The organism is Pseudomonas putida, assembly GCF_026625125.1.
Taxonomy (GTDB): Bacteria; Pseudomonadota; Gammaproteobacteria; order Pseudomonadales; family Pseudomonadaceae; genus Aquipseudomonas; species Aquipseudomonas putida_X.
The window spans coordinates 5,311,723-5,773,095 of sequence record NZ_CP113097.1; the positions used below are offsets into that span (position 1 = coordinate 5,311,723).

At 61.4% G+C, this 461,373-nt stretch carries 375 protein-coding genes, 13 tRNA genes, 10 rRNA genes, 1 other RNA gene and 7 pseudogenes (2 of these 406 cut by a window edge); 179 read left to right on the forward strand and 227 right to left on the reverse strand.

Annotated elements, in window-relative coordinates:
- The 30 genes from rplW to tyrS all read right to left on the reverse strand — a co-directional run.
- On the reverse strand, positions 1 to 68 hold the 5' end (the start) of the coding sequence (gene rplW / locus OSW16_RS24505) for a 50S ribosomal protein L23 (protein WP_003255484.1). It extends 232 nt beyond the left edge of the window; only the first 68 of its 300 coding nucleotides appear in the window; its start codon is at positions 66 to 68; the stop codon falls past the left edge of the window.
- Positions 65 to 667 (reverse strand): 50S ribosomal protein L4, encoded by a 603-nt coding sequence (gene rplD, locus OSW16_RS24510; protein ID WP_003255485.1) that lies wholly within the window; start codon positions 665 to 667, stop codon positions 65 to 67. The genes rplW and rplD overlap by 4 nt, the downstream gene beginning before the upstream one ends.
- Before the next feature lie 12 nt (positions 668 to 679).
- Positions 680 to 1,315, reverse strand: coding sequence for a 50S ribosomal protein L3 (rplC, locus tag OSW16_RS24515; protein ID WP_012316519.1), 636 nt, complete (start codon positions 1,313 to 1,315; stop codon positions 680 to 682).
- Positions 1,316 to 1,395: 80 nt separating this feature from the next.
- Positions 1,396 to 1,707, reverse strand: coding sequence for a 30S ribosomal protein S10 (gene rpsJ / locus OSW16_RS24520; RefSeq protein ID WP_003186070.1), 312 nt, complete (start codon positions 1,705 to 1,707; stop codon positions 1,396 to 1,398).
- A gap of 141 nt (positions 1,708 to 1,848) precedes the next feature.
- Positions 1,849 to 3,042 (reverse strand): elongation factor Tu, encoded by a 1,194-nt coding sequence (tuf, locus tag OSW16_RS24525; RefSeq protein ID WP_003255489.1) that lies wholly within the window; start codon positions 3,040 to 3,042, stop codon positions 1,849 to 1,851.
- A 27-nt stretch (positions 3,043 to 3,069) separates the two neighbouring features.
- Positions 3,070 to 5,217, reverse strand: a complete 2,148-nt coding sequence (gene fusA / locus OSW16_RS24530) for an elongation factor G (RefSeq protein ID WP_267819157.1) — start codon at positions 5,215 to 5,217, stop codon at positions 3,070 to 3,072.
- A 30-nt stretch (positions 5,218 to 5,247) separates the two neighbouring features.
- Positions 5,248 to 5,718 carry a 30S ribosomal protein S7 gene (gene rpsG, locus OSW16_RS24535; RefSeq protein WP_003246741.1) on the reverse strand — a complete coding sequence of 157 codons (471 nt, stop codon included), beginning with the start codon at positions 5,716 to 5,718 and terminating at the stop codon, positions 5,248 to 5,250.
- A gap of 106 nt (positions 5,719 to 5,824) precedes the next feature.
- Complete coding sequence (gene rpsL, locus OSW16_RS24540; RefSeq protein ID WP_003255492.1) at positions 5,825 to 6,196, reverse strand: 30S ribosomal protein S12; 372 nt, start codon at positions 6,194 to 6,196, stop codon at positions 5,825 to 5,827.
- A 211-nt stretch (positions 6,197 to 6,407) separates the two neighbouring features.
- The gene (rpoC, locus tag OSW16_RS24545; protein WP_241806277.1) at positions 6,408 to 10,607 is read right to left on the reverse strand and encodes a DNA-directed RNA polymerase subunit beta'; all 4,200 of its coding nucleotides are present in this window, start codon (positions 10,605 to 10,607) and stop codon (positions 6,408 to 6,410) included.
- A 64-nt stretch (positions 10,608 to 10,671) separates the two neighbouring features.
- The gene (gene rpoB / locus OSW16_RS24550; RefSeq protein WP_039601743.1) at positions 10,672 to 14,745 is read right to left on the reverse strand and encodes a DNA-directed RNA polymerase subunit beta; all 4,074 of its coding nucleotides are present in this window, start codon (positions 14,743 to 14,745) and stop codon (positions 10,672 to 10,674) included.
- Between the two features lie 219 nt (positions 14,746 to 14,964).
- Entirely contained in the window at positions 14,965 to 15,330 is a 366-nt protein-coding gene (gene rplL / locus OSW16_RS24555; RefSeq protein WP_003255496.1) for a 50S ribosomal protein L7/L12, read from the reverse strand.
- A gap of 78 nt (positions 15,331 to 15,408) precedes the next feature.
- Complete coding sequence (rplJ, locus tag OSW16_RS24560) at positions 15,409 to 15,909, reverse strand: 50S ribosomal protein L10 (RefSeq protein ID WP_012316523.1); 501 nt, start codon at positions 15,907 to 15,909, stop codon at positions 15,409 to 15,411.
- Between the two features lie 196 nt (positions 15,910 to 16,105).
- Positions 16,106 to 16,801: a 50S ribosomal protein L1 gene (gene rplA, locus OSW16_RS24565; RefSeq protein ID WP_012316524.1), complete on the reverse strand. Its 696-nt coding sequence runs from the start codon at positions 16,799 to 16,801 to the stop codon at positions 16,106 to 16,108.
- Positions 16,801 to 17,232 (reverse strand): 50S ribosomal protein L11, encoded by a 432-nt coding sequence (gene rplK / locus OSW16_RS24570; RefSeq protein WP_003255500.1) that lies wholly within the window; start codon positions 17,230 to 17,232, stop codon positions 16,801 to 16,803. The genes rplA and rplK overlap by 1 nt, the downstream gene beginning before the upstream one ends.
- A 119-nt stretch (positions 17,233 to 17,351) precedes the next feature.
- Positions 17,352 to 17,885: a transcription termination/antitermination protein NusG gene (nusG, locus tag OSW16_RS24575; protein ID WP_012316525.1), complete on the reverse strand. Its 534-nt coding sequence runs from the start codon at positions 17,883 to 17,885 to the stop codon at positions 17,352 to 17,354.
- Positions 17,886 to 17,894: 9 nt separating this feature from the next.
- Complete coding sequence (secE, locus tag OSW16_RS24580; RefSeq protein WP_008089117.1) at positions 17,895 to 18,263, reverse strand: preprotein translocase subunit SecE; 369 nt, start codon at positions 18,261 to 18,263, stop codon at positions 17,895 to 17,897.
- Positions 18,264 to 18,307: 44 nt separating this feature from the next.
- Positions 18,308 to 18,383: transfer RNA gene (locus OSW16_RS24585), tRNA-Trp, on the reverse strand.
- A gap of 54 nt (positions 18,384 to 18,437) precedes the next feature.
- Entirely contained in the window at positions 18,438 to 19,631 is a 1,194-nt protein-coding gene (gene tuf, locus OSW16_RS24590; protein ID WP_003255489.1) for an elongation factor Tu, read from the reverse strand.
- A 78-nt stretch (positions 19,632 to 19,709) separates the two neighbouring features.
- Positions 19,710 to 19,785, reverse strand: a tRNA-Thr gene (locus OSW16_RS24595).
- A 29-nt stretch (positions 19,786 to 19,814) separates the two neighbouring features.
- Positions 19,815 to 19,888: transfer RNA gene (locus tag OSW16_RS24600), tRNA-Gly, on the reverse strand.
- 24 nt (positions 19,889 to 19,912) lie between these two features.
- Positions 19,913 to 19,996, reverse strand: a tRNA-Tyr gene (locus OSW16_RS24605).
- A 152-nt stretch (positions 19,997 to 20,148) separates the two neighbouring features.
- On the reverse strand, positions 20,149 to 20,574 hold the full coding sequence (locus OSW16_RS24610; RefSeq protein ID WP_267819165.1) for a hypothetical protein: 426 nt from the start codon (positions 20,572 to 20,574) through the stop codon (positions 20,149 to 20,151).
- 7 nt (positions 20,575 to 20,581) lie between these two features.
- A complete protein-coding gene (locus OSW16_RS24615) occupies positions 20,582 to 21,331 on the reverse strand; it encodes a pantothenate kinase (RefSeq protein ID WP_267824109.1) in 750 nt (249 codons plus the stop codon).
- Positions 21,321 to 22,280, reverse strand: a complete 960-nt coding sequence (gene birA / locus OSW16_RS24620) for a bifunctional biotin--[acetyl-CoA-carboxylase] ligase/biotin operon repressor BirA (protein WP_267819167.1) — start codon at positions 22,278 to 22,280, stop codon at positions 21,321 to 21,323. The genes OSW16_RS24615 and birA overlap by 11 nt, the downstream gene beginning before the upstream one ends.
- A gap of 154 nt (positions 22,281 to 22,434) precedes the next feature.
- Positions 22,435 to 22,550 (reverse strand): 5S ribosomal RNA (rrf, locus tag OSW16_RS24625).
- Between the two features lie 134 nt (positions 22,551 to 22,684).
- A 23S ribosomal RNA gene (locus tag OSW16_RS24630) occupies positions 22,685 to 25,576 on the reverse strand.
- Between the two features lie 242 nt (positions 25,577 to 25,818).
- Positions 25,819 to 25,894: transfer RNA gene (locus tag OSW16_RS24635), tRNA-Ala, on the reverse strand.
- Between the two features lie 26 nt (positions 25,895 to 25,920).
- Positions 25,921 to 25,997: transfer RNA gene (locus OSW16_RS24640), tRNA-Ile, on the reverse strand.
- A gap of 86 nt (positions 25,998 to 26,083) precedes the next feature.
- Positions 26,084 to 27,620, reverse strand: a 16S ribosomal RNA gene (locus OSW16_RS24645).
- Together the 16S, 23S and 5S rRNA genes with 2 tRNA genes alongside form the textbook arrangement of a ribosomal RNA operon.
- 574 nt (positions 27,621 to 28,194) lie before the next feature.
- Positions 28,195 to 29,394, reverse strand: a complete 1,200-nt coding sequence (gene tyrS, locus OSW16_RS24650) for a tyrosine--tRNA ligase (RefSeq protein WP_267819169.1) — start codon at positions 29,392 to 29,394, stop codon at positions 28,195 to 28,197.
- A gap of 217 nt (positions 29,395 to 29,611) precedes the next feature.
- Here tyrS and OSW16_RS24655 point away from each other — a divergent pair, with 217 nt between their 5' ends.
- Entirely contained in the window at positions 29,612 to 31,030 is a 1,419-nt protein-coding gene (locus tag OSW16_RS24655) for a peptidoglycan DD-metalloendopeptidase family protein (RefSeq protein ID WP_267819171.1), read from the forward strand.
- A gap of 3 nt (positions 31,031 to 31,033) precedes the next feature.
- Positions 31,034 to 32,125, forward strand: a complete 1,092-nt coding sequence (locus OSW16_RS24660) for an anhydro-N-acetylmuramic acid kinase (RefSeq protein ID WP_267819173.1) — start codon at positions 31,034 to 31,036, stop codon at positions 32,123 to 32,125.
- 60 nt (positions 32,126 to 32,185) lie between these two features.
- Here the strand turns inward: OSW16_RS24660 and erpA are convergent, their stop codons facing one another.
- Positions 32,186 to 32,536 (reverse strand): iron-sulfur cluster insertion protein ErpA, encoded by a 351-nt coding sequence (erpA, locus tag OSW16_RS24665; protein ID WP_046787605.1) that lies wholly within the window; start codon positions 32,534 to 32,536, stop codon positions 32,186 to 32,188.
- Positions 32,537 to 32,689: 153 nt separating this feature from the next.
- Positions 32,690 to 33,724, reverse strand: coding sequence for an N-acetyl-gamma-glutamyl-phosphate reductase (gene argC / locus OSW16_RS24670; protein WP_196997117.1), 1,035 nt, complete (start codon positions 33,722 to 33,724; stop codon positions 32,690 to 32,692).
- 142 nt (positions 33,725 to 33,866) lie between these two features.
- On the opposite strand from argC, the gene hemJ reads away from it, so the two are divergent.
- The 6 genes from hemJ to OSW16_RS24700 all read left to right on the forward strand — a co-directional run bounded on the left by hemJ (position 33,867) and on the right by OSW16_RS24700 (position 38,298).
- On the forward strand, positions 33,867 to 34,292 hold the full coding sequence (gene hemJ / locus OSW16_RS24675; RefSeq protein WP_267819177.1) for a protoporphyrinogen oxidase HemJ: 426 nt from the start codon (positions 33,867 to 33,869) through the stop codon (positions 34,290 to 34,292).
- Positions 34,293 to 34,322: 30 nt separating this feature from the next.
- Positions 34,323 to 35,276 carry an NAD(P)H-dependent flavin oxidoreductase gene (locus OSW16_RS24680; RefSeq protein WP_267819179.1) on the forward strand — a complete coding sequence of 318 codons (954 nt, stop codon included), beginning with the start codon at positions 34,323 to 34,325 and terminating at the stop codon, positions 35,274 to 35,276.
- A 70-nt stretch (positions 35,277 to 35,346) separates the two neighbouring features.
- Positions 35,347 to 36,129, forward strand: a complete 783-nt coding sequence (locus OSW16_RS24685; protein ID WP_241807089.1) for an SDR family NAD(P)-dependent oxidoreductase — start codon at positions 35,347 to 35,349, stop codon at positions 36,127 to 36,129.
- A 65-nt stretch (positions 36,130 to 36,194) separates the two neighbouring features.
- Complete coding sequence (locus OSW16_RS24690; RefSeq protein ID WP_012316537.1) at positions 36,195 to 36,533, forward strand: histidine triad nucleotide-binding protein; 339 nt, start codon at positions 36,195 to 36,197, stop codon at positions 36,531 to 36,533.
- A gap of 66 nt (positions 36,534 to 36,599) precedes the next feature.
- Entirely contained in the window at positions 36,600 to 37,247 is a 648-nt protein-coding gene (gene coq7 / locus OSW16_RS24695) for a 2-polyprenyl-3-methyl-6-methoxy-1,4-benzoquinone monooxygenase (protein WP_012316538.1), read from the forward strand.
- 10 nt (positions 37,248 to 37,257) lie between these two features.
- The gene (locus OSW16_RS24700; RefSeq protein WP_267819183.1) at positions 37,258 to 38,298 is read left to right on the forward strand and encodes a DUF2157 domain-containing protein; all 1,041 of its coding nucleotides are present in this window, start codon (positions 37,258 to 37,260) and stop codon (positions 38,296 to 38,298) included.
- A gap of 33 nt (positions 38,299 to 38,331) precedes the next feature.
- Here the strand turns inward: OSW16_RS24700 and OSW16_RS24705 are convergent, their stop codons facing one another.
- Positions 38,332 to 38,754: an OsmC family protein gene (locus OSW16_RS24705; protein WP_004376171.1), complete on the reverse strand. Its 423-nt coding sequence runs from the start codon at positions 38,752 to 38,754 to the stop codon at positions 38,332 to 38,334.
- A gap of 192 nt (positions 38,755 to 38,946) precedes the next feature.
- Between OSW16_RS24705 and crp the strand changes: the two genes are divergently transcribed.
- Positions 38,947 to 39,591 carry a cAMP-activated global transcriptional regulator CRP gene (gene crp, locus OSW16_RS24710; protein WP_241807087.1) on the forward strand — a complete coding sequence of 215 codons (645 nt, stop codon included), beginning with the start codon at positions 38,947 to 38,949 and terminating at the stop codon, positions 39,589 to 39,591.
- Here the strand turns inward: crp and OSW16_RS24715 are convergent.
- The 4 genes from OSW16_RS24715 to OSW16_RS24730 are packed head-to-tail and all read right to left on the reverse strand — an operon-like array spanning position 39,588 to position 42,820.
- Entirely contained in the window at positions 39,588 to 40,292 is a 705-nt protein-coding gene (locus tag OSW16_RS24715; RefSeq protein WP_267819186.1) for a lipoate--protein ligase family protein, read from the reverse strand. The genes crp and OSW16_RS24715 overlap by 4 nt on opposite strands.
- Before the next feature lie 45 nt (positions 40,293 to 40,337).
- On the reverse strand, positions 40,338 to 41,171 hold the full coding sequence (trpC, locus tag OSW16_RS24720; RefSeq protein WP_267819188.1) for an indole-3-glycerol phosphate synthase TrpC: 834 nt from the start codon (positions 41,169 to 41,171) through the stop codon (positions 40,338 to 40,340).
- Positions 41,168 to 42,217 (reverse strand): anthranilate phosphoribosyltransferase, encoded by a 1,050-nt coding sequence (gene trpD / locus OSW16_RS24725; protein WP_267819190.1) that lies wholly within the window; start codon positions 42,215 to 42,217, stop codon positions 41,168 to 41,170. The genes trpC and trpD overlap by 4 nt, the downstream gene beginning before the upstream one ends.
- 9 nt (positions 42,218 to 42,226) lie before the next feature.
- A complete protein-coding gene (locus OSW16_RS24730) occupies positions 42,227 to 42,820 on the reverse strand; it encodes an aminodeoxychorismate/anthranilate synthase component II (protein ID WP_267819192.1) in 594 nt (197 codons plus the stop codon).
- Between the two features lie 373 nt (positions 42,821 to 43,193).
- On the opposite strand from OSW16_RS24730, the gene estP reads away from it, so the two are divergent.
- The gene (gene estP, locus OSW16_RS24735) at positions 43,194 to 45,083 is read left to right on the forward strand and encodes an esterase EstP (RefSeq protein WP_267819195.1); all 1,890 of its coding nucleotides are present in this window, start codon (positions 43,194 to 43,196) and stop codon (positions 45,081 to 45,083) included.
- Between the two features lie 36 nt (positions 45,084 to 45,119).
- On the opposite strand, the gene trpE is transcribed toward estP, so the two are convergent.
- From trpE to OSW16_RS24780, 9 genes are all read right to left on the reverse strand, one after another.
- Positions 45,120 to 46,601, reverse strand: coding sequence for an anthranilate synthase component I (gene trpE, locus OSW16_RS24740; RefSeq protein WP_267819197.1), 1,482 nt, complete (start codon positions 46,599 to 46,601; stop codon positions 45,120 to 45,122).
- 67 nt (positions 46,602 to 46,668) lie between these two features.
- Entirely contained in the window at positions 46,669 to 47,487 is an 819-nt protein-coding gene (locus OSW16_RS24745) for a phosphoglycolate phosphatase (protein ID WP_241807080.1), read from the reverse strand.
- The gene (rpe, locus tag OSW16_RS24750; RefSeq protein ID WP_136912648.1) at positions 47,484 to 48,158 is read right to left on the reverse strand and encodes a ribulose-phosphate 3-epimerase; all 675 of its coding nucleotides are present in this window, start codon (positions 48,156 to 48,158) and stop codon (positions 47,484 to 47,486) included. The genes OSW16_RS24745 and rpe overlap by 4 nt, the downstream gene beginning before the upstream one ends.
- A 156-nt stretch (positions 48,159 to 48,314) precedes the next feature.
- Positions 48,315 to 49,142, reverse strand: a complete 828-nt coding sequence (locus tag OSW16_RS24755; protein WP_012316549.1) for an ABC transporter permease — start codon at positions 49,140 to 49,142, stop codon at positions 48,315 to 48,317.
- Positions 49,143 to 49,153: 11 nt separating this feature from the next.
- The gene (locus OSW16_RS24760; RefSeq protein ID WP_241807078.1) at positions 49,154 to 50,401 is read right to left on the reverse strand and encodes an ABC transporter permease; all 1,248 of its coding nucleotides are present in this window, start codon (positions 50,399 to 50,401) and stop codon (positions 49,154 to 49,156) included.
- A gap of 67 nt (positions 50,402 to 50,468) precedes the next feature.
- Positions 50,469 to 51,503: an ABC transporter substrate-binding protein gene (locus tag OSW16_RS24765; RefSeq protein WP_267819202.1), complete on the reverse strand. Its 1,035-nt coding sequence runs from the start codon at positions 51,501 to 51,503 to the stop codon at positions 50,469 to 50,471.
- Positions 51,504 to 51,543: 40 nt separating this feature from the next.
- A complete protein-coding gene (locus OSW16_RS24770) occupies positions 51,544 to 52,668 on the reverse strand; it encodes an ABC transporter ATP-binding protein (RefSeq protein WP_241807076.1) in 1,125 nt (374 codons plus the stop codon).
- Between the two features lie 211 nt (positions 52,669 to 52,879).
- A complete protein-coding gene (locus OSW16_RS24775) occupies positions 52,880 to 53,512 on the reverse strand; it encodes a response regulator transcription factor (RefSeq protein ID WP_267824111.1) in 633 nt (210 codons plus the stop codon).
- 7 nt (positions 53,513 to 53,519) lie between these two features.
- The gene (locus tag OSW16_RS24780) at positions 53,520 to 55,907 is read right to left on the reverse strand and encodes a PAS domain-containing sensor histidine kinase (protein ID WP_267819205.1); all 2,388 of its coding nucleotides are present in this window, start codon (positions 55,905 to 55,907) and stop codon (positions 53,520 to 53,522) included.
- Positions 55,908 to 56,002: 95 nt separating this feature from the next.
- Here OSW16_RS24780 and OSW16_RS24785 point away from each other — a divergent pair, with 95 nt between their 5' ends.
- A complete protein-coding gene (locus OSW16_RS24785; protein ID WP_267819207.1) occupies positions 56,003 to 56,998 on the forward strand; it encodes an alpha/beta hydrolase family protein in 996 nt (331 codons plus the stop codon).
- A gap of 78 nt (positions 56,999 to 57,076) precedes the next feature.
- Here OSW16_RS24785 and OSW16_RS24790 read toward each other — a convergent pair whose 3' ends face one another.
- The 3 genes from OSW16_RS24790 to OSW16_RS24800 are packed head-to-tail and all read right to left on the reverse strand — an operon-like array spanning position 57,077 to position 59,530.
- A complete protein-coding gene (locus tag OSW16_RS24790) occupies positions 57,077 to 57,841 on the reverse strand; it encodes a TerB family tellurite resistance protein (RefSeq protein WP_241807073.1) in 765 nt (254 codons plus the stop codon).
- A gap of 1 nt (position 57,842) precedes the next feature.
- Positions 57,843 to 58,514, reverse strand: coding sequence for an N-acetylmuramate alpha-1-phosphate uridylyltransferase MurU (gene murU, locus OSW16_RS24795; protein ID WP_267819210.1), 672 nt, complete (start codon positions 58,512 to 58,514; stop codon positions 57,843 to 57,845).
- Positions 58,511 to 59,530, reverse strand: coding sequence for an aminoglycoside phosphotransferase family protein (locus tag OSW16_RS24800; RefSeq protein ID WP_267819212.1), 1,020 nt, complete (start codon positions 59,528 to 59,530; stop codon positions 58,511 to 58,513). Before OSW16_RS24800 ends, murU begins: the two co-directional genes overlap by 4 nt.
- Positions 59,531 to 59,660: 130 nt before the next feature.
- Here OSW16_RS24800 and OSW16_RS24805 point away from each other — a divergent pair, with 130 nt between their 5' ends.
- From OSW16_RS24805 to OSW16_RS24855, 11 genes are all read left to right on the forward strand, one after another.
- Entirely contained in the window at positions 59,661 to 62,465 is a 2,805-nt protein-coding gene (locus OSW16_RS24805; RefSeq protein ID WP_267819214.1) for an LPS-assembly protein LptD, read from the forward strand.
- A complete protein-coding gene (gene surA, locus OSW16_RS24810) occupies positions 62,440 to 63,765 on the forward strand; it encodes a peptidylprolyl isomerase SurA (protein ID WP_241807069.1) in 1,326 nt (441 codons plus the stop codon). The genes OSW16_RS24805 and surA overlap by 26 nt, the downstream gene beginning before the upstream one ends.
- Entirely contained in the window at positions 63,762 to 64,751 is a 990-nt protein-coding gene (pdxA, locus tag OSW16_RS24815) for a 4-hydroxythreonine-4-phosphate dehydrogenase PdxA (protein WP_267819217.1), read from the forward strand. The genes surA and pdxA overlap by 4 nt, the downstream gene beginning before the upstream one ends.
- Complete coding sequence (gene rsmA / locus OSW16_RS24820) at positions 64,748 to 65,548, forward strand: 16S rRNA (adenine(1518)-N(6)/adenine(1519)-N(6))-dimethyltransferase RsmA (protein ID WP_241807067.1); 801 nt, start codon at positions 64,748 to 64,750, stop codon at positions 65,546 to 65,548. The genes pdxA and rsmA overlap by 4 nt, the downstream gene beginning before the upstream one ends.
- 157 nt (positions 65,549 to 65,705) lie before the next feature.
- On the forward strand, positions 65,706 to 66,086 hold the full coding sequence (gene apaG, locus OSW16_RS24825) for a Co2+/Mg2+ efflux protein ApaG (RefSeq protein WP_012316563.1): 381 nt from the start codon (positions 65,706 to 65,708) through the stop codon (positions 66,084 to 66,086).
- Positions 66,086 to 66,952 carry a symmetrical bis(5'-nucleosyl)-tetraphosphatase gene (locus OSW16_RS24830; RefSeq protein WP_241807066.1) on the forward strand — a complete coding sequence of 289 codons (867 nt, stop codon included), beginning with the start codon at positions 66,086 to 66,088 and terminating at the stop codon, positions 66,950 to 66,952. Before apaG ends, OSW16_RS24830 begins: the two co-directional genes overlap by 1 nt.
- Before the next feature lie 15 nt (positions 66,953 to 66,967).
- Positions 66,968 to 67,297 (forward strand): thiosulfate sulfurtransferase GlpE, encoded by a 330-nt coding sequence (gene glpE, locus OSW16_RS24835; protein ID WP_241807065.1) that lies wholly within the window; start codon positions 66,968 to 66,970, stop codon positions 67,295 to 67,297.
- A 281-nt stretch (positions 67,298 to 67,578) separates the two neighbouring features.
- A complete protein-coding gene (locus tag OSW16_RS24840) occupies positions 67,579 to 69,501 on the forward strand; it encodes a PrkA family serine protein kinase (RefSeq protein ID WP_012316566.1) in 1,923 nt (640 codons plus the stop codon).
- Positions 69,502 to 69,678: 177 nt separating this feature from the next.
- Positions 69,679 to 70,950 carry a YeaH/YhbH family protein gene (locus tag OSW16_RS24845; protein WP_012316567.1) on the forward strand — a complete coding sequence of 424 codons (1,272 nt, stop codon included), beginning with the start codon at positions 69,679 to 69,681 and terminating at the stop codon, positions 70,948 to 70,950.
- Positions 70,947 to 72,515 carry a SpoVR family protein gene (locus tag OSW16_RS24850; protein WP_241807064.1) on the forward strand — a complete coding sequence of 523 codons (1,569 nt, stop codon included), beginning with the start codon at positions 70,947 to 70,949 and terminating at the stop codon, positions 72,513 to 72,515. Before OSW16_RS24845 ends, OSW16_RS24850 begins: the two co-directional genes overlap by 4 nt.
- Positions 72,516 to 72,573: 58 nt before the next feature.
- The gene (locus OSW16_RS24855; protein ID WP_267819223.1) at positions 72,574 to 73,686 is read left to right on the forward strand and encodes a multifunctional CCA addition/repair protein; all 1,113 of its coding nucleotides are present in this window, start codon (positions 72,574 to 72,576) and stop codon (positions 73,684 to 73,686) included.
- A gap of 59 nt (positions 73,687 to 73,745) precedes the next feature.
- Here OSW16_RS24855 and folK read toward each other — a convergent pair whose 3' ends face one another.
- Positions 73,746 to 74,255, reverse strand: a complete 510-nt coding sequence (gene folK, locus OSW16_RS24860) for a 2-amino-4-hydroxy-6-hydroxymethyldihydropteridine diphosphokinase (RefSeq protein WP_241807062.1) — start codon at positions 74,253 to 74,255, stop codon at positions 73,746 to 73,748.
- On the reverse strand, positions 74,246 to 74,602 hold the full coding sequence (folB, locus tag OSW16_RS24865) for a dihydroneopterin aldolase (RefSeq protein WP_241807061.1): 357 nt from the start codon (positions 74,600 to 74,602) through the stop codon (positions 74,246 to 74,248). The genes folK and folB overlap by 10 nt, the downstream gene beginning before the upstream one ends.
- Positions 74,603 to 74,676: 74 nt before the next feature.
- On the opposite strand from folB, the gene plsY reads away from it, so the two are divergent.
- Positions 74,677 to 75,246 carry a glycerol-3-phosphate 1-O-acyltransferase PlsY gene (gene plsY / locus OSW16_RS24870; RefSeq protein ID WP_267819226.1) on the forward strand — a complete coding sequence of 190 codons (570 nt, stop codon included), beginning with the start codon at positions 74,677 to 74,679 and terminating at the stop codon, positions 75,244 to 75,246.
- 16 nt (positions 75,247 to 75,262) lie between these two features.
- On the opposite strand, the gene tsaD is transcribed toward plsY, so the two are convergent.
- Positions 75,263 to 76,288 (reverse strand): tRNA (adenosine(37)-N6)-threonylcarbamoyltransferase complex transferase subunit TsaD, encoded by a 1,026-nt coding sequence (gene tsaD / locus OSW16_RS24875; RefSeq protein ID WP_241807059.1) that lies wholly within the window; start codon positions 76,286 to 76,288, stop codon positions 75,263 to 75,265.
- Between the two features lie 204 nt (positions 76,289 to 76,492).
- Between tsaD and rpsU the strand changes: the two genes are divergently transcribed.
- The 7 genes and pseudogenes from rpsU (at position 76,493) to OSW16_RS24910 (ending at position 86,681) form a co-directional block, all read left to right on the forward strand.
- Positions 76,493 to 76,708 carry a 30S ribosomal protein S21 gene (rpsU, locus tag OSW16_RS24880; RefSeq protein WP_003255575.1) on the forward strand — a complete coding sequence of 72 codons (216 nt, stop codon included), beginning with the start codon at positions 76,493 to 76,495 and terminating at the stop codon, positions 76,706 to 76,708.
- Between the two features lie 300 nt (positions 76,709 to 77,008).
- Entirely contained in the window at positions 77,009 to 78,991 is a 1,983-nt protein-coding gene (dnaG, locus tag OSW16_RS24885) for a DNA primase (protein WP_267819228.1), read from the forward strand.
- Positions 78,992 to 79,058: 67 nt separating this feature from the next.
- On the forward strand, positions 79,059 to 80,909 hold the full coding sequence (gene rpoD / locus OSW16_RS24890) for an RNA polymerase sigma factor RpoD (RefSeq protein ID WP_241807057.1): 1,851 nt from the start codon (positions 79,059 to 79,061) through the stop codon (positions 80,907 to 80,909).
- 121 nt (positions 80,910 to 81,030) lie between these two features.
- The gene (locus tag OSW16_RS24895) at positions 81,031 to 84,774 is read left to right on the forward strand and encodes a bifunctional diguanylate cyclase/phosphodiesterase (RefSeq protein WP_267819231.1); all 3,744 of its coding nucleotides are present in this window, start codon (positions 81,031 to 81,033) and stop codon (positions 84,772 to 84,774) included.
- 16 nt (positions 84,775 to 84,790) lie between these two features.
- Positions 84,791 to 84,867 (forward strand) — tRNA-Ile (locus OSW16_RS24900).
- Positions 84,868 to 84,900: 33 nt separating this feature from the next.
- Positions 84,901 to 85,104: pseudogene (locus OSW16_RS24905) on the forward strand (site-specific integrase); the annotation flags it as partial.
- 422 nt (positions 85,105 to 85,526) lie between these two features.
- Complete coding sequence (locus tag OSW16_RS24910; protein WP_267819233.1) at positions 85,527 to 86,681, forward strand: Fic family protein; 1,155 nt, start codon at positions 85,527 to 85,529, stop codon at positions 86,679 to 86,681.
- 75 nt (positions 86,682 to 86,756) lie between these two features.
- Here the strand turns inward: OSW16_RS24910 and OSW16_RS24915 are convergent, their stop codons facing one another.
- Positions 86,757 to 87,314: a serine acetyltransferase gene (locus tag OSW16_RS24915; RefSeq protein ID WP_267819235.1), complete on the reverse strand. Its 558-nt coding sequence runs from the start codon at positions 87,312 to 87,314 to the stop codon at positions 86,757 to 86,759.
- A gap of 124 nt (positions 87,315 to 87,438) precedes the next feature.
- Between OSW16_RS24915 and OSW16_RS24920 the strand changes: the two genes are divergently transcribed.
- From OSW16_RS24920 to OSW16_RS24965, 10 genes are all read left to right on the forward strand, one after another.
- The gene (locus OSW16_RS24920) at positions 87,439 to 87,900 is read left to right on the forward strand and encodes an Lrp/AsnC family transcriptional regulator (RefSeq protein WP_012316578.1); all 462 of its coding nucleotides are present in this window, start codon (positions 87,439 to 87,441) and stop codon (positions 87,898 to 87,900) included.
- Positions 87,901 to 88,090: 190 nt separating this feature from the next.
- Positions 88,091 to 89,773 carry a flavin monoamine oxidase family protein gene (locus OSW16_RS24925; RefSeq protein WP_267819238.1) on the forward strand — a complete coding sequence of 561 codons (1,683 nt, stop codon included), beginning with the start codon at positions 88,091 to 88,093 and terminating at the stop codon, positions 89,771 to 89,773.
- 14 nt (positions 89,774 to 89,787) lie between these two features.
- Positions 89,788 to 90,582 carry a carbon-nitrogen hydrolase family protein gene (locus OSW16_RS24930; RefSeq protein ID WP_267819240.1) on the forward strand — a complete coding sequence of 265 codons (795 nt, stop codon included), beginning with the start codon at positions 89,788 to 89,790 and terminating at the stop codon, positions 90,580 to 90,582.
- Between the two features lie 46 nt (positions 90,583 to 90,628).
- The gene (pqqF, locus tag OSW16_RS24935) at positions 90,629 to 92,914 is read left to right on the forward strand and encodes a pyrroloquinoline quinone biosynthesis protein PqqF (protein ID WP_267819242.1); all 2,286 of its coding nucleotides are present in this window, start codon (positions 90,629 to 90,631) and stop codon (positions 92,912 to 92,914) included.
- 169 nt (positions 92,915 to 93,083) lie between these two features.
- On the forward strand, positions 93,084 to 93,155 hold the full coding sequence (gene pqqA, locus OSW16_RS24940) for a pyrroloquinoline quinone precursor peptide PqqA (RefSeq protein WP_008365141.1): 72 nt from the start codon (positions 93,084 to 93,086) through the stop codon (positions 93,153 to 93,155).
- A gap of 89 nt (positions 93,156 to 93,244) precedes the next feature.
- Complete coding sequence (gene pqqB / locus OSW16_RS24945) at positions 93,245 to 94,156, forward strand: pyrroloquinoline quinone biosynthesis protein PqqB (protein ID WP_267819244.1); 912 nt, start codon at positions 93,245 to 93,247, stop codon at positions 94,154 to 94,156.
- A gap of 9 nt (positions 94,157 to 94,165) precedes the next feature.
- A complete protein-coding gene (gene pqqC, locus OSW16_RS24950) occupies positions 94,166 to 94,921 on the forward strand; it encodes a pyrroloquinoline-quinone synthase PqqC (RefSeq protein WP_267819247.1) in 756 nt (251 codons plus the stop codon).
- The gene (pqqD, locus tag OSW16_RS24955; RefSeq protein WP_012316584.1) at positions 94,918 to 95,193 is read left to right on the forward strand and encodes a pyrroloquinoline quinone biosynthesis peptide chaperone PqqD; all 276 of its coding nucleotides are present in this window, start codon (positions 94,918 to 94,920) and stop codon (positions 95,191 to 95,193) included. The genes pqqC and pqqD overlap by 4 nt, the downstream gene beginning before the upstream one ends.
- Complete coding sequence (gene pqqE / locus OSW16_RS24960) at positions 95,165 to 96,313, forward strand: pyrroloquinoline quinone biosynthesis protein PqqE (protein WP_267819249.1); 1,149 nt, start codon at positions 95,165 to 95,167, stop codon at positions 96,311 to 96,313. Before pqqD ends, pqqE begins: the two co-directional genes overlap by 29 nt.
- On the forward strand, positions 96,279 to 98,102 hold the full coding sequence (locus OSW16_RS24965) for an alpha/beta hydrolase family protein (RefSeq protein WP_267819251.1): 1,824 nt from the start codon (positions 96,279 to 96,281) through the stop codon (positions 98,100 to 98,102). Before pqqE ends, OSW16_RS24965 begins: the two co-directional genes overlap by 35 nt.
- A 31-nt stretch (positions 98,103 to 98,133) precedes the next feature.
- Here OSW16_RS24965 and OSW16_RS24970 read toward each other — a convergent pair whose 3' ends face one another.
- The gene (locus OSW16_RS24970) at positions 98,134 to 98,292 is read right to left on the reverse strand and encodes a YqaE/Pmp3 family membrane protein (RefSeq protein WP_012316587.1); all 159 of its coding nucleotides are present in this window, start codon (positions 98,290 to 98,292) and stop codon (positions 98,134 to 98,136) included.
- Positions 98,293 to 98,519: 227 nt separating this feature from the next.
- Positions 98,520 to 99,800, reverse strand: a complete 1,281-nt coding sequence (locus tag OSW16_RS24975) for an aspartate aminotransferase family protein (protein WP_267819253.1) — start codon at positions 99,798 to 99,800, stop codon at positions 98,520 to 98,522.
- Between the two features lie 208 nt (positions 99,801 to 100,008).
- Here OSW16_RS24975 and OSW16_RS24980 point away from each other — a divergent pair, with 208 nt between their 5' ends.
- A complete protein-coding gene (locus OSW16_RS24980) occupies positions 100,009 to 100,932 on the forward strand; it encodes a LysR family transcriptional regulator (protein WP_267819255.1) in 924 nt (307 codons plus the stop codon).
- Between the two features lie 259 nt (positions 100,933 to 101,191).
- On the opposite strand, the gene OSW16_RS24985 is transcribed toward OSW16_RS24980, so the two are convergent.
- The 9 genes from OSW16_RS24985 to bioB all read right to left on the reverse strand — a co-directional run bounded on the left by OSW16_RS24985 (position 101,192) and on the right by bioB (position 111,575).
- On the reverse strand, positions 101,192 to 102,970 hold the full coding sequence (locus tag OSW16_RS24985) for an acyl-CoA dehydrogenase C-terminal domain-containing protein (protein WP_267819257.1): 1,779 nt from the start codon (positions 102,968 to 102,970) through the stop codon (positions 101,192 to 101,194).
- 123 nt (positions 102,971 to 103,093) lie between these two features.
- Positions 103,094 to 104,377, reverse strand: a complete 1,284-nt coding sequence (locus tag OSW16_RS24990; RefSeq protein WP_267819259.1) for a GGDEF domain-containing protein — start codon at positions 104,375 to 104,377, stop codon at positions 103,094 to 103,096.
- 213 nt (positions 104,378 to 104,590) lie between these two features.
- A complete protein-coding gene (locus tag OSW16_RS24995) occupies positions 104,591 to 106,396 on the reverse strand; it encodes a phenylacyl-CoA dehydrogenase (RefSeq protein ID WP_241805680.1) in 1,806 nt (601 codons plus the stop codon).
- 305 nt (positions 106,397 to 106,701) lie between these two features.
- A complete protein-coding gene (locus OSW16_RS25000; protein ID WP_267819264.1) occupies positions 106,702 to 106,998 on the reverse strand; it encodes a pyrroloquinoline quinone biosynthesis protein PqqE in 297 nt (98 codons plus the stop codon).
- A 118-nt stretch (positions 106,999 to 107,116) separates the two neighbouring features.
- The gene (bioD, locus tag OSW16_RS25005) at positions 107,117 to 107,797 is read right to left on the reverse strand and encodes a dethiobiotin synthase (protein ID WP_241805678.1); all 681 of its coding nucleotides are present in this window, start codon (positions 107,795 to 107,797) and stop codon (positions 107,117 to 107,119) included.
- Between the two features lie 10 nt (positions 107,798 to 107,807).
- Positions 107,808 to 108,626, reverse strand: a complete 819-nt coding sequence (gene bioC / locus OSW16_RS25010; protein ID WP_267819267.1) for a malonyl-ACP O-methyltransferase BioC — start codon at positions 108,624 to 108,626, stop codon at positions 107,808 to 107,810.
- On the reverse strand, positions 108,619 to 109,350 hold the full coding sequence (locus OSW16_RS25015; protein WP_267819269.1) for an alpha/beta fold hydrolase: 732 nt from the start codon (positions 109,348 to 109,350) through the stop codon (positions 108,619 to 108,621). Before OSW16_RS25015 ends, bioC begins: the two co-directional genes overlap by 8 nt.
- Positions 109,343 to 110,515, reverse strand: a complete 1,173-nt coding sequence (gene bioF / locus OSW16_RS25020; protein ID WP_267819271.1) for an 8-amino-7-oxononanoate synthase — start codon at positions 110,513 to 110,515, stop codon at positions 109,343 to 109,345. Before bioF ends, OSW16_RS25015 begins: the two co-directional genes overlap by 8 nt.
- 1 nt (position 110,516) lies before the next feature.
- Complete coding sequence (bioB, locus tag OSW16_RS25025) at positions 110,517 to 111,575, reverse strand: biotin synthase BioB (RefSeq protein WP_039602863.1); 1,059 nt, start codon at positions 111,573 to 111,575, stop codon at positions 110,517 to 110,519.
- A gap of 89 nt (positions 111,576 to 111,664) precedes the next feature.
- Between bioB and OSW16_RS25030 the strand changes: the two genes are divergently transcribed.
- The 4 genes from OSW16_RS25030 to rarD all read left to right on the forward strand — a co-directional run bounded on the left by OSW16_RS25030 (position 111,665) and on the right by rarD (position 115,190).
- Positions 111,665 to 112,402, forward strand: a complete 738-nt coding sequence (locus OSW16_RS25030) for a ComF family protein (protein ID WP_267819274.1) — start codon at positions 111,665 to 111,667, stop codon at positions 112,400 to 112,402.
- Between the two features lie 26 nt (positions 112,403 to 112,428).
- Positions 112,429 to 113,193, forward strand: coding sequence for a TOBE domain-containing protein (locus OSW16_RS25035; protein WP_267819276.1), 765 nt, complete (start codon positions 112,429 to 112,431; stop codon positions 113,191 to 113,193).
- A gap of 70 nt (positions 113,194 to 113,263) precedes the next feature.
- Positions 113,264 to 114,238 (forward strand): serine/threonine protein kinase, encoded by a 975-nt coding sequence (locus OSW16_RS25040; protein WP_241805672.1) that lies wholly within the window; start codon positions 113,264 to 113,266, stop codon positions 114,236 to 114,238.
- 64 nt (positions 114,239 to 114,302) lie between these two features.
- Positions 114,303 to 115,190, forward strand: coding sequence for an EamA family transporter RarD (rarD, locus tag OSW16_RS25045; RefSeq protein WP_267819278.1), 888 nt, complete (start codon positions 114,303 to 114,305; stop codon positions 115,188 to 115,190).
- Positions 115,191 to 115,418: 228 nt separating this feature from the next.
- Here the strand turns inward: rarD and OSW16_RS25050 are convergent, their stop codons facing one another.
- Positions 115,419 to 115,937, reverse strand: a complete 519-nt coding sequence (locus tag OSW16_RS25050; RefSeq protein WP_241805670.1) for a glycine cleavage system protein R — start codon at positions 115,935 to 115,937, stop codon at positions 115,419 to 115,421.
- Positions 115,938 to 116,383: 446 nt separating this feature from the next.
- Here OSW16_RS25050 and OSW16_RS25055 point away from each other — a divergent pair, with 446 nt between their 5' ends.
- On the forward strand, positions 116,384 to 118,561 hold the full coding sequence (locus OSW16_RS25055; protein WP_241805669.1) for a malate synthase G: 2,178 nt from the start codon (positions 116,384 to 116,386) through the stop codon (positions 118,559 to 118,561).
- Between the two features lie 129 nt (positions 118,562 to 118,690).
- On the opposite strand, the gene OSW16_RS25060 is transcribed toward OSW16_RS25055, so the two are convergent.
- Complete coding sequence (locus tag OSW16_RS25060) at positions 118,691 to 119,134, reverse strand: response regulator (protein WP_241805668.1); 444 nt, start codon at positions 119,132 to 119,134, stop codon at positions 118,691 to 118,693.
- 185 nt (positions 119,135 to 119,319) lie between these two features.
- Between OSW16_RS25060 and OSW16_RS25065 the strand changes: the two genes are divergently transcribed.
- From OSW16_RS25065 to OSW16_RS25100, 8 genes are all read left to right on the forward strand, one after another.
- Entirely contained in the window at positions 119,320 to 121,257 is a 1,938-nt protein-coding gene (locus OSW16_RS25065) for a putative nucleotidyltransferase substrate binding domain-containing protein (RefSeq protein ID WP_267819280.1), read from the forward strand.
- Positions 121,254 to 121,964 carry a PolC-type DNA polymerase III gene (locus tag OSW16_RS25070; protein WP_267819281.1) on the forward strand — a complete coding sequence of 237 codons (711 nt, stop codon included), beginning with the start codon at positions 121,254 to 121,256 and terminating at the stop codon, positions 121,962 to 121,964. The genes OSW16_RS25065 and OSW16_RS25070 overlap by 4 nt, the downstream gene beginning before the upstream one ends.
- Positions 121,965 to 122,121: 157 nt before the next feature.
- Positions 122,122 to 122,640, forward strand: a complete 519-nt coding sequence (locus OSW16_RS25075; protein ID WP_241805665.1) for an RNA polymerase sigma factor — start codon at positions 122,122 to 122,124, stop codon at positions 122,638 to 122,640.
- Positions 122,637 to 123,593 carry a FecR domain-containing protein gene (locus OSW16_RS25080; RefSeq protein WP_241805664.1) on the forward strand — a complete coding sequence of 319 codons (957 nt, stop codon included), beginning with the start codon at positions 122,637 to 122,639 and terminating at the stop codon, positions 123,591 to 123,593. Before OSW16_RS25075 ends, OSW16_RS25080 begins: the two co-directional genes overlap by 4 nt.
- 217 nt (positions 123,594 to 123,810) lie before the next feature.
- The gene (locus OSW16_RS25085) at positions 123,811 to 126,246 is read left to right on the forward strand and encodes a TonB-dependent siderophore receptor (protein ID WP_267819284.1); all 2,436 of its coding nucleotides are present in this window, start codon (positions 123,811 to 123,813) and stop codon (positions 126,244 to 126,246) included.
- A 55-nt stretch (positions 126,247 to 126,301) separates the two neighbouring features.
- Complete coding sequence (locus OSW16_RS25090; protein ID WP_267819286.1) at positions 126,302 to 127,414, forward strand: PepSY-associated TM helix domain-containing protein; 1,113 nt, start codon at positions 126,302 to 126,304, stop codon at positions 127,412 to 127,414.
- Positions 127,411 to 127,587 (forward strand): hypothetical protein, encoded by a 177-nt coding sequence (locus tag OSW16_RS25095; RefSeq protein WP_267819288.1) that lies wholly within the window; start codon positions 127,411 to 127,413, stop codon positions 127,585 to 127,587. Before OSW16_RS25090 ends, OSW16_RS25095 begins: the two co-directional genes overlap by 4 nt.
- 66 nt (positions 127,588 to 127,653) lie before the next feature.
- Entirely contained in the window at positions 127,654 to 130,455 is a 2,802-nt protein-coding gene (locus OSW16_RS25100; protein WP_267819290.1) for a dermonecrotic toxin domain-containing protein, read from the forward strand.
- On the opposite strand, the gene OSW16_RS25105 is transcribed toward OSW16_RS25100, so the two are convergent.
- The 8 genes from OSW16_RS25105 to glnE form a co-directional block, all read right to left on the reverse strand.
- Positions 130,416 to 131,858 carry a lipopolysaccharide kinase InaA family protein gene (locus OSW16_RS25105; protein ID WP_267819292.1) on the reverse strand — a complete coding sequence of 481 codons (1,443 nt, stop codon included), beginning with the start codon at positions 131,856 to 131,858 and terminating at the stop codon, positions 130,416 to 130,418. The two genes, OSW16_RS25100 and OSW16_RS25105, sit on opposite strands and share 40 nt — an antisense overlap.
- The gene (locus OSW16_RS25110) at positions 131,858 to 132,610 is read right to left on the reverse strand and encodes a lipopolysaccharide kinase InaA family protein (protein WP_267819294.1); all 753 of its coding nucleotides are present in this window, start codon (positions 132,608 to 132,610) and stop codon (positions 131,858 to 131,860) included. Before OSW16_RS25110 ends, OSW16_RS25105 begins: the two co-directional genes overlap by 1 nt.
- Entirely contained in the window at positions 132,607 to 133,341 is a 735-nt protein-coding gene (locus tag OSW16_RS25115; RefSeq protein WP_267819296.1) for a lipopolysaccharide kinase InaA family protein, read from the reverse strand. The genes OSW16_RS25110 and OSW16_RS25115 overlap by 4 nt, the downstream gene beginning before the upstream one ends.
- Positions 133,341 to 134,147, reverse strand: a complete 807-nt coding sequence (gene rfaP / locus OSW16_RS25120; RefSeq protein ID WP_241805656.1) for a lipopolysaccharide core heptose(I) kinase RfaP — start codon at positions 134,145 to 134,147, stop codon at positions 133,341 to 133,343. Before rfaP ends, OSW16_RS25115 begins: the two co-directional genes overlap by 1 nt.
- A complete protein-coding gene (locus tag OSW16_RS25125) occupies positions 134,144 to 135,268 on the reverse strand; it encodes a glycosyltransferase family 4 protein (protein WP_267819298.1) in 1,125 nt (374 codons plus the stop codon). Before OSW16_RS25125 ends, rfaP begins: the two co-directional genes overlap by 4 nt.
- Positions 135,268 to 136,326, reverse strand: coding sequence for a lipopolysaccharide heptosyltransferase I (gene waaC / locus OSW16_RS25130; protein WP_267819300.1), 1,059 nt, complete (start codon positions 136,324 to 136,326; stop codon positions 135,268 to 135,270). Before waaC ends, OSW16_RS25125 begins: the two co-directional genes overlap by 1 nt.
- Positions 136,327 to 137,376 (reverse strand): lipopolysaccharide heptosyltransferase II, encoded by a 1,050-nt coding sequence (waaF, locus tag OSW16_RS25135; protein WP_267819302.1) that lies wholly within the window; start codon positions 137,374 to 137,376, stop codon positions 136,327 to 136,329.
- Positions 137,377 to 137,575: 199 nt separating this feature from the next.
- Positions 137,576 to 140,509 carry a bifunctional [glutamate--ammonia ligase]-adenylyl-L-tyrosine phosphorylase/[glutamate--ammonia-ligase] adenylyltransferase gene (glnE, locus tag OSW16_RS25140; RefSeq protein ID WP_267819304.1) on the reverse strand — a complete coding sequence of 978 codons (2,934 nt, stop codon included), beginning with the start codon at positions 140,507 to 140,509 and terminating at the stop codon, positions 137,576 to 137,578.
- Positions 140,510 to 140,892: 383 nt separating this feature from the next.
- On the opposite strand from glnE, the gene aceE reads away from it, so the two are divergent.
- The 5 genes from aceE to OSW16_RS25165 all read left to right on the forward strand — a co-directional run bounded on the left by aceE (position 140,893) and on the right by OSW16_RS25165 (position 149,627).
- Positions 140,893 to 143,538: a pyruvate dehydrogenase (acetyl-transferring), homodimeric type gene (aceE, locus tag OSW16_RS25145; RefSeq protein WP_267819306.1), complete on the forward strand. Its 2,646-nt coding sequence runs from the start codon at positions 140,893 to 140,895 to the stop codon at positions 143,536 to 143,538.
- Between the two features lie 13 nt (positions 143,539 to 143,551).
- The gene (gene aceF / locus OSW16_RS25150; RefSeq protein WP_267819308.1) at positions 143,552 to 145,207 is read left to right on the forward strand and encodes a dihydrolipoyllysine-residue acetyltransferase; all 1,656 of its coding nucleotides are present in this window, start codon (positions 143,552 to 143,554) and stop codon (positions 145,205 to 145,207) included.
- Between the two features lie 268 nt (positions 145,208 to 145,475).
- Complete coding sequence (locus OSW16_RS25155; RefSeq protein ID WP_241805649.1) at positions 145,476 to 148,166, forward strand: putative bifunctional diguanylate cyclase/phosphodiesterase; 2,691 nt, start codon at positions 145,476 to 145,478, stop codon at positions 148,164 to 148,166.
- Between the two features lie 165 nt (positions 148,167 to 148,331).
- Complete coding sequence (gene msrA, locus OSW16_RS25160; protein WP_267819310.1) at positions 148,332 to 149,000, forward strand: peptide-methionine (S)-S-oxide reductase MsrA; 669 nt, start codon at positions 148,332 to 148,334, stop codon at positions 148,998 to 149,000.
- A 3-nt stretch (positions 149,001 to 149,003) separates the two neighbouring features.
- Positions 149,004 to 149,627: a glutathione S-transferase gene (locus tag OSW16_RS25165; protein WP_267819312.1), complete on the forward strand. Its 624-nt coding sequence runs from the start codon at positions 149,004 to 149,006 to the stop codon at positions 149,625 to 149,627.
- 229 nt (positions 149,628 to 149,856) lie between these two features.
- On the opposite strand, the gene creD is transcribed toward OSW16_RS25165, so the two are convergent.
- The 4 genes from creD to OSW16_RS25185 form a co-directional block, all read right to left on the reverse strand.
- Entirely contained in the window at positions 149,857 to 151,185 is a 1,329-nt protein-coding gene (gene creD, locus OSW16_RS25170) for a cell envelope integrity protein CreD (protein ID WP_267819314.1), read from the reverse strand.
- Positions 151,186 to 151,454: 269 nt separating this feature from the next.
- On the reverse strand, positions 151,455 to 152,888 hold the full coding sequence (gene creC, locus OSW16_RS25175) for a two-component system sensor histidine kinase CreC (RefSeq protein ID WP_267819316.1): 1,434 nt from the start codon (positions 152,886 to 152,888) through the stop codon (positions 151,455 to 151,457).
- Positions 152,888 to 153,568, reverse strand: a complete 681-nt coding sequence (gene creB, locus OSW16_RS25180) for a two-component system response regulator CreB (protein WP_267819318.1) — start codon at positions 153,566 to 153,568, stop codon at positions 152,888 to 152,890. The genes creC and creB overlap by 1 nt, the downstream gene beginning before the upstream one ends.
- A 111-nt stretch (positions 153,569 to 153,679) precedes the next feature.
- Positions 153,680 to 154,180 carry an ATP-dependent zinc protease gene (locus tag OSW16_RS25185; RefSeq protein WP_267819320.1) on the reverse strand — a complete coding sequence of 167 codons (501 nt, stop codon included), beginning with the start codon at positions 154,178 to 154,180 and terminating at the stop codon, positions 153,680 to 153,682.
- Between the two features lie 182 nt (positions 154,181 to 154,362).
- On the opposite strand from OSW16_RS25185, the gene OSW16_RS25190 reads away from it, so the two are divergent.
- Positions 154,363 to 155,250, forward strand: coding sequence for an acyltransferase (locus OSW16_RS25190; protein WP_267819322.1), 888 nt, complete (start codon positions 154,363 to 154,365; stop codon positions 155,248 to 155,250).
- A gap of 330 nt (positions 155,251 to 155,580) precedes the next feature.
- Entirely contained in the window at positions 155,581 to 156,474 is an 894-nt protein-coding gene (locus tag OSW16_RS25195; RefSeq protein WP_267824120.1) for an RHS repeat-associated core domain-containing protein, read from the forward strand.
- On the opposite strand, the gene OSW16_RS25200 is transcribed toward OSW16_RS25195, so the two are convergent.
- On the reverse strand, positions 156,471 to 156,650 hold the full coding sequence (locus OSW16_RS25200; RefSeq protein WP_267819325.1) for a hypothetical protein: 180 nt from the start codon (positions 156,648 to 156,650) through the stop codon (positions 156,471 to 156,473). The two genes, OSW16_RS25195 and OSW16_RS25200, sit on opposite strands and share 4 nt — an antisense overlap.
- Before the next feature lie 194 nt (positions 156,651 to 156,844).
- Positions 156,845 to 157,423: a DUF2780 domain-containing protein gene (locus OSW16_RS25205; RefSeq protein WP_267819326.1), complete on the reverse strand. Its 579-nt coding sequence runs from the start codon at positions 157,421 to 157,423 to the stop codon at positions 156,845 to 156,847.
- Between the two features lie 221 nt (positions 157,424 to 157,644).
- On the opposite strand from OSW16_RS25205, the gene OSW16_RS27255 reads away from it, so the two are divergent.
- From OSW16_RS27255 to OSW16_RS25225, 4 genes are all read left to right on the forward strand, one after another.
- Positions 157,645 to 158,373: an RHS repeat-associated core domain-containing protein gene (locus OSW16_RS27255; protein ID WP_372490369.1), complete on the forward strand. Its 729-nt coding sequence runs from the start codon at positions 157,645 to 157,647 to the stop codon at positions 158,371 to 158,373.
- A 456-nt stretch (positions 158,374 to 158,829) separates the two neighbouring features.
- Positions 158,830 to 159,072, forward strand: a complete 243-nt coding sequence (locus OSW16_RS25215) for a hypothetical protein (RefSeq protein ID WP_267819328.1) — start codon at positions 158,830 to 158,832, stop codon at positions 159,070 to 159,072.
- A 96-nt stretch (positions 159,073 to 159,168) separates the two neighbouring features.
- Positions 159,169 to 159,432 carry a DUF3077 domain-containing protein gene (locus OSW16_RS25220; RefSeq protein WP_267819330.1) on the forward strand — a complete coding sequence of 88 codons (264 nt, stop codon included), beginning with the start codon at positions 159,169 to 159,171 and terminating at the stop codon, positions 159,430 to 159,432.
- Between the two features lie 153 nt (positions 159,433 to 159,585).
- Positions 159,586 to 159,795 (forward strand): hypothetical protein, encoded by a 210-nt coding sequence (locus OSW16_RS25225; RefSeq protein WP_241805628.1) that lies wholly within the window; start codon positions 159,586 to 159,588, stop codon positions 159,793 to 159,795.
- A gap of 42 nt (positions 159,796 to 159,837) precedes the next feature.
- On the opposite strand, the gene fdhA is transcribed toward OSW16_RS25225, so the two are convergent.
- The 7 genes from fdhA to OSW16_RS25260 all read right to left on the reverse strand — a co-directional run bounded on the left by fdhA (position 159,838) and on the right by OSW16_RS25260 (position 169,134).
- The gene (gene fdhA, locus OSW16_RS25230; protein WP_241805626.1) at positions 159,838 to 161,037 is read right to left on the reverse strand and encodes a formaldehyde dehydrogenase, glutathione-independent; all 1,200 of its coding nucleotides are present in this window, start codon (positions 161,035 to 161,037) and stop codon (positions 159,838 to 159,840) included.
- A gap of 533 nt (positions 161,038 to 161,570) precedes the next feature.
- Entirely contained in the window at positions 161,571 to 162,428 is an 858-nt protein-coding gene (gene purU / locus OSW16_RS25235; RefSeq protein ID WP_241805625.1) for a formyltetrahydrofolate deformylase, read from the reverse strand.
- Between the two features lie 10 nt (positions 162,429 to 162,438).
- Positions 162,439 to 163,071 carry a sarcosine oxidase subunit gamma gene (locus OSW16_RS25240; RefSeq protein ID WP_267819335.1) on the reverse strand — a complete coding sequence of 211 codons (633 nt, stop codon included), beginning with the start codon at positions 163,069 to 163,071 and terminating at the stop codon, positions 162,439 to 162,441.
- A 179-nt stretch (positions 163,072 to 163,250) separates the two neighbouring features.
- Complete coding sequence (locus OSW16_RS25245) at positions 163,251 to 166,268, reverse strand: sarcosine oxidase subunit alpha (protein WP_267819337.1); 3,018 nt, start codon at positions 166,266 to 166,268, stop codon at positions 163,251 to 163,253.
- Complete coding sequence (locus tag OSW16_RS25250) at positions 166,265 to 166,600, reverse strand: sarcosine oxidase subunit delta (RefSeq protein WP_241805619.1); 336 nt, start codon at positions 166,598 to 166,600, stop codon at positions 166,265 to 166,267. Before OSW16_RS25250 ends, OSW16_RS25245 begins: the two co-directional genes overlap by 4 nt.
- 14 nt (positions 166,601 to 166,614) lie before the next feature.
- Positions 166,615 to 167,865 (reverse strand): sarcosine oxidase subunit beta family protein, encoded by a 1,251-nt coding sequence (locus OSW16_RS25255; RefSeq protein WP_241805618.1) that lies wholly within the window; start codon positions 167,863 to 167,865, stop codon positions 166,615 to 166,617.
- Positions 167,866 to 167,880: 15 nt separating this feature from the next.
- Positions 167,881 to 169,134 carry a serine hydroxymethyltransferase gene (locus OSW16_RS25260; protein WP_241805617.1) on the reverse strand — a complete coding sequence of 418 codons (1,254 nt, stop codon included), beginning with the start codon at positions 169,132 to 169,134 and terminating at the stop codon, positions 167,881 to 167,883.
- Between the two features lie 575 nt (positions 169,135 to 169,709).
- Here OSW16_RS25260 and OSW16_RS25265 point away from each other — a divergent pair.
- Complete coding sequence (locus OSW16_RS25265; RefSeq protein WP_267819340.1) at positions 169,710 to 170,750, forward strand: low specificity L-threonine aldolase; 1,041 nt, start codon at positions 169,710 to 169,712, stop codon at positions 170,748 to 170,750.
- Between the two features lie 170 nt (positions 170,751 to 170,920).
- Positions 170,921 to 171,403: a hypothetical protein gene (locus OSW16_RS25270; protein ID WP_267819342.1), complete on the forward strand. Its 483-nt coding sequence runs from the start codon at positions 170,921 to 170,923 to the stop codon at positions 171,401 to 171,403.
- Positions 171,404 to 171,506: 103 nt separating this feature from the next.
- Here the strand turns inward: OSW16_RS25270 and OSW16_RS25275 are convergent.
- From OSW16_RS25275 to OSW16_RS25285, 3 genes and pseudogenes are all read right to left on the reverse strand, one after another.
- Positions 171,507 to 173,397: pseudogene (locus OSW16_RS25275) on the reverse strand (methyl-accepting chemotaxis protein).
- Positions 173,398 to 173,579: 182 nt separating this feature from the next.
- Positions 173,580 to 173,882 (reverse strand): cell division protein ZapA, encoded by a 303-nt coding sequence (locus OSW16_RS25280; RefSeq protein WP_012316646.1) that lies wholly within the window; start codon positions 173,880 to 173,882, stop codon positions 173,580 to 173,582.
- Positions 173,879 to 174,109, reverse strand: coding sequence for a hypothetical protein (locus OSW16_RS25285; RefSeq protein ID WP_012316647.1), 231 nt, complete (start codon positions 174,107 to 174,109; stop codon positions 173,879 to 173,881). Before OSW16_RS25285 ends, OSW16_RS25280 begins: the two co-directional genes overlap by 4 nt.
- A 343-nt stretch (positions 174,110 to 174,452) precedes the next feature.
- On the opposite strand from OSW16_RS25285, the pseudogene OSW16_RS27260 reads away from it, so the two are divergent.
- Positions 174,453 to 175,109, forward strand: a pseudogene (locus tag OSW16_RS27260) (MCP four helix bundle domain-containing protein); the annotation flags it as partial.
- Positions 175,110 to 175,307: 198 nt separating this feature from the next.
- Entirely contained in the window at positions 175,308 to 176,012 is a 705-nt protein-coding gene (locus tag OSW16_RS27265) for a methyl-accepting chemotaxis protein (protein WP_418942216.1), read from the forward strand.
- 209 nt (positions 176,013 to 176,221) lie between these two features.
- On the opposite strand, the gene gbcB is transcribed toward OSW16_RS27265, so the two are convergent.
- Positions 176,222 to 177,322 (reverse strand): glycine-betaine demethylase subunit GbcB, encoded by a 1,101-nt coding sequence (gbcB, locus tag OSW16_RS25295; protein ID WP_267819346.1) that lies wholly within the window; start codon positions 177,320 to 177,322, stop codon positions 176,222 to 176,224.
- 296 nt (positions 177,323 to 177,618) lie between these two features.
- Between gbcB and gbcA the strand changes: the two genes are divergently transcribed.
- Positions 177,619 to 178,911 carry a glycine-betaine demethylase subunit GbcA gene (gene gbcA, locus OSW16_RS25300; RefSeq protein ID WP_241805609.1) on the forward strand — a complete coding sequence of 431 codons (1,293 nt, stop codon included), beginning with the start codon at positions 177,619 to 177,621 and terminating at the stop codon, positions 178,909 to 178,911.
- An 81-nt stretch (positions 178,912 to 178,992) separates the two neighbouring features.
- Here gbcA and OSW16_RS27270 read toward each other — a convergent pair whose 3' ends face one another.
- The 5 genes and pseudogenes from OSW16_RS27270 to dgcB all read right to left on the reverse strand — a co-directional run bounded on the left by OSW16_RS27270 (position 178,993) and on the right by dgcB (position 184,561).
- Positions 178,993 to 179,244 (reverse strand): hypothetical protein, encoded by a 252-nt coding sequence (locus OSW16_RS27270; RefSeq protein ID WP_267824175.1) that lies wholly within the window; start codon positions 179,242 to 179,244, stop codon positions 178,993 to 178,995.
- 363 nt (positions 179,245 to 179,607) lie between these two features.
- A pseudogene (locus OSW16_RS27275) lies at positions 179,608 to 179,850 on the reverse strand (RHS repeat-associated core domain-containing protein); the annotation flags it as partial.
- Positions 179,851 to 180,595: 745 nt separating this feature from the next.
- Positions 180,596 to 181,366 (reverse strand): electron transfer flavoprotein subunit beta, encoded by a 771-nt coding sequence (locus OSW16_RS25315; protein ID WP_019096849.1) that lies wholly within the window; start codon positions 181,364 to 181,366, stop codon positions 180,596 to 180,598.
- A 10-nt stretch (positions 181,367 to 181,376) separates the two neighbouring features.
- Positions 181,377 to 182,609, reverse strand: a complete 1,233-nt coding sequence (locus OSW16_RS25320) for an electron transfer flavoprotein subunit alpha/FixB family protein (RefSeq protein ID WP_267819350.1) — start codon at positions 182,607 to 182,609, stop codon at positions 181,377 to 181,379.
- Positions 182,609 to 184,561, reverse strand: coding sequence for a dimethylglycine demethylation protein DgcB (dgcB, locus tag OSW16_RS25325; protein WP_267819352.1), 1,953 nt, complete (start codon positions 184,559 to 184,561; stop codon positions 182,609 to 182,611). Before dgcB ends, OSW16_RS25320 begins: the two co-directional genes overlap by 1 nt.
- On the opposite strand from dgcB, the gene OSW16_RS25330 reads away from it, so the two are divergent.
- Positions 184,560 to 184,748 (forward strand): hypothetical protein, encoded by a 189-nt coding sequence (locus OSW16_RS25330; RefSeq protein WP_267819354.1) that lies wholly within the window; start codon positions 184,560 to 184,562, stop codon positions 184,746 to 184,748. The genes dgcB and OSW16_RS25330 overlap by 2 nt on opposite strands.
- 14 nt (positions 184,749 to 184,762) lie before the next feature.
- Here the strand turns inward: OSW16_RS25330 and dgcA are convergent, their stop codons facing one another.
- The 3 genes from dgcA to OSW16_RS25345 all read right to left on the reverse strand — a co-directional run bounded on the left by dgcA (position 184,763) and on the right by OSW16_RS25345 (position 188,423).
- Positions 184,763 to 186,823 carry a dimethylglycine demethylation protein DgcA gene (gene dgcA / locus OSW16_RS25335; protein WP_267819356.1) on the reverse strand — a complete coding sequence of 687 codons (2,061 nt, stop codon included), beginning with the start codon at positions 186,821 to 186,823 and terminating at the stop codon, positions 184,763 to 184,765.
- Positions 186,824 to 186,838: 15 nt separating this feature from the next.
- Entirely contained in the window at positions 186,839 to 187,369 is a 531-nt protein-coding gene (locus OSW16_RS25340; protein ID WP_267819358.1) for a DUF5943 domain-containing protein, read from the reverse strand.
- A 76-nt stretch (positions 187,370 to 187,445) separates the two neighbouring features.
- Positions 187,446 to 188,423 carry a dipeptidase gene (locus OSW16_RS25345; RefSeq protein WP_016392223.1) on the reverse strand — a complete coding sequence of 326 codons (978 nt, stop codon included), beginning with the start codon at positions 188,421 to 188,423 and terminating at the stop codon, positions 187,446 to 187,448.
- A gap of 283 nt (positions 188,424 to 188,706) precedes the next feature.
- Here OSW16_RS25345 and OSW16_RS25350 point away from each other — a divergent pair, with 283 nt between their 5' ends.
- Positions 188,707 to 189,123, forward strand: coding sequence for a lysozyme inhibitor LprI family protein (locus OSW16_RS25350; RefSeq protein ID WP_267819361.1), 417 nt, complete (start codon positions 188,707 to 188,709; stop codon positions 189,121 to 189,123).
- 248 nt (positions 189,124 to 189,371) lie between these two features.
- On the opposite strand, the gene OSW16_RS25355 is transcribed toward OSW16_RS25350, so the two are convergent.
- Positions 189,372 to 190,316 carry a GlxA family transcriptional regulator gene (locus tag OSW16_RS25355; RefSeq protein WP_267819363.1) on the reverse strand — a complete coding sequence of 315 codons (945 nt, stop codon included), beginning with the start codon at positions 190,314 to 190,316 and terminating at the stop codon, positions 189,372 to 189,374.
- A 146-nt stretch (positions 190,317 to 190,462) separates the two neighbouring features.
- Between OSW16_RS25355 and choX the strand changes: the two genes are divergently transcribed.
- From choX to OSW16_RS25380, 5 genes are all read left to right on the forward strand, one after another.
- Positions 190,463 to 191,407, forward strand: a complete 945-nt coding sequence (choX, locus tag OSW16_RS25360) for a choline ABC transporter substrate-binding protein (protein WP_267819365.1) — start codon at positions 190,463 to 190,465, stop codon at positions 191,405 to 191,407.
- A gap of 123 nt (positions 191,408 to 191,530) precedes the next feature.
- A complete protein-coding gene (locus tag OSW16_RS25365) occupies positions 191,531 to 192,415 on the forward strand; it encodes a 3-keto-5-aminohexanoate cleavage protein (RefSeq protein ID WP_267819366.1) in 885 nt (294 codons plus the stop codon).
- A gap of 18 nt (positions 192,416 to 192,433) precedes the next feature.
- Complete coding sequence (locus tag OSW16_RS25370; protein WP_267819368.1) at positions 192,434 to 193,399, forward strand: L-carnitine dehydrogenase; 966 nt, start codon at positions 192,434 to 192,436, stop codon at positions 193,397 to 193,399.
- A 10-nt stretch (positions 193,400 to 193,409) separates the two neighbouring features.
- The gene (locus OSW16_RS25375) at positions 193,410 to 193,880 is read left to right on the forward strand and encodes a thioesterase family protein (protein ID WP_267819370.1); all 471 of its coding nucleotides are present in this window, start codon (positions 193,410 to 193,412) and stop codon (positions 193,878 to 193,880) included.
- A gap of 366 nt (positions 193,881 to 194,246) precedes the next feature.
- On the forward strand, positions 194,247 to 194,504 hold the full coding sequence (locus tag OSW16_RS25380; RefSeq protein WP_039604371.1) for a hypothetical protein: 258 nt from the start codon (positions 194,247 to 194,249) through the stop codon (positions 194,502 to 194,504).
- A gap of 120 nt (positions 194,505 to 194,624) precedes the next feature.
- On the opposite strand, the gene OSW16_RS25385 is transcribed toward OSW16_RS25380, so the two are convergent.
- From OSW16_RS25385 to OSW16_RS25420, 8 genes are all read right to left on the reverse strand, one after another.
- On the reverse strand, positions 194,625 to 196,292 hold the full coding sequence (locus tag OSW16_RS25385) for an ABC transporter ATP-binding protein/permease (RefSeq protein ID WP_267819373.1): 1,668 nt from the start codon (positions 196,290 to 196,292) through the stop codon (positions 194,625 to 194,627).
- Positions 196,289 to 199,072, reverse strand: a complete 2,784-nt coding sequence (locus tag OSW16_RS25390) for a M16 family metallopeptidase (RefSeq protein ID WP_267819375.1) — start codon at positions 199,070 to 199,072, stop codon at positions 196,289 to 196,291. Before OSW16_RS25390 ends, OSW16_RS25385 begins: the two co-directional genes overlap by 4 nt.
- A gap of 25 nt (positions 199,073 to 199,097) precedes the next feature.
- The gene (locus OSW16_RS25395; protein WP_267819377.1) at positions 199,098 to 201,929 is read right to left on the reverse strand and encodes a TonB-dependent receptor; all 2,832 of its coding nucleotides are present in this window, start codon (positions 201,927 to 201,929) and stop codon (positions 199,098 to 199,100) included.
- Positions 201,930 to 202,094: 165 nt separating this feature from the next.
- A complete protein-coding gene (locus OSW16_RS25400) occupies positions 202,095 to 203,057 on the reverse strand; it encodes a FecR family protein (protein WP_267819379.1) in 963 nt (320 codons plus the stop codon).
- An 88-nt stretch (positions 203,058 to 203,145) separates the two neighbouring features.
- Positions 203,146 to 203,646: a sigma-70 family RNA polymerase sigma factor gene (locus tag OSW16_RS25405; protein ID WP_267824122.1), complete on the reverse strand. Its 501-nt coding sequence runs from the start codon at positions 203,644 to 203,646 to the stop codon at positions 203,146 to 203,148.
- Positions 203,647 to 203,843: 197 nt separating this feature from the next.
- Positions 203,844 to 204,950 carry a GlxA family transcriptional regulator gene (locus OSW16_RS25410; RefSeq protein WP_241805589.1) on the reverse strand — a complete coding sequence of 369 codons (1,107 nt, stop codon included), beginning with the start codon at positions 204,948 to 204,950 and terminating at the stop codon, positions 203,844 to 203,846.
- Between the two features lie 93 nt (positions 204,951 to 205,043).
- Positions 205,044 to 205,301, reverse strand: a complete 258-nt coding sequence (locus tag OSW16_RS25415; protein WP_267819381.1) for a hypothetical protein — start codon at positions 205,299 to 205,301, stop codon at positions 205,044 to 205,046.
- Between the two features lie 39 nt (positions 205,302 to 205,340).
- On the reverse strand, positions 205,341 to 206,717 hold the full coding sequence (locus tag OSW16_RS25420) for an L-serine ammonia-lyase (RefSeq protein WP_241805588.1): 1,377 nt from the start codon (positions 206,715 to 206,717) through the stop codon (positions 205,341 to 205,343).
- Between the two features lie 441 nt (positions 206,718 to 207,158).
- Between OSW16_RS25420 and OSW16_RS25425 the strand changes: the two genes are divergently transcribed.
- The 3 genes from OSW16_RS25425 to choV all read left to right on the forward strand — a co-directional run bounded on the left by OSW16_RS25425 (position 207,159) and on the right by choV (position 210,209).
- Positions 207,159 to 208,106, forward strand: coding sequence for a choline ABC transporter substrate-binding protein (locus OSW16_RS25425; protein WP_267819384.1), 948 nt, complete (start codon positions 207,159 to 207,161; stop codon positions 208,104 to 208,106).
- Positions 208,107 to 208,185: 79 nt separating this feature from the next.
- Positions 208,186 to 209,034 (forward strand): choline ABC transporter permease subunit, encoded by an 849-nt coding sequence (gene choW, locus OSW16_RS25430; RefSeq protein WP_267824124.1) that lies wholly within the window; start codon positions 208,186 to 208,188, stop codon positions 209,032 to 209,034.
- Complete coding sequence (gene choV, locus OSW16_RS25435) at positions 209,031 to 210,209, forward strand: choline ABC transporter ATP-binding protein (protein ID WP_241805586.1); 1,179 nt, start codon at positions 209,031 to 209,033, stop codon at positions 210,207 to 210,209. Before choW ends, choV begins: the two co-directional genes overlap by 4 nt.
- Positions 210,210 to 210,245: 36 nt before the next feature.
- On the opposite strand, the gene hisF is transcribed toward choV, so the two are convergent.
- The 6 genes from hisF to OSW16_RS25465 form a co-directional block, all read right to left on the reverse strand.
- Positions 210,246 to 211,016, reverse strand: coding sequence for an imidazole glycerol phosphate synthase subunit HisF (hisF, locus tag OSW16_RS25440; RefSeq protein WP_267819386.1), 771 nt, complete (start codon positions 211,014 to 211,016; stop codon positions 210,246 to 210,248).
- A gap of 10 nt (positions 211,017 to 211,026) precedes the next feature.
- Positions 211,027 to 211,764, reverse strand: coding sequence for a 1-(5-phosphoribosyl)-5-[(5-phosphoribosylamino)methylideneamino]imidazole-4-carboxamide isomerase (gene hisA / locus OSW16_RS25445; RefSeq protein ID WP_003255731.1), 738 nt, complete (start codon positions 211,762 to 211,764; stop codon positions 211,027 to 211,029).
- 112 nt (positions 211,765 to 211,876) lie between these two features.
- Positions 211,877 to 212,137: a DUF2164 domain-containing protein gene (locus tag OSW16_RS25450; protein WP_241805582.1), complete on the reverse strand. Its 261-nt coding sequence runs from the start codon at positions 212,135 to 212,137 to the stop codon at positions 211,877 to 211,879.
- Positions 212,138 to 212,776 carry an imidazole glycerol phosphate synthase subunit HisH gene (gene hisH, locus OSW16_RS25455; RefSeq protein ID WP_267819388.1) on the reverse strand — a complete coding sequence of 213 codons (639 nt, stop codon included), beginning with the start codon at positions 212,774 to 212,776 and terminating at the stop codon, positions 212,138 to 212,140.
- Entirely contained in the window at positions 212,777 to 213,370 is a 594-nt protein-coding gene (gene hisB, locus OSW16_RS25460; RefSeq protein ID WP_012316676.1) for an imidazoleglycerol-phosphate dehydratase HisB, read from the reverse strand.
- A gap of 497 nt (positions 213,371 to 213,867) precedes the next feature.
- A complete protein-coding gene (locus OSW16_RS25465) occupies positions 213,868 to 215,526 on the reverse strand; it encodes an OFA family MFS transporter (RefSeq protein ID WP_241805579.1) in 1,659 nt (552 codons plus the stop codon).
- Positions 215,527 to 215,896: 370 nt separating this feature from the next.
- Between OSW16_RS25465 and OSW16_RS25470 the strand changes: the two genes are divergently transcribed.
- The 6 genes from OSW16_RS25470 to OSW16_RS25495 all read left to right on the forward strand — a co-directional run bounded on the left by OSW16_RS25470 (position 215,897) and on the right by OSW16_RS25495 (position 221,337).
- The gene (locus OSW16_RS25470) at positions 215,897 to 218,140 is read left to right on the forward strand and encodes an AsmA family protein (protein WP_267819391.1); all 2,244 of its coding nucleotides are present in this window, start codon (positions 215,897 to 215,899) and stop codon (positions 218,138 to 218,140) included.
- The gene (mutY, locus tag OSW16_RS25475) at positions 218,137 to 219,204 is read left to right on the forward strand and encodes an A/G-specific adenine glycosylase (protein WP_267819393.1); all 1,068 of its coding nucleotides are present in this window, start codon (positions 218,137 to 218,139) and stop codon (positions 219,202 to 219,204) included. The genes OSW16_RS25470 and mutY overlap by 4 nt, the downstream gene beginning before the upstream one ends.
- A complete protein-coding gene (locus OSW16_RS25480; RefSeq protein WP_125924973.1) occupies positions 219,201 to 219,473 on the forward strand; it encodes an oxidative damage protection protein in 273 nt (90 codons plus the stop codon). The genes mutY and OSW16_RS25480 overlap by 4 nt, the downstream gene beginning before the upstream one ends.
- 90 nt (positions 219,474 to 219,563) lie before the next feature.
- Positions 219,564 to 219,639 (forward strand) — tRNA-Phe (locus OSW16_RS25485).
- A 190-nt stretch (positions 219,640 to 219,829) separates the two neighbouring features.
- The gene (gene ppk2, locus OSW16_RS25490; protein WP_267819397.1) at positions 219,830 to 220,819 is read left to right on the forward strand and encodes a polyphosphate kinase 2; all 990 of its coding nucleotides are present in this window, start codon (positions 219,830 to 219,832) and stop codon (positions 220,817 to 220,819) included.
- 74 nt (positions 220,820 to 220,893) lie between these two features.
- A complete protein-coding gene (locus tag OSW16_RS25495) occupies positions 220,894 to 221,337 on the forward strand; it encodes a hypothetical protein (RefSeq protein ID WP_241805575.1) in 444 nt (147 codons plus the stop codon).
- A 646-nt stretch (positions 221,338 to 221,983) separates the two neighbouring features.
- Here OSW16_RS25495 and gabP read toward each other — a convergent pair.
- Positions 221,984 to 223,369 (reverse strand): GABA permease, encoded by a 1,386-nt coding sequence (gene gabP / locus OSW16_RS25500; RefSeq protein WP_241805574.1) that lies wholly within the window; start codon positions 223,367 to 223,369, stop codon positions 221,984 to 221,986.
- 640 nt (positions 223,370 to 224,009) lie between these two features.
- On the opposite strand from gabP, the gene OSW16_RS25505 reads away from it, so the two are divergent.
- From OSW16_RS25505 to OSW16_RS25525, 5 genes are all read left to right on the forward strand, one after another.
- Positions 224,010 to 224,783 (forward strand): ABC transporter ATP-binding protein, encoded by a 774-nt coding sequence (locus tag OSW16_RS25505; RefSeq protein ID WP_012316684.1) that lies wholly within the window; start codon positions 224,010 to 224,012, stop codon positions 224,781 to 224,783.
- An 11-nt stretch (positions 224,784 to 224,794) separates the two neighbouring features.
- The gene (locus tag OSW16_RS25510; protein WP_115273105.1) at positions 224,795 to 225,547 is read left to right on the forward strand and encodes an ABC transporter substrate-binding protein; all 753 of its coding nucleotides are present in this window, start codon (positions 224,795 to 224,797) and stop codon (positions 225,545 to 225,547) included.
- 55 nt (positions 225,548 to 225,602) lie between these two features.
- Positions 225,603 to 226,298: an ABC transporter permease gene (locus OSW16_RS25515; RefSeq protein WP_267819403.1), complete on the forward strand. Its 696-nt coding sequence runs from the start codon at positions 225,603 to 225,605 to the stop codon at positions 226,296 to 226,298.
- Positions 226,295 to 226,984 (forward strand): ABC transporter permease, encoded by a 690-nt coding sequence (locus OSW16_RS25520; RefSeq protein WP_012316687.1) that lies wholly within the window; start codon positions 226,295 to 226,297, stop codon positions 226,982 to 226,984. Before OSW16_RS25515 ends, OSW16_RS25520 begins: the two co-directional genes overlap by 4 nt.
- Positions 226,985 to 227,068: 84 nt before the next feature.
- A complete protein-coding gene (locus OSW16_RS25525; protein WP_267819405.1) occupies positions 227,069 to 228,274 on the forward strand; it encodes a methyltransferase in 1,206 nt (401 codons plus the stop codon).
- 282 nt (positions 228,275 to 228,556) lie between these two features.
- On the opposite strand, the gene OSW16_RS25530 is transcribed toward OSW16_RS25525, so the two are convergent.
- On the reverse strand, positions 228,557 to 228,829 hold the full coding sequence (locus OSW16_RS25530; protein WP_241805570.1) for a DUF3077 domain-containing protein: 273 nt from the start codon (positions 228,827 to 228,829) through the stop codon (positions 228,557 to 228,559).
- On the reverse strand, positions 228,826 to 229,101 hold the full coding sequence (locus OSW16_RS25535; protein WP_267819407.1) for a hypothetical protein: 276 nt from the start codon (positions 229,099 to 229,101) through the stop codon (positions 228,826 to 228,828). The genes OSW16_RS25530 and OSW16_RS25535 overlap by 4 nt, the downstream gene beginning before the upstream one ends.
- A 542-nt stretch (positions 229,102 to 229,643) precedes the next feature.
- Between OSW16_RS25535 and OSW16_RS25540 the strand changes: the two genes are divergently transcribed.
- From OSW16_RS25540 to OSW16_RS25550, 3 genes are all read left to right on the forward strand, one after another.
- Positions 229,644 to 229,898 (forward strand): hypothetical protein, encoded by a 255-nt coding sequence (locus OSW16_RS25540; protein WP_267819409.1) that lies wholly within the window; start codon positions 229,644 to 229,646, stop codon positions 229,896 to 229,898.
- 98 nt (positions 229,899 to 229,996) lie between these two features.
- Positions 229,997 to 230,072, forward strand: a tRNA-Thr gene (locus OSW16_RS25545).
- Positions 230,073 to 230,360: 288 nt separating this feature from the next.
- Entirely contained in the window at positions 230,361 to 230,684 is a 324-nt protein-coding gene (locus OSW16_RS25550) for a helix-turn-helix domain-containing protein (RefSeq protein WP_011953230.1), read from the forward strand.
- On the opposite strand, the gene OSW16_RS25555 is transcribed toward OSW16_RS25550, so the two are convergent.
- Positions 230,681 to 231,031, reverse strand: a complete 351-nt coding sequence (locus tag OSW16_RS25555; protein WP_267824126.1) for a type II toxin-antitoxin system RelE/ParE family toxin — start codon at positions 231,029 to 231,031, stop codon at positions 230,681 to 230,683. The two genes, OSW16_RS25550 and OSW16_RS25555, sit on opposite strands and share 4 nt — an antisense overlap.
- Before the next feature lie 173 nt (positions 231,032 to 231,204).
- Here OSW16_RS25555 and OSW16_RS25560 point away from each other — a divergent pair.
- The 3 genes and pseudogenes from OSW16_RS25560 to thyX form a co-directional block, all read left to right on the forward strand.
- A pseudogene (locus OSW16_RS25560) lies at positions 231,205 to 231,525 on the forward strand (tyrosine-type recombinase/integrase); the annotation flags it as partial.
- Between the two features lie 1,000 nt (positions 231,526 to 232,525).
- A complete protein-coding gene (locus OSW16_RS25565) occupies positions 232,526 to 233,398 on the forward strand; it encodes a dCTP deaminase (protein WP_267819413.1) in 873 nt (290 codons plus the stop codon).
- Positions 233,395 to 234,168 carry an FAD-dependent thymidylate synthase gene (gene thyX / locus OSW16_RS25570; protein ID WP_267819415.1) on the forward strand — a complete coding sequence of 258 codons (774 nt, stop codon included), beginning with the start codon at positions 233,395 to 233,397 and terminating at the stop codon, positions 234,166 to 234,168. The genes OSW16_RS25565 and thyX overlap by 4 nt, the downstream gene beginning before the upstream one ends.
- 64 nt (positions 234,169 to 234,232) lie before the next feature.
- Here thyX and OSW16_RS25575 read toward each other — a convergent pair whose 3' ends face one another.
- A complete protein-coding gene (locus OSW16_RS25575; RefSeq protein ID WP_267819417.1) occupies positions 234,233 to 235,813 on the reverse strand; it encodes a TIGR04141 family sporadically distributed protein in 1,581 nt (526 codons plus the stop codon).
- 537 nt (positions 235,814 to 236,350) lie between these two features.
- On the opposite strand from OSW16_RS25575, the gene OSW16_RS25580 reads away from it, so the two are divergent.
- Entirely contained in the window at positions 236,351 to 236,998 is a 648-nt protein-coding gene (locus OSW16_RS25580) for a hypothetical protein (RefSeq protein ID WP_267819419.1), read from the forward strand.
- Positions 236,999 to 237,342: 344 nt separating this feature from the next.
- On the opposite strand, the gene OSW16_RS25585 is transcribed toward OSW16_RS25580, so the two are convergent.
- The 6 genes from OSW16_RS25585 to OSW16_RS25610 all read right to left on the reverse strand — a co-directional run bounded on the left by OSW16_RS25585 (position 237,343) and on the right by OSW16_RS25610 (position 244,863).
- Positions 237,343 to 237,750 (reverse strand): type II toxin-antitoxin system HicB family antitoxin, encoded by a 408-nt coding sequence (locus OSW16_RS25585; protein WP_267819421.1) that lies wholly within the window; start codon positions 237,748 to 237,750, stop codon positions 237,343 to 237,345.
- 110 nt (positions 237,751 to 237,860) lie between these two features.
- Entirely contained in the window at positions 237,861 to 238,040 is a 180-nt protein-coding gene (locus tag OSW16_RS25590; RefSeq protein WP_267819423.1) for a type II toxin-antitoxin system HicA family toxin, read from the reverse strand.
- Between the two features lie 520 nt (positions 238,041 to 238,560).
- Positions 238,561 to 239,850, reverse strand: coding sequence for an OprD family porin (locus tag OSW16_RS25595; RefSeq protein WP_267819426.1), 1,290 nt, complete (start codon positions 239,848 to 239,850; stop codon positions 238,561 to 238,563).
- Positions 239,851 to 240,324: 474 nt separating this feature from the next.
- Positions 240,325 to 240,522, reverse strand: coding sequence for a hypothetical protein (locus OSW16_RS25600; RefSeq protein WP_241805553.1), 198 nt, complete (start codon positions 240,520 to 240,522; stop codon positions 240,325 to 240,327).
- Positions 240,523 to 240,702: 180 nt separating this feature from the next.
- Positions 240,703 to 241,809: an agmatine deiminase gene (gene aguA / locus OSW16_RS25605; protein WP_267819429.1), complete on the reverse strand. Its 1,107-nt coding sequence runs from the start codon at positions 241,807 to 241,809 to the stop codon at positions 240,703 to 240,705.
- A 153-nt stretch (positions 241,810 to 241,962) separates the two neighbouring features.
- On the reverse strand, positions 241,963 to 244,863 hold the full coding sequence (locus OSW16_RS25610; RefSeq protein ID WP_267819431.1) for an aminotransferase: 2,901 nt from the start codon (positions 244,861 to 244,863) through the stop codon (positions 241,963 to 241,965).
- A gap of 191 nt (positions 244,864 to 245,054) precedes the next feature.
- Between OSW16_RS25610 and rfbC the strand changes: the two genes are divergently transcribed.
- Genes rfbC through OSW16_RS25635 form a run of 5 tightly spaced genes read left to right on the forward strand, consistent with a single transcriptional unit; the run spans position 245,055 to position 250,165 of the window.
- Entirely contained in the window at positions 245,055 to 245,597 is a 543-nt protein-coding gene (rfbC, locus tag OSW16_RS25615; protein ID WP_012316701.1) for a dTDP-4-dehydrorhamnose 3,5-epimerase, read from the forward strand.
- On the forward strand, positions 245,594 to 246,454 hold the full coding sequence (gene rfbD, locus OSW16_RS25620) for a dTDP-4-dehydrorhamnose reductase (protein WP_267819433.1): 861 nt from the start codon (positions 245,594 to 245,596) through the stop codon (positions 246,452 to 246,454). Before rfbC ends, rfbD begins: the two co-directional genes overlap by 4 nt.
- Positions 246,455 to 246,492: 38 nt before the next feature.
- A complete protein-coding gene (locus OSW16_RS25625; RefSeq protein WP_267819435.1) occupies positions 246,493 to 248,307 on the forward strand; it encodes a sensor histidine kinase in 1,815 nt (604 codons plus the stop codon).
- The gene (locus OSW16_RS25630; RefSeq protein WP_267819437.1) at positions 248,304 to 249,713 is read left to right on the forward strand and encodes a sigma-54-dependent transcriptional regulator; all 1,410 of its coding nucleotides are present in this window, start codon (positions 248,304 to 248,306) and stop codon (positions 249,711 to 249,713) included. Before OSW16_RS25625 ends, OSW16_RS25630 begins: the two co-directional genes overlap by 4 nt.
- Positions 249,710 to 250,165: a YiiD C-terminal domain-containing protein gene (locus tag OSW16_RS25635; RefSeq protein WP_267819439.1), complete on the forward strand. Its 456-nt coding sequence runs from the start codon at positions 249,710 to 249,712 to the stop codon at positions 250,163 to 250,165. Before OSW16_RS25630 ends, OSW16_RS25635 begins: the two co-directional genes overlap by 4 nt.
- Here OSW16_RS25635 and cysQ read toward each other — a convergent pair.
- Both cysQ and nudE read right to left on the reverse strand, forming a co-directional pair.
- Positions 250,154 to 250,981 (reverse strand): 3'(2'),5'-bisphosphate nucleotidase CysQ, encoded by an 828-nt coding sequence (gene cysQ, locus OSW16_RS25640; protein WP_267819441.1) that lies wholly within the window; start codon positions 250,979 to 250,981, stop codon positions 250,154 to 250,156. The genes OSW16_RS25635 and cysQ overlap by 12 nt on opposite strands.
- Entirely contained in the window at positions 250,978 to 251,544 is a 567-nt protein-coding gene (nudE, locus tag OSW16_RS25645; protein ID WP_241805538.1) for an ADP compounds hydrolase NudE, read from the reverse strand. The genes cysQ and nudE overlap by 4 nt, the downstream gene beginning before the upstream one ends.
- Before the next feature lie 64 nt (positions 251,545 to 251,608).
- On the opposite strand from nudE, the gene yrfG reads away from it, so the two are divergent.
- Entirely contained in the window at positions 251,609 to 252,271 is a 663-nt protein-coding gene (gene yrfG / locus OSW16_RS25650; RefSeq protein ID WP_012316708.1) for a GMP/IMP nucleotidase, read from the forward strand.
- A gap of 264 nt (positions 252,272 to 252,535) precedes the next feature.
- Here yrfG and lysM read toward each other — a convergent pair whose 3' ends face one another.
- Positions 252,536 to 252,976 carry a peptidoglycan-binding protein LysM gene (gene lysM / locus OSW16_RS25655; RefSeq protein WP_267819443.1) on the reverse strand — a complete coding sequence of 147 codons (441 nt, stop codon included), beginning with the start codon at positions 252,974 to 252,976 and terminating at the stop codon, positions 252,536 to 252,538.
- A gap of 192 nt (positions 252,977 to 253,168) precedes the next feature.
- On the opposite strand from lysM, the gene fdhD reads away from it, so the two are divergent.
- The 3 genes from fdhD (at position 253,169) to OSW16_RS25670 (ending at position 257,044) form a co-directional block, all read left to right on the forward strand.
- Complete coding sequence (gene fdhD, locus OSW16_RS25660) at positions 253,169 to 253,999, forward strand: formate dehydrogenase accessory sulfurtransferase FdhD (RefSeq protein ID WP_267819445.1); 831 nt, start codon at positions 253,169 to 253,171, stop codon at positions 253,997 to 253,999.
- A 5-nt stretch (positions 254,000 to 254,004) separates the two neighbouring features.
- Positions 254,005 to 256,350, forward strand: coding sequence for an FdhF/YdeP family oxidoreductase (locus OSW16_RS25665; protein WP_267819447.1), 2,346 nt, complete (start codon positions 254,005 to 254,007; stop codon positions 256,348 to 256,350).
- 214 nt (positions 256,351 to 256,564) lie between these two features.
- Entirely contained in the window at positions 256,565 to 257,044 is a 480-nt protein-coding gene (locus OSW16_RS25670; protein WP_241805529.1) for a glycine zipper domain-containing protein, read from the forward strand.
- 54 nt (positions 257,045 to 257,098) lie between these two features.
- Here the strand turns inward: OSW16_RS25670 and OSW16_RS25675 are convergent, their stop codons facing one another.
- The 3 genes from OSW16_RS25675 to hslO form a co-directional block, all read right to left on the reverse strand.
- The gene (locus OSW16_RS25675; protein WP_267819450.1) at positions 257,099 to 257,539 is read right to left on the reverse strand and encodes an acyl-CoA thioesterase; all 441 of its coding nucleotides are present in this window, start codon (positions 257,537 to 257,539) and stop codon (positions 257,099 to 257,101) included.
- A 231-nt stretch (positions 257,540 to 257,770) separates the two neighbouring features.
- Complete coding sequence (locus tag OSW16_RS25680; RefSeq protein ID WP_241805526.1) at positions 257,771 to 259,312, reverse strand: phosphoenolpyruvate carboxykinase; 1,542 nt, start codon at positions 259,310 to 259,312, stop codon at positions 257,771 to 257,773.
- Between the two features lie 179 nt (positions 259,313 to 259,491).
- On the reverse strand, positions 259,492 to 260,391 hold the full coding sequence (gene hslO, locus OSW16_RS25685; RefSeq protein WP_267819453.1) for an Hsp33 family molecular chaperone HslO: 900 nt from the start codon (positions 260,389 to 260,391) through the stop codon (positions 259,492 to 259,494).
- Positions 260,392 to 260,510: 119 nt separating this feature from the next.
- Here hslO and OSW16_RS25690 point away from each other — a divergent pair, with 119 nt between their 5' ends.
- On the forward strand, positions 260,511 to 261,305 hold the full coding sequence (locus tag OSW16_RS25690; RefSeq protein WP_267819455.1) for a phosphatase PAP2 family protein: 795 nt from the start codon (positions 260,511 to 260,513) through the stop codon (positions 261,303 to 261,305).
- A gap of 27 nt (positions 261,306 to 261,332) precedes the next feature.
- On the opposite strand, the gene OSW16_RS25695 is transcribed toward OSW16_RS25690, so the two are convergent.
- A complete protein-coding gene (locus OSW16_RS25695) occupies positions 261,333 to 261,734 on the reverse strand; it encodes an RNA-binding S4 domain-containing protein (protein ID WP_241805517.1) in 402 nt (133 codons plus the stop codon).
- Between the two features lie 175 nt (positions 261,735 to 261,909).
- Here OSW16_RS25695 and OSW16_RS25700 point away from each other — a divergent pair, with 175 nt between their 5' ends.
- Together OSW16_RS25700 and rimK are read left to right on the forward strand one after the other, a co-directional pair.
- A complete protein-coding gene (locus OSW16_RS25700; RefSeq protein ID WP_372490515.1) occupies positions 261,910 to 262,326 on the forward strand; it encodes an ATP-dependent zinc protease in 417 nt (138 codons plus the stop codon).
- Positions 262,323 to 263,228 carry a 30S ribosomal protein S6--L-glutamate ligase gene (rimK, locus tag OSW16_RS25705; protein WP_012316721.1) on the forward strand — a complete coding sequence of 302 codons (906 nt, stop codon included), beginning with the start codon at positions 262,323 to 262,325 and terminating at the stop codon, positions 263,226 to 263,228. The genes OSW16_RS25700 and rimK overlap by 4 nt, the downstream gene beginning before the upstream one ends.
- Before the next feature lie 43 nt (positions 263,229 to 263,271).
- Here rimK and OSW16_RS25710 read toward each other — a convergent pair whose 3' ends face one another.
- Together OSW16_RS25710 and ompR are read right to left on the reverse strand one after the other, a co-directional pair.
- Positions 263,272 to 264,585: an ATP-binding protein gene (locus tag OSW16_RS25710; RefSeq protein ID WP_012316722.1), complete on the reverse strand. Its 1,314-nt coding sequence runs from the start codon at positions 264,583 to 264,585 to the stop codon at positions 263,272 to 263,274.
- 13 nt (positions 264,586 to 264,598) lie between these two features.
- Positions 264,599 to 265,339: a two-component system response regulator OmpR gene (gene ompR / locus OSW16_RS25715; RefSeq protein WP_241805515.1), complete on the reverse strand. Its 741-nt coding sequence runs from the start codon at positions 265,337 to 265,339 to the stop codon at positions 264,599 to 264,601.
- 228 nt (positions 265,340 to 265,567) lie between these two features.
- On the opposite strand from ompR, the gene OSW16_RS25720 reads away from it, so the two are divergent.
- The 4 genes from OSW16_RS25720 (at position 265,568) to OSW16_RS25735 (ending at position 270,645) form a co-directional block, all read left to right on the forward strand.
- Positions 265,568 to 267,892, forward strand: coding sequence for a Tex family protein (locus tag OSW16_RS25720; protein WP_267819461.1), 2,325 nt, complete (start codon positions 265,568 to 265,570; stop codon positions 267,890 to 267,892).
- Positions 267,892 to 268,275: a PaaI family thioesterase gene (locus OSW16_RS25725; protein WP_267819463.1), complete on the forward strand. Its 384-nt coding sequence runs from the start codon at positions 267,892 to 267,894 to the stop codon at positions 268,273 to 268,275. Before OSW16_RS25720 ends, OSW16_RS25725 begins: the two co-directional genes overlap by 1 nt.
- 154 nt (positions 268,276 to 268,429) lie before the next feature.
- Positions 268,430 to 270,007, forward strand: coding sequence for a glutamate--cysteine ligase (gene gshA, locus OSW16_RS25730; protein WP_418942025.1), 1,578 nt, complete (start codon positions 268,430 to 268,432; stop codon positions 270,005 to 270,007).
- Positions 270,007 to 270,645: a TetR/AcrR family transcriptional regulator gene (locus OSW16_RS25735; RefSeq protein ID WP_267819467.1), complete on the forward strand. Its 639-nt coding sequence runs from the start codon at positions 270,007 to 270,009 to the stop codon at positions 270,643 to 270,645. Before gshA ends, OSW16_RS25735 begins: the two co-directional genes overlap by 1 nt.
- Before the next feature lie 139 nt (positions 270,646 to 270,784).
- Here OSW16_RS25735 and OSW16_RS25740 read toward each other — a convergent pair whose 3' ends face one another.
- The 8 genes from OSW16_RS25740 to OSW16_RS25775 form a co-directional block, all read right to left on the reverse strand.
- Complete coding sequence (locus OSW16_RS25740; protein ID WP_008095172.1) at positions 270,785 to 271,000, reverse strand: TOBE domain-containing protein; 216 nt, start codon at positions 270,998 to 271,000, stop codon at positions 270,785 to 270,787.
- Positions 271,001 to 271,044: 44 nt separating this feature from the next.
- Complete coding sequence (gene ssuB, locus OSW16_RS25745; RefSeq protein ID WP_267819470.1) at positions 271,045 to 271,857, reverse strand: aliphatic sulfonates ABC transporter ATP-binding protein; 813 nt, start codon at positions 271,855 to 271,857, stop codon at positions 271,045 to 271,047.
- The gene (gene ssuC, locus OSW16_RS25750) at positions 271,854 to 272,651 is read right to left on the reverse strand and encodes an aliphatic sulfonate ABC transporter permease SsuC (protein WP_267819472.1); all 798 of its coding nucleotides are present in this window, start codon (positions 272,649 to 272,651) and stop codon (positions 271,854 to 271,856) included. Before ssuC ends, ssuB begins: the two co-directional genes overlap by 4 nt.
- 10 nt (positions 272,652 to 272,661) lie before the next feature.
- On the reverse strand, positions 272,662 to 273,810 hold the full coding sequence (gene ssuD, locus OSW16_RS25755; protein WP_267819474.1) for an FMNH2-dependent alkanesulfonate monooxygenase: 1,149 nt from the start codon (positions 273,808 to 273,810) through the stop codon (positions 272,662 to 272,664).
- Between the two features lie 60 nt (positions 273,811 to 273,870).
- A complete protein-coding gene (locus OSW16_RS25760; protein ID WP_267819476.1) occupies positions 273,871 to 274,836 on the reverse strand; it encodes a sulfonate ABC transporter substrate-binding protein in 966 nt (321 codons plus the stop codon).
- 93 nt (positions 274,837 to 274,929) lie between these two features.
- Positions 274,930 to 275,523: an NADPH-dependent FMN reductase gene (ssuE, locus tag OSW16_RS25765; protein ID WP_267819478.1), complete on the reverse strand. Its 594-nt coding sequence runs from the start codon at positions 275,521 to 275,523 to the stop codon at positions 274,930 to 274,932.
- A gap of 195 nt (positions 275,524 to 275,718) precedes the next feature.
- Positions 275,719 to 276,357 carry a peroxiredoxin gene (locus tag OSW16_RS25770; protein ID WP_267819480.1) on the reverse strand — a complete coding sequence of 213 codons (639 nt, stop codon included), beginning with the start codon at positions 276,355 to 276,357 and terminating at the stop codon, positions 275,719 to 275,721.
- A 164-nt stretch (positions 276,358 to 276,521) separates the two neighbouring features.
- A complete protein-coding gene (locus OSW16_RS25775) occupies positions 276,522 to 277,856 on the reverse strand; it encodes an OprD family porin (protein ID WP_267819482.1) in 1,335 nt (444 codons plus the stop codon).
- Between the two features lie 499 nt (positions 277,857 to 278,355).
- Here OSW16_RS25775 and tauA point away from each other — a divergent pair, with 499 nt between their 5' ends.
- The 4 genes from tauA to tauD are packed head-to-tail and all read left to right on the forward strand — an operon-like array spanning position 278,356 to position 281,850.
- Entirely contained in the window at positions 278,356 to 279,327 is a 972-nt protein-coding gene (gene tauA / locus OSW16_RS25780; RefSeq protein WP_241805505.1) for a taurine ABC transporter substrate-binding protein, read from the forward strand.
- Positions 279,328 to 279,340: 13 nt separating this feature from the next.
- Complete coding sequence (gene tauB / locus OSW16_RS25785; RefSeq protein WP_267819485.1) at positions 279,341 to 280,129, forward strand: taurine ABC transporter ATP-binding subunit; 789 nt, start codon at positions 279,341 to 279,343, stop codon at positions 280,127 to 280,129.
- Positions 280,126 to 280,965 carry a taurine ABC transporter permease TauC gene (gene tauC / locus OSW16_RS25790; RefSeq protein ID WP_267819487.1) on the forward strand — a complete coding sequence of 280 codons (840 nt, stop codon included), beginning with the start codon at positions 280,126 to 280,128 and terminating at the stop codon, positions 280,963 to 280,965. Before tauB ends, tauC begins: the two co-directional genes overlap by 4 nt.
- A 51-nt stretch (positions 280,966 to 281,016) precedes the next feature.
- On the forward strand, positions 281,017 to 281,850 hold the full coding sequence (gene tauD, locus OSW16_RS25795) for a taurine dioxygenase (protein WP_267819489.1): 834 nt from the start codon (positions 281,017 to 281,019) through the stop codon (positions 281,848 to 281,850).
- Positions 281,851 to 281,931: 81 nt separating this feature from the next.
- Here the strand turns inward: tauD and betT are convergent, their stop codons facing one another.
- Positions 281,932 to 283,893 carry a choline transporter BetT gene (gene betT, locus OSW16_RS25800; protein ID WP_267824128.1) on the reverse strand — a complete coding sequence of 654 codons (1,962 nt, stop codon included), beginning with the start codon at positions 283,891 to 283,893 and terminating at the stop codon, positions 281,932 to 281,934.
- Positions 283,894 to 284,215: 322 nt separating this feature from the next.
- Positions 284,216 to 285,148: a serine O-acetyltransferase EpsC gene (gene epsC / locus OSW16_RS25805; protein WP_267819491.1), complete on the reverse strand. Its 933-nt coding sequence runs from the start codon at positions 285,146 to 285,148 to the stop codon at positions 284,216 to 284,218.
- Positions 285,149 to 285,417: 269 nt separating this feature from the next.
- On the opposite strand from epsC, the gene tcyJ reads away from it, so the two are divergent.
- The 9 genes from tcyJ to OSW16_RS25850 all read left to right on the forward strand — a co-directional run bounded on the left by tcyJ (position 285,418) and on the right by OSW16_RS25850 (position 294,333).
- Complete coding sequence (tcyJ, locus tag OSW16_RS25810) at positions 285,418 to 286,212, forward strand: cystine ABC transporter substrate-binding protein (protein ID WP_267819493.1); 795 nt, start codon at positions 285,418 to 285,420, stop codon at positions 286,210 to 286,212.
- Positions 286,209 to 286,877: a cystine ABC transporter permease gene (gene tcyL / locus OSW16_RS25815; protein WP_012316742.1), complete on the forward strand. Its 669-nt coding sequence runs from the start codon at positions 286,209 to 286,211 to the stop codon at positions 286,875 to 286,877. The genes tcyJ and tcyL overlap by 4 nt, the downstream gene beginning before the upstream one ends.
- A gap of 2 nt (positions 286,878 to 286,879) precedes the next feature.
- Positions 286,880 to 287,638 (forward strand): L-cystine ABC transporter ATP-binding protein TcyN, encoded by a 759-nt coding sequence (gene tcyN, locus OSW16_RS25820; RefSeq protein WP_267819495.1) that lies wholly within the window; start codon positions 286,880 to 286,882, stop codon positions 287,636 to 287,638.
- 269 nt (positions 287,639 to 287,907) lie between these two features.
- Positions 287,908 to 289,149 (forward strand): SfnB family sulfur acquisition oxidoreductase, encoded by a 1,242-nt coding sequence (locus tag OSW16_RS25825; RefSeq protein ID WP_267819497.1) that lies wholly within the window; start codon positions 287,908 to 287,910, stop codon positions 289,147 to 289,149.
- Positions 289,150 to 289,222: 73 nt separating this feature from the next.
- Positions 289,223 to 290,404, forward strand: a complete 1,182-nt coding sequence (locus OSW16_RS25830) for an SfnB family sulfur acquisition oxidoreductase (RefSeq protein WP_267819499.1) — start codon at positions 289,223 to 289,225, stop codon at positions 290,402 to 290,404.
- Positions 290,404 to 291,795, forward strand: coding sequence for an LLM class flavin-dependent oxidoreductase (locus OSW16_RS25835; RefSeq protein WP_267819501.1), 1,392 nt, complete (start codon positions 290,404 to 290,406; stop codon positions 291,793 to 291,795). The genes OSW16_RS25830 and OSW16_RS25835 overlap by 1 nt, the downstream gene beginning before the upstream one ends.
- A complete protein-coding gene (locus OSW16_RS25840; RefSeq protein ID WP_267819503.1) occupies positions 291,788 to 292,588 on the forward strand; it encodes a MetQ/NlpA family ABC transporter substrate-binding protein in 801 nt (266 codons plus the stop codon). The genes OSW16_RS25835 and OSW16_RS25840 overlap by 8 nt, the downstream gene beginning before the upstream one ends.
- Position 292,589: 1 nt before the next feature.
- Complete coding sequence (locus tag OSW16_RS25845) at positions 292,590 to 293,699, forward strand: methionine ABC transporter ATP-binding protein (protein ID WP_267819505.1); 1,110 nt, start codon at positions 292,590 to 292,592, stop codon at positions 293,697 to 293,699.
- Positions 293,689 to 294,333, forward strand: a complete 645-nt coding sequence (locus tag OSW16_RS25850) for a methionine ABC transporter permease (protein ID WP_267819507.1) — start codon at positions 293,689 to 293,691, stop codon at positions 294,331 to 294,333. Before OSW16_RS25845 ends, OSW16_RS25850 begins: the two co-directional genes overlap by 11 nt.
- A 24-nt stretch (positions 294,334 to 294,357) precedes the next feature.
- On the opposite strand, the gene dibA is transcribed toward OSW16_RS25850, so the two are convergent.
- Entirely contained in the window at positions 294,358 to 296,253 is a 1,896-nt protein-coding gene (gene dibA / locus OSW16_RS25855; protein ID WP_267819509.1) for a phosphodiesterase DibA, read from the reverse strand.
- 146 nt (positions 296,254 to 296,399) lie between these two features.
- On the opposite strand from dibA, the gene desA reads away from it, so the two are divergent.
- Together desA and OSW16_RS25865 are read left to right on the forward strand one after the other, a co-directional pair.
- A complete protein-coding gene (gene desA, locus OSW16_RS25860; protein ID WP_267819511.1) occupies positions 296,400 to 297,584 on the forward strand; it encodes a delta-9 fatty acid desaturase DesA in 1,185 nt (394 codons plus the stop codon).
- A 141-nt stretch (positions 297,585 to 297,725) separates the two neighbouring features.
- Entirely contained in the window at positions 297,726 to 298,712 is a 987-nt protein-coding gene (locus OSW16_RS25865; protein ID WP_267824130.1) for a GGDEF domain-containing protein, read from the forward strand.
- Between the two features lie 36 nt (positions 298,713 to 298,748).
- Here OSW16_RS25865 and OSW16_RS25870 read toward each other — a convergent pair whose 3' ends face one another.
- The 5 genes from OSW16_RS25870 to OSW16_RS25890 form a co-directional block, all read right to left on the reverse strand.
- On the reverse strand, positions 298,749 to 300,008 hold the full coding sequence (locus OSW16_RS25870; RefSeq protein WP_267819513.1) for a response regulator: 1,260 nt from the start codon (positions 300,006 to 300,008) through the stop codon (positions 298,749 to 298,751).
- Between the two features lie 137 nt (positions 300,009 to 300,145).
- Positions 300,146 to 301,423, reverse strand: a complete 1,278-nt coding sequence (gene gabT, locus OSW16_RS25875; RefSeq protein WP_039601890.1) for a 4-aminobutyrate--2-oxoglutarate transaminase — start codon at positions 301,421 to 301,423, stop codon at positions 300,146 to 300,148.
- 178 nt (positions 301,424 to 301,601) lie between these two features.
- Complete coding sequence (gabD, locus tag OSW16_RS25880; protein ID WP_267819515.1) at positions 301,602 to 303,044, reverse strand: NADP-dependent succinate-semialdehyde dehydrogenase; 1,443 nt, start codon at positions 303,042 to 303,044, stop codon at positions 301,602 to 301,604.
- 264 nt (positions 303,045 to 303,308) lie between these two features.
- The gene (locus OSW16_RS25885) at positions 303,309 to 304,985 is read right to left on the reverse strand and encodes an aryl-sulfate sulfotransferase (RefSeq protein WP_267819517.1); all 1,677 of its coding nucleotides are present in this window, start codon (positions 304,983 to 304,985) and stop codon (positions 303,309 to 303,311) included.
- Between the two features lie 16 nt (positions 304,986 to 305,001).
- Positions 305,002 to 307,329: a TonB-dependent receptor gene (locus OSW16_RS25890; RefSeq protein ID WP_418942219.1), complete on the reverse strand. Its 2,328-nt coding sequence runs from the start codon at positions 307,327 to 307,329 to the stop codon at positions 305,002 to 305,004.
- A gap of 200 nt (positions 307,330 to 307,529) precedes the next feature.
- On the opposite strand from OSW16_RS25890, the gene OSW16_RS25895 reads away from it, so the two are divergent.
- Positions 307,530 to 308,444 (forward strand): LysR family transcriptional regulator, encoded by a 915-nt coding sequence (locus OSW16_RS25895; protein ID WP_267819520.1) that lies wholly within the window; start codon positions 307,530 to 307,532, stop codon positions 308,442 to 308,444.
- Positions 308,445 to 308,491: 47 nt separating this feature from the next.
- Here the strand turns inward: OSW16_RS25895 and OSW16_RS25900 are convergent, their stop codons facing one another.
- Both OSW16_RS25900 and OSW16_RS25905 read right to left on the reverse strand, forming a co-directional pair.
- Complete coding sequence (locus tag OSW16_RS25900) at positions 308,492 to 309,397, reverse strand: TauD/TfdA dioxygenase family protein (RefSeq protein WP_267819522.1); 906 nt, start codon at positions 309,395 to 309,397, stop codon at positions 308,492 to 308,494.
- A 37-nt stretch (positions 309,398 to 309,434) separates the two neighbouring features.
- Positions 309,435 to 310,478, reverse strand: a complete 1,044-nt coding sequence (locus OSW16_RS25905) for an ABC transporter substrate-binding protein (protein WP_267819525.1) — start codon at positions 310,476 to 310,478, stop codon at positions 309,435 to 309,437.
- A 298-nt stretch (positions 310,479 to 310,776) separates the two neighbouring features.
- On the opposite strand from OSW16_RS25905, the gene OSW16_RS25910 reads away from it, so the two are divergent.
- Positions 310,777 to 312,363 (forward strand): ABC transporter permease, encoded by a 1,587-nt coding sequence (locus OSW16_RS25910; RefSeq protein WP_267819527.1) that lies wholly within the window; start codon positions 310,777 to 310,779, stop codon positions 312,361 to 312,363.
- Complete coding sequence (locus OSW16_RS25915; RefSeq protein ID WP_267819528.1) at positions 312,360 to 313,223, forward strand: ABC transporter ATP-binding protein; 864 nt, start codon at positions 312,360 to 312,362, stop codon at positions 313,221 to 313,223. The genes OSW16_RS25910 and OSW16_RS25915 overlap by 4 nt, the downstream gene beginning before the upstream one ends.
- A gap of 5 nt (positions 313,224 to 313,228) precedes the next feature.
- On the opposite strand, the gene OSW16_RS25920 is transcribed toward OSW16_RS25915, so the two are convergent.
- The 8 genes from OSW16_RS25920 to OSW16_RS25955 all read right to left on the reverse strand — a co-directional run bounded on the left by OSW16_RS25920 (position 313,229) and on the right by OSW16_RS25955 (position 320,457).
- Positions 313,229 to 313,528, reverse strand: coding sequence for a DUF971 domain-containing protein (locus OSW16_RS25920; protein ID WP_267819530.1), 300 nt, complete (start codon positions 313,526 to 313,528; stop codon positions 313,229 to 313,231).
- Positions 313,528 to 314,493, reverse strand: a complete 966-nt coding sequence (locus OSW16_RS25925; RefSeq protein WP_267819532.1) for a HEAT repeat domain-containing protein — start codon at positions 314,491 to 314,493, stop codon at positions 313,528 to 313,530. The genes OSW16_RS25920 and OSW16_RS25925 overlap by 1 nt, the downstream gene beginning before the upstream one ends.
- Positions 314,490 to 315,347, reverse strand: coding sequence for an ABC transporter ATP-binding protein (locus tag OSW16_RS25930; RefSeq protein ID WP_267819534.1), 858 nt, complete (start codon positions 315,345 to 315,347; stop codon positions 314,490 to 314,492). The genes OSW16_RS25925 and OSW16_RS25930 overlap by 4 nt, the downstream gene beginning before the upstream one ends.
- Positions 315,347 to 316,129, reverse strand: coding sequence for an ABC transporter permease (locus OSW16_RS25935; protein ID WP_267819536.1), 783 nt, complete (start codon positions 316,127 to 316,129; stop codon positions 315,347 to 315,349). The genes OSW16_RS25930 and OSW16_RS25935 overlap by 1 nt, the downstream gene beginning before the upstream one ends.
- Positions 316,130 to 316,144: 15 nt before the next feature.
- Positions 316,145 to 317,551 (reverse strand): ABC transporter substrate-binding protein, encoded by a 1,407-nt coding sequence (locus OSW16_RS25940; RefSeq protein WP_267819538.1) that lies wholly within the window; start codon positions 317,549 to 317,551, stop codon positions 316,145 to 316,147.
- A 120-nt stretch (positions 317,552 to 317,671) separates the two neighbouring features.
- A complete protein-coding gene (locus tag OSW16_RS25945; protein ID WP_267819540.1) occupies positions 317,672 to 317,917 on the reverse strand; it encodes a 4Fe-4S dicluster domain-containing protein in 246 nt (81 codons plus the stop codon).
- Positions 317,918 to 317,986: 69 nt separating this feature from the next.
- Entirely contained in the window at positions 317,987 to 319,711 is a 1,725-nt protein-coding gene (locus OSW16_RS25950; RefSeq protein WP_267819542.1) for a fumarate reductase/succinate dehydrogenase flavoprotein subunit, read from the reverse strand.
- A complete protein-coding gene (locus OSW16_RS25955) occupies positions 319,708 to 320,457 on the reverse strand; it encodes a GntR family transcriptional regulator (RefSeq protein ID WP_267819544.1) in 750 nt (249 codons plus the stop codon). Before OSW16_RS25955 ends, OSW16_RS25950 begins: the two co-directional genes overlap by 4 nt.
- Positions 320,458 to 320,655: 198 nt before the next feature.
- On the opposite strand from OSW16_RS25955, the gene OSW16_RS25960 reads away from it, so the two are divergent.
- Both OSW16_RS25960 and OSW16_RS25965 read left to right on the forward strand, forming a co-directional pair.
- A complete protein-coding gene (locus tag OSW16_RS25960; protein WP_267819547.1) occupies positions 320,656 to 322,341 on the forward strand; it encodes a GspE/PulE family protein in 1,686 nt (561 codons plus the stop codon).
- A gap of 89 nt (positions 322,342 to 322,430) precedes the next feature.
- Positions 322,431 to 322,745, forward strand: coding sequence for a DUF2388 domain-containing protein (locus OSW16_RS25965; RefSeq protein ID WP_267819549.1), 315 nt, complete (start codon positions 322,431 to 322,433; stop codon positions 322,743 to 322,745).
- A gap of 34 nt (positions 322,746 to 322,779) precedes the next feature.
- Here OSW16_RS25965 and gcvP read toward each other — a convergent pair whose 3' ends face one another.
- The 10 genes from gcvP to OSW16_RS26015 form a co-directional block, all read right to left on the reverse strand.
- Positions 322,780 to 325,653 (reverse strand): aminomethyl-transferring glycine dehydrogenase, encoded by a 2,874-nt coding sequence (gcvP, locus tag OSW16_RS25970; RefSeq protein ID WP_267819551.1) that lies wholly within the window; start codon positions 325,651 to 325,653, stop codon positions 322,780 to 322,782.
- Between the two features lie 131 nt (positions 325,654 to 325,784).
- Positions 325,785 to 326,168 (reverse strand): glycine cleavage system protein GcvH, encoded by a 384-nt coding sequence (gcvH, locus tag OSW16_RS25975; protein ID WP_267819553.1) that lies wholly within the window; start codon positions 326,166 to 326,168, stop codon positions 325,785 to 325,787.
- Positions 326,169 to 326,215: 47 nt separating this feature from the next.
- Positions 326,216 to 327,298, reverse strand: coding sequence for a glycine cleavage system aminomethyltransferase GcvT (gcvT, locus tag OSW16_RS25980; protein WP_267819555.1), 1,083 nt, complete (start codon positions 327,296 to 327,298; stop codon positions 326,216 to 326,218).
- A gap of 123 nt (positions 327,299 to 327,421) precedes the next feature.
- On the reverse strand, positions 327,422 to 329,044 hold the full coding sequence (locus tag OSW16_RS25985) for an ABC transporter permease (protein ID WP_267819557.1): 1,623 nt from the start codon (positions 329,042 to 329,044) through the stop codon (positions 327,422 to 327,424).
- Between the two features lie 90 nt (positions 329,045 to 329,134).
- On the reverse strand, positions 329,135 to 330,136 hold the full coding sequence (locus OSW16_RS25990) for an extracellular solute-binding protein (protein WP_267819559.1): 1,002 nt from the start codon (positions 330,134 to 330,136) through the stop codon (positions 329,135 to 329,137).
- A 155-nt stretch (positions 330,137 to 330,291) separates the two neighbouring features.
- Positions 330,292 to 331,509 carry a 2-octaprenyl-3-methyl-6-methoxy-1,4-benzoquinol hydroxylase gene (locus OSW16_RS25995; RefSeq protein ID WP_267824132.1) on the reverse strand — a complete coding sequence of 406 codons (1,218 nt, stop codon included), beginning with the start codon at positions 331,507 to 331,509 and terminating at the stop codon, positions 330,292 to 330,294.
- A 9-nt stretch (positions 331,510 to 331,518) separates the two neighbouring features.
- Positions 331,519 to 332,001, reverse strand: coding sequence for a DUF4442 domain-containing protein (locus tag OSW16_RS26000; RefSeq protein WP_267819561.1), 483 nt, complete (start codon positions 331,999 to 332,001; stop codon positions 331,519 to 331,521).
- Positions 331,998 to 333,197: a 2-octaprenyl-6-methoxyphenyl hydroxylase gene (ubiH, locus tag OSW16_RS26005; protein ID WP_267819563.1), complete on the reverse strand. Its 1,200-nt coding sequence runs from the start codon at positions 333,195 to 333,197 to the stop codon at positions 331,998 to 332,000. Before ubiH ends, OSW16_RS26000 begins: the two co-directional genes overlap by 4 nt.
- A complete protein-coding gene (gene pepP / locus OSW16_RS26010; RefSeq protein ID WP_241805485.1) occupies positions 333,194 to 334,528 on the reverse strand; it encodes a Xaa-Pro aminopeptidase in 1,335 nt (444 codons plus the stop codon). The genes ubiH and pepP overlap by 4 nt, the downstream gene beginning before the upstream one ends.
- 22 nt (positions 334,529 to 334,550) lie before the next feature.
- The gene (locus OSW16_RS26015) at positions 334,551 to 335,105 is read right to left on the reverse strand and encodes a YecA family protein (RefSeq protein WP_241805484.1); all 555 of its coding nucleotides are present in this window, start codon (positions 335,103 to 335,105) and stop codon (positions 334,551 to 334,553) included.
- A gap of 181 nt (positions 335,106 to 335,286) precedes the next feature.
- On the opposite strand from OSW16_RS26015, the gene OSW16_RS26020 reads away from it, so the two are divergent.
- The 4 genes from OSW16_RS26020 to OSW16_RS26035 all read left to right on the forward strand — a co-directional run bounded on the left by OSW16_RS26020 (position 335,287) and on the right by OSW16_RS26035 (position 336,659).
- On the forward strand, positions 335,287 to 335,469 hold the full coding sequence (locus tag OSW16_RS26020) for a TIGR02449 family protein (protein WP_042112137.1): 183 nt from the start codon (positions 335,287 to 335,289) through the stop codon (positions 335,467 to 335,469).
- On the forward strand, positions 335,466 to 335,786 hold the full coding sequence (locus tag OSW16_RS26025; RefSeq protein ID WP_012316783.1) for a cell division protein ZapA: 321 nt from the start codon (positions 335,466 to 335,468) through the stop codon (positions 335,784 to 335,786). Before OSW16_RS26020 ends, OSW16_RS26025 begins: the two co-directional genes overlap by 4 nt.
- A 17-nt stretch (positions 335,787 to 335,803) precedes the next feature.
- Positions 335,804 to 335,983, forward strand: a non-coding RNA gene (gene ssrS / locus OSW16_RS26030) — 6S RNA.
- 67 nt (positions 335,984 to 336,050) lie between these two features.
- A complete protein-coding gene (locus tag OSW16_RS26035) occupies positions 336,051 to 336,659 on the forward strand; it encodes a 5-formyltetrahydrofolate cyclo-ligase (RefSeq protein ID WP_267819566.1) in 609 nt (202 codons plus the stop codon).
- A gap of 20 nt (positions 336,660 to 336,679) precedes the next feature.
- Here OSW16_RS26035 and OSW16_RS26040 read toward each other — a convergent pair whose 3' ends face one another.
- The gene (locus tag OSW16_RS26040) at positions 336,680 to 336,829 is read right to left on the reverse strand and encodes a hypothetical protein (RefSeq protein WP_241805481.1); all 150 of its coding nucleotides are present in this window, start codon (positions 336,827 to 336,829) and stop codon (positions 336,680 to 336,682) included.
- A gap of 178 nt (positions 336,830 to 337,007) precedes the next feature.
- Between OSW16_RS26040 and OSW16_RS26045 the strand changes: the two genes are divergently transcribed.
- Positions 337,008 to 337,460 (forward strand): EVE domain-containing protein, encoded by a 453-nt coding sequence (locus OSW16_RS26045; RefSeq protein ID WP_267819568.1) that lies wholly within the window; start codon positions 337,008 to 337,010, stop codon positions 337,458 to 337,460.
- 33 nt (positions 337,461 to 337,493) lie between these two features.
- On the opposite strand, the gene OSW16_RS26050 is transcribed toward OSW16_RS26045, so the two are convergent.
- Positions 337,494 to 337,898, reverse strand: a complete 405-nt coding sequence (locus tag OSW16_RS26050; RefSeq protein ID WP_241805479.1) for a flagellar basal body-associated protein FliL — start codon at positions 337,896 to 337,898, stop codon at positions 337,494 to 337,496.
- Positions 337,899 to 338,054: 156 nt separating this feature from the next.
- Here OSW16_RS26050 and OSW16_RS26055 point away from each other — a divergent pair, with 156 nt between their 5' ends.
- Positions 338,055 to 339,032: an NADPH:quinone oxidoreductase family protein gene (locus tag OSW16_RS26055; RefSeq protein WP_267819571.1), complete on the forward strand. Its 978-nt coding sequence runs from the start codon at positions 338,055 to 338,057 to the stop codon at positions 339,030 to 339,032.
- Between the two features lie 70 nt (positions 339,033 to 339,102).
- On the opposite strand, the gene OSW16_RS26060 is transcribed toward OSW16_RS26055, so the two are convergent.
- From OSW16_RS26060 to trxA, 5 genes are all read right to left on the reverse strand, one after another.
- A complete protein-coding gene (locus OSW16_RS26060; RefSeq protein WP_267819574.1) occupies positions 339,103 to 339,753 on the reverse strand; it encodes a gamma-glutamylcyclotransferase in 651 nt (216 codons plus the stop codon).
- Positions 339,754 to 339,998: 245 nt separating this feature from the next.
- Complete coding sequence (locus tag OSW16_RS26065) at positions 339,999 to 340,967, reverse strand: CDP-6-deoxy-delta-3,4-glucoseen reductase (protein ID WP_241805476.1); 969 nt, start codon at positions 340,965 to 340,967, stop codon at positions 339,999 to 340,001.
- Positions 340,967 to 342,433, reverse strand: coding sequence for a 4-hydroxy-3-polyprenylbenzoate decarboxylase (gene ubiD / locus OSW16_RS26070; protein ID WP_012316791.1), 1,467 nt, complete (start codon positions 342,431 to 342,433; stop codon positions 340,967 to 340,969). Before ubiD ends, OSW16_RS26065 begins: the two co-directional genes overlap by 1 nt.
- Positions 342,434 to 342,637: 204 nt before the next feature.
- Positions 342,638 to 343,897 (reverse strand): transcription termination factor Rho, encoded by a 1,260-nt coding sequence (gene rho, locus OSW16_RS26075; RefSeq protein WP_003253661.1) that lies wholly within the window; start codon positions 343,895 to 343,897, stop codon positions 342,638 to 342,640.
- Positions 343,898 to 344,125: 228 nt separating this feature from the next.
- Positions 344,126 to 344,455: a thioredoxin TrxA gene (trxA, locus tag OSW16_RS26080; RefSeq protein WP_009684153.1), complete on the reverse strand. Its 330-nt coding sequence runs from the start codon at positions 344,453 to 344,455 to the stop codon at positions 344,126 to 344,128.
- 243 nt (positions 344,456 to 344,698) lie between these two features.
- Here trxA and ppx point away from each other — a divergent pair, with 243 nt between their 5' ends.
- Positions 344,699 to 346,201 (forward strand): exopolyphosphatase, encoded by a 1,503-nt coding sequence (gene ppx / locus OSW16_RS26085; protein ID WP_267819579.1) that lies wholly within the window; start codon positions 344,699 to 344,701, stop codon positions 346,199 to 346,201.
- Here the strand turns inward: ppx and ppk1 are convergent.
- Positions 346,188 to 348,368, reverse strand: coding sequence for a polyphosphate kinase 1 (gene ppk1, locus OSW16_RS26090; RefSeq protein ID WP_418942221.1), 2,181 nt, complete (start codon positions 348,366 to 348,368; stop codon positions 346,188 to 346,190). The genes ppx and ppk1 overlap by 14 nt on opposite strands.
- A 275-nt stretch (positions 348,369 to 348,643) precedes the next feature.
- On the opposite strand from ppk1, the gene OSW16_RS26095 reads away from it, so the two are divergent.
- Entirely contained in the window at positions 348,644 to 349,288 is a 645-nt protein-coding gene (locus OSW16_RS26095; RefSeq protein ID WP_241805473.1) for a DedA family protein, read from the forward strand.
- Between the two features lie 549 nt (positions 349,289 to 349,837).
- Here OSW16_RS26095 and OSW16_RS26100 read toward each other — a convergent pair.
- Positions 349,838 to 350,416: pseudogene (locus OSW16_RS26100) on the reverse strand (sterol desaturase family protein); the annotation flags it as partial.
- 113 nt (positions 350,417 to 350,529) lie between these two features.
- Here OSW16_RS26100 and elbB point away from each other — a divergent pair.
- The gene (gene elbB, locus OSW16_RS26105) at positions 350,530 to 351,195 is read left to right on the forward strand and encodes an isoprenoid biosynthesis glyoxalase ElbB (RefSeq protein ID WP_267819584.1); all 666 of its coding nucleotides are present in this window, start codon (positions 350,530 to 350,532) and stop codon (positions 351,193 to 351,195) included.
- Here the strand turns inward: elbB and OSW16_RS26110 are convergent, their stop codons facing one another.
- The 3 genes from OSW16_RS26110 to OSW16_RS26120 all read right to left on the reverse strand — a co-directional run bounded on the left by OSW16_RS26110 (position 351,196) and on the right by OSW16_RS26120 (position 352,502).
- On the reverse strand, positions 351,196 to 351,648 hold the full coding sequence (locus tag OSW16_RS26110) for a YaiI/YqxD family protein (RefSeq protein WP_241805471.1): 453 nt from the start codon (positions 351,646 to 351,648) through the stop codon (positions 351,196 to 351,198).
- A gap of 345 nt (positions 351,649 to 351,993) precedes the next feature.
- On the reverse strand, positions 351,994 to 352,242 hold the full coding sequence (locus OSW16_RS26115; RefSeq protein WP_267819587.1) for a DUF3077 domain-containing protein: 249 nt from the start codon (positions 352,240 to 352,242) through the stop codon (positions 351,994 to 351,996).
- On the reverse strand, positions 352,239 to 352,502 hold the full coding sequence (locus OSW16_RS26120) for a hypothetical protein (RefSeq protein WP_267819589.1): 264 nt from the start codon (positions 352,500 to 352,502) through the stop codon (positions 352,239 to 352,241). Before OSW16_RS26120 ends, OSW16_RS26115 begins: the two co-directional genes overlap by 4 nt.
- Positions 352,503 to 353,021: 519 nt before the next feature.
- On the opposite strand from OSW16_RS26120, the gene OSW16_RS26125 reads away from it, so the two are divergent.
- A complete protein-coding gene (locus OSW16_RS26125) occupies positions 353,022 to 353,477 on the forward strand; it encodes an REP-associated tyrosine transposase (protein ID WP_267819591.1) in 456 nt (151 codons plus the stop codon).
- Between the two features lie 14 nt (positions 353,478 to 353,491).
- Here OSW16_RS26125 and OSW16_RS27280 read toward each other — a convergent pair.
- The 7 genes and pseudogenes from OSW16_RS27280 to OSW16_RS26155 all read right to left on the reverse strand — a co-directional run.
- Positions 353,492 to 353,596: pseudogene (locus tag OSW16_RS27280) on the reverse strand (hypothetical protein); the annotation flags it as partial.
- Entirely contained in the window at positions 353,572 to 354,990 is a 1,419-nt protein-coding gene (locus OSW16_RS26130; protein ID WP_267819593.1) for an efflux transporter outer membrane subunit, read from the reverse strand. The pseudogene OSW16_RS27280 and the gene OSW16_RS26130, both read right to left, overlap by 25 nt.
- Positions 354,987 to 355,862, reverse strand: a complete 876-nt coding sequence (locus OSW16_RS26135; protein ID WP_241805469.1) for an HlyD family secretion protein — start codon at positions 355,860 to 355,862, stop codon at positions 354,987 to 354,989. Before OSW16_RS26135 ends, OSW16_RS26130 begins: the two co-directional genes overlap by 4 nt.
- Positions 355,859 to 356,071 (reverse strand): DUF1656 domain-containing protein, encoded by a 213-nt coding sequence (locus OSW16_RS26140; protein ID WP_209862598.1) that lies wholly within the window; start codon positions 356,069 to 356,071, stop codon positions 355,859 to 355,861. The genes OSW16_RS26135 and OSW16_RS26140 overlap by 4 nt, the downstream gene beginning before the upstream one ends.
- On the reverse strand, positions 356,068 to 358,155 hold the full coding sequence (locus OSW16_RS26145) for an FUSC family protein (RefSeq protein ID WP_267819598.1): 2,088 nt from the start codon (positions 358,153 to 358,155) through the stop codon (positions 356,068 to 356,070). Before OSW16_RS26145 ends, OSW16_RS26140 begins: the two co-directional genes overlap by 4 nt.
- On the reverse strand, positions 358,152 to 358,604 hold the full coding sequence (locus OSW16_RS26150; RefSeq protein ID WP_241805467.1) for a MarR family winged helix-turn-helix transcriptional regulator: 453 nt from the start codon (positions 358,602 to 358,604) through the stop codon (positions 358,152 to 358,154). Before OSW16_RS26150 ends, OSW16_RS26145 begins: the two co-directional genes overlap by 4 nt.
- A gap of 102 nt (positions 358,605 to 358,706) precedes the next feature.
- Positions 358,707 to 359,504: a tetratricopeptide repeat protein gene (locus OSW16_RS26155; RefSeq protein ID WP_267819601.1), complete on the reverse strand. Its 798-nt coding sequence runs from the start codon at positions 359,502 to 359,504 to the stop codon at positions 358,707 to 358,709.
- A gap of 206 nt (positions 359,505 to 359,710) precedes the next feature.
- Here OSW16_RS26155 and OSW16_RS26160 point away from each other — a divergent pair, with 206 nt between their 5' ends.
- A complete protein-coding gene (locus OSW16_RS26160; protein ID WP_267819603.1) occupies positions 359,711 to 360,268 on the forward strand; it encodes a WYL domain-containing protein in 558 nt (185 codons plus the stop codon).
- 13 nt (positions 360,269 to 360,281) lie between these two features.
- On the opposite strand, the gene OSW16_RS26165 is transcribed toward OSW16_RS26160, so the two are convergent.
- From OSW16_RS26165 to OSW16_RS26190, 6 genes are all read right to left on the reverse strand, one after another.
- Entirely contained in the window at positions 360,282 to 361,145 is an 864-nt protein-coding gene (locus OSW16_RS26165) for an ABC transporter permease (protein WP_267819606.1), read from the reverse strand.
- 14 nt (positions 361,146 to 361,159) lie between these two features.
- Positions 361,160 to 362,023: an ABC transporter ATP-binding protein gene (locus tag OSW16_RS26170; protein ID WP_267819608.1), complete on the reverse strand. Its 864-nt coding sequence runs from the start codon at positions 362,021 to 362,023 to the stop codon at positions 361,160 to 361,162.
- A 6-nt stretch (positions 362,024 to 362,029) separates the two neighbouring features.
- Positions 362,030 to 363,049, reverse strand: coding sequence for an ABC transporter substrate-binding protein (locus OSW16_RS26175; protein WP_267819609.1), 1,020 nt, complete (start codon positions 363,047 to 363,049; stop codon positions 362,030 to 362,032).
- Positions 363,050 to 363,066: 17 nt separating this feature from the next.
- Entirely contained in the window at positions 363,067 to 363,966 is a 900-nt protein-coding gene (locus tag OSW16_RS26180) for a TauD/TfdA dioxygenase family protein (RefSeq protein WP_267819611.1), read from the reverse strand.
- A gap of 217 nt (positions 363,967 to 364,183) precedes the next feature.
- The gene (locus OSW16_RS26185) at positions 364,184 to 364,525 is read right to left on the reverse strand and encodes a tryptophan synthase subunit beta (RefSeq protein ID WP_241805699.1); all 342 of its coding nucleotides are present in this window, start codon (positions 364,523 to 364,525) and stop codon (positions 364,184 to 364,186) included.
- A 156-nt stretch (positions 364,526 to 364,681) separates the two neighbouring features.
- The gene (locus tag OSW16_RS26190) at positions 364,682 to 388,024 is read right to left on the reverse strand and encodes an immunoglobulin-like domain-containing protein (RefSeq protein WP_267819613.1); all 23,343 of its coding nucleotides are present in this window, start codon (positions 388,022 to 388,024) and stop codon (positions 364,682 to 364,684) included.
- 351 nt (positions 388,025 to 388,375) lie between these two features.
- On the opposite strand from OSW16_RS26190, the gene OSW16_RS26195 reads away from it, so the two are divergent.
- From OSW16_RS26195 to OSW16_RS26205, 3 genes are read left to right on the forward strand one after another with little or no spacing between them, the layout of a single operon-like run.
- Positions 388,376 to 389,713, forward strand: coding sequence for a TolC family outer membrane protein (locus OSW16_RS26195; protein ID WP_267819615.1), 1,338 nt, complete (start codon positions 388,376 to 388,378; stop codon positions 389,711 to 389,713).
- A gap of 44 nt (positions 389,714 to 389,757) precedes the next feature.
- Complete coding sequence (locus OSW16_RS26200; RefSeq protein ID WP_241807202.1) at positions 389,758 to 391,914, forward strand: type I secretion system permease/ATPase; 2,157 nt, start codon at positions 389,758 to 389,760, stop codon at positions 391,912 to 391,914.
- On the forward strand, positions 391,904 to 393,280 hold the full coding sequence (locus tag OSW16_RS26205; RefSeq protein WP_241807203.1) for an HlyD family type I secretion periplasmic adaptor subunit: 1,377 nt from the start codon (positions 391,904 to 391,906) through the stop codon (positions 393,278 to 393,280). Before OSW16_RS26200 ends, OSW16_RS26205 begins: the two co-directional genes overlap by 11 nt.
- Before the next feature lie 54 nt (positions 393,281 to 393,334).
- Here OSW16_RS26205 and lapD read toward each other — a convergent pair whose 3' ends face one another.
- Both lapD and lapG read right to left on the reverse strand, forming a co-directional pair.
- Positions 393,335 to 395,281 (reverse strand): cyclic di-GMP receptor LapD, encoded by a 1,947-nt coding sequence (lapD, locus tag OSW16_RS26210; RefSeq protein ID WP_267819617.1) that lies wholly within the window; start codon positions 395,279 to 395,281, stop codon positions 393,335 to 393,337.
- A gap of 10 nt (positions 395,282 to 395,291) precedes the next feature.
- The gene (lapG, locus tag OSW16_RS26215; RefSeq protein ID WP_267824136.1) at positions 395,292 to 396,053 is read right to left on the reverse strand and encodes a cysteine protease LapG; all 762 of its coding nucleotides are present in this window, start codon (positions 396,051 to 396,053) and stop codon (positions 395,292 to 395,294) included.
- 204 nt (positions 396,054 to 396,257) lie between these two features.
- Here lapG and OSW16_RS26220 point away from each other — a divergent pair, with 204 nt between their 5' ends.
- Positions 396,258 to 396,947: a GntR family transcriptional regulator gene (locus OSW16_RS26220; RefSeq protein WP_267819619.1), complete on the forward strand. Its 690-nt coding sequence runs from the start codon at positions 396,258 to 396,260 to the stop codon at positions 396,945 to 396,947.
- Positions 396,948 to 397,112: 165 nt separating this feature from the next.
- Here the strand turns inward: OSW16_RS26220 and rrf (OSW16_RS26225) are convergent.
- The 13 genes from rrf (OSW16_RS26225) to OSW16_RS26285 form a co-directional block, all read right to left on the reverse strand.
- A 5S ribosomal RNA gene (rrf, locus tag OSW16_RS26225) occupies positions 397,113 to 397,228 on the reverse strand.
- A 109-nt stretch (positions 397,229 to 397,337) separates the two neighbouring features.
- Positions 397,338 to 397,453: ribosomal RNA gene (rrf, locus tag OSW16_RS26230) — 5S ribosomal RNA — on the reverse strand.
- Between the two features lie 134 nt (positions 397,454 to 397,587).
- A 23S ribosomal RNA gene (locus tag OSW16_RS26235) occupies positions 397,588 to 400,479 on the reverse strand.
- A gap of 242 nt (positions 400,480 to 400,721) precedes the next feature.
- Positions 400,722 to 400,797: transfer RNA gene (locus OSW16_RS26240), tRNA-Ala, on the reverse strand.
- Positions 400,798 to 400,803: 6 nt separating this feature from the next.
- Positions 400,804 to 400,880, reverse strand: a tRNA-Ile gene (locus tag OSW16_RS26245).
- A 77-nt stretch (positions 400,881 to 400,957) separates the two neighbouring features.
- Positions 400,958 to 402,494, reverse strand: a 16S ribosomal RNA gene (locus OSW16_RS26250).
- A gap of 450 nt (positions 402,495 to 402,944) precedes the next feature.
- Positions 402,945 to 403,060 (reverse strand): 5S ribosomal RNA (gene rrf, locus OSW16_RS26255).
- Between the two features lie 134 nt (positions 403,061 to 403,194).
- Positions 403,195 to 406,086: ribosomal RNA gene (locus OSW16_RS26260) — 23S ribosomal RNA — on the reverse strand.
- A gap of 242 nt (positions 406,087 to 406,328) precedes the next feature.
- A tRNA-Ala gene (locus OSW16_RS26265) sits at positions 406,329 to 406,404 on the reverse strand.
- Positions 406,405 to 406,430: 26 nt separating this feature from the next.
- Positions 406,431 to 406,507, reverse strand: a tRNA-Ile gene (locus tag OSW16_RS26270).
- Positions 406,508 to 406,593: 86 nt separating this feature from the next.
- Positions 406,594 to 408,130, reverse strand: a 16S ribosomal RNA gene (locus tag OSW16_RS26275).
- Positions 408,131 to 408,698: 568 nt separating this feature from the next.
- Positions 408,699 to 409,919: a CaiB/BaiF CoA transferase family protein gene (locus tag OSW16_RS26280; RefSeq protein WP_267819620.1), complete on the reverse strand. Its 1,221-nt coding sequence runs from the start codon at positions 409,917 to 409,919 to the stop codon at positions 408,699 to 408,701.
- 14 nt (positions 409,920 to 409,933) lie between these two features.
- Positions 409,934 to 411,115, reverse strand: a complete 1,182-nt coding sequence (locus OSW16_RS26285) for an acyl-CoA dehydrogenase (protein WP_267819622.1) — start codon at positions 411,113 to 411,115, stop codon at positions 409,934 to 409,936.
- Between the two features lie 161 nt (positions 411,116 to 411,276).
- Here OSW16_RS26285 and gcvA point away from each other — a divergent pair, with 161 nt between their 5' ends.
- The 10 genes from gcvA to OSW16_RS26335 all read left to right on the forward strand — a co-directional run bounded on the left by gcvA (position 411,277) and on the right by OSW16_RS26335 (position 421,072).
- Entirely contained in the window at positions 411,277 to 412,185 is a 909-nt protein-coding gene (gene gcvA / locus OSW16_RS26290) for a transcriptional regulator GcvA (protein ID WP_267819624.1), read from the forward strand.
- Between the two features lie 409 nt (positions 412,186 to 412,594).
- A complete protein-coding gene (locus OSW16_RS26295) occupies positions 412,595 to 413,716 on the forward strand; it encodes a Re/Si-specific NAD(P)(+) transhydrogenase subunit alpha (RefSeq protein WP_039604735.1) in 1,122 nt (373 codons plus the stop codon).
- Between the two features lie 11 nt (positions 413,717 to 413,727).
- A complete protein-coding gene (locus OSW16_RS26300) occupies positions 413,728 to 414,042 on the forward strand; it encodes an NAD(P) transhydrogenase subunit alpha (protein WP_012316824.1) in 315 nt (104 codons plus the stop codon).
- Between the two features lie 2 nt (positions 414,043 to 414,044).
- Positions 414,045 to 415,481 (forward strand): NAD(P)(+) transhydrogenase (Re/Si-specific) subunit beta, encoded by a 1,437-nt coding sequence (locus tag OSW16_RS26305; RefSeq protein WP_241806768.1) that lies wholly within the window; start codon positions 414,045 to 414,047, stop codon positions 415,479 to 415,481.
- Between the two features lie 187 nt (positions 415,482 to 415,668).
- A complete protein-coding gene (locus tag OSW16_RS26310) occupies positions 415,669 to 417,162 on the forward strand; it encodes an acetyl-CoA hydrolase/transferase family protein (RefSeq protein WP_039604671.1) in 1,494 nt (497 codons plus the stop codon).
- Between the two features lie 374 nt (positions 417,163 to 417,536).
- Positions 417,537 to 417,752 (forward strand): DUF1127 domain-containing protein, encoded by a 216-nt coding sequence (locus OSW16_RS26315; RefSeq protein WP_012316827.1) that lies wholly within the window; start codon positions 417,537 to 417,539, stop codon positions 417,750 to 417,752.
- A 314-nt stretch (positions 417,753 to 418,066) separates the two neighbouring features.
- Complete coding sequence (locus tag OSW16_RS26320; RefSeq protein ID WP_241806772.1) at positions 418,067 to 418,384, forward strand: DUF2388 domain-containing protein; 318 nt, start codon at positions 418,067 to 418,069, stop codon at positions 418,382 to 418,384.
- 83 nt (positions 418,385 to 418,467) lie between these two features.
- On the forward strand, positions 418,468 to 418,812 hold the full coding sequence (locus tag OSW16_RS26325; protein ID WP_267819630.1) for a DUF2388 domain-containing protein: 345 nt from the start codon (positions 418,468 to 418,470) through the stop codon (positions 418,810 to 418,812).
- A complete protein-coding gene (locus OSW16_RS26330; RefSeq protein ID WP_225779918.1) occupies positions 418,797 to 419,117 on the forward strand; it encodes a DUF2388 domain-containing protein in 321 nt (106 codons plus the stop codon). The genes OSW16_RS26325 and OSW16_RS26330 overlap by 16 nt, the downstream gene beginning before the upstream one ends.
- Entirely contained in the window at positions 419,114 to 421,072 is a 1,959-nt protein-coding gene (locus tag OSW16_RS26335; RefSeq protein ID WP_267819634.1) for a DUF4105 domain-containing protein, read from the forward strand. The genes OSW16_RS26330 and OSW16_RS26335 overlap by 4 nt, the downstream gene beginning before the upstream one ends.
- A 104-nt stretch (positions 421,073 to 421,176) precedes the next feature.
- Here the strand turns inward: OSW16_RS26335 and OSW16_RS26340 are convergent, their stop codons facing one another.
- A complete protein-coding gene (locus tag OSW16_RS26340) occupies positions 421,177 to 421,578 on the reverse strand; it encodes a GFA family protein (RefSeq protein WP_267819635.1) in 402 nt (133 codons plus the stop codon).
- A 267-nt stretch (positions 421,579 to 421,845) separates the two neighbouring features.
- Between OSW16_RS26340 and OSW16_RS26345 the strand changes: the two genes are divergently transcribed.
- From OSW16_RS26345 to OSW16_RS26385, 9 genes are all read left to right on the forward strand, one after another.
- Positions 421,846 to 423,153, forward strand: a complete 1,308-nt coding sequence (locus OSW16_RS26345) for a CitMHS family transporter (RefSeq protein WP_012316833.1) — start codon at positions 421,846 to 421,848, stop codon at positions 423,151 to 423,153.
- A gap of 73 nt (positions 423,154 to 423,226) precedes the next feature.
- Positions 423,227 to 423,997 (forward strand): TerC family protein, encoded by a 771-nt coding sequence (locus OSW16_RS26350; protein WP_267819638.1) that lies wholly within the window; start codon positions 423,227 to 423,229, stop codon positions 423,995 to 423,997.
- A gap of 228 nt (positions 423,998 to 424,225) precedes the next feature.
- Positions 424,226 to 425,884, forward strand: a complete 1,659-nt coding sequence (locus tag OSW16_RS26355; protein WP_241806778.1) for a Na/Pi cotransporter family protein — start codon at positions 424,226 to 424,228, stop codon at positions 425,882 to 425,884.
- Between the two features lie 30 nt (positions 425,885 to 425,914).
- A complete protein-coding gene (locus OSW16_RS26360; RefSeq protein ID WP_267819640.1) occupies positions 425,915 to 427,321 on the forward strand; it encodes a M16 family metallopeptidase in 1,407 nt (468 codons plus the stop codon).
- A gap of 90 nt (positions 427,322 to 427,411) precedes the next feature.
- Positions 427,412 to 428,437: a DUF5924 family protein gene (locus OSW16_RS26365; protein ID WP_267819642.1), complete on the forward strand. Its 1,026-nt coding sequence runs from the start codon at positions 427,412 to 427,414 to the stop codon at positions 428,435 to 428,437.
- Positions 428,438 to 428,561: 124 nt separating this feature from the next.
- The gene (locus OSW16_RS26370) at positions 428,562 to 429,695 is read left to right on the forward strand and encodes an ABC transporter permease (RefSeq protein WP_267819644.1); all 1,134 of its coding nucleotides are present in this window, start codon (positions 428,562 to 428,564) and stop codon (positions 429,693 to 429,695) included.
- Positions 429,692 to 430,483, forward strand: a complete 792-nt coding sequence (locus OSW16_RS26375) for an ABC transporter ATP-binding protein (protein ID WP_267819646.1) — start codon at positions 429,692 to 429,694, stop codon at positions 430,481 to 430,483. The genes OSW16_RS26370 and OSW16_RS26375 overlap by 4 nt, the downstream gene beginning before the upstream one ends.
- Positions 430,484 to 430,486: 3 nt before the next feature.
- Positions 430,487 to 431,425: an MlaD family protein gene (locus OSW16_RS26380; RefSeq protein WP_267819648.1), complete on the forward strand. Its 939-nt coding sequence runs from the start codon at positions 430,487 to 430,489 to the stop codon at positions 431,423 to 431,425.
- Positions 431,422 to 432,045 carry an ABC-type transport auxiliary lipoprotein family protein gene (locus tag OSW16_RS26385; protein ID WP_267819650.1) on the forward strand — a complete coding sequence of 208 codons (624 nt, stop codon included), beginning with the start codon at positions 431,422 to 431,424 and terminating at the stop codon, positions 432,043 to 432,045. Before OSW16_RS26380 ends, OSW16_RS26385 begins: the two co-directional genes overlap by 4 nt.
- On the opposite strand, the gene OSW16_RS26390 is transcribed toward OSW16_RS26385, so the two are convergent.
- From OSW16_RS26390 to OSW16_RS26415, 6 genes are all read right to left on the reverse strand, one after another.
- Complete coding sequence (locus OSW16_RS26390) at positions 432,027 to 433,256, reverse strand: nucleoside recognition domain-containing protein (protein ID WP_267819652.1); 1,230 nt, start codon at positions 433,254 to 433,256, stop codon at positions 432,027 to 432,029. The two genes, OSW16_RS26385 and OSW16_RS26390, sit on opposite strands and share 19 nt — an antisense overlap.
- A 152-nt stretch (positions 433,257 to 433,408) precedes the next feature.
- Positions 433,409 to 434,737, reverse strand: coding sequence for a glutamate/aspartate:proton symporter GltP (gltP, locus tag OSW16_RS26395; protein ID WP_012316843.1), 1,329 nt, complete (start codon positions 434,735 to 434,737; stop codon positions 433,409 to 433,411).
- 734 nt (positions 434,738 to 435,471) lie between these two features.
- Positions 435,472 to 435,942 carry an inhibitor of vertebrate lysozyme family protein gene (locus OSW16_RS26400; RefSeq protein ID WP_267819654.1) on the reverse strand — a complete coding sequence of 157 codons (471 nt, stop codon included), beginning with the start codon at positions 435,940 to 435,942 and terminating at the stop codon, positions 435,472 to 435,474.
- Positions 435,943 to 435,944: 2 nt separating this feature from the next.
- Positions 435,945 to 436,106, reverse strand: a complete 162-nt coding sequence (locus OSW16_RS26405; protein ID WP_008092060.1) for a DUF1328 domain-containing protein — start codon at positions 436,104 to 436,106, stop codon at positions 435,945 to 435,947.
- 56 nt (positions 436,107 to 436,162) lie between these two features.
- Complete coding sequence (locus OSW16_RS26410; protein ID WP_267824138.1) at positions 436,163 to 436,447, reverse strand: hypothetical protein; 285 nt, start codon at positions 436,445 to 436,447, stop codon at positions 436,163 to 436,165.
- Positions 436,448 to 436,624: 177 nt separating this feature from the next.
- The gene (locus tag OSW16_RS26415; protein ID WP_267819656.1) at positions 436,625 to 437,446 is read right to left on the reverse strand and encodes a BON domain-containing protein; all 822 of its coding nucleotides are present in this window, start codon (positions 437,444 to 437,446) and stop codon (positions 436,625 to 436,627) included.
- A gap of 209 nt (positions 437,447 to 437,655) precedes the next feature.
- Here OSW16_RS26415 and algB point away from each other — a divergent pair, with 209 nt between their 5' ends.
- On the forward strand, positions 437,656 to 439,002 hold the full coding sequence (algB, locus tag OSW16_RS26420) for a sigma-54-dependent response regulator transcription factor AlgB (RefSeq protein ID WP_241806789.1): 1,347 nt from the start codon (positions 437,656 to 437,658) through the stop codon (positions 439,000 to 439,002).
- Positions 438,999 to 440,777 carry a KinB sensor domain-containing domain gene (locus OSW16_RS26425; RefSeq protein ID WP_267819658.1) on the forward strand — a complete coding sequence of 593 codons (1,779 nt, stop codon included), beginning with the start codon at positions 438,999 to 439,001 and terminating at the stop codon, positions 440,775 to 440,777. Before algB ends, OSW16_RS26425 begins: the two co-directional genes overlap by 4 nt.
- Positions 440,778 to 440,831: 54 nt before the next feature.
- Here the strand turns inward: OSW16_RS26425 and OSW16_RS26430 are convergent, their stop codons facing one another.
- The 7 genes from OSW16_RS26430 to OSW16_RS26460 all read right to left on the reverse strand — a co-directional run bounded on the left by OSW16_RS26430 (position 440,832) and on the right by OSW16_RS26460 (position 448,061).
- Positions 440,832 to 442,451 carry an EAL domain-containing protein gene (locus OSW16_RS26430; RefSeq protein ID WP_267819660.1) on the reverse strand — a complete coding sequence of 540 codons (1,620 nt, stop codon included), beginning with the start codon at positions 442,449 to 442,451 and terminating at the stop codon, positions 440,832 to 440,834.
- Between the two features lie 84 nt (positions 442,452 to 442,535).
- On the reverse strand, positions 442,536 to 443,312 hold the full coding sequence (locus OSW16_RS26435) for an N-acetylmuramoyl-L-alanine amidase (protein WP_267819662.1): 777 nt from the start codon (positions 443,310 to 443,312) through the stop codon (positions 442,536 to 442,538).
- A gap of 65 nt (positions 443,313 to 443,377) precedes the next feature.
- The gene (locus OSW16_RS26440) at positions 443,378 to 445,342 is read right to left on the reverse strand and encodes a GGDEF domain-containing protein (protein ID WP_267819664.1); all 1,965 of its coding nucleotides are present in this window, start codon (positions 445,340 to 445,342) and stop codon (positions 443,378 to 443,380) included.
- 96 nt (positions 445,343 to 445,438) lie between these two features.
- The gene (locus OSW16_RS26445; protein WP_241806795.1) at positions 445,439 to 446,293 is read right to left on the reverse strand and encodes an endonuclease/exonuclease/phosphatase family protein; all 855 of its coding nucleotides are present in this window, start codon (positions 446,291 to 446,293) and stop codon (positions 445,439 to 445,441) included.
- 11 nt (positions 446,294 to 446,304) lie between these two features.
- Positions 446,305 to 446,940, reverse strand: coding sequence for a thiol:disulfide interchange protein DsbA (dsbA, locus tag OSW16_RS26450; protein WP_267819666.1), 636 nt, complete (start codon positions 446,938 to 446,940; stop codon positions 446,305 to 446,307).
- A gap of 169 nt (positions 446,941 to 447,109) precedes the next feature.
- Entirely contained in the window at positions 447,110 to 447,727 is a 618-nt protein-coding gene (locus OSW16_RS26455) for a c-type cytochrome (RefSeq protein WP_267819669.1), read from the reverse strand.
- A 31-nt stretch (positions 447,728 to 447,758) separates the two neighbouring features.
- Positions 447,759 to 448,061, reverse strand: a complete 303-nt coding sequence (locus OSW16_RS26460; RefSeq protein WP_241806799.1) for a c-type cytochrome — start codon at positions 448,059 to 448,061, stop codon at positions 447,759 to 447,761.
- A 193-nt stretch (positions 448,062 to 448,254) separates the two neighbouring features.
- On the opposite strand from OSW16_RS26460, the gene yihA reads away from it, so the two are divergent.
- The gene (gene yihA, locus OSW16_RS26465; protein ID WP_012316856.1) at positions 448,255 to 448,887 is read left to right on the forward strand and encodes a ribosome biogenesis GTP-binding protein YihA/YsxC; all 633 of its coding nucleotides are present in this window, start codon (positions 448,255 to 448,257) and stop codon (positions 448,885 to 448,887) included.
- 368 nt (positions 448,888 to 449,255) lie between these two features.
- Here the strand turns inward: yihA and polA are convergent, their stop codons facing one another.
- Positions 449,256 to 452,003 (reverse strand): DNA polymerase I, encoded by a 2,748-nt coding sequence (gene polA / locus OSW16_RS26470; protein ID WP_267819674.1) that lies wholly within the window; start codon positions 452,001 to 452,003, stop codon positions 449,256 to 449,258.
- A gap of 74 nt (positions 452,004 to 452,077) precedes the next feature.
- Here polA and OSW16_RS26475 point away from each other — a divergent pair, with 74 nt between their 5' ends.
- Both OSW16_RS26475 and OSW16_RS26480 read left to right on the forward strand, forming a co-directional pair.
- Positions 452,078 to 452,365 (forward strand): DUF2782 domain-containing protein, encoded by a 288-nt coding sequence (locus OSW16_RS26475; protein WP_013970316.1) that lies wholly within the window; start codon positions 452,078 to 452,080, stop codon positions 452,363 to 452,365.
- Positions 452,366 to 452,434: 69 nt separating this feature from the next.
- Positions 452,435 to 453,385 carry a homoserine kinase gene (locus tag OSW16_RS26480; protein ID WP_241806803.1) on the forward strand — a complete coding sequence of 317 codons (951 nt, stop codon included), beginning with the start codon at positions 452,435 to 452,437 and terminating at the stop codon, positions 453,383 to 453,385.
- A gap of 107 nt (positions 453,386 to 453,492) precedes the next feature.
- Here the strand turns inward: OSW16_RS26480 and OSW16_RS26485 are convergent, their stop codons facing one another.
- Positions 453,493 to 454,401, reverse strand: a complete 909-nt coding sequence (locus OSW16_RS26485; protein WP_241806807.1) for a zinc ABC transporter substrate-binding protein — start codon at positions 454,399 to 454,401, stop codon at positions 453,493 to 453,495.
- A 66-nt stretch (positions 454,402 to 454,467) separates the two neighbouring features.
- Between OSW16_RS26485 and zur the strand changes: the two genes are divergently transcribed.
- The 4 genes from zur (at position 454,468) to OSW16_RS26505 (ending at position 457,333) form a co-directional block, all read left to right on the forward strand.
- Positions 454,468 to 454,953: a zinc uptake transcriptional repressor Zur gene (zur, locus tag OSW16_RS26490; protein WP_267819678.1), complete on the forward strand. Its 486-nt coding sequence runs from the start codon at positions 454,468 to 454,470 to the stop codon at positions 454,951 to 454,953.
- Positions 454,950 to 455,723, forward strand: coding sequence for a zinc ABC transporter ATP-binding protein ZnuC (gene znuC, locus OSW16_RS26495; protein WP_241806809.1), 774 nt, complete (start codon positions 454,950 to 454,952; stop codon positions 455,721 to 455,723). Before zur ends, znuC begins: the two co-directional genes overlap by 4 nt.
- Positions 455,716 to 456,498 (forward strand): zinc ABC transporter permease subunit ZnuB, encoded by a 783-nt coding sequence (znuB, locus tag OSW16_RS26500; protein WP_241806811.1) that lies wholly within the window; start codon positions 455,716 to 455,718, stop codon positions 456,496 to 456,498. The genes znuC and znuB overlap by 8 nt, the downstream gene beginning before the upstream one ends.
- A gap of 127 nt (positions 456,499 to 456,625) precedes the next feature.
- A complete protein-coding gene (locus OSW16_RS26505; protein WP_267819680.1) occupies positions 456,626 to 457,333 on the forward strand; it encodes a PA5502 family lipoprotein in 708 nt (235 codons plus the stop codon).
- Positions 457,334 to 457,384: 51 nt separating this feature from the next.
- Here the strand turns inward: OSW16_RS26505 and katE are convergent, their stop codons facing one another.
- Positions 457,385 to 459,529 carry a catalase HPII gene (gene katE, locus OSW16_RS26510; RefSeq protein WP_267819682.1) on the reverse strand — a complete coding sequence of 715 codons (2,145 nt, stop codon included), beginning with the start codon at positions 459,527 to 459,529 and terminating at the stop codon, positions 457,385 to 457,387.
- Positions 459,530 to 459,755: 226 nt separating this feature from the next.
- Between katE and OSW16_RS26515 the strand changes: the two genes are divergently transcribed.
- Both OSW16_RS26515 and OSW16_RS26520 read left to right on the forward strand, forming a co-directional pair.
- Positions 459,756 to 460,763: a methionine ABC transporter ATP-binding protein gene (locus OSW16_RS26515; protein ID WP_241806815.1), complete on the forward strand. Its 1,008-nt coding sequence runs from the start codon at positions 459,756 to 459,758 to the stop codon at positions 460,761 to 460,763.
- Positions 460,763 to 461,373 carry the 5' portion of a methionine ABC transporter permease gene (locus tag OSW16_RS26520; protein WP_039603885.1) on the forward strand. The gene runs 61 nt beyond the window's last position, so only the first 611 of its 672 coding nucleotides appear in the window; it begins with the start codon at positions 460,763 to 460,765; its stop codon lies off the right edge, out of view. Before OSW16_RS26515 ends, OSW16_RS26520 begins: the two co-directional genes overlap by 1 nt.

Below are 461,373 nucleotides of genomic sequence, written 5' to 3' on the forward strand. Positions count from 1 at the left end.
GCCAGAACGGTAGCCTTCTCGGAAACGTGCGGGCCAAGGAGGACTTTAAATACGCGTTCCTGGTTCATCCCAGCAGCTCCTCGAATTTCTTCACGGCCGAGACAGTGATCAACACTTTCTCGTATGCGATCAGACTGACCGGGTCGGAACCTTGAACGTCACGTACATCGACGTGCGGCAGGTTACGAGCAGCCAGGTACAGGTTCTGATCAACAGCGTCCGAAACGATCAGAACGTCGCTCAGACCCATGCCGTTCAGCTTGTTCAGCAGATCTTTGGTTTTCGGTGCTTCAACAGCGAAGTCCTGAACCACGACCAGACGGTCGCTACGCACCAGCTCAGCGAGGATGGAGCGCAGAGCTGCGCGATACATCTTCTTGTTGAGCTTCTGCGAGTGATCCTGAGGACGAGCTGCGAAGGTTACACCACCGCCACGCCAGATCGGACCACGAGTGGTACCAGCACGAGCACGGCCAGTACCCTTCTGACGCCATGGGCGCTTACCGCCACCAGCCACGTCGGAACGGGTCTTTTGCTGCTTGGTGCCCTGACGGCCGCCGGCCATGTAGGCCACGACTGCTTGGTGTACCAGCGTCTCGTTGAATTCGCCACCGAAAGTCAGTTCGGAAACTTCGATCGCCTGAGCGTCATTTACATTAAGTTGCATGTCAGTTTCCCCTTAACCGCGAGCCTTGACAGCTGGACGTACAACCACGTCGCCGCCAGTAGCGCCAGGAACGGCACCCTTGACCAGCAGCAGGTTGCGCTCAGCGTCTACGCGAACTACTTCCAGGGACTGAACAGTCACGCGCTCGGCGCCCATGTGACCGGACATTTTCTTGCCCTTGAACACACGACCAGGAGTCTGGCACTGGCCGATGGAGCCTGGGACACGGTGCGACACGGAGTTACCGTGGGTGTTGTCCTGGCCACGGAAGTTCCAGCGCTTGATGGTACCGGCAAAGCCTTTACCTTTGGACTGACCAGTAACGTCTACCAGCTGGCCTGCAGTGAAGAGTTCAGCTTTGATCGAGTCGCCAGCCTGGAACTCGCCTTCTTCAAGACGGAACTCCCAGACACCGCGACCAGCGGCAACGTTGGCCTTGGCGAAGTGACCTGCCTGAGCGGCAGTCACACGCGAAGCACGACGCTCGCCGACAGTGACTTGCACTGCACGGTAGCCATCGGTTTCTTCAGTTTTGAACTGGGTGACGCGATTCGGCTCGATCTCAATGACCGTGACCGGAATGGAGACACCTTCTTCGGTGAAAATGCGGGTCATACCGCACTTGCGACCGACTACACCAATAGTCATGTTGTAAACCTCATGAGTGTACGGGGCTTTCACCCGCTATGGCCGCCCATTTCAGAGCGTTACACGACAAGACCGAAGTCTTAGCCGAGGCTGATCTGCACTTCCACACCTGCCGCCAGATCAAGCTTCATCAGCGCGTCAACGGTTTTATCCGTTGGCTGGACGATGTCCAGAACACGCTTATGAGTGCGGATCTCGTACTGGTCACGCGCGTCTTTGTTGACGTGCGGGGAGACCAGAACGGTGAAACGCTCTTTGCGGGTAGGCAGTGGAATTGGACCACGCACTTGTGCACCAGTACGTTTCGCGGTTTCCACGATTTCCTGGGTGGATTGGTCGATCAGGCGATGGTCGAAAGCCTTCAACCTGATTCGGATTTGCTGATTTTGCATTGGATTTCAGACTCCAGGCTGTTCCCAACGGACGCACTACGCCCGCTAAAAGGAGGCGTGATTCTATAGACGCCCCTATTTAGTGTCAACCCAATAAAAAAAACCCCCGCTGAGCGGGGGTTTTTTCAATCGGTCGAGTGATTACTCGATGATTTTGGCCACGACGCCGGCGCCGACGGTACGACCGCCTTCACGGATAGCGAAGCGCAGACCGTCTTCCATTGCGATGGTCTTGATCAGGGTAACAGTCATCTGAATGTTGTCACCTGGCATTACCATTTCAACGCCTTCCGGCAGTTCGCAGTTACCGGTCACGTCAGTGGTACGGAAGTAGAACTGAGGACGGTAGCCTTTGAAGAACGGAGTGTGACGGCCGCCTTCTTCCTTCGACAGAACGTAGACTTCTGCGGTGAACTTGGTGTGCGGCTTGACCGAACCTGGCTTGACCAGAACCTGGCCACGCTCAACGTCGTCACGCTTGGTACCACGCAGCAGAACGCCGCAGTTCTCGCCAGCACGGCCTTCGTCCAGCAGCTTGCGGAACATCTCAACACCGGTGCAGGTGGTGGTGGTGGTGTCACGCAGACCAACGATTTCCAGCGGATCTTGAACGCGGACGATACCACGCTCGATACGGCCGGTAACAACGGTACCACGACCCGAGATCGAGAATACGTCTTCGATCGGCATCAGGAACGGCTGGTCGATCGCACGAACTGGCTCAGGAATGTAGCTGTCCAGAGTCTCTACCAGCTTCTTGACAGCGGTAGTGCCCATTTCGTTGTCGTCTTTGCCTTCCAGCGCCATACGAGCGGAACCGATGATGATCGGAGTGTCGTCGCCTGGGAAGTCGTAGGTGGACAGCAGGTCGCGAACTTCCATCTCGACCAGTTCCAGCAGCTCAGCGTCGTCTACCAGGTCAGCCTTGTTCAGGAAGACCACGATGTACGGAACGCCAACCTGACGGGACAGCAGGATGTGCTCACGGGTTTGTGGCATCGGACCATCGGCGGCCGAGCAAACCAGGATCGCGCCGTCCATCTGGGCAGCACCGGTGATCATGTTCTTCACGTAGTCAGCGTGACCTGGGCAGTCAACGTGAGCGTAGTGACGAATGGTCGAGTTGTACTCAACGTGAGCGGTGTTGATGGTGATACCGCGCGCTTTTTCTTCCGGAGCCGAGTCGATCTTGTCGAACTCAACGATTGCCGAACCGAAAACTTCGGAGCAAACGCGAGTCAGAGCTGCGGTCAGAGTGGTCTTACCGTGGTCAACGTGGCCGATGGTGCCAACGTTAACGTGCGGAAGGGAACGATCAAATTTTTCTTTAGCCACGACAGTGAACCTCTTGCCTAAAGGGGATTAGCCTTGTTTTTTAACGAGTGCTTCGACGATGTTCGACGGAGCTTCGGCGTATTTGGAGAATTCCATGGAGTAGCTTGCGCGACCCTGAGACATGGAACGAACGTCGGTCGCGTAACCGAACATCTCTCCGAGCGGTACCTCAGCAGTGATTACCTTGCCGGACACCGAGTCTTCATTACCCTGGATCATCCCACGACGACGGCTCAGGTCACCCATCACGTCACCCAGGTAATCTTCCGGGGTTACAACTTCGACCTTCATGATCGGCTCAAGCACCACGCCACCGCCCTTCTGGGCCAGTTGCTTGGTCGCCATCGAAGCGGCGATCTTGAACGCCATTTCGTTGGAGTCGACGTCGTGATACGAACCATCGAATACCGTGGCCTTCAGGCCAAGCAGCGGATAACCGGCAACAACGCCGTTTTTCATCTGCTCTTCGATACCCTTCTGGATCGGGGCGATGAATTCCTTAGGAATCACACCACCAACGACTTCGTTGGTGAACACCAGACCTTCGGTGATGTTGCCCTTCTCGTCTACGTCCGGCTCCGAGAAACGGATCCAGCAGTGACCGAACTGACCACGACCACCCGACTGACGAACGAACTTACCTTCGATTTCGACGTTGGACTTGGTGATCTTCTCGCGGTACGAAACCTGCGGCTTGCCGACGTTGCACTCGACGTTGAACTCGCGCTTCATGCGGTCAACGAGGATGTCCAGGTGCAGCTCACCCATACCGGAGATGATGGTCTGGCCGGTTTCTTCGTCGGTTTTGACGCGGAACGACGGGTCTTCCTGGGCCAGCTTGCCCAGTGCGATGCCCATCTTCTCCTGGTCAGCCTTGGTCTTCGGCTCTACGGAGAGCGAAATAACCGGCTCAGGGAAGTCCATACGCTCAAGGATGATCGGCTTGTCGGCGTTGCACAGGGTGTCACCGGTGGTGACGTCCTTCATGCCGATCAGAGCAGCGATGTCGCCTGCACGTACTTCCTTGATTTCTTCCCGCTGGTTGGCGTGCATCTGCACCATACGGCCAACGCGCTCTTTCTTGCCCTTGACCGAGTTGATGACGGAGTCACCGGAGGTCAGGAAGCCCGAGTAGACGCGGACGAAGGTCAGAGTACCAACGAATGGGTCAGTAGCGATCTTGAACGCCAAGGCCGAGAACGGCGCGTTGTCGTCAGCAGGACGCTCGTCGTACTGCTCTGGCTGAACCTCATCCTTCGGCACGTCGATCAGATCAGGGTGGATACCCTTGATCGCAGGAATCTCGGTTGGCGCAGGCAGGTAATCAATGACGGCGTCGAGAACCAGGGGAACGCCCTTGTTCTTGAACGAGGAACCGCAGACAGCAGGAACGATCTCGCTCGCCAGGGTACGGGCGCGCAGACCAGCCTTGATGTCTTCGACGGACAGGTCACCTTCTTCAAGGTACTTGTTCATCAGCTCTTCGTTGGCCTCGGCAGCAGCCTCGACCATGTTGCTGCGCCATTCGTTGGCCAGCTCGACCATATCCGCAGGAATTTCTTCTTCGCGGTAGGTAGTGCCTTTGTCGTCGTCGTTCCAGAAGATGGCTTTCATCTTGATCAGGTCGACCTGACCCTGGAAGTCGTCTTCAGCACCGATAGCCAGCTGTACTGGAACCGGAGTGTGACCCAGGCGGTTCTTGATCTGACCTACGACGCGCAGGAAGTTGGCACCGGCACGGTCCATCTTGTTCACGTAGACAACACGTGGAACGCCGTACTTGTTGGCCTGACGCCATACGGTCTCGGACTGCGGCTCAACGCCGGAGGTACCGCAGAACACAACGACCGCGCCGTCGAGTACACGCAGCGAACGCTCTACTTCAATGGTGAAGTCAACGTGGCCAGGGGTATCGATGACGTTTACGCGGTAGTTGTCGTACTGACCACGGGAACCTTTCCAGAAGGTGGTAACGGCAGCGGAGGTAATGGTGATACCGCGCTCCTGCTCCTGCACCATCCAGTCGGTGGTCGCGGCGCCATCATGCACCTCGCCCATCTTGTGGCTCAGACCTGTGTAGAACAGGATCCGCTCGGTAGTGGTGGTCTTACCCGCGTCAACGTGGGCACAGATACCAATGTTACGGTAGCGGTTAATTGCTGTAGTACGAGCCATAAAGCCCTCGCAAAATGATTGATGCTTGAATTAGAAGCGGTAGTGCGAGAACGCTTTGTTGGCTTCAGCCATACGGTGCACGTCTTCACGCTTCTTGACTGCAGCACCCTTGCCTTCGGCAGCATCCAGCAGCTCGCCAGCCAGGCGCAGAGCCATCGACTTCTCGCCGCGCTTGCGGGCGTAGTCTACGAGCCAGCGCATTGCCAGAGCGTTACGACGGGATGGACGAACTTCAACCGGGACCTGGTAAGTGGCACCGCCGACACGACGGGACTTTACTTCGACCAGCGGAGCGATGGCGTCGAGAGCTTTCTCGAAGATTTCCAGGGGGTCGCTGTTCTTGCGTGCTTTGACGGTATCCAGGGCACCGTAAACGATGCGCTCGGCTACGGCCTTCTTGCCGCTTTCCATCACGTGGTTCATGAACTTGGCGAGAATCTGGGATCCGTACTTCGGATCGTCAAGGATCTCACGTTTTGCTGCTACACGACGTCTTGGCATGATAAGCCCTCAAACGGTCTTCAGGTTAGCCCGGGACGTGGGTCTTCGACCCCTGCCCGACCTTACTCTTATCGACTCAAAAAAATGGATGTCTGCAAACGGCCGATTACTTCGGACGCTTGGTACCGTACTTCGAACGACCCTGGTTACGGCCTTTGACGCCCGAAGTATCCAGAGAGCCGCGAACGGTGTGGTAACGAACACCTGGCAAGTCTTTTACACGGCCGCCACGGATCAGGACGACGCTGTGCTCTTGCAGGTTGTGGCCTTCACCGCCGATGTACGAGGAAACCTCGAAACCGTTGGTCAGACGCACACGGCATACTTTACGCAGTGCCGAGTTAGGTTTTTTCGGCGTAGTGGTGTACACACGGGTGCACACGCCACGACGTTGCGGGCAGTTCTGCAGCGCAGGAACGTCGGACTTTTCGACCGAACGCTTACGCGGCTGACGTACCAGCTGGTTGATAGTTGCCATCTACTAGCTCCACTGATTGTCTTGCGACTCTATTGTCTTGCAAGAAAGCCAAAAATTGGCGAGACGGAGCCTCACCAAATTTAAGGGTACAAAAGTCTAAAGAGGATCTTGCACCCAGTCAAGACAAGGCCCCGGCCCTCCCCGCCCGATCATCGGCAACATTTCATGTCGCCGATGACCGTGAGGAGCTTGCCGGGGCCCTGCCCTGTACTTAGTTACCGCTGGAGTTCAGCGCTTCGGTCAGTGCGGCTTCCACCTCACTGGCACTTACGCGCAGCGGTTTGTCGGCATCACGGCGACGCTTACGCTCGCTGTGGTAGGCCAGACCGGTACCGGCCGGGATCAGACGACCCACGACCACGTTCTCTTTCAGGCCGCGCAGGTAATCGCGCTTGCCGGTTACGGCCGCTTCGGTCAGCACGCGGGTGGTTTCCTGGAAGGAAGCCGCGGAGATGAACGACTCGGTCGACAGCGAGGCCTTGGTGATACCCAGCAGTACACGGGTGAACTTCGATACGAACTTGTCATCGGCGGCGAGACGCTCGTTCTCGACCAGCACCTGAGTCAGTTCCATCTGGTCGCCCTTGATGAAGCTGGAATCGCCCGACTCGGAGATCTCGACCTTACGCAGCATCTGACGCAGGATGGTCTCGATGTGCTTGTCGTTGATCTTAACGCCTTGCAGACGGTAAACGTCCTGGATCTCGTTGACGATGTATTTCGCCAGCGCGCTCACACCCAGCAGACGCAGGATGTCGTGCGGATCGCTCGGGCCGTCGGAGATGACTTCGCCGCGGTTTACCTGTTCGCCTTCGAAGACGTTCAGGTGGCGCCACTTCGGAATCAGCTCTTCATACGGATCGCTACCGTCGGTCGGGGTAATGACCAGACGACGCTTGCCTTTGGTCTCCTTGCCGAATGCGATGGTGCCGCTGACTTCAGCCAGAATCGAGGCTTCTTTCGGACGACGCGCTTCGAACAGGTCGGCAACACGTGGCAGACCACCGGTGATGTCACGGGTCTTCGACGTTTCTTGCGGGATACGCGCGATAACGTCACCAACACCGATCTGTGCACCGTCAGCAACACCTACCAAGGCGTTCGCTGGCAGGAAGTACTGTGCAGGTACGTCGGTACCTGGCAGGTACAGATCCTTGCCGTTGGCATCGACCATCTTGATTGCCGGACGGATTTCCTTGCCTGAGGCAGGGCGATCCTTGACGTCCAGTACTTCGATGTTGGTCAGGCCGGTCAGCTCGTCGGTCTGGCGCTTGATGGTGATGTTTTCTTCCATGCCCACGAAGGTCACGGTACCTTTGAGCTCGGTAACGATCGGGTGGGTGTGCGGGTCCCACTTGGCGACGATGGCGCCAGCTTCGACCTTGTCACCTTCCTTGACCGAAATAACCGCACCGTAAGGCAGCTTGTAACGCTCGCGCTCACGACCGAATTCATCGGCAATGGCCAGCTCACCGGAACGCGATACGGCAACCAGGTTGCCATCGGCGCGCTCGACCTGCTTCAGGTTGTGCAGACGGACCATACCGCCGTTCTTCACCTGGACGCTGTCGGCAGCCGAAGTACGGCTTGCAGCACCACCGATGTGGAACGTACGCATGGTCAGCTGGGTACCCGGCTCACCGATCGACTGTGCAGCGATAACGCCGACAGCTTCACCGATGTTCACCTGATGACCGCGGGCCAGATCACGACCGTAGCACTTGGCGCAGATACCGTAGCGGGTTTCGCAGTTGATCGGCGAACGCACGACAACTTCGTCGATGCTGTTCAGCTCGATGAACTCGACCCACTGCTCGTCGACCAGGGTACCGGCAGGAACGATGACGTCCTCGGTGCCTGGCTTGAACACGTCGCGGGCGATGACACGGCCCAGTACACGCTCACCCAACGGCTCTACAACGTCACCGCCTTCAATGTGCGGAGTCATCAGCAGGCCTTGGTCGGTACCGCAATCGATCTCGGTTACAACCAGGTCTTGCGCAACGTCCACCAGACGACGGGTCAGGTAACCGGAGTTCGCAGTCTTCAACGCGGTATCCGCCAGACCTTTACGAGCACCGTGCGTCGAGATGAAGTACTGCAGTACGCTCAGACCTTCACGGAAGTTCGCGGTGATCGGCGTCTCGATGATCGAGCCGTCCGGCTTGGCCATCAGACCACGCATACCGGCCAACTGACGGATCTGTGCTGCGGAACCCCGCGCACCCGAGTCAGCCATCATGTACATCGAGTTGAAGGACTCTTGCTCGACTTCTTTGCCCTCGCGGTCGATGACCTTCTCTTTCGAGAGGTTGGCCATCATCGCCTTGGACACTTCGTCGTTCGCCTTGGACCACAAGTCGATGACCTTGTTGTACTTCTCGCCCTGGGTTACCAGGCCGGAAGCGTACTGGCTCTCGATTTCCTTCACTTCATCAGTGGCGCTGCCAATGATGCGTGCTTTTTCATCAGGGATGACGAAGTCATTCACACCGATGGAAACGCCGGAAATGGTCGAGTAGGCGAAACCGGTGTACATCAACTGGTCGGCGAAGATCACGGTCTCTTTCAGACCAACCACGCGGTAGCACTGGTTGATCAGCTTGGAGATCGCCTTTTTCTTCATCGGCTGGTTGACCACATCGTACGGCAGGCCTGCCGGTACAACCTGGAACAGCAGAGCACGGCCGACAGTGGTGTCGACGATGCGGGTGTTCTTGGTGATGCTGCCATCACGGTCTTTCACGGTCTCGTTGATACGGACCTTGATCTTCGCGTGCAGAGCGGCTTCGCCGGCGCGGAATACGCGGTCGACTTCCTGCAGGTCGGCGAATACGCGACCCTCGCCCTTGGCATTGATGGCTTCACGGGTCATGTAGTACAGACCCAGTACAACGTCCTGCGACGGAACGATGATTGGCTCACCGTTGGCTGGCGACAGAATGTTGTTGGTCGACATCATCAGCGCGCGCGCTTCAAGCTGTGCTTCCAGCGTCAGAGGCACGTGAACGGCCATCTGGTCACCGTCGAAGTCGGCGTTGTACGCAGCACAGACCAGCGGGTGCAGCTGAATGGCCTTGCCTTCGATGAGCACAGGCTCGAACGCCTGGATACCCAGACGGTGAAGGGTCGGTGCACGGTTCAGCAGTACGGGGTGTTCGCGAATCACTTCAGCGAGAACGTCCCATACCTCTGGCAGCTCGCGCTCGACCATCTTCTTGGCAGCCTTGATGGTGGTCGCCAGACCACGCATTTCCAGCTTGCCGAAAATGAACGGCTTAAACAGCTCCAGGGCCATCTTCTTCGGCAGACCGCACTGATGCAGACGCAGGGTCGGGCCTACGGTAATTACCGAACGGCCGGAGTAGTCCACACGCTTGCCGAGCAAGTTCTGACGGAAGCGACCTTGCTTACCTTTGATCATGTCGGCCAGGGACTTCAGCGGACGCTTGTTCGAGCCAGTGATGGCGCGACCGCGACGGCCGTTGTCCAGCAGGGCGTCTACCGCTTCCTGCAGCATGCGCTTTTCGTTGCGCACGATGATGTCCGGCGCCGACAGATCGAGCAGGCGCTTGAGACGGTTGTTACGGTTGATCACCCGACGATACAGGTCGTTCAGGTCGGAGGTCGCGAAGCGGCCGCCATCCAGCGGAACCAATGGGCGCAGGTCCGGCGGCAGTACCGGCAGAACGGTCAGAACCATCCACTCAGGCAGGTTGCCCGAGCCCTGGAAGGCTTCCATCAGCTTCAAGCGCTTGGACAGCTTCTTGATCTTGGTTTCCGAGTTGGTCTGCGGAATCTCTTCGCGCAGGCGACCGATCTCGTGCTCCAGGTCGATAGCGTGCAGCAGCTCGCGGACAGCCTCGGCACCCATGCGGGCGTCGAAATCGTCACCGAACTCTTCCAGCGCTTCGAAGTACTGCTCGTCATTCAGCAGCTGGCCCTTCTCGAGGGTAGTCATGCCTGGGTCGATTACGACGTAGCTCTCAAAATAGAGCACGCGCTCGATGTCACGCAGGGTCATGTCCATCAGCAGGCCGATACGGGACGGCAGCGACTTCAGGAACCAGATGTGGGCGACCGGCGAGGCCAGCTCGATGTGCGCCATGCGCTCACGACGAACCTTGGCAAGGGCAACTTCAACGCCGCACTTCTCGCAGATCACACCGCGGTGCTTGAGGCGCTTGTACTTGCCGCACAGGCACTCGTAGTCCTTCACCGGGCCAAAGATCTTGGCGCAGAAAAGGCCGTCACGCTCAGGCTTGAACGTACGGTAGTTGATGGTTTCCGGCTTCTTAACTTCACCGAACGACCACGAACGGATCATTTCAGGCGACGCCAGACCGATGCGGATGGCGTCGAACTCTTCGACTTGACCCTGGTTTTTCAGCAAATTCAGTAGGTCTTTCAAGGCCTTTCCTCCTGGCGGAGCAGGAAGCGGGCTGTACCAGCCCCGCTCCCCTTCGCGTCACGTGTTATTCGGTTTCCAGATCGATATCGATACCGAGCGAACGGATCTCTTTGATCAACACGTTGAAGGACTCGGGCATGCCCGGCTCCATACGGTGATCGCCATCCACGATGTTCTTGTACATCTTGGTACGGCCGTTCACGTCGTCCGACTTCACTGTGAGCATTTCTTGCAGGGTGTATGCCGCGCCGTATGCTTCCAGCGCCCACACTTCCATCTCCCCGAAACGCTGACCACCGAACTGCGCCTTACCACCCAGCGGCTGCTGGGTAACCAGGCTGTAGGAACCAGTGGAACGCGCGTGCATCTTGTCGTCCACCAAGTGGTTCAGCTTGAGCATGTACATGTAACCCACGGTCACAGGACGCTCGAACTTGTTGCCGGTACGGCCGTCGAACAGCACCATCTGGCCGCTCTCTGGCAGGTCAGCCAGCTTCAGCATGGCCTTGATCTCGCGCTCCTTGGCACCGTCGAAGACCGGAGTAGCCATAGGCACGCCTTTCTTCAGGTTGTGCGCCAGGGCGAGGATCTCTTCGTCGGTGAACTCTTCCAGGTTCTCCTGACGACCACCGATCTCGTTGTAGATCTCGGTGAGGAAGCCACGCAGCTCAGCGGCTTTGCGCTGTTCTTCGATCATGCGGTCGATCTTCTCGCCCAGACCTTTGGCCGCGAGGCCCAGGTGGGTTTCAAGGATCTGACCGACGTTCATACGCGAAGGTACGCCCAGCGGGTTCAGTACGACGTCGACCGGAGTACCGTTGGCGTCGTGCGGCATGTCTTCTACCGGCATGATGACCGAGACCACACCTTTGTTACCGTGACGACCGGCCATCTTGTCACCCGGCTGGATGCGACGGCGGATGGCCAGGTAAACCTTGACGATCTTCAGTACGCCCGGCGCCAGGTCATCGCCCTGCTGCAGCTTGCGCTTCTTGTCTTCGAACTTGTCGTCCAGCAGACGACGGCGATCGACGATGTACTGCTGAGCCTTTTCCAGCTGCTCGTTCAGTGCATCTTCAGCCATGCGCAGTTTGAACCACTGGCCGTGCTCCAGACCGTCCAGCACTTCGTCAGTGATCACGGTGCCTTTCTTCAGGCCCGCACCACCGTCGACCACTTGGCCGTTAAGGGCAGAACGCAAACGCTCGAAGGTTGCACCCTCGACGATACGGAACTCTTCGTTGAGGTCCTTGCGAATCTCGTCCAGCTGCATCTTCTCGATGGCCAGTGCGCGGCTGTCGCGCTCCACGCCATCACGGGTGAAGACCTGAACGTCGATGACGGTACCCTTGGTGCCGGTCGGCACGCGCAGGGAGGTGTCCTTAACGTCGCTGGCCTTCTCACCGAAGATCGCACGCAGCAGTTTCTCTTCCGGCGTCAGCTGGGTTTCGCCTTTTGGCGTGACCTTGCCGACCAGGATGTCGCCAGCGCCGACTTCAGCACCCACGTAGACGATACCGGCTTCGTCCAGCTTGTTCAGTGCAGCTTCACCCACGTTCGGGATATCCGCAGTGATTTCCTCTGGGCCAAGCTTGGTGTCACGCGCCACACAGGTCAGTTCCTGAATGTGGATCGTGGTGAAGCGGTCTTCCTGAACCACACGCTCGGACAGGCAGATGGAGTCTTCGAAGTTGAAGCCGTTCCACGCCATGAACGCGATGCGCATGTTCTGACCCAGCGCCAGTTCACCCATGTCGGTGGACGGGCCGTCGGCCATGATGTCGCCACGCGCAACCTTGTCACCTTTGCTAACCAGCGGACGCTGGTTGATGCAGGTGTTCTGGTTGGAGCGGGTGTACTTGGTCAGGTTGTAGATATCTACACCTGCTTCACCGGTTTCGACTTCGTCGTCGGCTACGCGAACGACGATACGGCTGGCGTCGACGGAGTCGATCACGCCACCGCGGCGAGCAACCACGCAGACACCGGAGTCACGGGCAACGTTGCGCTCCATGCCGGTACCGACCAGCGGCTTGTCGGCACGCAGGGTTGGTACAGCCTGGCGCTGCATGTTCGAACCCATGAGTGCACGGTTGGCGTCGTCGTGCTCGAGGAACGGAATCAGCGAGGCAGCAACGGAAACAACCTGCTTCGGCGATACGTCCATCAGGGTGACGTCTTCCGGCGCCTTGACGGTGAATTCGTTCAGGTGACGAACAGCAACCAGTTCGTCGATCAGTTGCTTCTTGTCGTTCATCGCGGCCGAAGCCTGGGCGATGACGTGATCTGCTTCTTCGATCGCCGACAGGAACACGATGTCGTCGCTGACAACGCCTTCCTTCACCACGCGGTACGGGCTTTCCAGGAAGCCGTACTGGTTGGTGCGGGCATAGGCCGCCAGGGAGTTGATCAGACCGATGTTCGGACCTTCAGGGGTCTCGATCGGGCACACACGGCCGTAGTGGGTCGGGTGTACGTCACGGACTTCAAAGCCTGCGCGTTCACGGGTCAGACCGCCCGGGCCGAGTGCGGAAACACGGCGCTTGTGGGTGATCTCGGAGAGCGGGTTGTTCTGGTCCATGAACTGCGAGAGCTGGCTCGAACCGAAGAACTCCTTCACCGCCGCCGCAACCGGCTTGGCGTTGATCAGGTCTTGCGGCATCAGGCCTTCGCTTTCAGCCATCGACAGACGTTCCTTGACCGCGCGCTCGACGCGCACCAGGCCAACACGGAACTGGTTCTCGGCCATCTCGCCGACGCAACGTACGCGACGGTTACCGAGGTGGTCGATGTCGTCGACGATGCCTTTACCGTTACGGATATCGACCAGGGTCTTGAGAACCTCGACGATGTCTTCCTTGCTCAGCACGCCCGAACCTTCGATCTCGGTACGACCGATACGACGGTTGAACTTCATGCGGCCCACGGCCGACAGGTCGTAACGCTCGGCGCTGAAGAACAGGTTGTTGAACAGGGTTTCGGCAGCGTCCTTGGTTGGCGGCTCGCCCGGGCGCATCATGCGATAGATCTCGACCAGCGCTTCCAGTTGGTTGCTGGTAGTGTCGATCTTCAAGGTGTCCGAGATGAACGGACCGCAGTCGATGTCGTTGGTGTACAGCGTTTCGATGCGTACGACCTGAGCCTTGGCGATCTTGATCAGCAGCTCGGCGGTCAGCTCGGTGTTGCACTCGGCGATGATCTCGCCGGTAGCCGGATGCACGATAGCCTTGGCGGTGGTGCGACCCAGGACGTATTCCATCGGAACGTCCAGCTGGTTCACGCCGGCCTTCTCGAGCTGGTTGACATGGCGCGCGGTAATGCGGCGGCCCTGCTCAACGATGACCTTGCCGGTTTCGTCATGGATATCCATGACCGCAACTTCACCACGCAGACGCTGAGGCACCAGTTCCAGGCTGAGTTTTTCGCCGGAAATATGGAACACGTTGGTGGTGTAGAAGGTGTTCAGAACCTCTTCGGTGCTGTAACCCAGGGCGCGCAGCAGTACCGAGGCCGGAAGTTTGCGGCGACGGTCGATACGGACGAACACGCAGTCTTTCGGATCGAACTCGAAGTCCAACCAGGAGCCGCGGTACGGAATGATGCGAGCGGAGTACAGCAGCTTGCCGGAGCTGTGCGTCTTGCCACGGTCGTGGTCGAAGAACACACCAGGCGAACGGTGCAGCTGGGAAACGATCACACGCTCGGTACCGTTGATAACGAAGGTACCGTTCTCAGTCATCAGGGGGATTTCACCCATGTAGACTTCTTGCTCTTTGATGTCCTTGATCGCTTTGTTCGACGATTCCTTGTCGAAGATGATCAGGCGCACCTTGACCCGCAGTGGGACCGCGAAGGTCACGCCACGCAGGACACATTCCTTCACATCGAAGGCGGGTTCGCCCAGGCGATAGCCTACGTACTCCAGGGCAGCATTGCCGGAGTAGCTGATGATCGGAAATACCGATTTGAAGGCCGCGTGCAGGCCGACGTCGCGGAACTGATCCTTGGATGCTCCCGCTTGCAGGAATTCGCGATACGAATCCAGCTGGATGGCCAGGAGGTAAGGCACATCCATGACGTCCGGCAACTTGCTAAAGTCCTTGCGGATACGTTTTTTCTCAGTGTATGAGTAAGCCATCAGCGTTCCCCAGCTTGGTCACCTGCTTGTTTGGCTTCTCCCGGCGGGAGCAGCCAGAAAATCGTGCAAACCCCTTGGTTTGCGCCACCCACATGGGTGTCTTGCAGCTTGTTATCGGGGCCGACGTGATCGGCCACCAATAACGGAAAAAGGCCGGTGGCATAAGCCACCAGCCATCAGCCTTTGCTCAACGCTCCGGCTGGAGTCGCAAGGTCGAGATTACTTCAGCTCGACTTTAGCGCCTGCTTCTTCCAGCTTCTTCTTAGCGTCTTCAGCGGCTTCTTTCGAAACGCCTTCAGCTACGACCTGAGGAGCGCCGTCGACTTTCTCTTTGGCTTCTTTCAGGCCCAGACCGGTCAGTTCGCGAACGGCTTTGATCACGTTCACTTTCTTGTCGCCGGCTTCAACCAGAACAACGTTGAACTCGGTCTGCTCTTCAACAACGGCAGCAGCAGCAGCTGGGCCAGCAGCGGCAACAGCAGCGGTAACGCCGAAGGTTTCTTCCATAGCTTTGATCAGCTCAACAACTTCCAGAACGGTTTTCTGGCCGATTGCTTCGATGATTTGCTCGTTAGTCAGGGACATGACTTAAATCCTGTATTGGGGTGACAGCCTACGCAGCCATCAAATTAAACATATGATTTTGAAAGAGGTTACGCGGCCTTAGGCAGCAGCAGCTTCTTTCTGGTCGCGAACGGCCGCCAGAGTACGAGCCAGCTTGCTGGTAGCGCCTTGAATGACGCTCATCAGACGTGCGATAGCTTCGTCACGGGTCGGCAAGGTAGCCAGTACATCGATCTGGTTGGCGGCAATGAAATTGCCGTCAAACGCAGCTGCCTTGATCTCGAACTTGTCCTGACCCTTGGCGAACTCTTTGAACAGACGAGCAGCAGCGCCCGGGTGTTCGTTGGAGAATGCAATCAGGGTCGGGCCTTTGAACGCGTCGTTGAGGATCGAATACTCGGTACCTTCAACTGCGCGCTTGAGCAGGGTGTTACGTACGACACGTACGTATACGCCAGCTTCGCGGGCCTCTTTACGGAGTCCGGTCATTGCGCTTACAGTCACACCACGGGCATCGGCCACGACAGCGGACAGAGCGACTTTGGCAGCCTCGTTGACTTCAGCGACGATGGCTTTCTTGTCTTCGAGTTTAATTGCCACGGGTTTACTCCTGGTTTTTACCGTTTCATCTGGCCGAAGCCGGATGTCGTTTTGGTGTCTGATTCGGTAACGAATCGGGAGCACCATCTGCGTAGGCTTGAGGTTTAAGGCTTGCGCCGCCTACGGTCTTGGATAGCCCCCGCCAGGCAGGGACCCCAATTTTGCTGATGGCGCGACGAATCGCGCCATCATTGCCTTACGCGTTCAGCGAGCTCTGATCGATGACCAGACCTGGGCCCATAGTGGTGCTCAGGGTAACGCGCTTGACGTAAATACCTTTCGAAGAAGCTGGCTTGATACGCTTCAGATCAGCGATCAGGGCTTCAACGTTTTCCTTCAGCTTGCCAGCTTCGAAACCGACCTTGCCAACGGAGGTGTGGATAATACCGTTTTTGTCGGTGCGATAGCGAACCTGACCGGCCTTGGCGTTTTTCACAGCCGTGGCAACATCAGGAGTCACAGTACCGACTTTCGGGTTAGGCATCAGGCCGCGAGGACCCAGAACCTGACCCAACTGACCCACAACGCGCATGGCATCTGGCGATGCGATGACGACGTCATAGTTCAGGTCGCCGCCCTTCATTTCGGCAGCCAGATCATCCATACCTACACGGTCAGCGCCGGCAGCCAGAGCGGCCTCAGCAGCTGGACCCTGGGTGAAGACGGCAACGCGCACGGTCTTGCCAGTGCCGTGTGGCAGCACGGTAGCGCTACGAACGACCTGGTCGGATTTACGCGGGTCAACACCGAGGTTAACAGCAACGTCGAAAGATTCGCTGAACTTCACGGTGGACAGTTCGGCCAGCAGCGCAGCTGCGTCTTCGAAGTTGTAAACTTTGCCAGCTTCGACTTTCGAAGCAATAGCCTTTTGGCGCTTGGTCAGCTTAGCCATTACACACCCTCCACGTTCAGGCCCATGCTGCGGGCAGAGCCAGCGATGGTGCGTACAGCAGCGTCCAGGTCAGCAGCGGTCAGATCAGCCTGTTTAGCTTTGGCGATATCTTCCAGCTGAGCACGGGTCACGGTACCGACTTTGACGGTGTTCGGGCGAGCCGAACCACTGGTCAGGCCAGCAGCTTTCTTCAGCAGAACCGAGGCAGGGGTGCTCTTGGTCTCGAAAGTGAAGCTACGGTCACTGTAAACAGTGATGATCACAGGCGTCGGCAGGCCGGCTTCTTGACCCTGAGTACGGGCGTTGAAGGCCTTGCAGAATTCCATGATGTTCACACCGTGTTGGCCCAGTGCTGGACCAACGGGTGGGCTTGGGTTGGCCTGGCCGGCCTTAACTTGCAGCTTGATGTAAGCCTGAATCTTCTTAGCCATGAGCTACTCCAATATCGGGTACGAACGCCAGATGGCTCCCCGGATGACTTGCGTTTTATCCCAGTGACGACAAAACCCCGCAGCACACAGGGCTGCGGGGTATGGGATGCTTCGTCCGCCTAGACCTTTTCGACCTGGCTGAACTCTAGCTCTACCGGAGTAGAGCGACCAAAAATGAGCACCGCCACCTGGAGGCGACTCTTTTCGTAGTTAACCTCTTCGACGTTACCATTGAAGTCAGCGAACGGACCATCAATGACTCGAACCACTTCACCGGGCTCGAACAACGTCTTCGGCTTCGGCTTGTCACTACCGTCGGCTACGCGACGCAGGATAGCTTCAGCTTCTTTATCAGTGATCGGTGCAGGCTTATCAGCAGTACCACCAATGAAGCCCATCACACGAGGGGTATCTTTGACCAAGTGCCAAGTCCCTTCGTTCATCTCCATCTGGACCAGAACATAGCCAGGGAAGAATTTACGCTCACTTTTGCGCTTCTGGCCGTTGCGCATTTCGACGACTTCTTCGGTCGGGACCAGGATCTCGCCGAAACCGTCTTCCATGCCTGCCAGCTTGACGCGCTCTATCAGGGAGCGCATAACATGCTTCTCGTAACCCGAGTAAGCATGCACAACATACCAACGCTTAGCCACGGGACACCTTTAGCCAACGATCAGGGAGACCGCCCAGCCGAGCAGGGAATCAAGCCCCCACAGCAGCAGTGCCATAACCAGCACGACAGCCACGACAATCAGCGTGGTCTGGGTGGTTTCCTGGCGGGTCGGCCACACGACTTTACGGATCTCAGTACGAGCTTCCTTCGCAAGCGCAAAGAACGACTTACCCTTCGCGGTCTGCAGAGCTACAAAGCCCGCAACAGCAGCCAGGGCGAGAAGTGCAAGAACGCGGTACAGGATTGGAGAGGCGGAGTAATACTGATTACCCACTACACCAACAACCACCAAAGCCACTACAGCCAGCCACTTGAACAGATCAAAACGCGATTCTTGGGCTTCAGTTTTGGGAGTCATCGAGGAGGATCCTGTAAGAAGAAAGCCAATCACACTGAGGTGAATGGCAGGTCAGGAGGGAATCGAACCCCCAACCTACGGTTTTGGAGACCGTCGCTCTGCCAATTGAGCTACTGACCTGTAACGCTGTATCAGGCCGGCCATTATACCGGCCTGATCAAGTAAATCAACTACTTATTCGATAATTTTTGCTACGACGCCGGCGCCGACGGTACGACCGCCTTCACGGATAGCGAAGCGCAGACCGTCTTCCATTGCGATGGTCTTGATCAGGGTAACAGTCATCTGAATGTTGTCACCTGGCATTACCATTTCAACGCCTTCCGGCAGTTCGCAGTTACCGGTCACGTCAGTGGTACGGAAGTAGAACTGAGGACGGTAGCCTTTGAAGAACGGCGTGTGACGGCCGCCTTCTTCCTTCGACAGAACGTAGACTTCTGCGGTGAACTTGGTGTGCGGCTTGACCGAACCTGGCTTGACCAGAACCTGGCCACGCTCAACGTCGTCACGCTTGGTACCACGCAGCAGAACGCCGCAGTTCTCGCCAGCACGGCCTTCGTCCAGCAGCTTGCGGAACATCTCAACACCGGTGCAGGTGGTGGTGGTGGTGTCACGCAGACCAACGATTTCCAGCGGATCCTGAACGCGGACGATACCACGCTCGATACGGCCGGTAACAACGGTACCACGACCCGAGATCGAGAATACGTCTTCGATCGGCATCAGGAACGGCTGGTCGATCGCACGAACTGGCTCAGGAATGTAGCTGTCCAGAGTCTCTACCAGCTTCTTGACAGCGGTAGTGCCCATTTCGTTGTCGTCTTTGCCTTCCAGCGCCATACGAGCGGAACCGATGATGATCGGAGTGTCGTCGCCTGGGAAGTCGTAGGTGGACAGCAGGTCGCGAACTTCCATCTCGACCAGTTCCAGCAGCTCAGCGTCGTCTACCAGGTCGGCCTTGTTCAGGAAGACCACGATGTACGGAACGCCAACCTGACGGGACAGCAGGATGTGCTCACGGGTTTGTGGCATCGGACCATCGGCGGCCGAGCAAACCAGGATCGCGCCGTCCATCTGGGCAGCACCGGTGATCATGTTCTTCACATAGTCAGCGTGACCTGGGCAGTCAACGTGAGCGTAGTGACGAATGGTCGAGTTGTACTCGACGTGAGCGGTGTTGATGGTGATACCGCGCGCTTTTTCTTCCGGAGCCGAGTCGATCTTGTCGAACTCAACGATTGCCGAACCGAAAACTTCGGAGCAAACGCGAGTCAGAGCTGCGGTCAGAGTGGTCTTACCGTGGTCAACGTGGCCGATAGTGCCGACGTTAACGTGGGGAAGGGAACGATCAAACTTTTCCTTAGCCATCGATACAATCCTCCGCAGAAGAAATAGTCTTACGCTGATAAAACAAAGGCAGATATTTTCATATCTGCCTTGTTTATATGGAGCTCTTGAGCGGACTTGAACCGCTGACCTCACCCTTACCAAGGGTGTGCTCTACCAACTGAGCTACAAGAGCGAAACACTTTGTGCAAAACCCAGCAAACTTGGAGCGGGTAGCGGGAATCGAACCCGCATCATCAGCTTGGAAGGCTGAGGTTCTACCACTAAACTATACCCGCGGAGCTTGCGGCTCTCGCTAAAACTGGTGGAGGGAGAAGGATTCGAACCTTCGAAGCTCTCGCAACGGATTTACAGTCCGTCCCCTTTGACCGCTCGGGAATCCCTCCAGATGTGGCCGGCATTCTATTTGTCTGCCGTCCTAGTGTCAAGCTTTTTTTCAAATTTCTTCAATCAAATCTGAAACTTAGCTGCTTTGACACTGCTTCCAGCTCTACCACCTCAGTGGTGTTCCCTGTGAAGCGGGCGCCATTCTATCAAGCTATTCGCCAGTTGCAATACCCTGGCAGAAAATAATTTTATGTTTTAAGTCTTTGAAATCGTTGGAAAGAGTGGCAAGGACCATTTGATCCAGTAAACGCTCGCTTTCCGGGGAAATCTTGAGCCAGAGACCATCGGCGCCGGGCAACTGCCCAGACACCGGTACTGCGTTGATATCCAGGCTCAGCAAGCGCTGGCGCAATGCGTCGATTTGATCGCGCTCCGTCAGCCCCCCTACCACCAAGCATTCATCACGGCGACGAGCAGGCGCGTTCACACCCGCTTCACGCAATAGACGGATCTCCTGCTGATTACCTTTGTATAACGAGAGCGGGGCGACATCCTTGGCTTTCAGCGGGGCTTCCTGTTGGTGCCAGACGTAATAGAAGACGTTGAGCACCAGCAACAGCAGAAACAACCAACGCATAAGCACCTCAGTTCAAAGGGCAGGCCATTGCCAGGCCAACGAATACCAAGTCGGGAACCACGCGCGCCTGGGGTGCAGCTTCACGTACCAACGGCGCATCCCCCCCCGTGAGGAATACTGTAAAGGCTTCTCCCCACAGCGAGCGTGCTTGCTCCAGCTGCGTGCGCGCAAAACCTTGCAGCATCAACACGCAACCCCGTTCGACCGCCTCAACAGTCGAACGTCCAGGAGCAAGACTGGTCAATGCACGCTCAGCAGATGCGTCGTCGTAGCGGATCCGGCGAGTGTGCGTGCGCAGTTGGCTGCGCATCAGCGGCATACCCGGGCAGATGTATCCCCCCAGGTGCTCGCCATCAGCACCAATGAAGTCGGCCTTGGCAGCTGTACCCAGGTCGATCACCAGGCAAGCCCCCTTGGCCAGGTGGAAAGCACCCAACGCCGCCAGCCAGCGATCCATGCCCAGGCGCTGGAAGTCTTCATATCCATTGCGCACCCCAGCCATCTCACGGGCCGGTTCCGCTACCCGCGGCACCACAGAAAACGCCTGATTGATCAGCCCACAGAGCGCCGCCGTTTCTTCCTCACTACGCACACTGACAATACGGCAGCCTGACAGGCGAAGCGAAGTCAAAGTACCGACCTGGGCCACTAGCGCCTGATCGGAATCCACAATGCCGCCACCCACGATAGTGGCGTCAACAGCATGGATGACTCGCCATTTGATGAAGCTGTTACCGCAATCGAGCTCAAGAATCATCATGCAACCTCAAACTGAGCTCACCACCACTGAAGCTCTTCTCCACACCATCGACCTCCAGGCGCAAGCCGCCCTGCCCGTCCACCCCGAGCACTACCCCGTTGATCTGGGTACTGCCGGCAACAAGGGACACGTTACGCCCCTGCCATAGATGTGCTTGTTCCCATTCTTCCTGGAATGCGGCAAAACCATAGCGTCGGTGTCGCGCCAACTCATGCTGCAATTGCTGGCTGAGCATTGCCACCAGGCGATTCCGATCAATCGGAGCGCCAACCTCACGCCGTATGGAGGTCCACTGCTGATCGACTTGCACATTTGACTGCATGTTCACGTTGACGCCAATGCCAAGAACAACGTGACAGACGTCTGCCGGATCACCGACCAACTCAAGCAGGATGCCCGCGATTTTCTGCCCACGCACCAGTACGTCATTAGGCCACTTGAGCCCGACTTCCTTTACACCCAAGCCTTCCAAGGTCCGCATTACCGCCAAGCCGACCACCAGACTCAGCCCCTCGAGCTGGCGCATGCCGCCCTCGACCCGCAACACCAGACTGTAATAAAGGTTTTCTGCGAATGGGCTGACCCACTGACGACCACGACGGCCACGGCCAGCACTCTGACGCTCGGCAAGCACCAGAAATGGAGCAGCCTGCCCCTGACCTGCAAGCCGCAGGCCTTCAGCATTGGTAGAGTCGATGGTTTCGTGGATGAACATTGGCCATTGCTCAGCATCAGCGAATTCGGCAATAGCCTTCGCTTCGAGCAACGCCAGGGGCGCCGCTAGCTGATAGCCACGCCCACGAACCTTGTGAATGGTGAGATTTAGCTCACTCTCCAGATGCTGCAGCTGCTTCCAAACGGCGCTGCGACTCACCCCGAGGGCTGCCCCCAAGGCTTCTCCGGAATGGAACCGGCCATCCTTGAGGAGATTCAACAACTTCAGCATGCCAGTCTCGACTTGGAATAAGGCTGGCATGATAGCTATGGGTAGTGGGCTTGCATAGGAAAAGGGCCCCACGTCACCACCCAAATCCCGTGTATCGAGCCAGAAAAGACAAAACCCCTACCTGCTCGCGCAGATAGGGGTTTTGCGAAATGAATCTTGACGATGACCTACTCTCACATGGGGAAACCCCACACTACCATCGGCGATGCATCGTTTCACTACTGAGTTCGGGATGGGATCAGGTGGTTCCAATGCTCTATGGTCGTCAAGAAATTCTGTAGCCAGAATGTCCAGATGGACAGCCCAGCGAATCCGGATATGCGATATTTGTGGTTCGTTGCGAACTTTCGGTTCGTATCATCTTCACCACCACAATCTGCAGCAGCAAATTGCTTGGGTGTTATATGGTCAAGCCTCACGGGCAATTAGTATTGGTTAGCTCAACGCCTCACAGCGCTTACACACCCAACCTATCAACGTCGTAGTCTTCGACGGCCCTTTAGGGGATTCAAGATCCCAGTGAGATCTCATCTTGAGGCAAGTTTCCCGCTTAGATGCTTTCAGCGGTTATCTCTTCCGAACATAGCTACCCGGCAATGCCACTGGCGTGACAACCGGAACACCAGAGGTTCGTCCACTCCGGTCCTCTCGTACTAGGAGCAGCCCCTCTCAAATCTCAAACGTCCACGGCAGATAGGGACCGAACTGTCTCACGACGTTCTAAACCCAGCTCGCGTACCACTTTAAATGGCGAACAGCCATACCCTTGGGACCGGCTTCAGCCCCAGGATGTGATGAGCCGACATCGAGGTGCCAAACACCGCCGTCGATATGAACTCTTGGGCGGTATCAGCCTGTTATCCCCGGAGTACCTTTTATCCGTTGAGCGATGGCCCTTCCATACAGAACCACCGGATCACTAAGACCTACTTTCGTACCTGCTCGACGTGTTTGTCTCGCAGTCAAGCGCGCTTTTGCCTTTATACTCTACGACCGATTTCCGACCGGTCTGAGCGCACCTTCGTACTCCTCCGTTACTCTTTGGGAGGAGACCGCCCCAGTCAAACTACCCACCATACACTGTCCTCGATCCGGATAACGGACCTGAGTTAGAACCTCAAAGTTGCCAGGGTGGTATTTCAAGGATGGCTCCATGAGAACTGGCGTCCCCACTTCAAAGCCTCCCACCTATCCTACACAAGCAAATTCAAAGTCCAGTGCAAAGCTATAGTAAAGGTTCACGGGGTCTTTCCGTCTAGCCGCGGATACACTGCATCTTCACAGCGATTTCAATTTCACTGAGTCTCGGGTGGAGACAGCGCCGCCATCGTTACGCCATTCGTGCAGGTCGGAACTTACCCGACAAGGAATTTCGCTACCTTAGGACCGTTATAGTTACGGCCGCCGTTTACCGGGGCTTCGATCAAGAGCTTCGCTTGCGCTAACCCCATCAATTAACCTTCCGGCACCGGGCAGGCGTCACACCCTATACGTCCACTTTCGTGTTTGCAGAGTGCTGTGTTTTTAATAAACAGTCGCAGCGGCCTGGTATCTTCGACCGGCATGAGCTTACGGAGCAAGTCCTTCACCCTCACCGGCGCACCTTCTCCCGAAGTTACGGTGCCATTTTGCCTAGTTCCTTCACCCGAGTTCTCTCAAGCGCCTTGGTATTCTCTACCTAACCACCTGTGTCGGTTTGGGGTACGGTTCCCAGTTATCTGAAGCTTAGGAGCTTTTCTTGGAAGCATGGCATCAACCACTTCGTCGCCTAAAGGCAACTCGTCATCAGCTCTCGGCCTTGAGATCCCGGATTTGCCTAAGATCTCGGCCTACCACCTTAAACTTGGACAACCAACGCCAAGCTGGCCTAGCCTTCTCCGTCCCTCCATCGCAATAACTGGAAGTACAGGAATATTAACCTGTTTTCCATCGACTACGCTTTTCAGCCTCGCCTTAGGGACCGACTAACCCTGCGTCGATTAACGTTGCGCAGGAAACCTTGGTCTTTCGGCGTGCGAGTTTTTCACTCGCATTGTCGTTACTCATGTCAGCATTCGCACTTCTGATACCTCCAGCAAGCTTCTCAACTCACCTTCACAGGCTTACAGAACGCTCCTCTACCGCATCACCAGAGGTGATACCCGTAGCTTCGGTGCATGGTTTGAGCCCCGTTACATCTTCCGCGCAGGCCGACTCGACTAGTGAGCTATTACGCTTTCTTTAAAGGGTGGCTGCTTCTAAGCCAACCTCCTAGCTGTCTAAGCCTTCCCACATCGTTTCCCACTTAACCATGACTTTGGGACCTTAGCTGACGGTCTGGGTTGTTTCCCTTTTCACGACGGACGTTAGCACCCGCCGTGTGTCTCCCATGCTCGGCACTTGTAGGTATTCGGAGTTTGCATCGGTTTGGTAAGTCGGGATGACCCCCTAGCCGAAACAGTGCTCTACCCCCTACAGTGATACATGAGGCGCTACCTAAATAGCTTTCGAGGAGAACCAGCTATCTCCGAGCTTGATTAGCCTTTCACTCCGATCCACAGGTCATCCGCTAACTTTTCAACGGTAGTCGGTTCGGTCCTCCAGTCAGTGTTACCTAACCTTCAACCTGCCCATGGATAGATCGCCCGGTTTCGGGTCTATACCCAGCGACTAAACGCCCTATTAAGACTCGCTTTCGCTACGCCTCCCCTATTCGGTTAAGCTCGCCACTGAATATAAGTCGCTGACCCATTATACAAAAGGTACGCAGTCACCTAACAAAGTAGGCTCCCACTGCTTGTACGCATACGGTTTCAGGTTCTATTTCACTCCCCTCTCCGGGGTTCTTTTCGCCTTTCCCTCACGGTACTGGTTCACTATCGGTCAGTCAGTAGTATTTAGCCTTGGAGGATGGTCCCCCCATGTTCAGACAAAGTTTCTCGTGCTCCGTCCTACTCGATTTCATTGATAAGAGATTTTCGTGTACGGGGCTATCACCCACTATGGCCGCACTTTCCAGAGCGTTCCACTAATCTCAAATCAACTTAAGGGCTGGTCCCCGTTCGCTCGCCACTACTAAGGGAATCTCGGTTGATTTCTTTTCCTCAGGGTACTTAGATGTTTCAGTTCCCCTGGTTCGCCTCTTGCACCTATGTATTCAGTACAAGATACTCAGCTTGTGCTGAGTGGGTTCCCCCATTCAGAGATCTCTGGATCACAGTCTGTTTGCCGACTCCCCAAAGCTTATCGCAGGCTACCACGTCTTTCATCGCCTCTGACTGCCAAGGCATCCACCGTATGCGCTTCTTCACTTGACCATATAACCCCAAGCAATCTGGTTATACTGTGAAGACGACATTCGCCGAAAATTCGCATGTTGCTCTTTCGAGCAGAACTCACAAATTTTACCTTAGCCTGATCCACCAGCAGTGAAACTGGTGTTCAGTCTATTTCTATCACATATCCGAATTTTTAAAGAACGATCTGACAAAAGTCAGAAATCAACATTCATCACCGAATGTTCATTTCTAAGTTCTGAAAGCTGTACAACCTGAAAGAGTGGTGGAGCCAAGCGGGATCGAACCGCTGACCTCCTGCGTGCAAGGCAGGCGCTCTCCCAGCTGAGCTATGGCCCCGTATTTTCTAGGCCGCACCAAGTAATTGGTAGGTCTGGGCAGATTTGAACTGCCGACCTCACCCTTATCAGGGGTGCGCTCTAACCAACTGAGCTACAGACCTATAACAGGGTCGCGTTACAGCATCGTCTTTATACAAAGAATCAAGCAATTCGTGTGGGAGCTCATCAGCAGGCTGATGTCGTCGATTAAGGAGGTGATCCAGCCGCAGGTTCCCCTACGGCTACCTTGTTACGACTTCACCCCAGTCATGAATCACACCGTGGTAACCGTCCTCCCGAAGGTTAGACTAGCTACTTCTGGTGCAACCCACTCCCATGGTGTGACGGGCGGTGTGTACAAGGCCCGGGAACGTATTCACCGCGACATTCTGATTCGCGATTACTAGCGATTCCGACTTCACGCAGTCGAGTTGCAGACTGCGATCCGGACTACGATCGGTTTTGTGAGATTAGCTCCACCTCGCGGCTTGGCAACCCTCTGTACCGACCATTGTAGCACGTGTGTAGCCCAGGCCGTAAGGGCCATGATGACTTGACGTCATCCCCACCTTCCTCCGGTTTGTCACCGGCAGTCTCCTTAGAGTGCCCACCATAACGTGCTGGTAACTAAGGACAAGGGTTGCGCTCGTTACGGGACTTAACCCAACATCTCACGACACGAGCTGACGACAGCCATGCAGCACCTGTGTCAGAGTTCCCGAAGGCACCAATCCATCTCTGGAAAGTTCTCTGCATGTCAAGGCCTGGTAAGGTTCTTCGCGTTGCTTCGAATTAAACCACATGCTCCACCGCTTGTGCGGGCCCCCGTCAATTCATTTGAGTTTTAACCTTGCGGCCGTACTCCCCAGGCGGTCAACTTAATGCGTTAGCTGCGCCACTAAAATCTCAAGGATTCCAACGGCTAGTTGACATCGTTTACGGCGTGGACTACCAGGGTATCTAATCCTGTTTGCTCCCCACGCTTTCGCACCTCAGTGTCAGTATCAGTCCAGGTGGTCGCCTTCGCCACTGGTGTTCCTTCCTATATCTACGCATTTCACCGCTACACAGGAAATTCCACCACCCTCTACCGTACTCTAGCTTGCCAGTTTTGGATGCAGTTCCCAGGTTGAGCCCGGGGCTTTCACATCCAACTTAACAAACCACCTACGCGCGCTTTACGCCCAGTAATTCCGATTAACGCTTGCACCCTCTGTATTACCGCGGCTGCTGGCACAGAGTTAGCCGGTGCTTATTCTGTCGGTAACGTCAAAACACTAACGTATTAGGTTAATGCCCTTCCTCCCAACTTAAAGTGCTTTACAATCCGAAGACCTTCTTCACACACGCGGCATGGCTGGATCAGGCTTTCGCCCATTGTCCAATATTCCCCACTGCTGCCTCCCGTAGGAGTCTGGACCGTGTCTCAGTTCCAGTGTGACTGATCATCCTCTCAGACCAGTTACGGATCGTCGCCTTGGTGAGCCATTACCCCACCAACTAGCTAATCCGACCTAGGCTCATCTGATAGCGCAAGGCCCGAAGGTCCCCTGCTTTCTCCCGTAGGACGTATGCGGTATTAGCGTTCCTTTCGAAACGTTGTCCCCCACTACCAGGCAGATTCCTAGGCATTACTCACCCGTCCGCCGCTGAATCAAGGAGCAAGCTCCCGTCATCCGCTCGACTTGCATGTGTTAGGCCTGCCGCCAGCGTTCAATCTGAGCCATGATCAAACTCTTCAGTTCAATACTGCTTGGGTTTTTAAGAAACCCTAAACTTGGCTCAGCAATCTCAAATGACTATGTGATTTCTCGCATGGTCACTTGTGATGCTGATAATCTTTTTGACTATCAGTCCGTACTCACAAGCACCCACACGAATTGCTTGATTCGATTTGTTAAAGAGCGTTTGGTTAAGAGCTTTTCGCCTCAACCGAGGCGCGCATTCTACGCTTTCCTCAGAGCCTGTCAAGCGTTTATTTTGAAGTTTTTTGCGAGAAACTCGTTTAGCTTCAAACACTTGGCTCGCTTCGATCTCTCGTAGCGGGAGGCGAATAATACAGCGTTTAAAAGCGCTGTCAACCACCATTTCAACCGCTATCGATCAGATGACCGAAGCACCTCCAGCACTACCTGGATTAAGCAACTCATTGAATTTCAAGGAGTTTCTCGTTCCGACTACGCTGGAAGTGGGGCGCATTATAAGGGGATTCGAGAACGCGTCAAGGCTTAATTCCAATAAACTTCACAATCGCTGCAAAACAAAGCGGGGAGGCCTGCCGGCCTCCCCGCTTCTATATATAGCTACACCACCAGGCACTCACTCCGCCTTGAGCGTAACCCGGGCAAACGCCTTCTTGCCCGCCTGGCACACATGAGTGGCACCAATCGCAAACATGAAGTCACGCCCAACCACCGCACCATCGACCTTGACCGCACCGCCATTGAGCAGATCGCGCGCCATCGCCGAGTTTTTCACCAGGCCTGCACGGTTCAATACAGCAGCGATCGGCAGGTCTTCAGCAGCTGCCACCTCGATCTCGGGCAGATCTTCCGGCAACTCACCCTCTTTCATGCGATTACCCGCCGCGCGGTGGGCGTTGGCAGCCGCCTCTTCACCATGGAAACGCGCAACAATTTCTTCCGCCAGCTTGATTTTGATGTCGCGCGGGTTCGCACCATTGGCGACATCGGCACGCAACTGCTCGATCTCTTCCATGGAGCGGAAGCTCAGCAACTCGAAGTAACGCCACATCAGCGTGTCCGGGATCGACACCAGCTTGCTGTACATCACCCCAGGGGCTTCCTGGATACCGACGTAATTGCCCAGCGACTTGGACATTTTCTTCACGCCGTCCAGCCCTTCGAGCAGCGGCATGGTCACGATGCACTGCGCTTCCTGGCCGTAAGCGCGCTGCAACTCGCGCCCCATCAGCAAGTTGAATTTCTGGTCGGTACCACCGAGCTCCACGTCAGCCTTGAGGGCTACCGAGTCATACCCCTGCACCAGCGGGTAGAGGAATTCATGAATGGCAATCGGCTGGTTGGTGGTGTAGCGCTTGTCGAAGTCGTCGCGCTCAAGCATACGCGCCACCGTGTACTGCGACGCCAGGCGAATGAAATCAGCCGGTGTCAGCTTGTCCATCCAGGTGGAGTTGAACGCGACCTCGGTCTTGGCCGGGTCGAGAATCTTGAACACCTGCTGCTTGTAGGTCTCGGCGTTATCCAGCACCTGCTCACGCGTCAGCGGCGGGCGAGTCGCACTTTTGCCGCTGGGATCACCGATCATTCCGGTGAAGTCACCGATCAGGAAGATGACCTGATGACCCAGCTCCTGGAACTGGCGCAGCTTGTTGATCAGCACGGTGTGCCCCAGGTGCAGGTCAGGCGCGGTCGGGTCGAAACCTGCCTTGATACGCAGAGGCTGGCCGCGCTTGAGCTTCTCCACCAGTTCCGACTCGACCAACACTTCTTCCGCACCGCGCTTGATAAGCGCCAGCTGCTCTTCAACCGACTTCATAGACAGACCCGCAAGGCTCAGATTCAAGGGGAGCCAACCATACAAGATCGGCCATCAAATACAAGTTTCGCAACGGAATGTGACCTGACCGCAGCCTCGCGGCGTCTACGCGCCCTTGCGTGAAAATGGATTTGGTTATATTTTATACAGTTATTTCATCTTCATCATGTCATTCATCTTTTCCATATTCACTTTTCTTCAAAAAGTCACCTTACCTATGACCGACGAAACGCCTAAAGCGCCCCCGCTTTATCCGAAAACGCACCTGCTGGCCGCCAGCGGCATCGCCGCCCTGCTCAGCCTGGCTCTGCTGGTATTTCCGTCCAGCGAAGTCGAAGCCAAAAAGACCACCCTCAGCCTCGAGCTGGAAAGCCCGGCGGAGCAACTCAAGGATGAGTCTGCCGCCGCGCCACTGGTGCAGACCCAAGCCGATCAAGGTTCACCGTTCGCGCAAATCGAAGGTGCCGATGGCAAAACCGAGCAAGCTACGCAAGAGCTTCCGGCCCTGGAGCAAAAACCAGAAGCCACAACGCCTGGGCATCGTGAAGTCACCGTGGCACGTGGCGATACACTGTCCACGCTGTTCGAAAAAGTCGGCCTGCCAGCCAATGCTGTGCACGATCTGTTGGCCAGCAGCAAGCAGGCCAAGCAGTTCAGCCAACTCAAGCATGGCCAGGTATTGCAGTTCGAGCTCGACAAGGACGGCCAACTGGCCAGCCTGCAAAGCAAGGTCAGCACCCTCGAAACCATCCGCCTGACGAAGACCGCCAAGGGTTATACCTTCGACCGCGAAATCAGCAAGCCATTGGTACGTACCGCGTACGCCCACGGCGTGATCAAAAGTTCGTTGTCGGCCTCGGCCCAGCGTGCCGGGTTGTCCCACAGCCTGACCATGGACATGGCCAAGGTACTGGGCTACGACATCGACTTCGCCCAGGACATCCGCCAGGGTGACGAATTCGACGTGGTCTATGAGCAGAAGGTCATGGATGGCAAGGTGGTTGGTACAGGCAACATCCTGTCCGCCCGCTTCACCAACCGTGGCAAGACCTACACGGCGGTGCGCTACACCAACAAGCAGGGCAACACCAGCTACTACACTGCCGACGGCAACAGCCTGCGCAAGGCGTTCATCCGCACCCCCGTGGACTTTGCGCGTATCAGCTCGCGGTTTTCCGCAGGCCGCAAGCACCCGATCCTGAACAAGATCCGTGCACACAAGGGTGTCGACTATGCCGCGCCACGCGGCACACCGATCAAAGCAGCCGGTGACGGCCGCATCGAGCTGGCCGGCCGCCGCGGTGGGTACGGCAACACAGTCATCATCGCCCACGGCAACAGGTACAAGACCCTGTACGGGCACATGCAGGGCTTTGCCAAAGGCATCAAGACCGGCAGCAGCGTGAAGCAGGGGCAGATCATCGGTTATATCGGCACCACCGGCCTGTCCACGGGCCCGCACCTGCACTATGAGTTCCAGGTCAATGGCGTCCACGTCGACCCACTGAGCCAGAAGGTACCGATGGCCGACCCGATCGCCAAGGCCGAACGCCAGCGGTTCCTGCAGCAAAGCAAGCCACTGATCGCGCGCATGGATCAGGAAAAGGCCACCATGCTCGCAGCGAACAAGCGCTGATCCATGGCGCTCTACCTGGGAGTAATGTCTGGCACCAGCCTCGACGGCCTGGACATTGCCCTGATCGAACAAGGCGAGCGGCTGGAGCTGCTCGCCACCCATTACCTGCCGATGCCCGCCGAGCTGCGTCAGCAACTGCTTGCCCTTTGCGCCAGCGGCCCTGACGAAATCGCACGTGCAGCATTGGCGGAAAACCACTGGGCCAGCCTGGCCGCAGAAGGCATACAGCAGTTGCTGAAAAAGCAGGAGCTGCAGCCTGCCGCCATCCGCGCCATCGGCAGCCATGGCCAGACCATTCGCCACGAGCCTGCCCGGGGGTTTACCGTGCAGATCGGCAACCCGGCATTGCTCGCCGAGCTCACCGGGATCGCAGTGGTAGCCGATTTCCGCCGGCGCGATGTGGCGGCTGGCGGCCAAGGCGCGCCTCTGGTGCCTGCGTTTCATGAAACCCTGTTCGCCCATCTTGGCCAGCGGCTGGCAGTGCTCAACGTGGGCGGCTTCAGCAACCTCAGCCTGATCGAGCACGACAAGCCGGTCCACGGCTTCGACTGTGGCCCCGGCAATGTCCTGCTGGATGCCTGGATCGAGCGTAAACGCGGCCAGGCTTATGACGCCGACGGCGCCTGGGCGGCCAGTGGCGTGGCCCAGACCGATTTGCTGAACGCGTTGCTGAGTGATCCATTCTTCGTCGGCAGCGGCCCGAAGAGTACAGGCCGCGAAGTGTTCAACCTGGCCTGGCTGGATGGCCATCTCGCTCGTATGCCGCAGTATCGCGACGAGGATGTCCAGGCCACATTGCTTGAACTGACGGCGCGAACCATCACGGAGTCCTTGCGTAATGCACAGCAAGGCACAGAAGCACTGCTTGTATGTGGAGGCGGTGCACGCAACGGTGCATTGATGGCTCGCCTTGACGCGCAGCTACCCGATACCCGGGTCACCAGCACCCAGGCATATGGCGTGGACCCAGACTGGGTCGAGGGTATGGCATTTGCCTGGCTGGCTCATTGCTGCCTGGAAGGCATCGCTGCCAACCGGCCCAGCGTTACGGCAGCGAAGGGGCTCCGGGTGCTGGGCGCGATCTACCCAGCCTGACCTTGCAACCGCCAACGAAAACGCCGCGCGAATGCGCGGCGTTTTTTGTACTACCGGGCTTCAGATCGAGAAGGAAGATCCACAGCCACAGGTGGTAGCGGCATTCGGGTTCTTGATCACGAAGCGCGAACCCTCAAGACCTTCCTGGTAATCCACCTCCGCGCCCGCCAGATACTGGAAGCTCATGGGATCTACCACCAGGGATACACCTTCGCGCTCGACGATGGTGTCATCTTCGGCCACATCTTCATCGAAGGTGAAGCCATACTGGAAACCCGAGCAGCCGCCACCGGTCACGAAAACCCGCAGTTTCAGACGATCATTGCCTTCCTCGCAAACCAGAGTCTTCACCTTTTGCGCGGCGCCGTGAGTGAATTCCAAAGCCGTGGGGGTGAAGGTTTCGACGCTCATGTTGATTCTCCCGGCGCAGTAGCCGCCATAAAACTCGATGACGCGCATTATCCGCTTCTCCGAGAAAATCGGTCAACAATTCGTAAGCCGCAAGTGACAAGCTACAAGCTGAACGCAGTACGCTCACTTGCAGCTTGTACATTGCCGGCGGTGTCAGGGCAGCAGGCCGGCATGGGACAGGCCCATGCGCTCGTCCAGGCCAAACAGGATGTTCAGGTTCTGCACCGCCTGGCCTGACGCGCCCTTGACCAGGTTGTCGATAACCGACAGCACGACCACAAGGTCACCACCTTGCGGGCGATGAACGGCAATACGGCATACGTTGGCACCGCGAACGCTACGGGTTTCAGGGTGGCTGCCCGCTGGCATCACGTCGACGAACGGCTCGTCTGCGTAGCGCTTCTCGAACAGTGCCTGCAGGTCGACCGACTTATCGGCAACCGTCGCGTACAAGGTCGAGTGAATGCCGCGGATCATCGGGGTCAGATGCGGCACGAAGGTAAGACCGATATCCGTGCCCGCAGCCAGGCGCAGGCCTTGGCTGATTTCCGGCAGGTGACGGTGGCCCTTGACCGCGTAGGCCTTCATGCTCTCGCCAGCCTCACAGAACAGCGACCCCACGGCGGCACCACGGCCGGCGCCACTGACACCCGACTTGCAATCGGCGATCAGGCGCGACGGGTCGGCCAGGCCCGCTTCGAGCAGTGGCAGGAAGCCCAACTGGGTAGCGGTCGGGTAGCAGCCGGGCACGGCGATCAGGCGCGCCTGGCGAATTTTCTCACGGTTGACTTCAGGCAGGCCGTAAACCGCATCCTTGAGCAACTCCGGCGCGCCGTGCGGCTGACCGTACCATTTCGCCCACTCGGCAGCGTCCTGCAGGCGGAAGTCGGCGGACAGGTCAATGACCTTGGTTCCGGCAGCCAGCAACTCGCCGGCCAGGGCGTGCGCGACACCGTGCGGGGTGGCGAAGAAGACCACGTCGCAGGCTGACAGGGCCTTGCTGTCCGGCACACTGAAAGCCAGGCCGTCATAGTGGCCGCGCAGGTTCGGATACATGTCGGCGACCGCTACGCCCGCCTCGGAACGCGAAGTGATGACCGCCACTTCGGCCTGTGGATGCTGTGCCAGCAGACGCAACAGTTCGACGCCGGTGTAACCCGTGCCGCCGACGATACCGACCTTGATCATAACGCTTGCCCCTTATCAACGAGCCGTCTGGAAAGCGCACGATGATAGGGGCGCAAGGCGCCTGTAACAACTCTTCGGGTGACCCTTCGGGCGCTTGGCCTCTACTATCTGACGACCGTGAATACCTGAAGGAACTCTCTCCATGCTTTACCTATGGATAAAAGCGCTGCACATCGTCAGCGTGGTCTGCTGGTTCGCCGGCCTGTTCTATCTGCCCCGGCTGTTCGTCTACCACGCCCAAAGCCAGGACAGCATCAGCCGGGACCGCTTCGTTACCATGGAGCGCAAGCTGTACCGCGGCATAATGAACCCGGCGATGATTGCCACCTACGTGTTCGGCGCCTGGATGCTCTATCTCACCCCGGGCTGGCTGAGCCAAGGCTGGCTGCACGCCAAATTGACCCTGGTAATTCTGCTCACCGGCTACCATCACATGTGCGGCGCCCAGCGCAAACGCTTTGCCAACGGCGCCAACACCCGCAGCCACGGTTACTACCGCTGGTTCAACGAAGTACCCGTGCTGTTCCTGCTGGGCATCGTGATCCTTGTGGTGGTCAAACCGTTCTGACGTTGAACGCACTGTTCAGGAGCCTCGCCCATGCCCTTGCCTGCTTCGCTCGAACAACGCCTGCGCTTGCCCGTGGTGGCGGCGCCGATGTTCCTGATCTCCAATCCCCAGCTGGTCCTGGCCTGCTGCGGCAATGGCGTGGTCGGCAGCTTTCCGGCCTTGAACCAGCGCGACAGTGCCGGCTTCAAAGGCTGGCTCGAGGAGATCGAAGCGGGCCTTGGGCAGCTGCAAACGCCAGCCCCTTATGCGGTGAATCTGATCGTCCACCCATCCAACCCGCGTCTGCAGGCTGACCTTGCCCTGTGTGTCGAGCATCAGGTGCCTATAGTCATCACCAGTCTTGGCGCGGTGAAGGAAGTCGTGGATGCCGTGCACGGCTATGGCGGCCTGGTGTTCCATGATGTGACCACCCGGCGTCACGCTGAAAAAGCTGCACAGGCCGGCGTCGATGGCCTGATCGCGGTGGCGGCAGGTGCAGGCGGGCATGCGGGCACCTGGAGCCCGTTCGCCCTTGTGGCCGAAATTCGCCAGTTTTTCGACAAGACACTGCTATTGGCCGGCTGCATCAACCACGGCCATGAAATACTTGCCGCCCAGTTGCTTGGCGCGGACCTGGCCTACATGGGTACTCGCTTCATCGCCACCCGGGAGAGCCAAGCCCAAGAGGCCTATAAACAGATGCTGCTCGGCGCGCATGCAGCGGACATCGTCCATACCCCAGCGGTGTCCGGCATACCAGCCAGCTTTTTGCGTCAGAGCCTTGAACAGGCCGGGTACGACATGGCCGCACTGAAGGCCGGCCAGGAGCAGGGCAAACTCAAGCCAATCGATGATGAAGCCAAGGCCTGGAAGACAGTATGGTCTGCCGGGCAAGGCGTCGGAGATATCCATGACCTGCCCGACGCCGCAGCACTGATCGAACGCCTGCACGGTGAATACAAAGCAGCCCTGGAGCGCAGCCAGGCGTTACGCGCCAAGGCCTAGCAGCAAAAGGCAACACCTGGCCCGGCCACGCTGTACACTAGGCGCCCTCTCTAGCCCTCAGGAGCCTTGCATGACCCGTTACGCCATGATCACTGGTGCTTCCAGCGGCCTGGGCTTGGCCCTGGCGGAAGCGCTGGCGCGGCGCGGGCGCAATCTGATCCTGGTGGCACGCAACCGCGAAACCCTTGAACCGGTTGCCATAGAGCTGACCCAGCGCTTCGGCGTCGAAGTACTGCTACGCGCCTGCGACCTCAGCCAGCCACTGCGCCTGTCCGGTTTCGTACTCGAACTGGAAGAGGGCGAGCGGCGCATCGACCTGTTGGTCAACTGCGCCGGCCAGCGTACCTATGGCCCGTTTCTCGCCCACGAATGGGCAGACGAGCAAGACCTGCTGGAGGTGAACATTCTCGCCATGAGCCGCCTGTGCCACGCCATCGGCAACCTCATGGCAGTACAGGGTGGTGGGCAGATCCTCAACGTCGCCGGCCTGGCCGCCATAGCGCCGGGCCCCTGGATGGCTACCTATGCCGCCAGCAAGGCCTATGTGATGCATTTCACCGAAGCCCTGCGCGAAGAGCTCAAGCCCACAGGCATCAAGGTTTCGGTCCTTTGCCCCGGGCCTGTGCGCTCTTCGCGCCGGCCTATTCCCAGGCTAGAAGGCAGCAGCCGCTGCCTCAGCCCCGAAGAAGTAGCGCTGTACACCGTGCGCGCACTGGCGAAGAACCGGGCGCTGATCATGCCGGTTCGCCGCAACCGCTGGCTGGCATTCGCCCCACGCCTGTTGCCCCGCTGGTTGTCGCGCAAGCTTGCGGGCTTCATCCACCGCCGTTACTGCCCGGTCGGAATGGAATAGCCCACTGGGCGAGCGGCGCCTGGCTAAGTACACTCGGCCAGGACCCTCACCATGGAGCAAGTGCTGTGGACGATTTATTCATCAAGATCATCAACCGGGAAATCCCGGCGAAGATCATCTACGAGGACGACCAGGTTCTGGCCTTCCACGACATCGCGCCCCAGGCGCCGGTGCATTTTCTGGTCATCCCGAAAAAACACATCCGTACGCTCAATGATCTGACCGAAGAGGACAAGGGCCTGGCCGGCCACATCCTGTTCACCGCCCAGCGCCTGGCCAAGGAACTGGGTTGCGAGGATGGCTTCCGCGTGGTCATGAACTGCAACGAGCAAGGTGGCCAGACCGTCTACCACATCCACATGCATGTGCTCGGCCAGCGCCAGATGCACTGGCCACCGGGCTGACCCAAGGCAAGCCCACCCCGGGCGATTGAGGTAAACTGTCGGGCATCACTTCAGCGGAGGTGCCCGATGGCTACCGAACGTCACTACTCGCCGCTCGACCGCTTGTTGCTGCAGGCCGATACCGCCATGCGCACCTTGCTGCCCTTCAGCGGCCAACCCTCCCGGCCGTCCCCGGCCATTGTCCAGCCGGACGTCGAACTCGACGAAAGCCAGACTCGCCACATTGCCGGGCTCATGCGCATCAACCATACCGGAGAGGTCTGCGCCCAGGCGCTGTACCAAGGCCAGGCCCTGACCGCCAAATTGCCTCAGGTGCGCAAGGCGATGGAGCATGCGGCAGAGGAAGAAATCGACCACCTGGCCTGGTGCGAACAGCGCATCCGTCAGCTGGGCAGCCACCCCAGCGTGCTCAATCCGTTGTTCTACGGCATGTCGTTCGGCATCGGCGCGCTCGCCGGCATGGTCAGCGACAAGGTCAGCCTGGGCTTCGTCGCCGCCACCGAGCATCAGGTGTGCAAACACCTCGACGAACACCTGGAGCAGATCCCCCATGAGGACGAAAAGTCCCGTGCCATTCTCGAGCAGATGCGCGTCGACGAAGAGCAGCACGCCGATTCGGCCCTTGAAGCAGGTGGCTATCGCTTCCCCGCGCCGGTACGCTTCGGCATGAGCATGCTGGCCAAGGTCATGACCAAGAGCACTTACCGCATCTAAGGGCACGCCAATGACGGACCGTATCGACGCCAAGGACCTGGCGCGCGCCGTACAAGCAGGCATTCTCCAGCCGGGCCAGGACAAGGCTCTGCTGGACTTCCTGCACCAGCAGCCGGTAGTTCGTGGCAGCTTCCAGCTGGCGCACGTCGCCTTCTACTTCGGCGCCCTACTGATCATGGGGGCGATGGGCTGGCTGCTGACCGAAGCCTGGATGCGAATCGGTGATTGGGCGCTGCTGGCCATCGGCATCCTTTACATCGGCCTTCTCACCCTGTTCGCCCTCAACCTGCAAAAACGTCAGCAACCTATCGCCTCTGGCGTGTTGGCGGCGGTCGCGGTAAGCATCGTGCCCTTGGCAGTCTTTGCCATCGAACGCCTGGCCGGCTGGTGGCCATTGGATGATCGGCAAACGGACTATCACCAGTACTACACCTATGTGCAGGGCGGCTGGCTGATGATGGAGGCGGCCACGGTAGTCGCCGGTTTGCTGATGCTGCGCCTGATCCCCTACCCGTTTATCGTCATGCCGATTGCCGTTGCCTTGTGGTTCATGTCGATGGACCTTAGCGAGTGGGTGTTCGGCTCACCGTTCAGCTGGGAACAGCGGCGCACGGTTTCGCTGTGGTTCGGGCTTGGGCTGCTGCTGGTGTTTCTGGTGGTCGACGGGCGCACGCGTGAGGATTACGCCCACTGGGGTTACCTGGCCGGGCTGGCAGCGTTCTGGGGTGGGCTAACGCTGGTCGAAAGCGACAGCGAGCTGGGTAAGGCATTGTACTGCTTGATCAACCTGGGGCTGATGGCCATGGCGGTGCTGCTGCGCCGGCCAGTGTTCATGGTCTTCGGGGCCCTGGGGGTGGTTGCTTACCTGGGTTATCTGTCGTACGAGGTGTTTGCCGATTCGCTGCTGTTCCCTGTGGTGCTGACCTTGATCGGGCTCGGGGTCATCGCCCTGGGGCTGGGTTACCAAAAGCGCCGGGAGCACCTCAGCCAGTCATTGAGGCGTTGCGTGCCCCGTTGGCTGGTGGTGGCTCTCCCAGCGTTGCGCAATTGATGGCCGTCGGGGCTGCCTTGCGGCCCTGAAGTCTTACCCCAGCTCAACGATCTCGTAACCGTGGGTGATTTCCACACCCGCCCGCTCCAGCATGATCGACGCCGAGCAATATTTCTCCGCCGACAGCTCCACCGCACGCTTGACCTGAGCCTCTTTCAGCCCACGCCCTTTGACCACGAAGTTCATGTGTATCTTGGTAAACACCTTCGGATCTTCGCTGGCGCGCTCGGCTTCAAGGAAGGCTTCGCAGCTTTCCACCGCTTGGCGCGATTTCTTCAGGATGCTCACTACATCGAAGCTGCTGCAGCCACCCAGGCCGAGCAGGAGCATTTCCATCGGGCGCACGCCCAGGTTGCGGCCCCCTGCCTCGGGCGGGCCGTCCATCACCACCACATGGCCGCTCCCCGATTCGCCAAGGAACATCGCTTCACCGGCCCATTGGATGCGTGCCTTCATCTGTCCGTACTCCTGGATCTAGCAAAAAGGGTGTCAGCTTAAGCCTTGTGTGGCTGTCGGAAAAGCTCCACAGGTTCGCCATTTGTGCCGAAACATCTTGCAGTGTCTGATAAGCTGGCGCCAATTGACTGACGCGTCATGTCAGCCAACTCCCCACCAGAGCCCATGGGTCGTATCGAACAGGATTTCGTGATGGTTGCCTCAGCCCTACCCGCCAAGATCAAGAACATCGACAAGCTGCTGATGCACTGCCAGCGCCGCCGCTACACCGCCAAGAGCAATATCATCTGTGCTGGTGACCGAGCCGAAACGCTGTCGTTCATCATCAAAGGCTCAGTCACTATCCTCATTGAGGATGACGAAGGCCACGAGATGATCATCGCCTACCTCAACAGTGGCGATTTCTTCGGCGAACTGGGTTTGTTCGAACCCGCCGGCAGCGATCAGCAGCGCAGCGCCTGGGTGCGCGCCAAGACAGAGTGCGAAGTAGCCGAGATCAGTTACGACAAGTTTCGCGACCTGGCCCGCCAGGACCCGGAGATTCTCTACTCCCTCGGCAGCCAGATGGCCCAGCGCCTGCGTAACACCACACGCAAGGTCGGCGACCTGGCCTTCTTCGATGTTACCGGCCGGGTCGCCCGCTGCCTGCTGGATCTGTGCAAACAGCCAGATGCCATGACCCACCCGGACGGCATGCAAATCAAGATCACCCGCCAGGAAATTGGCCGTATCGTCGGCTGCTCACGGGAAATGGTCGGCCGCGTGCTCAAGGACCTCGAGGAACGCAGCCTGGTCCAGGTCAAGGGCAAGACCATGGTGGTTTACGGTACGCGTTAATCCTTGGGTAACGCTGCAAGTACTTCCCTGTACGCCTGCGAAAGGCGCTCGTACCACGGCACAGCGGGCGCCACTTCGTGCAGGGCTATATGGCTGTCGACCCGGCAGCGCTGCTCGAGCTCGCAACATTCATTGAACAGATTGACCGCCGCGACCATGGACTCGCGCTCGTTATCCAGCAACAACGCACCATGCACCAGCACCACGGGCCGTTTTCCACCCAGCCCCTGGCGCCAACGTTGGGCAGTACCCACCAGCTTGCGGCCATTGAGGTTGACGTTGTAGCGGCCATCGCAGAAGGCCCCGTCGATCTCGCCTACCGAAGCCACACCACCCCACTCGCGCAGCACGTCGCACAACGGCAGGCAGAGCCGTTCATAGGCGTTCTCGATACGGCCATGGTCGCCTTCGCTGCGGGGAGCTACGTACACCAGCGCCACATTCACCGTCGAATGCGACTGAGGCACCGGTTCACCGCCGGTTTCACGCAGCAGCACTGGCCAGCCCGCGATCGCCAATTCCGAGCAGGCTGCCTCGAAGTTGTCCAGGCGGCTCATGCGCCGAGGCATGACCAGCGCATGATCCGTCGGGCGCCAGAACAGCACACCACTCTCGGCTTCGCCACGACAGACTGCAGCCAAAAGATCTTGCTCGGCGCGCAGGCCCTGCTCGACGGTAAGGGCCAGGGGTTGATCGGTCATTGATCCACCTTAGATAAAGCCGGCGATTGCCGGCTTCAACGTTGCTTAGTCCAGATGCTGAACAGTCTTCTTCACTTGTTCAGGGAAGAACAACCGCTGCAATTCCAGCCCCGGCTGCTCGGCCCGCATGAACGCCTCGCCCACCAGGAACGAATAAACGTCATTGATTTCCATGAGCTCGACATCAGCACGGTTGAGGATGCCACTCTCGGTGATGGCCAGGCGATCGCGGGGGATGCGTGGCAGCAGGTCGAGAGTGGTTTCCAGGCTGACGTCAAAGGTATGCAGATTGCGGTTGTTGACACCCACCAGCGGGGTATCAAGGGTGTTCAACGCGCGCTCCAACTCATCACCGTCGTGTACTTCGACCAGCACATCGAGGCCGACGTCCTTGGCGGTAGTAGCCAGCTCGGCCATCCTGACGTCATCGAGCGCCGACACGATCAACAGTACGCAGTCTGCACCCAAGGCGCGTGCTTCGATGATCTGATAAGGGTCGACCATGAAATCCTTGCGGATCACCGGCAGCGAAACGGCGGCGCGAGCCTGCTGCAGGTACTCATCGGCCCCTTGGAAGTAGTCCACGTCGGTCAGCACCGACAGGCAAGTCGCCCCGCCCTTTTCGTAGCTGACGGCAATTTCCGACGGGACGAAGTTCTCGCGGATCACACCCTTGCTCGGCGAGGCCTTCTTGATTTCGGCGATCACCGCTGGCTGCTTGCGCTTGGCCTGCTCGATCAGGGCATTGGCAAACCCGCGCGGGGCATCCGCCTCCTTGGCCAGGCGCTCCATTTCGGCGAGGCTGACGCGCGCGCTGCGCTCTGCCACTTCCTGGAACTTGCGGGCAATGATCCTTTCCAGCACCGTCGGGACACTCATGCTTCGTTCTCCACCTTGAATACCGCTGTAAAGGCACCCAGCTCCTGCAGCTTTTCCCACGCTAGCCCTGTGTGCAGCACATCGTGCGCCAGATCCACACCCGCCTTCAGGCTCATGGCGTGGTCAGCGGCGTACAACGCAGCGCCCGCGTTGAGCACTATCATCTCGGCAGCCTTCTGGCCGTTCTCGGTCTTGCGCCGGCCCAGTGCATCACGGATCAACTCCAGCGATGCCTGTGGATTCTCGACTGCCAGGCCATGCAGGCTCTGGCTCTTCATGCCAAGGTCTTCAGGCTCGACCCAGTACTCGCTGATCTGGTCGTTCTTCAGTTCGGCGACAAAGGTAGGCGCGGCCAGGCTGAACTCGTCCAGGCCATCCTTGGAATGCACGACCAGCACATGCTTGCTGCCCAGGCGTTGCAGCACTTCAGCCAGCGGGCGGCACAAGGCCTGGCTGAACACGCCGACCACCTGGTGTTTCACCCCAGCCGGATTCGTAAGCGGGCCGAGCATGTTGAACAGGGTACGCAGGCCCAGGTCGCGGCGCGGGCCTGCGGCATGTTTCATGGCTGTGTGATGGCTCTGCGCGAACATGAAGCCAATGCCGAGGCTGTCAATGCAACGCCCCACTTGGGTAGGCGTGAGGTTCAGGTAGATGCCCGCAGCTTCCAGCAGGTCCGCACTGCCGCTCTTGCCGGAAACCGCGCGGTTACCATGTTTGGCCACAGTGCAACCCGCCGCCGCCAGGACGAACGCGGAAGCGGTGGAAACGTTGAAGATGTTGGCGCCATCACCGCCCGTGCCGACGATATCGACCACGCCATCAAGGCTTTTAAGCTCGACCTTGTCAGCCAGCTCACGCATGACCGAAACCGCGCCAACGATCTCGTCGATGCTTTCGCTCTTCATGCGCATGCCCATCAGGAAGGCACCGATCTGCGCCTCGCTGCACTGGCCGGTCATGATCTGGCGCATCACATCGCGCATTTCTTCGGTAGAGAGGTCCAGGTGGCCGACAATACGGCTCAACGCGCTCTTGATATCCATGCTCGGTCCTTAGCGGCGGCCGCCGGTCTGCTTGAGGAAGTTGGCGAACAGCTCGTGGCCCTGCTCGGTCAGGATGGACTCGGGGTGGAACTGCACCCCTTCTATATTCAGTGTCTTGTGGCGCAGGCCCATGATCTCGTCGACCGAACCGTCGTCATGTGCGGTCCAGGCTGTCACCTCCAGGCACTCTGGCAGGGTCTCGCGCTTGACCACCAGGGAATGGTAGCGGGTCACGGTGAGCGGGTTGTTGAGGCCGGCGAACACGCCCAGGTCGCGGTGATACACCGGGCTGGTCTTGCCGTGCATCACCTGGCGGGCACGCACGACATCGCCGCCAAACGCCTGGCCGATCGATTGGTGGCCCAGGCAAACCCCAAGGATCGGCAGCTTGCCGGCGAAATGCAGGATGGCCTCGATGGACACACCGGCTTCGCTCGGCGTGCAAGGGCCGGGGGAGACCACGATCCGTTCAGGGTTGAGGGCTTCGATCTCGGCAACGGTGATTTCGTCGTTGCGGAAGACGTTGACCTCGGCACCCAACTCGCCAAGGTACTGCACGACGTTGTAAGTGAATGAGTCGTAATTGTCGATCATCAGTAACATCAGGCTAAACCTCTAGAATCTACTGACTTTAAAAGTCGAACCTTCCTACACCATAAACAGACACGGCGTTGCCACTAAGGGCGCTCGGACACGGACAGGAAGGCAAACGGGGGCGGGCCGGGCAGGCCGGCAAGAGATAAAGTCAGGCGCGCCAACGCCAACGGGCGTGGGCCTTGATAACGCGCATCAAGAGTTTGCTGACGATCAACACGGGATAGGTCTCGCTCATACTTGCAGGCACAGTAGCCTACCGGGGCGGCGGGCGCAATATGCCCGTAAATACGGGAAACGAATGGACTTGGAAGGCATGCCCCGCGATTTGCTATGGTCGATCGGGCTGTACTCATAAAAACAATGAAAAGGATGTTCACACATGCGAAAAACACCCTTGCTACGTTTTACCCTGGCTACCTTGGCGCTCGCCTGCAGCCAAGCTTTCGCTGCGCCCTCGCCTTACTCGACAATGATCGTCTTCGGGGACAGCCTCAGCGACGCCGGGCAATTCCCTGACCTGACCGGCGGCACTGCCGGCATGCGCTTTACCAACCGTGATGCGAATGGCAACTTTGCACCTGTCTCGCCCATGATCCTCGGCGCCCGCCTGGGTGTGAATGCCGATGAGTTGAACCCGTCCACATCACTCGGGATACGCCCCGACGGCAACAACTGGGCCGTTGGTGGCTACACCACGCAGCAGATCCTGGATTCGGTCACCGACACTTCCCAGACAATCATTCCGCCTGGTCAAGACTTTGCCGGCCTGGTCCTACGCGAGAAGGCCGGTTACCTGGCCAATGGCTTGCGCGCCGACCCCAACGCCCTCTACTACCTGACCGGGGGCGGCAACGACTTCCTGCAGGGCCTGGTGAGCAGCCCTGCCGACGCGGCCGCCGCGGGGTCGCGCCTGGCCGCCAGCGCCCAGGCCCTGCAACAAGGCGGCGCCCGCTACATCATGGTCTGGCTGCTACCCGACCTCGGGCTAACGCCGAACTTCAGCGGCACGCCGCAGCAAGGCGCGCTGTCGCAACTTTCCAGCGTGTTCAACCAGTCACTGGTCAGCCAACTGGGCCAGATAGATGCCGAAATCATTCCACTGAACATTCCCGTACTGCTGAACGAAGCACTGGCCAGCCCGACGCAGTTCGGGCTGGCCAGCGGGCAGAACCTGGTCGGTACCTGCTACAGCGGCAACAGTTGTGTGGAAAACCCGCTGTACGGCATCAACGGCACCACCCCTGACCCCACCAAGCTCCTGTTCAACGACTCGGTGCACCCAACCATCGCAGGCCAGCAACTGATTGCCGACTACGGCTACTCGATCCTCTCCGCACCCTGGGAGCTGACACTGCTACCGGAAATGGCCCACGCCAGCCTGCGCGCGCATCAGGACGAACTGCGTAATCAATGGCAGACACCCTGGCAAGCGGCAGGCCAATGGCAGGCCTTTGTTGCCACGGGTGCGCAAGACCTGGACTTCGACAGCGCGCGCAGTTCTGCCAACGGGGACGGGCGCGGCTACAACCTCACGTTGGGCGGCAGCTATCGGCTCAACGACGCTTGGCGCTTGGGGCTTGCCGGCGGTATCTACCGCCAGAAACTGGAGGCAGGCGAACAAGACTCGGACTACAAGCTCGACAGCTACCTGGCCAGTGCCTTCGCCCAGTTTCGTCAGGACCGCTGGTGGGCGGACGCAGCGCTGAGCGCCGGGCACCTGGATTACCGGGACCTCAAGCGAACCTTCGCCTTGGGCGTGAATGACCGAAGCGAAAAAGGTGATACCGACGGCGAAGCCTGGGCTGTGACCGGCCGGCTGGGATACAACCTGGCAGCCGATAGCAGCCAATGGCAGTTGGCCCCTTTCATCAGCGCCGACTATGCACGGGTGAAGGTGGACGGTTATGACGAGAAGAGCGGACGCTCGACGGCCCTGGGCTTCGATGACCAGGAACGCACGTCACGTCGTTTGGGCGTTGGGTTGCTCGGCAGCGTGCAGGTACTGGCCAACACCAGGCTTTTTGCCGAGGTGGCGCAGGAGCATGAGTTCGAAGATGACCAGCAGGACGTGACCCTGCACCTGACCACACTGCCAGCCAATGACTTCACGCTGACCGGGTACACCCCGCAGAGCGACCTGACCCGCGCCAGCCTCGGGCTGACCCATGAGCTGGTGGCGGGGGTACACCTGCGCGGGAACTACAACTGGCGCAAGAGCGATGAGTTGACCCAGCAAGGAATAAGCCTGGGCCTCAGCGTCGACTTTTAACCCATTGGGGCCGCTATGCGGCCCCACGCCTGAGCGTTACTCGGCAGGACACTGCTCAGCCAATGCTACTGCACGGAACATCGCCCGGCGCTTGTTGATGGTTTCTTCCCACTCCAGCGCCGGCACCGAGTCGGCGACGATGCCCCCACCTGCCTGCACATGCAGCTCGCCGTCCTTGATCACCGCCGTACGAATGGCAATGGCGGTATCCATGTTGCCGTTCCAGGCAAAGTAGCCCACCGCACCACCGTAGACGCCCCGTTTGACCGGCTCCAGTTCGTCGATGATCTCCATCGCGCGAATCTTCGGTGCACCCGACAATGTACCCGCCGGCAGAATCGCCCGCAGGGCATCCATGGCGGTCAACCCCTCGGCCAGCTGGCCGGTGACGTTGGACACGATATGCATCACGTTGGAGTAGCGTTCGATCACCATCTTTTCGGTCAGGCGCACGCTACCGGTGGAAGACACACGGCCCACATCGTTGCGGCCAAGGTCGATGAGCATCAGGTGCTCGGCGATTTCCTTGTCGTCCGACAGCAGGTCATCTTCCAGTGCTCGGTCGGCCTCCTCGTTGGCCCCCCGTGGGCGAGTACCGGCAATCGGTCGCACGGTGACCAGGTTGTCTTCAACCCGCACCAGCACTTCCGGCGAACTGCCGACCACGTGGAAGTCCCCGAAGTTGAAGAAGTACATGTACGGCGTCGGGTTGAAGCAGCGCAGCGCACGGTACAAATCGATGGGCGCTGCCTTGAAGTCGATCGACATGCGCTGGGACGGCACCACTTGCATGCAGTCACCGGCCAGGATGTACTCCTTCACAGTGTCCACAGCGCGCTCGTAATCCTCCTGGGTAAAAGAGGAGCGGAACGCCGGCTCTGCCGCCATGGGGCCGCTCAGGTCCAGGCCGCGTCGCGGCGTGATCGGTTCACGCAGCTTGGCCAGCAGGCCTTGCAGGCGCGCCTGGCCTTGCTCGAAAGCCTGCTCTTCGGACGGGTCGACCAGTACGATCGCATGCATCTTGCCGGCCAGGTTGTCGAACACCACCACGGCATCCGAAACCATCAGCAGGATGTCCGGCACGCCCAGCGGGTCAGGATTGGGGCAAGCGCCCAGGCGCTTTTCCACATAGCGTACGCAGTCATAGCCGAAGTAGCCGACCAGGCCACCGTTGAAACGCGGCAGGCCGGCAATGTCAGCGACCTTGTAGCGGTCCTTGAACGTTTCGACGAATGCCAGCGGGTCTTCGACATCATGGCTTTCGACCTGCACGCCATCGTGCAGGATGCTCACGTGATAGCCATGCACACGCATCACCGTGCGCGACGGCAGGCCGATCATCGAATACCGCCCCCACTTCTCTCCACCCTGCACCGACTCGAGCAGGTACGAGTTGGCCTGGTCTGCCAGCTTCAGGTAGATGGAAAGCGGGGTATCGAAGTCGGCCAGGGTTTCACAGGCCAAGGGAATGCGGTTGTAGCCAGCAGCGGCCAGGCGCAGGAATTCTTCGCGGGTCATGAGTAGCCTCGGAGCAACAATGAGAGTCGGGCAAGCGGACGGGCCGGCTAAGGCCGGCGGGCAGAAGTCAGGCGCGCCAACGCCAACGGGCCAGGGCCTTGATGACTTTCATCCAGAATTTGCCGGTAACCACCACGGAGGGCTCTCTGTCTTGTGAGGCTTGAAGGTCCGCCAACGTTATCCCAGTGTCGGTGACTACGCAACCAGGCAGCAGCAGGCGCAGATCGCCCAAGACCAGGCTGGGCGCTTCTTCATCGATCGGCCGGCCGTGGTTGTAGCCATAGCTGAGCCCAACGCACTGCACGCCGGCAGCCTTGGCCGCCAGCACATCACTGCGCGAGTCCCCCACAAACAGCGCCTGGCCAGGCTCGACGCCGGCCATTTTCATGACGAACAGCAACGCAGCAGGGTCGGGCTTCTTCTGTGGCAGGGTATCGCCGCCGATGATCCAGCGGAAATAACGGCCGATCTTCATCTGGTCGAGCAAGGGTGCGACGAAGCGTTCCGGCTTGTTGGTGATCAGCGCCATCTCCACACCCTGCTTGCGCAGCCAGCGCAGGGTTTCGCGCACACCAGGGTAGACGACCGTCAGATCATGGCTTTCGGCGTACGCCTCCATGAACAGTGCAAGGCCACGCTCGGCCAGCTCATCGTCTACCGTGGCGTGGTCCAGGCCGCCGGCAAGGGCGCGGCGCACCAGCACGGGTGCGCCGTTGCCTACCCAGTGCCGCACGGCGTCGAGGCCGGCGGCCGGGCGGCCAAGTTCGAGCAGCATGCGGTCAACGGCTGCGGCCAGGTCGGGGACTGAATCGATCAGGGTACCGTCCAGATCGAACATCACCAGCCTGGGCAGCGTCCCGGGGAACAGCTGCTCGAAGCCGCTCATGGCCGGGCCTGAGCCAGTTCGGCGCGCATCTTGGCGATCACTTCCTGATAATCCGGCGCGTTGAAGATCGCCGAGCCGGCAACGAAGGTATCAGCGCCTGCGGCAGCGATCTCGCGGATATTGTTGACGTTGACCCCACCGTCGATTTCCAGGCGGATATCACGGCCACTGGCGTCGATCAGCGCCCGTGCTTCACGCAGCTTGTCCAAGGTGCCGGGGATGAACTTCTGCCCGCCAAAGCCTGGGTTGACGCTCATCAGCAGCACCATGTCGACCTTGTCCATCACGTATTTCAGCGCGTCCAGGCTGGTTGCCGGGTTGAACACCAGGCCGGCCTTGCAGCCACCGTCACGGATCAGCTGCAGCGAGCGGTCGATGTGCTGCGAGGCTTCCGGGTGGAAGGTGATGTAGGTGGCACCTGCTTCGATGAAGTCACCGATGATGCGGTCTACCGGGCTGACCATCAGATGCACATCGATCGGCGCGGTCACACCGTATTTGCGCAAGGCAGTGCAGACCATCGGGCCGATGGTCAGGTTGGGTACGTAGTGGTTATCCATCACGTCGAAGTGGACGATGTCGGCACCAGCGGCCAGCACCTTGTCGACGTCCTCGCCCAGGCGGGCGAAATCGGCGGAGAGAATGGAGGGGGCAATAGCGTAGGGCTGCATGGCGCACCTGTTGGCAGAATCTAGGTGGCGCGCATTGTAACTCAGGGAACCGGATAGGGGCTGATTGGCATCAATGCGTGGCGACGGGTGTCGCCGTCTCGCCGCTACCGGCCCTTAGCGGGCTTGCCTGTGAAGGGCCGGTACCGGCGACATGGCTCAGGCGGGCTGCTGAGTCCTCAGCTTTTCACTGCGCCCGCGCAGCCACTCCAGGGTCAGCAACAGCACCACCGAAAAACCGATCAGCAAGGTTGCCGCCGCTGCAATCGTCGGGCTCAGGTTCTCGCGAATGCCGCTGAACATCTGCCGCGGCAGGGTGGCCTGCTCTGGCCCGGCGAGGAAAAGCGTCACCACCACCTCATCGAAAGAGGTAGCGAAGGCGAACAGCGCTCCCGAGATGACCCCGGGGGCGATCAGCGGCAAGGTGACCCTGCGAAACGCAACCACCGGTGAGGCCCCCAGGCTGGCAGCCGCACGCACCAGGTTGTAATTGAAGCCTTGCAAGGTCGCCGACACGGTGATGATGACGAACGGCACACCCAGCACCGCGTGCACCAGGATCAGCGAAATGAAGCTGTTACCCATCCCCAGCGGGGCAAAGAACAGGTAGCTGGCTACACCAATGATCACCACCGGCACCACCATCGGCGAAATCACCAGCGCCATGACCAGTGACTTGCCCGGAAAATCGGCGCGGGTAAGCCCGATCGCTGCCAGCGTGCCGAACACCATGGCCAGCAGCGTGGCCGCCGGGGCGACGATGACGCTGTTGCGCAGGGCGCGCATCCACTCGGCCGAAGCGAAGAAGTCGTGGTACCACTGCAGAGAGAAGCCTTGCAGTGGATACACCAGGAAGCTGCCACTGTTGAACGACAGCGGCACGATCACCAGTACCGGCAACACCAGAAACAGCAATATCAGGCCGCAAAGGATACGCAGGCTGTAGAACCACACCCGCTCCACGGGCGACATGTATGGGCTAAGCATCACTAGGCTCCTCAGCTCAGGCGCAGGCGGCTGGCACCGACCAGCCAGCTATAGATCAGGTACAGCAGCACGGTCGCCAGCAGCAACAGCCCACCCAGCGCGGTGGCCATGCCCCAGTTGATGCTGGTGTTGGTATAGAAAGCCACGAAGTAGCTGACCATCTGGTCGTTCGGGCTGCCGAGCAGCGCCGGGGTGATGTAGTAGCCGATGGCCAGGATGAACACCAACAGGCAACCGGCGCCCACGCCCGCGTAGGTCTGCGGGAAGTACACCCGCCAGAAGCTGGCGAACGGGTGGCAACCCAGGGAGATCGCTGCACGCATGTAGCTTGGCGATATGCCCTTCATCACGCTGTACAGCGGCAGGATCATGAACGGCAGAAGGATGTGAACCATCGAGATGTACACGCCGGTACGGTTGAACACCAGCTCCAGCGGCTGATCGATGATGCCGATTGCCATCAGGGCACTGTTGATCAGGCCGCCTGATTGCAGCAGCACGATCCACGCCGCCACCCGAACCAGTATCGAAGTCCAGAATGGCAGCAATACCAGGATCATCAGCAGGTTGCCCTGGCGGGTTGGCAGGTTGGCCAGCAGGTAGGCCAGCGGATACGCCAGCACCAGACAGATGGCCGTGATCACCACACCCATCCACAGGGTGCGGGCAAAGATATCCAGGTAGATAGCCTGGTCGGGGGTGGCCTTGGCCAACTCGCCAAGGTCATCGATACGGTGGTCGACCGATGCCAGCAGGTAATAGGACGTCACGCTACTGGTGTTGCGGCGGATCGCCTGCCAGTACGCCGGGTCGCCCCAACGTTCATCGAGGGCCTGCAAGGCCTCTTTATAAGAAGCAGGTTCAGCCTTGAACGGCAGCGCCCGAGCGGTCTTGGAGAGCAGGCTGCGGTAGCCGGCCAGCTCCATGTTCAGGCGTTTGGACAGGTCGCCCAAGGTCTGGTTCTTGCGCGATTCGGCCAGGTCCTGGCTCAGGGCCTTGTAAACCGCCTCGCCGGGCAGGCTCTTGCCGTCCCACTGCGACACAGCCTGGACCGTGCGCGGCAGGCCGTTGACCACTTCCGGGTTGTCGACGCTCTTGAACAGCAGCGCCGCGATGGGCACCAGGAACACCAGCAGAAGAAACAGCGCCAGCGGCGCAATGAGCGCCTGCGCCTTCCAGCGGTTGACCCGCTCGGCGTGCTTGAGGCGCTGCTTGAGACTTGGACCTGCGCCTTCGTTGAGGGGCACTGCAATGGCCATGGCGAACTCCGCAAAAACAGGGGAACAGGGAGCGCCAGCCAGCCGGCCGGCGCTCCTTCGAGGCGCCTTACTTCTTCGCCGCCCAGGCGTTGAAGCGTTGCTCCAGTTGCTCGCTGTTGTCGGCCCAGAAGGCCACATCGATCTGCACCTGGTTGGCGATGTTTTCAGGCGTGGTCGGCATGTCCTTCTTCACCGCGTCCGCCAGCAGCGGTACCGCCTTGGCGTTGGCCGGGCCGTAGGCGATGTTCTCGGAGTAGGTCTTCTGCTGCTCGGGCTGAACGGTGTAAGCGATGAACTTCTTGGCTTCTTCAACATTCTTGGCCCCTTTCGGGATGGCCCAAGCGTCGAAATCGTAGATACCACCGTTCCATACCACCTTGAGGTTGCTCTCTTTCTGCACCGCGGCAATACGCCCGTTGTAGGCCGAGCTCATGACCACATCACCCGATGCCAGGTACTGGGGCGGCTGGGCACCCGCTTCCCACCACTGGATGCTTGGCTTGAGTTCGTCGAGTTTCTTGAAGGCGCGGTCCACGCCGTCCTTGGTGGCCAGCACCTGGTACACATCCTTGGGCGCAACGCCGTCGGCCATCAGGGCGAACTCGAGGGTGTACTTCGCGCCCTTGCGCAGGCCGCGCTTGCCCGGGAATTTCTTCGTGTCCCAGAAATCGGCCCAGCTGGTCGGGGCTGTCTTGAGCTTGTCAGCGTTGTAGGCCAACACCGTCGACCAAACGAAGAAGCCCACGCCGCACGGTTGGATGGCGCCTTTCACATAATCGCTTTCGTTACCGAACAAAGCCGGGTCGAGTTCCTCGAACATGCCTTCGTCGCAACCACGGGCCAATTCTGGCGACTCCACCTCCACCAGGTTCCAGGACACGCTGTTGGTGTCGACCATGGCCTTGATCTTGGCCATTTCGCCGTTGTACTCGCCAGCGACGATCTTGCCCTTGCCGGCCTTCTCCCATGGCTCGTAGAACGCCTTGACCTGGGCCGCCTTGTTGGCGCCACCGAAGGACACCACGGTCAGGTCTGCCGCCATGGCCTGGCCGGCGGCGAACAGGCCAAGGGCCAGGGCGGTCAGTTTCAGCTGCTTGCGCATTATTATTCTCTCCACAGTACAGGGTTGGTGAAGCAATCCATCAGTGGGCTTCGGCAATCGGATCGAGCGCGCGCGCGTGCTCCACCTCCCAGCCCAGCGGTACCACATCGCCCACGGCAAGCGCCGGGTCGAGCTCGGCAATCGGCTGTTTCACGAAAAAGTCAGCCTTGCCACAGACTTCCAGACGCACCCGTACATGGTCGCCCAGGTAAATGAACTCGGCCACGCGGCCGGAGAATCGATTGACGCAGCTTTCGCTGTGGCCATTGAGACGCACGCGCTCCGGGCGTACCGACAGGGTCACCGGCTCGCCAGCCTGGCCGACGTTCACCGCCAGTGCCTCGACCCGCTCGCCGCGGGCCAGCTGCACCTGGCAACGGTGACCGTCACTGGCCAGCAGCGTGCCGTTGATGCGGTTGTTCTCACCGATGAAGTTGGCGACGAAGGTGTTGCGCGGCTCTTCATAAAGGGTGCGCGGGTCGGCGATCTGCTGGATCTCGCCTTCATGGAACACGGCCACGCGGTCGGACATGGTCAACGCCTCGCCCTGGTCGTGGGTTACGTAGACCACCGTCACACCCAGGCGCTGGTGAATGTGCTTGATCTCCATCTGCATGTGTTCACGCAGCTGCTTGTCCAGCGCGCCGAGCGGCTCGTCCATCAGTACCAGCTGCGGCTCGAACACCAACGCCCTGGCCAAGGCCACGCGCTGCTGCTGGCCACCGGAAAGCTGGCCAGGGTAGCGTTTGGCGAAGGCATCGAGCTGCACCATGTTGAGTACCCGCTTGACCCGTTCACTGATGTCGGTCTTGCTCAGGTTGCGCACGCTCAGCGGAAAAGCGAGGTTTTCCGCCACGGTCATGTGTGGGAATAGCGCGTAGTTCTGGAACACCATGCCGATGTCACGTTTGTGCGGCGGCACGTTGTTGATGGAGCGCCCGGCCAACTGGATTTCACCGGCGGTCGGGGTTTCGAAGCCGGCCAGCATCATCAGGCTGGTGGTCTTGCCCGAGCCGGAAGGGCCGAGCAAGGTGAGGAATTCACCTTTGCGAATGTCCAGGTTGAGGTCTTTGACGATCAGCGACTCGCCGTCGTAGCTCTTCTGCACACCACGGAAACTGACCAGCGTCTCACCGGTGGTCGCGTTCGAATTCGCCTCGCTCATGCCTGCACCTTCTTGTTGGAATGACTGCGTAGGCAAAGACTAAAGAAGACGCAAGCGCCCGCAAATCGGGGGCACTGAGAGAATGCCATCATCCGGTTGGAAGCGTTTGTGTAGGGATTGCCCTACAGCGATGGCGTTATTGGAATGCAGGTTTCAGCCATCCAAAGGGAAAGCGGTACCCGGCGGGCAACCTCTGTCGCAAACAGAACAGTCAGACCAGCTTGTGCTCCATGGCGTACTTCACCAGCTCAGCCAACGAGTTGACCTTGAGTTTCTGCATCAGCCTCGCCTTGTGGGTGCTGATGGTCTTGCTGGAGAGCGCCAGCTGCTGAGCGATATCGTTGACGTTAGCGCCGTGGGCCAGGCGTTCGAACACCGAGAACTCGCGCTCCGACAGCAGCGTATGCAGCGGCCGGGTCTCGGTCAGGCCAACCTCGAAGACCATGCGGTCAGCCAACGCCGGGTCGATGTAGCGCCCGCCGCCTGCCACCCGCCGGATTGCGGTCAGCAGCAAGGCAGGGTCACTGTCCTTGGTGGCATAACCGGCAGCGCCGGCCTTGAGCGCGCGCGCGGCCATCTGCGCTTCGTCGTGCATCGACAGCATCAGGATCGCCGGCGGGTTGTGCAGCGCGCGGATCCGCGCAATCGCCTCCAGCCCACTGACCCCGGGCATCGAGATATCCAGCAACACCACTTCGCAGGGGGTGCGGCGCAAGGTTTCCAGCAACTGTTCACCATTGCCGGCCTCCCCCACTACCTGCATATCCTTGGCCAGGCCGATCAACTGCTTGATGCCTTCGCGGACAATGGTGTGGTCTTCGGCCACCAGCACTCGAATCACGATCGTTCTCCTAATCCAACGCTATGGTCACGCTCAGGCTGGTACCTTCACCTGGCTCGCTGTTCAACGCCATGCTGCCACCGAGCATGAGTACCCGCTCACGCACACCGACAAGGCCGAACGAGGTTGGCCGGGCCTGGTCCAGGCAGAATCCGCTGCCGTCATCACTGACTGTCATACGCAGTTTTTCGCCCTCGCGCACCAGCTCTATCTCCACACTGTGGGCCTGGGCGTGGCGCATGACGTTGGTCAACGCTTCCTGCAGGATACGGAACAAGCCGACGGCTTTTGCATCGCTCAATGCTGGCAGATTATCCGGTACCTGTACCAGGCAGGGGATCTGCGTGCGCGCTTCGAAGCGCCGTGCCTGCCATTCGATGGCCGAGGCGATACCGGCGTCCAGGATCGGCGGGCGCAACGCCGTTGCCACATCGCGCACCAACTGGAACAACTGGGCGATCAGGCGCTTCATGCTGGCCAGACGCTCGTTCAGCGCAGGGTCGAGCTCGGCAAAGGCCAATTCGCACATCGAAACTTCAAGCTTGAGCACGGTCAGCATCTGCCCCAGCTCATCGTGCACTTCGCGGGCGATGCGGGCCTTTTCTTCCTCGCGCACACTTTCCAGGTGGGCCGACAGCTCGCGCAGTTGCTCCTGGGACTTCGCAAGCGCCAGCTCTGCGCGCTTGCTCTGGGTAATGTCCCAGACGATACCGTCCCAGACGACCCGGCCGTCGGCCAGGCGGCGGGTACTGGCCTTGATGTCGGCCCAGCGCTGCTCACCTTCGCGGGTAAGGATGCGCCCTTGCCAGGACCAGTCCTGATCGTTGGCAATGGCCAGGTCCTGCACCTGATGGTAGTCCGCACGGTCATCCGGATGGACCAGATTGCGCAAGCCCATCTGCGGGTGCTGGATCTGCGCGGGCGTATAGCCCACCAACGCCTCACTGCCCTCGCTGATGTAAGGAAACTCCAGGGCCCCTTCCGCCGGCGCGGGCTCCAGGCGGAACACCAGCCCTGGCACATTGCCAGCAATACCCTTGAGCCGTGCTTCGCTTTCACGCAGCGCCGCCAGGGCACGGTGGCGTTCGGTGACGTCGGCAAGGTAAACCACCAGGTACTCGGCATCGCGAAAACGCAGGAAGCTCAAGGACAACTCCACCGGCAACAGGCTGCCATCGGCGCACAGGCATTGGGTCTCGAACTGCCGAGCACCAGCGTCCCCGGTGCGCGCCGCCCGCCACAACTGCAGCCAGCGGTCCATACTGAGGTTCGGCTCGAAGTCGCTCAGCGGACGCTCCAGCAATGCCGCCTCGGCATAACCCAGCATGCGCCCCGCCGCTTGGTTGGCGTAACGCACATGACTGTCCCAGTTGACCCAGAGGATGCCCACCGTGCTCTGGTCGATGGCGAACTGGCTCACGCGCAGCGCCTCCTCCCGTATCTGCCGCTCCGCCAGGTGCTCCCGCGCCGCCAGCAGGCTACGCTCGAGCTGACGCTGCTGGCGGCGCTGCCACACCAGCGTGGCCCCGGCACACAGCAGCAACATGCCGAACAGCAGCGCAAGGTTCTGCCAGAAACCGGTGGATTCGCTCAGGCGCGGGTATTGCGGCTGCAACCAACGCTGATGCAGTTGCTCCAGCTCTTTGCCCGGCATGGCCTGCAGGCCCCGTTCAAGCACGTCAGCCAGCAACGGCCAGTCACGGCGCGAACCCACCCGTAATAATTGCGGTAAGCCGATGTCGCCGAGCACCGCCAGCTCACCGAACTCGCTCTCGCGGGACAGCCGACTCAGCTGAGCTTCATCCAGCACCGCGTAACTGGCCTGGCCCCCTACCACCAGTTGCAAGGCCTGGCGCTCGGTGGGCACACCTTGCAGGTTGAGGTTGGCGTAATTGCCTCGCAGGTAATCGGCCAACACGCTTGGCATGCGTACCGCCACGCGCTCGTTGGCTTCAAGCTTTTCCAGCTCGACGGCCAACGCACCGGTGCGCAGCCCGACCACCAGCTGCGGCACGCGCATGTAGGGGTCGCTGAACAACCACAGGCGCAAGCTGACCGGTGTTTGCGTAAGCCCCGGCGCAAAGTCGATTTCACCTGCCTGCAGGGCGTGTTCAAGGCTGGCCTGATCAGTGAAGTTGCGCCAGGTGAGGTCCAGCTTGAGGGCCTGCCCCAGCCAGTTCACCAGGTCGACATTGGCCCCGTAGAGTCGCTGCAGACGGCGGTCGAACTGGGCATAGGGCGCCTGCAGCACAAGGCCGACCCGCAGGCTGCGATGGGCGTCCAGCCATTGCTGCTGGGCAGGGTCGAGCAGCACCGCAGGCGCCGCCTCGGGCCTTGCCAAGGCAATCAAGGGTAGCCACAAGCAGCCGATAACCAACAGGCGACGCAATCGCTTCATCTACACGCTCGTCTTGGCAAGGGCGGCCATGCAGCATGGCCGTCGCGGGCAAATACTATTAGGCTGCCGGTATCATTCTGGCCTTGGGTTGATTCATGTTCACACTTTATCGCACGACGCTGGCAATGTGCTGCCTCGCCTCGCTCCTACCACTTGGCGCCCTGGCCGCCGACGCCGAACAACCAGCTCCCCCAGAGGCTGCCGCCGCACCTGCGCCGCGCCCACCGTTGCTGGAGCGTAGCCAGGAAGATGCGCAGGCCCTTGAACGCCTGTTGCCCAAAGACGAGCAGCAAACCCTGGAAGCCGGCTCCGACCACTTTCTGGCCTTGTGGAAACCAGCCAACGACAGCGATCCGCAAGGCACGGTGATCATTGTCCCTGGTGCCGGGGAAACCGCCGACTGGCCCAATGCGGTCGGCCCGTTGCGGCGCAAGTTCCCTGACGCCGGCTGGAACAGCCTGAGCGTGAGCCTGCCCGACCTGCTCGCCGATAGCCCACAAGCACGGGTGGAGGCCACGCCAGCTCCCGCACCGCAGCCAGACCAGGGCGAGAGCGCACCGGCCAAGCAAACCCCCGCCGATGCCAACGCCAATGTAGCCCAGGCTACCGCGGCGGATGCCGACACGGCAGAAAGCACCGATGCCGAACAGGCCAGCGAACAGAACGATCAGGCTGACGCCGAACGCATCTTCGCGCGGCTGGATGCCGCGGTGGCGTATGCTCAACAACATAACTCCCGCAGCACCGTGCTGATCGGCCATGGCAGCGGCGCCTACTGGGCAGCACGCTACCTGAGCGAGAAACAACCACCGCAGGTTCAGAAGCTGGTGATGATCGCCGCACAGACCCCGGCACGGGTAGAGCACGACCTGGAAAGCCTGGCACCGACGCTCAAAGTGCCGACTGCCGATCTCTACTATGCAACCCGCACCGGCGACCGCAATGCCGCCATGCAACGCCTGCAGGCCAGCAAGCGTCAGAAGGACAGCCAGTACAAACAGCTGTCGCTGATCGCGATGCCAGGGAACAAGGGCGCGGAACAGGAGCAGTTGTTCCGCCGGGCCAGGGGCTGGATGAGCCCGCAGGAATGAAGTGACCGGCCGGCTTTGGCCGTTGCACCGGCAGGCTGCCTGGCACCAGGACAGCGCGGCTTGCCGGTGGCAGAAGCCTTAGAGCCCGCGCCGTTTGCGGATCAGCGCATAAGCCTGGTGCAGCTCACGCGTGCGCTCGGTCGCCTCCCTGACCTGCGCTTCACTGGCCCCGCTCCCGGCCAGCTTGTCCGGATGGTGCCGGCTGACCAGCCGGCGATAGGCGTGCTTGACCCGGTCACCTTCCGTGTCGGCATCTACCCCCAGCAAGCGCAGCGCAGCCGCATAGGTCATGGTGCCACTGGCCGTGCTCACTTTGCGTGGCTCATATTCCAGCGACATGGCCTGCACCTGCCGCCGGCTAAGCCCCAGTTTCTGCCCCCAGTCCAGCAGCAGTTCCCGCTCATGGGCCCCGGCCTTGCCGTCAGCCCAGGCCATACGCCAGCACGCCCGCAACGTGCCCTCGGCCGCGTGTGGCTGCAGGCGAATGCGACGTAGAGGGTGAGCCAAGCGGTCCTTGCCCGCCTTACCGCGGTTGAAGGCGGCAATGGCCCGCATCCTCGCGGCCTCGGCAAGGTTCAGCCGGACCATCTCCTGGCGCGCCTGCTGAATATGCTGTTCGGCCACTCGCCCATCGCTTTTGGCCAGCCGCCCCAACAGGACGAACAACAACTCCTCATCGCGCAGGGCCGGGCGGCCTCCCAAGCGTTCGCGCATGTCATCCCAGCCTTGCACGCGCAAGCGCCGATCCATGGCCTGGCCAAGCAATGCCCCCAGCAGCGCACCTGGGATGCTGGCGACAGCGAAACCCGCGCCTAGCCCGATCACCGTGCCTGGCCACCACATCTCAGGCACGCTCGCGTATAAGGCGCTCGGCCTCGGCCAGGCGCTCCTGGGTGCCGACATCGACCCAGTCGCCACGGTAGTGCTCACCGGTCACCTTGCCTGCCGCCATGGCCTGGCGCAGCAGCGGGGCCAGTTTGAAGGCTCCCGCCTGGCAACCTGCGAACAAGGCTGGATGCAGCACTGAGAGGCCGCTGAAGGTCAGGGTGCCAGGGCCGTCGTCACCGTCCACCACCTGCCCACCTTGCAGGCGGAAGTCACCCCGCCCGTGATGGCCAGGGTTATCGACCAGCACCAGGTGCGCCAGGCCCTGCAGCGGTGCCCGCAAGAGCGCGAACGGGTAATCGGTCCAGACATCACCGTTGACCAACAGGAACGGCTCGTTGCCCAGCAAAGGCAACGCCTGGAATATCCCGCCCCCCGTCTCCAGCGGCTCGCCTTCAGGGGAATAGCGAATGCTCAGGCCGAAGCGACTGCCATCGCCAAGGTGATCCTCTATTTGCTGGCCAAGCCAGGCATGGTTGATCACCACTTCGGTGAACCCGGCTGTCGCCAGCGCACGCAGGTGGTACTCGATCAACGGCTGGCCGGCCACGGGCAGCAACGGCTTTGGCGTGTGCAGGGTCAGCGGGCGCATGCGCTCACCTTTGCCAGCGGCGAGGATCATCGCTTTCATGCGCGCACTCCATCCTTGAGTTCGGCGATCAGCTGGCCGAGTTCGGCCAGTTCAGGGCGCCGGCCGATCACTTCGTCTATATAGGCGAAGAACCGCGGCACATCAGTCAGGTAGCGCGGCTTGCCGTCACGGTGGCAAATACGCGCGAAGATGCCGATCACCTTCAGATGGCGCTGTACACCCATCAGGTCGCTGGCGCGCTGGAAATCTTCGAACGCCGGCTGAACCGGGATTGCGGCGGCCTGCGCTTTGTCCCAGTAGTTGCGCAACCAGCCTTCGACTCGCGCTTGTGGCCAACTGAGGAAGGCGTCCTTGAACAGGCAGGTTATGTCATAGGTCACCGGGCCATACACAGCGTCCTGGAAGTCGAGCACGCCGGGGTTAGGCTCGCTCTGCATCAGGTTGCGTGGCATGTAATCGCGGTGCACCAACACCTTCGGCTGGGCAAGGGCGCTGTCGATCAGCAACTGGCTGATGCGCTGCCAACTGGCCTGCTGCGCCTCGTTGAAGGTCAGGCCGAGCTCACGCCCGACATACCACTCGGGGAACAGTTCGACCTCGCGGCGCAGCAAGGCGTCGTCATAGCTGGGCAACGGCGCGTCCATCGGCAGGCGCTGGAACGCCAGCAGGGCGTCGATGGCGTCGGCAAACAATGCATCGGCGTTTTCCGGTTCAATGATGTCGAGGTATGTCTGATGGCCCAGATCCCCCAACAACAGGAAACCACGGTCCAGATCTTCGGCATGAATCACCGGTACATGCACGCCCGCGCTCGCCAGCAAGTGGTCGATGGCAACGAACGGCCTACAGTTTTCCTGGGGTGGCGGCGCATCCATGACCACAAAACTGTGGCCGGCGCCCTGCCAGCGGAAGTAACGGCGGAAGCTCGCATCGCTGCTGGCGGGGGTCAGGCTGCCCTCGGGCACCTCGCCCCAGGCGTTGTTGCGGAAAAGAACATTGAGCTGCTCGGCGAGCCAGACAGTCAGCTGTTGCAGGCGTACATCGTGTTCAGGCATTACAAGGGTCTCCGACGGCCCTAGCCGTCAAGCGGGTCATGCTTTATTATCCAGCATCTTTTTCAGACCATCGAGAGGCGTGCGGCCCCACACGCGGGCAGATGGCACGCAGGAAGCCCGGACTAATAAGATGGCATTGAAATCCCCCGCGTTTCGTAGAAAGTTTCCGTTGCTGGTCACCGGCGGTCTGCTGGCCCTGCAACCTTTTGCCACCTCGTACGTGGTCGCAGCCGAGCAGTTCGACTGCCAAGTGTCCGCCTCCGGTGGTTGGGACTGCAAGCCCAAGAGCCCAGTCAACAACTTGCCACCGCGCCCGGTGCATGACGGCGCTGCGCTCACTTCCGGCACCGAGGCCCCATCGGCCGAGGCCGAAAGTGCTGACAAGCCGGTGCTGGTCACCGAGAGCAAAGGCCGTGGCCTGAAGTCGCGCAGCGAGGATTACAGCCATCTCGATTGGGTCCCGCGCGATAAGCTCACCGCTGCCCAGCTGGCCGAAACCGGTCCGTACTGCGGTGGCGCGTACATCGAGCCGACTCGCCCTGGCATGGCCGACACCACGCCCAAGGACGAATCGCCGACCTACATCAACGCCAAGGTCTCCAAGTACCAGCAAGAGCAGCAGATCGCTACCCTTGCCGGTGACGTGGTCATGCGCCAAGGCAGCATGCAGGCCGAAGCCGATGAGGCCAACCTCTACCAGGCCGAGAACCGTGGCGAGCTCAAGGGCAACGTCAGGATTCGCGACAACGGCTCGCTGGTCGTGGGCGACGAGGCACAGATCCAGCTCGACACGGGCGAAGCCCAGGTCGACAACGCCGAATACGTGATGCACAAGTCGCACATCCGCGGCAACGCCCTCTACGCCAAGCGTAGCGAGAACGCGATCATCCGCCTCAAGGATGGTACCTACACCACGTGTGAACCAGGCAGCAACGCCTGGCAGCTCAAGGGCAACAACATCACCCTGAACCCGGCCACCGGCTTCGGTACCGCGACCAACGTCACCCTGCGGGTCAAAGATTTCCCGGTGTTCTACACACCGTACATCTACTTCCCGATCGACGACCGTCGCCAATCCGGCTTCCTGCCACCGTCGTTCAGCAGCACCAGCGACACCGGCTTCATGCTGGTCACGCCGTACTACTTCAACCTGGCGCCCAACTACGACGCCACGTTGTACCCGCGCTACATGACCAAGCGTGGCTTGCTGATGGAAGGCGAATTCCGCTACCTGACCAAGTCCAGCGAAGGCCAGGTCGGCGGCGCGTACCTGAACGACAAGAACGACGACCGCAAAGACCAGACTGATTACGAAGATCAGCGCTGGATGATCAACTGGCAGCATAGAGGTGGCCTGGACGAGCGCCTGATGACTGAAGTCGATTACACCGACATCAGCGATCCGTTCTACTTCCAGGACCTGGAAACCGATCAGATTGGCGTCCAAAGCAATGATGTGGTCAATCAGCAAGGTGCACTGACCTGGCGTGGCGACAGCTATACCGCTCGACTGAATGCGCAAGCGTACGAGATGGCGACCCTGTCGCAGATCACCCCGTACAACAAGCTGCCACAGATCACAATTGACGGGATGCTGCCGTATCACCCGGGTGGCTTTGATTTCGGCTACCAGACCGAGGCCGTGCGCTTCGATCGTGATCTGAAGGATGACTTTGTCACTGACGAAGATGGCAACCCGGACTTCACCGCCGGCGCAGCAGGTCGACGTCTCGATCAAAACGTCAGCGGCATCGCGCGCGCCAACGGCAACCGCCTGAATTTTGCCCCGGCAATCAGCCTGCCCATGCAAGCCAGCTACGGTTACGTTACGCCAAAGCTGAAGTATGTTTACACCAACTATGACCTTGACCTTGATGGTCAAGGCAAGCAAGAAGCGCTGGCGCAAGCGTCGCAACCAGGATACGGCAGTTACAGCAGCTCCATCAGCCGTGACGTTCCTATCTTCAGTGTTGACAGCGGCTTGTACTTCGACCGCAACACCTCGATGTTCGGCACCAACTATCGCCAGACACTCGAACCGCGCATGTTCTACCTGTACGTTCCTTACAAGGACCAGACGGACATTCCGCTGTTCGATACCAGCGAAACGCTGTTCAACTTCGATTCGCTGTTCCGTGACAACCGCTTCAGCGGCACCGACCGTATCGGTGACGAGAACAAGCTGTCGCTGGGCGTGACCACCCGCTGGATCCAGGACGACGGCTTCGAACGTCAGAACTTCAGCATCGGTCAAGCATTGTACTTCAAGGATCGCAAGGCCCAACTGCCAGGCATCAACTACCGCGATCGCAGTGACGCGCAGTCTGACGTCTCGCCATACGCATTGGTGTACAACTACTACTTCAACCGCGACTGGCGCTTCAATTCGGACTTCAACTGGGACCCGGACAGCCGCACCACCCGTTCTGGCAGCGCGATGTTCCACTACCAGCCTGAAGACAACCCGAACAAGGTGGTCAACCTCGGCTATCGCTACCGCAACGACACCATCGCTTACGATTCCACGACGGGTACCTGGAAAGTGGGTGGCGGTGACTATGGCAACCCAGGCGACCCGAACTACATCAAGGACTATTACAAGATCCAGCAGCACGACTTCTCGGTGATCTGGCCGATCGTGCCGCAATGGAACGTGATCGCCCGCTGGCAGCACGATTACAACCGCAACCGCACCCTGGAAGCCATGGGCGGTTTCGAATATGACAACTGCTGCTGGAAACTGCGCCTGATCAACCGTTACTGGATCGACTACGACGATTTCAGCCAGGCCGCCCCGCAGAACGAAAAAGGCGACCATGGCATCTTCCTGCAAATCGTGCTGAAAGGCCTCGGTGGCGTGGTTGGCAACAAGGTCGAATCTTTCCTCGACCAAGGCATTGAAGGTTACCGTGAACGTGAAGACCAAGCTTATTGATCGTCTGCGCCCAGTGTTGCTGGGCGCTGTATTGCTGAGTGGCGCGGTGCATGCCGCGGTGCAACCCCTGGATCGTGTGGTGGCCATCGTCGACAACGACGTGGTCATGCAAAGCCAGCTGGACCAGCGCGTCCAGGAGGTTCAGCAAACCATCGCCAAGCGCGGCGGCGGCGTGCCGCCGACCAGCGCCCTGCAACAGCAGGTACTGGAGCGCCTGATCGTCGAGAACCTGCAGTTGCAGATCGGTGAACGCTCGGGTATCCGCATCACTGACGAGGAGCTGAACCAGGCCATCGGCACCATTGCCCAGCGCAATGGCATGTCGCTGGACCAGTTCCGCGCCGCGCTGGCCCGCGACGGCCTGTCGTTCGACGACGCCCGTGAGCAGGTCAAACGCGAGATGATCATCAGCCGCGTGCGCCAGCGCCGTGTGGCCGAGCGCATCCAGGTATCCGAACAGGAAGTGAAGAACTTCCTCGCCTCGGACCTGGGCAAGATGCAGATGTCGGAAGAGTACCGCCTGGCCAACATCCTCATCCCAACCCCGGAAGGCGCCAACTCGGACGACATCCAGAAGGCTGCGCGCAAGGTCGGCGACGTGTACCAGCAGCTGCGCCAGGGTGCGGACTTCGGCCAGATGGCGATTGCCAACTCAGGCAGCGAGAACGCCCTTGAAGGTGGCGAGATGGGCTGGCGTAAAGCCGGCCAGTTGCCACCTGAATTTGCCAAGCTGCTCAGCGGCATGGCCACTGGCGACATCACCCAGCCACTGCGCATCCCTAGCGGCTTTCTCATCATCAAGCTCGAAGAGAAGCGCGGCGGCAGCGAAAACGTACTGCGTGACGAAGTGCATGTACGCCACATCCTGATCAAACCGAGCGAAATCCGCAGCGAAGCCGCCACCGAGCAGCTGGCTGAGCGCCTGTACGAACGCATCAAGAACGGCGAAGACTTCGCAGAGCTGGCGAAAAGCTTCTCGGAAGACCCGGGTTCAGCGCTCAACGGCGGCGACCTCAACTGGGTCGACCCGAACAGCCTGGTACCGGAGTTCCGCGAGCAGATGGCCAACGCCCAGCAGGGTGTCGTGACCAAACCGTTCAAGACTCAGTACGGCTGGCATGTCCTGGAAGTGCTGGGCCGTCGTGCCACCGACAGCACCGAACAGGCACGCGAGCAGCAGGCAATGAACGTACTGCGTAACCGCAAGTACGATGAAGAGCTGCAGACCTGGCTGCGCCAGATCCGCGACGAAGCCTACGTTGAAATCAAGCTGCCTGGCGCTGACCAGGCCGCACAGTGAAGCCGCTGCGCTTCGCCGTCACTCCCGGCGAACCGGCCGGCATAGGCCCAGATCTGTGCCTGCTGCTCGCCGCCGAGCCCCAGCCTCACCCCCTGATCGCCATCACCAGCCGTGACCTGCTCGCCGAGCGGGCCACGCGGCTGGGGCTGGCCGTCAACCTGCTGGCAGTAGGGCCGGGCCAATGGCCTGACCAGCCGGCCCCGGCAGGTAGCCTCTACGTCTGGGACACCCCCCTAGCCGCCCCCGTGGTACCGGGCATGCTGGACAAGGCCAATGCGGCGTTTGTCCTGCAGACCCTGACACGAGCCGGGCAAGGCTGCCTTGAAGGGCATTTCGCCGGAATGATAACGGCCCCTGTACACAAGGGCGTGATCAATGAAAGCGGCATCGCCTTTTCCGGCCATACCGAATTCCTGGCAGAACTGACCCACACCGCTCAGGTCGTGATGATGCTGGCGACCCGTGGCCTGCGCGTGGCGCTGGTCACCACGCACCTGCCACTGCGCGACATCGCGGACGCCATCACCCCTGAGCGCCTGGAGCGGGTTACCCGCATCCTGCACGCCGACATGCGCGACAAGTTCGGCATTGCCAACCCACGCATCCTGGTCTGCGGGCTCAACCCGCATGCCGGCGAAGGCGGCCACCTGGGCCGCGAAGAAATCGACATCATCGAACCGGCACTGGCCCGCCTGCGCGCCGAAGGCATGGACCTGCGCGGCCCGCTGCCGGCCGATACCCTGTTTACCCCCAAATATCTGGAGCACTGCGACGCGGTGCTGGCGATGTACCACGACCAAGGCCTGCCTGTACTCAAGTACAAAGGTTTCGGCGCTGCAGTCAACGTGACCCTGGGCCTACCGATCATCCGCACGTCGGTCGATCACGGCACCGCCCTGGACCTTGCCGGTACCGGCAACGTCGACACCGGCAGCCTGCGCGTCGCCCTGGAAACCGCCTACCAGATGGCCGAGAACCGACCATGAACGAGCATTACCAACACCGGGCGCGCAAGCGCTTCGGTCAGAACTTCCTGCATGACGCCGGCATCATCGACCGCATCCTGCGCGCCATCAATGCCAAAGCCGGCGAACACCTGCTGGAGATCGGCCCGGGCCAGGGCGCCCTGACCGAGGGCCTGCTGGGCAGCGGCGCACAGCTGGACGTCGTGGAGCTGGACAAAGACCTGGTGCCGATCCTGCAGCACAAGTTTGCCGGGCGCGACAACTTCCGCCTGCACCAGGGCGATGCCCTGAAGTTCGATTTCAACCAGCTGGGCGTACCGCAGCGCAGCCTCAAAGTCGTAGGTAACCTGCCCTACAACATCTCCACCCCGTTGATTTTCCACCTGCTCAGCCATGCCGGGCTGATTCGCGACATGCACTTCATGCTGCAGAAGGAAGTGGTAGAGCGCATGGCCGCAGGCCCGGGCGGCGGGGACTGGGGTCGGCTATCGATCATGGTGCAGTACCACTGCCGCGTCGAGCACCTGTTCAACGTAGGCCCAGGTGCGTTCAACCCGCCGCCCAAAGTGGACTCGGCCATCGTCCGCCTGGTACCGCACGAGGTGCTTCCGCACCCGGCCAAGGACCACCTGCTGCTGGAACGGGTCGTGCGCGAAGCGTTCAACCAGCGCCGCAAGACGCTGCGCAATACCCTCAAAGGCCTGCTCGACAGCCAGGCTATCGAGGCCGCTGGCGTGGATGGCAGCCTGCGCCCTGAGCAGCTGGACCTGGCTGCATTCGTGCGCCTGGCAGATCAGTTGGCAGATCAGCAAGCCTGACAACGCAGCACGGCGTCTTCGCGGTCAACTTGCGAAGACGCCGCCCCACCGCAAGGTTTTGAAGCCCACTCCCTCCCCGACACCACTGGCCCTCCCCCCCGCCAATGGCCTAGACTGCATGTATCGCCGTATTCGCTTGTTTGCCCAAGGCCCATGCATGTCCGATCCCCGTTACCAGATCGACGTCAGCGTCGTGACCCGCTACCTGAAAGACCAATCCGACCCCGAAAGCGATCGCTTTGCGTTCGCATACACCATCACCGTGCAGAACAATGGCTCGATCAAAGCCAAGCTCATGTCTCGACACTGGCTCATCACCAACGGTGATGGCGAAGTGGAGGAAGTCCGCGGCGCAGGTGTGATCGGCCAACAACCGACCATCGAACCCGGCCAGAGCCACACCTACAGCAGTGGCGCAGTGATCAGCACCCGCGTGGGCACCATGCAGGGCAGCTACCAGATGTTCGCCGAGGACGGTAAACGCTTCGAGGCCGATATCGCCCCCTTCCGCCTCGCGGTACCCGGGGCCCTGCACTGATGGCTACCTATGCCGTCGGTGACCTGCAAGGCTGCCTTCAACCCCTCAAGTGCCTGCTGGAGCGCGTCAAGTTCGACCCGGCCGTCGATCGCCTGTGGCTGGTCGGTGACCTGGTCAACCGCGGGCCTGAATCGCTACAGACCCTGCGCTACCTCTACTCGATCCGCCAATCGCTGACCTGTGTGCTGGGCAACCATGACCTGCACCTGCTGGCGGCATGGCAAAATGTCGAACGCCTGAAGAAAAGCGATACCCTGCGCGAAATCATCGAAGCACCCGACGCCGACCAACTGCTCGACTGGCTGCGCCAACAGAAGCTGCTCCACTACGACGAGCCGCGCGGCATTGCCTTGGTGCACGCCGGCATCCCGCCCCAGTGGACACTGGGCAAAGCCCTGGAACTGGCGGGCGAAGTCGAAGAGGTGCTGCGCGACGACGAGCGCATGAAGCTGTACCTCGATGGCATGTACGGCAACGAACCGAACAAGTGGAGCAAGAACCTCAGCGGCGTAGAGCGCCTTCGGGTGATCACCAACTACCTGACGCGCATGCGCTTCTGCACGGGCACAGGCAAACTCGACCTCAAGAGCAAGGAAGGGCTGGGCGCGGCACCGAAGGGTTACAAGCCTTGGTTCGCGCACAAGGACCGCCGCTCACGGCATGTGAAGATCATCTTTGGCCACTGGGCCGCACTCGAAGGGCGTGTCGACGAGCCCGGCATCATTGCCCTCGATACCGGCTGCGTCTGGGGTGGCACCATGACCCTCTACAATGTCGACAGCGGTGAATACCTGCGCTGCGACTGCGCCGACGACGGCAACCTGCGCCAGCCGGCACAACCGACTAAACTCAACGACCAGCCCTGAAGGAAAGCCTTACCCATGAGCGAATTCAAACGCATCCCTCCCGAGCAGGCCCTGGCCTTGCGCGCACAAGGTGCAGTCGTCGTCGACATTCGCGACCCGCAGGCCTATGCCGCCGGCCACATCGCCGGGGCCAGGCACCTGGATAACCATTCGGTCGCCGACTTCATCCGCAATGCCGACCTGGATGCCCCGACCCTGGTGGTCTGCTACCACGGCAACTCCAGCCAGAGCGCGGCCGCGTACCTGGTCGGGCAAGGTTTTTCCGACGTCTACAGCATCGATGGCGGCTTCGAGCTGTGGCGCGCCACCTACCCCGACCACACCGCGCAAGGCACCCCTGAATAATTTTTTAATTTCACTCCAGCCCGCGCCCCACGCGGGCTTGCGCCTCACCTGACGAACGGTCGCCGACAACTTCTGCGCCGCTTGCCCTTGACCTTGCGGATAACCAACTATTCTTAAGCGCAGGCCATCCAAAAAAGGGGAGAGCCGGTACACCGGCGTGCGGGTCATCGGTAGCGTTACAGGGTGTTCTGGGGGGTATACAGCAATCGGCAAGCCCGGTTGCATGCCAGCATCGGCTGACTGATCCGGCGTCGTCTCCACGTATCGAGCGAGGTGACGTCATGAGTATTTTTAGCCACTTCCAACAACGTTTCGAGTCTACGCGCCAGGAAGAACTCTCGCTGCAGGAGTACCTCGAGCTGTGCAAAGAGGATCGCAGTGCCTACGCATCGGCGGCTGAACGGCTGTTGCTGGCCATCGGCGAGCCGGAACTGATCGACACCTCAAGCAACTCCAGACTGTCGCGAATCTTCTCCAACAAGGTGATCCGCCGGTATCCGGCCTTTGCCGACTTCCACGGCATGGAAGAGTGCATCGACCAGATCGTTTCCTACTTCCGCCACGCCGCTCAAGGCCTGGAAGAGAAGAAACAGATCCTCTATCTGCTGGGCCCGGTAGGTGGCGGTAAATCGTCGCTGGCCGAAAAACTCAAGCAGCTGATGGAAAAAGTCCCTTTCTACGCGATCAAGGACTCGCCCGTTTTCGAGTCGCCGCTGGGCTTGTTCAACGCCACTGAAGATGGCGCCATTCTCGAAGAAGAATACGGCATCTCGCGGCGCTACCTGAACACCATCATGTCGCCATGGGCCACCAAGCGCCTGCAGGAGTTCGGTGGCGATATCAGCAAGTTCCGGGTGGTCAAGCTCTACCCCTCGATACTCAACCAGATCGCGATCGCCAAGACCGAACCCGGCGACGAAAACAACCAGGACATCTCGGCCCTGGTCGGCAAGGTGGATATCCGCAAGCTCGAGGAATTCCCGCAGAACGATGCCGACGCCTACAGCTACTCGGGTGCGTTGTGCCGGGCCAACCAGGGCCTGATGGAATTCGTCGAGATGTTCAAGGCGCCCATCAAAGTCCTGCACCCACTGCTGACCGCCACCCAGGAAGGCAACTACAACAGTACCGAAGGCCTGGGCGCGATCCCTTATTCAGGGATCCTGCTGGCCCACTCCAACGAATCGGAGTGGCACACCTTCCGCAACAACAAGAACAATGAGGCGTTCATCGACCGGATCTACATCGTCAAGGTGCCGTACTGCCTGCGCGTGAGCGACGAGATCAAGATCTACGACAAGCTGCTGGTCAACAGTTCGCTGGCCAAGGCCCATTGCGCACCCGATACGCTCAAGATGCTCGCTCAGTTCACCGTACTCTCACGCCTCAAAGAGCCGGAGAACTCCAACATCTACTCCAAGATGCGGGTCTACGATGGCGAAAACCTCAAGGATACCGACCCCAAAGCCAAGTCGATCCAGGAGTACCGCGATTCAGCGGGTGTCGATGAAGGCATGAACGGCCTGTCCACCCGTTTCGCCTTCAAGATCCTCTCCAAGGTGTTCAACTTCGACCCGCACGAAGTGGCGGCCAACCCGGTGCACCTGCTCTATGTGCTGGAACAGCAGATCGAACAGGAGCAGTTCCCAGCTGAAGTGCGCGAACGCTACCTGCGCTACCTGAAGGAATACCTGGCGCCCCGCTACATCGAGTTCATCGGCAAAGAAATCCAGACCGCCTACCTGGAGTCCTACAGCGAATACGGTCAGAACATCTTCGACCGCTACGTGCTGTACGCCGATTTCTGGATCCAGGATCAGGAATACCGCGATCCGGAAACGGGCGAAATCCTCAACCGCATTGCCCTGAACGAAGAGCTGGAAAAGATCGAAAAACCGGCCGGCATCAGCAATCCGAAGGATTTCCGCAACGAAATCGTCAACTTCGTACTGCGTGCCCGTGCCAATAACAACGGCAAGAATCCTAGCTGGCTCAGCTACGAGAAGCTGCGGGTGGTGATCGAGAAGAAAATGTTCTCCAACACCGAGGACCTGCTGCCGGTCATCAGTTTCAACGCCAAGGCCAGCAAAGAAGATCAACAGAAACACAACGACTTCGTCACGCGGATGGTGGAGCGTGGCTACACCGACAAACAGGTACGCCTGCTGTCGGAATGGTACCTGCGGGTCAGGAAATCGCAATAAAGCGGCAAGCTGCCCCTGCAGCAAGCTCCAAGCCGCCAGCGGCACGCTGCAAGCTGTCCGATGCTCGGTTGAACCCCGACGCTACAGCTTGCAGCCACGCTGGCTGCTCTTTCTTGAAGCTTGTGGCTTGAAGCTTGTGGCTTGCAGTTGCAGCTGCATCCAGTCACCGGAGGGACCATGAGCTACGTTATCGACCGACGCCTGAACGGCAAGAACAAAAGCACGGTCAATCGCCAGCGTTTCTTGCGGCGTTACCGTGAACACATCAAGAAAGCCGTCGAAGAGGCCGTAAGCCGTCGCTCCATCATGGACATGGAACACGGCGAGCAGATCAGCATCCCGGGACGCGACATCGACGAACCGGTGCTGCACCATGGCCGCGGCGGCAAGCAGACCATCGTGCATCCGGGCAACAAGGAATTCACCGCAGGCGAACATATCGCCCGGCCTCAGGGCGGGGGCGGTGGTGGTGGCCGCGGCAAAGCAGGCAACTCCGGCGAGGGCATGGATGACTTCGTATTCCAGATCACCCAGGAAGAGTTCCTCGAATTCATGTTCGAAGACCTCGAACTGCCCAACCTGGTCAAACGTCACCTGACAGGTGCCGACACCTTCAAGACTGTGCGCGCCGGTATCGCCAACGAAGGCAACCCGTCGCGCATCAACATCGTGCGCACCCTGCGCTCGGCCCATGCACGGCGTATCGCCTTGACCGGCAGCAGCCGTGCACTGCTTCGCGAGGCGCAGAAGGAACTGGCCCGTTTGAAGGTCGAGGAGCCGGACAACTTCACCGATATCCAGGAGGTCGAGCAAGAGATCGAGCGGCTCAAAGCCCGCATCAACCGCCTGCCGTTCCTCGACACCTTCGACCTCAAGTACAACCTGCTGGTCAAGCAGCCCAACCCCAGCTCCAAGGCCGTGATGTTCTGCCTGATGGACGTGTCCGGCTCGATGACCCAGGCCACCAAGGACATCGCCAAGCGGTTCTTCATCCTGTTGTACCTGTTCCTCAAGCGCAACTATGACCGCATCGAGGTGGTGTTCATCCGCCACCACACCAGCGCCCGCGAAGTGGACGAAGAAGAGTTCTTCTATTCCCGCGAGACCGGCGGCACCATCGTTTCCAGTGCACTGAAGATGATGCAGGAGATCATGGCCGAGCGTTACCCCGCCAGCGACTGGAACATCTATGCCGCTCAGGCGTCCGACGGCGACAACTGGAACGACGATTCGCCCATTTGCCGTGAGATCCTCTCCAAACAGATCATGCCGCATGTGCAGTACTACACTTACGTGGAGATCACCCCCCGCGAGCATCAGGCGCTGTGGTACGAATACGAGCGTATCGGCGAAGCTTTCCCCGATACGTTCGCCCAGCAGCAGTTGGTTTCGGCCGGTGACATTTACCCGGTCTTCCGTGAACTCTTCCAGCGCAGGTTAGCCACATGACCGCCAGAGCACAGAGACGCCAACCCATTTCCACCGGGTCCGAGTGGACGTTCGAGCTGATCCAGACCTACGATCGGGAAATCAGCCGTCTGGCCGAACGTTATGCCCTGGACACCTACCCCAATCAGATCGAAGTGATCACGGCCGAGCAGATGATGGACGCGTATGCATCCGTCGGCATGCCGCTGGGCTATCACCACTGGTCCTACGGTAAACAGTTTCTCAGCACCGAGAAGTCCTACAGCCGTGGCCAGATGGGCCTGGCATACGAAATCGTGATCAACTCCGACCCGTGCATCGCCTACCTGATGGAAGAAAACACCATGTGCATGCAGGCACTGGTGATCGCCCACGCCTGCTATGGCCATAACAGCTTCTTCAAAGGCAACTACCTGTTCCGCACATGGACCGATGCCAGTTCGATCATCGACTACCTGGTGTTCGCCAAGCAGTACATCGCCCAATGCGAAGAGCGCCACGGCATCGATGCTGTCGAGGACCTGATCGACTCCTGCCACGCCTTGATGAACTACGGCGTGGACCGCTACAAACGCCCCTACCCGATCTCCGCCGAAGAGGAGCGGCGCCGCCAGAAGGAGCGCGAGGAGCACCTGCAACGCCAGATCAACGACCTGTGGCGCACCATTCCCAAAGGCGCGGAAAAAGGCGGCGAGCGTGATGATGCACGCTTCCCCGCCGAACCCCAGGAAAACATCCTTTATTTCATCGAAAAACACGCACCCTTGCTCGAGCCCTGGCAGCGCGAAGTGGTGCGTATCGTGCGCAAGATCGCGCAGTACTTCTACCCGCAACGCCAGACCCAGGTCATGAACGAAGGCTGGGCGACCTTCTGGCACTACACCCTGATGAACGACCTGTACGACGAAGGCCTGGTCACCGACGGTTTCATCATGGAATTTCTTCAGTCGCACACCAGCGTGGTGTTCCAGCCCGGCTTCGACAGCCCCTACTACAGCGGCATAAACCCTTATGCCCTGGGCTTCGCCATGTACACCGACATCCGCCGCATGTGCGAAAACCCTACCGAGGAAGATCGACGCTGGTTCCCCGACATTGCCGGCAGTGACTGGTTGTCGACCATCAAGTTCGCCATGAGCAGCTTCAAGGACGAGAGTTTCATCCTGCAATACCTGTCTCCCAAGGTGATCCGCGACCTCAAGCTGTTCAGCATCCTGGATGACGACCAGCGCGACGACCTGCTGGTGCCGGCGATCCATGACGAAGCCGGCTACCGGGCCATACGCGAGCAACTCGCAGCCCAGTACAACCTGGGCAACCGCGAACCCAACGTACAGATCTGGAGCATCGACCGTCGTGGCGACCGGTCCCTGACCTTGCGCCACCAGCAGCACAACCGCAAACCGCTGGGTGATTCCACCGATGAGGTGCTCAAGCACCTGCACCGCCTCTGGGGCTTCGATATCCACCTGGAAACCGTGCAAGGCGATCAGGTGGTCAAGACCCACCACATGCCACCGCGGGGCGAGCACGGCGAAGCCGGCGACTATGGCCGAATGGACCTGGCCGTCATCCACCACCTCTAGCCTGCACCCCACCCTTGCTGCCGACAGGTTATCCTGTGGGCAGTAATGGAGGCTGCACATGCAAATCTACAAAGTCGGCGGCGCCGTGCGCGACCGCCTGCTCGGGCTCCCCGTCAGTGACATCGATTGGCTGGTCGTGGGTACCAGCGTCGAAGAAATGCACGCCAAGGGCTTTCGCCCAGTCGGCGCTGATTTCCCGGTTTTCCTGCACCCCAAGACGGGCGAGGAATATGCCTTGGCGCGCACAGAGCGCAAGAGCGGGCGCGGCTATGGCGGTTTTACCTTCCATGCCAGCCCCGAGGTGACCCTTGAGGAAGACCTGATCCGGCGTGACCTCACCATCAACGCCATGGCCGAGGATGATCAGGGACAGGTGCTGGACCCCTTTAACGGCCAAGCCGATCTTGAGCAGCGCATTTTACGCCACGTGTCTCCGGCATTCGCCGAAGACCCCTTGCGCGTGCTGCGTGTTGCCCGCTTCGCCGCACGCTATGCCCCGTTGGGGTTCAGGGTCGCCGATGAAACACTGGAGCTGATGAAGCAGATCGCGAGTTCTGGCGAACTGCAGGCGCTCACGGCTGAACGCAGCTGGAAAGAGATCGAGCGCGCGCTGATGGAAGACGAGCCACAGGTGTTCATCAACGTGCTGCGCGACTGCACAGCCCTTGAACGACTGATGCCTGAGCTTGAGGGAGGTGCGGCTTCGCTGGCTGCCTTGACGCAAGCAGCCAAACACCATCAGCCACTGCATATTCGCTGGGCCTGCCTGCTGCATGACCTGAGCACAACTGCAATCAAGGCACTGAACCAACGCTTCAAGGCGCCGCGTGAATGCCAGGAGATGGCCATGCTGGTGAGCGAATGCGCCAGTCTCGGCCACAAGGCCTTGGAGCTCGACCCTGAAGCGATGTTGGCGCTACTTCAGAAGTTCGACGTGTATCGGCGGCCACAGCGCTTCGAGGATTTCATTGCCGTGTGCCAGATGGTTGCACACGCGAACGCAGAGGCTTATCCACAGGCGGATTACCTGCGCGCCGCGGCAGCGGCGGCCAGAGCGGTAGAAGCGAAGCCGCTGGTAGAAGCAGGGCTGACCGGGCAGGCATTGGGAGAGGCGCTGAGGCACAAGCGCCTGGAGGCACTGAAAGCCTACAAGACCACGGCCGTAAACTGATCGCTCAGTGGCTCGTACTTACCCACGTAGGGTCAGTACGAGCCGCGAAGCACCCGGGCTCAGGCGCTGGTAAGCTGCAAACCGCGCCATTCAAAGGCAACCGGCGCCAGCACCTGGTCGATATTGGCTTCCTGCCACAACCGGGCCATGCTTTTACCCTCTCCCGGGTGTACCAGCTCGGGCGCCAGCAGCGCCAATGGCCATAGCACGAAAGCGTTCTTCAGAATCTCGGCCCTGGGCAATACCAGCCCATCGAATGTGCCATGCAGATCGTCATACATCAGCACGTCGATATCCAGCGGCAGGCCCTTGCGGTCGGGCGCGTAGCGGCCATTGTCAGCCTCGATGAACTTGAGCCGGCGGTCCAGCTCCATCAACCCAAGGTCTGTCTTGCCCGTCACCACGAAGTTGATGAATGGACCGCTCTTGATCCCCACCGGCTGGCTTTCGAACGCCGGAGAACAACGCAGGTCGCAGAGGATCGCCGCCAATGCATCGAGCCCGGCGCACAGGTGCGCATGGCGGTCGATGTTGCTGCCCAGGCCCAGGTAAACCGTGCTCAGAGACATCCGCGCTCGATCTCCACACCAACACCGCCACGGGCCGCAGGCACCGCGCCCGGCTTGGTCAGCTTGAGCCGCACCCAAGGGATGTGGAACTCTGCCATCAGGACCGCGACCAGCCGCTCGGCGAACGTCTCGACCAGCTCGAAACGCGCCTGCTCGGCAAACGCCTGGATACGCGCCGAAACACTGGCATAGTCCAGCGCCAGGTTCAGATCATCGCCAGCCGCTGCCGGGCGATTGTCCCAGGCGAAACTCAGGTCCAGGCGCAGGCACTGGCGAATATCCCGTTCCCAGTCATAGGCACCGATGACGGTATCGACTTCCAGGCCTTCGATGAACACTCTGTCCAAGCACTTCTCTCCACAGCACGACAAGGGCGACTGGCGCCGTTAGAATCAGGGCGTCCTCGCCCGGAATAGTTAGCATGTTTTGGTTACTGGCGCTGCTCGCCTACCTGCTCGGCTCGCTGTCCTTCGCCATCGTCCTAAGCCGCCTCTCGGGCAGCCCGGACCCGCGCTCCTGCGGCTCTGGCAATGCCGGCGCCACCAACATGCTACGCCTGGCGGGCCGCAAAATGGCGATCCTGACCCTGCTTGGCGACCTGTGCAAGGGCTTGCTGCCCGTCATGCTGGCACGCCTGGCCGGGCTCGACCTGCAAGAGCAGGCCTGGGTAGGCGTCTGCGCGGTGCTCGGCCACCTGTTCCCAGTGTACTTCCGCTTCCAGGGTGGCAAGGGTGTGGCCACGGCGGCCGGCATGCTCATGGGCCTGTATTTCCCCGCCGCACTACTGGCCATCGCCGCCTGGCTGCTGACGTTCTACCTCACCCGCACCAGCTCACTGGCCGCGCTGATCGCCACACCACTGACCCTGCCACTGCTGGCCTGGCGCGAGCCAGCGGCCCTGCTGCCGATCAGCGTACTGACCGTGATGATCGTCTGGCGCCACCGCAATAACCTGCGCGACCTGCTAGCCGGGCGCGAACGCCACTTCTGACGCACACGCAAGCGGTTTACAACGGTGGCAACTGCTCCATCGGCCAGCGTGCCTGCACGCTGATCGCCAGGTCCTGCTGCTGCCCGGCCAGCAACCGCTGGCAACCGGCGTAGGCGATCATTGCGCCGTTGTCGGTACAGAACTGGGGACGGGCGTAGTACACGTTGCCTTTGATACTGCCGAGCATGTCCTCCAGGGACGCACGCAATGCCTTGTTGGCGCTCACGCCACCGGCGATCACCAGGCGCTTGAGGCCGGTCTGCTTGAGTGCGCGCTTGCACTTGATGGTCAGAGTCTCCACCACCGCCTGCTGGAACGCCAGGGACACGTCGCAACGGGTTTGCTCGTTGTCGTCGCCAGCATCGCGGCACTGCTGCCAGGTGTTCAGGGCGAACGTCTTGAGGCCACTGAAACTGAAGGCCAGGCCCGGACGGTCGGTCATCGGCCGCGGGAACACAAAACGCCCCGCCACGCCGCGCTCGGCCAGGCGAGCGATTTCCGGGCCACCTGGGTAATTGAGGCCGATCAGCTTGGCAGTCTTGTCGAACGCTTCGCCAGCAGCGTCATCCAGGCTCTCGCCCAGCAACTCGTATTGGCCGATGCCATCGACCCGAACCAGCTGGGTATGCCCCCCGGACACCAACAAAGCGACGAACGGAAACTGCGGAGGGTTCTCCTCAAGCATGGGCGCCAACAGATGGCCTTCCATATGGTGCACGCCGATCGCCGGGATATCCCATGCGAACGCCAGCGCCTGGGCACAGGAGGCCCCCACCAGCAGCGCTCCGACCAGGCCAGGGCCTGCGGTGTAGGCGATGGCGTCGATCTCGGTAGCCACGCAGCCCGCCTCGTCCAGCACCTGGCGGATCAGGGGCAGCATGCGCTTGACGTGGTCGCGCGAGGCAAGCTCGGGTACCACCCCACCAAACACGCGGTGCAGGTCGATCTGGCTGAACAGCGCATCGGCCAACAAACCGCGCTCGCTGTCGTATAATGCGACGCCGGTTTCGTCGCAGGATGTTTCCAATCCCAGTACTAGCATGGGCTCGTCCCTTGTGGGGGCTGATTTCGAAGCCGCGCATGATAGTCCCCGTGCCGGGTGCCGACCAGCGGTTTTCGATCAGAGGCTTTGCATTCCGGCTTGCTAAGGGTTAACATCCGCAACCCTTGAAAACCGACGTTCTCCAGCACACCTTTGTTTTGCCAGGAGCACGTCTACCCCGGTAATGAATTAAGGTAGCCCTGGATGCCAGCCGTCAAAGTTAAAGAGAACGAACCCTTCGACGTAGCTCTGCGTCGTTTCAAGCGCTCCTGCGAAAAAGCCGGTGTACTGGCTGAAGTTCGTAGCCGCGAGTTTTACGAGAAGCCGACCGCCGAGCGTAAGCGTAAAGCAGCTGCTGCTGTTAAGCGTCACGCCAAGAAAGTTCAGCGCGAACAGCGCCGCGCCGTTCGTCTGTACTAATACAGTACAGCCGTTCTACGCAAAGCTTCTGCCCTGCCCGGCTCACCGCCGGGCCGATGGCAGCGGTTTGTTTCAACCTTGAGCAGCTAGCTCAAGGCGCCCATCGCAACTTGCAATGGGCAAAGCGCATTACAACGTCAGAGCTGGTTCCGACCAGTCGTGCACGTCCTCACTGACGAGCCCCTGGTTGACCTGGAGGCTACCGACGAGCACACACTCCCTCGCACATCCCCTAGCAGCTCTTGCCCCAAACGGCGCGCTAGCGATTAGACTTGCCAGTTGCCAGATGACGAGACTGCCATGGCCGGGCTGATTCCCCAAAGCTTCATAGACGACCTGATCAACCGCCTCGACATCGTCGACGTGGTGAGTTCGCGCGTCCAGCTGAAAAAGACCGGCAAGAACTACTCCGCCTGCTGCCCGTTCCACAAAGAGAAAACCCCCTCCTTCACGGTGAGCCCGGACAAGCAGTTCTACTACTGCTTCGGTTGCGGCGCTGGCGGCAACGCCCTGGGGTTCGTCATGGACCACGACAACCTGGACTTCCCCCAGGCGGTCGAGGAGCTGGCCCGTGCCGCAGGCATGGAAGTACCCCGCGAGGAAGGCCGGCGCGGTCAAAAGCCGCGACAGCCAACAGACTCCCCGCTCTACCCGCTGCTGGATGCCGCCTCGGAATTCTACCGCCAGGCCCTGCGCAGCCACCCCACCCGCAAGGCAGCAGTGGATTACCTCAAGGGTCGCGGCCTGTCGGGGGAAATCGCCCGCGACTTCGGCCTGGGGTTCGCGCCACCTGGCTGGGACAACCTGCTCAAGCACCTGGGCGCCGACACCCTGCAACAGAAGGTGATGATCGACGCCGGCCTGCTGATCGAAAACGCCGAAAGCGGCAAACGCTACGACCGCTTCCGCGACCGGGTGATGTTCCCGATACGCGACAGCCGCGGGCGCATCATCGCCTTTGGCGGCCGCGTTCTGGGCGACGACAAACCCAAGTATCTCAACTCCCCGGAGACCCCGGTATTCCATAAGGGCCAGGAACTTTACGGGCTGTACGAGGCGCGCAAGCACAACCGCAACCTGGACGAGATCATCGTCGTCGAAGGCTACATGGATGTCATCGCCCTGGCCCAGCAAGGCCTGCGCAACGCCGTAGCCACACTCGGCACCGCCACCAGCGAAGAACACCTCAAGCGCCTGTTTCGCGTGGTGCCCAGCGTGCTGTTCTGCTTCGACGGCGACCAGGCCGGGCGCAAGGCCGCCTGGCGCGCCCTGGAGTCGACCCTCTCGGCACTGCAGGACGGGCGCCGCGCGCGCTTCCTGTTCCTGCCCGAAGGCGAAGACCCGGACAGCCTGGTGCGCGCAGAAGGCACCGATGCCTTCATGGCACGCATCAACCAGCACGCCCAGCCGCTGGCCGACTATTTCTTCGAGCAACTGAGCGTCGAGGCCGATCCGCGCTCGCTTGAAGGCAAGGCGCACATGGCCACCCTCGCTGCACCGTTGATCGAAAAAATCCCAGGCGCCAACCTGCGTCAGTTGATGCGCAACCGCCTGAAGGAAATCACCGGCCTCGACCCTCAACAGGTCGAGCAGTTGGCCCAGCAGGCGCCTGCCAGCAACAGCGTGCCGGACTACGACCGGGGCTACGACTACGATGCCATGGCCAGCTACACCCCCGACTATGGCGACATGCCGCAGCACGACTACGCCCCGGCGCAGCAGGAGCAGCAGTGGAAGCCAAACAAGGGGGGCGGCAAGAAGCCGTGGAGTGACAAGCCCTGGGACAAGAACCGCAAAGGAGGCAAGCCGTGGCAGCAGCGCGATGACGCCCCGCCACGCACCCCAGCACCAGTGGAGCCCCCGACCCTTGCGGCCTTGCGCACACTGCTGCACCACCCGCTGCTGGCCGGCAAAGTCGAGGACGCCAGCCATTTTGCCGACGAAGAGCACCTCTACAGCCAGCTGCTGGTGGCGCTGATCGAGGCCGCGCAAAAAAATCCTGGGCTAAGCTCAATGCAGCTGATCGCACGCTGGCACGGCACCGAACAGGGCCGTTTGCTGCGAGCCTTGGCGGAAAAGGAATGGCTGATCGTAGCCGACAACCTTGAACAACAGTTTTTCGACACTATAACTAGCTTGTCCGCCCGCCAACGCGAGCGCAGCCTGGAACATCTGCTCAGGAAAGCACGTCAAAGCGAGTTGAGCAGCGAGGAAAAATCTCAGCTTCTCGCCCTGCTGAGCCGGAATGTTCCCGCACAAACGCCGACCTCATCTGGCGCGTGAGGCCCATGCTCGGGTATAATCCTCGGCTTGTTTTTTGCCCGCCAAGACCTTCAGTGGATAGGGTGTTATGTCCGGAAAAGCGCAACAGCAGTCTCGTATCAAAGAGTTGATCACCCGCGGTCGTGAGCAGGGCTACCTGACTTACGCGGAGGTCAACGACCACCTGCCTGAGGATATTTCAGATCCTGAACAGGTGGAAGACATCATCCGCATGATCAACGACATGGGGATCAACGTATTCGAGAGTGCTCCGGATGCGGATGCCCTTCTGTTGGCGGAAGCCGACACCGACGAAGCCGCGGCCGAAGAAGCCGCTGCTGCGTTGGCGGCCGTTGAAACCGATATCGGCCGCACGACCGACCCGGTGCGCATGTATATGCGCGAAATGGGTACCGTCGAGCTCCTGACCCGCGAAGGCGAAATCGAAATCGCCAAGCGTATCGAGGAAGGCATCCGTGAAGTGATGGGCGCTATCGCCCACTTCCCGGGCACTGTTGACTACATCCTCAGTGAATACGATCGCGTGACCACCGAAGGTGGCCGTCTGTCCGACGTTCTCAGCGGTTACATCGACCCTGACGACAATATCGCCGCGCCGACCGAAGAAGTGCCGATCCCTGGCGCCAAGGCCGCAGCCGCGAAGGAAGAGGCCGACGACGAGGAAGAAAGCGACGACAGCAGTGACGATGAGGAAGAGACCGAAAGCGGTCCGGACCCCGTCGTTGCCGCCCAGCGTTTCGGCGCGGTATCGGATCAGCTCGCCATCACCCTCAAGGTGCTGAAAAAGCATGGCCGCAGCCACGCCGAGAGCATCGGCGCAATGCAGGCCCTGGCCGATCTGTTCATGCCGATCAAGCTGGTGCCCAAGCAGTTCGACGTACTGGTCGAGCGCGTTCGTGATGCCCTGGCCCGTCTGCGTCAGCAAGAGCGTGCCATCATGCAACTGTGCGTCCGTGATGCGCGCATGCCGCGTGCCGACTTCCTGCGCCTGTTCCCGAGCAACGAGACCGACCAGACCTGGAGCGGTGACCTGGCCAAGCGCAACACCAAATGGGCTGCTGCCCTGGGTGAAAAGGACGCCGCCATCGTTGCCTGCCAGCAAAAGTTGATCGACCTTGAGACCGAGACCGGCCTGACCGTTGCCGAGATCAAGGACATCAACCGCCGCATGTCCATCGGTGAGGCCAAGGCCCGCCGCGCCAAGAAAGAAATGGTCGAGGCGAACCTGCGCCTGGTGATCTCCATCGCCAAGAAGTACACCAACCGCGGCCTGCAGTTCCTCGACCTGATTCAGGAAGGCAACATCGGCCTGATGAAGGCGGTGGACAAGTTCGAATACCGTCGTGGTTACAAGTTCTCGACCTACGCCACCTGGTGGATTCGTCAGGCGATTACCCGCTCGATCGCCGACCAGGCACGCACCATCCGTATCCCGGTGCACATGATCGAGACGATCAACAAGCTCAACCGTATTTCCCGGCAGATGCTGCAGGAAATGGGTCGCGAACCGACCCCGGAAGAGCTCGGTGAGCGCATGGAGATGCCTGAGGACAAGATCCGCAAGGTCCTGAAGATCGCCAAAGAGCCGATCTCCATGGAAACCCCGATCGGTGACGATGAAGATTCGCACCTGGGCGACTTCATCGAGGACTCGACCATGCAGTCCCCGATCGACGTGGCCACGGTCGAAAGCCTCAAGGAAGCGACCCGTGACGTGCTTTCAGGCCTGACCGCACGCGAAGCCAAGGTGCTGCGCATGCGTTTCGGTATCGACATGAACACCGACCACACCCTCGAAGAAGTGGGTAAGCAGTTCGACGTGACCCGTGAACGGATCCGTCAGATCGAAGCGAAAGCGTTGCGCAAATTGCGCCACCCTACGCGCAGCGAGCACCTGCGATCCTTCCTCGACGAGTGATGACGAACCCCGGCCCAGGCCGGGGTTTTTCTTATGTGACAAAAGGTCGTGGCAAGTAGCTATCCTTCGGGGTGAATGCCCGTCTACACTCGAATTCAGACCACCTGAATACGAGGCTGCCATGCCGCCAATGCCGGCCATTCTGTTGCTGCTCCTGATCCTGTGGAACACAACGGCCGGCGCCCTGACCCTGACAGACGAGGAAAAAACCTGGCTCACTGCCCACCCGCAGTTGAAGCTAGGCGTCGACGCCTCCTGGCCACCGTTCGAATTTCGTGACCAGGAAGGCCGGTACCAGGGATTGGCCGCCGATTACATCGCCATGCTTCAGGAACGCCTGGGCGTGGCATTCAAACCGGTCGAACCCAGCACCTGGACCGAGGTGCTTCAACAGGCGCGCGAAAGCCGCATCGACCTTTTACCCGGCGTCATGTCAACTCCCGAACGCCAGGGCTATCTGGCCTTCACCCGCCCTTATCTGGATTTCCCCATCGTCATCCTGGCCCATGAAGGCGGCCAGCAACCCCGCACACTGAAAGACCTTTACGGCCTGAAAATCGCCGTGGTGGAAAATTACGCTCCACATGAGCTGCTGCGTACCCACCATCCCGATCTCAACCTGGTCGCCATGCCCAATGTAAGCTCGACCTTGCAAGCACTGGCCACCGATGAGGTGGATGCCGTGGTCGGCGACCTCGCCTCGAGCATCTGGAGCCTGCGCCAGCTTAAACTGGACGGCCTTTATGTCAGCGGCGAAACACCCTACCGCTATCAGCTGGCCATGGCCGCACCGCGTGACAAGAAGGTCTTGGTCGGCATCCTCGACAAGGTCATGGCCGACATGTCGAGTGACGAGATCAGGCAGATTCAGCAACGCTGGGTCGGCAATGTGGTCGATCAACGCTCGTTCTGGCACGACATGCTCATGTACGGCCTGCCCGCCGTGCTTTTGCTGATCGCCATTCTGGCCGTGGTGATCCGCATCAACCGCCGCCTCAGCTCGGAAATATCCAGGCGCATCGCCCTGGAACAGGAACTGCGCAGCAGCGAGTACCACTACCGTGGGCTGATCGAAAGCCTCTCAGCTATCGCCTGGGAAGCTGACGCCAATGACTTCACCTATAGCTACGTCTCACCCCATGCCGAAGACCTGCTTGGCTACCCCTTGCACGAATGGCTCAAACCGGGTTTCTGGCGCAGCATCCTGCACCCGGAGGATGCACTCTGGGCTCAGGCCTACTGCGAAAGTGAAACCGCAGCCGGGCGCGACCATAGCCTCGATTACAGGGTAATGCGTGCCGATGGCCACTCACTCTGGGTGCGCAATATCGTCAGCATGATCGAGCATGGCCACCGGCCTGTGATGCGCGGGCTTATGATCGACATCAGTGAAACCAAGCGCACCGAAGACGCCCTGCGCCTTTCGGAGCAGAAGTTCGCTTCGGTCTTCCAGCAATGCCCCGACATCCTGTTGATTGCACGCCACAGTGATGGGTGCCTGCTGGAGGTCAACGAAGCTTTCGAAGAGCAGATCGGCCTGACCCCAGGCCAAGTCGTTGGCCGCACCGCCACAGAGCTGAACTTGTGGGGTACGCAAGGTGCCGGGCCACTGCTGCTCGAACGCTTGCACCAAGGCGGCATCCGCAACCTGGAAATGAGCTTCCGGCGCAGCAACGGCCAATTGTTCACCGGCCTGACCTCTGCCGAAACCTTCGAGCTCGATGGCACCTTGGCCTTCGTCGTCGCGGTGCGCGACATCAGCCAGCTGAAGGAAACCCAGCAGCAACTGCAAACCTCCGAAGAGAAATTTGCCAAAGCCTTCCACGCCTCCCCGGATGGCCTGCTGCTGTCGCGCCAGAGCGATGGCCTGCTGATGGAGGTCAACGAGGGTTTCTGCCGGCTGACCGGCTACGACCTGGACCCTGCCCTTGACCAGACGTCCTTCGACCTGGGCATCTGGGTCGACCTCAACGAACGCAAACGCTTGATCACTCAACTCGCCCGTGATGGTTTCGTGCGCGATTTCAGCTGCCATATCCGCCGCAGCGACGGGCAAATCCGCCTGTGCGAACTGTCCGCACGGCCACTGCCGATTGCCGGCGTCGACTGCATGCTGACCATGGCCCGCGACATCACCGAGCGCCACCTGATGCAGGAAAAACTGCAACTTGCCGCCACCGTCTTCGAAAACACCGCCGAAGGCGTTCTGATCACCGATATCGACCAGCGCATCAGCGCGGTAAACCGTGCGTTCAGCGAAATCACCGGCTACAACGAGACGGAAGCCCTGGGCCAGACCCCGCGCCTGCTCGCCTCCGGCCAGCACGACAGCGCCTTTTACGCGGCCATGTGGCATCAGCTCACAGCAGAAGGCCATTGGCAGGGCGAGATCTACAACAAACGCAAAAATGGCGAGCTTTACCCGGGCTGGTTGACCATCAGCGCCGTGCGCAACAGCGACCGCGAGATCACGCATTTTGTCGCCGTATTCGCCGATATCTCAAGCCTCAAGCATGCCCAGGCCAAGCTCGATTACCAGGCCCACCACGACCCGCTCACTGGCCTGCCCAACCGCGCGCTGTTCGAGAACCGCCTGCAGGCCGTGCTCACCTGCCCGCAAGCATCCAACCGCCAGGGCGCGGTGCTGTTCCTTGACCTTGATCGCTTCAAGCACATCAACGACAGCCTTGGCCATCCGGTCGGCGACCTGCTGCTCAAGGGCATCGCCCAGCGCCTCAAAGAGCAAGTGCGCGACGTCGATACCGTGGCGCGCCTGGGTGGCGACGAATTCATCATCCTGCTGCCGGGCCTGCACAAACCCAGTGATGCCAGCGCCATCGCCAACAAACTGCTGTCCTGCTTCAGCGCGCCCTTCCAGGCCGGCGAACACGAGTTTTTCACCAGTGCCAGTATCGGCATCAGCCTCTACCCTCAGGACGGCACCGACGTCGCCACGCTGATCCGCAACGCCGACGCCGCCATGTACCGCTCCAAAGCCAAAGGCCGCAACCGTGTCGAAGCCTACACCCGCGACCTCACAGCCCAGGCCAGCGAACGTATTGCCCTGGAGCACGAGCTGCGCCGGGCCATAGAGCGCAACGAGATGAGCCTGTGCTACCAGCCCAAGTTCAGCCTCAAGACCCAGACCTTGGTGGGCGCCGAAGCGTTGATCCGCTGGAGCCACCCCACCTTCGGCGAAGTGCCGCCAGAGCACTTCATCCACCTCGCCGAAGAGAACGGCACCATCCTGCAGCTCGGCGACTGGGTGCTGGAGCAGGCCTGCCGGCAGATGCACCAGTGGAAGAAGCACTACCAAGCCTTTGGCCCGCTGTCGATCAACCTCGCAGGTGCGCAGCTGCGCCACCATGGCCTGGCCAAGCGCATCGAGCAGTTGCTCAAGACCTACCAACTGAAGGCGGGCGACCTGCAGCTGGAAATTACCGAGAACTTCATCATGAGCCAGGCCGAAGAAGCCCTGGCCGTGCTCCACCAGCTAAAGCAGCTGGGTGTGCAACTGGCAATCGATGATTTCGGCACCGGTTATTCATCCTTGAGCTACCTCAAGCGCCTGCCACTCGACATCCTCAAGATCGACAAGTCGTTCATCCGCGGTTTGCCGGACGACCCGCACGATGCAGCCATCGCGCGCGCCATCATCGCACTGGGGCGCAGCATGCAGTTGACCATCATCGCTGAAGGGGTGGAGAACCAGGCGCAGCAACGATTCCTGGCCGCAGAGGGCTGTGAACAGATCCAAGGCTATATCGTCAGCCTGCCGCTGCCACCCGATGATTTCGCAGCGACGTTTCTTCGCATAGCACTAACCGATCTTTCGGATGGCACGCTTTCGAAACCCTCGTTATAATCCGGGCACTTACTGAGGGCCTATAGCTCAGTTGGTTAGAGCAGAGGACTCATAATCCTTTGGTCCACGGTTCGAGTCCGTGTGGGCCCACCACCTTCAAAGCCGCGCACTGCGCGGCTTTTTTTCACCAGCAGTAACACCGTTCACTTGGAACTGGCCCTGCTCAGCCACCTGCTCACTGTGGCGATTCACGAATGGGGTCTGGGCCTCAGCTTCCACCCGATATTGAACATCCGCAAACCGGGCCCAGGCAAAGGCCGCGACCGGCGCTTGTCTGCAGAAGAAGCAGGCCGAGTAATCCAGGCTAAAAAGACAACCAGTCCGCTGCTCAATAATTGACGTAGCGTAGGTGCCTGTTCAAGCCCCGCCCCCTGCAGCTAAACCCAAGCCAAATGTATCGAGTACCGCTATACGATCATGGGGATGTGGTTATCCGCCCGCCTACTGCCTACAGGCTCAGTTGCCGTACGATCTTGGTCATCAATCCACAGATCACCCAGCTGTTTACATCCTGGCGAAATGAGCTGGGCGGCGAATACAACCCTAAATACAGGAACTGGATTTTCTCCCCTCAATCTCAGGAAGAAGTACTGATACGCCTGCAAGAGCTGGAGCGACAACCCTGACCAGGTGCGCTGATCACGCCAAACAACCTGGCTTGAGCAATAGACAATGAGCCGAATAGCCAGCATTATCAGCTCAAACCATGAGCCGAATAAGCTCGCTAATCGGCTCACACACTGAGCAAGCCCATGAATGACCCCTTCTGGATCTGGCAGCAGCCCGACTGGCCAATCTTCACCTGGCAAACCGAACCGCTTGCCCCACTGCTGCGCGCCTGCACTCAGGCCCAGGGACGCTTGCTCGGCATGCTCGGCGCTGTTGGTAGTGATACCGAGGCGCAGAGCAGCCTGGATGCCCTGCTACAGAACATTGTCACCTCATCAGCTATCGAGGGTGAGCAGCTGAATGTCGGCTCGGTACGCTCCTCCCTGGCAAGGCGTTTGGGCATCAGCGATGAAGGCCGAGTCAGCATGCGCTCCGAAGGCCTGGCGGAGTTGCTGCTCGATGCTACCAGCGCACACCAGCAGCCGCTTGACCAACAGAGGTTATATCGCTGGCACTGCTGGCTGTTCCCTAGTGAAGACAACCTGCTGGGTCCCCGGTTACGGGTTGGCACGCTACGCGGCGAAGAGCCTATGCAGGTTGTTTCTGGCCGGCTCGACCGCCCTACCGTGCATTTTGAAGCCCCTCCGCGCGCGGGGTTAGAAGAACAGCTCGCAGATTTCCTTGCCTGGTTCGGGAGCAGCCACAACGATGCCGGTCTCGACCCGTTACTACGCGCCGGCATTGCCCATTTCTGGTTCGTCACCCTACACCCATTCGATGACGGCAACGGCCGCCTTACCCGCGCCATTACAGATATGGCACTGGCCCAGGGCGAGCAGCAGGCTATCCGCTTTTACGCCATGTCGGCGAGTATCCTCGACGACCGCGCTGGCTATTACCGCATCCTCGAAGCGAGCCAGAAAGGCAGCCTAGAAATCACAGCATGGTTGCAGTGGTTTCTAGGCACGTTACTCAAGAGCCTGGAGCAAGCCCTTACCCGCATAGACCGGGTACTGGCCAAGGCACGCTTTTGGCAGGCACATCGCACAGACTCGCTCCTGCCCGAACAAATCAAAGTACTCAATCGACTGCTCGAAGGCGGGGAGAAGGGCTTCGAGGCCGGTATAAGCGCTGCACAGTACCAGTCCGTGGCGCAGGTCTCCAAGGCCACCGCCACTCGGCATTTAAGCGACCTATTAGAGAAAGGCTGCCTAAGGCGCCTACCCGGCGGAGGCCGCAGTACCCGCTATCAGATCAACCAGCCCGGCAGTCGCTTCTCTGGCATTGACACCGAGTAAACCAGGACCAACACCGACATCATCCAGAAACGCTGGAGCCTGTGCGACGTACTGCGCGAAGATGGCATCACGCGCTCAAGCATCCCGCCGTCGCGGCATGTGCCGCTGGCGCGGGTTGTAGAAGGTGCTATCGGAAGGAATGTCTTGAGTCACCAGAGACATGGCCCCGATGATTACGTTGTCGCCGATGCTGATCTGGTCAGCAATGATGCAGCTATTGGCACCGAGGCTGACGTTTTCGCCTATGCACAGCGAGTAATGGTCCAGGCCAAGGGTCTTGATGCCGACCGAGCAATTCTGCCGTATCAAAAAATTACGCCCGATGCTTACGTTGCCAGTGATCACCACACCTGGCAGATGGGCGATACGAAGGCCAGGGCCTATTTGCGCACCGATGTCGATATCCACGGCGTACTTGAGGTTGAGCCGCTGCTGCATGCCGCGGGCATATCGCCTGCTCAGGCCGCCGCGACCATCGAGGTACTGCGCCAGGCGATAGGCAAAAAGAAAGCGCAGCTTGTTGTCCTTGCGCGCTCGACGCAGCACGTTGCACAACAGGCTGATACGGCGTCCGGGCTTTTTCTTGTTGGAGACCTCCTGTCGCCAGCATTCCAGCAAGGTTTCGAAATTCACGACGTGGGCCCACTTGAATCAGCTACCCATGATGCCGCAATCAAGCCAGCCACGCATCAGCACTTTGTCTTGCCCTGGTCACTACAGCCTGGCTAGGCTTGCAAGCCCACTGTAGAGACTCGCCATGTCGAATCCCCGCCAAATCGCCCTCGATGACATCGATCACCAACTGATCGCCCTGCTGCAGATCAATGCCCGCGAAAGCGTTGCCACCCTTGCCCGCCACCTGGGTATCGCTCGCACCACCGTCAATTCGCGCCTGGCGCGCCTGGAGAAGGGCAAAGTCATCACCGGATATGGCGTACGCCTGGGCCAGCGCCTGGCCGATGGTGGCTTGCAAGCCTATGTCGGGATCAAGGTGCAACCGCGCTCCGGCAAGGAGGTCGTGCGCCGCCTGGCTGCCATGGGGCAAGTGCAGCAATTGTGCGCGGTCAGCGGCGAGTTCGATTACGTAGCCTGGCTGCGCAGCGACTCGCCAGAACAACTGGACCAGTTGCTGGACCAGATTGGCAGCGTAGAAGGCGTGGAGAAGACCACCACCTCGATCATCCTCAGCAGCAAAGTGGACCGTGGCCAGCCCGTCTAAATGGCTGAGGTACAGGTGCCAAACATCAATCGTCAAAAGTATTGATAAGCCTGTCGTTATGACAAATAAAACGCCAATACGACGACGCTTTGCATCTTAATTACGAACACCCGTCGCCCTAAAATGACCACCAGGCATCTCCTATACTCAGGCTCCGCCCCTGCGCAGCCGCTCTGGCAAGGTCACTGCAATGAACAAGAAAAACCGCCACCCGGCCGACGGCAAGAAACCCATCACCATCTTCGGCCCGGACTTCCCGTTCGGCTTCGACGAGTGGCTGGAACACCCGGCTGGGCTGGGCAGCATTCCGGCTGATCGCCACGGGGAGGAAGTCGCTATCGTCGGTGCCGGCATCGCAGGCCTGGTGGCGGCCTACGAGCTGATGAAGCTGGGGCTCAAGCCTGTGGTGTATGAGGCCTCGAAGATGGGTGGCCGACTGCGCTCGCAGGCCTTCAACGGCACCGACGGAATCATCGCCGAGCTCGGGGGCATGCGCTTTCCAGTGTCCTCCACCGCCTTCTACCACTATGTCGACAAGCTGGGCCTGGAAACCAAGCCCTTCCCCAACCCACTGACTCCGGCATCCGGCAGCACGGTGATCGACCTGGAAGGCCAGACCTACTACGCCGAAACAGTCAGCGATTTGCCCAAACTGTTCCATGAAGTGGCCGATGCCTGGGCCGACGCGCTGGAAAGCGGCGCGCAGTTCGCCGATATCCAGCAGGCGATCCGCGATCGCGATGTTCCGCGCCTCAAAGCATTGTGGAACAAGCTGGTACCGCTGTGGGACGACCGCACCTTCTACGACTTCGTCGCAACCTCGCGCTCGTTCGCCCAACTGAGCTTCCAGCACCGCGAGGTGTTCGGCCAGGTCGGCTTCGGCACAGGTGGATGGGACTCGGACTTCCCCAACTCGATGCTGGAAATCTTCCGGGTGGTGATGACCAACTGCGACGACCACCAGCACCTGATCGTCGGCGGGGTGGAGCAGGTACCACAGGGCATCTGGCGCCATGTACCGCAGCGCTGCGCCCACTGGCCCGAGGGCACCAGCCTGAGCGCGCTGCATGGCGGCGCACCGCGTACTGGGGTAAAACGCATTGCCCGCGCAGCCGACGGGCGCCTCGCCGTCACCGACAACTGGGGCGACACTCGCCATTACGGCGCCGTGCTCGCCACCTGCCAGAGCTGGTTGCTGACCACCCAGATCGATTGTGAAGAATCGCTGTTCTCGCAAAAGATGTGGATGGCCCTGGACCGCACCCGTTACATGCAGTCGTCGAAGACCTTCGTCATGGTCGATCGGCCGTTCTGGAAGGACAAAGACCCGCAAACCGGCCGCGACCTGATGAGCATGACCCTCACTGATCGGCTCACCCGCGGCACCTACCTGTTCGATAACGGCGACGACAAGCCGGGTGTGATCTGCCTGTCCTACGCCTGGATGAGCGACGCCCTGAAGATGCTCCCGCACCCCGTGGAAAAACGCGTGCAGCTGGCCTTGGATGCACTGAAGAAGATCTACCCCAAGACCGATATCGCCGGGCATATCATCGGCGACCCGATCACCATTTCCTGGGAGGCCGACCCGCACTTCCTCGGTGCCTTCAAGGGCGCACTGCCCGGCCACTACCGCTACAACCAACGGATGTACGCGCACTTCATGCAGCAGGACATGCCCATCGAGCAACGCGGGATATTCATCGCCGGCGACGACGTATCGTGGACCCCGGCCTGGGTCGAAGGGGCGGTGCAGACGTCGCTCAATGCGGTGTGGGGTATCATGAACCACTTCGGTGGCCAGACCCATCCGGACAATCCAGGCCCGGGCGATGTGTTCGATGAAATCGGGCCAATCGCCCTGGCAGACTGAGACAAGGAGGCAGCATGCGCATCGCTCTGTTCCAGGGTGCACCCAACCCGCTGGATGTGCCCGGCAACCTGCAACGGCTGCGCCACCAGGCGCACTTGGCGGCCGAGCGTGGCGCACAGTTGCTGGTGTGTCCGGAGATGTTGCTGAGCGGCTACAACATCGGGTTGGCACAGGTAGAGCGCCTGGCGCAGGCCAATGATGGCCCAGCGGCCATGGAGGTGGTGGAGATCGCCCAGGCGCATCGCATCGCCGTCGTCTATGGCTACCCCGAGCGCACTGACGATGGCGCGATCTACAACAGCGTGCAACTGATCGACGCTCATGGCCGTAGCCTGTGCAACTACCGCAAGACGCACCTGTTCGGTGAGCTGGACCGAGGCATGTTCAGTGCGGGCGCCGACCACTTTCCGGTGGTCGAGCTGGAAGGCTGGAAGGTCGGGCTGCTGATCTGCTACGACATCGAGTTCCCGGAAAATGCCCGGCGCCTGGCGCTGGACGGCGCTGAGCTGATCCTGGTGCCGACCGCGAACATGGCACCGTATGATTTTGTCTGTCAGGTAACCGTGCGCTCCCGGGCACAGGAAAACCAGTGCTACCTGGTGTATGCCAACTATTGCGGGGCCGAGGGCGAAATCCAGTACTGCGGCCAGAGCAGCATCATCGCGCCGGATGGCAGCGTGCTGGCCATGGCCGGCCGGGAGGAGTGCCAGTTGCTGGCGGACTTGGCGCAAGAGCAGGTGGTGCAGGGACGTAAAGCATTTCCTTACCTCACCGATCTGCGCCAGGAGTTGCATCTGCGGCGAGGCTGAGAGGGCCAACAAATTTGTTAGCATGTGTGCCTGACCCGGAGCCCCCATGCCTGATGCCACTCGCCACCTCACCTTAGCCAACGGCCTGCAGCTCACCCTGCGCCATGCCCCGCGGCTCAAGCGCTCGGCTGCGGCGCTGAAGGTCCACGCGGGCAGCCACGATGCCCCGGCAAAATGGCCAGGGCTGGCGCACTTTCTCGAACACCTGTTCTTCCTTGGCACCCCCCGCTTTGCGCTGGATGACGGCCTGATGCGCTACGTCCAGACCCTCGGCGGGCAGGTCAACGCCAGCACCCGCGAACGCACCACGGATTTCTTCTTTGAAGTGCCGCCCGCAGCCTTGGCCGGCGGGCTGCACCGCCTTTGCCAGATGCTCGCCGAACCAGACCTGGGTCGCGAGCGCCAGCGCCGCGAGCGTGAAGTGATCCATGCCGAATTCATCGCGTGGTCGCGCAACCCGCAGGCACAGCAGCGCTTGGCCCTTCTGCAGTCAGTGTCGGCTGGCCATCCGCTAGGCGGTTTTCATGCAGGCAACCGGTATACCTTGGCGTTGCAGGACCCCGCCTTTCAGCGAGCGCTCACAGATTTCCATCAGCGCTATTACCAAGGCGGCCAGATCACCTTGAGCCTGTGTGGGCCGCAACCGCTGGATGAGCTCGAACAGCTTGGCAGGCATTACGCCGGTGCGTTTGCGTGCGGCGAACGCAGGCCACAAACACCGCCACCGGCTCTGTCGAGCACCAGCACTGGCCTGGTATTCACCCATGAAAACCTGCCCCCTGGTGCCGAACGGGCATTGGAGCTGCTGATTGCCGGCTTGAACGACAGCAGGCCGGGCACCTGGCTGTATGCATTACGCCAGCGCGGCTGGCTGCGAGCGTTCAAGGCTGAAATGCTGTATGCCTTCGCCGGGCAGATGCTCTGGCACATCGAGCTCGAACTCAGCAAAGACGCCTGTGCAGAAGAAGCTCACGCCCTGCTGCACGGATGGTTCGGCTTTATCGGGCAGTGCGATCCGGCGCACCTGAACGCCGAATTCGGCCTTTTGCAACAGAGCCGCGAACGCAACGCCAGCCCCCTCGATCTGGCCCGCCGCGACAGCGCAGGCCAGCCATTGGCGGCACTTGATGCACAAGCACTCTGCGCATTTCAGGCACTGCTCGAAGGCCTGCCATCGCGCAAGCATGGCCAATGGCAGTTGCCAGCCGCCGAACCCTTGCTGCTTCCCGGCTTGCCCCCCACGCAATTGCCGCAATTGCCTGCAGCGCTGACGGTCAATCAGCAACTGCCAGCGGCGCGCCAGTACGGGGCAGTTCATCTGCGCTGGCAAGTGCCTTCGGCCCTGCGCCAGCGCCTCTATGCTGTGCTGGAACGCGCCCTGCAGCCGCTACAGGCACGCTGCGAGCGTGCCGCTGTGCAACTGCAGTTCAGTGCCGCAGGCGAGTATTGGCAGCTGCGTTGCACTGGCCTGCCCACAGCGGTCATAAAAGCCGTCGAACTCGCCATCGCGTGTTTGCGTTCGCCCGCTGCTGACTGGGATCCGCCTACACAACAGCCCCCCTTGCTGATCCCGATCAGGGCCCTGCTCAACCAACTGCCAGAGGCACTCACAGGCGCAGTACCAACGCCCGAGCCAACCAGGGCGATCAATCAACAGGCACTCGATGATGCATGGCAGCACAGCCGGTGGCATGGCCTGGCGGTAGGGTTCGATACATCTGCCCTGCAAGCCCTGAGCGCAGCCTTGCAAGGCTGCCCCGGACAGTTCGGCATGCCCGTACCGCCGCCCGCCTGGCACGGCCGGCGTTGGCACCACGCCAAGGTGCCGGGCAGCGAGCCCGCACTGCTGTTGTTCTGCCCCGTGCCTGCGCACCAGCAGGCCTGCGGCCGGCTTCTCGCCCAGTTGCTGCAGGGGCCTGTGTACCAAAAGTTACGTGTGGAATTGCAGCTGGGTTACGCCGTATTCAGTACCTTTCGTCAGGTGGAGGGCATCGGCGGGCTGCTGTTCGGCGTGCAATCACCCCACGCCACCCACGCTGAGATCCTCGGTCACCTGCTCACCCTTCTGCGCCAGGGGGTACGCCTGGACGCAGCTGCACGCCAGAGGTTGGCGGAACAGTTCGACGAGCCAGCCATGGCCAACGCGGACCTTGCCGATTGGGCATGGCAGACACACTTGGCTACACTACCCGGCGATCTCCCCGCATTAAGCGCGGCTATCCTGAAGACGCAACAAGCACATCTGGACGATTTGCTGGGCGGCCTGCTCGCAGCCGAATCACCCTCGCTCTGCCTGGCCAATGGGCCTGCGCCAGAGGGGGCCTGGCACTGACCCGGAATCCATTGTTACGTATACCGCAAGGGCGCTTTTCGAAGAATTAACCTTTCGGTACATGATTTTCTTGTAAGATAACGCTATCTCAGCCGCCGGAACCTTCGGCGCGAGGCGACGCCAAACAAATAGCTGAACCCTCTACCCTGACCCGGAAGGAGCAAAAACCATGTGGACCAAACCTGCATACACTGACCTGCGTATCGGCTTCGAAGTGACCATGTACTTCGCCAGCCGCTAAGCATTGCCTGCGTCTCAACGCCTCGGCCAGCCGGGGCGTTGTCGTTTTTCAGGCTACGGTTCTTCGCACAGTTCGGATAGAGAGCAACCATGTACATCCAGATTCTCGGTTCCGCCGCCGGCGGCGGTTTTCCGCAGTGGAACTGCAACTGCGTCAACTGCAAGGGCTATCGCGATGGCAGCCTGCGCGCCACGGCACGTACCCAGTCGTCGATAGCCCTGTCCGACGACGGTGTTCACTGGATACTGTGCAACGCCTCACCCGACATCCGTGCCCAGCTGCAGGCGTTCGCGCCGATGCAGCCGGCCCGTGGCCTGCGCGACACCGGCATCAACGCCATCGTCCTGCTCGACAGCCAGATCGACCACACCACTGGCCTGCTCAGTCTGCGCGAAGGCTGCCCGCATCAGGTCTGGTGCACCGACATGGTCCATCAGGACCTCACCACCGGCTTCCCGCTGTTCAACATGCTCAGCCACTGGAACGGTGGCCTGCAGTGGAACCGTATCGAGCTCGAGGGCAGCTTCGTCATCCCGGCCTGCCCTCGTCTCAAGTTCACCCCCTTCCCGCTGCGCAGCGCCGCACCGCCTTACTCCCCGCACCGCTTCGACCCCCACCCGGGCGACAACCTGGGGCTGCTGGTGGAAGACACTCGCACCGGCGGCAAGCTGTTCTACGCGCCCGGCCTGGGCCAGGTCGACGACAAACTGCTGGCGATGATGCGTGACGCTGACTGCCTGCTGGTCGACGGCACGCTGTGGGAGGATGATGAAATGCAGCGCCGCGGGGTCGGTACCCGTACTGGCCGCGAAATGGGCCACCTGGCGCAGAATGGTCCCGGCGGCATGCTCGAGGTGCTGGACGGCTTCCCAAGCCAGCGCAAGGTACTTATCCACATCAACAACACCAACCCGATTCTGGACGAAGACTCCCCCGAACGCGCCGAGGTCCAGCGCCGAGGGGTAGAAGTCGCCTTCGACGGCATGAGCATCGAGTTGTAAGGAGGCCCGATGAGCGAAGCACTGCCACTGTCGCCTGCCGAATTCGAGCAGGCTCTGCGCGCCAAGGGCGCCTACTACCATATTCATCACCCCTACCACGTGGCGATGTACGAAGGGCGCGCTAGCCGCGAACAGATTCAGGGCTGGGTGGCCAACCGCTTCTACTACCAGGTGAACATCCCGATGAAGGATGCCGCGATCCTGGCCAACTGCCCGGACCGTGAAGTGCGCCGTGAGTGGATCCAGCGCTTGCTCGACCACGACGGCGCCCCGGGCGAAGACGGTGGTATCGAAGCCTGGCTGCGCCTGGGTCAGGCTGTGGGGCTCGACCCCGACCAGCTGCGCTCCCAAGAGCTGGTGCTGCCAGGTGTGCGCTTCGCCGTCGACGCGTACGTGAACTTCGCCCGCCGTGCCAGCTGGCAGGAAGCGGCCAGCAGCTCGCTGACCGAACTGTTCGCCCCGCAGATCCATCAGTCGCGCCTGGACAGCTGGCCGCAACACTACCCGTGGATCGATCCTGCCGGCTACGAGTACTTCCGCACCCGCCTGGGCCAGGCCCGGCGCGATGTCGAACACGGCCTGACGATCACCTTGCAGCACTACACCACCCGGGCGGCCCAGGAGCGTATGCTGGAAATCCTGCAGTTCAAGCTGGATATTCTCTGGAGCATGCTCGATGCCATGAGCATGGCCTATGAGCTGCACCGCCCGCCGTATCACACCGTCACCCAGCAACGGGTATGGCACAAGGGGATTGCCCTATGAGTTTCGACCGCAAACAAGTGCCGAACTGGCGCCCCGGTTATCGTTTCCAGTACGAACCGGCGCAGAAAGGCCATGTGCTGCTCTACCCTGAGGGCATGATCAAGCTCAATGACAGCGCCTCCCTCATTGGTGGCCTGATCGACGGCAAACGTGACGTGAACGCGATCATCACCGAGCTCGAACAGCAATTTCCTGGTGTGCCCGAAGTCGCTGATGACATCGAGCAATTCATGGAGGTGGCCCGTGGCGAACACTGGATCACCCTCGCCTGAGGTACCGGTCGGCCTGCCGCTGTGGCTGCTGGCCGAACTGACCTATCGCTGCCCGCTGCAGTGCCCGTACTGCTCGAACCCGCTCGACTTCGCCGCACAGGGTAAGGAGCTGACGACCGCGCAGTGGTTCAAGGTAATGGCCGAAGCCCGTGAAATGGGCGCTGCGCAGATCGGTTTTTCCGGTGGCGAACCGCTGGTGCGCCAGGACCTCGCCGAACTGATCGGCGAAGCGCGCCGGTTGGGTTACTACACCAACCTGATCACCTCCGGCATCGGCCTGACCGAGGCCCGTATCGCCAACTTCAAGGAAGCCGGTCTGGACCACATCCAGATCAGTTTCCAGGCCAGCGACGAACAGGTGAACAACCTGCTGGCGGGGTCGAAAAAGGCCTTCGCACAAAAACTGGAGATGGCCCGTGCGGTGAAAGCCCATGGTTATCCGATGGTGCTCAACTTCGTCACCCACCGGCACAACATCGACAAGATCGACCGCATCATCGAGTTGTGCGTGGCGCTGGAGGCCGATTTCGTCGAGCTTGCCACCTGCCAGTTCTATGGCTGGGCGCACCTCAACCGTTTGGGCCTGTTGCCGACCCGTGAGCAACTTGAACGCGCTGAACGGATCACCAACGAGTACCGTGCGAAGCTCAAGGCCGAAGGCAACCCGTGCAAGCTGATCTTCGTCACGCCGGACTACTACGAGGAACGCCCCAAGGCCTGCATGAATGGCTGGGGCAGCCTGTTTCTGACCATCACGCCGGACGGCACTGCCCTGCCCTGTCATGGCGCCCGTCAGCTACCGGTGCAGTTCCCAAATGTTCGTGATCACGACCTCAAGCACATCTGGTACGACTCGTTCGGCTTCAACCGTTTCCGTGGTTATGACTGGATGCCCGAACCCTGCCGTTCGTGCGACGAGAAAGAAAAGGACTTCGGCGGCTGCCGCTGCCAGGCCTTCATGCTCACCGGCGACGCCAGCAACGCCGACCCGGTGTGCGCCAAGTCGGCCGACCACGGCATCATCCTCAAAGCCCGCGAGGAGGCAGAAACAGCCGACCTTGCCATTGAACAGATGACCTTCCGCAATGATCGAAACTCCCGTGTCATCGCCCGCGGCTGAATTCAGTGCGGCCCAGGCGGTTGCCGCCGGCACCGACTTCACGGAACTCAAAGTCACTGCCGACGGGTTGTTCTGGATCGAATTCCGCCCGGCCGATGGTGCTTGCCGCATCTGGCACTGGCTTTACCACCAGGCACGCTGCCTGACCCCGGATGGCTTCAGCGTGCGCAGCCGGGTATACGAGTATGGCGGTGGCAGCTTCTGCCTGGGTGGCGACGGGCTGGTGTTCGTCAACGAAAAGGATCAACAGGTCTACACCCAGCCACTGGACGACCTGCCACCGCGCGCGCTGACTCAGGATGCCAGCTGCCGCTACGGCGATGTGCAGTGGCACGCTGGCCAGGTGCTGGCCGTCGAGGAGCGGCATGCCGAGCAGGTAGAGCATCGCCTGGTGGCGCTGGATGAATGCAGCCGCGAGGTGCTGGCCGAAGGCGCCGATTTCTATGCCTCACCCACGGTGAGTGCCGATGGCCAACGCCTGGCATGGGTCGAATGGGACCGCCCGGCACAGCCTTGGACCGTCACCCGGCTGATGTGTCGCACCCGGGATGCCAGCGGCCACTGGGGCCCGGTGCAGTGTGTAGCTGCTGCTGACGAATCGTTGCAACAGCCGCGCTTCGATGCCGAAGGCCGTCTGTACTGCCTGTCCGACCGCAACGGCTTCTGGCAGCCCTGGGGTGAGGTCGAGGGCCACTGGCAGGCGTTGCCTGCCGCGCTTGCGGACCACGCTGCCGCGCCTTGGCAGCTTGGCACCTGTACCTGGCTGGCGCTGGGGCCGCAAAGCTACCTGGCCAGCTGGTTCAAAGACGGCTTCGGGCAATTGGGGCTGCGGGCTGAGGATGGCCACATGGCGCGTTACGCCAGTGCCTACACACGCTTTCGCAGCCTGGCCATGGACAGCGAGCACCTGTATGCCATCGCCGCCTCGCCCATCAGCTCGCCGGCTGTGATTGCCATTGACCGCCGCCACCACGAGGTGCGCGTACTGGCCGGTGGTGCCGAAATCCTGCCGGCAGAACAGGTCAGCCTGCCGCAGTCCTTCCACTATGGCAGTGACGAGGAACAGGCCCATGGCTTCTTCTACCCGCCATCGCAGTCGCAGGGCGCCGCACCGCTGGTGGTGTTCATACATGGCGGGCCGACCTCAGCCTGCTATCCCGTGCTGGACCCACGCATCCAGTACTGGACCCAACGCGGCTTTGCCGTGGCCGACCTGAACTACCGGGGCAGCACCGGCTATGGCCGGGAATACCGCCAGGCACTGCACCTGCGGTGGGGTGAGAGCGATGTGGCCGATGCTTGCGCGGCGGTCGAATACCTGGCCGCTCAGGGCTTGGTCGACAAGCACAAGGCGTTCATCCGCGGCGGCAGCGCGGGGGGCTATACCACGCTGTGCGCCTTGGCGTTCCATAACGTGTTCCGCGCCGGCGCCAGCCTCTATGGGGTCAGCGACCCGCTAGCCCTGGGCCGTGCCACGCACAAGTTCGAAGGGGATTACCTGGACTGGCTGATCGGCGACCCGCAGCAGGATGCCGAACGCTATCGCCAACGCACCCCACTGCTGCATGCCGAGCAGATCAACGTGCCGGTGATTTTCTTTCAGGGTGAACTGGATGCTGTGGTGGTGCCGGAGCAGACGCGCTCGATGCTTGAGGCGTTAAAGGCCAATGGCATCGAAGCCGTGGGGCACTTCTATGCGGACGAACGACATGGCTTTCGGAAGGCCGAAAACCTTGCACATGCCCTCGAAGAGGAATGGCGATTCTATTGCCGGGTGCTAGCCCGATGAAACCTGGGGCCGCGCTGCGGCCCCAGCAGATTCAGCGCTTGGCGATGATGTACACCGCATGCACGATACCCGGAATGTACCCCAGCAAGGTCAGCAGGATATTCAGCCAGAACGCCCCGCCGAAACCGACCTGCAGAAACACACCCAGCGGCGGCAGGATGATGGCGATAATGATGCGAATGATGTCCATGCAAGTTTCTCCTCAAAGGGTCTAAACAGAGACTAGCTGGGCATCACAGAGGTTCCACCGGTGCATGGCGCGGTTTTTTGCAAAGCCCTTGAACGGGCGCCAGAAAACCCAGATATGCACGACCTCCTCCAGTGGCTCAAGAAACTCCCCATAAAAAAACGCCCCAGGCCAAATGAATAAGGCCAGGGGCGATGCGCAGGAACGCGAGACGGTTCGTAGAATTCGTATCAGGCCGAGACCTCACCGCGGGCCTGCTGCTGTGCGTGCAGGCGGGCGAACGCCCGGGCCAGGCGCAACAGCATTTCATCGATGTTGCCTTTGCTCACGGTAAGCGCTGGCGAAAAACGCACCACATCCGCTTGCGGCGCATTCAGCAGCAGGCCTTCGTGCAGGGCCGCTGCCACCAGTTCGCGGGCCAGGTGTTCTTTCAGTTGCAGGGCCCACAGCAGGCCTTGCCCGCGTACTTCACCCAAGCCATAGCGCCCGGCCAGGCGGCTCAGGCCTTCGCGCAGGTGGCGGCCGTTATCCTGCACCTGGGCGAAAAAGCCAGGCTCCAGCACAGCGTCCAGCACAGCCAGGCCGGCGGCGCACATCAGGGCATTGCCGTGGTGGCTGCCTTCCAGTTCGCCAGGCGCAGCGCAGCATGCTGTGCCCCGGGCAAGCAAGGCAGCCAATGGCACACCGCCGCCCAGCCCCTTGCCTAAGGTGATGATGTCCGCGCGCACCCCATAAAGCTCCTCGGCCAGCAGCGCACCACAACGACCCATACCGGTCTGCACCTCATCGAGGATCAGCAGGATGCCCAGCTCACGGCACAGTGTTTCCACGCCCTTGAGGTACTCCTGCGTAGCAGGGATGACACCCGCCTCGCCCTGGACAGGCTCGAGCATGATTGCCACGGTGCGCGAATCCACTGCGGCGTGCAGGGCAGCAAGGTCATTGAATGGCACTTTGCTGAAGCCCGGCAAACCGGGCTCGCAGCGGTTGCACGGCAGCGGATCGGACGCCGACAGGGCCCCCAGGCTACGGCCATGGCAGCCCTGACTGGCAGTGATGATGTGATAAGCGCCGTTGCGGTGCAGTTGGCCCCACTTGCGCGCCAACTTGATCGCCCCCTCGCAGGCCTCGGCGCCGCTGTTGAGCAGATAGCCCTGATCGCTACCGGTGCTCTGGCACAAGCGGTTGACCAGCGCCAGCAAACCACGGCTATGGAAACCCGCCCCCGGGTTGATCAACGCCTGGGCCTGGTTGCCCAGCGCCTTCGCCACCACGCCAGGGCTGTGGCCCAGGCTGTTCACCCCGCCGCCCTGGGTAAAATCCAGGTAGGCATGCCCTTCGTGGTCCCACAACCAGGAGCCTTGGCCGCGCACGAACACTTGAGGCGCACGCTCGGTGCCGGGCATCAGGCGCTCATGCGACAACGCCGATGCGTCTGGCTCGATTACCGGCGCGCGCTTTGGCTCGACAGCCGTGGCGGGGGCCGATCGGCGCAGGTTGAACAGGTTCATGGGGGGCTCCAGCCAGTCACCGCAGGGGGCAGCGTCCGGTCTCGGCGCCGGCGCTTGATAATTTTGCCTTTCCTATCAAAAGTGTTTTTCCAACGGGGTAACAATGCGCGAATTGATTGCTGTAAGCCGCTGAAATACAGCGATAGACTAGGCTCAGGCGGCGCTAGCGGCCATTTCGTTTTTTCAGCTTTTTCGATAAGTAATACTTATGAATTTTCGCCAACTGCGTTATTTCGTCGCGGTGTATGAAGAAGGCCATGTCGGCCGCGCCGCTGAACGGCTGTCACTGTCTCAGCCGGCCCTCTCCCAGCAGATCCGCCAGCTTGAGCACAGCCTTGACCTGAGCCTTTTCGAGCGCAGCAACAAGCGCCTGCTGCCGACCCTGGCGGCTCACACCCTTTACAACCACGCCCTGCCCCTGCTCGACGGGCTGCAGCGCGCCCACGAAGCGATGCGTAACTTCAAGGGCCAATCCTTGCGCACGCTGGCCATCGGCGTGCTGCAGACAGTACGCCCCAGCCTGGTGCCGCAGTTGCTAGAGCGCTTGCGCAAGGCCCAGCCGCATCTTGTGGTACAGATCTACGAGCTGTCCGGGTTGGAAATCGAACGACGCCTGCTCAACGGCAACCTTGATATCGGTATCAGCTACCTGCCGCCACGCCAGCCAGGGCTGCACGGCTTGCTGCTGTACGAAGATGAACTGCAGTTGGTCATCCCTGATACCCATCCGTTGAAAGACTTCAAGAAGGTCTCTATCCGGCAAGCGGCTGAACTGCCGATGCTGATGCTTGGCGAGGAGTTCCAGGTCCGCCAGATCTGGAAGCAACAACTGGCCAGCCTAGGGCGCAGGCCGCAGGTTCAGGCAGAGATGAACAACATGGGCGGCATTCTCGACAGCCTGGCCCATACCGCACTGGCCACTATCCTGCCTGGCCGCGCCAAGGATGCTGCCGAAGATGACCAAGGGCTGCTGTGGAAACCCTTGAGCGAACCGCGGGTGCCGTTGAAGGTTGGCCTGGTATTTCGTGATGCGCAGCGCCAGCAAGCATCGGTTGAGTTGCTGCGTACACTGCTGGAGGAAGAGGCCGACGCACGGCAATTGGGGGCTTCAGCGCTGGATGTGCTTGGCTGAAATACACGCGCGCAAAGAAAACCCCGCCGAAGCGGGGTTTTCCCAGACTTTTTGCCTGTGACATCCTTATCGCCCTACCGTCCTGGCAGGAAATCCTTCGTTTGTCCCTGTTCTGTCCTTTGCGCTTCCTGCGCAACGTCCATGGGGAAAGATTAGCCGTGGATCCAATCTGACACCAGTGGCGAAAAGTCACCGCGTTATGTAGGAAAATGCTTACAAGCAACGTCCATCAATAAACGCGGTGCCTACATGCCACTGCTCAGAACTGTTCGGCATCCAGCAAGTACAACGACTCGCTCCCCGCCTTGACCGAAGCCACCAACGAATCCACCCGCGGCAGAAGCCTGGCGAAGTAGAACCGCGCTGTGCCCAGCTTGGCCGAGTAGAACGCCTCATCGCCCTCGCCCGCCTTGGCCGCACGCGCCATCAACGCCCACATGTAGGCATAGGCGACATAGCCAAAGGCATGCAGGTACTCGACCGATGCAGCACCGATTTCATTCGGGTTGCCTTTGGCCCGCTCCAGTACCCACTCGGTCAGCCCGTCGAGTTGGTCGAGGTAGGCACCCAGCGGCTTGGCGAACTCTTCCTGGTCAGCCCCCGCACTGGCGATGAACTGGCGAATTTCCTCAGAGAACAGCTTGTAGTAAGCACCACCACTGGCCACCACCTTGCGGCCCATCAGGTCCAGGGCCTGAATGCCGTTGGTGCCTTCGTAGATCTGGGTAATGCGTACATCGCGAACCAGCTGCTCCTGGCCCCACTCACGGATGTAGCCATGCCCACCGAACACCTGCTGGCCATGCACCGCGCACTCCAGGCCCAGATCGGTGAGGAACGCCTTGGCGACCGGGGTCAACAGTGCCACCAGCTCTTCACTGCGTTTGCGCGTACCCGGCTCTTCGCTGTACTTGGCGCTGTCCAACTGCATTGCCACGTACGTCGAGAAGGCGCGGCCACCTTCGATCAGCGCTTTCATGGTCAGCAGCATGCGGCGCACGTCCGGGTGGACGATAATAGGGTCGGCCGCCTTGTCCTTGGCCTGCGGGCCGGTAGGGGCGCGGCTCTGCAAACGGTCGCGGGCATACTCGACGGCATTCTGGTAGGAACGTTCCGCCGTGGCCAAGCCCTGAATGCCCACGCCCAGGCGCTCGTAGTTCATCATGGTGAACATCGCCGCCAGGCCCTTGTTCGGCTCACCGACGATGTAACCTACGGCTTCATCGAAGTTCATCACGCACGTAGCCGAGGCCTGGATACCCATCTTGTGCTCGATCGAGCCACAGGTAGCCGGGTTGCGCGCCCCGAGGCTGCCGTCATCGTTGACCAGGAACTTGGGCACCAGGAACAGCGAGATACCTTTAGGCCCGGCCGGTGCGTCCGGCAGCTTGGCCAGCACGAGGTGGATGATGTTTTCGGTCAGGTCGTGTTCGCCGCCGGTGATGAAGATCTTCGTGCCGCTGACCTTGTAGCTGCCATCGGCCTGGGGCTCGGCCTTGGTACGGATGATGCCGAGGTCGGTACCGGCATGGGGCTCGGTGAGGCACATGGAGCCTGCCCACACGCCGGAATACATGTTCGGCAGGTACTTTTCCTTGAGCGCTTCGCTGGCGTGGGCGTTGATCGACAGGCAGGCGCCAGCGGTCAGCATGGGGTACAGGCCAAACGCCAGGCTCGAAGCGTTGACCATTTCCTCAACCTGGGCGGAAATCGCCTTGGGCATGCCCATACCACCGTACTGGGGATCGCCGCCCACACCTACCCAGCCGCCCTCGGCGTAAGTGTTGTAGGCCTCGATGAAGCCAGCCGGGGTACTTACCGCACCGTTCTCCCAGTGACAGCCTTCTTCGTCAGCCGCGCGGCTGAGCGGCGCGATGGACTTGCTGGTGACCTTGCCTGCTTCTTCCAGAACGGCGAGTGCGGTTTGCGCATCGACCGTTTCGGCCAGCTCAGGCAGTTGCGCCCACAGCTCTGCCACGTTGAAGACTTCATTCAGAACGAAGCGCATGTCGCGCAGCGGCGCTTTATATTCAGCCATGACAACCTCTCGCGGGTAGGGTCGGGGCGGTCTCGAAGGACCGCAGCACGGGATTGAATCCAGTGTAACCGAACAACTTTTGCGAGACATAGGGTCATCAAGCGACCATATGGTCAATTACAGTCACGCAGTACGCACGGCCCCGCGCCGTGATTGTTGGCCATAAACCATGACACAGTTGCGGCCGGCACCTTTGGCGCTGTAAAGCGCCTGGTCGGCGGACTTCAGTACCTCTTCGGGGTTGCGATGCTCCATCAGGCGTTCAGCGACGCCGATACTGATGGTCACCGATACCGTGCCTGCACCACTGCCGCTGCGGCGTTGTCGCCCGGCGGAATCGTCCTGCGGCCGGTTGTTCTGGTCACGAAGCTGCATCGTGTAGTTGGCGATCATTTCCCGCACAGCTTCCACATGCGGCACGCACTCCTCGGCGGTCTTGCCGGCGAACACCAGGGCAAACTCCTCGCCACCGTAGCGGTAGGCGCGCCCGCCACCGGTGACCTTCGACAGCCGGCTGGCGACCAGGCGCAATACCTGGTCACCGACATCGTGGCCGTGGGTGTCGTTGAATTTCTTGAAGTGATCGACGTCGGTCATGGCAATCACGTAATTGCGTCCCAGGCGCTGCATGCGTTCGTTCAATGCACGCCGCCCGGGCAGGCCGGTCAGCTCGTCACGGAAGGCCATCTGGTAGGCCTCGTGAGAAACCGCCGCAGCGATCATCAACATCACCTGGCTGCACATGATGTTCAGGGTGAACGGCAGGATGAACGTCTTGGGCAGCATCCAGAAGATACCGATCAGCCCGATGATCTGAGCTGCATGCAGGGGCCTTGGCTCACGCAGGTACTGCACCACCAGCAGGATAAAAACACCCATGAACAACGGGTAGACCATCTGAATCAGGCTCATCCACTGCCCATGCAGTGACGGCCAGCGTATTTCCGCCAACCAGGCCAGCAAAGCCTGGGGAAAGCTTTGCTCCAGCGCCACGGCCACGCTACCCACAGCGAACAGCACCGCGAACCGGGCAAGCAGGTCCTGGGCCAGGTGGGTACGCTCCTGCCAGGCGCCAAACAGCCCGAACAATGCAGGCAGAAGCAGGCAGACCAGATGGAAGATCACCGCTGCGTCCTCGCGCACACGGCCGTTGTCACGGTAGTAGTCGGTCTGGGTATCGAGCAGGAAATAGGCGATGTAGACCGTGACCATCAAGAACAGCTCGCGCTGGCGACGGTAAACCGCACAGTAAGCGCCGCCCAGCAGCAGCACCAAGGTAGGCAGGACGTTGAACAGTGATGTGAAGAAGACGCTGAGGTCTCTTACGTAAGCCGCCGCAAGCCCTGCCAGCAAGAGGATCAGTGAAGGCAGGAAGTGGCTTGCGCGTACAGCGTTTAAACGAAACAAGGGTAATCTCCGACCCGGCAGATCAATAATGGCATTGTGCCCTTACTTCATCGGCAGCGCACATGAATAGATGAATGCACGGGGGTTAACGGCAGCAGGGGCGGAGGGCTTGAGCTTTTCTTGTAACCGGATCTTGGGGCGCGCAGCGGCCCCCGGAAACAAAAAAACCCGCCTGCCGGTCAAGGCAAGCGGGTTTTTGTGAAGCCTTGCGGCTTAGTAGGACAGGCCGAAGTGCTCTTCGTCCATCGCCATCAGGTTGTTGGCACCGGACAGCATGGTCGCCACATGGGTGCGAGTACGCGGCAGAATACGCTGGAAGTAGAAGCGCGCCGTCTGCAGCTTGGCAGTGTAGAAGGCCTCTTCCGAAGTGCCGGCAGCCAGCTTCTCGGCAGCCAGGCGTGCCATGTCGGCCCAGAAGTACGCCAGGCACGCATAACCGGAGTACATCAGGTAATCAACCGAGGCAGCACCTACTTCTTCGCGGTCCTTCATGGCAGCCATGCCCACTTTCATGGTCAGCTCACCCCATTCCTTGTTGATCGCAGCCAGCGGCTCGACGAACTCCTTGACCGCCTCATTGCCTTCCTGCGCCTGGCAGAACTTGTGCACGATCTTGGTGAAGCCTTTGAGCGCCTCGCCCTGGGTCATCAGCACCTTGCGGCCCAGCAGGTCGAGGGCCTGGATGCCGGTGGTGCCTTCGTACAGCATGGAAATACGGCTGTCGCGCACATTCTGCTCCATGCCCCACTCGGCGATGAAGCCGTGGCCGCCGTAGATCTGCACGCCGTGGTTGGCCGCCTCGAAGCCGACTTCGGTCATGAACGCCTTGGCGATCGGGGTCAGGAAGGCCAGCAGGGCGTCGGCCTTCTTGCGCTCTTCCTCGTCCTGGCTGTATTTGACGATATCCACCTGCTTGGCGGTGAAGTAGACCATGGCGCGGTTGCCTTCGGCGAAGGCCTTCATGGTCAGCAGCATGCGGCGAACGTCCGGGTGCACGATGATCGGGTCAGCAGCCTTGTCAGGCGCTTTGGGGCCGGTCAGCGAACGCATCTGCAGGCGGTCACGGGCGTACTTCAGGCCACCCTGGAAGGCCACCTCGGCATGGGCCAGGCCTTGCAGCGCGGTGCCCAGGCGGGCGGTGTTCATGAACGTGAACATGCAGTTCAGGCCCTTGTTGGCTGGGCCGATCAAGTAGCCGGTGGCGCTGTCGAAGTTCATCACGCAGGTAGCGTTGCCGTGGATGCCCATCTTGTGCTCGATCGAGCCGCAGCTCACGCCGTTGCGCTCACCAACCCCGCCCTGCGCGTCGGGCAGGAACTTCGGCACGATGAACAGCGAGATACCTTTGGTACCGGCCGGGGCATCCGGCAGGCGGGCCAGCACGATGTGGACGATGTTGTCGGCCATGTCGTGTTCGCCGGCAGAAATGAAGATCTTGGTGCCGGAAATGCGGTACGAGCCGTCAGCTTGCGGCTCGGCCTTGGTGCGCAGCATGCCCAGGTCGGTGCCGCAGTGCGGTTCGGTCAGGCACATGGTGCCTGTCCATTCGCCCGATACCAGTTTGGTCAGGTAGGTTTCCTGCTGCTCTTCAGTACCGTGGGCAGAAATGGTGTTCATCGCACCATGGGACAGGCCTGGGTACATGCCCCACGACCAGTTCGACTCGCCCACCATCTCGCTCAACGCCAGGCCCAGCGACTCAGGCAGGCCCTGACCGCCATGGGCGACGTCATGGGCCAGGCTCGGCCAGCCGCCTTCGACGAACTGCTCGTAGGCTTGCTTGAAACCAGTCGGGGTCTTCACGCCGGACTCGCTCCAGGTGCAGCCTTCCAGGTCACCGACGCGGTTCAGCGGGGCCAGTACCTGCTCACAGAATTTCGCGCCTTCTTCGAGGATCGCGTCCACCATGTCGGGCGTTGCGTCCTGGCAACCCGGCAGGCTCTGATAGTGCGCCTCATAGCCAAGCAGCTCGTCGCGCACGAAGCGAATATCACGCAAGGGGGCTTTGTAATCAGGCATTGCGATGAACCTCTGTGATGAGTCCGGTGGGGAGACCGCTGATACCGACCAGCTCTTGCCGGCTTTCGGTCAAACAGTTGTTTGAAACTTACGTTTAGGACTGACCGATGTCAAGGAGGGACTATGGTGCCATTTACGCCGCGAAAGATGGCGTTTATGCCATCACCTTGAAAGACACCCATGACAAAGGCAGCGGGCCTGGCCGCGAAGGCGTCGGCTCAGGCAAAAAATGCAGCCTGATCAAACGCATCCGCGGGCAGGCCCGCTTGCACAAAGCCCTGTGCAGGTTTGTGAATGTGTCGCCCTCAGGCGTAGGTATCGATGAACCGACCGAGCATTTCGTCGGAAGCCTTGGCGACTTTCACGCCCAGTTCCACCTCGGTCTTGCCCAGGGCGAGCTGCACTGTGCTGGTGGCAAGGTCCATCTGCTGGCTGCGGTCGACCGCACGCAGGCGCTCGGCCTGAAAATCGCTGGACTGGCTGGTGGCGGCGCGTTCGACAGAGTTGCTGGCGATCTGGCTGGCCGCCTGATCGACGCGGTTCTGCCCGCTCTGGATGGCGCTGAGGCCCGCGTAATACGCGGAGCTACCGGTGATTTCCATGTCAAAACTCCAATGACGCTGGATGTTAACAGGCCTGATTAAAACAGGCCTTGGCCATAAAGGCCCGTTTAAATCGCTAATGGCCCCGTGCTATCTGATAGACGTGAGGCATGGTGCTTCAGTCCAGCAAGTCCAGTTGCAGATGCTCCGCGACCGCATCGGCAGCCGCTTGCTTGAGCTTGGGCACCCGCCCCAGGCAAGGCGCTGGCAAGCGCTCGGCCAGGCTGGCGAGGTTCTCCTCCAGGCGCGATGTGCGTGGTTCGATGATATTGGCGACCCAGCCGGCCAGTTGCAGCCCGTCCCTGGCGATCGCCTCGGCGCTGAGCAAGGCGTGGTTGATGCAGCCAAGACGCACCCCGACCACCAGAATCACCGGCAACTTGAGGGCAATCGCCAGGTCGGACAGGTTGGCATGACCAGACAACGGCACGCGCCAGCCACCCGCACCTTCGACCAGGGTGAAATCCGCGCCCTGATCCAGCACGTGGCGCATGGCCTTGAGCAGGGCCGGCACCTCCAGCGTCACACCCGCTTCACGCGCCGCCACATGCGGCGCGATGGCAGGTTCAAAGGCAAAAGGGTTGATGGCCTCATAAGGCAGTTTCAGTGTGCTCTCATCGATCAATGCCTGAGCGTCAGCGTTGCGCAGCCCCTTCGCGGTAGCTGTGCAGCCGGACGCTACCGGCTTTGCACCCAGCGTGCTCAGGCCCTGCAGCCGAGCGGCATGCAACAGCCCGGCGGCGATGGTGGTCTTGCCGACGTCGGTATCGGTACCCGCAATGAAATAGGCCTGGCTCATTTCGCTCCTCTCACGCCGTTGGCTTGCGCAACACACCATAGACCACTTGATAGGTGGCGGGCAGCCCTTGCGGCTGGCGGAATGCTTCGTACGCCTGCAGCAGCCCCTGCATGCGGGCACGGCCAGTCAGGCCCGACGGCCGCCCAGGATTGATGTTGTGGGCGCCAAGTGCCTTGAGCTCATGGGTCAGCCCGCGCACATGCGGGTAGTGCAGCACATGCGCCTGCTGATGCAGGCCAAGCGGCTCAAGGCCACTTGCCGCACACAGTCGCTGATAGTCCTCGAACCGGCGGAAGCGGTTGACATGCACCATGCCATCCACAGCCTGCCAACTGGCGCGCAATTCATCGAGGGTGCCAACACACAGGCTGCTGAAGGCCAGCACACCGCCCGGGCGCAATACCCGCCGGGCTTCTTCCAGCACACTGGAGAACTGCGCGCACCACTGCACTGCCAGGCTGGAGAAAACCAGATCGACGCTGTGATCACGCAGCGGCAAGCGCTCGGCGTCGCCTGCCACATGGTAGCGGGCCCCGCCCTGCTCGCCTCGGGCATGGCGCAGCATGCCTTCGGCGATATCCACGGCCACGCCCGTCGCCAGCGTGAACCGCTCGGCCAGCACCCGGCTGAAATGCCCCGTGCCGCTGCCCAGGTCGAGCCAGCGCGATGGCGTCAGTGTGCTCGGTAGCTGCTCCAGCAGGGCCACGCCCACCGCGCGCTGCAAGGCCGCCACGCTGTCGTAGCTGGCTGCCGCACGAGAGAACGAGGCCGCTACCTGGCGCTTGTCCGGCAGCGCGCCGGGCAGGGTTGGACGGGAAAGGTCAGTCATCGCCACTCTCATGCAGGAAACTCTTGATACCCGCCGCCAATTCCTGCGGATACTCCAACAGGAAAGCGTGGGAACTCTCTTCAACCAGCCCGACTTCAACGTCGGGCAACAACTCGCTCAGCGCTTTGGCCGCCTCGGGGGGGACCAACGCATCACTGCCGGCGAACAGGTGCAGTTGCGGGCCGGCGTATGCCTGCAGCGCTTCGCGGGTATCCAGCTTTGCCAGCACCTCAAGCCCGGTGCTCAGGTACAGCGGGTCCGTCTCTGGCACGCCCACGCCCAGCTGACGCAGCAATGTGCGCGGCTGCATGGCGCCGTCACTGCACAGGCTCTTGAAACGTTTGAGGGTTACGCCGGTGTGGCTGCGGCAACCGTCGCGGAAGGTCTCGAAGGTGTCATGGGCCATACCATGCGGCCAATCCGCCCGTTCCACGAAGCAGGGGTTACTGGCCAGGGTCAGCAGCCCGCAACAGTGATCGCCACGCTTGCGCGCCAGCTCACTGGCAAGCATGCCGCCCAGCGACCAGCCGCCCAGCCAGGCATCACTGGGCAGTTTGCGGTCAAGGTAATCGACCCACGCCTGTACATCGGGGTCGGCCAGCTCCGGCAGGGGCGCCAGCTCAACCTGCAGGCGCGCGTCCTGCGCACGCAGGCTGGCGGCCAGCGGCTCAAGCGCCGCAGTCCCCAGGCCCCAGCCGGGTAGAAGGATCAATCGGTTACGCATCGGCGGCCTCCAGCTGTGGATAACAATCGGCCAATGCATTCAACAATAGCTGTACCTGCGCCTCACTGTGCGCAGCGCTCAAGGTTACCCGCAGCCGTGCACTGCCAGCAGGAACAGTAGGCGGGCGGATGGCGGTGACCAGCAGGCCACGCTCGCGCAGCATTTGTGACAGGCGCAGTGCCTGTGCACTGTCGCCGATCAGCAGCGGCTGGATCGGGGTCGGGCTGTCCATCAGCTGCAGCCCGATCTGCGCCGCGCCCTCGCGGAACTGAAGGATCAACCCGGCCAGGTGCTCGCGGCGCCAGGTCTCGCGGCGCACCAGCTCCAGGCTCTTGAGCGTGGCGCAAGCGAGTGCCGGCGGCTGGCTGGTGGTGTAGATGTAAGGCCGTGCGAACTGCACCAGTGCCTCGATCAAATCATCGCTGCCCGCAACGAAGGCGCCCGCGGTACCACACGCCTTGCCTAGCGTACCGATCAGCACCGGCACGTCGTCGATGCCCAGGCCGAAGTGTTCGACGATACCGCCGCCCTGGGCACCCAAGGTACCCAGGCCATGCGCGTCGTCGACCATCAACCAGGCCCCGCGCGCACGCGCCACCTCGGCCAGCGCAGGCAGGTCGGCCAGATCACCATCCATGCTGAACACACCGTCGGTGACCACCAGGGTATTGCCGCAGGCCTTGCCCAGGCGGTTGGCCAGGCTGACGGCATCGTTGTGCAGGTAACGGTTGAAGCGGGCACCACTGAGCAAGCCGCCATCGAGCAGCGAGGCATGATTCAAGCGGTCCTGCAGCACTGTATCGCCCTGCCCCACCAGCGCGGTGATGGCCCCGAGGTTGGCCATGTAGCCTGTGGAAAACAGCAAGGCTCGCGGGCGACCGGTCAATTCAGCCAGCGCCTCTTCGACCTGATGGTGCGGCGTGCTGTGGCCGACAACCAAGTGCGAGGCCCCGCCACCGACGCCCCAACGCTCGGCGCCGGCCTGCCAAGCGGCAATCACCTCAGGGTGGTTGGCCAGGCCCAGGTAGTCATTGCTGCAGAAAGCCAGCAACGGCTGGCCATCGACCACGACGTTCGGCCCTTGCGGGCTTTGTAACAGCGGCCGCTGCCGATACAGGTCTGCTGCGCGCCGTTCGGCAAGACGCGCGGCAAGATCGAAGGCCATCTCAGGCAGACGCGGCGTTATAGAACAGCTCGCTGCTGCGTTGCTCCACCAGCGCCTGCTCGATGGCGGCCTGGTGCACTTCGTCGGCATGCTCTTCACGCGCTTCAGGCTTGATACCCAGGCGGGCGAACAGCTGCATGTCCTTGTCGGCCTGCGGGTTGGCGGTGGTCAGCAGCTTCTCGCCGTAGAAGATCGAATTGGCGCCGGCCATGAAGGCCAGGGCCTGCATCTGCTCGTTCATCTGTTCGCGGCCGGCGGACAGGCGCACATGCGACTTGGGCATCAGCAACCGCGCCACCGCCAGCATGCGAATGAAGTCGAACGGATCGACATCTTCTTCCTCGGCCAACGGGGTTCCGGCCACTTTGACCAGCATGTTGATCGGCACCGACTCGGGATGCTCGGGCAGGTTGGCCAACTGGATCAGCAGGCCTGCACGATCGTCGAGCGACTCGCCCATGCCGAGGATGCCACCGGAGCAGATCTTCATCCCGGCATCGCGTACGTAGGCCAAGGTCTGCAGACGCTCGCTGTAAGTGCGGGTGGTGATGATGCTGCCGTAGAACTCCGGCGAGGTATCGAGGTTGTGGTTGTAGTAATCCAGGCCTGCCTGGGCCAGCGCCTGGGTCTGGTCCTGATCGAGCTTGCCGAGGGTCATGCAGGTTTCCAGCCCCATGGCCTTGACCCCTTTGACCATTTCCAGCACGTAGGGCATGTCCTTGGCCGAGGGGTGCTTCCAGGCGGCGCCCATGCAGAAGCGGGTGGAGCCGATGGCCTTGGCCCGTGCCGCTTCTTCGAGCACCTTCTGCACCTCCATCAGCTTCTGTTTTTCCAGCCCGGTGTTGTAGTGGCCCGACTGTGGACAGTATTTGCAATCTTCCGGGCAGGCGCCGGTCTTGATCGACAGCAGCGTGGAAACCTGCACGCGGTTGGGGTCGAAATGCGCCCGATGCACGGTTTGCGCCTGGAACAGCAGGTCGTTGAACGGTTGCTGGAACAGGGCCTTCACCTCGGCCAGGGACCAGTCGTGACGTGTTGTTGCAGTTGTGCTGGCGCTCATCGGCGTTTCCTTGTTTAGGCTGTAGCTGGCGCCGGGACAGGAATGCCCGCCAGCGCATCACGGATAGCTCGCATAGTCATGGAAGGCCTATGAACTGTCAACCTTGGTTAAAAGCACTGGTTTACAAGTGTACGAATATTGACCGCTACTGTTTGCTTTGCGGCGCTTCTGCCCAGCAGCGCCACCCCATCTGCGTGGCGTGCGAGGAAGAACTGCCGTGGCTGAATGAGTACTGCATGCAGTGCGCGCTACCACTGCCAATGGCCGGCCTGACCTGCGCGCAGTGCAGCCGCCGTCCGCCTGCCTTCGAACAAGTGATAGCGCCGTGGTATTACGGCTTTCCCGTGGACACACTGATCAGCCGCTTCAAACACAATCGCCAGTGGCCATTGGGGCGCTTGATGGCCGAAATGCTCAGCCTGGATTTGCGCCACCGCTTTACCGATGGCCTGGCCAAGCCATCGCTGCTGTTGCCTGTGCCACTGGCAAAGCGTCGACAGCGCGAGCGTGGCTTCAACCAGGCAGGCATGCTGGCAAGGTGGTTGTCCAAGGCCCTGGCAATCGACTGCAACGAGCGATGGCTGCAGCGCACCCGCGAAACACCGGCGCAGCAAAGCCTGAATGCCAAGGCCAGGCGGCGCAATCTGCAACAGGCCTTTGCGGTGGTTGATCAAGGCGCGTTGCACGGCCTGCATGTGGCCGTGGTCGATGACGTGCTGACCACCGGTGCCACGGTGCAAAGCATCGCCGCCCTGTTGCGCGGCGCCGGCGCACGTCGGGTCGATGTGTATTGCCTGGCACGCACGGCAAAACCGGGGCAAGCTTGACCGGTCAGTCCCAGATAGGCGCCATCATGACCCTGCCCGCTCTCCTCACCCAGCATATCGCTCGCCGCCCACAGCGCATCGCGTTGCTTCAGCATATCGCTGAGCAAGGTTCGATCACCCGCGCCGCCAAGGCCGCAGGCATCAGCTACAAAGCCGCATGGGACGCCATAGACGAACTCAACAACCTGGCCAGCCAGCCGTTGGTCGAGCGCAGCACCGGCGGGCGCGGCGGCGGTGGCGCACGCCTGTCTGACGAAGGCGAGCGGGTACTGCGCCTGTATCAGCGTTTGCAGGCCCTGCAGGCGCAGATTCTCGAGGCCGCCGAAGAGTCCAGCGACCTTGACCTGCTTGGGCGCCTGATGTTGCGCACCAGTGCCCGCAACCAGCTGCAAGGCCAGGTCAGCGGCTTGCGCCGCGAAGGGCGGCACGACCGCGTGAGCCTGGCGCTGGGTGGCGGGCTGGAAATCGAGGCACTGATCACCCATGACAGCACGTCACGCCTGGAGCTGGCGATCGGCACCATGGTGGTGGCGTTGCTCAAGGCCGGGTGGGTGCAGCTGTTGAGCGCCGCAGATGAAGCCGAAGCAGGCAGCAATGTGCTCAAGGCAACGGTGGAACAGGTGATCGCGGATGGGCATGACACCCGTGAAGTAAGGCTGGCGCTGGGTAATGGGCAGACACTCTGTGCGTTTGCCGAGGCCCACTGGCTGGCACGAGCGGCACTGGCACCCGGTAGCCAGGTCCGGGCGCAGTTCCATCCCTCCCACGTATTGCTGGGGGTACCGGTGTAGGTTGCTCGCGCCACCCGCCAGAGGGCCGTCACTGATACCATGAGCCCCTGCAGCCCACCCCGGAGCCACCATGTCTCACCCCTTCGCGACCCTCACCCCCGACCTGGTACTGGACGCCGTGGAGAGCCTCGGCTTTCTCAGCGACGCCCGGGTACTGGCCCTGAACAGCTACGAGAACCGCGTCTACCAAGTGGGTATCGAAGGCGAGCAACCACTGATCGCCAAGTTCTATCGACCAGGCCGGTGGAGCAATGAAGCGATTCTTGAAGAACACCGCTTCACCGCCGAACTCGCCGAGTGCGAAGTGCCGGTGGTCGCCCCGCTGCAACACAATGAACAGACCCTGTTCGAGCACCAGGGCTTTCGCTTCACGCTGTTCCCCCGCCGCGGCGGCCACGCACCGGAGCCAGGCAACCTCGACCAGCTCTACCGTCTGGGCCAGTTGCTCGGCCGCCTGCATGCGGTAGCGGCCACACGCCCGTTCGAGCATCGCGAGGCCTTGACTGTGGACAACTTCGGCCACGCATCCCTGCGAACCCTGCTGGAGGGCGACTTCGTACCCCGGGAATTGCTGCCCGCCTTCGAGTCTGTAGCGCGCGAACTGCTCAAGCGGGTCGAAGACATCTACGCACGCACGGAGCACAAGGTGATGCGCCTGCACGGCGACTTGCACCCCGGCAACCTGATGCACCGCGACGACGTCTACCACGTCGTCGACCTCGATGACTGCAGGATGGGCCCGGCGGTGCAAGACCTGTGGATGATGCTGGCCGGCAGCCGTGAAGAACGCCTGGGCCAACTGGCAGAGCTGATCGACGGTTACAACGAGTTTCACGATTTCGACCCGCGCGAGCTCCCCCTGATCGAACCGCTGCGTGCCTTGCGCCAGCTGCACCATAGCGCCTGGCTGGCACGGCGCTGGGACGACCCGGCATTCCCGCGCAGCTTCCCCTGGTTTGGCCAGCCGCGGTACTGGGGCGATCAGATCCTGGCCCTGCGCGAGCAAACGGCGGCACTCGATGAGCAACCACTGAAATTGTTCTAAATGCCTGCAAAGGTCTGTCTACAATAGGCGTCGCTGTATTTAGCTACCTAAGCAAGGATTCTGCATGCACGCCGCAAACCCGCGACGCGGGTACATTCTTGGCCTCTCGGCCTACATCATCTGGGGCTTGTTCCCCCTCTATTTCAAAGCCATACAAAGCGTCCCGGCGGTTGAGATCATCGTCCATCGGGTGCTCTGGTCCGCCCTGTTCGGTTCGCTGCTGCTGTTGGTGTGGAAGCACCCAGGGTGGTGGCGCGAGTTGCGCGACAACCCACGCCGCCTGGCCATCCTTGCCCTCAGTGGCGCCCTGATTGCCGGCAACTGGCTGACCTACGTGTGGTCGGTCAACAATGGGCGCATGCTCGAGGCCAGCCTGGGCTACTACATCAACCCGCTGGTGAACGTGCTGCTGGGCATGCTTTTGCTGGGTGAACGCCTGCGCCGCCTGCAATGGCTGGCAGTGGCCATGGCCGCAGTAGGTGTGGCGCAACAGGTGTGGCAAGTCGGTAGCCTGCCGTGGGTGTCCCTGGTACTGGCGTTGACCTTCGGCTTCTATGGCCTGATCCGCAAGCAGGCACCGGTGGCGGCGCTGCCCGGCCTGGTGGTGGAAACCTGGATGCTGGTGCCCCTGGCGCTAGGCTGGTTGCTGCTGCACCCCGCGGCGATGAGTGCACAAGGCAGTTTCTATACCAGCAGCGAGGCGCTATGGCTGATCGCCGCCGGGCCGGTAACCCTGATACCGCTGGTGTGCTTCAACGCCGCTGCGCGGCACTTGCCCTACACCACCCTGGGCTTCCTGCAGTATCTGGCGCCAACCCTGGTGCTGCTGCAAGCGGTACTGCTATTTGACGAGCACCTGTCATCCAGCAGCCTGATGGCTTTCCTGTGTATCTGGGCTGGCCTGGCGCTGTACAGCGTCGATGCCTGGCTGAATCTGCGCAAGCGCACCTGATCAAAAAACGATCAAAACTCTGCAGGCCACGCCGTTCGTGGCCTGGCAGAACATCTCCAGAGGTTATCCACACCCTCGTCCCCGTGGTTTGTGCACAAGCTATTGATTAGTGGCTGTTTTTTGAACAAACAGCGGGAGAGCTTGCCGTCTCTGGGTTAGCGCGGAGCGCCCCCAGGTTATCCACAGGGCCTTCCCCGATTAATCGGGATAACCCGCTAGCGCTTGGGCTCACTCTTGCGGCCGCAATTTCAACTCCACCATCAAGTCATCCGCCAGGCTCTCCAGCTTGTGCTGCAGGTCGTCCAGCGACAAGGTCAATGGCAGCGCCAGCAAGGCATCGGCATGGAACAACGGCTCGCTGCTCATCGGCGCCGGGCGTACTTCGGTGGTGAAACGCTCAAGGTTCACCCCTTGCTCAGCCAGCAAACGGGTGATATCCCGTACGATGCCAGGGCGGTCATTACCCACCAACTCCATCGCGATCGGCTTCCAGGTACAGGAAGGCTCGATGCCGCTTTCTGCGATCAGCACACGGATATCGTATTGCCCCAGGGCCTGAAGCGATTTCACCAGCTCATCGTAGCTCTCTGCCGGCACGGCGACCCGCAAGATGCCCGCGAATTGCCCGGCCATACGCGACATACGGCTCTCCAGCCAGTTACCGTTGTGGTCGGCTATGCACTGGGCAATCCGTTCGACCTGGCCGGCCTTGTCAGGAGCAATCACGGTCAGTACAAGATGATCCACAGGCCTTCCTCTGCGTCGTGCCGCCTGCAGCGGCGGGAATTGGTTCAGTATAGGCAAGGCGCGGCAACCTGCCGCAGGACGGTCTGGCGAACTAATCGTGTACTGTTTCAAGATTTATCTGGAACAATCCACCGGTTTTTTGCGAACATAGCGACTCCCAGCGTGACCCTCCGCGACCTGCTGGTCGCGGCGCGACGCTTTTAGTCTGATGTTCACCGGCCCGCTGCTTCATGTAGTATGCGTCGGCGCGGACTACAAAACGTCGTTACGATGTCTGCCAAGGCGCCTGTGAAAATACGCCAACCGCTCACCAGCCCGTCTGGCGAGCCGCACCCAGCCGCTCTCATGAGTGGTGAGAGCATGTACTGGTGCCGTGTTTAGAGAAGCGCTACAGGCTTAATACAGAAGAGCGAAAGCGAAATAGCTGAGCAAAGGTGAGGCAAGCAATGACTGGATACGTTCAAGTCGGTGGCCTTCAGGTCGCCAAGGCCCTGTACGACTTCGTCAACAACGAAGCGATCCCTGGAACCGGCGTCAAGGCCGATGCGTTCTGGGCCGGGGCAGAAAAGATCATCAACGACCTCGCCCCAAAGAACAAAGCCCTGCTCGCCAAGCGCGACGAGCTGCAAGCCAAGATCGACGCCTGGCACCAGGCACGCAAAGGCCAGGCACACGACGCCGTCGCCTATAAAAGCTTCCTTCAGGAAATCGGCTATCTGCTGCCACAAGCCGACGATTTCCAAGCCACCACCCAGAACGTGGACGAAGAAATTGCCCACATGGCAGGCCCACAGCTGGTCGTGCCGGTGATGAACGCCCGCTTTGCCCTGAACGCCGCCAACGCCCGCTGGGGCTCGCTGTACGACGCACTGTACGGCACCGATGTCATCAGCGATGAAGGTGGCGCAGAAAAAGGCCAGGGCTATAACAAGGTCCGCGGCAACAAGGTCATCGCCTTCGCCCGCGCCTTCCTCGACGAAGCCGCGCCGCTGGCTGCTGGCTCGCACGTCGACTCCACCGCTTACCGCATCGAAGGCGGCAAGCTGGTCGTTGCCCTCAAGGGCGGCAGCAACAGCGGCCTGCGTGACGACGCCCAGCTGATCGGTTTCCATGGCGATGCCGCCGCGCCAACCGCCGTGCTGCTCAAGCACAATGGCCTGCACCTGGAAATCCAGGTCGATGCCAGCACCCCGGTCGGCAGCACCGATGCCGCCGGTGTGAAAGACATCCTGATGGAATCGGCGCTGACCACCATCATGGACTGTGAAGACTCGGTCGCTGCCGTCGATGCCGACGACAAGGTCATCGTCTACCGCAACTGGCTGGGCCTGATGAAAGGCGACCTGGCCGAGAGCGTCAGCAAAGGCGGCAAGACCTTCACCCGCACCATGAACCCCGACCGCGAGTACACAGCGCCCAATGGCGGCACCGTAACCCTCCACGGTCGTTCGCTGCTGTTCGTGCGTAACGTGGGTCATTTGATGACCAACCCGGCAATTCTCGATGCCCAAGGCAACGAGATTCCCGAAGGCATCCAGGATGGTCTTTTCACCAACCTGATCGCCCTGCACAACCTCAACGGCAACACCAGCCGCAAGAACACCCGTACCGGTAGCGTCTACATCGTCAAACCGAAAATGCACGGCCCTGAAGAAGTGGCGTTCGCCGCCGAGATCTTCAGCCGCGTCGAAGACCTGCTGGGCATGCCGCGCAACACCGTCAAGGTCGGCATCATGGACGAGGAGCGCCGTACCACGGTCAACCTCAAGGCCTGCATCAAGTCGGCAGCCGAGCGTGTGGTGTTCATCAACACCGGCTTCCTCGACCGTACCGGTGACGAAATCCACACCTCCATGGAGGCCGGCGCCGTGGTGCGCAAAGGCGCCATGAAGAATGAAAAGTGGATCGGCGCCTACGAGAACAACAACGTAGACGTTGGCCTTGCCACCGGCCTGCAAGGCCGTGCGCAGATCGGCAAAGGCATGTGGGCCATGCCGGACCTGATGGCTGCCATGCTCGAGCAGAAGATCGCTCACCCGCTGGCCGGCGCCAACACCGCCTGGGTTCCGTCACCGACCGCCGCCACCCTGCACGCGCTGCACTACCACAAAGTCGATGTGCAGGCGCGTCAGCGCGAGCTGGCTAGCCGCACCCCGGCTTCGGTCGACGACATCCTGACCATCCCGCTGGCAGCTGACACCAACTGGTCGGCCGAAGAGATCCGCAACGAGCTGGACAACAACGCCCAGGGCATCCTTGGCTACGTAGTTCGCTGGATCGACCAGGGCGTGGGTTGTTCCAAAGTGCCCGACATCAACGATGTGGGCCTGATGGAAGACCGCGCTACCCTGCGTATCTCGGCCCAGTTGCTGGCCAACTGGCTGCGCCATGGCGTGGTTACCCAGGAGCAGGTGCTGGAAAGCCTCAAGCGCATGGCAGCCGTTGTCGACAAGCAGAATGCCGGTGACGCCCTGTACCGCCCGATGGCGCCGAACTTCGACGACAACATTGCATTCCAGGCTGCAGTGGAACTGGTGGTGGAGGGTGCCAAGCAACCGAACGGTTATACCGAGCCGGTCCTGCACCGTCGCCGCCGCGAGTTCAAGGCGCGTAACGGGCTGTAATCTGCAACGGGCCGCTCGCCGGCCCGATCGCAGGCAAGCCGGCGCTCACAGGCACATCACTGGCCTCAAAGGGTGTGATGAACTTGTGCGCGCCGGCTCGCCGGCGAACGGCCAGAACAGCCACCTGAGCTACCCTAGCTGCAACTCTTTCTTCACCAACCCCAGCAATTTCCCCAGATCCACCGGTTTGAGCAGAAAGTCCACCACCCCCAGGTGCATCACATCCACCGCCTCCTTCACATCGGTGTCGCCTGACACCACGATGATCGACAACGCCGCGCGTTCCGACTCACGAATCTGCCGAATCAGCTCCAGGCCATCCTTGGGCTCCATGCGCAGGTCGGTGATCATCAGGGCGATGCGCGGTTCGTAATGCAGTTTGAACATCGCCTCCTGGGCACCATCGGCCTTCATGCAGTCGATCCCTCTGCTCTTGAGGTAAAGGCACAAAGCCTCGCTGTTCACCGGGTTGTCATCAACCACCAATACCACCGGCCTGGATGCGACGGGCGCACTCAGACCGGCCAATGCCTCGCGCTCGGCGTCACTCAGGATGTCGTCATGCTCAACCATGGTCGTCTCGTCAAATAGTCTTGCTCATCGGTAAGACCGCAGCTTGCGATATTGATCACATTACGCTCATAGACTTACGTCCAATGGGCACCGCACGGCCGTCAGCCGACCATGGGGGCCGAGAACAACAAGGCCGCACCTATATATAGATATATATAGTTCGGCGTAGCGATACGGTCAGTGTCATGAGCAAAAACGACGCCTACAGCCAGGCGGGCAGAACGGTAGTTCTGCAAAACATTCAGGGCACCCTGCAGTTTTTGCAGCGTTTCCCGCCGTTCAACCAAATGGAACACAGCCACCTGGCGTTCCTGGTGGAACAGTGCCAGTTGCGTTTCTACGCCAGCGGGGAAAGCATCATCAAGCCCACCGACGGCCCGGTGGAGCACTTCTACATCGTCAAGCAGGGCCGCGTGGTCGGTGAGCGCCAGCACCTGGTCAAGCCCGGCGTGGAAACCACCTTCGAGATCACCAGCGGGGAGTGCTTCCCGCTGGCCGCCCTGCTTGGCGAACGCGCTACCCGCACCGAGCACCTGGCAGGCGAGGACACGTTCTGCCTGCAATTGAACAAAGCCGCCTTCATCCGTGTGTTCTCCCTGTCGGATGTGTTTCGGGATTTTGCGCTGCGCGGCGTCAGTAGCTTGCTCGACCAGGTCAATCAACAGGTACGTCAGCAAGCGGTGGAAACGCTCGGCACCCAATACTCGCTGAACACCCCGCTGGGTGAACTGGCCATGCGTCATCCGGTGGTCTGCACCCCGGACACGCCGCTGCGCGACGCCGTGCGGTCGATGCACGAGCAGCAGGTCGGCAGCATCGTGGTGGTGGATGCGCAGCGTTACCCGGTGGGCATTTTCACCCTGCGTGACCTGCGCCAGGTGGTGGCCACTGTCGATGCCGACCTCGGCAGCGCCATCGAGCGGCACATGACCGCCAAACCGTTCTACCTCAGCCCGCGGGCCAGCGCCTTCGACGCGGCCATGGCCATGACCGAGCGACACATCGCCCATGTTTGCCTGGTGGAAAACCAGCGCCTGTGCGGCGTGGTCTCGGAGCGCGACCTGTTCTCCCTGCAACGGGTCGACCTCGTGCACCTGGCCCGCACCATCCGCCACGCACCGCGCCTGGACTCGCTGGTAGCGCTGCGTGGGGAGATCGGCCAGCTGGTCGAACGCATGCTTGCCCACGGCGCCTCCTCGACCCAGATCACCCAGATCATCACCCTGCTCAACGACCACACGGTCTGCCGGGTCATCGAACTGGCGCTGGCCGAACGTGGCGACCCTGGGGTGCCATTCAGCTGGCTGTGCTTTGGCAGCGAAGGGCGCCGTGAGCAGACCCTGCATACCGACCAGGACAACGGCATCCTGTTCGAGGCGGCCGATAGCCGCGAGGCCGAAGCCATTCGCGCCCGCCTGCTGCCGCTGGCCCACTACATCAACCAATGCCTGGCCCAATGTGGCTTCACCCTGTGCAAGGGGAACGTCATGGCGGGCAACCCCGAGCTGTGCCTGTCGCGCGCTGAATGGGCACGGCGTTTCGCTGGCTTCATCCGTGAAGCCAGCCCAGAGAACCTGCTCGGCTCGAGCATCTATTTCGACCTGCGTGTGGTCTGGGGCGACGAACAGGGTTGCGAACAGCTGCGCCAAAGCGTGCTTGAACAGGTTGCCGAAAACCGCATCTTCCAGCGCATGATGGCCGATAACGCCCTGCGTCAGCGGCCTCCGGTAGGCCGCCTGCGCGAATTCGTCCTGACCCGCCAAGGCAACGACAAGGCCGCTACCCTGGACCTCAAGGTCCAGGGTCTGACCCCCTTCGTCGATGGTGCGCGGCTGCTGGCCCTGGCCAACGGCATCGGCGCCTGCAACACCCTGGAGCGCCTGCGTCAGTTGGTCGACAAAGGCGTTATCCAGGCGCTCGACGGCGCGGCCTACGAAGAGGCCTACCATTTCATCCAGCAAACGCGCATGCAGCAGCATCAGCGCCAGACCCGCGACAATCAGCCTTATTCCAACCGCCTCGATCCGGACAGCCTCAACCATCTGGACCGGCGCATCCTGCGTGAGTCCCTGCGCCAGGCGCAGCGCCTGCAAAGCAGCCTGGCCCTGCGGTACCAGCTATGAGCCTGTTCGCCTGGCTACGGCCTGCCGCCCCGGCCCTGGACGATGCGCTGCATCAACGCCTGGCGCGCCTGCCAAAACCCGCACCGCTGGGCGTGTGCTCGCTGCGTGAGCAGCGCTGGGTGGTGCTGGACCTTGAGACCAGTGGCCTGAACCCCAACCGCGATCAGGTCTTGTCGATCGGTGCCGTAGCCATCGAAGACGGCGCCATCGACTTTTCCCAGCAGTTCGAGCGCACCCTGCACCGCCCGGCCCAGAAAACCAACGCCAGTGTACTCATCCATGGCTTGGGCCCGAGCGCCCTGGCTGCTGGCAGCGACCCAGCCGAGGCGTTGCTCGAACTGCTCGAGTTCATGGGTGACAGCCCGGTGCTGGCGTTTCATGCACCTTTCGACCAACGCATGCTGGCTCGGGCGTTGAAAGAAACCCTTGGCCATCGCCTGCAGCAGCCGTTCCTGGATGTCGCTGAACTGGCGCCCATGCTCAACCCGGACACGGTACTGCGCGAAGCAGGGCTGGATGACTGGGTGGCACGCTTCGGGCTGCAGGTGGATGAGCGCCACCACGCCAGCGCCGATGCCCAAGTCACTGCTGAACTGGCGTTGATCCTGTTCAGCCAGGCGCGTCGCCAGCAGTTGGACAGCCCATTGCAGCTGGAGCAGCGCTTGCGCGGGTGGCGCCGGCGCAATGTACAGGGGCACGGGCTTTAGAAACCTGTGCGTTGAAGGCGCTGCCCTGTGAGATCGCGCGCAGCCCCCCCCTGATAGTGGCAACCCGATAAGCGTCCATTGCGCCCTGCCCCCCGCCTCTGCAACAATCGCGAATAATTATCGTTAGTTAACGCATTCGTTCCGGGGGGGACACTGCTTGTCTTCTGCTCAGAGCCCACACGCCGAACTGGTCGGTACGCTGTACCGCGACCACCGCAGCTGGCTGCTCGCCTGGCTGCAACGCAGCATGGCCTGCCGCCAGCGTGCCGAAGACCTGAGCCAGGACACCTTCGTGCGCCTGCTCGGGCGCGAACACCTGGACACCCCCCGTGAGCCGCGCGCATTCCTGGCCGCAGTAGCCAAAGGGCTGATGTTCGACCATTTTCGCCGCGCTGCCCTGGAGCAGGCCTACCTGGCCGAGCTCGCCCGCCTGCCAGAAGCCGAACAGCCCTCCCCTGAACTGCAACACCTGATCCTCGAAGACCTCAAGGCCATCGACCGCCTGCTCGGCAAGCTGTCGAGCAAGGCACGCACAGCGTTCCTGCACAATCGCCTGGATGGCATGGGCCACGCCGAAATCGCCGAGCGCCTGGGCGTATCGGTATCGCGGGTACGCCAGTACATCGCCCAAGGCATGCGCCAGTGCTATGTGGCGCTGTATGGGGAGCCGACGTGAACAACTCACCGGTTTCTGCCGGGGTCCTTGAAGCGGCCATCGCCTGGAAACTGAGCCTGGACGGCGGCACCGGTACGCTCGACGAGCGCAGCGAGTTCATGCGCTGGCATGCCGCCAGCGAAGAACACGCTCGCGCCTGGCGCCAGCTGGGCACCCTCGATCAGCGGGTCAGCGCCGCAGCCGGCCCCGCGCGCCAGGCCCTGCAGCAATCGCGCGCAGGGTTGCGTCGGCGGGTGGCGAAGGTGGGCGGCGGGCTGGCTGGCATGTTCCTGCTCGGCTCACTGTTGGCCTGGGTCGGCGCGCCATCGCTATCGGCAAGCTACTGGCTGGCCGATCAGCGCACCGCCACCGGCGAACTGCGGACCCTGCGTCTGGAGGACGGCACGCTGCTGAGCCTGAACACTCACACGGCAGTCGACATCGACTACGAAGGGGACCAGCGTGTACTGGTGCTGCACCAGGGGGAAATCTCGGTGGAGACCGGCCACCAGGACCCTCGCCCGCTGCTGGTGCGCACCGACGATGGCCGCCTGCGCCCTCTGGGCACTCGCTTCCTGGTGCGGCGCGAAAACCACGGCACCCGCCTGGAAGTGCTGCAGTCCTCGGTTGCAGCCCAGCCGCTCAACAGTGGTGACGAGCAGGTCCTGCGTGAGGGTCAGCAGGTGCTCATGAACGCCAATGGCCTGGGCCGTATCGCCCCCGTGCAAACCGGTGCGGACGCCTGGACCCGCGGCATGCTGGTGGTGGACAACGTGCGTCTTGCCGACCTGGTGGCGCAGCTGGGCCAATACCGCAGCGGCCACCTGGGCGTAGCCGATGAAGTGGCCGACCTGCGCGTGACGGGGAGCTTCCCGCTGACCGATACCGACCTGGCCCTGGCTTCACTGGCCCCCGCGTTGCCGGTGAAGATCGAGCGGCATACCCAGTGGTGGATCAACGTGGTGCCCAAGTAGGGCCTCAACGCCCTCGTCGCCGGCAAGCCCGGTGCTGCGTTCCTTCACTGTTGATCAGCGCATTGCCGCCCCGTGGAGGGCCGGCTTGCCGGTGATGAGGCTGAACTGGCTGCGTACAAATACAAACCATTTCGATTTTTTTTCAGAGGCCCCTGTCACTTCTGAAATCTCGCTCGGCAAGGAAGCAATTAGCACTTATCCGTCGAGGAACCGCTGCATGTCCCGTGCCGTTGATCGTATCCTGCGCCCCAGCCTGATGGCCTTGTCCATCGCCCTGGCTGCACCGTTGGCCAGCCCTACCCTGTTCGCCGCCGAGCAGTCCGCACAGCGCGCCTACGACCTGCCCAGCGCCCCGCTGGCCACCACCCTGAACCAGATCGCCAGCCAGTCGGGCATCGCCCTGGCCATCGACCCGGCACTGGTCAGCGGCCGCAACTCGGCGCCGGTCAACGGCCAGTACGACGGCCTCGGCGCCCTGCAGGCAGCCCTGCTCGGCACCGGCCTGCAGTTGCAGCAGAGCACCGTCGGCAGCTACAGCCTGGTGGCCGTCCCTGATGGCACCCTGGCGTTGCCCGAGACTGCGATCAATGCCAATGCCTCGTACGAAAGCGCTTGGGGGCCGGTTGACGGCTACACGGCAACACGCACCGCCGCTGGCACCAAGACAGACACCGCCATTGCCGAGCTACCACGCTCGGTGACGGTGATCACCCGCCAGCAGATGGAAGACCGCCCGGTCCTCAATCTCAACGACGCCTTGCGCTACACCGCTGGCGTACAGAGCAGCGGCTACGGCTCCGACTCGCGCAGCGACTGGCTGCTGGTACGCGGCTTCGTGCCCACCCAGTTTCTTGACGGTCTGCCATTGCCGAAAGGTAACTACGCGTCACCGAAAATAGAGCCCTGGAACCTGGAGCGCATTGCGGTACTGCGTGGCCCGGCCTCTTCCGTCTACGGCCAGACCCCTCCCGGCGGCTTGCTGGACATGACCAGCCGCCGCCCGGATGTTGTAAGCAGCCACGAAGTTGAAGCCCAGGTTGGCAGCAACAACCACAAACAGATCAACTTCGACAGCACTGGCAAGATCGATGACAGCGGACGGTTTCTCTACCGTGTGAGCGGTACCGTGCGCGACAGCGGCACACCGATCGATCATATTCCGGACAAGCGCTACAACATCGCACCCAGCTTGACCTGGAACATCAATGACGACACCAAACTGACGTTCATTACCCAGTACACCCGCGACGATACCGGTATCACCGGCCAGTTCCTCCCCTTGCAGGGCACCAAACTGGACAGTCCTGCAGGCAAGATCTCCCACCACAAGAACCTGGGCGACCCGGACTGGGAATCCTACGACCGCACTTACTATCACTTGGGTTACGCGTTCGAAACCCGCCTGAACGACACATGGCAGTTCCGCCAGAACCTGCGTTACGCGCGTAACGAACTGGACTTCAAGGGCATCACCGCCGGCGGTTCGATCTGGCCGGCAGGCCCGGACGAAGCAGTCAGCGCCGATGGCACGGTGCAACGCACTGCCGGCATCGTCGAGGAAGACATCTCCCAGTTCGCGGTGGATAACAACTTCCAAGCGGACTTCCAGACCGGCAGGGTCGCCCATACCCTGCTGCTGGGGCTCGATCACCAACGTTCGGACAGCAATGCCCGCTGGCGCTGGGGTTCGGCCGGCGTGCCGCCAAGCAATATCCACAACCCGATCTACGGCCAGGATTTCTCGAACGTCCAGTACTTCGACATGTATGACTACGATCAGAAAACCCAGCAGACCGGTCTGTATGTTCAGGATCAGATGGCCCTGGACAGCTGGCGCCTGACCTTGGGCGGCCGCGAAGACTGGGTACACACCGGCACCACCTTCCACAACCAGGGCGACGCCACCAATACCCAGCGTGACAAGAAGTTCAGCGGTAACGCAGCACTGAGCTATGTGTTCGACAACGGCATTACCCCGTACTTCTCGTATGCCGAGTCGTTCCAGGCCGCAACCGGTGCCGCAGTGAACAGCACCGACGCTTTCAAACCTACCGAAGGCAAACAGTACGAACTGGGCATCAAGTACCAGCCCCCTGGCAGCAAGACACTGCTTAGCGCAGCGGTATTCGACCTGACCCAAGAGAACATGTCGGTAACCGAGGGCAGTGTGACTCGCCAAGTCGGTGAAGTACGCGTCAAAGGCCTGGAGCTTGAAGCCACATCGGATGTCACCAAGAACCTGAAATTGATCGGTTCCTACACCTATAACGACAGCGAGATCACCAAAGGCAACGACGGGGAGAAGGGTAAGCGCATGGCCCAGGTCCCTCGTAACCAGGCCACTGCCTGGGCCGACTACACCTGGCACGAAGGCGCGCTCGATGGCTTTGGCGTGGGTGTCGGTGTGCGCTATGTGGGTGACACCTATGGCAACACCACCAATACCGATTGGGGCCATGTGGGCTCATACACCGTCTACGATGCCTCGGTGCATTACGACCTGGGCCGTCTGAACCCAACCCTCAAGGGCGTGACCGTTGCCGTGGATGCGAAGAACCTGTTCAACAAGGATTACCTGTCGACTTGTGACGGTTACTACTGCTACTACGGCGACGAACGCAACGTAGTGGCCAGCGTCAATTATAAGTTCTGAGCGAATAGGGGCCGCAGTGCGGCCCCTGGTTCCATCAGGCACAATCGGTACCGTGATGAAAAGCCAAACCATCCGCCGCTGGTCCGTGGTTCACACCTGGAGCAGCCTGGTCTGCACCCTGTTCCTGCTGCTACTGGCCATCACCGGCCTGCCGCTGATCTTCCACCACGAAATCGAACACCTGCTCGGCGACGCCCCCGCGCTGCGCGAAATGCCTGCAGGCACCCCCCACCTGGACCTGCAACAGCTGGTGCTCAAGGCCGAGCAGCATCGTCCCGGCGAGGTGATGCAGTACATTGGCTATGACGAGGACGAGGGCAACGGTGTGGTGGCCATCACCGCTGCCACGGCGGGTACCGACCCCAACTCGTCACACACCTTCATGCTCGATGCCCGCACCGGCGAGGCCGTCGCCATGCCGGCCGCCAACGGCGGTTTCATGATGATCATGCTGCGCCTGCACGTCGACCTGTTCGCCGGGCTGCCCGGCAAGCTGCTGCTGGCGTTCATGGGTGTACTGTTCGTTGTGGCGATCGTCTCCGGCACCGTGCTCTACGCACCGTTCATGCGCCGCCTGCAGTTCGCCACGGTACGCCACGACAAGTCCCGGCGCCTGCGCTGGCTGGACCTGCACAACCTGATCGGGGTGGTGACCCTGGCGTGGGCGCTGACCGTCGGTGTGACCGGGGTCATCAGCGCCCTGTCCGACCTGGTCATCGCCGCCTGGCGCAACGACAGCCTGGCCACCATGGTCGCGCCCTACCGTGACGCCCCGCCGCTCACCGAGCGCGCTCCGGCCAGCCGACTGCTGGACATCGCCAAGCAGGCCGCGCCCGGTATGCGCCCAGACTTCATCGCCTTCCCCGGCACGCGGTTCTCCAGCGAGCACCACTACGCCGTGTTCATGAAAGGCGCCACCCACCTTACCTCGCACCTGCTCACGCCCGTGCTGATCGATGCGCGCACCCTGCAGGTGACCGCCGTGGGCGAACGCCCCTGGTACATGGACGCCATGGGGCTGTCGCAGCCACTGCACTTCGGCGACTACGGTGGGCGGCCGATGCAGATCCTCTGGGCTGTGCTCGATGGGTTGACCATCATCGTGCTCGGCAGCGGCCTTTACCTGTGGTGGGGCAAACAGCGCAAACCCCGGGAGGCCCGGGCATGAGCCACACGTCGCAACCGACCCTGCGCATTTTCACCTGGCCAGCCGCCATCGGCCTGCTCGGTGCAGCCGGCCTGTTCGCCGCCTTGCTGGGTGACGGTGCGTGGGATGCCCTGGCCTGGCTGGGCCTGGCCGTGCCCGTCATCCTCAGCCTGCGCGGGTTGTGCCGGCGATAACCGGCTACCGCTTCGGCCCTTGCCCCGGGCCGTAACGTTGCGCCTCCCTGACCGAAGGAGCGCAACATGCTACCGCTGGAACGTATCGAATTCCTCGACCATCAGATCACTGCCCTCCTGGCGCAAATGCCGAGCCCCGACCGACCACGGCTCACCCGTCAGCAGCTACAGGGCGAGCTGGCGGAATACTGGGCAGCCAGCGATACCCAGGGCCGCTCGCGCAGGGTGCGCCTGTGCGATCTGCGCCGGGCCATGATGCATGCCGAACTGACCCTGCGCCTGGGCGACCAAACCTTGCCCACCCCTCAGGCCGATGCCCTGAGCCTGTGTCTGGACCTGCCCTACGCCTGGCAACGCCGCCCCCAAGCGATGGCCACACGTGCCCAGGTCTACCGCCTGGTCCTCAGCCGTAGCCAGCCCCACAGCCGCGCCGTGCTACCAGGGATGTTCGTGGTCATCACCGGTACTGACGAGGCCGCCGAACTCTCCCCGGAGCAACCCCGCGGGCCGGCGTTGCTGTGCGGCCTGACCCAAGGCATCGAGGCCTATGCCTCGCTGGCCGACCTGCACCTTGAGCTGTGCGAACGCCTCGACGACCCGCTACAGGGCCCGCCACTGCTGCGCCTGCTGGTCGATGCCGAGCGTATGGAGCACGCCGCCAAGGCCGATCGCCTGCGCTATGAATGGTATGCCGATGACCCGGTGCAAGCCCAAATCGACATTCTGATCGAAGCGCAGCGCCTGCGTGTCAACCACGCCTGGGCCACCGCCCAGGGCGCGCTGGCACCCACGGCCGAGGCGCTGCGCGAGGCCCTGTCACTGACGGCCGATGTCGGCAAGCAGGCGTTGCTCGACACGCGCTACGGCCTGCTGCTGGAAAAAAACCTGCCCAACTGGCTGACCACGGCAGGGCCCCAGGCGCTTTCGCACATCATGCAGGCCATGCAACAACTGGTCGCCGCCGGCAATCGCATCGCCGCACCAGGCATCCTCACCTTGGCGCAGTTTCGCGAGCAGGACAGCTTGCTGGGCTGGGCCCGCGCCCGTGTAGAGGAACGCCTGCGCCACGATCATGGCCTGCGCTACGCAGCTGCCGACATCATGGTCCATGTGGTGCACAGCCGTCAGGCCGGCCCGCAGCTCAACCCCTTCAACCCTTCGATCTACGTCACCTGGCGGGGCTTCGAGCAGGTCGGTGGGGTGATGGTCGAGCTGACCAGGGAGAGTTACCCGCTGGACGAGTTGGCTTTGTGCAACCTGAACTGGTTCGACTACGACTATTGGCTCACCGCCCGGGTGACCCATCGCCAAGACAAGCCGTTACCCGAGGCACTGAACCCGGCCTACATCAAGGCGATGATCAGAAACCTGAATGTTGGCGGCAGCTATGATGCTTACCTGAAAACCCAATTGATCGACTCCCCGGTCGGGGGCTGGAGGCTCAATGCCCATGCCCTGATCAACCGGGCCCGCATGCGTGCCGAAGTGGCCAAGGCGCGTTATGCCGGGCACCTTGGCAACGCCCAGGGTGAACAAGGCTACCGCTGGGTACGCCAGGTACTGGACTACCCACACAACGCGCTGCGCCCGCCCGTGGACACCCACCGCATCACCGTGCGCCAATTGACGATCCATGGTCATACCCTGCAAGGGGTTCTGCTGATCAACGCCGAAGGCTCTGGCACAGGCGCCTTCGTCCTGTACACACCGGACGCACCCGACCGCCGCGCCTGGCGCCGGCTGAGCAATGCTCGCGAACTGATGCGGCTGCTGCGCCAGCAACCGGCCCTGCGCGCCTACGTCGCGAGCCGCCTGCCCCTGCTGTCACCAGTGCGCATCGAAAAACTGCTGAACAAGGGCCGGCTCGGCCCGGCACTGCGCATCCTGGCAATCGAGGATGACCTGTTCTTCGCCTACTACATGGCCGAGGTGCGCGGCTGGTTGGCGGTGGTCGATGCCCGGAGCCGCACCACCGGGGAGGCAGATCTTCAGCAGGGCACCGCGCTGGTGTGGCGCCTGCTCGACCTGATCAGCCTGGTACTGCCTGCGCGTGTACAGATTCCCCTGGCCATGGGACGCATGGTGATCGAAACCTGGGCTGGCCTGGAAGCCTTCAGCGAGGACGATATCAACGGTGTGCTGACCCATACCTACAACGCCCTGAGCTATGCCAACGATGCAGGTACCGGCGCGGTCAGCGCCGGCCTGATGCGCCGTATGATGCGTGGCCTGCCGACGCAACCACCGCTGCCACTGCCCTCGCGCTACAGCATCACGCCTGCGCTCGAGCACCTGCGCTACACCATTGACGGTGTGCACGGTGAAGGCGTCTTTGAAAAATCATCAGCCTTCGAAGGGCTGACCCAATACTTTATCCAGGACGCCCACGGCCGCTATTACCAGGTCTCGTTCGACGGGCGTCGTTGGCGTGTCATCGACCCTACGCAGCCGGACGCTTACCTGCTGCAGCCAGTCAAACGCCTGGCCAATGGCAACTGGGTGATCGACTCCCCGGTGCTGTGGTACGACGGCTTGCCCGATCTACCGCAGTTGCTGGCCAGCTGCCGCCTGCAGCCGCCGTTGGAGGGTGAAGCGGTGGGCACGCAGGCGGGGCTGTGCCAGGCAGACGACCAGCTCTACCTGCAAACCCCTGCCGGGCAACTGCCCTTGCGTGCGCACCTGCTCGCCGGGCACTACCACTTGGTGATCCCGCACGCCCGGCAAGCCGGCGTGGTGCCGTGGGCGATCCTGTGCTGGCAAGACCAGCAGTGGCGCATCCGAGTACGCCAGGCCGGGCGCAGCAGCGATTGGTTGGCGCTGCCGGATGCCTACTCGCCGAGCCTTGGCAGCAACCGGTCCAGGCGCTGATGCAGGGCACTGCTGCTCGGCCAGTTACGCAACAGCCGTGCCCGGTCACGGGCGTAGGCCGGTGCGAAGCTGAGCGCCGTGGCGTGCTGGCACATGGCGTCGAGGTCGATCAATGACCATTGGCCGTTGTGCCAGAACAGGTTGTGGCCTTTGAAGTCGCCATGGCTGATTCGCTCGCGGATCAGTTGCTGCATCACCTCCACCAAGGCATCAACTTGCTCTTCAGGCGCCTCGCCGTTTTCCACATAGGGCGCGAAGCACGCAGTCAGGTCCGGCCCATCGACATGTTCGGTGACCAGGTACGCCCGGCTGCGCAGGCCCATGACGCGCTGCTCCAGCACCGCCAACGGGCGCGGCGTGGCGATGCCCAGGAACTCCAGGCGATGGCCTTCGATCCAGGAGTGCCAGGCCCGGCTCGGGCGCCAGAAGCGCTTGAACCAGTGCGCGGTGTTCTTGATGTTGTAGCGTTTGAGCACCAGTGAGCGCCCACCCACTTCGACACGCGCCACGCTGGCCGCGCCGCCTGTCTTGTACAGGTGGCCCTGGTCGATCAAGGCATCGGCCTGTTCCAGCACCGGCAGCATGGCCTGGACTTCGCTGCGACGGATTGAGCGTAAGCCCGAAAGGCTGCGCTCGACGCTGAACAGCGTGCATTCGCGACCGGCCTTCTCCAGGTAGTCCTTCAGCCGCCAGTTGCGCACCTTGTCCACCTGCTTCTGCAACGCCTCCATGGGCAAGGCGTGCTCGGCATTGGCCAGCAAGTAGTGCACCAGCAGCTCTTCGATGAAGGGCTCCAGGCGCTTGGGCAACTGCGCGAAGAACACGCCGAGGTTTTCCAGCACACGCGGGCGCGACAGCTGCTGGCCGGGTGTTTCGGCCTTGATGCCAGCGCCATCGATGAGGTACAGCTTGCCGCCGTGACGCAGCAGGTTGTCCACGTGCAGATCTTCCTGCCAGAGGCCCTTGGCATGCATCTGGGCAACGGCGGTCAATGCTTCGCCAAGCACCAGGTGCTGTTCGTCGGCAAGCACCGGCAAGCCTGCCACTTTGTCCCAGGCATCGGCCAGGCTTTGGGCGCCGTCGAGGAACTCGAACAGCAGCCAGCCACCCTCACCGTCCTTGAGCCCATCGGCAAGCAGCCTGGGCGTGGTCAGGCCCTGCTCGGCCAGCAGCTTCACACCCTCCAGCTCCCGCTGGAAATGGCGCGCGGCGTTGCCACCCACCAGCAACTTGGCCAACACCGGCGTACCGCGCCATACCCCGGCACCGACATAGCGCTGGCCCGGCAACACCCGCAGCAGGCTTAGCAGCTGAAGTTCGGCGTTGCCAGCGGCGTCGGCCAGGCTGATCGAGAGCGGCAGTGAAGGGCTGCGCCCGGCATCTTTCAATTCAGACAAACGCATCAGCGGGCCTCTTTTTCACGACGGCGTTGTGTCAGCCGCTGCAACCAGGTGCCAACCAGCGCGCTGTCGGCCGGCAGGGCAAGGTAGGCAGCCAGCAGCGTGCGCACCTGCGCTTCGCTCCAGGCCGGGGCGCGGCGCAGCAGCGGCTCCAGGTCCTTCAGGCGGTCGCGCATGCCGAACAGCAGTGGCCGGGTCTTTTCCAGGTCGATCAGTTGCGCGTCCCAGCCTTCGCGGCGCTGGCGCAGGAAGATGTGCTTGGGGTAGAAGCAGCCGTGCACCTGGCCGGCGCTGTGCAGCGTGCGCGCCAGCTGGCCACAGGCCTGGAGGATACCGTTGCGCTGAGCGTCACCGAGCTGCGGCCATTGGCCCAGCAGGCTTTCCAGGTCGCTCCAGTCATCCAGCGCACGGGTGAGCAGAATCGCCCGGTGCTGGCCCGCGTGCTTGCGCTCACCGTAGAACACTGCCTGCAGGGCCGGGATATGCAGCTTCTGGTAACGGCTGATGTTGCGGAACTCACGGGCGAACGTCGGCTCGCCGAACGGGCGGTGCAAAGTGCGGGTCAGGTAGTCGCTCTGGCGCTTGAGGTAATACCCTTTACCCTCGAGCTCCAGGCGATAGACACTGCTCCAGCCGCCACGGCCGGTGTTGGGTTCGTCCACGGCATCGAGCTGCAGCGCCCACAGCGCTTCGAAGTCATTCAGGCCATGGCGTTTGAGCAGCGCGAGGTCCGCGCTGGCCAGGTAATCGGTCATTCCCTTCCCTCGAAGAAGCTCAGTACCTGACGAACCCGGCGCTTGTCGCGTGCATTCAGGCGCTGACGCCCGCGGTACTGCAAATAGAAGCGCAGACGCTGGGTCGCCGTCAGGTGGTACTTGGCGACCTTGTCCAGGCATGCCAGGTCCTTGATCAGCCGGTGGCGCCACATGAAACCGCGCCAGAAGTCGCCGGTCGGGCAATCGATGAAGAACAGCGTGCCCCGGTCATCGACCAGCAGGTTGCGCCACTTGAGGTCGTTGTGGGCAAAACGATGTTCATGCATGACCCGGGTATGGCGCGCCAGCTGTTGGCTGATATGGTCGACCCAGGCGCGATCGGCCAGGCGCGGATCATTGCGCTCAGCCAGCGCCGACAGGTCTTCGGTGCGGGGCAGCTCGCGAGTGATCATCGCGCCACGGCCAAACGCCAGGCCTTTGCGCTCAAGGCCCCAGGCGACGACTTCGGCGGTGGGGATGTCCCATTTGGCGAACTGCTTGAGGTTCTGCCATTCGGCCTTGATACGCGGCCGGCCGAGGTAACGGCGCATGTGTTTGCCGGCGCCGGTGTAGCGCTTGACGTAATAGTTGACCCCGTCACGCTCGACGCGGACCACCTCGCTGAGCGGGTCACGGGTCAGGCGCTCACCCTGCAGGGCAAACACCGCATCAAGAGTGCCGAAGTCCGCCGCCAGGTGTTCATAGCCCGGCGCCAGTGTCCAACCCGCCATCAGAGTGCATCCCCATAGCGTTGTTTGCGATCGTAGAGTTTCTGCGCCTTGCGATCCAGCCAGGCCAGCAGCGCGGCTTCCTCGCTGAGGACCTGACGCAGCGGGCGCTGGAAGTAACCACGCAGGAAACGCAGCTTGTCGCGCCGGGTCAGGCCAATGTCCAGCGCCGAAAAGTACAGCGCGGCCAGGTCCTTGTCCCGCCAGCGGCGGCTGATTTTCGCCCGGGTCTGGGCGCGGTGCAGGTCGATTACCGACAGCTTGAAGTCTTGCGCCGTCACCGGGCGATCGGTGTGCAGCAGGAAGTGGCAGATGTAGCAGTCGCGGTGGTTGACCCCGGCGCGGTGCATGCCGCCGGTCATCTTCGCCACTTCGGCGATCAGCGCGTGCTTGAGCGCCGGCTCAGGCGGCTGCCTGACCCAGTCGATGCTGAAGTCTTCCAGGCTGATGGTCGGCGCCAGCTCTTGAGTGACGATGAACGAATGCTGCGTGGCCGGGTTGCTGCCACGCTCGCCGTAGGCCACTGCAGTCATGGTCGGCACGCCGACTTCATGCAGGCGCTCGATGGCCCGCCATTCCTGGCCGGCACCCAGCACCGGAAGCTTGGCGGTGAGCAGGTTCTTGAAGATTTCGCCCCAGCCAATGCCCCGGTGGATCTTGACGAAGAAACCTTCGCCATCGACCTCGGTGCGCAGCGTGCGGCGACCTTCCAGCTCGCGGTACACCTCGCCTTGCAGGGCTTCCACGGCATCAAAGGCATCACGCCCCGCCCACAGGCGCTTGAAAGGTTCGGCCAGTATCAGCTTCATGCGCTCTCCTGCCCCAGAATCACGTCGGCGGCGTGCTGCGGCATGCTGTACAGGTCGGCGGTATCGGCAAAGGCCAGCCCATTGCGCGACCACTCAGCACGCGCCGCTGGCGCTTCGAGCATGCGCTGCAGGTAGCCATTGAGCTGTTCCTGCTCGAACGGCTCGTCCAGCACCAGGCCGCTGTCGGCCTCGGCAATGTAATGGGCATAACCGCAGACCTTGGAAACCAATACCGGCAAGCCCGCCACCAGTGCTTCGAGCAGCACCGTGCCGGTGTTCTCGTTGTAGGCCGGGTGAATCAACAGGTCCGCACCCAACAGGAAGCGTGGAATGTCACTGCGCCCCTTGAGAAACTGCACCTGCTCGCCCAGGCCCAATGCTGCGCTCTGCAGCTGGAACACCTTGGGGTCGTCCTGGCCTATGACCATCAGCCGGGTGCGCTTGCGCAAAGACGCCGGCAGAGCGGCCAGGGCTTTGAGGCTACGGTCGACGCCCTTGGTTTTGAAGCCGGAGCCGATCTGTACCAGCAGCAGGTCGTCATCGCCCAGGTTGAACTCCTTGCGAAACGCCGCGCGGATCTCGGCGGCATTGGCCGGCGCACGGCGGTCCTGGGAAATGCCGGGCGGCAGCAGGTGGAAGCGCTCGACAGGGGTGCCGTAGTGCTTGATGAACAGCGGTTGCTGCACCTCTGAAATCATCAGCACCTCAGTGCGCGCATCCTTGGCGAACACGGCCCGCTCGTACTCGGCAAAGTGCCGGTAGCGGCCCCAGCGGCGGTACAGGCCGCCACGCAAGGTCTGGGCCTTGTCCTCGAAACAGCCATCGGCCGCGTAATACACGTCCAGGCCCGGCATCTTGTTGAAGCCGATCAACCGGTCTACCGGGCGCTTGGCCAGATCGGCCTGCATCCAGGCACTGAGTTTTTCGTTGCGACGGTGGTTGAACAGCGCCTTGACCGGTGCCACCAGCACCTCGAAACCGGGCGGAACGTCACCTTCCCAGATCAGCGTGTAGACACGGATCTGGTGGCCCCGCTTCTGGCATTCCAGGGCAATGCGCATGAAGTCGCGCTGCAGCCCGCCGAAGGGGAAATATTTGTAAAGCACGAAAGCCAGTTGCATCAACGGACATCCTCAGCCAGCAGCAACGCGCTCAAGCGGCTCGCCACATGCTCGGGATTCAGGCGAGTGAAGCACAGTGGCCACTCGCGTTTGAGATCGAACCGGCGCAGGTCGTCGGCGCTCGGTTTGTAGGTGCACTTTTTCTGCAGGCACGGCGCACAGGGGAAATCGCTGGCCTGATGGACCTGTACACGGCCATAGGCGCCGGTCAGGCCCGGGTTGGTCGGGCCGAACAGCGAAATGGTAGGCACATCCAGCGCCGCCGCCAGGTGGCCCAGCCCAGTGTCCACCGCAACACAGGCCTTTGCCGCCGCCAGCACGCGGGCAACACCGGCAAGGTTCAATCTGGGGAGCACCTGGCAGTTGTTCAAGCCCTGGGCGATACGCTCGGCGCGGTCTTTCTCGGCCTGGTTGCCCCATGGCAGGCATACCTGCAGCCTGCTGCGGCCCAAGCGTTCAGCCAGCTCGCGCCAGTAGGCCTCGGGCCAGTGCTTGGTCGCCCAGGTGGTGCCGTGCAGAAACACCACGTACGGCGCTGCCGGCGGCAGTTGCAGGCGGTCCAGGTCCAGGCCGTACCTGCCGATACCTTCGGGCAGGTCATAGGCCAGCGCCATGGCGAACAGCTGGCGCACGCGCTCTACCGCATGCTGGCCGACGGCGACCGAAAGGCGCCGGTCATAGAAGCGGCTGGCCCAGCCCTCGCGCGCCGAGTAACGGTCCAGGCCGGCCACCGGCGCCTTGACGTAGCGGGTCAGCCAAGCCGACTTGACCAGCCCCTGGGCATCGATCACCAGGTCGTACTTGCGCTCGCGCACGCGTTGCTTGAACGCCTTCCACTCGCCGCTTTTGATGGTCTGCCAGACATTCTTGCGCCAGCGCCGAATGGCCACCGGTATCACCTGGTCGACCGCCGGGTGCCAGCTGGGGATCTCGGCGAAGCCTTCTTCTACCACCCAGTCGAAACGGATGCCTGGGATCGCATGGGCGGCATCGGTGAGCGCCGGCAGGGTGTGGATCACATCCCCCAGCGACGAGGTCTTGATGATCAGTACCCGCACTTACTCGACCTCGGCCACGGTATCGATCAGGTTTGGCCCACCCAGGCTGTGCAGGGCGGCGATGACTTTGCCCGGCTCCAGCAGACGCAGGCAGTTGTAGTGGCCGAAGCGGCAGGTGCGGTCGAAGCATGGGCTGCACTCGATGCCCGTGCGCACGACCTCCACCTGCTCGGCCAACGGCGGAGTGAAGCCCGGCGAGGTCGAGCCATAGACGGCAACCAAAGGGCGGTTCAACGCCGCCGCAACGTGCATCAACCCGGAGTCGTTGGACACCACCGCGTTGGCGCAGGACATGAGGTCGATCGCCTCGGCCAACGAGGTTTCGCCTGCCAGGTTGCAGGACTCTTCACGCAAACCCGGGATCAGCCGGTCGCGGATCTGTTCGCCGACCGGGTGATCGTTCTTCGAGCCGAACAGCCAGACCTGCCAGCCTTGGCGAATCATGGCGTCGGCAACGTTGGCGTAGTGCTCTGCCGGCCAGCGCTTGGCTTCCCCGAACTCGGCGCCTGGGCACAACGCAAGCACCGGGCGGTCCAGCTCCAGGCCGAACTTGGCCAGCGCCGCCTCACGGCTCGGCGCTTCGATCTGCAGGCTCGGCCGAGGATAAGGCTGCGGCAGCTCGGCACCCGGCGCGTAGGCCAGCGCCATGAAGCGCTCGATCATCAGCGGGTAACGGGCCTTGTCCAGTTTACGCACGTCGTTGAGCAGGCCGAAGCGCATTTCGCCGCGCCAGCCGGTGCGCTTGGGGATGCCGGCAAAGAACGGCACCAGCGCCGACTTCAGCGAGTTGGGCAGCAGGATCGCCTGGTCGTACTGCCCGGCCAGGGACTTGCCGATGCGCCGGCGCGTAGCCAGTTCCAGCGCGCCATGGCCGAGCGGGAAGCTCAAGGCCTGACGCACTTGGGGCATGCGCTCAAGGATCGGCCGGCTCCACTCGGGCGCCAGCACGTCGATCACGCAGTCGGGGTGCTGCTGTTTCAGGCACTGGAACAGGGTTTGCGCCATCACCATGTCGCCAACCCAGCTGGGGCCAATGATCAGTATTCTCATGCTTAGTCCAGAAACGCTCGGGGAGGCTACAGGCTGCGGTACAGCCTGGCCTCCCCTCTTTATATTCAGGCTATGTGGCGGACAGTGTACCACCCGGGCCGCTTCGCGCCCCAATCGCCACCAAGCAGGCCCCACAGGGGGCATGCAGGCCTCAGGTACTGCAGCGCCCTCTGGAGGCCGGCTTGCCGGCGATTGGCCCTCAAGTCAAACCGAGCTGCGCCCAAATCCTTCGAACGTCGCGGCGCTCATCGATAAACTGTGCCGCATCGATCACCCCGGCTTGCTTCTGCAGGGCCTGCCGGTGCGAGGCTGAGCGAAACGCCTTGTACACTTCACGCAACAAAACCGCATCGCTGGCCGGCATCAAGCCTGCCTGCTCCAGCTCTTCCAGAATGCGAATGTTATCGGTCCAGCGCAGTATGGCCGGATGGTCGTGTGACCAGGCCAAAGCGGCGTATTGCACCATAAATTCGATATCGACGATACCGCCGGCATCCTGCTTGATATCGAACGCCATCCCCGCATCGAAGGCATTGCCCGCGGTGCCTGCGGCGGTAGCCTTGGTGCCGAGGTTGTCGCGCATCTTGGCGCGCATCTCGCTGACTTCGCTGCGCAGCTTGTCCAGGTCACGGGCCTGGCCCAGAACCTTGGCACGCACCCCCTCGAACGCTGCCGCCACCTGCTTGCAGCCCACCAGCACGCGGGCGCGCACCAGGGCCTGATGTTCCCAGGTCCAGGCTTCGTTCTGCTGGTAGCGCTCGAACGCGCCCAGCGAGCTGACCAAAAGCCCCGCAGCGCCCGAGGGCCGCAGGCGCATGTCGACGTCATACAGCTGGCCGGAATTGGTTTGCGTGGTCAGCAAATGGATGATGCGCTGGCCCAGCCGCGTGAAGAACTGCGCGCTGTCGATCGGCTTGGCGCCATCGGTTTCCGCCTGCGGGTCACCGTCGTGGATGAACACCAGGTCCAGGTCCGAGCCGTGGCCCAACTCAAGGCCGCCTACCTTGCCGTAACCAAGGATGATGAAGCCCGGGTCGCACAGGCTGCCATCGGTGCGCTTGGGCTGGCCGTGACGCGCCACGGTCTGGCGCCAGGCCAGGGCCAGCACCTGGTCAAGAATGGCTTCGGCCAGCCAGGTCAGGTAGTCGCTGACTTTCATTAATGGCAGGTTGCCACTGATTTCGGAAGCGGCCACGCGCAGGCTGTGGGCCAGCTTGAAGTGGCGCAAGGCCTCCATCTGTTGCTCAAGATCGTCCTCGGGGATGCGCGTCAGCCGCTCACGCAGCTCGGCGGCCAGCTCCGGCGCCAGCGGCGGGCTGAACAGGCGGCCTTCATTGAGCAACTCATCGAGCAGCAATGGGTAACGGGCAATCTGTTCGGCGATCCACGGGCTGGCAGCACACAGGGTCAGCAGGCGGCGCAAGGCCCCCGGGTTTTCAGTCAGCAGCACCAGGTAGGCCGAACGCCGCGCCACAGCTTCGACCAGCGGCAACACCCGTTCCAGCACCAAGTCAGGGTTGTCATGCTCGACCGCCTGGGCCAGCAGGCGCGGGATGAAGGCATCCAGGCGTTCACGGCCGATGCGCTGCATCGAACGCAACTGTGGGCTGGCACGCAGCCCCGCCAGCCTGCGCAACGCTTCGGCGGGCTGCTGGAACCCGGCTTCCTCCAGCTGACGGCCGGCGGCCTCCTCATCCTGCGCCTGCTCCCACAAGGGCGACCACTCGCCGCCAACCACCAGGTCACCCTCGCCGTCTTCTTCATCCGGGTCGGCAATGACCTGGCGGAAGTGCCAGTCGACACGGCCGCGCCAGTGCATCAGCTGGTCGTGGAAACGCTGCCAGCCGCTAAAGCCAAGCACATAGGCCACGCGTTCACGGTCAGTCTCATCATCGGGCAGCATCTGCGTCTGGCGATCGGCAATGGCCTGGATGGCGTGCTCGGTATAGCGCAGGAACTCATAGCCTTCGCGCAGCTCCGCCACCACAGCCGGCGGCAGATAGCCTTGGCCTTCCAGGGTCGCCAGCACTTTCAGCAATGGCCGCTGCTGCAGGCTCAGGTCGCGCCCGCCATGGATCAGCTGGAAGGCCTGGGCGATGAACTCCACTTCACGGATGCCACCGGCACCGAGCTTGATGTTCTCGGCCATGCCCTTGCGCCGTACCTCCTGCTGGATCAGCTGTTTCATGGTGCGCAGCGCTTCGATCGCCGAAAAGTCCAGGTAACGCCGGTACACGAACGGGCGCAGCATCTCCTGCAATTGCGCGCCTGCCGCCTGGTCGCCAGCCACCACCCGCGCCTTGATCATCGCGTAGCGTTCCCAGTCGCGGCCCTGATCCTGGTAGTACTGCTCCAGGGCATTGAAACTGAGCACCAGCGCACCGGCCGAGCCGTAGGGGCGCAGGCGCATGTCGACGCGGAACACGAAGCCATCGACGGTGACCGGGTCGAGCGCCTTGATCAGGCGCTGGCCCAGACGGGTGAAAAACTCCTGATTGTCCAGCGAGCGCTTGACCCCTTCGGTCTCACCGCCCTCGGGGAAGGCGAAGATCAGGTCGATATCCGATGACAGGTTGAGCTCGACCGCCCCCAGCTTACCCATGCCCAGCACCACCATATGCTGCGGTTCGCCGCTGCGGTTGCCGATCGGCGTACCGAACTGCTGGCAGTGGCGCGGATACAACCATTGATAAGCTTCGTCGATGGCCGCATCAGCCAGGTCGGACAGGTCACGGCAGGTCTCGCCCAGTTCGGCCTGGCGGGTGATATCGCGCCAGATGATGCGCAGCTGCTGGCGGTTGCGCTCGCGGCGCAGGTTGCGTGCCAGCTCGTCTTCACTCGACGCCGCCTGGGCGGCTGCCGCAATGTGCCCACGCAGCTCGCCCGGCGCATAACGGCGGTCCATCTCGCCGCTGGCCAGCAGGGCAAACAGCATCGCCGGCTCACGCTGGGCCAGGCCGAGCACGAAGTCGCTGGCGGCGGCCACCTGGTCGAACTGTTGCCGGTGAGCCGGGCTCCAGGCGTTCGGGTCGAGCGCCGGGTGGCTGCTCAGGGCATCGAGCAGAAACTGCCGATTACGGGCGACCAGCGGTTGCAGGGAGGCAGGCAGTTCGAGCGGCAAAGGCAGGCGCATGGTCTATCCTTGATCGGCGAGAAAGAGAGAGGAAAAAGCGGCCACGAGGAAACCGGACCACGGTTGGACTGTCGTACAAAAGTTGGAAATAGCTGAAAAAAACGAATCATTGGCAAGAAACATCAAGAATCACCCGCTCGTAGCACAATGCCAACCAACATGAACGTTTTTCCTCACAAGCCACGGTGCGACCAAACGTCGCATTTGTGTAGTTTTACTACTACCCCACCCGTGCAAAAGCATGAAATGCGAAAGCAAATGTAGTAAAACTACACGCCGCCGGGTCACACTCCGGTAATCCAAGAATTCACGACGTCTGCCCATAAGGCCAGTCGCAAACTCAGGCCCCCGATTCTGGTGGCCTTTCCGCCCTGGAGCAAGCCATGCAAGACCTCGATCCAATCGAAACCCAGGAATGGCTGGATGCCCTGGAGTCGGTCCTCGACAAAGAAGGCGAAGACCGCGCTCATTACCTGATGACCCGCATGGGCGAGCTGGCCACCCGCAGTGGCTCTCAGCTGCCGTACGCGATCACCACGCCATACCGCAACACCATCCCTGTCACCCACGAAGCACGCATGCCTGGCGACCTGTTCATGGAACGCCGCATTCGCTCGATGGTGCGTTGGAACGCGCTGGCCATGGTGATGCGCACCAACCTGAAGGATTCGGACCTGGGCGGCCACATCTCCAGCTTCGCCTCCAGTGCCACCCTGTATGACATCGGCTTCAACTACTTCTTCCAGGCCCCGACCGAAGAACACGGCGGCGACCTGATCTTCTTCCAGGGCCACGCTTCGCCAGGCGTTTACGCCCGTGCCTTCATGGAAGGCCGCATCAACGAAGAGCAGATGAACAACTTCCGTCAGGAAGTGGACGGCAAAGGCCTGTCTTCGTACCCGCACCCATGGCTGATGCCTGACTTCTGGCAGTTCCCGACCGTTTCGATGGGCTTGGGCCCGATCCAGGCGATCTACCAGGCGCGCTTCATGAAGTACCTGGAAGCCCGTGGTTTCATCCCGGCCGGCAAGCAGAAGGTCTGGTGCTTCATGGGCGACGGCGAGTGCGACGAGCCGGAATCCCTCGGTGCCATCGCCCTGGCCGGCCGCGAGAAGCTGGACAACCTGATCTTCGTCATCAACTGCAACCTGCAGCGCCTCGACGGCCCGGTTCGCGGCAACGGCAAGATCATCCAGGAACTCGAAGGCGTGTTCCGTGGCGGCGGCTGGAACGTCAACAAAGTCGTCTGGGGCCGCTTCTGGGACCCACTGCTGGCCAAGGACACCAACGGTGCCCTGCAGCGCCGCATGGACGAAGTCATCGACGGCGAGTACCAGAACTACAAAGCCAAAGACGGCGCGTACGTTCGTGAGAACTTCTTCAACACCCCAGAGCTCAAGGCCATGGTCGAAGACCTGTCCGACGACGAGATCTGGAAGCTCAACCGTGGCGGTCACGACCCGTACAAGGTCTATGCGGCCTACCACCAGGCAGTCAACCACAAAGAGCAGCCAACCGTCATCCTGGCCAAGACCATCAAGGGTTACGGCACCGGTGCTGGCGAAGCCAAGAACACCGCGCATAACACCAAGAAGGTCGACGTCGACAGCCTGCGCCACTTCCGTGACCGCTTCGACATCCCGGTCAAGGATGCCGACCTTGAGAACCTGCCGTTCTACAAGCCCGAAGAAGGTTCGGCCGAAGCCAAGTACCTGGCCGAGCGCCGCGCAGCCCTGGGTGGCTTCGTACCGCAGCGCCGTGCCAAGAGCTTCAGCGTGCCGACCCCGCCTCTGGAAACGCTGAAAGCGATCCTGGACGGCTCGGGCGACCGCGAAATCTCCACCACCATGGCCTTCGTGCGTATCCTTGCGCAGCTGGTCAAGGACAAGGACATCGGCCAGCGCATCGTGCCGATCATCCCGGACGAAGCCCGTACCTTCGGTATGGAAGGCATGTTCCGCCAGTTGGGCATCTACTCGTCGGTCGGCCAGCTCTACGAGCCAGTCGATAAAGACCAGGTGATGTTCTACCGCGAAGACAAGAAGGGCCAGATCCTCGAGGAAGGCATCAACGAAGCCGGCGCCATGTCGTCGTTCATCGCTGCCGGTACCTCGTACAGCTGCCACAACCAGCCGATGCTGCCGTTCTACATCTTCTACTCGATGTTCGGCTTCCAGCGTATCGGCGACCTGGCCTGGGCCGCTGGCGACAGCCGCACCCGTGGCTTCCTGATCGGCGGCACCGCCGGCCGTACCACCCTCAACGGTGAAGGCCTGCAGCACGAAGACGGTCACAGCCACATGATGGCGGGCACCATCCCGAACTGCCGCACCTATGATCCGACCTACGGCTACGAGCTGGCGGTGATCATCCAGGACGGCATGAAGAAGATGACCGAAGAGCAACAGGACATCTTCTACTACATCACCGTGATGAACGAATCCTACCAGCAGCCAGCCATGCCGGCCGGTGTCGAGGAAGGCATCATCAAGGGCATGTACCTGCTGGAAGAAGATACCCGCGAAGCCGCGCACCACGTTCAGCTGATGGGCTCCGGCACCATCCTGCGCGAAGTCCGCGAGGCGGCGAAGATCCTGCGTGAAGAGTTCAACGTCGGTGCCGACGTGTGGAGCGTCACCAGCTTCAACGAACTGCGTCGCGACGGCCTGGCCGTGGAACGCGCCAACCGCCTCAAGCCTGGCCAGAAGCCTCTGCAGACTTACGTCGAAGAGTGCCTGGCCGGTCGCAAAGGCCCGGTCATCGCGTCCACCGACTACATGAAGCTGTTCGCCGAACAGATTCGCCAGTGGGTACCGAGCAAAGAGTTCAAGGTCCTGGGTACCGATGGCTACGGTCGCAGCGACAGCCGCAAGAAGCTGCGTCACTTCTTCGAAGTCGACCGCCACTTCGTGGTGCTGGCTGCCCTGGAAGCCTTGGCTGACCGTGGCGAGATCGAACCGAAGGTGGTGGCCGACGCCATCGTCAAGTTCGGCATCGATCCGGACAAGCGCAACCCACTGGACTGCTGAGGAGTATTTTTAAGTGAGCGAACTCATTCGCGTACCTGACATCGGCAGCGGTGAAGGTGAAATCATCGAGCTGTTCGTCAAGGTCGGTGACCGTATCGAGGCTGACCAGAGCCTGCTGACCCTGGAGTCCGACAAGGCCTCCATGGAAATCCCGGCCCCCAAGGCCGGTGTCATCAAGGAACTGAAGGTCAAGCTGGGCGATCGCCTGAAAGAAGGCGACGAGCTGCTGGTACTGGAAGCCGAGGGCGCCGCTGCGGCGGCCGAGGCTCCCGCTGCCGCACCTGCGCCTGCCGCCGCTCCGGCTGCTGCTGAAAAGCCAGCTGCCGAAGCCGCCCCTGCGCCGGCTGCAGCCCCTGCTGCCGCCAGCGTGCAGGATATCCACGTACCGGACATCGGTTCGTCGGGCAAGGCCAAGATCATCGAAGTACTGGTCAAGGTCGGCGACACCGTCGAAGCCGACCAGTCGCTGATTACCCTGGAGTCGGACAAGGCCTCCATGGAGATCCCTTCGCCCGCCGCAGGTGTGGTCAAGGAAGTGATCGCCAAGCTGGACGACGAAGTCGGCACCGGTGACCTGATCCTCAAGCTGGAAGTTGCAGGCGCCGCTCCGGCTGCTGCACCAGCGCCTGCCGCTGCTGCACCGGCCAAGGCTGAGGCTGAGGCTGAGGCTGCTCCGGCCGCCGCACCTGCTGCCGCTGCTCCAGCTGCTGCCCCTGCACCGGTCGCTACCGCGCCGGCTGCCGGCAGCAACGCCAAGGTTCACGCAGGCCCTGCTGTTCGCCAGCTGGCCCGCGAGTTCGGCGTAGACCTGGGCGCGGTCACCGCGACCGGTCCGCACGGCCGCATCCTGAAAGAAGACGTGCAGGTGTACGTCAAGTCGGTCATGCAGAAGGCCAAGGACGCACCGGCAGCTGCTGGCGCGACCGGCGGCGCCGGCATCCCGCCGATCCCGGTGGTGGACTTCAGCAAGTTCGGTGAAGTGGAAGAAGTGGCAATGACCCGCCTGATGCAGGTCGGTGCCGCCAACCTGCACCGCAGCTGGCTGAACGTGCCGCACGTAACGCAGTTCGACTCCGCCGACATCACTGAGCTGGAAGCCTTCCGCGTGGCGCAGAAGGCCGTGGCCGAGAAGGCTGGCGTCAAGCTGACCGTACTGCCACTGCTGCTCAAGGCCTGCGCCTTCCTGCTCAAGGAACTGCCGGACTTCAACAGCTCGCTGGCGCCAAGCGGCAAAGCCGTGATCCGCAAGAAGTACGTGCACATCGGCTTCGCCGTGGACACCCCGGACGGCCTGCTGGTCCCTGTGATCAAGAACGTCGACCAGAAGAGCCTGCTGCAACTGGCTGCCGAAGCCGCAGCGCTGGCCGAGAAGGCACGCACCAAGAAACTGTCGGCTGACGACATGCAAGGCGCCTGCTTCACCATCTCCAGCCTCGGCCACATTGGCGGCACCGGCTTCACGCCGATCGTCAACGCGCCTGAAGTGGCGATCCTCGGTGTGTCCAAGGCGACCATGCAGCCCGTCTGGGATGGCAAAGCCTTCCAGCCGAAGCTGATGTTGCCGCTGTCGCTGTCCTACGATCACCGTGTGATCAATGGCGCGGCCGCCGCGCGCTTCACCAAGCGCCTGGGCGACGTGCTGGCGGATATCCGCACCATGCTGCTGTAACACGCAGCCAGCCTGCCCTCCTTTGGGGGCAGGTACCCTTTTCGAGCTGCCACGCTCGTACCTCAACCCCGCCACCTGGCGGGGCTTTTTTTGCCTGTAAGGGCGCGATGAAGCCCCTGCTTTTGCAGGATCGCTAAGGAATCGGCCACCACAGCCGAAAACATATACATGACACCCCTCATGGCCGCTTGCCAGCCTCCGGGACATGATGCAACCTTGCCAGATGCGCCGCCGCCCAGGCCGCGTCACCTCTTCAAGCGAGTCTTCGATGAAAAGCCAACCCGATGCCGCCAGCCGTGTGGCGGCCGAGGTCGTCACGCAGCTTCCCGTGCCTTCACGGCTCGGCATGCTGCGTTTCGAAAGGCTCAACGAAGCCACTTGGGCAATGCTTTACCTCGACCCAGCCTGCGAGCGCCAGTTCGGGCTAGCGGCTTCCCAGCTGTGCGCGCTGGTCGATTCACCGTATGCCAGCCTGATGGAGCCTGAGGCCCGCTACCGGCTGCATGACGAGATCCAGCGGCAACTGAGCACCCGTGGCTATTACCGTGTGCGCTACACCCTGCATGCCCAGCCGCGCTCGCTGCGCCTGCTCGAAGCGGGTGAAGCCTACAGGCAGCACAACCGCCAGCTGTTGCGCGGGTTTCTGACGGTACTCGACGACCTGCCCGAAGAGGCTGTCGAAGTGGATGCCGACGACCTCGAATCGCGTAACAGCCGCCTGCAACTTGCCCTGCAGCTGAACCAGCGCGCCCAGCAGGAACAGCTGGAACACCTCGAGCGCGTGCGCAGCCAGCAGGACCTGATCCTGCGCCTCGCCCGCCAGCGCTACAGCGCGGAAAATTCGCTGCTCGAAGCCGCCCAACTGATAACCCGCAGCGCCTGCGAGATCTACAAGGTGGACTGCGCCAGCATCTGGCACCTGGAAGACCAGCGCCTGGAGCCGATCAGCGCCTGGTTGCGCAGCGAGCAAGTGCATCGCCTGCCCGAGCCCATCGATGCCAGCCGCTTCCCCGACTACCTCGATGCCCTGCACGCCAGCCGCGCCATCGATGCCCACAACGCCAACCACGACCCGCGCACCCGTGAACTGGCCGAGAGCCTCTACGCCGACAACAATGCCATGCTCGATGCCAGCATCCGCGTCGATGGCCAGGTGGTTGGCGTGCTGTGCCTGGAGCAGACCGGCCAGCCGCGGACCTGGCAGTCGGACGAAATCGCCTTTGCCGGTGAGTTGGCCGACCAGTTCGCCCAGGTCATCACCAACCATAACCGGCGCACCGCCGCCAGCGCCCTGCACTTGTTCCAGCGCGCGGTGGAGCAAAGCGCCAGCGCCTTCCTGCTGGTCAACCGCGACGGCGTGGTGGAGTACGTCAACCCAAGTTTCACCGCGATCACCCAATACAGCACCGATGAAGTACAAGGCCACCACCTGGCAGAGTTGCCGGCGCTGGAGAATCTCAGCGAACTGCTGTTCGACACCCCGTCGAGCCTGGCCATGGGCAACAGCTGGCAGGGCGAATTCAAAAGCCGGCGCAAGAACCTTGAGCCCTACTGGGGCCAGCTGTCGATTTCCAAGGTGTATGGCGACAACCGTGAGCTCACCCATTACATCGGCATCTACGAAGACGTCACCCAGACCAAGCTGGCCCAGCAGCGCATCGAGCGCCTGGCCTACACCGACAACCTGACCAACCTGGGCAACCGCCCGGCGTTCATCCGCAGCCTCGACGAGCGCTTCGCCCGGGATGAGCAGAGCCCGATCTGCCTGCTGCTGGTGGATATCGACAACTTCAAGCGGATCAACGACAGCCTTGGCCACCAGACCGGTGACAAGCTGCTGATCAGCCTGGCCCGGCGCCTGCGCAACAGCCTGAGCGTTGGCGGCGTGCTGGCCCGCTTCGCCAGTAACGAATTCGCCGTGCTGCTCGACGACACCAGCCTGGAAGACGGGCAGGGCGTCGCCCAGCAGCTGCTGCGCACCCTCGACAAGCCGATGTTCGTCGACAACCAGTTGATCAACGTGACCGCCTCGGTAGGCCTGGCCTGCGCGCCGCTGCACGGCAGTGACCCGACCACCCTCATGAAAAATGCCGGCCTTGCCCTGCACAAGGCCAAGGCCAACGGCAAGCACCAGGTGCAGGTATTCACCGAAGTGCTCAATGCCGAAGCCAGCTACAAGCTGTTCGTCGAGAACAACCTGCGCCGCGCCTTGACCCAGAACGAGCTGGAGGTGTTCTACCAGCCCAAGCTGTGCCTGCGCAGTGGCCGCCTGCTGGGGCTCGAAGCACTGCTGCGCTGGAACCACCCCGAGCGCGGCATGATCCGCCCGGACCAGTTCATCAGCGTGGCGGAAGAAACCGGCCTGATCATCCCCATCGGCAAGTGGGTGGTGCGCCAGTCGTGCCGAATGAGCCAGCAACTGCGCGAGGCCGGCATGGGCAACCTGCACGTGGCCATCAACCTGTCGCCCAAGCAGTTCTCCGACCCCGACCTGGTGGCGTCGATCGCCTCGATCCTCCACGAAGAAGCCCTGCCTGCGCACCTGCTGGAGCTGGAGCTGACCGAGGGCCTGCTGCTGGAAGCTACCGAGGATACCCACCGTCAGCTCGACGAGCTGAAGGCACTGGGCCTGACCCTGGCCATGGATGACTTCGGCACCGGTTATTCGTCGCTGAGCTACCTGAAGAAATTCCCGATCGACATCATCAAGATCGACCGCAGCTTCATCAACGAAATCCCCGACAACCAGGACGACATGGAGATCACCTCGGCGGTGGTGGCCATGGCCCACAACCTCAAGCTCAAGGTGGTGGCAGAAGGGATCGAGACGCCTGAACAGCTGGCCTTCCTGCGCCGGCATCGTTGCGATGTGGGCCAAGGGTATCTGTTCGACCGGCCGATCCCGGGGCGGGAGCTGGCCGAACGACTCAAGCGCTATCCGCGCGGTCCAATGGCCTGACAGCTGCGTAATCCTCGGGCACTATAGAGCCCATTCGGGCCTCATCGCCGCCAAGCCGGCTCCCACAGGTAGGCACCGTTAGCAAAGCCTGTGGGGTTGCTGGTGTAGCTGGCGTGCCGGCGATGAGGCCACATCCTGCCCAACTGAAAACACAGAGGAACGGCCATGGTCCTGCGTTCGGAAATCCTGGTGAACAAAAACGTCATGCCAACCGCGGAACAGGCCCTGCCTGGCCGCGAAACGCCAATGTCCCTGCCCGAGTTCCACTACGTCTTCAAAGACACCCCGCTGCTCGGCCCGTTCTTTGAAGGCAGCGTCGACTTCGCGATCTTCGGCCTGGGTTGCTTCTGGGGCGCAGAGCGCCGCTTCTGGCAGCGTGAAGGCGTGGTCAGCACCGTGGTCGGCTATGCGGGCGGCTTTACCCCCAACCCCACCTACGAAGAAGTCTGCTCGGGCCTGACTGGCCACACTGAAGTCGTACTGGTGGTGTTCGACAAGGACAAGGTCAGCTACCGCGAGTTGCTGGCGATGTTCTGGGAGCTGCACAACCCGACCCAGGGCATGCGCCAGGGCAACGACGTCGGCACCCAGTACCGCTCGGCCATCTACTGCACCTCGCCCCAGCAGCTCGAAGAAGCCAAAGCCAGCCGCGACGCCTTCCAGGCCGAGCTGAACAAGGCCGGTTTCGGCGAGATCACCACCGAAATCGACCAGGCGCCGACCGTGTACTTCGCCGAGGCTTACCACCAGCAGTACCTGGCCAAGAACCCAGACGGCTACTGCGGTATCGGCGGCACCGGTGTGTGCCTGCCACCCAGCCTGCAGGGCAACTGAACCATGAGCACGATGACCCTGTTCCACTCACCGCTGTCGCCATTCGTGCGCAAGGTGATGGTCGTGCTGCACGAGACCGGGCAGCTTGAGCGCGTGGCGCTGCAGGGGGTGAACATCACCCCGGTCAGCGGCGATGACCAGCTCAACCACGGCAACCCGATCGGCAAGATCCCGGCCCTGCGCCTGGAGGATGGCACTGTGCTGCATGACAGCCGGGTCATCTGCGAATACCTCGACCTGCAGCATGTCGGCCTGCCGCTGCTGCCGCGCGAGGGCTCGGCGCGCTGGCGGCGCATGACGCTGGTGTCGCAGGCCGATGCAATCATGGATGCGGCGGTTTCCAGCCGTTATGAGAGCGTCCTGCGGCCTGAGGACAAGCGCTGGGACGGCTGGCTCGAAGCGCAGCGGGAGAAAATCCGCCGCAGCCTGGCCAACCTGGAGCAGGAGCACCTGGCTGAACTGATATCCGGCTTTGATCTGGCCGCGATTGGCGTGGCCTGTGCGCTGGGCTACCTGGACTTGCGCCAGCCCGATTTCGGCTGGCGGGAGCAGCAGCCAGGGTTGGCGGCGTGGTATGCCGAGGTGGCCAAGCGGCCGTCGATGGTCGCCACAGCACCGAACGCCTGATACACCGCAATCGCCGGCAAGCCGGCTCCCACCGGGATCGCGCCAGCTTTTGCACGTTGAGCAAGACAGTTGCCCCCACAGGGATGTGGACTGCCCTTCAGAACTGCAGCGAACCTGTGGGGCTTGCCGGCGATTGCTCAGCATGGCAACCATCGGCCTCAGCGGGGCATCACAGGAAACAGCTGCCCAATCCTGTGAGCCAGCCACCGCCCGATCTCTCTGTCCTCCCTCATGCCGCCCTCCCCACCCGGGCCCAGTCCAGGCGACGGGTCAGCACCATGAACACACCCAGCAAGCCAAAGCACAGCAGCGACCCCATCAACAGCGCATAGTCCTCGGCACTGAGCAGCCCATAGAGCAGGGCGTACAACACCGCCAGCCCCGCCGCAAAGCTCACGCCACGCATCAGGCTGCGCAATACGTGGCGCAGGTAGAAGCCGAGCAGCGACACGCAGGCCGAGGCTGACAGGCCATACGCCAGACCAAAACCGATGTGCTCGGACAACGAAAGCAACAGCAGGTAGAAGAACGCCAGAGCCACCCCCACCAGGGTGTACTGCACGGGGTGCACGCTGAGGTTCTTCAGCACCTCGAACAGGAAGAAACCGGCAAAGGTCAGGGCGATGAATAACAGCGCGTATTTGATGGCCCGCTCACTCTTGAGGTACTGGTCCACCGGGTCGATGAAACTCACCCCGAAGGTCCGCTCGCTGAACTCCGCACACTGCCCGCTGCCGGCACATTGGCGCAGGGCATCTTCAAGGTTGGTGGCGAAGAATGAGGTCTGCCAGTGCGCGCTGAAGCCTTTGTCGTCGATTTCGCGGCGGCTTGGCAGGTAACTGCCAACGAAACTGGGGTGCGGCCAGTTGGCCCGCATGTCCACGCTGCTGGTGCGGCCCACTGGCAACAGGTGCAGTTGCCCGGTGCCTTGCAGTGCCAGATCGAAACCGTAGGTGAACGCACGGGCCTGTTGGCCATCCAGTTGCGGCAGCGCGACGTGCACGCCACTGCGCAGCCAGTCCAGCCTGGTCCCGGCTTCGAACGCCAGGCGCTGGCCATCGATGTCGAGTTCCAGGGCATTTTCAATGCCGCGGATGTCGCTTATGCCGACCACCAGAAACGGCTTGTCGAAGCGGTAGTCGTCGAAGTCCTTGTCGATGCCCCAGCGCTCCGGCAGCTGGAAACGGCCCGCAAGTCGCCCTTTGGCATGGAACAGCCGCGCCTGGTAGATACCGCGCGCCCGCAGTTCGGTGTCCACGCCGAGGTCGGCATCGAAGGTTTCCGGGAGGAAATACAGGTGGCCGGCGACAGTGCTGGTTTCCTGCACGCTCTGGCCGTCCTTGTCGATCCAGCGGCGCTGCACCTTGCGGTACGGCACCACCAGCAGCGGCCCGCTGATCTGCTGGTCGAAACTGGCGCTACGGGCGATGTCCTGCAGTACGTTGTCACGCAGGGCCTGGCGTTCATCGATCAGGCCGTTGATCAGCAGCAACGGGAAGAGCAGCAGCATGATGAGCACGGCGATCATGCCGAGTTTGTAACCGAGGGTCTTGTTCATAGGGGCCTCCATTGGCAGTGGGCGCAGTGTCTGCGCCTTGCATGGAGGCATTGAGGAGCGTGTGTGGAGATCGTGTGTATTTTCGAGGGCCAAATCGCTGGCAAGCCAGCTCCCACAGGTCCAGCGCAACGCCCGAACCCTGCGCAGTACCTGCGGGCTGGCCTACCAGCGATGGGCTGCAAAGCAGCGCCAACGCAAAGCCCGAACCCTGCGCAGTACCTGTGGGAGCTGGCTTGCCGGCGATGGGCTGCAAAGCAGCCCCAACAATCTCAGCTCACGCGCCGCACCGGCAGCCATAACCGCACCCGGACCCCGCCATCGACGTTATCCACCGCCAGCGACCCACCATGCAGTTGCATCACCTCATCCACAAAGTTCAGCCCCAGCCCGGTGCTCTTGCGCCCACTCCCCGGCCGCGGCAGCGAATAGAAACGCTCGGCAACCCGGCCGATGGCATACGCGGGTATCGCCTCCCTCTGATTGAACAGGCTCAGCGCCACCCGCTCGCCATCGCGCTCCAGCTCGAACAGCAGCGCCCCGCCCGGCGGGGTGAAATCCAGCGCATTGTCGAGCAAGTTGGCCAGCGCCTGGCGCATGAGAAACGGATCGCACAGCAGCCACATCCCTGCCGGCACCCGCTGGCGCACCTGCAGGCCGTTTGCGTCGATGCGTGCGGCATGCGCCAGCAGCAGCTCATCGACCAACGGGGCCAAGGCAACCTGCTGCTCCTCTTCCAGCGCCTGCATCTGCTCGACCCGCGCCAGGTTGAGCAAGCGTTCGATCATCTGCTGCAGCCGCTCGCTTTCACGCTCGATGTTGCCGGCAAAGCGCGCCCGCTGTTCGGCAGGCATATCACCCTGGAGCAATTCAGACGCACCGCGTATAGCCGCCAGCGGGCTCTTCAACTCGTGCGTCAGGGTGTGAACGTAGCGTTCGACGTACGCCTTGCCCTCAAGCTGTGTGCGCATGCGCTCCACCGCATTGGCCAGGTGCGCCAGCTCACCGCCCTTGTAGTAAGGCAACGCGGCGCGCTGGCCTTCGCTGACCGCCTGCGCATAACGGGCCAGCCGGCGCAGGGAGCGGGCCAGCCACCAAGACAGCGCAGCGCCGATCAACAGGCCCATGCCGATCAGCCCCACCCCCAGGCCAAGCAAGCGCTGCTCGGAGCGGTCGATATACGGTTGCAGCGAGCTGTTGGGCTTGGCCACTGTGACCACGCCGATAACCTGCCCCTGGTCAACGATCGGCGCGGCCACGTGCATCACCGAGGTGCTTTCATCCTCTTCCACGCTGCGGGTGGAACGAGCACCGTACTGGCCGCGCAGCGTCAGGTACACGTCATTCCAGCGCGAATAGTCCTTGCCCAGGTCCTGGCCGCTGGAATCGAGCAGCACGATGCCTTTGGCATCGGTCACGTAGATGCGGTGGCTGACCTGGTTCTTGGCCAGGCCCCAGATCTGCGCGCCCGGGCTGCGCAAGCCGTACGCCTTGAGCACCTCAGGCAGGCGGCTCTGGGCCAGGGTACCGGCCTTGACGTCATCGTGGAGGATCTCGGCCAGGAGGTTGGCCGTGTCGACCAGGGTTTCCTCGGAAGACTGGCGTACCACAGGGCGGATCTGCTCGCGCACGGTATTGAGCAGGAAGTAACCGGCCAAGCCGACGAACAGGAAGTACACCAGAAAGATCCGAATGCCCAGGCGCATCAGGCGTGTTCCGGGCTGTAGCTGTAACCCAGGCCGCGGTGGGTCTGGATCGGCTCGGCGTCGGCAGCTACCTGGCGCAGCTTGGCGCGCAGGCTCTTGATATGGCTGTCGATGGTGCGTTCATAACCGACGTCGGAGGCCACCCCCAGGGCATCGAGCAACTGTTCGCGGCTGAACACACGTTGTGGCTGTTCGAGCAGGCACTGCAACAGGCGGAACTCATGGCGCGTCAGCACCAGTGGCTGAGCGCGATAGCTGATTTGCATGCGCAGGGTATCGAGCTGGAACAGTAGCGCCTCGGTGGTGGTTTCTTGCCGCGGCGCCATGCGCTTGAGGATCGCACGAACCCGCGCCGCCACTTCACGCGGGCTGAAGGGTTTGACCACGTAGTCGTCCGCACCGATCTCCAGGCCGACCACACGGTCGATTTCACCATCACGCGCACTGAGGAACATCACCGGCACCTCACTGAAGCGGCGCAGCTGGCGACAGGTTTCGAAACCACTGATATCGGGCAGACCGATGTCGAGGATGATCAGGTCGGCAGGGCGCAGCCGCTGTTGCTCCAGGGCTACACCACCGAGGGTGACCCATTCGGTGCTATGGCCATCGGCCTGCAGGGCGTAGACCAAGGTATCGGCGATGGCGGCTTCGTCTTCGACGATGAGAATGTGGGGCATCTGAGCTGCAAGCCTCAAGCTTCAAGCTTCAAGTAAAAGCGGATCGCATGAACTTACACCGATCTGCTTTAACTTGCAGCTTGTAGCTTGCAGCTTGCGGCTCGCGACTGCTCAGCAGTCAGGCTTGCCCGCAGTGAAGCGTTTTGCCGGATTTACCGCGGCCTTGAATTCGCGCAACGCCTTGGCACCCACCAGCAATGGGTAGTTGAAGCTGCTGCGGTCGACCAGGTTCACTTCCACGGTGCGCTTCTCATCACCCAGGCACAATTCAAGGTCGATTACCGGCCGGCGCGACAGCTCGGGCGCATCGCCTTCGTCGTCTTCGTCAGCGCGGTTCTTGATCTTGCTGATCCGCGAAACCTTATGCTCGTAGACCTTGCCGTCGGACGCCTTGGTCGCCAGGCGGAAACGCACCCAGTCCTCGCCGTCGCGCGTGAAGCGCTCGATGTCCTTGGCCGACAACGAAGCGGTGTAAGCCCCGGTATCCATCTTGGCCTTCAGGGTTTCGCCCAGTTCAGGCAAAGAAATGTTCTCGTAACGGCCGTAAAGCGTAGGCTCCGCGGCCATTACCGGCAGCGCCAACAGCGACAACAGGGCTAGCATTGGTTTCACAGGCAGGCTTCCTTGAAAGGGTTGTGTGCTTAGACTGTGCAGGCAGGATAGGTTCGCTGTCACAAGGGTAAACAACATAATGTGAAACATTTGTCCTGGCCGCTGGGCATTGGACATTTGGCGTAGGCTGCGGCGCTGCTTATCATTGCCGCCCGTTCAAATCCCACAACAAGAGTTTCCCTATGCGTCGCCTGCTGACCGGCATTCTTACGACCACCCTGCTGCTGCTCAACACCGTGGTGCTGATCTGCCCGCTGCTGGTCTTCGCTCTGCTCAAACTGGTGCTGCCGGGCCGTTGGCGTGACTATGCCTCCGCTGCCGTGATGTGGGTCGCTGAAGCCTGGTCGGAAATCGACAAGGCCATTTTCGCCTTGTGCATCCCAACCCAGTGGGATATCCGCGGCGTCGAAAACCTGCGTAAAGACACCTCCTACCTGGCCGTGAGCAACCACCAGAGCTGGGTAGACATTCCCGCGCTGATCGAAAGCCTCAACCGCCGCACGCCGTTCTTCAAGTTTTTCCTCAAGAAGGAACTGATCTGGGTACCCCTGCTGGGCCTGGCCTGGTGGGGCCTGGATTACCCGTTCATGAAGCGCTACAGCAAGGCGTTCCTGGAGAAACACCCCGAGCTCAAGGGCAAGGACCTGGAGATCACCAAAGCGGCCTGTGAGCTGTTCAAGCGTCAGCCGGTGACCGTGGTGAACTACCTGGAGGGCACCCGGTTTACCGAAGCCAAGCGCCAGGCACAACAGTCACCGTACCGCTACCTGCTCAAGCCGAAGGCAGGGGGCGTGGCGTTTGTACTGGCGGCGCTGGGCGAGCAGCTAGATGCGCTGCTGGACGTGACCATCGTATACCCCGGCAACAAGGCACCGGGGTTCTGGGACCTGCTCAACGGCAGCATCAGCCGCGTGGTTATCGACATTCAGGTGCGTGAACTGGACCCGGCATTGTGGGCCGGGGATTACGAGAATGACCCGGCATTCCGCCAGACCGTGCAGGCTTGGGTGAATCAGCTGTGGATCGAGAAGGACCAGCGGATCGAGCGGTTGCGAAGCGAGATGGGTTGAGCGTGGCGCACCTGTGAGGGCTCTTGCGCGGGTCCCCCGCACCACCCAGATTGCGCAAGGCCTGTAGCAGCGTAAGCCGCGGTTGCTTTGGGCCTGACATTATCTGGCGCTTTGCGTCGGTCGTGCCGACCTCATCGCCGGCAAGCCGGCTCCCACAGGTTTCGCGGCGGGCTGTAGAACTAGTATTCCTATCAGTTTTAAATATCTCTGCGTCTGCTCAGAATGGACCCTTGGCAACCCCTCTCACTCAGCGCCGCAGGGACATGAGTCATGCTTAAAGCATCAACTCGCTCGTTATACTTCTATAGCGCCGAAAGGCCCATCATGATCATGCTAGGCGACAGGCACCGCACAATTCTCCGCGCGTACGCCATCCCACTCGCCGAGCAACAATCGGATGGCCAAGGCCCTTGCTTACTGGCAGTTGAAGATAACGGCACCGTGTTACAGGTCCAACAAATTGGCCACGCTGAACCTCACCTCTACACCGCCTACGGCCATGACCCGAGACTGCCATCGCAATTGACATTGCTAGGGTTCAATGGAGAAGCGTATATCTCATTACGCTGCGACTACCCATTGGGGAATGGCTATCGATCCTATAGCCCTGAGAGGATGCGCTTTAACTCACCCGACAGTTTGAGCCCATTTGGACGTGGTGGGCTGAATGCGTATTGCTATTGCGAGGGTGACCCAGTGAACAACGTGGATCCCAGTGGAAGAACCCCGTTAGGAATGCTCCGGAGATCTCGCTCGCTCCCCCATATTCCGAACCCACCCCCCCAAGCGGCACTCCCTTTACCCCGCCGACCGACACTCCCTTTACTCGGGCAAGCGCAAACGCATACTGCCTCAGCGCACGAAAGCAGGGTAGGCCCCGAGCTTCGATCACACCGTGGGCACGCGTCCAGCCTGCCAACAACGCGTTCCGCAAGCGAATCTACACTGGCTTCAGCGAATGGAAGCGCGGCCCCTACATTTACTATCGATCCGATACAATCCAGCCAGGCCGAGAGCCGGCATACGTCCAGGGACTCGACTCCGCCTGAAAGCCGATCACCCAGTCCTATGTTAAGGCGTACAAAGCCCTATTTCGTGGAGATTGTCGACGCCGTTCGTGGAAGTCCCTACTACAGCCCTAGGCATGATCCGATACCAAAACCTAAATTTTTACGGGGCGAAGATCCTTCGGATTTGAATGTCCTCCAACCCAGACCCTTTTAGAACTCTAGGGAAATCATCTGATCACTGAAAAAAAGAGCGATCAGCATTGCACCATCTTCCGCACTGGGCACCAGCCGCTGGCAAAGCTCAGCAAAGACCAGGCGCAAGATGGTGGCCCGCTGGCCACCGGTGACGGAGGCTTTATTTTCATCGTGGACGGCCAGCCGAACAGCCACACAAAAGCCCTTCCCGCTGAGGGGCTCTTTGCAGCATCAATACGTCAAGCGGCGCCCCGCAACTTGCGCGGGCCGATCAAGAGCCTCTTCGGCACACAGGCATCGACTGTGTAGCACTCTGTCGGCGCCGACACTGGCAATCCCTGGTGCTGTTGCACCCAAGCCCTAGCCTACTCTGCGAATCGGCTTCTACCTTAGACAGACGGCTGTTGTACCAGTGGCGCCGGTGTAGTCCACAGGCTACCAAGGTTCTGCAGCAGCGATCCGGCAATGCCCTGCTGGCCCAGGTACTGGAGGATCAGCGGAGCGAACTGGCCGATCATGCCGGTATCCATCCCTAGCGCCTTGAACGCTGCATCCAGGTCCGTGCGATTTTCCACGTCGTTGCCCAGTGCCTGGCTCAGGGCCGACTGGTTTTCGCTGTTGTTGCCCAGCAGTTCACCCAGGCCACTGAGGCCACCGAGGGCATTGGCACCGGAAAGCAGGTCGAGCCCCGGCACGGCCTTGGTCAACTGGCCGTAGTCGTCGCTACTGAGGTTGTTGCGCGCCAGCCCCAGCATCGCCCCTGCGCCGCCCACAGCCTGCTCCGGGGTGATGTTCAGTTCGCTGCCCAGGGTATTGAGCAGATTGGCCTGCGCCTCAGGCGCCTGCACCTGGGCTTGCTGATTCTGGTTTTGCATGGCCGAGACGGCATTGGCGGCATCGCTGAGGTTGAAGGCGAACACCGGGCTTGCGGCCAGGGTCATCAGGGTTGCCAGGGTGAATGCTTTCATCGGGAGGGACCTCGTAGGCCGGGATGGCCTGGGAAACGAGGGGTTTGACTGGCGTTTCAAGCTATTGTTCCAAGCTGCTTGTCGGGACGCTCTGGCAGCCATGATCAGTAGCGAACACCTGTCATTTTTGCCAGTAGCTACATGCGATAGGCATCGAGATACTCAGGGAAGCCAGAATAATCGGAGCGACAAAGCGCTCCGCCTGATGGAGATACAATTGTATGAACAGAGGCGAAAAACATGTTTATACCGCCTACGGGTTTTCTGCCACGGCCCAGCGAGCACGAACTGCGCTTGGTTTCAATGGCGAGCACCTACTAGCGCATACGTCACTTTATATTCTGGGCTCTGGCTACAGAGCCTTCAACCCCAGCCTGCTTCGCTTTTACAGCGCTGACAGCTTGAGCCCGTTTGGCGATGGGGGAATAAACAGCTACGCCTATTGTTCAGGCGACCCCGTGAATCAAATCGATCCGACGGGGCACGCCTCCTTCCTGTACCCAGCAAAAGCTCCAAAAATCCAATTACCTAGGCGTGGCCCGGAACTCAAGTTGCCGACGCACCCCACAACGTTAGCGCCCAAGCACTTTAGTAAAGCAAGCCTACAGGAAATGAATTATTCCGCTAATCAATATGTGTTCAGAATATCAAAATCGGAATTAGACGGTGCCAAGCTTGCCATTATGAGTGCTTCCAGTGAGGCGACTGCAGCCACTGCTACCAAACGCTTTATTTCGCTGGAAAACCGCCACCATCAGATAGCTGAAGGACTCAACAGAAAGATCACCAGCCGCTATACACACGTTATTCAGCGTATGACCGTGCAAAATCTGTACAGTCCGAAACTGAGGGTGAGGTTTACTTCAGAGTTGCTCCACTTGGTCCGCGACGGAATGGATCTGGAAATCCCTAACGCTTATGACATGAGAACCATTAGGCCTCCTTACTAGAAACGCAAGCACATACATGCTCAGCAGCTGGCCTGGACAGACTGCCTTCGTCAACCACATGGCTTTGCCTCCTGTACCCAGAGGGCAGCATGTTTGCTTGGCGAGATCCTACTATGCGTTAACTAGGCCGAGCATAAGAAACCCAGCCCGAGTTTCGACTGGGTTTCAGTTTTTTCCGCTTACGTGTAGGACGTTTCTGAATTACAGTCCCAAGCCGCTTGAGCCATTGCGATGATCTGGGCTCGGCACTAGTCTCGGGCGGTCGCTGCGAAATCAGCGACCGGCTTTGACAGGCCGCCTTGGTATGAATCACATGGCTCGCTCTTATGGCAGCTGTGCATGGGGCACTTCGTGTGCGCCGGGTTTTGGTTCACCTACCGGTCTGTCAACCCATGTACAGCTGCCACCAATTGTTTGACAGCAGATGGTGATGGCCCTCATTCAAGGTGTTCCATCATGCTTAAGATTGTCCCCGATCCACCCCACACCTCCCTTTCCCTCGAAGATACCCTCATCCAGGCCACGGACTACGCACTGTGCGCCCACACCGTCGCGCATCAGGCGCTTCTGCTGCAGCCCAAGTCGCCGGTTTCGATATTGATGATGGCCACGATGCATGAACTCGAAACGCTGCGGGTGCTGCTTGAAACGGCGTTGGTCCAAGTGCAGCTGCCGGCGGAGCCGCGAACGCTGCACTGAGGCTTGTATCGGCTGGGCTGGCCCTTCGCGGATAAATCCGCTTCTACAAGGATTGCGCAGGGCCTGGCAGTCGAGAACCTTCAGGGAGATTGAAATATGACCAGCGAAGACACCAAGACCACCGTAGGCAAGACTTTTTTCTACCAGGGCGAAGGCCAGACCCACCCGCTGTTCTGCATTGCGCCGGGCATCCCCTGCCAGAGCGCACGCGAACAGGCATCGGAACTACTGGGCTATGTACGAGATTTGACCATAGACGGCCTGATGGAAAACAAGCCGCAGTTGCTGTGGGCTTCACATTATCTGAGCGCGCTGGCCAAGGCGCTGATGGATGATGCCGAGCTGGGTATGATGCGCTGAGCCTTGTGCTGGCCTCATCGCCGGCAAGCCGGCTCCCACACAGCCTGCGTGAGCTTCGAAAACTGTTATTTTTGCCAGTATCAAAATTCCTGCGGCTGGTCAGAATGGGCTTTGAGCAAAGCCTCTTCATCCAGCTCGACAGGGACTTGAACCATGAGCAAAGCACCGAAGCGTTCGCTTTACTTCTACCAGGGCGACATGCTCATCACCGTGAAGCAAGGCGACCAGCATCGCGCCATCTTCCGTAATGCGGAACAACCGTTGGCAGAGGTGAATACGGAAGGAACCCACACCAGCGGCTTGCTGGCCACCGATGACAAAGGCTCTGTCCTGGTTGTGCAAGAGGCAAGCGAGCAGCCATAAAAGAGCCCCTCATATTAAGGGGCTCTTTGTTACTTCACGCGATCACGCCGCGCCCCACATCTTGTGCGGGTCGATCACAAACTTCTTCGGCACACCTGCGTCGAACTCGCCATAGCCTTCCGGCGCCTGATCCAGGTTGATCACCTGCACGCCTACCACCTCGGCGATATTGATGCGGTCCCACATGATCGCCTGCATCAATTGACGGTTGTACTTCATGGTTGGGGTCTGGCCGGTGTGGAAGCTGTGTGATTTTGCCCAGCCCAGGCCGAAGCGGATGCTCAGCGCACCGATCTTGGCGGCGGCATCGACCGCGCCCGGGTCTTCGGTCACATACAGGCCCGGAATACCGATGTTGCCGGCAACGCGGGTGACCTGCATCAGCGAGTTCAGCACCGTGGCTGGGGCTTCGTGCTTGGCGCCTTCGTGGCCGTGGCCACGTGCCTCGAAGCCAACGGCGTCGACGGCGCAGTCCACTTCAGGCTCGCCGAGGATGTCGACGATCTGCTCGTGCAGCGGGGTGTCCTTGGACAGGTCGACCACTTCGAAGCCTTGCGCCTTGGCATGCGCCAGGCGGGCCGGGTTCAGGTCACCGACAATGACGCAGGCAGCGCCGAGCAGACGCGCCGAGGCAGCGGCGGCCAGGCCGACCGGGCCGGCACCGGCCACGTAAACGGTGCTGCCTGGGCCTACGCCAGCCGTCACGGCACCGTGATAGCCGGTGGGCAGAATGTCGGACAGGCAGGTCAGGTCACGGATCTTCTCCATGGCCTTGTCGCGATCCGGCAGCTTCAGCAGGTTGAAGTCGGCGTACGGGACCAGCACGTATTCCGCCTGGCCGCCGGTCCAGTCGCCCATGTCGACGTAGCCGTAGGCACCGCCGGCGCGGGCCGGGTTGACGGTGAGGCAGACACCGGTGTGCATCTCTTTGCACGAGCGGCAGCGGCCGCAGGCGACGTTGAACGGCACCGATACCAGGTCGCCGATTTTCAGGCGTTCGACATCACGCCCCATCTCGACGATTTCACCGGTGATTTCGTGGCCCAGGACCAGGCCGACCTGGGCAGTGGTGCGGCCGCGGACCATGTGCTGGTCGGAGCCGCAGATGTTGGTGGAGACCACCTTGAGGATGACGCCGTGCTCGATCTTCTTGCCGCGCGGGTCCTGCATCTTCGGGTAGTCGATCTTCTGCACCTCGACCTTGCCAGCGCCCAGGTACACCACTCCACGATTGCCAGACATGCTCTTACCTCGCTTGATTTGTATTTATGCAGCGTTGGTTGAAGCGCCGCCGTCCATGGGCGACATGTGTTACTGGAATGCAGAGAATTGTGGGCTTGATGGGGCGCGAGACACTGACTGAAAGCGACAGGGGAATGCCTTTTTACGGCAGGCCGAACGGGGTGGGGCCAATCGCCGGCAAGCCGGCTCCCACCTCGACCGCGCAGTTCTTCAGGCCTGCGCTTTACCTGGGGAAGCAACCGTGTTGCCCAATTCCTTGAAGCCGGCGCAATCCAGGTGGGAGCCGGGCTTGCCGGCGATGGGCCGCAAAGCGGACCCAGATGCTCGCGGGTCCCGTCGAGCGCGCTGGGGTTATTACAGCTCCGCTATGGGGGCTGCTGCGCAGCCCATCGCCGGCAAGCCGGCTCCCACCTCGACCGCGCAGTTCTTCAGGCCTGCGCTTTACCTGGGGAAGCAACCGTGTTGCCCAATTCCTTGAAGCCGGCGCAATCCAGGTGGGAGCCGGCTTGCCGGCGATGAGGCCCGAAAGGCCTCTACAAAACGACAGTCCGATTGGCGTTGAGGAACACCCGCCGCTCGATGTGATACCCGACCGCCCGCGCCAGCGTCAGGCATTCGATGTCACGCCCCTTGGCAATCAGGTCCTCGGGGTAGTGGCTATGGTCCACCACCTCGACCCCCTGGGCGATGATCGGCCCTTCATCCAGGTCGTTGTTGATGTAATGCGCCGTGGCACCCACCATCTTCACACCCTTGTTGTACGCCTGGTGATAAGGCTTGGCGCCCTTGAACCCCGGCAACAGCGAATGGTGGATATTGATCGCCCAACCATCCAGGCGCCGGCACAGTTCAGGCGACAGCACCTGCATGTAACGGGCAAGGATAACCAGCTCGGCCCCGTTCTCTTCGATCACCTGCAATACCTTGCGCTCTTGCCCGGCCTTGTCGCTGGGGTCCAGTGCGAAGTGGTAATAGGGAATCTTGTGCCAGTGTGCCAGTGGCTCGAGGTCGGGGTGGTTGGACACCACCGCGACCACGTCCATGCCCAGTTGGCCGATGCGCTGGCGGTAAAGCAGATCGTTCAGGCAATGGTCGGCCTTGGACACCATGATGACCACCTTGGGGCGGTGATTCGGTGCGGTCAGTTCAAACACCATGCCAAACGCATCACCCCGCTCGGCAAGGCCGGCACGGAAACCGACCTCGTCAAAACCGTCCGGCTGGCGGAACTCGACGCGAATGAAGAAGCGCCCCGACTGCCGGTCATCGAACGAATGGTGCTCCGTCACGTAGCAGCGCTGCTCGAAGAGGTAACGCGTCACCACGTCGACGGTGCCGAGCATGCTCGGGCAGTCGGCGGTGAGAATCCAGGTATCCGGTGCCCGACTCATGTTGCTCTCCTTAGGCTTCGATGCTCAGGCCGTACTCGGCAGAAGCGTCCTGCAGCCACAGCCACCAGTAATCGGCAAAGCTGCGGCGAATCACCAGTTCCCAGGTGTCCTCGGCCGTGCGGCGGATCACCAGTTGCGACTTGGCGAACACGGTACCCACCGCTTTGCCCACCGGGAAGTTGTTGGGGTGAACATCATAGCTGGTGGACTTCATCAGCACTTCGCGCACGTGCGGGCCGCGCAGCTCCAGCAGGCTTTGCCCGCCGCTGACGTTGACCACCTGGATGTGCTGGCCCTCGAGGGCTGCGCGCAGCTTTTGCTCGACGGCGAACTCCTGGCCACCTGGGACGATCAGCAACCACTCATCGGGGCCGAGCCACTGCAGCGACATTTCACTGTTGGCGACTACGGTCAGGGCCACTGGCAGCTCCAGGCCCAGGGCCTTGTGCACGCCGGCGGCGAATTCCGGGTCGTGGCCGTTACCGCGCAGGGTCAGGTGGCCGAGGAATTTCTTTTCACGCAGGGTCACGCCTGCGTTCTTGCGGCCTTTGCCAACCAGGCTGGCCAGGTCGGCGTGGTGCAGCGGCGACTGCGCCTTGGCGTCGGCGCCGGGGTTTTGCTGGAAGACGTTGATAGCGCTCATTTCTTACCTGCCTTGAATTCTTGGTCGTCGATACGAAGCAGCTTGCAGGGCGTATTTGCCGGCCTCATCGCCGGCAAGCCGGCTCCCACAGGGACCGCACCTACCTTCAGGACTGCATCGCACCTGTGGGAGCCGGCTTGCCGGCGATTGGGCCAGCCGGCTCGACACAGGGCCTGGAGTCAAACGTTCTGCCGCTCACCCTTCGGATCGAAGAACACCGAAGACACGATTTCTGCCTCGATCACGCTGCCATCGGCTTGCGGCGAATAAACGCGCTCGCCCATGCGTTTCAAGCCGCCTTTGACCACACCCATGGCAAACGAATACCCCAGGGAGTTGGCCGCGTAGCTGGAGGTGACGTGGCCGACCATGTCCATCGGGATCGGCTGCTTCGGATCGAACACCAACTGGGCGCCTTCGGGCAGCCACTTGGTCGGGTCCACAGGCTTGAGGCCCACCAGCTGCTTGCGGTTTTCCCGCACGCAGTCCTCGCGGTTCATGCCACGCAGGCCGATCCACGAGAACGGCTTGTTACGGCCCACGCACCAGCTCATGTTGAGGTCGTCCGGGGTCATCGAACCATCGGTGTCCTGGCCAACGATGATGAAGCCCTTCTCGGCACGCAGTACGTGCATGGTTTCGGTGCCGTACGGGGTCAGGTTGTACTTCTTGCCGGCCTCGATGACTTTTTCCAGTACGCCCATGGCGTAGTTGGCCTGCACGTTGACTTCGTACGACAGCTCACCGGTGAACGAAATCCGGAACACACGGGCCGGCACGCCGCCGACAGTGCCTTCCTTCCAGGTCATGAACGGGAAGGCGTCCTTGTCCAGGTCGATGTCGTCGGTCAGCTCGCTGAGCAGCTTGCGGCTGTTGGGGCCAGACAGGGTCAGCGTGGCCCAGTGGTCGGTGACCGAGGTGAAATACACCTTCATCTCTGGCCATTCGGTCTGGTGGTACAGCTCCAGCCACTGCAGCACGCGTGCGGCACCGCCGGTCGTGGTGGTCATGTAGAAGTGGTTGTCGCCGACACAGGCGGTCACGCCGTCGTCGAAGACCATGCCGTCTTCTTTGCACATCAGGCCATAACGGGCCTTGCCCACGTCGAGCTTGGTCCAGGCGTTGCTGTAGATGCGGTTGAGGAACTCGCGGGCATCCGGGCCCTGGATATCGATCTTGCCCAGGGTCGAGGCGTCCAGCAGGCCCACGCTGTCGCGCACGGCCTTGCACTCACGGGCCACGGCGGTGTGGATGTCTTCACCCGCCTTGGGGAAGTACCAAGGGCGCTTCCATTGGCCGACATCTTCGAACTCGGCGCCGTTCTTCACGTGCCAGGCATGCAGGGCAGTGAAGCGCACGGGTTCGAACAAGTGGCCACAGTGACGGCCCGCTACCGCACCGAAAGTCACCGGCGTGTAGTTGGGGCGGAACATGGTGGTGCCCATTTCCGGAATGGTGATACCGATCGAACGGGCGGCGATGGCAAGGCCGTTGATGTTGCCCAGTTTGCCCTGGTCGGTACCGAAGCCCAGCGCGGTATAGCGCTTGACGTGCTCGACCGATTCGAAGCCTTCGCGGGTGGCCAGCTCGATACCGGCGGCGGTCACATCGTTCTGCTGGTCGACGAACTGCTTCGGCCCCTTGCTGCCTTTGTCGTGCGGCACCTGGAACAGCGCCACGGTGGCCTCTTCCTTGCGCGCAACGGTTTTTGGCAGCGTGCCGGTGGTTGCCTTGAAGCCGGCCTCAGTGGCTGCGCGCACGCCCCCCTCGAAGCCATCGGCAATCACATCGCCCAGCGCATACACACCGTGGATGCCACCCACGCACACGCGCTTCTGCGGCGCATCACCGGGCACGAAGCCAAGAATGTCGTCACGCCATACCGGGCGACCGCCCAGGTGCGAGGCCAGGTGGACGATAGGGCTGTAGCCGCCGGAGGTCGCGATCAGGTCGCAGTCGAGGGTTTCGCCTGGGCTGGTGACCTTGTGTGCCTGCACATCGATGGCCGCCACGCGGGCGCCAGTGACGTGCTTGCTGCCTTTGGCCTCGATCACAGCACTGGAAGTGAGGATGCGGATGCCTTTGGCACGGGCTTCCTCGACCAGCGAACCACGTGGATTGTGGCGGGCGTCGGCGATGGCGACGACCTGCAGGCCGGCGTCATGCCAATCCAGCGCAGCGCGGTAGGCATGATCGTTGTTGGTCGACAGCACCAGCTTGCGGCCCGGTGCCACGCCATAACGGCGCACATAGGTCGAGACAGCACCTGCCAGCATGTTGCCCGGCACGTCGTTGTTACCGTACACCAGCGGGCGCTCGTGGGCGCCGGCGGCCAGTACGACGCGCTTGGCACGTACACGGTGCACGCGGTGGCGAACCTGGCCGATCGGGGCGCGGTCACCCAGGTGGTCGGTGAGGCGCTCGTGAATGGTCAGGAAGTTGTGGTCGTGGTAGCCGTTGACCGTGGCGCGTGGCAGCAGGGTCACGTCCGGCAGGCTTTGCAGCTCTTTGACCACGGCGTTTACCCAGTCAGCGGCCGGTTTGCCGTCGAGGGTCTCGCGGCTGTCGAGCAGGCTGCCGCCGAACTCTTCCTGTTCGTCTGCCAGGATCACCCGGGCACCGCTGCGCGCAGCCGCCAGGGCAGCGGCCAGGCCTGCAGGGCCGGCGCCGACGATCAGCACGTCGCAGTGCTGGTTCATGTAGTCGTAGCTGTCCGGGTCGTTCTGCAGCGGCGCACGGCCAAGGCCTGCTGCCTTACGGATGTACTTCTCGTACGTCATCCAGAACGATTTCGGGTACATGAAGGTTTTGTAGTAGAAGCCAGGCGGCATCATGCTGCCGCCCACCTTGCCGAGGATGCCCATGACGTCGTTGTTGACGTTCGGCCAGCCGTTGGTGCTGGTGGCGACAAGGCCTGCGTACAGCGCCTGTTGGGTAGCGCGCACGTTGGGGATCTGGGTGGCTTCGCTGGAGCCGATCTGCAAGATGGCGTTCGGCTCTTCGGTGCCGGCGGCGATGATGCCGCGTGGGCGCGAGTACTTGAAGCTGCGGCCAACGATGTCGACGCCATTGGCCAGCAGCGCGGCGGCCAGGCTGTCGCCGGCATAACCCTGGTAGGTCTTGCCGTTGAAGGTGAAGTTCAGGACCTTGCTGCGGTCGATACGGCCGCCGCTGGCGAGGCGATAGGTCTGGCTCATACTTTTTCCCCTTGGCCTTTGACGGTCGACGGTGCGTTGCTTTGCTTGCCGCCTGCGGTCACCTGCGGCTTCTCGCCGATCTTGTAGGTTTCCAGAATTTCGTAGGTCACGGTGTCGCGGGTGACGTTGAAGTACTGACGGCAGCCGGCAACGTGGTCCCACAGCTCATGGTGAATACCGCGCGGGTTGTCGCGGAAGAACATGTAGGTGCCCCACTCTTCGTCGGAGCAGGCGTTAGGGTCCAGCGGGCGGGCGATGTGCGCCTGGCCAGAGGCGTGGAACTCTTCTTCGGAGCGCAGCTCGCCGCAGTGGGGACAGAAAATATGCAACATGACGGTGTCTCCGGTTAGTGGGCGACGGCGGCGGCGCCGTGTTCGTCGATCAGTGCGCCGTTGTAGAAACGGTCCATGGAGAACGGCGCAGCCAGCGGGTGCATCTCGCCTTTGGCCAGGCTGGCGGCGAAGACGTTGCCCGAGCCCGGGGTCGCCTTGAAGCCGCCGGTGCCCCAGCCGCAGTTGAAGAACATGTTCTTGACCGGGGTCTTGGAGATGATCGGGCAGGCGTCCGGCGAGGTGTCGACGATGCCGCCCCACTGGCGGTTCATGCGCACGCGCGAGAGGTTGGGGAACATCTCGACGATGGCCTGCAGGGTGTGCTCGATGACCGGGTACGAACCGCGCTGGCCGTAGCCGACCCAGCCGTCGATACCGGCGCCGATCACCAGGTCGCCCTTGTCGGACTGGCTGATGTAGCCGTGCACGGCGTTGGACATGATCACGCTATCGATGATCGGCTTGATCGGCTCGGACACCAGTGCTTGCAGGGGGTGCGATTCCAGCGGCAGGCGGAAGCCGGCCAGCTTGGCCATGTGCCCGGAGTTACCGGCGGTGACCACGCCGACGCGCTTGGCGCCGATGAAGCCTTTGTTGGTTTCCACACCGATCACTGCACCGTTTTCCTTGCGGAAACCGATCACTTCGGTCTGCTGGATCAGGTCCACGCCCAGGGCGTCGGCGGCACGGGCATAGCCCCAGGCCACCGCGTCGTGACGGGCGACGCCGCCACGGCGCTGAACGGTAGCGCCGAGAATCGGGTAACGGGTGTTCTTCGAGCAGTCCAGGTACGGGATTTCGGCCGCGACCTGGGCGGTGTTCAGCAGTTCGCCATCGACGCCGTTGAGGCGGTTGGCGCTGACGCGGCGCTCGGAGTCACGAATGTCCTGCAGGGTATGGCACAGGTTGTAGACGCCGCGCTGGGAGAACATCACGTTGTAGTTGATGTCCTGGGACAGGCCCTCCCACAGCTTCATGGCGTGCTCGTACAGCTGCGCCGACTCGTCCCACAGGTAGTTGGAACGCACGATGGTGGTGTTACGGGCGGTGTTGCCGCCGCCCAGGTAACCTTTCTCAACCACCGCGACATTGGTGATGCCATGTTCCTTGGCCAGGTAGTAGGCCGTGGCCAGGCCATGGCCGCCACCGCCAACGATGACCACGTCGTAGACCTTTTTAGGGGTCGGCGTGCGCCACATGCGCTGCCAGTTCTCGTGGTGGCTGAGGGAGTGTTTGAAGAGGCCGAAGCCCGAGTAGCGTTGCATGGTCGTTTACTCCACTCAGCGGTAAACAGGGAAGTCTGCGCACAGGGCCGCGACGTTCTTCGCCACATCGGCTTCGACGTCAGCGTCACCGAGGTTGTCGAGGATGTCGCAGATCCAGCCGGCCAGGGCCACACACTGGGCGACCTTGAAGCCGCGGGTGGTGACAGCCGGGGTACCGATGCGCAGGCCGGAAGTGACGAACGGCGATTGCGGGTCGTTCGGCACGGCGTTCTTGTTGACGGTGATGTGCGCGCGGCCCAGGGCTGCGTCGGCATCTTTGCCGGTCAGGCCCTGGCGGATGAGGCTGACCAGGAACAGGTGGTTGTCGGTGCCGCCGGAGACCACGTCGTAGCCGCGGTCGATGAATACCTGGGCCATGGCCTGGGCGTTCTCGATGACCTGCTTCTGGTAGCTCTTGAACTCAGCCTCCTGAGCTTCCTTGAAGCACACAGCCTTGGCGGCGATGACGTGCATCAGCGGGCCGCCCTGGGCGCCAGGGAACACAGCGGCGTTGAGCTTTTTCTCGATCTCTTCGTTCGACTTGGCCAGGATCAGGCCGCCACGTGGGCCGCGCAGGGTCTTGTGGGTGGTGGTGGTCACCACGTCGGCGAATGGGATCGGGTTCGGGTACAGGCCAGCGGCAACCAGGCCGGCGACGTGGGCCATGTCGACGAACAGCAGTGCACCGACCTTGTCGGCGATGGCGCGAAAGCGTGGGAAATCGAGGGTTTTGGAGTATGCCGAGAAGCCGGCAACGATCATCTTCGGCTTGTGCTCGACGGCCAGGCGCTCGACCTCGTCGTAATCGATCAGGCCGGTGTTGGTATCGATGCCGTACTGCACGGCGTTGTACAGCTTGCCCGAAGACGACACTTTGGCGCCGTGGGTCAGGTGGCCGCCGTGGGCCAGGCTCATGCCAAGGATGGTGTCACCGGCCTGCAGCAGGGCCAGGTAAACCGCACTGTTGGCCGAAGAGCCGGAGTGCGGCTGAACGTTGGCGTAGTCGGCGCCGAACAGCTGCTTGGCGCGCTCGATGGCCAGCGCCTCGACCTTGTCGACGTGCTCGCAGCCACCGTAGTAGCGCTTGCCTGGGTAGCCTTCGGCGTACTTGTTGGTCAGGCCGCTGCCTTGGGCCTGCATGACGCGCTTGCTGGTGTAGTTCTCCGAGGCGATCAGCTCGATGTGATCTTCCTGGCGCTGTTCTTCGGCATTCATCGCCGCCAGCAGTGCGTCGTCGTAACCCTGGATCTGGTCTTGCTTGCTGAACATCGTGGTTCTCCCGGCAGCGATCGTTTCTTGTCTGTAAGGCACTGTGGCCCTTTGTGGCGATGGTATGACTGGCCGGGGAGGGTCAGATGCCTGCGCACGCCTTGCAATGGCGCGTTTACGACATTCGCTTTTTTGTTGCTCGCACCGGCCCTATCGCCGGCAAGCCGGCACCCACCGGACTGCGGCAGTTTTCGAGGCCTGAGTCTTATCTGCGGGGGCTGGCCTGCGGCAGTGCTTGAGGCTGGCACCGTATTGGTTGGAGCCGACTTGCCGGCTCCCACCGGACTGCGGCAGTGTTCGAGGCCTGGGTCTTATCTGCGGGGGCTGGCCTGCGGCAGTTCTTGAGGCTGGCACCGTATTGGTGGGAGCCGGCTTGCCGGCGATGGGCTGCGCAGCAGCCCTGATCAGACTCACTGCGCCACTGCTGCCAAGGCCGCTGGAGCCCCGCCAGGTACCGCTTACCGGCGATTCGGCCGGCATGCGAACCCCACACCAGCAACCGTGCAGAGCTTGTATAGGCAACCGCTGAATCGATGGTTTAGAGTGCTGTTCTGCTTCGTTCACAGGACCGTGTCATGACAGACAAAAGCCAACAATTCGCCAGCGACAATTATTCCGGTATCTGCCCCGAAGCCTGGGCAGCGATGGAAAAGGCCAACATCGGCCACGACCGCGCCTACGGCGACGACCAGTGGACCGAGCGCGCCGCCCAGTACTTCCGCGAGCTGTTCGAAACCGACTGCGAAGTGTTTTTCGCCTTCAACGGCACCGCCGCCAATTCGCTGGCCCTGGCCTCTTTGTGCCAGAGCTACCACAGCGTGATCTGCTCCGAGACCGCCCACGTAGAAACCGATGAATGTGGCGCGCCGGAGTTTTTCTCCAACGGCTCCAAGCTGCTCACCGCGCCCAGCGTCAACGGCAAGCTGACGCCGCAATCGATCCGTGAAGTAGCGCTCAAGCGCCAAGACATTCACTACCCCAAGCCACGTGTGGTGACCCTGACCCAGGCTACCGAAGTCGGTACCGTGTACCGCCCCGATGAGCTCAAGGCGATCAGCGCCACCTGCAAAGAGCTGGGCCTGAACCTGCACATGGACGGCGCGCGGTTCACCAATGCCTGCGCATTTCTTGGCTGCAGCCCGGCCGAGCTGACCTGGAAGGCCGGCGTGGATGTGCTGTGCTTTGGCGGCACCAAGAACGGTATGGCGGTCGGTGAGGCGATCCTGTTCTTCAACCGCGACCTGGCCGAGGACTTCGACTACCGCTGCAAGCAGGCCGGGCAGTTGGCCTCGAAAATGCGCTTTTTGTCGGCACCCTGGGTGGGGCTGCTGGAAAACGGCGCCTGGCTGCGCCATGGCAACCACGCCAACCATTGCGCGCAGCTGCTGGCGTCGTTGGTGAGTGACCTGCCGGGGGTAGAGCTGATGTTCCCGGTTGAGGCTAACGGGGTGTTCCTGCAGATGCCGGAGCCCGCGCTGGAAGCGTTGCGCGCCAGAGGCTGGCGCTTCTACACCTTCATTGGTAGCGGCGGGGCGCGGTTCATGTGTTCATGGGATACCGAAGAGGAACGGGTGCGCTCACTGGCAGCGGATATCCATAGCGTCATCGGCGCCTGACGTCATTGCTCGGCGGGCCTTACGGCCCGCCAAAACGCTTGTTCAACAACGCTTACAACAGCCTTGCACTGAATGTCACCTGACAGTTCTGCCAGTTTGCAGCCCGTCACAGAGCTTTTATGTTCTTCGGGGCCACAACCCTCAGTGGCTGAGTTTTCCGAGGACGTATCATGGCCACTAAAATATTGATCAACGATAACGAATTGCCAGGTATTGAAGCCGAGAACCTCAAGTACTTCCGCGCTCTCAAGCCTGGGCACTACTTTAGCCACCATGGAACCTCAGGCACCGTGGTCAAGATCTCGCAGGAACGGCTCAACGGCGACGAGAGCGTGGCAATCACGCTGGATAAATCCCAAAAGGCAAAAGTTTCAATCAGTGAAAGAACCAGAAATGCGCTCAAGGCAACTATTGAGCAACGCACTGCAAACAGCACTGAAACTATCGTGTATCTCATCACACCGCATGATGAAAGCTATGAAATTGAAGACATTTCCGATAAATACATGCTCGTCAATTTATTGCAGGACGATAAGTTAGAAATCATCAGCGACGGCGACGAACTCAAGTACTCGGTCAAAGAACAGCAGTTCGAGTATAAAGTGCTGGACAACATGTCTTGGTGGATCACTGAAACCAAAGACACAGCATGAGCATCTTTTGGGTTAGCCGCCCACCGTAGCAACGCCGCTTCCATTGGCGCCGGCACTCCGGGAGCGGCATTGGTCACGATGGACCGTAACCTGGCCTGCGTGTTTAAAGCTTGAACCCACCCATCTGCCGGGCCAGGTCATCGGCCAGCCCGCGCAACGCCTGGCACTCCTGCCGACACCCCTGCACTTCCGCCGCGGTCTGCCTGGCCAGGTCAGAAATCCCCTGCACCGTGCGGTTGATCTCCTCGGTCACCGCCGACTGCTCTTCCGTCGCCGTGGCCACCTGGTGGTTCATGTCGCTGATGTGCTCGACCTGGTCGGTAATCGCCCCCAACGAGGCCCCGGTTCGCTGGCTCGACGCCACGCCACTCCCCGTCGCCTGCTGCCCCGCCTGCATCGACGTCACCGCCGAACCTGCGCCGTGCTTGAGGCGCTGGATCATCTGCTGAACTTCATCGGTGGACACCTGGGTACGCCGCGCCAGCGTCCGCACCTCATCGGCCACCACGGCAAAGCCGCGCCCCATCTCCCCTGCCCGCGCCGCCTCGATGGCAGCATTGAGCGCCAAAAGGTTGGTCTGCTCGGAGATGCTGCGGATCACCGCCAATACTTCATCGATGGAGGCGACTTCGTCGGCCAGTTGCGCCACCGCATCCGCCGCCTTGCCGATGTCACCCGACATGCCCTCGATACCTTGGATCGACCGGCGTACCACCTCACGCGCCTGCAAGGCTTCCTCACGCGCTGACTGCGAAGCTTGCGCAGCATCGCCGGCGTTGCGGGCAATGTCCTGCACGGTGAGCCCTCTCGTGCACGGCGGTGGCGACCATTTCGGTCATTTCCTGCTGCCGCCCGGAACGTTCAGCCGTGTTGTCCACCACCTGCGTCACCTGCTCGACCGCACGATGCAAACGCTCGGTGGTGCGCAGCACTTCGCCGATCAGGCCGCGCTGGCTGTCGAGAAATCGGTTGAATCCGCGGGCCAGTTCGCCCAGTTCGTCCTGACGCGAATCGTCCAGACGATGGCTGAGGTCGCCGCCACCACTGCCAATCTGCACCAACGCGGCAGTCACTCGGCGCACAGGCTGTACCAAGCCACGCGCCAGCACCACCACCAGCAACAGCGAGAGCAGCGCCACACCCCCGCCGATCAACGTGGTAAGCCAGAGGGCCTGACGCATCTGTGCATAGATCTCTGCCTCCGGCACCTCGGCAACCAAGGTCCAGTTCAGGTCGCGCAGGGGTAAGCCCAAGGCCAGAAAGTCTTTACCATCACGCTGGAATCGGCTGGTGCGCAAACCCGGCTCACCGCTGATCACCGCCTTGGCCGCCTGTTCATCGAGCTGCTGCGCGAGCTGTCGCTTGCCGCTGAGGGCAGCGTCCGGATGCACCTGGATCAAGCCATCGTTACGTACCAGAAACACCTTGCCGTGCTCGCCAAAGCTGAAGTCATGGATCAGTTGTGACAACTCGGTCATGCGCAGGCCCATGCCGGCCACACCGACCAGCTTGCCGTCCTTTTCCACACGGTAATCGATGAACAGCGCCAGCTCGCCCGTGGAACCGTCGATATCGATATTGATCAGGCGCTCGGCGCCGCTGTCGATGTAGCCGTAAAACCACGTGTCTTTGGGGTTGTCGCGGCTGAGGGTGCGGTCCAAGCCATTTTCGTTGTAGTAGTGGCCGGTTTCGGTCGAGGCGAAAAGCGTGGTGAAGGCCTGGTTGCGCTGCTTTGCGGCCTGCAGGTATTCGATAAAGCGTGGCATTTCGCCGGCGTCTTCACCAGCGGCCAGCCAGTCACGCAGCAGCGTGTTGCCGGCGATGTCGGCTGCGGCGACCAGCGGCTTGCCGAGCATTCGCTCGATGTCGTTGCGGATGGCTTCGATGCTGGCCGGGAGGGCTGTGTCGACCAGATAGCGATCGGTGAGGCGGTTGAGCGCTACGGTGAAAATGATCACGACCACCAGGATGCTCGCCAGCAGTGCCGCGCCCATGCTCGCGATCAATTGCCACTGGATACTTCGACGCCAGATACCCATGCCCCTTCCTCCCCAGGAATAATTGTTTGGGGGAAAGTGTATACACTCAGGTATCCATTAATACCAGCGACCTGCGACAAGGTTGAAGACACTGCGGGGGCAGGCAAACCCGTCCCCGCAGTACTGACAGCGTGCTTTTACTGTTCGGCGATGGTCCGAACGATCGCGTCCACCGTGGCGTCGATCTGTGCCTGTGTACGCTCCAGTGTCTGCTGATGTTCCTTCTGCAGTTCAACCTGCTTGGAACACAGATTCAGGGCGGCCAGCACCAGCAGCTTATCGCCGATCAGGGTCGGGTACGAACGTTTGGTTTCGGCAAGGGCGGTGTTGAGCATGCGTACCGCCTGCGCCAGGGTTTCTTCCTGGCCTTCGGGCGCCTTGATCGAATAGTCGTTGCCGAGGATCGACACGACATTGACCGGCTGCGCTTGCAGTCTCATGCGCCGACGACACCTGCGCTGGCGCGTTCAACCAGCGCCTGGATGCGCGCAGCGGTGGCACCGTGCTTTTCTTCCTGCTCCATCAACGACAGTTGCAGGGTTTCGTTCTCTTCCTTGGCTTGGGCCAGTTCCTGGCCAAGCGTGGTGTTCTGCTCGGTGAGTTGAGCGTTTTTCTGCATCAGGTCGCTGACCAGTTGCTCGAGTTGATTCAGGGAGGCTTCCAGCATGGGGTCTATCTCGGGTTGTTGCAAAGGGCGCACACGATAAAGAAAAGTGTGAGCACTCGCCATTAAATATCGGAATCTCAAGGTTTCTAACCCGCAGATTGACAGGGTATCGGGCGCCTTGTTCCGACTTGGGTCAACCGCCGGTCAGGTAAATGGATAGCAGGCTCACAATTTTTGCCGTTCACACTCAAGACTGGCCGGTCACGACCGATAGCCAGGCAAGTCATATTTCGTCGCAGGGAACGCGTCCACTCCTTTTGCCTGGATTCGTCCCGCCATGTCCCTACGCAACATGAATATCGCCCCCCGCGCCTTGCTCGGGTTCGCCTTGATCGGCTTGCTCATGCTCGGCCTTGGTATCTTCTCGCTCATGCAGATGGGCAACATCCGCCAGGCGGGCCTTGCCATCGAAAACATCAGCGTGCCCAGTATCAAGACCCTGGACGAGCTGACCTCGCTCAACCTGCGCCTGCGCACCCTCTCCTACCGAATGCTGCTCAACCGCGAACCGGAAGTACAGCGCGACACCCTCAACCTGTTGGACCAGCGCAACGCCGAGATCGACCGCGCTCGCCAGGCCTACCTGCCACTGATCAGCGCGGCAGACGAACAGGCCGCCTTCGACCAGTACACCGAACTGCTCAACCAGTACCGTCAGCTGGAATCGCGCATGCGCAGCCTGAGCCAGGCCAACCGCACTGATGAACTGCGTGACCTGCTCAACCGCGACCTGCTGGCCAACTCCGAGCAAATCAACAAAGTCATGAACACCCTGGTGCGGATCAACACCGACCAGACCCGCGCGACCAACGAAACCGCCGCCAACCAGTACTCAGCGGCCTTCGTCCTGGTAGTCGGCCTGCTGGTTGCCGCAGCCGTGCTGACCTTCCTCTGCGCGTTGCTGCTGACCCGCAGCATCGTCAAACCTATCGACGAAGCCCTCAAGGCCGCCGAGCAGATTGCCGACGGTGACCTGACCCATACCATCCGCGCCGAAGGCACCGATGAGGCCGCGCGCCTGCTGCGCGCGATGGGGCGCATGCAGGAAAAATTGCGCGACACCCTGCAGCAGATCGCTGGCTCCGCTACCCAGCTGGCGTCGGCCGCCGAAGAGCTGAACGCCGTTACCGACGAGAGCGCGCGTGGCCTGCAACAGCAGAACAATGAAATCGAGCAGGCCGCCACGGCGGTGACCGAAATGACCAGCGCCGTCGAAGAAGTGGCGCGTAACGCTGTGAGCACCTCAGAAGCCTCCAGCGAAGCCAGCCGCTCGACCGGCGACGGGCGTGACCTGGTGCTGGAAACCGTAGGCGCCATCGAGCGGATGAGCGGTGATGTGCAGGCCACCGCCAAACTGATCACTCACTTGGCCGAACAATCGCGCGACATCGGCAAGGTACTGGATGTGATCCGCGGCCTGGCCGACCAGACCAACCTGCTGGCGCTCAACGCGGCCATCGAAGCGGCGCGTGCCGGCGAGGCGGGCCGTGGGTTTGCGGTGGTGGCGGATGAAGTGCGTGCGCTGGCACACCGTACCCAGCAGTCGACCAGCGAAATCGAACGGATGATCGGCAGCATCCAAGGCGGCACCGAACAGGCGGTCGAATCGATGCGCACCAGCACCGAACGCGCCGAGTCGACGCTGAACATCGCCAAGGGCGCCGGTATGGCGCTGGACACCATTGCCGGGGCCGTGGCGCAGATCAATGAACGCAACCTGGTAATCGCCAGCGCGGCGGAAGAACAAGCCCAGGTGGCGCGAGAGGTTGACCGCAACCTGGTGAACATCAATGACTTGTCGGTGCAGAGCGCGACCGGCGCACATCAGACCAGCGCAGCGAGCGCAGAGCTGTCGCGCCTGGCTGTGGATTTGAATGGGCTGGTGGCACGCTTTCGCACCTGAGAGCACCGGGGCCGCTTTGCGGCCCAATCGCCGGCAAGCCGGCTCCCACAGGGTCTGCGCCAGCCGTTAGAAATCGGGTAAAACCATTGCTCCCAAAAATGGCCTGCCCCAGGACATTGGATTGGTGTCCAACCTCTTGGGGGCAGTCCATCCTGTGGGAGCCGGCTTGCCGGCGATTGGGCTGCAAGGCAGCCCCAGCCATTAGCGGATCAGTAATCGATCCGCACGTCCCCTTTGGGTACGCTGCAGCACGACAGGATATAGCCCTCGGCTTCATCTTCCTCGGTAATCCCGCCGTTGTGCTCCATCTCCACCTCGCCACCCAGCTTGAGCACCTTGCAGGTCCCGCAGATGCCCATGCCGCAAGCTTTGGGGATCATCAGCCCGACCTTGGCCGCCGCCGCATGCACGGTCTCGCCAGGAACGACTCGGATGCTCTTCTCGCTGCCGATGAACTCCACCAGGTTGAGCTCGGACACGTCCACTTCCGGCGCATCGGCCGCCTGCTCGGCATGCTCCACGGCATCGGCCTTGGCCTCTGCCGGCGTCGCGCCGAACGACTCCTCGTGGTAGTTCTTCATGTCGAAGCCGACCGCCTCGAGCATGCGCTTGACCGCAGTCATGTAGGGCGTCGGGCCGCAGCAGAACACCTCGCGCTCCATGTAATCGGGCGCGATCAGTTCCATCAGCCGTTGGTTAAGATAGCCGCGATAACCCGCCCAAGGCTCACCCAGGCCGTGCTTCTCGCAAATGATGTGCAGGCTGAAGTTGGGGATGCGGGAAGCCATCTGCTCCAGTTCGCGGTGGTAGATGATGTCTTTGGGGGAGCGGGCGCTGTGCACGAACACCATGTCGACATTGGCATTGGTGTCGTAGAACCAGCGGGCCATGGACATCACCGGTGTGATACCGACACCGCCAGAGAGGTACAGCACCTTGCCCGCCGGGAAGTCGATGGCGTTGAACAGCCCCACCGGGCCGTGCACAGGCACTTCAAAGCCTTCGTGCATGGTGTCGTGCAGGTAGTTGGACACATGCCCGCCCGGCACCCGCTTGACGGTGATCGAAAAGCTGTAGGGCACCGACGGCGAACTGGAGATGGTGTAGGAGCGCATCACCGGCTTGCCTTCGATCTCCAGTTCCAGGGTGACGAACTGCCCAGGCTTGAAGAAGAACATGATCGGCTGGTCGGCCATGAAGCAGAAGGTGCGCACGTCCCAGGTCTCCTGGATGACCTTGACGCAACGCACGATGTGGCGGCCATTGGCCCAGGTCTGGGTGGTGACCGGATTGAGGAATGTATCGGACATGTTCATCTCCAGCGGCCGACTAATGGCCCTTTTCATGGCTGCGATAATGCGCAAGCTGAAGGCGTCGCACATTCCTGCCTGCGACATCGGCGTGCTTATCGCGACCAGCCCCGTGCTACAAGGGCTGGCGCGTCGTAATTCAAATCGGCCATGTCGCCCATGGATACGGTTCGCGGCGTCTTCGGACGCACACTCCACGGCAAAAGAACCTGCTGTTTTTTCACAGATGCTCTTGCGGCACCACAACAACGATTAGCCACCTTTTGCCGGCCGCCTACGGCCCCGAGGATTACACGATGGACGTCACCGCAACCCTGAGCCTGGGCGATCCACTGGAAGCTGCACGCAAGGCCACCGCCGAGATGCTGCAGACCCGCGAGCGCACCTACTCGCTGCCCCAGCCGTTCTACACCGACGAGCGTCTGTTCCAGATCGACATGCAGGAGATCTTCCACAAGGAATGGCTGATTGCCGGCATGACGTGCGAAATCCCGGCCAAGGGCAACTACATCACCCTGCAGATCGGCAAGAACCCGATCATCGTGGTGCGCGGCAGCGAAGGTAAGGTGCATGCCTTCCACAACGTCTGCCGCCATCGTGGCTCACGCCTGTGCGTCAACGAGAAAGGCAAAGTGGCAAAGCTGGTCTGCCATTACCACCAGTGGACGTATGAACTGGATGGCCGCCTGCTGTTCGCAGGTACTGAAATGGGCGCCGACTTCGACATGAAAGAGTACGGCCTCAAGCCTGTGAACGTAAAAGTCGCCGGTGGCTACATCTTCATCAGCCTGGCGGAAAACCCACCTGCGATCGACGAGTTCCTGGCCACCCTGGACCACTACATGGAACCGTATGACATGGAGAACACCAAGGTGGCAGTGCAAACCACCTTGATGGAAAAGGCCAACTGGAAGCTGGTGCTGGAAAACAACCGCGAGTGCTACCACTGCTCCGGCTCGCACCCGGAGTTGCTGCAAACCCTGCTGGAGTGGGACGACACCAACGACCCGCGCGCCAGCCAGGAATTCAAGGACCACGTGGCGGCCTCCGCCGCCGCTTGGGAAGCCGAGAAGATCCCGTACCTGCACAAGAGCCATGGCCTGCGTAACCGCATCGTGCGCATGCCGCTGCTCAAGGGCACCGTGTCGATGACCATGGACGGTAAACAGGCGTGCCAGAAACTGATGGGCCGCATCAAGAACCCAGACCTGGGCTCGATGCGCATCCTGCACCTGCCACACTCGTGGAACCACTGCATGGGCGACCACATGATCGTGTTCACCGTGTGGCCGATCAGCGCCCAGGAGACCATGGTCACCACCAAGTGGCTGGTGCACAAGGATGCCGTGGAAGGCGTGGACTACGACCCTGAGCGCATGCGCAAGGTGTGGGACGCCACCAACGACCAGGACCGCCGCCTGGCCGAAGAAAACCAGCGCGGTATCAACTCGACGGCGTATCAGCCGGGGCCTTACTCGAAGACTTACGAGTTCGGTGTGGTGAACTTCATTGACTGGTACAGCGACCGCGTATTGGCCAATTTGGGCGCAGAGCCTGCCCCCTACCTGAAAGAGGTGAAGGCGCAGTGAGTATTCAGCGTTAGCCGACGCGCTCCACTCGCCTGACGAGTAGGAGCGCGTCGGCCGACGCTTGGACACCAGGGCCTGACGCTACACGGTGACGCTGTGCGGGGTTGGGCGCATTGACCTTATGCTTTCCGCTGCTGCTGAAATCCTTTCCGCTGCTGCTGAAAGCCCCCGGCCCACGGTAGCGAACATTTCGTCCACCATCGTCACATCCATGAAAGTCTCCAGAGCGACACTGGGAATTTCAAATGGGTTTACTCTCAAGTAACTCACCACCTCACGGGCTGCAGCAAAGTTACCTGTCAAACCGCCGCTCAGGTTGGTGACTGAATTCACCACGCTAAACACATCTGTCGCTGTCTGGAAGGCAGGCGTTACCCCACTGATCGCAGCCGTCAACTGCCCAGCGACCCCAGCGCTCCCAGTCAGGAAAAACTGCTGATTCGAGATTCTGGATAGCTGAGGCAGCTCCTGATGGCCTACGGAGCGCCCGGGCTCGCTAGCTTGCGCAGCGTTATGCCTGGCCCGGAAAGCCACCCTGCGCCCCACTACATTCCTGGCCGTACGCGCCAACGAGCCCAACAACGTAGCACCGCTGGACGCCACGCCAATGGCTCTGAACACGACGCCCCAGAACGCCCCGCTTGGGTCATGGCGATTCACGGGATCGCCGCCACAATAGGCGTATGCATGGATACCTCCCTTGCCGAACGGGCTTAGCGGGTCAGCGCTGATAAACCGCCTCAGGCTCGGACTGTAGAAGCGGCGACCATTGCCCAGGGCATAACAGCCTGTGAGCGGATCCGGGCGCTGACCACAGAAACCCAGCCCTGGTATCAGTGCGGTACCTGAGGCGCCATAAGGCGAATAAGCGAGCGCCTCGTGCCCCCCCCTACCCAATACAGAGCGCTGGCGGTCGACGCTTAGCAGTAATGTCTTCATGGTTATCCACAATTCACAGAACGTGTGGTCAGGATAATGAGGGACGTTGTATTTGCGTACTGGCAAAAATGACAGGCCGGCAACTGGTCACTATTCAACCAATCCTATCAAGGCCCCACGCTTTCTGGGCTACAGCGATCTTCATACACCTTGTCCACAGAGACACCAACAGAGTTTGTGAGCAAAAAGCGGCATGCAGCTTCGTTTCTGTGGATAAGCGATTCAAGGCCCTGATAATCATGGATCAGGAGACACACGCCGCCATTTGATCATTTTGTAATCAATTCCTCACAAGCCACGGCCTCCGCGGCTTCCAAGTAGTACCGGACAGCTTATCCACAGATCCGCCAACAGCGATTGTGGGCAAAACCACCCGGAGATAGGCTATCAGCGTCTGATTAACCCGGCTAAGACCTGATCAATTTATGATCAAAGTTCTGTAAGCCCCTATATGTATAGCCTCCAGCCATGCACCAACACTTTATCCACACCTTGGCGAACAGATTCCGTGAGCAAAAAAAGAGTTGCACCCGATGGTTGGGCCAGTTTCGCCAAAGCCAGCGGTGGAGTGGGGAACAGGATGGACTTATGCACAGGCAGAAGGTGCATGCAGCAGATCAGAAGTTGGGGGAGCGGGGTTGCCCTGCGAAGCAGCCGCGGTGCATGGCACCGGGTGCGCCTGTGTGCGCGGGGCAAGCCCGCCCCCACAGCGTGAGGGCGGCCTTGGCGGCGAGCCTGTAGGGCTTCAGCGCAGCACGCCCTCTTCCACCAGCAGCTTGAGGATGGCCTCGGCGCCTTCCTGTGGCGAAACATCCTTCAGCACCTTGCCGCCACCGCCACTGGCCTTGGCGGTCGCCGCCTTCATCCGGTCGGCGCCGCTTTTGGCCTTGATCACCTTAAGCCGCTTGGGCCGTGGCCGTGCCGGCTGCAACTCGGCCTCGGCCAGCAGATCATCCTCGACGATCGCCACATTGCGCGCCGCCAGCACACCCCGGCGCGCCGGCCCGAATGCGCTCTGGCGCGGCTTGGGCGCGGCGTTATCCACAGTCGCCAGCAACGGCAGGCGCACTTTCAGCCGGCGCCGCTGACCACGCGGCAGCGCCTGCAATACCTGGGCGGTGCCGTTTTCAATCGACTCCACCTCGGCCAGCCCCACGATCAATGGCCAGCCAAGCTTTTCGGCCAACAGGAAGGGCAACATGCCCGAGCCCTCACCCGTCTCGGCCTGGCTGCCGGTCAGCACCAGCTGTGCCCCGGCGTCGCGCAGGTAATCGCCCAGCACGCCCAGCACATCGGCTCCGGCGGGCTGCTCCAGCACATCCAGGTGATCCAGGCCCATGCCCAGGTAGGCGCGCAATGCTTCCTCCTGTGGGTCGCCAGCATGCACCACCTGCAAGTTATCCCCAGCCAGCTGCAAACCCAGTTCCACCGCGCGCGCATCCTGCTCAGCGCGCCGGGCCCGGCCGGAGCTAGGGTGGGCCCCGATGGAAACCAGGCTGATCACTTTCGTACTCATGCTCGTGCCCTTATGCCGCGTCGCGCTGGCCGCCGCTGCGGTAGTTGTCCACAGCCTCGATCAGTGCCTTGAGAATCGCCGAGCTGTCGCCAATCACCGACAGGTCGGCCCGTTTGATCATGTCGCAGCCCGGGTCCATGTTGATCGCCACCACCTTGTCGCAAGCGCCGATACCCTGCAGATGCTGGATCGCGCCCGAGATACCCACCGCCACGTAGACCCGTGCGGTGACCCAGGTACCGGTAGCACCCACCTGGCGGTTACGCGGCATGAAGCCGTCGTCCACTGCCACGCGCGAGGCGCCTTCGGTAGCGCCGAGGGCTGCGGTCGCCTTGTGGTACAGGTCCCAGTCTTTGACGCCATTACCGCCCGAAACGATGAACTCGGATTCGGCCATGGCAATGGTGGCCGGGTCCACGGCCACCGAGCCGAGGTCCTCGATACGCGACAGGCTGCGTGCAACGCTTGTGGACAACTCCACTGGCAGCGCTTCATGACGGGTTTCGCTGACAGGTTCGGCACATTCCGCCGCAGCCAGGATCAACCGTGGCATGGCGCGTTGCAGGTCCTGCTGGCCCGCGCCGGCACGGCCGATGCACTGGCCGTCCTTGACCTGCCAAACCCGCGTCGCCGGGCGCTCGCCCACGGCGGCAGCGAAGCGCCGGCCCACTTCGCCACCACCGGTGCGGCTATCGGGCAACAGCCAGTGGCGTGGCGTGAACTGGTTATCCACAGCCCGCAGCCCTTGCACCAGTTGCTCAGGTGCATAGCCTTCGAACGCCTCACCTTCCATAACCAGCAGGCGATCGACCCCGGCTGTGGAAAACGTGCTTTCCTTGTGCTCGCCAAACACCACGGCCAACACCGCGCCATCGCTGCCGGCCAGGCTATGGGCCAAGCCGAGCAAGTCGCGGTCGTGGCTGCTCAGGCGGCCACCGACCATGTCGGGCACCACGGCGATGTAGAACGCAGGCGCTGCAACCTGATGCAGCGGCAATTGCACTTCGGCCGGCGCGCTACGCCGCCCGCCGCCCCCGGTGCCCTGTTGGGCACCGCTGCGGTCGATACGCTTGAGGCCATTGGGGCCGATGAAACCGGCGGCGATGGCATGCGGGTTTTTGCGCGTGAGGCCACTGGGCCCCATCCAGCGAGTCTGTTGCGTCTGCAGCGCTGCATGCAGCGGGTGCAGGCGGTTACGGGCGATCCACTCGGCGCGTGGGTCGCGGCGGATGATGTCGCTCATCAGTGCACCTCCGCAGGTTCACGTTCAACCGTTAGCGACTTTGGGGCCGCGGGCGTTTCCTCTTCGATCAGCACATCGGCTACCAACTCGGCGAGGTCCTTGATCTGTGGGCGCGGTTCGACCACCCCTTCGAGCATCGCAGTGCACTGTGGGCAGCCGACCGCCACCAGTTCAGCCTGGGTCTCTCGGATGTCATCCATGCGCATGTCGGGGATACGCTGCTTACCCGGGATGTCGGTGATCGGCGCACCGCCACCACCGCCACAGCAGCGGGAACGGAACCCCGAGCGCTGCATTTCGCGCACTTCGATGCCCAGCGCCTGCAACACTTGGCGCGGGGCCTCGTATTCGCCGTTGTAGCGGCCCAGGTAGCATGGGTCGTGATAGGTGACGCTGCCGCCCTTGTGCTGCCCGAGGTTGAGCTTCCCGGCTGCGATCAGCTCGGCGATGTAGGTGCTGTGGTGCTGCACCTGGTAGTCGCCGCCCAGTGCGCCGTACTCGTTATTCAGCACATGGAAGCTGTGCGGATCGCAGGTGACGATGCGCTGGAACTTGTACTTGGCCAGGGTCTGGATATTGCGTTTGGCCAGTTGCTGGAAGGTCGCTTCGTCACCCAGGCGGCGCGCCACGTCGCCGCTGTCACGTTCTTCCAGGCCGAGCACGGCGAAGTCCACGCCCGAGGCCTTGAGTACTTTGACGAACGAGCGCAGGGTGCGCTGGTTGCGCATGTCGAACGCGCCGTCACCCACCCAGAACAGCACTTCGGTGGTTTTCACGTCAGACAGCAGGTTCAGGTTCAGGTCTGCCGCCCAGTTCATCCGGCCCCCAGGGGCAAAGCCGCCCGGGTTGTCGGTAGCGATCAGGTTATCCAGCACCTCGGCGCCCTTGTTCGGGGTCGCGCCCTTTTCCAGGGTGAGGTGGCGGCGCATGTCGACGATGGCATCGACGTGCTCGATCATCATCGGGCATTCCTCGACGCAGGCACGGCAGGTGGTGCACGACCACAGGGTGTCGGCGTCGACCAGGCCATTGACGATCGGTTGGTGTGGATTACCGCCGTGTTCACCGATCGGCTTGCCAGGGTACGGGCTGCCGGCGAACGTGGCATCGGTGCCACCGGCCAGGCCGATGACCATGTCCTGAATGAGTTTTTTCGGGTTAAGCGGCTGGCCGGCGGCGAACGCCGGGCACATCGCCTCACATTTGCCGCATTGCACACAGGCGTCGAAACCCAGCAGCTGGTTCCAGGTGAAGTCCACCGGCTTTTCCACGCCCAGCGGGGCATTGCGGTCTTCCAGGTCCAGCGGTTTCAGGCCGGTCGAACGGCCACCGCCAAAGCGTTCGGCGCGGCGGTGCCAAGCCAGGTGCAGGGCCCCGGCGAAGGCGTGTTTCATCGGGCCGCCCCAGGTCATGCCGAAGAACAGCTCCGACACGCCCCACAGCACGCCCAGGCCAAGTATCGCGACCATCACCCAGCCGCCCGTGTTGGCCGGCAGAATGCCGGCTACCGGCAAGGTAGCAATGAAGAAGCTTGCGGCGAACACCAGCAGGCTTTTCGGCAGGCGCATCCACGGGCCTTTGGACAGGCGCGATGGCGGGTTGAGCCGGCGTTTGAAGACGAAGATGGCACCGGTGAACATGATCACGGTGGCCACCAGCAAGGCGTAGCCAAGGATCTTGCTCTGCAGGCCAAAGCCGTGCACCAGGATTGCCAGCACCGCCGACAGCACAAAGCCGCCCGCAGTGGCCACGTGGGTCTTGGACATGTACTTGTCGCGCTCGACCACGTGGTGCAGGTCCACGAGGTAGCGGCGCGGCATGGCCAGCAGGCCGCCGAGAAGATCGACCTTGGAGGCTCGGCCACGCCGCCACATGCGCACCCGGCGCAGGGCGCCGAGCACCGCCAGGCCAAGGGCAGCGAACAGCAGGATGGGTAATAGGGTGTTCAACATGGCAGGCACCTTTTTCAGCTGCAAGCTGCAAGCCGCAAGCTGCAAGCAGAAGCCCGGGGAGCTTCTGCCTACCGCTTGTACCTTGCAGATCACCTCTGCGTTACAGAGTCATTCCCAAGCAACTCTCAAGACTTCAGTTGCAAGCGAAGGCGACAACGATGGCTTCTTCTTGCAGCTTGCCGCTTGAAGCTTGCCGCTGCTTCAGAAATCCTTGCACAGCCGCAAGGCGTCGTAGATCGCCGCATGCACGTTGCGCTGGGCCACGCAGTCGCCGATGCGGTACAGCAGGTAACCTTCGCCCGGCTGGCTGAGGATCGGCTGTGGCTTGATGGCGAACAGCGCCTCCACATCGATCTGGCCCTTGTTGCGCGAGCCTTCCTTGAGCGCGTAGTACAGTGCTTCGTCAGGACGCACACCGTTCTCGACCACCACTTGGTCGACCACGCGTTCTTCCTTGGCGCCGGTGTATTCGTTCTCCAGCACCGCCACCAGCTTGTCGCCTTCGCGGTAGACCTTTTCCAGCATCATGTCGCCGGTCATGATCACTTCTTTGGGGTACATGCTGCGGTAGTAGGTCGGGAAGGTCGTGCCGCCCATGGCCACGCCCGGCTTGATGTCGTCGGTGACGATTTCGACCTGGCTGCCCTTGTCGGCGATGAAGTCGGCCACCGACATACCGGTGAATTCGCAGATGGTGTCGTACACCAGCACGTTCTTGCCCGGCGCGACCTTGCCGTCGAGCACGTCCCAGCTGCTGACCACCAAGCCTTCGGCAGCGCCCCAGTGCTCGTTCTGCTCCAGGAACGAGTGCCCGCCTACTGCCAGCACGATCACGTCCGGGCGCAGGTCCTCGATGGTGGCCACATCAGCGGCAGTGCCCAGCCGCAGGTCGACCTTCAGGCGCGCCAGCTCCAACTGGTACCAGCGGGTGATACCGGCAATCTGGTCACGCTGCGGCGCCTTGGCGGCGATGGTGATCTGCCCGCCGATCTGGTCCTTCTTCTCGAACAGGGTCACGTCGTGGCCGCGTTCGGCTGCCACGCGGGCTGCCTCCATACCGGCCGGGCCGGCACCGACTACCACCACCTTGCGCTTGACGCCGGTGGTCTTCTCGATGATGTGCGGCACGCCCATGTATTCACGGGAGGTCGCAGCGTTCTGGATGCACAGCACATCCAGGCCCTGGTACTGCCGGTCGATGCAATAGTTGGCACCGACGCACTGCTTGATCTGGTCGATCTGCCCCATCTTGATCTTGGCGATCAGGTGCGGGTCAGCGATGTGCGCACGGGTCATGCCGACCATGTCCACGTAGCCGCCTTCGAGGATGCGCGTGGCCTGGTTCGGGTCTTTGATGTTCTGCGCGTGCAGCACCGGGACCTTGACCACTTCCTTGATGCCGGCTGCCAGGTGCAGGAACGGCTCTGGCGGGTAGCTCATGTTGGGGATGACGTTGGCCAGGGTGTTGTGGGTATCGCAACCCGAGCCGACCACGCCGATGAAGTCGATCATGCCGGTAGCGTCGTAGTAGGCGGCGATCTGCTTCATGTCCTCGTGGCTGAGGCCATCGGGGTGGAACTCGTCACCACAGATACGCATGCCCACGCAGAAGTCATCGCCGACTTCGGCGCGCACCGCCTTGAGCACTTCCAGGCCGAACTTCATGCGGCCTTCGAAGGTGCCGCCCCACTCGTCAGTACGTTTGTTGACCCGCGGGCTCCAGAACTGGTCGATCATGTGCTGGTGCACAGCGGACAATTCGACACCGTCCAGGCCGCCCTCTTTTGCGCGCCGCGCAGCTTGCGCGTAGTTGCCGATAACCCGCCAGATCTCTTCTACCTCGATGGTCTTGCAGGTGGCGCGGTGCACGGGCTCACGGATGCCGGAAGGCGACATCAGGGTCGGCCAGTTGAAACCGTCCCAGCGCGAGCGGCGCCCCATGTGGGTAATCTGGATCATGATCTTGGCGCCATGCTTGTGCATGGCGTCGGCCAGGTTCTGGAAGTGCGGGATGATGCGGTCGGTCGACAGGTTGACCGATGACCACCATTCCTGCGGGCTGTCGATGGCCACCACCGACGAGCCGCCGCAGATCGCCAGGCCGATGCCGCCCTTGGCCTTTTCTTCGTAATACTTCACATAGCGGTCGGTCGTCATGCCGCCGTCAGTGGCGTAGACCTCGGCGTGCGCGGTGCTGAGCACGCGGTTGCGGATGGTCAGTTTGCCGATCTGGATCGGCTGGAACATTGCTTCGAATGCCATGACGCTATCTCCGGCTTACAACGGCTTTGTAACGAACAGGCCATCTTCGTGGCCTTCTTCCGACCCGCCGTAGACCTGCTCGGCCACGGTGCGGATCGCGCTGCCACGGGCAGCGAGAATCTGGTCCATTGCGCCGGCGAACCAGCCGGTGAACATGTAGTCGACCTTGCGGCCGCACTTGCCATACACGTACACGAACGCCGAGTGCTTGAGCTTGACGCTGCAGGTGCCTTTGTCCAGGTCGATGTCCTGGATTTCGAACAGGCCCCAGCCACGCTGGGACAGGCGCTTCATGTAGTGCTCGAACACCGCCACGCCTTCCAGGCCATGGCACTCGGCTTCTTTTTCACACCAGTGCCAGGCGGACTTGTAGCCAGCTTTGTAGAGGATCTCGGCGTAGGCGTCGGCGCCCAGCACTTCCTCGATACCCATGTGGTTGTTGACGAAGAAATGGCGCGGTACATACAGCATCGGCAGGGCGTCGCTGGTCCAGACACCGGTTTCGCTGTCGACTTCGATTGGCAATTGCGGGGCGATCTTGGCCATGGAAACTCAACTCCATAAAAATTTTGTGTGATTGCCCCGACGTTGCTGGCCGGGGCCTTGAGGCTTGGAGAGCGGCTTACTCGCCCCAGACGTCCTTGAGGACATTTACCCAGTTCTCGCCCATGATCTTGCGCACCACACGCTCGGAGTGGCCGCGCTTGAGCAAGGTCTCGGTGAGGTTGGGGAACTCGCCGACGGTGCGGATGCCCAGCGGGTTGATGATCTTGCCGAAATTGGTCAGGCGGCGGGCGTAACCCTTGTCGTGGGTCAGGTACTCGAAGAAGTCCTGGCCGTGGCCCTGGGTGAAGTCGGTGCCGATACCGATGGCGTCTTCACCGACGATGTTCATGGTGTACTCGATGGCTTCGGCGTAGTCGTCGATGGTGGAGTCGATGCCCTTGGCCAGGAACGGCGCGAACATGGTCACGCCGACAAAACCGCCATGGTCGGCGATGAACTTGAGCTCCGCGTCCGACTTGTTGCGCGGGTGCTCCTTGAGGCCCGAGGGCAGGCAGTGGGAGTAGCAGACTGGCTTTTTCGACTCCAGGATGACCTCTTCGGAGGTCTTGGAGCCAACGTGGGACAGGTCGCACATGATGCCCACGCGATTCATCTCGGCGACGATTTCGCGACCGAAACCCGACAGCCCGCCATCACGCTCGTAGCAGCCTGTACCGACCAGGTTCTGGGTGTTGTAGCACATCTGCACGATGCCCACGCCCAGCTGCTTGAACACATCCACGTAGGCGATCTGGTCCTCGAAGGCGTGAGCATTCTGGAAGCCGAAGAGGATCCCGGTCTTGCCCAGTTCCTTGGCCTTGCGGATGTCGGCGGTGGTGCGCACCGGCATCACCAGGTCGCTGTTGTCGCGGATAAGCTTCTGGCTCGCAGCGATGTTGTCGACGGTGGCCTTGAAGCCTTCCCAGACCGACACCGTGCAGTTGGCTGCGGTCAGCCCGCCTTTGCGCATATCCTCGAACAGTTCGCGGTTCCACTTGGCGATGATCAAACCGTCGATGACGATGCTGTCGGCGTGAAGCTCGGCTGGGCTCATCAGGCTGTCCCCTTTTATTGAGTGGGTTCGCACCGAACGTTGTGCCGGCGCTTTGGGGCCAGCATATGCCTGTGTCCGCGGGCGCCCCGATGCAAAAACGACAGGGGGTTTGCCGAAAGCGTCAATGCGCGACATGGCGGGTCTGGGACGCCGTCAGGGGATGCGAGACAGTCTCGATAACGACCCTTTCGGCCGTTGCATGAACATTTGCCCGGGGAGCTATCGCCGAGCCTGCGCCTGAGCGAGAATCTCGGCGATTCAACAGCCTGTTGAGGAGAAACGGATGAAATCAATGGCATGGCTGGTGCTGCTGGCCTTCATGAGCGGGGCCCAGGCCGGTGAGGAAGAAAGCACGCCTTGCGACAATGTCGACACCGACCAGCAGACGTTCGCCTGCGCGGAATTCAACAAGCAGACCGCCGAACGTGAACTGAACTCGGCCTATGACGACATGGTGCAGCGGATGCTCGATCAGTATGGTGATGACGCCGGCCTGCAGTCGCAGATTGAGGCTGCCAGAAAGGTCTGGGCTCAATTGCGCGATGCCGATTGCAAAATCGAAACCCACGGTGAGCGAGCGGGTAGCAAGGCGTTCCAGATAGCCTGGAATAGCTGTATTGCGCAGCGTAGCGATGAGCGATCGGAGTATTTGCGCAGCCTGGGCTCGCAAAACAGTGATGAACCAGCCCCTGAGGATTGATCAGGCACGCGTGCGTGAACGATCAACGCCATAGGAACCCTATGCTGCTGATCATGCCCTGCTTTCTCGCTAGTGCGTCCAGAGGCTGCAAACGCCAAGCCTGGTTTTGCTCAAGCCTCGTGCTTGAGCGCTCCCGATCAGTCTCCACCCCCCTGGCGGAAAATTGATCGGGGCTCCTGTGTGCCCTGCTGCCCCCCCATTCGCGCACCTGTCGAAGATGATCCTTCCACGGCATCACGCAGGTGTAGTCAAACCGCCCTGATAAGCCGGTCTTCCCTTGGGCAACGTTCGTACCGTGCCCGGTAGCAACGGGTGAAGTACGAAGCCGATTCGAACCCACACGCCACCGCCACCTCCAACACGCTCATGTCAGTCTGGCGCAACAGCTGCCGCGCCTTGTCCAACCGCAAACGCAGATAAAACCCACTCGGCGTGTCATCCAGGTGCAAGCGGAACAACCGCTCCAGCTGCCGCCGCGTCACCTGCACCGCATCGGCCAGCACCTGGGTATTGAGTGGCTGCTCGGTATTGCGCTCCATCTCCCCGATCACCTTCACCAGCTTCTTGTTGCTGATGCCATAGCGGCTTGCGATCTGCATGCGCTGGTGGTCCTGGCGCGGGCGGATTCGCCCGAGTACGAACTGCTCGGACACCTGCACCGCCAGCTCACTGCCATGCGCTTGGGCAATCAGGTCGAGCATCAGGTCGATGGAGGCGGTGCCGCCCGCGCACGTGATGCGCCGGCGGTCGATCTCGAACAGCTCCTGGGTCGCATGCAAGCGAGGGTAGCGCTCTTTGAAGGCGTCCAGTGCTTCCCAATGCAACGTAGCGCGGTGGCCGTCGAGCAGGCCCGCTTCGGCGAGCACCACGGGGCCGGTATCGATGCCGCCGAGAATCGCGCCTTCGTGATCGAGGCGGCGCAACGCCTGCTGCAGCGCCGGGCCGTAACACCGCAACGGCTCGAAGCCGGCGACGATCAACAGTATTGCACCCGCCTCCCCTTCCCCCAGCGCACCATCGGCATTCACCGACATGCCGTTACTGGCCGCCACTGCGCCGCCATCCAGGCTCAACACACGCCAGCGGTACGAAGGCCCTTTGAACCGGTTGGCCACGCGCAGCGGCTCCAGGGCACTGATGAAGCCCATGGCCGAGAACCCCGGCAGCAGCAGGAAATGGATCAGTTGCGGCATTGCGTGCTCCACGTCGCAGGTGGTCGCTTCCGTGCAAATGTTGGTCGCCAGGGTGCGATTTTCCACCCTGCCGCCAGCGTAGCGTATTCACACGGTCCGCAGAGGCCGCCCTCAATAACAATATGCACTGCCGATGGAGAGCCACCATGCACAGCTTGATCCGCCGCAGCCTGTTGTCCCTTGCACTGAGCAGCATCGTTGTCACACCGCTTTTCGCCGCCGAACCTGCGGCCTGCAAGAACGTGCGCCTTGGCGTGGTCAACTGGACCGACGTCATCGCCACCAGCGCCATGGCGCAAGTGTTGCTCGACGGCCTGGGCTACCAGACCAAACAGACCAGCGCCTCGCAGCAGATCATCTTCGCCGGCATCCGCGACAAGCGCCTGGACATGTTCCTGGGTTACTGGAACCCGATCATGACCCAGACCATTACACCGTTCATCGATGCCGGGCAGGTCAAAGTGCTCGACCAACCGAGCCTGGAGGATGCCAGGGCCACCTTGGCCGTACCTAAGTACCTGGCCGACAAAGGCCTGAAAAGCTTCGCAGATATCCACAAGTTCGAGAAAGCGCTGGGCGGCAAGATCTACGGCATCGAACCCGGGTCCGGCGCCAACACCCAGATCAAGGCGATGATCGCCAAGAACCAGTTCGGCCTGGGCAAGTTCCAGCTGGTCGAGTCCAGCGAGGCCGGCATGCTCGCCGCAGTCGACCGCGCCGTGCGCCGCAAGCAGGCGGTGGTGTTCTTCGGCTGGGCGCCGCACCCGATGAACGTGAACATCGACATGGTCTACCTGGGCGACAGCCAGGATGCCCTGGGCCCTGACGAAGGCCGTGCCACGGTGTGGACCGTCACCGCGCCGGACTACGCACAACGCTGCCCCAACGCCCATCGCCTGCTGGCCAACCTGAAATTCAGCGCCGAAGACGAGAGCCGCATGATGCAGCCGCTGCTCGACCACAAGGACGCCCTGGAGTCAGCGCGCCAGTGGCTCAAGGACCACCCCGAGGACAAGGCGCGCTGGCTTGAAGGGGTCACCACCTTCGATGGCAAGCCTGCGGCGGACAACCTCAAGCTTACCGCCAACTGACAGGGCCTGATCGCCCGCAAACCGGCTCCCCCAGCGTCATCTCCCACCAGGGTTCACCGCGAACCTTGTGGGAGCCGGCTTGCCGGCGATTGGGCCACCACAGACCAGAAAAGGAACCCAACCATGAATAACGACGTCATCATCACCTGCGCCCTCACCGGCGCCGGCGACACAGTCGCCAAGAGCCACCTAGTCCCGGTCACCCCAAAGCAGATCGCCGAGGCCGCCGTCGAGGCCGCCAAAGCCGGCGCCACCGTGGTCCACTGCCATGTCCGTGACCCGCAAACCGGCCGTTTCAGCCGCGACGTGAACCTGTACCGCGAGGTCATGGAGCGCATCCGCGAAGCCGACGTGGACATCATCGTCAACCTCACCGCCGGCATGGGTGGCGACCTGGAAATCGGCCCGGGCGAGTCGCCCATGGCGTTCGGCCCCGGCACCGACCTGATCGGCCCGCTGGAGCGCCTGGCCCACGTCGAAGCCCTGCTGCCGGAGATCTGCACGCTCGATTGCGGCACCCTCAACTTCGGCGACGGCAACGCCATCTATGTTTCCACGCCGGCGCAATTGCGCGCCGGCGCCAAACGCATCACCGAGCTTGGCGTGAAGGCCGAGCTGGAAATCTTCGACACCGGCCACCTGTGGTTCGCCAAACAGATGATCAAGGAAGGCCTGCTGGACGACCCGCTGTTCCAGCTGTGCCTGGGCATCCCATGGGGCGCGCCGGCCGATACCACCACCATGAAGGCGATGGTCGACAACCTGCCAGCCAATGTCACCTGGGCCGGCTTCGGCATCGGCCGCATGCAAATGCCGATGGCCGCGCAGGCCGTGCTGCTGGGCGGCAACGTGCGGGTCGGCCTGGAAGACAACCTGTACCTGGACCGCGGCGTGCTGGCCAGCAACGGCCAGCTGGTGGAACGCGCTGCCGAGATCATTACCCGCATGGGCGGCCGTGTACTCAGCCCGGCAGAAGGCCGGGAAAAAATGAACCTCAAGCGCCGCTGATTCCTTCAGGAGACCGATATGCCTTTCATCACCGAGATAAAGACCTTTGCCGCCCTGGGTAGCGGCGTGATCGGCAGCGGCTGGGTCGCCCGCGCCCTCGCCCACGGCCTGGACGTGGTGGCCTGGGACCCGGCTCCCGGCGCCGAACAGGCACTGCGCAAGCGGATCGCCAACGCCTGGCCAGCGCTCGAAAAGCAAGGCCTGGCCGAAGGTGCCTCCCAGGGCCGGCTGACGTTCGTCAGCACCATCGAAGCGTGCGTGCGCAACGCCGACTTCATCCAGGAAAGCGCGCCAGAGCGGCTGGACCTCAAACTCGACCTACACGCCAAAATCAGCGCCGCAGCCAAGCCTGACGCGATCATCGGTTCAAGCACCTCGGGCCTGCTGCCCAGCGAGTTCTACGAGTCGTCCACCCACCCTGAACGCTGCGTCGTCGGCCACCCATTCAACCCGGTGTACCTGCTGCCGCTGGTCGAGATCGTCGGCGGTTCCCGCACTTCACCCGATGCCATTGAAGCCGCCAAAACCATCTACACCGCACTCGGCATGCGCCCACTGCACGTGCGCAAGGAAGTGCCAGGCTTCATCGCCGACCGCCTGCTCGAAGCGTTGTGGCGCGAGGCGCTGCACCTGGTCAACGACGGTGTGGCGACCACCGGTGAGATCGACGATGCCATCCGCTTCGGCGCCGGCCTGCGCTGGTCGTTCATGGGTACCTTCCTCACCTACACCCTGGCCGGTGGCGATGCCGGCATGCGCCACTTCATGTCGCAGTTCGGCCCTGCCCTGAAGCTGCCCTGGACCTACCTGCCAGCGCCGGAGCTGACCGACAAGCTGATCGACGATGTGGTCGACGGCACCTCCGAGCAACTGGGCGAGCGCAGCATCGCCGCGCTGGAGCGCTATCGTGATGACACCCTGCTGGCAGTGCTGGAGGCGGTGAAGACCAGCAAAGCCACACACGGCATGGCCTTTGGCGATTGAGGAGCAAGCGATGCCCGCACTGATCACCTACCGCACCCCAGTCCAGGAGGACTGGGTCGACTACAACGGGCATCTGCGCGATGCCTTCTACATGCTCATTTTCAGCTACGCCACCGACGCGCTGATGGAGCGCATTGGCCTGGATACCGATAGCCGTGGGCAAAGCGGCAACTCGCTGTTCACCCTGGAAGCGCATATCAACTACCTGCACGAGGTGAAACTCGGTACCGAGGTGTGGGTACAAACGCACATCTTGGGCTTTGATCGTAAGCGTCTGCACGTTTATCACAGCCTGCACAGGGCGGGGTTCGAAGACGTGCTGGCAGCCAGTGAGCAGATGCTGCTGCACGTAGACTTGGCCGGGCCTAAATCTGCGCCATTTAACCAGAAGGCCGAGGCGGCTCTGCAAAGCATCCTGGATTCACAGAAGGACTTGGCGTCACCCGAGCACGTTGCCAGAGTGATGCGTCTTGCCCGGTAGAGGCTTCGCCAGGTATTCAGCGGGTCGCATTAATACCGTTGACTCCCCGTGGTTTGCCCGCAGTGGACCCAATCGCTGACGAGTAGACAACTGGCATGAGCCCAAAAAAATTGCCCCGGAAAGCCGTGAGCATCCGGGGCCAAGAGCGAGCAACATCCACTGTGCATGAAGAAGGTGACCAAACCCTCCGTTGCGGTAGATGGCGTGAGTGTGCGCAGTTGCGACCCGGCGAATTTAGCCGTAAACGACCTGTTCTTAGCCAAAGCAGCCATGCCGGTATTCTGTTGTTGCGGGTATGTCGCACTCGTCACAGAATCAGTCGTAAATCACAGCAGCACTCTCTTAGCGATAAAAGGGACAACAGCCATGATGCATGCGGATTTGATTGATCAGGACGACCTCGCCGGCCAACTGCGCGCGCGCGGGTTCGATATCCCAGCCGGGGCCAGTGCCGAGCAGGCCTGCGAGGCGGTAGTGCGTGGGTTGACCGAGCCCAATGCGCGCGCACTCAAGGGCATGGTCGAGCAGATGTATACCGGCAGTGCGACGATTCTGCCGGCGGTGCGCCAGGCCATCGATAAGCAGTTGTTGCCAGCGCTTGCGAGTTTCAACAAGCGGGCCTGATTCATGTTTTCTGTACTGGCCCTATCGCCGGCAAACCAAGTCCCACAGTGATGACACGAAGCTCCAGGCCTGTGCAGCACCTGTGGGGGCTGGCTTGCCGGCAATAGGGGCAGGCCTGCCCTACACAGGCTCGGCCAGTTTCTCCAGCGCTGCAGTGCGGTCGAACAGCCGCGCCAGCCCTTCCTGGTGAGTCACACCCACCACCGTACACCCCGGCAACTCCCGCCTGAGCATTTCCAGCAAGCCCCGGGCACTGCCCAGATCCAGCTGGCTGGTCGCCTCATCCAGGTACAAGGTATCCGGCCGGTACAGTAACGCCCGCGCCAGGCTCAACCGCTGCTGCTCCCCGCCGGAAAGCACGCGTGCCCACTCAGCCTGCTTGTCCAGTTGCCCCGTCAGAGCTCCCAGCCCCACCTTGCCCAGCACATCGATCAACTGCAGATCGTCTATCGACTGCACCTGTGGATAAGCCAGTAACGCGCGCAGGCTCATGTGCGGCATGTAGGGCTTTTGCGGTAGCAGCAAGCTGCGCCCCGGCGGCAGCTGCCACTCGCCCAGGCAGTAGGGCCAAAGCCCCTGCAAGGTGCGCAGCAGGGTCGACTTGCCAACCCCGCTGCGCCCACCCAGCCGTAGCCACTGGCCCCGCCCTGCTTGCAGGTCCAGATCGCGCAGCATGGCACTGCCATCGGGCCGGCAGAGCGTCAGCCCCCGCGTACACAGGCAATCACCCTGCGTGGCAGTGACGGCCTGCCTACGGCTGGCAGTGATCGCCTGCTCGAACTGCTCCAGCCGCTGCAATGCAGCGCTCCAACGCACCAGCTTGTGATAAAGCTTGATGAACCAACTGAGCGAGCCGTGCACCGCGTTGAAGGCACTGCGGATCTGCATCAGCCCACCCAGGGTGATGGTCTTGGCCATAAAGGCTGGCAAGGCGGAAAACACCGGGATGATCAGGCTCAAGCGTTCATAAGAGACGGTAAACAGGCTGAGATTGCGTTCACGCCCCATCAGTTGGCGCCAGTTGCCGGCGATGGCGCGAAAGCGCTCGGCCAGGTGCTCGCGTTCGACCGCCTCGCCCCGGTAAAGCGCAATCTGTTCGGCATGGTCGCGCTTGCGCAGCAGGCTGGCACGAAAGTCCGCTTCGCGGTGTTCACGCTCGTAATTCAACGCATGCAGCGGCTTGCCGATCAGGTGTGTCACCCAGCTGCCGACCAAGGTGTAGCCCAGGACGATCCACACCAGGTAGCCATGAACCGTGAATGACTCGCCCAAGAGGCTGAAGGTCTGCACCCCCGACAGGTTCCACAGGATCACCATGAACGCGCCGACCTGCGCAAGGTTGATCACCAGCGAGGCCACCAGTTCGATGCTCAGCCCGACCATCAGGTCGATGTCCTGGGCAATGCGCTGGTCGGGGTTGTCCGGCTCGCCAGTCAACCCCAGCCGGTAGAAAGCCTGATCGGCAAGCCAGGCATCGGTCAGGCGCCCGGTCATCGCCTGGCGCCAGCGCAGCTCCAGCCCTTTGCGGATATAGTCCATGGCCACGACGATCAGCACATAACTACCCAGATACAGCGCGTACTCAGCCACCAGGCCATACAGCCCCGCAGTGTCAAACGCGGCCAGCGTGTCGTAGAAGACCTTGCTCCAGCTGTTGATCAGCACATTGATCTGCACCACCAGCAACCCCAGGCCGATCACCGCCGCCAACATGAGCCAGGCCAGCCATTGCCCACGGTCGTGCCAGAACGGGCGGCTGAGGCGGTAGAAGGTGCGCAGGGTTTTCACAGTGCCTGCTCCAGCGCCGCCTCAGAGGGCAGCAGGCGAAGTTGTACCTGGTTGCCCCGAGGGAACAACTGCCCTGCCTGTCGTTGCAGCGCTGGCAGGGTCAATGCCTCAGGCAATCGGACCTGGGTCTGCAGGTAGCGTGGGTCGTGCCAGCGGCGGTCGCTGAGGATCAGGCGCTTGAACTGGGTTTGCGGGTCTTCACGGCGCTTGCTCTCCTGACGCAGCAGCTGGCGCCGCTCGGCCAGCACCCACTCGGCATCTGGCTGCAGGCTGGCAAGCGTCTTCTGCGCCATGGCCCACAGCTCATCGGCTCGCGCCGGGTCGCAGGTGAAGCTGAGGCTGCTTTCGACGCGCTGCGTCTCGGCATTCAGCTCGCTGTCGAAACGCAGGCGGTATACGCCTGAGGCCTCGCCACGCAGCTGCGCCTTCAGCCGCTGGTTCGCCAGGTCGCGCAGCACCGATACCCGCACCGCCGCCTCGGGGCTCCAGGCTTGCGGGTGGAAGCTGCTGGCCCGCAATACCACACGCGGTTCCGGCGCGATGGCCAGGTCCTCACGGCGTTGACCGGGCTGCTGCAAGGCCTGCTGGCTGGCCAGCGAAACGCTGCGCGGGAGGGTCGCGAGCATTTCCCGGACCATTTTCTCCAGCGGTTCAGGCGCTGTATCCGCCATCAGGTAATAGGTCACTGGAGCACCGGCCAAAAGCTTCCAGTCGGCGCTCAGCTGTTCGGCGGTCAATTGGACGAGGGCCCGCGGATCCGGCGACTGCCAGTGATCCACCCCGTACTTGAGCACGCGCTGGCGGCTTTCCTGCACCTCGCGAACGTCATCCGGTCGGCTGCGCAGACGTTGCAGCAACTCGTCACGGGACTGGGTGAACAGAGCCTGGTCTACGCTGGCCAACTGACTCGTGCGATAGCTTTGCATCAGCGCCAACAAGTACTCTGGTTCGGCGCCAAGGTTGAGCGTCAAACGGTGGGGCTGATGATCGAGGCTGAGCGTGGCGCGATGCGTCTGGCGCCATGTGGCCAGCGCTGCTGGGTCCATACCCGGCAGCCCGCTGCGCGCGCCAAGCTGCGCGGCCATCTGCAGTCGCCAGGCCGGTACCCCTTGCAGGGAGTAGCCGGCCGACGAGTCAACCTGCAACAGCCATTTGCCATCCGGGCCGTTGCGCTTGAGCCAGACCACGCGATCACCGTTGCTCAGGTGCCAGTGTTGCACATGCTGCTCAGGGAACATCTCGCGCTCGACAATATCAGCCGCCGGCACCGCAGCGGGCATTTCCAGGATGGCTACCGACGCCTTTTCTGGCGCCGTCTGCACAGGGGCCGTAAGCGATCTGCCGGCCAGTTCGACTTGCCTCGCCTCAACCTGCGCGACGGTCGGCAAGGCGATTTCGGAGTTGCCCGCCGCACTCACCTGCAATACCCGGTCAGCGCTGGCCAGCCAGCGATGCAGGCGCTCGTTCAGGTCATCACGCGAGATGTTGCCCAACACTTCCAGATAGCGCGCAGCGGTGGCGTGCCGCTCGGTGACGGCATTACCCTGCACGGCAGCGTTGTTGAGTTGTTCCACCCACTGCTCGAAGGTGCGCGGGTCTTGCTTGGCCAGCGTCTTCTCGCCCAGCGCTTGGATATGCTCGCGCTCACGTTGCAGGTCCGTTTCGGTGAAGCCATGCTGGCGCAAGCGCTCGATCTCGGTCAGTAGTTGCTGCAGCGCCTGGTCGTGCGCCTGGCCTTCGACGCCGGCGGCGATACCGAGCACGGTGGAGTGTTCACCGATCAAGGTTTTCTGCGCGGTGAGGCTGCGCACCCCAGCGGCGTGCGGTTGGCGACGCAGGCTGTCGAGCATTGCAGCGAGGGTCATGCGGTCGATCAGCCGCTCGCGCAATGCGGCGCGTGTAGTGCCGCGGCTATCCGGCTCATGCAAGCGGAACAGCATCGCCACCTGGTTGCTGCCCGATTGCGGGTCCTGCAGACGGAACACTTTCAGCGTGTCGTCCAGCACCAGCTCCCGATGCTCGCGCCGCGGCACTTCGCCAGCCCTGGCCGCGCCGAAGGCCTGTTCGATCTGGGCGCGCATGGCCTGGGGGTCGAAATCGCCGACTGCCGACAGCACCATGTTGTTGGGCAGGTACCAGCGGTTCTGGAAGGCCTGCAGGTTCTGCAGGCTGGCCGCGCGGATCGCCGCCTCGTTGCCGATGGTCCGGTGCCCGGGGTAGCGCGAGCCCACCCGCTGCGAGGCAGTGCGCTGCTCGTTCATGCGCTGGGCCACACCCAGGCCGCCGCGCCATTCCTCGATCACGATGGGCCGCTCCCGCTCCAGGTCCTGGGCGTTGTAGTCACCGGCGAACGCCAGGTCGGCCAGGGCCTGCAATGCCTGGGGCGCCTGGCGCACGCCAGCGGGTGGGGCAATCAGGTACTGGGTGCGTTCGTAGTTGGTCATGGCATTGAAGTGCCGGCCCTGTACCCAGCCCAGGTCGGTCATGCGCTGGCGCACGTTCTGCTGGCGGCCCGCGCGGCTGTGAAAGGCCAGATGTTCGACCATGTGGGCAACGCCAACCTGGTCGTCTTCCTCGTCGACCGAACCGGCCTTGACGGTCAAACGCAGGTCCAGGCGGCCATGCTGAGCCGTTTCACGCACCATCCGGTAGGCAAGCCCGTTGGCCAGCTTGCCCTGGATGACCTGGCGGTCCCAGGGCAAAGGTGCATCGGGTTCAGGGATCGACGCGCAGGCGCCGAGCAACAGCGGGCCGAGCAGGCCCGCGATGAGCTTTTTCATCAGGGTATCCACGGTTTTTATAAAGTCAGAAGCGGTAGCCGACTTCCAGCCAGTACTGGCGGCCGACTTCGTAGCGGGTCACGGCCTGGCTGCCGGCGCTGACGGTCGGGTTGGTCTTGTCGGCGACATTGGTGATGTCGACCGAGGCGAACACGGCCTGGTCCTTGGCCGTTGGCAGCTCCCAGTAAACTTGCATGTCCCAGGTCATGGCGCTGCCGACCGCCGCCGCCTCGTACACGCTGAGGGTTTCGTTATCGAGGTCGACCGTGCGCCCGGTATCGATGATCTGCTTGTACTTGCTGCGAAAACGCAGGAAGTTGCTGATGCTCATGTGCCAGGCGGGGATCTCGGTAATGGTCGTCAGCCGTGCGGTCCATGGGCGGTTGAAGTTGTTCGGCGGCAGTTCGACGAAGTCCATTCGCTTGCCGTCGTAGAGCACGGCACTACCGTCATATTCTTCACTGTCGAGGATCGAGTCGTAGTCGGTGTACGAGTCTTCGCTGCGCTGCCAGCCCGCCGCGAACTGGGCGCTGGTGCTGGTGCCAAACAGCTTGAGTTCCTGCTGGGGGGTAACGGTCAGCGTCACCGTGTCGCTCTCGCTGCGACCTTGGTTGGTGTAGATGTAGTAGTTGCTGCGGTAACCGGGCAGTGCTGGCAGGTCTTCGACACTGGAGTAGGAGCGCACGATCTTGTCGCGCCCCTTGCGGTTGACATACTTGAGGTCGAACAGAGTGTTCAGCCACAGCTGCTCAAGGCCGAGCGTAAGCTCATCGTCATACGGGATGTTCAGGGTCGAGAAGCGCGTGTCATTGGCTACTCGGGTAGCCTCGATCCACGGCGAGTCCTGATCGGCGCGCAGGTAGCGCACATTCAGCTGGCCGCGGCCGTCGTTGAGGCGGGTCTTGAACAGATTGCGCCCATAGTAGCGGTTGGCACCAAAGGTCAGCACCGTTGAGCGGTCACCGAAGAAGTCGTAATCGCCGGCAAAGCGCGGGGCAACGGTCTTTTTCTCCATGTAGTCGTCGCCTTCCACCCGAACACCCGGGCGCAGGCCCAAGTTGCCCAGCTGAATGCTGTCCTGGAGGTAGAACGCGTATTTCTTCTCGTCCTGGCTGATCTTGCCTGCTTCATACACCATGCGTGAGTTGGCCCATTGCCGGGTGTTGCCATTGAGCAGCTGGCCAACCGAGCAGTAAGGATCGTCACCGCAGCTGCTACCGTCGTCACGCTTGTTCATGGTGACACTGCTGGCTTGGGTGGACCGCTCCCAGGTAGCTCGCTTGTAAGAGAGGTCGATACCCGTGACCAATGAATGCGCCACACCACCGAACCACACCGGCAGCCACTGGGCCTTCACCGCGTAGTCCAGGCCGTCCTGGGTCTGGTCGAGGTCGCCGTAGGCACCCTCGGCACTGCGTGATGTGTTGCTCAGCGACTTGCCCCAGTTCTTGACGTCGGAGTAGTACCAGTTGATGTAGTCGTCCTGCTCGGAATCGCGCGAGCTGGTCAGCCGCGTCACCGCCAGGGTGTGGGTCCACGTGGCGTTGTCAGCCAACCAGGTGGCCTTTACCGAGCCTTGATAGCCGCCCTCTTCGGTGACGAACTCGGAGTTGCGCTGGTTGGCGCGGAAGTAGGTGTTTTCGCCGGGGCCGTAGATGAACGAGCTATCCAGGGTGAGCTGGTCATTCATGTTCCAGTAAGTCTTGAGCATGTAATTGGTCAGCTCGCGGGTCTGGTCCTTGCGCGAAGGCCCGTTGCCACTTTCGTAGCCATCGCTGTAGGCGTTCAGTGGCAGCACCGAGCGTTTCTGCGAGAACGCCAGGATGGCGCCGAAGTCATCGGTCAGGTGGCCTTCGAGCATGCCGCGAACAGTGGTTTTCTCGAACTCTGGCTGGTACTGCTCGTCCGAGGCCTGATCGAAGTTTTCCTGATCGGCTTCGGTGATGTGGTAGCGGGTCCACGCCGAACGGCTGAGGGCATAAGAGACCTTGCCGTGAAACGCCTTGCTCGGTCGGCGGGTGATCGCATCGACCACGCCGCCGTTGAAGCCGCCGTACTCCGCCGGTACGTTGCTGTCGTAGACTTTCACTTCCTGCAGCAAGTCCGCATCCAGCGCAATACCGTGGGAGCGGCTGGGGGTGGAATCGAACTGACGCACATCGTTGAAGTCATGGGCGCCAGGGTCGAGGTCGTTGTTGATCGAGATGCCGTCGATCATGAAATTGTTCTGGTAGTACTTGGCGCCGTTGATGCTGATATCCGCCGGGGCAATTTCGCCCGGCGTGTTGGAGTTTTGCTGGCGGGTGCTGAATTGCACGCTGGGGTGCATCTGCAGCAGTGTGGTGATGTCGCCATTGGCGCCCGGGAAAGCTTTGATCGCCTTGCTACCGATGACCGTAGCGCCCATGTAGCTGTTCTCTTCGGTCTGCCCCAGCACCACGGTGTTGTGCAGCTCCAGCGGGCCTTGGCCGTCGCTGTGCAACAGGCGGAAGATGAACGTGCCCGCCTCGAACTCCCAGGTGATGCCACTGCTTTGCAGCAGTCGCGACAGCGCCGCCTCGCTGCTGAAGTTGCCACTGACCGCGGTGGACTCCAGGCCCTCCAGCAGGTCCGGGTCGACGCTGACCTGCAGCCCACTTTGCTGGCCGAAAGTGATCAGGGCGATGGCCAGATCCTGGCGGGGAATGGTGAACGGGTGTACCTGGGTGAGCTGGGCATGCTCAGCGTCTGTCTGTGCATGAGCTGGCGGCTGATCCAGCAAGGCACAGAGCCCCAACATGCCCGCGCCGCCAACATGTTTCAGGCGCAACGACCAATCCCACGCACTGCGCGGCTTCCGGCTTGATGTTTCAGTCATCCCACATCCCCACCCCCGGCAAGCGCCGGACTGCAAAATAGAATACGAATCGATATCAGTTGTTGCGCGCGGAGGAGAAGACGGGGCAGTGCGGGGGATTTTCAGAAAATTGTGAAATTAATTTTCGCCGGGGATTTTTGGGGCCGCTTTGCGGCCCCGGCAACGTCAAGGTTTGCTCAACACCAACAGCCAGGGCCCATAGCTGCGCACCTCGCCACCGTGCGGCTGGACCACTGCACGCAGCGCCGCCTCGGGCTTACGCAGGTCGTACACACCCGTCACCCGCTTGGCCCCCAGTGCATCGTCACGCAGCATCACCTTGCCTGGCATATACGGCGCTAGCGCCTGCACCAGCTCGGCCACCGTCTGGTCGTCTGCAATCAGCTGCCCCTGGCGCCAGGCGGCGGCTTGGGTGGGCACGAAAGTACGCAGCTGCACATGCCCATCCACATAACGCAGCCGCTGCCCCGCCGTCAGTGCAGCAGCCAGTACCTGTGCATCGGCCGTGTCCTCGACCCGTACCGAGCCATGCTGCACATCCACCCCTACCCGCCCCGACCGCAGCTCGACATTGAACGCCGTGCCGGTGACCGTCACCTGCACATCGTTGGCACGCACATGGAACGGCTTGGCCGTGTCGGGCATGACCTCGAAGAACGCCTGGCCGGCGAGCAGCTTCACATCCCGGTGATCGCCGCTGTAGTCCACGGCAATGGCGGTGCCGCTGTCCATCTGCACCACGCTGCCATCAGCCAGGGTGACGTCGCGGGTCTCGCCTTGTGCGGTGCGATAGTCAGCCTGCAAGCGCAGGCTCAGGGAAGGCGCGACAGCTACCCATAAACAGGCTGCCACCGCCGCCCCCAGCCACCAGCGCCGCCGGGGCTTGCGCTTGACCGGTAGCGGCAGCACTTCGGCCTTGGGCCACAGTTCGCGGGTGGTCGGCGCCAGCTGGCCGGTGAGCTGCCACACCCGTTCGGCCTTGTGGAAGGCCTGGGCGTTGGCCGCGTCGCTGGCGCACCATTGCTCGAACTCATCCCTTAGCTGAGGGTCGTCAGGTGACTGCTGCAGGCGCAGGAGCCATTCCAGGGCCTGCTCGCGGCGGCTGGATAGCGGGGCTGCGGACGTCATGTCGGGCAAGTCTCCTGAGGGCTGAAGGGCGCGCAGGGTCGCACAGAGCTACCCTGCTCGGCAAAGGACGCACCAGCCTCGCGTTTTTTCACAGATCATCCTCCAGGCGCGCCATGCAGTGGCTCAGGGCATCGCGCACCAGTTGGTGCACCAGGCTGACCGATACATTCAGGTGGTTGGCCACTTCTTGCAGGGTATGGCCGCCCAGGCGGTGCATTTCGAACGCCACGCGGGTGCGCTGAGGCAATTCCTCAAGGGCGCGGCTGATGGCGCTGAGTTCATTTTGCTGGGTGACCGCCTGCTCGGGCGACACACTGGTCGAGGGCAGCTCGGCGAGAATCTCATCACCGTTGGGTTGGGCTTTTTCGGTGGCGATACGGCGGGTCTGGTCGAGGGCCAGGTTGCGCACGATGCGGTACAGGTAACTGGCCGGGTGGCGAATGTCGGCATCGTCCTGCTGGCGACTGAAGCGCAGCCACGCCTCCTGCACCACATCTTCGGCGCGGGCGCGGCAGCCAACGATTGGCGAGGCGTAGTCGACCAATGCTGCCCGGTGGGCCAGGTAGAGCTGCAGTTTGTCGTCCGCCACGGGGTGGTATGCCAAGCGATTTCGGGGCGGAAATGTTACCTGTAGTCGAGAATCATTATCAACCAATCATATGCTGTTGCCTTCCAGGCCTCATCGCCGGCGAGCCGTCTCCCACAGGTACCGCGCGGTCTCAGGCCTGGCGGTGATCTGCGGGAGCGAGGTTGCCGGTGATAGGGCTGCAAAGCAGCCCCGATGCTTTAAAGCCTCACACTGGCAAAGGTCGACTCGTTGCGCGCCTGGCTCAGTGCAGCCATCGGCCCGCTGTGCGGCGACAGGGTCATGGCTTGCGGAATCGGCATCATTGCCACTTGCTGTGCGGTGTTTGAACCTACTCGTTCATCACGCGGCGGAATGCCGAAGTACTCGCGGTAGCACTTGGAGAAGTGCGGCGTGGAGACGAAGCCGCACACCGAGGCCACTTCGATGATCGACATCGGCGTCTGCTTGAGCAGCTGCCGCGCACGGATCAGGCGCAGCTTCAGGTAATAGCGCGACGGCGAGCAGTGCAGGTACTTCTGGAACAGCCGCTCAAGCTGGCGACGCGACACGGCCACATACACGGCCAGTTCGTCCAGGTCGATCGGCTCTTCGAGGTTGGCCTCCATCAGTGCGACGATTTCCTGCAGCTTCGGCTGGTTGGTTCCCAGCATGTGCTTGAGCGGTACGCGCTGGTGGTCCTGCTCGTTGCGAATGCGCTCGTAGACGAACATCTCAGAGATCGCCGCCGACAGTTCGCGACCATGATCGCGGCTGATCAGGTGCAGCATCATGTCCAGCGGCGCAGTGCCGCCAGAGCTGGTGAAGCGGTTGCGGTCGAGGGTGAACAGGCGTGTGCTCATGTTGGCCCGCGGAAACGCCTCCTGCATCGCCGCCAGGCATTCCCAGTGCACGCTGCAGTCGAACCCATCGAGCAGGCCGGCACAGGCCAGCGCCCAGCTACCGGTGCACACAGCGCCCAAACGGCGCGACTGACGCGCCTGGGCCTGCAGCCAGGTGACATGCTCACGGGTAACCGAACGCTGGATCCCCACGCCACCGCAGACGATAACGGTGTCGATGGGAGGGGCGTTGGCGATGGAGGCGTCCGGCGTGATCTGCAAGCCATCGCTGGCCCACACCTGGCCGCCATCGACGGTGAGCGTGTGCCAGCGGTACAGCTCACGGCCGGAAAGCTGGTTGGCCATGCGCAGCGGCTCCACGGCCGAGGCCAAGGAAATCAGGGTGAAGTTGTCCAGAAGGAGAAACCCGATGGACTGGGGTGCTGTGCGGTTCTGGGTTGGATTCCCGGAGGTGTACGACGTCATCGCGATTTCTCCTCACACAAAAACAGGGTGTGCCTCAGGCGGGCACTGATTTTTTGTAATGGCCCCAATTCATTTGCAGGGGCTTTGCCAATCTCAACGCAAGGGCCGTGCCTGAAATTGAACGGCCATCCAAAAAAACCCAAAAACGACGCCTTTTTTCAGCAATTCCGGCTCGGCGATCGGGTTGTTGATAAAACCCAAACCGGCGGGCCAGCGCCTTTGCGTGTCACTCATGAGCACTTTGGTGACACGCTCAAGGCAGGTTGCCCAGAAACGACACTGTTTAGTGTCACCGACAATGGCGACACTGATCGCGACACCCGACGACCGGCTGATACGAAGACGCCCCAAAACGGGGCGTCCTGACGAGAATAGCTCACCGTCAGCGCATCAACATTCGATGGCGCTGACCGCCAAACCGCCGCGCGAGGTCTCTTTGTACTTGTCGTGCATGTCGGCGCCGGTGTCGCGCATGGTGCGGATCACCTGGTCCAGAGAGATGAAATGCTCGCCGTCACCGCGCAGGGCCATCTGTACGGCGTTGATGGCCTTGACTGCGGCAATGGCGTTGCGTTCGATGCACGGCACCTGCACCAGGCCACCGACCGGGTCGCAAGTCAGGCCAAGGTTGTGCTCCAGGGCGATCTCGGCGGCGTTCTCCACCTGCGCCGGGGTCGCCCCCAGCACTTCGGCAAGGCCAGCCGCCGCCATGGCGCACGCTGAACCGACTTCACCCTGGCAACCCACCTCGGCACCTGAAATCGATGCATTCTTTTTGCACAGGATGCCCACCGCGGCGGCGGCCAGGAAGAAGTCGACCACGTTGGACTCGTCGACCGCATCGCTGAAGCGCATGTAGTAGTGCAGCACAGCCGGGATGATGCCGGCCGCGCCATTGGTGGGCGCAGTGACCATGCGCCCGCCAGCGGCGTTCTCTTCGTTGACCGCCAGGGCGAACAGGTTGACCCACTCCATGGCACTCATGGTCGAGCCGATCACATTGGGCTTGCCGATCTCCTGCAGGCTGCGGTGCAGCCTGGCGGCGCGGCGGCGCACATTCAGCCCGCCGGGCAGCGTGCCCTCATGCTTGAGGCCGTTGTGCACGCATTCCTGCATGGCTTGCCAGAGCGTGTGCAGGCCGGCGCGGATCTCTTGCTCGCTGCGCCAGACCTTCTCGTTGGCCATCATCAATTGCGACACGCTCAGGTCGTTTTGCTTGCACAGGCGCAGCAGCTCTGCGGCACTGTTGAAATCGTACGGCAGCACCGTCTGGTCGGCATCCAGCACACCACTGGCGGCCTGGGCGGCATCGACCACGAAACCGCCCCCCACCGAGTAGTAGGTGTCACGGTGCAGCTCGCCCTGCTCGCCTTCGGCGATCAGGGTCATGGCATTGGGGTGGTACGGCAGGTTCTCGTCCAGCAGCAGCATGTCACGCGCCCAGACGAACTCGATGGGCAGGCGGTTATCCAGCTTCAGGGTATTGGTTTCGCGCAGGTCGGCGATGCGTGGGACGATCTGGGCCGGGTCGATGGCGTCCGGCCATTCGCCCATCAGGCCCATGATGGTGGCGTGGTCGGAGCCGTGGCCAATACCGGTGGCCGACAGCGAGCCGTATAACCGCACCTGCACCCTTTTCACCTGCTCGAGCTCGCCGCGCTCACGCAGGCCCTGGACGAACAGGGCGCCCGCACGCATGGGGCCGACGGTATGGGAGCTGGAGGGCCCGACTCCGATCTTGAACAGGTCGAACACGCTGATGGCCATTGTCGCTACACCTCTTGCTGGGCTTGTCTCTGCGCGCCATGCGCAGGGCGGGGCAACTGCTAGGCTGAAGCTGCGAGCCGCCACGAATGCACGCATCATCAGGCTTTTGCGCCCCCCCTCGCCGTCTGCAACCGACGTACTTTTGTCCAGCAGCGCCGCGCCGTTTCAGCTGCAGGTGCACCGCTTTCGGGCGCTCCGATGACGGAAAAATACGGACCCAGGGGAGGAAAATGCCATATGCGACATCGCCAGTACTCAAAGCGACCCGTTCCGTACTGGTTACGACCCCACCAGTAGGCGATTGCCCGGCGCTGGTGGATTATCGAAAGCGACTCGTATTGCACGGCCTCGCATCCTGCCCTCTGCAGGCCTGGTTGACCGGACCCTGAGAAAGCCCGGCAGCCCTCGCGAACCCGAAGATAAAATCACAGGAGTCCATCCATGAAAGGTTCACCCTCGCTGTTGCTGGCCGCGTTGCTGTCCGCCCCCTTGCTGGCCCAGGCCGCAGAACCCGAGCAGTGTCAGACGGTACGTTTTTCCGATGTCGGCTGGACCGACATCACGGTAACCACCGCGACCACCAGCGTTGTGCTCGAAGCACTGGGTTACAAGACTCACACCACCATGATCTCGGTACCGGTGACCTACAAGTCGCTGGCCGCCGGCAAGGACCTGGACGTGTTTCTCGGCAACTGGATGCCGACCATGGAAAACGACATCAAGCAGTACCGCGACGCCGGGACTGTCGAAACCGTGCGCGCCAACCTGGAGAACGCCAAGTACACCTTGGCCGTACCCCAGTCGCTGTACGACAAGGGCCTCAAGGATTTTGCCGACATTCCCAAGTTCAAGAAGGAACTGGACGGCAAGATCTACGGCATCGAGCCGGGTAACGACGGCAACCGCACCATCCAGAGCATGATCGACAAGAACGCCTTCGGCCTGAAGGACGCCGGTTTCAAGATCGTGCAGTCCAGTGAGGCCGGCATGCTGTCGCAGGTGGACCGGGCGCAGAAGCGCGGGGAGGCGATCGTGTTCCTCGGCTGGGAACCTCACCCGATGAACACCCGCTTCAAGATGCAGTACCTGACCGGCGGGGACGACTTCTTCGGCCCCGAACTGGGCAAGGCAACCGTGCTGACCAATACCCGCAAGGGCTACGTGCAGGAGTGCAGCAACGTAGGCCAACTGCTCAAGAACCTGTCGTTCGAGCTCAAGGATGAAAGCACCATGATGGGCTATGTCCTGGACGACAAGATGAAACCCGAGGCAGCTGCCAAGAAGTGGCTCAAGGACAACCCAGGCAAGCTGGACGCCTGGCTCGCCGGGGTGACCACCGTGGACGGCAAACCGGGCCTTGAGGCGGCCAAAGCCAAACTGACGCAATAACGCAAGACGAAGGCAACACCGCGGGGCGGGACCGTGCTCGCCCCGGACTGATTTCAATCTTTGCAGGTGGAAGCTCGCTATCATGCTTATCGATCAGAAAATACCCCTGGGTGAGTACATCGCGTCATTCGTCGAATGGCTGACCCAGAATGGCGCCGATTACTTCGACGCCATCGCTCAAGGCCTGGAATTCATGATCCATGGCGTCACCAGCACCCTGACCTGGTTCAACCCGTTCGTCCTCATCGCCCTGTTTGCCGCCCTCGCGCACCTGATCCAGCGCAAATGGGCACTGACTGTGTTCGTCGCCCTCTCCTTCCTGCTGATCCTCAACCTGGGCTACTGGCAGGAGACCATGGAAACCCTGGCGCAAGTCACCTTTGCCACCGTGGTCTGTGTGGCCATCGGCGTACCGCTGGGGATCGTTGCCGCGCACAAACCGATGTTCTATACCGCGATGCGCCCGGTGCTCGACTTGATGCAGACGGTGCCCACCTTCGTTTACCTGATCCCAACCCTGACACTGTTCGGCCTGGGTGTGGTGCCTGGGCTGATCTCCACGGTGGTGTTCGCCATCGCCGCGCCGATTCGCCTGACCTACCTGGGCATCTGCGACGTCCCGCAGGAGCTGCTGGACGCCGGCAAGGCCTTCGGCTGCTCGCGGCGCCAGTTGCTGACCCGCATCGAACTGCCCCACGCGATGCCGAGCATCGCCGCCGGCGTTACCCAGTGCATCATGCTGTCGCTGTCGATGGTGGTGATCGCGGCCCTGGTGGGCGCCGATGGCCTGGGCAAACCTGTGGTCAACGCACTGAACACCGCCGACATTTCCCTGGGCTTCGAAGCGGGGCTGGCGATCGTACTGCTGGCCATCATGCTCGACCGTATCTGCAAGCAACCGGAAGTCACGGTAAGGGGTGAAGCATGAGCATCATTCGTTTCGAAGATGTCGACGTCATCTTCTCCAACAAGCCGCGTGAAGCGCTGGCACTGCTCGATCAGGGCAAGACCCGGGAGCAGATCCTCAAGCAGACCGGGCTGGTGGTGGGTGTCGAAAAGGCCAACCTGGATATCAACAAGGGCGAGATCTGCGTGCTGATGGGCCTGTCGGGTTCGGGCAAGTCGAGCCTGCTGCGCTGCATCAACGGCCTGAACACCGTCAGCCGCGGCAAGCTGTTCGTCGAGCACGAAGGCAAGCACATCGACATTGCCCACTGCACCCCGGCAGAGCTCAAGATGATGCGCACCAAGCGCATCGCCATGGTGTTCCAGAAGTTCGCCCTGATGCCTTGGCTGACGGTGCGCGAGAACATCAGCTTTGGCCTGGAAATGCAGGGCCGCCCTGAAAAGGAACGGCGCAAGCTGGTGGACGAGAAGCTTGAGCTGGTGGGTTTGACCCAGTGGCGCAACAAGAAGCCGGACGAACTCTCCGGCGGCATGCAGCAGCGCGTGGGCCTGGCCCGGGCACTGGCGATGGACGCTGACATCCTGCTGATGGACGAACCGTTCTCGGCCCTCGACCCACTGATCCGCCAGGGCTTGCAGGACGAGCTGCTGGAGCTGCAGCGCAAGCTCAACAAGACCATCGTGTTCGTCAGCCACGACCTGGACGAAGCGCTCAAGCTGGGCAGCCGCATCGCCATCATGAAGGATGGGCGGATCGTTCAGTACAGCAAGCCCGAGGAGATCGTGCTCAACCCGGCGGACGACTACGTACGCACCTTCGTGGCCCATACCAACCCGCTGAACGTGCTGTGCGGCCGCAGCCTGATGCGCACCCTGGACAACTGCAAACGGATCAACGGCTCGGTGTGCCTGGACCCAGGCATCGATTCGTGGCTGGACCTGGGCGAAGGTGGCTCGCTCAAGCGTGCACGCCAAGGGCAGAACGGGCTGGACCTGCAGAACTGGGCACCTGGAGAGGATGTCGAGCTGCTGGAGCGACGGCCGACACTGGTCAATGCCGATATCGGCATGCGCGAAGCGCTGCAGATCCGTTACCAGACTGGCAACAAGCTGGTGCTGCAGGATAACGACAAGGTCGTGGGGATACTTGGGGATACCGAGCTGTACCACGCGTTGCTCGGCAAGAGCCACGGCTGATGCAACCGGGGCCGCTGTGCGGCCCCAATCAATCTGTCAGCGAACGACGATACCGCGGGCAGCCATGTAGGCCTTGGCTTCCGGCACCGTGTACTCACCGAAGTGGAAGATGCTAGCCGCCAGTACCGCGCTGGCATGCCCTTCCAGAATCCCGTCAGCCAGGTGCTGCAAGTTACCCACACCACCCGAAGCGATCACCGGAATCCCCAGCGCATCGCTGATGGCACGGGTCACACCCAGGTCGAAACCGTTCTTCATGCCGTCCTGGTCCATGCTGGTCAGCAGGATCTCACCGGCACCCAGGCCTTCCATCTTCTTCGCCCACTCGACCGCGTCCAGCCCGGTCGGCTTGCGCCCGCCATGGGTGAAGATTTCCCAGCGCGGCGCTTCACCGGGGCCAGACACCTTCTTGGCATCGATGGCCACCACGATGCACTGCGAACCGAAGCGGTCGGCAGCCTCACCCACGAACTCAGGGTTGAACACCGCGGCGGTGTTGATCGAAACCTTGTCGGCACCGGCATTGAGCAGGTTGCGGATGTCCTGCACGGTGCGCACGCCACCGCCCACGGTCAGCGGGATGAACACCTGGCTGGCCATGCGCTCGACGGTATGCAAGGTGGTATCGCGGCCATCGACGCTTGCGGTGATGTCGAGGAAGGTGATTTCGTCGGCACCCTGCTCGTTGTAGCGACGGGCAATTTCCACCGGGTCGCCGGCATCACGAATGTTCTCGAACTTGACGCCCTTGACCACCCGGCCGTTGTCCACGTCCAGGCAAGGGATGATGCGCTTGGCCAGTGCCATGGTTCAGTCCTCAGCCTTGGTAGTTGTCGCAGAAGGCCTGGGCCTCGGCGACATCGAGGGTGCCTTCGTAGATGGCACGGCCGGTGATGGCACCGATGATGCCCGGGGCCTTGGCGTCCAGCAGGGCCTTGATGTCACCCAGGTTGTGGATACCGCCCGAAGCGATCACCGGAATGCGGGTGGCTTCGGCCAGTGCCTTGGTGAACGGCACATTGCAGCCCTGCATCATGCCGTCCTTGGCGATGTCGGTGTAGACGATCGCCGAGACGCCATCGGCCTCAAAGCGCTTGGCCAGGTCGATGACCTGCACCGAGCTCACTTCAGCCCAGCCGTCGGTGGCGACGAAACCGTCCTTGGCGTCCAGGCCGACGATGACCTTGCCGGGGAAGGCCTTGCACGCTTCGGCAACGAACTCAGGTTGCTTGACCGCCTTGGTGCCGATGATCACGTAGCTGACGCCAGCCTTGACGTAGTGCTCGATGGTCTCCAGCGAACGGATACCGCCGCCGATCTGGATCGGCAGGTTCGGGTAACGCTTGGCGATGGCAGTGACCACTTCACCGTTGACCGGCTGGCCTTCGAAGGCGCCGTTGAGGTCGACCAGGTGCAGGCGGCGGCAACCACCCTCCACCCACTTGGCGGCCATGCTCACCGGGTCGTCGGAAAATACCGTGGAGTCTTCCATGCGGCCCTGGCGCAGGCGCACGCAGGCACCGTCCTTCAGATCGATAGCGGGGATAATCAGCATGCTCTTTCCTTCGTCAATTCAAGCGGCAAGCTGCAAGCGACAAGCTGCAAGCATGCGCGTCGTGTTTTCGATGGCGGTCCAGCTTTGGCTTGCAGCTTGAGGCTTGAAGCTTTCAGCTTTTTTCCAACGCCCACAGGTCGCTCTCGATGCTCTCGAACCGCTCCTTGAGGTGCAGCTGAACATCGGCAATCGCCCTGTTGTAGTAATGGGGTGCAATCTCTTTGCTGAACAGCTCGAGGACCTCAGCCACCTCGAACGACCCCAGCTGCAGCTCGAAGCGGTCTTCGAGGAAGCGCTTGAGGGTGTCGAGCGCTTCGCGCTCCTGCTCGGGGGCCAGGGTGATGACGGGGGCCTTGGTCTTCGACCTGCTCATTTACCAGCGCCCGTCCCAGACCACGAAGTTCTGCAGCAGTTGCAGGCCATGGGTATGGCTCTTCTCCGGGTGGAACTGCACGGCAAAGCGCGAGCCCTCGGCCAGCGCGGCAGCGAAGTCGACGCCATAGTGGCCGCGACCGACCACTTGCCCCGGCTTGCCGGCATTGATGTAGTAGCTGTGCACGAAATAGAAGCGCGCACGATCAGAGATGTCGTGCCACAGCGGGTGGTCGACGGCCTGAGTGACTTCGTTCCAGCCCATGTGCGGCACTTTCAGGTGCTCACCACCTTCCTGCAGGTCTTTACCGAAGAAGCGCACCTGGCCAGGGAACAGGCCGATGCAGTCGACACCGTCGTTTTCTTCGCTGTGCTCCAGCAGCGCCTGCATGCCTACACAGATGCCCAGAAACGGCCGGTCCTGGCTGACTTCACGCACCAGGCTGTCGAACCCCAGGCGGCGGATTTCGGCCATGCAGTCGCGGATCGCGCCCACACCCGGGAACACCACGCGGTCAGCCTCGCGAATCACCGCAGCATCGCTGGTGACCATCACCTTGCCGGCGCCGACGTGCTCGAGCGCCTTGGCTACCGAGTGCAGGTTGCCCATGCCATAGTCGATTACGGCTACCGTCTGCATTTACAGGCATCCCTTGGTGGACGGCATCTGCCCAGCCATGCGCTCGTCCTGGGTCACGGCCATGCGCAGGGCACGACCGAAGGCCTTGAACACGGTTTCGATCTGGTGGTGGGTGTTATGGCCACGCAGGTTGTCGATGTGCAGGGTAACCAACGCATGGTTGACGAAGCCCTGGAAAAACTCCTGGAACAGGTCGACATCGAAGCCGCCAACGGTGGCGCGGGTGTAGGGCACGTGCATCTGCAGGCCTGGGCGGCCAGAGAAGTCGATGACCACACGCGACAGCGCTTCGTCCAGCGGCACATAGGCATGGCCGTAACGGAAGATGCCTTTCTTGTCGCCGATGGCCTGGGCGAATGCCTGGCCCAGCGTGATACCGACGTCTTCGACGGTATGGTGATCGTCGATATGCAGGTCACCCTTGCACTCGATATCCAGATCGATCAGCCCGTGCCGGGCAATCTGGTCGAGCATGTGTTCAAGGAAAGGCACGCCGATATCGAATCGGGCCTTGCCACTGCCATCGAGGTTGATCGAGCACTTGACCTGGGTTTCCAGGGTATTGCGCTCGACGGAAGCCTTACGTTCGACCATCACCAGCTCCGCAAAATCATTGGGCGAAAAGGGCTACATTATAGGCCCAGAACGCTCAAGCTTGGAACGCGGATGACATATGGCATCGCAAGGGGCTGCTCGGCAGGCCGATCACCGGCAAGACGCCTCCCCCAAAGCCCCGCCAGAACTCAAGCCCAGCGGAGAAACCTGTGAGGGCAACTGGCTTGCCCAATGTCTAAAAGCCGGCGCATTCCAAGTGGGAGGCGGCTTGCCGGCGATGAGCCGCAAAGCGGACCCAGATGCTAGCGAGTCCCGTCGAGCGCGCTCGGGCTAGTGCAGCTCCGCTATGGGGGCTGCTGCGCAGCCCAATCGCCGGCAAGCCGGCTCCCACCTCGACCGCGCGATTCTTAAGGCCTGCGCTTTGCCTGCGCAAGCAACGGTCTTACCCATTTCTAAAAGCCGGCGCAATCCAGGTGGGAGCCGGCTTGCCGGCGATGAGGCCAGGACAGCCAGCCAGTCAGCTGGCTGTCATACCCTTAGTGGAACAACACCGCCGTCTTCTGCAGGGTAATCCACACCCCCCAGGCCAGCGGAATCACCACTACCGCCCACGCGATCAGCACCAGCGGCAGGCTGCCTGGCGCTGCATGCCACTCCAGTGCACGGGCGCCATCGGCACCTTTGTCGTGGCTCAGGGCACGCTCGGCCGCAAGCTCGGCATCGCTCATGAAGTGCTTGTCGGCTACCGGGCGCACCAGTAGGTTGCAGACGAAGCCCAGCACCAGCAGGCCAGCGAGGATGTACAGGGTCATGTCATAAGCCGCCGCACGCTCCACACCCGCGGCCAACTGATACTCACGCAGGTAAGTGATCAGCACCGGGCCCAGCACGCCAGCAGCGGCCCAGGCCGTCAGCAGGCGGCCGTGGATGGCACCGACCATCTGCGTGCCGAACAGGTCAGCCAGGTAGGCCGGGACCGTAGCGAAGCCACCGCCATACATGGACAGGATGATGCAGAAGGCCGCCACGAACAGTGCCACGTTGCCCAGATGGCCCATGTTCGGCACCAGGCTGTAGAGGCCCACACCCAGGGCGAAGAAGGCAAAGTAGGTGTTCTTGCGGCCGATGTAGTCCGAGAACGATGCCCAGAAGAACCGCCCACCGATGTTGAACAGGCTCAGCAGGCCGGTGAAGCCCGCGGCAATGGCGGCAATCTGCGCCAATTGTGCGGCGTTCAGCTCGCTGAAGCTCAGCTCGTTGCCCAGCAGCTTGCCAGCGAACACTTCCTGCAGCAGCGGCGACGCCATGCCCAGGATGCCGATGCCCGCAGAAACGTTCAGGCACAGCACCAGCCAGATCAGGGCGAATTGTGGGGTTTTCCAGGCAACGCTGACGTGCACGTGACGGTCGGTGACCATCGCATTGGCTTTCTTCACCGGCGCGGTCCAGCCTTCTGGCTTCCAGCCGGTCGGCGGCACGCGGTACGCCAGGGCGCCAGCGGTCATGAACACGAAATAGATCGCCGCCATGACCACGAAACTCTGCCATACGCCGACTTCATGCTCATTGCCGAAGTGCCCCATCAGCGCTGTGGCTAGCGGTGCACCGACCATGGCACCGCCGCCAAAGCCCATGATCGCCATGCCAGTGGCCATGCCGCGTTTGTCCGGGAACCACTTGATCAAGGTCGAAACCGGCGAGATGTAACCCAGGCCCAGGCCGATACCGCCGATCACGCCGGAGCCCAGCCACATCAGCCACAGCTGATGGGTCTTCACGCCAATTGCCGAAATCAGCATGCCGCCGCACCAGCACAGGGCCGACACCAGGCCCGCCTTACGCGGCCCTGCGTGCTCCAACCAACCGCCCAGCACCGCTGCCGAGCAACCCAGGAACACGAAGAACAGGGTGTAGATCCAGCTCAGCATGGAAATGGGCCAATCGCACTCGGCGCTGAACATGCGAGCAATGAAGCCCATGTCCGCCGAGCACGCTACCGGGGCGGTGATGCCGATGGCTTGGGAAAGCGGCAACCAGAACACGGAAAAACCGTAGGCCATGCCGATACACAGGTGAATGGCCAGCGCGGCCGGGGGTACCAGCCAGCGGTTGAAACCGGGGCGGGCGATGATGCGCTCCTTCGACAAGAAGCTGGGCGCGCTGGCCACCGCTCCTGCCGTGATACTGCTGTTCATGGATGTGATCCTTTTGTAGGTAGACGATGCGTGCGCATTGAATGCCCGGCTCTTTTGCTGGCACGTAAGGCTCGGCCGTTTCATGGCAACGTTCCGCGACAATACGTCGCGGCCGCTTCGCAGGCGCCGAAAGAGTACCAGTTCGCCTATGACATGAAAGCAATCTGATATCGTTATTTTTCGAACGGCTGAATCGGTATTGCTGGCGCTACAGCTAAAAGGAACTGCCCAAACCACAACTGTCGAAAGCCACAACACCTGATCAATCGGTAGGAAATGCTCTGTATCTCTTGTCGAATACTCTGGGCATACCACTGCGGCGCTATACTCTGGCGCTTGAAAATCAAATACGGACTACAAGGACTCGCCCATGAAAGCGTTCGGCAAACTCCTGGGACTGGGGCTTCTCGGGTTGCTGCTGATCATCGTGGCGCTGGGCTTCGCCCTGACCCACCTCTTCGATCCCAACGACTATAAAGACGAGATCCGCCAGTTGGCGCGCGACAAGGCCCACGTCGAGCTGACCCTCAATGGCGACATCGGCTGGAGCCTGTTCCCCTGGCTGGGCCTGGAGCTTCACGAGGCCAGCATCGCCACCTTGAACAAGCCCAAGGAGCCGTTCGCCGACCTGCAGATGCTTGGCCTGTCGGTCCGCGTGCTGCCCTTGCTGCGCCGTGAAGTGCAGATGAGCGATGTGCGCGTCGAAGGCCTGAACCTGACCCTGAACCGTGATGAACAGGGCCATGGCAACTGGGAAGACATCGGCAAACCGCTGCCTGCGCAGACCGGCCCAACCGCCAGTGCACCTGCGCCTGCAGATCAGCCCAACGCCTCTGCAGAAAGCAGCAGCGAACGTGCGGTCAAGCTCGACATCGACAGCCTGACCGTGAACAACGCCCGCGTGCACTACAGCGATGCCAAGACCGGCCAGAGCTACAGCGCCGAAAGCATCCAGCTGAGCACCGGCCCGATTCACGAGGGTGCGAACATCCCGCTCAAGGCCAGCGCCTTCCTCAGCGCCAGCCAGCCGAACATGAAGGCACGCACCGAACTTGCCGGCGAGCTGCGCTTTGACCGCAAGCTCAAGCGCTACAACTTCGAGGACATGCGCCTGTCCGGCGAAACCTCGGGCGAGCCGCTGGCCGGCAAGACCATGACCTTCGCGGCCCAAGGCCAGCTGCTGGTCGACATGGCAGCCAACGTCGCCACTTGGAACGGCCTGAAAATCTCGGCCAACCAGCTGCGCGCCCTGGGCGAGCTCAACCTGCGCGACCTGGACAAGACGCCGCAGCTCAGCGGTGGGCTGTCCATCGCCCAGTTCGACCTGCGCACCTTCCTCGATGGCATCGGCCACCCCCTGCCGGCCACCAGCGACCCCGCCGCCTTCAACAAGCTGGAGCTGGTCAGCCGCCTGCAGGGCACGCCAAACAGCCTGGCCCTGGAAGACCTTGCGGTAAAACTCGACGACAGCACCTTCACCGGCCGCGTTGCCGTCGAGGACTTTGCCAAGCAAGCGTTGCGCTTGCAGCTCAAGGCCGACACGTTCGACGCCGACCGCTACATGCCAGCCAAGAGCGATGAAGCCAAGGGTGCCACCGCAGCGCGCCAGAACGAGGTCAAGCAACAGGAAGCCAGCGCCATCGCCGGTGCCGGCAGTTCTCCGCTGCCTAACGCCCCCACCCAGGTCGCCTGGAGCAACGACAAGCTGCTGCCGGTGGACCGCCTGCGCACGCTCGACCTGCAGGCCGACCTGGCCTTCGGCTCACTGACCCTGGACAAGCTGCCGATCAACGACGCGCAACTGCAAGCGAACGGCCAGGGCGGCCTGATCACCCTGCAGACCCTGCGCGGCGGCCTCTATAACGGCAGCTTCGAAGCCAAAGGCACCGTCGATGTGCGCCCAGCCGTGCCGCAGATTGGCGTCAACACCAAGATCAACCGCGTGCCGGTCGAGCACTTCATCAAGGCTGAAGACAAAGACCAGGCCCCGCCGGTCAAAGGCCTGCTGACCCTCAGCAGCGACCTCACAGCCACCGGTAACAGCCAGAAGGCACTGGTGGACACCCTCAACGGCAACGCAAACTTCACCATCAACGACGGCGTGCTGGTCAACGCCAACCTGGAACAGCAACTCTGCCAGGCCATCGCCACGCTGAACCGCAAGACCCTCAGCGGCGAGCCACGCGGCAAGGACACACCGTTCCAGGAGTTGCGCGGCAGCCTGGTGGTGCGCAACGGCGTGGCCAGCAACCCGGACCTCAAGGCACGCATCCCAGGCCTGACCGTCAACGGCCACGACGACCTGGACCTGCGCGTGCTCGGCATGGACTACAACGTCGGGGTGATCGTCGAAGGTGACCAGCGCGCCATGCCCGACCCGGCCTGCCAGGTGAACGAGCGTTACGTCGGCGTCGAACTGCCGCTGCGTTGCCGTGGCCCGCTGGAGCTTGGCGCCAAGGCCTGCCGCCTTGACCAGGACGGCCTGGGCAAGGTTGCCGCCAAGCTGGCCGGCAACCGCCTCAAAGACAAGATCGATGAAAAACTTGATGAAAAACTCGGAGACAAAGTGAGCCCAGAATTGAAAGACGCGCTCAAGGGGCTGTTCAAGCGATGAGCCCTGCGCAGTTCTCCAGCGCCGTGCTGGACTGGTACGACCAGCACGGCCGGCACGACCTGCCCTGGCAGCAAGGCATCAACCCTTACCGGGTGTGGGTGTCGGAAATCATGCTGCAACAGACCCAGGTCAGCACCGTGCTGAACTACTTCGACCGCTTCATGCAGGCCCTGCCCACCGTGCAGGCGCTGGCCGAAGCCCCGGAGGACGAGGTGCTGCACCTGTGGACCGGCCTGGGTTACTACACCCGCGCACGCAACCTGCAGAAGGCCGCGAAGATCGTCGTCGAGCAATACGGCGGCGAGTTCCCGCGCAGTGTCGAACAGCTTACCGAGCTGCCAGGTATCGGCCGCTCCACCGCCGGTGCCATTGCCAGCATCAGCATGGGTATCCGTGCGCCGATCCTCGACGGCAACGTCAAACGCGTGCTGGCCCGCTTCACCGCCCAGGCCGGTTACCCGGGCGAGCCGAAGGTGGCCAATGCCCTATGGGCCACTGCCGAGCGCTTCACCCCGCAACAACGCGCCAACCACTATACCCAGGCGATGATGGACCTGGGCGCCACGCTGTGCACCCGCGGCAAGCCAACTTGCCTGCTGTGCCCCGTGCGCAGCGGCTGCGAAGCGCATCTGCATGGCGAAGAAACGCGCTACCCCGAACCCAAACCGCGCAAGGCTCTGCCCCAGCGACGCACGCTGATGCCGCTGTTGGCCAACCATGAAGGCGCCATCCTGCTGTACCGGCGCCCGTCCACCGGCCTTTGGGGCGGCCTGTGGAGCCTGCCGGAGCTGGACGCCATCGAGCAGCTCGATGACCTGGCCTACCAGCATGGCCTGCGCCTGGCCGAAAGCCGCGCGCTGGACGGCCTGACCCATACCTTCAGCCATTTCCAGCTGGCGATCGAGCCATGGCTGGTGCGTGTCGACCCCGTCGGCCAGCACGTGGCCGAGGCCGACTGGCTCTGGTATAACCTCGCCACCCCGCCGCGCCTGGGCCTCGCCGCCCCGGTCAAAAAGCTGCTCAAACGCGCGGCCGACGAACTGATTGCAGGAGATGCCCGATGACCCGCACCGTGATGTGCCGCAAATACAAAGAACAACTGCCAGGCCTGGAGCGCCCGCCTTACCCCGGCGCCAAGGGCCAGGACATCTTCGAGCACATCTCGCAGCAAGCCTGGGCCGACTGGCAGAAGCACCAGACCATGCTGATCAACGAGAAGCGCCTGAACATGATGAACGCCGAGGACCGCAAGTTCCTTCAGGGTGAGATGGACAAGTTTTTCGCCGGCGAAGATTACGCGCAGGCGGAAGGTTACGTTCCACCGGCCGAATGACCCTGAAAATCGTAAGCGACGGAATTAATTTAAAATTTTTTCAAAAAGTCGTTGACGAGCGGTCTGGAAATCTATTTAATTCACCTCGTCGCCCAGATAGCTCAGTCGGTAGAGCAGAGGATTGAAAATCCTCGTGTCGGCGGTTCGACTCCGTCTCTGGGCACCACCTTCAGCTTCTGGTGGTTGCAAAGTTACCCGAAGCGACAACAAGAAACCCGCCTAGTGCGGGTTTTTTGTTGTCTGGAATTTTTCAGCCTGTTTGCCTACCCCGTAGAGTTGACCCGCATCAACTAACCCCCTCTCGCTCAAACCCACAATTGCAGGCGAACATTCGAATCGACCTCGCAAGGACCTCCATGAGCGAAGAATCCCCCCTCCTGCTCCCCGCCCCCGCAGAACCGACGCCCAGCACCGCACCAAAGCCTCGCGCCCGCCGCGCCCGTCAGCGCAAACCTGAGCCCTCCATCACCCAGGTCAGCCAGGAACCGGCCGCCCTGGAAGTGGCCAGCGCGCCGAAAGGCAGCAACGAGGACAGCACCTCTGCCCGGCTGCCGGCGAGCTACCCCTACCCCACCCGCATGCGCCGCCAGGAATACGAAAAGGCCAAGCACGCGCTGCAGATCGAGCTGCTGAAGGTACAAAGCTGGGTCAAGGACACCGGCCAGCGCGTGGTGGTGCTGTTCGAAGGGCGGGATGCGGCAGGCAAGGGCGGCACCATCAAGCGCTTCATGGAGCATCTGAACCCACGGGGTGCGCGCATCGTCGCGCTGGAGAAACCTTCCGAGCAGGAAAAGGGCCAGTGGTATTTCCAGCGCTACATCCAACACCTGCCCACGGCGGGTGAAATGGTGTTCTTCGACCGCTCCTGGTACAACCGCGCCGGGGTCGAGAAGGTGATGGAATTCTGCACACCGCTGCAGTACCTGGAGTTCATGCGCCAGGCGCCGGACCTGGAGCGCATGCTGTGCAACAGCGGCATCCTGCTGTTCAAGTACTGGTTTTCGGTGAACCGGGAAGAGCAGCTGCGCCGCTTCATCTCACGCCGGGACGACCCGCTCAAGCACTGGAAGCTCTCGCCTATCGACATCAAGTCACTGGATAAGTGGGAGGACTACACCGCCGCCAAAGAGGCGATGTTCTTCCACACCGACACTGGCGATGCACCGTGGACGGTGATCAAGTCCGATGACAAGAAGCGTGCGCGGATCAACTGCATCCGGCATTTCCTGCATTCGCTGGATTACCCGGGCAAGGACCCCAGCGTGGCGTACGCGCCGGATGACTTGCTGGTTGGCCGGGCTTCGCGCGGGTTCGAGGAGGATGAAAGTTGTGCGCCTGAGCGCTGAATGGCCGGGGCTTGGGTTTCCCGGGCAATTAGGCTTCAATACGCACATTTTCGCCCCCAAGGATTTCCAGCCCCATGGCCACCACTACCAAGCAACAGAAACGCGCCAAACGCGCCGCCAGCAAGGCCAAGCAAAACCGCATGGTACGCAGCGGCCAGGCCGTGAAACCCAGCGCCGGTGACAGCGCCAGTGTCGAGCAGGTGTTCAACAAGGCCATGGAAACCGACAGCTACAAAGAGCTGTTCGTGAAGATGAAGGCCGCCCAGGAGACCAGCCTGGTTTCGATGATCTCGGTGTTCCTGGTGGACCCGCTGCTGGCACTGGTGCTCAAGGGCCACAAGGAAGAGCACGCCACCGACTACATCGTGCTGGTATTCAACGCTTATCGCACCTGGCTCGATGGCGCCGACGAAGACACCACCATGGCCTGGCTGGAGAGCGACGAGTTCCAGGAAGCCTATATCGCCGCTTCCGAATTGGTGGCCAAGCAGCAACAGCAGCAGAAACAGTTCGGCTGAATGTTCACCGGCCTTGTCAGCGCAATTCGATGCCCTTGCCGGTGAGTTCTTTGCGCCACCGTCTGTGCTGCGCTGCCTAACCCTGTGAAAACACCTGTCTTGCCCAATTGCTAAAAGCCGCGCAATCCATGTGTGTGTGTGGCTTGCCGGCGATGGGCCGCAAAGCGGCCCCAAATGCTCGCGGGCCCCGTCGAGCCTGCTCAGGCTATTACACTCCGCTATGGGGCTGCTGCGCAGCCCATCGCCGGCAAGCCGGCTCCCACCACGACCGCGCAGCTCTTCAGGCCTGTGCTTTGCCTGTACAAGCAACCGTCTTGCCCAATTTCTAAAAGCCGCGCAATCCATGTGGGCTGGCTTGCCGGCGATGGGCCGCAAAGCGGCCCCAGATGCTCGCGGGTCCCGTCGAGCCTGCTCAGGCTATTACAGCTATGGGGCTGCTGCGCAGCCCATCGCCGGCAAGCCGGCTCCCACCACGACCGCGCAGCTCTTCAGGCCTGTGCTTTACCTGGACGCAGCTGTCTTGCCCAATTTCTAACAGACGACGCAAATCCATGTGGCCGGCTTGCCGGCGATAGGGCCAGCCCAGGCACACAAAAAAGGCCGCACCCCTCGCAGGGCGCGGCCTTTGCCTTGAAGCCAGCGCGGATCAGTGATCCAGCGCCACCCGCCCGGCAACCTGCCGCTTGCGTTGCACCAGCAAGCCAGCCGCCACCACACCAATACTCAGCAGTGCAGTCGCAATGATCTCCGCACGGTGATCCTCACGCAGCGCCATCACCACCAGCACGGCAACGATGAAGACAATGCTCGCCCAGGTCAGCCCTGGGAACAGCCACATCTTGAAGACGATCTTTTCACCACGCGCTTCACGCTGGCTACGCATGCGCAGCTGCGAAACGGCGATCACCAGGTAAACCAGCAGCGCGATGGCGCCGGAGCTCGCCAGCAGGAACTCGAACACCTGGGCAGGCGCCACGTAGTTGGCGAACACACACAGGAACGCCGCCGCGGTGGACAGCAACACGGCCACATGCGGGGTCGCCGCCTTGGTGGTGCGCTGGGCGATGGCCGGAGCATCACCGCGCTTGCTCAACGAGAACAGCATGCGTGAGGAGGTGTACAGCGCCGAGTTCAAGCAGCTGGTTACAGCGATCAGCACCACGATGTCGACGATCAGCTTGGCATTCGGCACGCCGATGCGGCTCAGCACAGTCTGGTAGGAACCGGCCTCGGCCAGCGCCGGATCGTTCCACGGCACCAGGGCCACCACCAGGAAGATCGACACCAGGTAGAACAGGCAGATACGCCAGATCACCGAGTTGGTGGCACGGCTGATCTGCTTGCCCGGGTCTTTGGATTCGGCAGCAGCGATGGTGACGATCTCGGTACCCATGAACGAGAACATGGTGGTCAGCATGGCCGCCAGCACAGCGCCCAGGCCATTGGGCATGAAGCCCTGAGTGTCGAACAGGTGGCTGGCACCGCTGACCTGGCTGCTCGGCATCAGGCCGAACATGGCGATACAGCCAACAACGATGAAGCCAATGATCGCCAGCACCTTGAGCAGGGCGAACCAGAACTCGAACTCACCGTAGTTCTTCACACTGCACAGGTTGGTCAGGGTCAGCGCCAAGGTGATCAAAAGGGAGAAGGCCCAAAGGTCCACGGCGGGGAACCAGGCATGCAGGATGGCGGCGGCGGCGTTAGCCTCCAGCGGGATCACCAGCACCCAGAACCACCAGTACAGCCAGCCGATGGTGAAACCGGCCCAGCGGCCAATGGCGCGGTCGGCGTAAGTGGAGAAGGAACCGGTATCCGGCGAGGCGATCGCCATTTCACCCAGCATGCGCATCACCAGCACCACCAGGGTGCCCGCAGCGGCATAGGCCAGCAGCACGGCAGGGCCTGCAGCAGCGATGGCGTGGCCGGAGCCGACGAACAGGCCGGCGCCGATAACGCCAGCAATGGACAGCATGGTCACATGCCGTTGTTTGAGCCCCTGAGCGAGGTCATTGGAATTGTTACCGCTCATAAAACTACCTTTGTAAGGAGTGGACCGCCCGACTGTGGGTTAAAGCGCGCCCGGGGTTGATTTAGGCGTCACTGCAATCGGCGGTTTGCATAGGGCAATAAGCGGGCCACCTGCCCGGCACATTCGTCATATGAAGCTGGCAGGCCGCAAAACGAGCGGCCTGCAGGCCATTCGGCCAAGGCGTGACCGAAAGGCCATCAAAAACGGCAGGAAGGGTAAGATTACAGAAATACCCACTTACAATCGCACCAAAGGTGCTCCTCGGTAACACCTTTGCACCGTTGCAATGCAAAAAAGTGCAACCCTGCGGTACAACCCTTCGCGGCGGTTGGCCTATCGTTGGGTAGCCCCCGAATGCTCGCCAGCGACAGCACCTTTAGCCGCAAACGGCCCAAAAGCGCTTCCCAGTGCCGCCCAAAGCTGGCACCATCGCGCCTTTTTTCATCAAGGCTACGGCGCTGGGCGAGACCCTCGCGGACATCTGCGCGACGTTGCGCTGCAGCGATGCGACAAACTGCCCCAGCATTGCCCAAAGCCCCTTGCGACCCTGTTGGCCGCCCTGATGCCGCTATGCTAGCTTGGCGCACGCCAGGAAGGCCGCCAACAGCTGGGAACGCACCCGAACACATGAGGACCGCACATGGCCCAGGCCACGCCCGCGCTGGAAATCCGCAACCTGCACAAACGCTACGGCGACCAGGAAATTCTCAAGGGCATTTCGCTGACCGCGCGTGACGGTGACGTGATCTCCATTCTGGGATCGTCCGGCTCCGGCAAGTCCACCCTGCTGCGCTGCATCAACCTGCTGGAAAACCCGCACCAGGGCGAAATCCTGGTTGCCGGTGAGGCTCTCAAGCTCAAGGCCGCCAAGAACGGCGACCTGATCGCTGCCGACAACCGCCAGATCAACCGCCTGCGCAGCGAAATCGGCTTCGTCTTCCAGAATTTCAACCTGTGGCCGCACATGTCGATCCTCGACAACATCATCGAGGCGCCACGCCGCGTGCTCGGCCAGAGCAAGGCCGAAGCCACCGAAGCGGCCGAAGCACTGCTGAACAAGGTCGGCATCTACGACAAACGCCACAGCTACCCCGCCCAGCTTTCCGGTGGCCAGCAGCAGCGTGCTGCTATCGCCCGCACCCTGGCCATGCGGCCAAAAGTCATCCTGTTCGATGAGCCCACCTCGGCGCTCGATCCGGAAATGGTCCAGGAAGTGCTTAACGTTATCCGCGCATTGGCCGAAGAAGGCCGTACCATGCTGCTGGTGACGCACGAGATGAACTTTGCCCGCCAGGTGTCCAGTGAAGTGGTTTTCCTGCACCAGGGCCTGGTTGAAGAGCAAGGATCGCCGCAGCAGGTCTTCGAAAACCCGACCTCGGCGCGTTGCAAGCAATTCATGTCCAGCCACCGCTAACGGAGCAACACATGCAGACTTACAAGAAATTCCTCCTGGCAGCTGCCGCCACGCTGGTGTTTTCGGCCAACGCCATGGCTGCAGAAAAACTGCGCATGGGTATCGAAGCGGCCTACCCGCCGTTCAACAACAAGGACGCCAGCGGTAACGTGGTCGGCTTCGACAAAGACATCGGCGACGCCCTGTGCGCCAAGATGAAAGTCGAGTGCTCGGTCGTCACCTCCGACTGGGACGGCATCATCCCGGCCCTCAACGCCAAGAAGTTCGACTTCCTGGTGTCGTCGCTGTCGATCACCGACGAGCGCAAGCAGGCCGTCGACTTCACCGACCCGTACTACTCCAACAAGCTGCAGTTCATCGCGCCGAAGAACGTCGACTTCAAGACCGACGCGTCCTACCTCAAAGGCAAGATCATCGGCACCCAGCGCGCGACGCTGGCCGGCACCTGGCTGGAAGACACCTACGGTAGCGATATCGACATCAAGCTGTACGACACCCAGGAAAACGCCTACCTCGACCTGATCTCTGGCCGAGTGGACGGCATCCTGGCCGACAAGTACGTGCAGTACGAGTGGCTCAAGAGCAAGGACGGCATGAACTTCGAGTTCAAAGGCGAGCCTGTGGTCGACAGCGACAAGATCGGCATCGCCGTACGCAAGGGTGACCCGCTGCGCGAGAAGCTGAACAAGGCCCTGGCAGAAATCAAGGCTGACGGAACGTACAAGAAGATCAACGACAAGTACTTCCCATTCAGCATCGAATGATTCGCCCCGACCAGCGCGCCCTTGCGGCGCGCCGGTCCCTAGAACGACCCTGCCCATGAATATCGACCTGCACGGATTCGGTCCGGCCCTGGCGGCTGGCACCTTGATGACCGTAAAACTGGCGCTTTGCGCCCTGCTGCTGGGGCTGGTCCTGGGCCTGCTCGGCGCCCTGGCCAAGACCTCCCCGCTCAAGCCCCTGCAATGGCTTGGCGGCTTCTACTCGACCCTGGTTCGCGGCGTGCCCGAACTACTCTGGGTCCTGCTCATTTATTTTGGCACCGTCGGCCTAATGAACAGCCTCGGCGAAGCCCTCAACATGCCCGGCCTGGAACTCAGTGCCTTTGCCGCCGGCGTGATCGCCCTGGGCCTGTGCTTCGGCGCGTACGCCACTGAGGTGTTCCGTGGCGCCATCCTGGCGATCCCCAAGGGCCACCGTGAAGCTGGCCTGGCGCTGGGCCTTTCCAAAAGGCGCATCCTTTCGCGGATCATCCTCCCGCAAATGTGGCGCATCGCCCTGCCGGGCCTTGGCAACCTGTTCATGATCCTGATGAAGGACACCGCCCTGGTATCGGTGATCGGCCTTGAAGAAATCATGCGCCACGCGCAGATCGGCGTGACCGTGACCAAGGAGCCGTTCACCTTCTACATGGTTGCGGCCTGCATCTACCTGGGCCTGACCGTGGTCGCCATGACCGGCATGCACTTCATGGAAAAACGCGCCGCTCGCGGCTTTGCGAGGGCCGAACAATGAATTGGGAAGTGATCATCAAGTGGCTGCCGCGCCTGGCCCAGGGTGCCACCCTGACCCTGGAGCTGGTAGCCATCGCGGTCGTTGCCGGGCTGATCCTGGCGATACCGCTGGGTATCGCCCGCTCGTCGCGGCACTGGTACGTGCGCGCCCTGCCCTTCAGCTACATCTTCTTCTTCCGCGGTACACCGCTGCTGGTGCAGCTGTTCCTGGTCTATTACGGCCTCGCGCAGTTCGACGCGGTGCGCTCGAGCAGCCTCTGGCCCTACCTGCGCGATCCGTTCTGGTGCACGGTGCTGACCATGACCCTGCACACTGCGGCCTATATCGCCGAGATTCTGCGCGGCGCGCTGCAGTCGATCCCCAAGGGTGAAATTGAAGCGGCGCGGGCGCTGGGGATGTCCCGTGGCAAGACGCTGTTCTACATCATGCTGCCCCGCGCTGCGCGCATCGGCCTGCCGGCCTACAGCAACGAAGTGATCCTGATGCTCAAGGCCAGCGCCCTGGCCAGTACGGTGACCCTGCTGGAGCTGACCGGCATGGCACGGACCATCATTGCCCGTACCTACCTGCCGGTGGAGATCTTCTTCGCTGCCGGGGTGTTCTACCTGGTGATCTCGTTCCTGCTGGTGCAAGGTTTCAAGCTGCTGGAACGCTGGTTGCGGGTGGATGCCTGCCAAGGGCGTTAACGACCACCGGGCTGCTCTGCTACCCACCGCCGTCACGCCGGTTTGACGGCGGTGGGCCCTTCACCTCAACCAATGCCTAGCGCCATGCCCCCTTTTCTCCACAGCCACCAACTACGCGACCGCTTCCTGGCCCTCGACCAGTTCCTGACCGAGCACCAGCCGCTGTGGAAACCCAGGCCGTTCACCACCCTGTGCCTGCCCTGGGAAGCCGAACACCCCGCACTGTCCGCCCACCTGCGCCAATGCAGCCTGAGCGATGCCGAAGCCGACCTCGACCCGCAAGGCGTGCCCGCACCGTTTCCACACCTTGCCCAACAAGCCCAACGGCTGAGCGTCCTGGGCGAGCTGCCCGACATCGGCCTGCCGCCCGCCGCACACCGCCTGGACGTCAATGTCCCAGGCCGTAAGTGGCAGCAGATCGAGGCCTTCAGCCGCCGCCTGAGCTTCCACACGCAGACCCAGCACTGGCTGGACTGGTGCTCAGGCAAAGGCTACCTCGGCCGCCGCCTGCTGCAGCCCGGCCAGCAGCTGACCTGCCTGGAGTACGACGCCCAACTGGTCACCGCCGGCCAAGCGCTGAGTGACCACCACCAGCTACCGGCCACCCATGTGCGCCAGGATGTGATGGCAGCGGACAGCCGCCGCCACCTGGGCAGCGACAAGAGCGTGGTCGCCCTGCATGCCTGCGGCGACCTGCATGTGCACTTGCTGCGAGTGGCCAGTGAGCAAGGCTGCCGCCATCTTGCCGTGGCGCCCTGCTGCTACAACCGCATTCAAGGCGAGCACTACCAGCCGTTATCCACAGCTGCGCAGCACTCGTCGCTGCGACTGTCGCTGCTGGACCTTGGCCTGCCTCTAAGCGAGACCGTCACTGCCGGCACCCGGGTTCGCCACCAGCGCGACTGCTCGATGGCCAGGCGCCTGGGCTTCGACCTGCTGCAGCGCCGCCAGCGCCAGTGTGATGAGTACCTGCCCACACCGTCATTGCCGGTGGCCTGGCTGGCCAAACCCTTCGAGCAGTACTGCCGCGATCTAGCCGACCTGCGCGAGCTGGACCTGACCATCAACCCCGACTGGGATGCCCTGGAAGCCGAGGGCTGGCAGCGCCTTGCCCAGGTGCGCAACCTGGAACGGGTACGCAACCTGTTCAGAAGGCCACTGGAAATGTGGCTGGTGCTCGACCGCGCCCTGTTTCTCGAAGCGCAAGGCTACGCCGTACGGCTGGGGACGTTCTGCGATTATCCACTCACCCCACGCAACCTGTTGCTGCTTGCCGAGCGCGACCATTAGCACGGCACAACCTGTGGATAAGTCTGTGAACAAGCTTGTGATGAATGGTTGGATCCAAGCGTTATTTCAACCGTTCGGCTTATTCCCGCTGCAGCTGCAACCCCAGTAAAAACAGGCCTTTGCGCAAAGACCAGCGGTGCATGGGATCGGCACGCCTTTCGCGCATGGCGCTGATGCCTCTTGTGCATAAACAAATATTCGATTAGGCAAATGGCGCTGGATTGGTGCGGCTACTGCCTGATTGTGGGCGCCGGCTTGCCGGGCCCACGGGTGCGTTCCAAGTCAGTGCAGTTTGTTCTTGGCCATCTCGATATCGTTCATCAACGCCTTGGCCAACACGCTGAGGTAATCGGCGGCGCCCAACAGCTTGTGGTCATCTTCCATATCGCCTTCGCGCACCAGGTGTTTGATGTAGCCCAGCAATATCGAAACCTGTTCATAGGCGTGGTCTACAGGGATGCCGGGTTGTACGCGCAAGAGCTTCACGGGCGGGTTGCCGACTTCGAGAAACGTTTCGACACCGGCTGTGGTGAGGGGCTTTGTTTCAAGGCTCATGTGAACGACTCCCCATTCTGCGTATCGTCCCAGTTCCGCTTGGCATGCTGGATCAGTACATAGGCTGAGTAGGCCGCGTGGTTGGCGTTTGCCAGCAGGTTCAGGCCGGGCTCGCCGGCGTGGTCACGGCAGTGGTCGTCCAAGGTTTCGACTACGGCACGCAGGAGCTCGCCGGCGTGGGCGATGGCGTCGGTTGGGGAAATGTCGCTGTGGATGGTGAAGTACGGGGTGGTGATGAGAGGACGAGGTGGGTCTGGAACGATTTTCTTCATGGCTTAATCCTTATTCACTGAAAATGGATGCCACCAAATCTTTCTCACGGATTTGGGTGGCAGCCGTACGCGGGGTGAGAAACCGAGTGAATAAGGAAGCCCGGCCAGACCGAAGTCTGCCCACGTACGGCAGCCATAGGGCTACCACTTATTCACAGTTGGGTTCTCACACCCTGTCACCAGGAATCGGCGACCCGGGAACGGTATCCCTGAGGCACTTTTCCGCCAACAGTGAAGCTTCGGTAGCGCTCGTAGGATAATTCCCAAGTGCTCCGTTACTGAAGCATTTGGTTTTAGATTCAGAAATACCTTACAGCTGCGCTACGAGCGAAAGAGCACCACCGCATTTTTGAGAGCGGGGTTTAATCACGGAAAGGCGTGCACAGTGATCACAATGCGACGCAGATCCACCGCGAGCCCGGCCCAACGGTGTATGATCCGCCTCCCAAATCATTAAAAAGCTACGTCGCGCGCTGCCCCGCCAGCCCCGCGACCGTCTGGCGTTGCGCCAGAATCGACATGGACTAACGGACCTCGACATCGTGCCTCACGCCAAATCCCTTGCCCTGCTGACCTTCTCCCTGGCCCTGACTGCCTGCGCCAATGGCAGCGGCACCACGCCACAGCACACCAGCAACCTGGACTGGAACACCCCCGGCATGCAACTGGGCGGCGACAACGGCCTGCCCCTGCGCGTAGAAAGCCCCTGCCGCAAGCGTGGCTGCGATAACGACAAGCTGTTCTTCAACCCCGCCAAGACCGAACCAAACGTCAACACCATCCACCGCGGCTGGTAGGAAATTTCTCCTTTTAGGCCGGTGACTTAGGTCATTTTCAAACAATCGCAAGGAAGTGGTTTACAGGCGCCAACCGATCGTTATAATGACGCCCCATTGCCGGTATAGCTCAGATGGTAGAGCAACTGACTTGTAATCAGTAGGTCCCGGGTTCGATTCCTGGTGCCGGCACCATACGCAGTATCAAAAAAGGCTCACCGAAAGGTGGGCCTTTTTTGTTTTCCCCCCGCAGCGCCCAATCCCCTGCCTTACAGATGCCCTGAAGCCACCACGATCGGTGTAGGAGCTGGCTTGCCTGCGATGGGCTGCGCAGCAGCCCCAACCACCCCAAGCAGAAGCAATTCTCTGATCACCAGCCCAGCTCACAAACAGACACACCCTCCAACACAAACGCTTTGACTAGCCAACCAATCCCCACTACGATTTATCGCAAATTTTAGATATTTCTGCCGAGGCAAGCCAATGGCGCTTCAATTCCACGAAAGCCCTTTCCACGCCACCCACGACGCAGATACCGCCAGCAAAATGGCCTTGAAAATGGACCTGTCCATTTTCATCACTGACTGCATCAAAAAAATGGGCCTCAAACAGCATGATGCCGCAGCCAAGCTGAACGTAACCCAATCCCGCATATCCGAGCTTGCAAATGGCAAGATCGAGAAATTCACCTTGGACGCCATGATGGACATGCTGGACAAGCTCGGCTTTCGCACAACCCTGACCCTGCCCTCAAACGATGCAGGGTCACCGCCCCAGATCGTGATCACCCAAACGCCTGGCAGCTAAACCCTGTATCCCATTTTTCTCAGTTCTTGCTTCAACTCCTTCATCCGCTGTTCGGCGACCTGCATCGCGTGCCGGTCGGACCTGTTGGTCGTTTTTACGAACGAATGCAACACGACGACCATGTCTGCAAATTTGGCCACATACACGCATCGGAATGCAGGGCTGCCGTTGATGATGAGCTCAATCGCACCCGCCCCTACCGCCTCGGACAACGACGTGATCGGCCGCTCTGGGTCCTGGCCATACTGGATGCGTCGCAGGTCTTTACCAAAATCGTCCTGAACGTCTTTGGGAAGGTCTTTGTATTCACGCTCAGCAGCTGCACTCACAAACGCAAACTTTTTCAACGGTGTACCCACGGCGAGATGCTGGATTGGGGACGGCATGGATGCCAGGAGAAGGGAATCTAGCGCAGTGGCTTGCGGCTGGCGGAATTAGAAATGTTTCGCGGTTTGACCCTGAAATATCGTGTTTCTCTCGCCCGCTGAAATCAGTTCGACCTCATTTGGGGCCGGGGTTTGCCGCACTCAGGACGATGGGCTACGACACCAAGGTGGATATCTGCGGCCACGGGTTCCGAGCCATGGCGTGCAGCGCGCTGGTCGAGTCCGGGCTGTGGTCGGAGACGGCTATCGAGCGACAGATGAGCCACAAGGAACGCAACAACGTGCGGGCCGCCTATACCCACAAGGCCGAGTTCCTCGAAGAGCGCCGGATGATCATGACCTGGTGGAGTCGGTTTCTGGAGGCGAACCGCGAGGACCATGTGACGCCGCATGAGTTTGCCAAGCAGACGGGCGAGAACGTCACGCGCCTTCGCAGTGCCAAGAGGACCGAGTAGCCCGCCGCACCACCGCATCAACTCGCTGTGAAGTTACCCACAGCACCGCATGAAGCTCCTCCGCGTGGGGCCTTTCAAACGGGCTGCCCATACCTAAGAAAAAAGCTGCTGGCACAGCTGACGTCTGTGGAAAACCACTGATGTCCATCGGGGGATAAATTTATCCACAGGCGCTAAATCCCTGATATCGCGCTGCTTGACGAATATTGTCCACAAGCGTAGACCGGGAGTCGCAAGAGCTGTCGATGACAGCACCCAGGTGGCCCGAACCTTAAAGGTCACGCCGCTCCCGCGGTGGTTCACCCGCAAGTACGATTCGCGTCCGGCAGCTCGTACGGTCACTACCCATGTGATGATGCCAACTCAATATCGTTGCCCCTGCGGCAACCACCCTACCCATCTGCTCAGCAGCAACCTATCCGCTTGGCCATTTCGCGTGCGCCAACCTGCGCCCGTCTCTTTCTCCTGGAAAGAGACGGGCGCGTCTAACACTGCTGCAGCCCTCATCGCATTTGGCTTTGCGGCAACTTCACTCGTGACAATCGGCGTGACAAACGCCGATGTCACAAGCAACAGCCATGCAGATGATGGTGCCGCAGACCAGGGAATGGACTGCACCTGACTGACAGTCAGGCATGCCCCGGTCATCGCATTGCTGCGTTCACCCGGCTCAGGATCTCGCGGCACTGGTCTCGTCAGCCAATGCAGCCTCCACCCGCCCACCGGTAACGGTGCTCAGGAGACCAGATCATGAGATGCCCTTGCTCCCGGACGTAAGGAGCCGCCAGTCCCGTGTAGTGGACATTCCCCACAGGTCGCAGGGGCCTTGATCCCTGATAACACTCAGCATTCTTGGCGGGATGACGTGGGGAATAGGTCTGGGAGTTCGGCAAAACAGACCGGCCTGGATGACGTACGGTGCGGGAGCTGTGAGCCTTTTGAAAAAATCAACATTCACTTACTATAAGAGTATCTTGAGCTAGTTCTTTGGAGACCTGGTTTGCTATTAACTGACGCTGAGATCCGAACAGCCGTACTCTCCGGAGAAATAGATTTCGGCCGCCTTTTCGATCACCGGCAGATCCAATCCGCCTCTATCGATCTGACTGCCGGAAAAATATATATCCCGGACAGAATTAAAGAAATAAACAAAGTTCAGAACTTTTCCGACCTAGCGATACACCAGTGCAGTGTAGGAGCAGGGGAAACGATAATTATCGAACTATCTGAAAACATGCAGTTAAGCAAAGACATCGGAGGAATTCTCTTACCTCCGAACTCTTTGACAAAGAATGGCATCATCATGACCAACCCAGGTCATATCGATCCAGGTTATAGTGGGAAACTCACGGTTTGTCTCATTAACATGGGTAAAGACGCAGTTCCAATGGAGCCAAGCTCTGTCGTAGCAACTCTGCTCCTGTTCAGGCTAAATGCTCCTTCCTCTGGCTATCAAAAAGGGCCAGGCACCGGTGCAAACCTAACGCAGCTATCTAAACTTTCAAAAGATTTCGCAAACATTTCAGAAAGGTCGTACGACTATATCAAGCGAGTGATATGGACGCACTTCATCACCGCGCTGGTATTCTTGTCGTTAGCTTTCGCAATCCTAGCGATCGTTGTACCGAGCTTACTTCCAGTTACAACAGGTCTTCTGGAAAATAAACACAGCGAATCAAAAAATGGCGAAGCCATCAAAAAGTTGGAAGAACAGATAAAAATTCTGCAAAGCCAGCTAGAAAAAAAGCCGTCCGTAACTGATGCACCTGCACCTGCACCTGCACCTGCACCTGCACCTGCACCTGCACCTGCACCTGCACCTGCACCTGCACCTGCACCTGCACCTGCACCTGACCATAAGGAGACAGAATGAAAGTCTCAAGCCCTATCGTGAGATCCATTGCAAAAAGTTCAATTGACTTTGACGCAATTCAAGAATTCCTAGATTCTGAAAAAATGGTGTGGCAAAGAACGACTGACTCTAAATGCAGCGATGACTTAGTCGAATTCTCAGGGCGAATTTGCTATATGTCTTTTGGTCAACGTCAATCGCCTAGAAGCAATCAGGAATACATACTCAACCTCATTGATAGCGGGCATGGTAGTGTGCTCGAGCATGCAAGTTGGACTTTCATCGTATCAGGTGTATCACGGGGTTTTACCCATCAACTTGTGCGACATCGCGCTGGCTTTTCGTATAGTCAGCTTTCACAGCAGTATTACGACGAGTCTGACGCGGACTTTGTTGCACCTCCATCCCTAAAAAAAGATTCTCCTTTATATAAAAAGTGGCTTCAAGCAATGCGTTCATCAGTCGAGTTATATAGAGAACTCATCGCGAGTGCAAAGATATTATCTATAAGCAACAGCTTCTCCAACAAAGAAAAGTTACGAGAACTCAGAACAACTGCAAGATCAATACTCCCAAACGCCATTGAAACAAAATTAGTATTCACGGCAAACGCCAGAGCACTGAGGCACTTCCTAATTACTAGAGGGGCGATCGAAGGTGACTGGGAGATGCGGGATGTGTCAAGTCAAATCCTAAAAATTGTAAAGCAAGACGCACCTTCGCTTTTCCAAGACTTTGAAACAATAACATTAAGCGATGGAAGCAGTTCCGTCATAAAAAGGACTATATAGCCACACCAGAAAAAACTCTAGGCGACTTAATCCACTTTAAGTCGCCAGGCCTTGATGCATCATATCAAGCTATAAGCTTTATTGGAGTCAGGACCACCTGGACATTACACTGAATCATCTTATTTATATTATTCACAAGACTCAGCTTTGTGAAATAGGAGAGATTACCTGGAAATCCTGCATGCTTATCTTCGGCGATTGCAAAAGCGATCACTACAATAGACTTCCCTAATTTAAAAGTAGCTGGAAACTCGTCGGGCCATTTTTTCCGTATATTTTCGCGAAACAATGCACTCTTTTTAAATGTTTCAATAGCAACCGAAGCCTGACTGAAGAAATAAGACGATTTACTACCCCAAGTATTTTTTACGTGATAAAACGTTTTGCTTGCCTTATCAAACATGTCAGCCAATTCCAATTTGTTCTGACCGCCCTTTAAGTAGACAAAATCCGCATCAGTGCAGAGAAATCCTTTCTCACGAGCCGCAAAATCATTATATTCCCCTTCTTCCTTGTGGACTTGCTTATTCCAATCAGGCAGTATGCCACGCCTGACCTCGATCTGATGTATCTCCTCATCAATGTAACTCTGAATATCATCCAATATTTCTAACCACCTACCCCCCAACCTTATGAAGCTCTGACCATCAACCGACTGCTCATAAACACAAATCTTTTCGATAGGCTCGCGCTCTAAAATCGACTCCCCATCCTCGTTTTTAGCAGTAAAATTAATTTTCAAAAGGTTATCTGCATCGAGATTTGCAGCATCTATCTTTGAATGAAGTTTATCTTTTAGTTCGTCTATATCCAGAGAACTCAGGACAATCGACTTACCATTAAAGTTCGCCTTGAAATTTTCGCAACTATTTTGTTTTATAAAGTCATCGAGCTCTAGTGAGATAGTGGTTTCACCACCGGGAACGCGGAGAAACTCTGCTAATTCGCTAGTGAAATCAGCATCTAATCTGGCCTTTAAAGCTAGATCAGAAACCTGCTTAAACGTTCTTGGAAACTTAATCTTCGGCTCACCGCTCAAAACGTCTTCAATATCAGCTATTACATCTTCTATTTGTCTGAGACCTCGTTCCGTACGAATAACTAAAGATGATCTTCCAGAAACCTTATACTTCCTACCTTCAAACTTCGACTCGCCCTCCACAAAACGCAACATCCTAGAATAATTTTCAGTATCAAAATTTGGATTATAACCCTTTACCGAATAATACAATTGCTTAACAGCACCACTCAGCGCTCTTTGATGAAAGGAAGTTATGCTGTCCGCATCAGTTATCAATCGAACTGCTACCTCAAGACCAAAATCATCATGATAAAGATCTTTTAGGTATTTAAAAGCATACCCACCACAGACAGCATACAACTCACTACCTCTGTTTTGGAGAAGCATGAAACTATTGCTCACGTTACTTACTTCAGATATTCCAAATTCTTTATTTAGCTGCTTAGACCAAGATGGTGTAGCCTTTTTGTCTTTCAAAAGAAGGACTACTTTATTTTCACCCTCGAACACCTTCAAAAAGCCCTTTCTAATAATCGAGTCAACATCGAACTCACTTGGCTTCTTGATGCTATAAATTGATATCTTCTGACTCTCTCTCTTCTGTCTAGGCTCTTTCATCGACATCAAAGTCCCTTAGCAAATCCATAGAAATCAACGAATAACTTTCTACACTCACGATCCTTTGAAAAACTCTTGCCACAAGCTTAGATGAGCACAGGATAAAAAAATCGTCAGATCCTTTAATTAAAGGCAAGGCGCCACTTTTTTGCCATCATACTTTCGTATTATTCAAATTAGCAACAACGCAAAGGCCCGAATCCTACCCACTTTCCGGCTCCATCGACCCGAAAGATCGCGCTATGTAGAATGTTGTAAGGGTACGTGAAGAGATAGCAGCAGATTTTAATGAAGGTAAATTATAACTAAATCATAAAGTTATATCGTTTTTCGACTCCTGGTGCCACCATATAGATGAACGACTTGGCCTCGGCATTGACCTGTGCAGGGGCGTCTAAATGTGGTCTGGTTTCACCGGGCAATTCTGGGCGAGCGTGCGGCCGGAACAGACCTATACAAGGCCGGCAGCCCAGGTATCACACACCATAGCGCGAGCACCACCACGCGACACCAATGTAACCAGTTGTCTGAGGCTGATCCTAGATGAAGCGCGAGAGCAAGACCGTACCCCCTGACAAAGGCTGTAGCCCTCAGGCTTCCAGCCTGAAGGAAACGCCAGTATCCAAGGTGTTGGATACCGTTCAGCCCGATAGCCGGCTTGGAAAGCTCTGGGCGTTTGCATCGCAAGATGTGCCGGTTCACGACCAGCGCGTCCGTCAAGAACTGGATTACCTGGTCGTGCAAGCGACCAAAATGTCTTTGGAGAAGGTTGATAGGGCCGTTGCAGAAACCTTCGCGCTTTTGTTTTGGTACAAAAATGAAGATATGCATGAAGCCTTGGAAGTCCGCCTTAGTACCCCTGGCCTCGCTCCCGTCAGAAAGCGTCGACTCATGTATCTGGTGGATCGGCTTCGCCGATTCCCCTGCATGAAACCGGAGCGGGCCGATCAGATGAAGGAACTGGTCGCCAAATGGCAAAGTCTGTCGCGCAACGTGAACGAAAGGCTGCTGGCAAAGGCGCAGCAACTCAATCGATACGACAAGGTTGCCGTCGCATGGGGCGTGGCTGAACCTGTGGGACACCTGATGAGTATGGTCCTTGAACTGCAGACCCGACATTTTGTGGACGCTCACCGGCTACCCAATGGGTATGACACGTTGGCAGCACGCCACAGCGGTTCACGCCAGTGACATTTGCCAGCCCTCCATAGGCCCGCCGATGCGGAACCTGTCCCGAGCGGTGGCGTAATTCATCGTGGCTGTGGCCGCTGAGGGTGATTACAGCCCCTCTCCGCCCGGTTCTTGTGTACTGAAGTCACCTGACAATAACCTAATGTGTATCTTCCGCCGCCGCCCGAAAAACAAAGCCCGCCACGAGGGGCGGGCATAGGCATGCAGTCTAAACACGCATGCCATGCAGTTACTGCCTGATCTCCTAAAGACCCAGGCTACCTTTGAGCCTGGCGAACATCCTGTTCAAACATCTGCTTTTTAAGTCTTTCGTTCCCAGAACCTGGCTAACATCGACAACCCAACTAGGATTCCTGCAATACTCTAAGTGCAGCCGAGGCTAAAAAACCAGACCGGCTTTTTTGCTCAGGATGATGTTTTACATACTCGTCAATGCGATTTAGCAAATGCCCAGGCAAGGTTATATTCAGCTTCTCAGCCTTGCCTAGATACTTCGTTATATCAATATCAACCACTGCCCAGGTGCAGCCTGCATATTCAGGATTAGCCGAATGGACGGTTAACTTATTTGCGGTAGGAATCACCGCTCCATCCTCGGCCAGTAATTCCAAGTGACCCTCGATCGCTTCTTTGGCCATCGCCAGAGCATCGTCGAGATCATCACCCGCTGAGAAGCAGCCCGGAATATCTGGAACTTCGACACCCCAAGCGTGTTGCTCATCGCCAGGAAGAATCGCAATTGGATAAAGCACTGATTTGTCCTCCTCGGACGCTGTGATGTATCCCCTAGCTATCGACATCAGCTAGGTCAGATTCAACCGCTGGACTCAATGGAGATCAAGCGGTTGAAAGGCCCTCCTTCTCACAGTTGGGCTTGTTTCAGAATACTGTTGATCGTTTTCAGCAGCAGATCTTTCTTTGGATGTGGGATTGTCACCAACCCCGGTTTCGTTGGGTGTTTGAAGTGGTGATGACTCCCTTTCACCCGTACCTCGACCCAGCCATCCGCTTCGATCCTCGCTATCAGCTCGCGGCTATTCACATCACCTCCTTTCGCTGCGCCACTGGTGGTTACCATAACTACCAAAGCTTGTGACTGTCAACACTATACCCACCGGTGGATTAGCTGTTTGCCGCACCATTCCAAGGCTGCCCGGCTGGGCGGCGGTTGGTCTGCATTTCATCCCCGCGGCCAGGGTCAGGCAGGCGATAAGTCCAGCGACAACATGGGCGTGCGTTTGCGCGAAGGCGTGATATATGTGCACAGCGTCTTGATAGGCCTGAACTGCGCTCGACCATCCGCATCAGCGCAGGGGGTGAGATCAGCGAAAGCGAGTTATAGGCGTGAATGTGGCTGATGGAGCGCGGCGAGAGCTTTGCACAGGAGACAGGGGAAGTTGCTGTAGCGAAAAGCGGCTCGGGAAGGAAGGAGAGCCTGCTCATGGGGCAGAATGCCGTGCATCTGTGCCGGCCTCATCGCCGGCAAGCCGGCTCCCACTTGGATCTGGGGAGGCCGGCTTGCCGGCGAATGGGCTGCAGGGCAGCCCTAAGCCAGGTCAGTATCAGAAGATGCTGATCGGGTACTCGACGAATACGCGAACTTCGTTGCCGTCGTCGAAGTAGCCGTTCTGGCGAACGCTTTCCGACGTGCGCAGCCAGGAGCCGCGCAGCTTGACCGACAGGTCTTTGGCCGGGCCGTCTTGGACCACGTAGCGAAGCTGGTTGAAGATTTCACGCTCCTTGCCTTCGCCGTAGCCGTGGGTGTTGATGTTGTCACCACGCACGTAAGCGATCTTGTAGGTCAGCCCCGGAACGCCGTAGGCGCCAAAGTCCAGACCGTAGGCAACCTGCCAGGAACGCTCGTCTTCGGCGTTGAAGTCAGACCAGTAGGAGTTGGCCAGGTAGATGGTCGAACCACCGTCACCCACGCCACCGCGGTCCTGGTACCAGCCATAGTTGTAGCCAGTGCTGCCTGTGCTGCGCTGGTGCGCCAGGGTCACCGAGTGCGGGCCGAACGCGTAGGTGGCCGCCAGGCTCCAGATGGTGTTGTCGTCGCCAGTCAGGTCGGCTTTCTGCACGTACTTGCTGTTGATGTCCGACTTGTAGCCATTGAAGTCCAGGGTCAGGGACTGGTCTGCCGCGATCGGGAAGACGTAGTTCAGGCCCAGGTAGTGCTTCTTCATCACGTCTTCGATGTTGGACGTGTAGGCAGAGGCCGTGAAGTTGTCGGTGAACTTGTAGCTGCCACCGAACACATCAATCGACTTCAGGTGGCCGCTGTCACGACCCTCGGCACTCTTGCGCGCCTCCTGGGTGAAGTGGCCGGCATTCAGTTCCAGGCCCTCGATCTCCTTGGAGGTGATGAAGGTACCGGTGTAGCTCTCTGGCAGCAGACGGCTGTCGTCGTACTGCAGCACTGGCAGCGCAGGCATCATGTCACCGTACTTCAGTACAGTGTTGGATACGCGGAACTTGATCGCGGCACCGGCACGCGCCAGGTTGTGCGGCGAGTTTGCCGGCGCAGTGTCGCTGGCCTTGAAGAAGTCGACGCCGGCAGCGCCGTTACGGCCTTTGCCGCCGTCCAGGCGCACGGCATACAGGCCGAAGGCGTCAACGCCTACGCCCACGGTGCCCTGGGTGAAGCCGGAGGAGAAGTTGCCGATGAACGCCTGGCCCCACTCGCTCTGGTCCTTGGTGCCGTGTTTCTTGTCACGGTCCATGTAAGCGTTACGCAGAAGAATGTTTGCGTGGCTGTCTTCGATGAAGCCTTTGCTTTCGGCCTGCTCGTTGGCCTGGGCCTGGGTCGCGGCGATCATCGCCAAAGCGACCAGGCTGATCCTGGTTTTCAACATCTTGTTTTCCTTGTTTCGTAATCAAAAACGCTCTGCAATATGACGCCAGGAACCAACGCCCCTTCGTAGGTTCGACGCTATGCGGATCCGAACTGATAAGGCCCGCCAGTGGTCGTGTGGCGGGCCTTGTGCAGCAGCATGGCCAGGTCATGGCCAGCAGGCGTTGGCCGAATCCTAGCCGCGTGCGATTACAAATGTCAAAAATTCGTGAAATGCAGAACGATATAACCAAAATAAGGCCATCGTGCAGGGCAATTCCTTGCATGATCGCGCTATCGGCGGGCAATTTATCTCTGGTGGGATAGGTCGCTTTATTGCGTAGGGCAATTCTGAAATGAAGCCTCAGCACGGCGCCCTCAGTGGCGCGCTCATGTGCAGCTTCTGGTGTTGCAACAGGCCTCGGCCCGTCAGAAATGAAAACGCCACCGCAAGTGCGGTGGCGTTTCTAGAGGGTGGTTTGGGCTCCTGCCCTGTTCAGTGCCACACGCCCAGCAGCGCTTCCAGCTCCGCATCGCTGATCAGGCCCTGCGGATAGCGGCCAACCAGCAAACGTCGTGGGTCGGTCGTCCTGACCCGATTGCTTCCATGGTGTTTCAACCAATGTGCCAAGGTCTTCAGCGCTTGGTGGTTTACTGCCAATGGGCGCAAAGCCGTCTCACTTGCTGCGTTCATGTCTACACGTACTCCTTACCCCGTGAGCGGCTAATCTACGGCTTGATTGTTACAGAACGGAGTGACCGTACTGCGAGTTAACCCTCTGAAAACAATACAAAACATATGCCATTTCGACATGCCGCACGTCGCGGCCGAAAAAAAACCCGTCAGGCGACGGGCTTTTTCGGATGCGTTGCGTCAGCGCTTGACCGGCGCCGGTTGCTGCTGTGTCAGGCAGTGGATGTTGCCACCCCCCAGCAGCAGTTCACGCCCGGGGATCATCACCACCTCGTGGTCCGGGAAAACCTTGGCCAGAATGGCTCTGGCCTGGGCATCTGCCGGGTCATTGAAGCTTGGCGCGATGATGCCGCCGTTGACGATCAGGAAGTTCACGTAAGACCCGGCCAGGCGTACCGACGGGTCTCGCTCCTGGCTACCGGCCACGTGGTCGACACCGGCACACTCCTCCTCAGTAGCGAACAGCGGCCCAGGAATGGGCATCTTGTGCACCACAAACTCGCGGCCTTTGGCATCGCGGCTGTTTTTCAGCACCTCATAGGCGGCATGGCAGCGCGCGTAGTTGGGGTCGTTGGAATCATCGGTCCAGGCCAGTAACACTTCGCCTGGGCTGACGTAACAGCAGAAGTTGTCGACGTGGCCGTCGGTTTCGTCGTTGTACAGGCCATCGGGCAGCCAGACGATGGTCTCCACCGCCAGGTGCTCACGCAGGATCTCTTCGATCTGCTCGCGGTTCAGGTGCGGGTTGCGGTTGCGGTTGAGCAGGCACTCTTCGGTCGTGATCAGGGTGCCCTCGCCGTCCACATGGATCGAGCCGCCCTCCAGCACGAAGCCTTCGGTCTGGTAGCGCTGGCAACGCTCCATCTCCAGCACCTTGGCTGCCAGCTCCTCATCGCGGTTCCATGGCGCGTACAGGCCGCCGTCGAAGCCGCCCCAGGCGTTGAAGCCCCAATCCACACCGCGCACTTCGCCCGAATCGTTGATGACGAAGGTCGGGCCGGTATCACGCACCCAGGCGTCGTCGTTGCTGATTTCCACCACACGGATGTTCGGCAGGTCGAGCTGGCGGCGGGCGTTTTCGTACTGCCCGGCAGAAACGGCAACGGTCACTGGCTCGAAGCGGGCGATGGCCTTGGCCAGGGTGACGTGGGCAGCCTGGGCAGGCTTGCCGCCCAGGCGCCAGTTGTCCGAACGCTCGGGCCAGACCATCCATACCTGGCTTTGCGGCGCCCATTCGGCGGGCATGTGGAAACCGTCGGCGCGGGGGGTGGAGTTGAGGGTTTTCATGGGTAACCTCTGCAAAGGCCCTAGGCCGATGGTCAATGTGGATGGCGATTTTATAACCGATATATATCGGCATTAAAAGCCTGAAACAGCCGAACGGCTAATAAAAATGCCGCCCAAGCCGATAACAATCGACGTGAGCGGCATCGCTGATGCTTACAGCTCCTCGGACAGGATGCGGTCCACACTGTTCACAAAGTAGTCCACGCTGGCCCGCGTGGTGCACATCGGCGGTTTGATCTTGAGGATGTTCAGGTAATCGCCGGTCGGCTGCATGAAGATCCCAAGGTCACGCAGGCGGTCGCACAGCATCATGGTTTCTTCGGTGGCCGGCTCCAGGGTCTGGCGATCACGCACCAGCTCCAGACCTAGGTAGAAGCCCGAACCATGGACGGCACCAGCAAGCGGATGTTTATCGACCAACGTTTGCAGGCGCGCTTTGAAATAACGCCCGGTTTCGCGGGTGTTCTGCCACAAGCCCTCCTCATCCATCACGTCCAGCACCGCCATGCCGATACGGCAACTCACCGGGCTGCCGCCCGCCGAGGAGAAGAAGTAGCCCTGCGCCTCCAGCGCCTCAGCAATCTCGCGCCGGGTGATCACCGCCCCCAGTGGCTGGCCATTGCCCATACCCTTGGCCATGGTGATGATGTCGGGCACCACACCCTGCTCCTCGAAGCCCCAGAAGTACTCGCCCAGGCGGCCATAGCCCACCTGCACTTCATCGGCGATGCACACACCGCCGCGGGCACGGACCTTGGCATAGGCTTCTTTCAGGTAACCCGCCGGCAGCGAGATGCCACCGGCGTTGCCATAAACCGGTTCGCAGATCATGCCGGCCAGCTGACGGCCACGGGCATCGAGGTCGGCGAGCTTGGCATCGACGTCACGCAGGTAGTCACCGGCACTGTCTGCGCCGCGGTAGCGGCCACGGAAGGTATTCGGCGCCTCGACCGGGTGTACCCAGTCGGGCCGGGTTTCCAGGGCTTGCGGGTTGTCGGCGATGGAGGTGGAAATGGCATCGGTGGCTACCGACCAGCCATGGTAGGCCTCCAGCACGCTGAGCAGGTCGCGCCCGCCGCTGTAGGCCCAGGCCAGGCGGATGGCCAGGTCGTTGGCCTCGGTACCACTGTTGACCAGGAACACTCGGTCAAAGCCCGCCGGCGCCAGCTTGAGCAGGCGCTCGGAAAACTCGGCAATGGCCGCGTAATGGAAGCGCGAGTTGGTATTGAGCAACGACCACTGCCGTGCCGACTCGGCCACCATGCGAGGGTGGCCATGGCCCAGTACCGCGACGTTGTTGAGCATGTCGAGGTAGGAGCGGCCTTGCATGTCGATCAGGTAGTTGCGCCAGCCGCGTTCGATGTGGGGTGGCTTTGCATAGTAGTGCTTCTGCGAGCGGGCGAAGCTGGCGTCACGGCGGGCCAGCAATGCCTGCGGGTCGGCCAACGGCTCGGCATCGCAATCGAAGCCCAGCAATGCTGCAGGCGAGGGGCACAGCGCCAGCCAGGCGGCAGCCTGGGAAGGTGCAGCGAACAGGGGCGGCTGGATGCTGGCATCCAGGCACAGCTGCACACTGAGAAAACCACAGCTGGTGCCCAGCGCCTGCCCCTTGGCCACGGCCTGGCCGTCTGCGGGCGTATCTTCCAGGCCACTGAGCCACAAGGCCCACTGCGCCGTGCGCAAGCAGCCACGGCCATCGCCATGGCGCTGCCAGGTCCCGGCCTGCGGTGCCTGTACCTCGCTGCCGTTGGGCACATGCAATTCGACGCCCAGGGCGCAGGTGGCCGGTTCATCGGGGCGGTCGATGTGGGTTTGCGACAGACGATACTGGCCATGCAGGCTGCAGGCAGGCGCGGGCTGCGCCGTCAGTTGACGCTGATCGAAGCCAGGCTGCTCCCAGTTACCCGCTTCGCAGAGGGGGCTGAGCACGCCCAGGTCGACGCGGGTTACTGCCTCGAGCGCTAGGTTCGGCAGCAACAGGGCGCAATCGGTCAGGTCCGGTCGGCTCGGCTCGATGCCGGCGGCCTGCAAAATGGCCGCTTCCATCAGGGCAAAAGGCACGGCGGTGGCGGTATCGAAGATCTCCCACTCATGGGCGATGTTGTCACGGGTGTACTGGTTGTCGGGGTCCACGGCCAGTTGTTGCTCACTGCTGAGTACCAACACGGCCGCGCGGTTGAGCACCAGCGGCCACAGGGCGCGCAACTCGGCTTCGCTCAGCGGGTTGAGGGCCTGGTAGGCGCTCACGGCCGGCAGGATGCGTAGCGGATCGCCTTCGGCGTGGTGCAGCAAGGCCGCGCAGGTAACCGACAGGTCGGCGATACGCCAGGTACGCACCAGGTCACCGAAATCGATGATGCCCTGCAGCTGCCACTGGCGCTGCTCATCGCGGGCCCAGACGGCATTGTCATCGGTGATGTCCAGGTGCACGGCCTGGCTCGGCAAGGCGTCCGCCAGCGGTGCCAGGTTTGCGGCGGCCAGGCGCGTGGCCTGTTCCACGCGGGCGCGCTGCCCGGCATCCTGCAGCACTGGCAACAAATGCTCGATCAGCGCCTGGGCGTGCTGCGGGTCCCATTGCAGGGTGCGCACCAGGCCTGGGTGGTCGAAATCGGCCAAGGCTTTGTCGACCCGGGCGCACAGCGCGCCCAGTTCGGCCATCAGCCGCGGCTGAATGTGCTTGAGGCGGGTCAGCGGCTGCCCCTCTATATAATCGAGCAGGCGGGCGCGCAGCGGTTGGCCATCGATGTCCAATGCCAACAACGACTGGCCGTCACGTGCCGGGCGTACGGCAGGTACCGGCAAGCCTTGCGCGCGCAGGTACGCCAGCGCCGCATGCTGCGCCTCCAGTTCCATCCGGGCATAATTGCCGTGGCAAACCTTGAGCACGAACCGCTCCTGGCCCGTATCCAGCCGCAAGTTCAGGTCTTGCTGGCTGCCCAGCCGGGACAGGCTGCCGGCCAGGTCGTAATGCGCCTGGAGCAAGGCATGCGCCTGGGCTTCGCTGAGCGAAGGGCTTGGCAAGCTGGAACGCTGGATAAGGGTGCTGAGGGGCATGAAGATGGAACCTCTTTTACTTTTCGCTTATCTCGCCACTGCCGAAGCCGATACACAAGTGGCAGTGATGAAATGATGATCGTGCGTCCACGCTCGGTCATGATGGCAATCCGGGCTGCAAAGCACCAACGCGGCTACATTGAACGAGGCCGGTACGGTCCACCCCTGAGTACACTGGTCAGAAAATTGCCATGAACATAATCGCTACAGACATTCCCGACGTACTGATCATCGAGCCCAAGCTCTTCGGTGACAGCCGCGGCTTTTTCTTCGAAAGCTTCAATGCCCGCGAGTTTGCCAGGCTGACAGGCTTTGACGCCCATTTCGTCCAGGACAACCACTCCCGCTCACAGCGCGGCGTGCTCCGCGGGCTTCACTACCAGATCGACAACCCCCAGGGCAAACTGGTGCGGGTCGTTCAGGGTGAAGTGCTGGATGTGGCCGTGGATATCCGCCGCAGCTCACCGACATTCGGCCGCTGGGTGGCCACCCGCCTTTGTGCCGAAGACCACCGCCAATTCTGGATCCCACCAGGGTTCGCCCATGGTTTCCTGGTGTTGAGCGAGTCGGCTGACTTCCTGTACAAGACCACCGACTACTACAACCCCGCCGCCGAGCGCTGCATCCGCTGGGATGACCCACAGCTGGCCATTGACTGGGGCGTGGAAGCGCCGCTGCTGTCGGCCAAGGACCAGGCCGGCGCGCTGCTGGCTGACGCGGACCTGTTCCCATGAGGGTGCTCGTGTGTGGCCACAATGGCCAGGTCGCCCAGGCGCTGAAAACGCAGCTGGCCGGCCTGGGCGAGGTGCACCTGCTGGGCCGCGACCAGTTGGACCTGGCACAGCCCGAGGCCTTGCGCGAACCGCTGCGCCAGCTCGCCCCCGCGCTGATCATCAATGCCGCCGCCTATACCGCCGTGGATCAGGCCGAAAGCGAGCCAGACACCGCCTTTGCGATCAATGGCCAAGCCCCTGGCGTGCTTGCCGAAGAAGCGCTGCGCCTTGGCGCACCACTGATTCACTATTCCACCGACTACGTGTTCGACGGGGAAAAGGCCACGCCCTACACCGAGCAGGACGTACCCAACCCGCTCGGCGTCTATGGGCGCAGCAAGCTTGCCGGTGAGCAGGCCATCGCTGCCGTGGAGGGCGAACACTTGATTCTGCGTACCAGCTGGGTGTACTCGCTGCATGGGCGCAACTTCCTGCTGACCATGCAACGCCTGCTGCAGGAAAAACCGCAACTGCGCGTGGTCGACGACCAGATCGGCGCGCCGACCTGGGCCACGACCATCGCCCACAGCACTCGCCTGCTGATCGAACGCTGGCAGGCCGGCGGGGCCGGAGCCTGGGGCACCTATCACCTGACCGCCCAGGGCCAGACGTCATGGTTCGGCTTTGCTCAGGCCATCGGCGAGCAGCTCAAGGCCCGTGGCCTGCCCTGCGCCGAGCTGCTGCCGATCCCCTCCAGCGACTACCCCACGCCCGCGCGCCGGCCGGCCAACTCGCGCCTGGACTGCTCGCGCCTGGCCCGCGAATGGGGCGTGACGCTGCCGCACTGGCAGCAGGCGCTGATCGACTGCCTCAAGTAGCGCATAATTGCGCCAGACTCTTCTGGCGCATTTACGCGATGATTGCAAAACCCACGCACCCACGCCGTCCCCGCTGGCGCAGCCTGGCCCTGTTGGCCCTGTGCCTGGCCCCTTTGCTGTGGCCGCTGCATCACCTTGCCGAACGCTATTACCAGGACGAACTGGCGTCGCAGAATCGCCAGACCCTGGACCTGTACGTCGCCAACCTGCTCGGCACCCTGCACCGCTACGAAACCCTGCCGCAGATTCTTGGCGAATTGCCGGCGCTGCGTGGCGTACTGGCCGACCCGTTCAAGCTCGAAGCGGTCACCAACGCCAACCGCCTGCTCAAAGACATCGCCCACCAGACCGGTGCCGAGGTGATGTACCTGATGGACGTCAGCGGCAATACCCTGGCCGCCTCCAACTGGGACAAGCGCGACAGCTTCGTGGGCCGTAACTTCGCCTTCCGCCCATACTTCAACGAGGCCATGGCCGGGCAACTTGGGCGCTTCTTCGGGCAAGGCACCACGTCGGCCAAGCGCGGCTACTTTTTTGCCGCTGCAGTACATGACCGTGAACGCATCGTCGGGGTGTTGGTGGTCAAGGTCGACCTGGACCACACCGAGACCCTCTGGGGCAATACGCCTGAGCAATTGCTGCTGACCGACCACAACGGCGTGGTGATCCTCACCTCCCGGCCCGACTGGCGTTTTCGCGCCACCCGCGAGCTGACCGAGGCCGAGCGCCAGGCGATCATCGCCATCCAGCCCTACCCGACCCAGGCGCCACAGCCGCTGGACCTCAACCCGAACGCCTGGCTGGCGCAGACCCGTGACATCAAGGAGACCGGCTGGCAGGTCAGCATCCTCGCACCGCGCATGCTGGTCGACCGCTCGGTGCAAACCGTCATGGCCATCGGTGGCGGCGCACTGCTGGTGCTGATGCTGCTGGCCGGGCTGGTGATGCAACGCCGCCGGCACTATATCGACCGCATCGACTTCGAAGCCCGGGGCCGTCAGGAGCTGGAAAATCGTGTGGCTCAGCGCACCGCCGACCTCGAAGGCCTCAACAACCGCCTGAAAAGCGCGGTACTGGAGCGCGAGAATGCCCAGCAGGAGCTGGTACGCGCCCAGGACGAGCTCGTGCAGGCGGGCAAGCTGTCGGTGCTCGGTACCATGTCGGCGAGCATCAGCCACGAACTCAACCAGCCCTTGGCAGCCATCCGCAGTTACGCGGAAAACGCCGAGATCCTGCTCGATCACCAGCGCACTGAAGATGCCCGTGGCAACCTCAAGCTGATCGGCGAACTGACCGGGCGCATGGCCTCGATCATCGCTCACCTGCGGGCCTTCGCCCGGCGCGATCGCCACGCGCCGGAAAGCGTGGCGCTGCAGCCGGCGCTGGACGACGCCCTGGCGCTTCTGGCCAAACGCCGCCGGGCGATGGCCGTGGAGCTGATCCGTGACCTGCCCGATGCCACCCTGTGGGTGCAGGCCGGGGAAACCCGCCTGCGCCAGGTGCTCGGCAACCTGCTGGCCAACGCCCTCGATGCCCTGACAGAAAAAGCCAACCCGCGCCGCCTGTGGCTCAGTGCCGAAAAGCGCGATGACTACGTCTACCTGTTCATCCGCGACAATGGCCCGGGCTTCAGCCGGCAGGCCCTTGAGCACGCCAAGGAGCCGTTCTTCACCACCAAGACCCGCACCCAGGGCTTGGGCCTGGGCCTGGCCATCTGCGAAAGCCTGATGCGTGCCCTGGGCGGTGAACTGCTGCTGGCCAACCACCCGGAAGGCGGCGCCCTGCTCACCCTGCAAATGCGCGTGGCAGCCCCCGGCGCCAACCTGCAACCATCGGAGGACCCCTCGGCATGACCCCCGAGATACTGATCGACAGCCAGGCCCAGGTGCTGCTGGTCGACGACGACCCACACCTGCGCCAGGCCTTGAGCCAAACCCTCGACCTGGCGGGGCTGAAGGTGGTTGCCCTGGGCGACGCCCAAGGCCTGGCCGAGCGCCTGGAGCCCGACTGGCCTGGCGTGGTCGTCAGCGATATCCGCATGCCCGGCATCGATGGCCTGCAATTGCTCGAACAATTGCACGGGCGGGACAACGAACTGCCAGTGCTGCTGATCACCGGCCACGGCGATGTGCCCCTGGCAGTGCAGGCCATGCGTGCCGGCGCCTACGACTTCCTTGAAAAACCGTTTGCCAGTGAAGCCCTGCTCGACAGCGTGCGCCGCGCCCTGGCCCTGCGCCGGCTGGTGCTCGACAACCGCAGCCTGCGCCTGGCCTTGAGCGACCGCCAGCAACTCTCTACCCGCCTGGTCGGCCAGTCGCCCGCCATGCAGCGCCTGCGCGAACAGATCGGTGCCCTGGCCGGCACCCGCGCCGATGTGCTGATCCTCGGTGAAACCGGCGCTGGCAAAGAGGTGGTCGCCCGCGCCCTGCACGATTTGTCCAGCCGCCGCGAGGGGCCATTCGTGGCCATCAATGCCGGCGCCCTGGCCGAGTCGGTGGTCGAAAGCGAGCTGTTCGGCCATGAGTCCGGTGCTTTCACCGGCGCGCAGAAGCGCCGCATCGGCAAATTCGAGTTCGCCAATGGCGGCACGCTGTTCCTCGACGAAATCGAAAGCATGAGCCTCGACGTGCAGGTGAAGTTGCTGCGCCTGCTGCAGGAACGGGTGGTCGAGCGCCTGGGCGGCAACCAACTGATCCCGCTGGACATCCGCATCATTGCCGCAACCAAGGAAGACCTGCGCCAGTCTGCCGACCAGGGCCGTTTCCGTGCCGACCTTTATTACCGCCTGAACGTGGCGCCGCTGCGCATACCGCCGCTGCGCGAGCGTGGGGATGACATCCTGGTGCTGTTCCAGCACTTCGCCGATACCGCCAGCCAGCGTCACGGCCTGCCACCGCAAACCCTGCAGCCGGCGCACCGGGCCATGCTGCTGCGCCATGCCTGGCCAGGCAATGTGCGCGAACTGCAAAACGCCGCCGAGCGTTTCGCCCTGGGCCTGGAGCTGGCGCTCGATAACCAGGCTCCCGCTGCCGCAGCACCCACAACACCACATCAGCTAGGCAACCTCAGCGAACAGGTCGAGCAGTTCGAGCGTTCGTTGATTGCCGCCGAACTGGGCCAGCCGCACAGCTCCATGCGCAGCCTGGCCGAGGCCCTCGGTATCCCGCGCAAAACCTTGCATGACAAGCTGCGCAAGCACGGCCTCAGTTTTGACGGTGGCCACAGCGGGCCCGACGACCAAGAGGACAACCGCCCATGAACAGCGACAGCCAGTACCTGCAGGACGTACTGCACAGCGACATTCCCCTGACCCGTGAAATGGGCCTGCAGGTCATCGATTGGCAAGGCCAGAACCTGCGCCTGCAACTGCCGCTGGCCGCCAACGTCAACCACAAGAGCACCATGTTCGGCGGCAGCCTGTACTGCGCCGCCGTTCTGGTGGGCTGGGGCTGGCTGCACCTGCGCCTGCGCGAACTGGGCATCGACGACGGGCATATCGTCATTCAGGAAGGCCAGATCAGCTACCCGCTGCCGGTCACCGGCACGGCCGTGGCACGCTGCGCCGCACCGGACGAAAAAACCTGGGAGCGCTTCGTGACGCTGTATCAGCGCCGCGGCCGTGCGCGCCTGACCCTGGACACCACGGTGTGCAATGCTGGCAGCGACGTGCCCGCCGTGAGGTTCAGCGGGCAGTATGTGTTACATCGCTGAGGCGAGCTGGATCAGCGCCTGACGCCAGCTTGCCGCTGCGGGCAAAGCCAGGAAGAAGGGGTTGAGCAGGGATTCGCGCGGCGGGTAGCAGAACGGCTGGCCGTCCACGCCAATCACTTCCCCGCCTGCCCCTTCCAGCACACCTTGCGCCGCAGCGGTGTCCCACTGCGATGTCGGCGCCAGTCGCGGGTAGCAGTCGGCGCTGCCTTCGGCCAGCAGGCAGAACTTGAGCGAGCTGCCGATATTGGCCAGCTCCAGCTCGCCGACAGCAGCGCCCAGGCCAGCCAGCAACGCCTCCTGCTGGGGGCTGGAGTGGCGCCGGCTGGCGACCACGGTGAAACGGCCATCGGCAGGCGGCGCGTTACGCACCTGGACCGGCTGGGGCTCGCCGCCGGCCTCTGCCCGCCAGGCGCCCAGGCCGTGGCCACCGAAGTAACAGCGGCCGCTGGTCGGCATCGAAACCACGCCAAACACCACTTCGCCGTTTTCGATCAGCGCGATATTGACGGTGAACTCTTCGCTGCCTGCGATGAACTCCTTGGTACCGTCCAAAGGGTCGACCAGCCACCAGCGCTGCCAGCCCTGGCGCTCGGCCAACGGGATATTGCAGTCTTCCTCGGACAGCACCGGGATCTGCGGCGCCAGGGCCTGCAGCCCGTCGGCGATTACCCGGTGTGCGGCCAGGTCGGCGGCGGTCACCGGCGAATCATCCGCCTTGTTGGTCACTGCGACGTCGGCGCGCCAGAACGGCAGGATCGCCTGCCCTGCCAGGCCGGCCAGTTGCACCACTGCATGCATCAGTTGCTGGTCGTTCATACCTCGAGCAGCCCCCGCTGGATCAGCAGGTCGCGCGCCAAGTACAACGCCGCCAACGCCCGCCCCTCGCTGAACTGGGGGTGCATGGCCAGCGCCGAGAGTTCGCGAAGGTTGACCTTGTCGACCCGCATCGGCTCCGGCTCGTCGCCCTCCAGCCGCTCTTCGTAAAGGTCGGTGGCCAGCACCACCTGGATCTTCTGGCTCATGTAGCCGGGCGACAGCGACAGCTCGGTCAAATGTTCCAGCTGGCGCGCGCCAAAGCCGGCTTCTTCCTTGAGCTCCCGGTCAGCCGCGGCCAGCACATCCTCGCCCGGTTCGATCAGGCCTTTGGGCAGGGACACTTCGTATTCATCCGTGCCACCGCAATACTCCTCGACCAACACGGCGTGCTCGGCATCTAGCATGGCCACGATCATGACCGCGCCGTAGCCATTGCCGCGCCCGACCAGACGCTCGTAGGTACGCTCGGTGCCATTGCTGAAGCGCAACTGCACGGCCTCGACGCGGAACAAGCGGCTGCTGGCGACGATCTCGCGGCTGAGAACGGTGGGTTTCTGGCGCATGGGGCGGCTCCTTGGCGTGAACGGGTTACTATACCGTGGCTTGCCGACTGAACGAGAGTTTCCCATGCCTGTTCTTCCCTGGTCTGCCATCGATACTGTCCTGCTGGATATGGACGGCACGCTGCTCGATCTGCATTACGACAACCGCTTCTGGCTGGAGCACCTGCCCCAGCGCTACGCACAGGTGCACGGCGTAAGCCGGGCAATGGCTGAGATGGAGCTGCAGCCGCTGTTCGAGCGCAATGCCGGTACGCTCAACTGGTACTGCCTGGACTTCTGGAGCCGTGAGCTGAACTTGCCGATCCGCGAACTCAAGCGCGAGATCGCCGACCTGATAGCCCTGCGCCCAGACGCCGATACCTTCCTGGCGGCGATCCGCCAGGCCGGCAAGCGCGTGGTGATGATCACCAATGCACACCGCGATTCGCTGTCGTTGAAGCTGGAGCGGGTGGAACTGGCGCCGTATTTCGAGCGGCTGATCAGTTCGCATGATTATGGCTACCCGAAAGAAAGCCCGCAGTTCTGGGACGCGTTGCAGGCCGATATCGGCTTCGAGCCTGGGCGCAGCCTGTTCATCGACGACACCCTGGCCATCCTGCGCAGTGCCCGCCGGTTTGGCGTGGGGCATTTGCTGGCTGTGCGCCAGCCCGATAGCCAGGCGGCGCCGCGCGATACCCAGGAGTTTGCGGCAGTCGAGGATTACCGGGAGTTGCTGGTCGGTCTTTAGGGCCAAATCGCCGGCAAGCCGGCTCCCACAAGGAAGGTGTTAGCTTTTAGGAATGAGGTAAGACAGTTGCTTTCACAGCAATGGTGTTGGCTTCTGGGAATTGGGAGAGGCAGGTGGTTGCACCGGTACTGCACGGCTATCGAGCGCTGTGGTTGTTCTGGCAGCCCCCCAGAGCTGGATGGGAGTCCAACATCTGGGGGGCAGTCCACCGTCTGGTGGGAGCCGGCTTGCCGGCGATTGGCCGGGGCAGACGATAGCGATCTGTCAGTCCGGAATCCGCAGCACCTGGCCCGGATAGATCTTGTCCTCATGCTTGAGCATCGGCTTGTTGGCTTCGAAGATCTTGCGGTACTGGCTGGCGTTGCCATACTCGACCATGGCAATGGCTGACAGCGTGTCACCCGTTTTAACGGTAATGAACCGCGCAGCCTTAACGACCGGCCCTGTTACAGTGATCTGATCGTCAACGCTGGCCACACCACTTATGTTACCGGCCGCAAGGATGATCTTCTCCTTCTCCTCCTGGCTGGCAACCTCGCCCTTGAGGGTGATCTTGTCACCGTCTACCGTAGCGGTGATGTTCGGGTTGCCCAGGCCGACGTTCTCCACATGTTTTTTCAACTGCTCCTCGGCATTGGCATTGCCTGGCGTCAGTAGGTCGATCAACTTCTCGCCGGCTTCTTTCACGAAACTGAAAAGGCTCATTGCGTTCTCCATGTTGACGTTAACCTCGGAATCACGAGTCTAGGCCAGGATTTCCTCCCCCGCCCCACTGCGACCAATCGACGCGGTCTATCAAGGCATAGACCCTAGCGATTAGACGTGACCGGCCCACAGGCCTAGGCTGGTGCTATCAAAAAGCCGCCGGTAGTCAGCGCCGATGAACAACCAGCCCCGATGAACAGCAAGCCACCGGTCTGCGCGGCCTCGACGCCTCTGGCCTTGCCTGCCGCCAGCAACACCTATGATTACGTCCAGCTCGACGACGCTGCGCGGGCCAGCACACCGCTGGCCGAAGAAATCGCCCTGGCCATCGTCTACAACGGCCTCAATCAGGCCGTGATGCTCGTCAGCCCCACCGACCTTGAAGACTTTGCGGTCGGCTTCAGCGTTGGCAGCGGCATTGTCGAAGGCACCGCAGACATCTACGACCTGAAACTTTCCGGCAGTGGCTCGGCGTTGTACGCCGACCTGGAAATTTCCAGCCGCGCATTCTGGAACCTGAAAAACCAGCGTCGCCAACTGGCTGGCACCAGCGGTTGTGGCCTGTGTGGCGTCGAAGCCCTGGAGCAAGCGCTACCAGAGCTTGCCGAGCTGCCGGGCGCGCCATTGCCCCCGGCGCAGTGGTTGGTGGGCCTGCGTGAGCGCATCGATGCGTTCCAGCCGCTGGGCCAGCACTGCGGCGCCGTGCATGCGGCATTGTTCATGAACGCCCAGGGCGAGTTGCTGCTCGGCCGTGAAGACATTGGCCGCCACAACGCGCTGGACAAGCTGATCGGCGCCCTGCTGCGCCAAGACATCGCTACCGCAGGTGGCCTGGCCATCGTCACCAGCCGCTGCAGCCTGGAGCTGATCCAGAAAGTCCTGCGTGCCGGCATCCAGACCCTGGTCAGCCTCTCGGCCCCTACCGGGCTTGCCCTGCAATGGGCGCGCAAGCACAACCTCAACCTCATTCACCTGCCCAAACACAGTGCACCGCGGGTCTACAGCCCAGCGGCGGAGTCGTAATAGCCGTGACCTCGTACCAACCTCTTCCAGACAACGCCCCAGCCTCCCCACCACGCTACAAGCCCTACCACGGCCCCGCCGGCGGCTGGGGCGCACTGCGCAGCGTGGCCAAGGCCTGGGTGGGCAGCGACAATGCGCTGAAGAACCTTCGCGCCCTGCTCAAGACCAACCAGAATGGCGGCTTCGACTGCCCCGGTTGCGCCTGGGGCGACTCGCCCGAGAGCGGCATGGTCAAGTTCTGCGAGAACGGCGCCAAGGCGGTCAACTGGGAAGCCACCAAGCGCCGCGTCGATGCGGCATTCTTCGCCCGGTACAGCGTCAGCGCACTGCTCGAGCAGAGCGACTACTGGCTGGAGTACCAAGGCCGCCTGACCGAACCGATGGTCTACGACCCGGCCAGCGACCGCTATCAGCCGATCGCCTGGGATGCAGCCTTTGCCTTGATCGCCCGTGAGCTGAACAACCTGGCAAGCCCCGATCAGGCCGAGTTCTATACCTCCGGGCGGGCCAGCAACGAAGCGGCGTTCCTGTACCAGTTGTTCGTGCGTGCATACGGCACCAACAACTTCCCCGACTGCTCCAACATGTGCCACGAGGCCAGCGGCGTAGCCTTGGGGCAAAGCATCGGTGTGGGCAAGGGGACGGTCACTTTCGATGACTTCGAGCACGCCGACGCAATCTTCGTCTGGGGCCAGAACCCCGGCACCAACCACCCGCGCATGCTCGACCCGCTGCGCGATGCCGTGAAGCGTGGCGCCCAGGTGGTGTGCATCAACCCGCTCAAGGAGCGCGGCCTGGAGCGTTTCCAGCATCCCCAGAACCCGCTGGAGATGCTGACCAACAGCGACCGGCCGACCAACACTGCGTTCTTCCGCCCGGCGCTGGGCGGCGACATGGCGCTGCTGCGCGGCATGGCCAAATTCCTGCTGCAATGGGAGCGTGAGGCGCAGGCCAAAGGTGAGCCGGCGGTGTTCGATCACGTATTCATCGCCGAGCATGGTCACGGCGTCGATGAGTACCTGGCGGCGGTAGACGCCACCTCGTGGGCGCACATCCAGGAGCAGTCCGGCCTGGAGCTTGCGGACATCGAGCTGGCGGCACGCATGTACTGCCGCGGCAAGCGGGTGATCATGTGCTGGGCGATGGGTATCACGCAGCACCGCCACTCGGTGCCTACCATCCAGGAAATCGTCAACCTGCAGATGCTGCGCGGTAACATCGGTGTGCCTGGCGCAGGGCTGTGCCCGGTACGTGGCCACAGCAACGTGCAGGGCGACCGCACCATGGGTATCAATGAGCGTCCGCCGGTGGCGCTGCTCGATGCCATCGAAAAACGCTTCAATTTCCCGGTGCCGCGGCACAATGGCCACAATACCGTCGAAGCGATCCACGCCATGCTCGACGGTCGCGCCAAGGTGTTCATCGGGCTGGGTGGCAACTTCGCCCAGGCCACCCCGGATACTGAGCGTACCGCACAGGCCCTGCGCAACTGCGCGCTGACCGTGCACATCAGCACCAAGCTCAACCGTAGCCACCTGGTCCATGGCAAACAGGCCCTGATTCTGCCGTGCCTGGGCCGCACCGACATCGACCTACAGGCCGACGGGCCGCAGGCGGTCACCGTTGAAGACTCTTTCAGCATGGTCCATGCCTCCAACGGCCAGCTCAAGCCGCTGTCGACTCACATGCGCTCGGAGCCGGCAGTGGTTGCCGGCATCGCCGCCGCCACGTTGGGCAAAAACCCGGTCGACTGGCACTGGCTGGTGGCCGACTACAACCGTATCCGCGACTTGATCGGCGACACCATTGCAGGCTTTGCCGACTTCAACCAGCGCCTGAGCCACCCAGGCGGTTTCTACCTGGGCAACAGTGCAGCCAGCCGCCAGTGGAAGACCATCAACGGCCGCGCCAACTTCAAGGCCAACCTGCTGCCGGACACCCTGCTCGACGAGCGGGTACGCGCCAGCGGCCAGGTACCCGACCTGATCATGCAATCCATGCGCTCGCACGATCAGTACAACACCACCATCTATGGCCTGGACGACCGCTACCGTGGCGTGCGTGGCCAGCGTGACGTGCTGTTCGTCAACGAAGCCGACATCATCCGCCTGGGCTTCCAGCCGGGGCAGAAGGTCGACATCGTCTCGTTGTGGGGTGATGCGCATGTGCGCCGTGTGCAGGGTTTCACCCTGCTGCCTTTCGATATCCCGGCTGGGCAAGCGGCGGCGTACTACCCGGAAGTGAATCCGCTGATTCCGTTGGAAAGCATTGGCCAGGGCAGCCATACACCAACCTCCAAGTTCGTCGCCATCAAGTTGGAGCGGGCGCGCGACGACGGGCGAATCGTGTAACCGAACGGCACGGTTAAAAACGAAAAAAGCCCTGTTCCACAGGGGTTCAGGGCTTCGTCACAATTACCTCAGACACATGAAAAACGATAAAGTTTCACCGTTAAATCAGTAACTTAGAAAATTGTGTACAACTCGTGCTACTCGTCGGTTTTCCGTTGCCAGCCGCCTCAAGGAACTGCAAATTCGCCCTCGTCATCCTTATGAGGCTCTCTTGATGAAGAAGTACTCCTCGATTCTGTTGTTGTCTTTCAGCTTGCTAAGCGGCGTTGCCATGGCCGGTGGCAATACCGAAGCCGGCATTGGCGGCGCATTGGGTGGGGTACTCGGCTCCGTAGTGGGCAACTCCATCGGTGGTAGCACCGGCGGCGCCATTGGTGCCGGCCTTGGCGGTGCGGCCGGCGGTGCCCTGGGTGCCGACAAGCGTCAGCGTGGTGAGGCCGCCATCGGTGGCGCGCTGGGCGCTGCGGGCGGTAACGTGGTCGGTCGTTCGGTGGGCGGTACCACCGGCAGCTACATTGGTGCAGCCGCAGGCGGCGGCGCCGGTGGCGCGCTCGGTAACTACCTGGGCAACAAGGCCGATGATGACGAGCGCCACGACGATCGCCGCTACCGTCGCGGCTACGACGACCGCCGTCATTACGACCGTGGCCGCCACTACGGCCACCGCAAGCACAAGCGCCATTGGCGCCACTGATACCTGAGACCCTCCTCAGGCAGCAAAAGCCCCGCCCTCACCCGCGGGGCTTTTTCATGCCTGCGGCGCGAGCTGCAGGCCCGACAAGATCACCTGCAGCGCCTGCGGCAACGGTACCGGCCGACCGCTGGCGCGCTCGATAAACACCTGTACCACGGTCCCTGCCGCGCAAGCATCGGGCTCGCCCGGGCGATACAGCGCCAGCCGGAACTCCACCGTGCTACCTGCTAGGCGAGTTACGCCCAAACCCACCTCTAGCACATCCGGGAAGCCCGGCAGCGCGAAAAAGTCTGCCGCCGAACTGACCACGAACGCGGCCAGCTCACCTTCACGCAGGTCGACTTCAGCCTGCTCGACCAGAAACGCCTGGATGGCGGTTTCGAAGAAGCCATGCACGGTGGCGCCAGCAATGTGGCCGTTATGGTCGTTGTCTTGGGGGCGGGTGAGGATGGGGTGGAAGTGGGAGAAAGCGCTGCGCTGAGGGCATTCGGTCATCTGTCTGTCTCGCAAGATCGCAGGGGATGCCATCAGTGAAACAGAAATTCGGGAAGGGGTGGGTATTTCACCGCGCAGAGGCCAGCGAGAAAAGCCATTGGGCCCCATCGCCGGCAAGCCGGCTCCCAAAGGTCAGCGCAAAACTCAAGCGCTGCGCGGTACCTGTGGGAGCCGGCTTGCCGGCGATGGGCTGCGAAGCAGCCCTGCTAACGCTGACTCGACTGGCTCAGCTTACAGCTGTGGGCCAGCAGCCTTGATGGCGTCGGACACGTCGAACTTCTTGAAGTTTTCAGTGAACAGCTTGGCCAAGCCTTTTGCAGCTTCGTCGTAGGCAGCTTTGTCAGCCCAGGTGTTGCGCGGGTTGAGCAGCTCGGTCTCGACGCCCGGAACGGCCTTCGGCACGTCCAGGTTGATGATGTCCAGGTGCTCGGTCTCGGTACCGACCAGCGCGCCGCTCTGGATGGCAGCGATCACGCCACGGGTGGTCGGGATGCTGAAGCGCTTGCCGACACCATAGCCACCACCGGTCCAACCGGTGTTGACCAGGTACACCTTGGAGCCGAAGGCGTTGATACGCTTGATCAGCAGCTCGGCATATTCGCCTGCCGGGCGCGGGAAGAACGGTGCGCCGAAGCAGGTGGAGAAGGTCGACTTGATGCCGCCGCCCGAACCCATTTCGGTAGAGCCGACCAGCGCGGTGTAGCCAGACAGGAAGTGGTAGGCCGCCTGCTCGTTGTTCAGGATCGAAACTGGCGGCAGAACACCGGTCAGGTCGCAGGTCAGGAAGATGACCGCGTTAGGCTCGCCACCCAGGTTGGCTTCGGCGCGCTTGGCGACGTGCTCCAGTGGGTAGGCGGCGCGGCTGTTCTGGGTCAGGCTGACATCGGCGTAGTCGGCGTGCTTGTTGCCGTCGAGGACGACGTTTTCCAGCACGGCGCCATGCTTGATGGCTTTCCAGATGACCGGCTCGTTCTTCTCGGACAGGTCGATGCACTTGGCGTAGCAGCCGCCTTCCATGTTGAAGACAACGCCTTCGCCCCAACCGTGCTCGTCATCACCGATCAGGTAACGGCTTTCGTCAGCCGACAGGGTGGTCTTGCCGGTGCCGGAAAGGCCGAAGAACAGGGTGACGTCGCCTTCTTCACCGATGTTGGCGGCACAGTGCATTGGCAGCACGTCGGCAGCTGGCAGCAGGAAGTTCTGCACCGAGAACATGGCTTTCTTCATTTCGCCGGCATAACGCATGCCAGCGATCAGCACCTTCTTGGCGGCGAAGTTGATGATGACGCAACCGTCGGAGTTGGTGCCGTCACGCTCAGGCACGCACTCGAAGTTGGCAACGTTGAGGACCTGCCACTGGTCGCGGCCAGCCGGGTTGAACTGCTCAGGGTTGATGAACAGGCAACGGCCGAACAGGTTCTGCCAGGCGGTCTGGGTGGTCATCTTCACCGGCAGGTAGTGCTCGGCGGCAGCCCCTACGTGAACGTAGGAAACGAAGTGATCCTGGGCGTTGTTGAACGCCTCGACGCGGTCCCACAGGGCATCGAACTTGTCGGCCGGGAACTTGCGGTTGATCGGGCCCCAGGCGATGGCGTCCTGGGTGGAAGGTTCTTCGACGATGAAACGGTCAGCCGGCGAACGGCCAGTACGGTGCCCGGTCTCGACGACCAGTGCGCCGGTATCGGCTAGCACGCCTTCACCGCGTTGCAGCGCTTCTTTTACCAGCTCATCGACGCTCAGGTCGGTGTACACGGTGTTGTTGGCTTGCGTCATGAGATACCCCATCCGGCCCGAGGCCGAGTGCTCCAAACGTTTTGTAGTTGTCTAAAAAAAACTACTACAGCGAAAAAAGTGGCCGGATTATGCCAGAAACGCCCAAAAAAAGTAGGCCCCTCCTGTCGTAACTGCCCTTTTGCGCAATTCGACAGGAGAATTCACTGAAATTAAACGTTTCAGTGGCGAGTTTCTGACGCCGTGTCAGTGCCACCACCGGCAAACAGTTGTGCCACATCGCTGGAGTCGAAGAAATAACGCTCGTTGCAGAACTGGCAATCGATCTCGACCTTGCCCCCGCACTCCTCGACCAGCTGCTTGGCATCCTGCTCGCCAAGACTGACCAGCGCATTGCCGGAACGTTCGCGCGAGCAGCTGCATTTGAAACGCAGCGGCTGGATGTCGAACAGGCGTACGGCGTCTTCATGATAGAGGCGGTGCAGCAAGGTTTCGTTGGCCTCGGCCCACTCTTGCGGCTTGAGGGTGTTGGCCAGGGCAATCACATGCTGCCAGCTGTCCTCGCGCTCTTCTTCGTCACGCTGGCGATCCACCGGCAACTGCTGCAGCAACAGGCCGCGGGCCTTGCCGCCTTCGGCGTTGAGCCAGAAGCGCGTGTTGAGCTGCTGCGACTGCACGAAGTAGTTGGTGAAGCACTCGGCCAGGTTTTTGCCGTCGAGCTCGACGGTACCCTGGTAGCGCTGGCCCTTGACCGGGTCGATGGTCAGGGTCAGATGGCCGTCCGGCATCAGCTGAGCCAACGTCGCGTCGGCGGGGATCTGGTCCGCTTCGTATCGCGCCATGCCCCGGATGTCGCGCTCGCCCGAGCACTCCACCATCAACAGTGGGATGGGGCCGGCAGAGCGGGCCTGAAGGATCAGCAGGCCGTCGAACTTCAACGCGCCCACCAACAGCGAGGTAGCGGCCATCAGTTCGCCGAGCAATGTGGCAACGGGCTGTGGGTAGGCATGACGAGCCAACACTGCGGCGTAGCTGTCATCGAGTGCCACCCACTCGCCGCGAATATCGCGGTCGTCGAAGATGAAACGTTGGGTGAAATCGGTATCCGGCAAATCGCTCATAGGTTTTGGCTATCTAAAAATGATGACAAAATGGTTACACGGTATGTCTGACAATTGCGAGACCCCGTGACAGAGCGCTCACAAGGCGCTCCGATTCCTGATTGCAATAGAGGTATTTTATGGACAATCGACCACTGTTAAAAGCAACGTGGTCCTGGGGCCCCTTGGCAGCCTGCACGTTGCTGCCCATCGCTCTACTGTGTTTCTGGTTATGGCCCTTTGGCCAGATCCTGTGCCTGACTTTCGACGAATGGCTGTTCCACAGCCTCAATGCACCGTTGGCCGACAACACCGCCTGGCGCTATGTCTGGACCATCGGCAGCCTGCGGCCCTTCGACATCGTCGTTGGCCTGGTCCTTCTGGCCGTGCTGATCCGCGGCGACTGGGTGTTCAAAGCCAGCCAGGTGCGTGAAGCCTTCTTCGGCTTTCTGGTTACGCTAATCCTCTTAGTGGTGATTCGCGCGCTGTTTTCCAAGTGGGTGGATGCAATGGGCTGGCAGCATGACAGCCCATCGATGGTATTCACCAACGCTGTGCACCTGAGCGACTACTACCCGAACCTTGAGAAGGCATGGGAGCTGAAGGACCGTTCCAGCAACAGCTTCCCGGGCGACCACGCCTCGGTGTTGCTGATCTGGGCCTTGTTCATGAGCCTGTTCAGCCGGCGCCTGGTCCAGCACCTGGTGATCTGGGGCCTGGCGTTGCTGTTCATGCTGCCACGGCTGGTCGCAGGCGCGCACTGGGGGCAGGATGACTACATCGGTGGCTTGCTGATGGCAGTGCTGGCCTTGGGCTGGAGCTGCCATACGCCGCTAGCGGCAAAGGGTAGCGCATTGCTGGTGCGGTGGACGGCGCCATTGTTTGCCCTCGGGGCCAGGCTACCGTTGGTCGGGCGCCTGGCGGTGTTCCGCTAGAGGCCAGGGGCTGCTGCTCAGCCCCTTTCAGTCAAAATGACCGTGCAGTTGGTGAATCTGCCGCCGCTGCTTCTTGTTCGGCCGGCCGTCGGTGGTCACGCCCATCGCCCCGGCCTTGCGCAGCTCGGCTGCCTGCTCACGGCGGCGCACACTCTCCTCGGTTTCTGCGTACAGGGCCTGCGCTTCAGGCGCCCCCCTGCGTACCGCCGACAGCGCCTTGACCACCACGGTACGCTCGTCGAAACCGGTACGCAGCACGAACTCGTCACCCACCCTCGGCTCTTTGCCAGGTTTGCAGCGCTCGCCACGGCAATGCACCTTGCCACTTTCGATGGCGGCCTTGGCCAGCGCCCGGGTCTTGTAGAACCGCGCCGCCCATAACCATTTATCCAGGCGTACCTTGTCGTCCTCTTCCGCTTTGTGTGCCATCCCGTTACCTCGAATTCTGTCTTTAACCGAACTGTACTACCGTAACTGACGGATGCAAAAAGTCCCCGCCGTGCTTACAGTTCACCACCTCATTCGCAGGGTGTGCTTCGTGAAGACATTTGACCATCTGACTGTAATCGGCCTGCGTGAGTGGGTCGCTTTGCCCGACCTCGGTGTGGCGGGCCTGCGCGCGAAGATCGATACCGGTGCCAGCACCTCCAGCCTGCACGCTACCGAGGTGGAGCCTTTCGAGCGCGACGGTCAGCCGTGGGTGCGCTTTACGGCCCACCTGGGTTCGGTCGTGCAATTGCGCCACCGCCGCTGCGAAGCCCCACTGGTCACGATGAAGACCATCAAGAGCTCCAACGGCCACGCCCAGACCCGTTACGTGATCCGCACATCGTTGGCGTTGGGCGATGGCGTCTGGGAGGTAGAGTTCACCCTCGCCTGCCGCAAGAACATGCGCTACCGCCTGCTGCTGGGCTCCAAGGCGCTCATTCACGGCCAGCTGGTGGTCAACCCCGGGCTCAAGTACGTGCAAGACAAACCGGCCTACCCGGCCACCCTATCTCCTGTCACAGGTGCTGCATGAAGATCGCTGTGCTGTCGCGCAATCCGCGTCTGTATTCCACCCGCCGGCTGGTCGAAGCCGGCACTCAGCGTGGCCATGAAATGGTGGTGATCGATACCTTGCGGGCCTACATGAACATCGCCAGCCACAAGCCGCAGATCCATTACCGCGGCAAGCCGCTGGAGGGTTTCGATGCAGTGATCCCACGCATCGGCGCCTCAGTGACGTTCTACGGCTGCGCGGTGCTGCGCCAGTTCGAGATGATGGGCGTTTACCCGCTCAACGAGTCGGTGGCCATCGCCCGTTCGCGTGACAAGCTGCGTTCGTTGCAGTTGTTGTCCCGGCGCGGCATCGGCCTGCCCATTACCGGGTTCGCCCACTCGCCGGACGACATCCCCGACCTGATCCAGATGGTCAATGGCGCCCCACTGGTCATCAAGGTACTGGAAGGCACGCAAGGCATCGGCGTGGTGTTGTGCGAGACGACCCAAGCAGCCGAGTCAGTGATCGAAGCGTTCATGGGCCTGAAACAGAACATCATGGTTCAGGAGTACATCAAGGAGGCCGGCGGTGCCGATATCCGCTGCTTCGTGGTAGGCGACAAGGTGATTGCTTCGATGAAGCGCCAGGCCAAACCAGGCGAGTTCCGCTCCAACCTGCATCGGGGCGGTGTGGCCAGCTTGATCAAGATCACGCCCGAAGAACGTATAACCGCCATTCGTGCCGCCAAGGTGATGGGCCTGAGTGTGGCGGGGGTGGATATTCTGCGCTCCAACCACGGCCCGCTGGTGATGGAGGTGAATTCCTCACCGGGGCTGGAAGGTATCGAGGTGACAACCGGCAAGAACGTGGCCGGTATGATCATCGAGCATCTGGAGAAAAATGGCGGGCCGAATCAGACCCGGACCAAGGGCAAGGGCTGAGGTTTCGGGGCTGCCGTGCAGCCCCGTCGTCGGCAGCGAAAGCTCACACCGCGTTACGCGGTAGCAAAAGCCCCAACGGTAACCTCACCCGCGCCTCGATCCCGCCCCCGGAGCGGTTGCGCAACTCGACATTACCGCCATGCTGGGCGGCGATCCGCTTGACGATCGCCAGCCCCAGCCCGGTGCCCTTGCCACCCCGCGCTCGGTCCCCACGAATGAACGGGTTGAAGATGGTCTCCAGCTCCGACTCATCGATCCCTGCGCCCCGGTCCAGCACGCTCAGCACCACATAAGGCGCGCTCTCATCGCCCGACACATAGGCGGCCACCTCTACCCCCTTGCCCGCATGATGCAGCGCATTACCGATCAGGTTGCCCAGCATGCGTTTGAGCGAAACCCGTCGCAGCGGGAATGGCGGAATAGGCTCGAGGCACAAGCGCACACGCTCTTGCGGCTGGTTGTAGGGCGCCACCACTTCGCGCACCAGGTCGGCCAGGTCGACCTCCTCCAGCGGCTCGTCGCGGCCATCGCGAATGAAAGCCAGGAACTGGTCAAGAATCGCATCCATGTCTTCGATGTCGCGGACCATGTCGTCGCTCAGGTCGTTGTCACTGTTGAGCAAGGACAGCGACAGACGCAGACGCGTCAGTGGCGTGCGCAAATCGTGGGACACCCCCGCCAGCATCAACTCGCGCTCACGCCCGGCCTGCTCGACATCCTCGGCCATCTGGTTGAACGCGCGATACACCTCGGTCATTTCGCTCGGCGTATCACTGATCGGCAGACGCACACTGCGGCCCTGGCCCAACTGGCGGGCAGCGAACACCAGGCGTTTGAGCGGCTGGTTGAGCTGGCGCACGAAGATCCATGCCGAGGCGGTGGACAACAGGCCGATGGCCAGGAACCAGCCAAGCACGTTCCAGATCTTCTGGCCCCGCAACGGGTGCGGATAAAGCGGCACTTTCAGCCAGCCTGGGCCGAGGCTTGGCGCGTTGACCCACAACGCAGGCGGTGCGTGGATGCGCAAGCGCACTTCGGTGTCCTCGCCCAGCTCGGCCTGCATCTGGCGTTGATAGATTTCGCTGTAGGGCCAGTGCTGTTCGCCCTCTGGCACGCCAGAGCCGGTCACCCGGATCAGGCCTGCGGCTTCGGCAATCTTGTCGCGGTTTTCTTCATCGGCCGCCCAATAGGCGCGCAGCGTCAGCGCCACACCATGGCTGTATTGCCGATCGACCAGCACGTCCTCGTTCATCAGCAGGTAGACCAGGGTCAACGCCTTGGAGAACAGGACGACGATCAGCACCAGCCACAGGGTACGGGCGAAGAAGCTCTGCGGGAACCAGACCGGAGTTTTCATCGAAGGCCAGCGTTCATTTGCTGGCGTTTCCGTCCGGTACGAAGACGTAACCTACGCCCCACACAGTCTGGATATACCGCGGTTTGGACGGGTCCGGTTCGATCATGCGGCGCAGGCGCGAGATCTGTACGTCGATCGAGCGCTCCAGGGCATCCCACTCACGGCCACGGGCCAGGTTCATCAGCTTGTCGCGGGTCAACGGCTCGCGGGCGTGCATGACCAGCGCCTTGAGCACGGCGAACTCACCGGTGGTGAGCATGTGCACTTCTTCACCCCGCTTGAGCTCACGGGTGGCCAGCGACAGCTCGTAATCGCCGAAGGTGACCAACTCGTCCTCGCTGCCCGGGGCGCCCGGCACCGTCGGTGCCTGACGGCGCAACACGGCCTTGACCCGCGCCATCAGCTCGTCCGGGTTGAACGGCTTGCCCAGGTAATCGTCAGCGCCCAGCTCAAGCCCCTTGATGCGGCTGAGCTCGTCACCCTTGGCGGTGAGCATGATGATCGGGATCTGGTTGTTCGACTGGCGCAGGCGCTTGCACGCTGACAGGCCATCCTCGCCGGGCAGCATCAGGTCGAGCACCACCAGGTTGAACACCTCGCGCTGCAGCAGGCGGTCCATCTGTTCGGTGTTGGGCACCGCACGGGCACGGTAGCCCTTGCTGGTGAAGAAACGTTCCAGCAGGCTGCTGAGCCCCGGATCGTCGTCGACGATGAGAATCTTGTCACCTTCAGCGGTATTTGCGGTGCCGGTCATGAATAACTCCTCTGAGATCGCCGCGCATTATGGCGTAGCCATTGCCACGCGTGCCGTGAGCATTGTTAGCAGATTTTTCCCCCGGCGCCAGTTCCCGGCCTCGGCGACTGGCCTGGCGCCATCACCGCAAGCCTTCTCCGATGGGTATAATGCGCGGCTTTCATCCAGCGCCGCCGGGCGGAACAAGCGCCTCGCAGCCCCCGTATTCACAATTGTCAGGTGGTTTACATGGACAGCATCAGCAGCCGTATCGCCGAGGAACTGGGCGTACGCCCTCAGCAGGTCGAGGCGGCCGTGGGCCTGTTGGACGAAGGCTCGACCGTGCCCTTCATCGCCCGTTACCGCAAGGAAGTGACCGGTAGCCTGGACGACACCCAGTTGCGGCACCTGGAAGAGCGCCTGCGCTACCTGCGCGAGCTGGACGAGCGACGTGCGAGCATCCTGTCCAGCATCGAGGAACAGGGCAAGCTGACCCCTGAACTGGCCCGCGAGATCAAGCTGGCCGACACCAAGACCCGCCTCGAAGACCTTTACCTGCCCTACAAGCAAAAGCGCCGCACCAAGGGCCAGATCGCCCTGGAAGCGGGCCTGGGCGAGTTGGCCGACGGCCTGTTCAACGACCCGCAACTGGCGCCGGAAAGCGAAGCGGCGCGCTTCGTCGATGCCGAAAAGGGTGTCGCCGACGTCAAGGCCGCCCTCGAGGGCGCCAAGTACATCCTCATGGAGCGCTTCGCCGAGGACGCTGCCCTGCTCGACAAGCTGCGCAACTTCCTCAAGCAGGAAGCGGTGCTCAGTGCCCGCGTGGTGGCTGGCAAGGAAGAGGAAGGCGCCAAGTTCCGCGACTATTTCGCCCATGACGAACTGCTGCGCAATTGCCCGTCGCACCGCGCACTGGCGATTTTCCGCGGCCGTAACGAAGGCGTGCTGAGCGCATCGCTGAAAGTCGGCGAAGAGCTGCCGGGCACCCTGCACCCCTGCGAAATGATGATTGGCGGGCACTTCGGCGTGGAAAACCGCAACCGCCCGGCTGACAAGTGGCTGGGCGAGGTGGTGCGCTGGACCTGGAAGGTCAAGCTGTACACCCACCTGGAAACCGACCTGTTCGGTGAGTTGCGCGACAACGCCGAAAGCGAGGCGATCAATGTCTTCGCCCACAACCTGCATGACTTGCTGCTGGCCGCCCCGGCCGGCCCGCGTGCCACCCTGGGCTTCGACCCGGGCCTGCGTACCGGCTGCAAGGTCGCAGTGGTCGATGCCACCGGCAAGCTGCTGGACACCGCGACGGTCTATCCGCACGCGCCACGCAACGACTGGGACCGCACGATTTCGGTACTGGCCGCGCTGTGCGCCAAGCACTCGGTGGAGCTGATCGCCATTGGCAACGGCACCGCCAGCCGCGAAAGCGACAAGCTGATCGCTGAGCTGGTTAAAAAATACCCGGCGCTGAAGATCACCAAGATCATGGTGTCCGAAGCCGGAGCGTCGGTGTACTCGGCATCGGAGCTGGCTGCCCGTGAATTCCCTGACCTGGACGTCTCGATCCGTGGCGCCGTGTCGATTGCCCGCCGCCTGCAGGACCCGCTGGCCGAACTGGTGAAGATCGACCCCAAATCCATCGGTGTCGGCCAGTATCAGCACGATGTATCCCAGGTGAAGCTGGCGCGCGGGCTGGACGCTGTGGTCGAAGACTGTGTGAACGCCGTGGGTGTGGACGTCAACACCGCTTCGGTCGCGCTGCTGACCCGTATCTCTGGCCTCAACGCCACCCTGGCGCAGAACATCGTCGCGCACCGCGATGCCAATGGACCGTTCGCCACCCGTGCCGCACTCAAGAAGGTCAGCCGGCTGGGCGAGAAAACCTTCGAGCAGGCCGCCGGCTTCCTGCGCGTCATGAACGGCGACAACCCGCTGGATGCCTCCGCCGTGCACCCGGAGGCCTACCCGCTGGTGAAACGCATCGCCGCCGACACCGGCCGTGACATCCGCTCGCTCATCGGCGACAGCGGCTTCCTCAAGCGCCTTGACCCCAAGCAGTTCACCGACGAAACCTTCGGCCTGCCCACCGTCACCGACATCCTCCAGGAACTGGACAAGCCCGGGCGTGACCCGCGCCCCGAGTTCAAGACCGCCACCTTCCAGGACGGCGTCGAAGACCTCAAGGACCTGGAGCCTGGCATGATTCTCGAAGGCGTGGTCACCAACGTCACCAACTTCGGTGCTTTCGTCGACATCGGCGTGCACCAGGACGGCCTTGTGCACATCTCGGCGCTGTCCGAGAAGTTCGTCAAGGACCCGCGCGAGGCGGTCAAGGCCGGCGACGTGGTCAAGGTCAAGGTCATGGAAGTGGACATCCCGCGCAAGCGTGTCGGCCTGTCCATGCGCATGAGCGATACCCCGGGCGAAAAAGTCGAAGGCAACCGCGGTGGCAACCGTGGCAATGGCGGCAACCGCCAGCAGCAGGCACCACGCCAGCGCGAAACCGCTAGCGCCGCCCCGGCGAACAACGCCATGGCTGCGCTCTTTGCCAACGCCAAGCAGTTGAAGAAGAAGTGATGGAGATCCCCAAGGCGCTGGTTGAAAGTGCCTACAGCCAGCTGCTGGGCTGCCGCCTGCAACGCCTGGACACCGGCGTGGCAGAGGTGGCTCTGGCGCTTGAGCCGCACCTGCGCAACCGCGGCCAGAAGCTGCACGGCGGGGCGATCTTCAGCCTGGTGGACATCGCCATGGGCCTGGCCTGCTCGGCCAGCCATGGCTTTGACCAGCAGAGCGTGACCATCGAATGCAAGATCAACTACATGCGCGCGGTCGGTGACGGCGAGGTACTGTGCACGGCGCGGGTGCTGCACGCCGGGCGGCGCACCTTGGTGGTCGACGCCGACGTAGTCCAAGGCGACAAACTGGTCGCCAAAGCGCAGGGAACCTTCGCAGTTCTCTAGCTCACCAAATGGTATCTGCGGTATTTTGCGGCAGTGCGCTGGCACTGCCGTAACCGCGTAAACCAGGCGACAACGCCAGTTCCTTTCCTCCTACCCTTGTAGACCGTCAACTCTACCCCCATATTGGGGCGACTGATGCGTGAAGGAAACCATCTTGAGCGACCTCCTCAACCGCCGCCTGAGCCTGCTCGGCGCCAATCTTCCCCTGCTCAAGCAGTGCCTGCACGGTATTGAGCGCGAATGCCTGCGCGTCACCGACGAAGGTCGCCTGGCGCAGACCCCACACCCGGAAAGCCTGGGTTCGGCGCTGACCAACGAGCAGATAACCACCGATTATTCCGAGTCGCTGCTGGAGTTCATCACCCCGGCCCTGGCTGACCCGGCCCAGGTGCTGGAAAGCCTCGAGCAAACCCACCGTTTCGTCTACAGCAAGCTTGGCGACGAACTGCTGTGGAGCCCGTCGATGCCGTGCACGCTGCCGGCCGAGGAGGACATCCCGATCGCCGAGTACGGGACCTCGAACATCGGCAAGCTGAAGCACGTCTACCGCAAGGGCCTGGCCCTGCGCTACGGCCGCACCATGCAGTGCATCGCCGGCATCCACTACAACTTCTCGTTGCCTGAAGCGCTGTGGCCCCTGCTGCGCGCCGCCGAAGGCAACGATCAGAGCGACCGCGACTATCAATCGGCGGCTTACATTGCGCTGATCCGCAACTTCCGCCGTTACAGCTGGCTGCTGATGTACCTGTTCGGTGCCTCGCCAGTCCTGGACAAAGGCTTCCTGCGCGGTCGCCCGCACCAGCTCGAAGAGCTGGACGCCGAAACCCTGTACCTGCCCTACGCCACCAGCCTGCGCATGAGCGACCTGGGTTACCAGAGCAATGCTCAGGCGGGCCTGACGCCCTGCTACAACAACCTGGCCAGTTATACCGACAGCCTGCGCAAGGCAGTGGGCACGCCCTACCCGCCCTACGTCGAGATCGGCACGCATGTCGACGGCGAATGGGTGCAGTTGAACACCAACATCCTGCAGATTGAGAACGAGTACTACTCGAACATTCGCCCCAAACGTGTCACCTACACCGGCGAACGGCCGATCCAGGCCCTGACCTCCCGCGGCGTGCAGTATGTCGAGGTGCGTTGCCTGGACATCAACCCGTTCCTGCCGGTAGGCATCGACCTCACCGAGGCGCGCTTCATCGACGCGTTCCTGCTGTTCTGTGCGCTGGAAGACAGCCCGCAGCTGGACAACGGCGAATGCGGCCAGTGCACCGACAACTTCCTGACCGTGGTCAAGGAAGGCCGTCGCCCAGGCCTTGAGCTGCACCGCAATGGCCTGCCGATCGGCCTGAAAGACTGGGCCAGTGAACTGATCGAGCGTATCCGGCTATTGGCCAGCCTGCTCGACCAGGCGCAAGGCTCTGATGAGCACGCCAAGGCCCTGGATGCCCAGCAGGCCAAGGTCGACGACGCGTCGCTCACCCCCTCTGCCCAGGTCTTGGCACGCATGGCCGAGCATGACGAAAGCTTCGTCCAGTTCTCGCTTCGCCAAAGCCGGCTCCACGCCGAGGCTTTCCGCGAGCAGCCACTGAGCAACGACAAGCAGCAGGCATTCGAAACGCTGGCACGCGAATCGCTCGCCAAGCAGTCCGAGCTGGAGCAAGACGAAGTCGGTGACTTCGACCTGTTCGTCGGCGCCTACCAGGCCAGTATCCTGGCAATCAGCAACTGATGAACCGCTCGACCACCCCGCGCAAGCCGCGCGCCAGCAGCCAGGCCAGGATCGAAGCCATCCTGGCGGCGGCGCGCGAACTGCTGGCTGAACAAGGGGTGGCGGCACTTTCCATCTACAGCGTGGCCGAGCGGGCGCAGATTCCACCCTCGTCGGTGTATCACTTCTTCGCCAGCGTGCCGGCCTTGCTGGAAGCCCTGACAGCCGATGTGCACCGGGCGTTTCGCGAAGCCCTGAGCGCACCGATCGACAGCAGCGCATTGAGCACCTGGCAGCAACTGTCACGGCTGATCGAAGAGCGCATGCTTGCCATCTACAACGAGGATGCGGCGGCGCGGCAGCTGATTCTGGCGCAGCATGGCCTGAGCGAGGTGGTGCAGGCCGACCGGCAGCACGACATGGAACTGGGCGATTTGATGCACAAGCTGTTCGACCAGCATTTCCACCTGCCGGCGATGCCGCTGGATGTGGATGTGTTTGCCTTGGCCATGGAGCTCAGTGACCGGGTCTATGCCCGCTCTATGCAGCTGCATGAACAGATCACGCCGCGCATGGCAGAGGAAGGGATGCGGGTATGCGAGGCGTATCTGGGGCTCTACCTGCCACCGTTTCTGGGTAAACGCCACACAGCGCCCTGAGCCAGGCCCTCAGCTGTAGCTGCAAGCGCGAGGCGCGGTGCGGAGCGATTGGTCACGCGGGCTGGGACTCGCCTGACGCCTTATGGCGGCCCATTCGCGGGCCAAGCCGCGACTGGGTCGCACAGCGCCGCCACGGCCATTACAGCTTGGCGATGGACACCTCGGTGGACTTCACGAACGCAATCACTTCACTGCCCACCTGCAGCTCCAGCTCTTTTACCGAGCGGGTGGTGATCACGGATGTGACGATACCTGAGGCCGTCTGCACGTCGATTTCCGACAGTACCGGGCCTTCGAGGATTTCTTTCACGGTGCCTTTGAACTGGTTACGGACGTTGATAGCTTTGATGGTCATGATGGTCTTCCTTCACTATGGCTTCAGTCTGGTGAGTGAGTCGTTCAATGCGCCCAACGCAATTGCGTGGGCAGAGGGGCTACAGGATCCGGCTCGGGCGCAGTGCCCGGTGCCGACAGAACACGGTTGAGCACTTCGCTTTCCAGCGCGGCCAGGCGGTGTGTACCGCGCGCGCGGGGCCGTGCCAGGTCGACGGTGAGGTCGAGCCCGACTTCGCCGTCCTCGATCAGGATCACCCGATCAGCCACGGCAACCGCCTCGCTGACATCGTGAGTGACCAGCAGCACGGTGAAGCCGTGCTCACGCCACAGGCGTTCTATCAGTTGCTGCATCTCGATGCGGGTCAATGCATCCAGCGCACCCAGCGGCTCGTCCAGCAGCAGCAGGCGTGGCTGGTGGATCAGCGCACGCGCCAAGGCCACGCGCTGTTTCTGGCCACCCGACAGGGCTGCCGGCCATTCATTGGCGCGGTCAGCCAGGCCAACCGCCTCCAGCGCTTGCAGCGCACGGGGGCGCCAGTCACCCGACAGGCCCAGGCCAACGTTGTCGATCACCTTCTTCCACGGCAGCAAGCGTGCGTCCTGGAACATCAGGCGGGTTTCTTCACGGGCCTCTTCCAGCGGCGCAGCGCCGGCCAGCAACTGCCCGCCCGTAGGCTGGTCGAGCCCGGCCAGCAGCCGCAACAGGGTGCTTTTGCCGCAGCCGCTGCGGCCAACGATGGCCACGAACTGCCCCGCCGGAATGTGCAGGTCGATGCCCTTCAAGACTTCGCGCTGGCCAAAGGTCTTGCGCAGGCCGTCGCAGGCCAGCGGGATGCCACGCAACAGGCGTGGCGGCTGTTCCTTGAGCACGGTCATGCGCCCTCCTTCTTGGCCACTTGATAGGCCGGGTGCCAGCGCAGCCACACACGCTCCAGGCCACGGGCGGCGAGGTCGGCAAGTTTGCCGAGCACGGCATACAGAACGATGGCCAGTACCACCACGTCGGTCTGCAGGAACTCACGGGCGTTCATCGCCAGGTAACCGATGCCGGCGTTCGCTGAAATGGTCTCGGCCACGATCAGGGTCAGCCACATGAAACCCAGTGCGAAGCGCACGCCCACCAGGATCGATGGCAGTGCACCCGGCAGGATCACCTGACGGAACAGGCTGAAGCCGGACAAGCCGTAGCTGCGCGCCATTTCCACCAGCGCCGGGTCGACATTGCGGATGCCGTGGTAGGTGTTCAGGTAGATCGGGAACAGCGTGCCCAGCGCGACCAGGAAGATCTTTGCCGACTCGTCGATACCGAACCACAGGATCACCAGCGGGATCAGCGCCAGGTGCGGCACGTTGCGGATCATCTGCACCGAGCTGTCGAGCAGGCGCTCGCCCCAGTTCGACAGGCCGGTGATGAAGCCCAGCACCAGCCCAATGCTGCCACCGATCAGAAAGCCCAGGCCGGCACGCCAGCCGCTGATGGCCAGGTGGGTCCAGATATCGCCGCTACGCACCAGCTCGACACCTGCGCTGACCACTGCGCTAGGTGCTGGCAAGATGCGCGTCGACAGCCAGCCAGCGCTGACCGCCAGTTGCCAGACTGCCAACAGCAGCACCGGCAGTGCCCACGGCGCCAGGCGCTGGGTCAGGGTGGAGGATGTTGCACGACTCATGGCCCGGCCCTCAGCTCTGCGACACAGACTTGGGCAGGATGTCGTTGGCGACCATCTCGCCGAACGGGCTTACGTAGCCTCCGGTTTTCGGTTGCTCCGGGCGCTGTACATCGAGGTGCGGGAACAGCAGTTCGGCGACCCGATACGATTCTTCCAGGTGTGGATAACCCGAGAAGATGAAGGTATCGATCCCCAGGTCGGCATATTCCTTCACCCGCGCCGCGACAGTCGGGCCATCGCCCACCAGGGCGGTGCCGGCACCGCCACGCACCAGGCCAACGCCTGCCCACAAGTTGGGGCTGACTTCCAGGTTGTCGCGGTTGCCGCCGTGCAGCGCAGCCATGCGCTGCTGGCCCACCGAGTCGAAGCGCGCCAGCGAGGCCTGGGCACGGGCGATGGTGTCATCGTCCAGGTGCGAGATCAGGCGGTCAGCCGCAGCCCATGCTTGTTCGTTGGTTTCGCGCACGATCACGTGCAGGCGAATGCCGAAGCGTACTTCGCGGCCTTGGGCAGCGGCTTTTTCGCGCACCTGGGCAATCTTCTCGGCCACAGCTGCCGGCGGCTCGCCCCAGGTCAGGTACAACTCGACCTGTTCGGCGGCCAGGTCCTGAGCGGCCTGCGACGAACCGCCGAAATACAGCGGCGGGCGTGGTTGCTGGATCGGCGGGTAGAGCAGCTTGGCGCCCTTCACCTGGATGTGCTTGCCGTCGTAATCGACGTTTTCGCCTTCCAGCACCTTGCGCCAGATACGGGTGAACTCGACCGAGGCTTCGTAGCGCTCCTGGTGGTTCAGGTGCAGCCCATCACCCGCCAGTTCATCGGGGTCGCCACCGGTCACTAGGTTGAACAGCGCACGGCCATTGGACAGGCGGTCCAACGTTGCAGCCTGACGTGCTGCCACGGTCGGCGAAATGATGCCTGGGCGCAGGGCAACCAGGAACTTCAGATGCTGGGTCACGGGAATCAGCGACGCTGCCACCAGCCACGAGTCCTCGCAGGAACGCCCAGTAGGGATCAGCACCCCACCAAAACCAAGGCGGTCGGCGGCCTGCGCGATCTGCTGCAGGTAGCCGTGGTCGACCGCGCGGGCGCCCTCGGATGTGCCCAGGTACTTGCCGTCACCATGGGTCGGGAGGAACCAGAAAATGTTAAGGCTCATTGGAGTTGTCTCCTCAAAGGTGGCGAGGGCCACAGCGGCGCCCCGGCACAGGCGAATCGATCAAGGCGCGCTGGCGACCTTGGCCGGGGGTGTCCAGATCACGTCCTTGATGCTCAGCGGCTTGGGAATCAGCTTCAGCGCGTGGAAGGTGTCGGCGATTTTCTGTTGTGCGGCCACCACCTCGGGTGTCAGCGGCGCGGCACCGTAGCCTTGGCGTTTGACTGAGGTCAGGGTGATGTCGGCGGGCAGCCCGAGCAGCGGAGCGACCTGGTCGGTCACTTCCTGAGGGTTGGCCTGCGACCATCTGCCCACGGCGCGTACTTCTTCGATGAGGGCGTTGATCACAGCCGGATGCTGGGTCGCGTAGTTGCGGGTGGCCAGGTAGAACTGGTGGTTGTCGACCAGCGCTTTGCCGTCACGCAGGGTGCGTGCCTGCAACTGCTGTTCGGCGGCGGCCTGGTACGGGTCCCAGATCACCCAGGCATCAACGCTGCCACGCTCGAACGCGGCGCGGGCATCGGCCGGCGGCAGGTAGACGGGCTGTATGTCGCTGTACTTGAGGCCCGCTTCTTCCAGGGCGCGGACCAGCAGGTAATGAACGTTCGAGCCTTTGTTGAGGGCAACCTTCTTGCCCTTGAGCTCCTTCACCGACTGGATCGGCGAACCCTTTGGCACAAGGATCGCTTCACTGTGCGGCGCAGGCGGTTCGTAGGCCACATAGAGCAGATCGGCACCAGCAGCCTGGGCGAATACCGGGGGCGTTTCACCGGTTACGCCAAAGTCGATGGAGCCGACATTCAAGCCTTCGAGCAGTTGCGGGCCACCGGGGAATTCGGTCCATTGCACCTGGACGCCCTGATCGACCAGGCGCTTTTCCAGCGTGCCCTTGGCTTTGAGCAGCACCAGGGTGCCGTATTTCTGATAGCCGATACGCAGGCTTTCAGCCTGGGCTTGAGTGATGGCGCCGAAGGACACAGCCGCCGCAAACAGGGCGACCAGACCACGACGCAAGAAGACTGTGCGCATGGCGCTCTCCTGTGCGAGTAGGTTCGGGTTGCACCTGCTTGCCTCGTTGACGGGCGAGTAAGGTGGATGACGCGATAAAGCCGTTGTGGCGGTTCAGATGCTCCAGCGGGCACTGATCAAGCGTTCGTTGAGTACGCCGGGGGCCACGGGCCGCGGCCGACGGGCCAGGGCCAGGTGGAAGGTCTCCAGCGCGTCCTGCAGCCGCTCTTGCAGAGCGGGTGACAACTGTGCCGGCTGGGCGCCTTCTGCGTAGGTGACCTGGCTGTCGTCGGCGAAGATCCCTTGCAGGGTCTCTTGCGCCTTGAGTGCCGACAGCACTGGCTTTAACGCGTAATCGACCGCGAGCATGTGGGCGATGCTGCCGCCGGTGGCGATTGGCAGCACGATCTTGTGGGCCAGGGCGCGTTCGGGTAGCAGGTCGAGCAATGTTTTCAGTGCCCCGGCAAACGATGCCTTGTATACCGGGGTGGCGACGATCAGGCCGTCGGCCTGAGCCACCAGTTGCTGGAAGTGCTGCACTTGTGGGCTGTCGAAGCGGGCGTGGAGCAGGTCTTCAGCGGGGAAGTCTCGTACCTGGAAGGTCACCACCTCGGCACCACGCTCCTGCAGCCACTGGCGCGAACGCTGGAGCAGCACGCCGGAGCGTGAACGGAGACTTGGGCTACCACCGATTGAGACGACCAGCATTGAAGTGCTTCCTCGTGTTCTGTTGGGCTGACATTACCAGCCCTCACATATTCCTAGAAATCATATTTATTCATTTGCTTATGCTTTTTAGCTTCAATTTTTAAGCTGCAAGCTGCAAGCTGTAAGCCGCAAACTTCAAGAAAAACTGGCCCAGCTTGTAGCTTGTAGCTTGCAGCTTGCAGCTTGCAGCTCGCCTCAGCGATTAGGTTGCGGGGTGAGTCGCAGGTAGGGTTTTACGGCGCGGTAGCCTTTTGGGAAGCGCTGCTTGATCTCTTCCTCATCCTTCAGCGAAGGCACGATCACTACTTCGTCGCCGTCCTGCCAGTTACCTGGCGTGGCGACCTTGTGGTTGTCGGTGAGCTGCAGCGAGTCGATTACCCGCAGTATTTCGTTGAAGTTGCGCCCGGTGCTGGCCGGATAGGTGATGGTCAGCCGCACCTTCTTGTTCGGGTCGATGACGAACAGCGAGCGAACGGTCAGGGTGTCGCTGGCGTTCGGGTGTATCAGGTCGTACAGGTCGGAAACCTTACGGTCGGCGTCGGCGATGATCGGGAAGTTGACCACGGTGTTCTGGGTCTCGTTGATGTCCTCGATCCATTTGTGGTGCGAGTCGACCGGGTCCACGGACAGGGCGATGGCCTTGACCCCACGTTTGGCGAAGTCGTCCTTGAGCTTGGCGGTCAGGCCCAGCTCGGTGGTGCACACCGGGGTGAAGTCGGCCGGGTGAGAGAACAGCACGCCCCAGCTGCTACCAAGCCACTCGTGGAAGCGGATCTTGCCTTCGCTGGAATCCTGTTCGAAATCGGGGGCGATATCGCCGAGTTTGAGGCTCATGGGGTGCGGCTCCTGTGCTGTGGACTGGCCTTGTGGGCTCAATGTGCCTTCATTCAGATAAAAACAAAAAGAATAAATAACGATTTATTTATAATCTAAGAGCATATTAAGTTACAGACATGAAAAAGCCTCGCATCACGCGAGGCTTCTTGTTCAGCTACGGCTTACAGGAAGTTGTAAGTGTAGTTGAAGATCAGACGGGTCTGATCCTGGTCAGCCAGCGAGCTGGTGCCGGTGCCGCGGTACACACCGTGACGCAGGCTGGCACCCAGGCCTTTGAAGGTGCCTTCCTGAATCACGTAGTCAACGCGAGCGTCGCGCTCCCATTCGCTGAAGGTACCGCCGCCAACGGCGTTCTTGCCGTCTTCACCTTTCAAGTAGGAAACGGACGCTTTCAGGCCAGGCACGCCCAGGCGAGCAAAGTCATACGAGTACTGACCGAAGGTGGTGTTCTCACCGGCCTTGGCGAACTGGTTGATCATGCTGTCAGTGAACAGGTAGAAGCTGGAACCGCCTGCACCTTCGTTGCGGCCATTGCCATCAACGACGTTGCCTTGGTTGAGCCAGACGAAACCGCCGTCGTCACTGACTTGCTGATGACCGAGCATCAGTGCATGGCCACCCAGGGTGTAGGTGAACATGGCAGACCAGGTCTTGTTATCGACCTCGCCGGCGTTCTTGGCATAGCCATTGTTATTGTTGAAGCGGTAACCAGCTTCACCATTCTTGCCGTCGCTGCTGCTGTCGAAGTAGCGCAGGTCAGTCTTGAACGACTGGTCGTCAGCGATCTTGAACACGTGGGTCGCGCCCAGGAAGTGCTGCTTGTAGAAGTCTTCCAGGTTCGAGTAGTAGTACTGCAGGGTCAAGTCGGGCGTGAGCTTGTAGTCCAGGCCACCGTAGCGGAATTTGTTGCTGTCCTGGGTGCCGCCCGCCACGGACAGACCGGTACGGTTGCTCGAAGCACGGCCCATGGCGTGAGTCAGCTGACCTGCGTTGATGGTCAGATTGTCGATTTCTTTCGACTGGATCGTGCCACCTTCAAAGGTTTGCGGCAGCAGACGGCCATCGTTGGCAACCAAGATTGGCAGGTTAGGTGCCAGCGCGCTACCGAAGTGGGCTTCAGTCTTGGAGAAACGAGCCTTGGCGTTGGCGCCGAAGCGGCCCCACTGGCTTACTGCAGAACCATCGCTATCGTCGGGCATGAATCCGCTTTTGTGATAGCCGCGGCCGCCATCGAGCTGGATGCCCCACAGAGCCTGCGCATCAACACCGAAACCGACAGTGCCTTCAGTGAAACCGGAAATGTAATCGAGCTTAAAACCCTGGCCAGACTCACGCTGATCCGGGCGCGGATCGGTGTGCGCTTCACGGTTATTGTTGTCGAAATACATGGTGCGCGAGCTAAGCGACAGTTTACTGTCTTCAACGAAACCGGCAGCGCCTGCTTGCTGGGCGAGAACCCCCAGTGCCACGGCCAGAGCCAGGCTGGACTTGTACATGTTTTGCTCCTCTACGTTCTAATTTTTGTGTATCTCTGGCGGCAGGATCTGATGCCCCGCTCACCGTGGATTGGCGATTTAGTCACAAAGAATGACCAGCAAGTCAATCGTTACTGAACATTTCACGACTTTGGTCTAAGACGCCAGCTGCGCTACAGGATAATGACAATCCTATAAATCCAAAATGACCGTTTTATGAATTTCTAAGATTTTTAAGGCATATGGTTGAAACCTTTACTGCCAAAAACTGTATCGGCATAAGCCTGTAATAGCTTTAGGTTATTTGCAAACGTTTGCTCATATCCTTATTCCTATCTGATCTGTGCAGCCGATAAAAACCGAGCGCTGCACTCGGTCTTGCTCCTGAGCATCGCCAAGCTCCTGGGCTTAAAGCGAATGGCTCCTATGCTAATTCCAAAAAGTTATTTATTTTATATTTCTTAGATCATCTAGCCTTCTTGCCATTCATCACTTCGATTGTCTGACAAGAGGTCCGACCATGATCCCGCACGCTCCACTGCGCCTGTTCGCTGCCCTGGCCCTCGCCGGCACCAGTTGGTTCGCCCAAGCCGCCGACCTCACAGTCGCCTACCAGACCACCGTCGACCCGGCCAAAGTGGCCCAGGTCGATGGCGACTACGAAAAAGCCAGCAAGGCCAGCATCGACTGGCGCAAGTTCGATAACGGCGCCGATGTGATCACTGCGGTGGCCAGCGGCGACGTGCAGATCGGCTACCTGGGCTCCAGCCCGCTGGCCGCTGCTGCCAGCCGCAAGCTGCCGGTGGAAACCTTCCTGATCGCCACTCAGATCGGCGCCGGCGAGGCGCTGGTGGCCCGCGACAGCATCAAGACCCCACAAGACCTGATCGGCAAGAAGGTCGCAGTGCCTTTCGTTTCGACCGGCCACTACAGCCTCTTGGCCGCGCTCAAAAGCTGGAACATCGACCCGTCCAAGGTGCAGATCCTCAACCTCGCCCCACCGGCGATCATCGCGGCCTGGAAGCGCGGCGACATCGATGCCACGTACGTTTGGGACCCGGCACTGGGCGTGGCCAAGGAAAACGGCAAGGTACTGATCACCTCCGGGGAACTGGCAGAAAAAGGCGCACCCACCTTCGATGCCTGGATCGTGCGCAAGGACTTCGCCGACAAGCACCCCGAGGTGGTCAAAGCCTTTGCCAAGGTCACCCTCGACGCCTACGCCGACTACCGCAAAGACCCGGCGGCCTGGCTGGCCAACAAAGACAACGTGGCCAAGCTGGTGAAGCTGTCCGGCGCCAAGGCCAGCGATATCCCGGTGCTGTTGGAGGGTAACGTCTACCCGCTGGCCGCCGACCAGGCCAACGCCCTGGGCGCACCGACCACTCAAGCACTGACCGACACCGCCACCTTCCTCAAGCAGCAAGGCAAGGTCGACGCCGTGTTGCCGGACTACTCGGCCTACGTCAGCGCCAAGTTCCTGCCCAATTGATCCGGAGCCCGTCATGGCCTTGCTAGAACTGGAGCGCATCAGCGCACAGTACCCCGGCGCCAGCACCCCTGTGCTGGCCGACATCAACCTCAGCCTGGGCCCAGGCCAGTTGCTGGTCGCGCTGGGGCCCTCCGGCAGCGGCAAGACGTCGCTGCTCAACCTTATCGCGGGCTTCGTCACCCCCAGCGGCGGGCGTATCACCCTTGACGGCGTTGCGGTGCAAGGCCCCAGCGCCGAACGCGGCGTGGTGTTTCAGGACGATGCCCTGCTGCCGTGGCAGAACGTGCTGGGCAATGTCGCTTTCGGTTTGGAGCTGGCAGGTGTGGCCCGCGCGGAGCGGGAGGCCAAGGCACGGCAAATGCTGGCATTGGTCGATCTGGATGGCTTTGGCGAGCGGCGCATCTGGCAACTGTCCGGCGGCCAGAAGCAGCGCGTGGGCCTGGCCCGCGCGCTGGCGGCCGACCCAAGGGTACTGCTGATGGACGAGCCGTTCGGCGCCCTTGACGCATTCACCCGCGAGCAGATGCAGGAACTGCTGCTGCAAGTCTGGCAGCGCACTGCCAAACCGGTGTTCCTTATTACTCACGACATTGAGGAAGCGGTATTCCTTGCAACCGAGCTGGTGCTGCTGGCCCCAGCCCCGGGCCGTGTGGTCGAGCGCCTGCAGCTGGACTTCGGCCAACGTTATGCCGCTGGCGAGTCGGCTCGGGCGATCAAGTCTGACCCCCGCTTCATTGAAACTCGCGAGCATGTGCTGGCGCGGGTTTTCTCCCAACGCCAAAGCCTGCAGGAGCACGCATGAGCAGCCTTGATCTGCCGGTCGCCAGCAAGCGCGACAGCCACGCGCGGCCCGTCGAAAAAGCGCGCCGCCAGCTTTCCACCCGCTGGATCAGCACGCTAACCCTGGCCAGCCTGCTGCTGGTCTGGTGGCTGGTGACCGCCGCCGGCTGGATAGAGCCCCTGTTCCTGCCTGCGCCCGGCGACATCCTGGCCAAAGCCTGGAGCTTGCTCACCCAAGGCTACATGGACGCCAGCCTGTGGCAACACCTGGGCGCGAGCCTGGGGCGCATCGGCCTGGCGCTGGTTGCTGCGACCCTGACCGCCATCCCGGTCGGTATCGCCATCGGCTACAACCGTGTAGCCCGCGGCATTCTCGATCCACTGATCGAGTTCTACCGCCCCATACCGCCCCTGGCCTACCTGCCGCTGATCGTCATCTGGTGCGGTATCGGCGAGCTGTCCAAGGTGCTGCTCATCTACCTGGCAATCTTCGCCCCGATCGCGATCGCCACGGCTACCGGCGTGCGCACCGTCGACCCGGCCAGGTTGCGCGCTGCGCAATCGCTGGGGGCGACCAAGGTACAACTGATCCGCCACGTGATCATGCCTAGTGCCCTGCCCGATATCCTCACCGGCATCCGTATCGGCCTGGGTGTGGGCTGGTCGACCCTGGTAGCCGCCGAACTGATCGCTGCCACCAGCGGCCTGGGCTTCATGGTGCAGTCGGCGGCGCAGTTCCTGGTGACTGACGTGGTAGTGCTGGGCATCCTGCTGATCGCCCTGATCGCCTTCGCCCTGGAGATGGGCCTGCGCGCCTTGCAGCGCAAGCTGGTGCCCTGGCATGGGCAAAGCCACTGACGGATTGCTGACCGACCACGCCGGCTACCCGGCGCCTGGAGTGAAAAAGACATGACGCTTACCGTTACCCCCCTCAGCCCGGCCCTTGGTGCCCAGATCAGCGGCGTGGACATCAGCCGCGAGATGACTGACGAGCAGCGCGATGCCATCGAGCAGGCACTGCTGCAACACCAGGTGCTGTTCTTCCGGGACCAGCCGATCACGCCTGAGCAGCAAGCGCGCTTCGCCGCGCGCTTCGGCGACCTGCACATCCACCCGATTTATCCCAACGTCCCGCAAACCCCGCAGGTGCTGATCCTCGACACCGCGGTCACCGACGTACGCGATAATGCCGTGTGGCACACCGACGTGACCTTCCTGCCGACCCCGGCGCTGGGTGCGGTGCTCAGTGCCAAGCAGTTGCCGGCCTATGGCGGCGATACCCTGTGGGCCAGCGGCATTGCCGCGTACCAAGCCCTGTCGGCGCCGCTGCGCGAGATGCTCGATGGCCTGACTGCAACGCACGATTTCACCAAGTCGTTCCCGCTCGAGCGCTTCGGTACTACGCCTGAAGACCTGGCACGCTGGGAAGCCACCCGGCGTAACAACCCGCCGCTGTCGCACCCGGTAGTGCGTACCCACCCGGTGAGCGGGCGCAAGGCGTTGTTCGTCAATGAAGGGTTCACCACACGCATCAATGAGCTCAGCGAACTGGAGAGTGAAGCATTGCTCAAGCTGCTGTTCACCCATGCGACGCGGCCGGAGTTCAGCATCCGCTGGCGTTGGCAGGAAAACGACGTGGCGTTCTGGGACAACCGCGTCACCCAGCATTTTGCGGTGGATGATTACCGACCCAACCGGCGGGTGATGCATCGGGCGACCATCCTGGGGGATGCGCCGTTCTGAGGGTGGCGGGCAAGCCGGCTCCTACAGGATCCTTGTGGAGCCGGCTTGCCGGAGAAAGGGCCGCGCAGCGGCCCCGGCGCTCTAGCGGACCAGGTGCAAGAACTGCATGTGCCGTTCGTACTGGTCGAGGATGTCGTTGATGATCTGCTCCTTGCTGTAGCCCACTAGGTCGTAGTTCTGGCTGCCCTCGCTAAGATGCACCTCCGCGCGGTAATAACGGCGGTTCTTCAAGTCCTGCGAGCCCAACCCACCCAGCGCGAACGACGGTGTGAAATACCCACGCATTTGCACCTGATAGATGAACGGCTGCTCCTCACCGTGGCCGACTTTCAGGCTGACGTTGTCGTGGCTGGGATCATCCTGGGTCACCAGCACCAGACCTTTCTGCTCGAACACCTCGCGCACATCGGCAATCGCTGGGCGCACCACATCGTCCATGAAGCGGTACACCTCATCGCGTGACGGGAAATGCACCGCCTGGCTCAGGCGCTGGCGCCAGCCACCACGGCCACGGCGGGACTGGGCGAACGGGGCCAGCGAATGCAGCTGGGCGATCTGGCGCTGCGACTCCAGGTAGAACGCCTTATGCAGCCCCCACATCATGCATAGCAGGATCAACGAGAACGGCAACGAGGTCAGCACCACCGCCGATTTGAGCGAATCGATGCTGCCGGCGAACAGCAGGCTGCTGGTGATCAGCGCAGTCATCGCGCCCCAGAAGATCCGCAACCAGTTCGGGCCGTCTTCATCAGCACCGCCGTCCTTGGCGGACAAGGTCGACAGCACCACCGTGCCCGAGTCTGCCGAGGTGACGAAGAACACGAAGCTGATGAACACCGTCACCGCGATGACGACCTTGCTCCACGGGTAGGTCTCCAGCAGCAGATACAGGCTCATCGACGGGTTATCGATGGCCGACTGCCCAAGCGCCGTCATGCCATGGTTCAGTACCTGGTCCAGCGCGCTGTTGCCGAAGATCGACATCCACGCCAGGGTGAAGCCCAGCGGGATCAGCAGCACACCGAAGACGAATTCGCGGATGGTGCGGCCACGCGAGATACGGGCGATGAACAGCCCTACGAACGGCGCCCAGGCAATCCACCAGGCCCAGTAGAACACCGTCCAGCCACCCAGCCAGTCACGGTTTTCGCCGTAGGCATACACGTCGAAGCTCTTGCGGGGTAACGCGCCGAGGTAATCACCCAGGTTCTGGATCAGGGTGTTGAACAGGTGCTGGGTTGGGCCGGCGAACAACACGAACAGCAACAGCGCGCAGGCCAGGAACAGGTTGATGTCGCTCATCACCCGCACGCCCTTCTCCACCCCAGCGACTGCCACCGCCACGGCCGCGCCCATCATCAGGGCGATGAGGATCACCTGCACCCACTGGCTATGGCTGATGCCGAACAAGTAGTCCAGGCCGGCATTCAGGTGCAACACGCCGAAGCCCATGTCGGCCCCCAGGCCGAACACCGTAGCGATAATGCCGAAGCCGTCCACCGCATAGCCGATCGGCCCGTTGATCCGTTTGCCAATCAACGGGTACAGCGCCGAACGCAACGCCAGCGGCAGGTTGTGGCGGTAGGCGAAATAGGCCAGCGCCATGCCGACGAAGGCGAACACGCCCCAGCCATGCAGGCCCCAGTGCAGGAACAGTATCTGCATCGCCTGGCGCCCTGCTTCCGCCGTGCCCGCCTCACCCTGGGGGGGCTGGAGCATGTGGGTCAGGGGTTCGGAAACGCAGAAGAAAAACAGGGTGATGCTGATACCGGCGGCGAACAACATGCCGGCCCACGACAGGTAGCTGAACTCGGGTTCGTCGTGGTCGGCACCGAGCTTGATCTTGCCGTAGCCGGACAAGGCGGTGACCACCACGAAGACCAGATACAGGGTCATGGCCAGCATGTAGTACCAGCCGACCGTATTGGCCGCCCAGTTCTGCGCCGCCAAGAGCCAGTCGCCCGCTGCTTGAGGTTGGGCGATGACCACCAGGCCGAAGATGAGGATGAAACTTGCCGCAAAATAGAACACCGGAGGGTTCATGCGGATCTGGCTGTTGGAAGGGGTCGGTGCACTCATGGGGCATGCACCTCGTCGATTGACGTGAGGTTCGGAATGAACGGGTTCAGCAAAGGAATCCTCCTGTTGAACACCGGCAACGGACCAGCGTTTTTTCGTTGAACAAGCGTTCAAGTTAACCATGGATCGGGATTCGATGCGACCCGGGGCGCCGATCGGTGTGTTCGTACCGGCCCTGTCGCGGGCAAGCCGCACACAGCCACGCCACTGCACTCAGGTGTGGCGGTGAACCCGTGGCAGCCGGCTTGCCGGCGATGGGGCCGGTACGAACACCGCCGAATAAAGGTCAGTTCTTGTCCTGGCAATCCAACTGTAGATTGGCCTGGGTAATGTTGCTTTGCGCCGGCACGCTGCGGGTCAGCCACACGTTGCCACCAATGGTCGAACCCTTGCCGATGGTGATGCGCCCCAAAATGGTCGCGCCGGCGTAGATCACCACATCGTCTTCGACGATCGGGTGCCGCGCCAGGCCTTTGTGCAGCGAGCCCGACTCGTCGCTCGGGAAGCGCTTGGCCCCCAAGGTCACGGCCTGATAGATACGCACCCGCTCGCCGATGATCGCAGTCTCACCGATCACTACACCGGTGCCGTGGTCGATGAAGAAGCTCTGCCCAATCTGCGCCCCTGGATGGATGTCGATGCCGGTGGCCGAGTGCGCCAGTTCCGAACTGATGCGTGCCAGCAGCGGCAAGCCAGCCTTGTACAGGTGGTGGGCCAGGCGGTGGTGGATGATTGCCAGGATACCCGGGTAGCACAGCAAGACTTCGTCGACACTACGCGCTGCTGGGTCACCGTGGTACGCCGCCAGCACATCGGTATCGAGCAGCACACGCAGGGCCGGCAACGCCGCGGCAAAATCCTGTATCAAGCGCAGCGCCTGGGCATCGACGGCCGTCAGGTCAGCCTTGCTCTGGCGTGTGGCATAACGCAGCTCCAGGCGTGCCTGGGCCAGCAACGCAGTCAGCGCGGCATCCAGGGTGTGGCCAACGTAAAAGTCCTCACTCTCCTCGCGCAGGTCTACCGGCCCCAGGCGCATCGGGAACAGTGCGCCGCACAGTTGCTCAAGGATGTGCCGCATCGCCTCGCGCGACGGCAACTCGCGCCCGCCCTGCTCGCCAATACTGCGGCCATTGCGGCTGCGCCACTGCTCACGGGCGCTGCGCAAGCCACTGACGATACTGTGCAACTGCCAATGCGCGGATGAAGGGTGTTCGCTCACGGTGATCTCCTGGCAGGGCCAAGCTGATAGTTTGCAATCCACTTTACGGCAAATCAGCCCCTTGGAAAAAACAACGCTTTATTCCATCCTGCACTAAGTCGGGCATAAGCTGCGACGACGTACCCGGCATCGTCGCCTACCCTCAAAGCAGCCGAACCCTGGCAGAGATAAAAAAGGAAATAACAAAACAAGTTTTTATTATTTCCTGGCCTATGAAGCCAACCCTATAGTCGCCACCCACCACTCCCACAACAAGCGCGGGGCCTGACATGTCGAAATTCGCCAAACCGCTTCTCAATGCCAGCCTGGCCATCCTGCTGGGCACCGGTCTGTTCAGCCAGGCATTCGCCGGCGAGCAACTGAAAACCATCCAGGAAAAAGGCGTGATCAACGTCGGCCTCGAAGGCACCTACCCGCCATTCAGTTTCCAGGATGAAAACGGCAAGCTTGCCGGCTTCGAGGTCGAGCTTTCGGAACTGCTGGCCAAGGAGCTGGGCGTCAAGGCCAAGATTCAGCCGACCAAATGGGATGGCATCCTTGCAGCGCTGGAATCCAAACGCCTAGACGTGGTGGTCAACCAAGTGACCATCTCCGAGGAGCGCAAGAAGAAGTACGACTTCTCCGAGCCTTACACCGTCTCCGGCATCCAGGCGCTGATCCTGAAGAAAAAAGCCGAGCAGTTGAACATCAAGACCGCGCAGGATCTGGCCGGCAAGAAAGTCGGCGTGGGCCTGGGCACCAATTATGAACAGTGGGTGAAGCAGGACGTTCCGAACGCTGAAGTGCGCACCTATGAAGATGACCCGAGCAAGTTCGCCGATCTGCGCAACGGCCGGATCGACGCCATCCTGATCGACCGCCTGGCCGCCCTGGAATACGCGCAAAAAGCCAAGGATACCCAGCTTGCCGGCGACGCCTTCTCGCGCCTGGAAAGCGGCGTGGCCCTGCGCAAGGGTGAGCCTGAGCTGCTGGCAGCCATCAACAAGGCCATCGACAAGCTCAAGGCCGACGGCACCCTGGCCAAGCTGTCCGAGAAATACTTCGGTGCCGATGTCACCCAATGATCGCTGAAAGCCTGCAACTCGTTGTCGACTCCGCGCCCTTCCTGCTCAAGGGCGCGGGTTATACAGTGCTGCTGAGTGTCGGCGGCATGTTCTTCGGCCTGGTGTTGGGTTTTGCCCTGGCACTGATGCGCCTGTCGAAGATCCTGCCGCTGGACTGGCTGGCACGCATTTATGTGTCGTTCTTCCGGGGCACGCCGCTGCTGGTGCAGCTGTTCGTGATCTATTTCGGCATGCCGCAGATCGGCATCGAACTCGACCCCATCCCGGCCTCGCTGATTGGCCTGTCGCTGAACATGGCAGCGTACATCTGCGAAATCCTGCGTGCGGCGATCTCCTCGATCGACCGTGGCCAGTGGGAAGCAGCCGCCAGTATCGGCATGACCCGCACCCAGGCCATGCGCCGGGCGATCCTGCCGCAAGCCCTGCGCACGGCACTGCCACCGCTGGGTAACAGCTTCATCTCCCTGGTCAAGGATACCGCCCTGGCGGCGACCATCCAGGTGCCCGAACTGTTCCGCCAGGCGCAGCTGATTACTGCACGGACCTTCGAAGTTTTCACCATGTACCTGGCCGTTGCAGTGGTGTACTGGATCCTCTGCAGCATCCTCGCGCACTTCCAGAACCGCATGGAAGCGCGGGTCAACCAGCACGACCAGGAGCACTGAAGATGATCGTAGTAGAAGGCCTGACCAAGCAGTTCAAAGGCCAGACCGTGCTCAACGGCATCGACCTGACCGTGCAACCGGGCGAAGTGGTGGCCATCATCGGCCCCAGCGGCTCGGGCAAGACTACCTTCCTGCGTTGCCTGAACCTGCTGGAAACGCCTGACGCCGGGCGCATCCAGATCGGTGCCATCAGCATCGATGCCAACCGTCCGCTTGGCAACCAGCAAAGTGCCATTCGCCGTTTGCGCCAGCAGGCCGGCTTCGTGTTCCAGAGCTTCAACCTGTTCCCTCATCGCACCGCGCTGGAGAACGTCATGGAAGGCCCGGTGATCGTCAAGAAGACACCCCGTGCTCAAGCCATGGAGCTGGGCCGCACGCTGCTGGCCAAGGTCGGGCTGGCGGGCAAGGAAGACGCCTACCCCAAACGCCTTTCCGGCGGGCAGCAACAGCGCGTTGCAATCGCCCGGGCGCTGGCCATGGAGCCTGAGGTGATCCTGTTCGATGAACCCACCTCGGCGCTGGACCCTGAGCTGGTCGGCGAGGTGCTGGCGACCATCCGCGGCCTGGCCGAAGAAAAGCGCACCATGATCATCGTCACCCACGAGATGAGCTTTGCACGTGATGTGGCTAACCGGGTGATCTTCTTCGACAAGGGAGTGATCGTCGAGCAGGGCGAGGCCAAGGCCCTGTTTGCCCACCCCAAGCAAGAGCGAACTCGACAGTTCTTGCGCAAGTTTCTAGGGACTGCGGCTTCCGAATAAACTGCCTTCGGTTCACTTCCCTGTTGTCGGCAAGCCGGCGATGGGGCGGTGCCCTTCGTACGAATCCCCACTTCTATATATATTCAAAAATGGTATTTCATAATCAATTAATAGGCCATTAGGGTATATGAACCGGACCACCGGACCAGCAAACGTCAGTCGCCATCAGCTGTAGCGACGTATTCAATTTGTGAGGTCAGGAATGGTCAGGATCACCACCCCCCCGTGCGTAACACCAGGGCATCGCGTGCAGCCAAGGAGCAGCACTGATGTCCAGCCAGCCAAACACCCAATTCCCTAGCGATCTCGACAGCTCCCCGCAGCTGCTACCGGCGAAAATACTGCGTAACGACGCACAAGCCCTGCAAGCGGCCCGCGAACTTGCCGAGACCGCTCGCCAGCAGGCCGCCCGCCGCGACCAGCAGCGCAAGTTGCCTTGGGCAGAAATCGAACAATTCACCCGTAGCGGCCTGGGCAGCATCAGTGTGCCCAAGGCGTATGGCGGCCCCGACGTCTCGTTCGAAACCATCGCCGAAGTGTTCCGTATCATCAGCGCCGCGGACCCGGCCCTGGGGCAGATCCCACAGAACCAGTTCGGCATTTTGCTGCTGCTGCGCCTGACCGCGACACAAGCCCAACAGGCGCTGATCTTCCGCAGCGTGCTGGACGGCTGGCGCATCGGCAACGCCGGGCCGGAGCGCGGCACCAAGGACACCCTGACGCTCAAGGCGACGATTACCCGGGCCGGCGACGGCTTTCGCATCAGCGGTGAGAAGTTCTATTCCACCGGTGCGCTGTTCGCCCATTGGGTGGCCGTCAAGGCACTGGACGACGACGGCCGCCAGCGCCTGGCCTTCGTCCGCCGCGGCGCCCCCGGGCTGCGCATCGTCGATGACTGGTCAGGCTTCGGCCAGCGCACCACCGCCAGTGGCACCGTGCTGCTCGATCAGGTACCGGTCGATGCCGACCTGGTGATCGACAACTGGCGCCAGCGCGATATCCCCAATATCCAGGGCGCAGGCTCGCAACTGATCCAGGCAGCCATCGATGCCGGCATTGCCGAAGCCGCGATTGAAGACGCAATACGCTTCGTGCGCGAAACATCGCGCCCGTGGATCGAGGCCAAGGTCGAGCGCGCCAGCGATGACCCCTATGTGATTGCTGACATCGGCCGCCTGACACTCGAACTGCATGCTGCCCAAGCACTGCTGCGCAAGGCTGCGCGGGTACTCGATGAAGTCAACGCTGCACCGATCGACGCAGCCGCAGCCGCACGCGCCTCGATTGCAGTGGCCGAGGCCAAGGTGCTGACCACCGAGATAGCACTGCAGGCCAGTGAAAAGTTGTTCGAGCTGGCCGGCAGCCGCGCCACCCTTGCCGAGTTCAACCTCGACCGCCACTGGCGCAACGCCCGGGTGCACACACTGCATGACCCGGTGCGCTGGAAGTATCACGCGGTGGGCGATTACCACCTGAACGGCACCCTGCCTGCGCGGCATTCCTGGATCTGATTTCTGCCTTTTCGGGGGAGCAGTCTTGCCCCTCGAACCGGCCGCACAGCGGCCCAAGGCCCCGGAGCACACCATGACAACATCCGTTATCACCAGCGACAGCCAAGCCCTGGCCGTTGCCGAACACGTCGCTCAGCAACTACGCCGCGACAGCGCATTGCGCGACCGTGAGCGCCGCCTGCCACACGCAGAGCTGGACCTGTTCAGCCAATCCGGCCTGTGGGCCATCAGCGTACCCAAGGCATTCGGCGGCGCCGGTGTTTCCAACGTCACCCTGGCCAACGTCATCGCTCGCATCGCCCAGGCCGACGCCTCACTCGGGCAGATCCCTCAGAACCACTTCTACGCCCTGGAAGTACTGCGAGTGAACGGCAGCCCGCACCAACAGCAACGCCTCTACGCCGAAGTCCTGGCCGGTCAACGCTTGGGCAACGCCCTGGCAGAGCTGGGCACCAAGACCGCCCATGACCGAACCACCCGCCTGTCCCGCGAAGGCGACGGCTACCGCATCAACGGCCGCAAGTTTTACGCAACGGGGGCCCTCTACGCACAGCGCATACCGACGTCGGTGATCGATGATCACGGCGTGCAGCAGTTGGCCTTCGTCCCGGCCGACAGCCAAGGATTGCAAGTGATCGACGACTGGAGCGGGTTCGGCCAACGCACCACAGGCAGTGGCTCGGTGGTGTTCGACAACGTGCTGGTCCGCGCTGAAGACGTGGTGCCCTTCCAGTCGGCCTTCGAGCGCCCTACTCCGGTCGGCCCGCTGGCGCAGATTCTTCACGCCGCCATCGACACCGGGATCGCGCGCGCCGCTTATGAGGATGCCCTGCACTTCGTGCGCACACGCAGCCGGCCGTGGGTCGACTCCGGCCAAGAGAAGGCCTGCGAAGATCCGCTGACGCTAAAGAGCTTCGGCCACCTTGCCATCCGTTTGCACGCCGCCGAGGCCTTGCTCGAGCGCGCCGGCGAATTCCTCGACCGCGCCCAGGCCGACAGCACCACCGACACCGTCGCCGCTGCCTCCATCGCCGTTGCACAAGCCCGTGCGCTGAGCACCGAAATAGCCCTCGCGGCAGGCACCACGTTGTTCGAGCTGGCCGGCAGCCAGGCCACCCTGGCCGAACACAACCTCGACCGCCACTGGCGCAACGCCCGCGTGCACACCCTGCACGACCCGGTGCGCTGGAAGTACCACGCCATCGGCAACTACTACCTCAATGATGAAAACCCACCGCGCCGGGGGACCATCTGATGGCCAGGCAGATCCTGCTCAATGCCTTCAACATGAATTGCATCGGGCATATCAACCACGGCTTGTGGACGCATCCACGGGACACCTCGAACCAATACACGTCCATCAGCTACTGGACAGACCTGGCGCGCCTGCTGGAGCGTGGGCTGTTCGATGGCCTGTTCATCGCCGATATCGTCGGCACCTACGACATCTACGGCAAGTCGCTGGACGTGACACTGAAGGAATCGATCCAGTTACCGGTCAACGACCCGCTGCTGCTGGTTTCGGCCATGGCCGCCGTCACCCAAAATCTTGGCTTCGGCCTTACCGCCAACCTGACTTACGAGGCGCCATACCTTTTTGCGCGGCGCCTGTCCACGCTCGATCACCTGAGTAATGGCCGGGTTGGCTGGAATATTGTCACCGGTTACCTCGACAGCGCCGCCCGCGCCATGGGCCTGGAGCAGCAGCCGCAGCACGATCGCCGGTACGACCAGGCCGATGAGTATCTGCAAGTGCTGTACAAACTCCTCGAAGGCAGCTGGGCCGACGATGCGGTGGTCGAAGACCGCGCGCGACGGGTGTATGCCGACCCCGAAAAGGTACGCAAGATCCATCACCACGGCGAGTTCTATAAGGTCGAGGGCTACCACCTGTGCGAGCCCTCGCCACAGCGCACCCCGGTATTGTTCCAGGCGGGCAGTTCACCCCGCGGTCTGGCCTTCGCCGGTAACCATGCTGAATGCGTGTTCATCAGCGGCCAGGACAAGGCTGCCACCCGTGCCCAGGTCGACAAGGTACGCGCCGCAGCACAGGCTGCCGGCCGCGACCCCCAGGGGGTGAAGGTGTTCATGGGCATTACGGTGATCGTCGCGCCCACCGAGCAGCAGGCGCAGGCCAAGTACGCCGAATACCTGCGCTATGCCAGTCCGGAAGCGGGTGTGGCCCACTTCGCCGCCTCGACCGGTATCGACTTTGCCGCCTATGAGCTGGATGAGCCGATTGGCGCCAGCACGGGCAACGCTATTCAGTCGGCCACCCGTCAATTGCAGGAAAACGCCTGGACCCGCCGCCGCCTGCTGGAACAGCACGCCCTGGGCGGGCGCTACGTGACCTTGGTCGGTGCCCCAGAAGCTGTGGCCGAACAGCTGATCGCCTGGGTCGACGAAACGGGCCTGGACGGCTTCAACCTGACCCGCACCGTCACCCCGGAAAGCTATGAGGACTTCATCGACCTGGTGGTCCCGCACCTGCAACAGCGCGGCCGCTACAAAACCGCCTACGCCGAAGGCACCCTGCGCGAGAAGCTGTTCCAGAGCGATCACCCGCACCTGCCCGCCGACCATCCAGGCGCTACCTATCGCCACACCTCTACCCCTGCCACGACTGGAGTTGCGCACCATGCTTGAGAAACTGTTCCGGCCCGTCGCGGCCATTGCCCTGTCCTTCAGCCTGAGCGCAGGTGCCTGCGCTGCCGAACCGCTGAAGATCGGCACCACGTCTGCCTTCGCCATACCGCTGGAGGCGGCAGTGGAAGAAGCGCACAAGCAAGGCCTGGAGGTGAAGCTGATCGAATTCAGCGACTGGATTGCGCCCAATGTCAGCCTGAACAGCGGCGACATCGACGTGAACTACTTCCAGCACATCCCCTTCCTGGAAAACGCCAAGGCCGCAGCCGGTTTCAACCTGGTGCCCTTCGCTCCCGGCATCATCAACAACGTCGGGCTCTATTCAAAGCACTACAAAAGCTTTGCTGAGCTGCCCGAAGGTGCCAGCGTCGCCATCGCCAATGACCCGATCAACAGTGGCCGAGGGCTGCAGTTGCTCGCCAAGGCCGGGCTGATCACGCTCAAACCGGGTGTGGGCTACAAAGCGACCGAGGACGACATCGTCGCCAACCCCAAGAAGCTGAAAATCCTGCAAGTCGAAGCCGTACAACTGGTACGCGCCTACGACGACGCCGACCTGGTGCAGGGCTACCCGGCCTACATTCGCCTGGCCAACACCTTCGATGCCACCTCGGCGCTGCTGTTCGACGGCCTGGAGAACAAGGAGTACGTGATTCAGTTCGTCATACGCCCACAGAGCAAGGACGATCCGCGCCTGGCCAAGTTCGTCGACATCTACCAGCATTCACCTGCCGTGCGTGCAGCACTGAACAAAGCCCACGGCAACCTCTACCAAGCCGGCTGGGAAGGCTGAAATGAGTCAGGCCAGCGCCCTCAGGGCGCCCTCCCTTCAACCCGCGCCGCCACCTGCGCGGGAGCAGCCTTTGCGCCAGGAAGTCAATGACGCGCATGTACGCTTCATCGGCCTTGGCAAGACCTATCCGGGCCAGCAGCAGCCGGCGTTGCAGGGCATCGACCTGAATATTCGCCGTGGCGAGATCTTCGGCATCATCGGCCGCAGCGGCGCAGGTAAATCGTCACTGTTGCGCACCATCAACCGGCTGGAACAGCCCAGCCAAGGCCGCGTACTGATCGATCAGGTCGACATCGCTGCGTTCGACGAAGACCGCCTGGTAGCGCTGCGCCGCCGGATCGGCATGATCTTTCAGCATTTCAATCTGATGTCGGCCAAAACCGTATGGCAGAACGTCGAGCTGCCGCTGAAGGTGGCTGGCGTGGCCAAGACCGAACGCCAGCACAAGGTCCGTGCGCTGCTCGAACTGGTGGGCCTGCAGGAAAAACATCACATGTATCCGGCACAGCTGTCGGGTGGGCAAAAGCAGCGTGTGGGCATCGCCCGGGCTTTGGTACATGACCCCGAAATCCTCTTGTGCGACGAGGCCACGTCGGCGCTGGACCCAGAGACCACGGCATCTATCCTCGAGCTGCTGCGCGACATCAACCAGCGCCTGGGCCTCACAGTGGTGCTGATTACCCACGAAATGGCCGTCATCCGCGATATCTGCCAGCGCGTGGTGGTGCTCGAACGCGGTGAAATTATCGAACAGGGTGAAGTCTGGCGAGTATTTGGCACACCCCGCCATGAAGTCACCCGCACCTTGCTCGCGCCCTTGCAGGCCAAGCTGCCTGCAGCTTTGCAGGCGAGCCTGCAAGCCAGCCCGGCAAGTCGCAACGCCGCCGTCGTGCTCAAGCTCACGGTGCTTGGCGAGCCGGCGCTGTCCGACTTGTTCAGCGACCTGGGTGGGCGTGTGCGCCTGCTGCAGGGTGGGATCGAAACAATCGGCGAGCATGCCCTTGGGCAACTGATCCTGTCGGTACACGGCTCCCCGCACGACACCCACCACTTGCTCGAACATGCCCGCCGCTGGGCCGAAGATGTGGAGGTATTGGGCCATGTGGTTTGACCGCTTGCTCGAAGGGTTGCTCGACACCCTGCTGATGGTCGGCGTGTCGTCTTTTATCGCCCTGCTGGTGGGCGTGCCGATGGCCGTGCTGCTGGTGACCAGTGATAAAGGCGGCATTTTCGAGGCGCACCTGCTGAACCGAGTGCTGGGCGCCTTCGTCAACCTGTTCCGTTCAATCCCGTTTCTGATCCTGATGGTCGCGCTGATCCCGTTCACCCGCCTGCTGGTCGGTACCACTTATGGTGTGTGGGCCGCCGTGGTGCCGCTGACCATCGCCGCCACGCCGTTTTTCGCGCGGATTGCCGAAGTCAGCCTTCGCGAAGTGGACCACGGCTTGGTGGAAGCGGCCCAGGCCATGGGGTGTCGACGTTGGCACATCATCTGGCATGTATTGCTGCCCGAGGCACTGCCAGGGATCGTCGGCGGTTTCACCATTACCTTGGTGACGCTGATCAACTCCTCCGCCATGGCTGGGGCGATCGGTGCAGGTGGGTTGGGGGATATTGCCTACCGGTATGGGTACCAACGCTTCGACAGCCAGATCATGCTGACGGTGATTGCCATGCTGGTGGCGCTGGTGGCGGTGATTCAAGTGGGTGGGGACAGTTTGGCGAAAGGGTTGAACAAGCGCTGAAGCAAGGACCGCTTCGCGCCCGGCTCAGTGCCAGCGCAAACCCTCAGCCGGCACGGGCCGCCCGAACCAGTAGCCCTGCCCCAACTGGCACTGCTGCTCGAGCAGGAACCTGGCTTGCTCCGCCTGCTCGATGCCTTCGGCGTGCACCTGCATGCCCATGCTCCGCGCCAGGGCGATGACCACCCGCACGATGGCGACGTCATCGTCATCCATCGGCAAGCCGGCGACGAAGCCCTGGTCGATCTTCAGCTTCTGCACTGGCAGGCGCTTGAGCCGCAGCAACGACGAATAGCCGGTGCCAAAGTCGTCGATTGCCAGGTTCAAGCCCAGCTCACGCAACCGGTGCAGTTGCTCCAGCGCGACTTCGGGGTCTTCCATGACGGCACTCTCGGTCACCTCCACCTCCAGTAGCGACGGATCCAGGCCGGTCTCGTGCAACACACCGGCCACTTGCCGGTAAAGCTCACGCTGGCCGAACAGCCGGCTGGAAATGTTGACTGCAACGAACTCGAGCAGGCGCCCGTCAGCCTGCCAACTGACCATCTGCCGGCACGCCTCGCGCATCACCCAGGCGTCGATGTCGGCAATCAGCCCAGTGCGCTCGGCGATAGGAATGAATTCGCTTGGCGGCACCAAGCCACGTTGCGGGTGCTGCCAACGCACCAGCGCCTCCACCCCAACCATCTTCGACGTGAACAGGTCGAACACCGGCTGGTAGAACACCCGCAGCTCGTCTTGGGCCAGCGCGCGGCGCAGTTCGCCTGCCGTTTCCACACGGTGCTGGGCGTGCGCCGTCAGCTCTTCGGTGTACAGCGCGTAACAGGCGCGGCCATTGTGCTTGGCCTTGTACAGCGCCGAGTCGGCGTTGCGCAGCAGCTGTTCGGCGCTCAACGCATCACTGGGGAACAGGCTGATACCAACGCTGACGCTGATGAACAGCCGATGCCCATCGAACTCGAACGGTTCGCGCATGCGTTCGATGAGGGCCTGTGCCAGTTTGCCGGCCTGGCCGACCTGCTGGCAGTTCTCCGCCAGCACACCGAACTCGTCACCGCCCAGGCGCGCCAAGGTCACACCATTGCCAACCACCTCGGCCAGACGCTCGCCTACCAGCTTGAGCAGCTGATCACCGATGGTGTGGCCTAGCCCATCGTTGATGCTCTGGAAGTGGTCCAGATCAAGCAGCAACAACGCACATCCACGCTTGTTGGCCTGTGCCGAAGCCAGTGCCTGCTCGGCCCGGTCGTTGAACAGCAAACGGTTGGGCAAGCCGGTAAGGGGGTCGTGGTGGGCCAGGTAGGCCAATTCCTGCTCGGTATGCTTGATTGCGCTGATGTCGCTGAATACCGCGACATAATGGGTCAGCTCGCCGTCATCGTCGTGAATGGCACGGATCGTCTGCCATTGCGGGTAGATTTCACCACTCTTGCGCCGGTTCCATATCTCCCCGCTCCACTCGCCCTTCTCTGCCAGGGTGGCATAAATCTGCTGATAGAACGGCACGCCGTGCCGGCCCGACTTGAACTTGCTCGGGCGCTGGCCGAGTACTTCTTCCTGCTGGTAGCCGGTGATCCGCATGAACGCGCGGTTGACGTGCACGATCAGCCCCTGGCGGTCGGTGACCAGTACGCCCTCCAGGGTACAGTCGAACACGGCTGCGGCCATACGCAGACGGGCGCGGTCCTCGCTGCGAAGACGGGCGCCGACACCGATGAAATTGAGCAGACGGGCCCGGGTGAAGAAAATCAGCGCCGCGCTGGCCAGCACCCAAAGGACAACATTGATCTGCCGCCCTACGGCCAAGGCCAGAGGATCTTCAGACATACTGCGCAAAACCACCTCTGACAGCACCAGCCAGAGGATCGAGAGCACCAGATACAGCGCGGCCATGCGCAAGGCGTCGCGAACGGAAACAGACATGTCGGCAACAAAAGTCCATGAAAAATGATGGGGCATTATAGAGGCAGAAACATGCAGTGACGTCCTATCTGAAAGGGTGACTGGTTTTATTTCCCTACCAAGGGATAATCAGGCCTTTCCCTGTTTCTTCGAGGGCTTTTACACCTATGTGGTATTACGGTCTGCTCGACTTGTCGGCCTGGCAACTGGTTGGCGTTACCCTGCTGATGACTCACGTGACCATCATCAGTGTCACCATCTACCTGCACCGCTACTCGGCCCACCGTGCCCTGGAGCTCAATGGCGCGCTCAAGCACTTCTTCCGCTTCTGGCTGTGGCTGACCACGGCGCAGAACACCCGCGAGTGGACAGCCGTTCACCGCAAGCACCACGCCAAGTGCGAAACCCCGGACGACCCGCACAGCCCGGTGCACAAAGGCCTGGGCACGGTGCTGCGCAAGGGCGCCGAACTCTACCGGGAAGAAGCGCTCAACCCCGAAACCCTGCGGATCTATGGCAAAAATTGCCCGGATGACTGGATCGAGCGCAACCTCTACTCACGCTACAAACATGGCGGTATCGCCCTGCTGGCAGTGCTCGACCTGCTGCTGTTCGGCACCATCGGCATCACCATCTGGGCGGTGCAGATGATGTGGATTCCGTTCTGGGCAGCGGGGGTGGTCAACGGCTTGGGCCATGCGGTGGGCTACCGCAACTTCGAGTGCCGTGACGCGGCGACCAACCTGGTGCCATGGGGCATCGTCATCGGTGGCGAAGAACTGCACAACAACCACCACACCTACCCCAACTCGGCCAAGCTGTCGGTCAAGCGCTGGGAGTTCGACATGGGCTGGGCCTGGATACGCCTGTTGTGCCTGCTGCGCCTGGCCAAAGTGCAACGAGTGGCCCCCATCGCCCACCGCGTCGAGGGCAAGGCCAACCTGGACATGGACACCACCATGGCCATCCTCAACAACCGCTTCCAGATCATGGCCCAATACCGCAAGCTGGTGATCGGCCCCCTGGTCAAGCAGGAACTGGCCAAGGTCGACGCCTCGGTACGCCATCGCTTCCGCCGGGCCAAACGCCTGCTATCGCGGGAGCCCAGCCTGCTCGAAGAGCGTCACCATGTGCGTATCGAGTCCCTGCTGGCGCAGAGCCAGGCACTCAAGACCATCTATGAAAAGCGTTTGGCCTTGCAGCAGATCTGGGCCCGTACCAGCGCCAACGGCCACGACATGCTCGCCGCCATGAAAGACTGGGTACACGAGGCGGAGGCCAGTGGCATTCATGCACTGCACGAATTTGCAGCGCAATTGAAAACCTACTCCCTGCGCCCGCACGGCGCCTGACCACCGTTGATCGGCACGCCCTGCAACGGGGCGTGCTTGCTGGAACTTCCCCTCTGAAAAACCACTCAAACCCGGCACATCGCCCGCGTGGCGGGCCGGTCTGTGGCCGCACGCTTACCCGTCGAGAGCCACTCCGTGCACATGGCCAAGAACATCCATCCAACGTTGCCCGGCAATTCAGCTCCCGAGGCAGCCCAAACTCTGCTGGCCTTGCTGCATGCCCAAGGCGAAGTGGCTCGCCTGAGCGAACGTGAACAGCTCTTCAGCTCGTTGCTCGACAGCGTCAATGCGGTGCTCTGGGCGTTCGACTGGGAAACACGCCAGGTGCTCTACGTCAGCCCCGCCTACGAACGCATTTTCGGCCGGCCTACCAGCCTGGTGTTGGCCGACTTCAACGAGTGGCGCGATAGCATCTACCCCGATGACCTGGAGTACGCCGAGCGCAGCCTGGCCCAGGTGCTGATCAAAGGCGCGGTTGAAGACCGCGAATACCGCATCCTCAACGCAAACGGCCAAGTGCGCTGGCTGAGTGACAAGTGCTACATCAACCAGCAGCATGAAGGTGAGCGGGTGATCATCGTCGGCATTGCCGAGGACATCACCGAAAAGAAGCAGCTTGAAGGCGAACTGCATCGCCTGGCTACCACCGACGTGCTGACCCAAAGCAGCAACCGCCGGCACTTTTTCGAATGTGCAGGCCAAGCCTTCGACAACGCACGCGAAGACGGCACACCCCTGGCATTCCTGCTGCTGGATATCGACGATTTCAAGCAGATCAACGACAACTATGGCCATCAGGAGGGCGATCAGGTGCTGCAACGCATTGCCGACAGCGGCAAGGCGGTGCTGCGCCGCGGCGACCTGTTCGGGCGTATTGGTGGCGAGGAGTTTGCTGCGGTGTTCCCTGGCTGCAATGCGCAGGTCGCCGAGCAGATCGCCGAGCGCCTGCAGCGCGAGATTCAGCGGCTGAGCTTCAGCCATGGCGAGCAGGTGTATGGCGTGACGGTAAGCCAGGGGCTGACCGGGCTCACGGAAGAGGATGACTCACTGGACAGCCTCTTCGCCCGGGCTGATGCGGCGATGTACCGGGCCAAGCGGCAGGGAAAGAACCAGATCGTGCGGGGCTGAACCCTTGGGTGCGCACAGCGGCACCCAAAAACTCAGTTACGTACCCCTCTCCTCAGCCACAGGCGGCTCTTGCTCCGGCGGTTTTACCTCTGGATTCTCCACCTTGCGCAACCGGCTCAACTGCGCCAACCCAACCTTGAGCAAGCGCGCGGTCTTGCTCTCGGCAACCCTCTCCAACTCTTGGCTCGCCGGCAGTCGCGCCAGTTGCCCGGCGAGGTTCATGGCCAGGATCTCCCGAGAATAAACCCAACCACCCAACTGATAGATTGCCGCGATCAGCTCGCGCAGGCCCAGCGGCAAGCGCCAGCGGGTTCGCAGTGCCGAGCCGAACGCTGCGCCGAAGTCGCTCAGTGACGCCTGCACCAGGCCATCGTGCAGTTCCCCACCGGCCAGCCGCCATTCCTGCAGGCAGCGCAGCACCGCAAGGTCACCCAGGCAGTGCAACAGCCCGGCGCAGTAACACAGCTCTTCGTCGAGTTCGAGCATGCGCGCCAGCGAACGCGCGTATTCGGCGGTATGCAGCGACAAGTTCCAGAAATGCGCCGCCTGCTGCGCCAGCAGTGGATCGGTCAGGCGGGCGCTGCGTTTGAGGGCCAGGCCCAGGATCAGGTTCATGCTCTGCGTGCTGCCAAGCTTGTGCAGGGCTTGTAGCAAGGTCTGCACCGGTGCATCGCGGTGCAGGGCAGCACTGTTGGCGGCAGCGATCAGTACGGCAGTCACCTGCGGGTCGTTGCGCACCTCCTCTTCGAGCACCTTGAGGTCCAGCCCCTGAGGGTTCAGCGCGCGCTTGATCGCCACCTGCACATCCGCGAACAGCGGCCCGCCATCGGCGGTGGCGCGGCGCTGCTCAAGGAAGGCCGGCAGGCTTGCCCCAGGCTGCAACGGCGGCACGGGGCAGGCAATTTGCTCACCCACTTCAAGCAGCAGCTCTTCCAGACGCTTGCGCAGGTTGTCCATGTTCAGTGGCTTGCTCAGGTAAGCCGTGGGGTGCAGCGGCAGCGCCTCACGCACGCTGGCACTGTCACTGCGGTTGCTCATGAGAATGAACGGCAACCCCGGCCCCTTGGCGCGCACCTTGCGCAACAGGTCCAGGCCATCGACACCTGCAAGCTCACGGGCGGCGATGATCAGGTCAGGCTTGCTGGCCAATGCCGTGAGCGCCTGGGAGCCATCGGCGCATACCTGCAGCCGGGCATCACAACGCACGCTGAGCAACATCTCACGCAGCATGTCGCGCACCCAAGGGTCGCCTTCGGCAATCAGTACGCAAGGTGGGGTGGGGTCTGCAGCGCTCATGGCCAACTCCTGAATATCCCTGACACGCAATCCGTTGCAGCTTCCAAGGCAAGTCCTGTGACAACCATAGCGCCACAGCCCTTTGTTAGGCACAAAAAAAACCCGCCTAGGCGGGTTTTTTTATGAAGCCTGTCACATCAGGCCAGTTCAGCGAAGCACTCTTCGATGATGGCCAGGCCCTTGTCGAGCAGCTCATCTTCGGCGGTCAGCGGAACCAGGATACGCAGGACGTTGCCGTAGGTGCCGCAGGACAGCAGGATCAGGCCCTTGTCGCGCGCTTTGGCAACCACTTGAGCAACGGCGGCGGCGTTCGGGGTGTGGGTGCCTTTTTCGAAGACTTCCACAGCGATCATCGAACCCAGACCACGGACATCGCCAATGATCGGGTGCTTTTCCTGGATCTTGCGCAGGCCGGTGGTCAGGTGCTCACCTACTGCCTTGCTGCGGTCCAGCAGCTTCTCTTCCTCGAACACCTGGATGACGGCCAGAGCCGCGGCGCAGGCGATCGGCGAACCGGCGTAAGTACCGCCCAGGCCGCCCGGAGCGATGGCGTCCATGATCTCGGCCTTGCCGCAAACACCGGCCAGCGGGAAGCCGCCAGCAATGGATTTGGCGAAGGTGGTCAGGTCCGGCGCTACGCCCATCTGTTCCATGGCGAAGAAGGTGCCGGTACGGCCAGCGCCAGTCTGTACTTCGTCGGCGATCAGCAGAATACCGTGCTGGTCGCACAGGGCCCGCAGGCGCTTCATCAGCTCTTTAGGCGCTGGCAGGAAGCCGCCTTCGCCCTGTACCGGCTCGAGGATGATCGCGGCGATGTCGCGCGGCTCGGCGTCGTTCTTGAAGATGCGCTCGACCGAAGCGATGGCGTCGTCAACGCTGACACCGTGCAGTTCGCTCGGGAACAGGGCGCGGAAGATGCCGCCCGGCATCAGGCCCATGCCAGCGGAGTACGGTACAACCTTGCCGGTCAGGCCCAAGGTCATCATGGTGCGGCCGTGGTAGCCGCCGGTGAAGGCGATCACGCCAGCACGGCCAGTGGCGGCACGGGCGATTTTCACGGCGTTCTCAACGGCTTCGGAGCCGGTGGAAACCAGCAGGGTCTTCTTGTCGAAGTCACCTGGGACCAGTTTGTTGATCTTCTCGCACAGCTCTACGTAAGGCTCGTAAGCCAGTACCTGGAAGCAGGTGTGGCTGACTTTGGTCAGCTGCTCTTGAACAGCGGCAACCACTTTAGGGTGCAGATGGCCGGTGTTCAGGACTGCGATGCCGCCAGCGAAGTCGATCAGTTCGCGGCCTTCAACGTCGATCACGGTCGAGTTCTTCGCGCTTTCGACGAAGATCGGGTGGATCTGGCCTACGCCACGCGGGACGGCGGCTACACGACGTTGCATCAAGGATTCGTTGGTCTTGCTCATAATGCCCTCATTTGCGCCGATCAGCGGCGCTTTTATTCGGGGGTGGCTGGGAGTGCTCGCGAACAGTATTCGTTGATCGACTGCCGTGAACGCCCTGGCCACCAGGTGCTGCGATGTCAAAAAAGCCAGCGAGACGTCGCTCTCGCGCCCCGCTGGCAGAGGTAAAGCCTTCAGCGCATCAGACGCTGATGCACAGGTACTTGATTTCGAGGTAGTCCTCGATACCGTACTTGGAACCTTCACGGCCCAGGCCCGAAGCCTTGATACCGCCAAACGGCGCGACTTCGTTGGAGATCAGGCCGGTGTTGATACCCACCATGCCGTATTCCAGCGCTTCGGCAACACGGAACACACGGCTCATGTCGCGGGCATAGAAGTACGAGGCCAGGCCGAACTCGGTGTCGTTGGACATGGCGATGACTTCGGCCTCGTCCTTGAAGCGGAACAGCGGCGCCAGCGGGCCGAAGGTCTCTTCCTTGGCGACGGCAGCGGTCTTCGGCACGTCGACCAGGATGGTCGGCTCGAAGAAGTTGCCTTCGATCAGCTTGCCACCGGACAGCACCTTGGCGCCTTTGGAGACGGCGTCCGCGATGTGCTCCTGAACCTTGGCGACGGCCTTGCCATCGATCAGCGGGCCAGTGGTGGTGCCGTCGTCCAGGCCGTTACCGATCTTCAGCTTGGCCACAGCGGCCTTGAGCTTCTCGGCGAAGGCATCGTAGACGCCGTCCTGCACGTAGATACGGTTGGCGCAAACGCAGGTCTGGCCGTTGTTGCGGTATTTGGAGATGATCGCGCCCTCTACCGCCTTGTCCAGGTCGGCATCGTCGAACACGATGAACGGGGCGTTGCCACCCAGCTCCAGGGAAACCTTCTTGATGTCCTTGGCACATTCTTCCATCAGCTGGCGACCGATTTCGGTCGAGCCGGTGAAGGACAGTTTGCGCACCAGGGAGTTGCCGGTCAGCTCGCCGCCGACTTCGCCAGCGCTGCCGGTCACCACGCTCAGCACACCAGCCGGGATGCCGGCACGGGTAGCCAGCTCGACCAGGGCCAGGGCAGAGTAAGGGGTTTGCGAAGCAGGCTTGAGCACCATGGTGCAGCCAGCGGCCAGGGCCGGGCCGGCTTTACGGGTGATCATCGCCGCCGGGAAGTTCCACGGGGTGATGGCCGCGGTGACACCGATCGGCTGCTTGATGACGATCAGGCGCTTGTCAGGCTGGTGGCCCGGGATGGTATCCCCGTAAACGCGCTTGGCTTCTTCGGCGAACCACTCGATGAACGAGGCTGCGTAAGCGATTTCGCCTTTGGCTTCGGCCAGTGGCTTGCCTTGTTCGGTGGTCATCAGACGAGCCAGGTCGTCCTGGTTCTCGATCATCAGTTCGAACCAGCGGCGCAGCTTGTTCGAGCGCTCTTTGGCGGTCAGAGCACGCCAGGCCGGCAGGGCCTTGTCGGCAGCTTCGATGGCGCGGCGGGTTTCCGCAGTGCCCATCTTCGGCACGGTACCGATGACTTCACCTGTGGCCGGGTTGGTCACATTGATGGTCTGGCCGCTGTCCGCATCCAGCCATTCACCATTGATGAAGGCTTGCTGGCGGAACAACTGAGCGTCTTTGAGCTGCATGTCGGCTTCCCGAATTGTTGATTGTTGAAAAGCGCCCAAGGCAGGGCATCGAGCGTTTGAAATCTCAAACGAATGCTAAGCGGCTGCTGGGGTATAGGACAATAGCCTGTTCGAAAAAAAGAACGAATGGTTGAACAGGCCGGCGCTCGATCTGGATGAATGGTTCAGCGAACCGGCCTTGGCGTCGCCAAAGCCAATACAGGTTAGACGAATGAACTGAAAGAAATGTGAAGGGAGGACCGACGGCCCTCCCGAGGGGAATGATCAGAAAGCCTTGGCCAGGTCGATCACCAGTGCGCGGTACCCGACGCTGCCCGGCTGACGGCTATGCACCTTCAGCTCCACCAGTACCTCCTGACTACCGCGGCGCACCTCGTTGAGCACCGTAGTGGTGAGCTTCTCGGGGGTGAGGAAATCAACCGATGCCGAATAGATGAACTGGGTATCGGTTTCAGGACGGTAAGCGACCACCGACGTCACCGGGCTGTACCACTCGTCGCCCCGCTCTTTGCCGTACTCCCACACCTGCTCGACGGTGCCCTTGGCTTCGTCGATTCTGTACTCCACCGCACGGCTGTAGTTGCCGGTAAGCTTTGTCGGCGCAAAATCACGCCCCCAGCCATTGTCGAATACCGTCAACGTGCCTTTGCCGGTCAGCCAGGCAGTGTGCTGGGTCCACGACCAATCGAAGGCCTCACTGCCAACAGGCTTGAGCACCTTATCCTGCAGCCGCTGCGGCCAGCCCTGCGGCGAAGCCAGAATCCACTTCACCGCCTTGTCACGGCCGATCTTCACCACGCCCTGATGGCGCGCTGAAACGATGATGCTGTCGTCATCGGCATCGTAGTCGATGGCATTGACGTGCGCCCAGTTGCGCCCTGTGCCCACCCCCGGGGTGTCACCGAACGGCAGGTCCCCTTCAGCCAATTCATTGGCCAGGCGGTCGTCCTGCTTCTGTACCCCTTCGGGCAATTGAATGGCGGCCTTGCCCAACGTCTCCAGCAGGTCGCCGCGGTAAGGGTCGAGAATCTGGTTGAGGTCCCAGAATTCCAGGACATCCCCGGCTTCATTGACCTCGATGATGTGGTCGCGGATCGAGCGCACCCGTTTGCCATCAGGCCGGCGGTAATCGCTGGTACCGACACGCAGCAGGTAGGTGCCGTTGGCCGTTTCGCGGATTTCGTGGGAGAAGTCAGCGAACTTGTCCGGCAAGCTGCGCTGCCAGATGCGCCGGCCCAGCAGGTCGTACTTGGAGTAGGTCTGGCCTTGGCCCCAGATCAGCTTGCCGTCGCGGGTCTGCTGGAAGCCCATGGTGCCGCCCAGGCCGTCGCGGCGGTTGGAATCGTGGATTTGTTCGATGTCCAGATACCAACGCACATCGCCGTTGCTGTCGGCGATCCAGTTGTTGCCAACCTGGTCCCACTCGGCGGCACCACCCAGGCCATTCCACTTGAAGGCGCGGCCACCGGGAATGTCACCGAGCAAGTGGTTGAACAGGTAAAGACGGTTCGCAAAACCGGGGGCAACTTTGACTGGCTCGACTTCGGGCAGTGCGGCGGTCTGCTTGGCCACTACCGGCAAGCGCACTGCCGGGGCGTAGATCTGATAGCGCTCACGAATACGCTCACCGTCGAGCTTGTAGGTTACTTCCACCTGGTTCACATGGTCAGGGTACAACCCGAACACGGGGATGCCCCCGTAGGTCCACAGCGAACGGTCGGACACCTCATAGGCGATATCCACACCACGTTCACCGCGGCCCAGCACGCGAACATGGGCAGCGGTCAGGGTGCGCCCGCCATCGCGGACGATTGCGGTCAACGGCGCCAGGCGATACGGGTTGACCACCACATCGCCGAGCAGCGCTTCATCACGCTGCGGCACCGTGGCAGTCAGGCAGGCGCCCTCGGGCAGTGCGTGGGTTTCGGTCTTGGCGTTCATGCAAAGCTCCTTGTGCTCAGAAATCGTAGCGGGCGGTGGCGCCGAAGGTGCGCGGGGTGCCGAGCACGCCGGCATACCCGCCGTTGGCGGAATTCCACAAACTGGTGAAATAGGTCTTGTCGCCGGCGTTCTTCACCCACAGCGACAGATCGAGTACCCCGTCGCCCTGGTCCAGGCGTACACCCGTGGACAGATTGACCAGCGCGTAGCTGGGGATCTGGCCGAAGTCGGAATCATCGATGGTGCCGACCGCCTTGGAGCGGAAGGCATAGCTGGCGGTGACGTAAGGCTCGATGTGCTCGGTCAACTGCCACTTGTACTGGCCGTTGAGGTTGGCGATGTACTTGGAGGCGCCGACCACCTGGTGGCCGGACAGGTCGCAAGTGGCGGTGGCATTGACCAGGCTGACCTCGGGCGGGCATGGCGCATCGTCGTATTCGGTGTAACGCACGTCATTCCACGAGCCATTGAAGTTGACCGTCAGCCCACGGATCGGCAGCGCGGTAGCCTCGAACTCAAGCCCCCGCGAACGCACGCGCCCGGCATTGGCCAGGTACTGCACGCGGTTGGTCTGGTCGTAGACGTTGGCCTGGTAGCCATGCACCTCGGCCCAGAACAGGTTGGCATTGAGCTGCAGACGGTCATCGAACAGGGTGCTCTTGAGACCGACTTCAGCGTTGTTGACCCGCTCTGTACCGACCACCAAGGAATCTGTGCCCAGCCGCGGCGCCGCGCCGACAGTCAGGTTGATCCCTCCGGATTTTTCACCGTGGGTCAGGGTGGCGTAGCCCAGCAGTTGCTCGTTGAAGCGGTAACTCAGGCCGAGCAGCCCGGAGGGGCTGAAGCTGTACTGGTTGAGGTCACCCGAGTCGTAGGCCCCTACCCTGCCTTGGCGCGCCGCAGCAGCGGCGCCGGTCACCGGCGCACCGCCCACCGGCGCATCCCGTGTCACCGAGGCGCTCTTCTCTTCGTAGGTGCCGCGCACACCGGCGGTGAAGTCGAGGCGGTCGGTGATGTGCCAGGTGCCTTGGGCGAACAGGGCATAGCTGTCGGTATCGATGTGCCCGTCACCCAGTGTTGTGACGTCGTTCAGGGCACCGGCGGGCGTAGCGTTCCAGACGTCGGCCTGCGGGCCGTAATAGGTGAACGATTTGTTGTCCAGGTCCTGCTTGAAGTAATAGGCACCGAGCACATAATCGAAAAGCCCCCCGGTGGGCGACGCCAGGCGGATTTCCTGTGAATACTGCTTGTCGCGCACCGCGACCCCGGCGTTGTAGGCCACCGGCACGTTGAGACCATCGTCGTTGCGCGGGGTGAAGTCCCACCAGCGGTAGGCGGTTATCGAGGTGAGGGTGAAGTCGTTGGGCAGGGTCCAGTTGGCTTCTACCGAGGTGCCTCCCTGGAACACGGTTACCTGCTGGTCGGAATCGAAATTGACCTTGCGGTCCTTGCCCGAAACCAGTGTGGCACCGGCCTGGGCAGCCAGGCTTTCGTAACGATTGACACCATTGATGGTCGGCCCGGAGCTGTACAGGCTGAGGATGCCGTTGTTGGAATCCTCTTCGTTGTACTCACCGATCCAGCGCAGGTTGAAGGTTTCGCTCGGCTGGAACAGCAACTGGGTCCGAAAGCCCTGCCGCTTGCCCCCGTTCAGATGATCGCCGTTGTGGATGTTCTTCACATAGCCGTCGTCTTCGGTTCGGTAGGCACTGATGCGCCCGGCCAAGGTGTCGCTGATCGGCCCGGAAAAACTGCCCTGGGTCTGCAGGTAACCATCCTCGCCAATGGACTGCTGGATGCTGCCCTCACGGTGAAAGGTCGGTTTGCGCGAGACGATGTTCAGCACGCCTGCCGTGGTGTTCTTGCCGAACAGCGTACCTTGCGGACCCCGCAGTACTTCCAGTTGTTCGACATCCAGCAGGTCGAATACCGCCATGCCAGGGCGCCCGAGATAGACGTTGTCCAGGTAGATGCCGACGCTGCCTTCCAGGCCATCGCTGGCCGGGTTGTTGCCCAGGCCGCGGATCGAGATGCTCGACTGGCGAGCATGCACATAGGACACGTTGGTGCTGGGCACCAGTTGTTGCAGGTCCTGGACACGGTAGATGCGCTGTGTTTCCAGGGTCTCGCTGTCGAGCACGCTGATCGGCGTGGGCACGCTTTGCGCGGTTTCCTCACGGCGACGGGCATTGACGGTGACAGTGCCAAGCTTGGCGTCCTGCTCCACGGCGGGGGCAGTGTCGACCGGTTCTTCGGCGAAGCTGGCACTGGAAGCCGCCAGCAGAACGCCGGCGGCCAAAGGCTGCAAGGTAAAGCGCGACGCGCGCGCAGGCCAACGGGAAATTCGGGACATGCAAATGCTCCTTGAGGCATTGCCCTGGCGAGCATTTCCGTTGGCGGAACCGAATCGCGGCTAGAGGGGCTTATATTCTTTTAAGAGATATAAATATGTTCTATTCATATTTTGAGGAATAAGTAACAGCCTTTATAAGGGTGCTCAGCCTGTTCATCAATTGCATTCGACCGAAAGTTTTCATGTAAAAAATGCATATCGACCTTCGCCAGCTCCGCCACTTCATCGCCCTTGTCGAACACCGCAGTTTCGTCGCTGCGGCGGCTGCGGTGAACCTGTCGCAATCGGCCTTCAGCCGCAGCATCCAGACCTTGGAGCACAACGTCGGCTGCCGCTTGGTCGACCGCGCCAGCAAGGATCTTTCACCCACCCGTCAGGGCCTGTTGGTGCTGGAGCACTCCCGCCGGCTGGTGCATGGCGCGCACAATCTGGTCAACGAAATCCACCAGTTCAATGGCGCCACCACGGGCGTCGTGCGCTTCGGCTCGGGCCCTGCCCCCGCGGGTGGCCTGGTACCACGGGCAGTCGCGCGCTTCGTCGCCGAATTCCCGGCGGCACGTACCTGCTTTCAGGTGGATAACTGGCAGGCCTTGAACCGCAAGCTGATTGCCGAGGAGATCGAATTCTTCGTTGCCGACACCCGCCAGTTCGAGTCCGACCCGGACTACCGGGTTCACAAGCTGACACCACAGCGCTGGCACTTTTGCTGCCGCGCCGGACACCCACTGACCGAGCGCCCCTGGGTTAATGCGCGGGATGTATTCGATTACCCGCTGGCGACCACTTTCCGCCCGCCGAACATCCGCAAGATCCTCAGTGAACTGAGCGGCAGGCAGGACTTTCTACCCTCGGTAGAGTGCGAGCATGGTTATGCATTGCTCAACGTGGTGATGCACTCGGACACCATCGGCATTGCCTGCAGTGCCAATTTGCGGCCTTATCAGTCGGGGCAGGGGCTGACGCCGCTGCGGTTGGCGGACCTGGCGCCGGAGCAGGAGGAGTCTTTCTACACTCGCTATGGCGTGGTGAGCCGGGTGGGGTATGGGTTGTCGCCATTGGCGCAGGGAATGGTCAGGCAGTTGGTGGCCTGTGATGCCGAAGAGTAAGCAGCGACCTGGCGCCGCGATAGGGCCGCAACGCGGCCCTGACGCTATCAGCCTTTGCGCGTAGTCCGGCTCCGTTGCCCATCAACCCCAACCGGTACCTCACCGGCCAAGGTCACCCGGCGCACGATGCGCGGCTGGGTGCCGTAATCATCCACCGCATAATGCTGCGTCGCTCGGTTGTCCCAGATCGCCACATCCCCCGCTTCCCAGCGCCAGCGCACGGTGTTTTCCAGGCGAGTGACATGTCCTTGCAGCACCGCGAACAGGTGCTGCGAGTCGGCCAGCGAGTAGCCCTTTATGCGTTTGACGAAGTGCCCCAGCTGCAGCGCCCGCTCGCCACTGATCGGGTGCACCCGCACCACCGGGTGCTCGGTCTCGTACACCGTCGAGGTGAAGACTTGGCGATAACGCTCGAGCTTGGCTGGGTCCACATCCGGCTTGATGCTGGCGTAGTCATATTCGTTGCTGTGCACCGCCCAGAGTTCGTCGGCCAGGGCGCGCAACGGCTCGGGCAGCTCCTGATAGGCGGCAGCCGTATTGGCCCACACGGTATCCCCGCCTGAGGCTGGCGCGACCACGCTGCGCAGGATCGAGGCCTTGGGGTAGGCATCGATGAAGGTCACGTCGGTATGCCAGGAGTTGGCCCGCTGACCTTCGGCACCGTCGAGCTGAAGCAGATAGCGGGTGCCGTCGACCACCGGCACGGTGGGGTGAGCGACCGGCTCGCCCAGCAGCTTGGCGAAGCCTTCCTGGGTTTGGTCATCCAGATGAGCTTGGCCGCGGAAGAAGATCACCTTGTACTGCACAAGGGCAGCCTGAATAGCCGCGACCGTGGCGGCGTCGAGGTCGGCGGAGAGCTTCACGCCACGAATGTGCGCGCCGATACGACCGGCGACAGGTTGGATATCGAGTTCGAGGGCTTGCGGCGCAGTGGCCAGTGCAGCAGTACTCATGGTCGTGGTCCTCACGGTCATTGTTGGGGTCAAGCGTTCAGCGGGCGGCTTGTACGGGTTGTTCCTGTTGCAACGCGCTATCGAGGAAGCGCGGCTCGACCCAGTCAGCTACCTGGAAGCTGCGGCGGATAAGGCGCTCCCGCGCCGCAAGGTCGACACCTTGTTGCAACTGGGCGAGGAAGTCGGCATCCAGGCGCGGGTCGAAGTAGTGGGCAAGGTCTTCCTTGGCCAGGTCGTCACTGAGGATGCTGCGCGGCCAGCTTGCATTGCTTGCCACCAGATCGACGAAGGCATCGCGGTTGTGTTCGTCGCGCAGCCAGCGGGTTGCCTGCTGCTGGGCGTTGACCAGCCGCTGAACCAGCTCGGGGTATTTGCCGATGAACTCGCCGGTACCCAGCAATACCGCCTGAGTGCTACCGGCGCCTTCCAGGTCGCGGGAGTTGACGGGTAGCTCGACCAGGCCGCGCTCACGCAACGAAAGCAGGCTGGCAAGGCCCCAAGTGGCGTCGATCTGCTTGGCGGCGAGCGCGGCGTTGGCTGCATTGAAATCGAGGTTGATCACTTTCAAATCGCGCTCAGACAGCCCTTGGCTGGCGAGGGCGCTGGCAAACGACAGCTGGTTGGCTGTGCCGCGGAACACCGCGACGCGCTTGCCCTTGAGGTCGTGCAAGGTCTTGATGCCCGACCCTGGTACGACGCCCAAATAGCTTTTCACCCCACGCACACCGGCAGCCAGCACACGGGTGTCGAGGCCATTGGCCTTGCCGACGATCGCGGCCAGGTCCCCCAGGTAGGCGAAGTCGGCCTGCCCATTGGCCAGTGCCTCGTTGACCACCGGCCCGGCACCCTTGAAGAACCGCCAGTCGATACGAATACCGTCCTTGGCAAATTCCTTTTCCAGCAGCTGCTGGTCACGCAGCACATCGACGACACCGCCAGCGCTGTGCTTGCTGCCAGCGCTCAGATCGGGCACGGCGATGCGGATGCTCTCAGGCTTGGCCGAATCGGCTGCTTGAGCGCTGGAGGCGAACAAAACGAGCAGCCCGAGGGCGGTGGTCAGGTGGCGCAGCGGGGTTTTCATGGCAAGGCTCCTTGGCAGGCTGCCACCGGCGATGGCCGGCGCTTTGGCCAGAAGCTAGGCAGGTCTGGTTAGAAGCTACAAATATCAAAACCTCATTTTTCAGTAGCTCAAAGGCATAAACCACGCAGTACGCGGCTTGGCGGACGGCTTGCGGAAAACGCATGAAAAATATGACGAAAACGCAATGACATGAGGCTTCCGTATGCAAGTTGCGCATGCTCTTATCTCTTGAAGTGCGCATATGTGAATTTTTAATTCCATAAACGAATAAACTTCAAACTCTTCGAGAGATGGGCCGATGAATGGAATTCTGAGCAAAGGAGCGTGGCGACGGAGAGGGCCGCTACACAGCCCCTCCACGGCCCAAGGCCGCTCCCGCGTACTTGCGGTGTTGTTGCCGATGTTGATCGCCCTGTTGTGGGTGGCGGCGAGCCGGCAGCACTGGATGAGCGAGCAGGTACTGCCTGCGCCCTCACTGGTCTGGCAAAGCGCCGTGGAATTTGGCTCTGGTGAACTTTGGGGGCATTTGTGGATAAGTCTGCAGCGGCTGTGCTGGGGATTGCTGGTGGGAATTGCCAGCGGCTTGCTGCTGGGAGCGTGGCTCGGGACTTCGCGCCATGCGCAGACGCTGGTGCTGCCGACCTTCGTGGCGCTGGCACAGATCCCTACCTTGGCGTGGATCCCACTGTTCATGCTGTTTTTCGGTATCGGGGAACTGCTCAAACTGGTCGTACTGGTAAAAGCCGTGGTGGTGCCGGTGACCCTGCATACGCTGGTCGGCGTACGCGATGCCCAACCCAAGCTGCGTGAAGCGGCTGCGGCATTGCGCCTGCCGCCTCATCTGCTATTGCTCCGCCTGCTGCTGCCCGCCGCCCTGCCCGCTTTCCTCACTGGCGTACGCCTGGCTCTGGCTACCGGCTGGACCTCGTTGCTGGCCGTTGAGCTGCTGGCCTCCAGCGAAGGCATCGGTTATTTGATGGTATGGGGCAGGCAACTGTTCATGCTGGACCTGGTGCTGCTGTGCATCCTGGTGATCGGACTGGTCGGTGGGCTCATGGACCGAGGCTTTTCGACGCTGGAGAAGCGCCTGCTGTATTGGCCGCAACCGGCCACGGGCGAACACCAGCGTGTGCCACTGCCCACAGGCTGGCTGAGCCTATTGCTGCCCGTGGCCCTGCTGCTGCTCTGGCAGGCGAGCAGCAGCTTCGGCTGGATCGATCAAAACATTCTGACCTCGCCCTTGGATGTCGTGCGCACGCTATTCACAGGCCTGGCCGATGGCTCGCTGCCTGAAGCCATGCTGCTGAGCCTGCAGCGCACCTTGATCGGCTTGGTGCTTGGCGGCAGTGCGGGGTTGCTGTCGGGCCTGTTGCTGGGGCTTTCACACAACGCCGAGCGCCTGTTCGGACCAAGCCTTTCGGCGTTGCGCCAGGTGGCGTTGTTCGCCTGGGTGCCGCTGCTGACGGCCTGGTTCGGCCTGGGTGAGGGCGCCAAGAATGTATTTGTCGGCCTGGCAGCATTCTTCCCCCTGCTGATCGCTACGCAGCGCGGTATAGCCAGCCTCTCGCCACAACTGGGCGAAGCTGGCCGCACGCTGCGCCTGAACCTGTGGCAACGCCTGCGCCTGCTGGTGCTGCCCGGCGCTGCTCCGGCCATCTTTGCCGGGCTGCGTCTGTCGCTGATCTATGCCTGGCTAGGCACCATCGGGGCTGAATATTTCATGCCTTCAGACGGCGGCATCGCCAGCCTGATGATAGGCGCACAACAGCTGTTCCGCATGGACCAGGTCATGGCCGCCATGCTCGTGATCGGCCTGGTCGGCGCCCTGCTGGGCAACCTTGGACAACGCCTCGAACTGCGCGCCACGCGCTGGAGAACCGCATGAACGCTTTCAACACTTCACAGCTGCTTGCGGCCAACCAACCTGATACCACGCCAGCGTTGGTGAGCTTTGACGGGGTGGGTAAGGTTTTCACCGTCGATGGACACGCCTTGGAAGCCATCCGCAATTTCAATTTATCGATCAACGAGGGCGAGTTCATCGCCATCGTCGGCGCCTCCGGATGCGGCAAGTCCACCCTGCTGCGCTTGTTGGTCGGGCTGGACACGGACTACAGCGGCAGCATTCGTGTCGATGGCCAGCCGGTGAGCGGCATCGGTGGCGAGCGTGGCATCGTATTCCAGGAGCATCGTTTGTTCCCGTGGCTGACGGTGGAGCAGAACATCGCCCTGGGGCTGGTCAATGAGCAGCTGACTCAAGGCGAGCGTGCCCGCCGCGTGCATGAGTTCGTGCTGCTGGTAGGCCTGGTCGGCTTCGAGTCTGCCTACCCGCATCAGCTTTCCGGTGGTATGGCCCAACGCGTGGCCATCGCCCGAGGCTTGGTGGCCAGCCCTCGCATCCTGCTGCTGGATGAGCCGTTCGGTGCGCTCGATGCGTTGACCCGCCAGCAGTTACAGGATGAACTGCTGGCCATCCGCGAACGTGCCGGCATCACCACGTTGCTGGTCACCCACGACGCCGAGGAAGCAACTTACCTGGCAGACCGCGTAGTGGTGCTGGAGCCGCGCCCGGGCCGAATCAAGTCGGTGGTCGAGATTGATCTACCGCACCCGCGGCTGCGCACAGGCGTGGCGCTGCATGGGCTGCGTGAGCAGGTGCTGCACCTGATCACCGGTGATGGCGGTTACCTGCCGCCGCCAACGCGGCGGGTGGAGGGGTTGCGGCCGGAGCTGATTGCGCTCTGACTGAATCAGGCGGTAGCTGTGGAGCAGTATCTGCCCAGACCGTACAAGTACGCCCAAGGATAGATCCCCCGCTCGTGGCCATCGCTGAATACCAGCTGCACGCCATACCCCTGCGTTTCGATCCGTTCGATGCGGACATCGGCGGCAACCACCGCAATGCCGCCCAGCAAGCGCGCGGCGCGGCATTGCGAGCAAGGGCATGCACCGCGCAAGCGAGCATGGCTGATACTCTGCTCCCCATCCTCCCACTCCAATAGCAACTGCCCAGCACCGCGCAGGTTGCTGATTGCACCCGGCGCGTTCATTACGCCACCCCGCGCAATTGCGCCAAGGCAATGCGCACCGCCTTTCGCACCTCCGGGTCGCTATCAGCCTCCGCTGCCTGCAGCATCGGCAAGGCACGCGCTTGGCCCAGTTCGCCGAGGGCCAAGGCCGCCTCCTTGCGCAGGTTGGCGATGCCATGGCCGAGCAGTTCGCCGAGGGCATCCACTGCAGCGGCGTAGCGCAGGCGGCCCAGTGAACGCGCTGCACGCAGGCGCACCTGCCAGAAACCATCGGCCAGTGCATCCACCAGCGCCGGCCCAGCCTCAGCCTGACCGACCTTGCCCAGGGTGGTCGCGGCTTCTTCACGCACTTGCCAGGCCGTATCGTTCAACGCTGCCACCAGCGCAGGCAGCACGCAGCTGTCACGCGCAAGCCCAAGCGCACCAATAGCTGCACGACGCACGTCCGTGTCCGGTTCCCCCTCGGCCAGCCTTGCCAGCGCCGGCAACGCGGGTTGATGCTTGAGCCAACCGAGGATGCCCACCGCCTCACGCCGCACGGCCGCATCGTCATCCGCCAGCGCCAGCAGCGCAGGCGCCGCGGCATCCTCCAGGCGCAGCTCACGCAACGCACGCAGGGCGCTGGTGCGAACAAAGGCCGCTGCGTGGTTGACCCAGGGCAGTATCAGTTGCCCGGCTTCCAGGCTCTTGAGTTCACTGAGACTCTGCGCTGCGGCCAGGCGCACCGGCTCGGCGGGGTCGGCCAACGCAGCGCATAGCGCCTGGACCACCTCTGGCTCTTCCCACGCTTCGAGCAGCCGCGCGGCTTCGGTGCGGACCTCATCGGCCACATCGACCAGCAGCGCATCGGTGAGCCAGGGCAAACCGTCAGGGTCTTCCAGGTCGGCCAGTTCGATCAGCGCGATGCGCCGCACACCTGCGTCGACGTGTTCAAGGCGAGGCAGCAGAGCAATGATGGCCGGGTTGTCGATGTTGCGTTCAGTCATAGCGCGATCCGTAGCGGAGGGTGGTCGGTGTCCGGCAGGCCCAACGGGGTCAGGCGTGGCAGTTCGCGCCCTTCTTCGTGGCGCAACAAGGCCAGGCAATGACGTTTGAGATGGGTGAATTGCGGGCTGGTCAACACGCTGGCGCGGCGTGGCCGCGGGAAGTCCAGCGGTAGGTCCTCGATGAAACGCCCAGGGCGCGGGCTCATCACCAGGATGCGATCGGCCAGGAACAAGGCTTCATCGATGTCATGAGTGACGAACACCACCGTGGTGCGGATCTGCGCCCAGACTTCCAGCAACAGTTCCTGCATGCGTGAGCGGGTTTGTGCGTCCAGGGCGCCGAAAGGTTCGTCCATGAGTAACAGGCGCGGACGATTGATCAGCACACGGGCGATTTCAGCGCGCTGCTGCATGCCACCGGACAGCTGGCTGGGCCAACGCCCGGCAAAGTCGGCCAGGCCCACCAGCTGTAGCATCTCGCGCGCCTGACGCTGGCGCTCGGCCTTGCCCATGCCTTGCATCTTCAGGCCGAACGCGACGTTGTCGAGCACCCTGCGCCAAGGCAGCAGGGTGTGATGCTGAAACACCATGCCGCGCTGCGGCGACGGCCCATTGATGGCCTGATCATCCACTGTCAGTGAGCCACTGTTGGGGACCAAGTGCCCGGCAAGCGCGCCTAGCAACGTTGATTTGCCACAACCGGAAGGCCCAAGGATGCACACGAACTCACCAGGCGCGACGGCGAAGTCCAGACGCTGCACTGCCTCGAACGCTTCAGCACCTTGGCCCAGACGAATGGACAGGCCGCGCCCTTCGATGCGCCCAGGCTCCAAGGCCTGTCGATAGCGGTTCATCAGGCGGCCCTGCGCGTGTGATACCAAGGCGTTGCCAGTGCCCCGAGCTGCTTGACCAGTGCACTGCTGCCCATGCCCAGCACGCCGATCAGCAGCATGCCGACGATGATCTGCGGGTAGTTCTGTAAGGTGTATGACTCCCAGGTGTAATAGCCAATGCCGAACTGCCCTGAGATCATCTCGGCAGTGACCAGGCAGAACCACGAGATTCCCATGCCGATGGCAAGCCCTGTGACGATACTGGGCAGCGCACCAGGCAGTATCACTTCACGCAGGATCGCCCAGCGCCCGGCGCCCAAACTACGCGCCGAGGCCACCAGGCGCGGGTCGACGGCCTCTACGCCATGCACGGTATTGAGCAAGATGGGGAACAGCGCGCCGGTAAAGGTGATGAATACCATCGACAGCTCCGAAGAAGGGAACATCAGGATCGCCAACGGTATCCAGGCCACCGCCGGAATTGGCCGCAGCACCTCAAGAGGCGGCAACAGCGTGTCTTCGGCCCATTGCGAACGGCCGATCAACAGCCCGAGCGCCACACCCAGCAGCGCCGCCACGCCATAGCCGGCAAAAACCCGCGACAGGCTGCTGCCCAGGTGCTCCGGCAGGGCACTGGAGGTGAGCAATTGCCCTGCGGCATCCAGCACCGCTTTGGGGGTGGGCACATAGGTGAAGATGAACAGACCGAGGTCGAGCTTGGCGCTGGCTGCCACCTGCCAGAACGCCAGGCAGGCAAGCAGCGAAGCAAGGCGCAGAGGCCAACGTTTGAGTTCAGGGGTCATTACCATGCCTCCCGGTCAGCGCTGGGCAACCAGCTTCTGGTTGGCGCTGACGAAGTCCAGCACTTCTGCGTCGTGAGCCTTGGCGTACCGCTCGGCCTGATCCTTCAGCAGAAAGGCGGCCAGCTCACCCTTGGCGTTGCGCGCGAACCACGCCTGGTTGGCCAGCAGCTTGATGCCACTGTCGGCGGCCTGGGCGTAGATGGCGCGGATGTCCTTGCCCTCCTGCTCAAGTTGGGCAAGGGCACCGAGGGCAGCCTCAGGCGAGGCATAGTGGCGAACCTTGTCTTCCCCCCGCACCCAGATCTGCGCCAGGCGGCTGAAATCGGTGATCGGTTTGCCGGTCAGCGCATCAGCAGCCTTGAGCGGCAGCGGATCGTAGTCCTGCAGCGCCTTGTCGTAGTCCACACCCGCCTGCTTGAAGGCGGCGCGGATGTATTGGTCATCGATGAACTGGCGGGTGTCGAGCTCCCGATCGGTCTTCTTCAGCAGCTTGAGGGTGTCGATGGAGGTGGCGACTGCTTTGCGGTACTCGGGCTTCCAGGTCAGATCGCGGGTTTGCAGGCCCAGCGGCCCATGGAACAGGTAATTGACCTCGGCTTCAATCCCGGTGACCTTCTCGATCAGCTCACTGTACTTCTCCGGCTCGGCGGCCATCAGGCGGTCAGCCTCAAGGCTGGCACGCAGGTAGGCGGTGACGACCTCGGGGTATTGGCGGGCGTATTGGGCATCGACCAAGGCACCATGGAAGGTCGGCGCGTTGGCCTGGGCACCGTCATAGATCTTGCGAGCGAACCCTCGGTTGGGGAACAGTTCGGCGAACGGCACGAAGTCGGCGTGGGCGTCGATGCGGTTGCTGCGCAAGGCGGAGCCGGCGATCTCGGGGGCCTGGGCGATGATGCGCACGTCTTTGTGCGGGTCCCAGCCCTGGGCAGCGATGGCGCGCAGCAGCATACCGTGGGCCGTGGAGGCAAACGGCACAGAAATGGTCTTGCCCTTGAGTTCGCTCAGCGATTGCACGGCGGAGGCCGCTGGCACGACGATGCCGTTGCCGCTGCCGTGCACACTGCCCGACAGCACACTGATGAACAGGCTGCGTTTGCCTGCATCCAGGTGGGCGACACCGTTGAACGAGCCAGGGAAGTCGGCCATGGCACCGAAATCGAGCTTGCCTGCGACCATTTCGTTGGTCAGTGGCGCACCGCTGGTGAAGTTCTTCCACTCGACCTGGTACTGGGCATCCTTGTACCTGCCATCATGCGGCAGATACTTCTCCAGCAGGCCAAGTTCGCGAATCAGCAAGCCGCCGGTGGCGCAGTTGATGGTAGTGTCCTGGGTGCCGATGGCGACACGGATGGTCTCGGCACTGGCGTTAAGGCCAGCGAGCGCCAGCGCAAGGCCGGCCAAGTTTGCTACAAGGCGCATGGGTGCTTCCCCTCGAATCGTTTGAAGTATTGGCATCGTCTCCGCCACCAGGCTTGTGGTGGTGGGAAACGAGGGGCATTGCAGAGGGCGTCCGGTGGCGTGCCGGGTGGCCTGAGAGGGTCAGCGCAGCAGGTAAGGGATGTCGACCTTTACTGCACCGGTAGGGCAATCTTTTTCGCAGGGCATGCAATACCAGCATTCATCAAAGGCCATATAGGCCTTCTGGGTGGCCGGGTTGATGGCCAGCAGGTCCATTGGGCAGACGTCAACGCACACGGTGCAGCCCTTTTCAGCGATGCACTTGTCTTCATCGATGGTCACCGGGGCGCTGCTGCGAAAGAAAATCTCTTGGGGTTGGTAGGCCATTTCACGGATTCCTCGGGGCCTTCGGCCCTCGTTGTGATTGATCGCCGGGGCCGCTGTACGCCACCCCACTCACGCGGCATCGGCCTTCACCCGTAGCCGGTCATAGGCAGTCTGTTCCTCGGCATCCAATGCAATGAGGTAGGGTTCGACGGCTTTCTTGAAACTGATCATTTCACCGTCCTCGCCCTTTTTCAGGTGGCAATGACAGAACCACTGACCATCGTTGCGCTCGGGATAATCGACCCGATGGTGGTAAAGCCCCCAGCGGCTTTCTTCGCGGAACAGCGAAGCGCGGGCGGCCATTTCGGCACAGTCGCGGATCACCGACACCTCCATCGCACGCATCAACTCGTGAGGGTTGTTGGCCTTGATCTGGTCAAGGTCACGCTCGATTTCGGCGAAGCGCGCCAGGCCGATTTCCATTTTCCTGGTCACCTTGGGGGGCTGCAGATAGTCGTTGACCATGCGCCGCAGCTTGTACTCGACGTGCGCTGGCGGCTGGCCGTACTCGCGGTGCAACGGCGCGAACACGCGTTCACGTTCGCGCTCGACCTGGGCCGCATCGACCTCGGCCAGCTCGCGCCCGGCCACGTACTGCGCGGCATTGACACCAGCAAACCAGCCATAGGTGAATGCACCGAGCATGTAGTTGTGCGGCACCGCAGCCATGTCTCCCGCGGCGTACAGGCCCTTGACGCTGGTCTCGGCCTTCTCGTTGACCCACACGCCCGAAGCCGAATGCCCGGAGCAGAAACCGATCTCGGAGATGTGCATCTCGACCATGTGCTGGCGGTAGTCGGTACCGCGCCCGGCATGGAACTGGCCACGGCTGGGGCGCTCGTTGCTGTGCAGGATATGTTCGATGTTCTGGATGGTCTCCTCTGCCAGGTGATCCAGTTTGAGGAACACCGGGCCATTGCCGCCTTCGAGCTCCTGATGGAACTCCCACATCATCTGCCCGCTCCAGTAGTCGCACTCGATGAAGCGCTCGCCTTTGCTATTCGCGGTATAACCCCCCAGTGGGCCCGTCACGTAGGCGCAGGCAGGGCCGTTGTAGTCCTTGATCAATGGGTTGATCTGGAAGCACTCAAGGTTGGCCAGTTCGGCACCTGCGTGATAGGCCATGGCGTATCCATCACCCGCATTGGTGGGGTTCTCGTACGTCCCCATCAAGTATCCCGAAGACGGCAGGCCCAGGCGCCCGGCAGCACCGCAGGCAAGGATCACCGCCTTGGCCCGCACGACGCGAAACTCGCCGGTGCGGCAGTCGAACCCGAGTACTCCGCCAGCCGCTCCCTCGCTGTCGAGCAACACACGGGTGCAAACCATGCGGTTGGTGATCTCGACACGGGCCCGCTTGAGCTGGCGGTAGAGCACCTTCTTGATGTCATGGCCTTCTGGCATGGGCAGCACGTAGGCGCCCATGTGATGGACCTTCTTCACCGCGTAGTCGCCAGTCTCGTCCTTCTCGAACTTCACGCCCCAGCGATCGAGCTGTTCAATGGTTGCGAAGCTGTGGGTGGCATAGGCATGTACTGTGGCCTGGTTGACGATCCCGTCATTGGCGACGGTAATTTCCTTGGTGTACTGCTCGGGTGTAGCGTGCCCAGGGATGATCGCGTTGTTCAAGCCATCCATGCCCATGCTGATGGCGCCACTGCGCTTGACGTTGGCCTTGTCCAGCAGCAACACGCGCAGACTTCTGTCCTGCTCTTTGGCTTTGATGGCGGCCATCGGGCCAGCAGTGCCACCGCCGATGACGATGATGTCGTAGTCATGGGTCTCGATGCTCATGCCTTGCCCCCCTTCTGACGGTCGATGCGCAGGCGGTACTGGAAGGCATCGCCGCGGTAGTAAAGGTGTTCGAAGTCCAGCGGTGTGCCATCAGCGGCATGGGTGAGGCGCTCGATGCGCATGATCGGCGCCCCCTCTTCCACTTCCAGTGCCTGGGTCAGGTCGCTGTCGGCCAGAACCGCATCGATGGCCAGGTCAGCATGGCCAAGCGCGATGCCACAGTCGTTTTCCAGCAGCAAGAAAATGTCGCGGGTAACCAAGTCGGCTTTTTCCAGCTTCTCCCCCACCGCCTTCGGTAACCAGGTCAGCTCCAGCGATACCGGCTCACGGTTGATCAGGCGCACCCGGCGAATCTCAGTCACAAGGCTGCTTTCCTCGACCCGCAGGCGTGCCGCCACCAACGCATTGGCGGGCACATGGCGAAAGCTGCGCAGCCGGTTCAGCACTTCGTAGCCCATCTGCGTCATGGATTCGGCCAAACCTTGCAGGGTGCTCACGTTCTGAAACGCCTTGGGCTTGGCGACGAAGGTGCCTTTGCCGTGAATCTTGAAGATCAGGCCCTCCTTCTGCAGGTCGCCCAAGGCCTGCCGCACAGTGATGCGGCTGACGTCGAACGCTTTGCCCAGTTCGCTTTCCGAAGGCATGCGGCTGTGGGGGGCGTAGGTGCCGTCGAGTATGCGCTCGCGCAGCAATTCCTTGAGCTGGGTGTACAGCGGTACCGGTGAAAGTGGGAGCAGTTGGGCCATGGTTCTCTTCACTGATTGAGCACTTGTTATAACAAGTTGTGACCAGAGAATAGCCGGCATAAGAATTAATGGTGAAATACTGTTATTGCATATGCATAGAGAGGTTTGCGGGCAAAATCCAGAAATCCTTTATCGGCGCAGGGATGCCGGGCCCGGCTAGCCTTGATCAGGACCTCATAACCTGGCAAGGACGCTGCCATGCACACCCCTGACGATCAATCCCTCGACCTCAAGCGCGTGCTGGACGCGTTGCAAGCCGACCAACTCCTGAGCGCCAGCGACGCCCGGCAAGTACTCGAATACGCCAACGCACGGCCACCTTGCCATCCGCTCGAAGCCGTAGCGGCGCTGGAACTCGCAGACCGCCGGCACCCCGGCCAGCGCCTGCACCTGGACAGCCTGTGCCAATGGCTCGCCAGAACAGTCGGCCAGCCCTATGAACGTATCGACCCACTGCAACTCGACCTGTCCAAGGTCAACGGGCTGATATCGCCAGCGTTCGCCCAGCGCCACGGCATACTCATCCTGGCCAGCGACAGCCTGAGCATCACCGTGGCCAGCGCGCAGCCTTACCAGTGTGACTGGCAAACCGATCTGGCCCGCAGCCTGGGCAAGCCGATCCGCCGCGTGTTCGCCAGCCCCCTGCAACTGCGCCAGGTGGGCCAGTCACTGTTTCGCCTTGCCCACTCGGTGCAAGGCGCCCAGCATCAGCAGTCGGCAAGCCTCGGTGAGCTCGAGCAATTGCTCGAGCAGGACAAGCGCCTGGGCAACGCCACGGCAGATGACGCGCATATCGTGCACATCGTCGACTGGCTGCTGCAGTACGCCGTCGAACAGCGCGCCAGTGATATCCATCTTGAGCCGCGCCGCGAGCAGGGCCGCTTGCGCTATCGCATAGACGGCCTCCTGCATACGGTCTACGCCTTCCCGGCCGGCGTCACCCTGGCGGTCGTCAGCCGCCTGAAGCACTTGGGCCGCATGGATGTCGCGGAGAAACGCCGCCCGCAGGATGGCCGCGTGAAGTGCAGCCTGCCAGGTGGCCGCGAAGTGGAGCTACGCCTGTCTACGCTGCCCACCCCCTTTGGCGAAAAGCTGGTGCTGCGGTTGTTCGACCCACAACAGCTACAGGAAGACTTCGACCGCCTGGGGCTGGAAGGTGAACAACTGCACCAGTGGCTGGCCCTGCTGCAGCGCCGTCAAGGCATCCTGCTGGTCACCGGCCCTACCGGCTCAGGCAAGACCAGCACGCTTTACGCGAGCCTGAAGCAGTTGGCCACGCCGGAGGTTAACCTGTGCACCATCGAGGACCCGATCGAGCGTCTGGAGCCGGCATTCAATCAACTGCAGGTGCAGCCGACACTGGACCTCAGCTTCGCCAACGGCGTACGCGCGCTGTTACGCCAAGACCCGGACATCATCATGATCGGCGAGATCCGTGATCGCGAGACGGCTCTGGTAGCCGTGCAAGCTGCCCTTACCGGGCACCTGGTGCTCTCGACGCTGCACACCGACGACAGCTGTGCTGCCATTACCCGCCTGTTGGAGCTTGGCGTGCCCGATTACCTGATCAAGGCCTCCCTCAGTGGGGTGATGGCGCAGCGCTTGGTGCGCTTGATTTGCCGTGAATGCCAGCGCCGCGCAGCATCGGCCAGCGGCCAGCCTTGCCTGATGTGTCGGGGCACCGGCTTTCATGGCCGAACGGGCTTGTTCGAGCTGCTGGTGCCGAGCGAAAACCTACGCGCCCGGATAGGCGCTGGGGCGGACCTTGCCAGCTTGCGGCTACAGGCGTTGAGCGAAGGGTTGCTGGACCTGAAACGCTGCGGGGAAGCCAAAGTGGCCCGTGGGCTGACCTGTCAAGAGGAAGTGCTGCGGGTCTGCGCGTGAGCAAAAAATCCTTGTTTTCGAGGAACTTGCGCCCCGCAGGCACAATCAAATCGGGCTCCATCAGCCCTCACCCTTCGAGGTGTTTCATCATGCGTCTCCCAACCGCCATCGCAGCCGCTGCCCTGCTTTCGCTGCCCATTGGCTCCGCCATGGCCGATACCTTCTGGCGCAACGTGATTTCTTCCGGCGCGACCACGGGATCGACCTACCTGACCTCCAAAGATCACAAGTTGGTCGTCGCGGCGCAGGAAGACGCCGGCAGCTTCGTGGCCAGTGAAGGAGCTATTCGTGGGCCGTTCCTGGAGGCGGCAATGCGCCAGGTGCGGGCTGAGAACCCAGGCATGCAAGCCAGCGACATGGAACTGGCAAATGCCATCCTGGCGAAGAATGCGATAGCCGAGTAAGGCCCTGGGGCTGCCGTGCAGCCCCAGCTTCAACTCAGCGATACGCCTCCACCGGTACACACGCACAAAACAGATTCCTGTCCCCGTACACATTGTCGACCCGGTTCACCGCTGGCCAGTACTTGTGCTGGCGCACGTGAGCGCTGGGGGCCACCGCCTGCTCAAAACTGTAAGGCCGGTTCCACGGCGCCAGCACATCGGCCAGGGTATGCGGGGCATGTTTGAGCGGATTGTCTTGCGCCGGCCAGTGACCCTCTTGCACCTCCTCGATCTCCGCCCGGATCGCCAGCATGGCTTCGACGAACCGGTCCAGCTCGGCTTTGGACTCGCTCTCTGTCGGTTCGATCATCAAGGTCCCAGGAACCGGGAATGACATGGTGGGGGCATGGAAGCCATAGTCCATCAGGCGCTTGGCCACATCCTCTTCCGTTATCCCGGTAATGGCCTTGAGCGGCCGCAGGTCAAGGATGCACTCATGCGCTACCCGCTGGTTTCGGCCTCTGTAAAGCACAGGGAAGGCACCCTCGAGCTGCCTGGCCAGGTAGTTGGCCGACAGGATGGCCACTTCGCTCGCATCGGCCAGTTGCGGCCCCATCATGGCGATGTACATCCAGCTGATCGGCAAGATGCTCGCGCTGCCCCAGGGCGCGGCGCTGACCGCGCTGTTGTTCGGGTCCAGGCCCGGCACCGGCACCACCGGATGACTGGCGACGAACGGCTTGAGGTGCGCGCGGATGCCAATCGGCCCCATGCCGGGGCCCCCGCCGCCGTGCGGGATGCAGAACGTCTTGTGCAGATTCATGTGCGAGACATCGGCGCCAATGTCAGCCGGCCGCGTGAGGCCGACCTGGGCATTGAGGTTGGCGCCGTCCATGTACACCTGCCCGCCCTGCTTATGAACGACTTCACAGATTTCCCGAATGCCCTCCTCATACACACCATGGGTCGACGGGTAGGTAACCATCAGGCAGGAAAGACGCTCGCCTGCAGCATGGGCCTTGGCCTTGAGGTCGTCGAGGTCAACGTTGCCGTGGTCATCGCAGTCGACGATCACCACGTCCATGCCTGCCATCTGCGCCGAAGCAGGGTTGGTGCCGTGGGCCGACGAAGGGATCAGGCACAGCGTGCGCTGGTGTTGATGACGGCTGCGGTGGTAACGGGTGATTGCCATCAGCCCGGCGTATTCGCCCTGGGCACCCGAGTTGGGCTGCATGCAGATGGCGTCGAAACCGGTAAGAGCGCACAGCCAGCGCTCCAACTCGTCGATCATCGTTTTGTAACCCACGACCTGAGCTTCGGGCGCAAAGGGATGAAGCTGAGCGAACCCGGGCCAGGTAATGGGGATCATTTCGCTGCTGGCGTTGAGCTTCATGGTGCAGGAACCCAGCGGGATCATCGATTGGTTCAGCGCCAGGTCCTTGTTCTCCAGCTGCTTGAGGTAGCGCAGCATCTGCGTTTCGCTGTGATGCAGGTTGAACACAGGGTGGGAAAGGAACGGCGTGCGCCGTTGCAGCCCGGCGGGAATGCCGCCTGCCAGGGCCTGCTGGTCCAGCGCGGTGACCTCAAGACCGTGATCCACGCCAAGGAAGATGTCGAACAGCCGAAGCACAGTGTCTTCGCTGCACGTTTCGTCCAGGCTCACACCCAGGTGGCCGCGGCCCAGAATGCGCAAGTTGATGCGCGCCGCTTGCGCACTTTCGATGATGGCCGCCTGGGCACCGCCGACCTCCAGGGTAAGGGTGTCGAAGAAATGCGGGTTGAGGCGTTTGATGCCCTTGGCCTCAAGGCCGGCAGCCAACACGACGGTCAGCCGGTGCACGCGCTGCGCGATGCGCTGCAAGCCTTCAGGGCCGTGGTACACCGCGTAGAAACCGGCGATGTTGGCCAGCAGTACCTGGGCCGTGCAGATGTTGGAGTTGGCTTTTTCGCGGCGGATGTGTTGCTCGCGGGTCTGCAGGGCCATTCGCAGGGCGGTGTTGCCACGGGCGTCACGCGACACACCGATGATGCGCCCCGGCATCGCCCGCTTGTAGTCGTCACGGCAGGCAAAATAGGCCGCGTGCGGGCCGCCGTAGCCCATGGGCACGCCAAAGCGCTGGGTCGAGCCAAGCACCACGTCTGCACCAAGTTCACCCGGCGGCGTGAGCAGCACCAGGCTCAACAGGTCTGCCGCCACGCATGCCAGGGCATGCTGGCCGTGCAACTGGTCAATCAGCGGGCGCAGGTCACGCACTTCCCCATGGGTATCCGGGTACTGCAGCAACGCGCCGAATACCTGGTGCTGGGCAAGGTTATCCACAGCGTCGACGATCAGTTCGAAACCAAAACCTTCAGCCCGGGTTCGCAACACCGACAGTGTCTGCGGGTGGCAGTGTTCATCGGCAAAGAAAGCATTGCTCTTGTTGCGCGCCACACGTTTGGCCAAGGCCATGGCTTCGGCTGCGGCGGTGGCTTCATCGAGCAGTGAGGCATTGGCCAGGGCCAGGCCGCTCAGATCGATGACCATTTGCTGAAAGTTGAGCAGGGCTTCCAGCCGGCCTTGGGCGATTTCTGGCTGGTAAGGCGTATAGGCGGTGTACCAGCCGGGGTTCTCCAGCACGTTGCGCAGGATGACGGTTGGCGTGACGGTGCCGTGGTAACCCATGCCGATCAGGCTGGTCCACACCTGGTTCTGCTCGGCATAACTGGCGAGCTTGGCCAACGCGGCCTGTTCATCCAGGGCGGCGGGCAGGTCGAGGGCGCGGTTGAAGCGGATATCCGGGGGGACGGTCTGCTCGATCAGCTCGCTGCGGCTGCTCAAGCCCAGGGCACTGAGCATGGCCTGCTGCTCCGAGGCATCAGGCCCCAGGTGACGACGCAGGAATGGGCTGAGCTCTTGCAGTTGATGCAGGGACGGCGACTGGGACATGACGACGCTCTCTTCCTAGACCAGGCCTCGTGGAGACTTATAAGTCTAGGAAGGATTGCCGATACTGCGGGAAAACTTGCTTCGCCAGTCCCGGCCTCATCGCTGGCAAGGCCGCGATGAGGCCAGAATGATCACTCGCCGATAGCGGCGCGGTAACCAGCAGCATCCAGGAGCTTGTCCAGCTCGGCCTTGTCGCTTGGCTTGAGCTTGAAGATCCAGGCGCCGTAAGGGTCTTCGTTGAGCAGCTCCGGGCTGTCGGCCAGCTCTTCGTTGACCGCGATCACCTCGCCACCCACCGGGGCATAGATATCCGAAGCGGCCTTGACCGACTCGACCACGCCAGCCGCATCGCCGGCAGCGAATACTTTGCCAACCTCTGCCAGCTCCACGAACACCACATCACCCAGGGCCTCTTGAGCGTGGTCGCTGATGCCCACGGTCACAGTGCCGTCGGCTTCCAGGCGCGCCCACTCGTGGCTTTCGGCAAAACGCAGTTCGGCGGGGATATTGCTCATGTCTTGTATTCCTCGATTGGGTCAGCGGTCGGCCCGCCGTTGATTGTTCAGATCAGAATCTTGCCGTGACGCACGAAGGTCGGTTTGACCACCCGCACCGGGTACCACTTGCCGCGGATCTCGACCTCGGCGCGATCACCGGTGGCCATGGGTACACGCGCCAGGGCAATGGATTTGCTCAGCGTAGGAGAGAAACTACCACTGGTGATCTCCCCTTCGCCAATGCCGGCAACGCGAACCACCTGATGGGCGCGCAAAACACCGCGCTCCTCCAGCACCAGGCCGACCAATTTGTCCTGTACGCCGCGCTCGATTTCCGCCAGCAGGCCAGCGCGGCCGATGAAATCGCGCTCGGCCGGCTCCCAGGCGATGCTCCAGCCCAAGTTGGAGGTAAGCGGGGTGTGGGCTTCGTCGATGTCCTGGCCGTACAGGTTCATGCCGGCTTCCAGGCGCAAGGTGTCGCGGGCGCCAAGGCCACTGGGGGCGATGCCAGCGCCGACCAGGTCGTTGAAGAAGGCCACGGCCTCATGGCCCGGCAGGATGATTTCCAACCCGTCTTCACCGGTATAGCCGGTGCGGGCAATGAACCAGTCGCCCTCGCTCACCCCTTCGAACGGGCGCAGCTCACGGATGAGCGCAGCGCGCGCAGCGCTGAGCAAGGCAGCGACCTTATCGCGGGCCTGGGGCCCTTGGATGGCGAGGATGGCCAGGTCAGGGCGCACCTTGAACCCGACCGAAAAGCCGCTACTGTGGGCCTCCAGCCACGCCAGTACGTTGGCGCGGGTAGCGGCATTGGTGATCAGCCGGTAGCCATTTGCCGTGCGGTAGGCGATCAGGTCATCGATCACCCCGCCCTCCTCGTTGAGCAACGGGCTGTACAACGCCTTGCCGACACTGCCGAGGCGGGCAACATCGTTGGCCAGCAAATGCTGCAGCCAGACGGTGGCATCGGTGCCATCGATGTCGATCACGGTCATGTGGGAAACATCGAACACCCCACAGTCACTGCGCACCTGATGGTGCTCTTCGACTTGCGAGCCGTAGTGCAGGGGCATGTCCCAGCCACCGAAATCGACTGTCTTGGCGCCTAGCGCCAGGTGCAAGTCGTACAAAAGCGTGCGCTGTCCCATGGGTTTCTCCTTCCGGGCGTGGCGAAGCGGCGGCGGTCGATGACGTTTGGTCGTCAGCTCTTCTTGTAGGACCCGTCGCGCGAATGCCGCGCATTGTAGCCGCATGGGCGCGGGCTGGCACCCTCAGTGACTGTGACCTGGGCGCCTGGCTGAACGACGAATCAGGCCGATGACCGGCAGCAGGCCAACCAGCACCAAGGTCAAGGCAGGCAGTGAGGCACGGGCCCACTCGCCTTCACTGGTCATCTCGAACACCCGTACGGCGAGGGTATCCCAGCCGAAGGGCCGCATCAGCAATGTCGCGGGCATTTCCTTGAGCACATCGACGAACACCAGCAGTGCGGCACTGAGTGCACCGGGAACCAGCAGCGGCATATACACTTTGAAAAACAATCTCGCCCCTCCCACACCCAGGCTCCGTGAAACCTCGGGCAACGACGGGCGAATGCGCTCCAGGCTGCCTTCCAGTGGCCCATAGGCCACGGCGATGAAACGTACCAGATAGGCCACCAGCAATGCCGCGAGGCTGCCCAGCAGCAAGGGCTTGCCTGCCCCGCCCAGCCACGTCGAAAGGGGAATCACCAGGTGGTTGTCCAGGTAACTGAAGGCCAGCATGATCGAAACCGCCAGCACAGAGCCGGGCAAGGCATAGCCCAGGTTGGCCAGGCCGACCCCGGCACGGATGCCGCCAGTCGGCGCCTGGCGCCGTGCAAAGGCCAGCACCAGCGCGACGCACACCGTGATCAGGGCTGCCATGGCGCCCAGGTACAGGGTGTGCAGCACCAGGCCGAAATAGCGCTCGTCCAGGTCATGCCGCCCACGCTGCCAGAACCATACCAGCAGCTGCAGCACCGGGATGACGAAGGCACAGGCAAATACCAGCAGGCACCAGCCACTGGCCAGCAGTGCCTTCACCCCGCGCAGGTGATAGAGGGCCTGACCCCGAGGGCGTTCATTGGCGCTGCGCGAGGCACCACGAGCGCGGCGCTCTGCGTACAGCACCAGCATGACCGCCAGCAACAGCAGGCTGGCCAGCTGGGCCGCGCTGGACAGGCTGAAGAAGCCATACCAGGTCTTGTAGATGGCAGTGGTGAACGTGTCGAAATTGAACACCGCCACCGCGCCAAAATCTGCCAAGGTCTCCATCAGGGCCAGGACGATGCCTGCGCCGATGGCCGGCCGCGCCATGGGCAGGGCAACCCGCCAGAAGGCTTGCAGCGGCGAAAGGCCCAGCACCCGCGCCGCTTCCATGAGCCCCTTGCCCTGGGCCAGGAATGCCGTGCGTGCGAGCAGGTAGACATACGGGTAGAACACCAGCACCAGTACCACAATCACCCCGCCGGTGGAGCGCACCCGCGGCAGGCGCATGGGCCCGAACACTTCACGCAAGGCGCTCTGCACGGGGCCGGCGAAATCAAGCAGGCCGACGAAGACGAACGCCAAGACATAGGCGGGGATGGCAAACGGCAGCATCAGTGCCCAGTCCAGCCAGCGCCTGCCGGGGAACTGGCAAAGGCTGGTGAGCCAGGCCAGGCTCACGCCGAGCACGGTGACGCCTGCGCCTACGCCCGCCACCAAGGTCAATGTGTTGCCGAGCAGGCGGCTCATCTGGGTGTCGAGCAGGTGCGACCAGATCTGCACGTCGATCGATTGCCAGGACAGCAGCAAGACGCTCAAGGGCAGGAGCACGAGGGCGGCGATCAGGATGACCGGGAGGTACCAGCGGCGTTGAGGAGCGTGGGGCAAGGCAACTGTCTCTGTGGCAGATGGCAACCGCTGCGCGGGCTTGCCCCGCGAAGAGGCCCCTGCGGGCCTCAGAAGGATAAAGCCTGGGGCTTAGTTCCAGCCAGCCCGATCCATCAAGCGAATGGCCTCGGCCTGGCGTTTGCCCGCCACCTCGACCGGAATGCTGTCAGCCTTGAAGCTGCCCCATGCCTGGACCTCGTCCGATGGCTTGACCTTCGGATTGGCCGGGAACTCCTGGTTGATGTCGGCGAACAGCTTTTGCGCCTGCTCCCCGGTCATCCACTCCACCAGCTTCTTGGCCGCTTGCGGATGCGGTGCGTGCTTGGTCAGGCCGATACCGGACAGGTTGACGTGCACGCCACGGTCACCCTGGTTAGGCCAGAAGATCTTCACGGGCAGGTCCGGGTTCTGCTTGTGCAGGCGGCCGTAGTAGTAAGTGTTCACCACCCCCACATCGCACTGGCCGGCCTCGATGGCCTGGATAACCGAGTTGTCGTCAGAGAACACGTCGGTAGACAGGTTGTTGACCCACCCTTTGACGATCTGTTCGGTCTTGGCCTCGCCATGGTTCTCGATCAGGGTGGCGGTCAGCGACTGGTTGTAGACCTTCTTCGCCGTGCGCAGGCACAGGCGCCCTTCCCACTGCTTGTCTGCCAGTGCCTCGTAGGTGCTCAGCTCTTCAGGCTTGACGCGCTCGGTGGAGTAGATGATGGTCCGTGCACGCAGGCTCAGGCCGGTCCATTCATGGGACGAGGCGCGATACTGAGCGGGGATGTTCTGGTCGATGATGGTCGACTCGATGGGCTGCAGGATACCCATCTGCTCGGCCTGCCACAGGTTACCGGCATCGACGGTCAGCAGCAGGTCGGCCACCCCGTTGTCGCCCTCGGCCTTGATGCGTTGCATCAGCGGGGCTTCTTTGTCGGTGATGAACTTGATCTTGACGCCGGTCTCGGCGGTGTAGGCGTCGAACACCGGCTTGATCAGCTCGTCGATGCGCGAGGAGTACACCACTACTTCGTCCGCCGCCTGGGCGTTGCCGCCCAACAGCGTCAGGGCCAGGGCGGCCAGTAGGGGCTTGCGTGGCAACATGGGATGCACTCCTCGAATCGTATGAGAGGCGCAAATGGTAGTGAATCCCATTTTCTGGCTCACCTACCCAGCCGTTACCAGATGTTGCAAGGGTACCCTGCTGCTTCCAGCAATGGCCCTGTGTCGCGAAAGGGCCGCAAAGCGGCCCCTCAATCTCAAGGCTTGGCCAGGTCCGGCAAGTCGCCTGAAAGCCCCAACGCCTGGCGCACGAACAGCGCCTTGGCCTCGGGCATTTGCTGCACCAGCTTCAGGCCGCTGTTACGCAACCAGCGCAACGGCAGCGGGTTGGCCTGGAACAGCCGCTCAAAGCCCTCCATCGCAGCCATCAACGCCAGGTTGTGCGGCATGCGTCGGCGCTCATAACGGCTGAGCACTTTCACATCGGCCAGCCGTTCACCACGCTCGCACGCCTTCGCCAGCACCTCGGCCAGTACCGCTGCATCGAGAAAACCCAGGTTCACGCCTTGCCCAGCCAGCGGATGAATGGTGTGCGCGGCATCACCGATCAGTGCCAGCCCCTCATCCACGTAGCGCTTGGCGTGGCGCTGACGCAACGGCACACAGACCCGAGGGTCGGCGTGCAGCACTTGGCCCAGTCGCCCCTCGAAGCCACGCTCCAAGGCCTTGAGGAAAGCGTGATCATCCAGCGCCATCAACTGCTCGGCCTGCTCGGGCGTGGTCGACCATACGATCGAGCACCAGCCCTGCTGGCCGTCTCGCGACAAGGGCAAAAAGGCCAGCGGCCCTTCATCGGTGAAGCGCTGCCAGGCAGTGGCCTGGTGTGCAGCGCTGCAGCGCACGCTGGTTACGATGGCGTGGTGCAGGTAATCCCATTCACGGGTCTGGCAGCCGGCCAGGCGCCGCACCGCCGAATTGGCACCGTCGGCAGCCACCACCAGCGGCGCCCGCAGGCGGCGACCATCGGCCAGGGTCAGCAACCACTCATCGCCAGAACGGCGCATCTGCTCCAGGCGGGCGTTGGGCAGCAGGCCGATATCGCTGTCATGCAGGCGCTCCAGCAGGCCATCCTGCACCACCCGGTTTTCGACGATATGGCCAAGCACCTGCGCGTGCACGCTGGCGGCGGAGAAGTGAATCTGCCCAGTGCCGCTGCCGTCCCAGACATGCATGTCCGAGTAGGGCGAAACACGCCGTTTGGCAATTTCTTCCCAGGCGCCCAACCGCTCGAGGATGCGCTGGCTGGCCGCCGAGAGGGCGCTGACCCGCGCCTCGAATGGCGCATCGCTGTCAAACGGCTTCACCGTCAGCGAGCCACCGTCGAGCAGGAGTATTTCCAGGCCACTGTGGCGCAACGCCAAGGCCAAGGCGCTGCCGACCATACCAGCACCGACAATCAACAGATCTGCGCGCATTTCCATGCCTTACGCCTGCCTCGCTTGCGGCTTTAGCCGCACGTATAGGGTTTTATCGACCCGCGCCACCAGCTCGCCGGCACCGTCACAGACATCGACCTGCAAACGTGGCAGGTATTTCTTGCCGCCGGCGGTCTGCTGGCGGATCTCATCCAGCAGTGCGTCTTCGATGTGGAAATCGGCGTACACCGGGCCTTTGCCGGGTGTGATGAAATCAATGCTGGCAGCCTTGTCCCAGACAATGTACTCACGGCCCAGCAGTTCGATCAGCATCAGCATGTAGAACGGATCGACCATCGAATACAAGCTACCGCCAAACTGGGTACCGACGTAGTTGCGGTTCCAGCGCGTCAACTTCATGCGCACCCTGACACTGCGCATGTCTGGGCTGATGTGCTGAATGCGAATGCCAGCACCCAGGTACGGTGGGTAAAGGTTCAGCAGCCAGCGCAACATGCGCGCCCGTCGCGCCAGCTTGCGCGGGTTGCTCATGCCTGACCCCGCGGATCAGGGCGGGTGCCCAAGCCCATGGCCTGGCGGGCGAACCAGCTTCTTGCCGGCGGCAGCAAGTCGAGCCCAAGCAAACCGATGTTGCGCCCAGCGGCCAACAATGGCTGGTTGCTGCCGAACAGGCGGGTGACCTGGTCGGAAAAACCGATGGTCATGGCCTGATCGAGTTGCTGGCGTCGATGGTACGCCTGCAGGGTCGCCAGATCGCCTGGCTGCTGCGGGCCGGCCAGCAGCGCGTCGGCCAGCGACTGCACGTCACGCAGCGACAGGTTGAAGCCCTGCCCGGCAATGGGGTGCAGGCTGTGCGCGGCATTGCCTAATACAACCAGATGAGGGCGCACCTGCTCCTGGGCTTCGACCAGTGCCAGCGGGTAAAGATGCCGTGCGCCGACCTGGCGCAGAGCGCCGAGGCGATAGCCGAATACATCCTGAAGCTCGCGCAGGAAGCTGCGCTCGTCGATCTCGGCCAGGCGCTTGGCGTCCATACCCTGACGGGTCCAGACCAACGCACAGCGATTCTCGGGCAGCGGCAGCAGTGCCATGGGGCCTTGCTCGGTAAAACGCTCGAAGGCTTGCCCGCGATGGGATTCGCCTGGGGTGATGTTGGCGATCAGCGCGCTCTGCTCGTACGGCGTGCGCCGCACATGGATGCCCAATTGCTCGCGCAAGCCCGAGCGGCCACCGTCGGCCAGCACTGCCAGGTCGCACTCCAGGCTGGTGTCATCGTCCAGCTGCAAGCGATAACCACCGGCAACAGCCTGCATCGCCTTCACTTCGGCCGGGCAGCGCCAGCTCACCACCTCACTGTCCAGCCCTTGCCAAAGGCACTGGCCAAGCCAGGCGTTCTCGACCACGTAGCCCAACGCTGGCACACCCTCCTCCAGCGCATCCAGGCGGGTGCAGCCAAAGCGCCCACGGTCCGAGACCTGAATTTGCCGGATCGGCTCGGCGCGCGGGCTGATCGCTTGCCACATGCCCAGGTGCTGATAGATCTGCCGGGTACCGAACGATAGCGCAGAGGAGCGTGCATCATAGCTGGGCTGGAAGCTGTCGCCCGGGGCGAACGGCTCGATCAGCAGGATCTTCCAGCCACGCGCCTTGGCGCCAGCCTGCAGGGCCAGCGCCAGGCTGGCGCCGACCAGGCCGCCACCAATGATCGCCAGGTTGACTCGATTCATGCCGCGTCCTTACGTGCCGCCAGCATCAGCGCCTCGATCTCGGCGACCGTCCGGGGCACGCCCGACGTCAGAATTTCACAACCTTGCCTGGTCACCACCACGTCGTCCTCGATCCTTACGCCGATGCCACGCCATTTCTTCGCGACCTGCTGATTGTCGGCGGCAATGTAGATACCCGGTTCGACGGTCAGCGCCATGCCGGGCTCCAGCACTCGCCACTGGCCGCCGACCTTGTACTCGCCCACATCGTGCACATCCATGCCGAGCCAGTGCCCGGCACGGTGCATGTAGAAGGCGCGGTACGCTTCACTTTCGATCAGCGCCTGCACCTTGCCCTTGAGCAACCCCAACTCCACCAGCCCTTCGGTGATCACCCGCACGGTCGCTTCGTGGGCGTGGTTCCAGTGCTTGCCGGGAGCAATTTCGGCGAAGGCAGCGGCCTGGGCCTTGAGCACCAATTCATAAATGGCCTTCTGCTCAGGCGAAAAACGCCCACTGACCGGGAAGGTGCGGGTGATGTCGCTGGCATAGCAATCGATTTCGCAACCGGCGTCGATCAGCACCAGGTCACCGTCCTTGAGCGCGGCATTGTTTTCTTGATAGTGCAGGATACAGCCATTGCGGCCAGCCGCGACGATCGACCCGTAGGCTGGCATTCTTGCCCCACCCTTACGGAATTCGTAGTCCAGCTCGGCTTCCAGGCTGTACTCGTGCAGCCCTGCCCGGCAGGCCTGCATGGCCCGCACATGTGCGCGTGCGGAAATGTCTGCAGCGGCGCGCATCACTTTCACTTCCGCCGCTGATTTATACAGACGCATGTCGTGCAGCAGATGATCCAGGGCAACGAACTCGTTGGGAGGCTGGGCGCCAAGGCGCGCCTTGGAGCGGATCACGTTGATCCAGTCCATCAGCCGGCGGTCGAACTCGGGGTTGCTGCCCATGGCGCTGTAGACCCGTTCGCGACCTTCGATGAGGCCTGGGAGGATCTCGTCGATGTCGGTGATCGGGAAGGCATCGTCCGCGCCAAAGTCGCGGATGGCACCTTCCTGGCCGGCCCGCAGGCCGTCCCATAGCTCACGCTCGGGATTACGCTCGCGGCAGAACAGTACGTACTCGCCATGCTCGCGCCCCGGGATCAGCGCAATCACCGCCTCCGGCTCCGGGAAGCCGCTCAGGTACTGGAAATCGCTGTCCTGGCGGTACACGTGTTCGACATCGCGGTTACGAATGGCGACCGCGGCAGCCGGCAGGATGGCAATGCTGTTGGGGACCATCTGCGCCATCAGCGCCTTGCGCCGACGGGCATATTCGGCCTTGGGTATGCGGCTCATGGGCAGGACTACCCCCGGTTGATCAGTGCAGCGAAGGTTTTGGCGCGGGCGCGGCGGGCGCGGCCAGCTCTGTGTAGAGCAGCAGCGGCGCAACGCGCAGATACTCCATGACTTCCATGTAGTCGCTTTCGCCGTCCTCGGATTCCTCCAGCGCTTCCTGGACCTGGGAAATGGCCACCAGGTCCTGGAGCACTTCCTTGGCATCAGTGGACAGGTCCTTGCCGCCAGCATTCAGCCCGAAGCCGGCGATGAAGCCCTGGCACCACTGGCCCAGGGCCGTGGCACGCTCGGTCAGCGAGGTTTCATCGGTTGGCAGCAGCAGCACGATGGCAATGTCCTCGCCGGTCAGCTCGGCCTTGACCATCTCCTGCAGGCCGATCAGTGCAGCGCGCACATTGTCTTCAGGTTCGTTTTCCAGCACCCCGGCAGCATCGGCCAGCCAGGCATCGGCGTCGAAGCCGGCACCGGCGCAACTGCGGCCAATCAGCAGGCCGTGCAGCTCGGCGGGGGAAACAGGGTGGCCGTTGCTCGAGAGCAGTGCGGCGAATGCGGTGTAGGGCGATTGGGTATTAGGCATGGGCGGCTAGGCGCCAGACGGCGCATTTGACTAGAATGAAGGCCTTGTATCCTAGCACCGGCAGGCGCGCCAAGACCATCGGCACTGGCCGTCACCGCTCAGGGAGAGGCATCATCGACGGGTGATTCATGACGGAGCGAATCGAGTGCAACCCACGCAAGAGAACGACCTGCAAGCATTGATGAGCCGGTTCGAGTCGCTGATCGAGCGGGTCGAGCAACTAAAACGGCAAAATGCACTCCTAGTAGCTCAGGAAAAATCCTGGCGCGAAGAGCGCGCCCACCTCATCGAAAAGAACGAGATCGCCAAGCGCAAGGTCGAGTCGATGATCTTACGCCTCAAGGCCCTGGAGCAAGACTCATGAGCTCAAGCAATAGTGTCACCGTGCAGATCCTGGACAAGGAATACTCGATCATCTGCCCGCCGGAGGAACGCAACAACCTGGTCAGCGCCGCACGCTACCTGGACGGCAAGATGCGCGAGATCCGCAGCAGCGGCAAGGTGATCGGTGCCGACCGGATCGCGGTGATGGCCGCATTGAACATCACCCACGAGATGCTCCACCGCCAGGAAGACCGCACCGACGCCCCCGCTGGCAGCGCCACCCGCGAACAGGTCCGCGACCTGCTCGATCGCGTCGACAAGGCTTTGTCCGACGACACGGATACCAAAATCGGCTGAGGTTGGTATACTGGCGCCACTCCCTGGTGGATGCGCCAGTCGGTTATGTCCCTGAGCCGATACGCACAACCACGGGGGTTGCACGCTGGGGCCGGTGTGCATGTCCGCCCGACGGAAAGCCTTAACGCCCCCTGCAATCTCCACCTTGAACTTTCGGGTTCAAGGGCTACACCGATAGCGGTCTTATCGGGGAGCCTGTTTTCGATTGCCCACCCCGGTGGGCAGTTCTCGCTTTGAGCTTCGACACCTGGGAACGCCCGTGCCATGACCGACACCGCGCCGCTCACACGCCCCCAGCTTCGTCGCCTGCTTCGCAATGCCCGCCGCGCACTCACGCCAGCCCAGCAACGCCAGGCCTCCCTTGGGCTGTATCGGCAGCTGGCACAAAACCCGCTGTTCCGCCGCGCCCGGCACATCGCCCTGTACCTCCCCAACGACGGTGAAATCGACCCGCAGCTGCTGCTGCGCGAGGCGCAACGGCGCGGCAAACGTACTTACTTGCCGGTACTGCACGCCTGGCCGCGTACGCGCATGGTGTTCCAGCGGTTCGAGAAGGGTGAACGGCTCAAGCGCAACCGTTTCCGTATCCCCGAGCCGCTGACTGACCGCAAGCGCCAGCGCCCGATCTGGTCGCTGGACCTGATCCTGCTGCCACTGGTGGGCTTCGATGAAGCCGGCGGGCGGCTAGGCATGGGCGGGGGCTTCTACGATCGCAGCCTGGCTTACCAGGCGCGACGCAAGACATGGAAAAAACCCCTGCTGCTGGGGCTGGCCCATGAATGCCAGAAGGTCGAACGACTGGCGCAGGCCAGCTGGGATGTACCACTGCAGGGCACGGTTTCGGACCGTGACTGGTACCTGGCGCCGAAATAACCGGCGTCAGCGGGGAAGGTTCAGCGCTGCTGCTGGCCGGCTTCGACCGGTGTCTGGTACGCGGTATCGAGCTTGCGCTCCCAGATACCTTGCGCGTAACCGGTGGTAACCACACCCAGACCAAAAATGAAGACTAGGACCCAGAGCAGATCCGGCTTGCGTTGATTCATCGAAGAATGCCCCCCTAGGCATACTTACTGGCTCGGCGACCTTCTTGGTGCCGCCGGAGCATATGACGTTAAAATCGGCGCATTTTCCGACAACCTGAGTCGACACGCAAACGTTGACGCCAACCGGCTGTCGGTTTCGTGCAACAGGTTATTTCAAACCTTTTCAGGAGCAGTATCCATGGCCTACTGGCTGATGAAATCCGAGCCCGATGAGCTTTCGATCGAAGGCCTGGGCCGCTTGGGAGAAGCTCGCTGGGACGGCGTGCGCAACTACCAGGCGCGCAACTTTCTGCGCGCCATGAAGGTAGGCGATGAGTTTTTCTTCTACCACTCCAGCTGCCCTCAACCTGGCATTGCCGGGATCGCCCGAATCACTGCAGCGGCCTACCCGGACCCGACTGCGCTGGACCCTCAGAGCCATTACTACGACGCCAAGGCCACTGCCGAAAAGAATCCTTGGAGCGCCGTGGATGTGGCGCACGTGAAGACATTCAGGCAGGTACTGGGGCTGGGCTTACTCAAGCAGCAAAGCGCGCTGGAGGAATTGCCGCTGGTCCAGAAAGGCACTCGGCTGTCGGTGATGCCGGTGACCGCAGAGCAGTGGGCGGCGATCATTGCGCTAAACAAATGACCGGCCCCGCGAAGGGGCCAGCCTGGTTCTCGCTCACTGCACGATCAGGTTATTGAACAGCAGGTCCTCGACAATCGGCTTGCCCTCTTCTGCTTCCATCACCTGCTGCACTTGCTTGAGTGCCTCTTGGCGCAGTTTTTCCTTCGCTTCGACGTTGCTCAAGTTATCCACACCCTGCTGGGTGAACAGCGCCACCAGCTGGTTGCGAATCAACGGCTCGTGGTGCTTGACCGCCTTGGCTGCCTCGTCGCCAGTCACGCGCAGGGCCACGTCAGCCTTGTACACGCGCAACCTGGGGCCACCATCGAGGGCATAGTTGCCTACAAAGGGCGGGCTCAGGCTGATATAGGAGACCTTGGGGGCTCCTTCCTTGGCTTCTTCGGCCAGAGCCGCCGCTGGCAGCATCAGGGCCAGCACCATCAAGATCCACGCTTTCACGAATTCGCTCCTCAAAACAATTGGCGCCAGCTTACCCAGCATGCGACCCAAACCCAAGCCCGGGCTTATGCCACCCCATCAGGGCGAGCCATGCTCGTTGACCCGGCAGGTCGCCCTCCTACACTTATCGGCCACTACCCGCAAAGGAATAGCCCGATGAAAGCTGTGTTGTGTAAAACCTTGGGGCCCGCACGCAACCTGGTTCTGGAAGAGGTGGCCAGCCCGGTACCGAAGAAAAACGAGATTCTGCTCGAGGTGCATGCGGCCGGGGTCAACTTCCCAGATACCCTGATCATCGAAGGCAAATACCAGTTCCAGCCACCGCTACCGTTCTCTCCAGGTGGCGAGGCGGCGGGTGTGGTCGCCGCTGTGGGCGAGCGCGCCGGTGCCTTCCAGGTCGGGGACAGAGTGATGGCCCTCACCGGCTGGGGGGCGTTCGCCGAACAGGTGGCCGTGCCGTTCTACAACGTGCTGCCCATCCCCGAAAGCATGGACTTCACCACCGCTGCCGCCTTCGGCATGACCTACGGCACCTCGATGCACGCGCTCAAGCAGCGCGGCCAATTGCAGCCAGGGGAAACCCTGTTGGTACTAGGTGCGTCCGGTGGCGTCGGCCTGGCGGCCGTGGAGATCGGCAAGGCGATGGGCGCCAAGGTGATCGCAGCTGCCAGCAGCGCAGAGAAACTGGCTGTGGCCAAGTCTGCAGGTGCGGACGAGCTGATCGACTACAGCCAAGCCAGCCTCAAGGAGGAAATCAAGCGTCTGACCGGCGGCCAAGGGGTAGATGTGATCTACGACCCGGTCGGCGGTGAACTGTTCGACCAGGCCGTGCGCGGGCTGGCGTGGAACGGGCGGTTGCTGGTGGTCGGCTTCGCCAGCGGGACGATTCCACAGATGGCGGCGAACCTGGTACTGCTCAAGGGCGCCGCGGTGCTGGGGGTATTCTGGGGGGCCTTTGCCCAGCGCCAGCCGCAGGACAATGCGGCCAACTTCAGCCAGCTGTTTGCCTGGCATGCCGAGGGCAAGCTGAAGCCCCTGGTATCGAAGACTTACCCGCTGGCCGAGGCGGGCGCGGCGATCGAGCAGCTGGGCCAAAGGAAAGCGGTAGGTAAGTTGGTGGTACAGGCCAGATGATCATTTGAGAAAAGGCTGACCCCGCAGCGCTCTTCGCGGATGAGCCCGCGAAGAGCGCTGCACCGCCCGATCAGACCTCACGCAGGTTGTGGCAGCGCCTGAAGCGCGCTTCGAGGTTGCGGTCGGGCATCTGGTGGCTGCGCAGTGCGTTCAACGTCTGCTCGACATACTCACGCGTGGTGCCATAGCGCCCTTTGGCACTGGCAAGAATCTGGCTAAGCAGCGTATCGGGCAAATTGCCGGCGTAGCACGGCAGGTGTCGCTCAAGCACGAAGCCCAAGGCCTGCACCTTGTTGCCATCACCCAGCCGGCAGCTGAGCCAGTGTGGCCGGTACGCCGGGTACGGCATCTCTCTTTGCCACAAGGCCATCAGGGAGTCGTCGAGGTTGCTTTCATCGAGGCGGTAGGCAAAACCGCTGCACGAACCGCCGCGGTCGAGGCCGAATACCAGGCCTGGCGTTTCCGGCGTGCCCCGATGCTCGTGCGACCACAGATAAAGGCCACGGTGATAGCCATGCACCCGTGCACGCTGGCGCTCGACCGAACTGCACTCCGGGCGCCATATCAACGAACCATAGGCAAATAACCAGACCGGGCCGCCGTGATGGCGCGACATGGTGGTATGCACCGAGTTGATCAATTGCTCGCGGGTCAGTTGCTGACCGAAGTCGAGTGCCGGAGGATAAGTGCTTTTCCAGGATAAACTTTCAAGTGCCGACATAAGCTGCCGCCATTATTCCCTGTGAACTACTGATAGCGCGAAAAGCCCTGTAGGGCGGGGCTTGCGCCGATGCCCTTGGAGCCTGCAATCACCTTAAGAAGAAGCGCGCCAACACTCAAGCCCTGGAGCCTGAGTTTCACGCTAACTTCCGACGACTGGAGAGCCTTGCTGCAAAGTATAGTGAAAGTTATTAGTCAAGGCGGTAGGAATTACCGCCTTATACCCACTACTTTGAACTTCGGTTATTAACCACGCGGGGCGTAGGCAAACACATCAGCGCGCATGCGATGCGCATCCATACCGGCCTCGACCAGGGCATCGAGCGTGGCATAAACCATATTGGGCGAGCCACTGGCATAAACGTGAACCGTATTGAGGTCTTGCACGTCCTCGCATACCGCCTCGTGCAACATGCCGCAACGGCCTTCCCAGCCACACAAGTCGCTCACCACCTTGTGCAGGAACAGGTTGGGCAGGCGCTCCCACTCGGCCCAGTGCTCGATGGCGTAGAAATCTTCAGGGCGTCGCACCCCCCAGTAGAGGTGCACCGGGTGCTTGAAGCCCTGGGCGCGGCAATGCTCGACCAGGCTGTGCATCTGCCCCATGCCGGTCCCCGCAGCGATGAGCACCAGGGGCCCATCGGGCAGCTCGGCCAGGTGGGTGTCCCCGAATGGCATCTCGATGCGCGCGACAGGGTCGCGCTGCAACTGCGCCAACAGCTGCCTGGCACTGTCTTCGCGGACCAGCACGTGAAGCTCAAGGTCGCGCCCACTGTGGGGGGCAGACGCCAGCGAGAAGGCCGCCGGCTTGCCGCCCTCGCGCTCGATCATCAGGTACTGCCCGGCGTGATAGCGCAGTGGCTTGCCCGCCGGCGCACGCAAGCGCACGCGCCAGACGTCGCCACCTACCTCGACGCATTCAGTGACGCTGCATGCCAGCTTGCGCACTGGCAGCTCGCCCAGGGCCAGCACACCATCCCAGAGCAGCACGCAGTCCTCCAGTGGTTCGGCGATGCAGGTGAACAGCTCACCATGGTCTCGCACCTCACCATTCTGGCGAACGCGACCCTCGACCAACAATGCGGCGCACACATGGCAATTGCCATTGCGACAGCTGTTCGGGCAGTCATAGCCCAGCCGCCGCGCTCCATCCAGGATCCGTTCCCCGGGTTCGAGCGCCAGCACCGCCCCGGACGGCTGCAACGTTACCTGCATCAATCTATTCCCAACTGGTCCCACAACTCATCGATGCGGCGGGTGACGGCCTCGTCCTTGACGATGACCCGGCCCCATTCGCGTGTAGTCTCGCCCGGCCACTTGTGGGTGGCATCCAGGCCCATCTTCGACCCCAGGCCCGATACCGGCGACGCAAAGTCCAGGTAGTCGATCGGCGTGTTGTCGATCATCACCGTATCACGCTTGGGGTCCATGCGCGTGGTGATGGCCCAGATCACGTCATTCCAGTCACGGGCGTTGATGTCGTCATCGGTGACGATAACGAACTTGGTGTACATGAACTGTCTCAGGAACGACCACACACCCAGCATCACGCGCTTGGCGTGGCCCGGGTACTGCTTCTTCATCGTCACCACCGCCATGCGGTACGAGCACCCTTCCGGCGGCAGGTAGAAGTCGACGATCTCCGGGAACTGCTTTTGCAGGATTGGCACGAACACTTCATTGAGCGCCACGCCAAGGATGGCTGGCTCATCTGGCGGCCGACCGGTATAGGTGCTGTGGTAGATCGGTTTCTGCCGGTGAGTGATGCGTTCGACGGTGAACACCGGGAAGCTGTCCACTTCGTTGTAGTAGCCGGTGTGGTCACCATAGGGGCCCTCCGGGGCCATCTCGCCCGGGTGGATCACACCTTCAAGGATGATCTCGGCGGTGGCCGGCACCTGCAGGTTGCTGCCTCGGCATTTGACCAGCTCGGTGCGGTTGCCGCGCAGCAGGCCAGCGAAGGCGTACTCGGAAAGCGTATCGGGCACCGGCGTGACGGCGCCGAGGATGGTTGCCGGGTCAGCGCCCAGGGCAACGGCGACCGGGAACGGCTGGCCGGGGTTCTTCTCGCACCACTCGCGATAATCCAGCGCACCACCGCGGTGGCTCAACCAGCGCATGATGACCTTGTTGCGGCCGATGACCTGCTGGCGATAAATGCCCAGGTTCTGGCGGTCCTTGTTCGGCCCGCGAGTCACGGTCAGGCCCCAGGTGATCAGCGGCGCCACGTCGCCCGGCCAGCAGTGCTGGATCGGCAGTTGGCCAAGGTCGACGTCATCGCCCTCGACCACCACCTCCTGGCAAACGGCATCCTTGACCACCTTCGGTGCCATGGACACGACCTTCTTGAAGATCGGCAGTTTCGACCAGGCATCCTTGAGGCCTTTAGGCGGCTCCGGCTCCTTGAGGAAGGCCAGCAGCTTGCCGATCTCGCGCAGCTCCTCGACCGATTCGGCGCCCATGCCCATGGCCACCCGCTCCGGGGTGCCGAACAGGTTGCCGAGCACCGGGATATCGAAGCCCGTGGGCTTTTCGAACAACAACGCCGGCCCCTTCGCACGCAGGGTGCGGTCACACACCTCGGTCATTTCCAGGACGGGGGAGATCGGAACCTGGATGCGCTTGAGTTCACCGCGCTGTTCCAGGCCACGGATGAAGTCGCGCAAGTCGCGATACTGCATGCATGAGCCTCGTGTTGGCCGTATCGGTCGGGGTGCAGAGTGTAGCGCCGTTCAGTGCTCAATGGCCAAAAATGACTTGGGGCCGCTTCGCGCCCCATCGCCGGCAGGCCGGCCGCCACAAGGGTCGCAGAGGACCTGTGGAAGCCGGCTTGCCGGCGATGGGGTGCGAAGCAGCCCCAATCATTGCTTGAACGATCTCAGCGCTTACTTGCGCTTCATCGACAGGAAGAACTCGTCGTTGGTCTTGGTCTGCTTGAGCTTGTCGACCAAGAACTCGATGGCGGCGATTTCGTCCATCGGGTGCAGCAGCTTGCGCAGGATCCACATGCGCTGGAGTTCGTCGTCGGCGGTCAGCAGCTCTTCACGGCGGGTGCCCGAGCGGTTGATGTTGATGGCCGGGAACACACGCTTCTCGGCGATACGACGGTCCAGGGGCAGCTCCATGTTGCCGGTACCCTTGAACTCTTCGTAGATCACTTCATCCATCTTCGAACCGGTTTCTACCAGCGCGGTGGCGATGATGGTCAGCGAACCGCCTTCCTCGATGTTACGCGCAGCACCGAAGAAGCGCTTTGGCTTCTCCAGGGCGTGGGCATCGACACCACCGGTCAGTACCTTGCCGGAGCTCGGGATCACGGTGTTGTAGGCACGCGCCAGACGGGTGATGGAGTCGAGCAGAATGACCACATCTTTCTTGTGCTCGACCAGGCGCTTGGCCTTCTCGATGACCATTTCGGCAACCTGCACGTGGCGGGTCGGCGGCTCATCGAAGGTCGAAGCAACCACTTCACCGCGCACGGTGCGCTGCATTTCGGTCACTTCTTCCGGGCGCTCGTCGATCAGCAGAACGATCAGGTGGCACTCGGGGTTGTTACGGGTGATGTTGGCCGCGATGTTCTGCAGCATGATCGTTTTACCGGCTTTCGGCGGGGCGACGATCAGGCCACGCTGGCCCTTGCCGATCGGTGCGCACAGATCGATGACGCGGCCGGTCAGGTCTTCGGTGGAACCGTTGCCGGCTTCCATCTTCAGGCGCTTGTTCGGGAACAGCGGCGTCAGGTTTTCGAAGAGGATCTTGTTCTTTGCGTTTTCCGGGCGATCGAAGTTGATCGTGTCGACCTTGAGCAGCGCGAAGTAACGCTCCCCTTCCTTCGGCGGGCGGATCTTGCCGACGATGGTATCGCCGGTACGCAGGTTAAAGCGGCGGATCTGGCTAGGCGAGACGTAGATGTCGTCGGGGCCGGCCAGATAGGACGCATCAGCCGAACGCAGGAAACCGAAACCATCCTGGAGAATCTCCAGCACGCCGTCACCTGAGATCTCTTCGCCGCTTTTCGCGTGCTTCTTCAGCAGGGCGAAAATCACGTCCTGTTTGCGCGAACGGGCCATGTTTTCGATGCCCATCTGTTCGGCCATTTCCAGCAGATCGGTAATCGGCTTTTGCTTGAGTTCAGTCAGGTTCATAAGGGGAATGACGTAATCATGTATGAAGGGAGGATTAAGCTTCTGGCTTAATGAAGCCGCGCCGCTAGAAGGCGATAGGATCGCGCACAGATTCTAATTAGGAGTGCGTCGGCGACGGCGTGCAGGGGGCACTGGAGAAACAGTGCGAGGCCGAATGTAACACTTGCTTTTTTAGACGTCTAGTGGGTTGGAAAAGAAAAGCCCCGGAATTTCCGGGGCTTTTTCACATCACAGGTGGGCGTCGAGGAACGCAGCCAGCTGGGATTTGGACAGGGCGCCGACCTTGGTGGCCTCGACGTTACCGTTCTTGAACAGCATCAGCGTCGGGATGCCACGCACGCCGTGCTTGGCCGGGGTTTCCTGGTTGTCGTCGATGTTCAGCTTGGCGACGGTCAGTTTACCCTCGTAGGTGCTGGCGATGTCGTCCAGAACTGGAGCGATCATCTTGCATGGGCCGCACCATTCAGCCCAGTAGTCGACCAGCACCGGGCCTTGGGCTTGCAGGACTTCGGCCTCAAAGGTGGCGTCGGTGACGTGTTTGATAAGGTCGCTGCTCATGGATATCTCCAGGGTCGTAAGCAAAAATCGTGGCCCATCATAGCCGCACCCACGCGCTACAGGAAGTCACGGACGATTGAGTGTCACTATAGTTGTGCAAGACGCCACGAATCGAAACTGTCACAGAAGTGTCATAGCATCGACTGGCACATTGCCTTGCATCAAGCCCTGGCGAGTCGCGCGTTGGCGGCAGCCTGCTAACGTGGCACGATTGCCGGGTTACCGACCGAGACTACTCAGATCATGCCGCATACCTTAGCGAAGAACCTGTCCCTGATTGCCGCCATCGACCTGGGCTCCAACAGTTTTCACATGGTCGTGGCCAAGGCTCACCATACCGAAATCCGCATTCTGGAACGGCTTGGGGAGAAGGTTCAGCTCGCCGCTGGCATCGACGAAGCACGCATGCTCAGTGAAGAAGCCATGGTCCGGGGCCTGGAATGCCTGAAACGCTTTGCCCAACTGATCAACGGCATGCCTGCAGGCGCCGTGCGCATCGTTGGCACCAACGCCCTGCGCGAGGCGCGCAACCGCAACGAATTCATCCAGCGTGCCGAAGTGATCCTCGGCCACCCTGTGGAAGTGATCTCCGGCCGCGAAGAAGCGCGCCTGATCTACCTGGGCGTGTCCCATACCCTGGCCGACACCCCCGGTAAACGCCTGGTCGCTGACATCGGCGGCGGTAGCACCGAGTTCATCATCGGCCAGCGCTTTGAGCCGCTGCTGCGTGAAAGCCTGCAGATGGGCTGCGTCAGCTTCACCCAGCGCTATTTCCGCGATGGCAAGATCACCCCGGCCCGCTACGCCCAGGCCTACACGGCAGCGCGCCTGGAGCTGATGAGCATCGAGAACGCCCTGCACCGCCTGACCTGGGATGAAGCGATTGGCTCGTCCGGTACCATCCGCGCCATCGGCGCCGCGATCAAGGCTGCAGGCCTGGGCAATGGCGAAGTCAACGCCGAGGGGCTGGCATGGGTCAAACGCAGGCTGTTCAAGCTGGGCGACACCGACAAGATCGACTTCGACGGGGTCAAACCCGACCGCCGCGCCATCTTCCCAGCCGGCATGGCGATTCTCGAAGCGATCTTCGACGCGCTGGAACTGCAACGCATGGACCATTGCGATGGCGCGCTGCGTGAAGGCGTGCTGTTCGACCTGCTTGGCCGCCACCACCACGAAGACGTGCGCGAACGCACCCTGAACTCGCTGATGGAACGCTACCACGTCGATCAGGGCCAGGCTGCGCGCGTCGAGCGCAAGGCGCTGCACGCTTTTGACCAGGTGGCCAAGGCCTGGGACCTTGAAGAGGGTAACTGGCGCGATCTACTGGGCTGGGCTGCCAAAATTCACGAAATCGGCCTGGACATCGCACACTATCACTACCACAAGCATGGCGCCTACCTGATCGAACACTCCGACCTGTCGGGCTTCTCGCGCGAAGACCAGCAGATGATGGCGCTGCTGGTGCGTGGCCATCGGCGCAACATCCCTAAGGAAAAGTTCGCCGAACTGGGCGATGAAGGGGTGAAACTGCTGCGTCTTTGCGTACTGCTGCGCTTCGCCATTTTGTTCCATCACATCCGCGGCACCCAACAGATGCCGAAGGTGCAACTGCATGCCGCAGACAATAGCCTCGACGTGGCCTTCCCGGCCGGCTGGCTGGAGCAGAACCAGCTGACCCAGGCCGACTTCGCCAACGAGGCGGAGTGGCTGGCCCGGGTCAACTTCGTCCTCAGCGTACGTTAAGTACCGGGTTGCTCAGGCGCTCCAACAGGGTCGCCTGGGCGCTGCGCGGGTTCTGGTTGCCGGTCGGCGTGCTGCGCACATAGCGCCCGTCCGGCTGCAGCGTCCAGGCGTGGGTGTTGTCGGTCAGGTAGCCTTCCAGTTCCTTTTTCACCCGCAGCAGCAGCTTCTTGCCCTCCACCGGGAAGCAGGTCTCCACACGCTTGTCGAGGTTACGCTCCATCCAGTCGGCGCTGGACAGGTAGATCTGCTCGTCGCCGCCGTTGAGGAAGTAGAACACACGGGTATGCTCCAGGAAGCGGCCGATGATCGAACGCACCTGGATATTATGCGAAACCCCCGGAATGCCTGGGCGTAAGCAGCACATGCCACGGACCACCAGGTCGATCTTCACACCCGACTGGCTGGCCTTGTACAGGGCCTTGATGACCTTGGCATCGGTCAGCGAGTTGAACTTGGCGATGATATGCGCGGGTTTACCTTCCAGGGCGAACTGGGTTTCCCGGGCAATCATATCGAGCATGCCCTTTTTCAGGGTGAACGGCGCGTGCAGCAGCTTTTTCATGCGCAAGGTCTTGCCCATGCCGATCAACTGGCTGAACAGCTTGCCCACATCCTCGGTGAGGGCGTCGTCGGAGGTCAGCAAGCTGTAGTCGGTGTACAGGCGGGCATTACCGGCGTGGTAGTTACCGGTGCCCAGGTGGGCGTAGCGGACGATCTCGCCCTGCTCGCGGCGCAGGATCAGCATCATCTTGGCGTGGGTCTTGAAGCCCACCACGCCATAGATGACCACGGCACCGGCGGCCTGCAGGCGGCTGGCCATCTGCAGGTTGGACTCTTCGTCGAAACGCGCACGCAGCTCGATCACCGCAGTGACCTCTTTGCCGTTACGTGCCGCATCCACCAGCGCATCGACAATTTCCGAGTTGGCCCCTGAACGGTACAGCGTCTGGCGCACAGCGAGCACGTGCGGGTCCTTGGCGGCCTGGCGCAGCAGGTCGACCACGGGGGTGAAGGACTCGAACGGGTGCATCAGCAGGATGTCCTGCTTGCTGATGACACTGAAGATGTTGTCGGCGTTGGCCAGCAGCTTGGGGATCGCCGGGGTGAACGGCGTGTACTGCAGCTCCGGGTGGCTGTCCAGCCCGGTGATGCTGAACAGGCGGGTCAGGTTGACCGGGCCGTTGACCTGGTACAGCTCGCTCTCGCCGAGGCTGAACTGCTTGAGCAGGTAGTCGGACAGGTGCTTGGGGCAAGTGTCAGCCACTTCCAGGCGCACGGCATCACCGTAGCGGCGCGAGAACAGCTCACCGCGCAGGGCGCGCGCCAGGTCGTCGACTTCTTCCGAATCCAGTGCCAGGTCGGCGTTACGGGTCAGGCGGAACTGGTAGCAACCCTTGACCTTCATGCCTTGGAACAAATCATCGGCATGGGCGTGGATCATCGAGGACAGGAACACGTAGTTGTCCCCAGGGCCACCGACGTCTTCCGGCACACGGATGACCCGCGGCAGCAGGCGCGGCGCCGGGATGATCGCCAGGCCCGAATCACGACCGAAGGCATCGACCCCTTCGAGTTCGACGATGAAGTTCAGGCTCTTGTTCACCAGCAACGGGAACGGGTGCGTCGGGTCCAGACCGATCGGGGTGATGATCGGCGCAATTTCGTCACGGAAGTAGCGGCGCACCCAGGTCTTGAGTTTGGGCGTCCAATAACGGCGGCGGATGAAGCGAATCGCGTGCTTTTCCAGCTCCGGCAGCAGCACGTCATTGAGGATGGCGTACTGGCGCTCCACTTCGGTGTGCACCAGCTCGCTGATGCGCGCCAGCGCCTGATGCGGCTGCAGGCCGTCGGCACCGGCCTGTTCACGGGCGAAGTTGATCTGCTTCTTCAGGCCCGCGACGCGGATCTCGAAGAACTCATCGAGGTTGCTGGAGAAGATCAGCAGGAATTTCAGGCGCTCGAGCAGCGGGTAGGACTCATCCAGCGCCTGCTCCAGCACGCGGATGTTGAACTGCAGTTGCGACAGCTCGCGATGAATGTACAGGCTGCTGTCGTCCAGGCTTGGGATGGCGATGGCCGGCGCGGGGGCAGCATGCACGGGCGCGGGGGCGGCGGCCTCTGCTGCAGGCTCCGGGGCCTCTGGGAGATCTGGCGGGGTCTGCACCATCTCTTCAGGGACTGCCTGAGCATCCTTGATCGCGACAGGGGTTAGCACTTCATTATTCATCTGGCGTTCCTGGAGGACGTTAACGCCCTATCATCAATTGAGCGGGACGATAAGCGGCCATTATGACGTCTGTGTTACATCTATAGGCAAGCCCGCGACTTGTGGCTCAAGCCATTGTCCTTCTACGAATTGTTCACGTCGAGACGCGCCTGGGCACTTTCACGAACGCGCGTGAAGGGGTAGGCTGCGCGTTCATTTCGCCAGCACCTCAGAAAATGCTTCAACAATTCCTGCAGGATTTCGGCTATTTTGCCCTTTTTCTAGGCACCTTCTTTGAAGGCGAGACCATCCTGGTGCTTGCAGGATTCCTTGCGTTCCGCGGGTACATGGACATCAGCCTGGTGGTGATCGTGGCATTCTTCGGCAGCTATGCCGGCGACCAGCTGTGGTACTTCATGGGCCGCCGGCACGGGCGCAAGATCCTTGCGCGCAAGCCGCGCTGGCAGGCGATGGGCGACCGGGCGCTGGAGCATATCCGCCGCCACCCCGACATCTGGGTACTGAGCTTCCGCTTCGTCTATGGCCTGCGCACGGTGATGCCCGTGGCTATCGGCCTGTCTGGCTACCCACCCCGGCGTTACCTGCTGCTCAACGGCATCGGTGCAGCCGTATGGGCCTTGGCCCTGGGCGCTGCCGCGTACCACTTCGGCGCCATTCTGGAAGGCATGCTGGGCAACGTGAAGAAGTACGAGCTATGGGTGCTCGGTGGCCTGCTGCTGCTCGGTGCCCTGCTGTGGCTGCGCCGGCGTTTTCGCACCTTGCGCGCCGAGCGCAAGGCCGCCGCACAAGCCCAGGCCGACGAGGCTGAGCAAACTGTAAAGCGCGAGCATGGCCCAGACCAAGGGCGTGACAACCCCTAAGCCCAGAGCGCCAGCCAGATACAGTGCGGGCGCATTCAATAGCAGGCGCACCAGCTCCAGGCGCCCTGCCCACGGCCGGTTCTCCAAGGCCGCGCCCAAGGCAAACAGGCCCAACGCCATCACTGCCCAGCCCAGCACCAGGGCCGCTGTCGGCACCTGCTCGGCAACGCTCATCAAGTAGCTGCCCAATGCCACGTAAACAGCGAACTGCAGCACCACGTAGACCTGCTGCGCCCGCCCCAGTGCCACCGCGAACTTACGGAACAGCGCCAGGTTCTGCTTGGCCTGTGGATAACGCGCGGCTACATCCGCCGGCCGCCAGCCCGTGGGCATGAACCAGATACGCAGTTTGTCCCACAGGCTTTCGGTGCGCCGGGCATCGTCCCAGAGCTGGGCATAGAACTGCAGGTTGGCCCATAACGGGTTCCAGCTGGCCAGCGGCGTGGTCACGCCAAACACCACGGGCTCGGCCGGATCTTCCTCCTTGACTGTGCCAAACAGACGGTCCCAAAGAATGAACACACCGCCGTAATTGCGATCCAAATAAACAGGATTTTGCGCATGGTGGACGCGATGGTTGGACGGAGTGATCAGTATCCATTCGAGCCAGCCCAACTTGGGAATGTGCCGGGTATGCACCCAGAACTGGTACAGCAGGTTGAGCGACGCCACCGTTATGAACACCCAGGGCGACACGCCGAGCAGCGCCAGCGGCAGGTAGAAGATCCACGAAAAGAGGAAACCGCTGCTGGTCTGGCGCAACGCGGTGGTGAGGTTGTACTCCTCGCTCTGGTGATGCACCGAATGGGCTGCCCACAGCACATTGCGCTCATGGCCCAAGCGGTGCAGCCAGTAATAGCAGAAGTCGTACAGCACGAACGCCAGCAACCAGACCCAGAGGGCGTGGTCCGGCAAGTGCAGCAGCGCCAGATGCTCCCACGCCAGTGCATAGGTCACCACCCCTACCCCCTTGGTCAGCAGGCCGGTGCTGGTGGAAAGCACGCCAGTGCTCAGGCTGTTGATCGAATCGGCCACGGTGAAATTACGCTGGCCGCGCACACGGTCGGCGACCAGTTCAACCGCGATCAGCACGAAAAAGAACGGTACGGCCAGCAGAATCAGGTCCATGGACAGCTGCCTCCAAGGGTACCCAGAGAGATTAGGATGCTCCCATGGCAACCCCTATGGCCACATCTGCCAAACTAGAGGACATTTAGCGCCTCGACACTGGAGTAATGAGCATGACGAAAAAAGTAGCGGTGATTCTTTCCGGCTGTGGCGTCTACGATGGCGCCGAAATCCATGAAAGCGTGATCACCCTGCTGCGCCTCGACCAGCGCGGCGCACAGGTGCAGTGCTTCGCGCCGAACATCGCGCAGATGCATGTGATCAACCACCTCACCGGTGAGCAGGTGCCTGAGTCGCGCAATGTGCTGGTGGAATCGGCGCGCATCGCCCGCGGCGAGGTCAAGGACATCAGCGAGGCCAGGGCCGAGGACTTCGACGCGCTGATCGTGCCAGGTGGTTTCGGCGCGGCGAAGAACTTGTCCGACTTTGCCACCCAAGGTAGCGAATGCACGGTCAACCCTCAGGTACTGGCCTTGGCCGAAGCCTTTGCCGAAGCCTGCAAGCCGGTTGGCCTGATGTGCATTTCACCGGCACTGGCGGCGAAGATCTACGGCCCTGGCGTGGTCTGCACCATCGGTAACGATGCCGATACTGCCGCTGCGGTGGTCAAGATGGGTGGCACCCATGAAGAGTGCGATGTGCATGACATTGTCGAAGACACCCAGCGCAAGCTGGTGACTACGCCGGCGTACATGCTGGCCCAGTCGATCAGCGAGGCGGCTGGCGGCATTTACAAGTTGGTGGATCGTGTGCTGGAAATGACCCACGAGGCTGACTGATCAGCCCTTGGCCAAGCGGGCCAGAATACGGTCCAGCGCATTGGCGAACGCCTGCTTCTCGCGTTCGCCATAAGGCGCCTGCCCGCCGCCGACCTGGCCCTGCTCGCGCAACTCGGTAAACAGGTTGCGCACTGCCAGGCGGTCGCCCATGTTGCGTTCGTCGAACTCACGGCCACGTGGGTCCAGTGCCGCTACACCCTTCTTGATCAGGCGGTCGGCCAGCGGCACATCGCTGCAGATGACCAGCTCACCTGGCACGGCGTGCTCGACCAGGTAATCATCGGCGGCATCCATGCCGCTGGGTACCACGATCAGCCGCACCACGGCGAAGGCCGGTTTGGCCACGGCCTGCCCGGCCACCATTACCACCTCGAGCTTGCGCTTGAGGGCGAATTTGACGATCAGGTCCTTGGCTGCCTTGGGGCAGGCGTCGGCGTCGATCCATATGCGCATTGCATTTTTCCTCTTGAAGCAGGTGGGGCAGTGCCCGATGCCGTTCGGTTGCGCGATTTGGGGCCGCTTTGCGGCCCATCGCCGGCAAGCCGGCTCCCACAGGTATGGACGCACAGCTTAGGAACGGCGAGGTACCGGTGGAGCTGGCTTGCCGGCGATGGGCTGCAGAGCAGCCCCGAAACCCTAACGACTGGCATCAAGCCTGCGCTCTCCTTTCGCGACTAGGGTCATGTTACTCGTCCCGGCGAAAGAAACACGCAATGGCACATCTATTTCAATGGCCACGTGGAGTGCGCAGAGCAAGCAGCACTAACGCCGCTCGCTGCCTGCCATGACTGCAAGGCCTCAGTGAGCCTTGTTCATCCCCCGCTCCAGATCATCGATCAATGCCTTGGCCATCTCGCTGAGGATCCGCGCGGCGCTGCCAGCGATGCGGTCGTTTTCCATTTCCGCTTCGGTGGTGAGGTGGCGGATGCAGCCTAGCAGTATGGAAAGCTGCGAGAACGCATGATCGAACGGGACATCAGGCCTGAGGCTGAACAGGTCGAAGGTTTCTACGCCTGCCGTTGATGCTTGGTTGAGGCCCTCGCTCATTGTGACGCTCCTTGCGCACCGGCGTGCTCGTTCAGCGCATTGATCATCCGGCACAGCAGGCGGATGCTCATGCCCATGGCGTCACGCACAGGGCCTTGAGGGCTGTCGAGCAGCACGCTGGAGGTCTGTTTTATGGTCAGGGTCAAAGCGCAGATGAGTGCGGTGCACTCTTGGGTGTTGGGCGGTTCGGGGAGCGAGATGGCGGGAGGGTCGAGAAGAAGCAGGGCAGATGGAGGTGGGTCTGGGACGAGCTTTTTCATGGCGGATCTCCGTATGTTGGACTGACCTGCCTTCCTCCTCGTCTCACGGATTTGGGTGGCAGTCGTGCACGGGGTGAGACCCGGGACATACGGTAACCCCGGCCAGACCGAAGTCTGCCCGCGCACGACCGCCATGGAGCGGCGCTACCGAATGTGAACCGGGTGTCTCACGCCCGATCGCCTTGTGCGGCGACCCGAGGACATTATTCCCGGAGCGCTTGCCAGCCAAGACGGCACCTTCCGATAGGCGTCGTAGGATAAGTCGCCAGAGTGAAAGAACTGAAGCATTTGGTTTCAGGTTCGGAAATGTCTTACGGCTTTGCGGCGGCTGCGAGGGCTTCGCCCTCGATCGCCGGCAAGCCGGCTCCCACAAATACGGTGCAAGCCTCAAGAACTGCCGAAGCCCATTGGCCGGTTTGTCGGCGATGGCCCTGCAGAAACAGCAGGTAACCAATTGAGCCCAACCTTGTGGAACCGTCGCTACTAGCCTCATGAGCAAACCATCAGGAGGCAGGGAACATGGATCGTCCCCATTCAAATCAGCTAAGGGTTGGCAGGTTCTCAGAAAGGAATCGGTTGTACCTTCTCACCAGCACCACATTGCACAGGGCCCCTGTACTGGGTGAGTTTCACTCGGCCCGCTTGTTGGTCAGCCAGCTGCGCGAGGCCGAGGCAGAAGGTGCGGCGCGGTCTTTAGCCTGGGTTGTAATGCCTGATCATTTCCACTGGTTGATCGAGCTGGGGCCGGTGAGCCTGAAAACGTTGATGCGCCGAGTGAAGTCGCGCAGCACCTGTGCCATCAACCGCCATCTCGGGCGATATGGGCGGCTTTGGCAGAAGAGCTTTCATGACAGGGCGTTGCGGCGAGAAGAGGATTTGCAGGCTGTGGCGCGGTATATCGTCATGAATCCTAAGCGCGCAGGTCTGGTTGAGCGGGTGGGGGATTATCCGCATTGGGACGCGATCTGGGTTTGACGGCCATGGCCACATCGCCACCTGGCTCCAACAGGTAAAGCGCTGCCCTCAGGTTCAGTGCAATTCCTGTGGCCGGCTTGCCGGCGATGGGGCCTCAAGGCTTGGCGGTATCCTTCCACCCACCGCCCAACGCCAGGAACACCCCGATCTGCCCCATGGCTACCTGGCTGTTGGCCGCAGCCAGCTGCGCACGCATATCGGTATACGTCCGTGTCGCCTGCAAGTCCGCCAGGAATGACTCACGCCCCGCCTGGTAATACCGGTGCGTCTGGTCCGCCGCTTCTTTCGCCGATTTTTCCGCCTCGGCCAGCGCATCACGCCGGTCGAGCAAGGCGCTGTACTGGGCCAGGCGGGTCTGAGTTTCGCGAATGGCGTTGAGCACCACGCCGTCGAAATGCGCCAGCGCCGCCTGGGTCGAGGCCTCGGCCATGCGAATGCGCGCACGGGTACCGTTGGTGGGGATGCTCCAGCTGATCTGCGGGCCGAAGCCCCAACGGTTGGTTGCAGGCTCCCCCAGGTTTTCGAGAATACCGATGGTACCGACCTGGGCGCCGATGCTGATGTCGGGATACAGCGCGCCCGTGGCCACGCCGATATTCGCTGTAGACGCCGCCAACTGGCGTTCGGCCTGGCGCACGTCGGGGCGGCGCTTGAGCAGCGCGGCGCCATCACCGACCGGCAACAGCTGGTTCAGATGTGGCAGCTCGGCACAATCGGCAGTGCCGGCCGGCAGTTGCTCCACAGGCTTGGCCAGCAGCGCAGCCAACGTATACAAGCCAGTTTCCCGCTCGGCCTTGAAGCGCGGCAACTCTGCGCGCAGCGATTTGAACTGGGTCTGCGAGCGGGTGACCTGGGTTTCGTCACCCCGGCCAGCATCACGCAGGCGCTGGTTGAGCTGCACGCTCTGCTGCTGCAGATCGAGCGACTCACGGGCGATGTGGTATTCCTCGTTGGCCGAACACACCTGGGTGTAAGCCTTGACCACATCGGCCACCAGCGTGATGCGGGCAGTATCGGCGGCGGCCTGCACAGCGTCGGCATTGGCTTTGGCGGCTTCGGTGCCGCGCTTGAAGGTGCCCCAGAGGTCAAACTGGTAGGAGGCACTGATGATCGCCTCGCCGATGTTGGCCACTGGCACCTTCTCGGTCAGCAGGAACGCCTCGCCAGACTCCTGCAAGCGCTGGGCGCCGGCCTTGATGCCGCCATTGAAGCCACCCTGCGACTGCGCGACCTCGACCTGCGCACGGGCCTTGGCAATGTTGGCCGCCGCCACGCGCAGTTGGGTGTTGGCACTCAATGCCTGGCGCACCAGCTCATTGAGGCGTTGATCCTGATACAGCTGCCACCAGTCCTCAGGTACCGGCGCCGACACCACGCTGGCAGCATCCTGGCGCAGTGGCCCACTGAGGTCGCTGCGCTGCACTGCCGCATCCTTGGGCACTTCATAGTCCGGGCCGACCATCATGCAGGCCCCAAGCGACAGGCAAACGCCAGCCAGGATCAGCTGTTTCATGGGCGCGGGCCCTCGATGATCGAGACCGTGGCGGTACGCCCGGCGATCATGCGGAAGTCTTGCGGCACTTCATCGAAGGCGATGCGTACTGGGATCCGCTGGGCCAGGCGCACCCAGCTGAACGCCGGGTTGACGTTGGGCAGCAGGTTGCTGCCGCTGCTGCGGTCGCGGTCTTCGATGCCGGCGGCAAAGCTCTGCACATGGCCACGCAGGCGAGTGTTGTCGCCCATCACACGGATGTCCACGGCATCGCCAATGTGGATGCCGCCCAATTTGGTCTCTTCGAAATAGCCATCGACGTGATACGAAGCACTGTCGACGACCGAAAGCACTGGGCGGCCAGCCGTGACAAATTCGTGGTTACGTGGCGCGCGATCGTTGAGGTAGCCGTCCACCGGGCTGCGCACCACCGAACGGTCAAGGTTGAGCTGGGCGGTGTCGACCGCCACTTGGGCCTCGCTCACCGCCGAACGGGCACGGGCCTCGCGGGACTGGCTTTCTTCCAGTTGCTCGGCTGCCACCAGGTTGCCCAGCTTACGGTTGCGCTGCGCTTCGCGAGAGGCCTGGGCCAGGGTTTCCTGGCGTTCGCCAAGGGTCGCCTTGGCCTGGCGCAGCGCCAGGGTGAAGCGGTCCTGATCGATGGTGAACAGCACGTCGCCGCGCTTGACGGTCTGGTTGTCATGCACTTCGACCTTTTGGATCAACCCGGAAACATCCGGGGCGATCTGGATCACGTCGGCGCGGATATGGCCGTCGCGGGTCCAGGGGGCGAACATGTAGTACACCACCATCTGCCACACGAGCACAGCGGCGAAGGTCACTACCAGCAAGGTCAGGACCACACGGCCCAGGGTCAGCAAAGGTTTTTTCATGGCAGCATCAGGCTTCGGCAAAAATGGTCCACCGCGCCAAGCAGCACGGCATACAGAGCAACGTTGAACAACGCCCGGTGCCAGACCAGGCGGTAGAAGTGCAGGCGCACCAGCACCGCGTGCACCCCGAGAAACAGCACGTAAGTGCAGACCATCATCACCAGCAGCGTGGGCAGGAACACCCCGCTGATATCCAGTTCACCGATCACAGGGGCGCTCCGTCGAGGCCGGGGGGCAGTTGCGGTTGTTCGGCAGGCTCGAGCATCACCTCGACACCCGGCAGCAATGCCAGGCGCAGGCCACTCAGGGCATGCAGCAGGTGCGTGCGGGCATCGCCGCGTTCGTACAGTTCATCCAGGTTCAGCACCAGGCGCGCCCGCTCCATGTTGCGCAGCAGCGCCGCAGGGGCATGCAGGCGCTGACTGGCGCGCAGGCAGGCCTGGTAGTGCCCGCCCACTTCCTCGATCACCGTTTGCAGGCGTTCGCGGGCCTGGGTGCCTGCGCGCGGCAGGTAGGCCAGCAGGTCGAGCAGGTTCAGCCCCACGCGCAGGTCGCGCAGGGCTGCGCCAGTGTCCTGGCCGGTCTGCGACAGGCGCGGCAGGTGCTGCATCAGGCGGTCGAGCATCTGCACGCCGAGCTGGCGACGTTCGGCCAGGGTCGCCGGCGCAGTCATCTCGACGATGTCCCGCCAGGCGAAGCGAGTCATGCGCTTGGCGGCCAGTTCCACCCCGAAGGGGCGCATCACCAGGGTCCAGATGAACGCGAACAGAAGCCCTGCCGGGCCTGCCAGGTTGGAGTTGAGGAAGGTGAAGAAATCAGCGTCGTAGGCGCCCTGGATGCTGATGAAGGTGGAGGTGTTGACGATGGTCAGCAAGGTGCCAAGGTAGAAGCGGGGCTGCACGGTCAGGGTGCCGACGCATATGAACGGCACGGCGAATGCCAGCACCAGCATCGGGAAATCGTGCAGGTTGGGCAGCACCAGGAACAAGTACAGGCTGGAGAAGATGACCGACATCAGGGTCCAGAAGAAGAACCGGTAGATCTGCGGTGCGGGGTCGTCCATGGCGGCGAAGAAGCTGCATGACACGGCGGCGAGAATCACCGCACTGGCGCCGTCGTTCCAGCCCAGGCCAATCCACAGGCCGCAGGCGACAATGATCGCCAGCACGGTGGATACTACCGAATACAGCATCAAGCCACGGTCGAAGAAGGGCGTCAGGCGGCCCAGGCGCCAGTGGCGGTAAACTGCGCGCCAAGGCTTGGGGTCATCCATGCGCAGGGCATGCTGCAAGGTGCAGCAGTCCTGCCAGAGGTCGGCCCACTCGGTCAGGCGATACAGTGCATTGGACAACAGCAACTCAGCACGCTGGTCGAGGGCGGCGGCTCCGGGCTGCAGGCGGTCGATCTGTTCATGCAAGGCGGTCCAGCGTGCTACCGAGGCACTGTCGGCGGTGCCCTTGAGCCATTCGCGAGCGGCGGCCAACACAGGCTGCAATTGGGCGAACTGCGCAGGAGCGCGGCCTTCGAGGGCCACCAGGGCGTCGTCGAGGGCGTCTATGACCGGCAACAGGTGGATCATCCGCCCACGCAGTTCGCGTGCGTTCTTTACCATATGCGGGCCTGCCCCCTCATGGCCCAGCTGGCCAATCATCAACTCCAGCGAGTTGAAGGTGGTGACCATGGCACCGCGCATACCCCCTACTTTGTCGGCAGCCATATCTCGGGCGAGGTAGGTATCGCTGTAACGAATCGCCTCGGTGAACCAGGTGCCGGTCGAGCCGACCACGACAGGCGCCAGGCGTCGCGGCCAAAAAATGGCGCCGACCACAGCGGCGCAGACGATCCCCAGGCAGATTTCCTGAGCACGTGAAGACGCAACGTCGAACACTGCCAGCGGGTTGTCGACCACCGCCAGGGCGATCATCGGCAACGTATAGCCTGCCAGCATCAGCATGTAGTTGTTCGCGGTGCGCAGGTTCAGCGAGAGGTACAGCAATGTGCCGGTCCACAGGGCGATCGCGACGGTCAGCAACAATGGCGACTGCACCAGCGGCGGTACCAGGAAGATTGCCCCGCCAGCGCCGAGCAGCGTGCCAAGTGCGCGGTACAGGGCCTTGGAGCTGGTAGGCCCAACGAACGGGCTGGAAACGATATAGACCGTCGCCATCGCCCAGTACGGGCGTGGCAGCTGCATGAGCAGTGCGATGTACAACGCGATCATCGACGCGGCAAAGGTACGCACACCATAGAACCAGTCGCGGGCCGGCGGTAGGGAACTGAAGAAACCGTTCATGCCACCCCGCCAGTGCTGCCAAGGCCTGCCGCCTCGAAGGCACGAAGCACGCGCAAGGTAGCATGCAGGTCAGCTTCATCGATGCCCTGCAGGACTTCGTGGCGGACTCGCACCAGCTCAGCTTCGATGGCTTCGGCCAAAGCCCGGCCCTCGCCCGTCAGGCTCAGGGCCTTGGCACGGCGGTCCAGCGGATCCTCGCTACGGCATACCAGGCCGGCCTTGCACAGCTGGTCAAGCAGGCGCACGAGCGACGGGCTTTCCAGGCCCGCGGCCTGAGCCACGGCTACCTGGTGCACTCCATCGCCCAGGCGCACGATCATCAGCAAGGGTGCGGCGCAGGCTTCGGAAATGCCGTAACTGGTCAGCGCCGTATGGCAGATGCGCCGCCAATGGCGAGCGGAAACGATCATGCCAGTGCTGACTTGCAGGCGCAGTGAATCAAGCGTCATGTAAAGAACCAGGGATATTCATAGTTTGCTAACTATCAATATACGCCTGGCCCTCCCCCTGTCGTCAACCGCGGGCGACGGGGGGTGTACATGAATTGTTGTTCATCGAGGCTGTACCTGGTCCTCCAACTTCATCGCCAATGCCAGCGTACTGCCCATCTGCACGGCCCGATCCCGCCAATCCAGATAGCGCGCCGCATCGCTACGGCTGAAATGCACGGCCAGCTCCTCGGCCGCCTGCATGACCCCGGTCGCCGCCGCCAGCTCCAGCCAATACAGCCCGGCCTTGATATCGGCCTGCACACTCAAGCCATGCAACAAGCGGTAGCCCACCTCGAAGCGGCAACGCACCTCGCCCAGTTCGGCACCACGAAGAAACCATTGGTAAGCCTGCGCAAGATCGACCTGCCAGCCCAGTTGCGCATCGCAGACTTCTTCTTCGTACAAATCGCCGAGTGCGGCTGCGGCATGCAGCAGGCCGCGGTCAAAAGCATGGCGATAACACTCTGCGGCCTGGGCGTAGGAAACCTCCACGCCCTTGCCGAAGTAGTGTTGCTGCCCCAGGTTGAACCAGGCGGCGGCATTGCCCTGCATGGCCGCCATGCGCAGCAGGTGCCCAGCCAACACGGTGTCGGCACGCCAGTACTTGCCGTTGAGCCAGACCCAACCCAGGTCATTGAGCGCCGCCACATGGCCAGCCAGCGCTTGATGGCGCAGGTCGGCATACACCGCTTGCAGGTCCGCGGCTTCGTCCAGGCGGTTGACCAGCAGCGCCCGCTGGCTGGGCAACCCCACCCCGGCGAACAGCCGCTGTCGCCTGCCAGCGGGGGTCGGCGCGGGAATGACCTGCTCAGGCAGAAGACGGGCGAGCAGCGAGTGGATATTGCTGACAGCTGACATGTTCATCCTCATTGAACGACCCACAGGCCTTACTGCGGCTGTGATGAGGCGTGATTCTGCGCGACGTCACGTCAAAACCTGTCGCGAACGATTCGACGCCAGGCAACCAATTGGCGGCTGCTTGATCTGATCGGATCGTGGCTAATTGCCATGACCCGCTAATGCCGCCATCCTGATGCGGCAAGCCTAGACAAGGACGTTACCTTTTGCCGTTCGCCACCACCCGCGCCACCCTCAGCCGTCAGTGGGCGCTGTTGCGCCAGCTACCCAGCCGTTCCCCGGGCATTACCAGCGCAGAACTGGTGTGGCGCCTGCGCGATGTGGGTTTCAGCGTCAGTAAACGCACGGTTGAACGCGACCTCAATGAGCTGTCGTTGATCTTTCCGCTGGAGCGCAATGACAAGAGCATTCCGTTCGGCTGGCACTGGTCGGTCAACGCTGCGGGGGAGCTGCGCGGGAATTTCGACCTGCAGGGCTACTTGCGCGGTGAGGCGCTACAACCGGCGCAAGGTGATGGGCTGGTGCTGCAAGCCTGGGTCAACGACAGGGTGGCGCGGCAGTTGCGCGATCAGCCGTTGAGTGCAGACATGCAGCTGACTGCCCTGGAGCATGGGCATCGGCTGCAGGCGACGATGGAAGATGGCTGGGCGCTACGCTGGTGGGTGTTGAGCCAAGGGGACGCCGTGAAGGTCGAACAGCCGGATGAACTGCGCAGTGAGATTGCCCAGACCCTGAGCAAGGCGGCTGCGCAGTACCAGAATTAGGGGCCACTGCAGATCAGCGCTGCATCCCCCAGCGCCGCACGGTCGCCCGTTCCAGAGTATTGAATACCAGCCCTTCGACCAGCAGCCCGATCAGGATCACCACCGCCAACCCGGCAAAAACCTTGTCGGTATACAGCTCGTTGCGGTTCTGGAAGATGTACCAGCCCAGCCCGCCCTTGCCGCTGCTGGCACCGAACACCAGCTCGGCGGCGATCAACGTGCGCCAGGCAAAGGCCCAGCCGATCTTCAGCCCCGACAGGATCGACGGCAGTGCCGCGGGCACCAGGATGTGCAGCACCAACCGTAGCCCCTTTAGGCCATAGTTGCGCCCCGCCATGCGCAACGTCTCCGACACCCCCAGAAAGCCTGCGTAGGTATTGAGCGCCAGCGCCCAGAGCACTGAATGCACCAGCACGAAGATCAGGCTGTTGTCGCCCAGGCCGAACCACAACAAAGCCAGAGGCAGCAGGGCAATCGCCGGCAGCGGGTTGAACATTGAGGTCAAGGTACCGAGCAAGTCACGCCCCAACTGGGTGGATACCGCCAGGCTGGTAAGACCGAACGCCAGCACGATACCCATCACGTACCCCTTGAGCAGGATCACCAGCGACACGCCGACTTTGGCCGGCAGCTCACCGCTGAGCAGGCCGTCCCACAGCGCTGCGGTAGTCTGCAAGAAGCTCGGCAGCAGCAGGTCGTTGCCTTGGTAGCGGGCAATGGCCTCCCACAATGCTGCGATCACCACCAGGATCACCGCCTTGCGTAACCAGCCGTGCTGCCACAAGCGTTGCGCCAGCGGCAGGTTGCGTTCCAGAGGCACACTGAGCAGCGGCTCGAGCTGCACCTCGTATTCCTGTCGTACAGGTGTAGTGGTCATGGCTCAAGCTCCTGTCAGTAGGCGATGCGGATGTCGTTGAAACCCAGCTCTTCGGCCGGCCCGGGGGCATCGGCCTCGTCGAACAACAGCCGATGGATGCGCCGGGCGCTGGCCTGGAAGTCACTGGCGCCGAGGCTGCCGAGATCATACTGATGGCTGTGCACCTCGGCCCGCACCCGCCCCGGATGAGGTGACAGCAACAGAATGCGGTTGCCCACTACCAGCGCCTCTTCGATGGAATGGGTGACGAACAACAGGGTGAAGCGCACTTCCTCCCACAGCAGCAGCAGCTCTTCCTGCATCTTGCGCCGGGTCAGCGCATCGAGCGCGGCGAACGGTTCGTCCATCAACAGGACCTTCGGTTGCGTGGCCAGTGCACGGGCAATTGCCACGCGTGCTTTCATGCCGCCCGACAGGGTATGCGGATAAGCGTCGGCAAACGCCGCCAGGCCAACCTTGTCGAGGTAATGCAACGCGCGCTCTTCGGCCTCGGCTCGCTTGAGCTGGCCGGAAACGAGCAGCGGGAACATGACGTTCTGCTTCACCGTCTTCCACGGCGGCAGCTGGTCGAACTCTTGGAACACCACGATGCGATCGGGGCCAGGGCCGTTGACCGGCTGGCCCTGCAGCAGGATCTGCCCTTGTTGCGGGCTGATGAACCCGGCCACGGCCTTGAGCAACGTGGACTTGCCACACCCCGAGGGGCCCAGCAAGACAAAGCGGTCGGCACGGTCGACTTCGAAGCTGACCTGATGGGTGGCCCGCACCACGCGCTGCGCAGTACGGTATTCGAGGCTCAGGTTATCCACCTTGAGCAAGGGCGGTGTGGCCACACGGCTAAGGTTGCTGGCCGTGTGGCCTGGCAATGGGGCAGTCATGGTCGATCAGCTCCCCTGCAGTGGGCGTTCATCCTGGAAGAAATAGTCCTTCCACGACTCTGGCTTGTGCTTGATGGCGCCTACCCGGTAGAGAAACTCGGCCAGCTTGTAGGTGTTCTTCGGGGTTACCGTGAACTCGTACTGGGGGTTGTCGATCAGCTTGATCAGCACATCGCGGTCAATCTTGGCCTTGGTGACGCGGATATAGGTATCGGCAGCCGCCGCCTTGTCCTTCTGGGCAAAGTCCGCAGCCTCGGCCAGGGCATCGACGAACGCCTTGTAAGTCTTGGGGTTGTCGTTGCGGAATTTCTCGGTGGCAAACAGCAAGGTCGGCGAGTTGGGGCCGAGCAGGTCATAGCTGTTGAGCACCACGTGCACGTCCTTGTTGGCCAACACCTGGTCCTGGAACGGCGGGTTGGAGAAGTGCCCATTGAGCTCGGTGCCGCCAGCGAGCAACGCGGCGGTGGCATCTGGGTGCGGTACGGCCAGGGTGTACTTGTCGAGGCGGTTGTATTGCGTGTCGCCCCACTGCTGGGCAGCGGCGTACTGCAGCAAGCGTGATTGTACCGACACGCCCACGGCCGGCACGGCAATGCGGTCCTTATCGGAAATGTCGGCGATGGTCTTCACGTTCGGGTTGCTGCTGACCAAGTAGTACGGGAAATTGCCCAGCGAGGCCACTGCTTTGACGTTCTGCCGGCCTTTGGTGCGATCCCATACGGTCAGCAATGGCCCAACGCCGGCACCGGCGATGTCCACCGAGCCGGACAACAGCGCGTCGTTGATCGCAGCCCCCCCGGATAGCTGGGCCCAGTCGACATCGATGTCGATGCCCTGCTCCTTGCCGTGCTTTTCAATCAGTTGTTGGTCACGCACCACATTGAGCAGCAGATAGACGATGCCGAACTGCTCGGCGATGCGGATCTTGCCTTCGGCATGGGCCAGGGTGGGGGCCGCAAGGCTGCCCACGACCAGGCTTGCGCCCAGGCTGATACTTGCCGCCAGGCGGCTGATGGATTTGCGCATGATGGTTTCCTCAGTCGTCAGAACGGGGCATCGCCCTGGATGGTGGTGCGGAAAAGCTTGCGCCGCAGGTGGGCCGGGCAGCCTGTGGCAAGGTGGATCAGCGAGCGGTTGTCCCAGAACACCAGGTCGTGTGGCTGCCACTGGTGGCGGTAGATGTTCTGTTCGAGCACGCTCAGGGCATAAAGCTGCTGCAACACATCGCGGCTTTCATCATCCGGCAGGCCGATGATCCGGGTAGTGAACCCTTCGCTGACGAACAGGGCCTTGCGGCCGTTTTCCGGGTGGGTACGCACCACCGGATGGATCACTTCCTGCACCTGTGCAAGCTGCTCGGCGCTAAGGGTCGGGCGCCAGTTGCCTGCGAACTTGGTCTCGGCATAACGGGCGGTGTAGGAGTGAGCGGCGCTGCGGCCCTCGACCTGCTTGCGCAGTGCTTGAGGTACCGCGTCCCAGGCTTTGTGCATGTCGGCGAACAGGGTGTCGCCACCTTCGCTGGGCAACTCTTGGGCATGCAGCATGGACCCCAGGCTGGGGAGCGCTTTGTATGAGAGGTCTGAATGCCAGAACTTGCCGGCATCGCCCAGGCCGACGTTTTGGCCGTTCTCGATGATGTTGGAGACGATCAGTATCTCGGGGTGGCCTGTGAGCAGAAACTGCTTCAGCACATGGATCTGCAGTTGGCCGAAACGGCGGCTGAAAGCGATCTGCTGTTCAGGGCTGATGCGCTGGTCGCGCAGCACCAGTACGTGGTGGTCGAGGTGGGCGCGATGAATGAGGCTGAAGTCCTCGGCGTTGACCGGTTTAGCCAGGTCCAGGCCGATGATCTCGGCGCCAACGGCACCCGAGAACGGGCGGATTTCAAAGGTTTGCGGCTGAGCGCTGTGGTTGGACGGCAAGGCGTTCGAGGCGGCGGACATTTTTCACTCCCACGCAGTGCGCGACTTCAATGACGCGCAACGATCAGAAACGCACGGGGGTTTACCCGTGTGGGTTCAAGTCGTGCGGCGCATCGATTGGTCGACGGGTACGCAGTGGAGTGACTATAAGGTAATTAAAATAATAATTTAAATACCTTTAATGAATAACGATATGAGAGGGCAGTTGTCTGCCTGCCAAGCAGACAAGCGCGGAGGATTAAATCAGCCCGCCCTCCTCCTCTTCCTCGATCAGGTTGTTCAAGCTGCCGAGCGCCTTTCGCGCGGTGGAGCGACTGAGCAGCTTGGCTTGGGCGCCAGGCGGCAGGTCGGTGATGCTGAAGACACCTTTGGCAGTGAGCACCTCGATCAAGTCCTCAAGCACCCGAATCATGTCCAAGTCGCTCTGTTTCAGCTGCTTGAGGCTATTTTCGACGACATCGTCAGCAAACCACTCCTGAATCTCGGCATGATCTGCTGGGAGGATCTCCGTGTGTTCGGCATAAGGTGCAGCTTCTACCCGCAGCAACTGGCCCTCGGCGTCGCGTTGCACGTAGAACATGGCGTCATCCCTCGTCACGATGGTTCCTTGTTGGTAGTCAGCAGCATAGGCAAAGTTCATCGGGCATGACAGCCCGGCGCAGAAGTATGCGCTGCACGAAGATGACAGAAAAGACCGCGCTGCGCGGTGGCCGGGGTGGCCACCGCGCAGACGGGATCAGGCGTTATCGATCTTGATGGTGGGGTCGGCACCGCTGATCAACGAGTTGACCGTGGTGTTGGACCAGTTGACCCCTTCCAGCTTGATAGACACATCGGCATTGGCCAGGCCACCGGCTGCGTTGAGCTTGCCTTCGGTGCTGACCTGCAAGGTCGAGGACCCATCGACGGTGGTGATCTTCAGGAAGTTGTCGATAGTGCTGGCCTTCTCACCTTGCAGCAGGTCGCGCAAGTCCAGGCGGTCACCCTCGCTGACTTTGAAGTCCTTGATCACGTCACTGCCAATGTCACCGGACTTCCACACGAAGGTGTCGGCACCGCTGCCACCGATCAGCATGTCATTGCCTTGGCCGCCGATCAGGGTGTCGTTGCCAGTGCCGCCCAGCAGGATGTCATTACCTTTGCCGCCATCGAGGGTGTCATTACCCCCCTGGCCGAAGAGGATGTCATTGCCTGCGCCCCCCATCAGGGTGTCGGCGCCATCATTGCTGCCCGCAATATCGAACTCGGTGTAATGCTCGGAGATGTACTTGTGCATTGCCCGCGCGTCGACATCGCCCGCATCCACACCGAGCTTGTTCGCCACGTAACCCTGGATCGCCTCTACACCCGTGCCGGCGACCGTCGGGAAGGTCAGCAGGTCGCCGAAGATGATGTCGTTGCCATCACCACCGTTGACCGTGTCGTTGCCCGGCTGGGTGACTTCGGTGTGGCCGAGGATGGCATCTGCCAGTTTGCTCGGGTCGATGTTGGCCTGTGGCTTGCCATCGGAGTCATAGGGCTTCAGGTCATCCTTGTTCACGCCGCTGTTGAGGCCAATCGCCTCGACGTCGGACAAACCAGCGAGGATCTTGAAGCTGTCAGTCGAGTTGTTGGTGGTTGCCCGGTCAGTCGAGTTGCCCGTGCCGTCGCGGGTCGACAGCTCATAACCCCCATTACCCTCGGCACGTATAGTGGCTGTGCTCTGGGTGGACCATTTGTAGTAGTAACCCGAGTTCCAGCTCCAGTCCAACTCGCGAACCTGCATGGTCAACTTGCCGCTGCTGTCGATCGAGAGACGGTTGTTGGTATCCAACTGATAGTTGGTAACGGTATCGCCCATCTTGTAGTTGATCGACGACAGGAACGTATCGAGCTTGACGTTGGTGTTGCCCAGGTTCGGGTTGCCCTGTTCACTGGTCTGGTAGTAGGTCGGCTCACCGTCAGTGATGAAGAATGTCTGGTTACTACCGGTGCTACCTGCAGCCTTGAGGTTGGCGAACCAGTTGGCTGTCGTTTTGAAGGCATCCTCATAGTTGGTGCCGCCATTGGAGTTCAACGTGCCCAGCGCACTCAGCAGGGTTTTCAGGCCCGCATCGTTGAGGGTCACCGATACGCTGCTCTTTACCTGGGTGGCAAAGTCGACCAACAGAATATTCACCGTCCCGGACTGTGCGCCCTTGACGCTTGCAGCCAAGGTCTTGAACACTGACTCCAGCGATTGCTTCGCGGCATCGACGCCCGCAGAGCCCATACTGCCCGAGGTGTCGACGATGAAGGCGATGTTGTAGTCCTTGCCTGGTACCACGTGCAGGCCGCTGACATCCGCGACCACGATGTCATTGCCATCGGTGCCGGTGATGGTATCGCTGTCGGACGACAGGTTGCTGGTGGTGTACGACTGCGGGTAGACCGTGACCTTGATGCTGCCTTCGCTGGTGGCAGTGCTGCCGCCAACGCTTTCGGTGGACGTCGAAGTGACTTTCACGTCGAACTGGCCGGAGTAGTAGGCCGGCGGCTTGATGGTCAGGCTGCCCAGATTCCAACCCGTGACATCCACCGCACTGGCACCAACGGTGAAGGTATGGCCTGCATTGTCGGCCACTACCGAGCCTGTCGGGATGCCGCTGAGCTTGACGCTCAGGCTCTCGGAACCATCGGTGTCGGTCAGCGCGGTACTGATGCCTACCAACTTGACCGGCGCACCATTCTCGCCGCCTTCGTTGAGCTTGTAGCCGTCGTAGTAACCCACGCCGTTGCTGCCATGCAGGTCGGACACCGTGACACCGGCGTTGGCCAGCGCGGCGACGTTCGGGTACATCGGGATGTTGGCGCTGCTAAGGTCTGTGACTGCGCCATTACCCACCTTGATGTTGACGTCAAGGCTGCCTGGCCCGGCCTGGTTGGCGTTGTAGATCTCCAGGGTGTAATAGCCGCTGGTGGTCGGGGTGTAGCTGCCGGAAATGCTGCCGCTGGCCGAGCCCCAGGTGCCGCCGGCGACGTTCTTGCCGCCGATGACGATTTGCAGGCTGTCGTCAGCGGTGCCACTGAAGGTGTAGGTCTTGCCGGCCTCCAGGTAGATCAGGCCTGAGGTCTTCGAGCCCGACCCCGGGGTGACGGTGGCCGTGGTGTCGACCGTGGTCACCTGCTCGCTCTTGCCGGCGCTGCCGGAGTTGGCGAACACGTTCTTCAGCGCGTCACCGGTGATGCCATTGCCGTTGGTGCCCAGGCCGTTGAGGCTGGTCCAGGTTTCCTTGGTCAGGCCCAGCGAGTTGACGTTGTTGCTGCCAATGCTCAGGTCCGGCTTGTCGGCCATCGGCGTGATATCGACCTTGAGCGTGGCTTCGCTGCCCGTGCCCTTGCCATCGGTAGGCGCGTACTTGATCTGCGCGTAGTCCGCCTGCTTGTTGCCCACACCGGTACCACCGTAACCGTCGACACCCGACTGGTTAGCCACGGGAACGAACTTGAGCTTGCCGGCGGCGATGTCGGCCTGGCTGATGGTCTGGCCTGCCTTCACATCGACCCAGTTGGTGCCGTTGTACAGCTTCAAGGTACCGGCCCCTGGCAGCTGGGTGATGGTCACCCCTAGGCTGCTAAGCGAGGAGTCGACATCGCTGATGTTGAAGTCGCTCCAACCCAGCACCAGGTCGGTGTCCTCGGTGCCGGTGACCGCTCCGCCGGTAGTGGTAGGCAGGTCATTGACCGCCACGACGTTGACCGTGGTGGTGGCCGTGTTCGAGGTGTTCACACCGTCAGTCACCGTGACCGTGATGATCCGAGGGACGGTGCTCGGGTCTTCACTGGTGTTGATGAAGGTGATGTTCTTGATCGCCTGGATGTAGTCAGCCAGCGAAGCGGTGCCGCTCAGGGTCAGGACCACCTTGCCATCGGTGCTGTTGGCGTTGATCGAAATGCCATTGACGCTGTTGCCCAGGTTCAGGGCATCGCCTGGCTGGCGGTTGGTCAGGGTCACCGTCGCGCCGGTCAGCATCGAGCTGTCGAAGTCGGTGATCGACACGTCGATATCGCCGATCGAAACACCGCTTCCTGGCTGGTTCTCGGTGAACGTGGTCTGGTAGTCGGCGCCGGTCTTGCCGCTAGAGTTGTTGGCGTCCAGGTCCAGAACGGGCGCCGGCTCGAAGATCTGGGTGGTGACGCTACCAGCGCTGCCGCTGACCGCCAGGTTTTCGAAGTTGCCGCCAGTGGCCGAGTCGATCTTGACGGTGAACTGCTCGGTACCTTCGGTGACGTTGTCCTTGATGGTCGGGATGGTGAAGGTGGCTGAGTTGCTGCCCGCTTTGATCGTGACGATGGCCACACCGGTGTAGTCGGCGCCATTGGCGGCGGTGCCGGTATACGAAAGCTTCACCGTCACATCGGTTTGCGCATTGTTGCTGAGGTTCAGCGTGTAAGTAGCGTTGCCGCCTTCGGCAACAGCGGTTGTACCACTGATGCTCAGGGTGGTCGTCTGGATGGTGTCGGTCACGGCGGTGACCGCTGGCGTGTTACTGACGACGAGGTTTTCGAAGTTGCCCCCTGAAGTGCCGGTAATTTTCGCCGACACGTCCGCTGCATCGATGTACACATCCTCGGCGGGCGCGGCGACAATCACCGAGCCTGACGTTTTGCCTGCTGCAATGTTGATGGTCTGGCCATTGCTCAGGGTGACCGTCATCGCCGTGCCCGCCGGGTTGCTCAACGTGGCGGTATAGGTGATCTGGCCACCTTCGGCGACCGTGGGCGTGGCGCTGAGGGTCAGGCTGGTATTGTCGATGGTGTCGGAGACCTTGGTGACCGCGTAAGCGCCGTCAACGGCCAGCAATTCGAAATCGCCGCCGGTGCTGCCGTCGATCTTGACCTGTACCGAGCCAGCATCGATGTAGGGGTCATCGCCTGGCGCGTTGAGGGTGATGCTGCCCTCGGTCTGACCTTTGGCGATTGAGATGGTCTCGCCATTGCTCAATTTGATGGTCATGTCAGAACCGGCCTTGTTGGACAAGGTTGCGGTGTAGGTGATCTTGCCGCCTTCGGCGACCGTTGGCGTCGCGCTCAGGACAAGGCTCGTGGTGTCCTTGGTGCCTGCCACATCCGTTACCGTCGTTGACGGGGAGCCAGCGGTGACCAACTTCTCGTAATTGCCGCCGTCGACCTTGGTGATGCTGTTGGTCAGCGCGGTGTTGGTGTTGTAGACGTTGTTCGGCGCGGTGAAGTTGACCGAGCCGGACGATTCGCCGACGCCGATGGTAATGCTCTGGCCGTTGGCCAGGGTCACGACCAGCGGGCTACCGGTAACCGGGGCCGACACCGAGGCGGTGTACACCACAGTACCGCCCTCGACCACGCTTGGAGTGGCGGTCAACGTGACGGTCGACGTGTCGAGCGTATCGCTGACGTTGGTCACGGCTTGCGCCGGGTTGACCGCCAGCTTCTCGAAGTCGCCACCGGTGGTACCGGTGATGGTGGCTTTGACCTGGCCGGCGTCTTTGTAGACGTCATCAGCCGGTGCAGCGACGGTCACTTGGCCAGTGGTCTGCCCGGCCGCGATGTTGATGGTCGCGCCGTTGCTCAGCGTCACGGTCATTGCCGTGCTGGCGGGGTTGCTCAGCGTAGCGGTGTAGACGATCTGACCGCCCTCGGCAACTTCGCCAGTGGCGCTCAGCACCAGGTTGGTGGTGGCCTGAGTAGCCGGGCTGTCGGTGACCGTGGTGGTCGGGGTACCCGCGGTATCCAGCTTCTCGTAGTTACCGCCGTCGACCTTGGTGATGCTGTTGGTCAGCGGTGCATTGGTGTTGTAGACGTTGTTTGGCGCGGTGAAGTTGACCGAGCCGGACGACTCACCGACGCCGATGGTAATGCTCTGGCCGTTGGCCAGGGTGACCACCAGTGGGCTGCCGGTGACTGGGGCCGACACGGACGCGGTGTACACCACGGTACCGCCCTCGACCACGCTTGGAGTGGCGGTCAACGTGACGGTCGACGTGTCGAGGGTATCGCTGACGTTGGTCACGGCTTGCGCCGGGTTGACCGCCAGCTTCTCGAAGTCGCCACCGGTGGTGCCAGTGATGGTGGCTTTGACCTGACCGGCGTCTTTGTAGACGTCATCAGCCGGTGCAGCGACGGTCACTTGGCCAGAGGTCTGGCCTGCCGCGATGTTGATAGTTGCGCCGTTGCTCAAGGTCACGGTCATCGCCGTGCCGGCTGGGTTGCTCAGCGTGGCGGTGTAAACGATCTGACCGCCCTCGGCGACATCGCCAGTTGCGCTCAGCACCAGGTTGGTGGTGGCCTGAGTAGCCGGGCTGTCGGTGACCGTGGTGGTCGGGGTACCCGCGGTATCCAGCTTCTCGTAGTTACCGCCGTCAACCTTGGTGATGCTGTTGGTCAACGGTGCATTGGTGTTGTAGACGTTGTTTGGCGCGGTGAAATTGACCGAACCGGACGACTCACCGACGCCGATGGTAATGCTCTGGCCGTTGGCCAGGGTCACGACCAGCGGGCTACCGGTAACCGGGGCCGACACCGAGGCGGTGTACACCACGGTGCCGCCCTCGACCACGCTTGGAGTGGCGGTCAGGGTCACCGTGCTGGTATCGAGCGTATCGCTGACGTTGGTTACGGCTTCAGCTGGATTCACTGCCAGCTTCTCGAAGTCACCACCGGTGGCACCAGTAACGCTGACTTTAACCTGGCCAGCGTCTTTGTAGACGTCATCCGCCGGGGCTGGAACAGAGACCGTGCCGGTGGTTTGGCCAGCCGCGATATTGATGGTCGCGCCGTTGCTCAGCGTCACGGTCATTGCCGTGCCCGCTGGGTTGCTCAGCGTGGCGGTGTAGACGATCTGACCACCTTCAGCGACATTGCCGGTGGCGCTCAGCACCAGGTTGGTGGTCGCCTGGGTAGCCGGACTGTCAGTGACCGTAGTGGTTGGAGTACCGGCGGTATCCAGCTTCTCGTAATTACCGCCGTCGACCTTGGTGATGCTGTTGGTCAGCGGCGCATTGGTGTTGTAGACGTTGTTCGGCGCGGTGAAATTGACCGAACCGGACGACTCACCGACGCCGATGGTAATGCTCTGGCCGTTGGCCAGGGTCACTATCAGCGGGCCACCGGTAACCGGGGCCGACACCGAGGCGGTGTACACCACGGTACCGCCCTCGACCACGCTTGGAGTGGCGGTCAACGTGACGGTCGACGTGTCGAGCGTGTCGCTGACATTGGTCACGGCCTCAGCCGGATTCACTGCGAGGTTCTCGAAGTCGCCACCGGTGGTGCCGGTGACGGTGACTTTGACCTGACCGGCGTCTTTGTACACGTCATCGGCCGGTGCCGGAACAGAGACCGTACCGGAGGTCTGGCCGGCCGCGATATTGATGGTCGCACCGTTGCTCAGCGTCACGGTCATCGCCGTGCCCGCGGGGTTGCTCAAGGTCGCGGTGTAAACGATCTGACCGCCTTCAGCGACATCGCCAGTGGCGCTCAGCACCAGGTTGGTAGTCGCCTGCGTAGCCGGGCTGTCGGTGACCGTCGTAGCTGGAGTACCAGCGGTATCCAGCTTCTCGTAATTACCGCCGTCGACCTTGGTGATGCTGTTGGTCAGCGGTGCATTAGTGTTGTAGACGTTGTTCGGCGCGGTGAAATTGACCGAACCGGACGATTCGCCGACGCCGATGGTGATGCTCTGGCCGTTGGCCAGGGTCACGACCAGCGGGCTACCGGTAACCGGGGCCGACACGGACGCGGTGTACACCACGGTACCGCCCTCGACCACGCTTGGAGTGGCGGTCAAAGTGACGGTCGACGTGTCGAGGGTATCGCTGACGTTGGTTACGGCCTCAGCCGGACTCACCGCCAGCTTCTCGAAGTCACCGCCAGTGGTACCGGTGACGGTGGCTTTGACCTGGCCGGCGTCTTTGTAAACATCGTCAGCCGGGGCTGGAACAGAGACCGTGCCGGTGGTTTGGCCGGCCGCGATATTGATGGTCGCGCCGTTGCTCAGCGTCACGGTCATCGCCGTGCCCGCTGGGTTGCTCAAGGTCGCGGTGTAGACGATCTGACCGCCTTCGGCGACATCACCGGTAGCACTCAGCACCAGGTTGGTGGTCGCCTGGGTAGCGGAGCTGTCGGTGACTGTGGTGGTTGGAGTACCGGCAGTATCCAGCTTCTCGTAATTACCGCCGTCGACCTTGGTGATGCTGTTGGTCAGCGGGGTGTTGGTGTTGTAGACGTTATTCGGCGCAACAAAGTTGACCGAACCGGACGACTCGCCAACGCCGATGGTGATGGTTTGGCCGTTGGCCAGGGTCACCACGAGTGGGCTACCGGTGACTGGGGCCGACACCGAGGCGGTGTACACCACAGTACCGCCCTCGACCACGCTTGGAGTGGCGGTCAGGGTCACCGTGCTGGTATCGAGCGTATCGCTGACGTTGGTTACGGCCTCAGCCGGACTCACCGCCAGCTTCTCGAAGTCACCACCGGTGGTGCCAGTAACGCTGACTTTGACCTGGCCAGCGTCTTTGTAGACGTCATCGGCCGGTGCCGGAACAGAGACCGTACCGGAGGTCTGGCCTGCAGCGATATTGATGGTCGCGCCGTTGCTCAGGGTGACGGTCATCGCCGTGCCGGCAGGGTTGCTCAGCGTGGCGGTGTAGACGATCTGACCGCCCTCGGCGACATCGCCGGTGGCGCTCAGCACCAGGTTGGTAGTCGCCTGGGTAGCCGGGCTGTCGGTGACCGTGGTGGTGGGAGTACCGGCGGTGTCCAGCTGTTCGTAATTGCCGCCTTCAACCTTGATAATACTGTTGGTCAGCGGCGCATTGGTGTTGTAGACGTTGTTCGGTGCGGTGAAGTTGACCGAACCGGACGATTCGCCAACGCCGATGGTGATGGTTTGGCCGTTGGCCAGGGTCACCACGAGTGGGCTACCGGTGACTGGGGCCGACACCGAGGCGGTGTACACCACAGTACCGCCCTCGACCACGCTTGGAGTGGCGGTCAGGGTCACCGTGCTGGTATCGAGCGTATCGCTGACGTTGGTTACGGCCTCAGCCGGACTCACCGCCAGCTTCTCGAAGTCACCACCGGTGGTGCCAGTAACGCTGACTTTGACCTGACCGGCGTCTTTGTAGACGTCATCGGCCGGTGCCGGAACAGAGACCGTACCGGAGGTCTGGCCTGCAGCGATATTGATGGTCGCGCCGTTGCTCAGGGTGACGGTCATCGCCGTGCCGGCAGGGTTGCTCAGCGTGGCGGTGTAGACGATCTGACCGCCCTCGGCGACATCGCCGGTGGCGCTCAGCACCAGGTTGGTAGTCGCCTGGGTAGCCGGGCTGTCGGTGACCGTGGTGGTGGGAGTACCGGCGGTGTCCAGCTGTTCGTAATTGCCGCCTTCAACCTTGATAATACTGTTGGTCAGCGGGGTGTTGGTGTTGTAGACGTTATTCGGCGCAACAAAATCGACCGAACCGGACGACTCGCCGACGCCGATGGTGATGCTCTGGCCGTTGGCCAGGGTCACGACCAGCGGGCTACCGGTAACCGGGGCCGACACCGAGGCGGTGTACACCACAGTACCGCCCTCGACCACGCTTGGAGTGGCGGTCAACGTGACGGTCGACGTGTCGAGCGTATCGCTGACGTTGGTCACTGCCTCAGCCGGATTGACCGCAAGATTTTCGAAGTCACCACCGGTGGTACCCGTGACGGTGACTTTGACCTGACCGGCGTCTTTGTAGACGTCATCGGCCGGTGCCGGAACAGAGACCGTACCGGAGGTCTCGCCTGCAGCGATATTGATGGTCGCGCCGTTGCTCAGGGTGACGGTCATTGCCGTACCCGCTGGGTTGCTCAGCGTGGCGGTGTAGACGATCTGACCGCCTTCAGCGACATCGCCGGTGGCGCTCAGCACCAGGTTGGTAGTCGCCTGGGTAGCCGGGCTGTCGGTGACTGTGGTGGTTGGAGTACCGGCAGTGTCCAGCTGTTCGTAATTGCCGCCTTCAACCTTGGTAATACTGTTGGTCAGCGGGGTGTTGGTGTTGTAGACGTTATTCGGCGCAACAAAGTTGACCGAACCGGACGACTCGCCAACGCTGATGGTGATGGTTTGGCCGTTAGCCAGGGTTACGACCAGCGGCGAACCGGTGACCGGAGCGCTAACCGACGCGGTGTAGGTGACCACGCCACCTTCGACTACTGAAGCATTGGCGGTCAGGGTCACCGTGCTGGTATCGAGGGTATCGCTGACATTGGTCACGGCTTCAGCCGGATTGACCGCAAGATTTTCAAAGTCACCACCGGTGGTGCCGGTGACGGTGACTTTGACCTGGCCCGCGTCTTTGTAGACGTCATCGGCTGGTGCGGCGACGGTCACTTGGCCAGAGGTCTGGCCGGCCGCAATATTGATGGTCGCGCCATTGCTCAGCGTCACGGTCATCGCCGAACCCGCTGGGTTGCTCAGCGTGGCGGTGTAGACGATCTGACCGCCTTCGGCGACATCGCCAGTGGCGCTCAGCACCAGGTTGGTAGTCGCCTGGGTAGCCGGACTGTCGGTGACCGTCGTGGTCGGGGTGCCCGCGGTATCCAGCTTCTCGTAATTACCACCGTCGACCTTGGTAATGCTGTTGGTCAACGGTGCATTGGTGTTGTAGACGTTGTTCGGCGCGGTGAAGTCGACCGAGCCGGACGACTCACCGACACCGATGGTGATGCTCTGGCCGTTGGCCAGGGTGACCACCAGTGGGCTGCCGGTGACTGGGGCCGACACGGACGCGGTGTACACCACGGTACCGCCCTCGACCACGCTTGGAGTGGCGGTCAGGGTCACCGTGCTGGTATCGAGCGTGTCGCTGACATTGGTCACGGCTTCAGCCGGATTGACTGCGAGGTTCTCGAAGTCGCCACCGGTGGTACCAGTGACGGTCGCTTTGACCTGGCCGGCGTCTTTGTACACGTCATCAGCCGGGGCAGCGACGGTCACTTGGCCAGAGGTCTGGCCGGCCGCGATATTGATGGTCGCACCATTGCTCAGGGTCACGGTCATCGCCGTGCCGGCTGGGTTGCTCAAGGTCGCGGTGTAAACGATCTGGCCGCCTTCGGCGACATCGCCGGTGGCGCTCAGCACCAGGTTGGTAGTCGCCTGCGTAGCCGGGCTGTCGGTGACCGTCGTAGTTGGAGTACCCGCGGTATCCAGCTTCTCGTAGTTACCGCCTTCAACCTTGGTGATGCTGTTAGTCAGCGGCGCATTGGTGTTGTAGACGTTGTTCGGTGCGGTGAAGTCGACCGAGCCGGACGATTCGCCGACACCGATGGTGATGCTCTGGCCGTTGGCCAGGGTGACCACCAGTGGGCTGCCGGTGACTGGGGCCGACACGGACGCGGTGTACACCACGGTGCCGCCCTCGACCACGCTTGGAGTGGCGGTCAAAGTGACGGTCGACGTATCGAGCGTATCGCTGACATTGGTTACGGCTTCAGCAGGATTGACTGCGAGGTTCTCGAAGTCACCACCGGTGGTACCAGTAACGCTGACTTTGACCTGGCCAGCGTCTTTGTAAACGTCATCAGCTGGTGCGGCGACGGTCACTTGGCCAGAGGTTTGGCCGGCTGCAATGTTGATGGTCGCGCCGTTGCTCAGGGTGACGGTCATCGCCGTGCCGGCTGGGTTGCTCAAGGTCGCGGTGTAGACGATCTGACCGCCTTCAGCGACATCGCCGGTGGCGCTCAGCACCAGGTTGGTGGTCGCCTGGGTAGCCGGGCTATCGGTGACTGTGGTGGTCGGGGTGCCCGCGGTATCCAGCTGTTCGTAATTGCCGCCTTCAACCTTGGTGATGCTGTTGGTCAACGGTGCATTGGTGTTGTAGACGTTGTTCGGCGCGGTGAAGTTGACCGAGCCGGACGACTCGCCGACACCGATGGTGATGCTCTGGCCGTTGGCCAGGGTGACCACCAGTGGGCTGCCGGTGACTGGGGCCGACACGGACGCGGTGTACACCACAGTACCGCCCTCGACCACGCTTGGAGTGGCGGTCAGGGTCACCGTGCTGGTATCGAGCGTGTCGCTGACATTGGTCACGGCTTCAGCCGGATTGACCGCAAGATTTTCAAAGTCACCACCGGTGGTACCAGTGACGGTCGCTTTGACCTGGCCGGCGTCTTTGTAAACGTCATCCGCCGGGGCTGGAACAGAGACCGTACCGGAGGTCTGGCCGGCCGCGATATTGATGGTCGCACCGTTGCTCAGCGTGACGGTCATCGCCGTGCCCGCGGGGTTGCTCAAGGTCGCGGTGTAAATGATCTGACCGCCTTCAGCGACATCGCCAGTCGCGCTCAGCACCAGATTGGTGGTCGCCTGGGTAGCAGGGCTGTCAGTGACCGTAGTGGTTGGAGTGCCCACAGCATCCAACTTCTCGTAATTCCCGCCGTCGACCTTGGTGATGCTGTTGGTCAGCGGTGCATTGGTGTTGTAGACGTTGTTCGGTGCGGTGAAGTTGACCGAACCGGACGATTCACCGACACCGATGGTGATGCTCTGACCATTGGCCAGGGTCACGACCAGCGGCGAACCGGTGACCGGAGCGCTAACCGACGCCGTGTAGGTGACCACTCCACCTTCGATTACCGAAGCATTCGCCGTCAGGGTCACGGTCGACGTATCGAGCGTGTCGCTGACATTGGTCACGGCTTCAGCCGGATTGACTGCGAGGTTCTCGAAGTCGCCACCGGTAGTGCCAGTGATGGTGGCTTTGACCTGGCCGGCGTCTTTGTAGACGTCATCGGCCGGTGCTGCGACGGTCACTTGGCCAGTGGTCTGGCCTGCAGCGATATTGATGGTCGCGCCATTGCTCAGCGTGACGGTCATTGCCGTACCCGCTGGGTTGCTCAAGGTCGCGGTGTAAACGATCTGACCGCCTTCAGCGACATCGCCAGTGGCGCTCAGCACCAGGTTGGTGGTCGCCTGGGTAGCCGGGCTGTCGGTGACTGTGGTGGTCGGGTTGCCAGCGGTGTCGAGCTGTTCGTAATTACCGCCGTCGACCTTGGTGATGCTGTTGGTCAGCGGTGCATTGGTGTTGTAGACGTTGTTCGGTGCGGTGAAGTTGACCGAACCGGACGATTCACCGACACCGATGGTGATACTCTGACCATTGGCCAGGGTCACGACCAGCGGCGAACCGGTGACCGGAGCGCTAACCGACGCCGTGTAGGTGACCACTCCACCTTCGATTACCGAAGCATTCGCCGTCAGGGTCACGGTCGACGTATCGAGCGTGTCGCTGACATTGGTCACGGCTTCAGCCGGATTGACTGCGAGGTTCTCGAAGTCGCCACCGGTAGTGCCAGTGATGGTGGCTTTGACCTGGCCGGCGTCTTTGTAGACGTCATCGGCCGGGGCCGGAACAGAGACCGTACCGGAGGTCTGGCCGGCGGCGATATTGATGGTCGCGCCGTTGCTCAGAGTCACGGTCATCGCCGTGCCCGCTGGGTTGCTCAAGGTCGCGGTGTAAACGATCTGACCGCCTTCAGCGACATCGCCAGTCGCGCTCAGCACCAGATTGGTGGTCGCCTGAGTAGCAGGACTGTCGGTAACCGTGGTGTTTGGAGTACCTGCGGTATCCAGCTTCTCGTAATTACCGCCGTCGACCTTGGTAATGCTGTTGGTCAGCGGGGTGTTGGTGTTGTAGACGTTGTTTGGCGCGGTGAAGTTGACCGAGCCGGACGACTCACCGAGGCCGATGGTAATGCTCTGGCCGTTGGCCAGGGTGACCACAAGTGGGCTGCCGGTGACTGGGGCCGACACGGACGCGGTGTACACCACGGTACCGCCCTCGACCACGCTTGGAGTGGCGGTCAAAGTGACGGTCGACGTGTCGAGGGTATCGCTGACGTTGGTTACGGCCTCAGCCGGACTCACCGCCAGCTTCTCGAAGTCACCGCCAGTGGTACCGGTGACGGTGGCTTTGACCTGGCCGGCGTCTTTGTAGACGTCATCAGCCGGTGCGGCGACGGTCACTTGGCCAGAGGTCTGGCCTGCAGCGATGTTGATGGTCGCGCCGTTGCTCAGGGTCACGGTCATCGCCGTACCCGCTGGGTTGCTCAGCGTGGCGGTGTAAACGATCTGGCCGCCTTCAGCGACATCGCCGGTGGCGCTCAGCACCAGGCTGGTAGTCGCTTGGGTAGCAGGACTGTCGGTAACCGTGGTGGTTGGAGTACCGGCGGTATCCAGCTTCTCGTAATTACCACCGTCGACCTTAGTGATGCTGTTGGTCAACGGTGCATTGGTGTTGTAGACGTTATTCGGCGCAACAAAGTCGACCGAGCCGGAGGACTCACCGACGCCAATGGTGATGCTCTGACCGTTGGCCAGGGTGATCACGAGTGGGCTGCCGGTGACCGGAGCGCTAACCGACGCCGTATAGGTGACCACCCCGCCTTCGACAACCGAGGCATTGGCAGTCAGGGTCACGGTCGACGTGTCGAGCGTATCGCTGACATTGGTTACGGCTTCAGCCGGATTGACTGCGAGGTTCTCGAAGTCACCACCGGTGGTGCCGGTAACGCTGACTTTGACCTGACCGGCGTCTTTGTAAACGTCATCCGCCGGGGCTGGAACAGAGACCGTGCCAGTGGTCTGGCCTGCCGCGATATTGATGGTCGCACCGTTGCTCAGCGTCACGGTCATCGCCGTGCCCGCTGGGTTGCTCAGCGTGGCGGTGTAAACGATCTGACCGCCTTCAGCGACATCGCCGGTGGCGCTCAGCACCAAACTGGTAGTCGCTTGGGTAGCCGGACTGTCGGTGACCGTCGTGGTCGGGGTGCCCGCGGTATCCAGCTGTTCGTAATTGCCGCCTTCAACCTTGGTGATGCTGTTGGCCAGCGGCGCATTGGTGTTGTAGACGTTGTTCGGTGCGGTGAAGTTGACCGAACCGGACGACTCGCCAACACCGATGGTGATGGTTTGGCCGTTGGCCAGGGTGACCACAAGTGGGCTGCCGGTGACCGGAGCGCTAACTGACGCCGTATAGGTGACCACCCCGCCTTCGACAACCGAGGCATTGGCCGTCAGGGTCACGGTCGACGTGTCGAGCGTATCGCTGACATTGGTCACGGCCTCAGCCGGATTCACTGCGAGGTTCTCGAAGTCGCCACCGGTGGTACCGGTGACGGTGGCTTTGACCTGACCGGCGTCTTTGTAGACGTCATCCGCCGGGGCTGGAACAGAGACCGTGCCGGTGGTTTGGCCAGCCGCGATATTGATGGTCGCGCCGTTGCTCAAGGTCACGGTCATCGCCGTACCCGCTGGGTTGCTCAGCGTGGCGGTGTAAACGATCTGACCGCCCTCGGCGACATCGCCAGTGGCGCTCAGCACCAGGTTGGTGGTCGCCTGGGTAGCAGGACTGTCGGTGACTGTGGTGATTGGAGTACCGGCAGTATCCAGCTTCTCGTAATTACCGCCGTCGACCTTGGTGATGCTGTTGGTCAGCGGCGCATTGGTGTTGTAGACGTTGTTTGGCGCGGTGAAGTTGACCGAGCCGGACGATTCGCCGACGCCGATGGTGATGGTTTGGCCGTTAGCCAGGGTTAGGACCAGCGGCGAACCGGTGACCGGAGCGCTAACCGACGCCGTGTAGGTGACCACGCCACCTTCGACTACTGAAGCATTGGCGGTCAGGGTCACCGTGCTGGTATCGAGCGTATCGCTGACGTTAGTCACGGCTTCAGCCGGATTGACTGCGAGGTTCTCGAAGTCGCCACCAGTGGTACCAGTAACGCTGACTTTGACCTGACCAGCGTCTTTATAAACGTCATCGGCCGGTGCGGCGACGGTCACTTGGCCAGAGGTTTGGCCGGCCGCAATATTGATGGTCGCGCCGTTGCTCAGCGTCACGGTCATCGCCGTACCCGCTGGGTTGCTCAGCGTGGCGGTGTAGACGATCTGGCCGCCTTCGGCGACATCGCCGGTGGCGCTCAGCACCAGGTTGGTGGTCGCCTGGGTAGCCGGGCTGTCGGTGACCGTGGTGGTCGGGGTGCCCGCGGTGTCGAGCTGTTCGTAATTCCCGCCTTCAACCTTGGTAATGCTGTTAGTCAGCGGTGCATTGGTGTTGTAGACGTTATTCGGCGCGGTGAAATTGACCGAACCGGACGACTCACCGACGCCGATGGTAATGCTCTGGCCGTTGGCCAGGGTCACGACCAGCGGGCTACCGGTGACTGGGGCCGACACCGAGGCGGTGTACACCACAGTACCGCCCTCGACCACGCTTGGAGTGGCGGTCAGGGTCACCGTGCTGGTATCGAGGGTGTCGCTGACGTTGGTCACGACCTCAGCCGGATTGACTGCGAGGTTCTCGAAGTCGCCACCGGTAGTGCCAGTGATGGTGGCTTTGATCTGGCCGGCGTCTTTGTAGACGTCATCGGCCGGTGCTGCGACGGTCACTTGGCCAGTGGTCTGGCCTGCAGCGATATTGATGGTCGCGCCATTGCTCAGCGTGACGGTCATTGCCGTACCCGCTGGGTTGCTCAGCGTGGCGGTGTAAACGATCTGACCGCCTTCAGCGACATCGCCGGTGGCACTCAACACCAGGTTGGTGGTCGCCTGGGTAGCCGGGCTATCGGTGACTGTGGTGGTCGGGGTGCCAGCGGTGTCGAGCTGTTCGTAATTGCCGCCTTCAACCTTGGTGATGCTGTTGGTCAGCGGTGCATTGGTGTTGTAGACGTTATTCGGCGCAACAAAGTCGACCGAACCGGACGACTCGCCAACGCCGATGGTGATGGTTTGACCATTGGCCAGGGTTACGACCAGTGGCGAACCAGTAACAGGCGCCGACACCGAGGCGGTGTAGGTCACCACGCCACCTTCGATTACCGAAGCATTCGCCGTCAGGGTCACGGTCGACGTATCGAGCGTATCGCTGACATTGGTCACGGCCTCAGCCGGATTGATCGCGAGGTTCTCGAAGTCACCACCGGTGGTACCAGTGACGGTCGCTTTGACCTGGCCGGCGTCTTTGTAAACGTCATCCGCCGGGGCTGGAACAGAGACCGTGCCAGAGGTCTGGCCTGCCGCGATATTGATGGTCGCGCCGTTGCTCAGCGTCACGGTCATCGCCGTGCCGGCTGGGTTGCTCAAGGTCGCGGTGTAGACGATCTGGCCGCCCTCGGCGACATCGCCGGTGGCGCTCAGCACCAGGTTGGTAGTCGCCTGCGTAGCCGGGCTGTCGGTAACCGTGGTGTTTGGAGTACCTGCGGTATCCAGCTTCTCGTAATTACCGCCGTCGACCTTGGTGATGCTGTTGGTCAGCGGGGTGTTGGTGTTGTAGACGTTATTCGGCGCAACAAAGTTGACCGAACCGGACGACTCGCCAACGCCGATGGTGATGGTTTGGCCGTTGGCCAGGGTCACCACTAGTGGGCTGCCGGTGACCGGCGCCGACACCGAGGCGGTGTAGGTCACCACGCCACCTTCGATTACCGAAGCATTCGCCGTCAGGGTCACGGTCGACGTATCGAGCGTATCGCTGACATTGGTCACGGCTTCAGCCGGATTGACTGCGAGGTTCTCAAAGTCGCCACCGGTGGTACCGGTGACGGTGGCTTTGACCTGACCGGCGTCTTTGTAAACATCGTCAGCCGGGGCTGGAACAGAGACCGTGCCGGAGGTCTGGCCTGCCGCGATATTGATGGTCGCGCCGTTGCTCAGCGTGACGGTCATCGCCGTGCCCGCGGGGTTGCTCAAGGTCGCGGTGTAGACGATCTGGCCGCCTTCGGCGACATCGCCGGTGGCACTCAGCACCAAACTGGTAGTCGCCTGGGTAGCCGGACTGTCTGTGACCGTCGTGGTCGGGGTGCCCGCGGTTTCGAGCTGTTCGTAATTCCCGCCTTCAACCTTGGTGATGCTGTTGGTCAGCGGTGCATTGGTGTTGTAGACGTTGTTCGGTGCGGTGAAGTTGACTGAGCCGGACGATTCGCCGACACCGATGGTGATGGTTTGGCCGTTAGCCAATGTCACGACCAGCGGCGAACCGGTAACAGGCGCCGACACCGAGGCGGTGTAGGTAACCACGCCACCTTCGACAACCGAAGCATTGGCCGTCAGGGTCACGGTCGACACATCGAGCGTATCGCTGACGTTGGTCACGGCCTCAGCCGGATTGACTGCGAGATTCTCGAAGTCACCACCGGTGGTGTCGGTGATGGTGGCTTTGACCTGCTCGGCGTCTTTGTAGACGTCATCGGCCGGGGCCGGAACAGAGACCGTGCCGGAGGTTTGGCCGGCCGCGATATTGATGGTCGCGCCGTTGCTCAGCGTGACGGTCATCGCCGTGCCGGCGGGATTGCTCAGCGTGGCGGTGTAGACGATTTGACCGCCCTCGGCGACATCGCCAGTCGCACTCAGCACCAGGTTAGTGGTGGCCTGAGTAGCGGGACTGTCGGTGACCGTCGTAGTTGGAGTACCGGCGGTGTCGAGCTGTTCGTAATTGCCGCCTTCAACCTTGGTGATGCTGTTAGTCAGCGGTGCATTGGTGTTGTAGACGTTATTCGGCGCAACGAAGTCGACCGAGCCGGACGATTCGCCGACGCCAATGGTGATGGTTTGGCCGTTAGCCAATGTCACGACCAGCGGCGAACCGGTGACCGGAGCGCTAACCGACGCCGTGTAGGTGACCACCCCGCCTTCGACAACCGAGGCATTAGCCGTCAGGGTCACCGTGCTGGTATCAAGGGTGTCGCTGACATTGGTCACGGCTTCAGCCGGATTGACTGCGAGGTTCTCAAAGTCGCCACCGGTGGTACCGGTGACGGTGGCTTTGACCTGACCGGCGTCTTTGTAAACATCGTCAGCCGGGGCTGGAACAGAGACCGTGCCGGTGGTTTGGCCAGCCGCGATACTGATGGTCGCGCCGTTGCTCAGGGTCACGGTCATCGCCGTGCCTGCCGGGTTGCTCAGCGTGGCGGTGTAAACGATCTGACCGCCTTCGGCGACATCGCCGGTGGCGCTCAGCACCAGGCTGGTAGTCGCCTGGGTAGCCGGGCTGTCGGTGACCGTGGTGGTCGGGGTGCCCGCGGTTTCGAGCTGTTCGTAATTACCGCCGTCGACCTTGGTAATGCTGTTGGTCAGCGGCGCATTGGTGTTGTAGACGTTGTTTGGCGCGGTGAAGTCGACCGAGCCGGACGATTCGCCGACACCGATGGTGATGGTTTGGCCGTTAGCCAGGGTGACCACCAGTGGGCTGCCGGTGACTGGGGCCGACACCGACGCGGTGTACACCACGGTGCCGCCCTCGACCACGCTTGGAGTGGCGGTCAACGTGACGGTCGACGTGTCGAGCGTATCGCTGACGTTAGTTATGGCTTCAGCCGGATTGACTGCGAGGTTCTCGAAGTCACCACCGGTGGTGTCGGTGATGGTGGCTTTGACCTGGCCGGCGTCTTTGTAAACGTCATCCGCCGGGGCTGGAACAGAGACCGTGCCAGAGGTCTGGCCGGCCGCGATATTGATGGTCGCGCCGTTGCTCAGGGTGACGGTCATCGCCGTGCCGGCTGGATTGCTCAAGGTCGCGGTGTAGACGATCTGACCGCCTTCAGCGACATCGCCGGTGGCACTCAGCACCAGGTTGGTGGTCGCCTGGGTAGCTGGGCTGTCGGTGACTGTGGTGGTCGGGGTGCCGGCGGTGTCGAGCTGTTCGTAATTACCGCCTTCAACCTTGGTGATGCTGTTGGTCAGCGGTGCATTGGTGTTGTAGACGTTGTTCGGCGCGGTGAAGTCGACCGAGCCGGACGACTCTCCGACACCGATGGTGATGCTTTGACCGTTGGCCAGGGTCACGACCAGCGGCGAACCAGTAACAGGCGCCGACACCGACGCGGTGTACACCACGGTGCCGCCCTCGACCACGCTTGGAGTGGCGGTCAACGTGACGGTCGACGTGTCGAGCGTATCGCTGACGTTTGTCACGGCCTCCGCCGGATTCACTGCGAGGTTCTCGAAGTCACCACCGGTGGTGCCAGTAACGCTGACTTTGACCTGGCCCGCGTCTTTGTAGACGTCATCGGCTGGTGCGGCGACGGTCACTTGGCCAGAGGTCTGGCCGGCCGCAATATTGATGGTCGCGCCATTGCTCAGCGTCACGGTCATCGCCGAACCCGCTGGGTTGCTCAGCGTGGCGGTGTAGACGATCTGACCGCCTTCGGCGACATCGCCAGTGGCGCTCAGCACCAGGTTGGTAGTCGCCTGGGTAGCCGGACTGTCGGTGACCGTCGTGGTCGGGGTGCCCGCGGTATCCAGCTTCTCGTAATTACCACCGTCGACCTTGGTAATGCTGTTGGTCAACGGTGCATTGGTGTTGTAGACGTTGTTCGGCGCGGTGAAGTCGACCGAGCCGGACGACTCACCGACACCGATGGTGATGCTCTGGCCGTTGGCCAGGGTGACCACCAGTGGGCTGCCGGTGACTGGGGCCGACACGGACGCGGTGTACACCACGGTACCGCCCTCGACCACGCTTGGAGTGGCGGTCAGGGTCACCGTGCTGGTATCGAGCGTGTCGCTGACATTGGTCACGGCTTCAGCCGGATTGACTGCGAGGTTCTCGAAGTCGCCACCGGTGGTACCAGTGACGGTCGCTTTGACCTGGCCGGCGTCTTTGTACACGTCATCAGCCGGGGCAGCGACGGTCACTTGGCCAGAGGTCTGGCCGGCCGCGATATTGATGGTCGCACCATTGCTCAGGGTCACGGTCATCGCCGTGCCGGCTGGGTTGCTCAAGGTCGCGGTGTAAACGATCTGGCCGCCTTCGGCGACATCGCCGGTGGCGCTCAGCACCAGGTTGGTAGTCGCCTGCGTAGCCGGGCTGTCGGTGACCGTCGTAGTTGGAGTACCCGCGGTATCCAGCTTCTCGTAGTTACCGCCGTCAACCTTGGTGATGCTGTTAGTCAGCGGTGCATTGGTGTTGTAGACGTTGTTCGGTGCGGTGAAGTTGACCGAACCGGACGATTCACCGACACCGATGGTGATGCTCTGACCATTGGCCAGGGTCACGACCAGCGGCGAACCGGTGACCGGAGCGCTAACCGACGCCGTGTAGGTGACCACTCCACCTTCGATTACCGAAGCATTCGCCGTCAGGGTCACGGTCGACGTATCGAGCGTGTCGCTGACATTGGTCACGGCTTCAGCCGGATTGACTGCGAGGTTCTCGAAGTCGCCACCGGTAGTGCCAGTGATGGTGGCTTTGATCTGGCCGGCGTCTTTGTAGACGTCATCGGCCGGTGCTGCGACGGTCACTTGGCCAGTGGTCTGGCCTGCAGCGATATTGATGGTCGCGCCATTGCTCAGCGTGACGGTCATTGCCGTACCCGCTGGGTTGCTCAAGGTCGCGGTGTAAACGATCTGACCGCCTTCAGCGACATCGCCAGTCGCGCTTAGCACCAGGTTCGTGGTCGCCTGGGTAGCCGGGCTATCGGTGACTGTGGTGGTCGGGGTGCCAGCGGTGTCGAGCTGTTCGTAATTGCCGCCTTCAACCTTGGTGATGCTGTTAGTCAGCGGTGCATTGGTGTTGTAGACGTTGTTCGGTGCGGTGAAGTTGACCGAGCCGGACGATTCACCGACACCAATGGTGATGGTTTGGCCGTTAGCCAATGTCACGACCAACGGCGAACCGGTGACCGGAGCGCTAACCGACGCCGTGTAGGTGACCACGCCACCTTCGATTACCGAAGCATTCGCCGTCAGGGTCACGGTCGACGTATCGAGCGTGTCGCTGACATTGGTCACGGCTTCAGCCGGATTGACCGCAAGATTTTCAAAGTCACCACCGGTGGTGCCGGTAACGCTGACTTTGACCTGACCGGCGTCTTTGTAAACGTCATCCGCCGGGGCTGGAACAGAGACCGTGCCAGTGGTCTGGCCTGCCGCGATATTGATGGTCGCGCCGTTGCTCAGGGTCACGGTCATCGCCGTGCCCGCTGGGTTGCTCAAGGTCGCGGTGTAGACGATCTGACCGCCTTCAGCGACATCGCCAGTGGCGCTTAGCACCAGGTTGGTGGTTGCCTGAGTAGCCGGACTGTCGGTAACCGTGGTGTTTGGAGTACCTGCGGTATCCAGCTTCTCGTAATTACCGCCGTCGACCTTGGTGATGCTGTTGGTCAGCGGGGTGTTGGTGTTGTAGACGTTATTCGGCGCAACAAAGTTGACCGAACCGGACGACTCGCCAACGCCGATGGTGATGGTTTGGCCGTTGGCCAGGGTCACCACTAGTGGGCTGCCGGTGACCGGCGCCGACACCGAGGCGGTATACACGACGGTGCCGCCCTCGACCACGCTTGGAGTGGCGGTCAGGGTCACCGTGCTGGTATCGAGCGTGTCGCTGACGTTGGTTACGGCCTCAGCCGGGTTGACTGCGAGGTTCTCGAAGTCACCACCGGTGGTGCCAGTAACGCTGACTTTGACCTGACCGGCGTCTTTGTAGACGTCATCCGCCGGGGCTGGAACAGAGACCGTGCCGGAGGTTTGGCCGGCCGCGATATTGATGGTCGCGCCGTTGCTCAAGGTCACGGTCATCGCCGTACCCGCTGGGTTGCTCAGCGTGGCGGTGTAAACGATCTGACCGCCCTCGGCGACATCGCCAGTGGCGCTCAGCACCAGGTTGGTGGTCGCCTGGGTAGCCGGGCTGTCAGTAACCGTGGTGGTTGGAGTACCTGCGGTATCCAACTTCTCGTAATTCCCGCCCTCGACTTTGGTAATGCTGTTGGTCAGCGGTGCATTGGTGTTGTAAATGTTGTTCGGCGCAACAAAGTTGACCGAACCGGACGACTCACCGACACCGATGGTGATGCTCTGACCATTGGCCAGGGTTACGACCAGCGGTGATCCAGTGACAGGCGCCGACACCGAGGCGGTGTACACCACGGTGCCGCCCTCGACCACGCTTGGGGTTGCAGTCAGGGTGACCGTCGACGTGTCAATGCTGTCGCTGATAGTGGTTACAGCGCGCTGGGGATTGATCGACAACTGCTCAAAATTGCCACCGGTGGCGCCGGTGATGGTGGCGGTGACCGTCGAGCCATTGTTGTAAACATCATTGGCCGGCGTCTGGAAGTCCACGCTGCCCGTGGTATTGCCCGCGCCAACGGTAATGGTCTGGCCGTTCGACAGCGTCACGGTCACCGGGGTCTGGGCGGGGTTGCTCAGGGTTACGGTGTAAGTGATCACGCCACCTTCGGTGACGCTTGGCGAAGCGGTAAGGGTCGCAGTCGTGTTGTCTACTGTATCGGTAACCTGAGTCACCGCAGGCGTCTGCGGCAAGGTCACGGTGATGCCAGTACCGCCACTGGTTCCCGTCACGGTGGCGGAGATCTGGCCGCCATCGACGTATGGGGTATCGTTAGCCGGGATCGTCACGTTCACGGTGCCGCTGGTCTGGCCCGCCTGAATGACGATCACTGCCCCATTGGACAGTGTTACGGTCAGGTTGGAAGTAGGTGCCTGGCCGACCGTCGCGGTATAAACGATAACGCCACCCGCTTCGGAGATCGAAGGGGTGGCGGTGAGGGTCAGGCCAGTGGCGACCGTTGCCGGAGTATCGGCGGTGGTGTCGTTGGCATCGGTATCCAGCGCGCCGACCTCCTCGTCATCAAGGTCGGCGGCGAAGCTCAGAGGGTCCGTCGGGAAACCGATGGTCGGGTCCACCGAGCCTGCTGTTTCTTCCAACAGCACAAAACTGTGCCCTCCGCCAACCGAACCGCCACCTGCCGCTGCAGGCCCTGCTGCCGGCGCTTCCAGTTCGGTGGTAGGGTCCACGCCCGCAGCGATCGCTTGTTGCAGCTCTTCCACCGACGGCGCGGCCTGCGCGGTGGCCTGACCCAAGTCGGTGCTGCTGTCGGGTGCATCAGCGCTCCACTGGGTATCACGCCCCAGATCGAGCAAGCGACCATCGGCCAGTTCGAGGGTGACGGCACCGCCCGGGCCGGTGAGCACTTCTTCACCGGCCAACAGGCGATCACCTTCAATGAGTACACGCCGGATGCCTTCTGGGGATACTGCGATGACTTGGCCAACAATACTTTTTACGATGGCTACAACGCTGCTCATTGGACTCTCCGGGTTACCCGATGTGATCTGGTTCCATGCTCCGAGCAGCGTATACGTGCCACTGCAGACGCAAGTGTGTCGATAACTGTTTCCGGCATGCTTGACGTCAAAATATCGTCTATAACTGCCGGCTATTAACTTTATGCCAAAGTATTGACCTTCTGGTCGTCATCCTAAACAATTGGCAATGTAATGTCACATTGATATTTGAACGGTTGCTATCCCTTCCTTTAGTACTAATACCAGTGCCCCGCCGGAAGTTGCTCATCGGTCAAATCAGGTTGTCATTTTCCAGACCTGAACCGCTTCGACCGTGATTCAGGACAACAGCGCCCTCGGGGATCAGTAAAAATGCGTGCGTCACTGTTTACCGCTCTTCCATTCGCCTTTGCCGCCACTTTCGTACAAGCACAAACCTTGCCCGAAGCCATGCAGAAAGCCCTCGAGGTTCATCCGGAGATCCAGGCGGGTGTCAACGCCCGGGTGGCAGCCGATTACCAGTTGCGTGCAGCCCAGGGCGGCTATTTGCCGCGGGTAGACGTAACCGCTGGTTACGGACGTGAGGGGACTGACAGCCCTAGTACCGGCAACCGTTGGGAAACCCTCAATCGCGGTGAGTCAGCAATCCGTCTTCGCCAAATGGTTTTTGACGGTTTTGCCACTTCCAGTGAAGTAGGCCGTCAACAAGCCACCGTTAATGCACGCGCCTACTCGCTGATGGACACCTCGGAGCGCACCGCGCTCGACGTGGCTCAAGTTTATCTGGACGTGCTGTCGCGCCGCGAGATGGTCCGCCTTGCTGAGGAAAACCTGCGCAACCACGAACGCATCCTAGACCAGATCAAGCTACGTACCAGCCGTGGTGTTGGCCGTCTGGCAGACCTTGATCAGGCCGAAGCCCGTTTGGCTCAAGCGCGCAACAACTTGATCACCGAGCAGACCAACCTTGCCGATGCCAACACCAACTTCCTCAGCGTGGTAGGCCAGATGCCGGATGAGCTGAGCGCCCCGGCGCCTTTCATCGACCTGCTGCCGGCGACTCTGGAAGAAGCGCGCGCGCAGATGGTAGAAAGCAGCCCAGTACTGCGCTCGGCAGAGTCGGACATCGCCGCGGCAGAAAAACAGTACGACGCAGCGAAGTCGAGCTTCTATCCGCGCTTCGATGCAGAACTCGGACGAACGGCCGATAACAACATTGATGGCACTGTCGGCCATAACAATGAGTGGCAGGCCATGCTGCGCATGAACTTCAACCTGTACGCCGGCGGCAGCAACAAGGCTGACCTGGAGTCCAAGTCATACTTGGCCAACCAGGCGCTGGATATTCGCAATAACGCCCTGCGCCAGCTCAACGAAGAACTGGGCCTGGCATGGAATGCGCAAGAGAACGCCAACGCCCAGCTGCCAATCGCCCAGCAATACGTCGATCACAGCAACCGGGTGCGCAGCGCTTACCAGCAGCAGTTCAGCCTTGGCGAACGCACGCTGCTCGACTTGCTCGACAGTGAAAATGAAACCTTCACTGCTCAGCGCCGTCTGGTTGAGGTGAAGAACATACAATTGTTTACTCAATACCGAATCAAGGCGACCATTGGCCAACTGCTCAAGAGCCAGGGTGTCGTAGCACCGATGGCCACCGTTGTGCAGAATGACGTGAAACCGCGAGTGAACCTGCCAGGCATGAACTGAGCCGCACTCGCATCATCTACCCGCAAGGATGAAGAGAGCGCCGCGTGGAATCCGAAGTCAGTCGAGTGAACCTCAGCCACGATCCACGCAGTCAGCACGATGATCCGTTGCTGGATAGTCTGCTGACCCTGTGTGTTCTGCATCAGAAGCCTGCAAGCAGGGCCATGCTGACTACCGGCCTGCCCTTGCCGGCCCAGCGCCTGAGCCCCGATCTGCTGCCTCGCGCCGCTGCCCGTGCCGGGCTGCAAGGGCGGTTACTTCAGCGCAAGCTGGAGCAGATCCCGAGCATCGCCATGCCGGCCATGTTGCTGCTCAAAGAGGGCCGCAGCGCTGTGCTGGTGGGCTGGGAAAACGAAGACACCGCCCGCTTGCTGCTCAGTGAAAGCGACGGCGGTGAGATGCTGGTGAGCCGCGAGGCGCTGCAGGGCGACTACAGCGGCAAAGTGTTCTTCGCCCAGCCGCAGCACAAGTTCGATGTGAACCACGGCAATCTCATCCCGCGCGCCCGCTCGTGGTTCCGCGACACGCTGATGCGCAGCAAGTGGCTGTACATCGACGCCATCGCTGCCAGCCTGGTGATCAACCTGATTGCGCTGGCTGCGCCTTTGTTCGTGATGAATGTGTACGACCGGGTGGTTCCCAACCAGGCCACGTCGACGCTATGGGTGCTGGCGGTAGGCATTGGCTTTGCCTACATATTCGATCTGATTCTCAAAGGCTTGCGCGGCCTCTGTCTGGATCTTGCAGGCAAGAAGACCGATCTGATCATTTCAGCGACGCTGTTCGAGCGGATCGTCGGCATGTCGATGAAGTATCGCCCTGCGCGAGTCGGCAGCTTTGCCCAGAACATCCATGAATTCCAAGGCCTGCGCGACTTCCTCGCTTCGCTCACATTGACCACCCTGATCGATCTGCCGTTCACCCTGCTGATCCTGCTTGTCATCGCCATCATCGGCGGGCATCTGGTATGGATCCCGATCCTGGCCTTCCCGCTTGCATTGGGCATCGGCTATGCACTGCAGAAGCCGCTGATGGCGACCATGGAGCGCACCATGGCGCTGGCATCGGAGCGCCAGTCCAGCCTGATCGAAACGCTGGCCGGCCTGGACGCAGTCAAGGTCAACAACGCCGAGAGCGAACGCCAGTACATGTGGGAGCAGACACTTGGCACCCTCAGCCGCCTCGAACTGCGCGTCAAGGTGCTGTCGAGCCTGGCCATGAACATCACCTTGCTCATCCAGCAGCTGGCGGGCGTGGCGATGATCTGCGTTGGGGTTTACCTGATCATCGACGGCAACCTGAGCATGGGCGGCCTGGTCGCCTGCTACATGCTCAGCGGGCGCGCCCTCGGCCCGCTGAGCTCGCTCAACGGGTTGCTGGCCCGCTACCAGCAGGCCAAGGTGACCATGGTGGCCACCGACCAGATGATGGAGCTACCGCAGGAGCGCAATTTCGAAGAGCGTCCGCTGAGCCGTCAGGTGCTGCAGGGCGCGGTCGAATTCCGGGGGGTAGATTTCACCTACCCCAATCAGCAGAACATGGCGCTCAAAGGTATCAACCTGAACATCCGCCCGGGGGAGAAGGTCGGCATCATCGGGCGCAGCGGCTCGGGCAAAAGCTCGCTGGCAAAGCTGATCGTCGGCCTGTACGAGGCAGACAATGGCTCCTTGCTGGTCGATGGCGTAGACATCCGCCAGATCGACGTCAGTGAGTTGCGCCATAACGTCGGCTATGTCCCGCAAGACATTCAATTGCTGGCAGGCACCTTGCGCGACAATCTTGTCAGCGGTGCCCGCTACATTGAAGACGAACTGATCCTGCAAGCTGCCGAGCTGGCCGGCGTGCATGAATTCGCTCGCCTGCACCCCGACGGCTACGAACTGCAGGTTGGCGAACGCGGCCAGAACCTTTCCGGTGGGCAGCGGCAGAACGTCGCCCTGGCCCGGGCGCTGCTGCTCAACCCGCAGATCCTGCTGTTGGACGAGCCCACCAGTGCCATGGACAACACCGGTGAAGAACGCCTCAAGCAGCGCCTGGCTGCCGTCATCGAAGGCAAGACCGTTTTGCTGGTCACCCACCGGGCGTCCTTGCTGTCGCTGGTGGACCGGTTGATCGTCATCGACCGAGGACAGATTGTTGCGGATGGCCCGAAAGCCGCCGTCATGGATGCGCTGAAAAAGGGGCAGATCAGTGTTGCATAAGCTGGATATAGGGCGTTTCAAGGACAGCCTGCGCCGTTACTTCAAAGGCTCGGAATCCCTTGCCGGGCAACCGCTGCCCGAGGTCAACAAAGCGCTGATCGAAGACGCACCGCGCATCGTGCGCCTGACCATCTGGGGCATCATCGCCTTCTTCCTGGTCATGATCGTCTGGGCCAGCGTGGCCCCCATCGATGAAGTTACCCGCGGTGAAGGCAAGGCCATTCCATCCTCCAAAGTGCAGAAAATTCAGAACCTGGAAGGGGGCATCGTCGCGCAGATCTATGCCAAGGAGGGGCAGATCGTCGAAGTCGGTGAGCCATTGCTGCGGCTGGACGAAACACGCTTCGCGTCCAACGTCGGTGAAACCGAAGCCGATCGTCTGGCGATGGCCCTGCGGGTGCAGCGCCTGAGTGCAGAAGTGGACGACAAGCCGCTGCAGATCGATGAAGAGCTGCGTAAGGCCGCACCGAACCAGGCCGCCAGCGAGCAGTCGCTGTATCAGAGCCGACGTCAGCAACTGCATGATGAGATCAGCGGCCTGGAACAGCAACTGGTGCAGAAACAGCAGGAACTGCGCGAGTTCACCTCCAAGCGGGCACAGTACGCCAACAGCCTGCAGTTGCTGCGCCAGGAAATTGCCATGTCCGAGCCCCTGGTAGCCCAAGGCGCTATCTCCCAGGTGGAAGTGCTACGTTTGCGCCGCGCAGAAGTTGAAAACCGCGGGCAGATGGACTCCACCGCACTGGCGATTCCACGCGCCGAAGCGGCTATCAAGGAAGTGCAGAGCAAGATTGAAGAAACCCGCGGCAAGTTTCGCAGCGAGGCGCTGACCCAGCTCAACGAGGCACGTACCGAGTTGAACAAGGCCACCGCCACGGGCAAGGCGCTGGATGACCGGGTCAACCGCACAATGGTCAGCTCACCGGTACGCGGCATCGTCAAGCAGCTGCTGGTGAACACTGTCGGTGGCGTGATCCAGCCGGGCAGCGATATCGTCGAGATCGTGCCGCTGGATGACAGCCTCGTAGTCGAGGCGAAGATCCTGCCCAAGGACATCGCATTCTTGCACCCCGGCCAAGAAGCGACGGTCAAGTTCACAGCCTACGACTACACCATATACGGCGGTTTGAAGGCCACGCTGGAGCAGATCGGTGCCGACACCATCACCGATGAAGACAAGAAGACCACGTACTATCTGATCAAGCTGCGCACGGAAAAAAGCCACTTGGGCACCGACGAGAAACCTTTGCTGATCATCCCGGGAATGGTAGCGACGGTGGATATCATGACCGGCAAGAAGACCATCATGAGCTACCTGCTAAAACCGATCATGAAGGCCCGCTCTGAAGCCCTGCGCGAACGCTGACTGTCACACGTGCAGCACCTGAGGTGGGTGCTGCACGTGCTCTCTCTGGCGCAGTCAGCGCCACGGGGCGGGCTCACCCACCAACTGCCCCTGAATACCTTGAACCTCCATTTCCAGTAGTACCTGTCGCTCTCCTTCGGTCTCGACCCGTTCGGCAATCAGCGGCAGATCAATACTGTGCGCTGCCCGCTGAATGGCTTCGATGAACAAACGCTTGTGTTGCTCATGGTCGATATTGCGGATGTAGCTTCCGTCGATCTTCAGGTACGCCAGGCCCAAGTGCGCCAGGTTGCCGATCATGCTGAAGCGGCCACCAAAACGCTGCAGCGCCAGCCCGAAACCAAGCCCGTGCAAGCGTCGAGTCAACTGCTCGAGCACGGCTTGCGCAGGCAATTGCTCCTCACCGATTTCCAGGACCAGGCGCGACCCCAGTGCAGTGTACTGCCCAAGCAGATCGTATACCCGCTGCAGAGCGTTGGGGTCGGCCAAGGTCGCAGCCGACAGGTTGAGCGCAAGCACCTGATCATGGCTACGCAGGTGCGCCAGCACTTTTTCAAGCACCAGAACATCCAGCCGCGGCATCCAGCCAAAGCGCTCCAGCCACGGCAGAAAGCGGCCGGCCGGGACTGCCTCGCCGTCATCATCGTGCAGCCGGGAAATGACTTTGTAATGCAGTACGCGCTGCACTTCCTTGCAATCCACAACCGGTTGAAAGAACAGTTCGAACTGGCCGTTGACGAAGGCTTGCTCAAGCCGCGTGTGCCAGTCGTGATGGCTATCGCCAGCAATAGCCGCGGCACCTTGCTCAAGGCAAACCCAGCCGGGTGTCGGCTGGTTTTCAGCCCGGGCCAGGGCCTCATCGGCAAGTTTCAACAGCGCTTGCGGCGCATCGCCGGGGCTGAATGGCGCAAGGCCGATACAAGCTACCGGGTCGACATCGGTGGCGCCCGTCTCGTGCAGGCTCTGTAGCGTAGCCTCCAGGGCCTGGGCAAGCTGTACTGCCTCTTCGTGCACCATGCCTGGGGCAAGCACAGCGAACTCACCGCCACGGCTGCGGGAAATCAGGTCGTTGGTCTCCGGGAACTTGGCACAGGTACGCTGCAGCTGTACGCCGACCGCCTGCAACAGCTGGTCGGTTCGTTGGCCACCCAAGCGGGCGTTGAGGCCTGTGAGGTCCTGAACACGCAACAACAGCAGGTAACCAGCCCTCGCCTCTTCAAGGTTGCTGACTCGGGTATTGAGCTGCATTTCAAAGTACCGGCGGTTGGAAAGCCCGGTCAGGCTGTCCTGATACGACTCGGTACGTAGCCGCTCGCTGCGCTCAGCCTGCTCGTTGAACAAGGCCTTGAGCTTCTCGACCATCTGGTTCATGGCTTGCACCACACGACGCAACTCGGGCGTGCGCGGCAGCTCAGGCAGGCTGAGGAACTCGCGGCGGGCGATGGCGTGGGACTGCTCGACCATGTAGTCCAGCGGCCGCAATTGGCGACGTAACAGCAAGGCTCCGAGTACCGCGCTGGCTGCGCCGCAGAGCAGCAGCCAGCCCAGGCTGCCCAAAGCGCTCTGCCAGAGTTTGGAGATGGCGAACATCGGGTGGCTGATAACTTCGACACGCGCAGCCTGTTGCCAGCCCCGGCTGACGATGGCATCACCGCCGGCGGCTTCGAGGCCGATCAAGTGGATGAACCACGCAGGAACACCACCAGGGTCCGGCTCGGCGTGACGCTCCACCAGCACCGCATTCGAGCCCAGGTCGACGACCTTGATGCTCGAATAATAGCCACTGTCAAAGATCGAGCTGACCATCAGCTCTACCATCGCCGGGTCATCAATGTTCGGCGTCAACGAAAGCGCCAGCGCCGTGGCAGCATCCTGGGCGTGGGAGCGCAGCTGGTTGACGTACTGGCTGCGTGAACTCTCCAGGCTGACCATGAAGCTACCGCTGAACGCGACCACCAGGAACAGGCAAATGGCCAACAGCAATTGTTTGAACAGTGACATCTGTGCTCCTTCAGTAAACCGGTTCGGCCGGGAACCCTTCGGCCTGCATTTTCTTTAGCAAGTCCTGCCAGCGGGACAAACGCTTGGTGTCACCGACTTTCTTGTTACCCGCAGCCCCGGTCAACCAGAGGCCTTCACCATTGAAGGCGTAGACCGGCAAGAGGTCAGTACGCTGGCTAGCCGGCTTGATCGCGTCCATCAAGCTATCGAGTACCAGCGGCTGGGCTTGTGGGCTTGAATAATAGGTCAGCACCATGTGCGCGCGATTCTGGCGCAAGGCCTTGACGTAGGTGATGCGCAGCTTTTCACTTGGAATGCCCATGCGTCGCAGGCTGAAATATTTGGCGATAGCATAGTCTTCACAATCGCCAGCGCCCTTGATCAAGGCCTGAATAGGCGTGGCCCAATAATCGACTTCATGCCATAGGTCGATGTCTTCGACATAGCGCAACTGCTGGTTGAAAAACTGGTTGGCTGCCTGCAAGCGTTGTAGCTCGGAGCCTTGGTTTTGAGTGGCCATCATCCTCTGCCAGGCATCGATGCGACCTTTGCCAGCGCCCAGTGGGCCATACAGGGTCTGCGACTTGCGACTGATCTCGGAAAAATCCCAATCCGCACGCAAACCGCCCAGCAGCAAGCTGCCCAGCAAAACGGCAAGGCCGATACGTCGCGCGGCGGTTTTGATTACCGAGGGTATCGCCACTGCGAAGACCTGCTCAGACCAGTCGAAAGCAGCGATGGTGCGGCCTGTCAGCATAAAAAACAATGGCATCCTGCAATCATCCCTCCGGTGGTCGGGCGCGCAAAACTTTCCAGCTAATGCTTTGTATATGTCGCTTCCTTTGCCAGGCTTCTTCCTCCACCATATCTTATGGCCTTGTTTTCGCTCGCCCCACTGAGGGCGCTGGTTTGACAAAGGCCCTTGCCAGTTACTAGTGTCATTGGATCCAACTTTAGTCGTCGAGGCAGACTTCGCGTGGCCGAGAAAATCAAACTCAGCAATGTGCTGGCGAGCGAACAGCTACCGGCAAACCTGGCTCGTGGCGTGATCGAAGAACGCTTACGCAGCGCCATACTCGATGGCCGCCTGCCGCCTGGTACCGCCGTGCGTCAACAAGAACTGGCTACCCTGTATGGCGTCAGCCGCATGCCTGTGCGTGAGGCGCTGCGCCAGCTGGAAGCGCAGTCATTGCTCAAGGTGGAGATGCACAAGGGCGCGGTTGTGGCACCCTTGATTGGCGAAGATGCGGTCGACAGTTATGCATTGCGGGTTCTGCTGGAGTCCGAAGCGCTGCGCCAATCCATTCCCCTGCTAGATGCCGATGATATCGCCCGCGCACGTGGTTACATCCGGCAATTGGAAAGTGAGACTCGCCACGCCGAAATCGGCCGCCTCAACCGGCTATTCCACATGGCCTTGTACTGCAAGGCTCAGAACCAGAAACTCCTGCACCTGATCGAGAACGAGCTCAACGAAGAGGAGCGCTTCTTGCGTTTTCATCTGTCGTCGATGGGGCTGGGCAAGCTGACCCAGGACGATCACAACGCACTGGCGGATGCCGCCAGCGACAAGCTGGTCGATGAGGCCGTGAGGGTGTTGGAGCAGCATCTGAACAATGGCGCGCGGGTTATCAGGAATTACCTGGACAAGCAGGCCGCTCAGTAAGCAGGGCTTGCACATGACGTTTGCCAACACGCTTTAGCGAATACCGCAGCAGGCTGGTTATCTGGCTGCCCAGCGGTTGCAGGCACGACGCATGGCGGAGCTACGCGCATACCCGGAAAAGACAAAGCCCCTGTCTGCAGCGCAGACAGGGGCTTTGGATTTGAATCTTGACGATGACCTACTCTCACATGGGGAAACCCCACACTACCATCGGCGATGCATCGTTTCACTGCTGAGTTCGGGATGGGATCAGGTGGTTCCAATGCTCTATGGTCGTCAAGAAATTCTGTGTGCCGGTCCGTCCTGTGGACGTACCCGCGAATCTCTATGGTTCCTACTTAAAGACAAAACCCCTACCTGCTCGCGCAGATAGGGGTTTTGCGAAATGAATCTTGACGATGACCTACTCTCACATGGGGAAACCCCACACTACCATCGGCGATGCATCGTTTCACTACTGAGTTCGGGATGGGATCAGGTGGTTCCAATGCTCTATGGTCGTCAAGAAATTCTGTAGCCAGAATGTCCAGATGGACAGCCCAGCAAATTCGGATATGCGATATTTGTGGTTCGTTGCGAACTTTCGGTTCGTATCATCTTCACCACCGCAATCTGCAGAAGCAAATTGCTTGGGTGTTATATGGTCAAGCCTCACGGGCAATTAGTATTGGTTAGCTCAACGCCTCACAGCGCTTACACACCCAACCTATCAACGTCGTAGTCTTCGACGGCCCTTTAGGGGATTCAAGATCCCAGTGAGATCTCATCTTGAGGCAAGTTTCCCGCTTAGATGCTTTCAGCGGTTATCTCTTCCGAACATAGCTACCCGGCAATGCCACTGGCGTGACAACCGGAACACCAGAGGTTCGTCCACTCCGGTCCTCTCGTACTAGGAGCAGCCCCTCTCAAATCTCAAACGTCCACGGCAGATAGGGACCGAACTGTCTCACGACGTTCTAAACCCAGCTCGCGTACCACTTTAAATGGCGAACAGCCATACCCTTGGGACCGGCTTCAGCCCCAGGATGTGATGAGCCGACATCGAGGTGCCAAACACCGCCGTCGATATGAACTCTTGGGCGGTATCAGCCTGTTATCCCCGGAGTACCTTTTATCCGTTGAGCGATGGCCCTTCCATACAGAACCACCGGATCACTAAGACCTACTTTCGTACCTGCTCGACGTGTTTGTCTCGCAGTCAAGCGCGCTTTTGCCTTTATACTCTACGACCGATTTCCGACCGGTCTGAGCGCACCTTCGTACTCCTCCGTTACTCTTTGGGAGGAGACCGCCCCAGTCAAACTACCCACCATACACTGTCCTCGATCCGGATAACGGACCTGAGTTAGAACCTCAAAGTTGCCAGGGTGGTATTTCAAGGATGGCTCCATGAGAACTGGCGTCCCCACTTCAAAGCCTCCCACCTATCCTACACAAGCAAATTCAAAGTCCAGTGCAAAGCTATAGTAAAGGTTCACGGGGTCTTTCCGTCTAGCCGCGGATACACTGCATCTTCACAGCGATTTCAATTTCACTGAGTCTCGGGTGGAGACAGCGCCGCCATCGTTACGCCATTCGTGCAGGTCGGAACTTACCCGACAAGGAATTTCGCTACCTTAGGACCGTTATAGTTACGGCCGCCGTTTACCGGGGCTTCGATCAAGAGCTTCGCTTGCGCTAACCCCATCAATTAACCTTCCGGCACCGGGCAGGCGTCACACCCTATACGTCCACTTTCGTGTTTGCAGAGTGCTGTGTTTTTAATAAACAGTCGCAGCGGCCTGGTATCTTCGACCGGCATGAGCTTACGGAGCAAGTCCTTCACCCTCACCGGCGCACCTTCTCCCGAAGTTACGGTGCCATTTTGCCTAGTTCCTTCACCCGAGTTCTCTCAAGCGCCTTGGTATTCTCTACCTAACCACCTGTGTCGGTTTGGGGTACGGTTCCCAGTTATCTGAAGCTTAGGAGCTTTTCTTGGAAGCATGGCATCAACCACTTCGTCGCCTAAAGGCAACTCGTCATCAGCTCTCGGCCTTGAGATCCCGGATTTGCCTAAGATCTCGGCCTACCACCTTAAACTTGGACAACCAACGCCAAGCTGGCCTAGCCTTCTCCGTCCCTCCATCGCAATAACTGGAAGTACAGGAATATTAACCTGTTTTCCATCGACTACGCTTTTCAGCCTCGCCTTAGGGACCGACTAACCCTGCGTCGATTAACGTTGCGCAGGAAACCTTGGTCTTTCGGCGTGCGAGTTTTTCACTCGCATTGTCGTTACTCATGTCAGCATTCGCACTTCTGATACCTCCAGCAAGCTTCTCAACTCACCTTCACAGGCTTACAGAACGCTCCTCTACCGCATCACCAGAGGTGATACCCGTAGCTTCGGTGCATGGTTTGAGCCCCGTTACATCTTCCGCGCAGGCCGACTCGACTAGTGAGCTATTACGCTTTCTTTAAAGGGTGGCTGCTTCTAAGCCAACCTCCTAGCTGTCTAAGCCTTCCCACATCGTTTCCCACTTAACCATGACTTTGGGACCTTAGCTGACGGTCTGGGTTGTTTCCCTTTTCACGACGGACGTTAGCACCCGCCGTGTGTCTCCCATGCTCGGCACTTGTAGGTATTCGGAGTTTGCATCGGTTTGGTAAGTCGGGATGACCCCCTAGCCGAAACAGTGCTCTACCCCCTACAGTGATACATGAGGCGCTACCTAAATAGCTTTCGAGGAGAACCAGCTATCTCCGAGCTTGATTAGCCTTTCACTCCGATCCACAGGTCATCCGCTAACTTTTCAACGGTAGTCGGTTCGGTCCTCCAGTCAGTGTTACCTAACCTTCAACCTGCCCATGGATAGATCGCCCGGTTTCGGGTCTATACCCAGCGACTAAACGCCCTATTAAGACTCGCTTTCGCTACGCCTCCCCTATTCGGTTAAGCTCGCCACTGAATATAAGTCGCTGACCCATTATACAAAAGGTACGCAGTCACCTAACAAAGTAGGCTCCCACTGCTTGTACGCATACGGTTTCAGGTTCTATTTCACTCCCCTCTCCGGGGTTCTTTTCGCCTTTCCCTCACGGTACTGGTTCACTATCGGTCAGTCAGTAGTATTTAGCCTTGGAGGATGGTCCCCCCATGTTCAGACAAAGTTTCTCGTGCTCCGTCCTACTCGATTTCATTGATAAGAGATTTTCGTGTACGGGGCTATCACCCACTATGGCCGCACTTTCCAGAGCGTTCCACTAATCTCAAATCAACTTAAGGGCTGGTCCCCGTTCGCTCGCCACTACTAAGGGAATCTCGGTTGATTTCTTTTCCTCAGGGTACTTAGATGTTTCAGTTCCCCTGGTTCGCCTCTTGCACCTATGTATTCAGTACAAGATACTCAGCTTGTGCTGAGTGGGTTCCCCCATTCAGAGATCTCTGGATCACAGTCTGTTTGCCGACTCCCCAAAGCTTATCGCAGGCTACCACGTCTTTCATCGCCTCTGACTGCCAAGGCATCCACCGTATGCGCTTCTTCACTTGACCATATAACCCCAAGCAATCTGGTTATACTGTGAAGACGACATTCGCCGAAAATTCGCATGTTGCTCTTTCGAGCAGAACTCACAAATTTTACCTTAGCCTGATCCACCAGCAGTGAAACTGGTGTTCAGTCTATTTCTATCACATATCCGAATTTTTAAAGAACGATCTGACAAAAGTCAGAAATCAACATTCATCACCGAATGTTCATTTCTAAGTTCTGAAAGCTGTACAACCTGAAAGAGTGGTGGAGCCAAGCGGGATCGAACCGCTGACCTCCTGCGTGCAAGGCAGGCGCTCTCCCAGCTGAGCTATGGCCCCGCATATTGGTAGGTCTGGGCAGATTTGAACTGCCGACCTCACCCTTATCAGGGGTGCGCTCTAACCAACTGAGCTACAGACCTATATAGGGTCTTGATCGTCTTCGACAATGAATCAAGCAATTCGTGTGGGAGCTCATCAGCAGGCTGATGTCGTCGATTAAGGAGGTGATCCAGCCGCAGGTTCCCCTACGGCTACCTTGTTACGACTTCACCCCAGTCATGAATCACACCGTGGTAACCGTCCTCCCGAAGGTTAGACTAGCTACTTCTGGTGCAACCCACTCCCATGGTGTGACGGGCGGTGTGTACAAGGCCCGGGAACGTATTCACCGCGACATTCTGATTCGCGATTACTAGCGATTCCGACTTCACGCAGTCGAGTTGCAGACTGCGATCCGGACTACGATCGGTTTTGTGAGATTAGCTCCACCTCGCGGCTTGGCAACCCTCTGTACCGACCATTGTAGCACGTGTGTAGCCCAGGCCGTAAGGGCCATGATGACTTGACGTCATCCCCACCTTCCTCCGGTTTGTCACCGGCAGTCTCCTTAGAGTGCCCACCATAACGTGCTGGTAACTAAGGACAAGGGTTGCGCTCGTTACGGGACTTAACCCAACATCTCACGACACGAGCTGACGACAGCCATGCAGCACCTGTGTCAGAGTTCCCGAAGGCACCAATCCATCTCTGGAAAGTTCTCTGCATGTCAAGGCCTGGTAAGGTTCTTCGCGTTGCTTCGAATTAAACCACATGCTCCACCGCTTGTGCGGGCCCCCGTCAATTCATTTGAGTTTTAACCTTGCGGCCGTACTCCCCAGGCGGTCAACTTAATGCGTTAGCTGCGCCACTAAAATCTCAAGGATTCCAACGGCTAGTTGACATCGTTTACGGCGTGGACTACCAGGGTATCTAATCCTGTTTGCTCCCCACGCTTTCGCACCTCAGTGTCAGTATCAGTCCAGGTGGTCGCCTTCGCCACTGGTGTTCCTTCCTATATCTACGCATTTCACCGCTACACAGGAAATTCCACCACCCTCTACCGTACTCTAGCTTGCCAGTTTTGGATGCAGTTCCCAGGTTGAGCCCGGGGCTTTCACATCCAACTTAACAAACCACCTACGCGCGCTTTACGCCCAGTAATTCCGATTAACGCTTGCACCCTCTGTATTACCGCGGCTGCTGGCACAGAGTTAGCCGGTGCTTATTCTGTCGGTAACGTCAAAACACTAACGTATTAGGTTAATGCCCTTCCTCCCAACTTAAAGTGCTTTACAATCCGAAGACCTTCTTCACACACGCGGCATGGCTGGATCAGGCTTTCGCCCATTGTCCAATATTCCCCACTGCTGCCTCCCGTAGGAGTCTGGACCGTGTCTCAGTTCCAGTGTGACTGATCATCCTCTCAGACCAGTTACGGATCGTCGCCTTGGTGAGCCATTACCCCACCAACTAGCTAATCCGACCTAGGCTCATCTGATAGCGCAAGGCCCGAAGGTCCCCTGCTTTCTCCCGTAGGACGTATGCGGTATTAGCGTTCCTTTCGAAACGTTGTCCCCCACTACCAGGCAGATTCCTAGGCATTACTCACCCGTCCGCCGCTGAATCAAGGAGCAAGCTCCCGTCATCCGCTCGACTTGCATGTGTTAGGCCTGCCGCCAGCGTTCAATCTGAGCCATGATCAAACTCTTCAGTTCAATACTGCTTGGGTTTTTAAGAAACCCTAAACTTGGCTCAGCAATCTCAAATGACTATGTGATTTCTCGCATGGTCACTTGTGATGCTGATAATCTTTTTGACTATCAGTCCGTACTCACAAGCACCCACACGAATTGCTTGATTCGATTTGTTAAAGAGCGTTTGGTTAAGAGCTTTTCGTCTCAACCGAGGCGCGCATTCTACGCTTTCCTCAGAGCCTGTCAAGCGTTTATTTTGAAGTTTTTTGCGAGAAACTCGTTTAGCTTCAAACACTTGGCTCGCTTCGATCTCTCGTAGCGGGAGGTGAATAATACAGCATTCGAAAACACTGTCAACCACCTTTTTTACGCTGCCAATCTGTCTTTCGATCAGGTCAGCAAGAAGCTTCAGCTTCTACTTAAAGACAAAACCCCTACCTGCTCACGCAGATAGGGGTTTTGCGAAATGAATCTTGACGATGACCTACTCTCACATGGGGAAACCCCACACTACCATCGGCGATGCATCGTTTCACTACTGAGTTCGGGATGGGATCAGGTGGTTCCAATGCTCTATGGTCGTCAAGAAATTCTGTAGCCAGAATGTCCAGATGGACAGCCCAGCGAATTCGGATATGCGATATTTGTGGTTCGTTGCGAACTTTCGGTTCGTATCATCTTCACCACCGCAATCTGCAGAAGCAAATTGCTTGGGTGTTATATGGTCAAGCCTCACGGGCAATTAGTATTGGTTAGCTCAACGCCTCACAGCGCTTACACACCCAACCTATCAACGTCGTAGTCTTCGACGGCCCTTTAGGGGATTCAAGATCCCAGTGAGATCTCATCTTGAGGCAAGTTTCCCGCTTAGATGCTTTCAGCGGTTATCTCTTCCGAACATAGCTACCCGGCAATGCCACTGGCGTGACAACCGGAACACCAGAGGTTCGTCCACTCCGGTCCTCTCGTACTAGGAGCAGCCCCTCTCAAATCTCAAACGTCCACGGCAGATAGGGACCGAACTGTCTCACGACGTTCTAAACCCAGCTCGCGTACCACTTTAAATGGCGAACAGCCATACCCTTGGGACCGGCTTCAGCCCCAGGATGTGATGAGCCGACATCGAGGTGCCAAACACCGCCGTCGATATGAACTCTTGGGCGGTATCAGCCTGTTATCCCCGGAGTACCTTTTATCCGTTGAGCGATGGCCCTTCCATACAGAACCACCGGATCACTAAGACCTACTTTCGTACCTGCTCGACGTGTTTGTCTCGCAGTCAAGCGCGCTTTTGCCTTTATACTCTACGACCGATTTCCGACCGGTCTGAGCGCACCTTCGTACTCCTCCGTTACTCTTTGGGAGGAGACCGCCCCAGTCAAACTACCCACCATACACTGTCCTCGATCCGGATAACGGACCTGAGTTAGAACCTCAAAGTTGCCAGGGTGGTATTTCAAGGATGGCTCCATGAGAACTGGCGTCCCCACTTCAAAGCCTCCCACCTATCCTACACAAGCAAATTCAAAGTCCAGTGCAAAGCTATAGTAAAGGTTCACGGGGTCTTTCCGTCTAGCCGCGGATACACTGCATCTTCACAGCGATTTCAATTTCACTGAGTCTCGGGTGGAGACAGCGCCGCCATCGTTACGCCATTCGTGCAGGTCGGAACTTACCCGACAAGGAATTTCGCTACCTTAGGACCGTTATAGTTACGGCCGCCGTTTACCGGGGCTTCGATCAAGAGCTTCGCTTGCGCTAACCCCATCAATTAACCTTCCGGCACCGGGCAGGCGTCACACCCTATACGTCCACTTTCGTGTTTGCAGAGTGCTGTGTTTTTAATAAACAGTCGCAGCGGCCTGGTATCTTCGACCGGCATGAGCTTACGGAGCAAGTCCTTCACCCTCACCGGCGCACCTTCTCCCGAAGTTACGGTGCCATTTTGCCTAGTTCCTTCACCCGAGTTCTCTCAAGCGCCTTGGTATTCTCTACCTAACCACCTGTGTCGGTTTGGGGTACGGTTCCCAGTTATCTGAAGCTTAGGAGCTTTTCTTGGAAGCATGGCATCAACCACTTCGTCGCCTAAAGGCAACTCGTCATCAGCTCTCGGCCTTGAGATCCCGGATTTGCCTAAGATCTCGGCCTACCACCTTAAACTTGGACAACCAACGCCAAGCTGGCCTAGCCTTCTCCGTCCCTCCATCGCAATAACTGGAAGTACAGGAATATTAACCTGTTTTCCATCGACTACGCTTTTCAGCCTCGCCTTAGGGACCGACTAACCCTGCGTCGATTAACGTTGCGCAGGAAACCTTGGTCTTTCGGCGTGCGAGTTTTTCACTCGCATTGTCGTTACTCATGTCAGCATTCGCACTTCTGATACCTCCAGCAAGCTTCTCAACTCACCTTCACAGGCTTACAGAACGCTCCTCTACCGCATCACCAGAGGTGATACCCGTAGCTTCGGTGCATGGTTTGAGCCCCGTTACATCTTCCGCGCAGGCCGACTCGACTAGTGAGCTATTACGCTTTCTTTAAAGGGTGGCTGCTTCTAAGCCAACCTCCTAGCTGTCTAAGCCTTCCCACATCGTTTCCCACTTAACCATGACTTTGGGACCTTAGCTGACGGTCTGGGTTGTTTCCCTTTTCACGACGGACGTTAGCACCCGCCGTGTGTCTCCCATGCTCGGCACTTGTAGGTATTCGGAGTTTGCATCGGTTTGGTAAGTCGGGATGACCCCCTAGCCGAAACAGTGCTCTACCCCCTACAGTGATACATGAGGCGCTACCTAAATAGCTTTCGAGGAGAACCAGCTATCTCCGAGCTTGATTAGCCTTTCACTCCGATCCACAGGTCATCCGCTAACTTTTCAACGGTAGTCGGTTCGGTCCTCCAGTCAGTGTTACCTAACCTTCAACCTGCCCATGGATAGATCGCCCGGTTTCGGGTCTATACCCAGCGACTAAACGCCCTATTAAGACTCGCTTTCGCTACGCCTCCCCTATTCGGTTAAGCTCGCCACTGAATATAAGTCGCTGACCCATTATACAAAAGGTACGCAGTCACCTAACAAAGTAGGCTCCCACTGCTTGTACGCATACGGTTTCAGGTTCTATTTCACTCCCCTCTCCGGGGTTCTTTTCGCCTTTCCCTCACGGTACTGGTTCACTATCGGTCAGTCAGTAGTATTTAGCCTTGGAGGATGGTCCCCCCATGTTCAGACAAAGTTTCTCGTGCTCCGTCCTACTCGATTTCATTGATAAGAGATTTTCGTGTACGGGGCTATCACCCACTATGGCCGCACTTTCCAGAGCGTTCCACTAATCTCAAATCAACTTAAGGGCTGGTCCCCGTTCGCTCGCCACTACTAAGGGAATCTCGGTTGATTTCTTTTCCTCAGGGTACTTAGATGTTTCAGTTCCCCTGGTTCGCCTCTTGCACCTATGTATTCAGTACAAGATACTCAGCTTGTGCTGAGTGGGTTCCCCCATTCAGAGATCTCTGGATCACAGTCTGTTTGCCGACTCCCCAAAGCTTATCGCAGGCTACCACGTCTTTCATCGCCTCTGACTGCCAAGGCATCCACCGTATGCGCTTCTTCACTTGACCATATAACCCCAAGCAATCTGGTTATACTGTGAAGACGACATTCGCCGAAAATTCGCATGTTGCTCTTTCGAGCAGAACTCACAAATTTTACCTTAGCCTGATCCACCAGCAGTGAAACTGGTGTTCAGTCTATTTCTATCACATATCCGAATTTTTAAAGAACGATCTGACAAAAGTCAGAAATCAACATTCATCACCGAATGTTCATTTCTAAGTTCTGAAAGCTGTACAACCTGAAAGAGTGGTGGAGCCAAGCGGGATCGAACCGCTGACCTCCTGCGTGCAAGGCAGGCGCTCTCCCAGCTGAGCTATGGCCCCGTATTTTCTAGGCCGCACCAAGTAATTGGTAGGTCTGGGCAGATTTGAACTGCCGACCTCACCCTTATCAGGGGTGCGCTCTAACCAACTGAGCTACAGACCTATAACAGGGTCGCGTTACAGCATCGTCTTTATACAAAGAATCAAGCAATTCGTGTGGGAGCTCATCAGCAGGCTGATGTCGTCGATTAAGGAGGTGATCCAGCCGCAGGTTCCCCTACGGCTACCTTGTTACGACTTCACCCCAGTCATGAATCACACCGTGGTAACCGTCCTCCCGAAGGTTAGACTAGCTACTTCTGGTGCAACCCACTCCCATGGTGTGACGGGCGGTGTGTACAAGGCCCGGGAACGTATTCACCGCGACATTCTGATTCGCGATTACTAGCGATTCCGACTTCACGCAGTCGAGTTGCAGACTGCGATCCGGACTACGATCGGTTTTGTGAGATTAGCTCCACCTCGCGGCTTGGCAACCCTCTGTACCGACCATTGTAGCACGTGTGTAGCCCAGGCCGTAAGGGCCATGATGACTTGACGTCATCCCCACCTTCCTCCGGTTTGTCACCGGCAGTCTCCTTAGAGTGCCCACCATAACGTGCTGGTAACTAAGGACAAGGGTTGCGCTCGTTACGGGACTTAACCCAACATCTCACGACACGAGCTGACGACAGCCATGCAGCACCTGTGTCAGAGTTCCCGAAGGCACCAATCCATCTCTGGAAAGTTCTCTGCATGTCAAGGCCTGGTAAGGTTCTTCGCGTTGCTTCGAATTAAACCACATGCTCCACCGCTTGTGCGGGCCCCCGTCAATTCATTTGAGTTTTAACCTTGCGGCCGTACTCCCCAGGCGGTCAACTTAATGCGTTAGCTGCGCCACTAAAATCTCAAGGATTCCAACGGCTAGTTGACATCGTTTACGGCGTGGACTACCAGGGTATCTAATCCTGTTTGCTCCCCACGCTTTCGCACCTCAGTGTCAGTATCAGTCCAGGTGGTCGCCTTCGCCACTGGTGTTCCTTCCTATATCTACGCATTTCACCGCTACACAGGAAATTCCACCACCCTCTACCGTACTCTAGCTTGCCAGTTTTGGATGCAGTTCCCAGGTTGAGCCCGGGGCTTTCACATCCAACTTAACAAACCACCTACGCGCGCTTTACGCCCAGTAATTCCGATTAACGCTTGCACCCTCTGTATTACCGCGGCTGCTGGCACAGAGTTAGCCGGTGCTTATTCTGTCGGTAACGTCAAAACACTAACGTATTAGGTTAATGCCCTTCCTCCCAACTTAAAGTGCTTTACAATCCGAAGACCTTCTTCACACACGCGGCATGGCTGGATCAGGCTTTCGCCCATTGTCCAATATTCCCCACTGCTGCCTCCCGTAGGAGTCTGGACCGTGTCTCAGTTCCAGTGTGACTGATCATCCTCTCAGACCAGTTACGGATCGTCGCCTTGGTGAGCCATTACCCCACCAACTAGCTAATCCGACCTAGGCTCATCTGATAGCGCAAGGCCCGAAGGTCCCCTGCTTTCTCCCGTAGGACGTATGCGGTATTAGCGTTCCTTTCGAAACGTTGTCCCCCACTACCAGGCAGATTCCTAGGCATTACTCACCCGTCCGCCGCTGAATCAAGGAGCAAGCTCCCGTCATCCGCTCGACTTGCATGTGTTAGGCCTGCCGCCAGCGTTCAATCTGAGCCATGATCAAACTCTTCAGTTCAATACTGCTTGGGTTTTTAAGAAACCCTAAACTTGGCTCAGCAATCTCAAATGACTATGTGATTTCTCGCATGGTCACTTGTGATGCTGATAATCTTTTTGACTATCAGTCCATACTCACAAGCACCCACACGAATTGCTTGATTCGATTTGTTAAAGAGCGTTTGGTTAAGAGCTTTTCGCCTCAACCGAGGCGCGCATTCTACGCTTTCCTCAGAGCCTGTCAAGCGTTTATTTTGAAGTTTTTTGCGAGAAACTCGTTTAGCTTCAAACACTTGGCTCGCTTCGATCTCTCGTAGCGGGAGGCGAATAATACAGCGTTTAAAAGCGCTGTCAACCACCATTTCAACCGCTATCGATCAGATGACCGAAGCACCTCCAGCACTACCTGGATTAAGCAACTCATTGAATTTCAAGGAGTTTCTCGTTCCGACTACGCTGGAAGTGGGGCGCATTATAAGGGGATTCGAGAACGCGTCAAGGCTTAAATCCAATAAACTTCACCCTCGCTGAAAAGCCAAGCGGGGAGGCCTGTCGGCCTCCCCGCTTTTCATCACCTATATATAGCCTCAGACCACACCGGCACTGCGCAAACGCCCCAGCGCATCGCCATCCAACCCCAGCACATCCCCAAGAACCGCCTCCGTATGCTCACCCAACAACGGCGGCGCACGACGATACTCAACAGGCGTTTCCGATAACCTGATAGGGCTGGCCACCTGCGGCACACTCCCAGCCAAGGCATGCGGCATGCTCACTGCCAGGCCGCGAGCAAGCACCTGCGGATCCTGGAACATCTGCGCCAGATCATTGATCGGCCCACAGGGTACGCCCGCAGCCTCCAACTGGCTCACCCACTCCGCCGTTGTCTTGAACACTGTGGCCTGGCGAATCAAGGGAATCAGCTGCGACCGATTGGCCACGCGCAGCTTGTTGGTTGCGAAACGTGGGTCATCAGCCCATTGAGGCTGACCAGCCACCTCGGCGAACTTGCGGAACTGGCCATCGTTGCCCACGGTGAGAATGAAGTCGCCATCTGCGGTCGGGAAATCCTGATAAGGCACAATATTAGGATGTGCATTGCCCAGCCGGCGAGGCGCGTTGCCGGTAGTGAGGTAGTTCATCGCCTGGTTGGCCAGGCATGCTACCTGCACATCCAGCAAGGCCATATCGATGTGCTGCCCAACCCCGGTCTGGTCGCGATGGGCAAGGGCCGCCAGTATGGCCACGGTCGAATACAGCCCAGTCAGAATATCGGTAAGCGCTACCCCCACCTTCACAGGCCCGGCACCTTCCTCACCATCCGGGCGCCCGGTCAGGCTCATCAGCCCGCCCAGCCCCTGGATCATGAAGTCATAGCCGGCGCGCTTCGCGTAGGGCCCGGTCTGACCGAAGCCAGTGATCGAGCAATAGATAAGCTTGGGATTCACCGACTTCAGGCTCGTGTAATCCAGCCCATAGGCGGCCAACCCACCAACCTTGAAGTTTTCAATGACGATGTCCGACTTCGCAGCCAGCTCACGCACCAGGCGCTGCCCCTCCGGCTGCGTAAAGTCGATGGTCACCGAACGCTTGTTGCGGTTGGCCGACAAGTAATAAGCCGCCTCGCTGGTGTTCTCGCCTTGTGCATCCTTGAGGAAGGGCGGCCCCCAGGCGCGGGTATCGTCGCCACAGCCTGGGCGCTCGACCTTGATCACATCGGCGCCCAGGTCAGCCAGAATCTGACCGGACCAAGGCCCAGCCAGCACACGGGAGAGATCCAGCACCCGCAGATGAGATAGCGCGCCCATGACCCGGCTCCTTATCAATAGAAGGCCTGGATGCCGGTTTGCGCGCGCCCCAGAATCAGCGCGTGTACGTCATGGGTTCCCTCGTAGGTGTTGACCACCTCAAGATTGACCAGATGACGCGCAACACCGAACTCGTCGGAAATACCATTACCACCCAACATGTCACGGGCCATACGCGCAATCTCCAGCGACTTGCCGCACGAGTTGCGCTTCATGATCGAAGTGATTTCCACCGCAGCGGTGCCCTCGTCCTTCATCCGCCCCAAACGCAGGCAGCCTTGCAGGGCCAAGGTGATTTCGGTCTGCATGTCGGCCAATTTCTTCTGGATAAGCTGGTTGGCAGCCAACGGGCGGCCGAACTGCTGACGGTCCAGGGTGTACTGGCGAGCGGTGTGCCAGCAGGCTTCAGCCGCCCCCAGAGCACCCCAGGAAATACCATAACGGGCAGAGTTCAAGCAGGTGAACGGGCCTTTGAGGCCACGCACTTCCGGGAAGATGTTCTCCTCTGGCACGAACACATTGTCCATCACGATTTCGCCGGTGATCGACGCGCGCAGGCCGACCTTGCCGTGGATTGCCGGCGCACTGAGGCCCTGCCAACCCTTTTCAAGAACGAAGCCTCGGATATCCCCCGCGTCATCCTTGGCCCAGACCACGAACACATCGGCGATCGGGCTGTTGGTGATCCACATCTTGCTGCCGCTCAGGCGATAGCCACCGTCCACTGTCCTGGCACGAGTGATCATCGAGCCCGGGTCGGAGCCATGGTTAGGCTCGGTCAAGCCAAAGCAACCGATCCACTCGCCGCTGGCGAGCTTGGGCAGGTACTTCTGTTTTTGCGCCTCGGTACCGAATTCGTTGATCGGCACCATCACCAGTGAAGACTGCACACTCATCATCGAGCGATAGCCGGAGTCGATACGTTCCACTTCCCGGGCAATCAGCCCGTAGCACACGTAGTTAAGGCCACTCCCGCCATATTGCTCGGGAATGGTTGCGCCCAGCAGTCCGACCTCACCCATTTCGCGAAAGATAGCGGGATCGGTCTGCTCATGGCGGAACGCCTCCAGCACCCGCGGTGCCAGCTTGTCCTGGGCGAACTGATAGGCGCTGTCGCGAACCATGCGCTCTTCTTCAGTGAGCTGCTGGTCCAGCAGCAGCGGGTCGATCCAGTTGAAGCTTGCTTTACCGGCCATGAACGAAATCCTCGAAATAGGGGAGCAGATTCTTGTGCCTTTGATCCTAGGCCTGATCTACAACGAGGACAAACGAGGATTGCGCACGCATTAGTGATAATTTGTCACTCCGAAACGCTAAAAACCCAGTATCGCAAACACTATGAGTGAGGTTGCCGTACATGCGCCGCAAGATCCCCAGTACCACCGCATTGGTCTGTTTCGAAGCGGCAGCGCGCCACGAGAGCTTTACCAAGGCTGCTCAGGAGCTTGCGCTGACGCAGGGCGCCGTCTGTCGCCAGATCGGGGGCCTTGAAGCGTTTCTCAACGTAGAGCTGTTCCGGCGTTCGCGGCGCGGCGTCAAGCTGACCGAGGCGGGACTGTCCTATAGCCGCCAGGTTGCCGCACAGCTGGATGCAGTAGAGCGCGACACCTTGTCGGTAATGCGCCAGCAAGGTGCCAACGTGATCGAACTGGCCGTGGTGCCGACCTTCGGCACCCAATGGCTGCTGCCTCGGCTCAAGGACTTCCAGCAGCGACACCCGGACGTTACCGTCAACCTGACCAACCGCACACGGCCATTCCTGTTTGCCGACACGGCGTTCGATGCCGCTATCTATTTTGGCGATGGCGACTGGTCAGGCACGCACGCCCACCGCCTGATGGGCGAAAACCCGGTACCTGTGTGCAGCCCGGCCTTGCTGGACGGCCACGGCATGCTCGACGCGACGCGTATCGCCAACCTACCGCTGCTGCAGCAGACCACCCGGCCTTACGCCTGGCGCCAGTGGTTCAACGGTTTGGGCATGAACGTTTCCGGCGATATGACAGGTCCGCGCTATGAACTGTTCTCCATGCTGGCCCAGGCTGCAATCCACCAGATGGGCATCGCGCTGATACCACCATTCTTGATTCAGCGGGAGCTGGAGGAAGGCAGGCTGGTGGTCGCTAACAGATACGCCCTGTCCAGCGACAAGGCCTATTATCTGATGATTCCCGAACGCAAGGCCGAGTCGGCATCGCTGCGGGCATTCCGTGATTGGCTCCTGGCGCAGGCACAGCACTACACCGCCCCTTCCCTACCTTTGTAGTCAATTATTTTGAACACCTACAGATGTATGTTTTTGTCGCATATAAGCAAACTGTTCAGGTGAATCGAAAAACCTCAATAAAACCGTTAAACACGAGGCTTTCAGAGGGTTTTACGACCTTCGCGAGTCCATCCGCGAAATCAATGCAAAAAAATTCAAAAAATCCCCTAATCTGCCAATAGCCCATGCTTGACGGGCTGCGGCCCACTCGTTGCGACATACGGTCACAGGGTGACTTGTAGTTTTAACTTCGTTTCGCTCCAGAACCGGTTGAAGGGCCTTGGGTTCGTCTGCAAAATGCTCCGCCCGCCCTGGATTCGGCGGGCTGGCGCCCAATAGCCAAACCCGCGCACCACCCGAAGTGCGCAGGCTTCATAAAGACAAAAAGGTCACCGCAGGAGAAATAGTCGTGCACATTGGTGTTCCTCTCGAGACGCAGACCGGTGAGACAAGGGTCGCTGCGACCCCGGAAACCATCAAGAAACTGATTGGCCAGGGCCATCAGGTCACCGTCCAACGGGGGGCAGGGCTCAATGCCAGCATTCCGGACAGTGCCTATGAGGCTGTGGGTGCTTCCCTGGGAAGCGCAGCCGATGCCTACGGCGCCCAACTGGTTCTCAAGGTGGTCGGCCCCAACGACCAAGAGCTGGCCCTGATCAACAGCGGCAGCCTTCTGGTGGGCATGCTCAACCCCTTCAACAACGAGCTGATCGGCAAGATGGCAGAGCGCGGTATCACTGCCTTCGCCCTGGAAGCCGCGCCGCGCACATCGCGGGCCCAGAGCCTGGACGTGCTGTCGTCCCAGGCCAACATCGCCGGTTACAAGGCCGTGCTACTGGCTGCCCATCACTACCCGCGCTTCATGCCCATGCTGATGACCGCCGCCGGTACTGTGAAAGCCGCGCGCGTGCTGATCCTGGGTGCTGGCGTCGCCGGCCTGCAAGCCATTGCCACCGCCAAGCGCCTGGGCGCAGTCATCGAGGCGTCCGACGTACGCCCGGCGGTCAAGGAGCAGATCGAGTCGCTGGGCGCCAAGTTCATCGACGTGCCCTACGAGACCGATGAGGAACGCGAGTGCGCAGAAGGCGTCGGCGGCTATGCCCGGCCGATGCCGGCCAGCTGGATGCAGCGTCAGGCCCAGGCCGTGCATGAGCGGGCCAAACAGGCCGACATCGTCATCACTACGGCGCTCATCCCTGGCCGCAAGGCTCCGACGCTGCTCAGCGCCGAAACCGTGGCGCAGATGAAGCCAGGCTCGGTGGTCATCGACCTGGCCGCCGCCCAAGGCGGCAACTGCCCGCTGACCGTCGCCGACCAGGTCGTGATGGAAAACGGCGTGACCATCGTCGGCCCGACCAACCTGCCGGCCCAGGTGGCGGCAGATGCCTCGGCACTGTATGCACGCAACCTGCTGGATTTCATGAAGCTGCTGTTCGACAAGGACGGTGCGCTGGTCATCAACCTCGAAGACGACATCGTCGCCGCGTGCCTCATGTGCCGCGACGGCCAGGTCGTGCGCAAGAACGGCTAAGGAGCACGACAATGGAAGACATGCTGATTTCCCACGGCATCTACAACCTGATCATCTTCGTGCTGGCCATCTACATCGGCTATCACGTGGTCTGGAACGTGACCCCGGCACTGCACACGCCCCTGATGGCGGTCACCAACGCCATCTCGGCCATCGTCATCGTCGGCGCCATGCTGGCTGCCGCGCTGACCGTGACCCCGGCCGGCAAACTGATGGGCACCCTCGCGGTGGCTCTGGCTGCAGTCAACGTGTTCGGTGGCTTCCTGGTCACCCGTCGCATGCTTGAGATGTTCAAGAAGAAAACCAAGAACGAGGCGCAGAAGTAAGCATGAGCATGAATCTGGTAACGCTCCTCTATCTCGTCGCCTCGGTCTGTTTCATTCAGGCACTCAAGGGCCTGTCGCACCCGACCACGTCGCGGCGCGGCAACCTGTTCGGCATGATCGGCATGGGGATCGCGATCCTCACCACGGTTGGCCTCATCTATAAGCTTGGCGCAGAGCTGGCAACTGCCGGTATCGGTTACGTCATCGTCGGCCTGCTGGTCGGCGGGACTGCCGGTTCGATCATGGCCAAGCGCGTGGAGATGACCAAGATGCCGGAGCTGGTCGCCTTCATGCACAGCATGATCGGCCTGGCGGCGGTGTTCATCGCCATCGCGGCAGTACTCGAACCGCAATCGATGGGCATTGTCGCTAGCATCAGCGACCCGATCCCCACCGGTAACCGCCTGGAGCTGTTCCTTGGCGCTGCAATCGGTGCAATCACCTTCTCAGGCTCCGTGATCGCGTTCGGCAAGCTGTCGGGCAAGTACAAGTTCCGCCTTTTCCAAGGCGCACCGGTACAGTTCGCCGGCCAGCACAAGCTGAACCTGATTCTGGGCCTGACCACGATTGCCCTGGGCCTGCTGTTCACCTTCACCGGCCACTACAGCGCCTTCACCCTGATGCTGGTCCTGGCCTTCATCATGGGTGTGCTGATCATTATCCCGATCGGCGGTGCAGACATGCCGGTGGTGGTGTCGATGCTCAACAGCTATTCGGGTTGGGCGGCAGCCGGTATCGGCTTCTCGCTGAACAACTCGATGCTGATCATCGCCGGCTCCCTGGTGGGCTCCAGCGGTGCGATCCTCTCGTACATCATGTGCAAAGCGATGAATCGCTCGTTCTTCAACGTCATCCTTGGCGGCTTCGGCGGAGATGTCGATGCCGGCGCGGCGCAAGGCTCGAAAGAGCAACGCCCAGTGAAGTCTGGCTCGGCGGATGACGCGACCTTCCTGCTGAGTAACGCCGACACGGTGATCATCGTACCCGGCTACGGCCTGGCGGTAGCCCGTGCCCAGCACGCGCTCAAGGAACTGACCGAGAAGCTGACCCACAACGGCGTGACCGTGAAGTACGCCATCCACCCAGTGGCAGGGCGCATGCCCGGGCACATGAACGTACTGCTGGCCGAGGCCGAAGTGCCTTACGACCAGGTGTTCGAGATGGAAGACATCAACGCCGAGTTCGGCCAGGCCGACGTCGTGTTGGTGCTTGGCGCCAACGACGTGGTCAACCCGGCGGCGAAGAACGATCCAAAGTCGCCGATCGCGGGCATGCCGATCCTGGAGGCGTACAAAGCCAAGACCGTCATCGTCAACAAACGCTCCATGGCCAGCGGCTACGCCGGCCTGGACAACGAACTGTTCTACCTGGACAAGACCATGATGGTATTCGGTGACGCGAAGAAGGTCATCGAGGATATGGTCAAAGCCGTCGAGTAACCCGCTTCCACCAACACGTGGAACGTGAAGAAGCCCCGGCGAGTCCCCTCCCGGGGCTTTTGCATTTTGCTGATCCAGATCAATGGCTCTATTCCCGGGCGCCTCATACGACCATGGTCGTGGGACGGCGCCGGGGTAAATCTCTAGACTGCCCGGCAGTAGCTTCAGTAGCCCGAGATAACAATCCATGTACCGTGATCGTATCCGCTTGTCCTCCCTGCACAGCAAGGTAATGAGTGCGGCTGATGCCGCTGGCCTGATCGAGGACGGCATGACCGTCGGCATGAGCGGTTTCACCCGCGCCGGCGAAGCCAAGGCCGTACCGCATGCCTTGGCCGAACGCGCCAAGCTGTCGCCTCTGAAAATCAGCCTGATGACCGGCGCCAGCCTGGGCAATGACCTGGACAAGCAGTTGACCGAGGCCGGCGTGCTGGCGCGCCGCATGCCGTTCCAGGTCGACAGCACCCTGCGCAAAGCCATCAACGACGGTCAGGTGATGTTCATCGACCAGCACCTGTCGGAAACCGTAGAGCAGCTGCGCAATCAGCAGCTCAAATTGCCGGACATCGCGGTAATCGAAGCGGTGGCCATCACCGAACAGGGCCACATCGTGCCGACCACCTCGGTGGGCAACTCGGCGAGCTTCGCGATCTTCGCCAAGCAGGTGATTGTCGAGATCAACCTGTCGCACAACGCCAACCTCGAAGGCCTGCACGACATTTATATCCCGACCTATCGCCCGACCCGCACGCCGATCCCGCTGGTGAAAGTGGATGATCGCATCGGCAGCACCGCGATCCCGATCGACCCCGCCAAGATCGTCGGCATCGTCATCAGCGACCAGCCAGATTCGCCGTCCACGGTGCTGCCGCCGGACGACGAAACCCAGGCCATCGCCGACCACCTGATCAACTTCCTCAAGAACGAAGTGGATGCAGGCCGCATGACCAACAGGCTCGGCCCACTGCAGGCCGGCATCGGCAGCATCGCCAACGCGGTGATGTGTGGCTTGATCGAGTCGCCGTTCGAAGACCTGACCATGTACTCCGAAGTGCTTCAGGACTCGACCTTCGACCTGATCGACGCTGGCAAGCTGAGTTTTGCCTCAGGCAGCTCCATCACCCTGTCGGGCCGTCGCAATGCCGACGTATTCGGCAACCTGGAGCGCTACAAGGACAAACTGGTCCTGCGCCCGCAGGAGATCTCCAACCACCCTGAGGTCGTGCGCCGCCTGGGCATCATCGGCATCAACACCGCGCTGGAGTTCGACATCTACGGCAACGTCAACTCCACGCACGTCTGTGGCACCCGGATGATGAACGGTATCGGTGGCTCCGGCGATTTCGCCCGTAATGCGCACCTGGCCGTATTCGTCACCAAGTCGATCGCGAAAGGCGGCGCGATCTCCAGCGTTGTACCTATGGTGAGCCATGTCGACCACACCGAACACGATGTGGACATCCTGGTGACTGAGCAGGGGCTGGCAGACCTGAGGGGCCTCGCGCCGCGGGAGCGGGCACGGGCGATCATCGATAACTGTGTCCACCCGGATTACCGTGCGGCGTTGAACGACTATTTCGATCGGGCTTGCCTGCGCGGCGGCCATACCCCGCATATCCTGCGTGAAGCGCTGAGCTGGCACGAAAATCTGGAAGAAAGTGGGCGCATGCTCGCCAGCTGATCTGTAGCAGCGGCCAGCCACTGCCATTGGCCGCCACGCGTTTCCCATCCCCAGCGATACTGTGAGGGCTGCTCTGCAGCCCTTTCGCGCCTAGTCGATTCAGCAAGGCACTCACCAAGCCAAAAAACTGTACTACTGTACCGGTAATTCCTCTCCGCTCCGCCTGAGCAAACCCATCCAAATCTCAAAAAAGCACCAAAACAGTGCCGACCAGTACAGTTGCGCCTGTTTCGAGTGCAACAGTAGGGTTACACAGTTAACTGAACCATCGTTATGCAGCAGAACTGTATCTACTGTTATGGACAGCAAAGGAGGATCATTGGCATCAGTTAAACCACTCCCTAGTCCCGCCATAAGCGGAAGGATGAAACATCATGGAACGTACCCTCAGTTCCGGTCTCGTTTTTGAAAACAACGCCCAGCAAACCAACGCTTCCCTGCCGCTGCGCGCGCTCTCTACCCTGCTGCTGTGGCAGCGCCGCATGGCCAGCCGTCGTCAACTGGCTCGCCTGGATGCCCGCCTGCTGGCAGATGCCGGTATCAGCGAGTCGCAGCGTTACGAAGAGCTGAGCAAGCCGTTCTGGCGCTAAGCCCCGGCTCGCCGGCTGCGGCCGGCACCGCGAATTTCCAAACCCGTTGCAGGAAACTGCAGCGGGTTTTTTTATGAGTTTGCCCGGTGGTTCAACCGAGGCGCTGCCGTCAGCAACAAGTACAGTTTTGCGGATAAAAAAAACAACCATAACAGTTTGCTTGTGCGCCGTTCATTAACATCCATTCATTCCGGCGCGTGATACGCTTGACTGGGCGGTCTGATAAAAACCAGATGCCCAAAGCCACCGTGACGGACGACCCGTGTGAGCGTCTCAAGCAGATCTACCCGAACCTTCCCCAGGAGTGCACGACCATGACCCGTAAATACCTGATTGGCGCAGCCCTGCTGCTCGGCCTGGCCGGCACTGCCCACGCCACCAGTTTCATTGTCACTACTGACGCAGTTGTTGGCGCGGTTGCCGCCTCCACCGACGCCACCTCCGATGTGTCTTCGTCGTTCCGCGATGACAAGATCGTGCAGGCCGCGCGCGACGACGCGGCCAGCTACGTGGGTAGCCAGGGCGCCATTCGCGGCGCCAAGCTCGAAAGCGCTTTGCTGCACATCCGCTCGAACATGCCAGCCCTGCAGGCCAGCGATGCGCAGTTGGCTCAGGCCATCCTGGCGCTCTGACCTGCTACAGCCCACAAGCGCTGGCCCTGGCCGGTACTTGTGGGCTAGCCTTCGACGTTCCTGTTCCTGTCGTAAGAAAGCCAATGCGTTATCTGTTGCCGCTACTGTTCTGCGTAGTCACCATGGGCAGTGCCCATGCCATGGACACCACCACGCAAGGCCTGGTCATCACAGGCTACGTCACCAGCCAGGTCACGACTGCCCCATTCGACCGCAAGCTGGTCAGGCAGGCTCGCGATGATGCCGCAGCCTTCGTCGCCAGCGACGGCCTGATTCACGGAGCACGCCTGGAAGCAGCGTTCAAGTCGCTACGACACGACGACATTCGTCAATCTATCGGCGACCGTGAACTGGCAGAAGCAATTCTCGTCCAATCACTAAATCTGACTCCCTGTATTTCCGGAGATGCTCCATGCGTAAACCGCTGATCGCCGCTACCCTCGGCATGCTGCTGCTGGCCGACCTGGCCCAGGCACAAACTCTGGTGGCCACCAGCAACATCATCGTGCGAGCCTTCGGCCGCTCGATCGACTTCACCTCTGACACCACCACCTCGATCCGCGACTCCAAGGTCGTGCGTGAAGCCCATGACGACGCCGCAAGCTTCGTCGCCAGCAACGGTGATATTCGTGGCGCCCAGCTTGAGGCCGCTTTCAACACACTGCGCGAACGCGTGCCTGAAGCGCGCGACGCCAGCGACCAGGTGCTGGCCGAAGCCATCCTGGCGCTGTGAACCGCGTACGTGCCTGGTTGCTCGGCTGCGCCCTGACTCTGCTGGGCACGCCCGCCCTGGCTGACCTGCAGCTCGAGCTGCAGGCAGCCGGCTTGACCCCACAGCAGGCTCAAGCCACCCAAACTCTGCTTGATGAGGCTCTGGCCAAGCTCCCTCCCCGCTTCAAGCAACAGCTCAACCGGCGCGTCGAAGTCAGCTGGAACGACAACATGCCAGCTGACGCCTACGGCCAGGCCTCCTTGGTCTCGACCCTGCAGCTCAACCGGCGCCTGCTGCCCAGCCTGGCGGACGGCAGTGCCGCCAAAGAGCGCACCAACCGTCCGCATGGCACGGTGCGTGAGGAGTTGCTGGCTACAGTCCTGCACGAACTTACCCACATATACGACCGAGCCCGACTCTGGCCCAGTGCTGAACACTCGTTGATCGCCCGCTGCAAACGCCAGCAAGGCACCGTGGGTAAGGTCGGCCTGCCCGAGCAGTGTCGCGGCCAGGCCGAGCGCCGCTTTACCCTGAGCGATGACCCGCGCCTGCTCGACCTGGCCGGCTGGCCGCAATACGTCGGCCGCCGCGGTGAGCGCGAACAGCACAATGGCCAGTTCCTGCGCAGCCCCGACAGCTATGAGCTGAGCAGCCCCAAGGAATACATCGCGGTCAACATGGAGTACTTCCTCCTGGACCCGAGCTATGGCTGCCGTCGGCCAGCGCTCAATCAGTACCTGACTGATCATTTCGGCTGGGCGCCCAAGCAGACAACATGCGCCAAGGGATTGCCATTCCTCAACGCCGGCAGCGACTTCGCCCGCCAGCCGTTGGGCGAAATCGACCCAGAGCGGGTCTACGAGGTGGACTTTCTCCTGGCCGAGGCCAACCAGAACCTGGTAAGCCGCTGGGGCCACAGCATGTTGCGCCTGGTGATCTGCAAACCCGGCCGCCCAAGGGGGCCAGACTGCCGCCTGGACCTCGACCAGCACCTGGTGCTCTCCTACCGGGCCTTCGTCAACGACGTTCAACTGTCCAGCTGGGATGGCCTGGTTGGAGCCTATCCGTCAAGGCTGTTCGTGCTACCGCTGGCCCAGGTGATCGACGAATACACCAAGACCGAACTGCGCAGCCTGGCGTCGGTACCGTTGAAGCTCAACCGCGACGAAGTAGAAAACCTGGTACGCCAGGCCGCAGAGATGCACTGGAGTTATGACGGCAACTACTGGTTCCTGTCCAACAACTGTGCGGTAGAGTCCTTGAAACTGTTGCGCAGCGGCACCGCCAACCCGCGCCTGAACGACCTCGACAGCATCATGCCCAACGGTTTGCTCGCCGTATTGAAAGGTCGCGGACTGGCCGATACCAGCGTGCTCGACGACCCGCGCGAAGCCTTGCGCCTGGGCTACCGTTTCGACTCCTATCGCGACCGCTACCAGGCGATGTTCGATGTGCTGAAGAAACAGCTGCCAGTCAAGCAGGACAAGGTCGAGGACTGGCTGGCCCAGGACGCCGAACAACGCCGCGGCTGGTTCTCGCAAGCCGACCTGCGCACCAGCGCCGCCTTGCTGCTGCTGGAACAGGCCAGCCTGCGCCGCCAACTGCTGCTGGCTCAGGATGAAGTGAAACAGCGCTATCTGAATGCGGCCGCGCTGAAAGACGGCAGTGTCAACAAGGCCGACCAGACACTCAAACAGATGCTCGCCAACAGTGGCTTCCTCAGCCGCCCGGCTGAACTGCTGGATACCCAGGGATACGGGCTGCCGCAGCCGGATGAGCGCGAGCATCTGGAGAAAGTCAGTAGTGAACGGCAGTCGCAGCTGCTGCGTTTGAGCACTGACCTCGACAGAGAAGTCAGGGCTCTGCTGGAGCCTTCGCGGGCCAAGGAAATTGCAGCGGTCGAGGCCAATGTGAAGCAGATCGGTGAACACCTGCGGGCGCTGCACAAGGCAGCAGGCGGCCTGCAACTACCTTGATCGCCCTTCTGGCCCTATCGCCGGCAAGGCGGCTCCCCCAGCGTGCACCATGGGTCATGTATGAGGGCCAATTGCCGGCGACAGGGTAGTAATGCGTCCATACGCTAGGGTTTTTCCTCTTGCTCCTCAGGCAAACCTTCATCCACATGCAGCCAAGGTAACCGGCTCCCGGTCCAGATGTGCCGCGTGGGCCGCACCCGTTCCGGGTGGTCCAGCGTCGCTACCGTCACATCGATGCTGCCCGGGCTATGCGACGTCACCAATGCCACATGTGCACCACAATCACCACAGAAGTAGCGCTTGCAACTGGCCGGTGCCACATAGCACTGCGGCCTGCCCGCCACCCATTGGAAACCGGAGCGCGGCACGGTGAGCCAGGTCACCAGCAGGCCCCCGCTGACCCGCCGGCAGATCGAACAATGGCAATGGGCGATATTGGTCAACTCACCCTTCAAGCAATAGCGCAAGGCGCCGCAATGGCAGCCACCTCCAGTTACATCAGACATCTCCTACCTCCCGTCGCCCTTTTTCTGGCGAAAGCTGGCTGAAAGCTTGCACCCATAGGATAGCCACCACTACCGGCACAAGACCGGTCAGCCAGGGCACCCGGACTATTCCGCGCCCGGCCCAATCAACAACAACAATGGTGATTCTGATGTATTCCTGTGCCCGCCCTTTCGCAGTACCCCTCCGCTTGCTCCCCGTGCAGCGCTTGACGCGCTGATTCGCCCCGATCGACTTTCCTTTCGCCGCGCCACGCCTGGAGTATTGCCATGCTGACCTTCCTCGGCTTTGCCATGGTCATCACCTTCATGTACCTGATCATGACCAAGCGCCTGTCGGCCTTGATCGCACTGATCCTGGTACCGATCCTGTTCGCCCTGTTCGGTGGTTTTTCCGCCAAGATCGGCCCGATGATGCTCGAAGGCATCAGCAAGCTGGCGCCCACAGGCGTCATGCTGATGTTCGCCATCCTTTACTTCGCCCTGATGATCGACTCCGGCCTGTTCGACCCGGCGGTGCGCAAGATCCTCAAGCTGGTCAAGGGCGACCCGCTGAAAGTCTCGGTCGGCACCGCTGTCCTGGCCCTGGTGGTCTCGCTGGACGGTGACGGCGCCACCACCTACATGATCTGCTGCGCCGCCATGCTGCCCCTGTATAGCCGCCTGGGCATGAGCCCGCGGATCATGGCCGGCTTGATCATACTCGCCGGTGGGGTCATGAACATGACCCCATGGGGCGGCCCCACTGCCCGCGCAGCCAGTGCCCTGCACGTAGACCCGTCGGACATTTTCGTACCGATGATCCCGGCCATGGTCTTCGGCGTGCTGGCGATCCTCGCCATCGCCTACATGTACGGCAAGCGTGAGCGTGCCCGCCTGGGTGAGCTGCACCTGCCTACCGACGACATCGATCACAGCGAAATTACCGTGTCGCAGTTCCCCGACGCACGCCGGCCCAAGCTTCTGTGGTTCAACGGTGCCCTCACCGCCGCGCTGATGGCTGCACTGATCGCAGGCCTGCTGCCACTGCCGGTGCTGTTCATGATCGCCTTCAGCATCGCCATGATCGTCAACTACCCTTGCCTTCAGCAGCAGAAGGACCGTATCGCCGCCCACGCTGGCAGCGTGCTCGCCGTAACCGGGCTGATCTTCGCTGCAGGTATCTTCACCGGCATCCTGTCGGGCACCGGCATGGTCGAGGCCATGTCCAAAAGCTTGCTGGCGGTCATTCCCGAGGCGCTGGGCCCTTACCTGGCGGTGATCACCGCGATCGTGAGCATGCCGTTCACCTTCTTCATGTCCAATGACGCCTTCTATTACGGGGTGCTGCCGGTGCTGGCGGAAGCGGCCAGCCACTACGGCATCAGCCCGGTGGAAATGGCCCGCGCGTCGATCGTCGGTCAACCGGTACACCTGCTGAGCCCGCTGGTACCCTCGACCTACCTGCTGGTGGCGCTGGCAGGCATCGAATTCGGTGATCATCAGCGCTTCACCCTCAAGTGGGCAGTACTGGTGTGCATGTGCATAATGCTCGCCGCACTGCTGATGGGCATTTTTCCGCTGTTCAGCAGTCTTTAAATAAACGCCTGTCACCGCAACGCGAAGTGCCCTGTGCAAGGGCGCTTCGCCACTATCGTTCGAAGGAATACACATGGAATGGCTGACCAGCCCGGAAATCTGGGTTGCCTTTTTCACCCTCACTGCGCTTGAGATCGTGCTCGGTATCGACAACATCATCATGATCTCGATTCTGGTCAGCCGCATGCCCAAGCACATGCAGGCGCGCACCCGAATCTTCGGCCTGGCCCTGGCCATGGTCACCCGCATTATGCTGTTGCTATCGATCACCTGGGTCATGCGCCTGACTGCCGACCTTTTCGTGGTATTCGGCCAAGGCATCTCGGGCCGCGACCTGATTCTGTTCTGTGGCGGCCTGTTCCTGCTGTGGAAAAGCTCCCAGGAGATCTACCACGGCCTGGAAGGTGAGGACGAAAGCGGTGAGGAGCCCAAGGGCAAGGGCGGCACCTTCCTCTTCACGATCATTCAGATCGCCATCATCGACATCGTGTTCTCCCTGGACTCGGTGATCACCGCTGTCGGCATGGTTTCGCATGTGCCCGTGATGGTCGCGGCAATCATCGTTGCAGTACTGGTGATGATGCTGTGCGCCGGTGCCATCAGCAACTTCATCGACAAGCACCCTTCGCTGAAGATGCTCGCACTTTCGTTCCTGATCGTTGTGGGTACTGTACTGATCGCCGAATCTTTCGATGTACATGTACCCAAGGGTTATGTCTACTTCGCCATGGCGTTCTCCCTTGGGGTGGAGGCCATCAACATCCGCATGCGCACCGCCATGGCGCGCAAGCGCGGCAAGGAGCAGGACGCAGTGAAATTGCGCAAGGACATTCCCGGTCAGTAAGCACCGCGAACGCAATAGTCGAGGGTCCTCATCAGGGCCCTTTTTCATGCCTTGAATTTCATGACAGGCAGGTTTCAAATGCTGGCCGCGCATGCCAAGCTGGCGACAGGTCCGCAAAACAACTAAAGCTTGAGTAAGCACTGGATAAAAACACCCACCCCCGGGCCAGGCTTACCGCTTCACCCATTGGCTCCGCCTTTGGAGCCCGGATAAGAGGGGGGCTACACCATGCTGACCCTGCTCAACCTGCTTTCCGCCGTCGCGTTGCTGGTATGGGGCACGCACATCGTCCGAACCGGCATCCTGAGAGTGTTCGGCTCCAACCTGCGCCGGGTTCTGAGCCAGAACATGGACCGGCGGCCATTGGCGTTCATCGCCGGCATCCTGGTCACGGCCGTGGTACAAAGCAGCAACGCCACCGCCATGCTGGTGACGTCATTCGTCGGCCAGGGCTTGATGGCCATGACCCCCGCCTTGGCCATCATGCTCGGTGCAGACGTCGGCACCGCACTGATGGCCAGGGTGCTTACCCTGGACCTTTCCTGGCTCTCACCACTGCTGGTGTTCCTGGGCGTGATCTTTTTCCTGTCGCGCAAGCAGACGCGTGCAGGCCAACTGGGCCGGGTAGGCATCGGCCTGGGCCTGATCATTCTGGCGCTGCAGCTGATCGTTCAGGCGGCCACCCCGATCACCCAGGCTCAGGGTGTGAAGGTACTGTTCGCCTCACTGACCGGGGACATCCTGCTCGATGCTTTGGTTGGCGCGGTGTTCGCCATGGTGTCGTACTCCAGCCTGGCGGCAGTGCTGCTGACCGCCACCCTGGCCGGCGCTGAGCTGATCAGCCTGCCGGTGGCCATCGGCCTGGTGGTCGGTGCCAACATCGGCAGCGGGCTGCTGGCGTTTCTCAGCACCAGCATGCAGAACGCCGCGGGCCGGCGGGTGGCCTTGGGCAGCCTTTTGTACAAGCTGATCGGGCTGGTACTGATCATACCGGTGCTGCACCCACTGGTGGCGTGGATGGACTCGCTCAGCTTCAGCCCCCAGGAGTTGGTGATCGGCTTCCACCTGCTCTACAACACACTGCGTTGTCTGATCCTGCTGCCCACCGTCAAGCCCATGGGGCGCCTGTGCAACGCCTTGTTGCCAGAGCGCGAGAACGGTAACGGCCAAGTGCGCCCACGCCATCTGGACGCCTCGGCGCTCACAACGCCCAGCCTGGCCCTGGCCAACGCTGCCCGCGAGACCTTGCGCCTGGGCGATATCGTCGACAGCCTGCTCGAAGCCATGCTCAACGCCCTGCGCGGCACCCAGGCCGCCCTGCCACAGCAGGTCCGCGCCTTGGGCGAAGACGCCGAAGCGTTGTACAGCGCCATAAAACTGTACCTGGCGCAAATGCCTCGGGAAGACCTCAGCGATCAGGACAACAGGCGCTGGGCCGAAATCATCGAACTGGCGATCAACCTCAAGCTGGCCAGTGACCTGGTCGAGCGCATGCTGCGCAAGGTCCAACAGCAGAAGACCAGCCAACGCCGGGAGTTTTCCCAAGTCGGCCTGCAGGAGCTCACCGGCCTGCAAGAGCAATTGCTGACCAACCTGCGCTTGGGCCTTTCGGTATTTCTCAGCGCAGACCCAGAGAGCGCGCGCTTGCTGTTGCGGGAAAAACGCCGCTTCCGTGCCCAGGAAAGGCGCCTGGCCCATGCCCATGTCAGCCGTTTGCAACGCAAGGTGGTGCAAAGTATCGAGACCAGTTCGCTACACTTGGAGCTGATCGCGGATATGAAGCGGTTGAACTCTTTGTTCTGCAGCAGTGCCTATGTGGTACTGGGTGGCTCGGACACTGGCGGGCTATTGCTCGACAGCGTGCCGGACGAAGCCCGCCTACCCTGATCTCGCCTACCTGGAGACCCAAGCTCGCCCATGCGTTGCCTGACCTTCGTTTGCCTGTTGATCTGTAGCCTGCACTCATTCGCCCTCGATCGCTCGCGTGTCGAGGGCTACCTGCTGCCCAACGGCCTGCAGGTTGTCCTTAAATCCGGCTACGAACGGGATCATGTGGCGATCCGCCTGGTGGTAGGTGTGGGCCTGGACGACTTCGACTGCGAGCAGAAAGAGTTGCCGCACCTGCTCGAGCACTTGCTGTTCAGCGGCATCGACGAGACCGGAGAGGGCGGCCTGGAAGAGCGCCTGCAGGCGTTGGGTGGCGAATGGAACGCCTTCACCAGCAGCGCCGACACCACCTTCGTCATCGAGGCCCCGGCGCGCAACCAGCGCAAGGTGCTGGACCTGCTCCTGGCGGTAGTGCGTGACACCCGCATCGACGCCAAGGCCCTGGCCACGGCCAAGCGCATCATCGAACGTGAAGACGGCGGCCACTATGGCCACCTGCAACGCTGGCTCGACCGCCAGGACATCGGCCATCCGGCCAGCGATCAGTTGGCGACCGAGCTGGGCCTCAAATGCCCGGAACGCTCCAACCTCGATGACATGACACTGGAGCAGGTACAAGCACTGCGTGATCGCTGGTACGCCGCCAACAACATGACCCTGATCATGGTGGGCGGCCTCGATCGGCTGCTGCCGGCCTATCTGGAGCGCACCTACGGCGAACTGCCGGCCACCGAGCCGCAGGAGCGGCGCAACCTGGATAGCATCAGCCAGCAGGCCGAACAGCGGCGCGACCTGACCCGGGGCTTTCTGGGCGACAGCGTCAAACTGCACTGGCTATTCATCGAGCCGGTACTGGACAACGACCACCAGTCGACACTCGACCTGCTCTCACGCTATCTGGACTGGGCCCTGTACGATCAAATGCGCCTGCGTCACGGCCTTTCCTACGGGCCTTCGGTACAGCGGGAAAGCTTTGGTGACAGCGGCCTGCTCAGCTTGAACGCTGACCTTGAGCGCGACGACGTCGACGAGGCCGTCAAGGTGATGCAGAAACTGTTCGACCACTTGCGGGAGGACGGCCTCGACCCGGATATATTCGCCCGCATCAAGGAGGCCGCCGTTGCCAAGGAAGGCTGGAGTACCCAGGGCAACAGTGCGCTGGCCGATTACTACTGGGGGGCACTCAACGCCTACAGCAACGGGCGCTTTGCCGACCCCGCCCGGCAGCTGCGACAGGTCAGCCTGGACCAGGCCAATGAAGCGTTGAAGGCATTGCTCAAGGACGAAGGTTACCTGCGCATCGAGAAGCCGTTGCTTGGGTATGACGAGCTGTACGGGCTGATTGCGTTGGGGCTTGGCGTGATCCTGGCCGCCGGGCTACTGCGTCGCCGGCGTACTTCACCGCAACCACCGAGCGGTGCTACACGGCAGCGGTGATTCGGCGGTATCCTTTCGACAGTACCGGCCGCTTCGCGGGTTTACCCGCGACGGGGCGGCACAGTCACCCTATCACTCTGTTGTATACCCATGCCCCCTATTCCCCATATCGTTCAGCGCGTCATCGAACTGCTCAAACGCTACCCCGGCATCATCGCGCTCGGCGGTTTTCTCTCCGGTATCGGCAGCTTCATTCTGGTCGACCGTCAGGCCAGCCTGGCCAGCTGGATCGCCATTCTCATGCTGGTCAGCTGGATCTGGCTGATGCTGGAAAACACCCTGACAGGCCTGTTCGCCCGCACCTTCAACCGGGAAATTCCTCAGCCGCTGCTGCGCTACGCGACGCAGATGATTCACCAGGAAAGCCTGTTCTTCGTACTGCCGTTCTTTTTCATCACCACCACCTGGAACAGTGGCCAACTGGTGTTCACCGGCCTGCTCGGTGCAGCCGGGCTGGTTTCGATCGTCGACCCGCTGTACTACAAGTGGCTGGCACCGCGGCGCTGGCTGTTCATGGCGCTGCACACCCTCACCCTGTTCGCCGCACTGCTGACGGCACTGCCGATCATCCTGCACCTGACCACTGCACAAAGCTTCAAGCTGGCACTGGTCGCCGCCATGGTGCTGTCGTTCCCAAGCCTGGCCAGCAGTTTCCCGATCAACACCTGGCGCCGTGGCGTGGCGCTGGTGATGATGACCCTGGCGGTGGGCGGCGGCGGTTGGTTATTGCGCTCGTGGGTACCACCGGCCACCCTGTGGATGACCGAAGTGGCGGTCAGCACCGAGGTATCGAACCGCCAGCCCGGTGAATCGCTGGATGAAGTAGCCGCCAGCCGCATTCGCAGCAGCGGCCTTTATGCCTACACCGCCATCAACGCACCGCGTGGCCTCAACGAGCGCATTTACCATGTGTGGCAGAAGGATGGCAAAGAAGTGGACCGTATCGCCCTGGACATCCATGGCGGGCGCAAGGAGGGCTACCGCGCGTGGACCCACAAGCAGAACTTCCCGCCTAACCCTGCGGGTAAATGGCAAGTTCGCGTGCTGACCGAAGATGGCCAAGTGATCGGTGTGCTGCGCTTCAAGGTGGTAGACGACGCGCCGGCGAAGCAATAAGCGCTCGTGGGCGAGCCGGCTTGCCGGCGATGGGCCGCAACGCGGCCCCACAACACTCAGCACATTCTCAACAAACCCCGCCATGCCTGCTGCGCTATGATCAGTCTCTACGCCTGTCAGATGCATGGAGCTTATGACCACCCCCAGCGCCACCCTGGATACCAGTAGCCAACCGGCCTGCCTGCGCATTGTCGGTGACTGGACCCTGGCCCACTACGCCAGCCTCAAGCGTGACAGCGAACGCCTGCGCACCCAGTACGGTGCCGATGCCGTAGCCGACCTCAGCCAACTGGGCCAGCTCGATACCGCCGGTGCCTCGCTGCTGGCTGAGCTGCTGGGCTCTGAGCGCCTGTCGCACTGCACTCAAGGGCTGCCCGATGCCAGCCGCGCCCTGCTCAAGAACGTCTACTGCTCGGTTCAGGACTACTGCATCCCGGTTAAGGAACCTGAGCGCCATGTACTGCTTCTGCTACTGGAGCGCATCGGCCGCGCGGTCAATACCTTGTGGCAAGACACCCTGCAGCTGCTCGGCTTCATCGGCCTGATCCTCGAAACCCTGCTGCGCCGGGCCCTGCAACCGCATCGCTGGCGGCTCACCCCGGTTGTCTCGCACATCGAGCAGACCGGCCTGGACGCCGCGCCCATCGTCGCGTTGCTGACGTTTCTGGTAGGCGCGGTGGTCGCCTTCCTCGGGGCGACCGTGCTGGCCGATTTCGGCGCAACCGTATTCACTGTCGACCTGGTGGCGTTCTCGTTCCTGCGCGAATTCGCCGTGTTGCTCACGGCCATCCTGATGGCCGGCCGCACAGCCAGTGCCTTCACTGCGCAGATCGGCTCGATGAAGGCCAACGAGGAAATCGATGCCATCCGAACCCTGGGCCTGAACCCGATCGAGCTGCTGGTCGTACCCCGGGTGTTGGCGCTGCTGGTCTCGCTGCCGCTGCTGACCTTCGTCGCGATGATCTGCGGCATCGTCGGGGGGGCTGTCGTCTGCGCGCTTTCACTGGATATCTCGCCGGCCATGTTCCTCTCGCTGCTGCAAAGTGACATCGGTGTGCAGCACTTTCTCGTCGGCCTGGCCAAGGCACCCTTCTTTGCGTTCCTGATCGCGGCCATTGGCTGCCTGGAAGGCTTCAAGGTCAGTGGCAGCGCTGAGTCGGTAGGCGCCCACACCACCTCCAGCGTGGTTCAGTCGATCTTCGTGGTCATCGTACTGGATGCAGTGGCCGCATTGTTCTGCATGGAGATGGGCTGGTGAGTGAGCAGAAGGCAGTGATCCAGGCGCGGGGCATCTGCAACCGCTTCGGCAGCCAGAGCGTGCACGAGAACCTCGACCTGGACCTTTACCGCGGTGAAATCCTGGCCGTGGTTGGCGGTTCGGGCAGCGGCAAGTCGGTGCTGCTACGCAGCATCATTGGGTTAAGGCTGCCGAATGAAGGCCAGATCAAGGTGTTTGACCAAGACCTGGCCGGCCTGCATGAAGAGCAACGCTCATTGGTCGAACGACGCTTTGGTGTGCTGTTCCAGAAGGGAGCGCTGTTTTCCTCGCTGACCGTCACCGAGAACGTCGCGTTACCGCTGATTGAGCATGCAGGCCTGTCGCGCGCCGATGCAGAACATCTGGCCGGGGTGAAGCTGGCCTTGGCCGGCCTGCCGATTTCGGCCGCAGACAAATACCCCTCTTCACTGTCTGGCGGCATGATCAAGCGCGCCGCACTGGCCCGTGCACTGGCCCTGGACCCGGACATCCTGTTCCTTGACGAACCCACTGCCGGCCTCGACCCAATCGGCGCTGCCGCCTTCGACCAGCTGATCCTCACGCTGCGCGATGCCCTGGGCCTGAGCGTGTTCCTCATTACCCACGATCTGGACACGCTCTACACCATCACTGACCGCATTGCGGTGCTGTCGCAGAAGAAAGTGCTGGTTGCAGGCCCGCTGGCCCAAGTCGCAAAGACCGACGACCCGTGGATTCACGATTACTTTCACGGCCCACGCGGGCGGGCGGCTGAACAGGCCGCCAGCCGTGCCGGGCAGGAGCGCTGAACGATGGAAACCCGAGCTCATCACGTCCTCATCGGCCTGGTCACCGTGCTGGTGGTGGCCGGTGCCATGCTGTTTGGCCTGTGGCTGACCAAGTCCAGCGTCGACGACGCGTTCAAGGACTACGAAGTGATCTTCAACGAAGCCGTTTCAGGGTTGTCCCGCGGCAGCCCCGTGCAATACAACGGCATCAAGGTCGGTGACGTGACCAGCCTGCGCCTGGACCCCAAGGACCCGCGCCGGGTGCTGGCCCGGGTTCGCCTGAGCGGCGATACGCCGGTCAAGGAAGACACTCAGGCGAAACTTACCCTCGCCGGCGTCACCGGCAACTCATTCATCCAGCTCAGCGGCGGCACACCGAAAAGCCCCGAGCTCAAGGGAGAGAACGGCAAGTTGCCGGTGATCATCGCCTCGCCCTCGCCCATCTCGCAATTGCTCAATGACAGCAGCGACCTGGTAACCAACATCAACCTGCTGCTGCACAACGCCAACCAGATGTTTTCGGAAACCAATATCGACCGCCTGAGCAACACCCTGGCCAACCTGGAACAGACCACCCGTGCGTTCACCAACCAAAAAGGTGGCATTCCCCAGGTCATGGATCAGCTGGCGCAGGTCGGCAAACAGGCCAACGCCACGCTGGCCGAAACCCAAGCGCTGATGCGCAATGCCAACACCTTGCTCGGCACCCAGGGCAAGCAGGCCATCGGCAGCGCCGAGCAGGCCATGCAATCGCTGGCCGCCAGCACTGCGACCATCAACAGCCTGCTCAATGACAACCGTGAGTCCATCGACGACGGCGCGCAAGGCCTCAACCAGCTGACACCGGCCATTCGCGAACTGCGTGAAACCCTCAACTCACTCAAGGGCATTTCCCGGCGCCTGGAAGCTGACCCCAGCGGCTACCTGCTTGGCCGCGACAACAACAAGGAGTTCCAGCCATGAAGCTGTCGCTGCGCCTGCTGGCCCTGACGGCCGCGCTGAGCCTGTCTGCCGCCTGCTCGATACTGCCGCAGCAGGAGCCTGTGGATATCTACCGGCTTGCGGTCAACCAGCCCAGCCACAGTGCGACACCGGTGCCTTGGTCGTTACGCTTGAACAAGCCGCTGGCAAGTGAAGTGCTGGCCGGGCCACGCATCGCGGTGATCCCCGAGGGCAACGTGGTCAGCAGCTACAAAGGCGCCCGCTGGAGCGACCCGGTGCCGTTGCTCGTCCGCAACCGCCTGCTCGATGGCTTCCAGCGTGACGGGCGTGTGCAGCGCCTGAGCGCCGACGACAGCAACCTGCAGGCCGATTACGAACTGGCCGGTGAGCTGCAGGCGTTTCAGAGCGAGTACCAACCGAACGGTACGGTGGAGGTCGTGATCCGCTATGACGCGCGTCTGGTTCAGGGGCGCAGCCAGCGAATCCTTGCCAGCAAGCGCTTCGAGGTACGTCAGCCGCTGGCAGATCCACAGGTATCGGCCGTGGTGGCCGGCTTCGGCGCGGCCAACGATCGACTTGTCGCGCAGGTGGTGAACTGGACCGTTGCGCAAAGCGATCAGGCTCAGGCAAAGAACCAGTAGCAGACCAGGATGGCAGCAATGACACCGGACAGTTCGGCCAACAAGGCGCAACCGACTGCATGGCGTACGCGCTGGATGCCGACAGCGCCGAAATACACCGCCAGCACGTAGAACGTGGTTTCAGTGCTGCCCTGAACGGTGGCCGCTACCAGTGCCGGGAAGCTGTCCACGCCATGGGTCTGCATGGTCTCGATCAGCATCGCCCGCGCCGCACTGCCGGAGAACGGCTTGACCAATGCGGTTGGCAAGCCTTCGACGAAGCGGGTGTCCATGCCCATCCAGTTCACCACATGGCGAATGCCATCCAATGCCAGCTCCAGGGCACCGGAGGCGCGCAGCACACCAACGGCGACCAGCATGGCCACCAGGTAGGGCAACAGGCTCTTGGCCACGTCGAACCCTTCCTTGGCGCCTTCGACGAAAGCTTCATACACCTTCACCCGCTTCAGCGCACCGATCACCAGGAACAGCATGATCACCCCAAACAGCGTGAGGTTGCCGAGTACGGATGAGAGGCTGGCCAGCGCCGCAGCCGACAGGGTACCGAGGAAGGCCATGAAGCCGCCCAGCAACAGCGCACCCGGGATCATGTAGGCGAGCACCACCGGGTCCCACAGGCGCAAGCGCTGCATCACCGCCACCGACAGCAGCCCGACCAGGGTCGAGACGCTGGTCGCCAGCAGGATCGGCAGGAACACCAGGGTCGGGTCAGTAGCGCCCTGCTGGGCGCGGTACATGAAGATGGTCACCGGCAGCAGGGTCAGCGATGAGGCATTGAGCACCAGAAACAGGATCTGTGCATTGCTCGCGGTGGTGCTGCTGGGGTTGAGCTCCTGCAGGGCGCGCATGGCTTTCAGGCCGATCGGCGTAGCGGCGTTGTCCAGGCCCAGGCCGTTGGCAGCAAAGTTCATGGTGATCAGGCCCAGTGCCGGGTGCCCGGGCGGTACTTCTGGCATCAGCCGGGCGAATAGCGGGCCAAGCACTTTGGCCAGCCATTCCACGATACCGGCCTGTTCTGCGATCTTGAGGAAACCCAGCCAGAGGGTAAGGGTGCCGAACAGCAGGACCATGACTTCGACCGACAGCTTGGCCATGGCGAAGATGCTTTCGACCATCGCCGCGAAAATGCCGGCATTGCCGGCCAGCAGCCATTGGGCCAGGGCCGATACGGCCGCCACCAGGAAAAAGCCAAGCCAAAGGCCGTTCAGCATCCGTGTGTTCCCCCTGAAAAGTGCCTGAATGATAACGCACCGACGGCTGCTTTAGCCTGCGTTGGCGATATCACCGGTTCGCTGACGATATGGACCAGACAGACAGCAAAAAGCCCCGAATAAATCGGGGCTCATTGTGCGACGCGTCAGGTTCAGCGCTTGGCGGTCTCGCCAACCAGCGCCGCTTCCTTCTTGTCGGCGATCAGCGAGGCGTAGTACTGCTCGCCCTTGGCGGCGTCGTACATGCCTTCCCAACGCGCGATCACCAGTGCAGCCAGGGCATTGCCGACCACGTTCAGCGCGGTACGCGCCATGTCCATGATGCGGTCGACACCTGCGATGAAGGCCAGGCCTTCCAGCGGGATGCCCACGCTGCCCAGGGTCGCCAACAAGACCACGAACGATACGCCCGGCACACCGGCAATACCCTTGGAGGTCACCATCAGGGTCAGCACCAGCAGCAATTGCTGGCTCCAGGACAGGTCAATGCCGTACAGCTGGGCGATGAAGATCGCCGCGATGCTCTGGTACAGGGTAGAGCCGTCGAGGTTGAACGAGTAACCGGTCGGTACCACGAACGAGCAGATCGACTTCGGTGCACCGTACTTTTCCATCTTCTCGATGACGCGCGGCAGCACGGTCTCGGAGCTGGACGTGGAGTAGGCCAGGATCAGCTCATCTTTCATGATGCGCATGATCTTGATTACCGAGAAGCCGAACAGGCGGGCTACAAGGCCCAGCACCATGAAGGCGAAGAAGGCGATGGCGAAGTACACCAGCAGCACCAGCTTGGCCAGCGGCAGCAGCGAGCTGAAACCGAAGTTGGCGACCGTCACGGCGATCAGGGCGAATACGCCGATCGGGGCGTAGTTCATGATCATGTGGGTGACCTTGAACATGGTCTCCGACACGCCCTGGAAGGTGCGCACCAGTGGCTCGCGCAGGTCTGCCTGGAGGCTGGAAAGGCCCAGGCCGAACAGCACCGAGAAGAAGATGATCGGCAGCATCTCGCCACGCATCAGCGCCGCGAAGATGTTCGACGGAATCAGGTTCAGCAGGGTTTCGATGAACGCATGCTCATGCTGCACCTCGGCGGCGGTCGCCTGGTACTTGGAGATGTCCACGGTGCCCAAGGTGCTCATGTCGATGCCGGCGCCCGGGTGGAACAGGTTTGCCAGGACCAGGCCGACAACGATGGCGATTGTCGTGACCACCTCGAAGTAGATGATGGTCTTCAGGCCGATGCTGCCCAGTTTCTTCGCATCGCCAACCCCGGCGATGCCCACGATCAGCGAAGAAATCACGATCGGGACGACGATCATCTTGATCAGGCGAATGAAGATGTCACCGGCGGGCTGGAGAACGTTGCTGATCCACCATGCCTTTTCCGCACTGAAATGGTTCAGTAGCGCGCCGATTGCAACGCCCAGGACCAGACCGATGACGATCTGCCAGGCGAGGCTCAGTTTTGCCTTCTTCATGTCTTTACCCTTTGTTCTAGTGGTCACGGGCACCGACCGGAAAAGCACGTAACAGAGCCGTTGGCAACGTCACGGGCATCGTACAGCTTCCGTCCGGAGGCCTCATGTAAGGACACCGCAAGCGAGCGACAAGGCGCTCGGGCCAGCGAAAAGGCGGCAACTATTGCGATGGGCACGGACGAAATCTAATGCCGGAAGCGCATACCCCATACCGTTTCGGCATAGTGAAATGCGACAAAATGAGGCATTCGCAAGTCATTGATTTATAACGTTCGGAAACCCGAACAAGATCAAACCGCCAGATTTAGGCCGATTTGGCAGTGTGCAGAAGCGGGCATTGATGGCCTGTTCGACAATCCGAATGGCCGAAATGACACTTGGCCATGACCGGCCTGGAGGCAAAAAAAATGATGTGCGGTCGAGACAAAATGTGTCTCAAAGAGAAAAAGCTGAAAGGTGGGCTTTGAAACGAGGATGGCATCTCGGAAGCCAGGCCAGGTTTGAGTGGGAAAACTCTGTCCTGACCTGAACCTCCGATTTTGCCTTGCCTGACCCGGCCCATTATTGGAGGTACTCCCTGTACCCCTAGGCCACTCCGATCCTGCAACAATCAGAACAGCCCGGCCCCTTGGTCATGTGCAACCCCTCCTCGGGGCGGCGCATCATAGAAGCGAGAACTATAGAAAGGTTCCGCTTCTATTACGTGACAGTGCGCGACCTATCGTCCCTGACACTCAGTACCAGTTCGGGTCACGCTTGAGCTGTTCCTTCAGCATCGCCTGCATGCCTTCGTCCGGCTCACCCAGCCAACGATACTGCGCATGGCGGGTGGGAGACTTGTCGCTCGGCAGGCCTTCGGGGACCTCTACCAGCATTCCGTAGGCGTCATCCTTGTCCCAGCTGAACGCTACGATCAGGCGTTTGTAGGTGCAGTTGTCCTTGGATTCACACAGCGGGCCGACGAGGTATTTATCACCATCCTCGGTCACTGCAGACATCTGCTCCTGCGCACTGCCCGTCAGGTTGATCACCCAGTCGGGCAGGCGTTCCTCGCCTTCGATCGCGTCCTGCCAGGTTTCCCGGTATTCAGGGTCAGAACCAAGCAGCTGGTCGACCCTGACCTGGCCATCATTGGCCGCCATCGCCAGTGCGCTGCTACCCAACAGCAGGGCCGCAGCGATGGCGTTGCAGAGCTTCCTGCTCATCGTCAACCTCGACCACGTCCAAAGAAGAAGGAGGCTACGAACAGGACCAGGAAGACAATGAACAGGATCTTCGCGATACCCGTGGCAGCGCCGGCGATACCACCGAAGCCCAGTACAGCGGCGATGATGGCGATGATGAGGAAAGTGATAGCCCAACTCAGCATGATGCTTCTCCTTTCTTTTTTGAAATCGATCCGGCCGCTGTCAAAACTGCAGCGCCTTAAAATACCCAGCGTTGCTGGGGCACTACTTTTTCAACGGTGGCTGGCGAGGTATTGGCAGAAGGCAGCGTTTGGGCTGTCCTCACCAAAGTAGTGGCACGTGTCGCCTGGATCTGCGCTATCAGCGCAGTCTGCGCCGCAACCTGCTCAGTCAGTCGCGCGGTCTGCCAGCTGTAGTAAAAAAGGCCTGTGGCCAAAGTCAGCAGCAACGCCATCCCAAGTAACAGGAACTGGCGCAGTGGCAGTGCGGCGATCTGCGAACGGTTGACGGATTGGCGGTTCATGCCGGCTTCTCCTGCTGTAATTTTTCTATTCAAACCTGAACAGGTAATTGCAGCCTGCATGCCAGCCTTTCAATTTCAGATAAATCCTTATAAATCAGTAAGTTACATATCAATAGAGTTAAGCTGAAGGACGTATCCTGCACGATACCCGCCGTGGGGTCGTGCGTATTGCACGATTCATCCTTCAACCTTGGTGGCCACCTTCAGCAGATCGGCGTCCACCCCCCGCACTCCAATGATCTGGCGCGCGATCTCGACAGCGATGGTTTTCTGCTCGCTGCTGACCACCTCACCGGACAGCCGCACCATGCCTTGATCACTGGCTACCCGAATGTTCAGCCCATCAAGGTTGCGGCTGAAGCGCAAGCTGGTCTGGATCTTGTCGATCACCCAACTGTCGGTTGGCTGCGCCGCGGTGGACACCCCCACAGGCGTTTCGCGAGCCTGGGCCATGGCAGCCGAATCCAGACTGACCAGGTTGTTGACCAGGTACACACCGTCCGTGGTACGCGCTATCACACCGGCCAGGTCCTTGGCTTCAGCGCTGTCGACCTTGCCGCGCAGGGTAATCACACCCTCACTGCTCTGCACCTCGATAGGCGCCTTCTCTGTCGTACGGCTCCACAACAGCCGCGCACGGATGACGGCAGCCAATGTGGCATCCTCAAGACGCTGAGCGTAAGCCCTCAATTCGAGCGGGCGCTCTACCAGGCCGGGGTTGACCTGCAACTGGTTGTCTATCTGTTCGATGCCCCGAGTGGCCTGCGCGACGTGTTCGGCCAGCTGACGCTCGACCTCATTCTCGACCTCCCCTGTCAGGCGTGCCCGCTTTCCATCCACCTCGACTTCGATGCGAAACGGGTTGAGCATGCGATTGAGCGCCAGCGCCGTCTGCAACGAGCCCTCCAGGCGCGCGTCCTGAAGCGGATCAGCGAACGCTGGGCCGCAAATGGATAACAGGCTGGCTGCCAACACAGCCGTTCGAGTGGTAAAGGACATGACTGCACTCCTTCTGTAGGCTAAATCCACGAATCATCGCAACCAATGTGCCACCGCAATGCTCTAAGGCAATCATTGAGATACGCGGGTTCACGGCATTCTTTGGCCATTGGCTAGCATGCATAGGACAGAATCCTTCAGAATTGACCATGCAACTTGCCCGATTTTTCCCACACTAAATGAAGATCTTTCCCAAAGGAGCGCTGGAAATGGAATCAGCCCAGGACAACCAAGGCCGTATTCTGCTCGTGGATGACGAGTCCGCGATCCTGCGTACCTTCCGCTACTGCCTCGAAGATGAGGGCTACAGCGTGGCCACGGCCAACAGTGCCGCGCAGGCCGAAGCCTTGCTCCAGCGCCAGGTGTTCGACCTGTGCTTCCTCGACCTGCGCCTGGGTGAAGACAACGGCCTGGATGTCCTGGCACAGATGCGCATTCAGGCACCGTGGATGCGGGTGGTGATCGTCACGGCGCATTCGGCCATCGACACTGCGGTCGACGCGATTCAGGCCGGTGCCGCCGACTACCTGGTAAAACCCTGCAGCCCCGACCAGTTGCGCCTGGCCACTGCCAAGCAGCTGGAAGTCCGCCAGTTGTCGGCACGCCTGGAGGCGCTCGAAGGTGAAATACGAAAGCCCAAGGACGGCCTGGACTCGCACAGCCCGGCAATGATGGCCGTGCTGGAGACCGCACGCCAGGTGGCGACCACCGATGCCAACATCCTCATCCTTGGCGAATCGGGCACCGGCAAGGGCGAACTGGCCCGCGCGATTCACAGCTGGAGCAAGCGCACACGCAAGGCTTGCGTGACCATCAACTGCCCGTCGCTGAACGCCGAGCTGATGGAGAGCGAACTGTTCGGCCACACCCGCGGCGCGTTCACGGGCGCCAGTGAAAGCACGCTGGGCCGCGTCAACCAGGCCGATGGTGGCACGCTGTTCCTCGACGAGATCGGCGATTTCCCTCTGACATTGCAGCCCAAATTGCTGCGTTTCATCCAGGATAAAGAGTATGAGCGGGTGGGCGACCCTGTCACCCGGCGCGCCGATGTGCGCATCCTCGCGGCGACCAACCTGAACCTGGAAGAGATGGTCCGCGAAGGCCGCTTCCGTGAGGACTTGCTCTACCGCCTGAACGTCATCACCTTGCACCTGCCGCCCCTGCGCGAGCGCAGTGAGGACATCCTTACCCTGGCCGATCGCTTCCTCGCCCGGTTCGTCAAGGATTACGCGCGACCTGCGCGCGGCTTCAGCGACGAAGCCCGCGCCGCACTGCTCAATTACCGCTGGCCGGGCAATATTCGCGAACTGCGCAACGTGGTCGAACGCGCCAGCATCATCTGCCCCCAGGAGCGCGTGGAAATCGTCCACTTGGGTATGGGCGAGCAACCGGCAAGCAACGCGCCCCGTGTAGGTGCGGCGCTGAGCCTGGATGAACTGGAGCGGGCCCACATAGGCGCGGTGCTGGCAGCCAGTGACACACTGGACCAGGCCGCCAAGACCTTGGGTATCGATGCCTCGACCCTGTACCGCAAGCGTAAGCAGTACAACCTATGAGATGGCCGATGAAGCTGCGTACGCGGCTCTTCCTCAGCATTTCAGCGCTGATAACAGTCGCTCTGCTGGGCCTGATGCTGGGTTTGGTCAGCGTCTTGCAAATGACCGCCGCCCAGCAAGCGTCGGTGCACAATACCACCCATGTTCTGGAAATAGGCTTGAAGCTACGGCAGAACCTGGGCGAGCAGCTGATGCTGATCCTCGATGCGCAAACTTCGCCCCAGAGCCTGCGAGCGCTGCAAGACAATTTCCAGGACCTGCTTGACCAAGGGCTCGCACAAGGCGGTGAACGTACCGGCTTCAGCAAGGCCAGCAGCAACTACCAGGCCTTCCTGAGTGCCTATCGCCAAAGCCCTGCCCCGGCAAACAGCATGGGTGCCGACCAGCCACTGGGCGCCGCGTTCAACCAGGTGCGCACCGACCTGATCGATTCGCACAAGCTTGCCATCGATTACATCACCCGCAGCGAACAGATGTCACGCGACCGCGCTTTGCTGGTCAGTGGTGTACTCGGCCTGACGGGCTTGGTTGTGCTGATGCTCGGCTTCTTTACCGCACACAACATCGCCCGCCGCTTCGGGCAACCCATCGAAGCCTTGGCCAAGGCCGCAGATCAACTCGGCCAAGGTAACTTCGATGTCACCTTACCCGTCAGCCAAGCCATAGAAGTCAACCAGCTGACCCGCCGCTTCGGGGTGATGGCAGAGGCGTTGCGCAAGCACCAGGAGACCAATGTCGATGAACTGCTGGCTGGCCAACAACGCCTGCAGGCTGTGCTCGACAGCATCGACGATGGCTTGCTGATCATAGACCGCCAAGGCCACCTGGAGCATCTCAACCCAGTCGCCCAGCGCCAGCTCGGCTGGAGCAACAACCGCCTGGGCAGCCCTTTGGCAGAAGCGCTGCAGCGCCCAGAGCTGGAGCAACAGCTGCGTCAGGTGCTGCGTGGCGGCAGCCTGGACCGTCCACCTGAGGACCTGAGCATAGAGGTCGATGACGAGTCACGCTTGCTGTCCTACAGCCTGACCCCGGTCAGCCACCCGCAAGGGCCGATCCTCGGCGCCGTGATGGTGCTGCACGATGTGACCGAGCAGCGCGCGTTCGAACGTGTGCGTAGCGAATTCGTGCTGCGCGCCTCACATGAACTGCGTACGCCGGTCACCGGCATGCACATGGCCTTCGGCTTGCTGCGAGAACGCGTGAAGTTTCCACCGCAGGCGCGTGAAAATGACCTGATGGAGACCATCAGCGAGGAAATGCAACGCCTGACCCAGCTGATCAACGACCTGTTGAATTTCTCTCGCTACCAGAGCGGCCTGCAAAAACTCGAACTCGCCCCCTGCGCCATCGACGAACTGCTCGAACGTGCCCAGGTACGGTTCAGCGAGCAGGCATCGGTCAAGCAGATCGAGCTGATCAAGGCGCTGGAGCCACCGCTGCCTCGGATCCAGGCCGACATCGCCCAACTGGATCGGGTGCTCGACAACCTGCTGCACAACGCCATTCGGCATACCGCCAGCGGCGGGCGAATCCGTCTCCATGCGCGACGCCACGCGGAACGCGTCATCATCAGCGTGGAGGACAATGGCGAAGGCATTGCCTACGGACAGCAGGGGCGCATTTTCGAACCCTTTGTGCAGGTCGGGCGCAAAAAGGGCGGGGCCGGGCTGGGGCTGGCATTGTGCAAGGAAATCGTGCAATTGCACGGCGGCCGCATGGGGGTCTTCTCCCGGCCTGGACAGGGGACGCAGTTCTACATGGCCCTTCCGGTCTGACGCTTGAGCTGAAGGTCGTTGGGGGCAACGCCTGGCCGGCCCCTGCACGTTCGCTCAAGGTTCATCGTCTAGCCGCGGCCTTCGGACCTGCCGCCCTCGCGTCACCAGCTCGACGAACTGCCGGGCATTGAGCGGATGGGCGAACAGCCAGCCCTGGCCATAGTTGACACCTTCACTGTTGAGCAGCACCGCCTGGGCCTCGCACTCTATGCCTTCGGCTATCACCCGCAGATGCAGGTCATGGGCCATGCGAATGATATGAGGCGCCACACCACTGCTGGCAGCATCATGCCCAAGCGCGTCGATGAAAGCCTTGTCGATCTTCAGGCAGTCCACCGGTAAGGTCTGCAGATAAGCCAGGCTGCAGTAGCCAGTGCCGAAGTCATCGATCAACACCTGATGCCCCACCGAGCGAAGCGCTTGCAGGTTGTCACGGGCCACCACCACATCGATCAGCCCCCGTTCGGTAACCTCGAAGGCGATCTGGCTGGCAGCCACCCGGTGCAGTGCCAGCAACCGCGCCGCCACCCGGCCAATGCGCGGGACCATCACGTCACAGGCGGCCAGGTTCACCGAGATATAAAGGTTGCGGTGCGAACGCAGCAACTGGCCAAGTTGCTCCAGTACCCGTTGCAGCACGAAATCGGTGATCTGGCGAATCTGCCCGGTATTTTCGGCCAGCGGAATGAACAGGTCCGGGCTGGTCAGGGTCCCGTCCGGACGCCGCCAGCGCACCAGCGCCTCAGCGCCAACGCAGCGCCGGCTGTCGAGTTCGATGATCGGCTGATAAAGCACCTGCAGTTCACCACGGCGCAGCGCGTTCTGCAGCTCGGAACTCATGGAGCGCCGCTGCAGGATCAGTTGCAACACCAGCCAGCCGATACAACAGGCAGCCAGAACACTACCGGGGAACAGCAACCAGAGCATGCCGTTCATCCTCAGTGGCAGGCTGGCACGCGGAGCGATCAGCACCAGCTGGTAATCGGGCGACTTGGTCGGCATTCGATAGACAAGGCGGTCGTGCAGTTCGAACAACGAGTTGCCGCTGGGTGGCGGCCAATGCTCAGCGGGCGGCCAGACTTGTGGCGGGCCCAGCACGGGTATCGCTCTGGTGCCATTGTCCAGCACCACCAACAGGCTACCGCCCGGCGGCAGGTCAACCACGTCGGTCAAGTGCCCGCGCGAGGTAGAGACCAGGAAATTGCCGCGTGCAAGCATCAACGCGGCAAGGTTCTCGTTGGGTTCGGTGGTGGTATTGAGCCAATAGCTGTAGGTCGGGCCCTGGATGTCCGGCGCCCGCGTGGGCACGAAAGCGCGTGCCCCGCCGCGGTTGGAGCAGGCGACGTTGACGTCTACATACGCCGCCTCATAAATGAAACGCGAGCCCAGCCCAACCTGCTGCAACAACGCCAGCATCGCCGGGCTGCATCCGCGCAATGGCTGCGCCTGCAGGTCATCGACCCCCTCACGCAATTGGCCGAAAACCTGCTCGAGGCGGTCAAGAAAACGCTCGCCCTGAGCATTCATCTGCGCACTCTCGCTCTGCTTCATCTGCTGCAGCGCAATACCGATACTGGCAGTCAGCAACACGGCGGCGCTGGCCAACGCTGCCAAAGAGGCCAGCATCCAGGGACGGTAAAAAAATTGGCGCAACGCAGTTATCAGAGCCGACATGGGCAGCATCCAGTTGATATACAGGGTATAGCAACTGAATGGCGTATTGGCTTGGCCGTTTGGCGGAGCCCAGGGCGCGAAGGTTCAGCGCTTGCGGTTGAGCACTTGCAGCATGGCGGCTGTCTGCGCATCGGGCAGCCCGTCGAAGTGCTGTGGCCGGAAACGCATCTGGAACGCCGCAATGACATGGCGGGTAGCGACATCGAGCTGCCCGGTCTGTTCGATGGCGTAGCCGAAGCGTGCCAGTTCTTGCTGGTACCAGCCTATGCTCGGCGGGTTGACGTTGAAATACGCCTGCTGGCGCGCCACGGCGTCGGGCTCTGGCCATACCCCAAGCCCCGCATCGGCCAGACGCTTCCAAGGGAACAGCGGCCCCGGGTCCAGTTTGCGCAAGGGTGCGATATCACTGTGGCCAACGATATGGCTAGGGTCGATGTTGTTACGTTTGACGATGTCCTTGAGCAGCGCGATCAGAGACTGAATTTGCGCTTCGCTGTAGGGGTACCAGACTCGCCCGTTGGGCGTGGTGTCGAAGCCTGGGTTGACGATCTCGATACCGATCGAGCTCGAATTCAGCCAGGTTCGCCCCTGCCATTGGCTGTCCCCGGCATGCCAGGCACGGCGGCTTTCATCGACCAGTTGATACACCGTGGCCGGGCCATCTCCGATCAGGTAGTGGCTGCTGACCTCGCCGTGGGTCAGCAGCGCCAGCGAGCGCTCCAGCGAGGCATTGGTGTAATGCAGCACGACGAACTGGATGCGGTTGTCCTGGTTGGCCGAGGGGTGGCTGCGGTCGATACGCAGGCCGGTCGAACAACCGGCCAGAACGATTAGCAAAAATGCAGTGAACAACGCTTTCATGGAAGAAGCCAGGGTGGTTAGCCAGTGACGCTCTAGCATAACGTATGCGCCCCCGGCTCACCCGCTCAGCTTTGTTCCACCCGATTACGGCCCAGGTCCTTGGCCCGGTACAGCGCCGCATCCGCACGCTTGAGCACCTGATCACCGCGCTCACCCGAGCGGAATGCGCTCAAACCGATGGAGGCAGTGATCACCACCCGTTCGCCCTTGAAATGGAACGGACACGCTTCGATCGCGGCACGCAGCACCTCGGCCACTTGGGCAGCGACGGTGGGTGAGGTCTGCGCCAGTAACAGTACGAACTCCTCGCCGCCGAACCGGGCGATGAAATCGCGCGGACGCAGGCGCTTGCGCAACTGGTCAGCGACGATCTTCAGCACCTTGTCACCCGCCAGATGGCCATAGCTGTCATTGATGCGCTTGAAGTGGTCCAAGTCCAGGATCGCCATCGCCAAATGGCCGCCGTTCTCCTGCCAGGCCTGCATTTCGCGCTCTACCTGCTCGCTCCAGGCCGCACGATTGGGCAGCCCGGTCAGCGGGTCGATCAATGCCTTCTGCCGCTGTTCCTCAAGGTGTTCGCGGTAGCCGAGGGCCTCTTGCTCCATGTTGGCGACGCGCTCGGCCAAGCCCTGTAGTCGCCCGGCGAGCTCCTGTTCGCGACGGTCACGCTCATGCTGATGCTCATCCATCGTGCCCAGCAGCCCTTCCAGGCGGTTCTCGAGAATGTGCTTGAGGCTGTCCACATCGACTGCCCCTTGCACGCTGCTTTGCAGGCCATCGACCTGCTCACGCAGCTGGCTGTCCAGTTCGCGAGCAGCAGAACTGTTGTCGGCATGACCGGCACTGGCTTCATGAAGGTGGCTCTGGAAGCTTTCCAGGCGCTCATTGAGCTGCTGCAGGTAAGTCTCGAATTCGTGCTGCCCGCTGTCGGTGATCGCCAGCATGAGCACGGCCAGGTCATCGAGCACCGGGATCAGCTCGTACCAGTTCAGCCCCCGCGCCACGCGCTCGCGCATCTGCAGTGCCTGGGCTTTGTGGCGTTCCGGCAGGCTGAGGTCATCGAGCAGGCCGATCAGGGTTTGCTCGATATGCGCGGCAACCTGGCTGTAGGGCGGCTCGACTGCGTCAGGGAGCGAATAGGGCCCGTCTTCGCCGAAGGTTTCTTCCAGGGGTTTCAGCGCTTGTGGCTCATCGGCCTGCAGTGGCAGCTCGGCCCGAACGCCTTCGGGGCGCTGCGGCTCCTCAGCGCAGTCGGGTGCGACATCGTCCATTGCTGGGGCCGATGCCGGCGGCTCAGGTTCGCTTGGGGCGGGCGGTGCGGCAACAGGCGTTGCAGGCACCACAGGTTCGGGGTGATCAACCTCAGGCGCTGCCAGCGGCTGGAGCTCGTCGATATCCCGGGGTGGCAGATCAACCAGGACCGGCCCGTCCGGCAATGGCTGCAGTTCAGGCTCAGCGATCGCAGAAGGGGCCGATGGCTCCACAGCGCTCCCACCTGGTTCGCTATCGCGGTTGCCGAACAAACGTTGCAAAAAGCCCGGCCTGGCCTCCTCATCCGGCCTGTCCAAAGAGGACAGCGCCCTCCCCTGCAAACCGCTCAGCTCTGCGAGCAGCGGCGGCAGCTCGCGCGACTGGCTGACGCCGCCGTCGAGTTTCTTCGCCAGTTTCTTGAGCGACCGCGTCACGTCACCGGACAACGGCAGGCCTTGCAGCTGCGTCACGAGCGCAGTCAGGGCATCGCTGACCTGGTTCATGCGGGTTTCGCGGCGCTGCTCGGAGTCGAGCACGGCCTTTTCAAGACGCGGGATCAACCCGGCAAGGCCAGCATCCATGTCGTCGCGGCGAATGACCTCACGCATTTCCTTCATGCACTGGTCCACTGCCTTGTCGCTGCCTTCAGCGGCCAAGGTACTGCGCACCAGGCCTCGACGCAGCAGGTCAAGCCGCGCGGCCCATCGCCGCTCCAGCTTCTCCTGCTGTTCGATGCTTTTAAGGTATTTTTCTTTCCAGCGCTCGGCTTCTTCGGTCATGCCTGGATCCGCAACGGGTGATGCATCGGTGGGCTGTGGTTACACGCTGTCGGCGCACGGCGGGAACTCTTGAATGCTCCATGGCCTTTTGCTGATCTAGCTCAGGACCGGAAGCGTATCCACAGTCAATGCATCAGGCAATCGGATCTCTACGGCGACCGGGAGATGGTCGGAAATAGGCTGGGCCAGTACCTCGACCCGCTCCAGGGTCAGGCTCGGGCTGAGCAGGATGTGGTCCAGGCAACGCTGCGGGCGCCAGCTGGGAAAGGTCGCTTCGACCTGCGGGGCGATCAGGCCCAGATCACGCAGGGGGGAATGGTCGAGCAAGTCATTGGCATGGGTATTCATGTCGCCCATCAGAACCTGGTGGCGGTATCCACCGATCAGTTCACGGATGTAGGCGAGCTGGCGAGCACGGGTCTTGGCACCCAGCGCAAGATGCATCATGACCACGATCAGGGCGTCCTCGCCTTCACCGAAGCGCACCAGGATCGCACCGCGACCGGAGGGGCCGGGCAGAGGATGATCTTCCAACAGGTGCGGCTTGAGGCGGCTGAGTACGCCGTTGCTGTGCTGGGCGAAATGCCCAAGGTTACGGTTGAGCTGCTGGTACCAGTAAGGGAAGCCCCCCAACTGGGCCAGGTGCTCCACCTGGTTGACGTAACCGGAACGAAGGCTGCCGCCATCGACCTCCTGCAAAGCCACCAGGTCGAAATCGTTGAGCAGGTCGCCGATTTTCTGCAGATTGCCGGCGCGCCCGGTGTGCGGCAGCAGGTGCTGCCAGCTGCGGGTCAGGTAATGCCGATAGCGTTCGGTACTGATGCCGACCTGGATATTGAAGCTGAGCAGCCGCAGGCGACCATCTTCCGGCAGGCCATTGGCCTGCAGATGATGCTCGTTGACCTGCGGCTGGTGCAGGCCAACACCACGCGCGGTTCTGAACCGGGGCATGGGTTCGCCGCTTACTTAGCGGCGCGCTCCTTGTCGATCAGCTGGTCGGCGACATTCAGCACGCCTTCCGGGCCTTTAGCGGTGCCGAGGTCAAAACGGTACTTGCCGTTCACCACCATGCTAGGTACGCCAGTGATTTCGTACTTTTTCGCCAGCTCCTTGGCCTGATTGACCTGGCCCTTGATGGCGAACGAGTTGAAGGTGGCGAGGAATTTATCCTTGTCGACGCCTTGGGTGGCGAGGAAGTCAGCCATGTCGTCGGGATCGGTCAGGCGCTTGTGCTGGTTCTGGATGGCATCGAACACCGCAGCGTGAACCTTGTGCTCCACGCCCATGGCTTCGAGGGTCAGGAACATCTGGCCGTGGGCATCCCATGGCCCGCCGAACATCGCCGGCACGCGTTTGAAGTTAACGTCCTTCGGCAGTTTTTCAACCCAAGGGTTGATCACCGGTTCGAAGTGGTAGCAATGAGGGCAGCCGTACCAGAACAGCTCGACCACTTCGATCTTGCCGGGAACGGACACCGGAACAGGGTTGCTCAGCTCGAGGTATTCCTTGCCGGCTGTGGCAGGCTCCGCAGCCTGAACGGCGGACATACCGAATACGCTGGCGGCGACCAGCGCAGCGCTGAGAATCAGTTTACGCATGCTTTACTCCTGAGCAGTCTTTGGTCGCCTCTACACGACCTGTATTGAGACAGGTCGGGACGGGCCCGAGTTCTGTAGTGTACCGGCTGCGGACCGAAAAAAGGGCGGTCCGCGCCGCCCTTTCATCTTTAGCGTTGCAGCATTAACCGAATGTTAATGCGCAGCTATCTCAGTGAAGGCCCTGGATATAACTGGCCAACGCTTCGATATCATGGTTGCTCAGCTTGCCGGCTATGGTCCGCATGGTCATGGCATCACCATCATTGGTGCGGTTGCCCTCGCGGAAGTCGGTGAGCTGCTTGGTCACGTATTGCGAATGCTGGCCACTCAGGTGCGGGAAGCCGGCCAGCGCGATGCCTGCGCCATTGGGGGAGTGGCAACCGGTGCAGGCAGGCATGCCTTTTTCCAGATCGCCACCATTGAACAGCGCCCGGCCACGCTCGACCAACTTGGGGTCGGCGGCGCCGACGCTGCCTTTCTGGCTGGCGAAGTACGCGGCGATGTCGGCCAGGTCCTGATCGTTGAAGTTGGCCAGCATGCCGGTCATCTCCAGCACGGTACGCTTGCCGGACTTTATGTCATGCAACTGTTTTTCGAGATAGCGCTGGCCCTGGCCGGCCAGTTTGGGGAAGTTGGGCGCCAGGCTATTGCCGTCGGGGTTGTGGCAGGCACCACAGATGGCGGTTTTGGCCTGGCCGGCGGCGGCATCGCCTTTGATAGTTTCTGCAGCAGTGGCCGCACCTGCGACGCCCATGGTCAACAGCAGACTCACGACTAGTTTGTTCATCAGCTAATCCAACACGGCTAAGGGTGAAATGTTATGTATCGGGACTGCCGCTCATCCAAAGGATGACCAAACGGTAGTCCTCGGCACTGCAGTCCATGCACAATCCACGCGGCGGCATAGCCTTGAAACCCTGAGTCACATGAGCCGTGAGCACCTCCATGCCTTGCGCCAGCCTTGGCTCCCAAGCTGCCCGGTCACCCTTCCTGGGCGCCTGTGGCAACTGTCCGGCGTGACAGGCCGCACACGTGCGGTTGTACAACGCCTCGGGATCCTGTGTAGCCTGTGCGCTGAAAAACGGCAGGAACATACCGACAGCTAGCAGCCATTTCGCCATGCGAAACGACCTGACAGGGTTGGGGGACGCGCTGCGTTCTGATGCGCGAGCTATTGTTCGACACCCCATGCCCGTTCTCCTTCGCTGGGAGAATGAGCACACAAATACTGGGGCATTATATACTTCCGCCATCCAAACGGAAACGACACCGCTTGCCGGCCTAGGCTTTGGCAACACCCACATCGGATATCCCATGCAAGTCAAGAACCCCATCCTCGGCCTCTGCCAGAAAGCCACCTTCGCCCTCAGCGCTGCCAAGGTCGAACAATGCCCGGACGACCAGGGTTACGAGGTGGCTTTCGCCGGCCGCTCCAACGCCGGCAAATCCAGCGCCCTGAATACCCTGACTCATGCCAGCCTGGCGCGAACCTCGAAAACCCCAGGGCGCACCCAGCTGTTGAATTTCTTCAGTCTGGACGATGAACGGCGTTTGGTCGACCTGCCCGGTTACGGATATGCAAAAGTCCCGATCCCGCTCAAGCAGCACTGGCAGCGTCACCTGGAGGCCTACCTGGGCAGCCGCGAATGCCTGCGCGGCGTCATCCTGATGATGGATGTGCGCCACCCGATGACCGACTTCGACAAGATGATGCTCGACTGGGCCCGGGCAAGCGGCATGCCGATGCACATCCTGCTGACCAAGGCCGACAAGCTGACCCACGGCGCAGGCAAGAACACACTGCTCAAGGTGCAGTCGGAGATCCGCAAAGGTTGGGGGGATGGCGTGACCATCCAACTGTTCTCGGCACCCAAGCGCCTGGGGCTGGAAGAGGCCTACAAAGTGCTGGCGGGCTGGATGGAGCTGGAAGACAAGCCGGTAGCCTGAGGCGACTTCATCGCCGGCAGGCCGGGTTGCTCACCCTGTGGGCGCCGGCTTCCTGGCGAAGGCCGGCATCGCCAGGGCAAATTCCGGGCAAAAAAAACCCCGGACTTCGTATGGGGAGGGGGAAGTTCGGGGTTCAAGTCTGGACCGCTAGGGCGGGGTCCAGGTATCTGCCAACACTTAACACAACATAGGAGCATCGAAGGGCTTCACCAGCCATTCAGTTACTCTGAGTCCCGCTTCACCGGTTTAGTTCCAGAGCCCTCAAAACTATTTGCGATAGTTTCATGAAACCGTGGTACTAGTGGCATCGAGCCATGCCAGGATCCGCGTCACTGCAACCCGGATCCTACACAGGTTTCTCTGCTCAATCAGTGAGCTTCGTCCCAATTCGAACCAACGCCAACCTCGACCAGCAGCGGTACATCCAGTTGCGCGGCCTTACTCATGTGCCCGCGAATTTCATCTTTCACCTGCTCGACCAGGTCCTCGCGCACTTCAAGCACCAGTTCGTCGTGGACCTGCAGGATCACCCGCGCATCGAGGCCGCTTTCGCTGAGCCAGTTGTCCACGTTGACCATTGCCCGTTTGATGATGTCGGCGGCGGTACCCTGCATCGGGGCGTTGATCGCCGTGCGCTCGGCGCCCTTGCGCAGGGCCGGGTTCTTGGCGTTGATGTCCGGCAGGTAAAGCCTGCGGCCGAACAAGGTCTCGACGAAGCCTTGCTCGGCAGCCTGGGCCCGGGTGCGTTCCATGTAGGCCAGGACGCCCGGGTAGCGGGCAAAATAGCGGTCGATGTAATCCTGCGACTGCTTGCGGTCTACGCCGATCTGCTTGGCCAGGCCGAAGGCGCTCATACCGTAGATCAGGCCAAAGTTGATGGCTTTCGCACTACGACGCTGATCGGTGGTGACCGCTTCCAGGGCCACGCCAAACACTTCCGCCGCCGTGGCACGGTGCACATCCAGATTGTTGCGGAAGGCATGCAGCAGGCCTTCGTCCTTGGCCAGATGGGCCATGATGCGCAGTTCGATCTGCGAATAATCCGCCGCCAGCAACTTGTAGCCCGGGCTGGCGATGAACGCCTGGCGGATACGCCGGCCTTCGGCGGTACGGATAGGGATATTCTGCAGGTTAGGGTCGCTGGACGACAGGCGCCCGGTGGCGGCCACGGCCTGCTGGTAGGACGTATGGATACGCCCGGTTCGCGGGTTGATCTGGCCCGGCAACTTGTCGGTGTAAGTGCTCTTGAGCTTGCTCAGGCTGCGGTACTGCATCAGTACCTCCGGCAACGGGTAGCCTTGCTCGGCCAACTCGTCCAGTACCGCTTCGGCCGTGGATGGCTGGCCCTTGGCGGTCTTGCTCAGCACCGGCATGCCGAGCTTGTCATAGAGAATAGAGCCGAGCTGTTTGGGCGAACCGAGGTTGAATGCCTCACCCGCCAACTCATAGGCCCGACGCTCGAGGTCGGCCATTTTGACGCCCAACTCCCCGCTCTGAATCTGTAACAAGGCAGCATCAACCAGCGCGCCCTGGCGCTCGATCTTGGCCAGCACCGGCACAAGCGGCATCTCGATATCCATCAGCACCGGCTGCACGCTCGGGGTCTGCGCAAGGCGGGCCTGCAGCGCCTGATGCAAGCGCAGGGTAATGTCGGCGTCTTCGGCAGCGTAAGGGCCGGCCTTGTCCAGGTGGATCTGGTTGAAGGTCAGCTGTTTGGCGCCTTTGCCGGCGATGTCTTCGAAAGCGATGGTGGCGTGGTCGAGGTACTTCTGCGCCAGGCTGTCCATATCATGACGGGTCGCAGTGGAGTTGAGCACATACGATTCAAGCATGGTGTCATAGGCCACGCCCTGGATGTGGATCGCCGGCGAGCCATTGGCAAGGATGTTGATATCGTACTTGGCGTTCTGCCCTACCTTTGCCTTGGCCGGGTCTTGCAGAAGCGGCTGCAACGCCAGCAACACGGCTTCGCGATCCAGCTGCAGCGGCGCGCCTTCGTAGTCGTGAGCCAACGGTACGTAAGCCGCTTCATGGGGTTCGACAGCGAAGGACAGGCCGACCAGCTGCGCCTTTTGCGCATCGAGGCCGGTGGTCTCGGTGTCGAAGGCGAACAGCGGTGCCTGACGCAGCTTCTCCAGCCAGGCGTCGAAGCGAGCCTGATCGAGGATGGTTTCGTAGTTGGGCTCGACCTTGGCCGCAGGCGCCTGCACGGGTGCAACTTCATCGCCGGCCCTGGCCGCGTCCCGCTGCACGTCGGCGATCCAGCTCTTGAATTCCATCTCGGTATAAAGCGCCAGCAGTGCTTCACGGTCCGGCTCGCCGCACACTAGCGCATCTACCTCGATATCCAGCGGCACGTCGACTTTGATGGTCGCCAGTTCGTAGGACAGGAACGCCGCATCACGGTGCTCTTCGAGCTTGGCCGGCAGGGTCTTGGCGCCACGGATCGCCAGCGCCGGCACCTTGTCCAGGTTGGCGTACAGGTCGCTGAGGCCGCCACCGATGCCGGTCAGCAGCCCAACGGCGGTTTTTTCACCGACCCCAGGTACGCCCGGGATGTTGTCGACCTTATCGCCCATCAGGGCGAGGAAGTCGATGATGTGCTCCGGGCCGACGCCAAACTTCTCATGCACGCCAGCTACATCCAGCACACTGCCGGTCATGGTGTTGACCAGGGTAACGTGGCCGTCTACCAGCTGCGCCATGTCCTTGTCACCGGTCGAGATGATCACTGGGCGCCCCTTTGCCGCACTGCTGCGCGCCAGCGTGCCGATCACGTCGTCGGCCTCGACCCCCTCGACGCACAGCAGCGGGTAACCCAAAGCCTTGACGCTGGCATGCAGCGGCTCCACCTGTACCCGCAGGTCGTCTGGCATGCTGGGGCGGTTGGCCTTGTACTCGGCGAACATGGCATCGCGGAAGGTACCGCCCTTGGCATCGAACACCACGGCGAACAGGCTGTCGGGGTATTGCTTGCGCAGGCTCTTGAGCATGTTCAGCACACCCTTGACCGCGCCGGTGGGCATGCCCTTGGAAGTGGTCAACGGCGGCAGCGCGTGGAAGGCGCGGTAAAGGTAGGAGGAACCGTCCACCAGGACGAGGGGCGCTTGGCTCATGAGCAGAATCAACCTTTTCGGCGGGTCCGGAGCTAGAATAGCCGGATCAATGACGACAAAGGGACAAGGTTATCATGCGTACACTCAATCGCCTGTTACTGCTCGGCCTGTTGGCAACCATGCCTGTCGTCACCCTGGCAGCGGATGACGCTCCCTCGGCAGATCCCGAGGTAACCATTCGCACCGAAGGCGATAAAACCATCCAGGAATACCGGCAAAACGGCTTCCTGTATGCGATCAAGATCACGCCGAAAAACGGCAAGCCTTATTTTCTGGTACGCGCCGATGGCTCTGATGGCAATTTCATTCGTTCCGACCAACCGGACATGCTGATCCCGTCCTGGAAGATCTTCGAGTGGTAATCTGACGCGTATCGTTCACATCAACCTGGCACTTCCCGGCGGAAGTGCCCGTATGGGCATTCTTTCATCATGTCAGTCTTCACCCCCGTGACCCGGCCTGAGCTGGAAACCTTTCTGGCGCCGTATCAGCTGGGCCGTCTGCTCGACTTCCAGGGCATTGCCGCCGGCACCGAAAACAGCAATTTCTTCGTCAGTCTCGAACAGGGGGAGTTCGTCCTGACGCTGATCGAGCGCGGCCCCAGCGAGGACATGCCGTTCTTCATCGAGCTGCTCGACACGCTGCACGCCGCCGATATGCCGGTGCCTTACGCCCTACGTGACCGTGACGGCAATGGCCTGCGCGAGCTGTGCGGCAAGCCGGCACTGCTGCAGCCGAGGCTGTCGGGCAAGCACATCAAGGCGCCGAACAACCAGCACTGCGCCCAGGTAGGTGAGCTGCTGGCGCACATCCACCTGGCCACCCGCGAGCACGTCATCGAGCGCAAGACCGATCGCGGCCTGGACTGGATGCTCGCCAACGGTGCCGAGCTGATGCCACGGCTCTCGGCAGACCAGGTTGCCTTGCTGCAGCCAGCGCTGGACGAAATCATCGCGCACAAAGCGCAGATCCTGGCATTGCCCCGGGCCAACCTGCATGCCGACCTGTTCCGCGACAACGTGATGTTCGAAGGCACCCACCTGACCGGCGTCATCGACTTCTACAATGCCTGCTCAGGGCCGATGCTGTACGACATCGCCATCACCGTGAATGACTGGTGCCTGGATGAAACCGGTGCGATCGATATGCCGCGTGCCCAGGCCCTGCTGGCGGCCTATGCCGCGCTACGGCCGTTCACGGCAGCCGAGGCCGAGCTCTGGCCGCAGATGTTACGGGTAGGGTGCGTGCGTTTCTGGCTGTCGCGTTTGATCGCGGCCGAGTCGTTTGCCGGGATGGATGTGATGATCCATGACCCTGCCGAGTTCGAAGTGCGTCTGGCGCAGCGCCAGCAAGTGGCCCTGCACCTGCCGTTCGCACTCTGATCTCAGTGCCCTGACGCTGGCAAGCCAGCCCCACAGGTGCCGCACAGCGCTTGAATGCCATGCGGTCGAAGTGGGGCTGGCTTGCCGACGACAGGCCAGTACAGGCGCTAGAGCTGCTCCAGGCACCCTGCCAGGTCACCGCCCAGCTTTTCCAGCAAACGCTCGTAGCCCTGGGCATCCACTGGGTCATTCCCGCCCAATGCATCCAGTTCCGCCAAGCGCACCGGCAGCCCGGCCGTCAGCGTTTCAGCCAAGCGCGGCCGCAGCGGCGGCTCACTGAACACGCAGGTTTTGCCCACTTCCTGCAGGCGCTTGCGCATGGCCGCGACATGCTGCGCGCCAGGCTGCACCTCGGCGGCCACACTGAACACACCCGTGTGCTTGAGCCCATAAGCAGACTCGAAGTAGTCAAAGGCTTCGTGGAACACGAAGTAAGGCTTGTCGGCAACACCCGCCACCCGCGCCTTGATGCGTGCATCCAGGCTATCGAGGCGCCCGGTGAAGGCTTTCAGGTTGCTCTGGTAGCGCGCAGCGTTGGCAGGGTCCGCAGACGCCAGGTCCGCTGCCATCTTCGCCGCAATCACCCTGGCGTTGACTGACGACAACCACAGATGCGCGTCCAGGCTGCCCGGACGATGATCATGGTCATGATCGTCATGCGCTGCTTCATCGTGTGAATGGCTGTCCTCGCCAAAGTGACGCAGGTGCATACCCGGTAACGACTGCACAGCCACGACAGGCTTGCTGCGGCTGCCCAGCACCCGCGGCAGGAAGCCTTCCATGTCGGGGCCGATCCAGTACAGCAGATCGGCATCGCCGACGCGGCGCACGTCGGATGGGCGCAGGGCGTAGTGGTGTGGCGAAGCACCCGGGGGCAGCAGCACTTCGGGGGTGCCTACCCCGTCCTGCACAGCCGCGGCAATCTGCTGCAACGGTTTGATACTGGTCAGCACACGGACGTCGGCTTGCGCCGAGCAGGCGATAAAAGCGACAAAAAGCACAAGCAATCGGGACACGGTGAATACTCGACTCGATAGAAACGGGTAACATAATAACGTCTCTGTCCAGAACCGTCGCTGCCCATGTCCATCACGCCGCTGGCCCACCGCCCCCACGATCACTCTCACTGCGTGCACAGCGCCCTGACCGAGGCTGAGGTGCTGTGCACGCGCCAGGGCCTGCGCCTGACCGCCCTGCGCCGGCGTGTGCTGGAGCTGGTGTGGCAGAGCCACAAGCCGCTGGGCGCCTACGACATCCTCGCCGTGCTCAGCGAACAGGATGGCCGTCGTGCTGCGCCACCTACCGTTTATCGGGCGCTGGATTTCCTGCTGGAAAACGGCCTGGTACACCGCATCGCCTCACTCAATGCCTTCATCGGTTGCAGCCACCCAGAGCACGTGCACCAAGGCCAGTTCCTGATCTGCCGCGAATGCCACATCGCCATCGAACTGGAGCAGGACAGCATCAGCGATGCGATCCTCGCCAGCGCCAAGGGCGTGGGTTTCAGCGTAGAAACGCAGACGGTAGAAATTGTCGGCCTGTGCGGCAATTGCCGGGGCACGGCATGAGTGACGCACTGATCCGCCTGGAGCAGGTTGGCGTAACGTTTGGCGGCGAGGCCGTGCTCGACAGCATCGACCTGTCGGTGGCGCCCGGCCAGATCGTTACGCTGATCGGGCCCAACGGCGCAGGCAAGACCACCCTGGTACGCGCTGTGCTCGGGCTGCTCAAGCCGCATCGCGGCACCGTCTGGCGCAAGCCGAAGCTGCGTATCGGCTACATGCCGCAAAAAATCCAGGTGGACGCGACCCTGCCGTTGTCAGTGCTGCGCTTTCTGCGCCTGGTACCCGGTGTTGGCCGGCAGGCCGCGTTGTCGGCACTGCAGGAAGTGGGCGCCGAACAGGTCATCGACAGCCCGATCCAGACCATCTCCGGCGGCGAGATGCAGCGTGTGCTGCTGGCCAGGGCGCTGTTGCGCGAGCCCCAGCTGCTGGTACTGGATGAGCCGGTACAAGGCGTGGACGTGGTCGGCCAGACCGAGTTGTACAACCTCATCACCCGCCTGCGCGACCGCCATGGTTGCGGCGTATTGATGGTCTCGCACGACTTGCACCTGGTCATGAGCGCCACCGACCAGGTGGTCTGCCTCAACCGCCATGTCTGCTGCTCCGGCCACCCAGAGCAGGTCAGCAACGACCCAGCCTTCGTCGAACTGTTCGGCCAGAACGCACCGAGCCTGGCCGTCTATCACCACCACCATGATCACAGCCACGACCTGCATGGCTCGGTGGTCGCCCCTGGCCCACATGTACACGGAGACCACTGCAAGCATGGCTGATTTTCTTCTTTACGCCCTGCTCGCGGGTCTTTCCCTGGCGCTGGTGGCGGGCCCGCTGGGCTCTTTCGTGGTGTGGCGGCGCATGGCCTACTTCGGCGATACCTTGTCCCACGCAGCGCTGCTGGGCGTGGCCATGGGCTTCGTGCTGGACGTCAGCCCGGCGCTGGCGGTAACCGTGGGGTGCCTGTTGCTGGCGATCCTTCTGGTGACCCTGCAGCAACGCCAACCATTGGCCTCTGACACGCTGCTCGGCATTCTCGCCCCCAGTACGTTGTCGCTGGGCCTGGTGGTGCTGAGCTTCATGCACGATGTACGCATCGACCTGATGGCCTACCTGTTCGGCGACCTGCTGGCCATCAGTACCACTGACCTGGCCTGGATCCTGGCCGGCAGCGCGCTGGTGCTGGTGCTGCTGGCAGTCCTTTGGCGACCGTTGCTGGCGGTGACCGTTCACGAAGAGCTGGCCATGGTCGAAGGCCTGCCAGTCGCAGGCCTGCGCCTGGCGCTGATGCTGCTGATTGCCGTCGTCATCGCCGTCGCCATGAAGATCGTCGGCGTGCTGTTGATCACCTCTTTGCTGATCATCCCTGCCGCTGCGGCGCAGCGCCATGCGCGCTCGCCAGAGCAGATGGCATTGGGGGCCAGCCTGCTGGGCGTCACGGCCGTCTGCGGTGGCCTGGCCATGTCCTGGTTCAAGGACACCCCGGCCGGCCCGTCGATCGTGGTCTGCGCGGCAGTGCTATTCTTGCTGAGCCTGGCCCTGCCCAAACGTTGAACTCCAGGGTGCGCCATGGCACACCCTGCAACCTTTTCGCGGGTAAAGGGTCTGTAAGACTTGTTTTCGAGCGTGCGCACCTGGGTGTAGACTTGCTCGCTTTTTGCGCAAATAGAGAGTCGCAGGAATGAAGCCGTTCGCATCCCGTTATCTGCTTGTTGCCGCGTTTTCCCTGTTCCTGGCCGCTTGTTCGAGCGCGCCGGTCGAGCAGACAGGTGCACCTGCCCAAGCCGATGCCTGGCAGCAGCTGCAGCAAAGCATCAACAGCAATGAATTGGCCACAGCCGAAGATCAGCTGGCCTCGCTGCAGGCTCAATCGCCAGACGATGGCCGCCTGGAACACTACCAGCGGCAACTGGCTGAGGCTTACCTCAAACGCAGCCAGATCGTCCTTCAGAAGGGCGACGTAAACGCTGCCGCAACCGCTCTGGCACGTGCCCGCGCCCTGATGCCACAGGCCCCTGCCGTGACTGGCGGTGACGCGGTCTCGCAGGCACGCAAGGCTGAGCTGGAAAAAGCCGAGGCTGCCTTGAAAGCTGCCGAGGCCAAGCCCAAGGCACGGGTGATTGACCCGGCTGCGCCCAGCACGGTCATTGCGCTGAATACCACGGACATCCGTGCCATGCGCCGACAGCTCGATGAGATTGCCACTGATGTGGTGAATTATCAGTGCGAAGTGGTGTTCCAGGTACCTCGCACCGAAGATGCACCTTGGTTGAAGACCTTGCTGGAAAAGCGGGTTCGCAAGATCGACAGCGGGTTCGAACTCCAGCAAAAACACGAGATTCAGCGCACGTTGCCCGCTCAGGTGGTGTTGGTACCCCATCAGCGTTGATACTTCAGGGCCCCATCGCCGGCAACCGGCGATGGGTATCGATGCGGCGCCCTACGCAGGAATCGCTTCTGCAGCAGCCTCCCGCTCCCAGACCCGATGCCCTTCCACGGCTTTGACGAAGGCATCCATTGTCTTCTGATCATCCCCTAGCAGCAGGCCCTTGTCCTCTTTCAGGCCCAAGCTGCCGACCAACGCTTTGGCCTCTTTGGCCAACACCATCGCCTTCAAATGCTTGTAACCCTCGAGCAGGAAGTGCTTGGCGACGCCACTGCCGCTCAAGGCATCGATTGAAGCCTTACCTCCCGGTACCACTATCGCGTCGAACATGACCGACGGCATACCCTCGATCGAAGCGTCCACCGGCAGTGGCTTGCCATCGGCGCTCTTCACCGGGGCAGAAGATGGCCCCAGGAGCATGGGCCGCGCGCTTTGTGCTTCGAGCGCTTTGACCAGTTTGTCCACGCTCGCGGAGTCCACGCCATCAGCGACCACAAGGGCAATCTTGCGTCCCTTGATGCCCACATCACCAGGGTGGTTCATCTGGCTCAAGGCCTTGGACTGCGCAAGCTTGCTTGCTTTGACCTGAACCGTACCCTGCTTGGGCGCCGGCAAACCGAGGTTGGCCGCCACTGCCGCTGCCAGCTTCAGGTCGATATTGGCCAGAATCTCATTGACCTCACGCGCGCGGATTGCTTCGCGCTCTACCTTGCCCAATTCGAAGCTGTAGGCCTTGATGATGTGCTGCTGCTCGGTCGGGCTCATGCTCTGGAAGAACAGCCGCGCCTGCGAAAAGTGATCGCCGAACGACTCGCTGCGCTGGCGGATCTTGTGTGCCTCGATGCGCTCTTGATAACTCTCGAAGCCACCATCTTGCGCCGCCGGCGGCGTTTCCCGCGGCCAGCCGCCATCGATCGAGTTGGGCTCGTAGGAAGCACGGCCCTTGTCGATGGTCATGCGGTGCATGGCGTCACGCTGGCCACTGTGGTTCGGCGCTACCGGCCGGTTGATCGGGATCTCGTGGAAGTTAGGCCCGCCAAGGCGGCTGATCTGGGTGTCGGTATAGGAGAACAGGCGGCCCTGCAGCAGCGGGTCGTTGCTGAAGTCGATGCCTGGCACGATATGGCCAGGGCAGAACGCCACCTGCTCGGTCTCGGCGAAGAAGTTGTCCGGGTTGCGGTTGAGCACCATCTTGCCAAGCGGCGTCACCGGCACAAGCTCCTCGGGGATCAGCTTGGTCGGATCCAGCAGGTCGAAATCGAACGTGTGCTCATCAGCTTCCGGAACGATCTGCACACCCAGTTCCCACTCGGGGTAATCGCCCGTCTCGATCGCTTCCCACAGGTCACGGCGATGGTAGTCAGTGTCCTTGCCTGCCAGCTTCTGGGCTTCGTCCCACAGTACCGAATGCACGCCCTGGCGTGGCTTCCAGTGGAACTTGACGAAGCTGGCCACGCCTTGGGCATTGATCAGACGGAAGGTATGCACGCCAAAGCCCTCCATCATCCGCAGGCTGCGCGGGATGGCGCGGTCGGACATGGCCCAGATGACCATGTGCGCCGACTCTGGTACCAGCGAGACAAAATCCCAGAACGTGTCGTGGGCCGAGCCGCCAGTGGGAATTTCGTTGTGCGGTTCAGGTTTGACCGCGTGTACGAAGTCGGGAAACTTGATGGCATCCTGAATGAAAAATACCGGCATGTTGTTGCCAACGAGGTCGAAATTGCCCTCATCGGTGTAAAACTTGACGGCGAAACCACGCACGTCGCGTACGGTGTCACCCGAGCCACGCGGCCCCTGCACGGTAGAGAACCGCACGAAGACCGGGGTGATCTTTTCCGGGTCCTGGAGGAAACCGGCCTTGGTCAGTTCGCTATGGTTGCCGTAGCTCTGGAAGTAACCGTGGGCACCGGTACCCCGGGCGTGGACGATACGCTCGGGAATGCGCTCGTGGTCGAAGTGGGTGATCTTCTCGCGCATGATGAAGTCTTCGAGCAGCGAGGGCCCGCGAGCACCAGCTTTGAGGCTGTTCTGGTTGTCGGCTACCTTCACACCCTGGTTGGTACGCAAGGCCTGGCCAGTGGCATCGCTGCGAAACGCCTCCAGGCTCTGCAGCTTGGCGTTGGTATTGGCGCGGTCGGGGGTCTGCGTGCCGGCGGCCTCACTGTGCTTGGGCGCGTCCGTTTTCTTGCTGGTCATGGTCGGCTTTCCTCATCAGTCTTCAGGCTTGCCCTGTTCGGGCTCGTTCAAGTAGTGACTAGAGGGCTTTGGCGAGCGTTCAATCGGGATTACCAGTTGTCGCGTTATGCCTGATGGATTGGTCCATTACGAAATAAATGCTAAGAACACCTATTGGAAAAGGCTAAAATGCGCCACCCCAGCCAACCGCTGACCCAAATTCCATGCGCCCCACAAGGTTCGCTACGTGATCGAGTTCCAACATGTACACAAGACCTACCGCGTCGCCGGTAGGGAAATCCCCGCTCTGAACCCAACCACCCTGACCATCGAAGACGGCCAGGTGTTCGGCCTGATCGGCCACTCCGGGGCAGGCAAAAGCACCATGCTGCGCCTGATCAACCGGCTGGAAGAGCCCTCGGGCGGGAAGATCATCGTCGACGGTGAAGACGTCACCGCCTTCAACGCCACCCAGCTGCGCGGCTTCCGCCAGCAGGTCGGGATGATCTTCCAGCACTTCAACCTGCTGGCCTCCAAGACCGTCGCCGACAATGTCGCCCTGCCGCTGACGCTGGCGGGCGAGCTGTCGCGGGCCGAAATCGACAAGCGCGTCACGCAGCTGCTGGCCCGGGTGGGCCTGTCGGATCACGCCAAAAAGTACCCGGCACAGCTCTCCGGCGGGCAGAAGCAGCGCGTCGGCATCGCCCGCGCCCTGTCGACCAACCCGAAGATTCTGCTGTGCGACGAAGCCACCAGCGCCCTCGACCCGCAGACCACCGCATCGGTGCTGCAGTTGCTGGCCGAAATCAACCGTGAGCTGAAGCTGACCATCGTGCTGATCACCCACGAGATGGACGTGATCCGCCGGGTCTGCGACCGCGTCGCGGTGATGGATGCCGGCCACATAGTCGAGCAAGGCTCGGTGGCCGACGTGTTCCTGCACCCGCAGCACCCCACCACCAAACGCTTTGTCCAGGAAGACGAGCAGGTCGATGAAGGTGAACAGCGTGACGATTTTGCCCACGTCCCGGGCCGCATCGTGCGCCTGACCTTCCAGGGCGACGCCACCTACGCGCCGCTGCTGGGTACCGTGGCCCGCGAAACCGGCGTGGACTACAGCATCCTCGCCGGGCGTATCGACCGCATCAAGGATGTGCCCTATGGGCAGCTGACCCTGGCCGTCACCGGCGGCGACATGCAAGCCGCGTTCGACCGCTTCTCGGCAGCTGACGTACATATGGAGGTACTGCGTTGATGGACGCCCTGAATTTCTTCGCCAACGTCGACTGGGCCGAAATCTGGCTGGCCACCATCGACACCATGATCATGCTGTTCGGTTCGCTGTTCTTCACCGTGCTGCTGGGCCTGCCACTGGGCGTGCTGCTGTTCCTCTGCGGGCCGAAGCAGATGTTCGAACAGCGGGGTGTGTATGCGCTGCTGTCGCTGGTGGTCAACATTCTGCGCTCGCTGCCGTTCATCATCCTGCTGATCGTGATGATCCCGATCACCGTGCTGATCACCGGCACCTCGCTGGGCGTTGCCGGCGCCATTCCCCCGCTGGTGGTGGGTGCCACGCCGTTCTTCGCCCGCCTGGTGGAAACCGCCCTGCGTGAAGTGGACCGCGGCATCATCGAGGCCACCCAGTCGATGGGCGCCACCACCCGCCAGATCATCACCAGTGCGTTGTTGCCAGAGGCCCGCCCGGGCATCTTCGCGGCCATTACCGTCACTGCCATCACCTTGGTGTCGTACACCGCCATGGCCGGCGTGGTCGGCGCTGGCGGCCTTGGCGACCTGGCCATCCGCTTCGGTTACCAGCGTTTCCAGACCGATGTAATGGTAGTCACCGTGGTACTGCTGCTGGT

Excerpts from the sequence above, each read along its gene's own strand:
- desA (WP_267819511.1), top strand. The coding sequence starts at position 296,400 with ATGTGGTATTACGGTCTGCTCGACTTGTCGGCCTGGCAACTGGTTGGC.
- OSW16_RS25720 (WP_267819461.1), top strand. The coding sequence starts at position 265,568 with ATGGACAGCATCAGCAGCCGTATCGCCGAGGAACTGGGCGTACGCCCT.
- OSW16_RS26425 (WP_267819658.1), top strand. The coding sequence starts at position 438,999 with ATGAGATGGCCGATGAAGCTGCGTACGCGGCTCTTCCTCAGCATTTCA.
- OSW16_RS25055 (WP_241805669.1), top strand. The coding sequence starts at position 116,384 with ATGACTGGATACGTTCAAGTCGGTGGCCTTCAGGTCGCCAAGGCCCTG.
- OSW16_RS26025 (WP_012316783.1), top strand. The coding sequence starts at position 335,466 with ATGAGCTCAAGCAATAGTGTCACCGTGCAGATCCTGGACAAGGAATAC.
- OSW16_RS25340 (WP_267819358.1), bottom strand. The coding sequence starts at position 187,369 with ATGGCCAAGATCGCCCCGCAATTGCCAATCGAAGTCGACAGCGAAACC.
- OSW16_RS24970 (WP_012316587.1), bottom strand. The coding sequence starts at position 98,292 with ATGGACATCATTCGCATCATTATCGCCATCATCCTGCCGCCGCTGGGT.
- OSW16_RS24780 (WP_267819205.1), bottom strand. The coding sequence starts at position 55,907 with ATGAAGCGATTGCGTCGCCTGTTGGTTATCGGCTGCTTGTGGCTACCC.
- ssuB (WP_267819470.1), bottom strand. The coding sequence starts at position 271,857 with ATGACCGTGCTCAAGGAACAGCCGCCACGCCTGTTGCGTGGCATCCCG.
- fdhD (WP_267819445.1), top strand. The coding sequence starts at position 253,169 with ATGAACAGCAAGCCACCGGTCTGCGCGGCCTCGACGCCTCTGGCCTTG.
- OSW16_RS24840 (WP_012316566.1), top strand. The coding sequence starts at position 67,579 with ATGAGTATTTTTAGCCACTTCCAACAACGTTTCGAGTCTACGCGCCAG.
- ssuD (WP_267819474.1), bottom strand. The coding sequence starts at position 273,810 with ATGAGCCTTAACATTTTCTGGTTCCTCCCGACCCATGGTGACGGCAAG.
- tsaD (WP_241807059.1), bottom strand. The coding sequence starts at position 76,288 with ATGCTAGTACTGGGATTGGAAACATCCTGCGACGAAACCGGCGTCGCA.
- gltP (WP_012316843.1), bottom strand. The coding sequence starts at position 434,737 with ATGAAGAAGGCAAAACTGAGCCTCGCCTGGCAGATCGTCATCGGTCTG.
- gabP (WP_241805574.1), bottom strand. The coding sequence starts at position 223,369 with ATGAGCGGTAACAATTCCAATGACCTCGCTCAGGGGCTCAAACAACGG.
- argC (WP_196997117.1), bottom strand. The coding sequence starts at position 33,724 with ATGATCAAGGTCGGTATCGTCGGCGGCACGGGTTACACCGGCGTCGAA.
- trpE (WP_267819197.1), bottom strand. The coding sequence starts at position 46,601 with ATGACCCGCGAAGAATTCCTGCGCCTGGCCGCTGCTGGCTACAACCGC.
- OSW16_RS26180 (WP_267819611.1), bottom strand. The coding sequence starts at position 363,966 with ATGTCCGCCGCCTCGAACGCCTTGCCGTCCAACCACAGCGCTCAGCCG.
- lapD (WP_267819617.1), bottom strand. The coding sequence starts at position 395,281 with ATGTCACTGTTCAAACAATTGCTGTTGGCCATTTGCCTGTTCCTGGTG.
- tuf (WP_003255489.1), bottom strand. The coding sequence starts at position 19,631 with ATGGCTAAGGAAAAGTTTGATCGTTCCCTTCCCCACGTTAACGTCGGC.
- tauC (WP_267819487.1), top strand. The coding sequence starts at position 280,126 with ATGAGCAGCCTTGATCTGCCGGTCGCCAGCAAGCGCGACAGCCACGCG.
- rplA (WP_012316524.1), bottom strand. The coding sequence starts at position 16,801 with ATGGCTAAGCTGACCAAGCGCCAAAAGGCTATTGCTTCGAAAGTCGAA.
- OSW16_RS26355 (WP_241806778.1), top strand. The coding sequence starts at position 424,226 with ATGCTGACCCTGCTCAACCTGCTTTCCGCCGTCGCGTTGCTGGTATGG.
- OSW16_RS26305 (WP_241806768.1), top strand. The coding sequence starts at position 414,045 with ATGAGCATGAATCTGGTAACGCTCCTCTATCTCGTCGCCTCGGTCTGT.
- OSW16_RS26340 (WP_267819635.1), bottom strand. The coding sequence starts at position 421,578 with ATGTCTGATGTAACTGGAGGTGGCTGCCATTGCGGCGCCTTGCGCTAT.
- OSW16_RS25280 (WP_012316646.1), bottom strand. The coding sequence starts at position 173,882 with ATGAGACTGCAAGCGCAGCCGGTCAATGTCGTGTCGATCCTCGGCAAC.
- mutY (WP_267819393.1), top strand. The coding sequence starts at position 218,137 with ATGAGCCCTGCGCAGTTCTCCAGCGCCGTGCTGGACTGGTACGACCAG.
- tauB (WP_267819485.1), top strand. The coding sequence starts at position 279,341 with ATGGCCTTGCTAGAACTGGAGCGCATCAGCGCACAGTACCCCGGCGCC.
- rsmA (WP_241807067.1), top strand. The coding sequence starts at position 64,748 with ATGAACGAGCATTACCAACACCGGGCGCGCAAGCGCTTCGGTCAGAAC.
- OSW16_RS25370 (WP_267819368.1), top strand. The coding sequence starts at position 192,434 with ATGCCTTTCATCACCGAGATAAAGACCTTTGCCGCCCTGGGTAGCGGC.
- ppk1 (WP_418942221.1), bottom strand. The coding sequence starts at position 348,368 with ATGGTGCAGACCCCGCCAGATCTCCCAGAGGCCCCGGAGCCTGCAGCA.
- dgcA (WP_267819356.1), bottom strand. The coding sequence starts at position 186,823 with ATGGCATTCGAAGCAATGTTCCAGCCGATCCAGATCGGCAAACTGACC.
- OSW16_RS25885 (WP_267819517.1), bottom strand. The coding sequence starts at position 304,985 with ATGAACGCCAAGACCGAAACCCACGCACTGCCCGAGGGCGCCTGCCTG.
- creD (WP_267819314.1), bottom strand. The coding sequence starts at position 151,185 with ATGAACAAGACCCTCGGTTACAAACTCGGCATGATCGCCGTGCTCATC.
- OSW16_RS25725 (WP_267819463.1), top strand. The coding sequence starts at position 267,892 with ATGGAGATCCCCAAGGCGCTGGTTGAAAGTGCCTACAGCCAGCTGCTG.
- OSW16_RS26045 (WP_267819568.1), top strand. The coding sequence starts at position 337,008 with ATGGCCTACTGGCTGATGAAATCCGAGCCCGATGAGCTTTCGATCGAA.
- elbB (WP_267819584.1), top strand. The coding sequence starts at position 350,530 with ATGACGAAAAAAGTAGCGGTGATTCTTTCCGGCTGTGGCGTCTACGAT.
- rpoB (WP_039601743.1), bottom strand. The coding sequence starts at position 14,745 with ATGGCTTACTCATACACTGAGAAAAAACGTATCCGCAAGGACTTTAGC.
- gabT (WP_039601890.1), bottom strand. The coding sequence starts at position 301,423 with ATGAGCAAGACCAACGAATCCTTGATGCAACGTCGTGTAGCCGCCGTC.
- OSW16_RS26185 (WP_241805699.1), bottom strand. The coding sequence starts at position 364,525 with ATGTTCTACGTGCAACGCGACGCCGAGGGCCAGTTGCTGCGGGTAGAA.
- OSW16_RS25465 (WP_241805579.1), bottom strand. The coding sequence starts at position 215,526 with ATGAACAGCAGTATCACGGCAGGAGCGGTGGCCAGCGCGCCCAGCTTC.
- OSW16_RS26110 (WP_241805471.1), bottom strand. The coding sequence starts at position 351,648 with ATGCGCATATGGATCGACGCCGACGCCTGCCCCAAGGCAGCCAAGGAC.
- OSW16_RS24975 (WP_267819253.1), bottom strand. The coding sequence starts at position 99,800 with ATGAACCTGTTCAACCTGCGCCGATCGGCCCCCGCCACGGCTGTCGAG.
- OSW16_RS24770 (WP_241807076.1), bottom strand. The coding sequence starts at position 52,668 with ATGAGCGAGGCGAATTCGAACGCGACCACCGGTGAGACGCTGGTCAGT.
- OSW16_RS24920 (WP_012316578.1), top strand. The coding sequence starts at position 87,439 with ATGTCGAATCCCCGCCAAATCGCCCTCGATGACATCGATCACCAACTG.
- ppx (WP_267819579.1), top strand. The coding sequence starts at position 344,699 with ATGCCGCATACCTTAGCGAAGAACCTGTCCCTGATTGCCGCCATCGAC.
- OSW16_RS25380 (WP_039604371.1), top strand. The coding sequence starts at position 194,247 with ATGATGCATGCGGATTTGATTGATCAGGACGACCTCGCCGGCCAACTG.
- OSW16_RS26150 (WP_241805467.1), bottom strand. The coding sequence starts at position 358,604 with ATGACGCTTGATTCACTGCGCCTGCAAGTCAGCACTGGCATGATCGTT.
- OSW16_RS25395 (WP_267819377.1), bottom strand. The coding sequence starts at position 201,929 with ATGACTGAAACATCAAGCCGGAAGCCGCGCAGTGCGTGGGATTGGTCG.
- OSW16_RS26445 (WP_241806795.1), bottom strand. The coding sequence starts at position 446,293 with ATGCCCCGGTTCAGAACCGCGCGTGGTGTTGGCCTGCACCAGCCGCAG.
- apaG (WP_012316563.1), top strand. The coding sequence starts at position 65,706 with ATGTCCGATCCCCGTTACCAGATCGACGTCAGCGTCGTGACCCGCTAC.
- rho (WP_003253661.1), bottom strand. The coding sequence starts at position 343,897 with ATGAACCTGACTGAACTCAAGCAAAAGCCGATTACCGATCTGCTGGAA.
- OSW16_RS25635 (WP_267819439.1), top strand. The coding sequence starts at position 249,710 with ATGAACAGCGACAGCCAGTACCTGCAGGACGTACTGCACAGCGACATT.
- OSW16_RS24755 (WP_012316549.1), bottom strand. The coding sequence starts at position 49,142 with ATGCTTAGCCCATACATGTCGCCCGTGGAGCGGGTGTGGTTCTACAGC.
- trpD (WP_267819190.1), bottom strand. The coding sequence starts at position 42,217 with ATGGATATCAAGAGCGCGTTGAGCCGTATTGTCGGCCACCTGGACCTC.
- OSW16_RS24610 (WP_267819165.1), bottom strand. The coding sequence starts at position 20,574 with ATGCGTTGGTTGTTTCTGCTGTTGCTGGTGCTCAACGTCTTCTATTAC.
- OSW16_RS26505 (WP_267819680.1), top strand. The coding sequence starts at position 456,626 with ATGAAGCCGTTCGCATCCCGTTATCTGCTTGTTGCCGCGTTTTCCCTG.
- aguA (WP_267819429.1), bottom strand. The coding sequence starts at position 241,809 with ATGAAAACCCTCAACTCCACCCCCCGCGCCGACGGTTTCCACATGCCC.
- OSW16_RS25070 (WP_267819281.1), top strand. The coding sequence starts at position 121,254 with ATGAGCCTGTTCGCCTGGCTACGGCCTGCCGCCCCGGCCCTGGACGAT.
- OSW16_RS24985 (WP_267819257.1), bottom strand. The coding sequence starts at position 102,970 with ATGGCTGAATATAAAGCGCCGCTGCGCGACATGCGCTTCGTTCTGAAT.
- tcyJ (WP_267819493.1), top strand. The coding sequence starts at position 285,418 with ATGTCGAAATTCGCCAAACCGCTTCTCAATGCCAGCCTGGCCATCCTG.
- OSW16_RS25035 (WP_267819276.1), top strand. The coding sequence starts at position 112,429 with ATGACCCTGCCCGCTCTCCTCACCCAGCATATCGCTCGCCGCCCACAG.
- ubiD (WP_012316791.1), bottom strand. The coding sequence starts at position 342,433 with ATGCAGTATCGCGACTTGCGCGACTTCATCCGTGGCCTGGAACAGCGC.
- OSW16_RS25345 (WP_016392223.1), bottom strand. The coding sequence starts at position 188,423 with ATGAGCCCAGCCGAGCTTCACGCCGACAGCATCGTCATCGACGGTTTG.
- OSW16_RS25030 (WP_267819274.1), top strand. The coding sequence starts at position 111,665 with ATGAACTGTCAACCTTGGTTAAAAGCACTGGTTTACAAGTGTACGAAT.
- gcvA (WP_267819624.1), top strand. The coding sequence starts at position 411,277 with ATGCGCCGCAAGATCCCCAGTACCACCGCATTGGTCTGTTTCGAAGCG.
- OSW16_RS25550 (WP_011953230.1), top strand. The coding sequence starts at position 230,361 with ATGGCGCTTCAATTCCACGAAAGCCCTTTCCACGCCACCCACGACGCA.
- OSW16_RS25530 (WP_241805570.1), bottom strand. The coding sequence starts at position 228,829 with ATGAGCCTTGAAACAAAGCCCCTCACCACAGCCGGTGTCGAAACGTTT.
- rfbD (WP_267819433.1), top strand. The coding sequence starts at position 245,594 with ATGAGGGTGCTCGTGTGTGGCCACAATGGCCAGGTCGCCCAGGCGCTG.
- msrA (WP_267819310.1), top strand. The coding sequence starts at position 148,332 with ATGGTCCTGCGTTCGGAAATCCTGGTGAACAAAAACGTCATGCCAACC.
- OSW16_RS25285 (WP_012316647.1), bottom strand. The coding sequence starts at position 174,109 with ATGCTGGAAGCCTCCCTGAATCAACTCGAGCAACTGGTCAGCGACCTG.
- OSW16_RS25740 (WP_008095172.1), bottom strand. The coding sequence starts at position 271,000 with ATGACCATCAAAGCTATCAACGTCCGTAACCAGTTCAAAGGCACCGTG.
- OSW16_RS26480 (WP_241806803.1), top strand. The coding sequence starts at position 452,435 with ATGTCAGTCTTCACCCCCGTGACCCGGCCTGAGCTGGAAACCTTTCTG.
- algB (WP_241806789.1), top strand. The coding sequence starts at position 437,656 with ATGGAATCAGCCCAGGACAACCAAGGCCGTATTCTGCTCGTGGATGAC.
- OSW16_RS24980 (WP_267819255.1), top strand. The coding sequence starts at position 100,009 with ATGAATTTTCGCCAACTGCGTTATTTCGTCGCGGTGTATGAAGAAGGC.
- OSW16_RS25245 (WP_267819337.1), bottom strand. The coding sequence starts at position 166,268 with ATGAGCCAGACCTATCGCCTCGCCAGCGGCGGCCGTATCGACCGCAGC.
- OSW16_RS25155 (WP_241805649.1), top strand. The coding sequence starts at position 145,476 with ATGAAAAGCCAACCCGATGCCGCCAGCCGTGTGGCGGCCGAGGTCGTC.
- betT (WP_267824128.1), bottom strand. The coding sequence starts at position 283,893 with ATGAACCCTCCGGTGTTCTATTTTGCGGCAAGTTTCATCCTCATCTTC.
- OSW16_RS25825 (WP_267819497.1), top strand. The coding sequence starts at position 287,908 with ATGTCCAGCCAGCCAAACACCCAATTCCCTAGCGATCTCGACAGCTCC.
- trxA (WP_009684153.1), bottom strand. The coding sequence starts at position 344,455 with ATGAGCAGCGACCTTATCAAACACGTCACCGACGCCACCTTTGAGGCC.
- OSW16_RS26280 (WP_267819620.1), bottom strand. The coding sequence starts at position 409,919 with ATGGGCGCGCTATCTCATCTGCGGGTGCTGGATCTCTCCCGTGTGCTG.
- bioC (WP_267819267.1), bottom strand. The coding sequence starts at position 108,626 with ATGACTGACCTTTCCCGTCCAACCCTGCCCGGCGCGCTGCCGGACAAG.
- OSW16_RS25960 (WP_267819547.1), top strand. The coding sequence starts at position 320,656 with ATGCACACCCCTGACGATCAATCCCTCGACCTCAAGCGCGTGCTGGAC.
- OSW16_RS25510 (WP_115273105.1), top strand. The coding sequence starts at position 224,795 with ATGCAGACTTACAAGAAATTCCTCCTGGCAGCTGCCGCCACGCTGGTG.
- tcyL (WP_012316742.1), top strand. The coding sequence starts at position 286,209 with ATGATCGCTGAAAGCCTGCAACTCGTTGTCGACTCCGCGCCCTTCCTG.
- fusA (WP_267819157.1), bottom strand. The coding sequence starts at position 5,217 with ATGGCTCGTACTACAGCAATTAACCGCTACCGTAACATTGGTATCTGT.
- OSW16_RS25470 (WP_267819391.1), top strand. The coding sequence starts at position 215,897 with ATGAAAGCGTTCGGCAAACTCCTGGGACTGGGGCTTCTCGGGTTGCTG.
- OSW16_RS25270 (WP_267819342.1), top strand. The coding sequence starts at position 170,921 with ATGGCCACTAAAATATTGATCAACGATAACGAATTGCCAGGTATTGAA.
- OSW16_RS25480 (WP_125924973.1), top strand. The coding sequence starts at position 219,201 with ATGACCCGCACCGTGATGTGCCGCAAATACAAAGAACAACTGCCAGGC.
- ssuC (WP_267819472.1), bottom strand. The coding sequence starts at position 272,651 with ATGAGTCGTGCAACATCCTCCACCCTGACCCAGCGCCTGGCGCCGTGG.
- rpe (WP_136912648.1), bottom strand. The coding sequence starts at position 48,158 with ATGCAGCCCTACGCTATTGCCCCCTCCATTCTCTCCGCCGATTTCGCC.
- OSW16_RS26400 (WP_267819654.1), bottom strand. The coding sequence starts at position 435,942 with ATGAGCAGGAAGCTCTGCAACGCCATCGCTGCGGCCCTGCTGTTGGGT.
- znuB (WP_241806811.1), top strand. The coding sequence starts at position 455,716 with ATGGCTGATTTTCTTCTTTACGCCCTGCTCGCGGGTCTTTCCCTGGCG.
- OSW16_RS25000 (WP_267819264.1), bottom strand. The coding sequence starts at position 106,998 with ATGGAAATCACCGGTAGCTCCGCGTATTACGCGGGCCTCAGCGCCATC.
- pqqB (WP_267819244.1), top strand. The coding sequence starts at position 93,245 with ATGTACATCCAGATTCTCGGTTCCGCCGCCGGCGGCGGTTTTCCGCAG.
- OSW16_RS26285 (WP_267819622.1), bottom strand. The coding sequence starts at position 411,115 with ATGGCCGGTAAAGCAAGCTTCAACTGGATCGACCCGCTGCTGCTGGAC.
- gbcA (WP_241805609.1), top strand. The coding sequence starts at position 177,619 with ATGGACGTCACCGCAACCCTGAGCCTGGGCGATCCACTGGAAGCTGCA.
- glnE (WP_267819304.1), bottom strand. The coding sequence starts at position 140,509 with ATGCGCCTGCCTTTGCCGCTCGAACTGCCTGCCTCCCTGCAACCGCTG.
- rfbC (WP_012316701.1), top strand. The coding sequence starts at position 245,055 with ATGAACATAATCGCTACAGACATTCCCGACGTACTGATCATCGAGCCC.
- yihA (WP_012316856.1), top strand. The coding sequence starts at position 448,255 with ATGCAAGTCAAGAACCCCATCCTCGGCCTCTGCCAGAAAGCCACCTTC.
- secE (WP_008089117.1), bottom strand. The coding sequence starts at position 18,263 with ATGACTCCCAAAACTGAAGCCCAAGAATCGCGTTTTGATCTGTTCAAG.
- OSW16_RS25925 (WP_267819532.1), bottom strand. The coding sequence starts at position 314,493 with ATGACTGAACGCAACATCGACAACCCGGCCATCATTGCTCTGCTGCCT.
- OSW16_RS25625 (WP_267819435.1), top strand. The coding sequence starts at position 246,493 with ATGATTGCAAAACCCACGCACCCACGCCGTCCCCGCTGGCGCAGCCTG.
- zur (WP_267819678.1), top strand. The coding sequence starts at position 454,468 with ATGTCCATCACGCCGCTGGCCCACCGCCCCCACGATCACTCTCACTGC.
- OSW16_RS25205 (WP_267819326.1), bottom strand. The coding sequence starts at position 157,423 with ATGAAAGCATTCACCCTGGCAACCCTGATGACCCTGGCCGCAAGCCCG.
- OSW16_RS24715 (WP_267819186.1), bottom strand. The coding sequence starts at position 40,292 with ATGACCGATCAACCCCTGGCCCTTACCGTCGAGCAGGGCCTGCGCGCC.
- gbcB (WP_267819346.1), bottom strand. The coding sequence starts at position 177,322 with ATGTCCGATACATTCCTCAATCCGGTCACCACCCAGACCTGGGCCAAT.
- pqqD (WP_012316584.1), top strand. The coding sequence starts at position 94,918 with ATGAGTTTCGACCGCAAACAAGTGCCGAACTGGCGCCCCGGTTATCGT.
- OSW16_RS26350 (WP_267819638.1), top strand. The coding sequence starts at position 423,227 with ATGGAATGGCTGACCAGCCCGGAAATCTGGGTTGCCTTTTTCACCCTC.
- OSW16_RS26370 (WP_267819644.1), top strand. The coding sequence starts at position 428,562 with ATGGAGCTTATGACCACCCCCAGCGCCACCCTGGATACCAGTAGCCAA.
- rpsU (WP_003255575.1), top strand. The coding sequence starts at position 76,493 with ATGCCAGCCGTCAAAGTTAAAGAGAACGAACCCTTCGACGTAGCTCTG.
- OSW16_RS26015 (WP_241805484.1), bottom strand. The coding sequence starts at position 335,105 with ATGCCTAATACCCAATCGCCCTACACCGCATTCGCCGCACTGCTCTCG.
- OSW16_RS25420 (WP_241805588.1), bottom strand. The coding sequence starts at position 206,717 with ATGGCCATCAGCGTGTTCGACCTGTTCAAGATCGGAGTCGGGCCCTCC.
- OSW16_RS25895 (WP_267819520.1), top strand. The coding sequence starts at position 307,530 with ATGCATATCGACCTTCGCCAGCTCCGCCACTTCATCGCCCTTGTCGAA.
- OSW16_RS24700 (WP_267819183.1), top strand. The coding sequence starts at position 37,258 with ATGACGGACCGTATCGACGCCAAGGACCTGGCGCGCGCCGTACAAGCA.
- OSW16_RS24930 (WP_267819240.1), top strand. The coding sequence starts at position 89,788 with ATGCGCATCGCTCTGTTCCAGGGTGCACCCAACCCGCTGGATGTGCCC.
- OSW16_RS26065 (WP_241805476.1), bottom strand. The coding sequence starts at position 340,967 with ATGCAGGTAACGTTGCAGCCGTCCGGGGCGGTGCTGGCGCTCGAACCC.
- rarD (WP_267819278.1), top strand. The coding sequence starts at position 114,303 with ATGCACGCCGCAAACCCGCGACGCGGGTACATTCTTGGCCTCTCGGCC.
- OSW16_RS24760 (WP_241807078.1), bottom strand. The coding sequence starts at position 50,401 with ATGGCCATTGCAGTGCCCCTCAACGAAGGCGCAGGTCCAAGTCTCAAG.
- OSW16_RS25695 (WP_241805517.1), bottom strand. The coding sequence starts at position 261,734 with ATGGCACACAAAGCGGAAGAGGACGACAAGGTACGCCTGGATAAATGG.
- OSW16_RS26475 (WP_013970316.1), top strand. The coding sequence starts at position 452,078 with ATGCGTACACTCAATCGCCTGTTACTGCTCGGCCTGTTGGCAACCATG.
- OSW16_RS24680 (WP_267819179.1), top strand. The coding sequence starts at position 34,323 with ATGCCCTTGCCTGCTTCGCTCGAACAACGCCTGCGCTTGCCCGTGGTG.
- OSW16_RS25830 (WP_267819499.1), top strand. The coding sequence starts at position 289,223 with ATGACAACATCCGTTATCACCAGCGACAGCCAAGCCCTGGCCGTTGCC.
- rplL (WP_003255496.1), bottom strand. The coding sequence starts at position 15,330 with ATGTCCCTGACTAACGAGCAAATCATCGAAGCAATCGGCCAGAAAACC.
- OSW16_RS25770 (WP_267819480.1), bottom strand. The coding sequence starts at position 276,357 with ATGAGCCTCAAACTCGGCGATATCGCCCCCGATTTCGAACAGGATTCC.
- OSW16_RS25670 (WP_241805529.1), top strand. The coding sequence starts at position 256,565 with ATGAAGAAGTACTCCTCGATTCTGTTGTTGTCTTTCAGCTTGCTAAGC.
- tyrS (WP_267819169.1), bottom strand. The coding sequence starts at position 29,394 with ATGAAGTCGGTTGAAGAGCAGCTGGCGCTTATCAAGCGCGGTGCGGAA.
- OSW16_RS26130 (WP_267819593.1), bottom strand. The coding sequence starts at position 354,990 with ATGAAACAGCTGATCCTGGCTGGCGTTTGCCTGTCGCTTGGGGCCTGC.
- OSW16_RS25400 (WP_267819379.1), bottom strand. The coding sequence starts at position 203,057 with ATGACGTCCGCAGCCCCGCTATCCAGCCGCCGCGAGCAGGCCCTGGAA.
- OSW16_RS25425 (WP_267819384.1), top strand. The coding sequence starts at position 207,159 with ATGAAAGGTTCACCCTCGCTGTTGCTGGCCGCGTTGCTGTCCGCCCCC.
- OSW16_RS26125 (WP_267819591.1), top strand. The coding sequence starts at position 353,022 with ATGGATCGTCCCCATTCAAATCAGCTAAGGGTTGGCAGGTTCTCAGAA.
- tauD (WP_267819489.1), top strand. The coding sequence starts at position 281,017 with ATGACGCTTACCGTTACCCCCCTCAGCCCGGCCCTTGGTGCCCAGATC.
- OSW16_RS25350 (WP_267819361.1), top strand. The coding sequence starts at position 188,707 with ATGAAATCAATGGCATGGCTGGTGCTGCTGGCCTTCATGAGCGGGGCC.
- OSW16_RS25375 (WP_267819370.1), top strand. The coding sequence starts at position 193,410 with ATGCCCGCACTGATCACCTACCGCACCCCAGTCCAGGAGGACTGGGTC.
- polA (WP_267819674.1), bottom strand. The coding sequence starts at position 452,003 with ATGAGCCAAGCGCCCCTCGTCCTGGTGGACGGTTCCTCCTACCTTTAC.
- OSW16_RS24730 (WP_267819192.1), bottom strand. The coding sequence starts at position 42,820 with ATGTTACTGATGATCGACAATTACGACTCATTCACTTACAACGTCGTG.
- OSW16_RS25600 (WP_241805553.1), bottom strand. The coding sequence starts at position 240,522 with ATGAACGCAGCAAGTGAGACGGCTTTGCGCCCATTGGCAGTAAACCAC.
- OSW16_RS25015 (WP_267819269.1), bottom strand. The coding sequence starts at position 109,350 with ATGCGTAACCGATTGATCCTTCTACCCGGCTGGGGCCTGGGGACTGCG.
- choV (WP_241805586.1), top strand. The coding sequence starts at position 209,031 with ATGAGCATCATTCGTTTCGAAGATGTCGACGTCATCTTCTCCAACAAG.
- OSW16_RS24765 (WP_267819202.1), bottom strand. The coding sequence starts at position 51,503 with ATGCGCAAGCAGCTGAAACTGACCGCCCTGGCCCTTGGCCTGTTCGCC.
- OSW16_RS25850 (WP_267819507.1), top strand. The coding sequence starts at position 293,689 with ATGTGGTTTGACCGCTTGCTCGAAGGGTTGCTCGACACCCTGCTGATG.
- OSW16_RS26145 (WP_267819598.1), bottom strand. The coding sequence starts at position 358,155 with ATGAACGGTTTCTTCAGTTCCCTACCGCCGGCCCGCGACTGGTTCTAT.
- OSW16_RS25105 (WP_267819292.1), bottom strand. The coding sequence starts at position 131,858 with ATGCGTTTGTCTGAATTGAAAGATGCCGGGCGCAGCCCTTCACTGCCG.
- crp (WP_241807087.1), top strand. The coding sequence starts at position 38,947 with ATGGTTGCCTCAGCCCTACCCGCCAAGATCAAGAACATCGACAAGCTG.
- OSW16_RS25930 (WP_267819534.1), bottom strand. The coding sequence starts at position 315,347 with ATGAACCGCTATCGACAGGCCTTGGAGCCTGGGCGCATCGAAGGGCGC.
- OSW16_RS25095 (WP_267819288.1), top strand. The coding sequence starts at position 127,411 with ATGAGCCACACGTCGCAACCGACCCTGCGCATTTTCACCTGGCCAGCC.
- OSW16_RS25220 (WP_267819330.1), top strand. The coding sequence starts at position 159,169 with ATGACCAGCGAAGACACCAAGACCACCGTAGGCAAGACTTTTTTCTAC.
- tauA (WP_241805505.1), top strand. The coding sequence starts at position 278,356 with ATGATCCCGCACGCTCCACTGCGCCTGTTCGCTGCCCTGGCCCTCGCC.
- purU (WP_241805625.1), bottom strand. The coding sequence starts at position 162,428 with ATGAGTCGGGCACCGGATACCTGGATTCTCACCGCCGACTGCCCGAGC.
- OSW16_RS25760 (WP_267819476.1), bottom strand. The coding sequence starts at position 274,836 with ATGCGCACAGTCTTCTTGCGTCGTGGTCTGGTCGCCCTGTTTGCGGCG.
- OSW16_RS26385 (WP_267819650.1), top strand. The coding sequence starts at position 431,422 with ATGAAGCTGTCGCTGCGCCTGCTGGCCCTGACGGCCGCGCTGAGCCTG.
- glpE (WP_241807065.1), top strand. The coding sequence starts at position 66,968 with ATGAGCGAATTCAAACGCATCCCTCCCGAGCAGGCCCTGGCCTTGCGC.
- OSW16_RS24830 (WP_241807066.1), top strand. The coding sequence starts at position 66,086 with ATGGCTACCTATGCCGTCGGTGACCTGCAAGGCTGCCTTCAACCCCTC.
- OSW16_RS25450 (WP_241805582.1), bottom strand. The coding sequence starts at position 212,137 with ATGAGCAGGTCGAAGACCAAGGCCCCCGTCATCACCCTGGCCCCCGAG.
- OSW16_RS26020 (WP_042112137.1), top strand. The coding sequence starts at position 335,287 with ATGAGCCGGTTCGAGTCGCTGATCGAGCGGGTCGAGCAACTAAAACGG.
- dnaG (WP_267819228.1), top strand. The coding sequence starts at position 77,009 with ATGGCCGGGCTGATTCCCCAAAGCTTCATAGACGACCTGATCAACCGC.
- OSW16_RS25835 (WP_267819501.1), top strand. The coding sequence starts at position 290,404 with ATGGCCAGGCAGATCCTGCTCAATGCCTTCAACATGAATTGCATCGGG.
- OSW16_RS26405 (WP_008092060.1), bottom strand. The coding sequence starts at position 436,106 with ATGCTGAGTTGGGCTATCACTTTCCTCATCATCGCCATCATCGCCGCT.
- OSW16_RS25115 (WP_267819296.1), bottom strand. The coding sequence starts at position 133,341 with ATGGCGGGTTGGACACTGGCGCCGGGCTATGAACACCTGGCGGCGGAC.
- creB (WP_267819318.1), bottom strand. The coding sequence starts at position 153,568 with ATGCCCCACATTCTCATCGTCGAAGACGAAGCCGCCATCGCCGATACC.
- OSW16_RS26380 (WP_267819648.1), top strand. The coding sequence starts at position 430,487 with ATGGAAACCCGAGCTCATCACGTCCTCATCGGCCTGGTCACCGTGCTG.
- OSW16_RS25525 (WP_267819405.1), top strand. The coding sequence starts at position 227,069 with ATGCCCCCTTTTCTCCACAGCCACCAACTACGCGACCGCTTCCTGGCC.
- OSW16_RS25905 (WP_267819525.1), bottom strand. The coding sequence starts at position 310,478 with ATGAAAACCCCGCTGCGCCACCTGACCACCGCCCTCGGGCTGCTCGTT.
- OSW16_RS26415 (WP_267819656.1), bottom strand. The coding sequence starts at position 437,446 with ATGTCCTTTACCACTCGAACGGCTGTGTTGGCAGCCAGCCTGTTATCC.
- murU (WP_267819210.1), bottom strand. The coding sequence starts at position 58,514 with ATGAAAGCGATGATCCTCGCCGCTGGCAAAGGTGAGCGCATGCGCCCG.
- OSW16_RS25330 (WP_267819354.1), top strand. The coding sequence starts at position 184,560 with ATGGCAGGCACCTTTTTCAGCTGCAAGCTGCAAGCCGCAAGCTGCAAG.
- dgcB (WP_267819352.1), bottom strand. The coding sequence starts at position 184,561 with ATGTTGAACACCCTATTACCCATCCTGCTGTTCGCTGCCCTTGGCCTG.
- OSW16_RS26115 (WP_267819587.1), bottom strand. The coding sequence starts at position 352,242 with ATGAGCGAGGGCCTCAACCAAGCATCAACGGCAGGCGTAGAAACCTTC.
- OSW16_RS25735 (WP_267819467.1), top strand. The coding sequence starts at position 270,007 with ATGAACCGCTCGACCACCCCGCGCAAGCCGCGCGCCAGCAGCCAGGCC.
- OSW16_RS26155 (WP_267819601.1), bottom strand. The coding sequence starts at position 359,504 with ATGTCAGCTGTCAGCAATATCCACTCGCTGCTCGCCCGTCTTCTGCCT.
- rpsL (WP_003255492.1), bottom strand. The coding sequence starts at position 6,196 with ATGGCAACTATCAACCAGCTGGTACGTCAGCCGCGTAAGCGTTCGGTC.
- OSW16_RS26035 (WP_267819566.1), top strand. The coding sequence starts at position 336,051 with ATGACCGACACCGCGCCGCTCACACGCCCCCAGCTTCGTCGCCTGCTT.
- OSW16_RS26170 (WP_267819608.1), bottom strand. The coding sequence starts at position 362,023 with ATGACTGCCCCATTGCCAGGCCACACGGCCAGCAACCTTAGCCGTGTG.
- pqqC (WP_267819247.1), top strand. The coding sequence starts at position 94,166 with ATGAGCGAAGCACTGCCACTGTCGCCTGCCGAATTCGAGCAGGCTCTG.
- OSW16_RS26135 (WP_241805469.1), bottom strand. The coding sequence starts at position 355,862 with ATGAAAAAACCTTTGCTGACCCTGGGCCGTGTGGTCCTGACCTTGCTG.
- OSW16_RS26000 (WP_267819561.1), bottom strand. The coding sequence starts at position 332,001 with ATGAGCAACCCGCGCAAGCTGGCGCGACGGGCGCGCATGTTGCGCTGG.
- bioF (WP_267819271.1), bottom strand. The coding sequence starts at position 110,515 with ATGGCCTTCGATCTTGCCGCGCGTCTTGCCGAACGGCGCGCAGCAGAC.
- OSW16_RS25040 (WP_241805672.1), top strand. The coding sequence starts at position 113,264 with ATGTCTCACCCCTTCGCGACCCTCACCCCCGACCTGGTACTGGACGCC.
- OSW16_RS25840 (WP_267819503.1), top strand. The coding sequence starts at position 291,788 with ATGCTTGAGAAACTGTTCCGGCCCGTCGCGGCCATTGCCCTGTCCTTC.
- dsbA (WP_267819666.1), bottom strand. The coding sequence starts at position 446,940 with ATGCGTAAACTGATTCTCAGCGCTGCGCTGGTCGCCGCCAGCGTATTC.
- OSW16_RS25320 (WP_267819350.1), bottom strand. The coding sequence starts at position 182,609 with ATGAGCGACATCATCCGCCGCGACCCACGCGCCGAGTGGATCGCCCGT.
- OSW16_RS25100 (WP_267819290.1), top strand. The coding sequence starts at position 127,654 with ATGCTACCGCTGGAACGTATCGAATTCCTCGACCATCAGATCACTGCC.
- OSW16_RS25690 (WP_267819455.1), top strand. The coding sequence starts at position 260,511 with ATGGACAATCGACCACTGTTAAAAGCAACGTGGTCCTGGGGCCCCTTG.
- OSW16_RS26390 (WP_267819652.1), bottom strand. The coding sequence starts at position 433,256 with ATGCTGAACGGCCTTTGGCTTGGCTTTTTCCTGGTGGCGGCCGTATCG.
- OSW16_RS25935 (WP_267819536.1), bottom strand. The coding sequence starts at position 316,129 with ATGACCCCTGAACTCAAACGTTGGCCTCTGCGCCTTGCTTCGCTGCTT.
- coq7 (WP_012316538.1), top strand. The coding sequence starts at position 36,600 with ATGGCTACCGAACGTCACTACTCGCCGCTCGACCGCTTGTTGCTGCAG.
- thyX (WP_267819415.1), top strand. The coding sequence starts at position 233,395 with ATGAAAGTCTCAAGCCCTATCGTGAGATCCATTGCAAAAAGTTCAATT.
- rplD (WP_003255485.1), bottom strand. The coding sequence starts at position 667 with ATGCAACTTAATGTAAATGACGCTCAGGCGATCGAAGTTTCCGAACTG.
- OSW16_RS25110 (WP_267819294.1), bottom strand. The coding sequence starts at position 132,610 with ATGACCGATTACCTGGCCAGCGCGGACCTCGCGCTGCTCAAACGCCAT.
- OSW16_RS25165 (WP_267819312.1), top strand. The coding sequence starts at position 149,004 with ATGAGCACGATGACCCTGTTCCACTCACCGCTGTCGCCATTCGTGCGC.
- creC (WP_267819316.1), bottom strand. The coding sequence starts at position 152,888 with ATGCGCCTGGGCATTCGGATCTTTCTGGTGTACTTCCTGTTCGTCGGC.
- OSW16_RS25085 (WP_267819284.1), top strand. The coding sequence starts at position 123,811 with ATGTCCCGTGCCGTTGATCGTATCCTGCGCCCCAGCCTGATGGCCTTG.
- OSW16_RS26315 (WP_012316827.1), top strand. The coding sequence starts at position 417,537 with ATGGAACGTACCCTCAGTTCCGGTCTCGTTTTTGAAAACAACGCCCAG.
- OSW16_RS25595 (WP_267819426.1), bottom strand. The coding sequence starts at position 239,850 with ATGTTGAAAACCAGGATCAGCCTGGTCGCTTTGGCGATGATCGCCGCG.
- OSW16_RS24655 (WP_267819171.1), top strand. The coding sequence starts at position 29,612 with ATGACCGACGAAACGCCTAAAGCGCCCCCGCTTTATCCGAAAACGCAC.
- OSW16_RS25255 (WP_241805618.1), bottom strand. The coding sequence starts at position 167,865 with ATGCAACGCTACTCGGGCTTCGGCCTCTTCAAACACTCCCTCAGCCAC.
- hemJ (WP_267819177.1), top strand. The coding sequence starts at position 33,867 with ATGCTTTACCTATGGATAAAAGCGCTGCACATCGTCAGCGTGGTCTGC.
- OSW16_RS24705 (WP_004376171.1), bottom strand. The coding sequence starts at position 38,754 with ATGAAGGCACGCATCCAATGGGCCGGTGAAGCGATGTTCCTTGGCGAA.
- OSW16_RS25355 (WP_267819363.1), bottom strand. The coding sequence starts at position 190,316 with ATGCCGCAACTGATCCATTTCCTGCTGCTGCCGGGGTTCTCGGCCATG.
- trpC (WP_267819188.1), bottom strand. The coding sequence starts at position 41,171 with ATGAGTGTCCCGACGGTGCTGGAAAGGATCATTGCCCGCAAGTTCCAG.
- fdhA (WP_241805626.1), bottom strand. The coding sequence starts at position 161,037 with ATGTCTGGCAATCGTGGAGTGGTGTACCTGGGCGCTGGCAAGGTCGAG.
- OSW16_RS25125 (WP_267819298.1), bottom strand. The coding sequence starts at position 135,268 with ATGCAACTGGCTTTCGTGCTTTACAAATATTTCCCCTTCGGCGGGCTG.
- OSW16_RS26365 (WP_267819642.1), top strand. The coding sequence starts at position 427,412 with ATGCCCCCTATTCCCCATATCGTTCAGCGCGTCATCGAACTGCTCAAA.
- birA (WP_267819167.1), bottom strand. The coding sequence starts at position 22,280 with ATGCTGAAGTTGTTGAATCTCCTCAAGGATGGCCGGTTCCATTCCGGA.
- OSW16_RS25365 (WP_267819366.1), top strand. The coding sequence starts at position 191,531 with ATGAATAACGACGTCATCATCACCTGCGCCCTCACCGGCGCCGGCGAC.
- OSW16_RS26175 (WP_267819609.1), bottom strand. The coding sequence starts at position 363,049 with ATGCGCAAATCCATCAGCCGCCTGGCGGCAAGTATCAGCCTGGGCGCA.
- OSW16_RS25240 (WP_267819335.1), bottom strand. The coding sequence starts at position 163,071 with ATGAGCGCTATCAACGTCTTCCAGCAAAACCCCGGCGCCGACGCCAAG.
- rpsJ (WP_003186070.1), bottom strand. The coding sequence starts at position 1,707 with ATGCAAAATCAGCAAATCCGAATCAGGTTGAAGGCTTTCGACCATCGC.
- OSW16_RS24785 (WP_267819207.1), top strand. The coding sequence starts at position 56,003 with ATGTTCACACTTTATCGCACGACGCTGGCAATGTGCTGCCTCGCCTCG.
- OSW16_RS26360 (WP_267819640.1), top strand. The coding sequence starts at position 425,915 with ATGCGTTGCCTGACCTTCGTTTGCCTGTTGATCTGTAGCCTGCACTCA.
- hisF (WP_267819386.1), bottom strand. The coding sequence starts at position 211,016 with ATGGCACTGGCCAAGCGCATCATCCCTTGCCTGGACGTGGACAACGGC.
- OSW16_RS25090 (WP_267819286.1), top strand. The coding sequence starts at position 126,302 with ATGAAAAGCCAAACCATCCGCCGCTGGTCCGTGGTTCACACCTGGAGC.
- gcvH (WP_267819553.1), bottom strand. The coding sequence starts at position 326,168 with ATGAGCAATATCCCCGCCGAACTGCGTTTTGCCGAAAGCCACGAGTGG.
- OSW16_RS26455 (WP_267819669.1), bottom strand. The coding sequence starts at position 447,727 with ATGAACAAACTAGTCGTGAGTCTGCTGTTGACCATGGGCGTCGCAGGT.
- lapG (WP_267824136.1), bottom strand. The coding sequence starts at position 396,053 with ATGCCATTGTTTTTTATGCTGACAGGCCGCACCATCGCTGCTTTCGAC.
- OSW16_RS25535 (WP_267819407.1), bottom strand. The coding sequence starts at position 229,101 with ATGAAGAAAATCGTTCCAGACCCACCTCGTCCTCTCATCACCACCCCG.
- OSW16_RS25710 (WP_012316722.1), bottom strand. The coding sequence starts at position 264,585 with ATGAAAACTCCGGTCTGGTTCCCGCAGAGCTTCTTCGCCCGTACCCTG.
- choX (WP_267819365.1), top strand. The coding sequence starts at position 190,463 with ATGCACAGCTTGATCCGCCGCAGCCTGTTGTCCCTTGCACTGAGCAGC.
- ssuE (WP_267819478.1), bottom strand. The coding sequence starts at position 275,523 with ATGCTGGTCGTCTCAATCGGTGGTAGCCCAAGTCTCCGTTCACGCTCC.
- OSW16_RS25215 (WP_267819328.1), top strand. The coding sequence starts at position 158,830 with ATGCTTAAGATTGTCCCCGATCCACCCCACACCTCCCTTTCCCTCGAA.
- OSW16_RS25260 (WP_241805617.1), bottom strand. The coding sequence starts at position 169,134 with ATGTTCAGCAAGCAAGACCAGATCCAGGGTTACGACGACGCACTGCTG.
- OSW16_RS26325 (WP_267819630.1), top strand. The coding sequence starts at position 418,468 with ATGCGTTATCTGTTGCCGCTACTGTTCTGCGTAGTCACCATGGGCAGT.
- OSW16_RS24660 (WP_267819173.1), top strand. The coding sequence starts at position 31,034 with ATGGCGCTCTACCTGGGAGTAATGTCTGGCACCAGCCTCGACGGCCTG.
- OSW16_RS25195 (WP_267824120.1), top strand. The coding sequence starts at position 155,581 with ATGCTAGGCGACAGGCACCGCACAATTCTCCGCGCGTACGCCATCCCA.
- hisA (WP_003255731.1), bottom strand. The coding sequence starts at position 211,764 with ATGCTGATTATCCCCGCTATCGATCTGAAGGACGGTGCCTGCGTGCGC.
- OSW16_RS25505 (WP_012316684.1), top strand. The coding sequence starts at position 224,010 with ATGGCCCAGGCCACGCCCGCGCTGGAAATCCGCAACCTGCACAAACGC.
- OSW16_RS25610 (WP_267819431.1), bottom strand. The coding sequence starts at position 244,863 with ATGCCCCTCAGCACCCTTATCCAGCGTTCCAGCTTGCCAAGCCCTTCG.
- OSW16_RS25520 (WP_012316687.1), top strand. The coding sequence starts at position 226,295 with ATGAATTGGGAAGTGATCATCAAGTGGCTGCCGCGCCTGGCCCAGGGT.
- OSW16_RS26345 (WP_012316833.1), top strand. The coding sequence starts at position 421,846 with ATGCTGACCTTCCTCGGCTTTGCCATGGTCATCACCTTCATGTACCTG.
- OSW16_RS24895 (WP_267819231.1), top strand. The coding sequence starts at position 81,031 with ATGCCGCCAATGCCGGCCATTCTGTTGCTGCTCCTGATCCTGTGGAAC.
- folK (WP_241807062.1), bottom strand. The coding sequence starts at position 74,255 with ATGTCTCTGAGCACGGTTTACCTGGGCCTGGGCAGCAACATCGACCGC.
- rimK (WP_012316721.1), top strand. The coding sequence starts at position 262,323 with ATGAAGATCGCTGTGCTGTCGCGCAATCCGCGTCTGTATTCCACCCGC.
- OSW16_RS25580 (WP_267819419.1), top strand. The coding sequence starts at position 236,351 with ATGAAGCGCGAGAGCAAGACCGTACCCCCTGACAAAGGCTGTAGCCCT.
- OSW16_RS25225 (WP_241805628.1), top strand. The coding sequence starts at position 159,586 with ATGAGCAAAGCACCGAAGCGTTCGCTTTACTTCTACCAGGGCGACATG.
- nudE (WP_241805538.1), bottom strand. The coding sequence starts at position 251,544 with ATGCGCCAGAAACCCACCGTTCTCAGCCGCGAGATCGTCGCCAGCAGC.
- OSW16_RS25495 (WP_241805575.1), top strand. The coding sequence starts at position 220,894 with ATGGCCACCACTACCAAGCAACAGAAACGCGCCAAACGCGCCGCCAGC.
- OSW16_RS26430 (WP_267819660.1), bottom strand. The coding sequence starts at position 442,451 with ATGTCGGCTCTGATAACTGCGTTGCGCCAATTTTTTTACCGTCCCTGG.
- OSW16_RS26330 (WP_225779918.1), top strand. The coding sequence starts at position 418,797 with ATGCGTAAACCGCTGATCGCCGCTACCCTCGGCATGCTGCTGCTGGCC.
- OSW16_RS25390 (WP_267819375.1), bottom strand. The coding sequence starts at position 199,072 with ATGAAAAAGCTCATCGCGGGCCTGCTCGGCCCGCTGTTGCTCGGCGCC.
- pepP (WP_241805485.1), bottom strand. The coding sequence starts at position 334,528 with ATGAGCCGCATACCCAAGGCCGAATATGCCCGTCGGCGCAAGGCGCTG.
- OSW16_RS25915 (WP_267819528.1), top strand. The coding sequence starts at position 312,360 with ATGAACGCTTTCAACACTTCACAGCTGCTTGCGGCCAACCAACCTGAT.
- hisB (WP_012316676.1), bottom strand. The coding sequence starts at position 213,370 with ATGGTCGAACGTAAGGCTTCCGTCGAGCGCAATACCCTGGAAACCCAG.
- OSW16_RS25575 (WP_267819417.1), bottom strand. The coding sequence starts at position 235,813 with ATGTCGATGAAAGAGCCTAGACAGAAGAGAGAGAGTCAGAAGATATCA.
- OSW16_RS25630 (WP_267819437.1), top strand. The coding sequence starts at position 248,304 with ATGACCCCCGAGATACTGATCGACAGCCAGGCCCAGGTGCTGCTGGTC.
- OSW16_RS25845 (WP_267819505.1), top strand. The coding sequence starts at position 292,590 with ATGAGTCAGGCCAGCGCCCTCAGGGCGCCCTCCCTTCAACCCGCGCCG.
- OSW16_RS26435 (WP_267819662.1), bottom strand. The coding sequence starts at position 443,312 with ATGAAAGCGTTGTTCACTGCATTTTTGCTAATCGTTCTGGCCGGTTGT.
- hslO (WP_267819453.1), bottom strand. The coding sequence starts at position 260,391 with ATGAGCGATTTGCCGGATACCGATTTCACCCAACGTTTCATCTTCGAC.
- OSW16_RS25250 (WP_241805619.1), bottom strand. The coding sequence starts at position 166,600 with ATGTTGCATATTTTCTGTCCCCACTGCGGCGAGCTGCGCTCCGAAGAA.
- OSW16_RS26060 (WP_267819574.1), bottom strand. The coding sequence starts at position 339,753 with ATGTCGGCACTTGAAAGTTTATCCTGGAAAAGCACTTATCCTCCGGCA.
- ompR (WP_241805515.1), bottom strand. The coding sequence starts at position 265,339 with ATGACCGGCACCGCAAATACCGCTGAAGGTGACAAGATTCTCATCGTC.
- OSW16_RS25910 (WP_267819527.1), top strand. The coding sequence starts at position 310,777 with ATGAATGGAATTCTGAGCAAAGGAGCGTGGCGACGGAGAGGGCCGCTA.
- OSW16_RS25995 (WP_267824132.1), bottom strand. The coding sequence starts at position 331,509 with ATGCGCGCAGATCTGTTGATTGTCGGTGCTGGTATGGTCGGCAGCGCC.
- gabD (WP_267819515.1), bottom strand. The coding sequence starts at position 303,044 with ATGCAGCTCAAAGACGCTCAGTTGTTCCGCCAGCAAGCCTTCATCAAT.
- OSW16_RS25315 (WP_019096849.1), bottom strand. The coding sequence starts at position 181,366 with ATGAGTACGAAAGTGATCAGCCTGGTTTCCATCGGGGCCCACCCTAGC.
- ppk2 (WP_267819397.1), top strand. The coding sequence starts at position 219,830 with ATGAGCGAAGAATCCCCCCTCCTGCTCCCCGCCCCCGCAGAACCGACG.
- rpoD (WP_241807057.1), top strand. The coding sequence starts at position 79,059 with ATGTCCGGAAAAGCGCAACAGCAGTCTCGTATCAAAGAGTTGATCACC.
- OSW16_RS25515 (WP_267819403.1), top strand. The coding sequence starts at position 225,603 with ATGAATATCGACCTGCACGGATTCGGTCCGGCCCTGGCGGCTGGCACC.
- OSW16_RS26410 (WP_267824138.1), bottom strand. The coding sequence starts at position 436,447 with ATGAACCGCCAATCCGTCAACCGTTCGCAGATCGCCGCACTGCCACTG.
- rpsG (WP_003246741.1), bottom strand. The coding sequence starts at position 5,718 with ATGCCAAGACGTCGTGTAGCAGCAAAACGTGAGATCCTTGACGATCCG.
- estP (WP_267819195.1), top strand. The coding sequence starts at position 43,194 with ATGCGAAAAACACCCTTGCTACGTTTTACCCTGGCTACCTTGGCGCTC.
- OSW16_RS24615 (WP_267824109.1), bottom strand. The coding sequence starts at position 21,331 with ATGATTCTTGAGCTCGATTGCGGTAACAGCTTCATCAAATGGCGAGTC.
- OSW16_RS25680 (WP_241805526.1), bottom strand. The coding sequence starts at position 259,312 with ATGACGCAAGCCAACAACACCGTGTACACCGACCTGAGCGTCGATGAG.
- rfaP (WP_241805656.1), bottom strand. The coding sequence starts at position 134,147 with ATGAAGCTGATACTGGCCGAACCTTTCAAGCGCCTGTGGGCGGGGCGT.
- bioD (WP_241805678.1), bottom strand. The coding sequence starts at position 107,797 with ATGAGCCAGGCCTATTTCATTGCGGGTACCGATACCGACGTCGGCAAG.
- OSW16_RS26195 (WP_267819615.1), top strand. The coding sequence starts at position 388,376 with ATGCGTGCGTCACTGTTTACCGCTCTTCCATTCGCCTTTGCCGCCACT.
- plsY (WP_267819226.1), top strand. The coding sequence starts at position 74,677 with ATGTTTTGGTTACTGGCGCTGCTCGCCTACCTGCTCGGCTCGCTGTCC.
- OSW16_RS27265 (WP_418942216.1), top strand. The coding sequence starts at position 175,308 with ATGACCAGCGCCGTCGAAGAAGTGGCGCGTAACGCTGTGAGCACCTCA.
- OSW16_RS25950 (WP_267819542.1), bottom strand. The coding sequence starts at position 319,711 with ATGAGCATCGAGACCCATGACTACGACATCATCGTCATCGGCGGTGGC.
- OSW16_RS26165 (WP_267819606.1), bottom strand. The coding sequence starts at position 361,145 with ATGACCACTACACCTGTACGACAGGAATACGAGGTGCAGCTCGAGCCG.
- OSW16_RS25940 (WP_267819538.1), bottom strand. The coding sequence starts at position 317,551 with ATGCGCCTTGTAGCAAACTTGGCCGGCCTTGCGCTGGCGCTCGCTGGC.
- OSW16_RS24995 (WP_241805680.1), bottom strand. The coding sequence starts at position 106,396 with ATGCCTGATTACAAAGCCCCCTTGCGTGATATTCGCTTCGTGCGCGAC.
- OSW16_RS27255 (WP_372490369.1), top strand. The coding sequence starts at position 157,645 with ATGAACAGAGGCGAAAAACATGTTTATACCGCCTACGGGTTTTCTGCC.
- OSW16_RS24855 (WP_267819223.1), top strand. The coding sequence starts at position 72,574 with ATGCAAATCTACAAAGTCGGCGGCGCCGTGCGCGACCGCCTGCTCGGG.
- OSW16_RS24965 (WP_267819251.1), top strand. The coding sequence starts at position 96,279 with ATGATCGAAACTCCCGTGTCATCGCCCGCGGCTGAATTCAGTGCGGCC.
- OSW16_RS25065 (WP_267819280.1), top strand. The coding sequence starts at position 119,320 with ATGAGCAAAAACGACGCCTACAGCCAGGCGGGCAGAACGGTAGTTCTG.
- OSW16_RS25190 (WP_267819322.1), top strand. The coding sequence starts at position 154,363 with ATGCGTCGCCTGCTGACCGGCATTCTTACGACCACCCTGCTGCTGCTC.
- tcyN (WP_267819495.1), top strand. The coding sequence starts at position 286,880 with ATGATCGTAGTAGAAGGCCTGACCAAGCAGTTCAAAGGCCAGACCGTG.
- rplK (WP_003255500.1), bottom strand. The coding sequence starts at position 17,232 with ATGGCTAAGAAGATTCAGGCTTACATCAAGCTGCAAGTTAAGGCCGGC.
- OSW16_RS25870 (WP_267819513.1), bottom strand. The coding sequence starts at position 300,008 with ATGAGCGCTGCAGACCCCACCCCACCTTGCGTACTGATTGCCGAAGGC.
- OSW16_RS26095 (WP_241805473.1), top strand. The coding sequence starts at position 348,644 with ATGCTTCAACAATTCCTGCAGGATTTCGGCTATTTTGCCCTTTTTCTA.
- gcvP (WP_267819551.1), bottom strand. The coding sequence starts at position 325,653 with ATGTCCCAGTCGCCGTCCCTGCATCAACTGCAAGAGCTCAGCCCATTC.
- OSW16_RS25775 (WP_267819482.1), bottom strand. The coding sequence starts at position 277,856 with ATGTACAAGTCCAGCCTGGCTCTGGCCGTGGCACTGGGGGTTCTCGCC.
- OSW16_RS25920 (WP_267819530.1), bottom strand. The coding sequence starts at position 313,528 with ATGAACGCGCCGGGTGCAATCAGCAACCTGCGCGGTGCTGGGCAGTTG.
- hisH (WP_267819388.1), bottom strand. The coding sequence starts at position 212,776 with ATGCAGACGGTAGCCGTAATCGACTATGGCATGGGCAACCTGCACTCG.
- OSW16_RS26320 (WP_241806772.1), top strand. The coding sequence starts at position 418,067 with ATGACCCGTAAATACCTGATTGGCGCAGCCCTGCTGCTCGGCCTGGCC.
- OSW16_RS25865 (WP_267824130.1), top strand. The coding sequence starts at position 297,726 with ATGGCCAAGAACATCCATCCAACGTTGCCCGGCAATTCAGCTCCCGAG.
- yrfG (WP_012316708.1), top strand. The coding sequence starts at position 251,609 with ATGCCTGTTCTTCCCTGGTCTGCCATCGATACTGTCCTGCTGGATATG.
- OSW16_RS26040 (WP_241805481.1), bottom strand. The coding sequence starts at position 336,829 with ATGAATCAACGCAAGCCGGATCTGCTCTGGGTCCTAGTCTTCATTTTT.
- OSW16_RS25265 (WP_267819340.1), top strand. The coding sequence starts at position 169,710 with ATGACAGACAAAAGCCAACAATTCGCCAGCGACAATTATTCCGGTATC.
- dibA (WP_267819509.1), bottom strand. The coding sequence starts at position 296,253 with ATGTCTGTTTCCGTTCGCGACGCCTTGCGCATGGCCGCGCTGTATCTG.
- aceE (WP_267819306.1), top strand. The coding sequence starts at position 140,893 with ATGCAAGACCTCGATCCAATCGAAACCCAGGAATGGCTGGATGCCCTG.
- OSW16_RS26300 (WP_012316824.1), top strand. The coding sequence starts at position 413,728 with ATGGAAGACATGCTGATTTCCCACGGCATCTACAACCTGATCATCTTC.
- znuC (WP_241806809.1), top strand. The coding sequence starts at position 454,950 with ATGAGTGACGCACTGATCCGCCTGGAGCAGGTTGGCGTAACGTTTGGC.
- OSW16_RS24790 (WP_241807073.1), bottom strand. The coding sequence starts at position 57,841 with ATGTGGTGGCCAGGCACGGTGATCGGGCTAGGCGCGGGTTTCGCTGTC.
- erpA (WP_046787605.1), bottom strand. The coding sequence starts at position 32,536 with ATGAGCGTCGAAACCTTCACCCCCACGGCTTTGGAATTCACTCACGGC.
- OSW16_RS25900 (WP_267819522.1), bottom strand. The coding sequence starts at position 309,397 with ATGAGTACTGCTGCACTGGCCACTGCGCCGCAAGCCCTCGAACTCGAT.
- OSW16_RS24910 (WP_267819233.1), top strand. The coding sequence starts at position 85,527 with ATGAATGACCCCTTCTGGATCTGGCAGCAGCCCGACTGGCCAATCTTC.
- pqqF (WP_267819242.1), top strand. The coding sequence starts at position 90,629 with ATGCCTGATGCCACTCGCCACCTCACCTTAGCCAACGGCCTGCAGCTC.
- OSW16_RS25675 (WP_267819450.1), bottom strand. The coding sequence starts at position 257,539 with ATGACCGAATGCCCTCAGCGCAGCGCTTTCTCCCACTTCCACCCCATC.
- lysM (WP_267819443.1), bottom strand. The coding sequence starts at position 252,976 with ATGAGCCTTTTCAGTTTCGTGAAAGAAGCCGGCGAGAAGTTGATCGAC.
- OSW16_RS24850 (WP_241807064.1), top strand. The coding sequence starts at position 70,947 with ATGACCGCCAGAGCACAGAGACGCCAACCCATTTCCACCGGGTCCGAG.
- OSW16_RS26190 (WP_267819613.1), bottom strand. The coding sequence starts at position 388,024 with ATGAGCAGCGTTGTAGCCATCGTAAAAAGTATTGTTGGCCAAGTCATC.
- OSW16_RS24685 (WP_241807089.1), top strand. The coding sequence starts at position 35,347 with ATGACCCGTTACGCCATGATCACTGGTGCTTCCAGCGGCCTGGGCTTG.
- OSW16_RS25965 (WP_267819549.1), top strand. The coding sequence starts at position 322,431 with ATGCGTCTCCCAACCGCCATCGCAGCCGCTGCCCTGCTTTCGCTGCCC.
- OSW16_RS24925 (WP_267819238.1), top strand. The coding sequence starts at position 88,091 with ATGAACAAGAAAAACCGCCACCCGGCCGACGGCAAGAAACCCATCACC.
- OSW16_RS25955 (WP_267819544.1), bottom strand. The coding sequence starts at position 320,457 with ATGGCCCAACTGCTCCCACTTTCACCGGTACCGCTGTACACCCAGCTC.
- OSW16_RS26440 (WP_267819664.1), bottom strand. The coding sequence starts at position 445,342 with ATGACCGAAGAAGCCGAGCGCTGGAAAGAAAAATACCTTAAAAGCATC.
- OSW16_RS26055 (WP_267819571.1), top strand. The coding sequence starts at position 338,055 with ATGAAAGCTGTGTTGTGTAAAACCTTGGGGCCCGCACGCAACCTGGTT.
- OSW16_RS25945 (WP_267819540.1), bottom strand. The coding sequence starts at position 317,917 with ATGGCCTACCAACCCCAAGAGATTTTCTTTCGCAGCAGCGCCCCGGTG.
- waaF (WP_267819302.1), bottom strand. The coding sequence starts at position 137,376 with ATGAGAATACTGATCATTGGCCCCAGCTGGGTTGGCGACATGGTGATG.
- katE (WP_267819682.1), bottom strand. The coding sequence starts at position 459,529 with ATGACCAGCAAGAAAACGGACGCGCCCAAGCACAGTGAGGCCGCCGGC.
- OSW16_RS26460 (WP_241806799.1), bottom strand. The coding sequence starts at position 448,061 with ATGGCGAAATGGCTGCTAGCTGTCGGTATGTTCCTGCCGTTTTTCAGC.
- cysQ (WP_267819441.1), bottom strand. The coding sequence starts at position 250,981 with ATGAACGACCAGCAACTGATGCATGCAGTGGTGCAACTGGCCGGCCTG.
- OSW16_RS24845 (WP_012316567.1), top strand. The coding sequence starts at position 69,679 with ATGAGCTACGTTATCGACCGACGCCTGAACGGCAAGAACAAAAGCACG.
- rplC (WP_012316519.1), bottom strand. The coding sequence starts at position 1,315 with ATGACTATTGGTGTAGTCGGTCGCAAGTGCGGTATGACCCGCATTTTC.
- bioB (WP_039602863.1), bottom strand. The coding sequence starts at position 111,575 with ATGAGCGCCAGCACAACTGCAACAACACGTCACGACTGGTCCCTGGCC.
- ubiH (WP_267819563.1), bottom strand. The coding sequence starts at position 333,197 with ATGAATCGAGTCAACCTGGCGATCATTGGTGGCGGCCTGGTCGGCGCC.
- OSW16_RS24745 (WP_241807080.1), bottom strand. The coding sequence starts at position 47,487 with ATGAGCGGCTTCGAGCAGCTGTTCCCCGGGACGCTGCCCAGGCTGGTG.
- OSW16_RS24805 (WP_267819214.1), top strand. The coding sequence starts at position 59,661 with ATGGCATTGAAATCCCCCGCGTTTCGTAGAAAGTTTCCGTTGCTGGTC.
- OSW16_RS25410 (WP_241805589.1), bottom strand. The coding sequence starts at position 204,950 with ATGACGTCGTACACCTCCGGGAATCCAACCCAGAACCGCACAGCACCC.
- OSW16_RS24800 (WP_267819212.1), bottom strand. The coding sequence starts at position 59,530 with ATGCCTGAACACGATGTACGCCTGCAACAGCTGACTGTCTGGCTCGCC.
- OSW16_RS25990 (WP_267819559.1), bottom strand. The coding sequence starts at position 330,136 with ATGTTGCCACGCAAGCCCCTACTGGCCGCCCTGGCCCTGACGCTGTTG.
- OSW16_RS26120 (WP_267819589.1), bottom strand. The coding sequence starts at position 352,502 with ATGAAAAAGCTCGTCCCAGACCCACCTCCATCTGCCCTGCTTCTTCTC.
- OSW16_RS25060 (WP_241805668.1), bottom strand. The coding sequence starts at position 119,134 with ATGGTTGAGCATGACGACATCCTGAGTGACGCCGAGCGCGAGGCATTG.
- gcvT (WP_267819555.1), bottom strand. The coding sequence starts at position 327,298 with ATGGGACAGCGCACGCTTTTGTACGACTTGCACCTGGCGCTAGGCGCC.
- OSW16_RS26310 (WP_039604671.1), top strand. The coding sequence starts at position 415,669 with ATGTACCGTGATCGTATCCGCTTGTCCTCCCTGCACAGCAAGGTAATG.